This is a genomic window from Glycomyces sambucus (assembly GCF_900102815.1).
Lineage (GTDB): Bacteria > Actinomycetota > Actinomycetes > Mycobacteriales > Micromonosporaceae > Glycomyces > Glycomyces sambucus.
Window position 1 is genome coordinate 690229 of the sequence record NZ_FNGF01000001.1, and the last position, 436362, is coordinate 1126590.

At 71.6% G+C, this 436362-nt stretch carries 397 protein-coding genes, 2 tRNA genes and 5 pseudogenes (1 of these 404 only partly in view); 156 read left to right on the plus strand and 248 right to left on the minus strand.

Annotated features, from left to right (window positions below):
- On the minus strand, positions 1–2029 hold the 5' portion of the coding sequence (gene asnB / locus BLS99_RS03220; RefSeq protein WP_091043380.1) for an asparagine synthase (glutamine-hydrolyzing). The gene continues 11 nt to the left of window position 1, outside the view; only the first 2029 of its 2040 coding nucleotides appear in the window; the start codon lies at positions 2027–2029; its stop codon lies beyond the left edge, outside the window.
- 277 nt (positions 2030–2306) lie between these two features.
- On the opposite strand from asnB, the gene BLS99_RS03225 reads away from it, so the two are divergent.
- The gene (locus tag BLS99_RS03225) at positions 2307–2972 is read left to right on the plus strand and encodes a response regulator (RefSeq protein ID WP_091043384.1); all 666 of its coding nucleotides are present in this window, start codon (positions 2307–2309) and stop codon (positions 2970–2972) included.
- A complete protein-coding gene (locus tag BLS99_RS27275) occupies positions 2969–4132 on the plus strand; it encodes a sensor histidine kinase (RefSeq protein ID WP_091043388.1) in 1164 nt (387 codons plus the stop codon). Before BLS99_RS03225 ends, BLS99_RS27275 begins: the two co-directional genes overlap by 4 nt.
- Before the next feature lie 24 nt (positions 4133–4156).
- Here BLS99_RS27275 and BLS99_RS03235 read toward each other — a convergent pair whose 3' ends face one another.
- Complete coding sequence (locus BLS99_RS03235) at positions 4157–4990, minus strand: phosphoribosylaminoimidazolesuccinocarboxamide synthase (RefSeq protein ID WP_091043392.1); 834 nt, start codon at positions 4988–4990, stop codon at positions 4157–4159.
- 189 nt (positions 4991–5179) lie between these two features.
- Between BLS99_RS03235 and lipA the strand changes: the two genes are divergently transcribed.
- Together lipA and BLS99_RS03245 are read left to right on the plus strand one after the other, a co-directional pair.
- Positions 5180–6088 carry a lipoyl synthase gene (gene lipA / locus BLS99_RS03240; protein WP_176953209.1) on the plus strand — a complete coding sequence of 303 codons (909 nt, stop codon included), beginning with the start codon at positions 5180–5182 and terminating at the stop codon, positions 6086–6088.
- Between the two features lie 21 nt (positions 6089–6109).
- Positions 6110–6805 carry a DUF4191 domain-containing protein gene (locus BLS99_RS03245; protein ID WP_091043399.1) on the plus strand — a complete coding sequence of 232 codons (696 nt, stop codon included), beginning with the start codon at positions 6110–6112 and terminating at the stop codon, positions 6803–6805.
- Positions 6806–7188: 383 nt separating this feature from the next.
- On the opposite strand, the gene BLS99_RS03250 is transcribed toward BLS99_RS03245, so the two are convergent.
- The 17 genes from BLS99_RS03250 to hisI all read right to left on the minus strand — a co-directional run bounded on the left by BLS99_RS03250 (position 7189) and on the right by hisI (position 23102).
- On the minus strand, positions 7189–7611 hold the full coding sequence (locus BLS99_RS03250; protein ID WP_091043401.1) for a DUF3040 domain-containing protein: 423 nt from the start codon (positions 7609–7611) through the stop codon (positions 7189–7191).
- A 158-nt stretch (positions 7612–7769) separates the two neighbouring features.
- Positions 7770–9014, minus strand: a complete 1245-nt coding sequence (dinB, locus tag BLS99_RS03255) for a DNA polymerase IV (RefSeq protein WP_245712133.1) — start codon at positions 9012–9014, stop codon at positions 7770–7772.
- Positions 9015–9241: 227 nt separating this feature from the next.
- On the minus strand, positions 9242–10417 hold the full coding sequence (locus BLS99_RS03260) for an alkaline phosphatase family protein (RefSeq protein ID WP_091043405.1): 1176 nt from the start codon (positions 10415–10417) through the stop codon (positions 9242–9244).
- A gap of 157 nt (positions 10418–10574) precedes the next feature.
- A complete protein-coding gene (locus BLS99_RS03265) occupies positions 10575–11237 on the minus strand; it encodes a response regulator (protein ID WP_091043409.1) in 663 nt (220 codons plus the stop codon).
- Entirely contained in the window at positions 11234–12376 is a 1143-nt protein-coding gene (locus BLS99_RS03270; protein ID WP_091043412.1) for a sensor histidine kinase, read from the minus strand. The genes BLS99_RS03265 and BLS99_RS03270 overlap by 4 nt, the downstream gene beginning before the upstream one ends.
- A gap of 126 nt (positions 12377–12502) precedes the next feature.
- Positions 12503–13270, minus strand: a complete 768-nt coding sequence (locus tag BLS99_RS03275; protein ID WP_091043415.1) for a methyltransferase domain-containing protein — start codon at positions 13268–13270, stop codon at positions 12503–12505.
- A 75-nt stretch (positions 13271–13345) separates the two neighbouring features.
- Positions 13346–14110, minus strand: coding sequence for a WecB/TagA/CpsF family glycosyltransferase (locus BLS99_RS03280; protein ID WP_091043418.1), 765 nt, complete (start codon positions 14108–14110; stop codon positions 13346–13348).
- The gene (locus BLS99_RS03285; protein ID WP_091043421.1) at positions 14110–15093 is read right to left on the minus strand and encodes an NAD-dependent epimerase/dehydratase family protein; all 984 of its coding nucleotides are present in this window, start codon (positions 15091–15093) and stop codon (positions 14110–14112) included. Before BLS99_RS03285 ends, BLS99_RS03280 begins: the two co-directional genes overlap by 1 nt.
- Before the next feature lie 97 nt (positions 15094–15190).
- Positions 15191–16081 carry a hypothetical protein gene (locus BLS99_RS03290; RefSeq protein ID WP_091043424.1) on the minus strand — a complete coding sequence of 297 codons (891 nt, stop codon included), beginning with the start codon at positions 16079–16081 and terminating at the stop codon, positions 15191–15193.
- A 57-nt stretch (positions 16082–16138) separates the two neighbouring features.
- Positions 16139–16627, minus strand: a complete 489-nt coding sequence (locus BLS99_RS03295; protein WP_091043428.1) for a GNAT family N-acetyltransferase — start codon at positions 16625–16627, stop codon at positions 16139–16141.
- 18 nt (positions 16628–16645) lie between these two features.
- A complete protein-coding gene (locus tag BLS99_RS03300) occupies positions 16646–17809 on the minus strand; it encodes an FAD-dependent oxidoreductase (protein WP_091043432.1) in 1164 nt (387 codons plus the stop codon).
- A 23-nt stretch (positions 17810–17832) separates the two neighbouring features.
- On the minus strand, positions 17833–18864 hold the full coding sequence (gene lgt, locus BLS99_RS03305; RefSeq protein WP_091043435.1) for a prolipoprotein diacylglyceryl transferase: 1032 nt from the start codon (positions 18862–18864) through the stop codon (positions 17833–17835).
- A 260-nt stretch (positions 18865–19124) separates the two neighbouring features.
- The gene (trpA, locus tag BLS99_RS03310; RefSeq protein ID WP_091043439.1) at positions 19125–19913 is read right to left on the minus strand and encodes a tryptophan synthase subunit alpha; all 789 of its coding nucleotides are present in this window, start codon (positions 19911–19913) and stop codon (positions 19125–19127) included.
- A gap of 4 nt (positions 19914–19917) precedes the next feature.
- Entirely contained in the window at positions 19918–21126 is a 1209-nt protein-coding gene (gene trpB, locus BLS99_RS03315) for a tryptophan synthase subunit beta (protein ID WP_091043442.1), read from the minus strand.
- Between the two features lie 70 nt (positions 21127–21196).
- Complete coding sequence (trpC, locus tag BLS99_RS03320; RefSeq protein WP_091044811.1) at positions 21197–21997, minus strand: indole-3-glycerol phosphate synthase TrpC; 801 nt, start codon at positions 21995–21997, stop codon at positions 21197–21199.
- A 2-nt stretch (positions 21998–21999) separates the two neighbouring features.
- Positions 22000–22689 carry a Trp biosynthesis-associated membrane protein gene (locus BLS99_RS03325; protein ID WP_091043445.1) on the minus strand — a complete coding sequence of 230 codons (690 nt, stop codon included), beginning with the start codon at positions 22687–22689 and terminating at the stop codon, positions 22000–22002.
- Positions 22686–23102 carry a phosphoribosyl-AMP cyclohydrolase gene (gene hisI, locus BLS99_RS03330; RefSeq protein ID WP_091043448.1) on the minus strand — a complete coding sequence of 139 codons (417 nt, stop codon included), beginning with the start codon at positions 23100–23102 and terminating at the stop codon, positions 22686–22688. Before hisI ends, BLS99_RS03325 begins: the two co-directional genes overlap by 4 nt.
- Between hisI and BLS99_RS03335 the strand changes: the two genes are divergently transcribed.
- The 5 genes from BLS99_RS03335 to BLS99_RS03355 all read left to right on the plus strand — a co-directional run bounded on the left by BLS99_RS03335 (position 23101) and on the right by BLS99_RS03355 (position 28466).
- Positions 23101–23769, plus strand: coding sequence for a RibD family protein (locus BLS99_RS03335; RefSeq protein WP_091043450.1), 669 nt, complete (start codon positions 23101–23103; stop codon positions 23767–23769). The two genes, hisI and BLS99_RS03335, sit on opposite strands and share 2 nt — an antisense overlap.
- Before the next feature lie 102 nt (positions 23770–23871).
- Positions 23872–25632: a BCCT family transporter gene (locus BLS99_RS03340; protein WP_091043453.1), complete on the plus strand. Its 1761-nt coding sequence runs from the start codon at positions 23872–23874 to the stop codon at positions 25630–25632.
- A 49-nt stretch (positions 25633–25681) separates the two neighbouring features.
- Positions 25682–26644, plus strand: a complete 963-nt coding sequence (locus tag BLS99_RS03345; protein ID WP_091043455.1) for a quinone oxidoreductase family protein — start codon at positions 25682–25684, stop codon at positions 26642–26644.
- 74 nt (positions 26645–26718) lie between these two features.
- The gene (locus BLS99_RS03350) at positions 26719–27642 is read left to right on the plus strand and encodes a zinc-binding dehydrogenase (protein WP_091044814.1); all 924 of its coding nucleotides are present in this window, start codon (positions 26719–26721) and stop codon (positions 27640–27642) included.
- A 194-nt stretch (positions 27643–27836) separates the two neighbouring features.
- Positions 27837–28466, plus strand: a complete 630-nt coding sequence (locus BLS99_RS03355) for a flavin reductase family protein (protein ID WP_091043458.1) — start codon at positions 27837–27839, stop codon at positions 28464–28466.
- Positions 28467–28603: 137 nt separating this feature from the next.
- Here the strand turns inward: BLS99_RS03355 and BLS99_RS03360 are convergent, their stop codons facing one another.
- From BLS99_RS03360 to hisF, 3 genes are all read right to left on the minus strand, one after another.
- On the minus strand, positions 28604–30385 hold the full coding sequence (locus tag BLS99_RS03360) for an ABC transporter ATP-binding protein (RefSeq protein ID WP_091043462.1): 1782 nt from the start codon (positions 30383–30385) through the stop codon (positions 28604–28606).
- A complete protein-coding gene (locus tag BLS99_RS03365; RefSeq protein WP_342761252.1) occupies positions 30382–32160 on the minus strand; it encodes an ABC transporter ATP-binding protein in 1779 nt (592 codons plus the stop codon). The genes BLS99_RS03360 and BLS99_RS03365 overlap by 4 nt, the downstream gene beginning before the upstream one ends.
- A 544-nt stretch (positions 32161–32704) precedes the next feature.
- The gene (hisF, locus tag BLS99_RS03370) at positions 32705–33466 is read right to left on the minus strand and encodes an imidazole glycerol phosphate synthase subunit HisF (RefSeq protein WP_091043470.1); all 762 of its coding nucleotides are present in this window, start codon (positions 33464–33466) and stop codon (positions 32705–32707) included.
- A 148-nt stretch (positions 33467–33614) separates the two neighbouring features.
- On the opposite strand from hisF, the gene BLS99_RS03375 reads away from it, so the two are divergent.
- Both BLS99_RS03375 and BLS99_RS03380 read left to right on the plus strand, forming a co-directional pair.
- Entirely contained in the window at positions 33615–34034 is a 420-nt protein-coding gene (locus tag BLS99_RS03375) for a hypothetical protein (RefSeq protein ID WP_091043474.1), read from the plus strand.
- Positions 34035–34044: 10 nt separating this feature from the next.
- The gene (locus tag BLS99_RS03380) at positions 34045–34764 is read left to right on the plus strand and encodes a TetR/AcrR family transcriptional regulator (RefSeq protein WP_218126202.1); all 720 of its coding nucleotides are present in this window, start codon (positions 34045–34047) and stop codon (positions 34762–34764) included.
- A 111-nt stretch (positions 34765–34875) separates the two neighbouring features.
- Here BLS99_RS03380 and BLS99_RS03385 read toward each other — a convergent pair whose 3' ends face one another.
- The 6 genes from BLS99_RS03385 to BLS99_RS03410 all read right to left on the minus strand — a co-directional run bounded on the left by BLS99_RS03385 (position 34876) and on the right by BLS99_RS03410 (position 39960).
- Positions 34876–35286 (minus strand): SCO5389 family protein, encoded by a 411-nt coding sequence (locus BLS99_RS03385; RefSeq protein ID WP_091043478.1) that lies wholly within the window; start codon positions 35284–35286, stop codon positions 34876–34878.
- 139 nt (positions 35287–35425) lie between these two features.
- Positions 35426–36394 carry an ATP-binding protein gene (locus tag BLS99_RS03390; protein ID WP_091043482.1) on the minus strand — a complete coding sequence of 323 codons (969 nt, stop codon included), beginning with the start codon at positions 36392–36394 and terminating at the stop codon, positions 35426–35428.
- 152 nt (positions 36395–36546) lie between these two features.
- A complete protein-coding gene (locus BLS99_RS03395; RefSeq protein WP_091043486.1) occupies positions 36547–37461 on the minus strand; it encodes an amino acid ABC transporter permease in 915 nt (304 codons plus the stop codon).
- Positions 37462–37474: 13 nt separating this feature from the next.
- Positions 37475–38131 (minus strand): amino acid ABC transporter permease, encoded by a 657-nt coding sequence (locus tag BLS99_RS03400; RefSeq protein ID WP_091043489.1) that lies wholly within the window; start codon positions 38129–38131, stop codon positions 37475–37477.
- A 78-nt stretch (positions 38132–38209) separates the two neighbouring features.
- A complete protein-coding gene (locus tag BLS99_RS03405; RefSeq protein WP_091043493.1) occupies positions 38210–39142 on the minus strand; it encodes a glutamate ABC transporter substrate-binding protein in 933 nt (310 codons plus the stop codon).
- Positions 39143–39207: 65 nt separating this feature from the next.
- Entirely contained in the window at positions 39208–39960 is a 753-nt protein-coding gene (locus tag BLS99_RS03410) for an ATP-binding cassette domain-containing protein (protein WP_091043496.1), read from the minus strand.
- 254 nt (positions 39961–40214) lie between these two features.
- On the opposite strand from BLS99_RS03410, the gene lipB reads away from it, so the two are divergent.
- On the plus strand, positions 40215–40952 hold the full coding sequence (gene lipB, locus BLS99_RS03415) for a lipoyl(octanoyl) transferase LipB (RefSeq protein ID WP_091043499.1): 738 nt from the start codon (positions 40215–40217) through the stop codon (positions 40950–40952).
- A 48-nt stretch (positions 40953–41000) separates the two neighbouring features.
- Here the strand turns inward: lipB and BLS99_RS03420 are convergent, their stop codons facing one another.
- Together BLS99_RS03420 and BLS99_RS03425 are read right to left on the minus strand one after the other, a co-directional pair.
- Positions 41001–42383, minus strand: coding sequence for an alpha/beta hydrolase (locus BLS99_RS03420; protein WP_091043502.1), 1383 nt, complete (start codon positions 42381–42383; stop codon positions 41001–41003).
- Positions 42384–42627: 244 nt separating this feature from the next.
- Positions 42628–43419 carry an ABC transporter ATP-binding protein gene (locus tag BLS99_RS03425; protein ID WP_091043505.1) on the minus strand — a complete coding sequence of 264 codons (792 nt, stop codon included), beginning with the start codon at positions 43417–43419 and terminating at the stop codon, positions 42628–42630.
- 213 nt (positions 43420–43632) lie between these two features.
- Here BLS99_RS03425 and BLS99_RS03430 point away from each other — a divergent pair, with 213 nt between their 5' ends.
- Complete coding sequence (locus BLS99_RS03430) at positions 43633–44706, plus strand: ABC transporter ATP-binding protein (protein ID WP_091043509.1); 1074 nt, start codon at positions 43633–43635, stop codon at positions 44704–44706.
- On the plus strand, positions 44703–45725 hold the full coding sequence (locus BLS99_RS03435; protein WP_091043514.1) for an ABC transporter permease subunit: 1023 nt from the start codon (positions 44703–44705) through the stop codon (positions 45723–45725). Before BLS99_RS03430 ends, BLS99_RS03435 begins: the two co-directional genes overlap by 4 nt.
- A gap of 130 nt (positions 45726–45855) precedes the next feature.
- Here the strand turns inward: BLS99_RS03435 and BLS99_RS03440 are convergent, their stop codons facing one another.
- Complete coding sequence (locus BLS99_RS03440) at positions 45856–47025, minus strand: ROK family transcriptional regulator (protein WP_091043518.1); 1170 nt, start codon at positions 47023–47025, stop codon at positions 45856–45858.
- 70 nt (positions 47026–47095) lie between these two features.
- Positions 47096–51961 (minus strand): NAD-glutamate dehydrogenase, encoded by a 4866-nt coding sequence (locus tag BLS99_RS03445; protein WP_091043521.1) that lies wholly within the window; start codon positions 51959–51961, stop codon positions 47096–47098.
- Positions 51962–52176: 215 nt separating this feature from the next.
- On the opposite strand from BLS99_RS03445, the gene BLS99_RS03450 reads away from it, so the two are divergent.
- From BLS99_RS03450 to BLS99_RS03480, 7 genes are all read left to right on the plus strand, one after another.
- Positions 52177–52794 carry a DUF4178 domain-containing protein gene (locus tag BLS99_RS03450; protein ID WP_091043524.1) on the plus strand — a complete coding sequence of 206 codons (618 nt, stop codon included), beginning with the start codon at positions 52177–52179 and terminating at the stop codon, positions 52792–52794.
- 46 nt (positions 52795–52840) lie between these two features.
- Positions 52841–53335: a DUF2617 family protein gene (locus tag BLS99_RS26010; RefSeq protein WP_281243514.1), complete on the plus strand. Its 495-nt coding sequence runs from the start codon at positions 52841–52843 to the stop codon at positions 53333–53335.
- 32 nt (positions 53336–53367) lie between these two features.
- Positions 53368–53832, plus strand: a complete 465-nt coding sequence (locus tag BLS99_RS03460; protein ID WP_091043530.1) for a DUF4247 domain-containing protein — start codon at positions 53368–53370, stop codon at positions 53830–53832.
- Positions 53833–53866: 34 nt separating this feature from the next.
- Positions 53867–54304, plus strand: coding sequence for a DUF350 domain-containing protein (locus tag BLS99_RS03465; RefSeq protein WP_091043534.1), 438 nt, complete (start codon positions 53867–53869; stop codon positions 54302–54304).
- Between the two features lie 49 nt (positions 54305–54353).
- The gene (locus BLS99_RS03470; protein ID WP_091043537.1) at positions 54354–55937 is read left to right on the plus strand and encodes a polyamine aminopropyltransferase; all 1584 of its coding nucleotides are present in this window, start codon (positions 54354–54356) and stop codon (positions 55935–55937) included.
- 77 nt (positions 55938–56014) lie between these two features.
- Positions 56015–56515 (plus strand): hypothetical protein, encoded by a 501-nt coding sequence (locus BLS99_RS03475; protein ID WP_091043540.1) that lies wholly within the window; start codon positions 56015–56017, stop codon positions 56513–56515.
- Positions 56516–56583: 68 nt separating this feature from the next.
- Positions 56584–57033 carry a hypothetical protein gene (locus BLS99_RS03480; RefSeq protein ID WP_091043545.1) on the plus strand — a complete coding sequence of 150 codons (450 nt, stop codon included), beginning with the start codon at positions 56584–56586 and terminating at the stop codon, positions 57031–57033.
- Here the strand turns inward: BLS99_RS03480 and BLS99_RS03485 are convergent.
- Complete coding sequence (locus BLS99_RS03485; protein WP_091043550.1) at positions 57030–57593, minus strand: dihydrofolate reductase family protein; 564 nt, start codon at positions 57591–57593, stop codon at positions 57030–57032. The two genes, BLS99_RS03480 and BLS99_RS03485, sit on opposite strands and share 4 nt — an antisense overlap.
- 130 nt (positions 57594–57723) lie before the next feature.
- Positions 57724–59268 (minus strand): MFS transporter, encoded by a 1545-nt coding sequence (locus BLS99_RS03490; protein ID WP_091044820.1) that lies wholly within the window; start codon positions 59266–59268, stop codon positions 57724–57726.
- 198 nt (positions 59269–59466) lie between these two features.
- Here BLS99_RS03490 and BLS99_RS03495 point away from each other — a divergent pair, with 198 nt between their 5' ends.
- Positions 59467–60060 carry a TetR/AcrR family transcriptional regulator gene (locus BLS99_RS03495; protein ID WP_176953187.1) on the plus strand — a complete coding sequence of 198 codons (594 nt, stop codon included), beginning with the start codon at positions 59467–59469 and terminating at the stop codon, positions 60058–60060.
- On the opposite strand, the gene BLS99_RS03500 is transcribed toward BLS99_RS03495, so the two are convergent.
- Positions 60044–60934, minus strand: a complete 891-nt coding sequence (locus tag BLS99_RS03500; RefSeq protein WP_176953188.1) for a CPBP family intramembrane glutamic endopeptidase — start codon at positions 60932–60934, stop codon at positions 60044–60046. The two genes, BLS99_RS03495 and BLS99_RS03500, sit on opposite strands and share 17 nt — an antisense overlap.
- A 148-nt stretch (positions 60935–61082) precedes the next feature.
- Between BLS99_RS03500 and BLS99_RS03505 the strand changes: the two genes are divergently transcribed.
- Positions 61083–62240, plus strand: coding sequence for a sensor histidine kinase (locus BLS99_RS03505; protein ID WP_176953189.1), 1158 nt, complete (start codon positions 61083–61085; stop codon positions 62238–62240).
- On the plus strand, positions 62237–62866 hold the full coding sequence (locus BLS99_RS03510) for a response regulator (RefSeq protein ID WP_245712136.1): 630 nt from the start codon (positions 62237–62239) through the stop codon (positions 62864–62866). Before BLS99_RS03505 ends, BLS99_RS03510 begins: the two co-directional genes overlap by 4 nt.
- On the opposite strand, the gene BLS99_RS03515 is transcribed toward BLS99_RS03510, so the two are convergent.
- On the minus strand, positions 62863–63510 hold the full coding sequence (locus tag BLS99_RS03515) for a hypothetical protein (protein WP_091043561.1): 648 nt from the start codon (positions 63508–63510) through the stop codon (positions 62863–62865). The genes BLS99_RS03510 and BLS99_RS03515 overlap by 4 nt on opposite strands.
- Before the next feature lie 106 nt (positions 63511–63616).
- Between BLS99_RS03515 and BLS99_RS03520 the strand changes: the two genes are divergently transcribed.
- Positions 63617–64027 (plus strand): DUF4259 domain-containing protein, encoded by a 411-nt coding sequence (locus BLS99_RS03520; RefSeq protein WP_091043565.1) that lies wholly within the window; start codon positions 63617–63619, stop codon positions 64025–64027.
- Between the two features lie 6 nt (positions 64028–64033).
- Here BLS99_RS03520 and BLS99_RS03525 read toward each other — a convergent pair whose 3' ends face one another.
- The 8 genes from BLS99_RS03525 to BLS99_RS03560 form a co-directional block, all read right to left on the minus strand.
- Complete coding sequence (locus BLS99_RS03525) at positions 64034–64423, minus strand: DUF4190 domain-containing protein (protein WP_143034673.1); 390 nt, start codon at positions 64421–64423, stop codon at positions 64034–64036.
- A gap of 170 nt (positions 64424–64593) precedes the next feature.
- Entirely contained in the window at positions 64594–65781 is a 1188-nt protein-coding gene (locus BLS99_RS03530; protein ID WP_091043573.1) for an RtcB family protein, read from the minus strand.
- Positions 65782–65883: 102 nt separating this feature from the next.
- The gene (locus BLS99_RS03535; protein WP_091043577.1) at positions 65884–68112 is read right to left on the minus strand and encodes an ABC transporter substrate-binding protein; all 2229 of its coding nucleotides are present in this window, start codon (positions 68110–68112) and stop codon (positions 65884–65886) included.
- A 124-nt stretch (positions 68113–68236) separates the two neighbouring features.
- The gene (locus BLS99_RS03540) at positions 68237–69127 is read right to left on the minus strand and encodes an arginase family protein (protein ID WP_218126205.1); all 891 of its coding nucleotides are present in this window, start codon (positions 69125–69127) and stop codon (positions 68237–68239) included.
- A gap of 173 nt (positions 69128–69300) precedes the next feature.
- Positions 69301–70176, minus strand: coding sequence for a co-chaperone YbbN (locus BLS99_RS03545; protein ID WP_091044827.1), 876 nt, complete (start codon positions 70174–70176; stop codon positions 69301–69303).
- Between the two features lie 84 nt (positions 70177–70260).
- On the minus strand, positions 70261–70725 hold the full coding sequence (gene rnhA, locus BLS99_RS03550) for a ribonuclease HI (RefSeq protein ID WP_091043584.1): 465 nt from the start codon (positions 70723–70725) through the stop codon (positions 70261–70263).
- Positions 70726–70735: 10 nt separating this feature from the next.
- Positions 70736–71323: a TMEM165/GDT1 family protein gene (locus BLS99_RS03555; protein WP_091043588.1), complete on the minus strand. Its 588-nt coding sequence runs from the start codon at positions 71321–71323 to the stop codon at positions 70736–70738.
- A gap of 212 nt (positions 71324–71535) precedes the next feature.
- Positions 71536–72768 (minus strand): MFS transporter, encoded by a 1233-nt coding sequence (locus BLS99_RS03560; RefSeq protein ID WP_091043592.1) that lies wholly within the window; start codon positions 72766–72768, stop codon positions 71536–71538.
- 219 nt (positions 72769–72987) lie between these two features.
- Here BLS99_RS03560 and BLS99_RS03565 point away from each other — a divergent pair, with 219 nt between their 5' ends.
- A complete protein-coding gene (locus BLS99_RS03565; protein WP_091043595.1) occupies positions 72988–74154 on the plus strand; it encodes an ROK family transcriptional regulator in 1167 nt (388 codons plus the stop codon).
- A gap of 99 nt (positions 74155–74253) precedes the next feature.
- Here BLS99_RS03565 and BLS99_RS03570 read toward each other — a convergent pair whose 3' ends face one another.
- The 10 genes from BLS99_RS03570 to BLS99_RS03615 all read right to left on the minus strand — a co-directional run bounded on the left by BLS99_RS03570 (position 74254) and on the right by BLS99_RS03615 (position 84472).
- A complete protein-coding gene (locus BLS99_RS03570) occupies positions 74254–75180 on the minus strand; it encodes a PfkB family carbohydrate kinase (protein ID WP_091043598.1) in 927 nt (308 codons plus the stop codon).
- A complete protein-coding gene (locus BLS99_RS03575; protein ID WP_091043603.1) occupies positions 75177–76580 on the minus strand; it encodes a purine-cytosine permease family protein in 1404 nt (467 codons plus the stop codon). The genes BLS99_RS03570 and BLS99_RS03575 overlap by 4 nt, the downstream gene beginning before the upstream one ends.
- A 44-nt stretch (positions 76581–76624) precedes the next feature.
- The gene (locus BLS99_RS03580; RefSeq protein WP_091043607.1) at positions 76625–77758 is read right to left on the minus strand and encodes an ADP-ribosylglycohydrolase family protein; all 1134 of its coding nucleotides are present in this window, start codon (positions 77756–77758) and stop codon (positions 76625–76627) included.
- Entirely contained in the window at positions 77755–78480 is a 726-nt protein-coding gene (locus tag BLS99_RS03585; RefSeq protein WP_091043611.1) for a GntR family transcriptional regulator, read from the minus strand. Before BLS99_RS03585 ends, BLS99_RS03580 begins: the two co-directional genes overlap by 4 nt.
- A 118-nt stretch (positions 78481–78598) precedes the next feature.
- Entirely contained in the window at positions 78599–80095 is a 1497-nt protein-coding gene (araA, locus tag BLS99_RS03590; RefSeq protein ID WP_091043616.1) for an L-arabinose isomerase, read from the minus strand.
- Between the two features lie 6 nt (positions 80096–80101).
- The gene (locus BLS99_RS03595) at positions 80102–80791 is read right to left on the minus strand and encodes an L-ribulose-5-phosphate 4-epimerase (RefSeq protein ID WP_245712137.1); all 690 of its coding nucleotides are present in this window, start codon (positions 80789–80791) and stop codon (positions 80102–80104) included.
- Positions 80788–82452, minus strand: a complete 1665-nt coding sequence (araB, locus tag BLS99_RS03600) for a ribulokinase (protein ID WP_091043618.1) — start codon at positions 82450–82452, stop codon at positions 80788–80790. The genes BLS99_RS03595 and araB overlap by 4 nt, the downstream gene beginning before the upstream one ends.
- Before the next feature lie 558 nt (positions 82453–83010).
- Positions 83011–83646 carry a hypothetical protein gene (locus BLS99_RS03605; protein ID WP_143034674.1) on the minus strand — a complete coding sequence of 212 codons (636 nt, stop codon included), beginning with the start codon at positions 83644–83646 and terminating at the stop codon, positions 83011–83013.
- A 5-nt stretch (positions 83647–83651) separates the two neighbouring features.
- A complete protein-coding gene (locus BLS99_RS03610) occupies positions 83652–84122 on the minus strand; it encodes a phage holin family protein (protein ID WP_176953190.1) in 471 nt (156 codons plus the stop codon).
- Between the two features lie 20 nt (positions 84123–84142).
- On the minus strand, positions 84143–84472 hold the full coding sequence (locus BLS99_RS03615) for a plasmid stabilization protein (RefSeq protein ID WP_091043625.1): 330 nt from the start codon (positions 84470–84472) through the stop codon (positions 84143–84145).
- 139 nt (positions 84473–84611) lie between these two features.
- On the opposite strand from BLS99_RS03615, the gene BLS99_RS03620 reads away from it, so the two are divergent.
- The 3 genes from BLS99_RS03620 to BLS99_RS03630 all read left to right on the plus strand — a co-directional run bounded on the left by BLS99_RS03620 (position 84612) and on the right by BLS99_RS03630 (position 87688).
- A complete protein-coding gene (locus BLS99_RS03620; RefSeq protein WP_218126207.1) occupies positions 84612–86453 on the plus strand; it encodes a transketolase in 1842 nt (613 codons plus the stop codon).
- 90 nt (positions 86454–86543) lie between these two features.
- Entirely contained in the window at positions 86544–86960 is a 417-nt protein-coding gene (locus tag BLS99_RS03625; RefSeq protein WP_091044850.1) for a CBS domain-containing protein, read from the plus strand.
- A gap of 116 nt (positions 86961–87076) precedes the next feature.
- Positions 87077–87688, plus strand: a complete 612-nt coding sequence (locus BLS99_RS03630) for a hemerythrin domain-containing protein (RefSeq protein ID WP_091043627.1) — start codon at positions 87077–87079, stop codon at positions 87686–87688.
- 63 nt (positions 87689–87751) lie between these two features.
- On the opposite strand, the gene BLS99_RS03635 is transcribed toward BLS99_RS03630, so the two are convergent.
- The 21 genes and pseudogenes from BLS99_RS03635 to BLS99_RS03730 all read right to left on the minus strand — a co-directional run bounded on the left by BLS99_RS03635 (position 87752) and on the right by BLS99_RS03730 (position 105946).
- Positions 87752–88558 carry an RNA polymerase sigma factor SigF gene (locus BLS99_RS03635; protein WP_218126208.1) on the minus strand — a complete coding sequence of 269 codons (807 nt, stop codon included), beginning with the start codon at positions 88556–88558 and terminating at the stop codon, positions 87752–87754.
- A 131-nt stretch (positions 88559–88689) separates the two neighbouring features.
- A complete protein-coding gene (gene icmA, locus BLS99_RS03640) occupies positions 88690–90438 on the minus strand; it encodes a coenzyme B12-dependent isobutyryl-CoA mutase large subunit (protein ID WP_091043633.1) in 1749 nt (582 codons plus the stop codon).
- A 313-nt stretch (positions 90439–90751) separates the two neighbouring features.
- The gene (locus tag BLS99_RS03645) at positions 90752–91153 is read right to left on the minus strand and encodes a Rid family hydrolase (RefSeq protein ID WP_091043638.1); all 402 of its coding nucleotides are present in this window, start codon (positions 91151–91153) and stop codon (positions 90752–90754) included.
- Between the two features lie 17 nt (positions 91154–91170).
- Positions 91171–91899, minus strand: coding sequence for a bifunctional 1-(5-phosphoribosyl)-5-((5-phosphoribosylamino)methylideneamino)imidazole-4-carboxamide isomerase/phosphoribosylanthranilate isomerase PriA (gene priA / locus BLS99_RS03650; RefSeq protein ID WP_091043643.1), 729 nt, complete (start codon positions 91897–91899; stop codon positions 91171–91173).
- Between the two features lies 1 nt (position 91900).
- On the minus strand, positions 91901–92515 hold the full coding sequence (gene hisH / locus BLS99_RS03655) for an imidazole glycerol phosphate synthase subunit HisH (protein WP_218126212.1): 615 nt from the start codon (positions 92513–92515) through the stop codon (positions 91901–91903).
- Positions 92516–92525: 10 nt separating this feature from the next.
- Positions 92526–92684: a hypothetical protein gene (locus tag BLS99_RS26015; protein WP_176953135.1), complete on the minus strand. Its 159-nt coding sequence runs from the start codon at positions 92682–92684 to the stop codon at positions 92526–92528.
- Positions 92681–93289, minus strand: coding sequence for an imidazoleglycerol-phosphate dehydratase HisB (gene hisB / locus BLS99_RS03660; RefSeq protein ID WP_091043650.1), 609 nt, complete (start codon positions 93287–93289; stop codon positions 92681–92683). The genes BLS99_RS26015 and hisB overlap by 4 nt, the downstream gene beginning before the upstream one ends.
- Positions 93290–94414, minus strand: a complete 1125-nt coding sequence (locus BLS99_RS03665) for a histidinol-phosphate transaminase (RefSeq protein WP_091043653.1) — start codon at positions 94412–94414, stop codon at positions 93290–93292.
- The gene (gene hisD / locus BLS99_RS03670; RefSeq protein WP_245712138.1) at positions 94411–95736 is read right to left on the minus strand and encodes a histidinol dehydrogenase; all 1326 of its coding nucleotides are present in this window, start codon (positions 95734–95736) and stop codon (positions 94411–94413) included. The genes BLS99_RS03665 and hisD overlap by 4 nt, the downstream gene beginning before the upstream one ends.
- Positions 95737–95781: 45 nt before the next feature.
- The gene (locus BLS99_RS03675) at positions 95782–96459 is read right to left on the minus strand and encodes a DUF2567 domain-containing protein (protein WP_091043656.1); all 678 of its coding nucleotides are present in this window, start codon (positions 96457–96459) and stop codon (positions 95782–95784) included.
- A gap of 59 nt (positions 96460–96518) precedes the next feature.
- The gene (locus BLS99_RS03680) at positions 96519–97622 is read right to left on the minus strand and encodes a MinD/ParA family ATP-binding protein (RefSeq protein ID WP_091043658.1); all 1104 of its coding nucleotides are present in this window, start codon (positions 97620–97622) and stop codon (positions 96519–96521) included.
- A gap of 221 nt (positions 97623–97843) precedes the next feature.
- Positions 97844–98794 carry an RluA family pseudouridine synthase gene (locus BLS99_RS03685; protein WP_091043661.1) on the minus strand — a complete coding sequence of 317 codons (951 nt, stop codon included), beginning with the start codon at positions 98792–98794 and terminating at the stop codon, positions 97844–97846.
- Positions 98791–99420: a signal peptidase II gene (gene lspA / locus BLS99_RS03690; protein WP_218126214.1), complete on the minus strand. Its 630-nt coding sequence runs from the start codon at positions 99418–99420 to the stop codon at positions 98791–98793. Before lspA ends, BLS99_RS03685 begins: the two co-directional genes overlap by 4 nt.
- Positions 99393–99857: a TraR/DksA family transcriptional regulator gene (locus BLS99_RS27575; RefSeq protein WP_091044853.1), complete on the minus strand. Its 465-nt coding sequence runs from the start codon at positions 99855–99857 to the stop codon at positions 99393–99395. Before BLS99_RS27575 ends, lspA begins: the two co-directional genes overlap by 28 nt.
- A gap of 407 nt (positions 99858–100264) precedes the next feature.
- A complete protein-coding gene (locus tag BLS99_RS03700) occupies positions 100265–100882 on the minus strand; it encodes a hypothetical protein (RefSeq protein ID WP_091043663.1) in 618 nt (205 codons plus the stop codon).
- Between the two features lie 256 nt (positions 100883–101138).
- The gene (locus BLS99_RS03705) at positions 101139–102092 is read right to left on the minus strand and encodes a DivIVA domain-containing protein (RefSeq protein ID WP_091043666.1); all 954 of its coding nucleotides are present in this window, start codon (positions 102090–102092) and stop codon (positions 101139–101141) included.
- Between the two features lie 83 nt (positions 102093–102175).
- Positions 102176–102469, minus strand: a complete 294-nt coding sequence (locus BLS99_RS03710; protein WP_091043670.1) for a YggT family protein — start codon at positions 102467–102469, stop codon at positions 102176–102178.
- A 22-nt stretch (positions 102470–102491) separates the two neighbouring features.
- A complete protein-coding gene (locus tag BLS99_RS27280) occupies positions 102492–103094 on the minus strand; it encodes a cell division protein SepF (RefSeq protein ID WP_091043673.1) in 603 nt (200 codons plus the stop codon).
- A 142-nt stretch (positions 103095–103236) separates the two neighbouring features.
- A complete protein-coding gene (locus BLS99_RS03720; RefSeq protein WP_091043677.1) occupies positions 103237–103944 on the minus strand; it encodes a YggS family pyridoxal phosphate-dependent enzyme in 708 nt (235 codons plus the stop codon).
- A 247-nt stretch (positions 103945–104191) separates the two neighbouring features.
- Positions 104192–105134: pseudogene (gene ftsZ / locus BLS99_RS03725) on the minus strand (cell division protein FtsZ); the annotation flags it as partial.
- Between the two features lie 77 nt (positions 105135–105211).
- Positions 105212–105946, minus strand: coding sequence for a cell division protein FtsQ/DivIB (locus tag BLS99_RS03730; protein WP_091043685.1), 735 nt, complete (start codon positions 105944–105946; stop codon positions 105212–105214).
- A 95-nt stretch (positions 105947–106041) separates the two neighbouring features.
- Between BLS99_RS03730 and BLS99_RS03735 the strand changes: the two genes are divergently transcribed.
- Entirely contained in the window at positions 106042–106965 is a 924-nt protein-coding gene (locus tag BLS99_RS03735) for a siderophore-interacting protein (protein ID WP_091043689.1), read from the plus strand.
- Between the two features lie 254 nt (positions 106966–107219).
- Here the strand turns inward: BLS99_RS03735 and murC are convergent, their stop codons facing one another.
- The 8 genes from murC to BLS99_RS03775 form a co-directional block, all read right to left on the minus strand.
- Entirely contained in the window at positions 107220–108629 is a 1410-nt protein-coding gene (gene murC / locus BLS99_RS03740; RefSeq protein WP_091043692.1) for a UDP-N-acetylmuramate--L-alanine ligase, read from the minus strand.
- Positions 108626–109738 (minus strand): glycosyltransferase, encoded by a 1113-nt coding sequence (locus tag BLS99_RS03745; RefSeq protein WP_091044860.1) that lies wholly within the window; start codon positions 109736–109738, stop codon positions 108626–108628. Before BLS99_RS03745 ends, murC begins: the two co-directional genes overlap by 4 nt.
- A gap of 2 nt (positions 109739–109740) precedes the next feature.
- The gene (gene ftsW / locus BLS99_RS03750) at positions 109741–111021 is read right to left on the minus strand and encodes a putative lipid II flippase FtsW (protein WP_091043695.1); all 1281 of its coding nucleotides are present in this window, start codon (positions 111019–111021) and stop codon (positions 109741–109743) included.
- Positions 111018–112427, minus strand: a complete 1410-nt coding sequence (murD, locus tag BLS99_RS03755) for a UDP-N-acetylmuramoyl-L-alanine--D-glutamate ligase (RefSeq protein WP_091043699.1) — start codon at positions 112425–112427, stop codon at positions 111018–111020. The genes ftsW and murD overlap by 4 nt, the downstream gene beginning before the upstream one ends.
- Positions 112428–112430: 3 nt before the next feature.
- Positions 112431–113558, minus strand: a complete 1128-nt coding sequence (gene mraY, locus BLS99_RS03760; protein ID WP_091043702.1) for a phospho-N-acetylmuramoyl-pentapeptide-transferase — start codon at positions 113556–113558, stop codon at positions 112431–112433.
- The gene (locus BLS99_RS03765; RefSeq protein ID WP_091043705.1) at positions 113555–114961 is read right to left on the minus strand and encodes a UDP-N-acetylmuramoyl-tripeptide--D-alanyl-D-alanine ligase; all 1407 of its coding nucleotides are present in this window, start codon (positions 114959–114961) and stop codon (positions 113555–113557) included. The genes mraY and BLS99_RS03765 overlap by 4 nt, the downstream gene beginning before the upstream one ends.
- A gap of 45 nt (positions 114962–115006) precedes the next feature.
- Positions 115007–116509, minus strand: coding sequence for a UDP-N-acetylmuramoyl-L-alanyl-D-glutamate--2,6-diaminopimelate ligase (locus tag BLS99_RS03770; protein WP_091043709.1), 1503 nt, complete (start codon positions 116507–116509; stop codon positions 115007–115009).
- A gap of 73 nt (positions 116510–116582) precedes the next feature.
- Complete coding sequence (locus BLS99_RS03775; RefSeq protein WP_091043713.1) at positions 116583–117083, minus strand: MarR family winged helix-turn-helix transcriptional regulator; 501 nt, start codon at positions 117081–117083, stop codon at positions 116583–116585.
- Positions 117084–117318: 235 nt separating this feature from the next.
- Between BLS99_RS03775 and BLS99_RS03780 the strand changes: the two genes are divergently transcribed.
- Positions 117319–118338, plus strand: a complete 1020-nt coding sequence (locus tag BLS99_RS03780) for a VldE C-terminal domain-containing protein (RefSeq protein WP_091043717.1) — start codon at positions 117319–117321, stop codon at positions 118336–118338.
- A gap of 69 nt (positions 118339–118407) precedes the next feature.
- Positions 118408–119616: a L,D-transpeptidase gene (locus BLS99_RS03785; protein ID WP_091043721.1), complete on the plus strand. Its 1209-nt coding sequence runs from the start codon at positions 118408–118410 to the stop codon at positions 119614–119616.
- A 47-nt stretch (positions 119617–119663) separates the two neighbouring features.
- Here the strand turns inward: BLS99_RS03785 and BLS99_RS03790 are convergent, their stop codons facing one another.
- Positions 119664–120008 carry a DUF3817 domain-containing protein gene (locus BLS99_RS03790; protein WP_091043725.1) on the minus strand — a complete coding sequence of 115 codons (345 nt, stop codon included), beginning with the start codon at positions 120006–120008 and terminating at the stop codon, positions 119664–119666.
- Positions 120005–120364: a hypothetical protein gene (locus BLS99_RS03795; protein WP_091043729.1), complete on the minus strand. Its 360-nt coding sequence runs from the start codon at positions 120362–120364 to the stop codon at positions 120005–120007. Before BLS99_RS03795 ends, BLS99_RS03790 begins: the two co-directional genes overlap by 4 nt.
- Before the next feature lie 65 nt (positions 120365–120429).
- On the opposite strand from BLS99_RS03795, the gene BLS99_RS03800 reads away from it, so the two are divergent.
- The 5 genes from BLS99_RS03800 to BLS99_RS03820 all read left to right on the plus strand — a co-directional run bounded on the left by BLS99_RS03800 (position 120430) and on the right by BLS99_RS03820 (position 124003).
- The gene (locus tag BLS99_RS03800; RefSeq protein ID WP_143034675.1) at positions 120430–121338 is read left to right on the plus strand and encodes an acyltransferase domain-containing protein; all 909 of its coding nucleotides are present in this window, start codon (positions 120430–120432) and stop codon (positions 121336–121338) included.
- Positions 121339–121390: 52 nt separating this feature from the next.
- Positions 121391–122269 carry a TIGR01777 family oxidoreductase gene (locus BLS99_RS03805; protein WP_091043735.1) on the plus strand — a complete coding sequence of 293 codons (879 nt, stop codon included), beginning with the start codon at positions 121391–121393 and terminating at the stop codon, positions 122267–122269.
- Positions 122270–122397: 128 nt separating this feature from the next.
- Positions 122398–122889 (plus strand): hypothetical protein, encoded by a 492-nt coding sequence (locus tag BLS99_RS03810; protein WP_091043743.1) that lies wholly within the window; start codon positions 122398–122400, stop codon positions 122887–122889.
- Positions 122890–122953: 64 nt separating this feature from the next.
- Complete coding sequence (locus BLS99_RS03815) at positions 122954–123406, plus strand: hypothetical protein (protein ID WP_091043747.1); 453 nt, start codon at positions 122954–122956, stop codon at positions 123404–123406.
- Positions 123407–123439: 33 nt separating this feature from the next.
- Complete coding sequence (locus BLS99_RS03820; RefSeq protein ID WP_091043751.1) at positions 123440–124003, plus strand: hypothetical protein; 564 nt, start codon at positions 123440–123442, stop codon at positions 124001–124003.
- Here the strand turns inward: BLS99_RS03820 and BLS99_RS03825 are convergent.
- Together BLS99_RS03825 and BLS99_RS03830 are read right to left on the minus strand one after the other, a co-directional pair.
- The gene (locus BLS99_RS03825) at positions 123960–124982 is read right to left on the minus strand and encodes an LLM class flavin-dependent oxidoreductase (RefSeq protein ID WP_091043754.1); all 1023 of its coding nucleotides are present in this window, start codon (positions 124980–124982) and stop codon (positions 123960–123962) included. The two genes, BLS99_RS03820 and BLS99_RS03825, sit on opposite strands and share 44 nt — an antisense overlap.
- 136 nt (positions 124983–125118) lie before the next feature.
- A complete protein-coding gene (locus BLS99_RS03830; RefSeq protein WP_342761254.1) occupies positions 125119–126480 on the minus strand; it encodes a class II 3-deoxy-7-phosphoheptulonate synthase in 1362 nt (453 codons plus the stop codon).
- 157 nt (positions 126481–126637) lie between these two features.
- Between BLS99_RS03830 and BLS99_RS03835 the strand changes: the two genes are divergently transcribed.
- The 3 genes from BLS99_RS03835 to BLS99_RS03845 all read left to right on the plus strand — a co-directional run bounded on the left by BLS99_RS03835 (position 126638) and on the right by BLS99_RS03845 (position 128828).
- Positions 126638–127261, plus strand: a complete 624-nt coding sequence (locus BLS99_RS03835; protein WP_091043761.1) for a cyclodeaminase/cyclohydrolase family protein — start codon at positions 126638–126640, stop codon at positions 127259–127261.
- Positions 127258–128106, plus strand: a complete 849-nt coding sequence (locus BLS99_RS03840) for a bifunctional 5,10-methylenetetrahydrofolate dehydrogenase/5,10-methenyltetrahydrofolate cyclohydrolase (RefSeq protein WP_091043765.1) — start codon at positions 127258–127260, stop codon at positions 128104–128106. The genes BLS99_RS03835 and BLS99_RS03840 overlap by 4 nt, the downstream gene beginning before the upstream one ends.
- Positions 128107–128441: 335 nt before the next feature.
- Positions 128442–128828 (plus strand): hypothetical protein, encoded by a 387-nt coding sequence (locus tag BLS99_RS03845; RefSeq protein WP_143034676.1) that lies wholly within the window; start codon positions 128442–128444, stop codon positions 128826–128828.
- 758 nt (positions 128829–129586) lie between these two features.
- Here BLS99_RS03845 and BLS99_RS03850 read toward each other — a convergent pair.
- Positions 129587–130612: a 6-phosphofructokinase gene (locus BLS99_RS03850; protein ID WP_091043772.1), complete on the minus strand. Its 1026-nt coding sequence runs from the start codon at positions 130610–130612 to the stop codon at positions 129587–129589.
- A 140-nt stretch (positions 130613–130752) separates the two neighbouring features.
- Complete coding sequence (locus BLS99_RS03855) at positions 130753–131295, minus strand: polyadenylate-specific 3'-exoribonuclease AS (RefSeq protein ID WP_091043776.1); 543 nt, start codon at positions 131293–131295, stop codon at positions 130753–130755.
- A gap of 328 nt (positions 131296–131623) precedes the next feature.
- Between BLS99_RS03855 and BLS99_RS03860 the strand changes: the two genes are divergently transcribed.
- Positions 131624–132313 carry a Crp/Fnr family transcriptional regulator gene (locus BLS99_RS03860; RefSeq protein ID WP_198667126.1) on the plus strand — a complete coding sequence of 230 codons (690 nt, stop codon included), beginning with the start codon at positions 131624–131626 and terminating at the stop codon, positions 132311–132313.
- A gap of 111 nt (positions 132314–132424) precedes the next feature.
- Here BLS99_RS03860 and BLS99_RS03865 read toward each other — a convergent pair whose 3' ends face one another.
- A complete protein-coding gene (locus BLS99_RS03865; RefSeq protein WP_091044862.1) occupies positions 132425–133102 on the minus strand; it encodes a lysophospholipid acyltransferase family protein in 678 nt (225 codons plus the stop codon).
- 212 nt (positions 133103–133314) lie between these two features.
- Between BLS99_RS03865 and BLS99_RS03870 the strand changes: the two genes are divergently transcribed.
- Positions 133315–134085, plus strand: coding sequence for an alpha/beta hydrolase (locus BLS99_RS03870; RefSeq protein WP_218126218.1), 771 nt, complete (start codon positions 133315–133317; stop codon positions 134083–134085).
- Complete coding sequence (locus BLS99_RS03875) at positions 134078–134575, plus strand: hypothetical protein (protein WP_091043783.1); 498 nt, start codon at positions 134078–134080, stop codon at positions 134573–134575. The genes BLS99_RS03870 and BLS99_RS03875 overlap by 8 nt, the downstream gene beginning before the upstream one ends.
- Before the next feature lie 441 nt (positions 134576–135016).
- Here BLS99_RS03875 and BLS99_RS03885 read toward each other — a convergent pair whose 3' ends face one another.
- Together BLS99_RS03885 and BLS99_RS03890 are read right to left on the minus strand one after the other, a co-directional pair.
- The gene (locus BLS99_RS03885; RefSeq protein WP_091043791.1) at positions 135017–135649 is read right to left on the minus strand and encodes a hypothetical protein; all 633 of its coding nucleotides are present in this window, start codon (positions 135647–135649) and stop codon (positions 135017–135019) included.
- Positions 135646–136998: a flavin-containing monooxygenase gene (locus tag BLS99_RS03890; protein ID WP_245712140.1), complete on the minus strand. Its 1353-nt coding sequence runs from the start codon at positions 136996–136998 to the stop codon at positions 135646–135648. Before BLS99_RS03890 ends, BLS99_RS03885 begins: the two co-directional genes overlap by 4 nt.
- 152 nt (positions 136999–137150) lie before the next feature.
- Here BLS99_RS03890 and BLS99_RS03895 point away from each other — a divergent pair, with 152 nt between their 5' ends.
- Positions 137151–138290, plus strand: coding sequence for a cytochrome P450 (locus BLS99_RS03895; RefSeq protein ID WP_218126220.1), 1140 nt, complete (start codon positions 137151–137153; stop codon positions 138288–138290).
- A 168-nt stretch (positions 138291–138458) separates the two neighbouring features.
- Positions 138459–138950, plus strand: coding sequence for an NUDIX domain-containing protein (locus BLS99_RS03900; protein ID WP_091043797.1), 492 nt, complete (start codon positions 138459–138461; stop codon positions 138948–138950).
- 266 nt (positions 138951–139216) lie between these two features.
- On the opposite strand, the gene bioD is transcribed toward BLS99_RS03900, so the two are convergent.
- Genes bioD through bioA form a run of 3 tightly spaced genes read right to left on the minus strand, consistent with a single transcriptional unit; the run spans position 139217 to position 142454 of the window.
- Positions 139217–139879, minus strand: coding sequence for a dethiobiotin synthase (gene bioD / locus BLS99_RS03905; protein ID WP_218126221.1), 663 nt, complete (start codon positions 139877–139879; stop codon positions 139217–139219).
- The gene (locus tag BLS99_RS03910; RefSeq protein ID WP_176953191.1) at positions 139876–141135 is read right to left on the minus strand and encodes an aminotransferase class I/II-fold pyridoxal phosphate-dependent enzyme; all 1260 of its coding nucleotides are present in this window, start codon (positions 141133–141135) and stop codon (positions 139876–139878) included. The genes bioD and BLS99_RS03910 overlap by 4 nt, the downstream gene beginning before the upstream one ends.
- On the minus strand, positions 141132–142454 hold the full coding sequence (bioA, locus tag BLS99_RS03915; protein ID WP_091043800.1) for an adenosylmethionine--8-amino-7-oxononanoate transaminase: 1323 nt from the start codon (positions 142452–142454) through the stop codon (positions 141132–141134). The genes BLS99_RS03910 and bioA overlap by 4 nt, the downstream gene beginning before the upstream one ends.
- Positions 142455–142843: 389 nt before the next feature.
- On the opposite strand from bioA, the gene BLS99_RS03920 reads away from it, so the two are divergent.
- From BLS99_RS03920 to BLS99_RS03935, 3 genes are all read left to right on the plus strand, one after another.
- Positions 142844–144145, plus strand: coding sequence for an MFS transporter (locus BLS99_RS03920; protein ID WP_091043803.1), 1302 nt, complete (start codon positions 142844–142846; stop codon positions 144143–144145).
- Between the two features lie 98 nt (positions 144146–144243).
- Positions 144244–145488, plus strand: a complete 1245-nt coding sequence (locus tag BLS99_RS03925) for an ornithine cyclodeaminase, nickel-pincer nucleotide-dependent (protein ID WP_218126222.1) — start codon at positions 144244–144246, stop codon at positions 145486–145488.
- A 386-nt stretch (positions 145489–145874) separates the two neighbouring features.
- Entirely contained in the window at positions 145875–146996 is a 1122-nt protein-coding gene (locus BLS99_RS03935) for a hypothetical protein (RefSeq protein WP_091043809.1), read from the plus strand.
- A gap of 98 nt (positions 146997–147094) precedes the next feature.
- Here BLS99_RS03935 and BLS99_RS03940 read toward each other — a convergent pair whose 3' ends face one another.
- Positions 147095–148054 carry an ROK family glucokinase gene (locus tag BLS99_RS03940; RefSeq protein WP_091043812.1) on the minus strand — a complete coding sequence of 320 codons (960 nt, stop codon included), beginning with the start codon at positions 148052–148054 and terminating at the stop codon, positions 147095–147097.
- A 282-nt stretch (positions 148055–148336) separates the two neighbouring features.
- Here BLS99_RS03940 and BLS99_RS03945 point away from each other — a divergent pair, with 282 nt between their 5' ends.
- From BLS99_RS03945 to BLS99_RS03955, 3 genes are read left to right on the plus strand one after another with little or no spacing between them, the layout of a single operon-like run.
- Positions 148337–150148: an AMP-dependent synthetase/ligase gene (locus tag BLS99_RS03945; protein WP_091043815.1), complete on the plus strand. Its 1812-nt coding sequence runs from the start codon at positions 148337–148339 to the stop codon at positions 150146–150148.
- 28 nt (positions 150149–150176) lie between these two features.
- The gene (locus tag BLS99_RS03950; protein WP_245712142.1) at positions 150177–151919 is read left to right on the plus strand and encodes a sensor histidine kinase; all 1743 of its coding nucleotides are present in this window, start codon (positions 150177–150179) and stop codon (positions 151917–151919) included.
- 12 nt (positions 151920–151931) lie between these two features.
- A complete protein-coding gene (locus BLS99_RS03955) occupies positions 151932–152603 on the plus strand; it encodes a response regulator transcription factor (RefSeq protein ID WP_091043822.1) in 672 nt (223 codons plus the stop codon).
- Between the two features lie 79 nt (positions 152604–152682).
- Here the strand turns inward: BLS99_RS03955 and BLS99_RS03960 are convergent, their stop codons facing one another.
- The gene (locus BLS99_RS03960) at positions 152683–153819 is read right to left on the minus strand and encodes a glycosyltransferase family 4 protein (RefSeq protein ID WP_091043825.1); all 1137 of its coding nucleotides are present in this window, start codon (positions 153817–153819) and stop codon (positions 152683–152685) included.
- A gap of 129 nt (positions 153820–153948) precedes the next feature.
- Here BLS99_RS03960 and BLS99_RS03965 point away from each other — a divergent pair, with 129 nt between their 5' ends.
- Positions 153949–155412 carry an NYN domain-containing protein gene (locus tag BLS99_RS03965; protein ID WP_091043827.1) on the plus strand — a complete coding sequence of 488 codons (1464 nt, stop codon included), beginning with the start codon at positions 153949–153951 and terminating at the stop codon, positions 155410–155412.
- Positions 155413–155421: 9 nt separating this feature from the next.
- Here the strand turns inward: BLS99_RS03965 and BLS99_RS03970 are convergent, their stop codons facing one another.
- Positions 155422–155853 (minus strand): RDD family protein, encoded by a 432-nt coding sequence (locus BLS99_RS03970; RefSeq protein WP_091043830.1) that lies wholly within the window; start codon positions 155851–155853, stop codon positions 155422–155424.
- A 307-nt stretch (positions 155854–156160) separates the two neighbouring features.
- On the opposite strand from BLS99_RS03970, the gene glnA reads away from it, so the two are divergent.
- The 3 genes from glnA to BLS99_RS03985 all read left to right on the plus strand — a co-directional run bounded on the left by glnA (position 156161) and on the right by BLS99_RS03985 (position 158716).
- Entirely contained in the window at positions 156161–157585 is a 1425-nt protein-coding gene (gene glnA, locus BLS99_RS03975; protein ID WP_091043833.1) for a type I glutamate--ammonia ligase, read from the plus strand.
- A gap of 124 nt (positions 157586–157709) precedes the next feature.
- Positions 157710–158408, plus strand: coding sequence for an AzlC family ABC transporter permease (locus BLS99_RS03980; protein ID WP_091043836.1), 699 nt, complete (start codon positions 157710–157712; stop codon positions 158406–158408).
- Entirely contained in the window at positions 158405–158716 is a 312-nt protein-coding gene (locus BLS99_RS03985) for an AzlD domain-containing protein (RefSeq protein ID WP_091043839.1), read from the plus strand. Before BLS99_RS03980 ends, BLS99_RS03985 begins: the two co-directional genes overlap by 4 nt.
- Before the next feature lie 146 nt (positions 158717–158862).
- On the opposite strand, the gene BLS99_RS03990 is transcribed toward BLS99_RS03985, so the two are convergent.
- Positions 158863–159948 carry an LPXTG cell wall anchor domain-containing protein gene (locus BLS99_RS03990; protein ID WP_091043841.1) on the minus strand — a complete coding sequence of 362 codons (1086 nt, stop codon included), beginning with the start codon at positions 159946–159948 and terminating at the stop codon, positions 158863–158865.
- A 200-nt stretch (positions 159949–160148) separates the two neighbouring features.
- Positions 160149–161270 carry a substrate-binding domain-containing protein gene (locus BLS99_RS03995; RefSeq protein WP_218126223.1) on the minus strand — a complete coding sequence of 374 codons (1122 nt, stop codon included), beginning with the start codon at positions 161268–161270 and terminating at the stop codon, positions 160149–160151.
- Between the two features lie 377 nt (positions 161271–161647).
- Between BLS99_RS03995 and BLS99_RS04000 the strand changes: the two genes are divergently transcribed.
- Positions 161648–162553, plus strand: coding sequence for an MBL fold metallo-hydrolase (locus BLS99_RS04000; protein WP_091043848.1), 906 nt, complete (start codon positions 161648–161650; stop codon positions 162551–162553).
- 78 nt (positions 162554–162631) lie between these two features.
- Here BLS99_RS04000 and BLS99_RS04005 read toward each other — a convergent pair whose 3' ends face one another.
- The gene (locus tag BLS99_RS04005; RefSeq protein ID WP_091043851.1) at positions 162632–163147 is read right to left on the minus strand and encodes a MarR family winged helix-turn-helix transcriptional regulator; all 516 of its coding nucleotides are present in this window, start codon (positions 163145–163147) and stop codon (positions 162632–162634) included.
- 132 nt (positions 163148–163279) lie between these two features.
- On the opposite strand from BLS99_RS04005, the gene BLS99_RS04010 reads away from it, so the two are divergent.
- Complete coding sequence (locus BLS99_RS04010; protein ID WP_091043854.1) at positions 163280–164197, plus strand: EamA family transporter; 918 nt, start codon at positions 163280–163282, stop codon at positions 164195–164197.
- A 49-nt stretch (positions 164198–164246) separates the two neighbouring features.
- On the opposite strand, the gene BLS99_RS04015 is transcribed toward BLS99_RS04010, so the two are convergent.
- The 9 genes and pseudogenes from BLS99_RS04015 to BLS99_RS04045 all read right to left on the minus strand — a co-directional run bounded on the left by BLS99_RS04015 (position 164247) and on the right by BLS99_RS04045 (position 175565).
- Entirely contained in the window at positions 164247–165059 is an 813-nt protein-coding gene (locus BLS99_RS04015; protein ID WP_091043858.1) for an ABC transporter permease, read from the minus strand.
- Positions 165056–166045 (minus strand): ATP-binding cassette domain-containing protein, encoded by a 990-nt coding sequence (locus BLS99_RS04020; protein ID WP_091043861.1) that lies wholly within the window; start codon positions 166043–166045, stop codon positions 165056–165058. The genes BLS99_RS04015 and BLS99_RS04020 overlap by 4 nt, the downstream gene beginning before the upstream one ends.
- A 242-nt stretch (positions 166046–166287) precedes the next feature.
- Complete coding sequence (gene hrpA, locus BLS99_RS04025; RefSeq protein ID WP_091043865.1) at positions 166288–170205, minus strand: ATP-dependent RNA helicase HrpA; 3918 nt, start codon at positions 170203–170205, stop codon at positions 166288–166290.
- 75 nt (positions 170206–170280) lie between these two features.
- Positions 170281–170808, minus strand: coding sequence for a hypothetical protein (locus BLS99_RS04030; RefSeq protein WP_091043869.1), 528 nt, complete (start codon positions 170806–170808; stop codon positions 170281–170283).
- 183 nt (positions 170809–170991) lie between these two features.
- Complete coding sequence (locus tag BLS99_RS04035; protein ID WP_091043871.1) at positions 170992–172581, minus strand: ABC-F family ATP-binding cassette domain-containing protein; 1590 nt, start codon at positions 172579–172581, stop codon at positions 170992–170994.
- Between the two features lie 314 nt (positions 172582–172895).
- A complete protein-coding gene (locus tag BLS99_RS27580) occupies positions 172896–173132 on the minus strand; it encodes a carbohydrate-binding protein (RefSeq protein WP_342761255.1) in 237 nt (78 codons plus the stop codon).
- Positions 173118–173705, minus strand: a pseudogene (locus BLS99_RS04040) (lytic polysaccharide monooxygenase auxiliary activity family 9 protein); the annotation flags it as partial. The gene BLS99_RS27580 and the pseudogene BLS99_RS04040, both read right to left, overlap by 15 nt.
- Positions 173706–173922: 217 nt before the next feature.
- A complete protein-coding gene (locus tag BLS99_RS25525; RefSeq protein WP_143034678.1) occupies positions 173923–174036 on the minus strand; it encodes a methionine/alanine import family NSS transporter small subunit in 114 nt (37 codons plus the stop codon).
- Positions 174033–175565: a sodium-dependent transporter gene (locus BLS99_RS04045; protein ID WP_091043879.1), complete on the minus strand. Its 1533-nt coding sequence runs from the start codon at positions 175563–175565 to the stop codon at positions 174033–174035. Before BLS99_RS04045 ends, BLS99_RS25525 begins: the two co-directional genes overlap by 4 nt.
- A gap of 258 nt (positions 175566–175823) precedes the next feature.
- On the opposite strand from BLS99_RS04045, the gene BLS99_RS04050 reads away from it, so the two are divergent.
- On the plus strand, positions 175824–178040 hold the full coding sequence (locus tag BLS99_RS04050) for a HelD family protein (RefSeq protein WP_218126225.1): 2217 nt from the start codon (positions 175824–175826) through the stop codon (positions 178038–178040).
- Positions 178041–178087: 47 nt separating this feature from the next.
- On the plus strand, positions 178088–179890 hold the full coding sequence (locus BLS99_RS04055; RefSeq protein ID WP_091043884.1) for a Stk1 family PASTA domain-containing Ser/Thr kinase: 1803 nt from the start codon (positions 178088–178090) through the stop codon (positions 179888–179890).
- A gap of 50 nt (positions 179891–179940) precedes the next feature.
- On the opposite strand, the gene pyrE is transcribed toward BLS99_RS04055, so the two are convergent.
- The 6 genes from pyrE to BLS99_RS04085 all read right to left on the minus strand — a co-directional run bounded on the left by pyrE (position 179941) and on the right by BLS99_RS04085 (position 185573).
- Positions 179941–180474, minus strand: coding sequence for an orotate phosphoribosyltransferase (gene pyrE, locus BLS99_RS04060; protein ID WP_091043887.1), 534 nt, complete (start codon positions 180472–180474; stop codon positions 179941–179943).
- Between the two features lie 25 nt (positions 180475–180499).
- Complete coding sequence (locus BLS99_RS04065) at positions 180500–181378, minus strand: phytanoyl-CoA dioxygenase family protein (protein ID WP_091043891.1); 879 nt, start codon at positions 181376–181378, stop codon at positions 180500–180502.
- Between the two features lie 219 nt (positions 181379–181597).
- Positions 181598–183223 (minus strand): serine/threonine protein kinase, encoded by a 1626-nt coding sequence (locus BLS99_RS04070; RefSeq protein WP_091043893.1) that lies wholly within the window; start codon positions 183221–183223, stop codon positions 181598–181600.
- A 121-nt stretch (positions 183224–183344) separates the two neighbouring features.
- A complete protein-coding gene (locus BLS99_RS04075; RefSeq protein ID WP_091043896.1) occupies positions 183345–183767 on the minus strand; it encodes a hypothetical protein in 423 nt (140 codons plus the stop codon).
- Positions 183768–183888: 121 nt separating this feature from the next.
- Entirely contained in the window at positions 183889–184356 is a 468-nt protein-coding gene (locus BLS99_RS04080; protein ID WP_091043899.1) for a ribose-5-phosphate isomerase, read from the minus strand.
- An 11-nt stretch (positions 184357–184367) separates the two neighbouring features.
- Positions 184368–185573: a DUF1015 family protein gene (locus tag BLS99_RS04085; protein ID WP_091043902.1), complete on the minus strand. Its 1206-nt coding sequence runs from the start codon at positions 185571–185573 to the stop codon at positions 184368–184370.
- 105 nt (positions 185574–185678) lie between these two features.
- On the opposite strand from BLS99_RS04085, the gene pepN reads away from it, so the two are divergent.
- Complete coding sequence (gene pepN, locus BLS99_RS04090; RefSeq protein ID WP_091043904.1) at positions 185679–188219, plus strand: aminopeptidase N; 2541 nt, start codon at positions 185679–185681, stop codon at positions 188217–188219.
- Positions 188220–188360: 141 nt separating this feature from the next.
- Positions 188361–189293, plus strand: coding sequence for a hypothetical protein (locus BLS99_RS04095; RefSeq protein WP_143034679.1), 933 nt, complete (start codon positions 188361–188363; stop codon positions 189291–189293).
- A gap of 56 nt (positions 189294–189349) precedes the next feature.
- Here BLS99_RS04095 and BLS99_RS04100 read toward each other — a convergent pair whose 3' ends face one another.
- The 3 genes from BLS99_RS04100 to BLS99_RS04110 form a co-directional block, all read right to left on the minus strand.
- Positions 189350–189727 (minus strand): DUF5130 family protein, encoded by a 378-nt coding sequence (locus BLS99_RS04100; protein WP_342761256.1) that lies wholly within the window; start codon positions 189725–189727, stop codon positions 189350–189352.
- A gap of 43 nt (positions 189728–189770) precedes the next feature.
- A complete protein-coding gene (ctaJ, locus tag BLS99_RS04105; RefSeq protein ID WP_091043915.1) occupies positions 189771–190031 on the minus strand; it encodes an aa3-type cytochrome oxidase subunit CtaJ in 261 nt (86 codons plus the stop codon).
- Between the two features lie 238 nt (positions 190032–190269).
- Positions 190270–190824, minus strand: a complete 555-nt coding sequence (locus tag BLS99_RS04110) for an HNH endonuclease (protein WP_245712143.1) — start codon at positions 190822–190824, stop codon at positions 190270–190272.
- Positions 190825–191057: 233 nt separating this feature from the next.
- Between BLS99_RS04110 and BLS99_RS04115 the strand changes: the two genes are divergently transcribed.
- A complete protein-coding gene (locus BLS99_RS04115; protein WP_176953192.1) occupies positions 191058–192092 on the plus strand; it encodes a mechanosensitive ion channel family protein in 1035 nt (344 codons plus the stop codon).
- Positions 192093–192214: 122 nt separating this feature from the next.
- The gene (locus BLS99_RS04120) at positions 192215–192643 is read left to right on the plus strand and encodes a globin (protein WP_091043924.1); all 429 of its coding nucleotides are present in this window, start codon (positions 192215–192217) and stop codon (positions 192641–192643) included.
- Positions 192644–192843: 200 nt separating this feature from the next.
- On the opposite strand, the gene BLS99_RS04125 is transcribed toward BLS99_RS04120, so the two are convergent.
- The 5 genes from BLS99_RS04125 to ettA all read right to left on the minus strand — a co-directional run bounded on the left by BLS99_RS04125 (position 192844) and on the right by ettA (position 197777).
- On the minus strand, positions 192844–193761 hold the full coding sequence (locus tag BLS99_RS04125) for a hypothetical protein (RefSeq protein WP_091043928.1): 918 nt from the start codon (positions 193759–193761) through the stop codon (positions 192844–192846).
- 216 nt (positions 193762–193977) lie between these two features.
- Positions 193978–194748: a type III secretion system chaperone family protein gene (locus BLS99_RS26500; RefSeq protein WP_218126229.1), complete on the minus strand. Its 771-nt coding sequence runs from the start codon at positions 194746–194748 to the stop codon at positions 193978–193980.
- Positions 194749–195154: 406 nt separating this feature from the next.
- Complete coding sequence (locus BLS99_RS04135) at positions 195155–195706, minus strand: DUF8185 domain-containing protein (protein ID WP_091043932.1); 552 nt, start codon at positions 195704–195706, stop codon at positions 195155–195157.
- Positions 195694–196095 (minus strand): acyl-CoA thioesterase, encoded by a 402-nt coding sequence (locus BLS99_RS04140; protein ID WP_091043935.1) that lies wholly within the window; start codon positions 196093–196095, stop codon positions 195694–195696. The genes BLS99_RS04135 and BLS99_RS04140 overlap by 13 nt, the downstream gene beginning before the upstream one ends.
- A gap of 2 nt (positions 196096–196097) precedes the next feature.
- The gene (gene ettA, locus BLS99_RS04145; RefSeq protein WP_091043939.1) at positions 196098–197777 is read right to left on the minus strand and encodes an energy-dependent translational throttle protein EttA; all 1680 of its coding nucleotides are present in this window, start codon (positions 197775–197777) and stop codon (positions 196098–196100) included.
- A 161-nt stretch (positions 197778–197938) separates the two neighbouring features.
- On the opposite strand from ettA, the gene BLS99_RS04150 reads away from it, so the two are divergent.
- From BLS99_RS04150 to BLS99_RS04160, 3 genes are all read left to right on the plus strand, one after another.
- Complete coding sequence (locus BLS99_RS04150; protein WP_245712144.1) at positions 197939–199369, plus strand: alpha,alpha-trehalose-phosphate synthase (UDP-forming); 1431 nt, start codon at positions 197939–197941, stop codon at positions 199367–199369.
- A gap of 66 nt (positions 199370–199435) precedes the next feature.
- Entirely contained in the window at positions 199436–202030 is a 2595-nt protein-coding gene (otsB, locus tag BLS99_RS04155) for a trehalose-phosphatase (RefSeq protein WP_091043942.1), read from the plus strand.
- A gap of 62 nt (positions 202031–202092) precedes the next feature.
- Complete coding sequence (locus tag BLS99_RS04160) at positions 202093–203928, plus strand: protein kinase domain-containing protein (protein ID WP_091043946.1); 1836 nt, start codon at positions 202093–202095, stop codon at positions 203926–203928.
- Positions 203929–204123: 195 nt separating this feature from the next.
- Here BLS99_RS04160 and BLS99_RS04165 read toward each other — a convergent pair whose 3' ends face one another.
- Positions 204124–204471, minus strand: a complete 348-nt coding sequence (locus BLS99_RS04165) for a hypothetical protein (protein ID WP_091043949.1) — start codon at positions 204469–204471, stop codon at positions 204124–204126.
- A 392-nt stretch (positions 204472–204863) separates the two neighbouring features.
- Between BLS99_RS04165 and BLS99_RS04170 the strand changes: the two genes are divergently transcribed.
- Complete coding sequence (locus BLS99_RS04170; protein ID WP_091043953.1) at positions 204864–205379, plus strand: DUF3145 family protein; 516 nt, start codon at positions 204864–204866, stop codon at positions 205377–205379.
- A 129-nt stretch (positions 205380–205508) separates the two neighbouring features.
- Here the strand turns inward: BLS99_RS04170 and BLS99_RS04175 are convergent, their stop codons facing one another.
- Positions 205509–206156, minus strand: a complete 648-nt coding sequence (locus tag BLS99_RS04175; protein WP_091043959.1) for a mycothiol-dependent nitroreductase Rv2466c family protein — start codon at positions 206154–206156, stop codon at positions 205509–205511.
- Positions 206157–206294: 138 nt separating this feature from the next.
- Between BLS99_RS04175 and BLS99_RS04180 the strand changes: the two genes are divergently transcribed.
- On the plus strand, positions 206295–207155 hold the full coding sequence (locus BLS99_RS04180) for a helix-turn-helix domain-containing protein (RefSeq protein ID WP_091043962.1): 861 nt from the start codon (positions 206295–206297) through the stop codon (positions 207153–207155).
- Positions 207156–207409: 254 nt separating this feature from the next.
- On the opposite strand, the gene truB is transcribed toward BLS99_RS04180, so the two are convergent.
- The 4 genes from truB to BLS99_RS04200 all read right to left on the minus strand — a co-directional run bounded on the left by truB (position 207410) and on the right by BLS99_RS04200 (position 210725).
- Entirely contained in the window at positions 207410–208321 is a 912-nt protein-coding gene (gene truB / locus BLS99_RS04185) for a tRNA pseudouridine(55) synthase TruB (RefSeq protein WP_091043966.1), read from the minus strand.
- A gap of 216 nt (positions 208322–208537) precedes the next feature.
- Positions 208538–209875 carry an MATE family efflux transporter gene (locus tag BLS99_RS04190; protein WP_091043968.1) on the minus strand — a complete coding sequence of 446 codons (1338 nt, stop codon included), beginning with the start codon at positions 209873–209875 and terminating at the stop codon, positions 208538–208540.
- The gene (gene rbfA / locus BLS99_RS04195; RefSeq protein ID WP_091043971.1) at positions 209872–210324 is read right to left on the minus strand and encodes a 30S ribosome-binding factor RbfA; all 453 of its coding nucleotides are present in this window, start codon (positions 210322–210324) and stop codon (positions 209872–209874) included. The genes BLS99_RS04190 and rbfA overlap by 4 nt, the downstream gene beginning before the upstream one ends.
- A gap of 104 nt (positions 210325–210428) precedes the next feature.
- On the minus strand, positions 210429–210725 hold the full coding sequence (locus BLS99_RS04200; protein ID WP_091043974.1) for a DUF503 domain-containing protein: 297 nt from the start codon (positions 210723–210725) through the stop codon (positions 210429–210431).
- Between the two features lie 125 nt (positions 210726–210850).
- Here BLS99_RS04200 and BLS99_RS04205 point away from each other — a divergent pair, with 125 nt between their 5' ends.
- The 5 genes from BLS99_RS04205 (at position 210851) to BLS99_RS04225 (ending at position 214087) form a co-directional block, all read left to right on the plus strand.
- A complete protein-coding gene (locus BLS99_RS04205; RefSeq protein WP_091043976.1) occupies positions 210851–211381 on the plus strand; it encodes a DUF6069 family protein in 531 nt (176 codons plus the stop codon).
- Positions 211382–211460: 79 nt separating this feature from the next.
- Positions 211461–212723, plus strand: a complete 1263-nt coding sequence (locus BLS99_RS04210) for a sensor histidine kinase (RefSeq protein ID WP_091043979.1) — start codon at positions 211461–211463, stop codon at positions 212721–212723.
- Positions 212714–213361, plus strand: coding sequence for a response regulator (locus tag BLS99_RS04215; protein ID WP_091043984.1), 648 nt, complete (start codon positions 212714–212716; stop codon positions 213359–213361). The genes BLS99_RS04210 and BLS99_RS04215 overlap by 10 nt, the downstream gene beginning before the upstream one ends.
- Positions 213362–213417: 56 nt before the next feature.
- Positions 213418–213627, plus strand: a complete 210-nt coding sequence (locus tag BLS99_RS04220; protein WP_091043988.1) for a helix-turn-helix domain-containing protein — start codon at positions 213418–213420, stop codon at positions 213625–213627.
- Between the two features lies 1 nt (position 213628).
- Positions 213629–214087, plus strand: coding sequence for a Clp protease N-terminal domain-containing protein (locus BLS99_RS04225; RefSeq protein WP_091043991.1), 459 nt, complete (start codon positions 213629–213631; stop codon positions 214085–214087).
- A 30-nt stretch (positions 214088–214117) separates the two neighbouring features.
- On the opposite strand, the gene BLS99_RS04230 is transcribed toward BLS99_RS04225, so the two are convergent.
- The 5 genes from BLS99_RS04230 to rimP all read right to left on the minus strand — a co-directional run bounded on the left by BLS99_RS04230 (position 214118) and on the right by rimP (position 220480).
- Positions 214118–215563: a DUF7782 domain-containing protein gene (locus BLS99_RS04230; RefSeq protein WP_091043994.1), complete on the minus strand. Its 1446-nt coding sequence runs from the start codon at positions 215561–215563 to the stop codon at positions 214118–214120.
- Positions 215564–218476, minus strand: coding sequence for a translation initiation factor IF-2 (infB, locus tag BLS99_RS04235; RefSeq protein ID WP_091043997.1), 2913 nt, complete (start codon positions 218474–218476; stop codon positions 215564–215566).
- 81 nt (positions 218477–218557) lie between these two features.
- Positions 218558–218932: a YlxR family protein gene (locus tag BLS99_RS27585; protein WP_218126231.1), complete on the minus strand. Its 375-nt coding sequence runs from the start codon at positions 218930–218932 to the stop codon at positions 218558–218560.
- Positions 218907–219941, minus strand: a complete 1035-nt coding sequence (gene nusA, locus BLS99_RS04245) for a transcription termination factor NusA (protein WP_091044000.1) — start codon at positions 219939–219941, stop codon at positions 218907–218909. The genes BLS99_RS27585 and nusA overlap by 26 nt, the downstream gene beginning before the upstream one ends.
- 77 nt (positions 219942–220018) lie before the next feature.
- Positions 220019–220480: a ribosome maturation factor RimP gene (gene rimP / locus BLS99_RS04250; RefSeq protein WP_091044003.1), complete on the minus strand. Its 462-nt coding sequence runs from the start codon at positions 220478–220480 to the stop codon at positions 220019–220021.
- Positions 220481–220562: 82 nt separating this feature from the next.
- Between rimP and BLS99_RS04255 the strand changes: the two genes are divergently transcribed.
- The 5 genes from BLS99_RS04255 (at position 220563) to BLS99_RS04275 (ending at position 225639) form a co-directional block, all read left to right on the plus strand.
- Positions 220563–220955 carry a hypothetical protein gene (locus BLS99_RS04255; RefSeq protein WP_091044007.1) on the plus strand — a complete coding sequence of 131 codons (393 nt, stop codon included), beginning with the start codon at positions 220563–220565 and terminating at the stop codon, positions 220953–220955.
- Positions 220952–221365, plus strand: a complete 414-nt coding sequence (locus BLS99_RS04260; protein ID WP_091044012.1) for a DUF4439 domain-containing protein — start codon at positions 220952–220954, stop codon at positions 221363–221365. The genes BLS99_RS04255 and BLS99_RS04260 overlap by 4 nt, the downstream gene beginning before the upstream one ends.
- Positions 221366–221485: 120 nt before the next feature.
- Positions 221486–222103, plus strand: coding sequence for a PadR family transcriptional regulator (locus BLS99_RS04265; protein ID WP_091044014.1), 618 nt, complete (start codon positions 221486–221488; stop codon positions 222101–222103).
- Between the two features lie 5 nt (positions 222104–222108).
- Entirely contained in the window at positions 222109–222831 is a 723-nt protein-coding gene (locus tag BLS99_RS04270; RefSeq protein WP_091044889.1) for an ABC transporter ATP-binding protein, read from the plus strand.
- Entirely contained in the window at positions 222832–225639 is a 2808-nt protein-coding gene (locus BLS99_RS04275) for an ABC transporter permease (RefSeq protein WP_091044018.1), read from the plus strand. It abuts the gene before it with no gap.
- A 162-nt stretch (positions 225640–225801) separates the two neighbouring features.
- Here the strand turns inward: BLS99_RS04275 and map are convergent, their stop codons facing one another.
- From map to BLS99_RS04325, 10 genes are all read right to left on the minus strand, one after another.
- The gene (map, locus tag BLS99_RS04280; protein ID WP_091044022.1) at positions 225802–226698 is read right to left on the minus strand and encodes a type I methionyl aminopeptidase; all 897 of its coding nucleotides are present in this window, start codon (positions 226696–226698) and stop codon (positions 225802–225804) included.
- Between the two features lie 388 nt (positions 226699–227086).
- A complete protein-coding gene (locus BLS99_RS26020; protein WP_091044027.1) occupies positions 227087–227617 on the minus strand; it encodes a hypothetical protein in 531 nt (176 codons plus the stop codon).
- Positions 227618–227831: 214 nt separating this feature from the next.
- Positions 227832–229013 (minus strand): flavodoxin-dependent (E)-4-hydroxy-3-methylbut-2-enyl-diphosphate synthase, encoded by a 1182-nt coding sequence (ispG, locus tag BLS99_RS04290; protein WP_091044031.1) that lies wholly within the window; start codon positions 229011–229013, stop codon positions 227832–227834.
- A gap of 29 nt (positions 229014–229042) precedes the next feature.
- Positions 229043–230314: a M50 family metallopeptidase gene (locus BLS99_RS04295; RefSeq protein ID WP_091044034.1), complete on the minus strand. Its 1272-nt coding sequence runs from the start codon at positions 230312–230314 to the stop codon at positions 229043–229045.
- 12 nt (positions 230315–230326) lie between these two features.
- Positions 230327–231511 (minus strand): 1-deoxy-D-xylulose-5-phosphate reductoisomerase, encoded by a 1185-nt coding sequence (gene dxr / locus BLS99_RS04300; protein ID WP_342761257.1) that lies wholly within the window; start codon positions 231509–231511, stop codon positions 230327–230329.
- A gap of 47 nt (positions 231512–231558) precedes the next feature.
- Positions 231559–232431 carry a formyltetrahydrofolate deformylase gene (purU, locus tag BLS99_RS04305; protein WP_091044040.1) on the minus strand — a complete coding sequence of 291 codons (873 nt, stop codon included), beginning with the start codon at positions 232429–232431 and terminating at the stop codon, positions 231559–231561.
- A gap of 71 nt (positions 232432–232502) precedes the next feature.
- Positions 232503–233813: an ABC transporter substrate-binding protein gene (locus tag BLS99_RS04310; RefSeq protein ID WP_091044044.1), complete on the minus strand. Its 1311-nt coding sequence runs from the start codon at positions 233811–233813 to the stop codon at positions 232503–232505.
- 44 nt (positions 233814–233857) lie between these two features.
- On the minus strand, positions 233858–234754 hold the full coding sequence (locus BLS99_RS04315; protein ID WP_091044047.1) for a carbohydrate ABC transporter permease: 897 nt from the start codon (positions 234752–234754) through the stop codon (positions 233858–233860).
- Positions 234738–235706 (minus strand): ABC transporter permease subunit, encoded by a 969-nt coding sequence (locus tag BLS99_RS04320; RefSeq protein WP_091044891.1) that lies wholly within the window; start codon positions 235704–235706, stop codon positions 234738–234740. Before BLS99_RS04320 ends, BLS99_RS04315 begins: the two co-directional genes overlap by 17 nt.
- A gap of 249 nt (positions 235707–235955) precedes the next feature.
- Positions 235956–238118, minus strand: a complete 2163-nt coding sequence (locus BLS99_RS04325; protein WP_091044051.1) for an MMPL family transporter — start codon at positions 238116–238118, stop codon at positions 235956–235958.
- A gap of 168 nt (positions 238119–238286) precedes the next feature.
- Here BLS99_RS04325 and BLS99_RS04330 point away from each other — a divergent pair, with 168 nt between their 5' ends.
- The gene (locus BLS99_RS04330; protein WP_143034680.1) at positions 238287–239048 is read left to right on the plus strand and encodes a TetR/AcrR family transcriptional regulator; all 762 of its coding nucleotides are present in this window, start codon (positions 238287–238289) and stop codon (positions 239046–239048) included.
- A 60-nt stretch (positions 239049–239108) separates the two neighbouring features.
- On the opposite strand, the gene BLS99_RS04335 is transcribed toward BLS99_RS04330, so the two are convergent.
- Positions 239109–240677 carry a Rieske 2Fe-2S domain-containing protein gene (locus tag BLS99_RS04335; RefSeq protein WP_091044059.1) on the minus strand — a complete coding sequence of 523 codons (1569 nt, stop codon included), beginning with the start codon at positions 240675–240677 and terminating at the stop codon, positions 239109–239111.
- A gap of 130 nt (positions 240678–240807) precedes the next feature.
- Between BLS99_RS04335 and BLS99_RS04340 the strand changes: the two genes are divergently transcribed.
- The gene (locus tag BLS99_RS04340) at positions 240808–241026 is read left to right on the plus strand and encodes a DUF2631 domain-containing protein (RefSeq protein WP_091044063.1); all 219 of its coding nucleotides are present in this window, start codon (positions 240808–240810) and stop codon (positions 241024–241026) included.
- 1857 nt (positions 241027–242883) lie between these two features.
- Here the strand turns inward: BLS99_RS04340 and BLS99_RS27590 are convergent.
- From BLS99_RS27590 to rpsB, 7 genes and pseudogenes are all read right to left on the minus strand, one after another.
- A pseudogene (locus tag BLS99_RS27590) lies at positions 242884–243157 on the minus strand (DivIVA domain-containing protein); the annotation flags it as partial.
- Between the two features lie 20 nt (positions 243158–243177).
- A complete protein-coding gene (rlmN, locus tag BLS99_RS04350; RefSeq protein WP_091044067.1) occupies positions 243178–244326 on the minus strand; it encodes a dual-specificity RNA methyltransferase RlmN in 1149 nt (382 codons plus the stop codon).
- Between the two features lie 100 nt (positions 244327–244426).
- Entirely contained in the window at positions 244427–245356 is a 930-nt protein-coding gene (locus BLS99_RS04355; protein WP_091044072.1) for a phosphatidate cytidylyltransferase, read from the minus strand.
- Entirely contained in the window at positions 245356–245913 is a 558-nt protein-coding gene (gene frr, locus BLS99_RS04360) for a ribosome recycling factor (RefSeq protein ID WP_091044076.1), read from the minus strand. The genes BLS99_RS04355 and frr overlap by 1 nt, the downstream gene beginning before the upstream one ends.
- A 108-nt stretch (positions 245914–246021) precedes the next feature.
- Positions 246022–246747 carry a UMP kinase gene (gene pyrH, locus BLS99_RS04365; RefSeq protein ID WP_091044080.1) on the minus strand — a complete coding sequence of 242 codons (726 nt, stop codon included), beginning with the start codon at positions 246745–246747 and terminating at the stop codon, positions 246022–246024.
- A 166-nt stretch (positions 246748–246913) separates the two neighbouring features.
- Entirely contained in the window at positions 246914–247726 is an 813-nt protein-coding gene (gene tsf, locus BLS99_RS04370; protein WP_091044085.1) for a translation elongation factor Ts, read from the minus strand.
- 31 nt (positions 247727–247757) lie between these two features.
- Positions 247758–248573 (minus strand): 30S ribosomal protein S2, encoded by an 816-nt coding sequence (rpsB, locus tag BLS99_RS04375; RefSeq protein ID WP_091044089.1) that lies wholly within the window; start codon positions 248571–248573, stop codon positions 247758–247760.
- A gap of 435 nt (positions 248574–249008) precedes the next feature.
- Between rpsB and BLS99_RS04380 the strand changes: the two genes are divergently transcribed.
- The 4 genes and pseudogenes from BLS99_RS04380 to dprA all read left to right on the plus strand — a co-directional run bounded on the left by BLS99_RS04380 (position 249009) and on the right by dprA (position 252828).
- A complete protein-coding gene (locus BLS99_RS04380; protein WP_091044092.1) occupies positions 249009–249665 on the plus strand; it encodes a murein hydrolase activator EnvC family protein in 657 nt (218 codons plus the stop codon).
- A pseudogene (locus tag BLS99_RS27595) lies at positions 249662–250060 on the plus strand (YraN family protein); the annotation flags it as partial. The gene BLS99_RS04380 and the pseudogene BLS99_RS27595, both read left to right, overlap by 4 nt.
- A 7-nt stretch (positions 250061–250067) precedes the next feature.
- A pseudogene (locus tag BLS99_RS04385) lies at positions 250068–251618 on the plus strand (YifB family Mg chelatase-like AAA ATPase); the annotation flags it as partial.
- Between the two features lie 46 nt (positions 251619–251664).
- A complete protein-coding gene (dprA, locus tag BLS99_RS04390) occupies positions 251665–252828 on the plus strand; it encodes a DNA-processing protein DprA (protein ID WP_091044097.1) in 1164 nt (387 codons plus the stop codon).
- 1 nt (position 252829) lies between these two features.
- On the opposite strand, the gene BLS99_RS04395 is transcribed toward dprA, so the two are convergent.
- Both BLS99_RS04395 and BLS99_RS04400 read right to left on the minus strand, forming a co-directional pair.
- Positions 252830–254053, minus strand: a complete 1224-nt coding sequence (locus BLS99_RS04395) for a hypothetical protein (RefSeq protein ID WP_091044101.1) — start codon at positions 254051–254053, stop codon at positions 252830–252832.
- 81 nt (positions 254054–254134) lie between these two features.
- Entirely contained in the window at positions 254135–255166 is a 1032-nt protein-coding gene (locus BLS99_RS04400) for an SIS domain-containing protein (RefSeq protein WP_091044894.1), read from the minus strand.
- A gap of 306 nt (positions 255167–255472) precedes the next feature.
- On the opposite strand from BLS99_RS04400, the gene BLS99_RS27740 reads away from it, so the two are divergent.
- Positions 255473–255547, plus strand: coding sequence for a 50S ribosomal protein bL37 (locus BLS99_RS27740; RefSeq protein WP_374209694.1), 75 nt, complete (start codon positions 255473–255475; stop codon positions 255545–255547).
- A gap of 81 nt (positions 255548–255628) precedes the next feature.
- Entirely contained in the window at positions 255629–256213 is a 585-nt protein-coding gene (locus tag BLS99_RS27285) for a TetR/AcrR family transcriptional regulator (protein ID WP_091044105.1), read from the plus strand.
- Between the two features lie 21 nt (positions 256214–256234).
- Here the strand turns inward: BLS99_RS27285 and rsrA are convergent, their stop codons facing one another.
- The 4 genes from rsrA to BLS99_RS04425 all read right to left on the minus strand — a co-directional run bounded on the left by rsrA (position 256235) and on the right by BLS99_RS04425 (position 258983).
- On the minus strand, positions 256235–256531 hold the full coding sequence (rsrA, locus tag BLS99_RS04410; RefSeq protein ID WP_218126237.1) for a mycothiol system anti-sigma-R factor: 297 nt from the start codon (positions 256529–256531) through the stop codon (positions 256235–256237).
- A complete protein-coding gene (locus BLS99_RS04415; protein ID WP_091044108.1) occupies positions 256528–257307 on the minus strand; it encodes a sigma-70 family RNA polymerase sigma factor in 780 nt (259 codons plus the stop codon). The genes rsrA and BLS99_RS04415 overlap by 4 nt, the downstream gene beginning before the upstream one ends.
- Before the next feature lie 467 nt (positions 257308–257774).
- Positions 257775–258128, minus strand: coding sequence for a WhiB family transcriptional regulator (locus BLS99_RS04420; protein ID WP_091044112.1), 354 nt, complete (start codon positions 258126–258128; stop codon positions 257775–257777).
- A 147-nt stretch (positions 258129–258275) separates the two neighbouring features.
- The gene (locus BLS99_RS04425) at positions 258276–258983 is read right to left on the minus strand and encodes an SOS response-associated peptidase (protein WP_091044900.1); all 708 of its coding nucleotides are present in this window, start codon (positions 258981–258983) and stop codon (positions 258276–258278) included.
- Between the two features lie 141 nt (positions 258984–259124).
- Between BLS99_RS04425 and aroA the strand changes: the two genes are divergently transcribed.
- The 3 genes from aroA to hisN are packed head-to-tail and all read left to right on the plus strand — an operon-like array spanning position 259125 to position 262289.
- Entirely contained in the window at positions 259125–260426 is a 1302-nt protein-coding gene (gene aroA, locus BLS99_RS04430) for a 3-phosphoshikimate 1-carboxyvinyltransferase (protein WP_218126239.1), read from the plus strand.
- Positions 260427–260429: 3 nt separating this feature from the next.
- On the plus strand, positions 260430–261458 hold the full coding sequence (rsgA, locus tag BLS99_RS04435) for a ribosome small subunit-dependent GTPase A (protein ID WP_091044115.1): 1029 nt from the start codon (positions 260430–260432) through the stop codon (positions 261456–261458).
- 30 nt (positions 261459–261488) lie between these two features.
- Entirely contained in the window at positions 261489–262289 is an 801-nt protein-coding gene (gene hisN, locus BLS99_RS04440; RefSeq protein ID WP_091044119.1) for a histidinol-phosphatase, read from the plus strand.
- 46 nt (positions 262290–262335) lie between these two features.
- Here hisN and BLS99_RS04445 read toward each other — a convergent pair whose 3' ends face one another.
- Positions 262336–263301: an acetylxylan esterase gene (locus BLS99_RS04445; RefSeq protein WP_091044122.1), complete on the minus strand. Its 966-nt coding sequence runs from the start codon at positions 263299–263301 to the stop codon at positions 262336–262338.
- Positions 263302–263535: 234 nt separating this feature from the next.
- Between BLS99_RS04445 and BLS99_RS04450 the strand changes: the two genes are divergently transcribed.
- Both BLS99_RS04450 and BLS99_RS04455 read left to right on the plus strand, forming a co-directional pair.
- Complete coding sequence (locus BLS99_RS04450; RefSeq protein WP_091044126.1) at positions 263536–264489, plus strand: pectate lyase family protein; 954 nt, start codon at positions 263536–263538, stop codon at positions 264487–264489.
- 175 nt (positions 264490–264664) lie between these two features.
- Positions 264665–266074, plus strand: a complete 1410-nt coding sequence (locus tag BLS99_RS04455) for a pectate lyase family protein (RefSeq protein ID WP_091044129.1) — start codon at positions 264665–264667, stop codon at positions 266072–266074.
- A gap of 48 nt (positions 266075–266122) precedes the next feature.
- Here BLS99_RS04455 and BLS99_RS04460 read toward each other — a convergent pair whose 3' ends face one another.
- The 6 genes from BLS99_RS04460 to gcvT all read right to left on the minus strand — a co-directional run bounded on the left by BLS99_RS04460 (position 266123) and on the right by gcvT (position 273904).
- Positions 266123–267241 (minus strand): Gfo/Idh/MocA family protein, encoded by a 1119-nt coding sequence (locus BLS99_RS04460; protein WP_176953193.1) that lies wholly within the window; start codon positions 267239–267241, stop codon positions 266123–266125.
- Positions 267238–268599, minus strand: coding sequence for a mannitol dehydrogenase family protein (locus tag BLS99_RS04465; protein ID WP_091044135.1), 1362 nt, complete (start codon positions 268597–268599; stop codon positions 267238–267240). The genes BLS99_RS04460 and BLS99_RS04465 overlap by 4 nt, the downstream gene beginning before the upstream one ends.
- Positions 268596–269894, minus strand: coding sequence for an enolase C-terminal domain-like protein (locus BLS99_RS04470; RefSeq protein WP_091044138.1), 1299 nt, complete (start codon positions 269892–269894; stop codon positions 268596–268598). The genes BLS99_RS04465 and BLS99_RS04470 overlap by 4 nt, the downstream gene beginning before the upstream one ends.
- Positions 269895–271325: a glucuronate isomerase gene (gene uxaC / locus BLS99_RS04475; RefSeq protein WP_091044142.1), complete on the minus strand. Its 1431-nt coding sequence runs from the start codon at positions 271323–271325 to the stop codon at positions 269895–269897.
- Between the two features lie 77 nt (positions 271326–271402).
- A complete protein-coding gene (locus BLS99_RS04480) occupies positions 271403–272719 on the minus strand; it encodes a Gfo/Idh/MocA family protein (RefSeq protein WP_091044146.1) in 1317 nt (438 codons plus the stop codon).
- Positions 272720–272818: 99 nt separating this feature from the next.
- Complete coding sequence (gene gcvT / locus BLS99_RS04485; protein ID WP_091044149.1) at positions 272819–273904, minus strand: glycine cleavage system aminomethyltransferase GcvT; 1086 nt, start codon at positions 273902–273904, stop codon at positions 272819–272821.
- Positions 273905–273979: 75 nt separating this feature from the next.
- Here gcvT and BLS99_RS04490 point away from each other — a divergent pair, with 75 nt between their 5' ends.
- Positions 273980–275440, plus strand: coding sequence for a leucyl aminopeptidase (locus BLS99_RS04490; protein WP_091044151.1), 1461 nt, complete (start codon positions 273980–273982; stop codon positions 275438–275440).
- An 85-nt stretch (positions 275441–275525) separates the two neighbouring features.
- Here BLS99_RS04490 and BLS99_RS04495 read toward each other — a convergent pair whose 3' ends face one another.
- Positions 275526–275858, minus strand: a complete 333-nt coding sequence (locus BLS99_RS04495) for an oxidoreductase (protein WP_091044154.1) — start codon at positions 275856–275858, stop codon at positions 275526–275528.
- Positions 275859–276106: 248 nt separating this feature from the next.
- Here BLS99_RS04495 and lpdA point away from each other — a divergent pair, with 248 nt between their 5' ends.
- From lpdA to BLS99_RS04520, 5 genes are all read left to right on the plus strand, one after another.
- Positions 276107–277495 carry a dihydrolipoyl dehydrogenase gene (gene lpdA / locus BLS99_RS04500; RefSeq protein WP_091044158.1) on the plus strand — a complete coding sequence of 463 codons (1389 nt, stop codon included), beginning with the start codon at positions 276107–276109 and terminating at the stop codon, positions 277493–277495.
- Positions 277496–277522: 27 nt separating this feature from the next.
- Positions 277523–279289, plus strand: a complete 1767-nt coding sequence (gene sucB, locus BLS99_RS04505) for a 2-oxoglutarate dehydrogenase, E2 component, dihydrolipoamide succinyltransferase (RefSeq protein WP_091044162.1) — start codon at positions 277523–277525, stop codon at positions 279287–279289.
- Positions 279290–279493: 204 nt separating this feature from the next.
- The gene (locus BLS99_RS04510; RefSeq protein WP_091044165.1) at positions 279494–279925 is read left to right on the plus strand and encodes a hypothetical protein; all 432 of its coding nucleotides are present in this window, start codon (positions 279494–279496) and stop codon (positions 279923–279925) included.
- A gap of 144 nt (positions 279926–280069) precedes the next feature.
- Positions 280070–280891, plus strand: a complete 822-nt coding sequence (locus BLS99_RS04515; protein ID WP_091044170.1) for a class I SAM-dependent methyltransferase — start codon at positions 280070–280072, stop codon at positions 280889–280891.
- 177 nt (positions 280892–281068) lie between these two features.
- Positions 281069–282700, plus strand: coding sequence for a carbohydrate-binding protein (locus tag BLS99_RS04520; protein ID WP_143034681.1), 1632 nt, complete (start codon positions 281069–281071; stop codon positions 282698–282700).
- 127 nt (positions 282701–282827) lie between these two features.
- Here the strand turns inward: BLS99_RS04520 and BLS99_RS04525 are convergent, their stop codons facing one another.
- Both BLS99_RS04525 and BLS99_RS04530 read right to left on the minus strand, forming a co-directional pair.
- Positions 282828–283007, minus strand: a complete 180-nt coding sequence (locus BLS99_RS04525) for a DUF397 domain-containing protein (protein ID WP_091044177.1) — start codon at positions 283005–283007, stop codon at positions 282828–282830.
- Positions 283004–283813, minus strand: a complete 810-nt coding sequence (locus BLS99_RS04530; RefSeq protein ID WP_091044181.1) for a DUF5753 domain-containing protein — start codon at positions 283811–283813, stop codon at positions 283004–283006. Before BLS99_RS04530 ends, BLS99_RS04525 begins: the two co-directional genes overlap by 4 nt.
- Before the next feature lie 215 nt (positions 283814–284028).
- Between BLS99_RS04530 and BLS99_RS04535 the strand changes: the two genes are divergently transcribed.
- Entirely contained in the window at positions 284029–284340 is a 312-nt protein-coding gene (locus tag BLS99_RS04535; protein ID WP_143034682.1) for a hypothetical protein, read from the plus strand.
- Positions 284341–285022: 682 nt separating this feature from the next.
- On the opposite strand, the gene BLS99_RS04545 is transcribed toward BLS99_RS04535, so the two are convergent.
- Positions 285023–286006, minus strand: coding sequence for an SRA domain-containing endonuclease (locus tag BLS99_RS04545; protein WP_091044190.1), 984 nt, complete (start codon positions 286004–286006; stop codon positions 285023–285025).
- A gap of 81 nt (positions 286007–286087) precedes the next feature.
- Between BLS99_RS04545 and BLS99_RS04550 the strand changes: the two genes are divergently transcribed.
- Positions 286088–287728, plus strand: a complete 1641-nt coding sequence (locus tag BLS99_RS04550) for an FAD-binding dehydrogenase (RefSeq protein ID WP_091044192.1) — start codon at positions 286088–286090, stop codon at positions 287726–287728.
- A gap of 499 nt (positions 287729–288227) precedes the next feature.
- Complete coding sequence (locus BLS99_RS04560; RefSeq protein ID WP_091044195.1) at positions 288228–290870, plus strand: transglycosylase domain-containing protein; 2643 nt, start codon at positions 288228–288230, stop codon at positions 290868–290870.
- 56 nt (positions 290871–290926) lie between these two features.
- On the opposite strand, the gene BLS99_RS04565 is transcribed toward BLS99_RS04560, so the two are convergent.
- On the minus strand, positions 290927–292183 hold the full coding sequence (locus tag BLS99_RS04565; RefSeq protein WP_091044197.1) for an amino acid deaminase/aldolase: 1257 nt from the start codon (positions 292181–292183) through the stop codon (positions 290927–290929).
- 92 nt (positions 292184–292275) lie between these two features.
- Between BLS99_RS04565 and BLS99_RS04570 the strand changes: the two genes are divergently transcribed.
- Entirely contained in the window at positions 292276–293598 is a 1323-nt protein-coding gene (locus BLS99_RS04570) for a D-arabinono-1,4-lactone oxidase (RefSeq protein ID WP_091044198.1), read from the plus strand.
- Positions 293599–293628: 30 nt separating this feature from the next.
- On the opposite strand, the gene BLS99_RS04575 is transcribed toward BLS99_RS04570, so the two are convergent.
- Positions 293629–294033, minus strand: coding sequence for a peptidase inhibitor family I36 protein (locus tag BLS99_RS04575; protein ID WP_091044201.1), 405 nt, complete (start codon positions 294031–294033; stop codon positions 293629–293631).
- Positions 294034–294189: 156 nt separating this feature from the next.
- Between BLS99_RS04575 and BLS99_RS04580 the strand changes: the two genes are divergently transcribed.
- From BLS99_RS04580 to BLS99_RS04605, 6 genes are all read left to right on the plus strand, one after another.
- Entirely contained in the window at positions 294190–294933 is a 744-nt protein-coding gene (locus tag BLS99_RS04580) for a pyrimidine reductase family protein (RefSeq protein WP_245712148.1), read from the plus strand.
- The gene (locus BLS99_RS04585) at positions 294926–296653 is read left to right on the plus strand and encodes an ATP-binding protein (protein ID WP_091044203.1); all 1728 of its coding nucleotides are present in this window, start codon (positions 294926–294928) and stop codon (positions 296651–296653) included. Before BLS99_RS04580 ends, BLS99_RS04585 begins: the two co-directional genes overlap by 8 nt.
- 44 nt (positions 296654–296697) lie before the next feature.
- On the plus strand, positions 296698–297852 hold the full coding sequence (locus BLS99_RS04590; RefSeq protein WP_091044206.1) for an exonuclease SbcCD subunit D: 1155 nt from the start codon (positions 296698–296700) through the stop codon (positions 297850–297852).
- Complete coding sequence (locus tag BLS99_RS04595; RefSeq protein ID WP_091044209.1) at positions 297852–300284, plus strand: AAA family ATPase; 2433 nt, start codon at positions 297852–297854, stop codon at positions 300282–300284. Before BLS99_RS04590 ends, BLS99_RS04595 begins: the two co-directional genes overlap by 1 nt.
- 129 nt (positions 300285–300413) lie before the next feature.
- Positions 300414–301193: a carbonic anhydrase gene (locus BLS99_RS04600; RefSeq protein WP_091044213.1), complete on the plus strand. Its 780-nt coding sequence runs from the start codon at positions 300414–300416 to the stop codon at positions 301191–301193.
- Positions 301194–301298: 105 nt separating this feature from the next.
- Positions 301299–302228 (plus strand): hypothetical protein, encoded by a 930-nt coding sequence (locus BLS99_RS04605; protein WP_091044215.1) that lies wholly within the window; start codon positions 301299–301301, stop codon positions 302226–302228.
- A 98-nt stretch (positions 302229–302326) separates the two neighbouring features.
- On the opposite strand, the gene BLS99_RS26510 is transcribed toward BLS99_RS04605, so the two are convergent.
- The 3 genes from BLS99_RS26510 to BLS99_RS04620 all read right to left on the minus strand — a co-directional run bounded on the left by BLS99_RS26510 (position 302327) and on the right by BLS99_RS04620 (position 304704).
- Positions 302327–303037: an aggregation-promoting factor C-terminal-like domain-containing protein gene (locus BLS99_RS26510; RefSeq protein ID WP_218126243.1), complete on the minus strand. Its 711-nt coding sequence runs from the start codon at positions 303035–303037 to the stop codon at positions 302327–302329.
- 295 nt (positions 303038–303332) lie between these two features.
- Positions 303333–304370: an HAAS signaling domain-containing protein gene (locus BLS99_RS04615; protein ID WP_091044218.1), complete on the minus strand. Its 1038-nt coding sequence runs from the start codon at positions 304368–304370 to the stop codon at positions 303333–303335.
- 4 nt (positions 304371–304374) lie between these two features.
- On the minus strand, positions 304375–304704 hold the full coding sequence (locus tag BLS99_RS04620) for a PadR family transcriptional regulator (protein ID WP_091044221.1): 330 nt from the start codon (positions 304702–304704) through the stop codon (positions 304375–304377).
- A gap of 2276 nt (positions 304705–306980) precedes the next feature.
- Here BLS99_RS04620 and BLS99_RS04625 point away from each other — a divergent pair.
- Both BLS99_RS04625 and BLS99_RS04630 read left to right on the plus strand, forming a co-directional pair.
- Positions 306981–307877, plus strand: coding sequence for a Scr1 family TA system antitoxin-like transcriptional regulator (locus BLS99_RS04625; protein WP_143034685.1), 897 nt, complete (start codon positions 306981–306983; stop codon positions 307875–307877).
- On the plus strand, positions 307852–308100 hold the full coding sequence (locus BLS99_RS04630) for a DUF397 domain-containing protein (protein WP_091044227.1): 249 nt from the start codon (positions 307852–307854) through the stop codon (positions 308098–308100). Before BLS99_RS04625 ends, BLS99_RS04630 begins: the two co-directional genes overlap by 26 nt.
- Before the next feature lie 105 nt (positions 308101–308205).
- Here the strand turns inward: BLS99_RS04630 and gltX are convergent, their stop codons facing one another.
- The 3 genes from gltX to BLS99_RS04645 all read right to left on the minus strand — a co-directional run bounded on the left by gltX (position 308206) and on the right by BLS99_RS04645 (position 310908).
- On the minus strand, positions 308206–309672 hold the full coding sequence (gltX, locus tag BLS99_RS04635; protein ID WP_091044230.1) for a glutamate--tRNA ligase: 1467 nt from the start codon (positions 309670–309672) through the stop codon (positions 308206–308208).
- Positions 309665–310456, minus strand: coding sequence for a fumarylacetoacetate hydrolase family protein (locus BLS99_RS04640; RefSeq protein ID WP_091044232.1), 792 nt, complete (start codon positions 310454–310456; stop codon positions 309665–309667). Before BLS99_RS04640 ends, gltX begins: the two co-directional genes overlap by 8 nt.
- A gap of 110 nt (positions 310457–310566) precedes the next feature.
- Positions 310567–310908, minus strand: coding sequence for a hypothetical protein (locus BLS99_RS04645; protein WP_143034686.1), 342 nt, complete (start codon positions 310906–310908; stop codon positions 310567–310569).
- 219 nt (positions 310909–311127) lie between these two features.
- On the opposite strand from BLS99_RS04645, the gene BLS99_RS04650 reads away from it, so the two are divergent.
- On the plus strand, positions 311128–312243 hold the full coding sequence (locus BLS99_RS04650; protein ID WP_091044240.1) for an NHL repeat-containing protein: 1116 nt from the start codon (positions 311128–311130) through the stop codon (positions 312241–312243).
- Positions 312244–312400: 157 nt separating this feature from the next.
- Here BLS99_RS04650 and cimA read toward each other — a convergent pair whose 3' ends face one another.
- The 7 genes from cimA to rimO all read right to left on the minus strand — a co-directional run bounded on the left by cimA (position 312401) and on the right by rimO (position 319497).
- Positions 312401–314023 carry a citramalate synthase gene (gene cimA / locus BLS99_RS04655; protein WP_245712149.1) on the minus strand — a complete coding sequence of 541 codons (1623 nt, stop codon included), beginning with the start codon at positions 314021–314023 and terminating at the stop codon, positions 312401–312403.
- Between the two features lie 318 nt (positions 314024–314341).
- On the minus strand, positions 314342–315094 hold the full coding sequence (locus BLS99_RS04660; protein WP_091044244.1) for an LPXTG cell wall anchor domain-containing protein: 753 nt from the start codon (positions 315092–315094) through the stop codon (positions 314342–314344).
- A gap of 41 nt (positions 315095–315135) precedes the next feature.
- The gene (gene pspM, locus BLS99_RS04665) at positions 315136–315936 is read right to left on the minus strand and encodes a phage shock envelope stress response protein PspM (RefSeq protein ID WP_091044250.1); all 801 of its coding nucleotides are present in this window, start codon (positions 315934–315936) and stop codon (positions 315136–315138) included.
- Positions 315937–315944: 8 nt separating this feature from the next.
- Entirely contained in the window at positions 315945–316799 is an 855-nt protein-coding gene (locus BLS99_RS04670; protein ID WP_091044253.1) for a PspA/IM30 family protein, read from the minus strand.
- Between the two features lie 150 nt (positions 316800–316949).
- Positions 316950–317390, minus strand: a complete 441-nt coding sequence (locus BLS99_RS04675) for a helix-turn-helix domain-containing protein (protein ID WP_091044257.1) — start codon at positions 317388–317390, stop codon at positions 316950–316952.
- Positions 317391–317446: 56 nt separating this feature from the next.
- The gene (gene pgsA / locus BLS99_RS04680; protein ID WP_245712150.1) at positions 317447–318025 is read right to left on the minus strand and encodes a CDP-diacylglycerol--glycerol-3-phosphate 3-phosphatidyltransferase; all 579 of its coding nucleotides are present in this window, start codon (positions 318023–318025) and stop codon (positions 317447–317449) included.
- Positions 318022–319497, minus strand: a complete 1476-nt coding sequence (gene rimO, locus BLS99_RS04685) for a 30S ribosomal protein S12 methylthiotransferase RimO (RefSeq protein WP_425432603.1) — start codon at positions 319495–319497, stop codon at positions 318022–318024. The genes pgsA and rimO overlap by 4 nt, the downstream gene beginning before the upstream one ends.
- A 220-nt stretch (positions 319498–319717) precedes the next feature.
- Between rimO and BLS99_RS04690 the strand changes: the two genes are divergently transcribed.
- Positions 319718–320815: a hypothetical protein gene (locus tag BLS99_RS04690; RefSeq protein WP_143034687.1), complete on the plus strand. Its 1098-nt coding sequence runs from the start codon at positions 319718–319720 to the stop codon at positions 320813–320815.
- A gap of 88 nt (positions 320816–320903) precedes the next feature.
- Here the strand turns inward: BLS99_RS04690 and BLS99_RS26025 are convergent, their stop codons facing one another.
- Positions 320904–323462 (minus strand): FtsK/SpoIIIE family DNA translocase, encoded by a 2559-nt coding sequence (locus tag BLS99_RS26025; RefSeq protein ID WP_176953194.1) that lies wholly within the window; start codon positions 323460–323462, stop codon positions 320904–320906.
- A gap of 74 nt (positions 323463–323536) precedes the next feature.
- On the opposite strand from BLS99_RS26025, the gene BLS99_RS04700 reads away from it, so the two are divergent.
- Together BLS99_RS04700 and BLS99_RS04705 are read left to right on the plus strand one after the other, a co-directional pair.
- On the plus strand, positions 323537–324238 hold the full coding sequence (locus BLS99_RS04700) for an SDR family oxidoreductase (protein WP_091044269.1): 702 nt from the start codon (positions 323537–323539) through the stop codon (positions 324236–324238).
- Between the two features lie 58 nt (positions 324239–324296).
- The gene (locus BLS99_RS04705) at positions 324297–325004 is read left to right on the plus strand and encodes a hypothetical protein (protein WP_143034688.1); all 708 of its coding nucleotides are present in this window, start codon (positions 324297–324299) and stop codon (positions 325002–325004) included.
- 65 nt (positions 325005–325069) lie between these two features.
- On the opposite strand, the gene BLS99_RS04710 is transcribed toward BLS99_RS04705, so the two are convergent.
- The 5 genes from BLS99_RS04710 to thyX form a co-directional block, all read right to left on the minus strand.
- Complete coding sequence (locus BLS99_RS04710; RefSeq protein WP_091044276.1) at positions 325070–325510, minus strand: PIN domain-containing protein; 441 nt, start codon at positions 325508–325510, stop codon at positions 325070–325072.
- Complete coding sequence (locus BLS99_RS04715; RefSeq protein WP_091044279.1) at positions 325497–325757, minus strand: type II toxin-antitoxin system Phd/YefM family antitoxin; 261 nt, start codon at positions 325755–325757, stop codon at positions 325497–325499. The genes BLS99_RS04710 and BLS99_RS04715 overlap by 14 nt, the downstream gene beginning before the upstream one ends.
- Before the next feature lie 165 nt (positions 325758–325922).
- Positions 325923–327614, minus strand: coding sequence for a ribonuclease J (locus tag BLS99_RS04720; protein ID WP_091044283.1), 1692 nt, complete (start codon positions 327612–327614; stop codon positions 325923–325925).
- Positions 327614–328507: a 4-hydroxy-tetrahydrodipicolinate synthase gene (gene dapA / locus BLS99_RS04725; protein WP_091044287.1), complete on the minus strand. Its 894-nt coding sequence runs from the start codon at positions 328505–328507 to the stop codon at positions 327614–327616. Before dapA ends, BLS99_RS04720 begins: the two co-directional genes overlap by 1 nt.
- 156 nt (positions 328508–328663) lie before the next feature.
- Complete coding sequence (gene thyX / locus BLS99_RS04730; protein ID WP_091044291.1) at positions 328664–329416, minus strand: FAD-dependent thymidylate synthase; 753 nt, start codon at positions 329414–329416, stop codon at positions 328664–328666.
- A 194-nt stretch (positions 329417–329610) separates the two neighbouring features.
- Here thyX and BLS99_RS04735 point away from each other — a divergent pair, with 194 nt between their 5' ends.
- Together BLS99_RS04735 and BLS99_RS04740 are read left to right on the plus strand one after the other, a co-directional pair.
- Positions 329611–330102 (plus strand): hypothetical protein, encoded by a 492-nt coding sequence (locus BLS99_RS04735; RefSeq protein WP_091044294.1) that lies wholly within the window; start codon positions 329611–329613, stop codon positions 330100–330102.
- Between the two features lie 11 nt (positions 330103–330113).
- Positions 330114–330935: a DUF4097 family beta strand repeat-containing protein gene (locus BLS99_RS04740; protein WP_091044299.1), complete on the plus strand. Its 822-nt coding sequence runs from the start codon at positions 330114–330116 to the stop codon at positions 330933–330935.
- Positions 330936–331036: 101 nt separating this feature from the next.
- On the opposite strand, the gene BLS99_RS04745 is transcribed toward BLS99_RS04740, so the two are convergent.
- On the minus strand, positions 331037–331543 hold the full coding sequence (locus BLS99_RS04745) for a DUF2752 domain-containing protein (protein WP_218126246.1): 507 nt from the start codon (positions 331541–331543) through the stop codon (positions 331037–331039).
- A gap of 236 nt (positions 331544–331779) precedes the next feature.
- Between BLS99_RS04745 and BLS99_RS04750 the strand changes: the two genes are divergently transcribed.
- Both BLS99_RS04750 and BLS99_RS04755 read left to right on the plus strand, forming a co-directional pair.
- Entirely contained in the window at positions 331780–332463 is a 684-nt protein-coding gene (locus BLS99_RS04750) for an LppM family (lipo)protein (RefSeq protein ID WP_143034689.1), read from the plus strand.
- Positions 332464–332563: 100 nt separating this feature from the next.
- Positions 332564–333421: a hypothetical protein gene (locus BLS99_RS04755; protein ID WP_091044306.1), complete on the plus strand. Its 858-nt coding sequence runs from the start codon at positions 332564–332566 to the stop codon at positions 333419–333421.
- A gap of 93 nt (positions 333422–333514) precedes the next feature.
- Here the strand turns inward: BLS99_RS04755 and dapB are convergent, their stop codons facing one another.
- From dapB to BLS99_RS04785, 6 genes are all read right to left on the minus strand, one after another.
- Positions 333515–334249, minus strand: a complete 735-nt coding sequence (gene dapB / locus BLS99_RS04760; RefSeq protein ID WP_091044309.1) for a 4-hydroxy-tetrahydrodipicolinate reductase — start codon at positions 334247–334249, stop codon at positions 333515–333517.
- Complete coding sequence (locus BLS99_RS04765; protein ID WP_091044312.1) at positions 334246–335544, minus strand: M16 family metallopeptidase; 1299 nt, start codon at positions 335542–335544, stop codon at positions 334246–334248. Before BLS99_RS04765 ends, dapB begins: the two co-directional genes overlap by 4 nt.
- Positions 335545–337995, minus strand: a complete 2451-nt coding sequence (locus tag BLS99_RS04770) for a polyribonucleotide nucleotidyltransferase (protein WP_091044314.1) — start codon at positions 337993–337995, stop codon at positions 335545–335547.
- A gap of 337 nt (positions 337996–338332) precedes the next feature.
- A complete protein-coding gene (gene rpsO, locus BLS99_RS04775) occupies positions 338333–338608 on the minus strand; it encodes a 30S ribosomal protein S15 (RefSeq protein WP_091044317.1) in 276 nt (91 codons plus the stop codon).
- A gap of 89 nt (positions 338609–338697) precedes the next feature.
- Positions 338698–339627, minus strand: coding sequence for a bifunctional riboflavin kinase/FAD synthetase (locus BLS99_RS04780; protein WP_091044319.1), 930 nt, complete (start codon positions 339625–339627; stop codon positions 338698–338700).
- Between the two features lie 65 nt (positions 339628–339692).
- Positions 339693–339932, minus strand: coding sequence for a hypothetical protein (locus tag BLS99_RS04785; RefSeq protein WP_091044322.1), 240 nt, complete (start codon positions 339930–339932; stop codon positions 339693–339695).
- 233 nt (positions 339933–340165) lie between these two features.
- Between BLS99_RS04785 and BLS99_RS04790 the strand changes: the two genes are divergently transcribed.
- Positions 340166–341275: a phospholipase D-like domain-containing protein gene (locus BLS99_RS04790; protein WP_091044326.1), complete on the plus strand. Its 1110-nt coding sequence runs from the start codon at positions 340166–340168 to the stop codon at positions 341273–341275.
- Between the two features lie 116 nt (positions 341276–341391).
- Here BLS99_RS04790 and BLS99_RS04795 read toward each other — a convergent pair whose 3' ends face one another.
- The 3 genes from BLS99_RS04795 to BLS99_RS04805 all read right to left on the minus strand — a co-directional run bounded on the left by BLS99_RS04795 (position 341392) and on the right by BLS99_RS04805 (position 344731).
- Complete coding sequence (locus tag BLS99_RS04795) at positions 341392–342339, minus strand: carbohydrate ABC transporter permease (protein ID WP_091044331.1); 948 nt, start codon at positions 342337–342339, stop codon at positions 341392–341394.
- Positions 342336–343313, minus strand: a complete 978-nt coding sequence (locus tag BLS99_RS04800) for a carbohydrate ABC transporter permease (RefSeq protein ID WP_218126247.1) — start codon at positions 343311–343313, stop codon at positions 342336–342338. The genes BLS99_RS04795 and BLS99_RS04800 overlap by 4 nt, the downstream gene beginning before the upstream one ends.
- 86 nt (positions 343314–343399) lie before the next feature.
- Complete coding sequence (locus tag BLS99_RS04805; RefSeq protein ID WP_091044335.1) at positions 343400–344731, minus strand: ABC transporter substrate-binding protein; 1332 nt, start codon at positions 344729–344731, stop codon at positions 343400–343402.
- A gap of 330 nt (positions 344732–345061) precedes the next feature.
- Here BLS99_RS04805 and BLS99_RS04810 point away from each other — a divergent pair, with 330 nt between their 5' ends.
- Entirely contained in the window at positions 345062–346408 is a 1347-nt protein-coding gene (locus BLS99_RS04810; RefSeq protein ID WP_091044338.1) for a GH1 family beta-glucosidase, read from the plus strand.
- On the opposite strand, the gene BLS99_RS04815 is transcribed toward BLS99_RS04810, so the two are convergent.
- Positions 346409–346978 (minus strand): thiamine phosphate synthase, encoded by a 570-nt coding sequence (locus tag BLS99_RS04815; RefSeq protein ID WP_091044342.1) that lies wholly within the window; start codon positions 346976–346978, stop codon positions 346409–346411. It abuts the gene before it with no gap.
- 235 nt (positions 346979–347213) lie between these two features.
- Here BLS99_RS04815 and BLS99_RS04820 point away from each other — a divergent pair, with 235 nt between their 5' ends.
- Both BLS99_RS04820 and BLS99_RS04825 read left to right on the plus strand, forming a co-directional pair.
- The gene (locus BLS99_RS04820; protein ID WP_176953195.1) at positions 347214–347921 is read left to right on the plus strand and encodes a maleylpyruvate isomerase family mycothiol-dependent enzyme; all 708 of its coding nucleotides are present in this window, start codon (positions 347214–347216) and stop codon (positions 347919–347921) included.
- Positions 347922–348057: 136 nt separating this feature from the next.
- Positions 348058–349347, plus strand: coding sequence for a YibE/F family protein (locus BLS99_RS04825; protein WP_218126248.1), 1290 nt, complete (start codon positions 348058–348060; stop codon positions 349345–349347).
- Between the two features lie 73 nt (positions 349348–349420).
- Here the strand turns inward: BLS99_RS04825 and BLS99_RS04830 are convergent, their stop codons facing one another.
- Positions 349421–350341, minus strand: a complete 921-nt coding sequence (locus BLS99_RS04830) for a LysR family transcriptional regulator (protein WP_091044348.1) — start codon at positions 350339–350341, stop codon at positions 349421–349423.
- Positions 350342–350443: 102 nt separating this feature from the next.
- On the opposite strand from BLS99_RS04830, the gene BLS99_RS04835 reads away from it, so the two are divergent.
- Positions 350444–351697, plus strand: coding sequence for a pyridoxal phosphate-dependent aminotransferase (locus tag BLS99_RS04835; protein WP_091044352.1), 1254 nt, complete (start codon positions 350444–350446; stop codon positions 351695–351697).
- Between the two features lie 57 nt (positions 351698–351754).
- On the opposite strand, the gene BLS99_RS04840 is transcribed toward BLS99_RS04835, so the two are convergent.
- The 3 genes from BLS99_RS04840 to BLS99_RS04850 form a co-directional block, all read right to left on the minus strand.
- Positions 351755–352105, minus strand: a complete 351-nt coding sequence (locus tag BLS99_RS04840; protein ID WP_091044354.1) for a DUF1707 domain-containing protein — start codon at positions 352103–352105, stop codon at positions 351755–351757.
- 105 nt (positions 352106–352210) lie between these two features.
- On the minus strand, positions 352211–352501 hold the full coding sequence (locus BLS99_RS04845; RefSeq protein ID WP_091044357.1) for a 4a-hydroxytetrahydrobiopterin dehydratase: 291 nt from the start codon (positions 352499–352501) through the stop codon (positions 352211–352213).
- A gap of 26 nt (positions 352502–352527) precedes the next feature.
- Entirely contained in the window at positions 352528–353139 is a 612-nt protein-coding gene (locus BLS99_RS04850) for a carbonic anhydrase (protein ID WP_091044361.1), read from the minus strand.
- A 209-nt stretch (positions 353140–353348) separates the two neighbouring features.
- Here BLS99_RS04850 and BLS99_RS04855 point away from each other — a divergent pair, with 209 nt between their 5' ends.
- Positions 353349–354023: a winged helix-turn-helix transcriptional regulator gene (locus tag BLS99_RS04855; RefSeq protein ID WP_091044366.1), complete on the plus strand. Its 675-nt coding sequence runs from the start codon at positions 353349–353351 to the stop codon at positions 354021–354023.
- Positions 354024–354035: 12 nt separating this feature from the next.
- Here BLS99_RS04855 and BLS99_RS04860 read toward each other — a convergent pair whose 3' ends face one another.
- Entirely contained in the window at positions 354036–354851 is an 816-nt protein-coding gene (locus BLS99_RS04860; protein ID WP_218126251.1) for a putative hydro-lyase, read from the minus strand.
- A gap of 166 nt (positions 354852–355017) precedes the next feature.
- On the opposite strand from BLS99_RS04860, the gene BLS99_RS04865 reads away from it, so the two are divergent.
- Complete coding sequence (locus tag BLS99_RS04865; RefSeq protein ID WP_176953196.1) at positions 355018–358695, plus strand: AfsR/SARP family transcriptional regulator; 3678 nt, start codon at positions 355018–355020, stop codon at positions 358693–358695.
- Between the two features lie 84 nt (positions 358696–358779).
- The gene (locus BLS99_RS04870) at positions 358780–359760 is read left to right on the plus strand and encodes a zinc-binding dehydrogenase (protein ID WP_091044373.1); all 981 of its coding nucleotides are present in this window, start codon (positions 358780–358782) and stop codon (positions 359758–359760) included.
- Between the two features lie 56 nt (positions 359761–359816).
- On the opposite strand, the gene BLS99_RS04875 is transcribed toward BLS99_RS04870, so the two are convergent.
- Together BLS99_RS04875 and BLS99_RS04880 are read right to left on the minus strand one after the other, a co-directional pair.
- A complete protein-coding gene (locus tag BLS99_RS04875; RefSeq protein WP_091044377.1) occupies positions 359817–361007 on the minus strand; it encodes an MFS transporter in 1191 nt (396 codons plus the stop codon).
- Positions 361008–361192: 185 nt separating this feature from the next.
- A complete protein-coding gene (locus BLS99_RS04880; protein ID WP_091044381.1) occupies positions 361193–362032 on the minus strand; it encodes a helix-turn-helix transcriptional regulator in 840 nt (279 codons plus the stop codon).
- 101 nt (positions 362033–362133) lie between these two features.
- Between BLS99_RS04880 and BLS99_RS04885 the strand changes: the two genes are divergently transcribed.
- The gene (locus tag BLS99_RS04885) at positions 362134–362865 is read left to right on the plus strand and encodes an SDR family oxidoreductase (protein ID WP_091044384.1); all 732 of its coding nucleotides are present in this window, start codon (positions 362134–362136) and stop codon (positions 362863–362865) included.
- A 42-nt stretch (positions 362866–362907) separates the two neighbouring features.
- On the opposite strand, the gene BLS99_RS04890 is transcribed toward BLS99_RS04885, so the two are convergent.
- The 5 genes from BLS99_RS04890 to BLS99_RS04910 form a co-directional block, all read right to left on the minus strand.
- Positions 362908–363300: a YbaB/EbfC family nucleoid-associated protein gene (locus BLS99_RS04890; protein ID WP_091044388.1), complete on the minus strand. Its 393-nt coding sequence runs from the start codon at positions 363298–363300 to the stop codon at positions 362908–362910.
- On the minus strand, positions 363297–363587 hold the full coding sequence (locus tag BLS99_RS04895) for a YbaB/EbfC family nucleoid-associated protein (RefSeq protein ID WP_091044392.1): 291 nt from the start codon (positions 363585–363587) through the stop codon (positions 363297–363299). Before BLS99_RS04895 ends, BLS99_RS04890 begins: the two co-directional genes overlap by 4 nt.
- Before the next feature lie 34 nt (positions 363588–363621).
- Positions 363622–364803 carry a hypothetical protein gene (locus BLS99_RS04900; RefSeq protein ID WP_091044396.1) on the minus strand — a complete coding sequence of 394 codons (1182 nt, stop codon included), beginning with the start codon at positions 364801–364803 and terminating at the stop codon, positions 363622–363624.
- Positions 364803–366029: a hypothetical protein gene (locus BLS99_RS04905; protein WP_091044398.1), complete on the minus strand. Its 1227-nt coding sequence runs from the start codon at positions 366027–366029 to the stop codon at positions 364803–364805. The genes BLS99_RS04900 and BLS99_RS04905 overlap by 1 nt, the downstream gene beginning before the upstream one ends.
- Before the next feature lie 133 nt (positions 366030–366162).
- Positions 366163–366236, minus strand: a tRNA-Ile gene (locus BLS99_RS04910).
- Between the two features lie 380 nt (positions 366237–366616).
- Here BLS99_RS04910 and BLS99_RS04915 point away from each other — a divergent pair.
- The 4 genes from BLS99_RS04915 to BLS99_RS04930 are packed head-to-tail and all read left to right on the plus strand — an operon-like array spanning position 366617 to position 370695.
- Positions 366617–367948 carry a branched-chain amino acid ABC transporter permease gene (locus BLS99_RS04915; protein WP_176953197.1) on the plus strand — a complete coding sequence of 444 codons (1332 nt, stop codon included), beginning with the start codon at positions 366617–366619 and terminating at the stop codon, positions 367946–367948.
- Between the two features lie 11 nt (positions 367949–367959).
- Positions 367960–369003, plus strand: coding sequence for a branched-chain amino acid ABC transporter permease (locus BLS99_RS04920; RefSeq protein WP_091044402.1), 1044 nt, complete (start codon positions 367960–367962; stop codon positions 369001–369003).
- Positions 368993–369850, plus strand: coding sequence for an ABC transporter ATP-binding protein (locus tag BLS99_RS04925; RefSeq protein WP_091044406.1), 858 nt, complete (start codon positions 368993–368995; stop codon positions 369848–369850). The genes BLS99_RS04920 and BLS99_RS04925 overlap by 11 nt, the downstream gene beginning before the upstream one ends.
- Before the next feature lie 8 nt (positions 369851–369858).
- Complete coding sequence (locus BLS99_RS04930; protein WP_091044410.1) at positions 369859–370695, plus strand: ABC transporter ATP-binding protein; 837 nt, start codon at positions 369859–369861, stop codon at positions 370693–370695.
- 72 nt (positions 370696–370767) lie between these two features.
- On the opposite strand, the gene BLS99_RS04935 is transcribed toward BLS99_RS04930, so the two are convergent.
- A complete protein-coding gene (locus tag BLS99_RS04935) occupies positions 370768–372027 on the minus strand; it encodes an ABC transporter substrate-binding protein (RefSeq protein WP_218126252.1) in 1260 nt (419 codons plus the stop codon).
- A 297-nt stretch (positions 372028–372324) separates the two neighbouring features.
- Between BLS99_RS04935 and BLS99_RS04940 the strand changes: the two genes are divergently transcribed.
- Positions 372325–373431: a hypothetical protein gene (locus BLS99_RS04940; protein WP_091044420.1), complete on the plus strand. Its 1107-nt coding sequence runs from the start codon at positions 372325–372327 to the stop codon at positions 373429–373431.
- A 149-nt stretch (positions 373432–373580) separates the two neighbouring features.
- Entirely contained in the window at positions 373581–374510 is a 930-nt protein-coding gene (locus BLS99_RS04945) for a carbohydrate kinase family protein (protein WP_091044425.1), read from the plus strand.
- Positions 374511–374531: 21 nt separating this feature from the next.
- Here the strand turns inward: BLS99_RS04945 and BLS99_RS04950 are convergent, their stop codons facing one another.
- From BLS99_RS04950 to BLS99_RS04965, 4 genes are all read right to left on the minus strand, one after another.
- On the minus strand, positions 374532–375701 hold the full coding sequence (locus BLS99_RS04950) for a hypothetical protein (RefSeq protein ID WP_143034691.1): 1170 nt from the start codon (positions 375699–375701) through the stop codon (positions 374532–374534).
- Between the two features lie 66 nt (positions 375702–375767).
- Positions 375768–376601 carry a glutaminyl-peptide cyclotransferase gene (locus tag BLS99_RS04955; protein ID WP_091044431.1) on the minus strand — a complete coding sequence of 278 codons (834 nt, stop codon included), beginning with the start codon at positions 376599–376601 and terminating at the stop codon, positions 375768–375770.
- Between the two features lie 228 nt (positions 376602–376829).
- The gene (locus BLS99_RS04960) at positions 376830–377708 is read right to left on the minus strand and encodes a putative RNA methyltransferase (RefSeq protein ID WP_091044433.1); all 879 of its coding nucleotides are present in this window, start codon (positions 377706–377708) and stop codon (positions 376830–376832) included.
- A complete protein-coding gene (locus BLS99_RS04965) occupies positions 377705–378310 on the minus strand; it encodes a TetR/AcrR family transcriptional regulator (protein WP_091044437.1) in 606 nt (201 codons plus the stop codon). Before BLS99_RS04965 ends, BLS99_RS04960 begins: the two co-directional genes overlap by 4 nt.
- 153 nt (positions 378311–378463) lie before the next feature.
- Between BLS99_RS04965 and BLS99_RS04970 the strand changes: the two genes are divergently transcribed.
- Both BLS99_RS04970 and BLS99_RS04975 read left to right on the plus strand, forming a co-directional pair.
- Entirely contained in the window at positions 378464–379732 is a 1269-nt protein-coding gene (locus tag BLS99_RS04970; RefSeq protein WP_091044440.1) for an MFS transporter, read from the plus strand.
- Positions 379733–379825: 93 nt separating this feature from the next.
- On the plus strand, positions 379826–382294 hold the full coding sequence (locus tag BLS99_RS04975) for a beta-glucosidase family protein (RefSeq protein WP_091044444.1): 2469 nt from the start codon (positions 379826–379828) through the stop codon (positions 382292–382294).
- A 72-nt stretch (positions 382295–382366) separates the two neighbouring features.
- On the opposite strand, the gene BLS99_RS04980 is transcribed toward BLS99_RS04975, so the two are convergent.
- A complete protein-coding gene (locus BLS99_RS04980; protein ID WP_091044448.1) occupies positions 382367–382699 on the minus strand; it encodes a YtxH domain-containing protein in 333 nt (110 codons plus the stop codon).
- A gap of 227 nt (positions 382700–382926) precedes the next feature.
- Here BLS99_RS04980 and BLS99_RS04985 point away from each other — a divergent pair.
- Positions 382927–382999: transfer RNA gene (locus BLS99_RS04985), tRNA-Asn, on the plus strand.
- Between the two features lie 44 nt (positions 383000–383043).
- On the opposite strand, the gene BLS99_RS04990 is transcribed toward BLS99_RS04985, so the two are convergent.
- The 3 genes from BLS99_RS04990 to BLS99_RS05000 all read right to left on the minus strand — a co-directional run bounded on the left by BLS99_RS04990 (position 383044) and on the right by BLS99_RS05000 (position 386605).
- The gene (locus BLS99_RS04990; protein WP_091044452.1) at positions 383044–384129 is read right to left on the minus strand and encodes an epoxide hydrolase family protein; all 1086 of its coding nucleotides are present in this window, start codon (positions 384127–384129) and stop codon (positions 383044–383046) included.
- 75 nt (positions 384130–384204) lie between these two features.
- Entirely contained in the window at positions 384205–385131 is a 927-nt protein-coding gene (locus BLS99_RS04995; protein WP_143034692.1) for a LysR family transcriptional regulator, read from the minus strand.
- 121 nt (positions 385132–385252) lie between these two features.
- Positions 385253–386605 carry a dihydrolipoyl dehydrogenase family protein gene (locus BLS99_RS05000; RefSeq protein ID WP_091044458.1) on the minus strand — a complete coding sequence of 451 codons (1353 nt, stop codon included), beginning with the start codon at positions 386603–386605 and terminating at the stop codon, positions 385253–385255.
- Between the two features lie 237 nt (positions 386606–386842).
- On the opposite strand from BLS99_RS05000, the gene BLS99_RS05005 reads away from it, so the two are divergent.
- The 4 genes from BLS99_RS05005 to BLS99_RS05020 are packed head-to-tail and all read left to right on the plus strand — an operon-like array spanning position 386843 to position 390010.
- On the plus strand, positions 386843–387664 hold the full coding sequence (locus BLS99_RS05005) for an ABC transporter ATP-binding protein (RefSeq protein WP_091044462.1): 822 nt from the start codon (positions 386843–386845) through the stop codon (positions 387662–387664).
- Complete coding sequence (locus BLS99_RS05010; RefSeq protein ID WP_091044466.1) at positions 387665–388339, plus strand: ABC transporter permease; 675 nt, start codon at positions 387665–387667, stop codon at positions 388337–388339.
- Positions 388336–389067, plus strand: a complete 732-nt coding sequence (locus BLS99_RS05015; protein ID WP_091044469.1) for an ABC transporter permease — start codon at positions 388336–388338, stop codon at positions 389065–389067. The genes BLS99_RS05010 and BLS99_RS05015 overlap by 4 nt, the downstream gene beginning before the upstream one ends.
- Positions 389068–389095: 28 nt before the next feature.
- Positions 389096–390010 carry an ABC transporter substrate-binding protein gene (locus tag BLS99_RS05020; RefSeq protein ID WP_091044473.1) on the plus strand — a complete coding sequence of 305 codons (915 nt, stop codon included), beginning with the start codon at positions 389096–389098 and terminating at the stop codon, positions 390008–390010.
- A gap of 40 nt (positions 390011–390050) precedes the next feature.
- On the opposite strand, the gene BLS99_RS05025 is transcribed toward BLS99_RS05020, so the two are convergent.
- Positions 390051–390554, minus strand: a complete 504-nt coding sequence (locus BLS99_RS05025) for a riboflavin biosynthesis intermediates N-glycosidase (RefSeq protein ID WP_091044478.1) — start codon at positions 390552–390554, stop codon at positions 390051–390053.
- Positions 390555–390664: 110 nt separating this feature from the next.
- Here BLS99_RS05025 and BLS99_RS05030 point away from each other — a divergent pair, with 110 nt between their 5' ends.
- From BLS99_RS05030 to BLS99_RS05055, 6 genes are all read left to right on the plus strand, one after another.
- A complete protein-coding gene (locus BLS99_RS05030) occupies positions 390665–392341 on the plus strand; it encodes a DUF885 domain-containing protein (protein ID WP_091044482.1) in 1677 nt (558 codons plus the stop codon).
- 477 nt (positions 392342–392818) lie between these two features.
- Positions 392819–394318, plus strand: a complete 1500-nt coding sequence (locus tag BLS99_RS05035; RefSeq protein ID WP_425432604.1) for a pyridoxal phosphate-dependent decarboxylase family protein — start codon at positions 392819–392821, stop codon at positions 394316–394318.
- The gene (locus tag BLS99_RS05040) at positions 394315–395610 is read left to right on the plus strand and encodes a lysine N(6)-hydroxylase/L-ornithine N(5)-oxygenase family protein (protein WP_091044486.1); all 1296 of its coding nucleotides are present in this window, start codon (positions 394315–394317) and stop codon (positions 395608–395610) included. The genes BLS99_RS05035 and BLS99_RS05040 overlap by 4 nt, the downstream gene beginning before the upstream one ends.
- Positions 395607–396197: a GNAT family N-acetyltransferase gene (locus BLS99_RS05045; RefSeq protein ID WP_091044491.1), complete on the plus strand. Its 591-nt coding sequence runs from the start codon at positions 395607–395609 to the stop codon at positions 396195–396197. The genes BLS99_RS05040 and BLS99_RS05045 overlap by 4 nt, the downstream gene beginning before the upstream one ends.
- Positions 396194–397951 (plus strand): IucA/IucC family protein, encoded by a 1758-nt coding sequence (locus BLS99_RS05050; RefSeq protein ID WP_218126254.1) that lies wholly within the window; start codon positions 396194–396196, stop codon positions 397949–397951. Before BLS99_RS05045 ends, BLS99_RS05050 begins: the two co-directional genes overlap by 4 nt.
- A gap of 104 nt (positions 397952–398055) precedes the next feature.
- Entirely contained in the window at positions 398056–398823 is a 768-nt protein-coding gene (locus BLS99_RS05055; protein ID WP_176953198.1) for an SDR family NAD(P)-dependent oxidoreductase, read from the plus strand.
- Here BLS99_RS05055 and BLS99_RS05060 read toward each other — a convergent pair.
- Positions 398820–400091, minus strand: coding sequence for an MFS transporter (locus BLS99_RS05060; protein ID WP_091044498.1), 1272 nt, complete (start codon positions 400089–400091; stop codon positions 398820–398822). The genes BLS99_RS05055 and BLS99_RS05060 overlap by 4 nt on opposite strands.
- 73 nt (positions 400092–400164) lie before the next feature.
- Entirely contained in the window at positions 400165–401475 is a 1311-nt protein-coding gene (locus tag BLS99_RS05065; protein WP_091044501.1) for an aminotransferase class I/II-fold pyridoxal phosphate-dependent enzyme, read from the minus strand.
- 48 nt (positions 401476–401523) lie between these two features.
- Here BLS99_RS05065 and BLS99_RS05070 point away from each other — a divergent pair, with 48 nt between their 5' ends.
- A complete protein-coding gene (locus tag BLS99_RS05070; RefSeq protein ID WP_091044504.1) occupies positions 401524–402141 on the plus strand; it encodes a pyridoxamine 5'-phosphate oxidase family protein in 618 nt (205 codons plus the stop codon).
- A gap of 157 nt (positions 402142–402298) precedes the next feature.
- Here the strand turns inward: BLS99_RS05070 and BLS99_RS05075 are convergent, their stop codons facing one another.
- From BLS99_RS05075 to BLS99_RS05095, 5 genes are all read right to left on the minus strand, one after another.
- Complete coding sequence (locus BLS99_RS05075) at positions 402299–403189, minus strand: ThuA domain-containing protein (RefSeq protein ID WP_091044508.1); 891 nt, start codon at positions 403187–403189, stop codon at positions 402299–402301.
- A gap of 34 nt (positions 403190–403223) precedes the next feature.
- Positions 403224–404123 (minus strand): M23 family metallopeptidase, encoded by a 900-nt coding sequence (locus BLS99_RS05080; protein ID WP_091044513.1) that lies wholly within the window; start codon positions 404121–404123, stop codon positions 403224–403226.
- Between the two features lie 118 nt (positions 404124–404241).
- On the minus strand, positions 404242–405039 hold the full coding sequence (locus BLS99_RS05085) for an ABC transporter permease (RefSeq protein ID WP_245712152.1): 798 nt from the start codon (positions 405037–405039) through the stop codon (positions 404242–404244).
- An 8-nt stretch (positions 405040–405047) separates the two neighbouring features.
- Positions 405048–405872, minus strand: coding sequence for an ABC transporter permease (locus BLS99_RS05090; protein WP_091044516.1), 825 nt, complete (start codon positions 405870–405872; stop codon positions 405048–405050).
- Positions 405869–406822, minus strand: coding sequence for an ABC transporter ATP-binding protein (locus tag BLS99_RS05095; RefSeq protein ID WP_091044519.1), 954 nt, complete (start codon positions 406820–406822; stop codon positions 405869–405871). The genes BLS99_RS05090 and BLS99_RS05095 overlap by 4 nt, the downstream gene beginning before the upstream one ends.
- Before the next feature lie 228 nt (positions 406823–407050).
- On the opposite strand from BLS99_RS05095, the gene BLS99_RS05100 reads away from it, so the two are divergent.
- Positions 407051–408109, plus strand: coding sequence for a fatty acid desaturase family protein (locus BLS99_RS05100; protein ID WP_218126256.1), 1059 nt, complete (start codon positions 407051–407053; stop codon positions 408107–408109).
- An 86-nt stretch (positions 408110–408195) separates the two neighbouring features.
- On the opposite strand, the gene dnaG is transcribed toward BLS99_RS05100, so the two are convergent.
- Complete coding sequence (gene dnaG / locus BLS99_RS05105; RefSeq protein ID WP_091044523.1) at positions 408196–410061, minus strand: DNA primase; 1866 nt, start codon at positions 410059–410061, stop codon at positions 408196–408198.
- Between the two features lie 245 nt (positions 410062–410306).
- On the opposite strand from dnaG, the gene BLS99_RS05110 reads away from it, so the two are divergent.
- Both BLS99_RS05110 and dusB read left to right on the plus strand, forming a co-directional pair.
- On the plus strand, positions 410307–413015 hold the full coding sequence (locus BLS99_RS05110) for a hypothetical protein (RefSeq protein ID WP_143034693.1): 2709 nt from the start codon (positions 410307–410309) through the stop codon (positions 413013–413015).
- An 84-nt stretch (positions 413016–413099) separates the two neighbouring features.
- Positions 413100–414263, plus strand: coding sequence for a tRNA dihydrouridine synthase DusB (dusB, locus tag BLS99_RS05115; protein ID WP_091044529.1), 1164 nt, complete (start codon positions 413100–413102; stop codon positions 414261–414263).
- Positions 414264–414334: 71 nt separating this feature from the next.
- Here the strand turns inward: dusB and BLS99_RS05120 are convergent, their stop codons facing one another.
- Positions 414335–414586, minus strand: coding sequence for a type B 50S ribosomal protein L31 (locus BLS99_RS05120; protein WP_091044532.1), 252 nt, complete (start codon positions 414584–414586; stop codon positions 414335–414337).
- On the minus strand, positions 414583–415854 hold the full coding sequence (locus tag BLS99_RS05125; protein ID WP_091044535.1) for a CobW family GTP-binding protein: 1272 nt from the start codon (positions 415852–415854) through the stop codon (positions 414583–414585). The genes BLS99_RS05120 and BLS99_RS05125 overlap by 4 nt, the downstream gene beginning before the upstream one ends.
- Before the next feature lie 62 nt (positions 415855–415916).
- Between BLS99_RS05125 and rpmB the strand changes: the two genes are divergently transcribed.
- From rpmB to BLS99_RS05145, 4 genes are all read left to right on the plus strand, one after another.
- On the plus strand, positions 415917–416153 hold the full coding sequence (gene rpmB, locus BLS99_RS05130) for a 50S ribosomal protein L28 (protein WP_091044539.1): 237 nt from the start codon (positions 415917–415919) through the stop codon (positions 416151–416153).
- A 1-nt stretch (position 416154) separates the two neighbouring features.
- Positions 416155–416325 carry a 50S ribosomal protein L33 gene (gene rpmG, locus BLS99_RS05135; protein WP_091044543.1) on the plus strand — a complete coding sequence of 57 codons (171 nt, stop codon included), beginning with the start codon at positions 416155–416157 and terminating at the stop codon, positions 416323–416325.
- A gap of 41 nt (positions 416326–416366) precedes the next feature.
- Entirely contained in the window at positions 416367–416672 is a 306-nt protein-coding gene (gene rpsN / locus BLS99_RS05140; RefSeq protein ID WP_091044546.1) for a 30S ribosomal protein S14, read from the plus strand.
- A gap of 196 nt (positions 416673–416868) precedes the next feature.
- A complete protein-coding gene (locus BLS99_RS05145) occupies positions 416869–417057 on the plus strand; it encodes a hypothetical protein (RefSeq protein WP_091044549.1) in 189 nt (62 codons plus the stop codon).
- Between the two features lie 57 nt (positions 417058–417114).
- Here the strand turns inward: BLS99_RS05145 and BLS99_RS05150 are convergent, their stop codons facing one another.
- On the minus strand, positions 417115–418269 hold the full coding sequence (locus BLS99_RS05150; RefSeq protein ID WP_091044552.1) for a hypothetical protein: 1155 nt from the start codon (positions 418267–418269) through the stop codon (positions 417115–417117).
- A 120-nt stretch (positions 418270–418389) separates the two neighbouring features.
- On the opposite strand from BLS99_RS05150, the gene BLS99_RS05155 reads away from it, so the two are divergent.
- Positions 418390–419289 carry a hypothetical protein gene (locus BLS99_RS05155; RefSeq protein ID WP_091044556.1) on the plus strand — a complete coding sequence of 300 codons (900 nt, stop codon included), beginning with the start codon at positions 418390–418392 and terminating at the stop codon, positions 419287–419289.
- Here BLS99_RS05155 and BLS99_RS05160 read toward each other — a convergent pair.
- The 3 genes from BLS99_RS05160 to BLS99_RS05170 form a co-directional block, all read right to left on the minus strand.
- The gene (locus BLS99_RS05160) at positions 419286–420662 is read right to left on the minus strand and encodes a glycine--tRNA ligase (RefSeq protein ID WP_091044559.1); all 1377 of its coding nucleotides are present in this window, start codon (positions 420660–420662) and stop codon (positions 419286–419288) included. The genes BLS99_RS05155 and BLS99_RS05160 overlap by 4 nt on opposite strands.
- A 208-nt stretch (positions 420663–420870) precedes the next feature.
- Positions 420871–423768, minus strand: a complete 2898-nt coding sequence (locus BLS99_RS05165) for a tetratricopeptide repeat protein (RefSeq protein WP_091044563.1) — start codon at positions 423766–423768, stop codon at positions 420871–420873.
- A 40-nt stretch (positions 423769–423808) separates the two neighbouring features.
- A complete protein-coding gene (locus BLS99_RS05170) occupies positions 423809–425650 on the minus strand; it encodes an HSP90 family protein (RefSeq protein ID WP_218126258.1) in 1842 nt (613 codons plus the stop codon).
- A 121-nt stretch (positions 425651–425771) separates the two neighbouring features.
- On the opposite strand from BLS99_RS05170, the gene BLS99_RS26515 reads away from it, so the two are divergent.
- Positions 425772–427106, plus strand: coding sequence for a hypothetical protein (locus BLS99_RS26515; RefSeq protein ID WP_218126260.1), 1335 nt, complete (start codon positions 425772–425774; stop codon positions 427104–427106).
- An 18-nt stretch (positions 427107–427124) separates the two neighbouring features.
- Here BLS99_RS26515 and BLS99_RS05175 read toward each other — a convergent pair whose 3' ends face one another.
- The 9 genes from BLS99_RS05175 to BLS99_RS05215 form a co-directional block, all read right to left on the minus strand.
- Entirely contained in the window at positions 427125–428150 is a 1026-nt protein-coding gene (locus tag BLS99_RS05175) for a hypothetical protein (RefSeq protein ID WP_091044569.1), read from the minus strand.
- On the minus strand, positions 428147–428518 hold the full coding sequence (locus tag BLS99_RS05180) for an antibiotic biosynthesis monooxygenase (protein WP_176953199.1): 372 nt from the start codon (positions 428516–428518) through the stop codon (positions 428147–428149). The genes BLS99_RS05175 and BLS99_RS05180 overlap by 4 nt, the downstream gene beginning before the upstream one ends.
- Before the next feature lie 10 nt (positions 428519–428528).
- Positions 428529–428912, minus strand: coding sequence for a Fur family transcriptional regulator (locus BLS99_RS05185; RefSeq protein ID WP_091044956.1), 384 nt, complete (start codon positions 428910–428912; stop codon positions 428529–428531).
- 26 nt (positions 428913–428938) lie between these two features.
- Positions 428939–429250, minus strand: a complete 312-nt coding sequence (locus BLS99_RS05190; RefSeq protein WP_218126262.1) for an ArsR/SmtB family transcription factor — start codon at positions 429248–429250, stop codon at positions 428939–428941.
- A 53-nt stretch (positions 429251–429303) separates the two neighbouring features.
- Positions 429304–430158: a metal ABC transporter permease gene (locus BLS99_RS05195; RefSeq protein ID WP_091044957.1), complete on the minus strand. Its 855-nt coding sequence runs from the start codon at positions 430156–430158 to the stop codon at positions 429304–429306.
- Positions 430159–430184: 26 nt separating this feature from the next.
- Positions 430185–430949, minus strand: a complete 765-nt coding sequence (locus tag BLS99_RS05200) for a metal ABC transporter ATP-binding protein (RefSeq protein WP_091044576.1) — start codon at positions 430947–430949, stop codon at positions 430185–430187.
- 15 nt (positions 430950–430964) lie between these two features.
- Positions 430965–431975, minus strand: a complete 1011-nt coding sequence (locus BLS99_RS05205; RefSeq protein WP_176953200.1) for a metal ABC transporter substrate-binding protein — start codon at positions 431973–431975, stop codon at positions 430965–430967.
- Positions 431976–432121: 146 nt separating this feature from the next.
- The gene (locus tag BLS99_RS05210; protein WP_091044582.1) at positions 432122–432829 is read right to left on the minus strand and encodes a TIGR03943 family putative permease subunit; all 708 of its coding nucleotides are present in this window, start codon (positions 432827–432829) and stop codon (positions 432122–432124) included.
- On the minus strand, positions 432826–433851 hold the full coding sequence (locus tag BLS99_RS05215; RefSeq protein ID WP_091044585.1) for a permease: 1026 nt from the start codon (positions 433849–433851) through the stop codon (positions 432826–432828). The genes BLS99_RS05210 and BLS99_RS05215 overlap by 4 nt, the downstream gene beginning before the upstream one ends.
- A gap of 74 nt (positions 433852–433925) precedes the next feature.
- Here BLS99_RS05215 and BLS99_RS05220 point away from each other — a divergent pair, with 74 nt between their 5' ends.
- On the plus strand, positions 433926–434780 hold the full coding sequence (locus tag BLS99_RS05220) for an ion transporter (RefSeq protein ID WP_143034694.1): 855 nt from the start codon (positions 433926–433928) through the stop codon (positions 434778–434780).
- Positions 434781–435037: 257 nt separating this feature from the next.
- Here BLS99_RS05220 and BLS99_RS05225 read toward each other — a convergent pair whose 3' ends face one another.
- Complete coding sequence (locus BLS99_RS05225) at positions 435038–435823, minus strand: isoprenyl transferase (RefSeq protein ID WP_218126265.1); 786 nt, start codon at positions 435821–435823, stop codon at positions 435038–435040.
- Between the last annotated feature and the right edge of the window lie 539 nt (positions 435824–436362).

The window sequence follows — 436362 nt, forward strand, 5'->3', positions numbered from 1 at the left end:
GGACCAGGCCCTCGGGTGTGTCGTGCTGCGGCGCGGCCACGTACTCGGGCACGACCTCGGGGACGATCTCCACGGGCGAGCCGGGGCCGGCCACCGGGACCGGCTGCGGCGCAACCGCTTGCGGTGGCACCGGCCCCGCCGCGACGGTGACCGGCGGGAGCTGGCGCGGGATCGCGGGCGCGGACTTCTGCGGCGGTGCGGCCCCGATCTGCCCGTACCACAGGCAGAACACCAGGACCGCCCACACCTTCCGGGCGTGGTCGGCGCCGTCGCGGTGCTCGCGCAGGAGCCCGCGCGCGTAGTCGAGGTCGAGCAGGTGCCCGCACGCGGCCTCGGCGAGGATCTGGTCGGTCCAGTCGAACATCGGGCCCGCGAGCCACTGCCGGTGCGGGGTGGGGAAGCCGAGCTTGGGGCGCTCGACGATCGCGGGCGGCACGATCCGCGCCAGCGCCCGCCGCATCGCCGTCTTCGTCTGCGCGCCCGAGAGCCGGTGCTCGGCGGGGATGCGGGAGGCGACCTCCCACACGCCGCGGTCGAGGAACGGGACCCGGACCTCCAGGCTGTGGGCCATGGACATCCGGTCGGCCTTGACGAGGATGTCGCCGCGCATCCAGGTGCGCAGGTCCAGGTACTGCATGCGCGAGACCGGGTCGAGGTGCGCCGACTCGTCCCAGACCGGACCGGTGACCTCGCGGACGTCGGGGCCGGGGCGGCGCAGCAGCCGCGCCTTGGCCTCGCCGGTGAAGATCTTCGCGTTGCCGACGAACCGCTCCTCGATCTCGGCGGTGCCGCGTTCGAGGAAGCCGCGGCCCTTGACGCCTTCGGGGAGGGCCCGGGAGACGCGCTGGAGGAGGTGCTTCGCGGAGTCGGGGAGCGCGGTGACGGGCTTGAGGGACTTGGGTTCCCGGTAGATCGTGTACCCGCCGAAGAACTCGTCGGCGCCTTCGCCGCCGAGGGCGACGGTGACGTGCTCGGCGGCCTTCTTCGCGACGAAGTAGAGCGGGACGAGCGCGGGGTCGGCGACGGGGTCGTCGAGGTGCCACACGATCGCGGGCAGCTCGCGCATGACGTCCTCGGCCGAGACGGGCGCGGGGATGTTGGCGAGGCCGAGCTGCGCGGCGGACTGGGAGGCGACTTCGAGCTCGTCGTACAGGCCCGGGTCGGTGAACTGGGCGGTGAAGGTGAGCAGGCCCGGGTTGACCTCGCGGGCGAGTGCGGCGACGGCGGTCGAGTCGATGCCGCTGGACAGGAGCGCGCCGACGGGCACGTCCGAGCGCATGTGGAGGCGCACCGACTCGCGCAGGGCCGCCTCGATGTCGCGGTGGAGGCGCTCCTCGTCGGTCACCTTGGCGGGCTTGAACAGCGGCTGGAAGTAGCGGACCGGCCGGGGTTCGGCGCCGGGCCGGAACAGGGCGCTGTGGCCGGCCTCGAACCGGTGCACCCCCTGGTGGAGGGTCGCCGGTTCGGGGACGTACTGGAACGTCGCGTAGTGGGCGAGCGCGTCGGGGTCGACCCGGTCGCGGTCGAGCCCGGGGAGGGCCTTCTTCTCGCTGGCGAGCCAGACGGCGCCGCCGCGGCGGGTCCAGTACAGGGGCTTGATCCCGAAGGGGTCGCGGGCGGCGAACAGCAGGTCGGCCTCGGCGTCGTGGAGGACGAACGCGAACATGCCGCGCAGGCGGTGGAGGACGTCGGGGCCCCAGTGCCGGTACCCGGCGAGGATCACCTCGGTGTCGCCGCGGGTGGCGAAGACCGCGCCGTGCTCGCGGACGAGTTCGTCGCGCAGTTCGAGGTAGTTGTAGATCTCGCCGTTGAAGACGATGGAGAGGCGCCCGTCGCCGGTGCGCATCGGCTGGTGGGACCCGGCGGTGTCGATGATCGCGAGGCGCTTGAAGCCCATGCGGACGCGCCGCCCGGGCGGGTCGGACGCGGTCTCGTCGGGGCCGCGGTGGTCGAGCAGTTCGAGCAGGGCCGGCAGGTCGCCGCCGGCCGGCTCGGCGGGGTCTCCCGCGCAGACGACGAATCCGCACATGAGCGCTCCTCGGGGGGAATGGGGTCAGGTGCACCCATGCTCGTGCGCATCGGGCGCCGCCGCCTCCGGCGAAGGTCCGGGACCGTCCCGCCCCGGTCGGCGGTCCGCCGCCGCCGGGCGGCGGCGGTTGCAGGACCTCCGGGGGTGCGGACCCGACCATCGGCGGGTGCGGCCCCGACCATCGGATGCAACCGAACGCCGCCCCCGCGCGGTATTCCCGGCAGACCCCCGGCCTCCGGGCCGCAGACAAGCCCCATACCGCAGAGAGGAGCGACCGATGATCCGCGTCCTCATCGTCGACGACGAGGCCCTGATCCGCTCCGGCTTCACGCACATCCTCGGGACCGCCGACGACATCGAGGTGGTCGACGCCGTCTCGGGCGGCGACGCCTTCGACCGGATCGTCGCGCTCCGGCCCGACGTGGTCCTGCTCGACATCCGCATGGCCGACGTGGACGGCCTCACCATCCTGCGGCGGATGCGGGAGCTCTCCCGCCCGCCGGCCGTGGCCGCGCTGACCACGTTCGGCACCGACGAGTACGTGGACGCCGCGCTGCGCCTGGGCGCCGCCGGCTACCTCCTCAAGGACACCAAGCCCACGCACCTGATCCACCAGGTGCGGGCCCTGGTGACCGAGGGCTCGGCCCTGTCGGGCCAGGTGACGCGCTCGATCGTCGCGAAGTACCTCGACGCGGCGGCCACCAGCGAGCCCGACCCGCGCCTGGAGCGCCTGACCGAGCGCGAGCGCGACATCCTCGTGCTGCTCGCGGAGGGCCGCTCGAACGGGGAGATCTCCTCGGAGCTGTTCCTCGGCGTGGGCACCGTCAAGGACCACGTGTCCTCGATCTTCACGAAGCTGGAGGTCGCGAACCGGGTCCAGGCCGCGCTCATCGCCGAGCGCTCCTCGCTCCTGGACGGGCCCGGTCGCCGCGAGGCCCGGTGAGGCCCCCGCAGCTCCCCCAGTGGGCCTGGGACCTCGCCGCGCTCGCGCTCGCGGTCGTGCACCTGGCGTTCGTGATCGACGTGCGCAACCAGCCGGCCGCGGGGTTCGCGGTCGCGGGCGTCGCGGCGCTGGTGCTGCGGCGCCGGTACCCGTTCCTGGTGTTCCTGGTGACGCTCCCGGCCGCGTTCATGGTGTTCGAGAAGGTCGCGTCGATGATCGCGCTGTACACGATCACCAGCCGCGCCCGCGGCCCGTGGAAGCCGCTCGCGGCGACCGTGCTGCTGTCGGTCGCGTTCGTGCTCCAGGGGACGTACCTGTGGGGCCTGTTCTTCGGGGCGTGGCGCCTGCCGTTCGCGCGGGCCCTGGCGGAGCTGCCGCTGTACACGACGCCGCTGGAGCCGTTCCTGCGCACGGCGCTGTCGTACGTGGCGCTCGCGGTCGTCCCGGTGGTGCTCGGGTACGGGCAGCTCACGCGCCACCGCCTCGCCGATCGGCTGGCGGAGATCTCCGAGGCCCGCGAGCACGAGCAGCGGCTGCTGACGCAGCAGGCGCTGGCGTCGGAGCGGGCGCAGCTGGCCCGGGAGATGCACGACGTGGTGTCGCACCAGGTGAGCCTCATCGCGGTGCAGGCGGGGGCGCTGGAGCTCCAGGCGCCGGACGCGCGGACGCGTTCGACCGCGGAGGCGATCCGGGAGGTCAGCGTGACGACCTTGGAGGAGCTGCGGCAGATGGTGCGGGTGCTGCACGCGAGCGGGCGCCGCGGCGGGGAGGGCCCGGTGCCGCAGCCGTCGATCGCGCAGTTGCAGCGGCTCGTGGAGGGGTCGGGGATCGACGCGGAGCTGGCGATCGGGCCGCTGCCGGAGCTGGACGCGCCGGTGCAGCGGGCGGTGTACCGGACGGTGCAGGAGGCGTTGACGAACGCCCGCAAGCACGCCCCGGGCGCGAAGGCCGGGGTGCGGCTGGAGGCGGTCGGGCGGGACCTGGTGGTGGAGGTCGTGAACTCGGCGCCGACGCGCCCGGCCGTGGAGCTGCCGAGTTCGCGCGTGGGCCTGCTGGGGCTGCGCCAGCGCGCGGAGCTGCTGGACGGCGGGATCGAGTACGGGCCGGTCGGCGCGGGCGGGTGGCGGCTGCGGTTGACGCTGCCGCTCGCGGGCGCGTGAGGGTCCCGGCGGGCGCCGGGGCGGCTACCAGCGGCGGCCGGTGAGGAGTTCGTACGCCTCGATGTAGCGGGCGCGGGTGGCCTCGACGATGTCGGCGGGGATCTCGGGGGCCTCGGCGTCGTCGGGGCGCCAGCCGGTGGACCGGGCCCAGTCGCGCACGAACTGCTTGTCGAAGGACGGCTGCACCTGGCCGGGCTTCCAGCCGGAGGCGTCCCAGAAGCGGGAGGAGTCGGAGGTGAGGACTTCGTCGGCGAGGGTGAGGACGCCGTCCTCGTCGAGGCCGAACTCGAGTTTGGTGTCGGCGATGATGATGCCCTTGGCGAGGGCGATCTCGGCGCCGCGGCGGTAGACGTCGAGGGTGAGGTCGCGGACGCGGGCGGCGAGGCCGGCGCCGAGGCGGTCGGCGGTCTGCGCGAACGTCTCGGCCTCGTCGTGGTCGCCGACGTCGGCCTTCGTGGTCGGGGTGTAGACGGGCTCGGGCAGGCGCGAGCCGTCTTCGAGGCCGGGCGGGAGGGCGACGCCGTTGACGGTGCCGGTCGCGCGGTAGGCGTCCAGGACCGAGCCGGTGAGGTAGCCGCGGACGACCGCCTCGACCTTGACCATGTCGAGGCGCTTGACGCGGACGGCGCGGCCGGCGAACTCGGCGGGCACGTCCTCGGCGGACACCACGTGGTTGGGGACGACGTCGGCGAGGCGCTCGAACCACCACAGGCTGAGGGCGGTGAGCAGGGCGCCCTTGTCGGGGATCTCGGTGGGGAGGATGACGTCGTACACGCTGACCCGGTTGGAGGCGACGAGGACGAGGTCGCCGCCGTCGGCGTAGACGTCGCGGACCTTGCCCTGGTGAATGAGTTCCACTGCCGCTCCCGTGGTGTCGCCCGGTGTACTGGTGTGCTGGTGTCGCCTGGTGTGCCGCGCCCATTACAGCAGCGGGGACGTCATCCTACGATTCGCGCCGCGCGCGGCTGTGCCGAGCGACACCTGCCGGTCGGCGGCGGCGCGGCGTAGGCTGGGGCGGTGACTTCCGTACAGCCTGAAGGACGCCGGATGCTGCGCCTCGAAGTGCGCAACGCCCAGACCCCGATCGAGAAGAAACCCTCCTGGATCAAGGTCAAGGCCAAGACCGGACCCGAGTACACCGAGCTGCGGGGCCTCGTCAAGAGCGAGGGGCTGCACACGGTCTGCCAGGAGGCCGGGTGCCCCAACATCTACGAGTGCTGGGAGGACCGCGAGGCGACGTTCCTCATCGGCGGCTCCCAGTGCACGCGGCGCTGCGACTTCTGCCAGATCGACACCGGCAAGCCCGGCCCGCTCGACCGCCTGGAACCGCTCAAGGTCGCCGAGTCGGTGAAGACCATGGGCCTGAAGTACGCCACGGTCACCGGCGTCGCCCGCGACGACCTGGACGACGGCGGGGCGTGGCTCTACGCCGAGACCGTCCGCCAGATCCACGAGGCGATCCCCGGGTGCGGCGTCGAGCTGCTCATCCCCGACTTCAACGCCGTGCCCGAGCAGCTCGCCGAGGTGTTCGCGTCCCGGCCCGAGGTGCTCGCGCACAACGTCGAGACCGTGCCGCGCATCTTCAAGCGCATCCGCCCCGCGTTCCGCTACGAGCGGTCCCTCGAGGTGATCACCAAGGCCCGCGAGGACGGCCTGGTCACCAAGTCGAACCTGATCCTCGGCATGGGCGAGACCCGCGAGGAGATCTCGCAGGCCCTGCGGGACCTGCACGCGGCCGGGTGCGAGCTCATCACGATCACCCAGTACCTGCGCCCGACCAAGCGCCACCACCCGGTGGACCGCTGGGTCAAGCCCGAGGAGTTCGTGGAGCTGTCGGCCGAGGCCGAGGAGATCGGCTTCGCGGGCGTCATGAGCGGTCCGCTCGTGCGCTCCTCCTACCGCGCGGGGCGGCTGTACCGACAGGCGATCGAAGCCCGCAGCGAAGCGCTCGCGTGACGCGCCGGTAGAATCGAGCCCATGGCACAGCAGCAGGAAAAAGAGACGTTCGGGTCGCGCCTGAAGACGATCGGGATGGCGATCAAGTTCACCAACCAGCGGGACAAGCTGTTCCTGCCGTTGGAGGCCGCCGCGATCCTGCTGCCGTTCGTGATCGTCACCGCCCTGGTGGTGTTCGCGCGGTTCTCGCTGCTGTGGTACATCTCGGCCCTGTTCGTGGCGCTTCTGGCCGGCCTGATCGTGCTCAACATGCGCACGAGCAAGGTGGTGAACAAGGAGGCCGTCGGCAAGCCCGGCGCGGCGTACGCGCTCATCGACGGGATCCGCGGCTGGACGGTGACGCCCGGCGTCGCGGCCCTGTCGGAGACCCAGATGGTGCACCGCGCGGTCGGCAAGGCCGGCGTGGTGCTCCTGGGCGAGGGCGGGCCCAAGACCCGCAAGCTGCTCGGCCAGGAGAAGAAGCGGATCTCGCGGGTGGTCGGCTCGACCCCGGTGTACACGTTCCTCGTGGGCGAGGGCCAGGGCGACGACTTCTCGGTGACCGAGGTGCGCAAGCGCCTCATGAAGCTGCCGAAGAACATCGACTCCAAGGCCGCGAACCACATCGCGAAGCGCCTCGACGCGCTCGGCATCGGCATGGCGATCCCGAAGGGTCCCATCCCGACCAGCGTGAACCAGGGCCGCGCGGCCCGCCGCGCGATGCTCCGCGGGCGTTAGCGAACCGCACCGCTGCGATGCATCGGCCCGGCCGGGGACACCCGGCCGGGCCGCTTCGTGTTCGGGGCCGGCGGCCGACCGCGGTTCTAGGGCCGCGACCGCCGCTCGAGGGCGTCCGCCGGAGGCCGCGGGAACGCCCGGTCCGCCGGCGCCGTGTTCGCCCACAGCGCAACGCCGTTCGCCCGAAGGAAGTGCCCGCGGCCCAGTGGCCGCGCTCCCCCGGCCGAGATCCCGCAGCCGTGCGCTTCCGGCCGCACCCCTCGGCCGTACTCCCGCAGCCGCGCTCCCCCGGCCGTGCCGCTCCAGCAGTGCCCGTGCGAACACGCGAAACGGGCCCGCCCTTCAGGCGCGGCCCGTCACTCGCGTGCGTGTGTGGATGCAGGTCAGAAGATGTCGCCGTTGTCGCGGCGGCGGCGCCAGCGCTCCTCCATGCGGGAGGTGAACCCGCCGGGCTTGGCGCCCTTCGAGCCGCCTCCGCCGCCGGTGGTGCGCGTGGTGCCCTTGCCGTCGACGGCCTTGAGCTTCACGTTCGTGCCGCGTCGCTGCGCCCACAGGCCCAGGATGAGGCCGCCGAACATGAGGACCGCCCCGATCGGGGCGCCCCACTTGGCGGCGCTCCCGCCGGCGATCACCGTGCCGATGACGGCGGCGATGCCGATGACCGTGACGACCCCGGCCAGGATGAACCGGCGCCGTGTCACGTGCGCCGGGTCGTGGGCGCGCACCGCATTGGCGAACTGCGGGTCTTCAGACAAGGACTGCTCGATTTGCTCGAACAGGCGTTGCTCGTGGTCGGAGAGCGGCACGACACTCCTCCTGCACTAGTCTCGACGGGACCCAGCAGGCCCCGGTGCTTGTAGTCCAAGTCTACGAGGCTTTCGCCCGAGGCGGAAGGCAGTTCGTCCTTGAATCGGTCCGTTCTGGCCTCGCGATCCCCAGGCGGGGGCACTCGGAGCGGCGGCGCTCACCCGGGCGGGTTCCCAGGATCGCGGGTGTCTACACGCGAGTCTCTGCGCGAGAGCCTCCCGGCCGACCGGACCGCCCCCTTCCCGAACTTCTCGGTGGCCTTGTCCATCACCGCTTCGATGTCGCGCCAACCGTGTTCGGGCTCGCCGAGGGCGACCTGGCGGCCGACCGCGGCCGACTCCACGAGGTGGTCGAGCTTCACGCCGATGAGGCGCACGGGCGCGGTAGCGGCCGCGTCGGCCATCTCGCGGGCCGCCTCGTAGATCTCGCGGCCGACGTCAGTGGGCGCGGCCAGCATACGGGAGCGCGTGATGGTGCGGAAGTCGCCGAACCGGATCTTGACGGTGACGCCGCGCCCGGCCCAGCCCGCGGCCCGCGCGCGGGAGGCGACCTTGCGCGACAGCTCCAGCAGCACCGGGCCCCACTCCGAAGCGTCGGGGGCGTCGGTGCCGAACGTGGTCTCGTTGCTGATGGACTTCTCGACCCGCTCGGGGCGGACGGGCCGGGGGTCGATGTTGCGCGCGAGGGCGTACAGGTGTTCGGCACTGGCGGTGCCGACGGAGGCGGCGAGGGCGTCGACGTCGAGGCGCGCGAGGTCCCCGACCGTGCGCATCCCCAGACGCGAGAGCTTCTCGGCGGTCTTCTCGCCGATCCCCCACACGGCCCGGATCGGGAGGCGGTGCAGGAACTCGAGTTCGGTCGCGCGTGCGACGACGCCGAGGCCGTCGGGCTTGGACGCCTCGGAGGCGAGCTTCGCGAGGAACTTCGTGGAGGCGATCCCGACCGTGCAGGTGATGCCGTGCTCCTCGCGGACCCGGGCGCGGATCGAGCGGGCGATCTCGACGGGCGAGCCGATGAGGCGCCGGGCCCCGGCGAGGTCGAGGAACGCCTCGTCGACCGAGATCGGCTGGACGTGGGGCGTGTACTCGCGGAAGATCGCCATGATCGCGCGCGAGACCTCGCCGTAGGAGACCGTGGGGGTCATGAACACGCCGTTGGGGCAGCGGCGGCGCGCGACGGCCATCGGCAGCGCCGAGTGGACGCCGTAGGTGCGGGCCTCGTACGAGGCGGCGGCGACCACGCCGCGCAGCCCGAGCCCGCCGACGATCACGGGCTTCCCGCGCAGCGAGGGGTCGCGGGCGACCTCGACGGACGCGAAGAAGGCGTCCATGTCGACGTGCGCGATGTCGGTCCCCGCATCGGACAGGTCGGGTCCGATGAACCGGCTGGAATCCCCGTTCACACGCGAAGCCTAGCCAGCGGGACCGACAAGGCGCCGCGCTCCGCCCGAAGGGCGGGTGGGTGGGCACGGTTCTCACCATCCCTACCCCCCACCCTCCCGGGGAAAGGTAGGTGCCACATTCGCAGCCGGGTCCGACAGAACCGGGCCCCCGCGGCCCCCGTGTCACCCGATCGTGTCGCCCGATCGCGTCACACCCGGCCCGCCGAGCGGTCCGCACCCTCCCGCCGCTACACCGGCCGGTACGTCCAGAGCGGGACGGCCATCTCCGCGGCGGTGAGGCCCCCGTGCTGGCCGATGAGGCGGGCCACGTGCGGCGGCTCGCCCTCGACGCCGACGACCGCGAAGGTGTCCTTGCAGGCCACGACCAGGTCGCCGATGCGCTCGCGCGCGGCGTCGGTGACCTTCGGGCCGAACCAGCCGCGGTCGACCGCCTCGTCGCGGTCGATGAGCTCGGCGCGCTCCCCCACCGCGTCGGTCCAGGCCGCGCGCACGTCGTCGAGGGCGCCCGGCGCGGCGTACAGGTACCGCATGCGCCCGTCCCCCGCGATCGCGTCGACCCCCTGGCGCAGGTCGGGGCGCTGGTCGACGTGGAGGCGGTCGGTCACGTTGACCATGCCGTGGTCGGCGGTGAGGAACAGGGCCGCGTCGCGCGGCAGGCCCGCGAGGATGCCGTCGATCGCCTCGCTCACCTCCGCGACGGCTTCGAGCCAGTCCGGCGAGCCCACCCCGTGGAAGTGCCCGGCGGTGTCGACGTCGGGCAGGTACGCGTACACCAGGCTCCGGTCGGCCCGCGCCAGCGCGGCGATGGTCCCCTCGGCGACCTCGCGCGGGCTGGTCGCGGGGAGCCAGTCGGCGCCGCGGTAGATCGCGCGGGTGAGGCCGGTGTCGCGGAAGGAGCCGTTGGAGACGATCGTGCACGCGACCCCGTCGGCGCGGGCGCGTTCGAACGCGGTCGGCTCGGGCTGCCAGGTCTCGGGGTCGGGGCTGGAGCCGTCCCAGCGGATGTGGGTGACGAGGCCGCCGGTGTCGGGGACGCGGACGGTGAACCCGATGATGCCGTGCTGTCCGGGCGGGAGGCCGCACGCGAGGGAGGCGAGGCTGATGGGGGTGGAGGAGGGGACGGTCGCGGTGATGGCGGTCAGGGTGCCGAGTTCGCCGTGGTGGACGGCGCCGACGGTGTCGCTGGCCTGGGCGGCCTGGCCGAGGAGGTGGTAGCCGAAGCCGTCGAGGAGGAGGACGGCGATGCGGCGGACGCCGTCGAGTTCGCCCTCGCGCAGGAGCACGGCGGGGCTGTCGGCGCGCTGCGGGACGCCCAGTGCCGCGAGGGCGGTGGGCATGACATCGGCGAGGGTGCCGGTGCCGTAGGCGGGACGGGCGGCCGCCAGGTACGGGCTCGAAGGCATGGCCCGAGGCTAGCCGGTTTCGTCTCGTTTCGGCCACATGAGAGGGCCGTGGCCGGGAATGGCGCCGGGCCGGGGCGTGTCCGGTGGGTCGGGGCGGCGGTCGGGTCCGTCCGCTCGCGGAGGAAATCGGCCCGGCCCTAGGTCCCGGGCGGGGCCCCTAGGTCTCGGGGATGTCGAGGCCGGAGCGGTAGGCGATGGCGACGAGGCCGGCTCGGTCGCGGGCGCCGAGTTTGGCGAGGAGCTTGCCGACGTGGGTGCGGACGGTGGCGGGGCTGATGAAGAGGCGTTCGCCGATCTCGTCGTTGGACAGGCCGGTGGCGACCCAGCGCAGGATCTCCTGCTCGCGTTCGGTGAGGTCGCCGAGGTTGGGGTGGGGGCGGGCGCCGCCGGTGCCGCGTTCGGCGTAGGCGTCGATGACCTTGCGGGTGACGTCGGGGCTGAGGAGGGAGTCGCCGGCGGCGGCGAGGCGGACGGCGCGCAGGAGGTCCTCGGGCGGGGCGTCCTTCATGATGAACCCGGCGGCGCCGCCGGCGAGGGCCTCGAAGATGTACTCGTCGATCTCGAAGGTGGTGATCATGACGACGCGGGTGCCGGCGAGGGAGGGGTCCTTGCCGATGCGGCGGAGCACTTCGAGGCCGTCGAGGCCGGGCATGCGGATGTCGAGGAGGGCGACGTCGGGCCGGATGCGGCGGACGACCTCCCAGGCTTCGCGGCCGTCCTCGGCCTCGGCGGCGACGTGGATGTCGTCCTCGCCCTGGTAGAGGTTGCGCAGGGCCATGCGGATGAGGCTCTGGTCGTCGGCGATCACGAGCTCGATCATCGCGACTCCTTACGGTCGTAAGGGATGTGGGCTTTGACGGCGAAGCCGCCGCCGGTCCTGGGGGCGGCGGTGAAGGTGCCGCCGCCGGCCTGGACGCGCTCCATCATGCCGGTGACGCCCTGGCCCATCCGGTCGGGGTGGAGGGGGCCGCCGCGGCCGTCGTCGAGGACACTGACGCGCAGTGCGGCGGCGTCGCAGGCGATCTGGACGGTGGCGCGGGTGGCCTCGGCGTGGCGGATGACGTTCGTGAGGGACTCCTGGACGACCCGGTAGGCGGTGGCGGCGACGCTGACGGGGACGGCGCCGGGGTCGCCGGTGAGGGTGTAGTCGACGGGGAGGCCGCCTTTGCGGACGCCGTCGACGAGGGCGGCGATGTCGGTGACGGCGCCGGTGGGCCGCAGTTCGGGGGCGAGGCCGCGGCGCAGGGGCGCGAGGGTGGCGCGGAGGTCCTGGAGGGCGCGGCCGGAGGCTTCGCGGATGGCGCGCAGGTTCTCCACGACGGCTTCGGGGGTGCCGTCGTGCTTCTCGGCCATGTGGAGGGCGACGCCGGCGTTCATGGAGACGACGGCGAGGCTGTGGCCGACGACGTCGTGGATCTCGCGGGCCATCTCGACGCGCTCGTCGGCCCGGTAGCGCTCGCGTTCGGCCTCGCGTTCGCGCGTGCGGGCGCGGCGGGCCTCCTTCACGACGCGGCCCCCGGCGGCGGGGACGGCGAGCCAGACGAGGGCGACCACGGCGGTGAACCAGACGCTCTGGTCGCGGTCCGAGAGGCCGTGGAAGGCGACCGTGTAGACGAACACGGCGGCGAGGACGTACGCGCTGGTGCGCAGGGACCTGGTGAACGTGTAGAAGAACACCGCGACGGCCGGGAGGAGGAACACCGGCCCTTCGGGGAGGTCCAGGTAGAGGTAGACCGAGAGGGCGGCCATGGAGCCGGCGAGCGCGGCCTCGGGCGAGAGGCGGCGGACGGCGAGGCTCGCGGCCATGGCCCAGACGAGCGCGAACGCGACCGGCGCGGGCCGGACGCCGCCGTTGGCGCCGATGGTGGCGCCGGAGACGAGCAGCCCGAGCAGGAGCGCCAGGCCGATGTCGAAGACGGGGGCCGGGACGGTGGGTCGGGTCGCGTTCACGGTGCTCACGGGCTCAAGGCTACGGTCCGGGCGGGGCGGCGGCGTGGGCCGGACGGCGTAATCGCGCCTACGCTCGCTGACGTAGGCGCCGGTCGGGCCGGTGCGGCGCCCGATCCCTGTCTGCCCGGAGTCCGGTCAGCGCATGGGCTTGCGGGCGAGCAGGTGGATGTTGGTGGCCATGTCGCGGAAGGGGACGCGGGAGGCGGTGGCGAGTTCGAACTCGCGCAGGGCCTCGCCGGTGGCGGTCTCGGGCGTGGCGGCCTGGATGAGGTCGCCGAGGACGCCGACGCCGTGGACCTGCTCGGTGACCAGGCCGGAGCCGCCGACGAGGGCGGTGAGGGTGGCGGTCTCGAAGCGGCGCTTGATGGTGTCGCGGCCCTCGGTGACGCCGTCGACGTGGACGAGGAGGTCGAGGGCGGTGGTGAACTGGCCGGAGAGGGCCTTGGCGAGGACGGCGGCGATGCGGTTGGCGACGAGGATGCTGACGGCGCCGCCGGGCGCGCAGACCTTCGCGAGCGCGTCGAGGGCGGTGTCGGGGTAGTCGACCATCTCCAGGACGGAGTGGCACAGGACGAGGTCGGCGGAGCCGGGTTCGGCGACGTCGGGGAGTTCGTCGGCGTCGGCCTGGACGGCCTGGACGCGGTCGGTGACGCCGGCGTCGGCGGCCCTCTGGCGCAGGGAGGCGAGGGCGTTGGCGCTGGGTTCGACGACGGTGACCTCGTGGCCGAGTTCGGCGAGGGGGACCGCGAAGCCGCCGGAGCCGCCGCCGACGTCGAGGATGCGCATGGTGGCGCCGGTCCCGGCCGCGAAGCGCTCGATCTCGGCCGACAGGACGGACCACACGACGGCGATGCGGGGGTGGTGGGGAGCCTTCGCGGTCTCCCTGGGAATGTTGTCGACCATGCGGCACAGCCTAGCGTCGATCGGGCGGACGGGTGAGTGGGAAACCGCCCGGGCGCGGGCCCGGGCGGTCCACCGCTATTCGCGCAGGAACGGGGGGCGCTTGCGGATCTCGCGCAGGTACGCCGGGTTGTTCTGGAAGTACCGGCGCCACAGGCGCTTCGGCTCCTTGGTGAGCCGGAAGAGCCATTCGAGGCCGTTGCGCTGCATCCATGGCGGGGCCTGCGGGACGAGCCCGGCGTGGAAGTCGAAGGCGGCGCCGACGCCGAAGAGCGCGGGGGCGTCGAGGCGGTCGCGGTGCGCGGCCATCCACCGCTCCTGCTTGGGGGTGGACAGGCCGACCCACACGAGCTGGGCGCCGGAGTCGTTGATGCGCTTGACGACCTCGGCGTCCTCCTCCTCGGTGAGCGGGCGGAACGGCGGCGAGTACATGCCGGCGAACCGGACGCCGGGGATGCGCTCGGCGAGCTTCTCGGCGAGGAGCTCGGGGACGCCGTCCTTGCCGCCGTAGAGGAACGAGGACCAGCCGCGCTCGGCGGCGCGGGCGAGGACGTTGAGCATGAGGTCGGGCCCGTAGACGCGGTCCATCCACTCGGCGCCGGCCTTATGGCCGGCCCACACCATCGGCATGCCGTCGGGCGTGGTGAGCCCGGAGGCGTTGTGGATGGCGAGCAGGTCGGGGTCGCGCTGGGACTCCATGACGCCGTGGACGCCGGTGACGCACACGTAGTGGCGCTCGCCGGTGTCGACCCAGCGGGTGACCTCGGCGAGTGCCATCGCCTGGTCGACGGTGGAGACGCCGACGCCGAGGACGTCGACGCGGCGGAGGTTCGGGTCGGCCATTACAGGTTGTAGGTCGCCTTGACCTGGTCGTAGACCCACTCGTAGGTCTTCGACATGCCTTCGCGCAGCGAGATCGAGGGCTCCCAGCCGTAGTACTTCTGGATGAGCGTGTTGTCCGAGTTGCGGCCGCGGACGCCGAGGGCGCCTTCGACGTGCTTGAGCTCGATGTCGATCCCGGCGATGTCGGCGACCAGGTAGTACAGGTTGTTGATGGTGGTCAGCTCGGAGGAGCCGAGGTTCAGGGGCTCGGTGACGTCGCCGCGGGTGAACATCTTGGTGCCGTGGACGCAGTCGTCGATGTAGGTGAACGAGCGGGTCTGCTCGCCGTCGCCCCAGATCTCGACCTCCTTCTGGCCGGTGAGGGCGGCGACGGCGATCTTGCGGCAGGTGGCGGCGGGGGCCTTCTCGCGGCCGCCGTCCCAGGTGCCGACGGGCCCGTAGATGTTGTGGTAGCGGGCGATGCGGGTCTCCAGGCCGAAGTCCTCGCGGAAGTGGCGGCACATGCGCTCGCTGAAGAGCTTCTCCCAGCCGTAGCCGTCCTCGGCGTCGGCGGGGTAGGCGTCCTCCTCCTTGAGCGGGGCGATGTTCGCCTCGGTCTGCTTGTACCCGGCGTAGACGCACGCGGAGGAGGAGTAGAAGAAGCGGCCGACCTCGGACTCCTTGGCGGCCATGAGCATGTGGGTGGAGGGCAGGACCGAGAGCATACACAGGGCCTTGTTGTTCTCGATGAAGCCCATGCCGCCCATGTTGCAGGCGAGGTTGTAGACCTCGGCGGCGCCGTCGCCGACGGCGGTCTCGCAGTTGGCGAGGTCGGCGAGGTCCATCTGGAGGTTCTGGGTCCCGCCGTGGACCTGGTACCACTCGTCGAGGGGCTTCACGTCGACGGCCCGGACGGTCTTGCCCTCGGCGAGGAGGCTCGCCACCAGGTGCCCGCCGATGAAACCACCGGCTCCCGCCACTACCGCGTCCACGCTTGCCGCCATCGTCACTCCTCGGTTGTCCGGGTACGGGGAAGAAGGACTTCAGCCTACCCGCCGGGTTTCGGCGCCCACCAGCCGGGAAATGGGGCCTGAGTCACCGTCAGGGGGAGGGTTCGGGGGCCGCTGCCAGGAGTTCCGAGGGGGTGACGGCGCGCAGCGACGGGTCGGGGTCGCCGGTGATCGCGGGCTCGAAGCGGGAGGCGACGCAGTAGAGGCGGGCGTCGGGGTCGCCGAGGAGGCGCTTGACGTAGCGCAGGCGCTTGAGCTGGCGCTCGACCATCCGGAACCGCCAGCGGACGGTCCCGAGGGCGATCGGCGCGCCCTTGTCGTCCCAGGTGGCGAGTTCGAGGGTGCGCATCTGCCGGAACCGCGGGTCGGGGACGGTGACCCGCGTGGCGGTGGCGGCGCCGGTCGCGTCGCGGGCCCATTCGCGGGCGAGGTCGAGGAACTCGGGGCGGGCCACGTACCGGTCGAAGCGGGCGCGGTTCATCGTCCACAGCTTCTCGGTGATGTACCCGCGCCGCCAGCGCGGCAGGTGCGGGCGCAGGACCGCGTAGTGGAAGCGCGCGAGCCGGTCGGTGAGGGTCCAGAAGGGGTTGCCGGCTTCGAGGGGGTTGGCGCGGGGGGCGAGGAGTCCGGCGGCTTCGAGGCGCGGGAGGAGGGCGAGCAGGTCCTCCTCGGGGAGGCGGGTGAGGCTGCGCAGGTCGTAGGCGGTGCGGGGGCGGACGACGACGAGGGCGAGGACGGCGTCGGCGGCCTCGTCGACCTCGGTCTCGCCGAGGAGCGCGGCGGCGCGGCCGGCGGCCTGTTCGAAGTGGGGGCCGTCGGGGGTGAGGAACCCGGTCCGGAGCCAGTCGGCGGTGTCGTCGAACCGCTGCGGGGGCGCGGTGGTGAGGAGGGCGGGGTCGCCGCCGGTGACGGCGTGGACGGCGACGGCGGTCTCCGGGTCGGCGACGCCCAGGGAGCGGATCGACTCGCGCAGTTCGTTCATGGTGAGGGCGATGCTACTCGGCCCCTGCGACTTCCGGGGTCCGCGGCGGCCTCGCGGTCACAGGGCCTTGTACATGAGGTGGAGGTCGACCGGGCCCTCGGCGGGGTGGTCGAAGGCGCCGGGGATGAGGGCGAGGGTGGCCATGCCGAGGGAGTGCCAGAGCTTGACGGCGTGGACGTTGGTGGCGACGACGGCGTTGAACTGCATGGCGTGGAAGCCGTCGGCCTTGGCGCGGGCGAGGGCGGCCTCGCCGAGGGCCCGGCCGATGCCGCGGCGCCCGTACGCGGGGTCGACCATGAAGCCGGCGTTGGCGACGTGCGCGCCCTGCCCGGGGAGGTTCGGGTGGATCTCGACGGTCCCGGCGACGCGGCCGTCGACGACGGCGACGAGCCGCGAGGCGGGCTTCGGGCGCTCCATCCAGTAGGCGCGCGTCCACGACTCGGTGGTGTCCGGCGGCCACGGGTAGGTCTCGCCCGCTTGGACGATCGGTCGCATGAAGGCCCACATGGCGGGCCAGTCGCCCGGGACGGCGTCGCGGATCTGCATGCGCTCGAAGGTATCGGATCAGCGCGGGGGCTGCCAGTCGGCCAGTGACGCGGCCTGGCTCTGGACCCACGAGTCGGGGACGGCGCGCAGGAGGCCGCGGGTGACGCCGCGGCCGCCGGAGGCGATGGTGTGGACGCGGCGCGAGAGCCGGGCGACGCGCTTGAGGCGGGGCAGGCGGGCGCGGTCGTAGGAGGCGAGGGCGTCGGGGACGGACTCGGGGGTGCGGCGCAGGGCCCAGCCGAGGGTGACGGCGTCCTCCAGGGCGAGGCTGCCGCCCTGGGCGAGGATGGGGGCGACCCCGTGGGCGGCGTCGCCCATGAGGACCAGGCCGCCGCTGCCGCCGGCGGCCTGGTGGAGGCGTCCGGGGACGGGCCACACGTACCGGACGGACTGCTGGGTGAGCTCGGAGGGCCGGGTGGCGGCGATGTACTTGCCGACGGGGGCGGGCCAGTCGGCGAACCAGCGGTTGATGAGCTCGTGCTGGATCTGGGGGGACTCGGGGCGCATGCCTCCGGGCACGGTCGCCCACCAGCAGGCGCCGGCGTGCCCGAGGTCGCCGTAGCCGAAGCGGCGGCGGTCGGGGCCGTAGACCTCGACGGCCTCGGCGCTGCGCTCGGGGGCGCGGTGGGCGGGGATGATCCCGCGGAACACCACCACCCCGGCGTCCACGGTGGGCGATCCGGGGGCGACGAGGGGCCGGGTCGGGGAGTCGATGCCGTCGGCGGCGACGACGAGGTCGGCGTCCCAGCGGCGGGTCGCGTCGCCCGCGGCGAGGTCGACCATGTCGATCCGGTCGACCTGCACGGCGGGGTGGACCTCGACGCTGTCGCCCAGGCGCGACACGAGCGCCTCGTAGAGCATCGCGTTGTGGACCATGACGGACGGGGTGCCGTCGTCGGCGCCGAGCATGGCGCCGCCGAAGGAGCTGGACAGGCGGTCCTCGTTGCGGATCTCGAAGCGCTCTACCGGGGTCCCGGCGGCGTCGAGGGTCGCGTCGACCCCGAGCGCGCGCAGTGCGCGCACGCCCGAGGCCCACAGGATCATGCCGAGGTCGTCGCCCTTGAGGCGCTCGCGGCGCTCCAGGAGCGCCACCCGCCAGCCGAGCTTCGACAGCACGATCGCGCTGGCGAGCCCGGCGACGCCGGCGCCGACGACTACGGCTCTACGGTTCTGCATCTGCACCTGCCCGGGGGAAGCGGTGTCGGTCAGGCGTCGTCGCGGGACTTGCCCGCTTCGGCCTGGGGTTCGTCGGACGGCTCGTCCGCGACGCCGTCCTCCTCGGGTCGAGTGTCCTCGTTCTCGTCGGTGTCGGGGGTCCCGGTCTCCTCGGGGGCGGTGAGGAGGACGCCCTTGGGGAGGGCGCCGTCGATGTACCCGTTGGCCTTGGCGGCCTCGGAGTCCCAGGAGGTGATGAGGCGCTCGCCGCCGTCGTAGGCAACGACCTTGCGGGAGCCGCGGACCAGGAGCAGGTAGGCGATGGCGAGGACCACGACGACGACGCTGACCCACTGGTTGAGGCGGAGGCCGAACGCGGCCTCGGCGGGGTCGATGCGCAGGCCCTCGATCCAGAACCGGCCGGTCCAGTACAGGAGCACGAAGAGGGCGACGAGGCGGCCGGCGCCGAACTTCCACTTGCGGTCGGCGAGGACGAGGACGATGGCGACGCCGGTGTTCCACAGGGCCTCGTAGAGGAACGTGGGGTGGAAGGTGGCGTAGTTCTCGTAGCCGGCGACGCGGTGGTCGGCGTCGATGGCGACGGCCCACCAGGCGTCGAGGGGCTTGCCGTACAGCTCCTGGTTGAACCAGTTGCCGAGGCGGCCGATGGCCTGGCCGACGGGGACGCCGGGCACGCAGGCGTCGGCGACGGTGGCGAAGGGGAGCTTGAGCTGGCGGCAGCCGAGCCACAGGCCGACGCCGCCGAGGAGGATGGCACCGGGGACGCCGAGGCCGCCCTCCCAGACCGCGAGGGCCTTCCAGGGGTCGCCGTCGGGGCCGAAGTAGGCGTCGGGGCTGGTGAAGACGTGGTAGATGCGGGCGCCGACGATGCCGAAGGGCACCGCCCACACCGCGAGGTCGAGCACGGCCCACTCGGGGGCGCCGCGGCGGCGCAGCCGCACCTCGGCGATCCAGCAGGCCGCGACGATGCCGGCGATCAGGCAGAGCGCGTAGGCGCGGATCGGGATGGGGCCGAGGTGCCAGACCGACTCGGCAGGGCTCGGGATTGAAGCGAAGTCCACGACGCAAAACCTATCGGGTGGTGGCGGAGCGGCCGGGCGCGGGCCGGGCGGGGGGCACGGAGGGGCCCGGACCACGGGTTCGGGCGAGGTCGGGGCCGAGTCCGTTTGTTCGCTCGCAAGGCGGAAGACCTCCTGGATACCGGGGTGGTATCCAGGAGGTCGACAACGCAGCGAGCGGGCGAATGGGCCGGGCCCGGACCGGTGGGACCCGTGGTCCGGGCCCCTATCCCCGCGGGCGGGGCCTGCGGGGCCTGAGTGGACTAGCGGCGCACGCCTTCCGCGAGGTCGGCGGTGAGGGCGGCGAGGCGCTGGTGGCCGGCGGGGACGTCGTCGGTCTCCAGGTAGCAGTTGACCATGGCCGAGCCGACGATGACGGCGTCGGCGTAGGCCGCGATCTCGGCGGCCTGGTCGCCCGAGCGGACGCCGAGGCCGACGCCGATCGGCAGGTCGGTGCGAAGCCGGGTGCGGCGCACGAGTTCGGGCGCGGCGACGGAGGTCGCGGCGCGGGCGCCGGTGACGCCCATGACCGACTGCGCGTACACGAACCCGCGGCAGGCCGCGACGGTGGCGGCGATGCGCTCCTCGGTGGAGGACGGCGCGACCAGGAAGACCCGGTCGAGGTCGTGCTCGTCGGAGGCGGCGATCCACTCGGCGGCCTCGTCGGGGATGAGGTCGGGCGTGATGAGCCCGGCCCCGCCCGCGGCGGCGAAGTCGCGCGAGAACCGCTCGACCCCGTAGCGCTCCACCAGGTTCCAGTAGGTCATGACGAGGATCGGGACGCGGCCGGCGACGGCCTCGGTGACCTCGAAGACCTGCCGGGTGCGGAACCCGCCCGCGAGCGCCTGGTCGGCGGCGCGCTGGATCGCGGGGCCGTCCATGACCGGGTCGGAGTAGGGGATGCCCAGCTCGATGACGTCGGCGCCGTGGTCGATCATGATGTCGACGGCCTTGATGGAGTCGGCGAGGGTCGGGAACCCGGCCGGGAGGTAGCCGACGAGGGCGGCGCGGCCCTCGGCCTTGGTCTTCGCGAACGCGTCAGCGGCTCTCATGCGGCTACGCCTCCTTCTTCTCGGGGGCACCCGCGAAGCCGTAGTACTCGACGACGTTGCCCATGTCCTTGTCGCCGCGGCCCGAGAGGTTCACCAGGACGCGCGCGCCCGGCTCCAGGGACTTGGCGAGGCGCAGCGCCCCGGCGAGGCCGTGGGCGGACTCGATCGCGCAGATGATGCCCTCGGTGCGGGCCAGCTTCTCCAGGGCGGCCATGGCCTCGGCGTCGTCCACCGGCTCGTAGACGGCCCGGCCGGTCGCGGCCAGGTGGGCGTGCTCGGGGCCGACGCCCGGGTAGTCCAGGCCGGCCGAGATCGAGTGGGACTCGATCGTCTGGCCGTCCTCGTCCTGGAGGACGAAGGTGCGGGCGCCGTGGAGGACGCCGATCTGCCCGGCGGTGATGGTCGCGGCGTGGCGGCCAGTGTCGTACCCGTCGCCGCCGGCCTCGAAGCCGTACAGCTTCACCGAGGCGTCGTCGAGGAACGCGGTGAAGATCCCCATCGCGTTCGAGCCGCCGCCGACGCACGCGGCGACGACGTCCGGCAGGGCCCCGGTGCGGTCGAGGAACTGGGCGCGGGCCTCGTCGCCGATGCCGCGGCAGTAGTCGCGCACGAGCTGCGGGAACGGGTGCGGGCCGCCGACCGAGCCGATGAGGTAGTGCGTGTGGTCCACGCTCGCGACCCATTCGCGCAGGGCCTCGTTCATGGCGTCCTTGAGGGTCCGCGAACCGGTCGTGACCGGGACGACCTCGGCGCCGAGCAGGCGCATGCGGGCCACGTTGAGGAACTGGCGGCGGGTGTCCTCCTCGCCCATGTACACGGTGCACTCGAGCCCGAAGTAGGCCGCGGCGGTCGCCGCGGCGACCCCGTGCTGGCCCGCGCCGGTCTCGGCGATGATCCGGGTCTTGCCCATGCGCTTGGTCAAAAGCGCCTGGCCGAGGACGTTGCGGATCTTGTGCGCGCCGGTGTGGTTGAGGTCCTCGCGCTTGAGCCAGACCTCGACGCCGGCCTCCTCTGAGAGGCGCTCGGCGAGGTACAGCGGCGAGGGGAGGTTCCCGTACTCGCGCCCGAGCCTGTCGAGCTCGTCGGTGAACGCCGGGTCGGCGAGGGCCTCGGTGTGGGCGCGCTCGAGCTCGTCGAGCGCGGCGATGAGGGCTTCGGGGACGAACCGTCCCCCGAATTCGCCCCAGTGGCCGGTGGCATCTGGGTTGGGCACGGTACTTACTCCCCTTCGCTTCTCTCGATCGGTGCTGCTCTCGATCCGACGCGCCCTAGGCCGGCGCGCCTCAGATCGGGCGCGGCGTCGCCGGGTGCGATCCGGCGGTGACCAGCTCGCGGACGGCGTCGCGCGGGCTCTTCTGCTTGACGACCCCCTCGCCGACGAGCACGGCGTCGGCGCCGGCGCTCGCGTAGCGGATGAGGTCGCGGGTGCCGCGGACGCCGGACTCGGCGACCTTCACGACGTCCCGGGGCAGGCCCGGCGCGATCCGCTCGAACACCGAGCGGTCCACCTGGAGCGTAGTCAGGTCGCGGGCGTTGACGCCAATGACTTTGGCGCCCGCGCGCATGGCCCGGTCGGCCTCGTACTCGGTGTGGACCTCCACGAGCGCGGTCATGCCGAGCCCGGTGATCCGCTCGTGCAGCGACACGAGCGTGTCCTGGTCGAGCGCGGCCACGATGAGCAGGACGAGGTCGGCGCCGTGGGCGCGGGCCTCCAGGACCTGGTAGGGGGAGACCACGAAGTCCTTGCGCAGCACCGGGATCGAGACCTTCGCGCGCACGGCGTCGAGGTCGTCGAGGCTGCCCTTGAAGTAGGACCGCTCGGTGAGCACGGAGATGACCGAGGCGCCGCCGGCGGCGTACTCGGCGGCCAGCACGGCCGGGTCGGGGATGTCGGCGAGGGCGCCCTTGGAGGGCGAGGCGCGCTTCACTTCGGCGATGACGCCGACGCCGCCGCCCGAGAGCGCGGCGTACCCGTCGAGCGGGGGCCTGGCGGCCTCGGCGCGCTCGCGGACGACCTCGATGGGCACCTCGCTCTGGCGCCGCTCGAGATCGGCGCGGACTTCGGTGATGATCTGCTCCAGCACGTTCACCTACGCGGTCCTTTCTCCTGCGCCGATGCCGTGATAGTAGGCGACGAGGGGTCCTGGCCGGAGTCGAGGGCGTTCCACAGCGACACCGGGTCCTCTGCTATGGCGGCGCCCCCTGCGGGGGACGCTTCGTAACGGTCCGTGGCGGGCCAGGCGCCGGCCCGCGCGGTGGTCCAGGCGCCCGCGCCCGCGAGGATCAGCCCCGCGGCGGCGAGCACGATCGGCCACGCGCCCGCCGTCAGGTGGAGGACGCCGCCGAGGGCGGCGGCCAGGCCCGCGAGGGCCGCGACGGCGCCGAGGACGCGGCGGGCGCGGTTCCCGGTGGCGAGCATCGCGAGGAACGCGGCGCCGCCGGCGAGCGCGCACGGCAGCGCCCACGAGGCGAGGTCGGTCCCGGACTGGACGGTGGTGGCGGTGAGCCCGGCGTGGCCGGTCTCGGCGGTCGAGGTCCAGCCGCGGGAGGCCGCGAGGGCCCCGAGCGCGGCGGCGAGGACCCCGGCGAGGAGCACGCGGGTGCGCTCGGCGGCGCGGGGGTCGGAGTCGCGGGATTCGGAGGCGCTCGGGACTGCGGTGCCCGACCCTGAAGCGCGTGACTCTGAAGCGCTCGGTCCGTCGGCGTCCTCGTGGGGCGCCGCGGCGTCGTCCGCGGGGTCCTCCGCTCGGCGGGGGGCCGCATCGTCGCTGCTCATGCGATCTCCCTTCCGGAGAAGCAGGTGCGGGTGCCGGTGTGGCACGCGGGGCCGGTCTGGTCGACCTGGAGGAGCACGGTGTCGCCGTCGCAGTCGACGGCGACCGAGACGACCGCCTGGCGGTGCCCGGAGGTCTCGCCCTTGACCCAGTACTCGCCGCGGCTGCGCGACCAGTAGGTGGCCTGCTTCGTCGCGAGGGTGCGCCGCAGCGCCTCCGCGTCCATCCACGCGAGCATGAGCACTTCGCCGGTGTCGTGCTGCTGCGCGATCGCGGGCACGAGCCCGTCGGCGTTGAAGCTCAGGTTCGCCAGGACCTCTTCTCGACCTTCCACGAGTACTGATTGTGATCGCTGCGCGCCGCGCCCCGCCACCCGGCCCCTGCGGGGAGTGCATCGTGGGATTCTCGGGACCATGGAGCGCCCTTATGTCATTCTTTCGGCCGCGGTGAGCCTCGACGGGTTCCTCGACGACGACTCGCCCGATCGGCTCGTGCTGTCCAACGAGGCCGATTTCGACCGGGTCGACGAGGTCCGCGCGGGCGTGGACGCGATCGCGGTCGGCGCCGGGACGGTCCGCGCGGACGACCCGCGGCTCCAGGTGCGGTCGGCGACGCGCCGGGACGAGCGCCTGGCGCAGGGCCGGCGGGCCACGCCGCTGCGGGTGGTGTTCTCGCCCTCGGGCGAGCTGGACCCGGGCGCGCGGCTGTTCTCGGGCGGGGACCCGGTCGTGGTGTACACGTCCGAGGCGGGCGCGGCGGCGTGCCACGTGGGGCCGGAGGCGGCGGAGGTGGTGGCGACCGCGGCGCGGGAGGTGGACCTGGAGGCGGCGCTCGCGGACCTGGCCGGGCGCGGGGTGGCGCGGCTGCTGGTCGAGGGCGGGGGGACGGTGCACACGGCGTTCCTGTCGGCGGACCTGGCCGACGAGGTGCACGTGGCGGTGGCGCCGTTCCTGCTCGGGGAGCGCGGCGGGGCCCGGTTCGTGTACCCGGCGCCGTTCCCGCAGTCGCCGGCGCGGCCGCTGCGGCTGGTGGAGGCGCGGGCGATCGGGGCGGTCGCGCTGCTGGTGTACCGGCGGGATTAGCACGGTTCGAGGCCCGGTCTGGGCGGATCGGCCGGATAGAGGCTATTGGTCCCTTATGGTGGCTTCAGTCCCCTGCCCGAGCCGCACGTGAGGAGCCGCGCCATGGCCGTGAGCGAGACGCCCGCCGAACCCGAGCGCCCCGTCGAGGCGGAGGCGCCGCCTCCCGAAGTGCCGATCGAGGACGAGGAGCGGCAGGCGACGCTGCCGGTGGACCGGCCGGTGTTCTGGACCGCCGCGTGCATCACCGTCGCGGTGATCCTGTTCGGCGCGTTCTTCCCCGAGCAGTTCGAGGACGGCTCCACGGCGGCCCTGAACTGGGTCATCGCGAACTTCGGGTGGCTGTTCATCATCGCGGGGAACATCTTCTTGGTGCTGGCGGTCTACATCGCCGCGAGCCGGTACGGGAACATCAAGCTCGCGGTGAACCCGGACGAGCAGCCCGAGTTCGGGACGCTGCCGTGGATCTCGATGATGTTCGCCGCCGGCATGGGCATCGGCCTCATGTTCTACGGTGTGGCCGAGCCGCTCTCGCACTACTTCGACGCGCCGCCGCCGCTCCAGCTCAACCCGCAGTCGCCGTTCTACGCCGACCAGCTGGAGGAGGGCGCGCTAGTCTACTCCTACTTCCACTGGGGACTGCACCCGTGGGCGATCTACGCGGTGGCCGGGCTCGCGCTCGGCTACTCGACGTTCCGCAAGCAGCGCGGCAACAACATGAGCGACGCGTTCGAGCCGCTGACGGCCGGCAAGCGCTGGGGCCCGGCCACCGGCAAGGCCATCGACCTGCTCGCGATCTTCGCGACCGTGTTCGGGACGGCCGCGAGCCTGGGCCTGGGGGCGCTGCAGGTCGCGGTGGGCCTGGAGATCGTCGCGGGCGTGCAGGACTCGAAGTTCCTGGAGGTCATCGTCATCGTGGCGCTGACGGCCGCGTTCGTGGCCTCGGCGTTCTCGGGCGTCCACCGCGGCGTCAAGTGGCTGTCGACGACGAACGTGGTCCTCGCGCTGTTCCTGGTCGTCTTCGTGTTCTTCGCGGGCCCGACCCTGTTCATCCTCGACGCGTGGCCCAACGCCGTCGGCGGGTACCTCGCGGAGCTGACGAACCTCTCCAGCGTCACCGGCGCGTTCGGCGGCGAGGAGTGGATGGCGGCCTGGACGATCTTCTACTGGGCGTGGTGGCTGTCGTGGGCGCCGTTCGTGGGCACGTTCATCGCCCGCATCTCGCGCGGGCGCACCATCCGGCAGTTCATCGTCGGCGTGCTCCTCATCCCCTCGGCCGCGTCCACGCTGTGGTTCGCGATCCTGGGCGGGACGGCCCTGTGGAAGCAGGACCACGGCTACTTCGACTACGCCGACTCGATCGGGCAGGGCGAGGAGTACGCGCTGTTCGCGCTCCTGGACTCGCTGCCGCTGTACAGCCTCCTCGCGGGCCTGTCGATGATCCTGGTCGCGATCTACTTCGTGACCGGCGCCGACTCGGCCTCGCTGGTGCTCGGGTCGCTGTCGAGCCGCGGCTCGCTCGCGCCGAAGAAGGCGCTCGTGGTGTTCTGGGGCGCGACGATCGGCGCGGTCGCGGCGGTCCTGCTGCTGTCGGGCGGCCTCGAAGGGCTCAAGAACGCGACGATCATCGTCGCGCTGCCGTTCGTGGTCGTCATGCTCGCGCTGTGCGTGGCGCTCATGCGGGAGCTGACGACCGACCCGGCCGCGAACGTCCTGCGCCACCACATGCGCCAGCGCGGCTTCCGGGACGCCATCCGCCGCATCGTCGGCGAGGAGTTCGACACCCGGACGGCCGCGAAGAACCCGTGGGGCCGCGCGCGCATGCGCTTCCCCTCCGGCGGACGCCGGACCGGAACCGACGAATAGCGGGGCACCACGTAGGTTATGGGGTGAACCTGCGGCGGAAGGAATCCTCATGAAGGCGATCGTGGTCGAGCGGACCGGCGGGCCGGGCGTCATGACGGTCCTGGAGGGCGAGGACCCGGGCCCGCGGCCCGGGCAGATCGCCGTCAGGGTCGCCGCGGCCGGCGTCAACTTCATCGACGTGTACCACCGGACCGGCGCCTACGGGCTGCCGCTGCCGTTCACGCCGGGCCTGGAGGGCGGCGGGTACGTGGCGGCCCTCGGCGAGGGCGTGGAGGGCTTCGCGATCGGCGACGAGGTCGCCTGGAAGAGCGTCCCCGGGTCCTATGCGGACCTGGTCGTGGCCGACGCCGACCAGTTCGTGCCCGTCCCCGAGAAGGTGGCGGTCGAGACCGCCGCCGCGGTGATGCTCCAGGGCCTCACCGCGCACTACCTGTGCAACAGCGTGTACGACGTCCAAGAGGGCGACACCGTGGTCGTCCACGCCGCCGCCGGCGGCATGGGCCTCCTGCTCACCCAGATGGTGAAGTACAAGGGCGGCAAGGTCGTCGCCACCGTCTCCACCGACGCGAAGGCCGAGCTCGCCCGCCAGAACGGCGCCGACCACGTCATGCGCTACGAGGGCTTCGGCGCCAAGGCCCGCGAGCTCACCGGCGGCGAAGGGGTCGCGGCCGTGTTCGACGGGGTCGGCAAGACCACGTTCGACGAGGGCCTGGAGGCGCTGCGCCCCCGGGGCGTCATGGCCCTGTTCGGGCAGGCCAGCGGGCCCGTCCCGCCGGTGGACCCGCAGCGGCTGCACCAGGGCGGCTCGCTCGTGCTCACCCGCCCGACCCTCGGGGACTTCACGCGCACCCGCGAGGAGTACCTGGCCCGCGCGGCCGACGTGTTCCAGATGATCGAGGACGACAACCTGCTCGTGCGCGTCGGCGAGACGTTCCGGCTCGAAGAGGCCCCCGAGGCGCACGAGGCGCTCCAGTCCCGCAAGACCACCGGGAAGCTCCTGCTCATCCCGTGACGTTGCGAGGTGTACCGGGCCCAGAATGGGACCGGTACACCGGAGGCGACGGAAAGGGAACCGACATGGCGACGATGCGAGCGGTGGTCCAGGACGAGCTCGGCGGACCGGAGGTGCTGCGGATCGCCGAGGTCGAGCGGCCCGCACCGGGCCCGACCGAGGTGCTGGTGCGGGTCCACGCGGCGGGCGTGAACCCGACCGACTGGAAGTCCCGCGAATCGGGCGGGCTCACGGGGCTGAAGCCCCCGTTCACGCTCGGGTGGGACGTCTCGGGCACCGTGGAGGCGGTCGGGGTCGGCGTGCGGCTGTACGCGCCCGGCGACGAGGTCTACGGGATGCCGCGCTTCCCGCACCCGGCGGGCGGTTACGGCCAGTACGTGGCCGCGCCGGCCCGCCAGTTCGACTTCAAGCCCGCCGGGCTGTCCCATGTGGAGGCGGCGGCGGTGCCGCTGACAGGGTTGACGGCGCACCAGGCCCTGGTCGACAACGCGGGTGTGCGCGAGGGGCAGCGGGTGCTGGTCCACGCCGCCGCGGGCGGGGTCGGGCACTTCGCGGTGCAGATCGCGAAGGCCCACGGCGCGTACGTGATCGGCACGGCGAGCGCGGCGAAGCACGACTTCCTGCGGTCGCTCGGCGCCGACGAGGTGATCGACTACCGCGAGACGGACTTCGCCGAGGTCCTGTCGGACGTCGACGTCGTGGTCGACCCGATCGGCGGCGAGTACGCGGCGCGGTCGGCGTCGGTGCTCAAGGACGGCGGATTCCTCATGTCGGTGATCCCCGGCGACCTCCCCGAGTCCGAGCGCGCCCGCGTGCGCACCGGGTTCGTGCTGGTCGAACCGGACTGGAGCGGCATGCGGGCCCTGTCGGCGCTCATCGACGCGGGAAGGCTCCGCCCCACCGTGGCCGAGACCTACCCGCTGGAGGACGTGGCGAAGGCCCACGAGTCGCTCCAGACCGGCCGCACCACCGGCAAGATCGTGCTCACCGTCGACTGACGGCAGAGGCCCGGTCGATTGACGGCAGAAGTTCGGCCGACTGACGGCAGGGGCCTGGTCGACTGAAGGCAGAGGCCCGGCCGATCGACGCAGGGAGCCTCCCAGATGACGCGCGGCGTCCGGACCCGGCCGGGTCCGGACGCCGCGTCGTTTTCCGGCCAGCGCCGCGGCCCCGCGGCGGGTTCCATTGGGGCATGCATGTGAACACGCCGTTGAAGGTCCACTACTACGGGAGCGCCGTCGTGCTCCTCGGCACCCGCGACGCGGAGGGCCGCGCGAACGTCGCGCCGATGTCCTCCGCGTGGTGGCTCGGGCAGTCGGCCATGCTCGGGATGGGCGACCGGTCGCGGACCGCGCAGAACATGCGCGCCACCGGGGAGGTCACCGTCAACCTGGTCCCGAGCGGCCTCGCCGACGCGGTCGACCGGCTCGCCGACCTCACCGCGATGGACCCGGTCCCGGAGACCAAGGCCGCCAAGGGGTACCGGTTCGAGCCCGACAAGTTCGGGGCCGCGGGGCTCACCGAGCAGGCCGCGGACCTCGTGGCCGCGCCGCGGGTCGCGGAGTGCCCGATCCAGCTCGAATGCCGCATCACCGCGGTCCACCCGTTCGGGCGCGGCTGCTCCGCGTTCGAGGCCGAGATCCTGCGGTCCCATGTGGACGAATCACTGCTGGTGCCCGGCACCGCGTACGTCGACCCGATCGCGTGGGACCCGATGATGATGAAGTTCTGCGACTACTTCGGGGAGGCCCGGAACCTGCGCGACTCCACGCTCGCCGCGAACTGGCGCATGCCGAGGGGCCGCCTCGGCGCCCGCGCCTGAGCGCGGTGCGGGCCCGTCCGAAGAGGACGGGCCCGCACCGATGCCTCATGCCCGGTTCCGAGACCGAACGCAGTCCGCGACCGCGCCCGCTTGGCGGTCGTGCCTCGTTCGCGGTCGTGCCCGGTCCAGGATCGCGCTCAGTTCGAGCGCGTCTGCTCCACCCACGAGCCGTGCAGGCCCGCGTAGACCGAACCGGCCTCCGCCGCGAGCGCGGCGTGCGGGCCCTGCTGGACCAGCTCGCCCGCGTCGAACACCAGGACCTCGTCGGAGGTCTCGGCCGTCGAGAGCCGGTGGGCGATGATCACGGTGGTACGCCCGCGCGTCACCGCGTCCAGGGCCGCCGACAGGCGCAGCTCCGTGGCCGGGTCCACCGCGCTCGTCGCCTCGTCCAGGACGAGCAGGTCCGGATCGGTCACGTACGCGCGCACCAGGGACACGAGCTGCCGCTCCCCCACCGAGAGGTTCGCGCCGCCCTCGCCCAGCTCGGTGTCGAGCCCGGCCGGCAGCGTCTCGACCCAGTCGGTCAGGCCCAGCTCGGCGAACGCCACGTAGATCTCGGCGTCGGTCAGCTCGGGCCGCGCGAACCGCACGTTCCGGGCCAGCGTGCCGTTGAACAGGAAGCCCTCCTGCGGCACCATCGTCACCCGCCGCCGCAGCGACGCGAACGTGATCCCCTCCAGCGGCGAGCCGCCGAGCAGCACCCGGCCCGAGGTCGGGTCCATCAGGCGCGTCAGCAGCTTCGCGAACGTGGTCTTGCCCGAACCGGTCTCGCCGACCACCGCGACCTTCGAGTGCGCGCGGATCTCCACGTCGATCCCGTGCAGCACCTCCGCGCCGCCCGGGTACGCGAACCGCACCCCCTCGAACCGGACCCCGAGGGGCCCTTCGGGAAGCGCGATCCCGTCGACCGGGTCGGCCACGTCAGGCGCGGTGTCGATGATGTCGAGGACCCGGCGCCAGCCCGAGACCGCGTTCTGGGCCTCGTTCAGCGTCTCCGTGCCGATGACCACCGGCTGCGTGAACAGCACGACCAGGAACAGGAACGCCGTCAGCTCGCCCACCGACATCGACCCGTCGGCCACCAGGAACGCGCCCAGCACCACCACGATCACGTTGACGCCCAGATAGACCAGCTCCCCCGCGCCGAACGACAGCGCCGAGCGGCTGATCGCGCGGGTCTGGTCGCGCCGGTGCTCCTCGATCGAGGCGTCCAGGCGCTCGCTCGTGCGCGCCCCGACCCCGTACGCGCGCACCGTGCCCGCGCCGACCACGGACTCCGCGACCGCCGAGAGCATCGCCGAGACGCTGCGGCGCACGCTCGTGTACGCCGACGCCAGGTGCTTCTGGAGCCACTTGATCATCCACGTCACCGGCAGGAACACGATCCACACCGCGACCGCGAGCTGCCACGAGTAGACGACCATGACCACCGTCGCCACGATGATCTGCGCCATCGAGGTCACCAGGACCATGCCGCCCTGCTGGAGGAACTGGCTGATCTGGTCGATGTCGGTCGTCACGCGCGCCGTCAGGGCCCCGCGCCGCTCCGACTGCTGGTGCAGCATCGACAGGTCGTGGATGTGCCGGAACGTCTTGCGCCGCAGCGACGCCAGCGCGTGCTCGGAGACGACGAACAGGCGCCGGTTCATGACGTAGTTCGCGAGCGTCGTCAGGACGAGCGCCGCCGTGCCGAGCGCCGCGACGGTGAACACGTACCCGAGGTCGGGCCCCCCGTCGCCCAGCAGGCCCTCGTCGAGGATCTTCTGCGCGCCGATCGGCACCACGAGGCGCCCGAGCGCGGTCACGGCCGCGAGGAACACGGTGAACCCGAGGCCGCTGCGCAGTTCGGGCGAGAGCTGGAGGCCGCGCTTGACGGTCTCCCACGGGCCGGGCTGGGTGGGGGTCTCCTGGGCGGTCACGCCGCGCCCTCCTCGTCGAATTCGCGCTCGGCCTCGGCCCGCTCGTAGGCGGTGACCAGGTCGGCGTAGGGCTGGTGGGTGCGCAGCAGCTCGGTGTGCGGGCCGCGGGCGGTGATGCGGCCGCCTTCGAGGAAGACGACCTCGTCGGCGAGGGCGATCGTGGCGCGCCGGTAGGCGACCACGAGGACGCTCGCGACCTCGGAGGAGCCCTTGAGGCCGGCGAGGATCTGGGACTCGACCTTCGGGTCGACGGCGCTGGTGGCGTCGTCGAGGACGAGCAGCCGGGGCCGGCCCGCGAGGGCGCGGGCGAGGGTGAGGCGCTGGCGCTGGCCGCCGGAGAGGCTGGTGCCGCGCTCGCCGACCTCGGTGTCGAGGCCGTCGTCGAGGTTGAGGACGAACTTCTCGGCGCCGGCGGCGACGAGGGCGTCCCAGATGCGGTCGTCGTCGACGCCGGGGCGGCCGAGGGCGATGTTGGCGCGGACGGTGTCGTCGAAGACGAAGGGGATCTGCTGGACGAGGGCGGTGGTCCGCGCGAGGCTCGCGTGGTCGAGGCCGCGGAGGTCCTCGCCGTCGACGCGCACGGCGCCGCGGCTCGGGTCGACCAGGCGCGCGGCGAGGTGGGCGAGGGTGGACTTGCCGGAGCCGGTGGCGCCGACGAGGGCGACCGTGGTGCCGGGGGTGACGCTGAAGGTGACCTCGCGGAGGGCTTCGTGGCCGTCGGGGTAGGCGTAGGCGACGGCGTCGAACTCGAGGCTCGCGGGGGCGGTGCTCGCCGGGAGCTGCTTGTCGCCGTAGGCCATGTCGCCGGTGGCGGCGAGGACGTGGTCGACGCGGGCGCGGCCGACGACCGAGCCGGGCAGGTCGCCGAGGACCCAGCCGATGGCGCGGACGGGGAAGGCGAGCACGGAGAACATGAAGGAGACGGTGACCAGCTGCTCCAGGCTGATCGCCCCGGCTTCGAAGCGGGCGAGGCCCACGAGGAGCGCGACGAGGACGGCGATCTCGGGGAGGCCGGAGATGGCGGGCTCGAAGGCGGCGCGGAGGCGGCCGACGCCGATCATGGCGTCGCGCAGCTCGGTGGCGGAGGCGCTGAAGCGCTCGGTCTCGGCGGACTCCCGGCCCATGGCCTTGACGACGAGGGCGCCGTCGAAGGACTCGTGGCCGACCGCGGAGACCTCGGCCCGGAGCTCCTGGGCGCGCTTGGCGCGCGGGGCCATCTTGGTGGCGAAGACGGCGTTCAGGGCGAAGAGCGCGGGGAACATACCGAGGGCGACCAGCGCGATGGCCCAGTCGATGGTGAAGAACGCGATCATGGCGACGACGACCATGAAGAGGGTGCCGCACGCGAAGGGCAGCGGGGCGAGGGGGCGGGTGGCGGCCTCGACGTCGGCGTTCGCGTTGGAGAGGAGGGTCCCGGTGGGGTGCTTCTGGTGCCAGGAGACCGGGAGCGCGAGGTAGCGGCGGGTGATGCGGCGGCGCCAGGCGGCCTGGACGCCGAACTGCATGACGCCGGCCCCGATGCGCCTGGCGCACATGGAGGAGAAGCGGATGATCGAGGTGCCGAGGAGGGCGGCGGCGCCGAGGAGGACCGTGCCGACGGCCACCTCGCCGCTCTCGTAGGCGGGGACGGCGATGCCGGCGACGACCCAGCCGACGACGTAGGAGAGGAAGAGGGTCATGCCGGTGTTGATCATGGCTCCGGCGGCGCCGACGGCGAACGGCTTGGGTTTGAGCCGGATCATGTCGCCGAGGTTGCGCAGGCCGCGCCCGAGGATGCGCTCGTCCGCTCCCGCGGCGAGGTCGTCGGGATCGGCGGCGGTGCCGGTGGGCAGCGTCATTGGGTCTCCGGTCGAGTGGGTGGGCTCCGGGCTGGTTCCTAGCCGCACGGCAAGCGGCCGCTTGCAATCATGCCTCGCCTCGGGGACGGTCGCCAACCCTCTTTGAGAGCTGAAGGCCGTTTACCATCCCGAGCCCCCACCCACCCTGAGGGGACCGTAGCGGCCAGCATTGCCCGGGGGTGCGACAAGATCCGCCCCCGCACGCGCCCGTGTCACCCGGAGCGGGACACGAATGTAGTCGGCATCACTGCATCGAAAGGTTTCGAACGCGTCCCCGGCGCTTCGAGAGCGCGGAGCGCGCCGGAGGGAGCGGCGACCGCAGGAGGTGGCCGACCCGTGGAGCGCGCCGAGGGCGAGCGGCCCCGCGGGGCCGAGGACGATCGACGGCGCGAGCGGCGACGCGCTTCGCGCGTCGCCGCTCAGCGGGTCGGGAGGCCGGCGCTTCGAAAGCGCGGAACGCTCGGCTCTCGGCTCTCGGCGCTCAGCGCACCGGGTGGCCGGCGGTCTGGAGTTCGCGCTTGACCTCGCCGATGGCGACGTCGCCGAAGTGGAAGATCGAGGCGGCGAGCACCGCGTCGGCGCCGGCCGCGACGGCCGGCGGGAAGTGGGCGGCAGCGCCGGCGCCGCCGGAGGCGATGAGGGGCACGTCGACCGCGGCGCGGACGGCCGCGATGAGCGGGAGGTCGAAGCCGGCCTTGGTGCCGTCGGCGTCGATCGAGTTGAGCAGGATCTCCCCCGCGCCGAGCCCGGCGGCCCGCGCGCACCACTCGACCGCGTCGATGCCGGTGCGCCGCCGCCCGCCGTGAGTCGTGACCTCCCAGCCCGAATCGGTGCCGGCGCCCGAGGCGACGTCGGCGGAGAGCACGAGGACCTGGTTGCCGAAGCGGTCGGCGATCTCGGCGATCACCTCGGGCCGCGCGATCGCGGCGGTGTTGACGCCGACCTTGTCGGCGCCCGCGCGCAGCAGCCGGTCCACGTCGTCGGGGGTGCGGACCCCGCCGCCCACGGTCAGCGGGATGAAGACCTGCTCGGCGGTGCGGGCCACGACGTCCATCATGGTGCCGCGGTCGTCGCTCGAAGCGGTCACGTCGAGGAACGTGAGCTCGTCGGCGCCCGCGGCGTCGTAGGCGGCGGCGAGCTCGACCGGGTCGCCCGCGTCGCGCAGGTTCTCGAAGTTGACGCCCTTGACGACCCGCCCGGCGTCCACGTCCAGGCAGGGGATCACACGCACCGCAACAGTCACGCGGAGAAGACTACCGTGCGGCCCCGGCCGTGGCGTCGGCCATATTTCGGGGCCTGGACTTGAACATGTTCAAGAAGCTGCGTAGGTTGAAGCCAGGAGTTGAACACGTTCAACTCTCGAACTCCCCCTTCCAGAACGGAGCACTGTCATGGACATGACGGTCGTCGCCTACATCGCCTACCTGCTCGTCGCCGTACCGCTCACCGTCTGGGTCGCCCGCACCCTCGGCACCAACGGCTTCCACTTCATCAAGGACGTCTTCGACGGCGACGAGCAGCTCGCCCAAGCCGTCAACCGCCTCCTCCAGGTCGGCTTCTACCTCCTCAACTTCGGGTTCGTGGCGCTGTGGCTGCGCACCGGCGACGAGGTCGGCACCGCCCGCGGGGTCTTCGAGACCGTCGCCGTCAAGATCGGCGCCGTGCTCCTGGTCCTCGGCCTCCTGCACGTGCTCAACATCGTCGTCCTCAACGGCTTCCGCAAGCGCGGCCGCGTCGTCGACGCCCGCGCGCTCGGCGCCATGGAGCCGCCGCAGCCGCGGCCGGGGCAGTACGGCCCGCAGCCACAGTAGGATCGCCTTTGTGAGCGCCTCTGCTTCCGGCCCCGACGAGTCCGACGCGTCCGCCCGCCCTTCCAGCAAGGGCGAGCGGACGCGGCAGCGCATCATCGAGACCGCGCTCGACATGTTCGCCGAGCGCGGCTACGACAAGACCACGATGCGGGCGATCGCGGCCGAGGCGGGCGTCTCGGTCGGGAACGCGTACTACTACTTCAAGTCCAAGGAGCACCTGATCCAGGGCTTCTACGAGCAGGCGACCATGCGGCACGCCGAGCTGACGCCCACGATGCTCGAAGGCAAGGAGACCCTGGCCGAGCGGATCGAGGCCGCGCTCCTGGCCTGGCTCGACATCGCCGGGCCGTACCACGCGTTCGCGGGCCAGTTCTTCCGGAACGCCGCCGACCCGTCGAGCCCCCTGAGCCCGTTCTCGGAGGACTCCGGGGAGAGCCGCGACCGCGACATCGCGCTGTACCGGGAGGTCCTGGAGGGCTCGAAGACCAAGGTGCCCAAGGACATGGCCGACATCCTGCCGGAGATGCTGTGGCTGCACCAGATGGTCGTGGTCCTGTACTGGGTGTACGACGCCTCGCCGGGCCAGGAGAAGTCCCGCGAGCTGGCGCGGCGCACCGCGCCGCTGGCGTCCCGGGTGGTGGCCCTGTCGCGGCTGAAGATCCTGCGGCCGCTGGTGAAGCAGGGCGAGGAGCTGGTCCGGGACTTCCTCATCACCAGGAAGCCGGAGTAGGGGCGCCGCGGTCGGGACGATCGCAGCGGGCCGTCCCCCGAGCAGCCCGAAGGGCCGGCCGGACGCCGTTGTCCGAGCGGCCCTTCGGTAGTGCGTGGTGCGTGCGGTGCGTCAGCAGTCCCGCAGCTCGGGCGACTGGTTGAGCAGCTGCCCGCGCGGCGAGATGAACTTGCGGTAGGTGTCCGAGTCGACCTCGGAGACCGGGAAGGCCGCGATGCGGTGGCAGTTCTGGAAGGCGAGCTTGACGCCGTGGTGGCGCTCGAGCGCGCCCCGCATCGAATCCGAGGCGAGGACCCGCAGGAGCTGGCCCCGCGCCTGCTCGTCCGGCGGCGGCGTGGTGTTGTCCGCGAACTGGGTGGACCCGGAGGACGAGACCACCCCGTTCTTCAGGTCGTGGACGACCTTCGCGATCAGGTCCCACGCGAACGGCAGGGACTGCTTGACGCAGTCGACGAAGTCGGCGTCGGTCACCTCCCCCGCTTCGGCCTTGGTGAGCAGGTCTTCAGAGACGTCAAGGGACATGCGTACTCCTCTCGGTTCGAATCGGTTCATTGTGCGGGCGGTAGGCGCCGGCCGCTGTCGGGTACTCGACGCAGACCCTTCCGGCCGCGCCGGGCGTCCAGAAGGGCCGGCGGCGCCTGCGGCCTGTCGTGGATCGGCCCTAGTGGACGGGCGCGCCGAGCAGGTGCTCGCCGAGCACGTAGTCCGGGACGATCTGGTCGGCGAGGTCCACCCCGGCCTTGTCGTTGCCCCAGGCGAGGGCGGCCTTGCGGTGGAACTCGTGGGCCTGGCGGGTGAACTTGGCCCAGTCCTTGCCCCCGGCGACGGCCCGTTCGCGGGCGGCGTCGACCACGGCGAGGTTCGCGGGTTCGAGGTCGGCGACGGGGCCGACGCTGCCGCGCTCGGCGGCCTTGACGTACTTCGAGCGCGAGCACCAGCCCAGGAGGGCGTCGCCCACGTGCTCGCGCAGGAACGCGACGTCGTCCTCGTCGTCGGTCTTGTTGCCGATCACCGAGATCCGCACGTCGTAGTCCTCGGCGTAGCCCAGGTACTGCTTGTAGACGCCGACCGAGCGGAGGGTCGGCTCGCACACCAGGAACGTGTGGTCGAAGCGCGTGAACATGCCCGAGGCGAAGGCTTCGGCGCCGGCGACCATGTCGACCACGACGAACTCCTCGGGGCCGTCCACGAGGTGGTTGAGCAGGAGCTCGACCGCGCCGACCTTCGAGTGGTAGCAGGCCACCCCGAGGTCGTCGTCGACGAAGCCGCCGGTGGCGGCGAAGCGGATGCCGTCGTGCTCGGTGAAGAGCCGGTCGAGCAGCGGGTTCGACTCGCGCACGGTGAGCAGGCGCGAGCCGGGTCCGGGCGGCGTGGTCTTGAGCATGAGCTCGGCCGAGGGCACGAGCGGGTTGGCGCCGCGCAGGTAGTCCTTGATGTCGGCCAGGTGCTCCCCCAGCACCGGGCCCATCGCGGCGGCCTCGGCGTCGAGGCCGAGGGCCGCGGCGAGGTGCTGGTTGATGTCGGCGTCGACGGCCATCACGGGGTGGCCGAGCGCGGCCGCCCTCCGGGCGAAGAGCGAGGCCATCGTGGTCTTGCCCGATCCGCCCTTGCCGACGAAGGCGAGTTTCATGGTTCCGGTCCCCACTAATTGAAAATGGTTGTTGATTTCAAGAAGAGGGTAGCAGTCCCGGGACGCGACGAGGGTTCATATCGGATGGGCCGCACGCGAAAGGGCCCCGCCGGCCGGTGCCGGCGGGGCCCTGCTGGTCGTGCGGAGTGTCGTCAGGCCACGGTGGTGCCGGCGACGCCGCCCGCGACCGTGGACTCCAGCTGCGCCGCGGCCTTGGGCGCGGCGGTCGTCTTGCGCATGCGGCGCTCGACCAGGACCACCAGCTTCGAGAGGGCGTACGCCAGCACGAAGTAGATGAACGCGGCGATGATGAGCGCCTGGAGAAAGGAGTTGCTGTAGTCGTTGCCGATGATCCGGGCGGAGTGCAGCAGCTCGGGGTAGGTGATGACGTAGCCCAGCGAGGTGTCCTTCAGGAGGATCACCAGCTGCGCGAGGACCGCCGGGAGCATGTTCCGCAGCACCTGCGGCAGCACGATGAGGCGCTGCACCTGGCCGTGGCGCAGGCCGATCGCCTTGCCCGCCATCGCCTGGCCCGGAGGCAGGGCGTTGACGCCGGCGCGGAGGATCTCGGCGAGGATCGCGGCGTTGTAGATGCCGAGGCCCAGCACCAGGAACGTCAGGCGCCGGGCGTCGCCGCTCCAGCCGAGCGTCTCGGTGGTGAAGCCGAAGTGCCCGTCGATGGTGAACGACACCCAGATGAGGAGCACCAGCGGCAGCGACCGGAAGAACTGCACGTACCCGGTCGAGGCCCAGCGGGTCAGCGCGAACTGCGAGATCCGCCCGAACCCGAAGACGATGCCGAGCACGATGGCGACCACCGAGCCGAGTGCGAACGCCACCAGGGTGTTCACGATCGCCGGGACCCAGGTGGTCTCCACCACGAGGGCGTCGAGCGGGTTGACCCAGCGGGAGGACTCGAAGAAGCCCTCGCCGTAGAGCACCCAGGCGACGTAGGCGAGCACGCCGAGGATGACGGCCGCCGAGACGGCGGCGGCGATGTTCGCGTTGCGCCGCCCCTTGGGACCGAGCACGTCGAACAGGACGGTGGTCTCGTTTTTTCTGCTCATGAGTCGGCCCCTCTCATCGGACGAACGCGGTGCGCTTCTCGGCGATCCGCACGAGGTAGCTCAGGACGAGGGCGATCAGCAGGTAGCCGACGGTCACACAGATGATGACGCCCCACAGGTCGAAGCGGCTCTGCGTGTCCTCGATGAGCCGCCGCGAGCGGGCGGTCAGTTCGGGCACGCCGATGGCGAGCACGAGCGCGCTGTTCTTGACCAGGGCGATCAGGAGCGAGCCGAGGGGCGGGATGACCGCGCGGACGGACTGCGGCAGGATCACCGTGCTCAGGGACTGGCCGAAGGTGAGCCCCAGCGAGCGGGCGGCCTCGGCCTGGCCCAGCGGGATCGAGTTGATGCCCGAGCGCATGGTCTCGCCGACGAACGCGCCGGTGTACATGCCGAGTCCGAGCAGGGCCCAGACCCAGTTGTCCGCCACGATCCCGACCTTGGGCAGGCCGAAGTACATGATGAACAGGACGGCGAGCAGCGGGACGTTGCGGAACAGCTGCGTGTAGGCGTTGGCGGCCCAGCGGGCGGGGAACGCGGGGCTGACGTGCATGACCACGAGGACCATGCCGATGGCGAGCGCGATGGCGTAGCTGGTGAGGGTGACCCACACGGTGGTCCACATACCCGCACCGAGGGCCTCGATCATCAGGTCGAAATTGTCGAACAAGCGGACTCCTCCATAAGGCGGGCGGCGGCGGCCGTCTCACGCGGCCGCCGCCGCCTCACCGAACGGTTGCGAAGGGACCTAGTACCGGTTGGGGGCCGGGAGCGGGTCCGGGGTCGGCATGCCGGCGGCGCCGAAGGTCAGGTCGAACGCCTTCTGCCAGTCGCCGTTGGCCAGGATCTCGTCGATCATGTCGTTGACGAAGTTGCGGGCGTCGGTCTCGCCGAGCGGCATGGCGACGCCGTAGGGCTCGTCGGTGAAGTTGTTCGAGGACTCCAGGACGCGGAAGGCGTCCGGCTTGTCGACGGTGAAGCCGTACAGGATGGTCTCGTCGGTGCTGACGGCGTCGGTCTGGCCGTTCTCCAGGGCCTCGGCGCAGGCGGCGTAGTCGGCGAGCGGCGTGATGACGGCCTCGGGGTTCTCGGCCTCGAGGTTGCCGATCGAGCCGGAGCCCTCGGCGATGCACACGTTCTTGCCGGCGAGGTCGGCCACCGAGTTGATGTCGGTGTTGTCGGCCGCGACCATGACGTTCTGGCCGGTCTCGAAGTACGGGCCGCCGAACTCGAACTGGGTCAGGCGCTCGGGGTACATGGAGTACGAGGCGATGACCGCGTCCACGGTGCCGTCGTTGATGTAGGTCTCGCGGTTCTGCGAGGTGGTCTCGACGAAGACCAGGTTGGCGTCGTCGCCCTCTTCGACGACCTCGCCGAAGATGTAGGTGGCGAGGAGGCGGGCGATCTCGGCGTCGAAGCCCTCGATCTTGCCGGTGGCGGTGTTCTTCTGGCCGATGAGCGGCTGGTCGAACTTGACGCCGACGGTGAGGACGCCCTTGTCCTGGATGTCCTGGATGTAGCCGGCGGGGATCTCCGCGGCCTGCCCCAGCTCGTAGGACCCGACGGACTCTTCCAGGGACTCCTGCTCCTCGGCGTCCTGGCTGGCCTCGCCGGAGCAGGCGGCCAGGGACATGAGGCCGACCGCCGCGATCGCGGCGGCGGCCTTGCGGAATGCGCGCATAGCTGTTTCCTTCCTTATGGGTGGGGCTGACTGGTGGTGCTCTGGTGCGCTGCGGACCGAGGCGGCTAGTGGCTCATGACCTTGGACAGGAAGTCCTGGGCGCGCTCGGTCTGGGGGTTGTCGAAGAACTCGTCGGGCGGCGCGACCTCGACGATCTGGCCTTCGGCCATGAAGACGACGCGGTTGGCGGCCCGGCGGGCGAAGCCCATCTCGTGGGTGACCACGACCATGGTCATGCCCTCGCGGGCGAGGTCCTGCATGACGTCGAGGACCTCGTTGATCATCTCGGGGTCGAGCGCCGAGGTCGGCTCGTCGAACATCATGAGCTTGGGGTCCATGGCCAGGCCGCGGGCGATGGCCACGCGCTGCTGCTGGCCGCCGGAGAGCTGGGAGGGGAACGCGTCGGCCTTGTCGGCGAGGCCCACCCGCTCCAGGAGCTGGCGGGCGCGCTCGTCTGCCTTGGCCTTGGGGGTGCGGCGCACCTTGATCGGTCCGAGGGTGATGTTCTGGAGGACCGTGAGGTGCGCGAAGAGGTTGAAGTGCTGGAAGACCATGCCGACGTCGGCGCGGAGGTTCGCGAGGGCGCGGCCCTCGGCGGGGAGGGGCTTGCCGTTCACGGTGATCGTGCCGGAGTCGACGGTCTCGAGGCGGTTGATGGTCCGGCACAGCGTCGACTTGCCGGAACCTGAGGGTCCGATGAGGACCACGACCTCGCCGTCGTCCACGGTCAGATCGATGTCCTTGAGCGCGTGGAGGTCTCCGAAGTGCTTGTTCACTCCGGCGATGGTGACCATCGGAGCCTTCGGCGTTGCTTCCATTCGTATCCCTGTGGTCGTGTGGAACCCTCGACTGGCGCGGGGCGAGCGGATTGGGCTTTAAATACCTTAGGAATAGTAGTGTGACAGCTCACGCGCGGTCACCGGGGCGGCCGAGGGCGGCAACTAGTCGGCAATTAAGTAACGGCATCATAAAGAACGACCTGCGCAAATCGGGTCGGACGCGGCGCAGGGGCCACGGTGACGCATCCGTCGTCCGGTGGCCGCGCGGGCGCGGCGGGGATTATCGTCGGGGTATGACCGACACTGTCGACGAACGCACCGCGGCTGCCGCGACCGGCACCGTCTCGACCAGCACTGTCGTTTCCAGCAGCACTGTCGTATCCACAAGCACTGTCGATGGCATCACCGTCGAGAAGCGCGGCCTCATGGACTACCAGGAGGCCTGGGACTACCAGAAGGAACTCCAGCAGCGGCGGATCGACGACGAGATCGGCGACACCGTCCTGCTGCTCCAGCACCCCAGCGTGTACACCGCGGGGCGCCGGACCGAGACGTGGGCGCTGCCGCAGGACGGCACCCCGGTCGTCACGGTCGACCGCGGGGGCCAGATCACCTGGCACGGCCCCGGCCAGATCGTCGGGTACCCGATCATGAAGATGCGCAGCAAGGTCGACGTGGTCGGCTACGTGCGCCGCGTCGAGGACATGATCTCGGCCGTGTGCCACGAGATGGGCGTGACCTCGGCGAGGGGGCGCCTCCACGACCGCACCGGCGTGTGGCTGCCGGAGGACGGCAAGGGCCCCGAGCGGAAGATCTGCGCGATCGGCGTGCGGGTCCGCTGGGCGACGACCATGCACGGATTCGCGCTCAACTGCAACCCGGACATGACGTTCTGGGACCGGATCGCGCCGTGCGCGATCACCGACGCCGACGTCACGAGCCTGTCGCAGGAGCTGGGCCGGGACGTCACGGTCGAGGAGGTCCTGCCGCTCGTGGAGAAGCACCTGGGGCTCCTGCTCGAACGGGACTAGCGGGAATTCGGGGACGGGCGCGGCCGGGGCCGCGCCCGTTTCGTCGTCCTACGGGCAGTCCGGGTTCGCCTCGGGCTGCCCGGCCGCGAGGTCGGGCTCCTGGCCGACGAGGACCTTGAGGATGTTGTCCCAGGCGTCGGACTCGGGGTAGAAGATCTCGGAGTGCGAGTGGACGCCCTCGACGGGCTTCCCGGCGATGCCCAGGTCGTGGAGGCTCACGCCGTAGTCGTCGACCGCGTCCGGGGCGTCGGAGAGGCTGCCGGTGGCGAGGTTCCGCACGCCGGGGAAGTCGTCGGGGTCGGCGCCGTGGCCCAGGAGCGGCACGTACGGCATGCCCTGGACGTAGGAGATCGGGTCGCCGGGCGCGGTGATGGAGTAGCGGGCGCGGCAGGGCTCGGTGTAGTCCCCCGGGCCGTAGACGTCGTTGCCCATGCCCGCGGAGGCGATGTGCAGGACCCGGTCGGCCTCCAGGTCGAAGGTCTCGGCGTAGCCGATGACCGCGCCGCCGTAGGAGTGGCCGGCGAGGGTGAGCGCGACGCCGTCGCCGAGCTGGTTGCGCAGGTCGAACGTGAACGACGCCAGGGTCTGGGCCGCGACCTGCGACCAGGAGGCCCAGGACTCCTCGACCCAGCCCGAGGGCCAGGAGGCGGCGGCCCAGACGACGACCGCGAGCTCGCCGTCGGCGGCGTCGACGAAGGACTCCGCGCGCTGGTGGTAGAGGTCGAAGTTCTCGCTGGAGAGCACGGCCGAGCCGCCGGGGACGAGGACCGCGACGTTCGCGGCGGCCTCCAGGTCGCCGACGACCTCGATCCAGGAGCCCTCGCCGGCGTTGTCGTACGGGTCGAGGTAGAGGAACTCGCGGCCCGAGCCGATGAGGCGCTGGAGCTCCTCGCGGGGCGGGCGCGCGGCGTCGTCGGTCCAGGGGCGCTCGGGGCTGTCGTAGGCCGCGGAGGCGGCCGTGGCGGCCTCCAGGACGAGCCGGTTGGCGGCCTCGCGGGCGGCGAAGGGCGCGCCGGGCATCTCGCCGACGACCGAGGGGTAGAGGACGGCGAGCCACGCGGTGCGCTCCTCGCCGAGGCCGGTGAAGAAGTCGTGCACCGCGACCGGGTCGAGGCCGCCGCCGGCCTCGTGGAGGGCCGCCAGCGCGGCGCCGAGTTCGCCGGAGTCGGCGGTGGGGACGGCGGCGACGAGGGCGGCCGCGGTGGCGGGGTCGGCGAGCGCGGCGGCGAGTGCGGCGGCGGGGTCGTCGCCGGCGACGGGGGCGGCGGTGCGCATGGCGGCGAGTTCGGTGCCGGGGTCGGCGGCGAGCACGGGGACGGCGTGGGCCTGCTCGGCCTCGGCTTCGCCGAGGCGGGCGAGTCCGGCGAGGTAGACGAGCGCGAGGACTGCTACGGCCGTCACGACCGTCGCGCGCCACCACCGGAGTCTCACCGGGTCAGCGTAGCCGAGGGGCCGTTCGGGCGGCGAGTTCTGCGTGTGTGAGCCCGGTTGGCGGGCAGGCGCAATGGTGCGGGGGTCGGGGCGCGGTGCCCGGTTCGGGAGCGCGGTGGGTACCCGGGGTGCGGTTTGCGGGCAGGGGCGACTCCGGGGACCGGCGTTCGCTGGGCCCCCGGTCGAAACCCTGGCACGGGGGTATGACAGTTCGGGGGTCCCGAGGGCGGTGCCGTGTGGTGAGTCAGGCGGCGGTGGCGGTGAAGCGGTTGCCGTTGGCGGTGAGGGTCAGGGGGAGGCCGAACGCCTTGGAGAGGGTCTCGGAGGTCAGGGCCTCGGCGATGGGGCCGGCGGCGATGACGCCGCCGCCGGAGAGGATCAGGGCGTGCGTGAAGCCCGGCGGGATCTCCTCGACGTGGTGGGTGACCAGGACCAGGGCCGGGGCGGCCTCGTCGCGGGCGAGGCCGGCGAGGGTGGCGACGAGCGCTTCGCGGGCGCCGAGGTCGAGGCCGGCGGCGGGCTCGTCGAGGAGCAGCAGCTCGGGGTCGGTCATGAGCGCGCGGGCGATGAGGACGCGCTTGCGCTCGCCTTCGGAGAGGGTCCCGAACAGGCGGTCGGTGAGCTGGGCGACGCCGAGCCAGCGCATGAGCGAGGCGGCGCGCTCGTCGTCCTGCGGGTCGTACTCCTCGCGCCAGCGGCCCATCATGCCCCAGGCGGCGGTGCGGACGACGTCGAACGCCTTCTCGTCGTTGGGGATGGCGTCGGCGACCTGCGTGGTGGTGAGGCCGATCCGGGGGCGCAGCTCGAACACGTCGACGCGGCCGAGGCGTTCGCCGAGGATCCGCACGACGCCGGAGGTGGGGTGGTTGCGGGCGGCCGCTAGGTTGAGCAGCGTCGTCTTCCCCGCACCGTTGGGGCCGAGGACGACCCACCGCTGGTCGGCGTCGACTTGCCAGTCGACGCCGTCGAGGAGCTGGTTGCCGCCGCGTCGCACGGTGACGCCGGACAGGTCGAGGACGCGTTCAGACTGAGCCACGGGTCAATGAAACCACGTGGCCCGGTCGCCCGGACGGGGGCGGGCCGCGAGGTGGGAGTAGGACACACGGGCGAGCCCCCGCGACGGGCGCGCCCGCGCCGGACCCGGCCGCCGTGCAACGGCGCGGCCCGGAGCGGCGTCTTCATACGTACCGTCCACCGGTGCCGCCGCGGCCGCGGCGCGCACGGTGCACCCAGGAGTGGAAACGAGTTCATGCCCCCGATCATCGAGATATCGGGGCTGCGGAAGACCTACAGAAGGAGCTTCCGCCAGCCCCATCACGCGCTGGACGGCCTCGACCTCGAGGTCGCCGCGGGCCAGGTGCACGGTTTCCTGGGCCCCAACGGGTCCGGCAAGACCACGACGCTGCGGGCCCTGCTGGGGCTCATCCGCGTCGACGGCGGGACCATGCGGGTCTTCGGCGAGGAGGTGCCGCACCGCCTGCCGCAGGTGGTGTCGCGCATCGGCGCGGTCGTGGAGTCCCCGCAGTTCTTCAAGCACTTCTCGGGGCGCCTGACGCTCCAGCTGCTCGCCGAGAGCGCGGGCCTCCCGAAGGAGCGGGTCGAGGCGGTCCTGGAGCAGGTGGGCCTGCGCGAGGCCGCGAAGGCGTCGGTGAAGGGCTACTCGCTGGGCATGCGCCAGCGCCTCGCGGTGGCGCAGGCGCTGCTGAAGCAGCCGCAGCTGTTGATCCTGGACGAGCCGGCGAACGGGCTGGACCCGGCCGGCATCCACCACATGCGCGAACTGCTGCAGTGGCTCGCGCACGAGCAGGGGGTCACGGTCGTGGTCTCCTCGCACCTCCTGTCGGAGGTGCAGCAGCTGTGCGACTCGATGACGATCGTGTCGCGCGGGCGCCGGATCGTGGACGGCTCGGTGGCCGACATCATCGCCGGGCACTCGGGGGCGTCGTTGAGCGTCCGGGTCCCGGACGCGGGCGCGCTGCCCGAGGCGGCCGAGGCCCTGAAGACGGCGAAGGCCGGGGTGGGCGCGGTGGTCGAGCGCGACCGGCTGGTGGTCACGGGCGCGCCGGAGCCGGCGTGGGTGACGCAGACGCTGGCGGAGTCGGGGATCTACCTGTCGGAGCTGGTGACGCAGACGAAGAACCTGGAGTCGGTGTTCCTGGAGTTGACGGGCACGGCCCCGCAGCCGGGGCAGACCGTCCAGATCGGGCAGTCGGTGGCGGTGCCGCAGGCGGCGGCGCAGTCGGCACCGGCGGGGGCGCCGATCGAGGCGCCCGTGAACGCGGCCCCGGAGTCCGGGCCCGAGGCCGAGGAGGCGCAGCGGTGAACCTGTTCAAAGCGGAGCTGCGGCGCATCGCGCGCCGGCGGCTGACCCTGGTCTTCGGGATCCTCCTGCTCGCGGGCGTGGCGGGCCTGTCGATCATCATGGCGTCGATCTCCACGAAGGGCCCCAGCGAGGCGGACCTCGCGGCGGCGCAGGCGCAGGCCGACGAGTGGAACGAGCAGAACCCGGACTTCCGGGACTGCGTCGAGGACGAGTCGTACTTCGAGCAGAACCCGAACTACAGCTGGGTCGAGACCGACCCGGAGTACGAGGGCATGGAGCACCGGGAGGCGTGCGAGTACTTCGTGGGCGGCTCCCGCGCCCAGGACTACATCTGGACGTACACGTTCAGCTTCGAGGACGAGGCGCCGTTCGTGATCATCGGCATCGTCGTGGTCACCGGCCTGGTCATGATGATGCTGTCCTCGTCGGCGATCGGCGCCGAGTGGTCGAGCGGCGGCATGTCGAACCTGATGGTGTGGCACCCGAACCGGATGCGGCTGTGGGGGACGAAGCTCGGCGCGGCGCTGACGGCGTGCGCGGCGGCGGTGGTCGTGCTGGCGGTGCTCGCGTTCGGGCTGCTGCTGGCGGCGGCCGCGCTGCGCGGGGAGATCGGCGACCTCGACGGGCCGTGGTGGGAGGAGACGCTGACGTACGTCCTGCGCACGGGCGTGCTCGCGCTGGGGATGACGGTGCTGGGCGCGTCGCTGGCGATGCTGGGCCGGCACACGGCGATCGCGGGCGGCGTCATCGCGGGCTACCTCATCATCGGGGACCTGATCGTGCAGATGGTCTCGATGAACCTGTCGATGAAGTTCCCCGAGCGCCTGTCCCTGTACACGTGGGTGGGCGCGTGGATCACCGGCCGGGTCGAGCTCCAGGACTGGAGTTCGATGACGCTGGAGTCCGCCGGTGACGTCATGGTCATCACGTGGGGCGAGGCGGGCCTGCTCCTGGGCGGGATCGTGCTGCTGTTCGGGGTGCTGGCGACCTGGTCGTTCCAGCGCCGCGACGCCGCGTAGCGAGAACGACGAGACCGCCCCCGCCGCATTGCGCGGCGGGGGCGGTGCCGTTCAGCAGCTCAGTTGAGAAAGCTCGGTCGAGAAAGCTCGGTCGAGAAAAGGTCAGTCGAGAAAGCTCGGTCGAGAAGACTCAGTCGAACAGGCTCTCGCGGACCGCGTCCAGGCCGTGGAGGATCGCGCCGCGCATGATGGGCTCCTCGATGACCGTGCCCGCGACGACGCTCGGGTTGACCGGGGCGAGCTGGGAAGTGTGGGCCGCGACGCGGCCGGCGAGGACGAGCCCGCCCGCGTAGCCGACCGGCCCGCCCAGCACCACGACCGTGGGGTCCAGGAGGACGCACACGGCGACGATGCCGAGGGCGATGCCCCGCGCGATCTCGTCGAGGCAGGCCGCGCCCGCCTCGCGGGCCTCAACGGCGGCGGTGAGCACGTCCTCGGGCTCGGCGGCCTCGAAGCCGTGCTTCGCGCCGATGTCGAGCACCGCGTCGCCGCCGATGACCCGCTGGTACGAGCCCTTCGACAGGCGCGTGACGATCCCGCCCGTGGGCAGGTCGCCGCCGGGCACCGGGAGGAACCCGATCTCCCCCGCCGCGCCGGAGGCGCCGCGGTAGAGGTTGCCGTTGAGGATGACGCCGAGGCCCAGGCCGCCGCCGAACCACGCGTACACGAAGTCCGTGGCCCCGCCCGCGCCGCCCGAGCGCTGCTCGGCGACCGTGGCGAGGTTGACGTCGTTCTCGATCGCGACCGCGGCCGCGAACTCCTCGTTCAGGGCCGTGCGCAGGCCGCGGTGCCAGGCCGGGAGGTTCCACGAGAACCCGATGTCGCCGCTGGCGGGGTCGATCACGCCGGGCGTGCCGAGGGTGATCCGCTGGACCTTCGCCATCTCGATGCCCGCGTCGGCCACCGAGTCGGTGACGACGCGGCGCACCACCGCGACCGGGTCCGTGGAGCCCTCCACGTCGATCTCGGCGCGGCCGACGATGCGGCCGGTGAAGTCCGCGCAGGCGCCCTTGGTGGTCACGGGCCCGACCTCGACGCCCACGACGTACGTGAACGCGGGCACGGCGGCGTACAGCGACGCGTTGGGGCCGCGCCCGCCGGACTTGGACCCGACGACCTCGACCAGGCCGCGCGTCTGGAGGCGCTCCATCATCTGCGAGGCGGTGACCTTCGACATCGAGGTCCGCTCGGCGAGCTGGGCGCGGGTCTGGGGCCCGTCTTCGAGCAGGAGCTTCAGCGCGGCCTGGTCGTTGAGGACGCGCAGCAGCTTGGGCACCCCGGGGGTGTGGCTCTTCGGCATTCGTACTTCCTTATCCTCCGAGCCCACATTATCCACGGGGTCCCCACACGCCACCGCCGCGTGTGAGCGGTCAATCGCCGTCGGTCTCCACGAGGCCGCGGATCTGCCGGAGCGCGACGGAGAGGACGGCGAGCTTCTCGTCGGAGCGCTCGGCCTCCTCGGTGGCCTCGTGGAGCGAGGCGATCTCGGTAGCGTGGCGCTCGGCCCACGACTCGACGGCCTCGGCCGGGTCCGTGCCCGGCTTCGCCTGGAGGACGCTGGCGGTGAGGCCGTGCATGGCGCCGTACAGGTCGTAGCGCAGCGCCGACCGGGCGAGGGTCTGCCAGCGGTTGGTGCGCGGCAGGGCCGAGATCTGGTTGAGCATCTCGTCGAGGTGCACCTGCGCGGCGATCCCGTAGTAGACCTTCGCGGTGGTCTCCAGGTCGGTCTCCAGCAGCCGCGCGCACTCCACGACGTCCACGAGGCCGAACCCGAAGATGGGGGCGGAGGCGTCGCGGGCGATCTCGGCGGGCATGCCCTGGTCCTCGAGCTGGTCCACGAACTCCTCGAACCCGACGGCCTCGGAGTCGGTGAGCAGCACCGGGAGCATCGGCTGGAGCACCGCCAGGCCCGGGCGCAGCCGCTCGGTCTCGGCGGCGACGTCGAGGTGCCCGCGCCGGTGCTGGACGAGCCAGCGGACGCCGCGGTCGAGGAGCCGCCGGATCACGAGCATGGCCGCGACCTGGGCCTCCTGCGGGACCTGGCTGTCGAGCGCCTCGATGCGGCGCCACAGGTCGGGCAGGCCGAAGGCGTCGCGGATGATGACGTACGCGCGGATGACGTCCACGACGTCGGCACCGGTCTCGTCGGCGATGCGGAAGAAGAACGTGGTGCCGCCGCGGTTGACGGCCTCGCCGACGACCGCGGTGGTGACGATCTCGCGGTGGAGCGGGTGCTCCAGCATGAGGTCGGCGTACGGCTCGCGCAGCGGCGCCGGGAAGTACTCGCGCAGCACCGGCGCGGTCCACTCCTCGGCGGGCAGGTCGGAGTCGAGGACGGCCCGCTTGGCCCAGATCTTCACGTACGAGAGCAGGACCGACAGCTCGGGCTCGGTGAGTCCGCCCCCGGCGGCGGAGCGCTCCTTGAGCTGCTTGTCGCTGGGGAGCCCTTCGATCTCGCGGTCGAGGCCGACGGTCTTCTCCAGGTGCTTCATGAGCCTGATGTGGACGGGCAGGAGGCGCCGGTTGAGGCGGATCGCGTTGGCCAGGGCCATGTTCTGGCCGTAGTTGTCGGCGAGGACCGCGTCGGCGACGGCGTCGGCCATGTCCATGAACAGCTTGTCGCGCGAGGCCGGGTCGCACCGGCCGGTGAGGGTCGCCGAGCGGAGCAGGATCTTGATGTTGACCTCGTGGTCGGAGGTGTCGACGCCCGCGGAGTTGTCGATGAAGTCGGTGTTCATGCGCCCGCCGGTGCGCTCGGGGCCGCCGGTCTGGGCGTACTCGATGCGGCCGAGCTGCGTGAAGCCGAGGTTGCCGCCCTCGCCGACGACGCGGCAGCGCAGGTCCTCGCCGTTGACGCGGACCGCGTCGTTGGACTTGTCGCCCGCGGCCGCGTCGGTCTGGGCGGCGGACTTGACGTAGGTGCCGATGCCGCCGTTCCACAGCAGGTCCACGGGCGCGGTGAGGATCGCGCGGATGAGCTCGGGCGGGGTGAGGTCCTTGACGTCCGCGTCGATGCCGAGGGCGGCCCGGACCTCGTCGGAGACGGGGATGGACTTCGCGGACCGCTCGTACACGCCGCCGCCCGCGGAGATGAGCGACTTGTCGTAGTCGGCCCAGGTCGAGCGCGGCAGGTCGAACAGGCGCCGGCGCTCGGCGGAGGAACCGGAGGCGTCCGGGTTCGGGTCGACGAAGATGTGCAGGTGGTTGAAGGCGGCCACGAGCCGGATGTGCTCGGACAGGAGCATGCCGTTGCCGAACACGTCGCCGGACATGTCGCCGATGCCGACGACCGTGAAGTCCTGCGTCTGCGTGTCCAGGCCCTCCGCGCGGAAGTGGCGCTTCACGGACTCCCAGGCGCCGCGGGCGGTGATGCCCATCTTCTTGTGGTCGTAGCCGACCGAGCCGCCGGAGGCGAACGCGTCGCCGAGCCAGAACCCGTACTCGGCGGCGACGGCGTTGGCGATGTCGGAGAACGTCGCGGTGCCCTTGTCGGCGGCGACCACGAGGTACGGGTCGTCGCCGTCGTGGCGGACCACGTTCGGCGGCGGGACCACCGTGTTGTCGGCGTCCCGGTTGTCGGTGATGTCGAGCAGCGCGGAGATGAACTCGCGGTAGCGGGCGACGCCCTCGGCCTGGAACGCGGCCCGGTCGGCGAAGCCCTCCTGCTTGAGCACGAACCCGCCCTTGGCGCCCACGGGCGTGATGACGGTGTTCTTGACCTCCTGGGCCTTGACGAGGCCGAGGATCTCGGTGCGGAAGTCCTCGCGCCGGTCCGACCAGCGCAGGCCGCCGCGCGCGACCTTCCCGTACCGCATGTGCACGCCCTCGAAGTTCGGGGAGTACACGAACACCTCGAACATGGGGCGGGGCTTGGGCAGGAAGTCGATCGCGCGGGCGTCGAACTTGAACGCCACGTACTCCTTGGGGCGCCCGGAGTTGCCGCGCTGGAAGTACGAGGTGCGCAGGGTCGAGCGGATGAGCGTCAGGAACGCGCGCAGGATCCGGTCGGCGTCGAGGCTGGGGACGCCCGCGAGCCCCTCGGCGAGGGTCTCGTCGATGCGGGCGACGGCGGCGTCGCGGTCGGCGCCCACGCGCGGGTCGAAGCGGGCCTCGAAGAGCCGCACCAGGTTCGCGGCGATCTCGGGGTGGGCGCCGAGGGTCGCGGCGATGAACTCCTGGGAGAACACGAACCCGCACTGGCGCAGGTACTTCGCGAGGGCGCGCAGGACCACGACCTGCCGCCAGGTGAGCCCGGCGTGGATGACGAGCTCGTTGAGCCGGTCGGACTCGGCCTCGCCGGCCCACGCGGCGCGGAACGCGTTCTCGAAGCGGATGCGCAGCTGCGGCACCGACTCGGCGGCCTCGCCGGGCAGTTCGAGCCCGAAGTCGTGCAGGTGGATCGTGCCGTCGGCGCGCTTGATGTGGTACGGGCGCTCCTCGGCGACGCGCACCCCGAGGTCGCGCAGGACCGGCAGGGCCTCGGAGAGCCCGATGGGCTCGCCGAACGCGTACAGCTTGAAGTGGACGTCGGCGTCGTCGCCGCCGCGGCGGAACAGCTGGAGCTCCATGTCGCCGCTCTCGCGGAGCAGTTCGAGCTTCGCGATGTCCTTGGCGGCGTCGATGGGCGAGTGCTCGGCCTTGTAGGCGGGCGGGTAGGCGTGGCCGTACGCCTTGTAGAGGCTGCGGGCCTGGCCCTCGCCCACGTGGTGGTCGAGCTGGAGGGCGAGGTCGGCGTCCCAGGAGCGGGTGGCGTCGGCGAGCTCGGCCTGGATCGACTCGACGTCGACCGGGGGGTGGTCGGCGAACGGGTCGATGCGGACGACGAAGTGGAGGCGGGCGAGCACCGACTCGGTGACGCGCGCGTCGTAGTCGACGGCCTTGCCGTGGAGGCGGCGGCGCAGGATCGCCTCGATCTTGACCCGGTTCTCGGTGTTGTACCGGTCCCGGGGCAGGTAGACGAGGCAGGAGTAGAAGCGGCCGTAGACGTCGCGGCGCGCGAACAGGCGCAGGCGGCGGCGCCCGGCCAGGCGCAGCACGCCCATCGAGGTCGAGTACAGGTCGTCGGTGCGGGCCTGGAACAGCTCGTCGCGCGGGTAGGTCTCCAGGGCGGTGACGAGGTCCTTCCCGGAGTGGGAGGACAGGGTCACGCCCGAGCGCTCCAGGACGTCCTGGACCTTGCGCTTGACCACGGGCAGGTCGGTGACGCTGGAGAGGTACGCGGCGGAGGTGAACAGGCCGAGGAAGCGCAGCTCGCCGTCGGGTTCGCCGTTCGCGTCGAAGGTCTTCACCCCGATGTAGTCCATGAAGGACGTGCGGTGGACGGTGGAGCGCGCGTTCGACTTGGTGATGACCAGGAGCCGCTTGGTGCCGATCTGGGCGCGGGCGTCGGCGTTGAAGGTGCTCAGCGGGCGCGGCGAGGCGGGGGCCTTGCGCAGCAGGCCCAGGCCGGTCTCGGCGAGCGGCGCCAGCGCCTGCTCGTCGCCTTCGCCGGTGAGCTTGTACTGGCGGAAGCCCAGGAACGTGAACTTGTCGTCGGCGAGCCAGCGCAGCAGTTCCACGGTGTCGTCGATGTCCTTGGGGGGCACCGGGAGCGACACGGTGCCGGGGGTGCCGGCGGCGGCGCTGGTGAGGTCGGCGGCGATCTCCAGGGCCTTGGCGCGCATGGCCTGCCAGTCGGCGACGCACGCGGCGACGTCGGCGAGGACGACCTCGATCTCGGCTTCGAGGCGCTCGATGTCCTCGGCGCCGGAGAGGCGCTGGACCTCGATGTGCATCCACGACTCGGCGGCGCCGCCCTCGGCGGGCGCCTCCTGGAGGTTCCCCTCGGCGTCGCGGCGGACCGTGACGATGGGGTGGACGAACACGGCGATGTCGACGCCGTGGCGGTTGAACAGGCCGGTGAGCGAGTCCACCAGGAACGGGGAGTCGTCGCAGACGAGGTCGACGCGCGTCGAGGAGGCCGCGTCGGGGCCCTCGGCGTCGTCGGGGCAGTCGATCTCCAGGCAGACCTGGCCGGGGGCCCGCACCTCGGCCATGCGGCGGTGGTGGGCGGTGGTCTCCAGGAGCTGCTGGGCGCTGCGCCCGACGAGGTCGTCGTCGGCCACGAGGCTCCAGTAGAGCTCGACCAGCCTCGCCAGGGATTCGTCGGATCCGGCCAGTCGGGCCGCCTCGGTCAGCAGTTCCTCCCGGTCGGGGAGGGTCTCGCGGAACTCTTCGTCTCCGATGAACGCCAACACGTCTCGATACTCCAGTCCGAATCACCGTCGACCCACATCATTGTGAGCCCTTTCCAGGCTAGATCTTAGGGTTCGCAGTCGACGCCGGGGTTACACCGAAGTTGCCGACGCGACCGGAGTGATCGCGATCTCCGCCGCGGGCGTTCCCCTGGGGGCGCCACGTTGGCGGTAGAGTGACGTCAAGGAAACACCCCACACAACCTGAAGGCACCGCCATGACCCTCGTCATCGTCCTGCTGATCGCCGCCGCGGCCGTCCTCGGCTGGGTCCTGTGGCGCAACGGCCAGCGCAAGCGGGAGGCCGAGCGGACCGCCGCGGCCCCCGGCCCGGTCGACCCCTTCGCCGACGCCGACACCGACGTCCTGCGCGGGGACCCCCGCCGCCTCAAGGCCGCCGACCTCGTCGAGCTGTACGGCAAGACCCTCGCCGTCCGCGGGACCCTGCGCCTCTCCGAGGGCGACTACCGGTGGGCGGAGCACTTCCTCGACACCGGCACCGGCGTCAAGCGCTGGCTCTCGGTCGAGGCCGACCCCGATCTGGAGGTCGTCATGTGGGAGGAGCTGACCGACTCGGACCTGAAACCGGGACCGCGTGAACTCAGCCACGAGGGCGTCTCGTACCGTTCGGACGAGAAGGGCACCGCCCGGTACACGTCCGAGGCGACCACCGGGCTCGCCCCGACCGGCACGGTCCACTACCACGACTACGCCGGGCCCGACGGCCAGAAGCTCTCGTTCGAGCGCTTCGGCGACGAGGGCAAGTGGGAGCTGGCCAAGGGCCTCACCCTGGACCGCAACCAGATCACGATCTACCACCAGAGCGAAGAAGTCTGACCCACCACCGATCCCCCCGGAGCACCAGCTGATAGCGCACATCGAGGTGCCGTTCGCCGACGTGTCGGCAGCCTCGCTCACCTTCCGGCCGGACGCGCCGCCCATGCCGGTCCTCGACCGCATGGACCGCGACGCCGGCCCCCTCCGGCTGTCCCTGCGCCTCCTGGGCGCCAGCCACCAGGCCGTCGTGGCCACCCCTGACGGGTTCATCGCCGAGACCCTCGCGTACCGCACGAACCTCGGGCCGGACCTGCCCGAGGCGTTCACGCAGCGCGTCGGCGCCTGGCGGCACCGCTACGAGTGCACCGTCGAGACGCTGACCGTGCCCGAGCTGCGGCGGCGGGTGCGGGAGCTGCGGGACCGGGCCGTGCAGCGCACCGCCGAGCCGGACCTCCTCGTGGGGCTGTTCGGCGGCGACCCGGACGCGCTCACGGCGCTGGAGGTCACCGGGACCGAGCCGCTGTCGTGGCGCACCGTCCACACGTACCCCCAGTACGGCGAGGTCGTGACCACCGTCAGTCGCGTCGTCCCCGTAAGCTGAGCCGAACCCCGAGAGACCACCGAGGACCGCCGATGACCAACGGACAGCAGCATCCCCCGACCCCCGCTTCCCGCGGCATGAACTGGAAGCACTGGACGGCGATCGTCGTCGTCCTGGCGCTGTGCTGCGGCGGGGTGTTCCTGATGAACTCGAACTTCTCCAACCCCACCGGGACGATCCGCGACCACTACACGCGGGCCTCGAACCTCGACGAGGGCGGCGGCAAGGCGTACACGTCGAGCCTGTCGCCGGCCACCGTCGCCGACCAGATCGACGACGACGCCGAGGCGCGCGAGGAGCGCTCCTCCGGCGGCGTCTACTACCTCCAGTACTCCAAGCACATCGTCGCCGTGTCCCCCTACCGCGGCGGGTCGAAGATCCTGGTGCACGACTACCGGTCCGGGTATAACCACTACTCGTCGGTGTTCCTCCTGTGGGGCTGGTCCTCCTCGCCCCCGTCGCCGTTCCGGGGCGGCGGCCCCGGCTCCGGCAAGTAAGCCCAGTCCCGAATACCGAAAGGCACGGCCTCCAATGATCGAAGAGCTCAGCCGCGACGTCCTCGAACCCCTCGTCGGCGCGGTCGCCTACAGCGTCGTGGGCATCGCGCTCATGGTGCTCGGCTACCTGGTCACCGACTGGCTCACCCCCGGGAAGCTCGGCGAGCTGATCTGGACCGAGCGGAACAAGAACGCCGCGATCCTGCTCACCTCCAACGTCCTGGGCGTGGGCCTGATCGTGGTCGGCGCGATCTGGGCGTCCGAGGGCGGCGTGCTCCGCGGCGTGGTCTCCACGTTCGTGTACGGCGTGATCGGCCTGGGCGCCATGGCGATCGCGTTCCTCATCCTCGACCTGCTCACCCCCGGGAAGCTCGGCGACACCCTCACCGAGGAGGAGCTGCACCCGGCGGTGTGGGTCAACGCGGCGATGCACGTGGCCCTCGGCGGGGTCATCGCGATGGCGCTGTCGTGAAAGGCGGCACCGTCGTGAAGAGCGGCACGGTCGTGAAGGTAGTGCTGTCTTGACGGCTGCGGCCGACACCCCCCAGACGACGACGTTGAGCGCGCGCCGGGTCCGCCTGGCGCGCTTCGGCCTGCTCGCGACCGCGTTCGCGGTCTCCGCGTGCGGCCTCGTGTACGAACTCGCGCTCATCACCCTGGGCGCCTACCTGGTCGGGAACACCGCGAAGCAGGCGTCGATCGTCCTGGCGATCATGGTCTTCGCGATGGGCATCGGGGCGCTGGCGGCCAAGCCGCTGCGCCGCTGGCCCGCCCTGGCGTTCGCGGCCGTGGAGCTCGCCCTGGCGCTGCTGGGCGGGTTCTCGGTGATGCTGCTGTACGCGGCGTTCGCGTGGACCGACCTGTACTCGCTGCCGCTGGTGGTGGTCGCGGCCGCGATCGGGCTCCTCATCGGGGCCGAGATCCCGCTGCTCATGGAACTGCTGCAGCGCATCCGGGAGCAGGCCGCGGGCGCCGCCGTGGCGGACCTGAACGCCGCGGACTACCTCGGCGGGCTCATCGGCGGCCTGGCGTTCCCGTTCGTGCTGCTGCCGTTCTTCGGGCAGATCCAGGGCGCGCTCATCGTCGGCGCGGTCAACGCGGTGGCCGGGGTGCTCCTGGTGTTCATCCTGTTCAGGAACGACCTCTCCAAGCTCGCGAAGCAGCTCCTGGCCCTGGTGTCCGTCCTGACGGCGCTGCTGCTGGTCGCCGCGTTCGCGTACACCGACAGGTTCGAGACCGACGCGCGCCAGGCGCTGTACGCGGCGCCGATCGTGTACACCGAGGACACCCAGTACCAGCAGATCGTCATGACCGAGTCGGCCTCGCCGTTCGGCGAGCAGGACCTGCGGCTGTACTTGAACGGCGACCTCCAGTTCTCCTCGGTCGACGAGTACCGGTACCACGAGGCGCTGGTCCACCCGGCCATGGACGGGCCGCGCGCGAACGTCCTCGTCCTCGGCGGCGGCGACGGGCTCGCCGTGCGCGAGATCCTGCGGTACGGGGACGTGGAGACGGTGACCCTGGTCGACCTCGACGGGGCCGTCACCGACCTCGCGCGGGGCTTCAACGACCTCGTGGCGCTCAACGGCGACTCGCTGGACGACCCGAAGGTCACCGTCGTCAACGAGGACGCGTTCACGTGGCTGCGGCAGCAGACCGGGACCTGGGACGCGATCATCGTCGACATGCCCGACCCCGACGCCACCGAGACCGCGAAGCTCTACTCGACCGAGTTCTACACGCTCGCCGGGGACCACCTCGGCGAGGGCGGGCGGATGGTCGTCCAGGGCGGGTCGCCGTACTTCGCGCCGAAGACGTACTGGACCATCGCCGCGACCCTCGCCGACGCCGGCTACGAGCCGACCCCGTACTGGGTCTCGGTGCCCTCGTTCGGCGACTGGGGGTACCTCATGGTCGGGGCCGACGGGCGGGCGCCGGAGCTGGGCCTGGACACCTCCGTGGGGCCGTTCCGGTCGCTCACCCCCGAACTGCTCGACGCCGCCCAGGTGTTCCCGCCCGACCGCGCCGAGATGGACATGCCTCCGTCGACGCTCATGCACCCGGTGATCCTCGACCTGGTCGAGTCCGAATGGCAGCACTACTGAGCCGGACCCGCCCCCGGGCCCGGGGCGCCGCGGGGAGCGGTCCGTCCCTGTCGGTGGCCGCTGGCAGACTCGCGGGCATGGAGTTCTACCCCTACCCGCCCGCGGCGAGCGCCCGGATCGACCCGTTCGACACGAAGACCGCCGCCGTCCAGTACCGCGTGTGGGGCGGCTCGAGGTCGACGTACGCGTTCACCGGGCGGGTCGCGCCCGGCCCCGACTTCCCGATGGACGGCCACATCCCCATGGGATACAAGGTCCTCCAGTACGCCCAGAAGATCGCGGTGTTCGAGGACGCGGAGCTCGTGCGCGAATGGCCGCGGGTCGAGGAGGGACCGCGCCGGGAGCACGAGCCGGTCCCCGAGCCGGTGCCGGGCGTGAAGCGCAAGACCCGGCCGCTCCCCCCGCTCGCCTCGATCTGGGAGGTGAACACGTGCGGCTTCATGGTCGAGTCGCCGTCGGGCGAGGTGAAGCTCCTCGGCTACGACGCCGGCGAGGCCATGGAGGCGGGCGCACTGGCCTCCATCGACAAAGGCACCGCCGCGGTGTGGTTCGTGTACGCGGCCGAGGACTGGCACTGAACCTGTCGGCCGAGGCCGATCCCCACTATCCTGAGAGCGCCCCCGCCCCTTCCCCCCTTGGAGACGCGATGCCGTCCGCCGAAGGCCCCCGCACCATTCGAGTCGGCTACTCCCGCAAGGCGTCCGTGCTCACGATCGGCCTGGGGTTCGTGCTCGCGGCCTGCGCCGCGGTCACCGTGTTCACGCCGTTCATCCCCGTGCTGGTCCCCATCGGACTCACGGGCCTGGCCCTGCTCGGCGGCGGCCTGCGCTCGTTCTTCCGGCCCCGGTACCTCTACAGCCCCGAGACCGGCGTCCTCACGGTCTTCATGGTGTTCGGCCCCGGCAGCGAGGGCACCCCGGGGCCGGAGGGCGAGCGGGTGTACTCCGACGGCCGGCGGGTCTACCGCGAGTCCCCTGACGGCGAGCGGCACCGCGTCAGCTTCACCGGCACCGACCGCGCCGACATGGCGCGGCTCCTCCAGGCGCTTCCCCAGGGCCGCGGGCCCGCGATCACCGGGCCCGGCGACCGGCCCTAGTGCGGGATGGGGCGCCCGGTCGGGGCGTACTCCAGCAGGACGATGCGGCCGTCGAGGACGCGCTGGTCCACGAGGTCGAGGTCGGCCTCCTCGACCCCCGCGAGCATCGGTTCGCGCCCGCCGGGGCCGACCAGGAGCGGGAAGACCATGAGGCGCAGGCGGTCGACCAGGCCCGCGTTGAGGAGCTGCCGCACGATCGAGAGGCTGCCCATGGTGCGCAGCGGCGCCGCGGACGCGTCCTTGAGCGCGCGGACAGAGGCGGCGAGGTCGCCGGACTCGATGCGCGCGCCTGGCCAGTCGACGCTGGCGAGCGTCCGGGAGAACACGGTGGTGGGGAGGCGGGTCATGGTCTCGTACGCCTCGTCGCGGGCCTCGCCGGGCACCGAGTCGAGGGCTTCGTAGGTGAGGCGGCCGAGCAGCACGTGCTGCGGGCGGGCCGACTCCTCCTCGATCCAGCGCCCCAGGTCGGGGCCGTAGTAGCCGAAGTAGCCGGGCGAGCGCTCGCCCTTGGCCCAGCCGTCGGCGGACACGAACAGGTCGGCGGTGAGTGCGGCGGTCATCGAAGGTCCCTTCGTCGCGGGTCACCTGTGGTGACTGACCGGGGGCCGCGGATTCATCGCCGCCGGGCGTACCGAGCACGCGGACCGGGCCCGAGCGGGTGCGGCTCGGGCCCGGGGTCTGTCGCGGGCGCTACTTGGCGCCGAGGACGGTCTCCTCGCCGACCACGATCTCCTCGACCAGGTCGACGGTCTCGCGAAGGCGGACGGGCGTCAGGAACAGCGCCGCGATGAAGCCCGCGGCGGCGATGCACGCGGAGATGAGGAACAGGTGCCCGGTCGCGTCGCCGTAGGAGGCGCGCACGATCTCGGCGATCGGCTCGGGCATCGCGTCCAGGTCGAGGCTGCTGCTCGACTGGCCCGCGGTGCCCGCGTCGATCCCGATGGCGGCGAGCCCCTCGCGGATCTTGTCGGCGACCTGGTTCGCGAGGACCGCGCCCAGGACCGAGACGCCGATCGTGCCGCCCAGGGAGCGGAAGAACGTGATCGCGCCCGAGGCCGCGCCGAGTTCGCGCAGCGGCACCGAGTTCTGGACCACCAGGACCAGGTTCTGCATCGACATGCCCACGCCGACGCCGACCGCGAACATCCCGAAGCCCATGAACACCAGGGAGGTCTCGTGGTCGATGGTCGCGAGCATCGCGAACCCGGCCGTCAGGACCAGGGTCCCGGTGATGATGTACGGCTTCACGGAGCCGGACTTCGAGACCATGCGCCCGGCGACCGCGGAGGCGACGAGCACGCCGAACATCATCGGGATCGTCAGCAGGCCCGCCTCGGTCGGCGAGAAGCCGCGCGAGATCTGGAAGTACTGGCCGAGGAACACCGAGCCGCCGAACATGGCCATGCCGACCGCGAGGCTCGCCACGGTCGCCAGCGCCGGGTCGCGGCGCTTGAGGACGTGCAGCGGGACCACGGGCTGGCTGACGCGGGTCTCGACCAGGGCCGCCGCGACGAGGATGACCACCGCGCCGCCGGCCATGGCGAGGGTCTGCCAGGAGATCCAGTCGAAGTCGTCGCCGACGAACGTGACCCACAGGAGCAGCAGGCTGACGCCGGCCGCGATGAGGACCGCGCCGAGGTAGTCGACCTTGGTGTCGGTGTTCTTGGTCTCGTCGAGGTGCAGGGTCCGGGTGAGCATCGCGAAGGCGATGACGGTGATCGGGACGGCGAGGAAGAAGCACCACTGCCAGCCGAGCCAGTCGGTGTCGGTGATGGCGCCGCCCAGGAGCGGGCCGCCGACGGTGGAGACGGCCATGACGCCGCCGAGGTAGCCGTTGTACCGGCCGCGCTCCTTCGGGCTGACCATCGCGCCGATGATGACCTGGACGAGGACCTGGAGGGCGCCCATGCCGAGGCCCTGGACGGCGCGCAGGGCGATGAGCTGCTCGGTGTTCTGCACCAGGCCGCACGCGAGCGAGGCGGCGGCGAAGATCACGATGGCGATCTGGAGCAGGCGCTTCTTGTCGAACAGGTCGGCGAGCTTGCCCCACACCGGGGTCGAGGCGGTGCTGGCGAGGAGGGTCGCGGTGACGACCCAGGTGTACTGGGACTGGCTGCCGCCGAGGTCGCCCACGATCTGCGGGAGGGCGACGGAGACGACGGTCGAGGAGACCATCGCGGCGAAGAGGACCATGAGCAGTCCGGAGAGGGCCCGGAGGACCTCGCGGTGGGTCATCTGGGCCTTCGGCGGAGCGTCGGATACGGCGGTCAAAGGACGGCCTCCTATGGTGTTTCGGAGGAACGGCCGCGGGAGCGCACGGCTCCGCGGCCTGGGTTCGCGGTGGTTTCCGGGGGCGCGACGTTAGTGAACGCGGCGTCTCTTATTACAAGCTAGCATTTAGTGAACGCATCGTTCACTATTGAAAGGAACGTGGTGACCGAATCCACACCGGGCCGCCGACGCGGCGACGACCTGGAGCACGCCATCTTCGACGCCGCGCTCGCCGAGCTCGCCGAGGTCGGCTACGCCAACGTCCGCATGGAGGCCGTCGCCGCCCGCGCCAAGGCCGGCAAGGCGTCGCTGTACAAGCGCTGGCCCGACCGCGCCCGCCTCATCCAGGCCGCCGCCCGCTACAAGGCCACCGAGGTCGAGCCCGAGTTCGAACCCAGCGGCGACCTCCGCGGGGACCTCGTCAAGGTCATGCGGCACATCGCCGCCCAGCAGGCCAGCCCGTTCGGCGAGGCGATCCGCGGCTGGATCGGCGAGCTGCGGAGCACCCCGGCCGAACTGACCGAGGAGCTCCGCACCAGGATCGAGAACCCGCGTATAAGGATCTTCGCGAAGATCTTCGAGGACGGCGTCGCCCGCGGCACCGTCAAGCCCGAGGCGCTCCACCCGCGCGTGGTCAACCTCGCCCCCGCGCTCCTCACCCACTACTTCCTCACGAAGGCCGAACCCGTCGACGACGCGGGCGTCGACGAGATCCTCGACCACATCGTGATGCCGCTCATCAGTACCGGCGCGTAGGCCCGGCCCACCCCAGGCGGCCCCGCGTCGCCGCCACGAGGACCACCGCGATCAGCGCGAACACCGCGAGCTGCACGACCTCGTACCGGAAGCTGTTGTCGACCCCCGGGAACAGCACCGGCAGCAGCGTCACGTTGAAGAACGTGTGCGCCACGATCGCGACCGGGCCGCTCCCGCCCGTGCGGTTGTACAGCCACGTGAACAGGTACGCGATCGCCACCGTGAACCCCAGGAACACCAGGTAAGGGCGCAGCGTGGCGGCCGGGTCGCCCCCGGCGTGGTTGTAGCCCTCGATGAGGAACAGCGGCAGGTGCCACAGGCCCCACACGAGGCCGAGCGCGAACGTCCCGCGCACCGGCCCGAACCGCTCCTGGAACCGCGGCGTCGCGAAGTTCCGCCACCCCGGCTCCTCCCCCAGCGGGCCGCCCACCACCAGCACCAGGAAGAACACGAGCACCCACCCGCCGAGCTCGCCGGGGTCGGGCGCGAACGCCGCCGCCGCGCCCGGCAGCGGCAGCACGCACAGCATGAGCACCGCGGGCAGGCCGAGCACGACCAGCAGGTACCAGCGGGCGCCCACCCGCCAGCGCACCAGGTCGGCGACCAGGGCCCGCACCCCCGGGCGGCCGTCGGTCGCCGCGGTGACGAGGAACGCCGCCAGGAACGGGCCGACGAACGGCGCCGCGAACATCCACGGCACCAAGGGGAGCCCGAGCGCGATGCACCCCAGCACGTACGCGAAGGACGGCACGAACGACAGCACCACGAAGCTCGAGAGCGGCCGCGAGCCGACGAACCGGACGAGCGCGGAGCGGTGAGGCGAGCGGCGCGGTGAGCGGTGCGGTGAGCAGTGCGGGGACAGGGTCTGGACCATGTGGACTCCTTCGGGGACGTTGACGTGCGCTCCAGCATGCGTTCCGGAGCCCGGTCCGCGATATCGGCCGGCGGAGGGATCGTCGGGAGCCCGAAATCCGTCTTTCGGCAGAGGGCGCGGGGTGCGGCGGGCGGCTACGGTTCCCGGCATGGTCAGCGACTCGCGATTCCGCCTCCACCCGTACGTCCGGCCCGCCGCCGCCGCCGTGGCGCTCGGGGCCCTGCTCGTCCTCGCCCCGGCGGCCTGGACCTTGGTCCTGCCGGCCGCGGTGGCGGTGCTCGCCCTCGCGGCGCCCGGCCGCGCCGCGGCGTGGCGGCGGTCGGGCCGCGCCCTCCTTGCGGCAGCGGCGGTCTCGCTCATGTGCACGGCTCTGCACCGCGGCCCGCTCGACGGGCTCGCGGGCGTCTGGCTCCTCCTCGAACTCGGCGCCCTCGCCGTCCTCATCGGCGTCGCGGTGCGCCGCGCGCCAGTGGGGGGTGCGGTGCTCGCCGCGGCCGCGGGGACGGTCGCACTCGGCGTGCAGCCGCTGCGGATGCTGATCCCGGCCTCGGCCGCGCCGACCGAGTACGTGTTCTTCCTCGGCTGCTGGACGCTCGCCGCCCTGGCCGCGATCGGCGTCGGCGCGATCCGGCGCCTCGCCGCCGCCCGCCGGGCGCGCACCCTCGCCGCGGCGCGGCGCGACGAACGGCTCGCACTCGCCGGGGACCTGCACGACCTGGTCGCGCACGACGTCACCGGCATCGTCCTCGACGCGCAGGCCACCCGCGCCGAGGGCGACCCCGCGCAGGCCCCCGAAGCGCTCGAACGCATCGAACGCGCCGGCCTCGACGCCCTCGCCGCGATGGACCGGACCGTGAGCGTCCTCCGCGGCGCCGACGCGCCCGGCACCCGCACGCACGGCGCGGCCGACGTCCCGGACCTGGTGCGGCGCTTCGAGGGCACCGCGCGGATCCCGGTCCGCCTCGACTTCGACCCCGATGCGGCCCAACGCGTCTCGCGCGAAGCGGGGGACGCCCTCTACCGGCTGGTGGCCGAGGCTCTGACGAACGTGCGGCGGCACGCCCCGAACGCCACGGGAGTGGAGGTCGGGCTGACCGTCGAGGGCGCCGCGCTGCGGGTCCGGGTCGCGGATGCGGGCACGGGGAGCGGGCGGCACCGGCTGCCGCGGCTCGCCGGCCACGGCGGGACCGGCCTGGCCGCCCTCGCCGCCCGGGTGGAGGCCCTCGGCGGGGCGCTCGACGCCGGGCCGGCGTCCGGCGGCTGGGCGGTCGAGGCGACCCTGCCGCTCGCGCGGGAGGCCGCGTGATCCGGGTCCTCATCGCCGACGACCAGGACACCGTCCGGCGCGGGCTGCGGCGCCTCATCGACGTGCACGAGGACATGACCGTGGTGGGCGAGGCGGCCGACGGGGTGCAGGCGGTGGCGCTGGCCCGGTCGCTGCGGCCCGACGTGGCGCTGGTCGACGTCCGGATGCCCCGGCTCGACGGGCTCGACGCGACGCGGCTCCTCGCGGACGGCCCGGTCCGGGTCGTCGTGGTCACCACGTTCGACAACGACAAGTACGTCCACGCCGCGCTCCGGGCCGGCGCCTGCGGGTTCATCCTGAAGCGCTCGGGCCCGGCGCTCCTCGCCGAGGCGGTGCGGGCCGCCGTCGCGGGCGAATCGCTCATCAGCCCGGCCGTCACGGTGCGGCTCCTCGAACACCTCGCGCCCGCGAGACCCGAACGCGCGGAACCGAACCCGCTCACACCCCGCGAGACCGAACTGGCCCGGCTGGTGGCGCACGGGCGGACCAACGCGGACATCGCCGCCGAGCTGTTCATCTCGGTGGGCACCGTGAAGACGCACGTGGCGAACATCCAGGCGAAGCTCGGCGCCGCGAACCGGGTGGGCATAGCGGCGTGGTGCTGGAGGACCGGCCGCGCGGCCTAGGCGATGGACGCGGCGGCGGCGCGCAGGGCGGCGAGCTCCTCCGGTGAGGACTGCCGGGCGAGCGCGGCGATCTCGCAGATGAAGACCCGCTCATCGGCGGGGAACGCGGCGGCGACCCGCTCCGGGTCCTCCGTCAGGGCCCGGTAGATGTCGCGCCCCTCCGCGAAGAACAGGTCCACGAGCACGAGACCGCCGTCGGCGCGCCGCATGACGTTGCCGGGGTTCCGGTCGAGCCCGCCCCAGAACGGGATCGACTGGGCCGCTGCGGCGTTCAACCGCTCGGCCTCCGAGCGCACGGCGGCGACCGGATCGCCGGATTCAGCGGCGTCCCACCGCTCGGTGACGGTCGCGCGCTCCTCGTCGGAGGCGGGCATGAGCGCCTCCATCACCGTGACCCGCCCGCCGCCTCTCAACTCGGCGTCGAAGTCGACGCGGGGCAGCATGGGGTGCCCGGAGAGCTTGCGGCACAACTCGACGAAGACGCCGTACCCGGGCTCGAAGGCGCACACGCGGGCGACGAGGCGACCGTCCGGCGAGCGCCAGACGTAGGCCCAGTCCCCGATGCCGCAGACGTTCCATCCATCAGCGAGCAGGCGCCCGGCGACGGCGCGGTGATCCAGGTCGGCGAATTCGGTGTAGTCCACGCCGCGAGCCTAAAGGCCCGGCCTCCGCCGGCGACACCGGTTTTCGGGGACTGTCACAGGCGGCGCATACGATCGCGTCACCACTCACCGCGAAGGAGCAGAGCCGATGGGCGCTTGGGATTACGGACCGTTCGACAACGACGGCGCCTGGGACCGCATCGCCGAACTCGGCGACGACGCCGCCGCGAACACCGAGCGGCTCGAAGCCGCGATGCTCGAAGTCCTGGTGGTCCTCGACTACGTCGAGAACCCCGAGGCCCAGGGCGCGGTCGGCGCGGCGGTCCTCACCGCGGTCCGCCTCGGCGCCCCCGCCCCTTCCGAGCGCATCACCGAACTCCTCGCCGCCCACCCGTTCGACGCCGACGACCTCCGCGACCTCGCGCGCCGCACCCTCAAACGCGTCACCGAGAACCCCGTCGACAACGAATGGCACGACCTCTGGCTCGAATCGGGAGCCCTCGACAAGGCCGTCGGCCTTCTCGCCCCGTACAAGGCGGTCCTCGAAACGGAGCGCTGACCTCCGTCAGAGCAACCCGATCGCGACGCTGATGAGCGCGGCGATCGCCACCGCGGCGACGCCCGAGATCAGCCCGCCGAGCGCCGAACTGCGATTGGTGGCCTCACCGCGCTCGGCCTTCCCGAGCCCGATGCCGCCGAACACGATCGCGAGCACGCCCGCGACCACCCCCAGGCAGCACAGGTACGGCATCCAGCTCGTCACGACACCGCAGATCCCCAGCACCAGCGCGGCCGTCCCCATCCCGTTCTGCGGCCCGAGAGGCATGCGGCCCTGGGGAAGCACCGGGTACACGGGGTAAGGGACGTAGACGACCGACGGCGGCGGATGCATGGTGACCGGCGGGGGCGCGGACTCCTCAGCAGGCCCGGGCTCGGCGGCGGGGGTTTCGCTCATGCAGTTGCTCTCACAGTATTCGGGGCGGTCGCACCGAGTCTATTTCGCCACCACCGAACCCGCTGCCCCCGAACCGTCCCTCTGACCGAACGTCCCCCCAACCCCACCCGATCGGCCCGGCCGGGCGACTGGGGCCGGACGCGACACGCGTCCGGCCCTCTCATCGGCGTTCAGCCCTTGACGCAGACGACCTGGCGGAGGCGGGCGGTGATCTCCACGAGGTCGGACTGGGCGGCCATGACCTCGTCGATGTCCTTGTAGGCGCCGGGGATCTCGTCGATGACGCCGGGGTCCTTGCGGCACTCGACGCCCTCGGTCTGGGCGATGAGGTCCTCGGCCGTGAACCGCTTGCGGGCGGCGGTGCGGCTCATCCTGCGGCCGGCGCCGTGCGACGCGGACTCGTAGGCGGCGCCGTTGCCGAGGCCGCGCACGATGAAGCTCGAAGCGCCCATCGACCCGGGGATGATCCCCATGTCCCCCAGCCCGGCCCGGATGGCGCCCTTGCGGGTCACCAGGAGCTCCAGGCCGTCGTGGGTCTCCTCCGCGACGTAGTTGTGGTGGACGGAGATCTCGGGTTCGAAGCGGGCCCTCTGGAACTTCTTCTTGACGACCTGGCGCAGCAGCGCCATCATGACGGCCCGGTTGCGGCGGGCGTACTCCTGCGCCCAGAACAGGTCGCGCCGGTACGCCTCCATCTGGGGCGTGTCGGCGATGAACACCGCGAGGTCGGGGTCGGGCAGGTCCGTGTTGTGCGGCAGACCCTTGGCCTTCTCGATGTGGTGCTGGGCGAGGGCGTTGCCGATGTACCGGGAGCCGGAGTGGAGCATGAGCCACACCTGCCCATCGTCAGATAGGCATACTTCGATGAAGTGGTTGCCGCCGCCCAGCGTGCCGAGCTGCTTCGCCGCCTTCGCCTCGGCCCGGCGGGCCGGGGACTGGGCGAGCTCGCCGAAGCCGGACCAGAACTCGTGCCAGCCGTGCAGGCCGGTCTTGAGGTGGCCGGTGTCGACCGAGCTCTTGTGCATCGCCTGGCCGACCGGGATCGCGGCCTCGATCTTCGAACGCAGGTGCCCCAGGTCGTCGGGCAGGTCCTCGGCGGTCAGCGACGTCCGCTGCGCGGTCATGCCGCAACCGATGTCGACCCCGACCGCGGCCGGGGAGACCGCGCCGCGCATCGCGATGACCGAGCCGACCGTCGCGCCGATCCCGTAGTGGACGTCGGGCATGACCGCCACGCCGTGCACCCATGGGAGCTTCGCGATGTTGTACAGCTGGCCCTTCGCCTGGGGCTCGACGGCGTCGACGTCGCCCCACAGGCGGATCGGAGCCGCCTTGGACTCGAGGTCGGTGAATGACATGAGGGGCTCCTCTCGAAGGGTACACTGTGGACAACGGGCCCGGTTGCGCTGTCCATGTTCCTATGCGCGAGAGCGAAAGGCCAACACATTTATCCGCACAGGTCAGGCGAAGACGATCCAGTAGGTCAGCGCCGCACCGACGACCACCGCGGGATAGGCGATCCGGGAGCCGATCGTGAGCCACTTCAGGCGCCGCTTGCGGCCCTTCGCGGCCCAGGAGGAGCCGACGAGGTCGATCACCAGCAGGCCCACGCAGATCAGGATGAACAGGTAGTACAGCCACTCGATCGCCACGGTGTAGCTGATCGCCGGGAGCACCCCGGTGACCGAGTTGAGCATGACGGCGCTGGAGAGGATGCCGGTGATCGCCATCGACACCCGCGAGGTCACCGCGTCGTACCCGAGGAACAGCGACACGTACGTCGCCATCACCAGCAGGCACAGCGGCAGCAGGTTCTTCACCAGGAACCCGCCCACGTCCCGCCGCACCTGGAGGTCGGTCACGAACTGGCTGTAGTAGAGCCCGCCCGCCGCGTCCGCGCTCGGGTCGCCCATGTTCGCGGTGGTGCCGACGGTCTCGGCGGTGAACAGCGCCTGGTCGACCCGCCAGTTCGGGATACGGTCGATCGTCGCGCTCGCGTCGCCCGCGCTCGCCAGCCGCTCGGCCTGGGACTGGGCGCGCACGGCGGCGTCGAGGACGTAGACCACGCTGCTGTCGGGCAGGGTCCGGTTCTGGAGCACGATCGGCAGGTGCTGCACGTCGAACGGGAACCGCCGGAACTCCAGCTCCGCCTTGAAGGTCCCCTCCACGTGGTACAGCCGGTACTTCCTCTCCCCGACCTGCTTGGCCTCCAACGGGTCCCCGAGCGACAGGCTCTTGTCGGCGGAGTTGGGGAACCACACGTCGAGCACGTCGTCGCCGCCGGTGTAGTTGAACCATATGAACATGTCCGCCGAGAACGTCCCCGCCTGCGTGTCGAGGTCGCGGATCTCGTTGATGTTCACGCCGGTGCTGACGATCTGGGACGGGACGAGGACCTCCTCCTCGAACTCGACCACGGTGCCGTCGGCGGCCAGTTCCCGCCCGGCGACGGGCTCGTACGGGACGAGCTGCACCGGCGCCGAGACCGGGCGGGTCCCGCTGAAGACGCCCATGCGGACCGGCCGCACCAGCGTCCGGTCGTCGAAGTACAGCGGCCCGGTCAGGCCCGCGACCGCGGTCTCGGGCGAGTCGGTCGCGGCCCACGCGTCGCGCAGGAGCTCGCGGTCGGCAGCGCGGTCGCCCGGTTCGAGGCTCGCCCCCGCGAGGCCGCGGGCGATGAGCGTGACGGCGTCGCTGCCGGTGACGGCGGGCCAGTCCGGGACGTACCCGTGGGTGCGCACGAACGCGAGCAAGAACTCCAGCGCCCCACCGGAGAGCGAGTCGGTGAGCACCGGCGCGGTCGCGTACACGGGCGCGGCCAGCGCGGCCTCGTCGGCGCCGCCCGCGGTGAGCGCGTCGTGGACCTCGGCGGTGAACGCCTCGGAGCTGAGCTTGTCGCCGCCGATGACCGGCTCGGTGACCCCGGCGGCGCGCAGTGCCGGGATGAGCCGCCCGGCGGTGTCGGGCCGCAGGCCCAGGACGATCGCGCCGCGGTCGGGGTCGGCGGCGATCGCGGCGGCGGCGGCGTCGAGCGCGGCGTCGGTGTCCCCGGCGAGGTCGATCGCGGTGTCGGTGGCGGTCCCGGTGAACGCGGAGGTGAAGCCGCCGTGGACGTCGCTGCCGTACCGGTCGTCGCCCCACACGATCGTGGCCCGGTCGAGCCCGAGGACGGCCTCCACGTAGGCGGCGAGGAAGGCGCCCTGCTGCGTGTTGTCGAAGATCCCCTGGAAGTACCAGGGCCGGTCCGCGGTGAGGTCGTCGCCGGTGGCGGAGGGGCTGATCGCGGGGATGCCGCCGGCGGCGTAGACCGGGGACGCGGCGATGGACGGGTCGGTGGTGGTGTGGCCGATGACGGCGAGCGCGCGGCCGTCGGCGGCGATCGCCTCGGCGTTGCGCTTGGCCTCGAGCGGGTCGCCGCCGTCGTCGTAGGCGAGGATCTCGACGGTGCGGCCCGCGATGCCGCCCGCGTCGTTGAGGCGGTCGACGGCGAGGCGCACGCCCGGGAGCAGGTCGGTCTCGATCCGGGTGGTGTCGTCGCCGCCGAGGTCGCCGGCGACGGCGATGTACACGGGTTCGGGCGCGGCGGCGCGGGCGATGAGGACCACCGCGAGGGCGGCGAGCGCGGCGAACACGAGCACTCCGGCGGCGGCGAGGGTCCAGCGCCTGCGGTGCGTCGCGGTCGGTGCCATGGGCGCTCCTCCTCCGGGTGCACCTACCAGCAGTACCGGAATCGGGGCCGCGGTTCAGGGGTTTCGCGCGATTGGCGCCTGGAGGAGGGCGCTGGGAACGCGCTACTGAAGGGCTTCGACAGCGCTATTGCAGGGCTTCCACCAGGAGGTCGGTGAGGGCCTTCGCGTACTCGCCGTCGGGGTCGTAGTCGGGGTCGAAGACGGTGAGGTCCATGCCGGAGCAACGGTCGTCGGCGGCGCAGGTGGCGACGATCTGGCTGAGTTCGCCCAGGGAGATCCCGCCGGGCGCGGGGCCGTCGACAGCGGGCATGACCGAGGGGTCGAGGACGTCGACGTCGACGTGGAGCCAGAACGTGGCGACCTCGCCGAGCGCGTCGAGGGCCCATTCGGCGCTGCGGCCGACGCCCCCGGCGCGCAGGGCCGGGACGGTGCGCAGCGCGATCCCGGTGGCCTCCAGTTCGACCCGGTGGGGGTCGTCGGCGCGCAGGCCGAGCATGACCAGGTGGTCGGTGTCGACGTAGGGGCGCAGGCCGCCGATGTCGGTGAGGTCGGGCTGGCCGCGGCCGGTGGCGAGCGCGAGCTCTTCGGCGGCGGCGGCGCCGACGTACTGGGAGTTCCCGGGGTGGCGGAAGTCGGAGTGGGCGTCGATGAAGACGAGGCCGCGGGCCTTGCGGTCGCGCTCGGTGCGGCGGCGGGCGGCGAGGGCCGAGCCGAGGAGGATCGAGCAGTCGCCGCCGAGGACGAGCGGGAAGCGCCGCTCCTGCCACAGGCGCTCGACGCGGTCGGCGAGGCGCCGCGTGTACTCGGCGATGGCCTTGGCCTGGCCGACGCCGTCGCCGGGGCGCCAGGGGGAGGCGTCGAAGCGCGGCGGGGTGAGGCAGCCGGCGTCGAGGGCGTTCAGACGCGAGACGAGCCGGTGGTCCCGAAGGGCCCCAGGGGCTTTCGCGGCGCCGGGGACGGTGTGCGGGGTGGGCGGCCGGAGGCCGAGGTTCGAGGGCGCGTCGAGGACGGCCACGCGTCTCGTCCGAGTCGCCGGCACCGCTCACCTCCCACCATTACGCTGTCCCGCTAGCTTGGCACAGGGAACGCCGCGGCACCAGGTGATCTACCTCCTCCGAAAGGACGGACCTCCGCGGCCGGGAATTGCCGCGGAGGTCCGAATTCGATTGTGGCGCTTGTATTCCGGCGTTAGAAGAGGACGGCGCTGAGTTTGCGGCGGGCCTTGCCCACGGCGGGGTCGTCGGCGCCCGCGACGGTGAACAGCTCCACGAGGCGCTTGCGGACGCGCTCGCGCTCCTCGCCGAAGTTCTTGGCCACCAGCTTGATGAGGCGGTCGTAGGCGGCCTCGGCCTGGCCCGACAGGAGCTGGACGTCGGCCGCGGCGAGGGCCGCGTCGATGTCGTCCGGGGCGGCGTCGGCGAGCTCGATCGCGTTGTCGGGCACGGTACCGACGCGACGGAGCATGCGCACCTGCGCGATCCCGGCCTCGGCCTCGCCGGACGCCGGGTGGTTCTTGAGGTACTTGTCGTAGGCGGCCTCGGCGGCGTCGAGTTCGCCTTCGACCATGAGGTTCTCGGCGTTCGCGAGCTCCGGGTCGGCCGGCTGCGGGACGTCGAGCCCCGCGGCCTGGGTGATGCGCCCGATCCACTGGCGCAGGGCCTGCTCGGACTGCGGGCCCTGGAGCAGGTCGAGCGGGCGGCCCTGGGCGAGGGCCACGACGGCCGGGAGGGCCTGGAGCTGGAGCGCGGCGGCGAGCTGCTGGTTCTCCAGGACGTCGGCGCGGGCGTACACCCACGCGCCGCCCGCCTCGCCGGCGAGCCGGCCGAGGACGTCGCGGACCTGGAGGCTCTCGGGGACCTGGTCGGCCCAGAACGCGACGACCACGAGCGCGTCGAGCGAGCGCTCCAGGACCTCGGTCTGGACAGTGGCGTCGGTGACGTCGATCGCGAGGACGCCCGCGCCGCCGGGCGCGGCCTGGGCCGATGCCTGCTGCGCCTGCGCGGCGGCGGCGAGGGTGCTGAGGTCGACGCCTCCGGAGAAGCGGGACGGTACCTGGTCGCTCATGGTGGTGATCATTCCATTCTCATCTGGGATCGGCGGTGCGGGCCGGGCCCGCTGTGGGCCGTCGGTCACGGCCCGGGACCGGGCTCAGCGGCGCCCGGCGGCCTCGTCGCGGCCTTGGCAGGCGAGCTTGTCGGCGCGCTCGTTGCCGGGGTCGCCGGCGTGGCCCTTGACCCAGCGCCAGTCGACCTCGTGGCGGGCGGCGGCCTCGTCGAGGCGCCGCCACAGGTCCGCGTTCCTGACCGGCTCCTTCTTGGAGTTGACCCAGCCGTTGCGCTTCCAGCCGTGCATCCAGGTCATGATGCCGTTGCGCACGTACGAGGAGTCGGTGTACAGCACCACTTTCATGGGCCGCTTCAGGGACTCCAGGGCCTGGATGGCGGCCATGAGCTCCATGCGGTTGTTGGTGGTGGCCTTGTCGGAGCCGTACAGCTCCTTCTCGTGGCCGCCCCACTGGAAGTACACGCCCCATCCGCCGGGGCCGGGGTTGCCGGAGCAGGCCCCGTCGGTGTAGATGACGGCGGTGTCCACGATCTCGTCCGTTTTCGGCATGACCGCCAGCTTATCCCGCCAGCGCCGTCACGGCCTCGACGCCCAGCAGGACGCCGATGACGAGGAACAGCCCGGAGGAGACGTAGCGGACGACCTTCTCGGGGATGCGCTTGGCGACCCAGGCGCCGGCGAAGACCGCGAGGAGGTCGGCGGCGAGCATGCCGAGGGTGCCGCCGATCCACACGCCCCAGCCGTTGTAGCTGGAGCCCAGGCCCATGCCGATGATCATGGTCTTGTCGCCGAACTCGGCGAGGAACATGGCGGTGATGACGGTGAGGAGGCCGGAGCGGCGCTCCTTGACGGGGCCGTCGTCGTCCTCGTCGTCCTGGCCGCCGCGCAGGCCCCAGAGGCCGAAGCCGATGAACATCACGGCGGCGGCGAGGCGGATCCAGTCGGTGGGCAGCAGGTTGCCGACGGCGGCGCCGACGCCCACGGAGAGCCCGATGAGCGCGCCGATGGCGATGACGAGTCCGAGGACGACGGTGCGGAGGCGGTACTTCGTGGCGAAGGTGAGGGCCATGAGCTGGCTCTTGTCGCCGAGTTCGCCGACGAAGATGGCGCCGAAGGCGACGCCGGCGGCGATGAGCAGTGCTTCCATTGCGGGTGATCCTCCCAGTGTTCAGGCCGGGAGGAGGGGACACGGCGACCTCGACCCGGCCGTACGGCCTTGGTCGAAGGTCTCGCTCGCCCCGGGGACCGAGGCCGTGCGGCCGGGCCTGCTCCTCGCGGAGCTCGCGAGCCGTTCGTGCGCTCGCGGGGCCAGTGTGTCGACCGCAGCGTTGGGAGCTACTCCCCTTCGTGCGCTGGCAACTATACGTGAGCGGGGGGCGCGGGCGCGACGGGCGCGGGGTGTGGTGCCCGTCGCGCCAGGCGGCGCATGGTGAGCGGGCCGCCCACGGCGATGAACACGGCGAGGCCGGCGGGGACGAGGAGTCCGACCGTCAGGTCCGTGCCTTCGGCGAGGTAGCCGATGGCGGCGGGGCCGATGAGGAGGCCGGTGGAGCCGGACATGGAGATGAGGGCGACGTTCGAGGGCGTGCCTCCGGCCTGGCCGATGGCGCTGAACAGGACGGGGACCATGACGGCGATGCCGGTGCCGGCGAGGGCCCAGCCGGTCCAGGCGAGCGGGAGGCCGCCGCCGGGCGCGGCGGCGGAGGCGAGGACGAGGGCGTAGCCGAGGACGGCGAGGGCGCCGGCCCACAGGAGGGTGCGGCCGGGGCCGAGGCGGGCGCGGATGGGGTCGCCGAGGAGGCGGAAGACGGTCATGGCGACGGCGAAGACGGTGTAGGAGAGGGGCGCGAGGGCGTCGTCGGCGCGGAGGACGTTGGCGGCGTGGAGGTTCGCCCAGTCGATGGCGCCGGATTCGACGAGGTGGCCGCCGAGGCCGAGGAGGAACAGCGCGGCGAGGAGGACCGCGCCGATCTTCGCGGTGGCGGGGGCGCCGCTGCCGCCGCCCGTCGGAGTACCTCTCACAGTGTCTCGGGGCGGCAGCAGCGGACGGGTGGTGACCGCCATGGCGGCGGTGCTGACGACCGCGACGGCGATGAGGACGGCCTGGTTCCCGAAGCCGAGGACGAGGCCGACGGAGGTGGCGGCGCCGGCGGCGGCGCTGCCGAGGCTCCACAGGCCGTGGAACGCGGAGATGATCGGGCGGCCGTAGCGCTGCTCGAGTTCGACGGAGTGGGCGTTGATGCCGACCTCGATGAAGCCGACGCCGACGCCGTAGAGGGCGGCGCAGGCGAGGAGCGTGGCGTAGTTCGGGGCGAGCGCGGGGGCGATGAGGACGAGCTGGGTGGCGGGGGCGGTCCACAGCAGGAGGCGGCGGGAGGTGATGCGGTCGGCGATGCGCCCGGCGAGGCCCATGGAGGCGAGGCCGACGAGCTGGATGAGCAGGAGCGCGGTCCCGAGCCGGGCTTCGCCGAGGCCGAGGCGGGCGTCGAGGCCGGGGAGCGCGGCGGCCCAGGCGCCCATGACGAAGCCGGAGGTGGCGAAGGCCCCGTGGAGGCCGAGGCGGGCGCGGCGGAGCGCGAGCGGGTCAGACATGGGGGTCCCGGTTCGTGGTGAGGTGCGTTGCTTCGTGATGCTCTGCTTCGTGATGCTCTGCTTCGTGATGCGCTGCTCGATGCGTTGCTCCGCGGTGCGGCGGGTCGCATGACGCGGCGGAGTTTTGTTCTCGGTGAGAACATAACAGGGTCCGGCCGTCGCCGTCAACAGTTATGTTCTCGGCAAGCACAAATACGGGGCGGCTGGCATAATCCAGCCATGCCGCAGACGATGACGAGCGCCGACCTGAGGACCCACAACCAGGTCCGGCTCCTGCGCGCCGTCCACGACGCGGCCGTGCCGCTCACCCGGGCCGAGGCCGCGCGAGTCCTCGGCATCGGCCGCAACACCGCCGCCGCGCTCGTCGGCGAGCTCGAACAGGCCCGGCTCCTCCACGAGGTCCCGGCCGAGACCGGCGGGCGCGGGAGGCCGACCACGCTGCTCGTGCCGCATCCCGAAGGCCCCCTGGCGTTCGCGGTGGACTTCCGCGAGGACACCTGGACCCTCGCCTCGGTCGAACTCGGCGGCGCGATCACCGAACTCGAAGGGGGCGAGCACGACCGGACCCCGCACGCGTTCACCGAGATCCGGGCCGCGATCGAGCGGCACGCGACCGACCGGCTCGCGGTGGTCGGCTTCGCCACGTCCGGGCCGATCCGCGACGGGCGGCGCCTGCACATCTCGCACCTCGGCTGGGACGAGGTGGACCTCGACGTCCTCATCGGCGCGGACTGGCCCGAGACCCTGGTCGACAACGACGCGCGCCTCGCCGGCCTCGCCGAGGCGCGGCGGGGTGCGCTGCGCGGCACGGGGACCGCGATGCACTTCCACATCGACTTCGACATCGGCGGCACGCTCCTCCTGCGCGGCGACGCCCAGCGCGGCGCGCACGGCATCGCGGGCGAGTTCGGGCACATGCCGCTCACCGGGTCCGCGCTCGAATGCATGTGCGGCGTGCGCGGGTGCTGGAGCCTCGACGTGGGCGCGAACGCCCTCGTCCGCCGCTTCGGCGCCCGCCCCGGCTACGTCGAGGGCCGCGATTTCGCCCGCGAGATCCTGCGCCGCGCCGAGGACGGCGACCCGCAGGCCGCCGCCGCACTCGACGCGAACGCCGCGGCGCTCGGCAAGGGCCTGGGCGCCTTGGCGAACGCCCTCGACCCCGAGGCGATCAGCCTCTCAGGGCTTGGCTTGGACCTGATCCGGCTGCGCCGCGACCTCATCGAGTCGGCGTGCGCCGAGAACCTGATGGCCTTCCGCCGCGACGCGCCCCCGCAGATCCTCCCGGGCACCATGGGCGACGCGGGCCCCCTCACCGGCGCCGCCGAGATCGCCTGGGACGCCCTCCTCACCCCCGATCGGGTGAAAAACCGCCTTCAGGGCGCCTGAACGACCGGTTCTTGTCGGACCCGTCGGCAATGCTCGCCCCCAGACTGCGGTTCCCCTCTGGGTGGGTGGGGGCTCGGGATGGTCTACAACCTTGAGCTTTTAACGCGCGTTGAGGAGCCGGTCCGTCTCGGCGGCTTCGGGCGCCGTGGCCGGGCCGCGTTTGGTGACCGCGAGGGCTGCGGCGGCGTTGGCCCGGCGGACTGCGGTGTCGATCGGGTCGGCTCGGAGGAGGGCGGCGGCGAGGACGCCCGTGTGGGCGTCGCCGGCGCCGGTGGTGTCGACCGCGTTCACTTGGAAGCCGGGCACGAGGCGGACTCCCTGGTCGTCGGCGATCCAGGCGCCTTCGCTGTTGTCGCGGGCGATCACGGTGCCGCCGGGGCGCAGGCGCGGCCGCAGGGCGGCGGCGCGGTCCGCGAGCGGTGCGTCGGCGAGGGCCGGGGTCAGCAGGCGGGTCTCCCTCGCGTTGGCGCTGAGCACGTCCGTGCGCGCCAGCGCCGCGCCGAGGACGCCGGGCGGGAGGTCGGCGACCAGCGGGGACGGGTCGAGGACGACCCGCAGGGCCTCCGGAAGCCCCGGGAGCCAGGCGGTCAGGGCCTCGGCGTTCACCGGGTGGGCGAGGCCGTAGCCCGAGACCACGACAATGTCTTCCACTTCCACAGACACTAGTCGCAGGTCCGCAAGGCGCAGTTGGCCTTCCGCCCCCACATAGGTCACGAACGTCCGCTCGGCGCTGTCGTCGACGAGGACGATGCTGTAGCCGCTGTCGAGGTCGCTCAGGCCCGGCCCCGCGACCGCGAAGCCGTGCAGGGCCTCACGCACGATCGACCCGAACGGCCCCGTCCCGTACTGCCCCGCATACAGCACCGGCGCGCCGTCGCGAGCCGCGGCGGTCATCGCGTTGAAGCCGCCGCCCGCCGTGATCTGCGAAGAGGAGGCGATCACGTCGCCCCCGGGTTCGGGCATCGCGCCGATCGCGAGTCCGATGTCGACGATCACATTGCCGGTGTAGACGACGCGGCCGCTCATGCCACGGGCTCCTTCCGGGCCGGCTTCGCGCCGCCCAGCGCGAAGTACAGCACGGCGGCGGCCGCGAAGGTGACGATCCACGCGATGCCGTCCTGGCCGATGCCGCGCATCACGTACCCGAGGACGATCGCGAGCAGCCAGGCCCCGGTGGCGCGCCGCTCGATGCCGCCGCGGTACCAGTACGCGCTGGTGCGGCGCACGTCCATGAGCGCGGCCGGGTCGTAGGTGCGGCGCTTGAGCATGTCGACGAGGAACACGCCGAGCCACGCGGTGATCGGGACGGCCAGCAGCGAGATGAAGGTGATGAACGGCCCGTAGAAGTCCCCGGCGATGAGCATGAAGTAGATCGAGCCGAGGAACGTGACGACCACGTCCACCGTGACCGCGTACACGCGCTTGATGCGCACGCCGAGCGTCAGCGTCGTCAGGCCCGCCGAGTACACCGACAGGTGGTTGGAGAGCAGCAGCCCGCCGAACGCGGCGATGAGGTACGGCACGGCCATCCCGGCCGGGAGCATCGCGCGGATCGCGGCGACCGGGTCGGGCGCGGTCGCGAGGTCGGGGCTCCCGGCCGTCAGCAGCGAGCCGAGCGCGATGAGCAGCAGCAGCGGGACGCCCGCGCCCGCGGCGCTGGAGGCGACCAGGTGCGCGGCCTTGACGGAGGTCTTCTGGTAGCGGGCCATGTCGGCGCCCGCGTTGGCCCAGCCGATACCGGTGCCGGCGGCGATGGTGCCGATGCCGAGGAGGACCGCGGACCAGGACCCGGCGGCGGTCGCGGTGACGGCGTCCCAGTCGACGGTGGCGATGAGGAACGCGGCCACGACGAGGTTGAGCGCGCCGAAGATCCAGGTGGCCCACCGCTGGATGACGAGGATCGCGGCGTGGCCGAGCCCGGAGACCAGGAGCGTGCAGACCACGAACAGGCCGATCGCGACGAGCGTCAGCACCGGCGCGTCCTTGGCGGCGATCTCCTCCCCCGCGGCGAGGGAGAACAGCGAGAGGAGCACGAACGCGGCGGTCGTGGTGTTGACGGTCTCCCAGCCCAGGCGCGACAGGAGCGACACGAGCGTGGGCCCGGCGTTGCCGCGGACGCCGAACACGGCGCGCGAGAGCGTCATCGAGGGCGCGCCCCCGCGGCGGCCCGCGACGGACACGATGCCGACGAGCGCGAACGACCCGAAGGCGCCGATCGCGGCCACGACCACGGCCTGCCAGATGTTCAGGCCGAGCGCGACCAGGGTCGCGCCCAGCGGCAGGCCGAGGACGGAGATGTTGGCGGCGAACCACACCCAGAACAGCTGGAAGGCGTTGCCGTTGCGCTCCCCGTCGGGCACGGGTTCGATGCCGCGCTGCTCGATCGCGGTGAGCGAGCCGCCGGGGGCGGCGTCGGTGGTGGTCATGGTCGGACTCCAGTCTTCGTTGAATGGAACGGGCGAGGGGGCGTTCAGATCCGGCGGCGCTCGCGGACGGCGAGGAGGCCGGTGCACAGGGACGCGAGGTCGAGGCGGTTGCGGTCCTGGACGACCGCGAGGGCGTCGGCGGGCCAGGCGGCGGCGCCGTGGACGGCGCCGAGGACGGCCCCGGCCATGGCCGCGACGGTGTCGGTGTCGCCCCCGGCGCGGGCGGCGGTGCGCAGGGTCGTCCACGGGTCGGTGGAGGCGGCGGCGAGCGCGAGGGCCGCGACGACGGACTCCTGGGCCGCGACCGAGGTGCCGACGAGGTCGATGAGGAGCCGGGCGTGGTCGGCGGGGTCGGTGTCCCGGAGGAGCGCGGCGGCCCAGCGGACGCGGGGCCCGATGCGGCCCCCGGCGGCCCAGTGGGCGCGGCGTTCGGCGAGGTCGGCGTAGTCGGCGCCGATCGCGACCGCTTCGGCGGCGGTGGCGCCGTCGATCGCGGCGGAGACGGCCGCGCCGACCGCGGCCGCGGCGGCGAGGCCGAGGCTGGAGTTGTGGGTGATGCGCGCGGAGTCCTGGACGGCGTCGAGGAAGGGCGTGCGCGGCGCGAACGGGACGGCGATCCCGACGGGCGTCACGCGCATCGCGGCGCCGTTCGTGGACCCGCCCTGGCCGGTGGTGGCCGGGTCCTCGCCGTCCTGGAGGCGCTGGAGGGCGGCCTTCGTGGAGGGCCCGAGGAGGTCGAGGGAGTCCTTCGCGATCATGTCGCGCTCCCAGGTGAGGAGGCGGCGCGCGAACTCGTCGGCGGGCAGGTGCCCGTCGTGCTCGATGAGGAGTTCGGCGAGGAGGACGGCCTGCTCGGTGTCGTCGGTGACGCTGCCGGCGGGCATCCCGGCGGCGATCCTCTGGCGCGGGCCGGCGGCGGCGAGGCCGTCGAGGTCGCCGTAGTCCTCGGCGATCTCGCGGGGGGACATCGACTGGGTGGGCATGCCGAGGGCGTCGCCGAGGGCGAGCCCGGCGAACGCGCCCAGGGCACGGTCGTGGACAGCCCGGTCGTGGGCGGTGCTGTCGCGGGTGGTGCTGTCGTGGGTGGTGCTTCCGTGAGCAGTCCCGTGCCGGCCTGCACTGCCGTTCTTGGATGCAGTGTCGTTCTTGGTTGCACTGCCGTGTGCGTCGCCGGTCATGCGGTCTCCCCGAAGCTGATGTGGACGCGGAAGTGGTCGGGGTCGAGCCAGGAGACGACCTTCTCGACGAAGTCGCCGGCGGCGTCCCGCACGAGGCGGGTGGAGTGGAGGAAGAGGGTGCCCGCGGTGCGTTCGAGGTGGGCGGCGTCGTCGAGGTCGAGCGCGGCCACCGAGACCCACTGCTCGCCGGAGGCGGGGGTGAGTCCGGCTTCGCGGAGGGTCGCGGTGAGGGAGCCGTCGACGAGGCCGTCGCGCGGGACGGCCGCGAGCGCGCCGACGGCGGGGACGCGGCTGCGTTCCAGCGAGACGGGGGTGCCGTCGGGGAGGGCGCGGACCCGGTCGAGGGCGAGGAAGCGGGAGGAGGCGGCGCCGACGCCCACCGCGAGGTCGGGGTCGGCGATGATCTCGGCGCGCAGGACGGTGGTGGCGAGTTCGGCCCCGGCGAGCGCGCGGCCCCAGCCGAGGCGCTGGTCGAGGGCCCGGCCGCCGAAGGAGACGAAGGAGCCGACGCCGGTGCGGGTGTTGATGAGGGACTCCTCGCCGAGCTGGGCGAGGACCTTGCGGATGGTGCCGCGGCTGACCTCGTACCGCTGGGCGAGCTCCTGCTCGCCGGGGAGGAGCTGGCCGTCGCGGTAGCGGCCGGTGAGGATGGCCCTGCGCAGGGACTCGGCGACGAGCGTGCTCTTCTTGGGCGGCCGCGCCGCCGCTGATTCAGCGGTCATCTCTGTACTGTACCTGTACAAGACCTGTACAACAAATATTCAGCGTCCGTCGCCGGAGGGATGCGAAAAGGGCGGGCCCGCGGGCCCGCCCTCCTCTACGTCGTCCCTGTTCAGGGGCTCAGATGCCGCCCTCGAGGTGGTGGTACACCTGGTTCCAGCGGAGCTCCTGCTTGAACTCGCGGGCGTTGGTGTCGCCGTCGATGGTCACCAGCTCGACGCCGGCGATCTCGGCGAAGTCCTCCATGACCTCGCGGCCGAACGCCTGCGTGAACGAGGTGTGGTGGGGTCCGCCCGCGGTCAGCCACGCCTCGGCCGAGGTCTGGAGGTCCGGGCGCGGCACCCACACGGCGCGCGCGACCGGCAGGTTCGGCAGGTCCTCGTCGGGCTCGACCGCGTCGACCTCGTTCGCGACCAGGCGCAGCCGGGTCCCGAGGTCGAGCAGGCCGACCATGAGGGCCGGGCCGGGCGGGGCGGTGAAGACCAGGCGGACCGGGTCCTCCTTGCCGCCGATGCCGAGCGGGTGGATCTCCGCCTTGGGCTTCTCGGACGCGATCGTCGGGCACACTTCGAGCATGTGCGCGCCGAGGATCTGCGGGGTCTCGGACCCGAGGTTGTAGGTGTAGTCCTCCATGAAGGACGTGCCGCCGTCGAGGCCGGTCGCCATGACCTTCATGAGGCGCACCAGGACCGCGGTCTTCCAGTCGCCCTCGCCGCCGAAGCCGTAGCCGTCGGCCATGAGGCGCTGCACCGCGATGCCCGGGAGCTGCTTGAGCTTCCCGAGGTCCTCGAAGGTGTCGGTGAACGCCTTCGCGCCGTGCTCCTCCAGGACCGAGCGCAGGCCCAGCTCGATGCGGGCCGCGTCGCGCAGCGACTCGTGGCGGGCGCCGCCGGCGCGGAGCTCGGGGACCACGTCGTAGTCGGCCTCGTAGACCGCGGCCAGCTCGTCGACGGCCTTGTCCTCGATGGACGCGACGCGTTCGACCAGCTCGTTGACGCCGTACGTGTTCACTTCGACGCCGAGGCGGATCTGCGCCTCGACCTTGTCGCCCTCGGTGACGCCGACGTACCGCATGTTGTCGCCGAAGCGGACCAGCTTCAGGTTCTGGACCTCGTTCCAGCCCAGGGCGGCGCGGGCCCAGCCGCCCACGCGCTCCTGGACCTTCGGGTCGCCCCAGTGGCCGACGACGGTCTTGCGGCGGTGGCGCAGGCGCGTGAGCATGTACCCGAACTCGCGGTCGCCGTGGGCGGCCTGGTTCAGGTTCATGAAGTCCATGTCGATGTCGGCCCACGGCAGGTCGCGGTTGTGCTGCGTGTGCAGGTGCAGCAGCGGCTTCTGGAGGGCGCCGAGCCCGGCGATCCACATCTTCGAGGGCGAGAACGTGTGCATCCAGGCGATCACGCCGATGCACTCGTCGGACGAGTTCGCCTCCAGCAGGACCCGCCGGATCTCCTCGGGCGTGGTCAGCACCGGCTTCGCGACCACGGTCACCGGGATCGCGGCGGCGCCGTCCAGGCCGGCCACGATGTCGGCCGAGTTCTGCGCGACCTGCTCGATCGCCTCGGGGCCGTACAGGTGCTGGCTGCCGGTGACGAACCAGAGTTCTTTGTTTCCCATTGCTTCCTACTGCTCCTTCGGGGCCGGCTGCTGGCCGTAGACGTTCTGGTAGCGGTCGTAGAGCCGGTCGATGTCGGCCTGCGGGATCGGCACGGGCTCGCCGAGCTGGCGCGAGATGTGGACCGTGCGCGCCACGTCCTCGGTCATCACGGCCGCCTTCACGGCCGACTTCGGGTCCTTGCCGATGGTGAAGACGCCGTGGTTCTGCATGATGACCGCCGGGGAGCGGTGGCCGCGGAGCGTCTCCACGATCCCCTTGCCGATCGCGTCGGAGCCGATGAGCGCGAACGGGCCCAGCGGGATCTCCCCGCCGAACTCGTCGGCCATCGCCGTGAGCACGCACGGGATCGGCTCGGCGCGCGCGGCCCACGCGGTCGCGTACGGGCTGTGCGTGTGGACGACCCCGCCGGTCTCGGGCATGCGCCGGTAGACCTCGTTGTGGCTCTCGGCGTCCGAGGACGGCGCGAGGTCGCCTTCGAGAACCTTCCCGTCGAGGTCGGTCACGACCATGAGCTCGGGCGTCAGGTCGTCGTAGGAGACCCCGCTCGGCTTGATGACGATGAGGTCGGTGCCCGGGACGCGGCCCGAGACGTTCCCGCTGGTCCAGGTCACCAGGCCCCAGCGCAGCAGCTCGGCGTGGAGCGCGCAGACGCGGGCCTTCATCTCCTGGACCTCGGGCGTGGACGTGTAGGTCACTTCGCGGCCTCCGTGGCGATCTCGTTGAGCGTGTGCAGCGCGCGGGAGCCGCCACGGCCGAAGTGGTCGTGCAGCTCCTCGTAGACGGCGTACAGCCGGTCGTACGCGTCGGCGCGCGCCTGGTCGGGCACGTACGCGTTCCGCTCGACCTTGCCCATGGCCTCCGAGGCGGCGTGGATGTCCGGGTAGGCGCCCGCGGCCACGGCCGCGTGGATCGCCGAACCCAGGGCCGGGCCCTGCTCGGAGGTGAGGACCGTGATCGGCATGCGCAGCACGTCGGCGTAGGTCTGCATGAGCCACCGGTTCTTCAGCAGCCCGCCCGCGGCCACGAACTCCTCGATCGGGACCCCGGCCTTGACCAGCGTCTCCACGATCATGCGGGTGCCGAACGCGGTCGCCTCGACCAGCGCGCGGTAGATCTCCTCGGGCCTGGTCTGGAGCCCCAGGCCCAGGACCGCGCCGTGCAGGGCGTGGTCGACCAGGACCGAGCGGTTCCCCGAGTGCCAGTCGAGCGCGACCAGGCCGTGCGCGCCCACGGGCTGCTCGGCGGCGAGGTCGGTGAGGTACTCGTGGATGGAGATCCCGCGCTTCGCGGCCTCCTCGGTGTAGGCGGCCGGGACGCCGTTCTTGGTGAACCACGCGAAGATGTCGCCGACGCCCGACTGGCCGGCCTCGTAGCCCCACAGGCCCTTGGTGATGCCGTCGCGGACCACGCCGCACATCCCCTGGGCCTCCTTCAGCTCCTCGCCGTTGACGACGTGGCAGGTGCTGGTGCCCATGATCGCCACCATCCGGCCGGGCCCGACGGCCTTCGCCGAGGCGGCGGTGACGTGCGCGTCGACGTTGCCGACCGCGATCACGGTGCCCTCGTTCAGGCCCGTCCACGCAGCGGCCTGCGCGGTGAGCCCGCCGGCCTTGTCGCCGAGCGCCGAGAGCGGGTGCTCCATCTTGGCGTTGAAGTCGGCGAACTCCGGGTTCAGGGCCGCGAGGTACTCGCGGGAGGGGCGCTGCCCGTCCTGGACGATGCCCTTGTACCCGGCGGTGCAGGAGTTGCGGGTCTCCCGGCCACAGAGCTGCCAGATGATCCAGTCGGCGGCCTCGATCCAGCGGTCCGCGCGGGCGTACAGCTCGGGGTCCTCCTCCAGGAGCTGGAGGCCCTTGGCGTAGGCCCACTCCGAGGAGATCTTGCCGCCGTAGCGGGGGAGCCACGACTCGCCGCGCTCGGCGGCGACCGCGTTGATGCGGTCGGCCTGGCCCTGGGCGGCGTGGTGCTTCCACAGCTTCGGCCACGCGTGCGGGCGCTCGCGGTACTCGTCGAGCTCGCACAGCGGCGTGCCATCGGCGGTGGTGGGGAGGATCGTGCACGCGGTGAAGTCGGTCGCGACGCCGATCACCTGGTCGGCGCTGACGCCGGCGGCGGCCAGCGCGGCCGGGACGGCGTGCTTGAGGACGTCGACCCAGTCCTGCGGGGACTGGAGCGCCCAGCTCCGCGGCAGGCGGACGCCGGAGCCGGGGAGGGACTCCTCGATGGCGCCGTGGGCGTAGACGTGCTCGGCGCTGGCGAGTTCGCGGCCGTCGGCTACGGACGCGACGACGGCGCGGCCGGAGAGCGTGCCGAAGTCGATCCCGATAGCAACGGCACCGTTGTCGCTGCCAGTCATGTGCGGCCTCCTTGGGGGATGCTCGTTCAACGGAAGTGACCGTTCACATGCGGGGAGTCCCCCGCCGTGAAGCGCAGTGATCCGGCTGCGCGCACGACAGATGACGCTTGCACACAGGTGGACCCCCAACAACCTAACGCATTCGCACGTTCGGTACCAGTGGCGGTCAGGCGTTCCGCCGCGGAAAGCGGACACGCCGCCCTGTTCGGCGGCCCCGCCGGCCCCGCCCGGCACCCCCGCGGTGACGCACTGTGACCGACGTCCCGCTCCCCCGAAGGCTCCGTCAGACCCCCGACTGTCGGACCCGAGGCGCAGGGTTGAGTCCGGGGGCCCATCGATGTCCGTTTTGCACAGACCCTCCGTTCACATTCCCAGCAGCAGCCGCGAACCGCTCCCGGCCGGGAGCGCCCGGCAGCGCCCGGCAGCGCACCGCATCCGATCCGGGCCGGTCCGGGCCGATCAGATCCAGCCCGATCCAAACCTGACCGAGGTGGCTCCCAGCACGCCCGTGCCCCCGGCGGCCATGGCCGCCGGGGGCACGGTGCGCGTCCGCCGGGTTTAACGGTGCAGGAGGCGGCGGAACTTGGAGCGGCGCTTGGTGTGGGGGCGCAGCCGTTCCGCGGCGGTGCCGACGGCGGCCGCGGCGCGGTCGAGCTGCTTGCGCGCGGACTTGCGGCCGCGGCTGGTCCCCTTGAGGGCGTCGCCCGCGGCGAGCCGCAGGGCCTCGCCGCCGTGCTTGAGCGCCGTCCCGGCGCTCGACGCGGCGATCCTCGCGTTGTCGCGGGCGGTGCGCTTCTCGGCCCTGCGGTGGCCGCGCGTGATCGCGACGGTCACGACCGCGGTGGCCGCGGCGCCGGCCGCGGCGACGACCACCGTGTACGGGTGGCGCCGCACCGGCGCGAACGGCCCGTGGGCCGTCGCGGCGTCGGGGCTGAGCCCGAGGCGGTCGCGCAGTTCCAGGACGGCGTCGTTGATGTGCTCGCGGGCCTGCGCGGCCTCGCGCTTGAGCTCGTCGGTGGTGGCGGTGTGCTCCGGTTCGTCGGCGCCCGCGTCGTGCTCGGCCCACTCGTGCCGGTGCTCCAGCTCGGCGGCCTCGTCGCGGCGCACCACGTCGACGTCGGGGTCGTAGGGCATGCCGGTGGCCGGGGGCGGCGCCAGGCCGGTCCCGGGGGGCATCGCGGATTGCGTGTTCATCGAGGTCATCGGTCCATCCCTCCTCGCAGGGCCCGGGCGTCCTCCCGGGCGCGTTCCATGGTCTCGTCGGGGACCGGCGGCATCGCGCGCTTGATCATCGAGCGGCCCGACAGGGCCGCGATGCCCGCGATCGCGAACAGGACGACGCCGACGGCGAGCGCCGCCAGCCACGCCGGCCACACCAGGGCGAGCGCGATGCCCGCCGCCAGTGCGAAGGCCGCGCCGCCGTAGAGGGCGAACACGCCCGCGGCGGCGAACATGCCCCCGCCCTTGGCGCCGCGCTTGGCCTTCTCGGTCACCTCTCGGGCGGCGAGCTGGGCCTCGACGCGCGCCAGGTGCGCCACCTCGGTGGTCAGGTCGCCGACGAGGTGCCCGACGGAGCGGTCGTCGCGGTCGCGGCGGTCGCGCCGCGTCCAGTCGCCGTCCTGCTCCACCCGGCGGATCGCCGCGGCCTCGGGTTCGTGTCGAACCTGCATGTCTCACCTCTCCCCCGGGCTCACTTGCGGCGCTCGACGGCGCGCAGGAGCTCGGCCTTGTTCATCTTGGACCGGCCTTCGACGTTCTTGCGGCGGGCCTCTTCGTAGAGCTGCGCCTTCGTGCGGCCCTTGGGGCCGGAGTGCGAGCGCTGCCCGCCGCGCCTGGAGGACGACATGTCCTCGGTGGACGTGCGGCTGGCCGTCTTGGTCCTGCCCTCGCGCGCCCGCTGCTTGTTCACCGTGCGGGCGGCGATCTCCTCGGCGCGCTCGTCGCTCTCGCCGCGGTCCTCGGCGCCGTCCCGGATGTGCCGGTACTTGCGCTCGTCCTTCTTCGTCCACTCCTTCGGCATGGCCGTCTCACCTCCACGCGGTCGTCGGCCGGTCCGATGCCTTCCGGGTTCCCGGCCCCGCGGCGGGGAAACCTCGGGCGGTTTCGCACCGTGTCGGACGGGTAGCCGTTTCGTCTGAGCAGGGAACGGAGTGAACGCGATGGGCGTCATGGACGAACGGATCTCCGGCCTGGTGGAGCTCGGCCAGCAGCTGCGGGTGGACGCGGTGCGGGCCTCGGCGCGGGCGGGTTCGGGACACCCGACCTCGTCCATGTCGGCCGCCGACCTGATGGCGGGCCTCCTGGCGGGGCATCTGCACTACGACTTCGAGCATCCGCACCGGGCCGGGAACGACCGGCTGGTGTTCTCCAAGGGCCACGCCTCGCCGCTGCTGTACGCGATGCTCCTCGCGGTCGGGGCGATCGACGAGGAGCACCTGATGTCGTACCGGCGGCTGGGCTCGGACCTGGAGGGGCACCCGACGCCGCGCCTGCCGTGGGTCGACGTCGCGACCGGGTCGCTCGGGCAGGGCCTGCCGGTCGGGGTCGGAATGGCGCTGGGCGCCAGGCTGGGCGGCTCGCCGGCGCGGGTGTGGGTCCTGTGCGGGGACGGTGAGCTCGCGGAGGGCTCGATGTGGGAGGCGTTCGCGGCGGCTTCCGATCTGGGCCTGGGGAACCTGTGCGCGATCGTGGACGTCAACCGCCTCGGGCAGACCGGCCCGACCAGGCACGAATGGGACACGGCGGCGTACGCGAAGCGGATCGGCTGCTTCGGCTGGCACACCGTCGAGATCGACGGGCACGACCCGGCCGAGATCGACCGGGCGCTCGCCGAGGCCGAGGCCGAGCAGGGCCGACCGACGGCGATCCTCGCGAAGACCCGCAAGGGCAAGGGGGTCGCGGCGGCCGAGGACAAGGAGGGCCTGCACGGCAGGCCGCTCCCCGAACCGGAGAAGGCCGTGGTCGAGCTCGGCGGGGTCCGCTCGAACACGGTGCGCGTGAGCCCGCCCAGGTCCACCGAGCCGCGCCAGCGCGGCCAGACGATGCCGCTGGTGCTGCCGTCGTTCCCGGTCGGGATCGCCGCGGCCACGCGCGACGGGTTCGGCAAGGGCCTCGAAGCGGTCGGCGAGGCCGAACCGGACGTGATCGTCCTCGACGCCGAGGTGGGCGACTCGACCCGGACCGCGGGCTTCGCCGAGGCGTTCCCGAACCGGTTCGTCGAGTGCTACATCGCCGAGCAGCAGATGGTCGCCGCCGCGACGGGCCTCCAGACGCAGGGGTGGATCCCGTACGCGGCGACGTTCGCGGCGTTCCTCACCCGCGCCCACGACTTCCTGCGCATGGCCGCGATCGGCGGCGCCGACCTGCGGATCGTCGGCTCCCATGCGGGCGTGTCGATCGGCCGCGACGGCCCCAGCCAGATGGGCCTGGAGGACCTCGCGATGATGCGGGCGCTGTGGCGCAGCGTCGTGCTGTACCCGAGCGACGCGAACCAGGCCGCGCACCTGACGGCCACGATGGCGGACCTGCCGGGCATCAGCTACCTGCGGACCACCCGCGCCGACACGCCGGTGATCTACCGGGAGGACGAGCTGTTCCCCGTGGGCGGCTCGAAGACGCTCCTGGGGTCGCGGCACGACCGGATCACGATCGTGGCCGCCGGGATCACCGTCGCGGAGAGCCTGCTCGCGGCCGAGCAGCTGGTGCAGGACGGCGTCGCCGTGCGCGTCATCGACGCGTACTCGGTGAAACCGCTGGACGCGGCGGCGATCCGGAGGGCCGCGGCCGAGACCGGCCGGGTGCTCACCGTCGAGGACCACCGGCCCGTGGGCGGCCTCGGGGACGCCGTCCTCGACGCGATCGCCGGTAAGGTCCCGAACGTGCGGTTCACGAAGCTCGCGGTGCACGGCATGCCCGGCTCGGCCGGGCCCGCCGAGCAGCTCGCGGCCGCGGGGATCGACGCGGCGGCCATCGTGCACGCGGCGCAGCGGCTCCTGGCCTGATTCGGCGCTTACGGCCCGGGCGGCCGGGTAACCGGAGAAGATCGAGGGACGTTCACTACTCGGGTGGATCCGATGAAGGAGATGGGCCACATGGCGACCGCACGCGAACTCATGCACAACGGGTGCACCTGCGTCAAGAGCGACGACTCCGCGGCCAACGCGGCGCGCCTCATGGTGCAGCTGAATGTCGGCGCGCTGCCGATCTGCGGCGCGGAGGACGAGAAGATCAAGGGCATGGTCACCGACCGCGACCTGGTCATCAACGTCATGGCCGCCGGGGAGGACGCCGAGGCGTACACCGTCGACCGGCTGCCCCAGGGCCACCTCGTCCTCGCCGACGCGAACGAGGACGTGGAGGTCACCATCGCGAAGATGAAGGAGCACCAGGTCCACCGCATCCCCGTCATCGACGAGGGCCGCCTGGTGGGCATCATCGCGCTCGCCGACGTCTCGCACCGGATGCCCGAGGCCGTCACCGGCGGCCTCGTGGAGTCCATCCGGTCCTGACCCGGAGCACCGGAGCGGCCGCCGCGCGAGCGGCGGCCCTTCGGCGCCCGGCACCTCCCGAACCGAATCCCCCGAGCGACCCAGCAACGCCCCGCCACACCCCGAAGGAGGCAGCGATGCCCCAGTCAGATTCCCCGCAGCCGGAGCAGGACACCGAGGAGCAGGACACCGTCCAGGAGGACACCGACCTGATCCGCGTGATCGAGGCCGACCACCGCGCGTTCGAGTCCGCGTTCCAGCAGTTGGAGGCCAGCGCCGACGAGCCCGTGGGCCGCAAGGCGCTCGTCGACCACGTCATCGCCGAACTGGTCCGCCACTCGGTGGTCCAGGAGCAGTTCGTGCACCCGGTGATCCGCCGCCGCTTCGACGACGGCGAGGCCGTCGTCGAGCGCGAGTTGGCGGCCTACGCCGAGGCCGAGGAGGTCATGAAGGCCCTCGACGCGCTCGGCCCCGCGGACTTCGACTTCGAGCCGCTCCTGGAGCGGCTCATCGCCGGAGTGCGGTCGCACAGCGCCGAGGAGGAGGCCGGGCTGCTCCCGCGCCTCGCCGCGGCCTGCGACGCCGAGGAGCTCCAGGACCTGGGCTTCAAGGTGCGGGCCGCGAAGTCGTACGCGCCGACGCGCCCGCATCCGCACGCGCCGGACTCGACCCCGGCGAACCTCGTGATCGGGCCCGGGGTCGGGCTCGTGGACCACATCCGGGACGCGCTCGGGAACCGCGACGTGTGAGGCCGCCCGCGTGAAGTGGGGCCGGGGCGGCGGGTCCGGGAGGGTCCGCCGCCCTTCGGCGTGTCAGGGCCCGGGTTCGGGGGGCCGGTCGAGGCCCTCGCGCAGCTCGTCGAGCGTGCGGTGGAGGAGCCGCGACACGTGCATCTGCGAGATGCCGACCTCGTCGGCGATCTGCGTCTGCGTCATGTCGCCGAAGTAGCGCAGGGCGAGGATCCTCTGCTCCCGTTCGGGGAGCTCCTGGATGAGCGGCACCAGGGACTCGTGGTCGTCCACCAGGCCCAGGGCCGTGTCCTCCTCGCCCACGGCGTCGGCGAGCGTGGTGCGGTCGTCGTCGGCGAACGGCGCCTCGTCGAGCGAGACGGCCCGGTACGCCTGCCGCGCCTCGTTCCCTTCCAGGACCTCGGCCTCGGTGATGTCGAGGTGGGCGGCCGTCTCGGCGTCGGTCGGCGGCCGGCCGAGGCGCTGGGAGAGCTCCGCGCCCGCCCGGTTCAGCGAGATCCGCAGCTCCTGGAGGCGCCGGGGCACCCGCATCGGCCAGCTCGTGTCGCGGAAGTGGCGGCGGACCTCGCCCATGACGGTCGGGACCGCGTACGAGAGGAAGTCGGTCCCGTGGTCGGGATCGAACCGGTCGACCGCGTGGATCAGGCCCACGGAGGCGACCTGCACGAGGTCGTCCTTGGCGATCCCCTTGCCGGAGAATCGCTGCGCGATGTGCTCGGCGAGCGGGAGGTGCCCGGTCACCAACTGTTCCCGGACCTCGGCCCGGCGGGGGTCGGCCTCGTCGAGCGAGGCCATCTCCCTGAACAGCGGCGCCAGGTGCCCGTACTCGTCGGAACCCTGTCGTTTGCGTTCGGTCTTCTTGTCTCCCATGCGATCGCCCTCCTGCCCCTGTGGACATCGGTTTGAAGCATGTTGCCCCATATAGGTACTTGACGCCCCCATCGTAGGCACGTTGCGGGCGTCAAGGCAATCCCGAACGTGTGAATTTCCCGTTTATCAGGTCAAATGGCGGCATTCTCGCGGTATTCGCCCCACTCGTCGCGCAGGGCCCCGCAGATCTCCCCGAGGGTGGCCTCGGCGCGGGCGGCGGCGAGGATCGGCTCGATGAGGTTCGCGGTTCCCTGTGCGGCCGTGACGATGTCGGCCAGCGCGCGTTCGACGGCGGCGTTGTCGCGGCCCGAGCGGCGCTCGGCGAGGAGCGCGTTCTGGCCGTGCTCGACGTCGCCGGAGACGCGCAGGATCTCCAGGTCGGCGGTGACGGTGCTGGTGAGTTCGGTGACACCCACGATGTGCTTGGTGCCGTCTTCGAGCTGGCGCTGGTAGGTGAACGCGGACTCGGCGATCTGGGCGTTGAACCAGCCGTCCTCGATGCCGCGGAGGATCCCGGAGGTGACCGGGCCGATCTCGTGGCGGTCGGCGTCGTTCGCCATGGCGTCGCGGGCGAGTGCGGCCGGGTCGGCGCCGGCGTCGGCGGGGGTGCCGCCGAGGGCGAGGATCTGGAGGAACAGGGCCTCGGCCTCGGCCTCGATCCGGTCGGTGAGCGCTTCGACGTACCAGGAGCCGCCGAGCGGGTCGGCGACGTTGGTCACGCCGGTCTCGTCGCGCAGGACCGCCTGGGTGCGCAGGGCGATCTCGGCGGCCTGGTCGGTCGGGAGCGCCAGCGTCTCGTCGAGGGCGTTGGTGTGCAGGGAGTTCGTGCCGCCCATGACGGCCGCGAGGGCTTCGACGGCGGTGCGCACCACGTTGTTGTACGGCTGCTGCGCGGTCAGGGAGACCCCGGCGGTCTGGGTGTGGAACCGGAGCCACTGGGCGCGCTCGGTCTGGGCGCCGTAGACGTCGCGCAGCCACTTGGCCCAGATGCGGCGGGCGGCGCGGAACTTCGCGATCTCCTCGAAGAAGTCGATGTGGGCGTCGAAGAAGAACGACAGGCCCGGCGCGAACACGTCCACGTCGAGGCCGCGCGAGCGCCCGAGCTCCACGTAGGAGAATCCGTCGGCGAGGGTGAACGCGAGCTCCTGCGCGGCAGTGGAGCCGGCCTCGCGGATGTGGTAGCCGGAGACCGACAGGGGCTTGTAGCGCGGGATGTGCTCGGCGCAGTAGGCCATGAGGTCGCCGATGAGGCGCAGGTGCGGCTCGGGCGGGAACAGCCACTCCTTCTGCGCGATGTACTCCTTGTGGATGTCGGTCTGGAGCGTGCCGTCGAGGGTGGAGAGGTCGACGCCCTGCCGCTCGGCGGCGGCCAGGTACATGCAGAAGATCGGGACCGCGGGCCCGGAGATGGTCATCGAGGTGGTGACGCCGCCGAGGTCGATGCCGTCGAAGAGGCGGTCCATGTCGGCGGTCGAGTCGATGGCGACGCCGCAGTGGCCGACCTCGCCGAGGGACGCGGGCTCGTCGGAGTCGCGGCCCATGAGCGTCGGCATGTCGAACGCGACCGAGAGGCCGCCGCCCCCGGCGCCCAGGAGCATCTTGTAGCGGGCGTTGGTCTGCTCGGCGTTGCCGAAGCCGGAGAACTGGCGGATCGTCCACTGCCGGCCGCGGTAGCCGGTCGGGTAGAGCCCGCGGGTGTAGGGGAACTCGCCGGGCCAGCCGATGCCGGCCATGCGCGGGTCGCCGGTGCCCTCGGGTGGACCGTAGACGGGCTCGACTTCGAGACCCGACAGGGTCGTGAAGTCGGCGTCGCGTTTGGCGGCGGAGGCGTAGCGCTTGGCCCAGCGCTCGCGGCCTTCGTCGATCTCTTGAGCGTCCACGGTGACACCTCACTTTTGGCGAGACTCGGTGAGCCATGGTCCGGCTCGGGTCCAAGTCTACTGAACGGTCGTTAAGCCGCCAGACGGCATAACACCCCGAATCATCGCGCATCGAACGGGAGTGTCTGCACATTTCGGGCATCGGGGAACCCCCCGGTTCCAAGGATGCCCGCGGGGTCCGACAGCGAACCCGGATCAGTGCCGGAAGCGCGGTTCAGGCGAGCGCCGACACCGTTGAGGCGGGGCCGGCTGTGCCGCTGCGCCGGGGCGACTGCGCCGCCCGGCCGATCCCGCATCGCCGTTCCGGCGCCGTTCAGTCGATGTCGCGCCAGGCGCGGAACGCCTCCAGCTCCACGGCCACGAGCTGGCCCGGATGGAAGAGGCCGGTAACGATGACGACGGTGGCGGTCGGCAGGACCACGCCGAAGAACTCGCCGTGGACCCGGCCCACCGGGTCGGCGTGGGCCGGGTCGGTCACATAGAGGCGGGAGCGCACCACGTCCGACACGCCCGCACCGGCGCGGACCATCGCGTCGAGCGCGGTCCGGAACGCCTCGCGGGCCTGCCCGGCGGGGTCCTCCCGCAGGTGCGGCCGCGCCTCGACGTCGGCGGTGCACGCGCTCGTGACCACGAGCGGCCCCACGGCCACGGCGCGCGAATACCCGTAGAGCTGCGCCCACGGCCCGGTCTCCGGAACCCGTTCGACCAGTGCCATGCGCGCCTCCCCTTGAGCTACATACCCTTCAGCAGGTTCAACGCCTCAGCGACGGTGAAGTTACGCTCGTACAGCGCGGTTCCCACGATCGCGCCCTCGACGCCGATCCCGGTCAGGCCCGCCAGCGCCCGCAGGTCCTCCAGCGAGGACACCCCGCCGGAGGCGATCACCGGCTTGTCGGTGGCCTCGCAGACGCTGCGCAGCAGGTCGAGGTTCGGGCCCGAGAGCATCCCGTCGCTGTTCACGTCGGTCACCACGTACCGGGCGCACCCGGCGCGCTCCAGGCGCTCCAGGGTCGCGAACAGCTCCCCGCCCTCGCGGGTCCAGCCGCGCGCGGCCAGGTGCCCGCCCTTGACGTCCAGGCCGATCGCGACCCGGTCGCCGTACTCGCCGCAGATCCGGTCGCACCACTCCGGGTCCTCCAGGGCCGCGGTGCCGATGTTCACCCGCCGGACCCCCGCTGCCAGTGCGCGCGTGAGGGTCTCGTCGTCGCGGATGCCGCCCGAGAGCTCCACCTGCATGTCGACCTGGCCCGCGACCTTCGCCAGCAGCTCGTGGTTCGAGCCGCGCCCGAACGCCGCGTCGAGGTCCACCAGGTGCAGCCACTCGGCGCCCTGGCGCTGCCATTCGAGGGCCGCCTCCAGCGGGTCGCCGTACTGCTTGCCCGAGCCGGCCACGCCCTGGACGAGCTGGACGGCCTTGCCGCCGGTGACGTCGACGGCGGGCAGGAGCTGAAGTTCGGTCATGTCAGAGATCCTTGATCCAGTTGGACAGCAGTGCGTACCCGGCGTCGCCGGACTTCTCGGGGTGGAACTGGGTGGCCGACAGCGCGCCGCGTTCGACGGCGGCCACGAACGGCTCGCCGTGCACGGTGAGCGCGGCCTTCGCGCCCGGCGGGACGGCCTTGGCGGCGTAGGAGTGCACGAAGTAGAACCGCTCCTCGGGCCCGATGCCCGCGAAGAGCCGCATGCCCTCGTCGGCGCGGACGGTGTTCCAGCCCATGTGCGGGATGCGGTCGGCCGCAACGAGGTCGACTCGGCCTTCGAGGACGCCCACACCGCGGGTGCGGACCCCGTGCTCGATGCCCTCCTCGAAGAGGATCTGCTCGCCCACGCAGATGCCGAGCACGGGAGCGGCGGCCGCGACGCGCTCGCGGATGACGGCGTCGACGCCGCTCTTGAGGACGCCCTCCATGCAGGCGGCGTAGGCGCCCACGCCGGGCACCACGAGGCCGTCGGCGCGGCGGGCCGCGTCGAGGTCGCTGGTCAGGGTGGTGTCGGCGCCGGCGCGCTCCAGGGCGCGGAACGCGGACCGGAGGTTCCCCGAGCCGTAGTCGAACAGGGCCACCGTCGGCTTGGTCACCTTGTCCCCCTTACCCGTAGACGAGATAGAGGCCGCCGCCGAAGGCGGCGACGGCGAGGAGCCCGGTGACGACCGCCGCGGGGAGCCTGCCGTTGCGGCGCAGGCTCACCGCGCCGCCGAGGAGGATTCCGGCGAGGGCCATGAGCAGGATCGGTCCGGCCCAGTTCACAGGACCCCCTTGGTGGAGGGGATGTCGGTGCCGTCGATGCGGGTGGCGGACTTCAGGGCCCGCGCGAGGGCCTTGAACTGGGCCTCGATGACGTGGTGCGCGTCGGGCTTCTGGCCGGGGTTCGCGGACCGGAGCACGGTGACGTGCAGGCAGATCCGCGCGTGGTACGCGAAGGACTCCAGGATGTGGCGGGTCATCGAGGTGGGGTAGTCGGTGCCGATCATCGGCGCGATGTCCATCGGCTCCTCGTGGACCATGTACGGGCGGCCCGAGAGGTCGACCACGGCGCGCGCGAGCACCTCGTCGAGCGGCACGGAGGCGTCGGCGAAGCGGACCACGCCGGCCTTGTCGCCCAGGGCCTCGGCGAACGCCTGGCCGAGCGCGATCGCGGTGTCCTCCATGGTGTGGTGGGCGTCGATGTGGAGGTCGCCCTTGACGGCGATCTTGAGGTCGAACCCGCCGTGCTTGCCGAGCTGGTGGAGCATGTGGTCGTAGAAGCCGACGCCGGTGGCGATCTCGACGGCCCGGTCGGTGCCGTCGAGGTCGACGTACACGTCGACGCTGGTCTCACCGGTGGTGCGGACGATGTGCGCGGTGCGGCTCACTTACTTGCTCTCCTCGTTGGGCTCCGCGGGCGTCGCGAAGTGCTGGGGGCTGTCGGTCATGGCGGCGTCGAAGGCGTCGAGGAGCGCGGTGGTCTCCTCCTCGGTCCCGGCGGTGATGCGCAGGCGCCCGGGCAGGCCCACGTCGCGGATGAGGACGCCCCGGTCGAGGACGGCCCGCCACACGGCCGCGGCGTCCGCGAGGCCGCCGACGAGGACGAAGTTCGCGTCGGAGTCGGCGACGGGGAGTCCCTTGGCGCGCAGGTTCTTGACGATGCGGTCGCGCTGGTGCTTGAGCTCGTCGACCTCGGCCTGGAGCTGCGGGGCGCACGCGAGGGCGCCGCGGGCGGCGGCCTGCGTGAGGCTCGACAGGTGGTAGGGCAGGCGCACCAGCAGCAGCTTCTCGACCAGTTCGGGGTCGGCGGCGAGGTAGCCGACACGGGCCCCGGCGAACGCGAACGCCTTCGAGAGCGTCCGGGTGACGACGAGGCGCTTGCGGCCCGCCAGGCGGCCCAGGGCCGTGGAGGCGGGGTCGCGGGCGAACTCGGCGTACGCCTCGTCGATGACGACGATGCCGCGCGCGGCCTCGTAGGCGGCCTCGACGACCTCGGCGTCGAGCGCGGTCCCGGTCGGGTTGTTCGGGGACACCAGGAAGACCAGGTCCGGGTCGTGGGCGGTGATCGCGTCGCGCACGTACGCGGGGCTGAGCGTGTAGCCGTCCTCGCGTCCGGCGTCGGTGAAGGCCGTGCCGGTGCCGCGGGCGAGCAGCGGGTGCATCGAGTACGACGGCATGAAGCCGAGGACGGTGCGCCCGGGGCCGCCGAACGCCTGGAGGAGCTGCTGGAGGATCTCGTTGGAGCCGTTGGCGGCCCACACGTGGTCGGCGGTGAGGCCGTGCCCGAGGTAGGCGGCGAGGTCCCGGCGCAGGGCGACCGCGTCGCGGTCGGGGTAGCGGTTGAGGCCGCGCAGCTCCCGGCCGATGAACTCGGCGAGCACGGCCGCCACGTCCTCGGGGATGGCGAACGCGTTCTCGTTGGTGTTCAATTGGACCGGGACGTCGAGCTGGGGCGCGCCGTAGGGCGTCTGCCCGCGCAGGTCCTCGCGGAGCAGGTTCTCGATCTCGCTCACGGCGCGAACCTCGCGGACACCGCTTCGCCGTGCGAGGGCAGGTCCTCGGACTCGGCGAACACCACCACGTCGGCGGCGACGGCTTCGAGGGCCTCGCGGGAGTAGTCGATGACGTGGACCGCGCGCAGGAACGTGTGGACCGAGAGCCCGGCCGAGTGGCGGGCGCACCCGCCGGTGGGCAGCACGTGGTTCGAGCCGGCGCAGTAGTCGCCGAGGGACACCGGCGAGTACGCGCCGACGAAGATCGCCCCGGCGTTGCGCACGCGCAGGGCCACCTCGCGGGCGTTCGCGGTCTGGACCTCCAGGTGCTCGGCGGCGTAGGCGTCGGCGACCGCGACGGCCTCGTCCACGTCGGCGACGAGGATCGTGCCCGACTGCTCGCCCTTGAGCGCGGTGAGCACGCGGTCGGCGTGGCGGGCCTGCGGCGCGCGGCGCTCGAGTTCGGCGTCGACGGCGTCGGCGAGGGCCGCGGAGTCGGTGATGAGCACCGAGGCGGCGGCCGGGTCGTGCTCGGCCTGGCTGATGAGGTCGACCGCGACGTGGACCGGGTCGGCCCCCGCGTCGGCGATGATCGCGATCTCGGTGGTCCCGGCCTCGGCGTCGGTGCCGACGAGGCCGCGCACGGCGCGCTTGGCGGCGGTGACGTAGACGTTCCCGGGCCCGGTGATCATGTCGACCGGCTCGCACTCGACTGTCCCGTCTTCGGCCACCGCCCCGTACGTGAACATGGCGACGGCCGCGGGGCCGCCGACGGCGTAGACCTCGTCGACGCCCAGGAGCCCGGCGACGGCGAGGATGCCCTGGTCGGGCAGGCCGCCGTTGGTCTTCTGGGCCGGGGTCGACAGGGCGATGGACTCGACGCCGGCGATCTGTGCCGGGACGGCGTTCATGATGACCGAGGAGGCGAGCACGGCGAGGCCGCCGGGCGCGTAGAGGCCGACGCGGCCGACCGGCAGGTACCGCTCGGTGACCGTGCCGCCCGGGGCGACCTCGGAGACGACGTCGGGGAGGCGCTGGGCCTCGTGCGCGGCGCGGACCCGCTCGATCGAGGTGAGGTACGCGCGGCGCAGTTCAGGGGCGAGGCCCTCGACGGCGGCCTTGATCGCGGACTCGGGGACGCGCAGGTGCTCCAGGCGCACGCCGTCGAAGCGCTCGACGGCCTCGACGACCGCGGCCTTCCCCCGATGCGCGATGTCGTCCATCAGCGGCTGGATCTGCGCCAGCGCCGCGTTGACGTCGAGCTCGGGGCGCGGCATCAGCCCGCGCAGGGCGCGGACCGGGTAGCCGGCGATTTCTCCTGAAAGGTCGATGCGTCTGAGCACGCCCCAAGCGTAGTCACCCGCAATTCCAGGTCAAAGGCCATACCGCTATTCGGGAGCGTCCGTTCGAAGGCCGGGCCGACGTGACCAACCGGCGCAGACGGTGTAAGTGAAGGTCGCGGCGAGGGCGGTGACGGCGAGCGCGCCGAGTTGGAGCGAGCCGAGCGCCGTTGTGAGTTCGCCGACCTTCAGGGCCTGCCAGGCGGCGCCGGGGTCGAGTTCGACGAACAGGACCGACGGCGGGCGCCACATGTGCACGCCGATCGGGGCGCGCTCGACGGCGTCCCAGAAGTCCTGCCACTCGTTCGCGCCGATCTTCCAGGCCACGACCTGGCACGCGACCGAGCCGATGACGAGGCCGAGGAGGAGGATCGGGCCGCGGCGCTCGCGCATCGCGGCCCACGCGACGACGGCGGCGACGATGCCCAGGGCCAGGCCGATCCCGGCGAACATGAGGTCGCCTTCGATGTAGCCCTCGGGGTAGGTGTCGACGGAGACCCAGCCGCCGTCCACGACGACGAACTCGACGCGGGGCGTGACGATCTGCCACAGCATCGCGTACGGGAACCCGAGCGCGGTGAGGATCACCGCGAGCACGCCGGCGGCGAGCAGGTCGCGGCCGACGGTCCGCTGCGAGCGCGCGCGGACGCCGCGGCCGCCGTACACGTGAGGATCGGCGTGCGGATCGGTGCGGAGGTCGGGTTCCGGGGTCGCTTCGTCGGTCACGCCTGGAATCCTGCCACAGCGGGCTCGGGGCCCGGCGGCATGTGCGGTGGAGGCGGCGGCTACAGACCGTCCACGATCGTCGCGGCGGCCTCGAACCAGGCGGCGCGGGTCTCGGGGCGCAGCGCGGAGAACTCGATCTTCGCGCCCGGCTCCAGCGACGGGTCGTACGGGACGACCGCGCAGGCGCGGGTGCGCTGCGAGAAGTGCCGCTGGAGGTCGTGCAGGAGCGGGCCGGGGTTCGGCGTGGGCATCGACAGGAGCGTCACGGCGTTCTTGACGAGGTTGCCGTAGCCGCCCTCTTCGAGGTGGTCGAGCATCCAGTCCGCGGAGAACGCGGCGTCCTCGCGGGGCACCGTGGTGACCACGAGCCGGTCGACCGAGGAGACGACGGTCCGCCAGTTCGGGGACTCGACGTTGTTGCCGGTGTCGATGCAGACGATGTTGTGCGTGCGGGTGAGGATGTCGAGCACGCGCAGGACCGTGGTCGGGTCGAGGCGGCGCTGGAGCTTGGGGTCCTCGTCGCCGGCGAGCACGTCGAACGAGCCGTCGGAGGAGTGGCGCAGGAACTCGTCGAGGTGCTCGGGCAGGTGGACGCCGGCGGCCTCGACCTGGTCGAGGTGCTCCACGAGGTGGCGGATGGTGCGCCCGTGCCGGGCGGACCCGGCGCGCAGGCCGAGGGTGCCGCGGAGCTCGTTGTCGTCCCAGGCGATGACGCCGCCCTGGCGGGCCGTGCCCATGGCGGCGGCCGAGAGCACCGTCGCGGTGGTCTTGTGGACGCCGCCCTTGGGGTTGATGAACGCGATGACGCGGCTGCGGCCGAGGTCGCGGCGCAGGCGCTGGAGCGCGACCGGGCTGGGCTCGACCTGGCGCTGCGGCTGCCGCGGCTGGGGCGGCAGGCCCTGCTGGGGCATCGGCCGGGTCAGCTGCGCGGCGCTGGGCGGGGTCTGCGTCGCGACCGGCGGGCGGCGGCCCGCGGTCGGGACCGAGTAGTGGGCCTGTCCCGGCGGGGGCCCCACGGGGGGCGACGGCGGGTAGGACTCGCGGGGCGGCGGCGTGGGGGTCTGCTGGGCGCCTCCGGCGCGACCGCGGCCGCGTCCGAGGAGCTTCTGCCAGCGCGAGCCGTCGTTGTTGCGGTCGTTGCTCCATGCGTCGGGCGTGTTCACGTGCGACCTCCTCTCGACCGATGCGGTGGTCGGTCCGCGAGCGCTGCCGCTCGCGTTCCCTCGCCGTACCCACCGGACACCATTACCACCCGCGACTATTAGAACACAACGAATCCTCAAGGCCCGTTGCGAATCGCGGGCCGTTCGGGCCCGGGGGGTGAGGCGTGCGTCATGCCCGCTGCGACGGTGCGGCGAGCACCTGGGACCAGTCTAGTGGCTTCCTATTGGTCCGCTCGCAACCGCGCCAGCGCGGTCGCGAGGTCGTCGGGGTAATCACTCGTGAAGGTGACCGTCCGGCCGGTGCCGGGGTGGACGAACTCGAGGTGGTAGGCGTGCAGCCACTGCCTGGTCAGGCCCAGTCGCTCGGCGAGCACGGGGTCGGCGCCGTAGGTGAGGTCGCCGGCGAGCGGGTGGCCGAGCGCGGAGAAGTGGACGCGGATCTGGTGGGTCCGGCCGGTCTCCAGGCCGAGGTCCATGAGGGACGCGCCGGGGAAGACCTCGATGGTGTCGTAGTGGGTGACGCTGGGCTTGCCGTCGGCGACCACGGCCCACTTGTAGTCGTGGCGCGGGTGGCGCCCGATGGGGGCGTCGACCGTGCCCGACAGCGGGTCGGGGTGGCCTTGCGCGACGGCCCGGTACCGCTTCGACACTCTGCGTTCCTTGAAGGCGCGCTTGAGTTCGGAGTAGGCCCGCTCGCTCTTGGCGACGACCATGAGGCCGGAGGTGCCGACGTCGAGGCGGTGGACGATGCCCTGGCGCTCGTCGGGGCCGTGACTGGAGATCCGGTACCCGGCGGCGGCGAGGCCGCCGGTGACGGTCGGGCCGGTCCAGCCCGGGCTCGGGTGGGCGGCGACGCCGACGGGCTTGGCGACCACGACGATGTCGTCGTCGTCGTGGACGACGTCGAGGCCCGCGACGGGCTCCTCGGTGCGGGCGCGCACGTCCTCGGGCGGCGGCGGGAGGACGACCTCGAGCCAGGACCCGGCGGAGACGCGCACGGACTTGGTGGCGCAGGGCTCGCCGTCGAGCGTGACGTCCCCGGCGGCGACGAGCTCGGCCGCGACGGTGCGCGAGAGCCCGAGGAGGCGGGAGACCACCTGGTCGATCCGCTGGCCCTCGAAGCCCTCGGGGACCGGCAGCGAGCGGGTCTGGCGGGCGGCGACGTCGCTCATGCGGCCTCGGCCTCCTCGCTCTCGCGCTGCGGCCTGCGCGACTCGGGCGAGAAGCCGTGGCCGGTGAGTTCGAGCAGGACGATGAGGACCACGCCGCAGCACAGGGCCGAGTCGGCGATGTTGAAGATGGGGAACGCCTCGCCGAAGGGCTTGAAGGCGCTGATGAAGTCGACGACGTGGCCGTGGGCGAACCCGGGCTCGCGGAAGTACCGGTCGACGAGGTTCCCGGCCGCGCCGCCGAGGACGAGGCCGATCGCGACCGCCCACATGGGGTAGGCGATCCTGCGGGAGAGGAACACGAGGAAGACCACGACCGCCGAGGCGACGATGGTGAAGATCCAGGTGTAGCCGGTGCCGAGGCTGAACGCGGCGCCGGAGTTCCACGTCAGGCTCAGGTAGACGAGGCCGCCGAGGATCCGCACGGGCTCGTGGGGGTCGAGGTTGGCCTCGGCCAGGTACTTCGTCCACTGGTCCAGGCCCACGGCGAAGGCCGCTATGAGCAGGGCGGCCAGGGTCAGGCCCGGCCGCCGCCGCGGCTTGTCAGAGGTGGTGTCGTCGGGCCCGGGGCCGGCGTCGGCCTCGGGCTGGGTGTCCTCGCTCAGCGTCGCTCCTCCAGCTGTTTGCAACTGACGCAGAGGGTAGCCGACGGGAAGGCGGCCAGACGAGCCGCCGGGATGGGCTTGCCGCACTTCTCACAGAAGCCGTATCCGCCCTCGTCGATGCGTTCGAGGGCGTGGGTGACCTGGCGGATGCGCTCGGAGATGGCGCCCGCGACGGCCACTTCGTGCTCGTGTTCGACGGTCTTGGAACCGGAGTCGATCTGGTCGTCCCCGGCGGTGTCGCTCAGGCGCTCGCGCTGGGCGACGGCGATGGAGTCGCGGTAGCGCTGCTGCTCGGCGACGAGCTCGTCGAGCCGCTCCTTGAGGGCGGCCCGGAGTTCGGCCTGCTCGCTCTCGGTGCGGAGCTGGTGGTCGGCCTCGGCCTCGGCCGCGGGCGCGGCGGCCGGCGCGGGCTCGGCGGCCTTGGCGGTCTTGCGGACCGCCTTCTTGGCGGCCTTCTTCACCGGGGCCTCGGCGGTCTGCTTCACCGCGGCCTTCTTGACCGGGGCTTTTTTGACTGCGGCTTTCTTGACCGCGGCCTTCTTCACGGGCGCTTTCTTCACGGCCGCCTGCTTCGCGGCCTGCTGCTGGGTCTTCTTTGCTGGACTCATGACGCGCCTCTGGAGGGGTGTGTCGGCTCGGGTTCCGGTCGGGCCTGGGCACGCCGGGGCCGCGGCTGAGCCCTGCGTCGGGCGTTCGGCATCGCGGCTCCCGAGTTGGCGTACTCCTGACGACCTCGTCGAAACGAGGACAATTGCGCGCCAGCCCCCGCCGAGGCGGGTACTGCCGCGCAATTAAGCACACAGGATACGCAAGACCTGCAACTAGGTCAATTACTTCGGGAACTTGCCCCCGGACGGAGCGTCAGCGTTCACCGGCCGCCGACAGGCGCCATCAGCAGTCGCGAGACGGGTTCGCACATCCCGCAGGGCGTGAACCCCAGGTCGAGGGCCTCGGCGACCGGCAGCGGCTCGTGCTCGCGGCCGGTGAGGTGCGCGCACGCGGTGTGGTGGAACCGCGGCCGACCGTCGACGACGGCGACCTCGGTGTCCAGGCGCATCAGGGCCGCGGCCTCGACGCTGGACATGCGCTGCTCGGTGGGCTCGTCGGCCAGGGACTCGGGGGCCCGGTGGCTCGTGGCGCCCTGCCGCTGCGGCTCCTCGAAGCGCAGCTCCGGGTCGCGGTCGACGGCGTAGTCCGTGGACTCGAAGACCTTGCCCTCCAGGAGCGGCAGCTCGGTGGTGGGGGTGTCGTCGAGTCCGATCCGGCGGAACTGCTGGGTGTCGTCGTCGGCGGCGGTGCGGCCGGTCCGCTGGGAGGCGATGCGCGGACGCTTGGCGCCCCTCCCGCGGATGCCGGCGTAGAGCGCGATCCCCGCGGCCAGGCTCGCCGAGATCGACGAGACCAGCAACTGGTCGTTTCCGGTGATCATGCCGATGACCAGCAAGACCGCCGCAATGACGAGGATCAGCAGGCTGCTGACGATCACGTCGAGTCCTCCCCTGCGAGCGGGTGGCGGTCCCGCACGCGGTCCTACGCGGCCCCTGGAAGGGGACCGCGGATCGTTAACGCATGGTGGTGGCGGTGGTGAGGGCGTCCGGTGGTGCTCCGCAGAGCACCGGCGCCCTCACCCGCTCACCCATGGATAACGAGGCGATCCCCGTTCAGGTTATGCCCGCAGGCGTACCAATGTCGCTCGCGCGATCCTGCCTCGGCACGACGCGTCCCCGGGGAGGCGGGGAGGGTCAGCCGCGGCCGCCCTGCATCACGAACGCCGACCGGGCGCCGGTGCGCTCGCCGCCGGCCTCGCGCTGCTGGGCCTCCTCGAAGACCTCCTCCTGCGTGCGGCCCTGCTGGCCGTTGAGGTCGCGGAGCTGGCTCTCGAGGTAGAGCTTGAGGCGGGTGCGGTACTCGCGCTCGAAGGTCTTGAGCTCCTCGATGTTGTGGAGCAGCGAGGTGCGGGACTCCTCCAGCTGGCCGATGACCTTCTGGCGCTCCTCCTCGGTCTCCATCTCCATGCGCTCGGCCTTGTCGCGGGCCTGGCCCACGAGGTCCTCGGCCTGGGTGCGGGCCTCGGTGACCATCGTCTCGGCGTCGCGCTGGGCCTCGGTGACCATGGTCTTGGACTCGCGCTGGGCCTGGGAGACCATCGTCTGCGACTCGCGCTGCGCCTCGGAGACCATCGACTGGGCCTCGCGCTGCGCCTCGCTCAGGAGCGTGTCGGCCTCCCGGCGGGAGTCCTCCAGGTGCTCGTCGGCGGTGCGCTGGGCGACCATGAGGAGGCGCAGGGCCTCCTGCTCGCCGCCGGCCCCGGCGGGCGCGGACGCGTCCTGCTGGGGGCCGCGCTGGGCCAGTTCCTGCTGGAGCTGCTGCGCCTGCTGCTGCGCGGCCACCATCTGCTGGTGCATCTCGTGCAGCTCGGCGTCGAGCTCCTGGAGCTGCTGCTCCATGCTGTGCTTCTCACGCTGCACCCGGTCGAGTGCGGCGGCCATCTCGGCGTGGTCGGCGGCTCCGGGGGGAGCACCGGCGCGGAGGGAGTCGAGTTGCGCGCGAAGTTCGCCGTTCTCATCGCTGAGGCGAGCGAGTTCGCGCTCGACCTCGTCGAGGAAGCCGTCGACCTCGTCCTCGTCGTATCCGCGCTTTCCGAGCATGGGTTTCTTGAACGTGACGTTGTGAACGTCGGCTGGGGTCAGCGGCATTCGAAACTCCTTCTCAGCTGTTCGCCTGGCGCGCAAGGTCACTCGACACGATAACCGTGCCGTGCGACCCTGCCCGGCGCTGCTCAGGAGATGAATCCCGCGATCACGAAGTCCATCAGGATCCACACGATCAGGAGCAGCGCCAGGAACGCCAGATCAATCGATACAGTACCAAGCCTGAGAGGGGGTATCACCTTCCTCAACCCCTTCAGGGGAGGGTCGGTCACGCTGTAGACCGTCTCCAGCAGGGCCGCGGCCCGGGGGCCGGGCTCCCAGCGGCGGGAGAACTGGACCACCACGCTGCACACCAGGCGAGCCAGGAGGAACAGGTAGAACGCGAAGAGCGCCAAGTAGACGAGCTGGAGTGCCAGGTTCACGGTACGGAGTCTATCCGCCCGGTCACGGCTGGCTGAAGAACCCGCCCTCGGCGATCTTCGCCTTGTCCTCCGCCGTCACCTGGACGTGGGGCGGGGAGAGCAGGAACACACGGTTGGTGACCCGCTCGAAGGAGCCCCGGGTGCCGAAGATCAGCCCCGCCGCGAAGTCGACCAGGCGCTTCGCGTCGGCCTCCTCCATCTCCGACAGGTTCATGATGACGGGCGTGCCGTCGCGGTAGCGCTCGCCGATGGTGCGCGCCTCGTTGTACGTGGTCGGGTGGAGCGTGGTGATCCGGTAGTTCGCGTGGGGCTCCTCCTCGGCCGGGACCGGCCGGACCATCGCCGGCTCGGCGAGGGCGAGGTTGTCGCGCGTCAGGGGGGTCACCGAACCGGAGCCGCGGTTGAGCTGGCGGACGGGGCTGCGTTCCTCGGAGCGGCGGTCGTCGGCGGTCCGACGGTCCTCGGCGGTCCGGCCCACCCGGCCGGTCGTCCGCTGCGCGCCGCGCACACGGGTCGGCGCCGGCTCCTCGGCGAACTCGTCGTTCTCCTCGAAACCGTTGTAGCCGCGGTCCTCCTCGTCCTCGATGAGGCCGAGCCAGATGCCTGCCTTCCGCATCGCGCCCATCGAACTTGCTCCCTCCTCGGGCCGCCCCTGCTGCTGAGTCAGGTACGCGGCTTCATCCTAGCGCCGACTCCTTACACGGAGGTGTTTTTCCGCGGTTCGCCGATGACCGGCCGCGGCATAGATCCCTTTACTGCCGTATACCTTACGCCATCGCCTCACGTTCGCCGAGGACGTTTCTGCCCAGTCTGACCATTGTGGTCCCAGCGGCGACCGCCTCGCGGAAGTCACCGCTCATGCCGGCGGAGACCTCGGCGGCGGCCGGTTCGACGCGCCGCACCGCCGCTGAGCACTCGTTCAGCAGCGCAAAGGCTTTGGCGGGCTCCCAGCCGAGCGGCGCCACGGCCATGACGCCCTTGAGGTCGAGGTGCGCGCTCGCGGCGATCCGCTCGGCCAGCGGCGCGATCCCGGAGACCGGGACGCCGCCGCGCGAGGTGTCCCCGTCGAGACTCACCTGAACGAGTGCGTTCATGTTGCGGCCGTGCGGGGTGAGCGCGGAATCGAGCGCGTCCACGAGGCGTTCGCGGTCGACCGAGTGGATCCAGTGCGCGTACGCGGCGACCGAGCGGGCCTTGTTGCGCTGGAGCTGTCCCACGAAGTGCCACACCGGGTCCAGGCCCAGTGAGGCGAGTTCGGCGGCCTTCGGCGCGGCCTCCTGGTCGCGGTTCTCCCCCAGGTCGGCCTGGCCGAGGCCGCAGAGCGCGGCCGCGTCGGAGGCGGGGAAGGTCTTGGTGACGACGACGAGCCGGACCGATCCGGGGTCGCGGCCCGCGTCGGCGCAGGCGGCGGCGATGGACTCGCGCGTCCGGTTCAGGCGCTCCCGCAACCGGGTTCGGCGCGCATCTGCAGTCAAGGCGGTCCTCGGCGTGGGGAGGTGGAGCGGGCGGGCGGCGGTCCGCCGAGTCCTCGGGACCCGACGGAGCGCCGCCGCTAGAAGCCCTCTTTCAGGAACGAGGGGACGTCGACGTCGTCGAACAGGACCTTGCCGCCGCCGCTCTCGCGCTCCGGCTCGGGCTTGGCCTCGCGGATCGGCTCCGGCTTCTGCTCGGGCAGGGCGGAGATCCGGGTCGGCTGCGCCAGTTCGAAGGCGGTCTCGTCCTCGACGTCGAAGCCGGCGGCGATGACGGTCACCCGGGCCTCTTCGCCGAGGGCGTCGTCGATGACGGCGCCGAAGATGATGTTCGCGTCGGTGTGCGCGCAGTCGGAGACGAGCTCGGCCGCGTCGTTGATCTCGAACAGGCCGAGGTCCGAACCGCCCGCGATGGACAGGAGCACGCCGCGCGCGCCCTCCATGCTCTGCTCCAGCAGCGGCGACTCGATCGCCGCGCGCGCCGCCTCGACCGCGCGGTTCTCACCGCGCGCCGAGCCGATGCCCATGAGGGCCGAGCCCGCGCCGCTCATGACGCTCTTGACGTCGGCGAAGTCGAGGTTGATGAGTCCCGGCGTGGTGATGAGGTCGGTGATGCCCTGGACACCGGAGAGCAGCACCTGGTCGGCGAGGCGGAAGGCGTCCATCATGGAGATGGAGCGGTCGCCGAGGTGGAGCAGGCGGTCGTTGGGGATGACGATCAGCGTGTCGCACTCGTTCCGCAGATCCTCTATTCCCGACACGGCCTGGGTCTGGCGGCGCTTGCCCTCGAAGGCGAACGGCCGGGTGACCACGCCGATCGTGAGCGCGCCGAGCTTGCGGGCGATGTTCGCGATGACCGGGGCGCCGCCGGTGCCGGTGCCGCCGCCCTCGCCGCAGGTCACGAAGACCATGTCGGCTCCCTTGAGGACCTCCTCGATCTCGTCGCGGTGGTCTTCGCAGGCTTTCGCCCCCACTTCGGGATTGGCGCCGGCGCCGAGGCCGCGCGTCAGCTCCCGGCCGACGTCGAGCTTCACGTCGGCGTCGCTCATGAGGAGCGCCTGGGCGTCGGTGTTGATGGCGATGAACTCGACGCCCTTGAGGCCCGCCTCGATCATCCGGTTGACAGCATTGACGCCGCCGCCTCCGACTCCAACGACTTTGATGACGGCGAGGTAGTTGTGCGGTGGTGTCATCGCGGCTGCCTTCCTTCCCCTTCGCGGCCCTGGGTGCGACGAACGGGAGGTGCAAGCAACACCCGCTCCCCTTAACGCTAACTCACAGTGGGTGCATCTGGTGCGCTGACATCGACATGTTCGTACCCGACCGCGAGCAATCGATCGACCACCTCGGCCTTCTGCTCGCCTTCGGACCCGTCGCCCCACGTGACCGTCCGTCCATCGTCGAGGAACAGGGTGACCCCCGCGGGGGACGGCGATTCGACGTGTTCGACCTCGTCGGCGAGCTTCGCGGGGAGGGACTGGAGCACCGCGAGGGTCTCCACCGTGGCGAGGTCGTCCGGTGACGGATCGTCGAGTTCGACCATCCACACAGAACCGGAAGGCGAATCGGACTCGTCGAATGCCACACCTTCGGAGTCGACCATGAGAAAAGTCTCTTCTCCGGTGGGAACGGCCATATACGGCTTTCGCTCCGTGACGTCCACGCGGAGCGCGTCCGGCCACGAGCGGGAGACGTCGACCGACTTCACCGGCGCCAGCGCCGCGACCGCGGACGCCAGCGCGTCGAGGTCGGCGCCGAGCAGCGGATCCCCAAGGGCCCCTTGGCCGAGCGCCTGGACCTCGGCCGGGTCGAGCACGGTCGTCCCCGTGACCTCGATCTGCCGCACCTGGAACCACGGCACGGTCCACAGCACGGTGAACGCCACCAGGAGCAGGGCGAGGACGCCGACGACGGCGAACCGCAGGCGCTTGTCGGGCAGGCCCCGGCGCACCACGTGGACGAGCCGCCGGGACCCGGGCTCGGTCGTATCGTCGGAGCCGCGCATGGGTCGATCATGGCACGGGCGGGCCACCGGACGGTGGCGGCACGCCGGGCCGTCGGATAAGGTTAGGCAAACCTTATTCCTAGGAGGAGCAGCGCGTGGCGACGCAGACCCAGGCCCAGGCGGCCGAGACGACCGTCCGGGCGTTCGACCTGTTCCCCGCGGAGGTGCGGGCGCTGCGGCGCCTGAGTCCGTCCTTCCTCCGGGTGACCTTCGCGGGCGCGACCCTCCCCCACTTCGCGGACAACGGATTCGACCAGCGGTTCAAGCTCATCTTCCCGGCCCCGGCGTGCGGCTTCGACAAGATGCCGCGCTCGGAGCGCTGGTACTCCGAGCTGCGGGCGCTGCCCGAGCAGGAGCAGTGCGGGGTCCGCACTTACACCGTGCGGGCCGTCCGTCCCGAGCTCGGCGAGGTCGACGTCGACATGGTGATCCACGAGGCCGGCGCGAACGAGCACTGCGGCCCGGCCCTGCGCTGGCTCCAGACCGTCGCGGTCGGCGACGAGCTGCTGCTCCTGGGACCCGACGCGCGCTTCGACGGCAACGCCGGCGGCGTCGACTTCCACGCCCCCGACGGGGCCGAACTCCTCATCGCGGGCGACGAGACCGCCGCCCCGGCGATCGCCGCGATCCTGGAGGACCTGCCGGTCACCGCGCACGGCAAGGTGTTCATCGAGGTGCCCACCGCCGCCGACGTGCTGGAGCTCGACGCCCCCGCGGAGGTGGAGGTGCACTGGCTGCCGCGCGAGGGCGCGGTCTGGGGCGACCGGCTCGTTCCGGCCGTCACCGACGCCGCGCGGGCGATGGACTTCGCGCGGGGCGGGGAGTTCGAGGAGACCGCGGAGGAGATGATCTGGGACGCGCCGCAGGACGGCGCGGTCTCCGGCGGCGCGTACGTGTGGATCGCGGCCGAGACCGGCGTGGTCAAGACCCTGCGCTTCACGATCCGCAAGGAGCTGGGGCTCCCGAAGGAGTCGGGGGCGTTCATGGGCTACTGGCGCAACGGGATGCCCTGGGACTGAACGATGCGAGGAGGGCGGCCGCCGGGGATCCGGCGGCCGCCCTTCGCCGTTCACGGGGCCCGCAGGGGCGCGAGGGGCGCCGGGAGGCCCGTGTGCCGGTGCGGAACGGGTCGGGCAGCGGCGGGCGCGCCAGGCGGCCCACAGCGCCCGGAAGCGGTGGGCCGGTCGTCCCGGTCCGGTGGCGCCGTCTTGAGGCGGTTGCGGCGCAGCACGATGGCGGGCCCGCCGGAGCGGGCCCGCCGCGTGCTCGGTGCTCAGCGCAGGAGGTCGTCGGGCATGAGGGACACCGGCGGGGCGCCCATGGTGACCACGACGTCGCCTTCGGCGGCGAGGGCCCGCACCGCGGCGGGGACGTCGTCCCACTCGGGGACGAAGACCTTGTCGTCGGCGTGGAGGGCGATCGCGTCCAGGAGCGCCTGTCCCCCTTCGCCTGCGGGGACCTCCTCGCCGGGGCCGAAGATCTCCATGACCACGACCCGGTCGGCGAGGGAGAGCGCGGCGGCGATCTCCTCGCGCATGGCGATGGTGCGGTAGGCGCGGTACGGCTGGAAGACCACGATGAGGCGGCCGTCCCCGGCGACCTCTTTGAGGGTCTTCACGGCCTCGGTCATCGCGGTCGGGTGGTAGGCGTACTCGTCGAAGACCGCGTAGCCGTCCTTCTCGCCGCGCTTCTCGAAGCGGCGCTTGACGCCTCCGAAGGCGGCGATCCCGGCGGCGATGTCCTCCGGTTCGAGGCCGAGGTACAGGCCCACGGCGACGGCGGCGGTGGAGTTCAGGGCGATGTGGCGTCCGGGCATCGGCAGGTGGAAGCGGCCGAGGACCTGCTTCTCGTAGAGCACCGTGTAGTCCACGCCGTCCACACTGGACTCGACGTCGCCGAGCTGCACGTCGGCGCCGTCGCTGAACCCGTACGTGGCGACGGTGCGGCCCTCGGCGCGCAGCTTCTTCGCGAGCCCGAGCGTGCCGGGGTTGTCGGCGCACAGGACGAGCAGGCCGTCCTTGTCGGTGTTGCGGCAGAACCGCTCGAACGCCTCGGTCAGGGACTCCATGTCCCCGTAGGTGTTCAGGTGGTCCACGTCGATGTTGGTGACGATGCCGACCTCGGGCCGGTAGCGCAGGAACGAGCGGTCGGACTCGTCGGCCTCGGCCACGAACAGGTCGCCCGCGCCGTGGGCGCCGGTGAACGCGCCGATGTTCTCGCCGCCGTTCACATAGGACGGTGCGAGTCCGGCGTGTTCGAGCATCTGCGTGATGATCGCGGTGGTCGTGGTCTTGCCGTGGGTGCCGGTGACGACGATCGAGCGGCGGCCGGTCATCGCGGCGGCGAGGGCCTCGGAGCGGTGGTAGACGCGGATGCCGCGGCGGCGGGCCTCGGCGACTTCGAGGTGCTCGTCGTTGTGCGCGGTGGAGCGCACGACGGTGTCGACCCCGTCGAGGTTGGAGGCGGTGTGCTCGCGGTGGATCGTGACGCCGAGGCGTTCGAGTTCGGGCAGCGAGGGCCAGTCCTTGAGCTCGGAGCCGGAGACGGGGAGCCCGCGGGTGGCGTAGAGGCGCGTGAGGCCGTTCATGCCGACGCCGCCGACCCCGATGAAGAGCACCCGCCCGAGGTCCTCGGCGGTGACGCCCTCGTCGATCGGGCTGGTCAGGTCGTTGGGATCGCTCATGCCTGCGAGACCACCTTCAGCGTGTAGTTGCGGAGCGCCTCGTCGCCGGTGCGGGACCCGAAGGCGGCCGCGGCCTGCGACATCTGGAGGACACGGTTGCGGTCGGTGATGACCGGGATGAGGTTCTCGGCGATCCAGCCGGGGCTGAGGTTCTCGTCGTCGCAGAACATCGCGCCGCCGGCGGCCACGACGGGCCCGGCGTTGCGGTACTGCTCCTTGTTGCCCCACGGCATGGGGACGAACACGGTGGGGATGCCGAGCGCGGAGACCTCGGCGACGGTCATCGAGCCGCCGCGGGCGAGGACCATGTCGGCGGCGGCGTAGCCGAGGTCCATGCGGTCGAGGTACGGGAGGGTCCGGTACGGGACGGGCAGGCCGTCGGGCACGTGGACCGGCTCGTCGCGGCGGGCGCCGGTGATGTGCAGGACCTGGACGCCGCGGTGCGAGAGCATCTGGGCCGCACCGGAGACGGCATTGTTGATCGAGGCCGCGCCCTGGGAGCCGCCGTAGACGAACAGGACGGGGCGGCGCGGGTCGAGCCCGAAGTACTGGCACGCCTGCGCGCGCAGGGCGTTGCGGTCGAGGTGGCTGATGGCCGGGCGCAGCGGGACGCCGGTGAACTCGCCGTCGGCGAGGATCGGCGACGCCTGCGCGAGGTGCGGGAAGCCGAGCGCGAGGTTGTCGCTGAACTTCAGGGCCAGCTTGTTGGCGACCCCGGGCGGGTCGTTGAACTCGAAGATGACCATGGGGGTCTTGCGGCGCCACGCGGCGAGGTAGGCGGGGACGGCGACGTAGCCGCCGAAGCCGACCACGACGTCGGCCTGGACCTCGTCGAGGATGTCGCGGGTGGCCTTCATGGCCTTGAGCATGCGCGGCGCGGTGAGGAGGAGGTCAAGGTTGACCTTGCGCGGGAGCTGGTGCGCGGGGACGTTGCGCAGGTCGTACCCGGCCTTGGGGATGAGGTCGTTCTCCAGGCCCTTCTCGGTGCCGAGGCAGGTGACGCGCACGTGGGGGTCGTGGCGGCGCAGGCAGTCGGCGTAGGCCAGGAGCGGGTAGATGTGGCCGCCGGTGCCGCCGCCGGCGAGGACGACCGATCGAAGCTGTGGCAACGTCATGTCTTTCTGGTCGTGGGACTGGACTTCTTGGAGCCGGCGTCCGACTCCGAGCGGGGGGCGGGCGGCAGGGGGGCCCAGAGCAAGCGTACGAGACGGGAGGGGTTGCGCGCCCGCAGCGCCTGGGCGGCGTCGGGTTCGGCACGCGCGAACCCGGCGAGCATCCCGACCGCGGCGAGGACCACGACGAGCGCGGTGCCGCCGTCGGAGATGAACGGGAGCGGGACGCCGGTCATGGGGATGAGGCCGAGCACGCCGCCGATGTTGATGAACGCCTGCCCGGCGATCCAGATCGTGACGCCCGCGGCGACGAGCGACCGGAACGGGTCGTCGGAGCGGCGCGCGATCCGGAAGCCGGTGTAGACGAGCACCGCGAACAGCGCCAGGATCACCAGGCAGCCGACGACGCCCAGCTCCTCGGCGATGAGCGCGAAGATGAAGTCGTTGTGGCCGTTGGGGAGCCAGTCCCACTTCTGGCGGCTCTCGCCGAGGCCGAGGCCGAACCAGCCGCCGTCGGCGATCGCGTAGTAGCCCTGGATGGCCTGGTAGCCCCAGGTGTCGGCGAAGTCCTCGGGCCGCGAGAAGGAGATGATGCGCTCCATCCGGTAGCCCTCGAACGCGATGAGCAGGACCGAGCCGAGCAGGGCGGTGCCGAAGAGGACGCCGAGGATGCGCAGCGGCACCCCCGAGGCCCACAGCAGGCCGATGAACATCGCGACGATGATGAGCATCGTCCCCAGGTCGGCGTAGCCGATGATGATCATGAGCAGGCCCGCGATGGGGAACATGGGGATCGCGAGGTCGCGCCAGGACGCGATGCGCGGGCCCAGGCGCACGAGCGAGTCGGCGGCCCACAGCAGCAGTGCGAACTTGGCGATCTCGGCGGGCTGGAACTGGACCGGCCCGATGTGGATCCACAGGTTGTCGGTGGCGATGCCGCCGGAGTCCTCGGAGCCGTCCTGGGCGATCGACATGACGACCAGGAACAGGCCCAGGAGGATCGCGACGACCAGGAGCGGGCGCGAGACCGCGCGGTAGGTCCGCGAGGGCAGGCGCTGCGCGACCCAGAAGCAGATGAGGCCGACCACGGCCCAGATGATCTGCTGGAGGATGACGGTGTACGGGTCGCCGGTGGCCTCGTAGGACTCGACCATGGTGGCGGAGAAGACCATCACCAGGCCGATGGTGAGCAGGAGGCCCGCGGAGGAGAGCAGCAGGTAGTACGAGGCGAGCGGCCGGTCGAGGAGGCCGCGCAGCAGCTCGGTGAACCCGCTTCTCACCCGTCGTCCTCCCCGAGGAGCTCCCGGACCGCCGCGGCGAACGCGTCGCCGCGGTGGGCGTAGGAGCGGAACATGTCGTAGGAGGCCGCGGCCGGGGAGAGCAGCACGGTGTCCCCCGGCAGCGCGAACTGCGCGGCGCGGGCGGCGACGTCGGTCATCACCGCATCGTCGCCGCCGTCGAGGACGGCGACGGGGAGGTCCGGGGCGTGTCGCGCGAGCGCGTCGGCGACCTCGGTCCGGTCCTGTCCGATGAGGACGGCCGCGCGGAGCTTGTGGGCGTACTCGGCGACGAGGCCGTCCACGTCGACGCCTTTGAGCTGGCCTCCGGCGACCCACACGATGGAGTCGTAGGCGGCGAGCGCGGCGGCGGCGGCGTGGGGGTTGGTGGCCTTGGAGTCGTCGACCCAGGTGACGCCCGCGTGCTCGGCGAAGGCGACGTTGCGGTGCGGCTCGGGCGTGTAGGTGCGGATCGCCTCGGCGATGTCGGCGTGGGAGACGCCGGCCTCGCGGGCGAGCGCGGCGGCGGCGAGCGCGTTGGCGACGTTGTGCCATCCGGCGGGGCGGACGAGGTCGACCGAGCAGATCTGGACGGGCGTCTCGCCGGTGTGGTCGACGAGGTAGCCGAGGGCCACCCCGAACTGGCCCGGTTCGGGCTGGTTCAGGGTGAAGCCGGTGACGTGCGCGTCGGTGTGCTTGGCGAGGGCGACCACGGCGGGGTCGTCGAGGTTGACGACGGCCCGGCCACCGCGCCAGACTGCGGACTTGGCCTCGGCGTAGGCGTCGAAGCTCCCGTGCCAGTCGAGGTGGTCGGGGGCGAGGTTGAGGACGGCCCCGGCGTCCGGTGCGAGCGTGGAGGACCAGTGGAGCTGGTAGCTGGAGAGCTCGACGGCGATGGCGTCGTAGGGGCCGGTCGCGGCGTGGTCAGTGGCGGAGTGGCCGGTGACGGCCTGTCCGGTGACGGCGCTGACGAGGGGCACGCCGATGTTGCCGAGGGCGGCGGTGCGCAGGCCCCCGGCGGCGAGCATCGCGGCGAGCATGGTCGTGGTGGTGGTCTTGCCGTTGGTGCCGGTGACGGCGAACCAGCGGGCGGCCCCGGGTCCGCGCAGGCGCCAGGCGAGTTCGGGTTCGGAGTAGGTCTCGATCCCGGCCTCGCGGGCGGCCTCGGCGACGGGGTGGTGGGGCGGGAAGCCGGGCGACAGGAGGACCTGGCCGATCCCCGCGAGGAGGGCGGGGTCGAATTCCCCGTGGGCGGTCCGGGCTCCGCGGGCGGCGAGGGCGCGCAGGCGCTCGGAGTCGTCGCGGTCGTACACGGTGACGGCGGCGCCGCGTTCGAGGAGGACCTCGGCGCAGGCGGTGCCGGCGACGCGCGCGCCCGCGACGAGGACGCTGTCGGCGATGTCGGCCACCGGCTACCCCGCTATCCGGAGGAAGTCGGCGAAGAAGAAGCCGAGGGCGATGGCGACGCCGATGCCGGCGATGATCCAGAAGCGCACGACGATGGTGACCTCGGACCAGCCGGCGAGTTCGAAGTGGTGCTGGATCGGGGACATGCGGAAGACGCGCCTGCCGGTGAGTTTGAAGGAGGTCACCTGGATCATGACGCTGGCGGTGGTGATGACGAAGAGGGCGCCGACGATGGGCAGGAGCAGGATCGTCTTGGAGGCGATGGCGAGTCCGGCGATGAGCGCGCCGAGGCTGAGGGAGCCGGAGTCGCCCATGAAGATCTGCGCGGGCGAGGTGTTCCACCACAGGAAGCCGAACATGGCGCCGGCGGCGGCGCCGGCGATGAGGGCGATCTCCAGGGGGTCGCGGACGTCGTAGCAGAGGTTGTCGGCGGGCTGGGCGCCGCCGCACCAGTGGCGGTACTCCCAGAAGCCGATGATCATGAACGCCATGAAGGCCATCATGGAGGCGCCGGTGGCGAGGCCGTCGAGTCCGTCGGTGAGGTTGACGCCGTTGGCGGTGGCGTTGACGAGGAGGACGATCAGCACGACCATGCCGATCTTGGTGATGTCGAGGGCCTCGATGTCGCGGGTGAAGGACACGAACGGGGTGGCGACGGTCTCGGAGATCTCGTCGGTGTCGATCGAGCCGGTGTAGTAGACGGCGACGATGCCGAAGACCGTGGCGGCGATGGTGAGGCCGACGACCTTGGCGCGGCCGGAGATGCCGCCGGAGTGCTTGCGGCGGATCTTGAGCCAGTCGTCGATGAAGCCGACGAAGCCGCAGGAGATGAACAGTCCGATGAGGACGATGCCGGTGGCGGTGAAGCCGGTGGGCCGGTTGAGGAGGAGCCCGTCGACGCGCTCGGGGAGGGCCATGAGGACGAGGTGGCCGCAGACGTAGGCGAGCACGGTGGTGAAGATGAAGACGACGCCGCCCATGGTGGGGGTGCCGGCCTTGGCGAGGTGGGTCTGGGGTCCGTCGGAGCGGATGGGCTGTCCGGCCTTGAGGCGGCGGAACAGCTTGGCCGCGAGGGGCGTCAGCGCCATGGTGAGCGCGAACGCCACGAACGCGGCGACGATGACTGCTCTCACTGGTCGGTTTCCTCCTTGGCGCGCAAGTGGTCGGCGACGTCCCAGGTCCGGTAGCGGGACCCCTTCACCAGGACGGCGTCGCCGGGGCGCAGCCGGTTTTCGAGCAGCGCGATGGCCGCGGCTTGATCGGGGACGTGGGTGGCGGTGACGCCGTCGGCACCGTCGATGATGGGTTCGGTGCCGTCGCCGGCTGCGCCTTCGACGATGGGTTCGGTGCCGTCGCCGACGGCGATGACCTCGTCGATGCCGGCCTCGCGGGCCTGCTCGCCGAGGCGCCGGTGGCATGCCTCGCTCTGCTCTTCGAGGTCGGCCATGAGACCGAGGACCGCGATGCGGCGGCCGCCGGTGGGCAGGAGCCCCAGGGTTCGGACGGCCGAACCCATCGAGGCGGGGTTGGCGTTGTAGGAGTCGTCGATGACGACGGTGCCGTCGGGGCGGGTGAAGACGTCCATGCGGCGCTCGGAGAGGCGCCCGGCCTCGGCGAGTCCCGCGGCGATCTCCTCGGGGGCCGCGCCGAGCCGCCACAGGACGCCGGCGGCGGCGAGGGCGTTGTGGACGTGGTGGGCGCCCCACAGGTTGAGCCGGACGCGGGCCTCGCCGGCGGGGGTGACCAGGGTGAAGGCGTGGCGGCCGTCGCCGGGGTCGACGTCGGCGGCCCTGACGGCGGCGTCCTCGCCGAGGCCGAAGAAGTAGGTGTCGGCCTCGGTCTTGGCGGCCATGGCGGCCACGCGCGGGTCGTCGCCGTTGAGCAGGACGGTGCCCCCCGCGCCGATGAACCGCGGCAGTTCGGACTTGGCCTCGGCGGTGGTCTCGATGGAGCCGAAGCCGTCGAGGTGGGAGATGCCGACGTTGAGGACCGCGCCGATCTCGGGCGGGGCGATCTCGCACAGCTTCGTGATGTGGCCGAGCCCGCGGGCGGCGAGTTCGAGGACCAGGTACTCGGTGTCGGGCGTGGTGCGGCAGACCGTGTACGGGTGGCCGAGCTCGTTGTTGAAGTTCGCCTCGGTGGCGACCGTGGGGCCGAGCCGGGCGCAGAGCTGGCCGATGAGGTCCTTGGTGGAGGTCTTGCCGTTGGAGCCGGTGACGCCGATGATGCGGGCCTTCGCCACCGAGGCGACGTGCTTGGCGAGCAGGGTGAGCGCCGCGACCGCGTCGTCGACGTACACCGCGGGGGTGTCGATCGGCCGCGTGGCGATCGTGGCGGCGGCGCCCTGCGCGTGCGCCTTGGCGGCGAAGTCGTGGCCGTCGGCCTTGGCGCCGGGGATCGCGAGGAAGAGGCCGCCGGGCCCGGCCTTGCGGGAGTCGAACTCGACGTCGCCGGTGACGACGGCGTCCGGATCGGCCGTCTCGCTGAGCTTGCCGCCGGTGACGGCGGCGACCTGGGCCAGGCTCATGGGGATCACGCGGCGGACTCCTCCTGCTGTTGTGAGGTCATGCTTGTCGGACTATCACGCTTGAGCGCGCGGTTCCGGTTTCACCCATCCCGCATCGGTGAGCGCGCGGGCCAGGAGCACGCGGTCGTCGCTCGCCACCGGGCCGTCGGCGGTCTCGGTGTACGTCTCGTGCCCCTTGCCGAGCAGGGCGACGGCGTCACCGGGCGCGGCCAGCGCGGCGGCCTCCCGGACGGCCCGCTCCCGTCCCGGAATATTACGGCAGGGCACACCCTGGACGGCGGCGGCCACCTCGTCCCGGATGCGCGCGGGGTCCTCGGTGCGCGGATTGTCGTCGGTGACGATGACCAGGTCGGCGGCGGCAGCGGCGGCCGCGCCCATGAGGGGGCGCTTGGACCGGTCGCGGTCGCCCCCGGCGCCGAGGATCGCGATGACCTTCCCGGGCGTGGACTCGCGGAGCGCGTCGAGGACGGCGGTGATCGCCTCGGGCTTGTGGGCGTAGTCGACGACGCCGCGCACGGGCCCGTCGCCGGAGACGAGCTCCATGCGGCCGGGCACGCCGGTGCAGGAGGCGACGCCCGCGAGCGCGGTGTCGGTGTCGAGGCCGACCGCTTCGAGGAGCGCGACGGCGAGGACGGCGTTGGCGACGTTGTGGCGCCCGGGCATGTTGACCCGGCCGTCGCCCTTGCCGTACGGGCCGCTCAGGTGGAACGTCTGCGTGAAGCCGTCCCCGGCGAGGTCGGTCGCGTAGTAGTCGGCGGCAGGGTCGCGGAAGGAGAAGGTGCGGTTGACGCCGTCGGCGAGGGTCGCCACGCGCGCGTCGTCGGCGTTGAGGACCTCGGTCTCGGCGCGGCCGTCGAAGAGGCGGGCCTTGGCGGCGAAGTAGTCGTCGAGGTCGCGGTGGAAGTCGAGGTGGTCGGTGCCGAACATGGTGAACCCGGCGGCCTTGAAGCGGCAGCCTTCGACGCGGCCGAGGACGAGGGCGTGGCTGGAGACCTCCATGACCACGTCGGTGACGCCGCGTTCGAGGGCGGTCGCCAGGAGCGCCTGGAGCTCGGGGGCCTCGGGGGTGGTCCGCTCGGACTCGACCCGGTCCCCGGCGATGCGGGTCTCGACGGTGCCGATGATGCCGGTGGTGCGCCCGGCGTGCGCGAGCGCGGCCTCCACGAGGTAGGCGGTGGAGGTCTTGCCGTTCGTGCCGGTGATGCCGATGAGGTTGAGGCGCTCGGAGGGGCGGCCCCACACGCGGGCGGCGGCCTCGCCGGTGAGCGTGCGCGGGTCGTCGGCGACGAGGACCGGCAGGATCCCGTCGGCGAGTGCGGCGCCGCGGGCGTCGGTGAGGACCGCGGCCGCGCCGCGCTCGGCGGCCTGGGCGGCGAACTCGGCGCCGTGCCGGTTGGCCCCGGGGAGGGCCGCGAAGAGGTCGCCGGGCTCGACCGCGCCGGCGGCGAGGCTCACTCCGGTGACCGCGAGGTCCAGGTCCCCGGCTCCGGGCAGGAGGTCGGCGAGGCCGTCGAGGCGGTACGGGACGGTCCGGTGGGGACGTGGAAAGGTCGGCACGGCCTGACCCTACACCGGTACCGACCGTCCGCAGGCCGTACACCGCCCGGGGACCCGGACGGGGCCGGCGGGGTCAGTGGTCGGGTCGGTGGACCGGGTTCCGGTCGTGCTCGTCGAGGTTGTCCGACCACGTCCCGAGGAGCTTGTCGAGCTCCGCGGACTGGTCGCAGTTGAGGTCGTCGAGGAACAGCTCGCGCACGAGCGAGAGGATGCACGGCGCGGCCTGCTCGAGGCGCTCGAGCCCGGCCGGGGTCAGCTTCACCCAGGTGCCGCGGTTGTCGCGGTCGCACTTGTGGCGCTCGACCAGGCCCATCTCGGAGAGCTTGTTGACCTGGTAGGTGACGGCGCTCTTGGCGGTGACGATGGAGTCGGCGAGGTCGCTCATGCGCATCGCCTGCTCCTCGCCGTCGGCGAGGCGCACCAGGATCTCGTACTGGGTGTGGGTGATGCCGTGGTTGACCTGGAGGCGGCGGTCGATGTGGTGCTCCAGGCGGTGCGTGACCTGGAGGAACCGGGTCCAGACGGCGTTCACGTCGGGTCGGAGCCAGCGGCTCTCGAAATCGCCCGCGCCCATCCCGCTCCTCCTCTCGTCGCGCCCGGCACCAGCTCCGAGGCTGGTTCAATTTCGAACAATCCTAGCAGCCCGTGAGCGGTTCCACGGTCCGCGAGGCGGACGCCACATTCCCGTGATCCGGCGACCACCAGCGGTTATGCACACTGGCCCGGTTCGGATTGAAGAATCCTTCCGTTCTAGGCTGGGGCCGACCACGGCCCCCACTCGGCCCCGAGCATCCGAAGGACCGCCTCCCTTGAACGCCGGAACCATCGCCAGGCGCGCCGCCCGCCCCTTCCGCGGCGCGAAGCGGCTGCTCACCTTCCCGGTCGCCGCGACGGCCGCCGTGGTCTTCCTCATCGCCCCCGGCTCCCAGTCGAACGCGCAGGAGGAAGAGGAGGGCGCCTCGGCCGAACTGAGCCAGGCCATCGAGGACTACCTCAACGCCCAGGACGAGCTCGAATCCCTCCAGCAGCAGGAAGAGGACCTCGCCGCCGAGCTCGCCGCCTCCGTCGAGGAGCGCGCCGCGCTCCAGACCGAACTGGAGGACTACGCCTACATCGCGTCCACCACCTCCGACTACCAGTCCACCGCCGCGCTCCTCGCCTCCGGCGACCCCCAGGACGCCATCGCCGCCCTGGAGATGCTCCAGTTCCTCGGCGAGTCCCGCGCCGCCCGCCTCAACGAGCTCATCGACCGCCTCGCCGAGATCGAAGCCCTCCAGCAGACCCTCGACGACACCATCGCCGAGCAGGCCGACGTCACGGAGGAGATGGAGGCCGCCCGCGACGAGGCCGCCCGCGAGCTCGCCGCCTCCGGAGGCGACAGCGCCGACGGCCCCACCGCCTCCGACGCGCCCGCCGCCGAACCGTACGAGGGCGACAGCTACGGCTGCACCGAGGACGACCCCACCCCCGCCGACGGCTGCCTCACCCCCCGCACCCTCCACGCCCTCGAACAGGCCCAGATCGCCGGGTTCACCAGGTACGTCTCCTGCTACCGGCCCTCCGGCTCCGGCGAGCACCCCAAGGGCCGGGCCTGCGACTTCTCCTCCGAACCCGGCGGGTTCGGCGGCGACGCCGGCGGCGAGGACTACGACTACGGGCAGAACCTCGCGGCCTGGCTCATCGAGAACTCCGACGCCCTCGGCGTCCAGTACGTCATCTGGTACCGCCAGATCTGGTTCCCCGGCAACGGCTGGAAGTCCTACTCCGGCGCGTACGGCGACCCCTCCTCCGACCACACCAACCACGTCCACCTGAGCATGCGCAGCTGAGCGGCGGGGCAGCCGAACTCACAGGTGCACAGGGGACGCGAACTCGCCGGGCGGTTGTACCGTGGGGCGATGAGCTTCGGACGATCCTCTCTGACCCGCCGCGGCGCCTTCGTCGCCGCCGGCTCGGCGGCCGCACTCGGCCTCGCCGCGGCCTGCACGAAGGAGAACGGGACCATCTCGGAGGACGGCGGCTCCTCCGAGGAGCCCCAGAGCGCGGCGAAGGTCCAGATCACCCCCGCCGACGGCTCGGCCGAGGCCACCGCCGCCACCGAGATCGCCTGGACCGTCGAGAGCGGCGAGTTCCAGGAGTTCGCGCTGGCCGACGCCTCGGGGGCGGCCGTCGAGGGCGCGATGCACCCGGACGGGACCACCTGGGTCCCCGCGAGCCCGCTCGAATGGGAGGGCGTCTACACCGCGACGGTCACCGCCGCCGACGAGGCGGGCCTGGTGGCGACCGCGACCTCCACGTTCACCGTGATCGCCTCCCCCGGCCAGCGCATCGGCATCGAGAACTACCTGCCGGGCCAGGACTCCACGGTCGGGCAGGGCGCGATCCTCGCGTTCCGCTTCACCGACCACGAGATCCCCGAGGACCTGCGGCCCTCGGTCGAGCGGCGCCTGTTCGTGGCCTCGGAGCCGGAGCAGGAGGGCTCGTGGCACTGGATCACCGGCCGCGCGCTCGAGTACCGGCCCAAGGAGTACTGGCAGCCGAACTCGCAGGTCACGGTCCGGCTCGGCCTCGGCGGCCTGGACCTGGGCGAGGGGTACTACGGCGAGTTCGACCAGGAGACGGCGTTCGGCACCGACTCGGAGGCGCGGCTGCTGGAGGCCGACAACGACACCAAGGAGATGCGGGCGTACCTCGACGGCTCGGTCGTGCAGACCATCCCGATCTCGCTGGGCTCGGACGAGCCGATCGACGGCAACGACGCGCGGTCGTTCTCGGGGACGATGACGATCATGAGCCGCGAGGAGTCCTCGACGTTCGTCTCGGACCTGTACGACTACGAGACCGACGTCAAGTGGGCGATGCGCCTGACGTTCTCGGGCCAGTTCATCCACGGCGCCCCGTGGGCGGCCGACCGGCTCGGGGTCTCGAACGGCTCCCACGGCTGCCTCAACGTCTCCGACGAGATGGGCGAGTGGATCTACAACTTCGTGCGCTGGGGCGACCCGGTCGTGGTCATGAACACCGGTGTCGAAGTGCCCCAAGGGGACGGCTTCACCGGGTGGTCGCTGGACTGGGAGACGTTCAAGGCCGGCTCGTACCTGGACTGAGACGCGCGAGAAGGGCCCGGCATCTGCCGGGCCCTTCTCGCTGCGCGCTAGACGTGCTCGTCGTGCCGGACCTTCGGGTCGGCGGCCTGCGGGTGCTCCTCGAGGATGCGGCGGTGCGCCCAGCGCTCCACGAAGAAGGAGGCCACCGGGACGGTCCCGCCGAGCAGAAGGCCCACGGTCTGCGGCCAGAACTTCCAGCCCGCCTGCTGGGCGAGGTGGAAGCCGAGGACCAGGTAGACCATGTAGCAGAGGCCGTGGATCGGGCTGATGACGGTCACGAGGACGTCGTCGCCGCCGAAGTACTTCAGCGGCATGGCCACGAACATGAGCAGGATGAGGAACGTGCCGACGATCCAGGCGACGATGCGGAAGCGTTTCAGAGCGGCGTTCAAGCGTGGCTCCCCTGGGAGGATTCGGATGGTGACCGCCGCACGCCCGCGGCGTGGTCGTGGCGGGCCTCGATGATCGCGGCCTCGAACGGCGAGGTCATCGGGGGCGGCTCGGGGCGCCCGCGGCGCGGCGCCTCGCCCTCGGGGCGGTCCTTGCGCAGCTCCAGGCGCATCTGCCGCACCCACAGGGCGATCGTGAAGACCGCGAACAGCGGCCATTCGAGGGCGTAGCCCCAGCTGATGGCGTTGCCGTGCTGGGCGCGGCCGAGCTGCCACCACCCGAGCAGCCCGAAGGCGACCGTCAGGACCACGGCGAAGCAGTGGAGGACGATCCAGGGGGGCGTCAGCAGCCGTCGCACCGCCCCAGACTATGGTGACCGACCCGATGTTGCCGCCGGGGGGCCGTCCATGGTGACATAGGCCGGTGACTCAGGACCTTCCCCGGGCGGGCGCCGTGCGGGCCTACCCGGCCCCCGACGCCGCCGCCGTCCGCGAGCTGCTCCTCGACTGGTGCGGCGCCGACCCCGAGGACGCCGACGACGCGGTGCGCGCCCTCGGCGCCCTCGACGCGGACGCCCGCGAACTGGGCGACCGGCTCTACCAGAGCATCGCCGGCGACATGGGCGGCAAGAAGTGGCTGCCCTGGCCCAAGCCGCCCGCCGATCACCCGCTCGCGAGCCTGTTCCCGGTCCTCGCGGCCGTCCCGGACATGCTCGCGTTCCACGCCGAGCGCGGCATCGACGAGGACCTGTCCCGGCGCCTCCTCGGCGACGTCGGCGAGAAGCTGCGCCTGAACCGGCGGCTCTACGGCCGGGCCGGGCTCGACGTCGCGCACTGGTTCACCGGGCACGTGCGCGGCTCGCTGTTCCAGCTCGGGCGGCTCCAGTTCTGCGTCGAGGGCCCCGACCCGAAGCCGTTCGCGGGCCTGCACATCCGCGGCGAGGGCGGGCCGCTCACGCTCGACGCGGTGCGCGACTCGGTCGAGTGGGCCCTCGAGTTCCTGCCCGCGGTGTTCCCCGAGCGGTACGCCGGTCCCGAGGACCTGGTGTTCGTGTGCGAGTCGTGGCTGCTGGACCCGCAGCTCGGGGACTGGCTCCCGGAGAAGTCGAACATCCCCGGGTTCGCGGCCCTGTTCGCGCTCGAAGGCGAGGGCGACCCGGGCGGGAACCGCTCCGACCTGTGGCGGTTCGTGTTCGCGCGCCCCGAGGACGTCCCGGTCGCCGAGCTCCCGCAGGACAACACCCTCCAGCGCTCGGTCCTGGCCGGGATCAAGGCGGACGTGCAGTGGCGCAACCGCTTCGGCCGGCTCGACCTGGCGCGGCTGGGTCTGTAGGGGAACGCCCGTCCAGGGGCGCGGAGCGCGGGCGAGGCAATAGGCTGTCGTCATGCGCATCGTCATCGCCGGATCGAGCGGCTACCTCGGCAGGCCGCTGATGGAGGCCCTCGCGGGCCACGACATCGTCCGGCTGGTCCGCCACCGGCCCGACGAGGAGAACGAGATCCAATGGGACCCTTACAAGGAGCCCCTGGACCCGCAGATCCTCGACGGCGTCGACGCGGTCGTGAACCTCTGCGGCGCCTCGATCGGCGGGCGGCGCTGGAACGACGCCTACAAGCAGCGGCTGCGCACCACCCGCGTGGTCCCGACGACCGTCCTCGCCGCGGCCGTGGCGCAGGCGAAGGTCCCGGCGCTCATCAACGCCTCCGCGATGGGCTGGTACGGCGACCGCGCCGACCTGGAGGTGGACGAGAGCTTCCCCGCCGCCGCGGACTTCCTCGGGAAGCTCTGCCTCGCGTGGGAGCAGTCGACGGCCGCCGCCGAGGAGGCGGGCGCGCGGGTCGTCCACCTGCGCACCGGGCACGTGCTCGGTCCGGGCAGCCTGCTGGTGGCGCGGCTCGCCCCGGCGTGGAAGCTGCTGCTGGGGGGCCGCTTCGGCAGCGGGCGCCAGTACCTGAACTGGATCTCCCTGCGCGACTGGACCGCCGCGGCCAAGGCGATCATCGAAGGCGACGTCTCCGGCCCGGTCAACATGGTCGGCCCGCACGCGGTGCGCAACAAGGACTTCGCGAAGGCCCTCGGCGCGGCCCTGCACCGGCCCGCCCCGTGGATCATCCCGGGCTGGGCGGTCAAGATCGTCGCGGGCGAGGCCGCCGTCGAGATGCTGCGCGGCTCGAACATCAAGCCGGGCAAGCTGGCGGAGATGGGCTTCGAGTACCAGGACCAGACCGTGCTCGAGGCGTTGAGGACCGCGATTCCGCGCTGACCCGCCGCCCCCGCAACGCACCTGAGACCGGCCCCACTGGTGTGGGGCCGGTCTCTTGTCCTTTCACGACCGGCCCGCCGGACGTAAAGTTGAACATGTTCAACTCACCTCTCTTCAGGAGCGCCCGCATGGTGTTGCTTCACCCGGTGCCCCCGCCCCCGTGGCCGCGGTTCATCTCCACCGTCCGAGTCCTCACCGGCGTGCAGGTCGCGCTGGTCATGGTCTGCGGGAACTGCTCGTTCGGGTGGCCGCTCCTCGCCGCGTTCACCTGGGCCACGGAGCGATTCGACTGGCATGAGGACGCCGTCGGGTTCGCGGTGCTCTGGGCCTGGGTCGTCGGCTTCGCCGCGATGCTGATCTACGCCTCCTTCACCATCCGCTGGGCCGCTCTGGCGGACCGCCGAGCGCGGGCCGCGATCATCGTCGGAACGGCGGTACTGGTCGCCTTCACCGTCGCGTCGATCTCGCTCACGGGAGGAGACCCGCCGATGGTCGGCATCATCCTCATCACCGCCGCACCCTCGCTCATCGTCCAACTGATCGTCCTGCGGTGCGTCTACGGCAGGGAAGGCCGCCGCTGGTTCGAGCACGGCCCGAACCCGAGCGGGCCGGAGCGGTAGGCGCGCGGCACTGCCTCGGACCGGTCGTTCGGTGGTCGGCGCCCGGCTGAGCGACACTTGGGCCATGACCCCACCCAGGGAAGGCCGGGACAAGCCGCGCTCGATCAGCCTCGCGCAGGCCGGGCTGTGGCTCCAGTTCGGATACCTCGTCGGTGGCGGGCTGCTGTCCTCCGCGTTCGTGCCCTACCCGTTCGGCGCGCTCATGCTGGCCGCGGCCGGGGACGGCCTCGCGGTGCTGCTCCTCATCGTGGGCGTGCCCGCGCTGGGGATGGGCGCGGGGCTGCTGACCCTGATGATCGCCGACGGGTTCCCCGGGGCGCGCACGGCCGCGACCGTCGCGTCACTGGTCCTCGCCGCCGCGGCGGTCGCCGTGTCCTTCGCCTCCCCGATCCCGTGGATCACCTTCGCGACCGCCCTCCCGTGGTTCGCGCTCCAGGCCATGACCGTGGTGAACCTGCGCACGGCCGAGGCGGACCGGTGGTTCTCCGGCTCCGGCCCGGTGGCCCCCGAGCCCTAGACTTCAGGGACCGCCCACCCGGAGGACCCGCCCATGCTGACCCCGCCTTCCATCCCGCTGCCCCCGGAGCTGCTGCACCGCAAGCCCGGCACGGTCACCACCGCCCAGGTGATGCTGTGGCTCCAGTTCTCGTTCCTCATCTGCTGCGGCGCGGGGACCGGGCTGATCGGGGTGTTCTGGACCTCGGTGGACTTCGGCGACTTCGCGTTCGACACCGACCTGACCGACGTCATCGAGGACCTCGCCGCGCTCGTCATCCTGGTCGTGGTGGCGACGATCCTGGTCGTGATCCTCTACGGCGTCCTGGCGGTGAAGATCGGCGCGGGCAGGCGCTGGGCGCAGGTCGTGACGATCCTGGTCATGCTCGCGACGATCGTGGTCGGCTTCCTGGGCCTGTACACGGGCTTCAAGACGGACGACGAGGCCGGCGCGGCGGTCGACGGGTCGCGGCTGATCTGGACGCTCCTGGGCCTGTCGATGCCGCTGGTGACGCTCCTGTGCCTGTTCACGGGCTCGGCGAACCAGTGGTTCCGCCAGAAGGGCCGCGAACCGCTCAGGGACGTGCCGCCGCAGGTGCCGCAGTACCGGCCGTACTGAGGGCCTCGCCGAGCGCGGCGATGTTGCCGCGCACGGCCGCCTCGTCGCCCAGGCCCTCCACGAGCAGGAGCTGGCGGGCGACCCCGGTGGCCGCCGCGGACGCCGCGAGCCGTTCGGCCACGTGCGATGCGGTGCCGACGGCGTGGCGATGGACCATCCAGTCGACGTAGGCGCCGTGGTCGCGCTGCGCGCGGCCGGGTTTGAGGGACACGTACTGGCCGACCCCGCGGGTGAGCAGTTCGGTGAGCGAGGCGCGGAGCCGGTCGGTGTCGGCGGGCGCCTCCACGACCTGCGCGAGGTGGGTCGAGACGTGCTCGGCCGCGTCGGGATCGCGCCCGGCGTCCTCGGCCGCTTCGCGCCAGGCGCCGATGAGCGAGCGGTGCTCCTCGTCGGGGGCGTGCATGCCGAGCATGAGCGGGAGCCCGAGGCGCCCGGCGAGGCGCGCGGTGCCCTCGCCGGTGGCGGCGACCCAGATGGGCGCGCCGGTGCCCGGGGGCATGACCCGGACGGGCAGCACGTCGAAGAATTCACCCGTGTGGGCGACCTCGGGCTCACCGGAGAGCCAGCTCGCGAGCAGCCGCAGGCCCTCTTCGAAGCCGCGCTCGTAGCGTTCGAGTCCGGTGGCGAACACGTCGAGGTCGATCCAGGGGCCGCCGCGGCCGACGCCGAGGCGGAAGCGGCCGGGGGCCAGCGCGTCGAGGGTGGCGGCCTCCTCCCCCAGGGCCACGGGGTGGCGGTTGGAGAGGACGGCGACGGCGGTGCCGACCTGGATGGTGTCGGTGGCGGCGAGGAGGTGGGCGGCCATGAGGGTCGCGGAGGGGCTGGCGCCGTACTCGATAAAGTGGTGCTCGGCGGTCCAGACCCCGTCGAGTCCGGACGACTCGGCCTGGCGCGCATAGGAGACGACTCGGCGGAGCGCCGCCGCCGGTGCGGTACCGGGGAACACTCCGCCGAGCAGGAACACGTCGTGTGCACTCATGCACACCACTCTATGGCTTGTGGACGAGCGCGCCGGGGCCGCGGAGGGCCGGTGGCGCGGTCGCTCCGCGACGCGGCACCTCCATGGCACTGTGGCGCAGCACTTCCATGGCACAGTGGCGCAGCGCCTCCATGGTTCAGTGGCGCAGCATCTCCGCGACGAGGAAGGCGAGTTCGAGCGACTGCTGCGTGTTCAGGCGCGGGTCGCACGCGGTCTCGTAGCGGTCCGAGAGCTGGTCGTCGCGGATCTCCTGGGCGCCGCCGACGCATTCGGTGACGTCCTCGCCGGTGAGCTCGATGTGGATGCCGCCGGGGTGGGACCCGATGCGGCGGTGGACCTCGAAGAAGCCGAGGACCTCGTCGACGACCTGGTCGAACGCGCGGGTCTTGTACCCGGAGGCGGCCTCGTAGGTGTTGCCGTGCATGGGGTCGCACTGCCACACGACCTTGCAGCCGGCGGCCTCGACCTTCTCGACGATCGGCGGGAGCACGGTGCGGACGTTCTTGTGCCCCATGCGCGTGATGATGACGAGCTTGCCGGGGACGTTGTCCGGGTTGAGCTTCTGGCACATCTCCACGACCCACTCGGGGGTGGCGGTCGGGCCGATCTTGCAGCCGACCGGGTTCGCGACGCGCGAGAGGAAGTCGATGTGGGCGCCGTCGAGCTGGCGGGTGCGCTCGCCGTTCCAGACCATGTGGCCGGAGAGGGCGTACGCCTTGCCGTCGAAGATGCGGGTGAGCGCGCGGTCGTACTCGATGGCGAGCATCTCGTGGGAGGCGAAGACCTCGGCGGTGTGGAGGTTGTCGTCCTCGACGCCGCAGGCGGCCATGAAGCGCACGGCGCGGTCGATCTCGCGGCCGATGGCCTCGTAGCGCTCCCCGGCCGGGGAGGTGCGCACGAAGTCCTTGTTCCAGTCGTGGACGGCCATGAGGTCGGCGAGGCCGCCGCGCAGGTAGGCGCGGAGCATGTTCATGGTCGCGGCGGAGTTCGCGTAGGCGCGGATCATGCGCTGCGGGTCGACGACGCGGGCCTCTTCGGTCGCTTCGAGCGAGTTGAACATGTCGCCGCGGTAGACGGGCAGGCCGAGCGAGTCGGTCGCGGCCGAGCGCGGCTTGGAGTACTGGCCGGCGACGCGGCCGACCTTGACGACCGGGAGCGACGCGCCGTAGGTGAGCACGACCGCCATCTGGAGGAGCGTGCGCATGTTCGCGAGGACGTGGTGCTCGGTGTTGTCGATGAAGGTCTCGGCGCAGTCGCCGCCCTGCATGAGGAAGGCGCGGCCTTCGCACACGTCGGCGAGGAGGGAGCGCAGGTGCTCGACCTCGTAGGGCGCGACGATCGGCGGGACTCCGGCGAGCACGCCGGCGACGTCCTCGACCTCGGCGTAATCGGGCCACGGGGGAACCTGCTCACGGGGCAGGTCCCGCCAGGCGTCGAGCTGATAGCGCTCGGCTTCGTCCTCGTCGGCGACGACGGGGACGAGGCCGGGGTTTCGCAGGTCATGCCATTGGCGGTTCACGCCGATATCGTACGCGGGCGGCCGGGGAGGCGGCGACGCCGATTTGGGTGTCCCATGGTCTGGGCCTCACCGGGGACGCGACACACTCGGGCGCGCGGAGACATCCCACCTTTGGCGGCGCGTCTAGGCTGGTCGGGTGCGCAAGACGACGATTGAAGAGTGGCTGACCGACCTCGCGTCGGAGCAGCCGGCGCCCGGTGGGGGCGCCGCGGCGGGGGTGAACGCGGCCATGGGCGCCGCCCTGGTCTCCATGGTGTGCAACCTGACGATCGGGAAGCCCAAGTTCGCCGAGCACGAGGCGGTGATGCGGGAGGTCCTGGCCGAGGCCGAGCGGCTGCGGCTGGAGGCGCTCCAGCTCGCGGAGGACGACGCCGAGGCGTTCTCGGGCGTCGTGGCGGCCTACAGGCTGCCGAAGTCCTCCGACGAGGAGAAGGCGGCGCGGACCGCGGCGATCCAATCGGGCCTGATCGAGGCGGCGGCGGTGCCGCTCGCGGTGGCGCGGGTGGCGGCCGAGGTCATCAAGCTGTCGGGCCGGGTCCTGGAGGGCTCGAACCCGAACGTGCTCTCCGATGTGGCGGTGGCGGCGTCGGCGGCGAAGTCGGCGCTGGAGTCGGCGGCCCTGAACGTGGACATCAACCTGGTGTCCATCAAGGACGCCGGCGAGCGCGAGCGGCTCGCGGGCGCGCTCAACGAGGCGCTCCAGGCGAAGGTGCAGGCCGAGGCGATCATGCACGCGGTGGCGAAGCGGATCCGGGCATGAGCGACATCGACGGGCGCGCGGTCGCCAAGCAGATCAGGGCCGAGGTCGCCGCGGCGGCCGCGAAGCTGCGGGCGGACGGGACCGTTCCGACCCTCGCGGTGGTCGTCCCGACCGACGACGAGGGCACGGCCTGGTACGTGCGGTCGATCAAGAAGGCCGCCGAGAAGGAGGGCGTCGACTGCCGCGTCGAGCAGCTGACCGCGCCCGGCCGGGCCGAGATCATCGCGAAGCTCGAAGCGCTGTCGGCCGACCCTGAGGTGCACGGGATCATCTGCCAGACGCCGCTGCCCGAAGGGGTGACCCTCGCCGAGGTCGGCTGGTACATCAGCCCGTTCAAGGACGTCGACGGCGCGAACCAGGAGAGCCTGGGACGCCTGGCGCAGGGCCGGCGCACGTTCGCCCCGGCGACGGCCGCGGCCGTCCTGGAGCTGCTCAAGCACGAGGACCTGACGCTCGCGGGCGCGCGGGCCGTGGTGGTCGGCCGGTCCACGGTGGTCGGCAAGCCCGCGGCGCTGCTGCTGCTCAACGAGTCGGCGACGGTGACGGTGTGCCATTCGCGGACGAAGGACCTCGCCACGGTGTGCCGCGAGGCGGACGTCCTGGTGGCGGCCGTGGGCCGCGCGGAGATGATCGGCGCGGACTTCGTGAAGCCGGGTGCGACGGTGATCGACGTGGGCACCAACCCGACCGACGACGGCGGCCTGGTCGGCGACGTCGACTACGCGGCGGTCGCGCCGGTCGCGGGCCGCCTGACGCCGGTCCCCGGCGGGGTCGGCCCGGTGACCACGGCGCTGCTGCTGCGCCACACGGTCGAGGCGGCGGAGCTGTCCCTGACGCACCCGTAGACCTGCGAACACGTCGACGGCCGATCGCCCGGCAGGGCGGTCGGCCGTTTCGCGTGCACCCGAAAGGCCCTGGCGCGGCCTGGGGAAGGCCCCCCGGTTCTCCAAGCTACCGGCCCGCACCTGAAGGGGACCTGAAGCCGACCGCGGCACCGTCTGCGGCCGTGCACGGCACAGTCGGCGCCGCCCGCTCGTTCCACTCCCGCCGCATGCTCCCGCCCCGTGCGATTCGCCCGGAAGATCCGCATCGATCCGGGTCCGGCTAGTGGCGGATACCCGACAGACACGGGCCGTCACCGGACGTAGCGTTAAGACTCCGCACGCAAAGGAGGTCACGAATGACACGTCGTCTTGCCTTCGTGGCGACCGTCGCCGCCATGATCGTGGCGGTGTCGAGCCCGGCGATGGCGTTCCAGCACGACCGGGTCCACAATCCGGTCCTGCACTGGACGCTCGACATCGCGACCCTCGCCATCGTGGTCGCGCCCATCTGGACGGCGCTCCTGTGGGGGCGGGGCCAGAACAAGTGGCTGCTGGTGGGCCTGATCGCGATCGTACAGGTGCCCGTGGCGATCCTCGGCTTCTCACCGGGGGCCTCGGCCCTGTTCGCCGGCGGCGGCCTGTTCGCCGGGCTCGCGGTCACGACCGCGGCGATCGTCTACACGCGACGGGCCACCCGTCTGGAGAGCGCCCAGGCGCAGGCCCGGGTCGCCGAAGGCGATTGAACCCGGCCCGGCAGGGGCCGCACCGGCCGGGCGCGCGGTGACCGCGCCCGATACAACTGGATCCGCAATGACGAGGTACCGCCGGGCGCGGCGCCCCGAGCCCAGCTCGAAGCCGCGCACCCGGTCGCCCTCGCGGAGCACCCGCAGCAGCGGGCAGCCCGCGAAGGGGCCGTCGAACCCGCCAGTGGCGGGGTCGCGGTAGGCGTGCCAGGAGCAGTGCTCCTCGCCGACCCAGCCCCAGGCCCGGTGGGTCTCGGCCCCGGCGAACCGGTACACCCCGACGCTGAGCAGCCGCCCGGCGACCGGGCGGCGGTAGAAGTCGGCGTCGAGACCCGCGACAGGGACGCCGTCGAAGTCGACGTCCGCGAGGGTCTTGCGATACGTGAAATCGGCGAGATGCGGGATCTCGCCGATTTCCTCTTCCTCAAGGGGATCTGCATAAGCCACGGGCACGCCCGGTCTAACGACCGGGCGTGCCCGTGGTTGCGCGTTCACTGTGCATTGCGGCCGACTCGCCTTCAGCTCCCCTTCAGGAGCCCCGGACTACCGTTGCGAACCGGGGGCCCACCCCAGGGCTCCGATCGGCTCTCGCCGTGCCCGGCTCCAGGTCCCCTCCGCTCGGCCCGTTCGGCATCCCGCCGGGCCTCGCTTCAGCTCCCCTTCAGGTCGCCCCCGCTACCGTTGCAAACCGGGGGCCCACCCCAGCGGCCGTGGCCGGCCTGCGGTGTGCCCTCGGCCGGAACCGGCCGCGGCGTGCGCTACACGCCGAAGAACACCTCGGCGTCGGCGTAGCGCTCGACCGGCACGGTCTTGAGCACGTCGGTGCCCTCGTTGATCGGGATGCGCACCACATTGGTGCCCTGGAGCGCCATCATCTTGCCGAAGTCGCCCTCGCTGACCGCGTCGGCGGCCTCGAGGCCGAGGCGCGTCGCCAGGACCCGGTCGAACGCGGTCGGCGTGCCGCCGCGCTGGAGGTGCCCGAGGATGATCGCGCGGGTCTCGATCTCCGCGCGCTCCTTGATCTGCGCCGCGACCCAGTCGCCGACGCCGCCGAGCTTCACGTGGCCGAACGCGTCGACCTCGCCGTCCTTGAGGACCATGCCCTCCTGGGCGTGCGCGCCCTCGGAGACCGCGACGATGGTGGCCTTGCCGGCCTCCTTGCGCTCCTTGACGAAGTTCGCGACCTTCTCGATGTCGAACGCGACCTCGGGGATGAGGACCACGTTCGCGCCGCCGGCGATGCCCGCGTGCAGCGTCATCCAGCCCGCGTGGCGGCCCATGATCTCCACGACGATGCAGCGGTCGTGCGAGTCGGCGGTCGTCCACAGGCGGTCGATGGCCTCGGTCGCGATGTTCACGGCCGTGTCGAAGCCGAACGTGTAGTCCGTGCCCGACAGGTCGTTGTCGATCGTCTTCGGCACGCCCACGCAGTTGACGCCGTCGGCGGTCAGCTTCGTGGCCACGCCCAGGGTGTCCTCGCCGCCGATGGCGATGAGCGCGTCCACGCCCAGGTCCGCCATGTTCTTCTTGATGGCCTCGACGCCGCCCTCGATCTTGTAGGGGTTGGTCCGCGAGGAGTGGAGGATGGTGCCGCCCTGGTCGAGGATGTTCTCGACGGTGTCCCAGTTCAGCTCCTGGGTGATGCCCTCGATGGGGCCCCGCCAGCCGTACCGGAAGCCCACGAACTCGTGGCCGTATTCCTTGGTGCCCTTACGGACCGCGGCTCGGATGACCGCGTTGAGACCGGGGCAGTCGCCGCCGCCGGTGAGCACGCCAATGCGCATGCGTCTAACTCCCTAGAAGATGAGGACTGTTAACTGGGCGGCCTCATTGCCGAAACACCGCCCACCATATATCGGGGCCCGGGAGCGGCGACCAGGGGTTCCGGAGCGCGACCCGGCATGGGACGGGCGCCGGAACGCCATCAGTGGTGGGACTCGACCGCGCGCTCGGCGCGCGTCGCCTCCAGCGTCTTCCAGCGCGCGAGGTTGAGCTTCGCGTCGGTGAGCGCGTCGTGCATGTCGGCGTCCGGGGTCACCGGCAGCTCGGGCCGGCCCAGGTCCTCCCAGCGCTGGCGCAGGTCCTTGGTCATCCGCGGGAGCGCCCGCGGCAGCTCCGGCATCGTGCCCCACAGCTGCGCGAGGACCACGTGGTCGTACGCGCCGATCCACGCCCACAGCTCCACGCGCTCGCCCGGGTGGCTGCCGGTCTTGCGGCGCACCGGCTCCACGAGGAACTCGTAGAGCTCGTCGCGGATCGTGGACCGGTCCTTCCAGAGGTGGCTGGAGGGGGCCGGGAGCTTGTCGAGGACGTTGCGCCGCACCCATTCGATGGCCCGCGACGGGTCGAACTCGGTCGACACGGCGTAGTACTCGCGGCCGCGCTCGTCGACGACGGCGATCGAGACCAGGTCGATGGTCCGGCCGTCCTCGATGAACTCGGTGTCGTAGAAGTAGCGGTACGCCACGCATCGGCCTTTCGTATGATCACGGGCGGTCTGTTCGGCCCGAATCGGGACCCGCCCGTATGTCGCCGGGCTGGAGTCGACGCTACGCCATACGATCAGGCAGCCGGAATCTGACCTCGCAATCTGCATATGAGAAGCGCGATACCGGACAATAGACGCGAAAGCACGTAGACTCGATCGTACGCTCGGCCGAGCGACAAGTGCACCGTCTGGACACATGACCCAACGGAGCGTGAAGTTTCCGACACCGGGCCCTGTACAACGACGGAAAAGACAGCGATCATCGGAGGGAACCCGCGGACCCGGGACCCACCGAAGGGGGAGAACTATGGGTGTCAGCCCATCTGAAGACCCGCTTGCAGGCGTCGCCATGTTCGCCGGCCTCGACCCGCAGGCCCGGCGACAGATCGCAGGTGTGGCGGTACAGCGCCACTACCGGCGTGGGCACCTGCTGTTCTTCGAAGGCGAGCCGGGCGAGTCGCTCATCATGATCCGCTCGGGAGCCGTCAGCGTCTTCAGGACCGCCGCCACCGGCGAGCGGGCCATGCTCCACGTCGCGCGCGCACCCGAGGTGCTCGGCGAGGTGTCCCTCCTGGACGGGTCGCCCCGGTCCGCCAGCGCGGAGGCCCTGGAGGACACGTCGGCGCTGGCGCTGGCGCGGTCGTCGTTCCTGGAGCTGGTGCACGGGAACCCGAAGATGCTCGACGCGGTGCTGCGGTCGATGGGCATGATCGTGCGGCGGTTGACGGAGCAGTCTTCGGACCACGTGTTCCTGGACCTGCCGGGCCGGGTGGCGAAGACGCTGGTGCGGCTGGCGGAGCAGCACTCCTCGCCGATGACGACGATCGAGCTGAACCAGACGCAGCTGGCCGAGATGGCCGGGGGCTCGCGCCAGAGCGTGAACCAGGCGATAGGGATCTTCGCGAACCGCGGCTGGCTGCGGACCGAGGGCCGCAAGATCGTGGTGGTCGACCTGCCGGCGCTCAGACGCAGGGCGGGCTTCGGGGGGCCTGAGTAGAGCGGAAGCGCGGTGGAGCCCGAGTGAGCGCGGGCGACACTTGTAACCCGTTCGGGTGAAGCAGCAGAACTGAACCAGTGCAGAGGCAAGGCGCGGCGCGGACCGGTGGGGCTACCCCTGCTGTCCGCGTTCTTTGACTTTCGCGGCGTACTCGTCGACGTAGTCCTGGCCGGAGAGCTCCCGGAGGGCGTCCATGACCTCGTCGGTGACGGCGCGCTCGATGAAGCGGTCGCCCACGAGCTCCCGGTACCGGTTGAAGTCGTGCGGGGCCCCGAACTTGATGCGGACGCGGCCGATGCGGGGGATGCGGCGGCCGATCGGCTGAAGCTCACCGGTGTTGAGCATCGCGACGGGCACCACCGGCGAGCCGGTCTGGAGGGCGAGGCGGGCCACGCCGGTCTTGCCGCGGTACAGGCGACCGTCAGGCGAGCGGGTGCCCTCGGGGTAGATCCCGAACAGGCGGCCCTCGGAGAGGACGCGCTCACCGGTGTCGAGGGCGACGTTCGCGGCGTCGCCACCGGCGCGGTCGACGGGGATGGCGCCGACGGCGTTCATGAAGGACCGCACGAACCAGCCCTTGAAGCCGGTGCCGGTGAAGTACTCCTCCTTCGCGATGAAGGTGACCCGGCGCTTGACGACCAGGGGCATGAAGAATGAGTCGGTCACGGCGAGGTGGTTCGAGGCGAGGATCGCCGGGCCCTCCTCGGGCACGTGTTCGAGCCCTTCCACCTTCGGGCGGTAGACCACCCACAGCAGCGACCCCAGTGTCGCCTTCAACAACCACCACATGATCACGCGTCCAAGCGTATCGGCAGCGGTCAATCCGGTCGATGGCGTCCGCCCCCGGGCGCGACGGGCGGGCCCTCAGCGGTGGCAGCGCGGGGCGGGCGCGTGCGAGAATGGGCACGCAGCGCGAAAAGGGACCACCCGGTCGCGGCCCGAGTGCCGCGGTCGTGCCGGGCGGGCCGCGCGCCCGTCATTCAGCCGATCCGGGAGGCGACGTGTCGATCGATTCCGAGGAGTTCACGTTCGACCTCGGTCCTGACGCCAAGGCGACGATGCTGCTGTGCCACGGGTTCACGTCGGATCCGGCCTCGATGCGGCCGTGGGGCGAGTACCTGCGGGACGCGGGCTTCAACGTCGTCGCGCCGCTGCTGCCGGGCCACGGCCAGACGTGGCAGGTGCTGGCGAAGTCGACGTGGCAGGAGTGGTACGGCCGGCTGGAGGAGGCGCTCGACGAGGCGCTGGCGCTGGGGCGGCCGGTGTTCGCGGGCGGCCTGTCGATGGGCGGGTCGCTGACGCTGCGGCTGGCCGAGCAGCGCGGCGGGGACCTCGCCGGGCTGGTGCTGGTGAACCCGGCGATCTTCGACGACAAGCGGCAGGGGTTCCTGGCGCCGGTGCTGCGGTACGTGATGCCGTCGGTGGCGTCGATCGGGTCGGACATCAACATGCCGGACACGCGCGAGAAGACGACGGACCGGACGCCGGTGGCGGCGTACGCGTCGCTGCGGCGGCTGTGGAAGGTGACCCGGCCGGAGCTGGCGCGGGTGACGGTGCCGCTGCGGATCTTCACGAGCGCGCAGGACCACGTGGTGAGTCCGCGCAACAGCGCCGTGGTGCGGGCGGGGGTGCGGTCGAAGGACGTGGAGTCGACGGTGCTGCCGCGGAGCTTCCATGTGGCGACCCTCGACTACGACGCGGAGACGATCTTCGCGGGGAGCGCGGCGTTCATGGAGCGGCAGCTGTCGAAGGCGCGGAGCGTCCATGACTGACCGGGGCGAGGAATCCGAGCGCAGCGAGCAGGAGGACGGCCGCGAGGGCGAGCTGCTGCCCGAGGACGTGGACCGGCGGTTCAACGAGCTGATCAAGGACCTGGAGGACTCGGGCGTCGGGTCGTCGAAGTCCTTCGGGACGGACGAGGATCCGGCGGAGCCCGCTCCGGCGGCGCCGCCGTCGTCGACCCAGGACGAGGAGCCGGGTCTGCTGGAGCTGTGGGACGCGGAGCTGCCCGACGACGAGGAGGACGACTACGATCCTCCGGATCCGCCGCCGGTGCCGTGGCCGAGCCTGCCCGCCGTGGGCGGGGTCCTGCTCATCATCGCGGGTCTGGCGCTGCTGGTGAACCCGACCATCGCGCCGCTGGGCACGAACCCGGGCCGCCTGGTCGGCTTCTGCGGCTTCCTCATCGGCGTGTGGCTCCTCATCAGCCGCCTCCGCCCGGACAAGGACGCCGACGACACCGACGACGGCGCCGTGGTCTGACCCCGGCCGGGCGCGGACGACTGGCGACCGCACCGCACCGCACCGCACCGCACCTCACCTCACCTCACCTCACCTCACCTCACCTCACCTCACCTCACCTCACCTCACCTCACCTCACCTCACCTCACCTCACCTCACCTCACCTAAGAGTCTGACTCCCCGCTTCAGCTCCCCTTCAGCATCACCCCGGTAGCGTTGAAACCGGGGGGCCATCCCCAGCGCCCCGACCGGCCTCCAGCGTGCCCTGCCCCGGTCCCGCCGCACCTTCTTCAGCGCAGCTTCAGTTTCCCGGAAGTACCTTCGAAACCGGGGGCCCTTTCCCAGCGCTCGGCCGGGCCCTTTGCGTGCGCCGCTTCAGCTCCGCTTCAGGTTCCCCCTAGTAGCGTTGGAAACCGGGGGGCCTTCCCCAGGCCCTTGGCGGGCCTTTCGTGTGCGCCGGGTTCAGTCCTTCTTGCTGGCGAGCCAGGAGAGGATCGCGTCGAGGAGTCCTTCGGCGCCAGCGCCCTTGAACACGTCGTCGGGCGAGCCCGCGAAGGTCAGGGGGGCGATGCCGTAGGCGTCGGCGACCGCCTGGGTCTCCTTCGTCTGGGTCTCGGACTCGGCGACGACAAGCAGCACCGAGGGATTGCCGACCGGGGTCGGCGGCTGCTTCGGGACCTTCTGCGGCGACACGAGCACCAGACCGGCGGCCGGGTACCGGCCCGCGGCGAGCGCGGCCCAGGCCGCGCCCTCCTTGTGCCCGATGAGGACCGCCTGCCGCGGCACGGTGACCGCGGCCTGCACGATGTCGTGCGCGCGCGCCTCCAGGCCGCCTTCGGCGATCGGCGTGCCGCCCTGGCCGCGCACGCTCACCGCGGCCGCGTACCGGCCGGAGGTGGCGATCCGCTTGAGCCACAGGGCGTTGAAGGCGGCGGCCCCGGCCGGGTCGCCGGTGCAGCAGAGCACCGGGCTGGCCTCGGGGTCGTCCTTGATGTCCATGTCGAAGAGGTCGGCGGGCTCGAAGAACGCGTACTCGCGCTTGACGGGGGCGGGAGCGGGGGTGCGGGCGCGCCGGACCCAGGCGGCGAGGCTCATTTGGCGGGCTCCTGTTCGAGGGTGTCGATGATGCGGCCGAGGCTCGCGAGGTACACCTCGGCGTCCACGGCGAGCCGGTGGCGCGGCGACGTCCCCGCCGGCTCCCCCGCGTCCTGCTCGGACTCGCTGCGCACCTGGAGGCGGAAGTTCGCGGCCCGCTCGGGGTCGCTCTTGCGCACCAGGAGCCAGTGGGCGATGGCGTGGGTCTGCCAGTGGACGATTGGGAGCACGCCCACCCCGGGCTCGACGAGCCCGGCGACGGCGAGCGTTTCCTTGCGCGGAGAGAACATGCGCGCGTACAGGTTCGGGTAGGGCGAGTCGCCCTCGATGCCGAGCAGGCGCGGCTCCACCGAGGTGAACTTCGGCCGGTACCCGGTGGCGAGGACGGTCAGGTCGGGCCGCATCTCGGTGCCGTCGGCGAAGGACACGTCGAAGCCGTCGAAGCGGGCGACCTCGCCGCGGCGCTGGATCGACCCGTCGCCCACGTGCTCCATGTACCGGCCGTTGCGCACCGGCTCCTCCTCCGAGGGCCGGCTCTCGGCCGTGACGCCCATGCGCGCGGCGAGGCTCTCGGGGCCCTTGAGGAGGCGGTCGGTCAGGAAGCGGCGCAGGAACTTCGGGCGCGAGTTCAGGCGCGCGAGCGCGTAGTCCGCGGGCTCGCCGCCGAGGTACTTCGGCAGGTGCCGGGAGCCGCGGCGCACGGAGTGGACGCAGCTCGCGGCGTTCACCGCGGCCTCGCACGCGATGTCGGCGCCGGAGTTGCCGCCGCCGATGACCAGGACGTGCTTGCCGCGCAGCCGGGACGGGTCCTTGAGCTGCGAGGAGTGCAGGACCGTTCCGCGGAACTGGTCGAGCCCGGGGTAGGACGGCAGGTTCGGGGACCAGTGGTGGCCGGTGGCGATGATGACCGCGGCGTAGCGCAGGCGCCGGGCGGCGTTCCCGGCGGCGGGCTTGACGACGACCTCGAAGCGCGAGCCGTCGACGGGCTCGACGTGGGAGATCTCGGAGCCGTACCAGATGTGCTCGGACAGCCCGAAGTGCTTGGCGTACGAGGTCAGGTACGTGAGCATCTGCGCCGCGGACGGGTAGTCGGGCCAGTCGTCGGGCATCGGGAAGTCGGGGATCTCGGTCTGGGACCGGGAGGTGACCAGGTGCGTGTTCGGGTACAGCGGGCTGTGCTGGTTCTGCGGGTTCCACAGGCCCCCGAGGACGGTGTCCCGCTCGTAGCAGTCCACTTCGAAGCCGTTCTCGCGGAGGTTCTTGACCGCTATGAGTCCCGACGCCCCGGCGCCGATCACGCAGACGGCCTCGCCGCGGTCGTACGCGGCCTGGGAGGAGTACTCCTGCAAGGGACGGTCTCCTTCTGTGGGCATTGTTCTGTGCCGGACGGGCGCCCCCGGCGCGGTGCGGCCTGCGGGCCGCAGGGGTGAAATGCGCCGAAAGACTGAGAGCAGATTACCGTGAGCGGACCTCGTACTTTCGGGGGAGGTAGGCTGCGCCCGTGCTGTTCGAGCTGTGGAAACATCCGCGCCCCGAGGCCCCGGTGTTCCGGCGCGACGGCCAGGTCGTGGTCGCCTCGCACCGCCTCGCCCGCGAGGTCCTCGCCGACCGCGAGCGGTTCTCCGCGGCGAACGCCCTGGACGCGGTGGTCCCGATCCCCGCCGGCCCCCTCCGCGAGCTGGCCGCCCACCGGTTCCGGCTCCCGGCCACGCTGGCCAACAACGACACCGCGACCCACGGGCCGATCCGCGAGCGCTTCGGCGAGGTCTTCGCGCCCGCGCGCGTGGAGGCGCTGCGGCCCTGGCTCACCGGCCTGGCCCGGCGGACGGCCGCGGGCGTCGCGTTCCGGCTGCGCGCGGGCGAGGCGGTCGACCTGGACGCGGCGGTCTCCTCGGAGATCCCGCTCGCCGCGCTGGCGCGGCTGATGGAGCTCGACGTGCTCATGGACGACACCGCCGCGACGGCCGAGGTCAAGCGGTTCAGCCGCGCGGCCCTGGAGCTGTTCTGGGGCGACCCGACCCCCGAGCGGCAGCGCGAGCTGGCCGGGACGACCGGTCCCTTCCATGCGCTGCTCCGCGGTTGGGCCGCCGAGTCGACCGGCGCCACGAGGGCGCTCTTCGAGGCGTACGGGGAGGACGCGGCGACGGCCGCACTGTTCTTCCTCCTGGTCGCGGGCCAGGAGACGACCTCGCAGTTCCTGACGCTGCTGCTGCACCGCCTGGTCGTGGAGCCGGGCCTGCTGGGCTCGGCGCCGACCGCGATCGTCGAGGAGGGCCTGCGGCTGCTGCCGCCGATCACGTCCTGGCGGCGGGTCGCGCTGCGGGACACGGAACTCGACGGGGTGCCGGTCGGCGCGGGCGACTCGGTCCTGGTGTGGCTCGCCGCGGCGGGCGCCGACGAGGGCGTGGCCGAGTGCCCGGCGGGGATGATCCCGGGCCAGCGCGGTTCGCGGCGGCACCTGGCCTTCGGTGCGGGGGCGCACCGGTGCCTGGGGAGTCAGTTGTCGCGCTTGGAGGCCGAGGTCGTGGTCGCGGAACTCGCGCCGCTCCTCCCCCGCTGCGAGGTGGTCGCGGCCCCGGTCAGCGACCCGAACCTGTCCTTCCGCATGCCGAGTCCGCTGGTGGTCCGGTTGCGGCGCTGAGGAGAAAGGTGACTCAGGGACGGCGGCCCGACGGCCCGACGGCCCGACGGCCCGACGACACCATCGCACCCGGTTTACGGTCGGCCCGGCACGATCCGGCCGACACCCGGATCCACCTGCTGCGAAATCTCGTTGCACTGCGGTGCAGGTGCTTGCGACGCTTGCCGGATGCCTGAGCCGCTGAAGTTCCGCCAGCGCGGTGCCGCCTACGTCCTGCGCCGCCGCACTGAGCAGACCGGGATCGAGGTCCTGGTGATGCTCCACCAGGACCACCCGGAGGCGGGGGTCCAGATCCCCGGCGGCGGGGCGCGGCCCGGCGAGACGCCCGGGGAGACGGCGATGCGCGAGGCGTTCGAAGAGACCGGTGTTCAGGGCCTCGAATTCGGAGAGGTGCTGGGCAGCAAGCTGATAGCGGTTCCGGAGTGGACGGCCCACGACCACCAGGTGACCACCTACTCGTGGCTCGCGGCCACGGATGCGCGGACCGCCTGGGACCACACGGTCGCCGTCACCGGGGACGAGGACGACGGGCTGCGGATGCGCTGCGAGTTCCGGCCGGTCGCGGCGGCGGGCATCGACTGGGGTCTGGACTGGCTGCTCGACTTCGCGGTGCCGAGGTTCGCGGCCTGGTGGGAGGCCCCGAAACCAGTGTCCGCATAGCAGTCGTACGTGCGTCATGCGCACAGTGAAAAGAGGTGCCCGATCTGGCGCGCGATGCGGGCGCCGGGGGTAGGGGCGCCCGCATCGCGTTGATATGGCCTGAGTTGGACCAGATCGCTGCCAAATGTAGCGGAGCCCGGCAACTCTGCTCGGGCGTCGGGGACGCGGTGCCGGAGCGCCGGGGAGACGAGGCAAGCGCGTCGGGGACACGAGGCCAGTGGATCAGGGACGCGAGGCCGAAGTGCCGGGAACGCGAAGCCGGTGCGTCAGGGGCGCGAGCCGGGCTCGGGGAGGAGGAACCACTCGCTCGCGGCGAGGCGGAACGCCTCCGGGTCGAGCTTCGCGGCGTCTTCGGGGATCCAGCCGAGGCGGTCGCCGGGCAGGTCGGTCAGGTTCTCGTACTCGGCGATGCCGAGGTCGCGGGGCCAGGAGCCGATGACGACCGCGGCCTCGATGCCGCGCCGTTCCAGGGCTTCGAGCGTGAGCGCGGTGTGGTTCAGGGTCCCGAGGCCCGCCCGGACGACGACGACCGCGGGGCAGCCGAGCTCGACGGCGAGGTCGCGCGCGGTCCAGCCGTCCTGGCCGAGCTGCACCAGGAGGCCGCCGGCGCCCTCGAGGAGGACCACTTCGGCCCGGGAGTCGAGGACGGTGTCGGCGACTTCGGCGAGCTTGAGCAGCGGCAGGCCGCTGCGGCGGGCGGCGGCGAAGGGCGCCAGCGGGTCCGGGTAGGAGGCGAGGGCGCGGGCGGGGGCGCCGGAGAGGCGGGTGATCTCGGCGGCGTCGTCATCGTCGCCGGTCTGGGCGATCTTGACGACGTCGACGCTGCGGCCCTGCCGGATGAGCGCGGCGGCGAGTCCGGCGGTGGTGACGGTCTTGCCGACGCCGGTGTCGGTGCCGGTCACCAGGACCGGGCCTTCGAACGGGATCACGGGCGTGCCTCCAGGACGGTGTCGAGGGCGTGCGCGAACTCGGCCGCGGGGACGCCGGTGTTGACGGTGATGCGCAGGCGGGAGCGGTGGTCGGGGGTGGACGGGGGCCGGAAGCAGCCGACGGCGACGCCGCGCTCGGCGCAGCGGGCGGCCCAGGCGGTGGCGGCGCGGGCGTCCCCGGCGGGCGGGGAGCAGACGCCCGCGGCGGGCGCGGGGGCGTCGAGGACCGCGGCGGCGAGGGCGGCGCGGCGGGCGAGTTCGGTTCGGGCGCCGTCGGATTCGCGGGCGATGTCGAGCGCGGCGGCGGCCCCGGCGATGACCGCGGGGGGCGGGGCGGTGTCGTAGATGAAGGTGCGGCCGGTGTCGTGGAGGTGGCGGCGCAGGACGGCCGGACCGGCGACGACGCCCCCGGCGGCGCCGAGGGCCTTCGAGAGCGTGGCGGTGAGGACGACGCCCGGGTCCCCGGCGAGGCCGGCGGCGGCGACGCCTCCGGCGCCGTGGGGGCCGATCGTGCCGATCGCGTGGGCCTCGTCGACGAGGAGGAGCGCGCCGTGGGCGCTGGTGAGGGCGTGGAGTTCGCGGAGCGGGGCGGCGTCGCCGAGGACGGAGTAGACCGACTCGACGGCGACCAGTGCGGGCCGCAGCTCGCGGAGCCGTTGTTCGAGGTCGTCGAGGTCGTTGTGCGCGAACGTCTCCGGGCGGCCGACCGCGAGGCGGGCGGCGTCGTGGAGGGAGGCGTGGGCGTGCGCGTCGAGCAGGACCGGCCCGGAGGCGAGTGCGGTGACCGCGCCCAGGTTGGCGAGGTAGCCGGAGGAGTAGAGGACGGCGGTGCCGGTGCCGGTGTGGCGCGCGAAGTCCGCTTCGAACGCCTCGTGGAGCGCGGTCGTGCCGCGCACGAGCCTCGATCCGCCCGCCCCGAGCCCGTACTCGGCGAGCGCGGCCGCGGCGGCGTCGCGCACGCGGGGGTGCCGCGAGAGCCCGAGGTAGTCGTTCCCGGCGAGGTCGACGGCCTCGGTGCGGGGCCGGGCGGCGCGGGTGAGCCCGGCCTTGGCGCGCAGGTCGGCCTTGCGGGACAGGCGGTCCCAGACCTTCGCGACCGTGGCGGGTGGCCGCGGCGGGGTGGTGATGCCCTCGGCGGCGGCGGAGGTCCGCTCGGGTCCGGCGCCGCCGTCTCCTGCGGCATCCGCGGGCCGCGGCGGCGGCGGCGCTGCGGATCGCCGAGGCGCGGCGTCCGCCCGCTCCTGGGTGCCGGTCATGCCAGGACCTCGTCGATCGCGGCGTCGAGGGCGTCGGCGAGGAGGTCGGCCTCGTCGTCGCCGAGGGTGAGCGGCGGCATCACGACGACGGTGTCGCCGAGGGGGCGGAGCCAGACGCCGTGGGCGCGGGCGGCCTGGCAGACGCGGAAGCCGGTGCGGTCGCCGGCCGGGGCGACCTCGACGCCGATCATGGTGCCGAGGCGGCGGACCTCGACCACGCCGTCCTTGGCGGCTACCGGTTCGAGGAGCTTGCCTAGGCGGTCGCCGAGGCGCGCGGCGCGGGCGACGACGTCCTGCTCGCCCATGACGCGCAGGTTCGCCAGCGCGGCGGCGCAGCACAGCGGGTTCGCGGTGTAGGTGTGGCCGTGGAAGAACGTGCGCGGGGACGTGTCGCCGGGGCGGCTGAGGAAGGCCGCGAAGACGTGTTCGGCGGCGAGGACCGCCGAGAGCGGGAGGTACCCGCCGGTGATGCCCTTGCCGCAGGTGAGGAGGTCGGGGACGACGCCGGCGTGCTCGGCGGCCCACATGCGGCCGGTGCGGCCGATGCCGGTGGCGACCTCGTCGAAGATGAGGAGCGCGCCGTGGGCGTCGGCGAGGGCCCTTGCGGTGCGCAGGAAGTGCGCGTCGTGGTCGAGCATCCCGGCGGCGCCCTGCATCATCGGTTCGACGATGATCGCGCAGACCTGGTCGCCGTGGGCGTCCATGGTCGCGGTGAGGTCGGCGACGGCGCGGGCGCAGCGGTCGGCGCCGTTGGCGCGGTCGCCGGGCGAGGCGACGCCGATGGTCTCCAGCAGCAGGGGCCGGTACGCCTCGTGGAAGAGCTCGTGGCCGCCGACGGCGACGGCGCCGAGCGTGTCGCCGTGGTAGGCGTGGTCGAGGCGCACGAACTTGGGCCGGGCGCGGCCGGTCTGCGTCGAGTACTGGTAGGCGATCTTCAGGGCGGCCTCGACGGCGGAGGAGCCGTCCCCGGCGTAGAAGACCTTGGTGAGCTCGGGGCCGTCCCCTCTGGGGGCCAGGGCGACCAGGGCCTCGGAGAGCTCGATGCCGGGCGTGTGGGTGGTGCCGAGGAACGTGGAGTGGTCGAGCTTGGCGAGCTGGGCGGCGATGGCGGCGTTGACCTCGGGGTGGCCGTGCCCGAGGGTGGTGGTCCACAGTGAGGAGACGCCGTCGAGGTAGCGGCGGCCGTCGACGTCCCACAGCCAGGGCCCCTCGGCGCGGTCGACGACGGTGGGGTCGTCGCCGGTCCAGGTGGCGTGCTGGGTGAACGGGTGCCAGACGGCGGCGGCGTCCCTGGCGATCCAGGAGGCACTGGCGGACATCGCGGCTCCTTAGTGGTTTCCTACAAAGACCATTGGAGGATAGCGTCAGGCCCGGCGGGACCGGTGCGCCGACCACCGTTATCCGATCGAAGCCCGGCGTGCATCTGCCGTACCAGTGGGCTTAGGCTGGGCGCGGTTTCGCGTGTTCGGCCCGGACCGACGGCGTCCGTCCGGGTTTTTGCACTTTGAACACACTGGGATGCTTGACAACCTCCTGCGACAGCGGCAGACTGGTGACACTTGCGGCAATCGCGGAGGATTGTCACTTACCGCCCCTTCAGCCATCGCACCCCCGGCGAGGCACACGGAGCGCGGCGCCGCCCGTCCCGCGCGCCGGGCCGAGCAGCGCCACGAGGGCGGTCGGATCGTGGAATTGCAAGGAAGGCCCCGTGTCTGACCAGAACCCCAAGGCCGCCGACCCTGTCGGCGACCAGTCGGACGCCGACCGCCGTCCGCGGTTCTCCGACGTCTTCGGCGACCGCGAAGCGGCCGCCTACCTCGGCGCGTTCTGCCTCTCCAACGCCGGCTCGATGCTCAACCGGGTCGCCGTCACCGCCCTCGTGTGGGCGAACACGGGCTCCTCGGCGCTCGCCGTGGCCTCCTTCGCGATCAGCTACGCCCCCTACCTCGGCCTCGCGCAGGTCCTCGGCGCCGTCGTGGACCGGTACGCGTACCGGAACGTCATGGTCGCCTGCGACATCCTGCGCGCCGGACTGATCGCGCTGCTCCTCATCCCCGGGATGCCCGTCCCCGCGATGATGGCGGTGGTGTTCGCCGTGGCCGCGGTCCAGCCCGCGTACAACGCGGCCCGGACGGCGACGCTCGCGCAGATCCTCACGGGCGACCGGCTCTCGACCGCCATCGCGCTCACGTTCAGCACCGCGGCGGTGGCCCAGATCGTCGGGTTCCTCGCCGGCGGCCTGCTCTCCTCGATCGACCCGTACACGGCGCTGCTGGTGAACGCGGCCCTGTTCGCGGTCAGCGCGGTCGCGGTGCTCGGCCTGGTCCGGCACCGGCCCACGGTGAACCGCCGCGAGGACCGGCGCCACGTGCTCGCCGAGACCGCCGACGGGATGCGGATGGTGTGGGACAGCAAGGTCCTGCGCACCGTGTCGCTCGGCGTGTGGGGCCTGTTCGCGCTCACCGCGGTCCCCGAGGGAGTCGCGGTCCTGTGGGCGGTGCACCTCGACCGGGGCGCGGCGACCCAGGGCCTCATCATGGCGATCGACGCGGTCGGCACGGTCGTCGGTACGCTCCTGTTCGCGCGGCTCGTGCGGCCCTCCCTGCGGGGCAGGCTCATCCGGCCGCTCGCGTTCCTCGCGCCGCTGGCGCTCACGGCGGCGCTGCTCGACCCGCCGCTGCCCGGGGTGCTCGTGCTCGCGTTCGGCGCGGGCCTGGCGACCATGACGATGGCGCCGATGAACGCGACGCTCGCGCAGTGCATCCCGGACGGCTGGCGCGCCCGGGTCATCGCCGCGATCAACGCCGGACTCCAGCTCAGCCAGGGCATCGCCATCGCCGGGGTCGGTCTCGTCGCCGAACTCGGCGTGCCCGTGCCGTACGTCGTGGGCGCCTGGGGCGTCATCGGCTTCGGCATCCACGCGCTGCTCACCCGCGCGTGGCCCACGGACGAGGAGATCGAGGCCGCGAAGGCCGCCGCCGCGCCGCCGCCCCAGCCCGCGGCCTCCTGACGCGGAGGGGTTCCGCCGCCGGGCGGAGACGGCGGCTAGGCTCGATCGGGCGCCGCCCTTGCCGGACCGCGGCGCCGGGACGCGACAGGAGCACCAACGTGGAACACGCAATGACCGTCGAGCTGCGCGGACACCTCATCGACCAGGGCGTCTTCGCCCGGGTCATGGACGACGTGCTGGAGTACTCGGGGGCCTATTCGATCGACCGCTTCGACGTGGGGCGCCACCACACCGACGAGTCGTACGCGCAGCTCACCGTCTCCGCGGAGACCTCCGAGCTGCTCGAGCGGATCATCATGCGCCTGCAGACGCACGGCGCGAACCCGCTCGAACCCGGCGTCGCCTCGCTCAAGCCGGCCCCGCGCGACGGCGTGTTCCCCGAGGACTTCTACTCGACCACGAACTTCGACACCCAGGTCCGCCTCAACGGCGGCTGGATGGACGTCGAGAACTCCGAGATGGACTGCGGCATCATCGTCTCCGAGGACCACGCGCGCGCCTGGACCCTCCCGGTGTCGGACGTCAAGGAGGGCGAGCTCGTCGTCTGCGGCGGCGAGGGCGTCAAGGTCCTCCCCCTGCCCGAGCCCGCGCGCCGGAGCCCCGAGTCCTCGAACTTCGAGTTCATGAGCGGCGGCGTCTCCTCCGAGCGCCCGCAGGCGCTCCAGGTCCGCCAGATCGCCCAGCACATGCGCGACGTCAAGGCCCGCGGCGAGAAGATCCTGTGGGTCGGCGGCCCCGCGATCGTCCACACCGGCGCCGGGAAGGCTTTGGAGGCGCTCATCAACGAGGGCTACGCCGACGTCATCTTCGCCGGGAACGCCCTCGCCGCGCACGACATCGAGTCGAACCTGTTCGGCACCTCGCTCGGCGTCGACCTCGACAAGGGCCACGGCGTCCCGCACGGGCACGAGCACCACATCCGCGCCATCAACAAGATCCGCACCTGCGGCTCGATCGCCGCGGCCGTCGAGCAGGGCGTCCTCAAAGGCGGGATCATGCACGCGATGGTGAAGAACGAGAAGGAGTTCGTGCTCGTCGGCTCCGTGCGCGACGACGGCCCGCTCCCCGACGTGTACACCGACGTCATCGACGGCCAGCGCGCCATGCGCGCGGCCCTGCCCGGGGTCGGGTTCGCGATCATGGTCGCGACCATGCTGCACTCGATCGCCACCGGCAACATCCTGCCCGCGAAGGTGCCGCTCGTGAGCGTCGACATCAACCCCGCGACGGTCACCAAGCTGGCCGACCGCGGCTCGGCCCAGGCGATCGGCGTCATCACCGACATCGGCCTGTTCTGCGAGCAGCTCGCGGGCGAGCTGGTCGTGGGCTACAAGCGCGAGTAGCGGACCCGGCCGATCGCTGACGTGCGTGGGGGCTCAAGGTAGTAGGCCATCCCTAGCCCCCACCCACCCTGAGGGGACCTTAGCCCCCAGCATTGCCGAGGGGTGCGACAACAATGCCGGTCCGCGGGCGGAATGTCACCCGATCGCGGGACGGGTGAGGTTCGCGACCCGGTCCTCCCGCCGCACCGCGCCTCGCGCCTCGCGCCTCGCGCCTCGCGCCTCGCGCCTCGCGCCTCGCGCCTCGCGCCTCGCGCCTCGCGCCTCGCGCCTACCGGAGGGTAGCGCTTTCCAAACCCCGGTTCGCCCGCTATGATCCCATTAAATCGATTCATTTCAATCTCTCGATTGAAACGTTCGAATCGACGGGAATCACAAGGAGCACAACGATGTCCTTCACCGGCAATCCCAAACGGCGCCTCCGCCTCGCCCTCGCGGCGGCGGCCGTCGTGTTCACCGGCGCCCTCGGCGCCGTCGCGGTCCCCGAGGCCGCCCTGGCGCAGGGGTGCGGCGCCGGTTCGCCGCACGCCACCGTCACCGGGTCCTCCGGCGCCTACGTCACCCGCGAGGGCGGCACCACCGTCTACTCCGGATCGGACTACCGCGCGGCGGTCCAGGCCGGCGTCGACAGCATCTCCAGCGGCCAGCGCGTCGCCGTCATGGCCTCGGGCTCGATCGGCGCCAACACCATCACCGTCCAGAGCGGCAAGACCTTCGAAGGCTGCGGCACCATCAACGTGGGCAACCGCTCCGGGCGCGGCGCGATCGAATCGCTCGGCACGACCAACGTGTACATCCCCTACCTCAAGATGACCGGCAGCCCGTACTTCGGCATGCGGTTCAACGGCACCACCGGCCTGCGCCTCGGCGACATCGACCTCACCCTCAGCGGCGGGCTCGGCATCCGGTTCGACCGCGACGCGGCCTGGAACTACGAGGTGCGGATGGACGACGTCTACGTGTCGGGGGCCGGCAGCCACGCCGTCGAGACCTGGAACATCGACGGGCTCGACGTGTACAAGCTGGTCGCGGTGAACGTCGGCGAGTCGGGCCTGCTCGTCCAGCGTTCACGGAACGTGTGGGTCGGCCTGGTCGACGGGAACAACGTCGGGGCCGGGACCGGGTACGCCACGCTCCGGTTCGCGAACAACAACGGGCAGCTCGCGAACGGGTCGTACACGACCAACGTGTGGGTCGACAAGGTGGTCTCGCGCGGCGGCGGCCGCGGGGTCTTCTGCGTCTCGCAGTCGGGCGGGGCGATCATCAGGAACGTCGACCTGGCGAGCAACGGCAACAACGCGATCCTGATCGAGAACTGCTACAACCTGACGATCCAGGCCGGCACCGTCAACGGCGGCGGGGAGGTCCGCGTGGCCGCGCGCTCGGAGTTCCCGAACACGCGGGACGTGTGGATCACCTTGACGGTGAACAACACCTCGGTCCGGGAGTCGCCGTGCGGCGACAACGTCAACTGGTACCTGAGCGGCAACGGCTCGCGGAACGTGTGCTGAAGCCTCTTGCATAAGACCGTATATAAGGCATAGCGCGCAATGGCGAGCGAAAGGAAAGGCCCGGAGCATTCGCTCCGGGCCTTTCCGACGCATATCGACTAGGGGACGATGTCGCGGTGGCGGGCGAGGTCGGCCGCGCCGATGACGCCGGCCTTGGAGCCGAGTTCGGCTGCGCGGACCTCGGCGAAGGGGACCTGGTTGCGGTTGGCGAGGGCTTCCTCGTAGTGCCTGCGGATGGGGTCGAGGAGCAGGTCGCCGGCGTCGACGACGCCGCCGGCGATGAGGATGACGCCGGGGTCGATGAGGTTGACCATGTCGGCGCAGGAGTTGCCGAGGTAGTAGCCGATCGCGTCGAACGCGGCGAGGGCGACCTCGTCGCCAGCGCGGGCGGCCTCGGTGACCTGGCGTCCGGAGATCGCGTCGGGGTCGCCGCCGGCGAGTTTGAGCAGGACCGCGGCCTTGTCGGGGGTCTCGGCCGCGCCCTCGCGGGCGGCGCGGGTCAGGGCTCGGCCGGAGGCGTACTGCTCCAGGCAGCCGGTGCGCCCGCAGCCGCATTCGCGGCCGCCGGGCATGACCGAGCGGATGTGGCCGATCTCGGCGGCGACGCCGTGCGTGCCGCGGAGCAGGTTGTCCTTGACGACGATGCCGCCGCCGACGCCGGTGCCGATCGTGTAGAGCACGGAGGAGCGGTGGGCCTTGGCGGCGCCGAAGCGGTGCTCGCCCCAGATGGCCACGTTCGCGTCGTTCTCGACCACCACGGGGAGGTCGATGACCGCGGTGACCTTGTCGCGGAGGGGCTCGTTCTTCCAGGAGACGTTGGGGGCCAGCATGACCGTGGAGCGGTCCGAGGAGATCCAGCCGGCCGCGCCGATGCCGACCGCTTCGATCTCGCGGCCCTCGCGCAGCTCGTCCACGACCTCTTTGACCGCCTGGATGACGCCGGCCTGGTCGTCAGCGGGGGTGGGGCGCCGGGCCGTGGCGAGGACGTCGCCGTTCTCGTCGACGAGTCCGCCGCCGACTTTCGTGCCCCCGATGTCGACTCCGATAGTCAGACTCACAGCTGTCCCTCCAGCGGTTCCCGGAATTGAGGCGTTGGCTGCCACGCGACGCTGCGGGCCACCGACAGACTTTACGGCACGATTAATTCCCGAGGAAATCGGCTGTTCCATCCCCCTTGGCGAAGGTATCACCGCAGTGACTTTCGATCTCGTTCTCAGTGCTCTAGCATCGGAATTCAACCTGACTTGCCAACGGAGTTAACTCACCGGTAAGTTGTGCCCATCACGTGTCGACCGCCTTTCTTACAACGCCGTAACCACGGCGCGTTGAACGGAGCCATAATGCGCGAGTTCGCCGTCCCCCCAGTGGTGACAGTGCCCGACGAAGACAACACCCTCACCGCGCTGTGGGACGCGGCCGAGAACCACCCCTCCTCCATCCTGTACATGCGCTCCCACGACGACGGCGCGACCTGGCACGACGTCACCGCGGTGCAGTTCCGCGAGCAGGTGGTCGCGGCGGCGAAGGGCCTGGCGGCGGCCGGCGTGCAGCCCGGCGACCGCGTGGCGCTCATGTCCGCGACCCGCTACGAGTGGACCCTGCTGGACTACGCGATCTGGGCCGCCGGGGCGGTGACGGTGACGATCTACGAGACGTCCTCGGCCGACCAGGCGCGCTGGATCCTGGAGGACTCGGGCGCCATCGCGGCCATCGCCGAGACCGCCGAGATGACCGAGATGATCGAGGGCCTGGGGTCCACCGAGGTCAAGCACGTGTGGACCATCGACGGCGGCGCGCTCGACGCCCTGGAGACGCTCGGCGCCGACGCCGACGTGGACATCGAGGCGCGGCGGACCTCCCGCGGCACCGCCGACCTGGCCACGATCGTCTACACCTCGGGCACCACCGGCCGGCCCAAGGGCTGCATGCTCACCCACGGGAACCTGCTCAACGACATCCGCAACATCGTCCCCGAGGTCCCCGGGGTCCTCTACGACGGCGCGCGGATGCTGCTGTTCCTCTCCCTCGCGCACGTGCTGGCCCGGATCCTGCAGATCGCCGGCATGGAGTCGCGCACGACCATCGCCCACGCCGACCGCACCCGGCTCACCGCCGTCATGCCCGTCGTCAAGCCGACGACGCTGCTGGCGATCCCCCGCGTGTTCGAGAAGGTGTACGCCGGCGCGTACCAGAAGGCCGTCGACGGCGGCAAGGGCCACCTGTTCGAGAAGGCGACGGTCGTCGCCAAGGAGTACAGCCGCGCGCTCGACAAGCCCGGCGGGCCGGGCCTGGGCCTGAAGCTCCGCCACAAGCTGTGGGACGTGCTGGTCTACAAGAAGATCCGCGCCGCCGTCGGCGGCGAGTGCACGTCGGCGGTCTCCGGCGGCGCCGCGCTCGGCCCCGAGCTCGGCCACTTCTTCCGCGGCATCGGCATCGTCATCTTCGAGGGCTACGGCCTCACCGAGACCTCCCCGGTGCTGTCGCTGAACATGGAGACCGCGATCAAGGTCGGCTCGATCGGCCGGCCCATCCCGGGCACCGCGCTGCGCGTCGCCGACGACGGCGAGCTGGAGGCCAAGGGCCCGCAGATCTTCCCCGGCTACTGGAACAACGACGCCGCCACCGCCGAGGTCCTCGACGCCGACGGCTGGTTCAAGACCGGCGACATCGCCGAGATCGACGACGACGGGTACGTGACGATCACCGGCCGCAAGAAGGACATCATCGTCACCGCCGGGGGCAAGAACGTCGCCCCCGCCCCGCTGGAGAAGATCCTCGACTCCCACCCGCTCATCGCGTACGCGCTGGTCGTGGGCGAGGGCCGCCCGTACATCGGGTGCCTCATCTCCGTCGACGGCGACATGCTGCCCGACTGGCTCTCGCGCCGCGACAAGGACCCGGCCACGCCGATCGCCGACCTCGTGGACGACCCCGAGCTCCTCGCCGAACTCCAGGCGAAGGTCGACGAGGCCAACCAGACCGTCTCCAAAGCGGAGCAGATCAAGCGTTTCCGGGTCATTCCGGTCGAACTGAGCGAGGACGCCGGAGAAATCACTCCCTCAGTCAAGGTCAAACGACACGTGGTCATGGAAAAATACTCAAGCGAGGTCAACGCGCTGTACGACGCGGCGCGGGACGACGCCAAGAGCTGACGAAGGGGGCCCTGTGGGCGAGGAGGCGGTGCTCGAGCGCCAATGGCGACTGCCCGCCGTCGCACTGCGAGGGGCCCTGTTCGCACTCGTCGCGGTCTTCGGCTGGGCCTCCGTCGGCCTCGCCGAAGCCGCGACCTGGTGCGGCATCCTCGCCCTGGCCGCCCTCCCGGGGGTGGTCCTCCCCCGGCACCGGCTCCTCGCGCCCGCCGGGCGCCTCGCCGAGGTCGCCGTCGTGGTCCTGGGGACGCTCGCCACCGGCGGGCTCCCCGCCTGGATGCTCCCCTACCTGATCGCGCCGTTCGCGACCGCCGCGTTCGACGCCGCCGCCCCCGCCGAGGACGGCGACCGCTGGTCGCGCCTGCGCACCTGGGGACCGCCCGCGCTCGTCGCGCTCGCCGCGGTCGGGCTCCTCGCGCAGGCCCCGCAGGTCGCCGACTTCAACCGCGGCACCTACGTCTCCACCGCGGCCGTCGCGCTCGCGTTCGGCCTCGCCGCCGCCGTCGGCGCCTGGTGGCTGCGCCGCTCCCGCACCTCCGACATGCACCACTCGCAGCTGCCGTACGCCGAGGCCGCGGCCCTGCTCACGCAGCTGCGCGTCGTCGCCAGGCAGCTCCCGGGATCGACGCTCGACCCCGGTGGCATCGCCACCGAGATCGTCGACACCGCCTCGCGCATCCCCGGCGTGGAGCGCGCCGCGGTCCTGTCGGCCGCCTCCGGGCGGCGCCTGGTCGTCCTCGCCGAGCACGCCGACGAGCGCGTCGACTGGGAGACCTCGCCGCAGCTCAACTCGCTCCTCGCCGACGCCTGGGCCGGGCAGAAGCCCCAGGCCGGGCAGGTCCCGCTCTCGCGGTCCACGCAGGGGCCCGTCGCGTCCCTGGTCATCCCGCTGGTCGCCGAGGGCCGCACCGTCGGACTGGTCGCGATCGAGTCCGACGACCCCGCCGCGTTCGGCCCCGAGGCCATCACCGCCGCCGAGGACCGCACCAAGGGCGCGGCCCTGCGACTGGAGACCGCGCTCCTGTTCGAGGACGTCAGGTCCATGGCGACCACCGAGGAGCGCCAGCGCCTCGCGCGCGAGATCCACGACGGCATCGCCCAGGAGCTGGCGATGCTCGGCTACGGCATCGACAACGCGATGGCGATCCTCCCGCCCGAGGCCGGGGAGGCCAAGGGCGAGCTGGAGGACCTGCGCTCGGAGGTGACGCGACTGGTCACCGAGCTGCGGTTCTCGCTGTTCGAGCTCCGCTCGAACGTCGACCGTCAGGGGGGCCTCGCCTCCGCGATCGCGGACTATGCTCGTACTGTGGGCGCCTCCGCCGGACTGCGGGTTCACCTGTCCCTCGACGAAGGCGGAGCGCGGCTGCCCGCGAGCACCGAGGCCGAGCTGCTGCGGATCGCCCAGGAGGCGATCACGAACGCGCGCAAGCACGCGAGGGCCGAGAACCTGTGGGTGACGTGTGAGGTGGACCCGCCTTACACCCGTATCGAGGTGACCGACGACGGACAGGGGCTCTCCGGCGAGGCGTCCGAGGGGCGCTACGGCCTGGCGATCATGAGCGAGCGGGCCGAGCGCATCCGGGGCTCGCTGGAGATCCGACCGCACCAGCCGCACGGGACGACCGTCGCGGTGGTGCTCAACGCGGGGGCGAGGCCCACCCCGAGGGCCGAGGCCCCGCGGCCCGGTTCCGCGGCCTGGGCGGCCGCCGACCGGGCGAGAACTGAACAGCCGGCCCGACGGCCTGACCACGGTGGTGGCCGTGGCAGCCAATGAGGAGAGACACGCATGAACGCTGACGCGCTGGAGACGACCGGCCAGACGACGGTGCTGATCGTCGACGACCACGACCTGATCCGCAAGGGCCTCCGGCACGCTTTCGACCGCGACCCCGAGTTCGAGGTGGTCGGCGAGGCCGACACCGCCGCCGACGCCCTGCGCCAGGCGGCGTCGCTCATGCCCTCGGTGGTCATCATGGACCTGCGCCTGCCCGACGGGTCGGGCCTGGACGCGACCCGCAAGCTCCGCAAGGCCCACCCGAACATGGGGATCGTGGTGCTGACGATGTACGCCGGCGACGACCAGCTGTTCGGCGCGCTCGACGCGGGCGCCTCGGCGTTCGTGCCGAAGTCGGCGCCCGCGAACGACGTGGTGTCGGCCGCGCGCCACGCGGCGGCCAACCCGACCGCGTTCAGCGCCGCGGACCTCGCGGAGGCGATGCAGCGGCGCCTGACCCCGACCGGCCCCCAGCTGTCCCCCCGCGAGTCGCAGGTGCTCAAGCTCCTCGCCGACGGCCTGTCGGTGGCGGGGATCGCGAAGCAGCTGTACGTCTCCGAGTCCACGGCGAAGACCCACATCTCGAAGCTGTACGAGAAGCTGGGCGCGGGCAACCGGGCCCAGGCGCTCATGACGGCGCTGAAGCTGGGTCTGCTCGAAGCCCCCGACCAGCCGAAGTTCTAGCCTTCGGCCGACGACTGCACGAGCGGTGCCCGGGTCCCCCGGGTGCCGCTTTCTCGTTCGGTGCGGTGCGAGTCGCGGTTCAGACGGTCTCGCCGTAGAGCATGCCTTCGAGGCGGCCGGCCTGGCGCTCCCAGGTCCATTCGCCGACGGCCCAGTCGCGGCTGGCGGCGCCGAGCTTGCGGGCGAGCTGCGGGTCGGTGAGGACCTGGACCAGGCGGGAGGTGATCTCGCCGAGGTCGCGGCCGTCGACGACCCAGCCGGACTGGTCGTGCAGGACGGTGTCGGGGGCGCCGCCGGAGTTCCCGGCGATGACCGGCAGGCCGCACGCGGCGGCCTCCAGGAAGACCGCGCCGAGCCCTTCGACGTCGAGGCCGCGGCGGCGGGTGCGGCAGGGCATGGCGAAGACGTCGCCGGCCGTGAAGTGCGCGGCGAGTTCGTGTTCGGGGACGCCGCCGGTGAAGACGACCTGGCGGGAGACGCCGTGGAGGCGGGCGGCGGCGCGCAGGCGCGGCTCGTAGGGGCCCTCGCCGACGATGAGGAGCCGCACGTCCTGGCCGGTGGCGGCGCGCACCTGCGGGAGGGCGGCGATGAGCATGTCCTGGCCCTTGCGGGGCACGAGGCGGGAGACGCAGACGATGACGGGGAGGTCGCCGAGGCCGTGGCGCTCGCGCACGGGGGTGCCGTCGACGCCGGGGTGGAAGGTCTCGGCGTCGATGCCGAAGGTGAGCTTCTCCAGGCGGGTGTGCGGGGCGGCGACGGGCGCGAGGCGCCGGTACGTGTAGTCGCCGAGGTAGGTCATGACGTCGTGGGAGGCGGCGATGCGGCGCAGCAGGCCGCGGGTGCCGGGCATGGCGGCCCAGCCGACCTCGTGGCCGTGGGTGAGGGCGATGGCGCGTTCGATGCCGGTGTCGCGCTTGAGGACCGAGGCGAGGAGGCCGAGGGGGGCGGCGGCGCCGAACCAGACGCGGTCGCAGCGGTGCTCGATCGCGAGCGCGGTGACGGCGCGGGCGACGCGGGGCGTGGGCAGGAGCATGGAGGTGCGGTCGCGGACGACCTGGAAGGGCTGGGCGGCGTCGAACTCGCGCCAGCCGGGCGAGGTCGAGGTGTACACGACCAGGTCGTCGGAGGGCAGCCGCAGCGCCATGCCGTGGACGAACGTCTGGATGCCGCCCCGGCGGGGCGGGAAGTCGTTGGTCACCAGCAGCGTGCGGCTCATATTGACCCCCTTCACAATCGCACCAGTCTGCCACGGCGGGGCGGACGGCGAGGCGATCCTCGATGACGTCGGCGTGAAGAACAGCGGTCGCCACCGGCGCGCTGTGGCGCCGATGGCACACTGGTGCCCATGAGCAGCGGCGACGAGACCAGCGGCGCGGGGCCCGACGCCGGACTTCCGGAGGCGCCGGCCTCCGCGGCGGCCGGCGACGAGGGCGCGGCCGAGGGGGACCCCTCCGAACGGACCGAGGGGGATCCCTTCCAGCAGGCCGAGGGGGACCCCTCCCAACGGGCAGAGCCGGGCGCGATGGTGTTCCTCACCGAGCCGGTGCGGCGCAGGGCGGTCGAGATCGCGGCGGTCGCGATGCCGGGTCTCGCGCCGGGCCGGGTCCCGGCGCGGTTGCGGCGGTTCCTCAAGTTCAGTCCGGCCAAGCGCGCCAAGCTCGCCAAAGGGGACCTCGCCGCGGCGCTGGACCGGGACGAGGCGTTCCGGGAGGGCCTGGCGGAGGTGCTGGCGTCGGCGGACTCGCCGCTGATCGGGGTCATCAGCGGCGGCGGCGCGGTGTCGCCGATGGCCGACCCGGTGGAGGTCGCGGCGCTGACGTACCTGCTGCGGCCCCAGGGCTGGCGGGAGCTCATCGCCTCCGCGGTGGAGGCGATCCCGGAGGCGCCCGAGGCGCCGCCGGCCGCGGCCGGTCCGGACGAGGCGGGCCGGAAGCGGCTCGCGTCGCTGGAGAAGGAGAACGCGAAGCTGCGCGGGGCGCTGGCCGACCAGCGGGCGGCGGCCGGGACGCTCCAGGAGGAGCTGCGGCGGGCCCGCCGGGACCTGAAGGACGCGGAGGAGCGGGCCGCGAAGGCGGCCGGGGACCTGGCGGCGGAGAAGGGTCGGCTCAAGCACGCCGACACCGAGCGGCGCTCTGAGCGGCGGCGGCTCGAATCCGAAGTGGAGTCGCTGCGGGGGCAGCTCGACCGGGCCCGCAAGGCCGACCGGGAGCAGGAGCGGCTGGCGTCGTCGCGGCTGTGGCTGCTCATGGAGACGCTTTCGGGCGCGGCCACGGGGCTGCGGCGCGAGCTCGGGCTGGAGCCGGTGGACGACCGGCCCGCGGACTACATCGCCGAGGAGTACTGCGACGACCCCGAGGAGCGGCCGTTCGAGGGCTCACGGGGCCTGGAGGGGACCGACCCGCAGCGCCTGGACCACCTCCTGTCGCTGCCGAACCCGCACCTCATCGTGGACGGGTACAACGTGACGATCTCGGCGTGGGGCGAGACGCTGACGCTGGAGCAGCAGCGCAACCGGCTCGTGCACGGCCTGGGCACGGTGGCGGCGCAGACGAACGCGGAGATCACGGTGGTCTTCGACGGCGCCGACGCGATCTTCGGCGCGAAGCCGTCGGCGCGGGGCGTGCGGGTGCTGTTCAGCGCGAAGGGGCAGATCGCGGACGACGTGGTCGTGGAGCTGGCGCGGGTCGAGCCCGAGGGCCGGCCGGTGGTCGTGGTGTCCTCGGACCAGGAGGTCGCCGACCGGGTGCGCCGCGAGGGCGCCTACCCGGTGCCGTCGCCGGTCCTGGTCCGGTGGCTCCAGCGGATCTGACGCCGGGCCCTAGGACGCGGCGGGGACCTTGAGCACGACCGAGCCCGCGGCGAGGTCGTGGAGGCCGCGGTTGTACGGGTGGAAGAACGCGGTCAGGGCCGGGACCACGAGGGAGAGCAGGAGCGCGCGGAGGATCGAGCGCCACAGCGGCAGCCGCCCGCCGGTGCGGGAGTCCACGCAGGCGATCTTCATGACGGCCATGCCGAGCGTCTGGGTCCCGGCGGTGAGGGCGACGGCCGTGTAGAGCAGGAACAGGCCGGAGGGGAGCACGTCCGCGCCGGCGACCCGCGGGGGTTCGACGCCCATCCACTGGATCAGGTAGGAGAGCAGGAGGCACGCGACCCAGTCGATCACCAGCGCGACGAAGCGGGCGCTGATCGAGGCGAGGTCCTGCCCGGAGCCGGTGGATTCGGGGGCCCTGGCACCGCGTTCGCTCGTCATGGCGGGAGTCTACGGGTCACCCCGGTGGGCGCGGCGTGTGCGCCGTTCAGGTGTGAAACCGACCGGATTGCACCGTCCTGAGCTGTGGTTTCTATCGTTCGTGAACAGGCCCGCATTTCGCAAGTAACATGCGCGAAACAATTGATTTACGGTGAGGCAATTGATCGCGGCTACCGTTCCGCCTAATAAGCTTAGGCGTCGACAGCGAGGTCGGCCCGCCGGTTCGGGCGATCGACGATCCGGGACCCGCTGGGCGGGGCCGCGCCACGGTCCTCCCGGCAACTCACCTACCGAGAGGAATACCTTCGTGTTCTCCAGCCCTGAAGAGCTCCTCGGCTACGTCCGCGACAACGACGTGAAGTTCATCGACGTCCGCTTCTGCGACCTGCCCGGCGTCATGCAGCACTTCAACATCCCGGCCGCGTCCTTCGACGACGACCTCCTCGAAGAGGGCCTCGCCTTCGACGGCTCCTCGATCCGCGGCTTCCAGGAGATCCACGAGTCGGACATGCTGCTCCTGCCGGACGTGGCCACCGCCTTCGTCGACCCCTTCCGCGAGCAGAAGACGCTCGCCCTGAACTTCTTCGTGCACGACCCCTTCACCCGCGAGGCGTACAGCCGCGACCCGCGCAACGTCGCCAAGAAGGCCGAGCAGTACCTGGCCGGCTCCGGCATCGCCGACACCGCGTACTTCGGCGCCGAGGCCGAGTTCTACATCTTCGACTCGATCCGCTTCGACCAGACCGCGAACCAGGCGTTCTACGAGATCGACTCCGTCGAGGGCGCCTGGAACACCGGCGCCGACGAGCCCGGCGGGAACCTCGGCTACAAGCCGCGCCACAAGGGCGGGTACTTCCCGGTCGGCCCCGTCGACCACTTCGCGGACCTGCGCGACCGCATGGTCACCAACCTCATCGAGGGCGGCCTCACCATCGAGCGCGCCCACCACGAGGTCGGCACCGCGGGCCAGTCGGAGATCAACTACCGCTTCGACACGCTGCTGCACTCCGGCGACGACGTGCAGAAGTTCAAGTACATCATCAAGAACACCGCCACCCAGGCCGGCAAGACGGTGACGTTCATGCCCAAGCCCCTGTTCGGCGACAACGGCTCGGGCATGCACACCCACCAGTCGCTGTGGGCCAACGGCGACCCGCTGTTCTACGACGAGACCGGCTACGCCGGCCTCTCGGACACCGCGCGCCACTACATCGGCGGCCTGCTCCGGCACGCCCCGAGCCTCCTCGCCTTCACGAACCCGTCGGTGAACTCCTACCGCCGCCTCGTGCCGGGCTTCGAGGCCCCCGTGAACCTCGTGTACTCGCAGCGCAACCGCTCCGCGTGCACCCGCATCCCGGTCACCGGCTCCAACGCCAAGGCCAAGCGCGTCGAGTTCCGCGTGCCGGACCCGTCGAGCAACCCGTACCTGGCGTTCTCCGCCATGCTCATGGCGGGCCTGGACGGCATCAAGAACAAGATCGAACCGCCGGCGCCGGTCGACAAGGACCTGTACGAGCTCGGCCCGGAGGAGTACGGCGACATCCAGCAGGTCCCCGGCTCCCTCGACGCGGTGCTCGACAACCTCGAGGCCGACCACGACTTCCTCACCGAGGGCGGCGTGTTCACGCCCGACCTCATCGAGACGTGGATCAGCTACAAGCGCGAGAACGAGATCGACCCGATCCGCCTCCGCCCGACCCCGCACGAGTTCGATCTGTACTACGAGGTGTAGCGACAGCTCAGGCCACGAGGTCTGAACCGTTGTCAGACAACGTGCTCCAAGGGCGCGTCCGGCTCCGGCCGGGCGCGCCCTTGAACGTTTGTTCAGAGGACCGCGGGCGGGGCATACTTCGGCGATGCCCATCGCTTTCACCAAGCACCTCGACCGGCCGCTGCTGCGCGACATCGCCGCGCTCGCCGCCGGGATCCTCATCGTCGGCCTCTCGTTCGGGGCCATCGCCACCTCGCAGGGCGTCCCCTGGTGGCAGTCGACGGCGATGTCCCTCTTCGTGTTCGCCGGGGCGTCCCAGTTCGCGACGATGGGGATCATGACCGCGGGCGGCGGCCTCGTGGCCGGGGTCGCGGCCGGCCTGATCCTCAACCTGCGGCACGTCCCGTACGGGATGGCCGTCGGCGGCGTGTACTGGACCAGCCTGCGCGCCAAGATCATCGGCACGCACCTGCTCACCGACCAGTCGACCGCGTTCGCCCTCGCCGCGGGCGACGACGCCCGCAAGGCGAGGCAGACCTACTGGACCGTGGCCGTGAGCCTGTTCCTGGTCTGGAACGCCGGGACCGTGATCGGCGCGTTCGCGGGGCAGCTCGTCGCCGACCCCGCCGTGCTGGGCCTCGACGCCGCGCTCCCGGCGATCCTGCTGGCGCTGGTCATGCCGGGTCTCAAGGACCGGCGGACGATCGCGGCGGGCCTGCTGGGCACCGCCGTCGCGCTCGCCGCGAGCTTCTTCCTGCCCGCGGGGGTGCCGGTGCTGCTGGCGCTGGTCGGCCTCGTCGTGATGTGGAAGGGCGCCGATGGGAAGCGGGAGGAGCGGGCATGACGATGTTCATCGCGATCATGGTGCTCGCCGCCGGGACGTTCCTCATCCGGCTCTCGGGCCCGCTCCTGCGCGAGCGCATCAGCCTGTCCCCGTACGCCGAGACGCTGCTCAAGACCGGGGCCACGGTGGTGCTCCTGGCCCTGGTCGCCACGTCGGCCTTCGTGGTCGACGGCGCGTGGGCGGGCTGGGCGCTGCCCGCCGGCGTCCTCGTCGGCGGCGTCCTCGCCTGGCGCCGTGCGCCGCTGGCCCTCGTCGTGGTCGCGGCGGCGGCGACCACCGCGCTGCTGCGGCTCGCCGGCGTCGCTTGAGCAGCGCCGCCTGAGCGCCGTCAGCCGAGCACCTTCACCTGAGCGCACTCGCCTGGCCCGGAGACGGCCGAGGGGCCCCGCAGCTTCCGCTGCGGGGCCCCTGACCTGTTCAGCTACTACCGGAGTCCGTACCCCTCAGGGTGTGACTACCAGTCCTGGGCGGCGCGGCGGCGACGCATCAGGAAGAAGATCACGCCGGCGGCCACGATGAGGGCGGCGGCCGAGGAGATCATGATGGTCAGCGAGCTACCGGTCTTGGGGAGCTCGGGCTTGGGCGACGGGGACTCGCTGGGGGTCTCCGGCGGGCAGGGGTACCACGGGGTCTCACCGGAGATGAAGTCCTTGTCGGTGTAGATCTCGTAGTAGACCCAGAACTCCTCCGACTGCGCCGGGAAGTTCACGGTGTCGGTGCCGCCCGCGGCGACGGTGACCTCGAACTCTTCCTCGGTGGCGTAGTTGTAGAAGTAGAACGTGGTGTCCTCGCCGTCCTCAGGGACGGTGAGGGTGAAGGTCAGGCCGTCGACGCAGCTGGACTCGACAGCGGCGTAGTGGCACAGCGGGTTGTCGATCCACTCGAAGGTGTCGTACAGCTCGCCGTCGACCGAGATCGTGACGGTGAGGCCCGCCTCGGGGTCGGTGACCTCGAAGTAGTTGTAGTAGTCCTCGCCGACCGCGGGGGTCACGGTCTCGGAGAAGCCGTCGCTGGTCTCGATCGTGAACTCGGAGAGCACTTCTTCGCTCTCGTTCCACGCCCAGACGTTGATGCCGAAGCAGTCGGTGTAGACGTCGACGTAGCCCTGCGGGGTGGGCTCTTCGGCCTCGCAGCCGCCCTCGGGGGCGGGCACGTACGCGGAGGAGGTGTTGGTGTTGCCGTTGTCCCACACCGCGTCGATGGTGATCGACGCACCGGTCACGTCGGCGGCGAAGTCCTGGCTGCCTTCGAGGTACTCACCGGTGGAGGGGTGCGGAAGGATGGCGCCTTCGACGATCTCGGTGCCCTCGTTGAAGGACCCGTCGACCGTGATCGTGTCGATCGAGCCTTCGATGTCGCCCTGCGAGTTCCAGTCGGTGACCTGCCAGGTGACGGTCCAGCCGCCCTCCGGGAGACACTCGGTGATGCCCTCGATCTCGACGTGGTGGGCTTGGGCTGCGGAGGCGAAGGTGACCGCTCCGGCGAGGCCCAGGACGGCGCTGCCGGCCAGTCCGAGCACCCGCTTGAGGGTACGGTTCATGTCTCTCCTAAGTAGATGACTGTTGGGTTGGGGGGAATCGGGGCGCCGGCGGTCAGGGGGTTAGCTCCGACCGGTCCGGGCACCGTACCAAATGAGACACGCCCCGAGGTGAAGAAGGGTCGCATAACAATCGGGTAACGGAAGGGCCGTCACCTGCTGCGACGCGGCCGATCCGGACCGTCGGTGAAATGCCCGGCGGATCAGGCGAAAGCAGCGCGGCCGGGCCCCGAGGGGACCCGGCCGCGTTCTGAGCGCGATGGGGCGGTCACACCGGTACGGCGCGGCCGTTCGGATAACGCTTCGCCGGCGTCGATCTGCTCCTCGGTGAGGTATTCGCTCTCGACGATCACTTCGACGTAGTTCTCGGCGGTCACGTCGACCGGGTCGAGCAGCAGCGAGGGCACGAACTTGAAGCCGTTGTCGTAGGTCCCGAGGTCGTTGACCTCGGGCTCGCCGCCGCCGACCAGGGCCTCGACCATGTCGGTCACGGTGGACGCGAGCAGGCGGGTGTCCTTGAAGACCGTCTCGGTCTGGCCGGTGCCGTCCTTGATCGCCTTGATCGACGCGGCCTCGGCGTCCTGGCCCGTGACCACGGGGAAGTCGTCGGTGCCGGGCTCGTAGTCGGCGTCGACCAGGGCCTGGACCACGCCGCGGCTGATGCCGTCGTAGGGCGAGAGCACCGCGTGGAGTTCGAGGTCGTCGTAGAAGTCGGCCAGGAGCGTGTTCATGCGCTCCATGGCGACGTCGCCGCTCCAGCCCGCGGTCGAGGTCGGGCTCTGCTCGGTCTGGCCCGAGGGGATGACGATCTTGCCGTCGTAGATGAAGCTCTCGAAGGTGTCGAGGCCGCCCATGAAGAAGTACTGGGAGTTGTTGTCGCCCAAGTCACCTGAGAAGATCTCGACGTTGAACGGGCCCGGGTTCTCGCGCATCCCGAGCCGGTCGATGATGTGGTTCGCCTGGAGCACGCCGACCTGGTAGTTGTTGAACGAGGCGTAGTAGTCCACGTCCGGGGTCTCGAGGATGAGGCGGTCGTAGGAGATCACGATGACGCCCTTGTCCTTCGCGTCGGCGAGGACCTGGCCGAGGGACTTGTTGTCGATCGCGGCGATGATGAGGAACTCCACGCCTTCGTCGACCATCGACTGGATCTGGGAGATCTGGTCTTCGACGACGTCCTTGGCGTTGTGGTGGATGACGTCGTAGCCGAGCCCCTTGAGGTTGTCCTCCAGCGCCTTGCCCTCGATCACCCACCGCTCCGAGGTGTCCGTGGGCATCGAGATGCCGGTGAAGCCGGTGAGCTCTGGACCGTCATCACCACCCACGCCGCATCCGGCCAGCGACACCGCTGCGACACCCGCCGATCCGTAGAGCAGGCCACGACGACTGAGGTACATAAGGGTGGTACTCCTTCGTACACGAGAGGGGTTGACATCACCCCCGAAACTAACACGGCCAAAAAGCGACAACCGGGTCTATCCGTGATGGAACCGTGTCCTGAACTGGGCAGAAACCAGGACCAGAGCCATATTACGACTCGATGGTGAAGAAGTTTCGACACCCGGTTGTCGTAATTCGGAAATGCCTCCCGCCGAAGGTAGAACGAGCACGGAGAGCGATCTCCGGCGCCCCCTCCCCCGAGGGAGCCGCATCGCTCGTCCGGGACCGGCGCGCGGGGCGGCGTCCGCATACCATTGCGCACATGAGCGACCGTTGGATCGAGGTGGGCGACCGCGTGTGGGCCCGCCGCCTGAAGGAACTCGACCAGACCCTCGGGCTGGTCGTCGCCGACGAGTGCGCGCTGGTGATCGACACCGGGACCACCGCCGAGGCGGGCTTCGCGTACGCCACCGCGATCCGGGAGCTGACGAACCTGCCGTGGCAGGTCGCGTACACGCACGACCACTTCGACCACTGGTTCGGGACCGCCGCGTTCGGCGAGTCCGCGGTGTGGGCGGTCGCCGACGGCGCGCACTACGTGGCCTTCGGCGACGAGCAGCGCAAGGCGTGGGTCGCGAAGTACCGCCTCGACGGCCGCGAGGAGGACGCGCGGAAGATGGCGGCCTCGCGCCTGGTGCCCCCGAACTGCCGCGTCCAGGGCGCGATCGGGCTGAACCTGGGCGGCCGCACCGTGGTCCTGCGCCAGGTCGGCTTGGCGCACAGCGACAACGACATGGTCGTGGAGGTCCCGGACGCGGGCGTGCTGTTCGCCGGGGACCTCCTGGAGCAGGGCGCGCCGCCCTCGTACACCGCGGCCTACCCGATCGAGTGGCCCCAGGCGGTCGAGTTCCTGCTGAGCTGGAAGCCGAAGGTCGTCGTGCCGGGCCACGGCGAGCCGGGCGACTACTGGTGGGCCCGCGCCCAGGCGCGGGACCTCGCCGAGGTCTCGCGGCTGTGCACCGAGGTGGCGCAGGGGTTCCTCACCGAGGACGAGGCCGCCGAGCACGGCCCGTTCGGCCCCGACTCGATGCGCGAGGCGATCGCGCGCTGGAAGGAGCTGACGCCGCCGGCCCCCGAGCCCGCGCCCCGGCCCGCCTCGGCGGCGACGCCGCCCCCGCCGGTCGTGGTCTACGAGGTGTTCGACTACCAGGTGGACATGACGCGGTAGGGGACGACTGGCGAACGGCCCGGGCACGGGTGCCGGGCCCGATCGAGAAGGCTCGGAAGGGGCCCAGAGGAAGAGGGCTCAGTCGAAGGGCTGGTCCTCGAAGCCCGCGTGCAGCTTCTTGAGCAGGGCGCCGAGCTGGCGCCGCTCGTCGTCGGTGAGGACCGAGAGGGCCTCGTTCTGGGCCGCGACGCCGATGCGGACCGAATCCTCGATGACCTCGCGGCCGAGTTCGGTCATGCGGACCTTGATGCCGCGCCGGTCCCCCGGGTCGGGCAGGCGCTCGACGAACCCGGCGGCTTCGAGCTTGTCGAGGCGGCCGGTGAGCCCGCCGGAGCTGAGCATCATGGCGGCGCTGATCTCCTTGGGCGAGAGCGTGTAGGGGTCCCCGGAGCGGCGGATGGTCGCGAGGACGTCAAACTCGTTGCGCCCCAGGCCCTTGCGCGCGCGCAGCTCGTGGAGCCGGGCGCCGAGCTTCTGGGAGATCCGGTGGATGCGCCCGAAGAGGGCCATCGGTTCGAGCTCCCGGTCGAGGTCGAGTTCGGGCATCTCGCGGTGCCACTGGCCGATGATGCGGTCCACGGCGTCGTCTGTCATGAGCGGTATTCTCCCCTACCTGCGTCGACACCGCCCGAGTACCTGGCGGTGAGGTAAATCTTGAACAAGTAACTTGACTTCAAGTTACTTTGATGTAAGCTAATCATAGACAAGCTACTTCAAGGAGTCGTCGTGAACCGCAGCACCAAGGACCTCCTCCTCACCGCCCTCGCGCCGGTCATGTGGGGCACCACCTACTTCGTCACCACCGAGTTCCTCCCCGCGGACCGGCCCTTCCTCACCGCGCTCCTGCGGGCCCTCCCCGCCGGCCTGCTGCTCATAGTCCTGGCACGACGCCTGCCGCGCGGATCGTGGTGGTGGAAGTCCGGGGTCATCGGCCTGCTGAACATCGCGGTGTTCTTCGCGCTCCTGTTCACCGCGACCTACCGGCTCCCCGGCGGCGTCGCCGCCGTGCTCGGCGCGGTCGGCCCGCTCGTCACCGCCGCGATGACGATCCTGGTGCTGCACACCAGGGTCCGGCTGCGGACGTGGCTGCTCGGCATCGCAGGCGTCACCGGCGTGGCGATGGTGGTCCTCACCGCGCAGGCCCGGCTCGACCTGGTCGGCGCGCTCGCCGGGGTCGGCGGCGCGGTCTCGATGGCGACCGCGGTGGTCCTCACCAAGAAGTGGGGCCTGCCCGAGGGCGCCGGCCCCGCGGCCCTCGCGGGCTGGCAGCTCACCGCCGGCGGCCTGCTGCTCGCCCCGCTCGCGTTCCTCGCTGAAGGCGGCATCCCGGTCCTCACCGGCACCAACGTCCTCGGCTACCTGTACCTCGGCCTGGTCAACACGGCCCTGGGCTACTGGCTGTGGTTCCGCGGCATCCCGCGCCTCTCGGTGGTCCCGCTCAGCTTCCTCGGCCTGCTCTCCCCCCTGACGGCCGCCACCGTGGGCTGGCTCCTCGCCGGCGAGACGTTCACCGTCTGGCAGACCGTCGGCTTCGCGGTCGCCCTCGGCGCGACCCTCCTGGCGCAGCTCCAGAACCGCCCCAAGCGGATCGTCCCGGAGACCGCGCAGGCGGTCGAGCCGCCGAAGGTCCTCGCCCGGGTCTGAACCCGCATGCGAAAAGGGCCGGTCCTCGGACCGGCCCTTTCGGCTCGCGTCAGACCATCTTGCGCTTGTAGGCGCGCATCGCGAGCGGGGCCGTCACCGCGAAGATCACCGCGGCCCACACGAACGTCCACATGAGCGGTTCGGCGATCGGGCCGTACGAGAGCAGGCCGCGCATCGCGTCGGCGAGGTGCGTGACCGGGTTGACCTTGGCCCACGCCTGCATGAAGCCCGGCATGGTGTTGATGTCCACGAACGCGCTCGAGGTGAACGTCAGCGGCATGATGATGACGAAGGCGTAGATCTGGACCTTCTCCTCGGAGTCCGCGACCACCCCCATGAGCACCGAGACCCACGAGATCGCCAGCGCGAACACGACGAGCACGAGCGTCGCGAGCAGGGCGTAGCCGATGCTGCGCAGCTCGAAGCCCATGAGCAGGCCGAGGCCGACCATGATGAGGATGGACCAGACCTGCTTGAACATGTCGGCGAAGATCTTCCCGGCCAGGGGCGCGGAGCGGGCGATCGGGAGCGACCGGAAGCGGTCGTAGACGCCCTTGCGCAGGTCGGCGTTGATGCCGGTGCCGGTGTACATGGTGAGGAAGATGGCGTTCTGGGCGATGAGGCCGCCGAGGACGTACTGGAGGTAGTCCGAGGTGGAGCCGGCCATCTGGCCGCCGAAGACGTAGACGAACAGCAGCAGGAACATGATCGGGCTGAGGCTGAGGTCGACGAGTTCGAACGGGTTGTGCTTGATGCGGACCATCTGGCGCCAGGCCATGGAGAGGGTCTGGCTGACGGTGGCGCCGACGCTCGGCCGTCCGAGGACGGGGGCGGCGGGGGTCTCGACGGTGGCGGCGGTCATCGGCCGGCCTCCTCGGTGTCGTCGTCGGTCTCGTCCTCGGTGCGGTGCCCGGTGAGGGTCAGGAAGACCTCGTCGAGGCTGGAGAGGCCGAGGTGGAAGTCGGTGAGGGCGATGCCGCGGTCGCGGAGTTCGGCGGCGAGGGTGGGCATGACGCCGTCGTCGTTGACGCCGATGGTGACGGCGCCGGCGGAGACGAGGGGGTCGAGGTCGGGGAAGCGCTCGGCGATGAGGGCGCGGAGGGCGTCGAGCTGGCCGTGGTCCTCGGGCTGGATGCGGAGGGTCTGGCCGCCGATCTTGGCCTTGAGCTGGGTGGGGGTGCCGGTGGCGATGACCTTGCCGTGGTCGATAACGGCGATCTCGTGGGCGAGCTGGTCGGCCTCTTCGAGGTACTGGGTGGTGAGGAGGACGGTGGTGCCGTCGGCGACGAGGCCGCGGACGAGTTCCCAGAGTTCGCCGCGGGCTCTGGGGTCGAGTCCGGTGGTGGGCTCGTCGAGGAAGAGGATGCGGGGGCGTCCGACGAGGCTGGCGGCGAGGTCGAGGCGGCGGCGCATGCCGCCGGAGTACGCCTTGGCGGCCTTGTCGGCGGCGTCGGAGAGGTTGAACTGGGAGAGGAGTTCGCGGGCGCGGGCCTTGGCGTCGGGGGTGGGCATGCCGAGGAGGCGGCCGATGAACCGGAGGTTCTCCTCGCCGGTGAGGAGTTCGTCGATGCCGGCGAACTGCCCGGTGAGGCCGATGAGGGAGCGGACCTCGGGGGCGTGGCGGATGATGTCGTAGCCGCCGACGCGGCCGGTGCCGGCGGTGGGCTGGGAGAGGGTGGCGAGCATGCGGACCATGGTGGTCTTGCCGGCGCCGTTGGGGCCGAGGACGCCGAGGACGGTGCCGGTGCGGGCGTTCAGGTCGATGTGGTCGACGGCCACGAGGTCGCCGAAGTGCTTGGTGAGCCCTTCCACCTCGATGGCGTAGTCGGTGGTTCCGGGTTGCGACACGTCGTCCTCCTTCGGATGCGTTCGCGGGTGCGCTCGGTGGCGCTCGGATGCGGTTGTGCCCCGGTGGCGTGCACCGGGCGGGTGCTGGTCTCCGCGGCGCTGGGAGCGCCAGCTCTCATGATGTCAGATTGACGCCCAGTTGGCATCACCTCGGCGCGGCGTGTTTCACAGGCCGGAGATCGATCATGCACCCTGGGTCCGACAAGTGGACCGTTTTTGCGAACGTCTGTCGCATCTTGGGGCTAGAGGGTCTGGAGGAGCTTCCTGATGCGCTTCTCGGAGACCTGGTAGCGGGTGCCGAGCTGCTGGGCGAAGAAGCTGATCCGGAGCTCTTCGAGCATCCACCGGACCTCGCGGCCCTCACCGGAGCGCAGCGCCGCGGGGCGGGAGCGCGCGAGGGCGTCGCGGTCGGCCTCGAGGGAGTGGATCACGTCCATCTTGCCCTTGTCGCCGGCCACGTCGGCGACCACGCGCTTGGCGCGGTAGGCGATGCCCTTGACGTAGCGGTGCAGGTCGTCCAGGCGCCACCAGCCGGTCGCGCCCACGAACCCGTCGGTGCCGGTGAGCCCTTCGAGCTGGCGGCGCATGTCGCTCATGGCCGCGAGCATGGTGAAGTCGAACTTGCCTTCCAGGAGGCGCGCGGCCTCGCGGGTCTCGGTGAGCACGGCGGCGGCCTTGCGGGCCACGGCCGGGGACTCCCCGGCCACCTCGGGGCGGGCGCGCCCCAGCAGCGCCTCGAACCCGGCGCGGTCCCACGCCGGGCCGCCGCCTTCGATGAGGACCTTGTCGAGGACGGTGCGCACGCAGTCGGCCAGGAGCGCGTCGACGTTCGCGTACGGCCCGGTGGCGAGCGCGAGCTGCTCGTTGCGGGTGAGGGCGTCCTTCAGGCGCGGGTCGGGGCAGTTCAGGCGCAGCAGGCGCCGGGTGCCGGCCCACATGTTCGCGGCCTGCGAGGCGGGGTCGGGGAACGCCTTGACGCCGACGGTGGCGCCCTCGTCGACGAGCGCGGGGTACGCCTTCGCGGTGTAGCCCTTGCGCGGGGTCTCGTGGAGCTTCGGCAGCGCGTCGAAGTCCCATGTCTTGAGGCCGGTGCGCTCCAGGTCGAACGCCTCGGCGGCGGCCTCCTGGGTCTTGGGGGCGAGCTGCCGCTGGAGCGCGCCGAGCTCCTTGCCCTCGGCGAGCACCGCGCCGTCCTCGTCCTTGACCTGGAAGGTGACGAGCAGGTGCCCGGGGACCTTGGCGAGGTCGAAGGCGTCGAACGGCACGTGCACGTTCGTCATGGACTTGAGCGTGTCGGCGAGCGCGGCCATCATGGGGCGGCCGGGGGCCGGGGCCATGCGGGCGACGGCGGCCTTCGCGAAGTCGGGGGCCGGGACGAAGCTGCGGCGCAGGGACTTCGGGAGGCTCTTGATGAGCGCCTCGGCGAACTCGGCGCGCAGGCCCGGGACCTGCCAGGTGAACGCGTCCTGGTCGAGGAGCTGGAGCGCGGGCAGCGGGACGGCGACGGTGACGCCGTCCCGGGCCGAGCCGGGCTCGAACTCGTAGTCGAGTTCGAGGTCGGCGCCCTCGGAGGTCCAGACCTCGGGGTAGTCGCCCTCGTCGACGGCCTCGGCGCGGTCGCCCAGGAGCAGGGCCTCGTCGAAGTCCAGGAGGGTCTTGTCGCGCTGCTTCTTCCACCAGGAGTCGAAGTGGCGGCCGGAGACGACGTCGGCGGGCACGCGTTCGTCGTAGAAGTCGAAGAGGGTCTGCTCGTCGGCGAGGAGGCCCCTCTGGCGGACGCGGCTCTCCAGCTCCTCGACCTCGGTGATCTTCGCGAGGTTGTCGGCGAGGAACCTGTGGTGGGTCTCCCACTCGCCCTGGACGAGCGCGTGGCGGATGAACAGCTCGCGGCTGAGGGGCACGTCGATGCGGCCGAAGTTGACGCTGCGGCGGGCCACGATCGGGACGCCGTAGAGCGTGACGCGCTCGAACGCCATCACGGCCCCGGAGCGCTTGGACCAGTGGGGCTCGGAGTAGGTGCGCTTGACGAGGTGCTGCGCGATCGGCTCGACCCACTCGGGTTCGATCTTGGCGCACACGCGGCCCCACAGGCGGCTGGTCTCCACCAGCTCGCCCGCGACGACCCAGCGCGGCTGCTTCTTCGCCAGGCCCGAGCCGGGGAAGATCGCGAACTTCGCGTTGCGCCCGCCCAGGTACTCGCGGGTGTCGGCCTCCTTGACGCCGATGTGGGACAGGAGCCCCGAGAGCAGCGCGGTGTGCACGCGCTTGGGGTCGGGGGTGAGGTCCGGGTCCTCGACGGGGATCTTCAGGCTCTTGAGGACGCCGAGGATCTGCCGCACCAGGTCCTGCCACTCGCGGATGCGCAGGTAGTGCAGGTACTCCTGTTTGCACATGCGCCGGAACGCGCTGGAGGAGCGCGAGCGGCGCTCGTCCTCCAGGTACCGCCACAGGTTGAGGAAGGCCGAGAAGTCGGAGTCCGGGTCGTTGAACCGGGCGTGGGACTGGTCGGCCTGGGCGCGCTTGTCGGCCGGGCGTTCCTTCGGGTCCTGGATCGACATCGCGGCGGTGATGACGGCGACCGCGCGGACGCAGCCTTCGTCGCGGGCCTGGAGGATCATGCGGGCCAGGCGCGGGTCGATCGGCAGCCGCGCGATGTCGCGCCCGGCCCTGGTCAGGCGCCGCTCCCCCGCGCGCACGTCTTCGAGCGCGCCGAGCTCCACCAGGAGGTCCATGCCGTCTTTGATGTTGCGCGAGTCGGGGGCGTCGACGAACGGGAACGTCTCGACGCGGCCGAGCTTCGCGGCGGTCATCTGGAGGATGACGGAGGCGAGGTTCGTGCGCAGGATCTCGGCGTCGGTGAACTCCGGGCGGGCGTTGAAGTCGTCCTCGGAGTACAGGCGGATGCAGATGCCCTCGGCAACGCGGCCGCAGCGGCCGGCGCGCTGGTTGGCGCTGGCCTGGGAGATCGCCTCGATGGGGAGGCGCTGGACCTTCGTGCGGGCGGAGTAGCGGGAGATGCGGGCGTACCCGGCGTCGACCACGTAGCGGATGCCGGGGACGGTCAGGGAGGTCTCGGCGACGTTGGTGGAGAGGATGATCCGGCGCCCGGTGTGGGGGCGGAACACGCGGTGCTGCTCCTCGGCGGAGAGGCGCGCGTAGAGCGGGACGACCTCGGTGTGGCGGAGCTTGGCCTTCTCCAGGGCGTCGGCGGTGTCGCGGATCTCCTGCTCGCCGGAGAGGAAGACGAGGATGTCGCCGTCGCCGGCGCGGGAGAGCTCGTTGACGGCGTCGAGGATGCCGTCGGTCTGGTCGCGGTCCTCCTCGCCCTCCTCGCTGCGCAGGGGCCGGTACCGGATCTCGACGGGGTAGGTGCGCCCGGAGACCTCGAGGATCGGGGCGGGCTTCGCCTCCGTACCGCTGCGCCCCTGTTCGCCGGAGGCGAAGTGCTTCGCGAAGCGCTCGGGGTCGATGGTCGCGGAGGTGACGATCACCTTGAGGTCGGGGCGCTTGGGGAGGATCTGCTTGAGGCAGCCGAGGATGAAGTCGATGTTGAGGCTGCGCTCGTGGGCCTCGTCGATGATGATCGTGTCGTAGGCGCTGAGCAGCCGGTCGTGCTGGATCTCGGTGAGCAGGATGCCGTCGGTCATGAGCTTGACGTAGCTCTTGTCCGAGACCTGGTCGGTGAAGCGGACCTTCCAGCCGACGGCCTCGCCGAGCGGGGAGCCGAGCTCCTCGGCGATGCGCTCGGCGACCGCGCGGGCCGCGATGCGCCGCGGCTGCGTGTGGCCGATCATGCCGCGCACGCCGCGGCCGAGTTCGAGGCAGATCTTCGGGATCTGCGTGGTCTTGCCCGAGCCGGTCTCGCCCGCGATGATAACGACCTGGTGGTCGCGGATCGCCGCGAGGATGTCGTCCTTGCGCTGCGAGACGGGCAGCTCTTCGGGGTAGACGATTTTCGGGACGCCGGCGGCGCGGGCCGCCAGCGCGGCCTCCCTGGACTCGACGTCGGCCTCGATCTTCGCGAACGCCTCGCCGCGGGCGGGGCCTTCGAGTTCGCGGGCCTCCCGCAGGCGGCGCCGGAGGGCGCGCTGATCGGCCGTGCGCAGCGCGGAGACGCGCTCGTGCAGGCTGGGACGGGATTTCGGGACGCTGCTGGGCATGACGATAGGCAAGGATACGCGGGCGGCACCGCTGCGCGCCATGCATTAACGGCGGCTGTGGCGCCGGTCGGGGGTTCAGTCCTCCAGGTCGCCGCAGAGGACCCGGTCGCCGGTGAGGCCCTGGGCCTGGACGACGGCGTCGGGGGCGTGGACGACGACGCTCTCGGCCCGGTCGTCGAGGGCGAGGGTGCTGGACTCGGTGGTCTCGCCGACGCCAGTGGCCGAGGTGGTGAACGTCAGTTCGACGATGTTCCCGGCCGCGTCCTCGCCGTTCGGGTCCGAGAGCCAGTGGCCGCCGCCGGGCGGGTTGTCGTCGCACTCGCCGTCGTGGACGTGGGCGGTGTACTCGACCGAGTCGCCGAGGCCGACGGCGGTGAGCTGGACGTTCGTGCCGTCGTCGGAGGTGGCGTTCACGGTGCCGTGGCCGTTGGGGTAGACCGCGGCCCATTCGGCGGTGGTGGTCAGGTTCGCGGTCCAGGAGCCGCCGAGGTCGGCCGCGTCCTCGGCGTCGGGGTCGTCGTCGCCGCACGCGGCGGCGGCCGCGGCGAGGAGGGCCGCCGCGCTGATCGCGGCGGCCTTGGCGGTGACTCGGCGGTTCGGCATGGGCGCTCCTTCATCGGTCGGCCCGACCAGTATCGGGCCGCCCGGGCGTCCGGGCCGGGATTCGCGCGCCGTGTCCGGCGGGTACCGGACGCGCGAACCGGGTCCGTGGTCGCGCGTTCCCGCGAGCGGCTGCGGGTCCACGGCCGCCGCGCCCGGTCGCAGGACCGGGCGCGGCGGTGCGGGTCAGGCCGCGACCGGGACGTCCTCGGCGATGCCCTCGCCGCGGACCAGGGCCACCCGGCGGGTGAGGCCGAGCCCTTCCAGGAACGCGTCGTCGTGGCTGACGACCACCAGCGCGCCCTCGAACGCGGTCAGCGCCTGCTGGAGGTGCCGGATCGAGGACATGTCGAGGTTGTTCGTCGGCTCGTCGAGCAGCAGGAGCTGCGGGGCGGGCTGGGAGGACAGGACCGTGGCGAGCGCGGCCCGCAGCCGCTGGCCGCCCGAGAGGGTCCCCACCCGCTGGAACACCGCGTCGCCGCGCATCCCGAAGCGGGCCAGGCGGGTCCGCAGGACCGACTGCGGGGCCTCGGGCGCGGCGGCGCGCACGTTGTCGAGCACCGTCGCGTCCTCGTCGAGCAGTTCCAGGCGCTGCGTGAGGAACCCGTGCGGCACGCGCGCCGCCTCGGCCACCGCGCGCAGCAGCGTGGTCTTGCCCGAGCCGTTGTCGCCGGTGACCGCGACCCGCTCGGGGCCGCGCAGGTGCAGGCCCACCCCGTCGCCGTAGATCTCGCCGACCTTGAGCCCCTTAACGACCGCGATCTCGCGGTGCGTCGAGACGTTCGTCTCGGGCAGGTCGACGCTGATGCCGCCCTCGTCGCGGACGGCGTCCTCGGCCGCGTCGAGGCGCTCGCGCGCCTCGGCCACGTCCTCCTGCTTGGACAGGAGGATCTTCGCGGACGAGACCTCGCCGGCGTTCTTCTTGCCGTTGAGGAGGATCTTCGGCGTGCCGCCGCGGTCGCGCTCACGCTTCCACGCGGACGCGCCCTTGTCGTTCTGGATGCGGGTGGCCACCAGCTCCTTCTTCTGCCGGGTCAGGTCCTGCTTCGCGTCGCGCACGGCGCGCGCCGCGGCCTCCTGCTCGGCGGCGACGATCTGCTCGTAGGCGCTGTAGTTGCCCTCGAAGACGCGGATGCGCCCCTTGTAGAGCTCGGCGACGGCGTCGACGTGCTCCAGGAGGGCCCGGTCGTGGCTGACGACCACGAGCGTGCCGTTGAAGCGGCGGATCGCCTGGTACAGGTGCTTGCGGGCGGTGGCGTCGAGGTTGTTCGACGGCTCGTCGAGCAGGAGCACGTCCGGGCGGCGCACGAGCCGACCGGCCAGGCCGACGAGCATCGACTCGCCGCCGGACAGGGTCGCGACGGTCCGCTCAAACCCGATGTGGTCGAGGCCGAGCTCGTCGAGGGCCAGGCGGGAGCGGTCGAGGAAGTCCCAGTCGTCGCCGATGGCGTTGAAGTGCTCCTCCCCCGGGTCGCCGGACTCGATCGCCAGGAGCGCCCGCCGCTTGTCGGCGATGCCGAGCAGGTCGGCGACGGTGTCGCCGAGGCGCAGCGGCAGCTCCTGCGGCAGGTACTCGATGAGCCCCGACGCGGTGATCGACCCGGACTCCTGCCGGAGCAGGCCCGCGGTCAGGCGCATGAGCGTGGACTTGCCGGTGCCGTTGTCGCCGACGAGGGCGGTGCGGCCGTCGGAGAAGACGACGTCGACGCCGTCGAAGACGCGCTCGCCCTCCGGCCAGGCGAAGCGCAGCTGCTGGACGTTGATATAGGTGGTCATGAGACCTCTCTCAGGTGAGTTGCGAAACGGGATCACATGAGAGACATCGCGCCTGAACGGCGGAAAAGGATTCATCCCCGGAAATGGGCACCCTCTCGATCGAAGACACACCGTGCACGTGCGCAGAGACGTGGCGGCGCGATGTCTACGACCTAGAGCTTCAAGTGAGTGCCTAACGTCGGGAACAAGGACGGGGACAACGGTAGCGGCGCATCGGAGGGACTGTCAAGCGGTCTGCGGGAAGCCGAGACGCGCGCCACGGGCCGCCCGACACCGGAGGGTGGATCGGACGGCCCGTGGCCCGGTGCGGTCGGTTAACAGTCGGAGGTCCGCTTCCAGACCCCCCATTCGCCGGTGGTGCCGGGCTCCTCGCCCTGGGTCCACCAGGAGGCGGTGTACGCCGCGCCCTCGTGGGTCACCTTGCTGCCGCCGGTGTACACCGAGGCGGCGGCCCAGGCGCCGGCCGAGCAGCCCTCACCGGTGCCGGGGTCGGTCGTGGTCGGCGGGTCGGACGGGTCGCCCGGGCCGCCGCCGCTGAACTCGACGTCCATGCAGGAGTAGAAGGCGTTCGCGGTGTCGGCGATGTTCCACACCGCGAGGACCAGGTGCTGGCCGGTGCGCGAGGGGAGCGTGACCGTGTGGGTCATGGTGTGGTCGGGTTGGGCGCCGCCCATGCTGAACGACGCGATCGGGGTGAGCCCGAGGTCCGAGCGGGTGAGCGGCTGCGCCGGGTCGTAGCTCGAGTTGGTGATGTAGTAGTCGAACGTGGCGGTGGAGTGGCGCGCGGTCATGGTCCACGTGAAGGTCTTCGGACCGGCGCTCACCGAGGTCGTGGGCCAGTTGCCGCCGCGCGGGTCGTCGAGCTGCGCGAACGGGTCGTTGCCGCCCGAGCAGATCTCGCCGTCCACGGGGCCGGCCGCCGGGAAGCCCTTGGGGCCCTCGACGCTCTGCGGCTCATAGGAGATGTTCCCGCAGTTGGTGACCTCGCCGCTGGCGCAGAGCGCCGAGCGGGAAGGGGGGTCGGAGGTGTAGCCGTGGCCCCAGGCCAAGGCGGCCATGGAGGCCGACACCGCGAGGGTCGCGGCTCCGGCGATGGACAGGATGATCTTGCGCGACTTGCGCATCGTCGTCTCCCATCAAGGGTTGGGTTCAGCGATTCCCTTCAATGTCGTAACACTTCCTACCTGCGACGACATGAATTAAAAAGTAACCTAACAGTTTGTGCGGTGCGACACAAGAGGGTCGGTCGCGGTTTTTCGGGCTTTTCCGTGGGATGTCGGGGTTTCGCACGGAAACGAAAGCGGCCGCACACGAACCGTGCGCGGCCGCCGTCCGGGACGATCAGTCCTCTTCAGACGGTTCCGGGTTGCGGATCAGCGTGATCGCGGAGGCGACGAGGCCCCCGCCGACGACGAGGATCGAGATCACCAGCATCGTGACGGCACCTGCGCTCATCGGGCGGCCTCCTCGGCTTCGCGGGCTTCCTCTTCGGTGACGAACGGCGGGGTCTCCTTGCGGCGCAGCAGGAGCGCCATGACGACCGCGAACGCGAGCGAGCCGCCCGCGACGGCCCAGCCGAACGCCTGGTACTGGTGGTAGGCCGCGTTCGCGTCGCCGGGGCCGGCGGTCACGAGGTCGCGGACGTTGAGGAACAGGATCACCGTGAGCGCCAGCGGCGTGACCACGCCCAGGCAGGTGACCCAGATCGGGCCGACCTTGAACACCGAGGTGGCGTTCGCGTTGTCGCGCAGCTCCTTCCACTTCCACAGCACCCACACCACGGCGATGATGCTCGCCGGGGCGGCCACGGCGATGCCGTAGTTGTTGATGAAGTAGTCGGTGACGTCGAGCAGCATGAGGCCGTTCACCGTCGGGAACAGCGCGACCGAGACGAGGGCCATGCCGCCGCCGACGATCGCGACGGCCTTCCTGCGGCTCCAGCCGAAGCGGTCCTCCACCGCGGCGACCGGGACCTCGACCACGCTGATGAGCGAGGCGAAGCCGGCGACCACCAGCGAGAGGAAGAACAGCACCCCGAACAGGCCCGCGAGGTACGGCAGCGTGTTGATGATCGCCGGGAACGCGATGAACGCCAGGCCCACGCCCTGGTAGGACTGCTCGTCGATCGGCACGCCGGTCTCGAACGCGAGGAAGCCGAGGACCGCGAACACCGCGATGCCGGCCAGGATCTCCCCGAACGAGTTCGACATGCCCACCGTCCACGCGGAGGTGGTGATGTCGGACTTGCGCTTGAGGTAGGACCCGTACGTGATCATGATGCCGAAGCCGACCGACAGGGTGAAGAAGATCTGGCTGTAGGCCGCGAGCCAGACCTGCGGGCCGCGGATGGCCTCCCAGTCGGGCGTGAAGAACGCGTTCAGGCCGTCCACGGCGCCGTCGAGGGTGAGCGACTGGACCACCAGCGCGCCGAACAGGAGGATGAGCAGCGGGATGAAGACCTTGCTGCTCGCCTCGATGCCCTTCTTGACGCCCGCGCCGATCACGGCGAGGGTCGCCACCCACACCAGTGCGAGCGCGATCCCCAGGCCCGGCAGCCAGGTGCCGAAGTCGTACAGGTCCCCGGCCTGGAGGAAGTCGGCCATGAGGAACCGCTCGGGGTCCTCGCCCCACTGCCGCCCGATCGAGAACCACGCGAACCACGCGGCCCACGAGATGATGACGGCGTAGTAGACGCCGATGACGATCGCGATCGCGACCTGCCACCAGCCGAGGAACTCCGCGTTGCGGTGGATGCGGCGGAACGCGACCGGGGCCGAGCCGCGGTAGCGGCGGCCGATCGTGAACTCCAGGATGAGGAGCGGGATGCCCGCGGTGCACAGCGCCACGAGGTAGGGGACGAGGAAGGCGCCGCCGCCGTTCTCGTACGCGACGCCGGGGAAGCGCCAGATGTTCCCGAGCCCGAGGGCCGAGCCGACGGCGGCCAGGATGAACCCGACCCTGCTCCCCCATTGCTCTCTTGCCATTTGCGTCTCTCCAGTCACGCCAAGGGGCACTCAAAACGGCCTATACCGTAACCAACGGTCGCGCGAAGGTCGGGGGCGGTGTCGGTGAGGTCATGAGGGGCCCTGTCCCGGAACGAGACGGAGCGGCCCGGGCGGCGGTAAGGTTGATCAGTTCCACCGCGATCGGCACGGCGCATTCGGCGAGCCGTCCATCGGCGGGGGCACTCCAGCGCACCGTCTGCGCCCCCAATCCAGTCCGCTCCGTACCAGAGGAGAGCCGTGTCCGCTGCCATCACTCCTGCCGCCAAGGCCGAGCAGACCCGCCTGGACGGGCTCTACGCCCGGGTCGACCGGCTCCGCGACGAGGCCGCCGCGCGGCTCGGCGAGGCCGGGCGCCGGCACGTGGAGAACGACCAGGAGCGCTCGCAGCGGGACGCCGAGACCCTGCTGTACCGGCGCCGGATCGCGCTCCTCGACGCGGTCGAGGAGGGCCTGTGCTTCGGGCGCCTCGACTACATCGACCCCGCCGAGGCCCCGATGTACCTGGGGCGCATCGGCGTCCACGCCGAGGGCGGGGAGCAGTTGCTCGTGGACTGGCGCTCGGAGGCCGGGCGCCGGTTCTACCTGGCGACCGCCGCGTCCCCGGCGGGCGTGCGGCGCCGCCGCCACCTGCACACCAAGGGCCGGCGGCTGCGCTCGCTCAACGACGAGGTCCTGGACCTCGACGCGGCCGCCGACTCCGGTTCGTCGATCGGGTCCGAGGGCGCCCTCATGGCCGCGCTCGACGCGGCCCGGACCGGGGCGATGAAGGACATCGTCGCCACGATCCAGGCCGAGCAGGACCGGATCATCCGCGCGCCCCTGGAGGGCGTCATGATCGTCGACGGCGCGCCGGGCACCGGCAAGACCGCCGTCGCGCTCCACCGGGCCGCGTACCTGCTGTACGAGCACCGCGAGCGCCTGAAGCGCCAGGGCGTGCTCATCATCGGGCCCGGCAGGCAGTTCCTGCGGTACATCTCCGACGTCCTCCCCGGCCTGGCCGAGACCGACGTGCTGCTGCGCACGCCCGCGCAGCTCGTCCCCGGGATCGTCGCCGACCGGCCCGAGACCGAGGCGGTGGCGGCCGTCAAGGGCCGGGCCGTCATGGCCGGGGTCATCGCCAGCGCGGTGGCCGACCGCCAGGTGGTGCCGCGCGAGCCGCTGCCGGTGGACTTCGAGGGGCACGAGCTGTGGCTGCGGCCCGAGAAGATCACGGCCGCGCGCGACGCGGCCCGCGAGACGGGGCTGACGCACAACGAGGCGCGCGAGACGTTCCACAAGCGGGTCATCGCCGACCTCGCGACCCAGTACGCGGACGTCATCGGGGAGGACCCGCTCGGCGGGGAGAACCTGCTGGGTCTGGCCGACCGGGCGCAGTTCGCGGTGGAGATCGCCTCGGACGCGGTGATCCGGGGCCAGATCGAGGAGCTGTGGCCGGAGCTGTCGGCCGAGGAGCTGCTGGAGGACCTGTTCGCGTCGCGGGAGCGGATCGCGTCGGCCGCGGCGGTGCTGAAGCGGGACGAGCGCGCGCTGCTGCTGCGCCGCCCGGGCGGGTGGAGCGAGGCGGACGTGGCGCTGCTGGACGAGGCCGCCGAGCACCTGGGCGAGGTGGACCGGGGCCTGCGGTCGGGCGGGCCGAGCGCGGAGCAGATCGCGTACGCGCAGGACGTGCTCACGATCGCGGCGGGGTCGGCGTCGTTCGACTTCGAGGACGAGGAGTCGGAGCTGCTGCAGGCCACGGACGTCATCGACGAGTTCTGGCTCGGTGAGCGGCAGGTGGACGAGCGGTTCGTGTCGGTGGCCGAGCGGGCCGCGGCGGACCGGCGGTGGATCTTCGGGCACGTGATCGTGGACGAGGCGCAGGAGCTGTCGCCGATGGAGTGGCGGGCGCTGCTGCGCCGGTGCGTGACGCGGTCGTTCACGGTGGCCGGGGACCTCGCGCAGGCCGCCGGCCCTTCGGCGCCTTCCAGTTGGGCCGAGGTGTTCGGTGGCTGGGGCCTGGACTGGCGGGTCGAGCGGCTGACGGTGTCGTACCGGACGCCGAAGGAGATCATGAACGTCGCGGTGCGGGTGCTCGACGCGATCGGCGTCGACGCGCCGCGGCCGCGTTCGGTGCGCGCGTCGGGGCACGAGCCGTGGCTGGAGGTCGCGGGCGAGCACCTCGACCGGGTGGTGGAGGAGCAGGTCGCGGCCGAGAAGCGGGCCGTCGGCGAGGGCTCGGTGGCGGTGGTGACGACAGCGGAGCGGGCCGCGGGGCTCGCGGGGATCGCGGACGCGGCGGTGCTGACGGTGAAGCAGGCCAAGGGCCTGGAGTTCGACTCGGTGATCGTGGTGGACCCTGACGCGGTGGCGGCGACGGGGCTGCGGAACCTGTACGTGGCGCTGACGCGGGCCACGAAGCGGCTCGGTGTTGTGGCGCCCGACAAACCGGTGTTCCCCGGCGCCGAGGTCCTGTAGAGGTCGCCCCAAGCTTTTACACTGTCACCAGGTGTAGGAGGTGCGGGTTGACAACGACGACCGGGGACCTGACCGGCGCGCTCGTCGACGGGCGCTACCGGCTGCGTCGGCTCATCGCCCAGGGGGGCATGGCCGATGTGTACGAGGCGCACGACGAGCGGCTCGACCGCACCGTCGCGGTGAAGATGATCACCGCGGGGCGGGCGCACGGGTTCGACCTCAAGGCGTTCGCGCACGAGGCGCGGACGATCGCGCGGCTGTCGCATCCGAACGTGGTCGCGGTCTTCGACCAAGGGGTCCACGAGGGCCTGCCGTACGTGGTCATGGAGTACGTGCCCGGGACGACCCTGCGCGACCTGCTCAACCGGCGGCGGCGCCTGCGCATCGAGGAGGCCGTGGAGGTCTGCGCGCAGCTCCTCGACGGGCTCCAGGCCGCGCACGACGCCGGCCTGGTGCACCGGGACATCAAGCCCGAGAACATCCTCCTGAAGAACGGCGGCCGCGGCGACCGCGTCAAGGTGGTCGACTTCGGCCTGGCCGAGGCGGTCCACGGCGACCGCGAGACCGGCGGGCCGCTGGTGGCGACCGCCGCGTACGTCGCGCCGGAGCTGGTCGGCGGGAAGCCCGCGACGACCGCCAGCGACGTGTACTCGACCGCGATCGTGCTGTACGAGCTGCTGACCGGGGAGGTCCCGTTCGACGGGCCGGACTCGGGCGCGGTGGCGCGCCGGCACGTGGAGGAGGACGTCCCGTCCCCGCAGCTCAAGGCGCCCGATGTGCCCGAGGGCCTGGCGGGCCTGGTCGTGGCCGCGGCGGCGCGCAAGCCCGGGCAGCGGCCGGTCGACGCGGGGGCGTTCCTGCGGCGGCTCCAGGCCGTGGACCTGGGCCACGTGCCGGGTTCGACGGGGAAGGTGCCGCGCCCGACCAGGGCCGTGCAGACGACGATGGTCGTCGACCACCCGCGGCCGCAGCGGAACTGGAAGGCGCTGGTGACGCTGGGACTCATCGCGGTCCTGCTGGTGTCGGTGGCCGCGGCGGGGTGGTGGATCGGCATCGGCCGGTACACGTCCGCGCCGTCGCTGCTGGACCAGGACCGGGACTCGGTCGCGGCCTACGCCGAGGAGCGGGGCTTCGACGTGGAGCTGGTCGACGGGTACAGCTCGTCGGTGCCGCTCGGCGGCGTGGTCTCGCAGGACCCCGAGGTGGGCGACCGCATCCGGCAGGGCGCGACGATCACCGTGGTGGTCTCGCTGGGGCCCGAGCGGTTCCCGGTGCCCGAGCTCGCCGGCAAGAGCGAGGAGGAGGCGATGGCGGCCCTGGCGGCCTTCGACGCCGACGTCACCGTGGAGCACGAGTACAGCACCGAGTTCCCGGACGCGGGCGAGGTGACGCGCACCGATCCGCCCGCCGGGGAAGAGGTCAAGTCCGGTTCGTCGGTGGTGCTGTTCGTCTCCGACGGGTTCCCGCCGCTGAACGTCCCCGACGTGGTGGGACTGGCCGAGACCGACGCGCGCGCCGCGCTGGAAGCGGAGGAGCTGGTCGTCGGCGAGGTCGCGAACCGGCACAGCGACTCGATCCCCGCGGGCTCGGTCATCGAGCAGAGCCCCGCGGCCGACGCACCCGCCGGGCCGGGAGACGAGGTCGACCTCGTCGTGAGCGACGGGCCCGAGCCCGTCACCGTCCCTGACGTGGTCGGCAAGGACATCCAGGACGCCACCGAGGAGCTGGAGGCGCTCGGGTTCACGGTGAAGACCGCGCAGATCTGGTTCACCGGGACGGTCTTCGACCAGTCCCTGGACGCCGGCACCGACCACCCGAAGGGCTCCGAGATCTGGCTCTGGGCCAGGTGAGGCAATGCGAAAGGGGCCGGACGCCTCCGCGTCCGGCCCCTTTTCGTCCGCTACCGCGCGCCCGCGGCCTTGAGCTCCGTCATGGTGAACAGGGCCTTGAGGTCGATCCCGATGTCGGACAGGTTCTTCAGCCCGCCCGATTCGCGGTCGATGACGCACACGCCCTGCTCCACGACCGCGCCGCGGTTGCGCAGCTCGCCGACCGCGTCGAGGACCGCGCCACCTGAGGTGACGACGTCCTCGACGATGAACAGGCGCTGCCCCGCGACCTCGCCGCCCTCGGCCAGGCGGCACGTGCCGTAGGTCTTGGCCTCCTTGCGCACGAACAGGGCCGGCAGGCCCGTCACCTGCGACAGCATCACCGCGATGGGGATGCCGCCGGTCTCCAGGCCCGCCAGCGCGTCCACGCCGTGCGCGGGCACCAGGGGCGCGAGCGCCTCGGCGATGCGCCGCAGCAGGACCGGGTCGGACTCGAACAGGTACTTGTCGAAGTACTCGTGCGCGACCACACCGGACCGGAGCGTGAACTCGCCGGTCAGGTGCGAGCGGTCGAAGATGTCGCGGGCGAGGTCGTGGTGGCTCATGCGCTCAGCGTGCCAGATTCCGCCGCTACGGGCGCAGCGGCGGGTAGGACGGGTCGAGGAGGTCACGCTCGGCCAGCCAGTTGTACAGCGGCGTCTCCTTCGGCCAGTGGCCCCAGCCGTGGTCGCCGGTGGGCGCGTGCCCGCCGAGGAGCTGCTGCTGCACCGGGTCGAGGTCGTTCCACCAGGACTGCTGCGGCAGGTCGTCGACGAGGTCGCGGGCGCGGATCCAGCGCGGCGTGAACCCGAAGAACGCGACCTTGCGGGTCAGGTCCGAGTAGTTGTCGCTGCGGGCGTGCCAGATGCGGCGGTCGAAGAACATGACGTCGCCGGCGTTGCCGGTGACCTCGATGGCGCCTTCGGGGTCGGGCCACTCCATGTCGCGGCGCGGCGGGCCGTCGATCGAGTTCCACTTGTGGGAGCCCGGGATGATCTTGGTGTTGCCGCGGCCCTCGGCGGAGAGGTCGGTGAAGAAGTACGCGAGCTTGACCGAGAGGCGCGGGCGCGGCTCGGTCTCGGTCTCGCGGTTCTGCCGGCCGCCGTCCTGGTGCCACTCGAAGCGGAAGGGGCGCTTCCCGGCGATGGGCGGGTGCTTGTCCACATGGGAGTGGTACACGTGGAAGTTCCAGCCGAGGATCGACCACACGTAGTGGAAGGTCCGCGGGTGGTTGAGGAGGAACGCGAGCTCCGGGCAGGAGGTGACGGCGTCGAGGCGGTGCATGGCGCCCTCGGGGCTGAGCCGCCCTGCCTCCCGCTCGAGTTCGTAGACCCTGTCGAGGGCGTCGGAGCACCGTTTGATCTCGTCGGCGTCGAGGGCGCCGCGGATCATGAGGTAGCCGTCCCGGTCGAACGCCTCCCGCTGCTCGGGACTCAGTGCTGCGGCACCGACCGATGTCACTGCGGTCATCTCAATGCCTTTCCGGTATCCAGGGGGTGTTGTCGTCCATGAGACGCGCGGCCCACCCGTGTTGGTTGCACCGTCGGACTTGGAAAGCTCAGGCAAGCGTCCGGCGGCGCTCATTACGGGAAATCGTAGGGCTCATCGCTTCAGGAGCGCTGGAGAAATTCTCGAAGTTCGATGAGAACTGGGAGAAAAACGGGGATTCATCGCTATTCGGACGGACTGTCACAGTCCGAAAAGGTCGGAGATCCACGTGAAGTCGAACGACAGGAAGTCCCAGTCGAGCTCGCCGAGGTAGTCGATGCCGACCATGAACAGGAAGACGCCCGTGACGAGGTGCGCCAGGCGCGCGGACTTGCGCTTGGCGTGGAGCCAGCGGCCCCACAGGATGCCCCCGGCGATGCGCACCAGGAAGAACAGGCCGATGGCGACCGCGAGCACGAACAGGTAGCTGAACACCTGGTTCTGGAGCGTCTCCAGGCCGGTGGTGACGACCCGCAGCAGCCACATGATGAGCGAGAACAGGCCGCCGATCACCGACAGCTCGAAGCCCTTCGCGAGCGAGCCGGGCGGGCCGAGCAGCGGGTGGCGGTCCTGCTCGGCGAGCTGGCGCTCGCTGGGCTCCTCGGGGTCGGTGGCGAGGCGCAGCCGCGGCAGCGGCCCGCGGCGCTCGGCCGGGCCCGCAGAGCGGCCGGGCGAGAACGACCCCTGGTCGGGGACGCGCACACGGCCGGAGATCGGCTGCTTCTCGGGCGCCGGGCCGGCGTCCATGATCCGGGTGCCGGAGGGCGGCGGCGACTGCGGGACGACCTGGGTGGGCGGCACGCCCATCGCGGCGGGGGCGTCCATGCGGCGGGTGCGGTCCGCGCCGGGCGCCAGGCGCCGGGTCGCGTCCGCGGGGCCGCCGACCTGGTGGCCCCAGTCAACGCCGAGGTCGGGCAGGTTCGCGCGCGAGACCACCGCGGCGAGCTCGCTGATCCAGCGCGGCAGCTCCTCGGTGCGCGGCCGGTTATCGGGGTTGTCGTCGAGCGGCGCGGTGAGCAGCTCGCGCAGGCGCGGGTTCGATTCGAGGACCGGGTGGCGGCGCAGCCGCGCCCACGGGACGCTCTGCTCCTGGCCGGGCGAGTCCGTGCGGGCCGTCGCGCCGGTGACCAGGTAGAACGCGATCGAGCCGAAGCCGTGCACGTCGTAGGCCGGGCCGACGGTGCCCTGGTGGGCCTCGGGGCCGGCGGTCTCGCGCGTGTACGCGATCGTCGTCAGGTGCGCGGGCGTGTGGTAGCGGGCGCCGGTGAAGTCGATGACCTTCGCCGACCCGTCCGGGCCGATGATGACGTTGGCGGGCTTGAGGTCCATGTGCAGGACCGGGTGCGCGCCGACCGGCGGGTGGTGCATGGCGTTCATGACGTCGAGCACCGACCGGAGGGTCCGGGCGGCGTCGACGCGGCCGATCCGCTGCGACAGGAGCTGGCGCAGGTCGTGGCCGGGGAGGTATTCGAGGACCTGGAACGGCATCGGGTCGCCCTGCGGGGGCCGCCCGGACGGGTGGGGGGCGCGCCCGTAGAACGCGTCGATGCGGCGGCAGATCGAGCCGACGTTGCGCGAGTGGAGGTCCATGAGGACGGCGTCGCCCTTGTCCCAGGAGCGGAACTGGTGCTCGCGGGTGTCCTGCGGGTTCGGCCGGAAGACCTTGACGGTGAGGGGCGCGGAGGAGATGCCCGCCGACACGCGCACGGCCTGGTACACGTCGGCCTGGCCTCCCGAGCCGAGCAGGCCGGTGAGCCGGTAGCTCTGCTCTGACCCCGGGAGGGGGTCGGCCGGGCCGCAGACGAGGTCAACGGTGGCGTTCGACATTGGTAGGTCCTTCGCGAATTCAGGCTGAGTCCATAGCGTAACGCCCGGAATCCACCCTTCGCGGTCCCCGGAGGGCCGGTTGTACGCATCATCTCAGCAACGCTTCGGAGGCGGCCCGGGATCAGCGGCCGGCCCCCCAGGGGCTCTCCCCCTGCGGCTGGGACCCGAAGCCCGCTGCGGGCTGGCCGTAGGAGCTGGCGGGCGGCGCGGGGGCGGCCGCGGGGTTCATCGGCTCGAACACGCCGCCGGGCTTGCCGGGGGCGGCGGGCGAGGACGGGGCCGGGACGGCGCGGTCGTAGCTCCCGGAGGAGGCGGCCGCGGGGGCGGCGCCGCCGGAGCGGGCGAGGGACCACAGCGCGGGCGAGAGCGCGACGGTGAGGACCCCGAAGCCGACGGCCCACTGCTCGAGCGGGGCGTCCTCGGCGAAGCCGGTGAAGTCGAGGTCGGCGAGGTGCCAGGCGACGGAGGCGGCGAGGAGGAGGAGCGTCCCCAGCAGGCCGACGACCTGGAGGAGTTGGAGGAGAACGCGAAGACCCTTAGACATGGTTTGACGATACCGACACCCGTCCAATAACTCCAGGCGCGATCTTCCGAATCCTCCCGGTTGCCGGAAACGCGAAGGCCCGGGCCGGAACCCGGGCCTTCGCGTTCGATCCTGTTGCGCCCTAAGGGATTTCAGGCAGCTCGTGAGTGGACTCCCAGGCCGTGAGCATGTCGATGCGGCGCTGGTGGCGCTCCGAGCCGGAGAAGGGCTCGTCGACGAACGCGTCCGCGAACGCGGTCGCCTCGTCGAGGGAGTGCATGCGCCCGCCGATCGCGACGACGTTCGCGTCGTTGTGCTGGCGGCCGAGCTTCGCGGTCTCCACGCTCCAGGCCAGGGCCGCGCGGCAGCCGGGGACCTTGTTCGCGGCGATCTGCTCGCCGTTGCCCGAGCCGCCGACGACGATGCCGAGGCTGCCGGGATCGGCGACGACCCGGGAGGCCGCGTGGAGGCAGAACGGCGGGTAGTCGTCGTCGGGGTCGTACGAGTGCGGGCCGACGTCGACGACCTCGAAGCCGCGGCCGGACAGGTGCTTGACCAGGTGGTCCTTGAGTTCGAGGCCCGCGTGGTCGGAGCCGAGATAGATGCGCACGATGACAGACCCTAGCCCTTCGGGAGCTCGGCGATGGCGAGACCGGCGCGGGCCTTGGGCACGAACCAGGTCGACTTGCGCGGCATCTTCAGCCGCTGGAGGTTCACGTCGATGAAGTCGGGCACGGTGACCGGCGCGATGAGGATCGCCAGGTCGGCCTTGCCCGCGTCGACCTGCGCCGCGAGCCACGAGGCCGGGTAGTCGCCGCCGACGTACGTGATGCGCTTGTCCCCCGCGTCCCAGCCCAGGAGCGCGGTGAAGACCTCGTGCTCGACGCGCGTGTGGTCGAGCCTGTCGACCACCGATCCGTCGCGGTCGCCGAAGGAGACCTCCCAGGTGCGGCCCTGGCCGTACATGACGACCGTGCCGCCCGCGGCGGGCGTCTCGGGCGGGCCGTCGGTTTCGGCGACCGTGGCGCCGATCTGGCCGATCTGCTCGACCAGCTGCGACGCGGAGCCCGGCAGGCCCTTCACGAGGCGGTGGTAGGGCCGGATGACGACCGACTGGGGCGTGGTGATGACGGCCAGGAACCGGTCGAGCCCGCCGACCTGCGCGGCGAGCGAGCGGTGGTTGCCGTCGGCGACGATGAGGTCGCCGTCCCCGGCCAGCGCGGCCAGCTCCTCGCCGGCCTCGCCGCCGATCGCCCAGACCTCGTGGACGCGGCCGGACTCGTCGGTGTCGGCGGCCACGGGGGCCCCGGCGCCGGCGATCGCGGCCGCGACCGCGGCGTGCAGCTCCTCGCCCTTGGAGGACTGGAGCAGGAGCACGGGGCTGAGGAGGTGGCGCAGGAGCTGGTTGAGCTCGTTGCGCTGCTTGACCTTCTCGATGAAGACGTCCTCGTTGCGGATGACCTTGCCGGGCTCCTCCGCGGAGGAGGAGATCTCGGCGGTGTCGACCAGGCAGAACACGCCGTACGCGACGGGCTCCTCGCCGCCGGAGATGCGGTAGGCCACGGCCACGTCGCCGAACGCGGCGAACCGGCCGGCGTCCTTGAGCGCGCCGAGGCGCTCGGCCGCGGCCGGCAGGGACGCCTCGAAGCCGAGTCCGGCGGCCACCGCCTCGGGCGTGTGGGCGGGCATCTCGACGCCCAGCATGGACGCCGGGTTCGCCTCGATGATCCGAGTGATCTCGGTTTCGTCGGGGAACTCGTCGTAGTTCTTCGCGCCCGTGCCTCCGGTGGAGAGCCAGGCCAGATCGATCGGGTGTGCAGCAGTCACGCCCCGAGCGTAATCGACCGTGTTCGCGGCGCCCGTGGCCGCCGAGTGAACTCTCGGGATGTGACACACTTCTTTCATATCCGAACCCAAGACGCTGGAGGCATCGTGCCGTCGACGCACATTCTCACCAGAGACGAGGCCGAGCGGCGGGCCGAGCTGCTCACCGTGGACTCCTACACCGTGGAGCTCGACCTCACCGGGCACGAGCGGGGAGACACCTTCGGCTCGCGGACCGCGGTGGTCTTCGACTGCGCCGAACCCGGCGCGGAGACGTTCATCGAGATCGCGGCCGAGCGCATCGAGGACGCCTTCCTCAACGGCGAGCCGGTGGACATCACCGCGTTCGACCCGAAGGCGGGCCTGCGCATCACCGGGCTGGCCGCGCGCAACGAGCTGGTGGTGAACGCGGTCTGCGCGTACTCGACCGACGGCCAGGGCCTGCACCGCATGGTGGACCCGGTCGACAAGGAGACCTACCTGTACTCGCAGTTCGAGGTCGCGGACGCGCAGCGCGTGTACGCCTGCTTCGACCAGCCGGACCTGAAGGCGACCTTCACGTTCCAGGTGCGCACGCCCGGGCACTGGAAGGTGATCTCCAACATGCCCGCGGCGAGCGAGACCGACATCGAGGCGATCCAGACCAAGGTCACGCTCTTCGAGACCTCGGTGCGCATGAGCCCGTACATCACCGCGATCTGCGCGGGCCCGTACTTCGGGGTGCACGAGGTCCACGACGGCATCGACATGGGCCTGTACTGCCGCCAGTCCATGAAGGACCACCTGGACCCCGAGGGGGTCTTCGAGGTGACGCGGCAGGGCTTCGACCACTTCCACGAGCACTTCGGCGTGCGGTACCCGCTGCCCAAGTACGACCAGGTCTTCGCCCCCGAGTACAACTTCGGCGCGATGGAGAACTTCGGCTGCATCACCATCGCCGAGGCGTCGTTCCTGTTCCGCTCGCAGGTCACCGACTTCGAGCTGGAGCAGCGCGCGAACGTCATCCTGCACGAGATGGCGCACATGTGGTTCGGCGACCTCGTCACCATGCGCTGGTGGGACGACCTGTGGCTGAACGAGTCGTTCGCGGAGTGGGCGAGCCACTGGGCGAACGTCGAGGCGACCCGGTTCTCGGGCGCGTGGACGACGTTCCTGTCGGCGCGCAAGAACTGGGGCTACGGCGCCGACCAGCAGCCGACGACGCACCCGGTGTACACCGCCGCGGGCGACACCGAGGAGATCCAGGCGAACTTCGACGGGATCACCTACTCCAAGGGCGCCTCGATCCTCAAGCAGCTGGTCGCCTACGTCGGCATCGACCCGTTCCTGGCGGGCCTGCGCGCGTACTTCCAGAAGCACCAGTTCTCCAACGCGGTCTTCTCGGACCTGCTCGGCGAGCTGGAGGCCGCTTCGGGCAAGGCGCTCAAGGACTTCGCGGACACGTGGCTGCGCACGGCCGGGGTCTCGACCCTGCGCCCCGAGGTCGCGGTGGACGCGGACGGGAACTACACCTCGGTCGCGGTCTCCCAGGAGGTCCCCGCCGAGCACCCGACGCACCGGACCCACCGGATCGCGATCGGCCTGTACGACCTCGACGGCGGCGCCCTGGTGCGCCGCGACCGGATCGAGGTCGACGTCACGGGCGCGTCCACGCCGGTCCCCGAGCTCGCGGGCGTGAAGCAGCCGGACCTGCTGCTGCTCAACGACGACGACCTCACCTACGCGAAGCTGCGCCTCGACGAGCGGAGCCTGGCGACCGCGGTCGCGCACACCTCGGCGCTGGAGGACTCCCTCGCGCGGGCCCTGATCTGGGCCGCGGCCTGGGACATGCTCCGCGACGCCGAGCTGAACGCGTCGCAGTTCGTGGAGCTGGGCTGCCGGAGCCTGACCGCCGAGGACGACATCAACATCGTCACCGTCGCGCAGCGCCAGGTCGCGGGCGCCCTCGCCTACGCCGACCCGGCCAAGCGCGCCGGGCTGCGCGAGCAGTGGGCGCAGGCCGCGAAGACCGCCATGGAGACGGCCGCGCCGGGCTCGGACCCGCAGCGGTCCTGGGCGAAGGCGTACGCGTCGGCGTCCCGCTCCGAGGCCGACCTCGCCCGCATCGCCGGGTGGCTGGAGGGCGCGGACGTGCCCGAGGGCCTCGCGGTGGACGCGGACCTGCGCTGGTCGCTGCTGACCGTGCTGGTCGCGACGGGCACCGTCGACGAGGAGGCGATCGACGCCGAGCTCGACCGCGACTCGACCGCCGACGGCAAGCGCCTCTCGTTCATCGCCCGCGCCGTGGTCCCGACCGCGGAGGCGAAGCAGCGCACCTGGGAGCGGATCGTCGACCCGTCCTCGGAGAACTACGTGCGCCGCTCCTCGATGCTCGGGTTCGCGCCGCTGGACCAGGCCGACCTCGTGCGCCCGTACCTGCGCCCGTACCTGGACGCGGTGCCGGAGCTGTGGGAGAAGCTGGGCGCCCAGCAGGCCGTGGAGTACTCGAAGTACGCGTTCCCGTCGAACCTGATCGACGCGGAGACGATCGCGGTGCTCGACGCGTGGCTCGCCGAGGACCGGCCCGCGCCGGTCAAGCGCGGCGTCGCCGAAGGCCGCGCCGACACCGCCCGGGCCCTGCGGGGCCAGGAGCTCGACGCGCGCGGGTAGGACCGCCTCCTCGGGGCTCCGGGACCGGCCCGCGGACGGGCGGTCCCGGAGCCCCGAGTGCTTTTCACACCGTTGGTAAGCTCGCCGTGTCGCGGCTCGGCCGCGGCGCGCCCGCCCTGGGGATGAATGGAGAGAGCAGTCTTGTCCGCGCTTTTGCCGGTGGTCGTCCTCAGCGCCACCCTGGTCGCGCTGTTCGGCGTCGTCCTGCCGCTCCTGCTCCTCGGGCCGGTCCTCGCCTCGCGGACCCGGCCGCAGCCCCAGCAGCTCGTCTTCGCCGTCGTCCTGCTCATCCCCACGGTCGCGATCGGCTCGGTGTTCCTGTCGTGGTGGGCCGTGGAGTGGCTGCGCCGCTACGACGTCCCCGCGCCCGAGCTCACCGGCATCGCCCTCGTGGCGGCCGCGGTGGTCGGCCTCATGGCGCCGCTGCGCCTGCCCGCCGGTTCGGGGCCGTTCTGGCTCAAGCCGCTCCTGGGCTTCGCGTCGGGCGTCCTCGTGCCGATGTCGATCATCTGGACCGTCGAGGCCGGGCTCCACGAGCTCGCCGCCGCGGGCATCGCGCTGCTCCTGCTCGTGGCGCTGGTGGTGTTCTTCCGGGTCATCGCCAAGCCGATCGCCGACCGCCGCCACGCCAAGCAGACCCGCACGTCGGTGCTGCGCTTCCAGGGCCAGCTCGTGGACGTCACCGACGCGGACTGGACGCTGTCGAGCGCCCGCGGCACGGCCGACCGGATCGTCCTGACCTACAGCGGCGAGGCCGAGGGCAAGCCGATCGGGGCCGCCCTCATGCTCAAGCGCGACATGGAATGGGTCCCCAAGGCCCGCGAGAACGAGTCCGCGGTGTTCGAACTCGCCAAGGGCCTCAACGGCCAGCCGACCGAGGCGGTCCTGGCGCAGAAGCAGATCGGCACCCCCGCGACATTGACGATGCGCATCCCCGGCACGACGATCCTGTCGATCCGCGAGACCGTCGCCGACACCCTCTCGTGGGTGGAGTTCATCGGGAAGCTGGAGCTCACCGACGCCGACGGGCTCCTGGAGCGCCGCCGGTCCGCGGACGACGAGCCGGCCGAGTAGTGGACGCGACGGCGGCCCGGATGCTTCCGCATCCGGGCCGCCGTTCTCGTAGGTGCCTAGCGCCCCTGGGCGGTCTCGGCGAGCATCCGCAGACCGGTGACGATCCCGCCGGCGAGCTGGCCGGCGCCGAACGCGGCCTCCATCGAGAAGACCACGAGGGCCGCGGAGCGGTCCGGGATCTTCTCCTGGGCGAGCTTGCCGGTGACGATCTCCAGCTGCCGCTGCTCCGGAGAGACCGCGACGAGCACGGAGCGGTCCGGGTCGGCGAGCTTGTCGTGCAGCGCCTCGGCCGCGCCCCGCACCGGGTCGTGCAGCGGGCCGACGTAGACGCTGTAGTGCAGGCCCCCGCCGTCGCGCTCGGCCACGGACAGGGCCTCGTCCAGGTGCAGCAGCTCCTTCACGTCGAAGGGGCCCTCCAGCATCGGCTGGCGCATGTGCTCGGGGCTGCGGTCGACGCCCTCGACGACCGCGACCTGGTTACCACTTGCCATGGGAGCCTCCCTTGGGTCCACTGGCGACGGCCTCGCCGTGGGCGGCCTCGAGCTCGGCCGCGTGCGAACCGGCGTCGCCGGGAACCGCGCCGTTGCGGGCGACGAACCAGACCGGTGTGAAGTCGTAGGGGCGGCCCGCGCGGTAGCGGGACTGCGGCCGCGGGTGGCGGAGGAAGACCACGGTGAAGACCGCGACCACGACCAGGATCGGGGCGCCGAACAGAATCAGCCAGTCCTGGAAATTCATTGTTGCTCCCGTAGTTGCAGAGACAGGTGGCCCCCGCCGGAGTACGGCTGGCAAGCGGGCGCCGTGACCATGCCTCTCAGCCTAATCCAATTGCGCCCCTCACATCACCGCAGGTGGGAAGTCGGTGCCGCGGGTCGCATGCAGTCCCGGTTCCCAAGGGGCGGCGCGCATCGGGTATGGGAAGGGCCCGCCGGCGGTCGATGACCGTTCCGGCGGGCCCGCCCGTCCGATGGGGAGGCTACGAGAGGCGGGCGCGCTCCTTCCCGTGGCGCGGGAGCCACGCCTCCCACGCCGGGTCGGGGCGGCGCTGGCCGCGGAAGCCGCGCAGCTGCCATCCCGAGGGCGGGCGGGGGACGCGGGGGAGCCGCCAGCCGAGCTCGGCGAGGGTCTTGTCGCTCTTGCGGTGGTTGCAGGGGGCGCACGCCGCCACCACGTTGTCCCAGGTGTGCGTCCCGCCGCGCGACCGGGGCACGACGTGGTCGATCGTCTCGGCGGAGGAGCCGCAGTACACGCAGCGCCAGTCGTCGCGGGTGAACACGCCGCGGCGCGAGGGGCTCGCGCCGACCTGCCTGGGGATGGCGACGTAGCGGTTCAACCGGACCACCGCGGGGACGGGGATGTGCATGGTTTCGGAGCGCAGAAAACCGTCACCAGGGGTGACGGTTTCAGCCTTGCGAGTGAGCAGCAGCACCGCCGCCCGCTTCACTGGTATCACGCACAGCGGTTCGTAACTCTGGTTGAGGACCAGCGCCGACCCGAGACCGACGCCGTGCGTGAAGAGATTCGCTTGCACCCCTGGGGAAGGATCATCGCTGTCGAGCGTGCTCCTATGTCGAGGACCTATCACGGTGACGTACCTCCAAGCCATCGGTCCCCACAAGTTTGACCTATATCTCAGAAAATTGCACCCTGGTTCCGTGGGATCTTGAATGACGAACGAATATCGTCTGTTCGAACCCCCGGTGGCGCCGGACGGTGCGGACCGGTGGACCGTGCGACCGGGGTCGGAAGCGGAGAATGGTGAACGTGGAAGAGCTAGCGGCGGCCGAGACGGCCTCCCCCTGCGATGCGGGGTTCAACGCCTGCTCGCTGCTGTGGCGGATCACCGACAGCGAGGAGTTCGCGGTCGACGCCGGCACGGTCCTCGACAAGATCGGCCAGGTGCTGCTGATCCTCGTCGCGGCGATGCTCCTGCGCTGGCTCGTCAACCGCGCGATCGCACGGATCATCAAGCAGGTCACGACCATCAAGGGCCCGCAGTCGATCGCCGACCTGGCCGACAAGCTCGGGTCCTCGAACTCGCGGCGCGACGAACTGCTCGGGGACCGGTCCAAGGCCCGGGCGGAGACGCTGACGGGCGTGCTCCAGCACGTCAGCGGCATCGTCATCTACACCGTGGCGTTCATGCTCGTCCTCAGCTCCTTCAACGTGAACCTGGCGCCGATCCTCGCCAGCGCGGGCATCGCCGGCATCGCGATCGGCTTCGGCGCCCAGAACCTGGTGCAGGACTACCTCGCGGGGATCTTCATCCTGCTGGAGGACCAGTACGGGGTCGGCGACAACGTCGACGTGGGCGACGCCACGGGCACCGTGGTCGACATGGGCCTGCGGGTGACCACGCTGCGGTCGCTGGACGGGACCCTCTGGTACGTGCGCAACGGCCAGATCCTGCGGGTCGGCAACTCCAGCCAGAGCTGGGCGTACGTGGTGGTGGACACGCCGCTGCCGCCGACGGCGGACATCGACCGGGCCGGGGAGATCATCACCGGGGTGGCCGAGGAGTTCAAGGACGACGACGCGTGGCGCGACCACGTGCTCAAGGAGCCCGAGTACCTGGGCCCGATCGAGATGACGATCGACGAGATCAAGGTGCGCCTGGGCGTGCGGATGACCTCGGACCAGCAGTGGGCGGCCGGGCGCGAGCTGCGGCGGCGCGTGACGGAGGCGCTGCGCGACGCGGGTGTCATCGACCTGGCGTCGAGCGGGCGGATCTACGTGCCGCGCACGATGGCGAACGGCGGCCCGGCGGGCGCGGCCGGGGCGGCGGGCACAACCCCGTAAGGGGTTCGGGCGGTGCCGTGAGCGGCGGAGGTCTGGACCCTTCTCGGTGATATAGCGCCCATTCGGTGTGACGCGCATCGGAACGGCTTTCCACTCGGGTCCGGGGTTGGCACGATTGGGAGATGCCTACTGACAGCCCGCGGGCCGTTGTGCCCCTCACGCCGACTGGACAGCCCGCGCCCACGCAGTCCTTCTACGAGGCGGTGGGCGGCGAGGACACCTTCGAGCGCCTGGTGACCGCGTTCTACGCGCAGGTCGCCGACGACCCGGTCATGCGGCCGATGTACCCGGAGGAGGACCTCCGTCCGGCGGCCCGCCGCCTGAAGATGTTCCTGGAGCAGTACTGGGGCGGCCCGCACACGTACTCGGAGGAGCGGGGCCACCCGCGCCTGCGGATGCGCCACGCGCCCTTCGTGATCGGCGAGCGCGAGCGCGACGCCTGGCTCAAGTGCATGCGCACCGCCATGGACGAGGTCGCGCTCCCGGCGGAGTACGACAAGGTCATGTGGGAGTACATGAAGCGGGCGGCGGACTTCATGCGGAACGCATGAACAAAGAAGCACGGCATGCGGAACGCATGAAACGAAGAAGCACAGCATGCGGTACGCCCGAGCCGAAGGCTCGGAAAGCGGAACGCACGAGCCGAAGGCTCAGGTGGGGAATGCCTGGTCTCAGCAAGACGATCGAGGGCCCGGACGCATCGCGTCCGGGCCCTCGCCGTAGCCCGTTTCAGCCGCGGTCCGCTATCGCGTTACGGCGAGCAGCGGATGACGACTTCCTGGTAGAGCTCGCCGAGCTCGTTCTGGTAGGCGATGTACTCGTCGGTGAAGAGCTCCTCGAAGCTCTCGGCGTCGGCGTTGATGTCGCCCTCGTATTCGAGGCTGTTGTAGGCGTCGAACGCGGTCTGGCAGGCCGCGAAGTCGTCGGCGTCGAGCTGGAGTCCGGCGAGGTCGTTGACGAGTTCGCCGTTCTCGGTGGTCAGGGCCTCTTCGGAGGCGCGCAGGTCCTCGATCTCGGCGGCGCGGGCCTCGGACTCGTCGGCGGCCTGGGTGTACAGGTACGCGAAGGTCCCGGCGACCAGGCCGACCACGACGAGCGCGATCGCCAGGACGACCGTGCCGGCCTTGGAGGGCTTGCGCGGCGCGGGCGGACCGGGGATCGGGCCGGTCGGCATCGACTGGATCGGCACCGGTCCGGTCGGCATCGACTGGGTCGGGACCGGGCCGGTGGGGTGCGAGAGGACCGGCATCGGGCCGGGCGCGGACGGCGCCGGGCCCGAGGGCATCGGCGGCGCCGGGGCGTACTGCGGGGCGGCGACCGGCGGGGCGTACTGGGGGCCGGGCGCGGAGGGCGGCGGCGTCATGGCCGGCTGGACCGTGTTGTCGATCACGGGCGGAAGCTGTGCCGCCGCAGGCGACTCGGCGGACGCGGCCAGCGCGGGCGCTTCGCTCTGCGGCGCGGCCGTCTCGGCGGGAGCCGCCTCAGCCGCAGGGGTCTCGACCGGGCTCGCCTCGACCACCGGGGTCTCGACCGGGCTCGTCTCGGCCGCCGTTGCGGCGGGCGCCTCGGCGGCGCCGGTGGTCGCGGGCGCGGGGTCGGGCGCCGCCGTAGGGGTCTCCGTCGCCTGGGGATCGGCGTCGCGCGGGGCGTCGGGGTTCGGGAGGGTCATGGGTGCTCCTGTATTCATTTGAATTAAAGGGAGTTCATAGATTACCGAAGCTCCGCGGAAAGCGCAGTCCACATATGCCGGTGCCCTGTCGTTCGCCCAGGTGGCGTTGGCATTTCCACCGGCCCGACCGAATTGCGACCGCGCAAAAGGGACCCCGCACGCGAAATAGGGGCCGGAGCGCTTCCGCGCTCCGGCCCCGTTCGGGGGTCTCGGGTGTTACAGGAGTTCGCCTTCGAGCCATTCCACGAACGTGCCGGAGATGGCGGTGCCGCAGTCGATGAGCTCTTCGAGGAGCGCGGTGGTGATGCCGGGGCGGACGGGGACCTGGATCTCGCCGAACACCGGGAGCGCGCCGGACTCGGTGGGTTCGCCGAGGTACGCCTTGAGGAAGCGGCGCGTGCGGTTCCACTCGTTCATGGCCGAGTAGCCGCGCTCGGCCCACTCGCGGGGGACGGTCTGGTAGGCGCGGGCGCGCAGCACCAGGATGTCGGCGTCGGGGCCCTCGGCGCGGACCTGGACGATGTGGCGCTCCCAGAGGGCCACGATGCCGCCGTTCTCGTCGACGAGGTAGCGGATGTCGAGGTTCTTGAGGGCCGCGATGATGCGGTCGGCGTCGAGCGGGGCGGCCTCGTCGCGGGCGTCGGCGGCGATCTGCTCGAGGTCGGTGATGAACTCGGGGTCGATCTCGGCGAGGTCCTTCTTGATGAGGTGCCAGCGGTCGATCTCGGAGATCTGCTCCTCTTCGGGTCCGAGGAGGAGCTGCTCGGCGGAGAGCTCGTGGCGCAGCTCGCGGGAGGCGAGCTCGTACTCGAGCGCGTCGGGGGCCTCCTCGCGCCGCTCGGCGCGCGGGTTCGGGACCGCGCTGGGCTGGCTGCCGCGGGCCTGGGCGCGTTCGGCCGAGCCGCCGATCTCGCTGTCGGCCTCGGCGACCGCCTCGGTCACCGGGTCGTCTTCTGCGTCGCGTTTTCTGCTTCGCCACCATGCCATGGTGTTGTCCGCCTTCCCACCCAAAATGCGAATCACTGGCAGTGCTTGGGTACTTCGTTGGCATTCGTATTGGACTGTGCCTTTGGTCTTTGACCGTGCCGTTGGTCTCCGACTGTGCTGTTAGTCTTCGACCGCGCCATTGGCGTTCGTCTGTGCCATTGGTTGCGGTTGGTTGTGCTTCGCCGGGCACAGCCAAGTTACGTCGCGTTGCAGTGAGCAGACTAGGGACTCGGTGCGACTTGGCACAACCGTCAGCCAATCCTGACTGAAAGTATGAACCGTCGAGCGTTTGTTCGCAGGCCCGTACTGGGTACTGTCACCGGTTTCATATGTATCAGAGTCGGAGGCGTCGTCCCATCCTCCGGACGTCGGAAATCAGTCACTGAACGGTGTGACCGCCCAACGGTCACAACAGGGGCAGTCCGCGGTCGCGTTCCCAGACGGTGCCGAAGGTGCCGGAGAGGCCCAGGCGGCGCCCGGCGCGCAGGACCTTCACCGGGTCGTCGCCGAGGAAGCCCATGCGGCACAGGGCGGCGACGAGGCGGACCTGGACCGGGAAGAGGCGGCCGTCGCGCTCGACGGTGAGGGCCACGTGGTCGAGCATGGCGTCGCGCAGGCGGCGGTCGCCCACGCCGTGGCCGCGCCGCTCGCGCAGGGCCGCGCCGGCCTTGCGGTCGATGTCGGCGACGTCGGCGGCGGGGACGGTCTCGACCGTGGTCCAGGGCCGCCGCGGGAGGCGCCCGCGCCAGGCGGCCTCGGGCTGCGCGGCCCCGCTGCCGGCGGCGAGGTCCGCGGCGCGGTAGACGCCCTCGGGGACGGCCGCCTCGCGCACCGCGAGGACCCCGATGGGCAGGGTCGCCCACAGGCGGCCCTCGCGGGCGAGGACGGGCGCGTCCGGGTCGAGGCGGGCGACGCGCGCGGCGAAGGCGAGGCCGTCGCCGGCGGTCAGTCGGTCCATCGCTCGAGGAAGTCCCGCTCGGCGGCGGTGACGCGCCGGGGCCGCTGGGTCTCGGTGTTGAACGGCACCATGACCGACCGGGCCTTGAGCGCGAGCTTGTCGTTCGCGAACAGCTCGTAGGCGAACGTGAACGACGAGTTCCCGATCCGCTCGATCCAGACCTCGACGCGCGTCTCGGCCGGGACGGTCACGGGGAGGAGGAAGTCCACCTCGTGGCGGGCGACGACGACCCCTTCGCGGAAGCCGGTGATCCCGGCCGCCTCGGCGGTGTCGAACATCATCGCCACCCGCGCCTCTTCGAGCAGCACCATGAACTTGTTGTTGTTGACGTGCCCGAAGACGTCCATGTCGGACCACCGGAGGGCGACGTCGGTCGTGAAGCGCGCCATGGCTAGTCCCGGGTGAGCTTCCGGTGGGTGACCCGGTGCGGCTTGGCGGCCTCGGCGCCGAGGCGGTCGACCTTGTTCTTCTCGTAGGACTCGAAGTTGCCCTCGAACCAGAACCACGCGGGCTCGCCGGTGGCCGGGTCGCCCTCCCACGCGAGGATGTGGGTGGCGACCTTGTCGAGGAAGGCCCGGTCGTGCGAGATGACCACGGCGCAGCCGGGGAAGTCGAGCAGGGCGTTCTCGAGGCTGGAGAGGGTCTCGACGTCGAGGTCGTTGGTGGGCTCGTCGAGCAGGAGCACGTTGCCGCCCTCCTTGAGGGTGAGCGCCAGGTTGAGGCGGTTGCGCTCGCCGCCGGAGAGGACCTTGACGGGCTTCTGCTGGTCCGGGCCCTTGAAGCCGAACGCGGCGATGTAGGCGCGGCTGGGCATCTCGACCTTGCCGACCATGAGGTAGTCGAGGCCGTCGGAGACGACCTGCCACACGGACTTGTCGCCGTCCAGGCCCGCCCGGTTCTGGTCCACATAGGAGAGCTGCACGGTGCCGCCGACGCTGACCTCGCCCGAGTCGGGCTTCTCCAGGCCCACGATGGTCTTGAACAGCGTGGTCTTGCCGACGCCGTTGGGGCCGATGATGCCCACGATGCCGTTGCGCGGCAGCGAGAAGCTCAGGCCGTTGATGAGGGTGTTCCCGTCGAAGCCCTTGTACAGGTCCTTGACCTCGATCACCGACGAGCCCAGGCGCGGCCCCGGCGGGATCTGGATCTCCTCGAAGTCGAGCTTGCGGGTCTTGTCGGCCTCGGCGGCCATCTCCTCGTACCGGCCCAGGCGGGCCTTGGACTTGGTCTGGCGGGCCTTGGCGTTCGAGCGGACCCACTCCAGCTCGTCGCGCAGGCGCTTCTGGAGCTTGGAGTCCTTGCGGCCCTCCACCTTCATGCGCTCGGCCTTCTTCTCCAGGTAGGTGGAGTAGTTGCCCTCGTACGGGTAGGTCCGGCCGCGGTCGAGCTCCAGGATCCACTCCGCGACGTTGTCGAGGAAGTACCGGTCGTGGGTGATGGCGATGACGGCGCCGGGGTAGGAGGCGAGGTGGCGCTCCAGCCACAGCACCGACTCGGCGTCGAGGTGGTTGGTGGGCTCGTCGAGCAGGAGGAGGTCGGGCTCCTCCAGCAGCAGCTTGCACAGGGCGACGCGGCGGCGCTCGCCTCCGGAGAGGTGGTCGACCTGCTCGTCGCCGGGAGGGCACCGGAGGGCGTCCATCGCCTGCTCCAGGCGCGAGTCCAGCTCCCAGGCGTTAGCGGCGTCGAGCTCCTCCTGGAGGCGGCCCATCTCCGTCATGAGCTCGTCGGTGTAGTCGGTGGCCATCTCCATGGCGACCTCGTTGAACCGGTCGAGCTTCGCCTGGATCGGGGCGACGGCCTCCTGGACGTTCTCCATGACCGTCTTGCCCTCGGTCAGCGGCGGCTCCTGCGCGAGCAGGCCCACCGTCGCGCCCGCGGCCAGCTTCGCCTCGCCGTTCGAGACCTGGTCGAGCCCCGCCATGATCTTGAGCAGGCTCGACTTGCCGGCGCCGTTGGGGCCGACGACGCCGATCTTCGCACCCGGGTTGAACCAGAGGTTGACGTCATCGAGGATGACCTTGTCACCATGCGCCTTGCGGGCTTTTTCCAGGGAGAAGATGAACTGCGCCACGCTGATCCTTCGCTTTGCGACGAGCTGTACGGAACTGACCGGTACCAATGATGTCAAGTCCTGGGGGCCTCCCGCCAATCAGGGCCTCGGCGGGAGGCGTGTGCGTCACCACGGCCCTCTCGCACCCCTCCCCCGCTAGGCTTGTGGAAAGGAGGAACACATTGAGCAACGCATCGTTCATCGTCGTCGCCAACCGCCTCCCCGTCGACGCGGTCGTCGATGAAGAGGGAAACAAAACCTGGCGCCGATCCCCTGGCGGCCTCGTCACCGCCCTCGAACCCGTTCTCCAGGCCAACCGGGGCACCTGGATCGGCTGGGCCGGCATCGCCGGCGCGGCCCCCGAGCCCTTCGAGTCCGACGGCGTCACGCTGCTGCCGGTCGAACTCAGCGAGAACGAGGTGCTCCGCTACTACGAGGGGTTCTCGAACGCCTCGCTGTGGCCGCTCTACCACGACGCGGTCGAGCCCCGCGTCTTCCGCCGCTCCTGGTGGAAGTCCTACTACGAGGTGAACGAGCGGTTCGCCGAGGTGTGCGCCAGCGAAGCCGCCCCCGGTGCGACCGTCTGGGTCCAGGACTACCAGCTCCAGCTCGTCCCGGGCATGCTGCGCGAGCGGCGCCCAGACCTGCGGATCGGGTTCTTCCTGCACATCCCGTTCCCGCCCGTCGAGCTGTTCATGCAGCTCCCCCACCGGATGGAGATCCTCAAGGGCCTCCTCGGCGCCGACCTCGTCGGCTTCCAGCGGCCCCTGGCGGCGCAGAACTTCCTGGCGCTCACCCGGCACCTCCTCGGCTACCGGCCGAGGGGGCACTACGTCACCGTCGACGACCGCCTGGTCAGGGCCGACGCCTTCCCCATCTCCATCGACACCGCCGCCAACGAGGAGGTCGCGGGCACCGAACGCGTCCGCCAGCGCGCCAAGGAGATCCGCGCCGAGCTCGGCGAACCCGAGACGATCATCCTGGGCGTCGACCGGCTCGACTACACCAAGGGCATCGAGCGGCGCCTCAAGGCGTTCCGCGAACTGCTGGAGGACGGGCGCCTGACGGTCCCCAAGACCGTCATGATCCAGGTCGCGACCCCCAGCCGCGAGCGCGTCGACCAGTACATCGCCCTGCGCGAGCGGGTCGAGCGCGAGGTCGGGCGCATCAACGGCGAGTACGGCGTGGTCGGCCTCCCCGCCGTCCACTACCTGCACCAGTCCTTCGACCGGTATGAGCTGGCGGCCCTGTACCAGGCCGCCGACGTGATGGCCGTGACACCTTTGAGGGACGGGATGAACCTCGTCGCGAAGGAGTACGTGGCCAGCCAGGTCGACAACCGCGGCGCGCTCGTGTTGAGCGAGTTCGCCGGTGCCGCAGGGGATCTGCGGCAGGCGTTCCTCGTCAACCCGCACGATCTGACAGACCTGAAAGACGGATTCGTGACAGCGGCGAACGCGACCGCCGACGATAAGATGAAGAGGATGCGCGCCATGAGGAGGTACCTGCGCAAGCACGACGTCTCCCGGTGGGCGCGCAGCTTCCTCACGGCGCTGGGAGTTCCGGAGCGCAGCGCGGCGTACAATCCGGGCAGCCTGCCCTCCGCCGACTGAAAACGGCAGGCAGGGGCCGGTAGGCACACATAATCCGCAACGACGGTGTTGGAGAGATACGCCAAGATGACCGCACCTAGCCCAGAGGGCCGTGCTCCGGAGGCCCCAGGGTCCTCCGAAGAGCTCCGCTCGGCCCTCACCCTGCTCGCACGCGTTCCGCAGCTGCTGATCGCGTGCGACTACGACGGCACGCTCGCCCCCATTGTGACCGACCCCTCGCAGGCCAAACCGATCCCCGAGTCGGTGTCGGCCCTGCGGACGCTCGCGAACCTGCCGCAGACCAAGGTCGCGGTCATCTCCGGTCGCGCCCTGCGCGACCTGGCGGCCCTGTCCCGCCTGCCTTCAGAGGTACACCTGGTCGGATCCCACGGGTCCGAGTTCGACATCGGCTTCACCCGGGCGCTCTCCAGCGAGGACCAGCGGCTGCGCGACAAGCTCGTCGCCGAGCTGTCCGCGATCGCCGAACGCTACGAGGGCGCCCGCGTGGAGCCCAAGCCCGCGGGTGCGGCGCTGCACGTGCGCGAGAGCACCGACGAGCACGCGCTCGCCGCCGTCGAGGACGTCCGCGAGGGCCCCTCGTCGTGGGACGGCGTGCAGACCACCGAGGGCAAGGCCGTCATCGACCTGTCCGTGGTCGCCACCCACAAGGGCGACGCCCTCGACAAGCTCCGCCACCAGCTCGGGGCCTCCGCGGTCCTGTTCCTGGGCGACGACGTCACCGACGAGAACGCGTTCGCGCACCTCCACGGCCCCGACGTCGGCGTCCGGATCGGCCCCGGCCCCACCCGGGCCGCGTACCGGATCGCCGACCCCGAGGCGGTCGCGGTCCTCCTCGCCAACCTCGTCGACACCCGCCGGGCCTGGCTCCAGGGCGAGTCCGCGCAGCTCATCGAGCGTCACTCGATGCTCGCCGACGGCGCCAACCACGCGCTGCTCACCCCCGAGGGCCGCGTCACCTGGATGTGCCACCCCAAGCCCGACTCGGGCTCGGTCTTCGCCGACCTGCTCGGCGGCGACCACGCCGGGCACTTCACCGTGCAGCCGGTCAGCGCGGGCATCCCGCTCGGCCAGCGGTACGTGGCCGGGACGATGACCGTCGAGACCCGCTGGTCGGGCCTGTCGGTCACCGACTGGCTCGACTCGACCCCGCGCCGCCGCGGCGACCTCAACGCCACGGTCCTGGTCCGCGAGATCACCGGGGAGATCCCCGTCAAGATCACGTTCGCGCCGCGTCCGGAGTTCGGGCAGCTGCCCGTGCAGCTCCAGCCCGTCGGCGACGACGGCCTCAAGGTCCTCGGCGGCCGCGAGCCCATCAGCCTGCGGTCCCCGGGCGTGGAGTGGCACATCGAGTACGACGGGCAGCACTCGCTGGCCGTCGCCACCGTCGACCTCGCCCAGACCGGCGGGTCGCTGGTGATCGAGATGCGCGCCGGGATCGACGACATCAGCGAATGGCGCCCGCCGGTCCACGTCCGCCGCCGCACCACCGAGGCGGGCTGGCGCAACTGGTCCGACTCGCTCAAGCTGCCGCGCATCGAGTCCGAGACCGTCGGGCGATCCGCCTTGACGCTCAAGGCCCTGTGCTACCAGCCGACCGGCGCGATCCTCGCCGCCGGCACCACCTCGCTGCCCGAGGAGCTCGGCGGGGTCCGCAACTGGGACTACCGGTTCTGCTGGATCCGCGACGCCGCGATGACCGCGAACGCGCTGGTCGACCTCGGCTCGCTCCAGGAGGCCGAGTCCTACTTCGCGTGGATCGCCGGGATCCTGGAGCGCACCGCCGGGCACCCCGAGCGGCTCGCCCCGCTCTACGACATCGAGGGCCAGGCCCCCAGCCCCGAGGCCATCATCGACACGCTGCCCGGGTACGCCGGGGCGCGGCCGGTGCGCATCAACAACGCCGCGTCGAACCAGGTCCAGCTGGACGTGTTCGGCCCGGTCGCGATGCTCATCGAGTCCGTGGCCCAGCGCCGCGGGCACCTCTCGGAGTTCGAGGAGCGCGTCATGGCGAGCATGGTCGAGGCCGTCGCCAAGCGCTGGCACGAGCCCGACCACGGCATCTGGGAGGCCCGCCAGGCCCCGCGGCACCACGTGTACTCCAAGGTCATGTGCTGGGTGACCGTCGACCGCGCGATGAAGGTCGCCGAGCAGTTCGGCATGGAGTACAAGCCCGAGTGGCCCGAGCTGCGCGACCAGATCGCGAAGAACGTGCTCGAACTGGGCTGGAACGACGAGATCGGCGCGTACACGGCCGCGTACGGCCACGACGACCTCGACGCGGCGTCCCTGTGGATCGGGCTCTCGGGCCTGCTCCCGCCGGACGACCCGCGGTACCTGCGCACCGTCCTCAAGATCGAGGCCGGACTGCGCTCGGGGCCGACCGTGTACCGCTACCACCGCGACGACGGCCTGCCTGGCACCGAGGGCGGGTTCATCATCTGCGCCGCGTGGCTCGCCGAGGCGTACCTCCAGGTGGACCGCCGCACCGACGCCGAGGAGCTGTTCGAGCAGATCCTCGCGTGCGCGGGCCCGACGGGCCTGCTGCCCGAGCAGTGGGACCCGATCGCCGAGCGCGGGCTGGGCAACCACCCGCAGGCGTACTCGCACCTGGGGCTGATCCGGGTCGCGAACCTGCTCAACGGCACCGCCGGACGCATCTGAGGAGGACTCGGGGCGGGGGCTAATCTGGACGGGACAGTTGTCCCCGGCAGAGAGCCCCCGCCTTGAGCCTCCCCACACCGGCCATCCCCGGATTCCGCGACTTCGAGATGGTCGCGCACGGGTCGACCGCGTTCGTGTACCGCGCCGTGCAGGAGCGCCTCGACCGCACCGTGGCCGTGAAGGTCCTCCTCGTCGACGACGACATGACCACCGCCGACTCGGTCGAGAAGGAGCTCGAGGCCACCGTCGCGGTCTCCAACCACCCCCACATCGTCTCGATCATCGACACCGGGCACACCGAGGCCGGGCAGCCGTTCATCGTCATGGAGTACTGCGAGGGCGGCTCCTACTCGGCGATCCTCAAAGCGAACGGCCCGCTGCCGGTGCCGGACGTGCTCGACGTCGGCGTCAAGATCGGGCAGGCCCTCCAGGCCGCCCACCACGCGGACATCCTCCACCGGGACGTCAAGCCGCAGAACATCCTCCGCGGCCAGTACGGGCCCGCGCTCGCGGACTTCGGGATCGCCCGGACCGCCGCGGCGCTGGCGGCGACGGCCGCCATCGACAAGCTCACCCCGCTCCACGCCTCGCCCGAGGCGCTGCTGCGCCAGGCGCAGACGCCCGCGAGCGACCTGTTCAGCCTCGCCTCCAGCATGTGGCACCTCCTCGCCGGGTACGCGCCGTTCGCGAACCCCGCGGGCGGCACGGACCCCGACACGCACCGCCAGCGCGTGACCTCCGACGAGCCGCCGCCGAAGCTCCCCCGCGACGACGTCCCCGAGTGGCTGGAGGGCCTGCTCGTGCGGAGCCTGTCGCGGGACCCGGCGCGGCGCCCGGCCTCGTGCGAGGCGTTCGCCGAGGAGCTCCAGCGGGGCATGTACGGCGGCGGGGTCGGCAAGGCCGCGGCGCCGTCGGTGATCGGGGACGTCTCGAACGAGGAGACGGTGTACCGGCCCGAGGTGGCCTCGCGGGGCACGCGGGTGCCGCTCGACCCGTTCGCGCCCGTGCAGCATCCGCCGATGCCGCACTCGGAGTACGGGAACACGCTCGGTTCGACCGCGGGCGGGATGACCGGCGGGGGCACCGGGGGCGGGTTCGGGTCGCAGCTGGGCCACGCGGTGGACCCGCGGTACGCGCAGCTGAACGGGCCGCAGCTGAGCGGGGCGCCCATGGCGGCGCCGCCGGTCTCGGCCGCGCCGTTCTCGGGGGCGCCGATGTCCGCGCAGCCGTTCTCGGGCGCTCCGGCGTCCGCGGCGCCGCACATCGCCCCGTACTCGGCGCCGCCGCAGGCGCCGGTGAGCATGCAGCCGCCGCCCTCGCCGTGGACGGCGCAGCAGGCGGCCCCGCCGGTGTCGGGGCACCCGGCGCAGCCGGAGCAGGTGTTCGCGCCGCCGGTGATCGGCCGGGACGGCGCGAAGCAGCGCAAGACCAAGGCGTACAAGCCCGCCAAGCAGGTCCAGGCGCGCCAGAAGGACACGCGGAGCCTCAAGGGGTACGTGTACCTGGGTCTGGCGATCACGGTGGTCCTGGGGCTCGTGATGGCCGCGTGGCTGTGGCTGATCCTGCCGAACCAGGACGAGGGCGATCTGGACCGGGCGAACACCGAGGGGCAGGGCGCGCCGACCGCCGTGGCAATCGACTCGTGGGACGCGGGCGAGGTGACGCTGTCGTGGACGGAGCCGGAGGGGGCCACGGACACGTTGCGCTACATCGTGTTCGCGCAGCGCGTGGGCGACGACCGGGCCGAGGCGCTGAACACCGAGGGGACGCTGGAGACCGAGTTCACCACGGCCGGGTTCAGCCCGGACCAGGACTACTGCTTCCAGGTGAGCGCACTGTGGTCGGTCGACGAGGTGCCGATGTCCGAACCCGTGTGCACGGCCGATCTCGGAGATTGACCGAATACCCGATAAGGGCCGCCCGATCGGGTGAAGTCCCCCACTCGGCAGTGCCAATCCGGGAGTGCATTCCGCAGTTGCAGGAATTGGGCGCCGAATGGTCATTCGATCATTTGTTCGAATGGATATTCGGCGCCCAAAGAAATGCGCCCCACGCCCGGAGGGCATGGAGCGCTGCTGTCGCGGGTGCGAAACCTAGGCGGCGACGGCTTCGGCGGAGAACGCGCCGGCCTCTTCGAGGGACTTCAGGGTGGTGTCCCAGCCCTGCTCGGCGGGCTGCTTGGCCGCGAGGCCCTCGATCTCGACCTTGATCTTCTCGCCGTGGCCGGCGGCGGCCAGGGCCTTGACGGCCTCGGTGAACGCCTCGGAGCCGGTGGCGAGGTGCAGGGTCTTGCCGTCGGTCAGGTTGCGCAGGTAGACGTGCTTGCCGCCGTTGAGCGGGATCAGGTACTTGAACTCGCCCAGGACGCTGAGGCCCGCGGCGCCCTTGCCCTGGCCGGCCTTGACGGAAGCGCGTGCTGTCTTGGAAGTGTTGGCTGCCACGCCGGTCTCCTCACCATGTCGTGTAGACGGATCTCGGTCTCACGCAGGAAGAGCAGCCCCGAAGACTGGCACTGAACCTGGGTTGGACCACAAAAGAAAACCGACAGTATGCCGGTCATGCGCAAGTGTAGCTCAGGTGCGGCCTGCGACGACTAGCACATAGACCAGGTGTGACACATCGAATGATCGAAAAAGTGAGTGCCCGGAGCCGTTTAAGCCTAGCGCGATGCTTTCGAAGCTGTCAGTATGTAACAGAGCGGAATAGCGCGCCGGGTCCGAGTTCATCCCTTCATCGGCCCGGCCGATACCCGTTGGGCGACTTCAAGTCGTATCCAGATGACCACAAGGAGTGAGCCAGTACTCAGATACGCCGATTCCCAAGGAGGTGCGCGATGCAGACACGCGGCGTGATCTACATCCACTCCAGCCCGCTGGCCGTGTGCCCGCACGTCGAGTGGGCGATCGGGCGTGTCCTGGAGAGCTCCGGCGGCACCTCGCGGCAGGGAACGGTGAAGCTGGGCTGGTCCCCGCAGGACGCCGAGCGCGGCACCATGCGCGCCGAGCGCGCCTGGACCGGCTACGCCGGCATGGGCGCCGAGTTCGCGAAGGCCCTCGCGCAGTGGCCGATGCTCCGCTTCGAGGTCACCGAGCTCCCGAGCGCGGGCGTCGACGGCGAGCGCATCATGCACGTCCCCGGCCGCGGCGCCTACCGCGCCGCGATGAGCGCCAGCGGCGACATCATGATCGCCGAGGACCGCATCCGCGCGCTCCTGGCGACGACCACCAGCGCCGAGGCGCTGCGCTCGGGGCTGGACCAGCTCCTGGGCCTGGAGTGGGAGCGGGAGCTCGCGCCGTACCGGCAGGCCGCCGGCGGCACCGAGCAGTCCTGGCTCTCCCAGGTCAGCTAGACGCAGAACAGGAACGGCCGCAACGCGATCGCGTTGCGGCCGTTCCGCTGCGCCTCGGAGGTCGCCGTTCCCGGGGTCGTCGCCCTAGCGGTCGCCGCTCCGGAGTTCGTCGCTTTCGAGGCGGTCGTTCTAGAGGTCGTCGACGAGGTTGTCGAAGTTCGGGCCGTCGGTGCGCGAGCGCTTGAGCTCGTAGAAGCCCGGCGTCGTGGTCACGGCGTAGACGCCGTCCCACAGCTTCGCGGCGGCCTCGCCCTGCGGGGCGGGGGTCACGACCGGGCCGAAGAGGCCGACCTTGACGCCCTCGTCGTTCTCGACCGCGACGACGGGCGTGCCGACGTCGGTGCCGACCAGGCCGATGCCGCGCTGGTGCGAGGCGCGCAGGGCCTCGTCCCACTCGTCGGTCTTCGCGGCCGCGGCGAGCTCGACCGGGAGGCCGACCGCTTCGAGGGCCGACGGGAGGTAGGCGTCGGCGTCGCGCTCCTTGCGGAGGTGGATGCGGTTGCCGAGGGCGGTGTAGAGGCGGCCGAGCGTCGCGTTGTCGTACTGCTCGGCGACGGCGGTCGCCACGCGGACGGCGGGGAGGGTCGCGGGCAAGAACTCGCGGTAGCCCTCGGGGAGCTCGTCGAGCTTGGGCTCGTTGAGGACGAAGAGGCTCATGACGTTCCAGCGCACGTCCAGGTCGCGGTGCTTCGCGGCCTCGATGATCCAGCGTGAGGTCATCCACGCCCACGGGCAGGCGGGATCGAACCAGAAGTCGACGGTCTTGGGTTGTGTCATGCGCCTAGAGTACTTTCAATTTGAACTAGTTCCCAGGCGCCTCGTCACTATGATCCGAACCCACTCCCAATCCCGATAAAAAGGATAAACTTGCCGCTGATGCTGGTGAATACGCGACAAGATGACATAACGGGCCGCATGTTCGAAAGCCCCGCCGAGTTCGGCCCCGAGCCGTTCGGCGCCGCTCCGGCCCCGTCGTTCGAGATCCTCACGCTCGCGCGGCTGCGCGCGGGCGCCGCCGGGCTCACGCGGCCGTTCCGGCCGGACCGGCACTGCCTCGTCACGCTCACCTCGGGCGCGCTGCGGCACGCCGTCGACTTCCGCGAGCACGCGATCGCCCCGGGCCAGTGGCTGTGGGCACGGCCCGGGCAGGTGCAGCGGTGGGGCGACCTCGACCGCGCCGAAGGTGTGCTCATCCGGTTCGCGACCGGATTCCTCGACCCCGACACCGCGATCGGGGTGTGCGCGGACGACCCGCACGCGCCGGTGCTGCGCGCGCCGGCCGCTGAAGACCACGCGCTGCTGCGGGCCGCGATGACGCAGCTCCAGTGGGAGCACTCGGCCGACCGCCTCGCGCCCGACACCCGGCGGCAGGTGCTGCGGCACCTGCTCGCGGTGCTGGTGCTGCGGGTGGCGAGCCTGCCGGCGGTGTCGGCGGGGAGCGAGCAGGGCGAGGTGTACCTGTCGTTCCGCGACGCGGTGGAGCGGGACTTCGCGAACACGCGGACGTTGAGCGACTACGCCGAGGCCCTGGCGTGCTCGCCGAGGACGCTCTCGCGAGCGACGATCGCGGCGGTCGGCATGCCCGCCAAGGAGTTCATCGACCGGCGGGTGGTGCTGGAGGCCAAGCGCATGCTCGCATGCTCGGCGACCCCCGCGGCCCGCATCGGCGAGCGCCTGGGCTTCTCCAGCGCCACGAACTTCAACAAGTTCTTCGCCCAGCGCACGGGCCGCACGCCGATCGCCTTCCGCAGCGAGATCCTGGAGCCGCGCCGGTAGTCGTGCACCCCAAGGACCCGCCGGGACCTCGGGGTTGGGCCCCCGGTTTTCAACGGTGCCGCAGGGGTCCGACAGAACGCGGGCGGTGGGCTCGTCGGGCCGACGTGCTTTGGCTAACAGTCACTGTCGCGCGGGTGCTTCAGCTCGCCGCCGCGCTGTGCTCTCGCTCGCTGCCGCACTGTGCCCTGGTTCGCTGCCACGCTGTGCCCTAGCTCGCTGCGGCGCTGTGCCCTGGTTCGCTGCCGCACTCTGCCCTAATTCGCTGCCACGAACACCGTCTCCGGCTTCGCGGTGTCTCCCGACTCGAGGAGGACCGCGAGGAGTTCACCCGCTTCGTCGAGGACGGCGTAGCGGCCCGCGATGCCCACGGCCGCAAGGGGCTTGCCGTAGGAGAGGGACTTGGCCTCGGCAGGCGTGGCGGTGCGGGTCGGCATGAGGCGGGCCGCGGCCTCGCCCATCGTGAGCGCGCCGAGCGGTTCGCCCGCGTCGGAGCACTCGGCCAGGGTCTCCAGGGCGGCGGCGGTGTCGAGGCCGAAGCCGCCGATCCTGGTGCGGCGCAGTGCGGTCAGGTGGCCGCCCACTTCGAGGGCGGTGCCGAGGTCGCGGGCGATGGCCCGGATGTAGGTGCCCGAGGAGCACGAGACGTCGACGTCGACATCGGTGAAGGCGCCTTCGCGGCGGATCGCGAGGATCTCGATGGCGGCGATGGTGACGCGGCGGGGCTTGAGTTCGACGGCCTCGCCGTCGCGAACGAGCTTGTAGGCGCGCTGCCCGTCGATCTTGACGGCGCTCACGGCGCTCGGGACCTGGTCGATCTCGCCGGTCATGGCCGCGAGCGCGGCGCGGATCGCGGCTTCGGGGACCGCGGAGGCGTCGGCGGTCGCGGTCGTGTCGCCCTCGGCGTCGTCGGTCACCGTGGACTGGCCGAGGCGGATCGTCGCGGCATAGGACTTGTCGAGGCCCGACACGTAGGTGAGCAGCTTCGTGGCCTTGCCGACCGCGACGATCAGCACGCCGGTGGCCATCGGGTCGAGCGTGCCGCCGTGGCCCACCTTGCGGGTGCCGCAGATGCGGCGCATCCGGGCCACGACCCCGTGGGAGGTGATGCCCTGGGGCTTGTCGACGACGATGAGGCCCGGCTGGGGACCGTTCTGCGCTGCGCTCACGGTGGTCCAGGCTAATGGGCCGCCGGCGCGGGGCGGTTACTGGTGGCGGTCGAGGGACTCCTGGAGGGCGCGCAGCGCCTCCGCCTTCTCTTCATCCCAATTATTGGGACGGGCATGACGCTTCCGGCGAGGCGATGAATCAGTCTTCATCCTGGAAACCTTAACGGAGGTTCAGGTGCCGCACTACGCCGAATTCACATGGTGAGACGGATTTCCTCAGGCGCGCTCGGCCCCGGTGACGGCCCAGTCACCGGATCGCAAGCGCCACAGGATGAGTCCGAGCCGCACGAGCATGAAGACGGCGATGCCGCCCCAGATCCCCGTGAGGCCCCAGCCGAACACGAGCGTCAGCCATGTGAACGGCAGGCCGCTCGCGATCGAGATGACCGTCATGTTCCGCATGAACCGCAGGTCCCCCGCGCCGATGAGGACGCCGTCAAGGGCGAACACCACGCCCGCGACGGGCAGCAGCAGTACCAGCCACGGCCAGATGCGCCCGAGCTGGTCGTGCACCGAGGCGTCGGTGGTGAACAGGTCCGGGAGCACCGGCAGGAGCGCGAAGATCCCGACCAGGAACACCAGGCCGTAGCCGACGCCGACGACGGTGATCCGCTTGGCGGAGGCCCGCGCGGCGTCGGGGCGGCCCGCGCCGAGGTCGGCGCCGATGAGGGCCTGGGCCGCGATGGCGACCGCGTCGAGGGCCAGCGCCGCGAAGAACCACAGCTGCATGCCGATCTGGTGCGCGCCGAGGGCGGCGGTGCCGACCCGGGCGGCCACGGCCGCGGCGGAGAACGAGCTCACCTGGAACGCGGCGCCGCGGACGATGAGGTCGCCGTTGGCGACCAGCTGCTTCGACATGAGCGGCCAGTCCACGCGCAGGCTCACCCCTTCGCGGCGCAGCGCGAGGAGGAACAGCGTGCCGGAGACAGCCTGCGCGACGGCGTTGGCCCACGCGGAGCCGACCAGGCCGAGTCCGGCCGGGTAGACGAGGACCGGCGCGAGGACCGCCGAGAGGAGGAAGGAGGCGGAGACGAACCACATGGGGCGGCGGGTGTCCTGGACGGCGCGCATCCAGCCCTGTCCGGCGCCCGCGACGAGGAGGAACGGGGCGCCGAGGATCGCCACGCGGAGCCATTCGGCCGCGGCGGCCTCGACGGCGGGGTCGTCGCCCATGAGCCGGGCGACCGGGCCCGCGAAGACCTCGATGAGGCCGATCATGAGCAGGCCCGCGGCGAGCGCGAGCCAGGTGCCCTGGACGCCTTCGGCGACCGCGCCGGCCCGGTCGCCCGCGCCGAAGCGGCGGGCGGCCCGGGCGGTGGTGCCGTAGGCGAGGACCGCGCCGATGAGCGGCGCGAGGCCCATGATGACGCCGCCGAGGGCGAGTCCCGCGAGCGGGACGGCGCCGAGGTGGCCGACCACGGCGGTGTCGATGAGGAGGTAGATCGGCTCAGCGGCGAGGACGACGAGGGCCGGGAGCGCCAGGGAGGCGATCTTCCGGTAGGAGGCCGGCTTCGGAGGGGCCGAGGCCGGGTCGGCGGGGGCGGCCGGGGTCACTTCCGGGGCTCGTCCCCGGCTTCGTCCTCGGGCTCTTCCTTCTCGATGTACGGGTTGGCGTCGCCGGCGTAGGCGGCGCCTTCGGCGATCTTGTGGACCTCGGCGTCGGCCGCGGCGGCCTTGGCGAGGAGCTCTTCGATCCGGTTGGCCTGGTCGGGGACGGTGTCGGCGATGAACTGGAGGGACGGCGTGTGGCGCATCCCCAGTGCCCGCCCGACGGTGGTGCGCAGGTGCCCGGTGGCGCGCTCCAGGCCCGCCGCGGACGCCTTGACCTGGTCCTCGTCGCCGAGGACGGTGTAGAAGACCGTGGCCTCGCGCAGGTCCGAGGTGATGCGCGCGTCGGTGATGGTGACCATGCCGACCCGGGGGTCCTTGAGTTTGCGGACCGCCTGGGCGGTCAGCTCCATGACCCGCTTGGACACCTGGGCCTGCTTCGCCGCGTCTGCCATCGCTCTCCTGCCTTCTGCTTTCACGCGCACCTCGGTTCGGATGCGCCTTGGTCGACCGCTCCCCGTCGTCGGGGGCGGTTCCTTGTCTTACCCGCTCGCGCCGGTCATTCGTCCTCGGGGCCGAAGACGCGCCGCCGGGCGCTGAGGAGTTCCACTTCGGGGCGTCCCGCGACGTGGTGCTCGCACGCGTCGAGGACCTCCGCGACGTGGCGGTGGTCGCCCGCGACGGCGGCGACGCCGATCGTGGTGCGGCCGTGGACTTCCTGGTCGCCGACCTCGGCGACCGCGACCTCGTACTTCCGCAGCGAGGCGACGATCGGGCGCACGTAGGAGCGCTTGGCCTTCAGCGAGCGGGAGTCCGGGGGCAGGAGGAGGTCGAATTCGGCACATCCGGTGAACACCGCTCTAGATTACGCGCCGGCCCCGACTTCCCCAAGATCTTTTGGGCTGCCGGAAATCGCCGGTTTCGCGACCTCCGTCACGGGTACCTGCCAATATGAGGCCGGAAACGGACCGAGGAGGAGCTATGGCGTCACCGCAGGGCGGTTGGGACCGCAACTACGAGCAGCCGACGCGGCCCTACCCGGCGGTGGACCCGCAGCCGGAGGACCGCCCCCGCGTGGACGCGGGGAAACTCTGGGCGGGCGGGTTCGGGACCGCCGTCGTCGCGGCGCTGGTCGCGCTCGTCGGCATCCTGCTGGTCCGGGGCGTGCTGGGGATCCACATCCTCTCGCCGTCGGACGCGGGCGCCTACGGCGACGCGACCACCACGACGTATGCGTTCGGGGCCTTCGGGGTCGCGATCCTGGCCACGGGGGCCGTGCACATGCTGCTGATGCTCATGCCGCGGCCGATGGCGTTCTTCAACTGGATCATGCTGCTGGTGGTGGCGGTGGGCGTGCTCATCCCGTTCACCGTGTCGGCGGAGGTCGAGTCGCAGATCGCGACCGCGGCGATCAACCTGGTCATCGGCCTGTGCATCATGAGCCTGCTCAACTCGGTCGCGGGGATCGCGACGCGGGCCGGGCGGACCGTGAGCGGGGACGGGATGCTGTGAGGAGGGTAGGGCCTGCCCTACCTTGAACAAGCGGGACCGCCGGGTCGTACCGGGCGGCCCGCTTTTCTACTGTTGAGGCATGCGTACAAGCCTCCGGCAACTGGGGATCGACACGGGGTACCTGCTGTCGATGTTCTTCATCGCCCTGCCCTCCTTCATCATCGGCCTCGTCGGGACCCTCCTCGGCGTCGGCACGGCGGTCATCTGGATCGGCGTGCCCATCGCCGCGGCCACGATGTTCGCCATGCGCGGCATGGCCGCGGCCGGCCGCTCGATGCTCCCGGGGGTCCTGGGCCGCGAGCTGCCCCGCCCGCGCTACAAGCAGGCCCCCGAGGACGCCTCGGCGCTGCGGCGGTTCCTGACCGCGCTCACCGACGGCCAGTCGTGGCTGAACGTCCTGTGGGCGGTCGCGGTGCTGCCGGTGTCGATCGCCGGGTTCGTGATCGCGGTCGTCTGGTGGGCGGTGACGATCGCGACGGTGACGTGGCCGCTGTGGGGCTGGATCGTCATCGCCGCCACGGGCCAGTCGGAGCAGGGCCTGGAGATCGCGGCCACCTGGCTCGGCTGGGGCGACTCGTACCTGGCGATGTCGGCGGTGACGCTCATCGCCGGCGCGGTCATGGTCCTGACGATCGTCCCGGTGATCCGGGGCATGGCGATGGCGCAGGCGCTCATCGGCAAGGGGATGCTCACCTCGATCAGCGGCCTGCACGAGCGGATCGACCAGCTGGAGGAGTCCCGGGCGGCGGCGACCTCCGCGGAGGCGGACGCGCTGCGGCGCATCGAGCGCGACATCCACGACGGTCCGCAGCAGCGCCTGGTGGGCCTGGGCATGGAGCTGGCCCGCGTCAAGCGCCAGTTGGCGACCAATCCCGAAGCGGCGCAGGAGACCTTGGAGTCGGCGATCGCGCAGACGAGGGAGACCATCGACGAGCTGCGGTCGCTCTCGCGCGGCATCGCGCCGCCGATCCTGACCGACCGCGGCCTGGAGGCGGCGCTCGCGGCCCTGTCGGCGCGCTCGCTCGTGCCGGTGGAGCTGGAGACCGACCTGAACGGCCGGTACAAGGCGGCGGTGGAGAGCACGGTGTACTTCGTGACCGCCGAGTGCCTGACGAACGTGGCCAAGCACTCGCGTGCGACCAAAGCGACGGTGTCGGTCGAGGACTGGGGCGATAGGCTGGTGCTCTCGGTCGGCGACAACGGGGTCGGGGGCGCGCACGTCTCGAAGGGGCACGGGCTCTCGGGCCTCACCGACCGGGTCAAGGCCGTCGAGGGCCAGTGGACCATCGACTCCCCCGACGGCGGTCCGACAGTGATCGTCGTGGAGGTTCCGTGCGTGTAGTCGTCGCAGACGATGCCGTGCTCATCCGGTCGGGGCTCGTGAAGCTCCTCCAGGAGTTCGAGTGCGAGGTGGTCGCCGAGGTCGGCGACGGCGACGCCCTCGTGGAGGCGGTCGCCGAGCACCGGCCCGACGTCTCCGTGGTGGACGTCCGCATGCCGCCCTCGTTCACCGACGAGGGACTGCGGGCCGCCACCCGCGCCCGGGAGGTCGTCCCGGGCGCGCCCGTGCTCATCCTGAGCCAGTACGTGGAGGTCTCCTACGCGGACGACCTGCTGGCGGACGCGAGGGGCGCGGTCGGGTACCTGCTCAAGGAGCGGGTGATCGACATCGAGGACTTCATGGACTCCCTGCGGCGGGTCGCCGCCGGGGGGACCGTGTTCGACCCGGAGGTGGTCTCGCAGCTCATGGTCCGGCGCCGCAAGAACGACCCCGTCGCGTCGCTGACGCCGCGCGAGAAGGAGGTCCTGGGCCTCATGGCCGAGGGCCACTCGAACAAGGCGATCGGCAAGAAGCTCTTCATCTCCGACGGCGCGGTCGAGAAGCACATCAGGAACATCTTCACCAAGCTCGCGCTCAGCAGCGAGGACGGGGACCACCACCGCCGGGTCAAGGCGGTCCTGGCCTACCTGCGGTCCTAGTGGCACTTGTCAGTCTGGGTTGACGACTTCGCGGTTGTCAATCTAGACTGACAGGCATGACCACTGACGACCTGTCGGCCCTGATCCGGTCCGACGACCCCGCCGTCGGCCTGCGGGCGGTCGGTGCGCTGCACCGGCTCGCCGAGCAGGTCGAGGCCGCGCACGTCGACCTCGCCCGCCGCGAAGGCTGGTCCTGGGAGCAGATCGGCGACGCCCTCGGCGTCTCCCGGCAGTCCGTCCACGCCAAGTACGGGAAGGGCCGCTGACATGTTCGAACGATTCGCCGCCACCGCCAGATCCGCCGTCACCCGCGCCGCCGCCGAGGCGCGCGAGCGGGGCGACCGCCGCGTGGGCACCGAGCACCTGCTGCTCGCCGTCCTCCAGGAGGGCGAAGGGGAGGTCCTGCTCGGCGTCACCGCCGAGGCGGCCCGCGCCGCCGCCGACGACCTCGACCGGAGGGCGCTCGCCTCGGTCGGCGTGGACGCGGAGGGCTTCCGGCCCGTTGACGTGCCCGCGAAGCGGCGCACGCCGCAGTTCAGCGCCGGGGCGAAGGACGTCCTGGCGCGGTCGCTGACGCTCGCCTCGGGCGCGCGCTCGCGCCGCATCGAGAACCGGCACCTGCTGCTGGCCCTGCTCGAACGCGATCGCCGCGACCCTGTCGCGGACCTGTTCGCCGCGCTCGGCGTCGACCCGGCCGCGGTGCGCGCCAAGCTGTTCGCGCTCTAGGGCCGGTCCGGTGGATCGGGCCCAGGTGTCTCAGACGAGGAAGCCGCGCTCGATCAGTCGCCGGATGACGGGGTACAGCTGCGCGTACAGCAGCGGGGTCTCGGCCCCGTAGGTGTCGGCGAGGAGCTGCACCTGGAGGCGGACCTCGGCGGTGCCGTCGCAGGCGCCGAGGAACGCGACCACGAGCGGGTCGGCCTCCTCCGCGTAGCGCATGCCGTCCGCCTGCTGGAGCCACTGCCGGTCCACGTCCCAGCCCTCCTCGCCGAGGACGGCGGACTGCTGGAGCACCGTGCCGGGGGCGACGCGCAGCCGCGCGGTCCACAGGTCCTCAGGGGAGAGCGGGCGCGCGCGGACGGCGAAGTGGTCGGCGACCCGGTCGCGCCACGGGGTCGCGACCGCGTGGCGGGCCTCTTCGCAGACGACCTCGGCGGCGCCGTCGACGCGGCGGACGGCGATGAAGCCGAACCCGACGGCCTCGACCTCGTTGGCCGCGAACCAGTCGAGCCAGGCCGCGGCCTGCTCGGCGTCGTGGGACTCCCCCGAGTCGCGCTGCCAGGTGCGCACGTAGTCGAGCGGGTCGAGCACTTCGCGCTCGACGGCCCACACCCGCACGCCCTCGTCGGGGAACCATCCGGCGACCCGCTCGGACCAGTCCTCCCCCTTGCGGTGCAGCCAGTTCGCGAGGAACCGCATGGTGCCGCCGGGGTTGAGGAGCGCGGTGGACGCGGCGGCGAGTTCGGCCGCGATGCCGTCGGCGTCGCGGCCGCCGTCGCGGTAGGTCCAGCCCGAACCGGGCGTGCCGATGACGAACGGCGGGTTGGCGACGACGAGGTCGAAGGTGCGGCCGGCGACGGGGGCGAGCAGGTCGCCTTGCAGCAGTTCGAGGTCCGCGCCGTTGACGACCGCGTTCAGGGCGGCGAACGCGAGCGCCCGCTCGCTCAGGTCGGTGGCGGTGACGCGCTCGGCGTGCGCGGCGAGGGCGAGCGCCTGGACGCCGCAGCCGGTGCCGAGGTCGAGGGCGCTCGCGACGGGCTCGCGGGGCGTCAGGTCGAGCAGGAGGTTCGAGGCGCCGCCGACCCCGAGGACGTGCTCGCGGGTGCGCCCGCCGGTGGTGTTCGGGAGCTGGTCGGACAGCAGCAGCCGGTCGCCGTCGAACTGGGCGCCCCACCCGGCCGCGACCGTGTCGGTGCCGTCGAGCGGGCCGGGTATGAGGAGGCCACAGCCGAGCGCTTCATCGAGGGTGAAGGGCGCCAGGGCGTTCGCCGCATCGGCGGCGGGGACCGGGACGCCGACGGTGAACAGGCGGGTGAGGACCCCGTGGGGGTCGTCCCCGCACTGCGCGAGGAGGGCCCGGTAGTCGCCGCGGTCGGCGGCGGCCAGTGCTTCCGGGCCGTGGACGGCCGACAGCGCGGCCCGGCGGAAGCCCCGAAGGGCCTCGCCGAGCCGCGCCGCGGCATCGGTCTGGAGGAGCCGCACTTACGCGCGCGGCTTCTCGCGCATCTCGAAGGCTTCGATGATGTCGCCCTCTTCGATGTTGTTGTAGTTCTTCAAGGTGAAACCGCACTCGAAGCCCTCGCGGACCTCGGTGGCGTCGTCCTTGAACCGGCGCAGCGACGAGATCGTGGTCTCGATGACCACGGCGCCGTCGCGCATGAGGCGGACCTTCGCGTTGCGCTTGATCGAACCGCTCGTGACGAGCGCACCGGCGATGTTGCCGAGCTTCGAGGAGCGGAAGACCTCGCGGATCTCGGCCGAACCGAGCGCCGCCTCTTCGTACTCGGGCTTGAGCATGCCCTTGAGCGCGGTCTCGATCTCCTCGATCGCCTGGTAGATGACGGTGTAGTACCGGACGTCCACGCCTTCGCGCTCGGCCATGTCGCGGACGCGACCCTCGGCTCGAACGTTGAACGCGATGATCGTCGCGGACTCGCCGTCGCCCGCCGCGGCGAGGTTGACGTCGGACTCGGTGATCGGACCGACGCCGCGGTGGATGACCTGGAGGTGCACTTCCTCCGGGATCTCCAGCGCGACCAGCGCCTCTTCGAGCGCCTCGACCGAGCCGGCCCCGTCGCCCTTGATGATGAGCGAGAGCGTGGTGCGCTCGCCCTCGGCGATCTTGTCCATGAGGTTCTCGAGCGTGGTGCGCGAGACGCGGGACGCCTGCTGGGCGGCGCGGCGGCGTGCCTGGCGCTGCTCGGCGATCTGGCGGACCGTGCGGTCGTCGTCGGCGGCGAGGAACACGTCCCCGGCCATCGGGACGGACGCGAGGCCCTGCACCTGCACCGGGAACGACGGGGTCGCCTCGGTGACCTTGGTGCCGTCGGCGTCGTGCATCGCACGGACGCGGCCGTGGGCCCCGCCCGCCACGATCGAGTCGCCGACCCGCAGCGTGCCCTTCTGGACCAGGACCGTCGCGACCGGGCCGCGGCCCTTGTCGAGGTGCGCCTCGATCGCGATGCCCTGCGCGTTGCCCTCTTCCGACGCCTCGAGTTCGAGCGACGCGTCGGCGGTGAGCAGCACCGCTTCGAGCAGTTCGGCGATGCCGATGCGCGGCTTGGCGGCCACGTCGACGAACATGGTCTGCCCGCCGTACTCCTCGGCGACCAGGCCGTACTCGGTCAGCTGCTGGCGGACCTTGCCGGGGTTCGCGTCGGGGAGGTCGGTCTTGTTGACCGCCACCACGACGGGAGCGCCGGCGGCGCTGGCGTGGTTCAGGGCCTCGATCGTCTGCGGCATGACGCCGTCGTCGGCCGCGACCACGAGGACCACGATGTCGGTCACGTTGGCACCGCGGGCGCGCATGGCGGTGAACGCCTCGTGGCCCGGGGTGTCGATGAACGTGATCGCGCGGTCTTCGCCCTCGTGCTCGACGTGCACCTGGTACGCGCCGATGTGCTGGGTGATGCCGCCGGCCTCGCCCGCCACGACGTTCGTGTGGCGGATGGCGTCCAGCAGCTTGGTCTTGCCGTGGTCGACATGGCCCATGACGGTGACGACGGGGGGACGCGCGACGAACGTGTCCTTGTCCTCGGCGTCGAGGTCGATGCCGAACTGCGACAGCAGCTCGCGGTCCTCCTCCTCGGGGGACACGATCTTGATGTCCCAGTCGAGGTGGGCGCCGAGGAGCTCGAAGGTCTCCTCGGACACGGACTGCGTGGCGGTCACCATCTCGCCCAGGCCGAACAGCTCCTGGACGAGCGTGCCCGGCAGGGTGCCGATCTTGTCGGCGAAGTCCGCGAGCGACGCGCCGCGGGCGAGGCGGATGGTCTCGCCGTTGCCGCGCGGAGCGCCCGACTGCATCCTCGGCGCTGCGAGGTTGTCGAACTCCTGGCGCCGCTGGCGACGCGACTTGCGGGACTTGCCGCGGGGTCCGCCGCGGCCGAACGCGCCCGCGGCACCGCCGCCGCGCGCCTTGCCGCCGCCGCCCGCGCGGCCGCCGCCGCCGCGGTAGGGAGCCGGCGCGCCGGTCGAAGGACCGGAACCGCCGGTGCCGCCCGCGGCACCGCCGCCGGAGCCGCCGAACGTGCCGCGGTAGTTGCCGCCGCCCCCACCGGGACGACCGCCACCGCCGCCGGGGCGGCCTCCGCCGCCGCCGGGTCCGCCGCGACCGCCGCCGCGGGCCCCGCGGGGACCGCCGCCGTCACGGCCGCCGCCGGCCGGACGACCGGGCATCATGCCCGGGTTCGGCCGCGGAGGCATCATGCGCGGGCTGGGACGGGGACCGCCGGGGCGGTCGCCGCCGCCTTCGGGAGCGGCCGGGCGCGGCTTCGCGCCAGTGCCGCCGCCGACACCGAACGGGTTCTTCGGGCCGGGCTTCGGCGCGCCCGGACGGGCGGCCGGAGCGGGCTTGGGGCCGGGCTTGGGCGCCGCGGCGGCGACGCGCGCGGCGTCGGCCTGCTCCTGCTGGCGCTTGAGCAGCTCCTCGGCGCGCTTCTGCTCCGCGGCCACCTCGATGTCGCGGGCGGACGCGGGCTTCGCCTCGGGCTGGGCCGGAGCCGCCGGGGCCTTCGGGCCCGGCTTGGGCGCCGCGGCGACGGGCGCACCCGGCTTCGGGGCGGCCTTCTTCGCGGCCTTCTTGGCCACGGACTCGCTCTTCGCGTCGACCTTGGCCTGCATGATCTTGGACGGGCTCGGGGCCGCCGGGCGGGGCTTCGCCGCCGCCTCGGACTTCACGGGCTCGGGCGTCGGGGATTCACTCTTCCCGGCCGACGCTGCCGGGGCGCCCTGTGCCGCGTCGTACTCCAGCCGCAGCCGTCGCGCCACTGGCGCTTCGACCGTGCTCGACGCTGACTTCACGAACTCGCCCATGTCGCCCAGGCGCGCGAGCAGCTCTTTGCTCGTCGTGCCCAGTTCCTTGGCAAGTTCATGTACGCGGGGCTTTGCTGCCACTGCACTCCTCACATTCGAGGCCGTACGGGCAGCGCCCGCCGACCTCAGCCTTCCACTGACAACCAGTTCATCGGGAGAACTTCATCGCGTGGTCTTCATTCGGTCTCTACCTGCTTCGTGTGCGGGAGTCGGCCTCTCGGCCGACTCCGACTCGACAAGGGCTCGCACCGCGGCGACGTCCACGGCTCCTTCTATCCTGAGCGCCCGGGCGAACGCACGCTTGCGAACTGCCTGGTCAAGGCAGTTCGAAGAGTGGTGCACATGGGCTCCGCGGCCGCTGAGGCGGCGCTGCGGGTCCGGAACCAAGCGGTTCTGGCAACCCTCAGAGCGTTGAACGACGACGCGCAGCAGCTCGGAAGCGGAAGCACGTCTGCGGCATCCCACACAGGTGCGGACTACCGCTGCGTCACGTTGCGATCCGTTGATCAGTCTACCTCCCGGAGCGGCGGCCGCCACCGGCCGGGCCGGTCTCCTCCTTCGCGCCGCCGGACACGTGGGCGTCGGACTTGATGTCGATCCGCCATCCTGTGAGCCTGGCCGCAAGGCGCGCGTTCTGGCCTTCGCGGCCGATCGCGAGCGACAGCTGGTAGTCCGGGACGATGACCTCGGTCGAGCGCGTGGACTCGTCCACGACCCGCACCGACAGGGTCTTCGCCGGCGAGAGGGCGTTCGCCACGAACTGCGCGGGGTCGGCGCTCCAGTCGACGATGTCGATCTTCTCGCCGCCGAGTTCGCTCATGACGGCGCGCACGCGCGAGCCCATCGGGCCGATGCACGCGCCCTTCGCGTTGACGTCCTTCGTTGTGGCGCGCACCGCGATCTTGGAGCGGTGACCGGCCTCACGTGCGATCGCCGGGATCTCCACGGCGCCCTCGTCGATCTCGGGCACCTCGAACGCGAACAGCTTCTTGACCAGGGCCGGGTGGGTCCGGGAGAGGGTGATCTGGGGGCCGCGGGCGGTGCGGTTCACCTGGATCACGATCGCGCGGATGCGCTTCCCGTGCTCGTAGTTCTCGCCGGGCACCTGCTCGTTCAGCGGCAGGGTGGCCTCGATCTTGCCGAGGTCGACGGTGACGATGCCGCGCTCGTTGCGCTCGCCGTGGGCCTGGACGACGCCGGTGACGATGTCGCCCTCCTTGCCGGAGTACTCGCCGTAGTTCACCTCGTCGGCCGCTTCGCGGAGCCGCTGGAGGATGACCTGCTTCGCGGTCTGGGCGGCGATGCGGCCGAAGCCCTCGGGGGTGTCGTCGCGCTCGGAGACGACCTCGTCCTCTTCGTTCACCACCGGCACCAGCACATTGGCGATCCCGCTGTCGCGGTTCACCACGACTCGTGCGCGCTCATCGGCCCCGGGGGTGTGCTTGTAGGCGGTCAGCAGCGCCGATTCGATAGCGCCGAGGATTGTCTCGAAAGGGATGTCGCGCTCGCGTTCCAGCGACCGCAGCGCGGCCAGGTCGATATGCACCCGTTCTCCTTAAGTCTTGAGTTGTCCTCACCGCGGCCGTTCAAGGCGTGCGAGCCGCGGGCGTCGCCATCGGACGCTCACCGCAGCTCGATCTGCACCTTGCCGGGCCCCAGCTCGGCATAGGTGGCCGAGCGGCGCGCGCCGTCGGCCTCTAGTTCAATCCCCCGCTCGCTGGCATCCGCGATCCGCCCTTTCACGGGCTCCTCCCCGATGTTCACGGCTACCAAGCGCCCAATATTACGCCGCCAGTGCCGGGGCTCGGTCAGCGGACGGTCGACCCCGGGCGACGACACTTCCAGGGTATATGGGGTGTCGGCGAAGGGCCCGCCCGTGGAGTCGGACTCGTCCAGGGCCTTGGAGCACGCTTTCGAGACAACGGCCACATCGTCCAGACTGATCCCGCCGTCCTTGTCCACAAGGACCCTGACGAGGAGCCGCCGACCGGCCTTGGTGACCGTCAGCCCCTCCAGGTCGAAACCCGCGGCCGAGACCGCCGGGTCGAGGATCGATTCCACTTCGGCGCGCTGCTCGGATCCCATGCGCACTCCTCTCGTATCGCCTATTTCGCCGAGATTAACCGCCCGGAGTCAGAATGGAAAGGCAGCCTGGGAAACTGGGGGGGTGTTCACGACCCGACGCGGACTCCTGATCGGCGCGGCCGCATTCGCCGCCGCCGGGTGCACGGAGCAGGCGCAGATCACCACGTCCGACGCGGACCTCACCGCGGCGCTCCGCACCGCGCGCGCCCTCGCTCAAGGCGCCGACGCCTTGGGCTACGGCGAGATCGCCGAGGACCACCGCACCCACGCCGCGACCTTGGAACGGCTCTTGCGCCCCAACACGATCGCGGAGGAGGAGGCCGCGGCGCCGGCCGACGCCGACGCGCTCGCCGCCGCCGAGACCGCCGGGAGCGCCGAGGCCGCGGAGTCGTCGATGACGACGCAGTCGGACTACGCGGTGCTGTTCGGGGAGATCGCGGCCAGCCGCGCCGCCCACGCGGCGGTGATCGCATGACCGCGGTCGACACCGGCCTCGCGGCCGAGTACGCGGCGATCTTCGCCTTTAGCGCCGCCACCGTGCACCTCGACGGCGACGCCCGCGACCGGGCCGAGGCCCTGGAGTCGGAGCACCGCACCCGGCGCGACCGGTTGCTGGACCACTACTCGGCGGCCGGGGCCGAGGCGCCCGCGCCCGCGGCGGGCTACGACGTCGGCGTCATCGCCGACGCGGCCGCCGCGCAGGAGCTGCTGACCGCGGTCGAGCTCGACGTCACCGCGACCTGGCGGGCGGGCGTGGCCTCGTCCGACCCGGAGGAGCGGCGGCTGTGCCTCGACATGTACGCCGCCTCGGCGGTGTCGCTGGCGCAGTGGCGGCTCGCCATCGGCCAGGCGGTGGCCGATCCGTGGCCGGGACGCGCCGAATAATTCACTGACCTGGGGGAACGCGAACAAGGCATACCGCGTATCCATCATTTGCATACCCGCTATACCCTACTGGGTATCTCCTCGAATCGGGGAGTGTCCCCCAGCGATGCGAGGTTGCACATGAGTGTCAAGCACAGCCTCCTGGCACTGCTCGAACGCGGCCCGGCCTACGGATACCAGCTCCGCACCGCGTTCGAGAGCGCCACCGGCAACACCTGGCCGCTCAACATCGGCCAGGTCTACACCACCCTCAACCGGCTCGAACGCGACCTGCTCGTCGAAGCCCTGCCCGAGAACGAGTCCGGCCAGCGCCCCTACCGGATCACCGACGCCGGCCGCCGCCAGCTCGCCGGCTGGTTCGCCTCCCCCGTCCAGGCCGCCGACCGGCCCCGCGACGAGCTCACCATCAAACTCGCCCTGGCCGTCACCACGCCAGGCGTCGACGTCGCCGACGTCATCCAGCGCCAGCGGACGGCCACCCTGCGCCTCCTTCAGGAGTACACCCGGCTCAAGGCCGCCGAGGACCACGCCGAACTCGCGTGGCGGCTGGTCCTGGAGTCGATGATCTTCCGCGCCGAGGCGGAGGTGCGCTGGCTCGACCACACCGAGGCCGTCGTCGCCCGCACCGGCCTGCCGGCGCCGAGCCCTTTCGCCGAGCACGTCGGACCGCACGCTGAACCGGGTGCCGAAACGCACGCCGAACGACCCGAGCCCGAGATCCTCCGAGAGAACCGGTGACCCCCATGACCGTCCTCCAGCTCCGTGGCGTCAACCGCGTCCACGGCGCCGGCGACAACGCCGTGAACGCCCTCGTCGACACCGACCTCCAGGTCGCCGCCGGCGAACTCGTCGCCATCATGGGCCCCTCCGGGTCCGGCAAGTCCACGCTCCTCAACCTCGCCGGGGGCCTCGACGCCCCCACCTCCGGGCAGGTCCTCGTCGAGAACACCGTCCTCGCGACCCTGAACAAGAAGCAGCTCGCGCGCCTGCGCCGCCGCAGCGTCGGCTACGTCTTCCAGGACTACAACCTCGTCCCCAGCCTCACCGCCGCCGAGAACGCGGCCCTGCCGCTCGAACTCGACGGCCTCTCCGCGGGCAAGGCGCGCGTGCAGGCGCTCGCCGCGCTCGAAGAGGTCGGCCTCGACGCCAAGCAGGCCGACCGGTTCCCCGACGAGCTCTCCGGCGGCCAGTCCCAGCGGGTCGCCATCGCCCGCGCCCTCATCGGCGAGCGGCGCCTCGTCCTCGCCGACGAGCCGACCGGCGCCCTCGACTCCACCACCGGCGAGGAGGTCCTCAAGCTCCTGCGCCGCCGCTGCGACGCCGGCGCCGCCGGGCTCCTGGTCACCCACGACGCCCGCCACGCCGGGTGGGCCGACCGCGTGGTGTTCCTGCGCGACGGCCGCGTCGTCGACTCCTCCGCGCCGCTCGCCGGCGCCGAGACCCTGCTCGAAGGGGCGGGCTCCTAGATGGGCACCGCGACGGGCGCGGGCAACCGCCTGGCCTTCCGGATCGCGCGCCGCGAGGCGCTGCGCTACAAGGGGCGGTCGGTCCTGTCGATCACGCTCCTGGGGCTCCCCCTGCTCGCCGTCGCCATCGGCGCCAGCGCGTACGACACCGCGATGCTCTCCGACGAGGAGGAGGCCGCCCAGGTCCTCGGCGAGAACGAGGCGTACGTCGAGTTCGCCGTCCCCGGCGCACCGCTGGTGCAGCACAGCTGGAACGACCGCTGGTCGATGTACGACATGGACGACTACGACGACCCGGGCCGCGCGGTCACCGACACCGAGATCCTCAACGCGCTCCCCGTCGGCTCCTGGATCGCGCCGTACACCCCCGACGCCGGTAGCGGCGACGCCGCGCAGGTGGAGACCCCCGACGGGCTCGGGCAGATCGCCACCTTCGGGTACAGCCTCGGCGACGGCCTCTACGAGGCCGCCGGACTGGAGTACATCGAGGGGTCCGCGCCCGGCAGGGGCGAGGTCGTCATCAGCAGCGCGGCCGCCGACTACCTCGAACTCGGGGTCGGCGACGACATCGACGTCGAGAGCGGCCCCGGCAGCGGCGAGCACGAGGTCAGCGGCATCGTCGAGTTCCCGTGGGACATCAACGGGCGCTTCGCGATCGGCGGGGTCTTCCCGGCCCAGGCCAGCGGCTGGCTGGTCGACACCCCCGAACCGCTCACCAAGGACCAGGCCACGGCGCTGAACGCGCTCGGGCTCACCGTGTGGGCGCAGTCCCTCCTGGACGAGCCGACCACCGGCGCGTACGCCGGGCAGCAGGTCATGGCCGACGACGCCGAGCTCATGATCTACGGGCTCATCATCGTCGCGGTCGTCATGGAGGTCGTGCTCCTGGCCGGGCCCGCGTTCGCGATCAGCGCCCGCAGGCGCACCCGCGAGTTCGCGCTCATGAGCGCCAACGGCGCGACCCCGGGCCAGATCCGCAACGTCGTCCTCGCGGGCGGCGTCCTCTTCGGCATCCTGGCCGCCGTCGCGGCGATCGTCCTCGGCATCGGCATCGTCGCGGCCGGGACGCCGTGGCTGGAGCAGTTGGTCGGCCACCGCAGCGCGGGGCTGCGGATCATGCCGGCCCTCCAGGCCGCGCTCGTCGGCGTCGCCCTCGCCACGGGGCTGCTCTCGGCGCTCGCCGCCGCGGTCAGCGCCTCGCGCGTCAACGTCGTGGAGGCCCTGACCGGGCGCTCGGGCCGCCACAAGAGCTCCAAGAAGTGGATGCTCACCGGCATCGCCATGGTCGCGGCGGGCATCGCCGCGGGCCTGGGCGGGGTCGCGCTCTGGAGCCTGCCGCTCATGGCCGCGGCGATCATCCTGGCGCAGCTCGGCATGGTCGTGTGCACGCCCGCGCTGCTGTCGTTCGCCTCGCGGCTGGGCCGGTGGCTGCCGCTGGCCCCGCGCATGGCGCTGCGCGAGGCCGGGCGCAACCGCGGCTCCGCGGCGCCCGCGATCGCCGCCGTCCTCGGCGTGGTCGCGGCCGGCATGGCGTTCTCGATGATCGTCACCGCCGACGCGGTGCGCACCGAGCAGAACCAGGAGCGGCTGCTCCCCCAGGGCGCGATGACCTTGAGCCTGTGGGACAACGCCGGCCAGGAGGGGCAGGTGGACTGGGACGCGGTGGTGGCCGAGGCCCAGCCGATCCTGGAGTCGCGCCTGAACGACCCCGAGCTGACGCCGGTGCCCACGTACAACGCGGACGACTGCGACGAGACCGCCTCGCAGCCGAACGGTGTGGTCGCCTGCCAGTGGTCGCTCACCCGGCCCGAGGAGAACCGCTGCTCGTACTGGGAGCAGGACCTCGTCGACGAGGAGGCCGAGCGGGCGGCCGTCGAGGCGGCCCGCGAGGACGAGCGGTGCGACGAGACCGCCGCCGACTTCAACGGCGGGATGTGGGACATCCCCGGCTCGACCGATCCGAAGATCGTCGCGGCCTACACCGACCTCGAAGGCGAGGAGCTGGACCGGGCCGTCGCGGTGCTGGAGGAGGGCGGGATCCTGGTCGCCGACCGGTTCGCGCTCACCGACGAGGGGACCGTGGTCCTGGAGCAGCGGCTCACCGAGTACGAGGAGGAGACCGGCATCACCGGCGACGAGGAGGTCGCGGTGAACAAGCTGGAGGTGCCCGCGATGTACGTGGACCGGGGCCAGCTCGGCTACAACCGGGTCTTCCTGAGCCCGGGGGCGGCCGAGTCGATGGGTCTCGTCGCGGGCCTGTGGCAGCAGATCTACCTGGTGGAGACCCCGACCGAGGTCGACACGGCCGCGGCCGAGGCGCTGGCGGCGGACTTCGACCAGGAGCTGGCCGGGGGCGACGTGTGGGCGCAGTTCAGCGTGGTCGACTACACCGACCCGTTCACGTTCTACTTCACGATCGCCGTGACGGGGCTGTGCGCGCTCATCGCGCTGGGCGCCACCGCGGTGTCGACGGGGCTCATCATCGCCGAGCAGAAGCGGGACATGGCCACACTCGGCGCCGTCGGTGCCGCACCGGGGCTGCGCAAGCGGTTCGCGATGTGGCAGACGGTGGTGATCGCGCTGTTCGGCGCCGGGCTGGGCACGGCCGCCGGGGTGATCGGGTACGCGCTCATCCGCGAGGCGCTGAACCGGCCGCTCCAGTGGTCCTACCCGTTCGAGACGCTGTACGGCTGGGAGCTGCCGTGGCCGAGCTTCGGGATCATGCTGCTGGCGGTGCCGCTCATCGCGGCGGCGGGGGCGCTCGTCTTCACGAAGGCGACGCTGCCGAGCGAGCGCCGGATCACGTAGGCCGTCGGCCGGATCGCATCGGCGCACATACGGAAAGGCCCGCCCGCGGAATGCGGGCGGGCCTTTCTGCATGTGCGGGAGGCGGCGCCGGCTCAACCCCTCGGAGACATCGGCATCTCAGTGACCGGCGCCGCCCCGGCTCAGCTTATGAGGCGGATGCCACTACGCCTGTCCCGCAGGCGTTCCGGCGGGGGCCCCTGTGGACGGGAGGGTGAGGACCTCGAAGCCGTCGCCGGTGACCAGGAGGGTGTGCTCGAACTGGGCGGACCACTTGCGGTCCCGGGTGACGGCGGTCCAGCCGTCGTCCCACATGTCGTGCCCGGCGGTGCCGAGGTTGATCATCGGCTCGATCGTGAAGGTCATGCCGGTCTCGATCTCGGTGGTGAGCTCCGGGTTGTCGTAGTGCGGCACGTAGAGGCCGGAGTGGAACGAGGTGCCGATGCCGTGGCCGGTGAACTGGCGGACCACGCCGTAGCCGAAGCGGTCGGCGTACGCCTCGATGACCTTGCCGACGACGTTGAGCCGCCGCCCGGGCTTGACGGCCCTCATGCCGCGCCACGTGGCCTTCCAGGTGCGCTCGACCAGGTCGCGGACCTCCTGCGAGACGTCTCCGGCGAGGAACGTGGCGTTGCAGTCGCCGTGGACGCCGCCGATGAACGCGGTGATGTCGACGTTGACGATGTCGCCGTCCTCGACCACGGTGGAGTCGGGGATGCCGTGGCAGATGACCTCGTTGACCGAGGTGCAGCAGGACTTGGGGTAGCCGCGGTAACCGAGGGTCGAGGGGTACGCGCCGAGGTCGCACAGGTACTCGTGGACGAGGGCGTCGATCCGGTCGGTGGTGACCCCGGGGGCGACGGCCTTGCCGGCCTCGACGAGGGCGTCGGCGGCGATGCGGCCGGCGGTGCGCATCCGCTCGATCGTCTCGGCGTCCTTGACCTCGCTGCCGGTGAACGGGGTCGGCGCGGGCCGGTCGACGTACTCGGGGCGCGCGATGGCGTCGGGGACGCTCCGCCGGGGGCTCTGCCTTCCGGGGCGCAGTGCGGGACGGGAACTCATCCGGACAGGGTAGCCAACGCGGCCCGCGGGACCTGCGGGGCCGTTGTGGCACCGTTACCGAGACGACGCGGAAAAGTGCGGTTCGCGAGGAGAAAACCTCTTGCGTTTCGAGTCCCGAATCGGCATCCTGGGTGCACCGGCCCGCTCCTTCGAGCAGGTCGGACCCCGCGAAGCCTCTCCTATCCGAGCCGACGCGGGGCGCTGCTCCCGCGGTAGTGCCGGCGGCCGGATTCCCATCCGGGCACCGGCGTACGACACCTCCCGCGGTCGAGCGCCCCGCCTGTCCAACCCAGGCGGCGTGCAGTCGCCCTGCGTCGGCTCACCACACCCTCGATGGCGAAAGGCCCGCGTCCCCCCGTCAGGGGCGCGGGCCTTTCTCGAATCCGCCTCAGGCGGCTTCGAGCTCCTTGGTGGCGTCGTCGTCCTCCGAAGCGGCGGCGGCCGCCGCTTCGGGGGCGGTGACCTCCTGCGCGAGCCGCTCCCACAGCATCCCGCCGGAGTGGGCGATGGCGCCGATGATCGAGGGCACGAACGGCAGCACCCAGTCGGCGAGGAACCCGGTGTGCGGCATGTTGAGCACGAGCATGGCCGAACCGGCGCACAGCAGGCCCTGGAGCGTGCCGCGCCAGGCCGCGCGGGTGCCGTCGATGACGGCCTCGCGCCGCTCGGTCGCCGGGTCGTGGAACTCCGAGAGCCCCGCGGCGTCGCGGCGGCCCAGGTAGGCCCCGACCACGGCCAGGACCGCGGTGCCCGCGATCACCGCGGCGAGCAGGCTGTTCTTGGTGACGACGTAGATCAGCGCGAACAGGAGCCCGCCGCCGAGGAGCGTCAGGACGCCCCGGATCCAGTCGACCTTCTCGCCGGGGTACCAGTAGTACTTCGTGACACCCTCGGAAATCTGGCGTTCGATCTTGCCCATGTCGGTTGGCTCCCCATGTGTTCGCGGGCCCTGTGGCAGGCGCAGGCACGACAATTATGCGTGGCGCAGGACACGGTGCAGGCGGAATCCCACGAGTCACCATTATGCAATTTTGCACCGGGTGCGTACGGTGTCCGGTTCACCCCTGGCGTGAACTGCCGCTCTGTACAAGCGTACGGAAGCGCCCGTTCGTCCGGAGTCGGCGATCCGACACTCAGTGGACCTTGACGACCGGCCCGGCGAGCCCCCGGAGCTCCTCGGGGAGTTCGGCGCCCATCTCCTCGGCGAGGCGCACGGCCTCCTCGATGAGGGTCTCCACGATCTGCGACTCCGGCACGGTCCGGATGACCTCGCCCTTGACGAAGATCTGGCCCTTGCCGTTGCCGCTGGCCACGCCCAGGTCGGCCTCGCGGGCCTCGCCGGGGCCGTTGACGACGCAGCCCATGACGGCCACGCGCAGCGGGACCGGCAGGCCCTCCAGCCCGGCCGTGACCTGCTCGGCCAGGGTGTAGACGTCGACCTGCGCGCGCCCGCACGAGGGGCACGAGACGATCTCCAGCCCGCGCTCGCGCAGGCCCAGGGACTCCAGGATCTGGTTGCCGACCTTGACCTCCTCGACCGGCGGGGCCGAGAGCGAGACGCGGATGGTGTCGCCGATGCCCTCCGACAGGAGCGCGCCGAACGCGGCGGCCGACTTGATGGTGCCCTGGAAGGCGGGCCCGGCCTCGGTGACGCCCAGGTGCAGCGGGTACTCGCACTGCTCGGAGAGCAGGCGGTACGCCTTGACCATGACGACCGGGTCGTTGTGCTTGACGGAGATCTTGATGTCGCGGAAGTCGTGCTCCTCGAACAGGGACGCCTCCCACAGCGCCGACTCGACCAGCGCCTCGGGCGTGGCCTTGCCGTACTTCTGGAGCAGGCGCTTGTCGAGCGAGCCGGCGTTGACGCCGATGCGGATCGGGGTCCCGGCGTCCTTCGCGGCCCGGGCGATCTCGCCGACGCGGTCGTCGAACTGCTTGATGTTGCCCGGGTTCACGCGGACCGCCGCGCACCCGGCGTCGATCGCGGCGAACACGTACTTGGGCTGGAAGTGGATGTCGGCGATCACGGGGATCTGCGACTGCTTCGCGATGACCTTGAGCGCGTCCGCGTCGTCCTGGGTCGGGCACGCGACGCGCACGATCTGGCAGCCGGTGGCGGTGAGCTCGGCGATCTGCTGGAGCGTCGCGCCGATGTCCGAGGTCCGGGTCGTGGTCATGGACTGGACGCTGATCGGGGCGCCGCCGCCGACGAGCACGCCGCCGACGTTGAGCTGCCGGGTCTGCTTCCGGGGCGCCAGGGGCTCGATCTCGTGGTCGTGGCGCTTGGTGGGGATACCGAGGTTCACTGCGGTCATGTGGCTAAGTCTCCACCCAGATTCGCGGGTCAGTTGAAGATGGTGATCGGATTGACGATGTCGGCGGTGATCGTCAGCAGCATGAAGCCGCCCAGGACGACGATGACAGCGTAGGTCAGCGGCATCAGCTTCAAGTAGTCAACTCGGCCCGGGTCGGGCCGCCCGCGCTTGGCGGCCACCCAGGACCGGAACCGCTCGTACCAGGCGATGGCGATGTGTCCGCCGTCCATGGGCAGGAGCGGCAGCAGGTTGAACACGCCGATGAAGTAGTTGAGGACCACCAGCAGCATGAAGAACATCGCCCACTGGTCGTACTGGACCATCTCCCCGCCCAGGCGGGAGGCCCCGACGACGCTGACGGGGGTGTCGTCGGCGCGCTCGGCGCCCCAGATCGAGTCCCACAGCGGCGGGATCTTCGAGGGCAGCTGGCCCAGGGCGATGAAGGTCTCCTTGAACATGTCACCGGTGTAGGTGAACGTCTCGCCGATGCCGGAGACCGGGCCGGCGCCCTCGGCGGTGTAGGGGATCGCGGGGTCGACGTACACGAACACGCCCAGGCGGGCGACCTCCTCGACGGTGCCGTCCGCGTTCTCGACCTCGGCGGCGTAGGGAGTGACCTCGACGGTCCGCTCGGTGCCGTCGCGGTCGACGGTGACGGCGACCGGCTCGCCGGGGGTGAGCTCGCCGACGGCGGCCAGGAGGCCGTCCCAGTCGGCGACCGCGGCGCCCGCGATGGCGGTGATCTCGTCGCCGTTCTCGATGCCGGCCGCGGCGGCCGGGCCCTCGACCTGGCCGTCGGCGCAGTCGCCGGCGGTGCCGGTGGCGGGGTCGGAGGTCGCCACGCAGGGGGCGACCTCGACGGCGACGTCCTCCTGACCCGTCTCCGCGGCCTGCGCGTAGGCCGGGTTGACGCCGATGCCGACGAACGCGACGAGGATCCACAGGACGAGGAAGCCGAGCACGAAGTGGGTGACCGAGCCGGCCGCGAGCACGACGGTGCGCTGCCACAGCGGCTTGCGCCAGAAGACCCGCTTCTGGTCCTTCTCGTCGAGCTCTTCCTCCTCCTCTTCGAGGGGGGTCATGCCGACGATCTTGACGAACCCGCCGAGCGGGACGCCCTTGACGCCGTACTCGGTCTCGCCCTTGCGGAAGGACCACAGGGTCGGCCCGAAGCCCACGAAGTAGCGGGTCACCTTCATGCCGAACGCCTTCGCGGTGAGCATGTGCCCGAACTCGTGGAGGCTCACGGAGATGAGGATCGCCAGCGCGAAGAGGGCGATCCCGGTGATGTAGGCCGTCAAGTGTGTCTCCTTCTAACGCTCGGACGCGTCCAAGACTAGCCGTCGGGCGCTCGACCGCGCCCACTTCTCCGCTTCGAGTACGTCTGCGACACTGCCTGGTCGGCCGAACTCCGGGGCGGCCCCGAGCACCGCTTCGACGGTGTCGACGATGCCGGTGAACGCGAGCCTTCCGTCGCGGAACGCGGCGACGGCCTCCTCGTTGGCGGCGTTGTAGACCGCGGGCAGGAGGCCCCCGGCGCGGCCGGCGTCCTTGGCGAGCGCGACGGCCGGGAACGCGGCGGCGTCGAGCGGTTCGAAGTGCCAGTCGGCGGCCTTCGTCCAGTCGACGGGGCTCGCGGCGCCGGGGAGGCGGTCGGGCCAGGCGAGGGCGTGGCCGATGGGCAGGCGCATGTCGGGCGGGGACGCCTGGGCGATGGTGGAGCCGTCGGTGAACTCGACCATGGAGTGGATCACCGACTGCGGGTGGACGACCACGTCGATGTCGTCGTAGTCGAGCCGGAAGAGCTCGTGGGCCTCGATGACCTCGAGGGCCTTGTTCACCATGGTCGCGGAGTTGATGGTGACGACCGGGCCCATGGCCCACGTGGGGTGGGCGAGGGCCTGGTCGACGGTGACCTCGGCGAGCTGGTCGCGGGTGCGGCCGCGGAAGGGGCCGCCGGAGGCGGTGAGGACGAGCTTGGCGACGCGCTCGGGGGTGCCGGACCGCAGGCACTGGGCGAGCGCGGAGTGCTCGGAGTCGACGGGCACGAGCTGGCCGGGGGCGGCGGCCTCGCGCACGAGGGGTCCGCCGGCGACCAGGGACTCCTTGTTGGCGAGGGCCACTTGGCGCCCGGCCTTGAGGGCCGCGAGGGTCGGGGCGAGGCCGATGGAGCCGGTGATGCCGTTGAGGACCGTGTGCGCCTGCCAGGAGGCGATCTCGGTCATGGCGTTCGGTCCGGCGATGAGCTTGGGCATGCGGAAGCCGCCGCGGTCCCACTGGCGTTCCTTGGCGGCGGCGAAGAGGCGGAGCTGGACGGCTTCGAGCGCGGTGGCGTCGGCCACGGCGACGGCCTCGACGCCGAGTTCGACGGCCTGCTCGGCGAGGAGGCCGGGGTTGGCGCCGCCCGCGCCGATCGCGGTCACGCGGAAGCGGTCGGGATTGGCGCGGACGATGTCGATGGCCTGGGTGCCGATGGAGCCGGTGGACCCCAGGAGCACGATCTCGCGCTGTTCTGCTTTCGCGACTGTCACGCGGCCATTATCCGCTAGCGGAAGACGACGGTCGAGTGCCCGTTCAGGAGAATCCTCTGATCGAGGTGGGCGGCGAGGCCGCGGGCGAGGCAGGTCGACTCCAGGTCGCGGCCGGCCGAGACGAAGTCCTCGGGGCTCATCGCGTGGTCGACGCGGGCGACCTCCTGGTCGATGATCGGGCCCTCGTCGAGGTCGGAGGTGACGTAGTGGCAGGTCGCGCCGATGAGCTTGACGCCGCGGGCGTGGGCCTGGTGGTAGGGCTTGGCGCCCTTGAAGCTCGGCAGGAACGAGTGGTGGATGTTGATGATCCGGCCGGGGAGCTTGGCGCAGAACTCGGGCGAGAGGATCTGCATGTAGCGGGCGAGGACGACCACGTCGATGCCCTCGGCCTCGATGAGGTCGAGGACCTGCTGCTCCTGGCTGGCCTTGCCGGCGGCGCCGACGGGCAGGTGGTGGAAGGGCACGCCGGAGGAGGCGGCGAGGTCGGCCCAGTCGGGGTGGTTGGAGGCGACGGCGGCGGCCTCGCCGTGGAGGGCGCCGATGCGGAAGCGGTAGAGCAGGTCGTTCAGGCAGTGGCCCTGCTTGGAGGCCATGATGAGGACGCGGGGCTTGACGGCGCGGTCGTGGAGCTGCCAGTCCATGTCGAACTCGCGGGCGATCTCGGCGAAGCCGACGGCGAGCTCGTCGCGGGCGCGGGCGCTCCCGCCGTCCTCGTGCCCGGTGTCGACCGAGAAGGCGACGCGCATGAAGAAGCGTCCGGAGCCGTGCTCGGAGAACTGCTGGGAGTCCTCGATGTTCGCGTCGCGGCGGGTGAGGAAGCCCGAGACGGCGTACACGATGCCGAGGCGGTCGGGGCACGAGACGGTGAGCACGAACTGGCTGGTCATGGCTCCGATGATACGCGCGAGGGGACGGGCCGCGGCCCGTCCCCTCTTGCGGTGGTTCGCGGTGCGGTGCGCTACGCGGCGCCGATCTCCGCGTTGAGCTGGTCCATGAACGCCTTGGTGGTGTCCTCCACCGTGGTGTCGCCGAAGATCATGGTCTCGAACACGCCGAGCATGATGTCGGCGGCGGTGCCCGAGCCGACCGGCGGCACGGGCGGGCCCTCGGCCAGGTCGGGGGTGAGCGCGGCGATGAAGTCGGCGCCGAGCTTCTGGTCCGGCGGGAGCTGGGGCAGGATGCGCTCGCGCTGGGCGGTGTTGGACGGGAGTCCGCGGTCGCCGAGCATGAGGTCCAGGGACTCGTCGCTGTTGAGCAGGAAGTCCACGAGCTTGCCCGCGGCGGCCTTGTCGGAGACCGTGCGCGAGACCGACCAGTACATGGCCGACTTCAGGTAGAGGCCCGGCTGGGTGCCCTCGGTCTCGCCGGGGACGCGCAGCAGGACGAGGTCGGAGCCGAGCACCGACTGGATGGCGCCGATCTGGTTGGTCCAGTAGAACTCGGTGGCGCCGGTGCCGGTGGCGAGCGGGGCCTGGTCCTGGCCGGCGGCGAACGCCTCGACGATCTGGCTCGGCTCGGGGATCGCCCCGGAGTCGCGCAGGTCGAGGACCATCTGCCACCACGCGTTCATGGTGGCCTCGGTGAAGCCGAGCTGGCCGTCCTCGGTGTAGAGGCTCTCGCCCTTCTGGCGTGCGAACACGTTGAACAGGGACTCGTTGCTGAAGGAGATGGCGGAGTTGCCGACCGCGTCGCCCGCCGCCGAGATGTCGGTGGTGAACTGCATGAAGTCCGCCCACGTCCACGACTTGTCGTCGGGCAGGGACAGGCCCGCCGCCTCGACGATCGCGGGGTTGACCAGCAGGCACAGGGAGTTGACGCCCGTGGGGATGCCGTAGGTCTTGCCGTCGAACTGGCCGGTCTTGATGGTGCCCTCTTCGATGTTCGACAGGTCGAGGTCGAGTTCTTCGAGGGGCAGGAGGGCGTTCTTGTCCGCGTAGTCGCGGAGGTAGCGCTCGTCCTGCTGGAGGACGTCGGGGGCGTTGTTGCCGGAGACGGAGACGTTGAGGGCGTCCCAGTAGGCGTCGAACTCGTTGGGGCTGGGCTTGATCGTGATGCCCTCGTTCTTGGCGAGGAAGGCGTCGATGATCTTCTGGGTGTACTCGTGGCGCGGGTCGGAGCCCCACCACCAGAAGTCCAGCTCGCCGTCGCCTTCGTCGGCGCCGCCGCCGTCTTCGCCGCAGGCCGCGAGGAGGGGCGAGGCCGCGGCGCCGAGGATCCCGGCTTTGGCGAGCGTTCTCCGCGAGACGCCCGAGGGGTTGGCTTTGCGCATGCTTTCGTCCTTTCAGGACTAAGTGAGGGTCTTTATGCCGGATGTTACTTGATGCCGGTCGTGGCGATCCCCCGGACGAGGTACCGCTGGCCGGCGAGGAAGAACCCGAAGATCGGGCCCAGGGCGACGATCGACATCGCGAACAGCGCCCCCCAGTTGGTGGTCCCGGTGGAGTCCATGAACAGCCGCAGTGCGAGGGGCACCGTCTGGAGGTCCACGTCCCGCAGGTAGATCAGCTGGGAGTAGAAGTCGTTCCACGTCCAGATGAACGTGAAGATGGCGGTCGTCGCGAGCGCGGGCATGCACAGCGGCATGATGATCCGCAGGTAGGTGCCCCAGTAGCCGCAGCCGTCGATGGAGGCGGCCTCGTCGAGTTCGCGCGGCAGGCCGCGGATGAACTGGACCATGAGGAACACGAAGAAGGCGTCCGTGGCCAGGAGCTTGGGGACGATGAGGGGCCAGAAGGTGTCGACCCAGCCGAGGTTGTTGAACAGGATGTACTGCGGGATGATGACCACGTGGATCGGCAGCATGATGGTGCCGAGCATCACTGCGAACAGCATGCCGCGCAAGGGGAACCGCAGCCGCGCGAAGGCGTAGGCGGCCATCGAGCAGGACACGAGGTTCCCCACGATCGAGCCGGCCACAATGAGCATCGAGTTCCAGATGTACTTCTCGAACGGGTGGGGCAGCGCGTTCCAGCCCTCGCTGTAGTTGCTCCACTCCCAGGTGTTCGGCAGCAGGCCGGGGTCGGCGAAGATCTCGTCGAGGGGCTTGAAGCTGGCCGAGAGCATCCACAGCAGCGGGTAGATCATGACCATCGCCGAGACGGTCAGGAGCAGGTGGAAGACGAAGCGCTTCAGGCCGGTCGCGGCGCCGCGCTCGGCGCGGCGGCGGGTCGGGGCCGGGGCCGGTGCGCCGGTCTCAGTCATTGTCGCCATAGAACACCCAGAATTTCGACATGAGGAAGTTGAGCGCGGTGAAGATCGCGATGATGGCCAGCAGGAGCCAGGCGATGGCCGAGGCGTAGCCCATGTCGAACTGGGTGAAGCCCTGGTCGTAGAGGTACAGCGTCAGGAACATGGTCGAGTCGGCCGGGCCGCCCTTGCCGCTGGAGATGATGAACGCCTGGGTGAACGACTGGAACGAGTTGATGATCTGGAGCACCAGGTTGAAGAAGATGATGGGGGTCAGGAGCGGGATCGTCACGCTCCAGAACCGGCGCATCGGCCCGGCGCCGTCCACCTTGGCGGCCTCGTAGTACATGGTGGGGATCTGCCGCAGGCCCGCGAGGAAGATGATCATCGGGGAGCCGAACGTCCACACGTGCAGGACGATCAGGGTGCCCAGGGCGTAGTCGGGGTGGGAGACCCAGCCCTCGCCCTGGATGCCGAAGAGCGCCAGGAGCTGGTTGACCAGGCCCTCGGTGCCGAAGATCTGGCGCCACATGATGGCGATGGCCACCGAGCCGCCGAGCAGCGAGGGCAGGTAGAAGACCGAGCGGTAGAACGCCATCCCGCGCAGGCCCCGGTCGAGGACGATCGCGAGCAGGAGCGCGGCGGCGAGCTGGAGGGGCACCGAGACGAAGGTGTAGACCGCGGTGACCTTGACGGCGTTGGCGAGCCGGGGGTCGTCGAACATCCGGGCGTAGTTCTCGCCGCCGACCCACTCGCCGTAGCCGAGGCTGTAGTCGGTGAACGAGAGGTAGAACGAGGCGACCATGGGCCCGATGGTGATGGCGAGCAGGCCGATGATCCACGGCGACATGAAGCTCAGGGCGGCCCAGCGCTCGCGGTTCCGGATCGTCCCGCGGCCCTGGCGCGGGGCCGGGGCGGGGCGCTGCGCGGGTGCGTGGGCGGCGCGCTCGGGCGGTGGGCCCGCGCTGCGCCGCATCGGGCGCACCACAGCGACATCGTTGTCGGTCATAGGGTATTGGGACCTTTCGGAGGGGGTTGGCTCCTAGATCACATCAATCTATGCAACCGCTTGCCTAAAGTCAATGGCTCAACTTAAATTCTTGGATATTGTTCGGCGGGGCCCGCAACGATCGTCCCAAAACGGGAACCAGACGCGCTGCGCCACTCCCGCAACGCGGACGGGCCCGTCCGGAGCGGTTCCGGACGGGCCCTGGTTCCCCAGTGGTCAGACGTTGACGGGCGTGCGGTCCTCCGCCGGCGCGGCGGCGTCGTCGGACTCCTTGATCCCGTACTTGGCGTAGAGCCTCCCGAGCGGGCCGGGGACCCACCAGTTGGCGCGGCCCAGGAGGCGCATCGTCGCGGGGACGAGGAGCATCCGGACCACGGTGGCGTCCAGCAGGATCGCCACGGCCATGCCGAGGCCGATCATCTTCATGAACGTGATGCCGCCGAAGGCGAAGGCTCCGACCACGACGATGAGGATGGCCGCCGCGGCGGTGATGATCGAGCCGGTGGCCTGCATGCCGCGCATGACCGCGGTGCGGTTGTCGGCCCCCAGGTCCCACTCCTCGCGGACCCGCGAGAGCAGGAAGACCTCGTAGTCGGTGGAGAGCGCGAACAGCAGCACCACCATGAGCAGCAGGTTCGACGGCATCAGGTAGCCCGAGGGCGTGAAGTCCAGGACGCCGGAGAGGTGGCCCTCCTGGAAGATCCACACCACGACGCCGATGGCGGCGGCCAGCGACACCAGGTTCATGAGCACCGCCTTGATCGGCAGCACGATCGAGCCGAACGCCAGGAACAGGACGATCACGGTCACGGCCACGATGTAGCCGACCATGAGCGGCAGGCCGTCCTCGATGGCGCCGAACATGTCGACGAGGTCGGAGGCGCCCCCGGTGACGTACAGGTCGCCGTCGATCGCGCGGGCCTCCTCGATGAGGTCGCGGGCGTCCGCGCTGAAGGGGTCGCCCGCGAAGGCGACCTGGAGCAGCGTGGCGTCCGCGGTCTGGCCGACCGGGGTGACGCCGGTGACGTGGTCGAGGCCGTCGAGCTCGTCGGCGACCGCGGCGGCGGCCTCGGCGTCGCCCATGACCATGACGTCGAAGGTCTCGGCGTCGCCGCCGGGGAAGTCGGCGGCGATGGTCTCGGTGACGACGCGCGACTCGGCGTCGGAGGGCATGTCGCGCTCGTCGGTGCCGCCGAGCTGGATGTCGATGGCGGGGCTGGCGAGCAGCGCCATGAACGCGAGGACCGGCAGCAGGACCAGCACCGGGCGGCGCATGACGCCGGCGGCGAGGCCGTGCCAGAACCCGTGCTCGGGGTCGGCGGGGGCCCGCTCGCGGCGGCGGCCGAAGATCCGGCCCTTGTCGACGCGGTCGCCGAGGAGGTAGAGGATCGCGGGCAGGACCACCAGGGCCGCGAGCATGGCGACGGCGACCGCGGACATGACGCCGAACGCGATGCCGTGCAGGAACGGCACGTCGACGAACAGCAGGCCGACCATCGAGAGCACGATGATGAGGCCCGAGACCATGACGGTGCGCCCGGCGGTGGCGACGGTGGTGAGGACCGCGGCGCGCTTGCCGCGGCCGTTCGCCATCTCCTCCCGGAACCGGCGCAGCACGAACAGGGCGTAGTCGATGGACATGCCCAGGCCGATGATGGTGATGACGTTGGCGGCGAACACCGAGACGTCGGTGAACTCGGTGATGACGCGGGTGATGGTGAAGCCGCCGAGGATCGACAGGCCGCCCACGAGCAGCGGCAGCGACGCGGCGACGAGCGCGCCGAACACGATGACCATGATGACCAGCAGGAGCGGCATCGAGATGAGCTCGGCGATCTCGAGGTCGTGCTGGACCTGGGTGTTGATGTCGTGGAAGATCGCGGCGGGGCCGCCGAGGGAGACGTCGAGGCCGTCGGTGTCCCCGGCCTCGCGCAGGTCGTCCTGGATCGACTCGTAGACGCCCGCGAGGGCCTCGTCCGAGACGCCCCCGTCGAGGGCGACGGCCGCGAAGGTGGCGCCGCGGTCCTCGGAGACGAAGTTCTCGGCGCCGGTGTCGTAGTAGGTGGTGACGGTGCCGACCTCGTCGATGCCGGCGATGTCGGCCGCCGCGCCGGTCACGGCGTCCTGGAACTCGGGGTCGTCCACGGTGAGGGTGTCGGACTCGTACAGGACGATCACGTCGGCGCCGGTGTTGCCGAACTCGTCCTCGATGGCGGCGGCGTCGGTGACCGAGGGGGCCTCACCGGAGACGAATCCGCCGTCGGTGAACTCGTCGAAGACGCCGAGGCCCCAGGTCGCGCCGATGGCGAAGATCGCGAGGACGCCGGCCAGGATGAACCAGCGGGTCTTGATGACCGCACGGCCTAGCAGGGAATACATGGCTTTCTCCTATGGGTGTTCAGCGGAGAGGGAGGCTGCGACCGCTGGTGCCGGAGGTCCGGGCGGCGGTACGATGTAAGCGTCGATCATTTAGCTAACACCGTTGACTCTAATGAACGCCCCTCATAGAGTCAACGCCGTTAACTAAGTTGTAAGAGAAGGAGAGCAGTGACTTCCAACACCGCGGGTGGCCCGACCCGTCGCGAGCGGATGCGCGCCGAGACCATCGCCGAGATCAAGGCGAGCGCCCGGCGCCAGCTCCAGGAGGGCGGTCCGAGCGGGATCTCCCTCCGGGCGATCGCACGGGAGGTGGGCGTCACGCCGGCGGCCCTGTACCGCTACTTCGACAGCCTCGACGCGCTCCTGAACGCGACCTGCGTCGACCTCTACGACGAACTTATCGCCGCCACGGTCGCCGCGATGGACGCCTACCCGAAGGACGCGCACCTCGAACGGATGAAGTCGTGGATCTGGGCCTTCCGGGCCTGGGCCGTGGGGCACCGCCGCGAGTTCGAGCTGATGATCTCCTTCCCCGAGGGCAAGGCCGCCATGCTCATCGACGGCGAGGCGCTGGAGCGCGACCCCGACCCGCTCTCGCGCAAGGCGCTGGAGCACTCGCAGCTGTGCGGGCGGGAGATGGCGGCGTTCTACCGCAAGACCGAGCGCGGCGAGATCGAGGCGGGCGGGCCCGTGGAGCTGCCGGCGATGTCGGAGGCGCTCAAGGCGGAGCTGATGGAGAAGTGCTCGGCGTTCATCGTCGGCGAGGACATGCCGCTGCCCTGGGTCTTCTCGTTCACCTCGGGGTGGGTGCGGGTGTTCGGCCTGGTCGTCATGGAGGCGTTCGGGAGCCTGCCGGTGCGGGACAACGTCGACGAGTTCTACAAGACCCAGATCCTCACCATGATCAAGGACTTCGGGATCGAGGGGTAGCCCGCGGGTGCGGAGCGCGAAGGGCCCGGACGCGGCGCGTCCGGGCCCTTCGGTCTCGGTCTACTCGGCGGAGGGCGCCTCGTCGGCCGGGCAGGACCTGATGTCGTGCCCGACGGAGGTCATGCACTTGCCGGACTTGAGGTTCCACTTCCAGCCGTGCATCTGGCAGGTGAGGACGCCCTCCTCGATCTTGCCGAACACCGACAGGTCGGCCTTGAGGTGCGGGCAGCGGCGCTGGACCTGCCAGCCGTTCATGACGATGTCCTCGTCGTCGGGGCGCTGCTCGGCGTACCAGCCCTCGGCGTACTGGAGCCGCTCTTCGGAGAGGCACTTGAAGAACGCGTACACGTACTCGTTGTACTGGCCGATGCGCGCGGCGGTGAAGCGGCACGACAGGAACAGCGAGTTGACCCAGTCGACCTCGCGGATGTGCAGCAGGTGCTCGATGAGGCGCCGCTCGGTGCGGAAGCGGTAGCGGACCTTGCCCCCGTCGTCGGGGTGGATCTTGCGCTCCAGGAAGTCGAACACGATCGACTCGACGACCTCGTCGGAGTCGGGCGCGGTGAGGTCGAAGCGGACCGGGCCGCCGATGCCGGTGGCGATGTGCTCGGCCGAGGCCATGAGCGGCTCGATGCGCTCGCGCAGCGTCTCCAGGACGTCGATCTCGGGGTGGGACCAGGACGCCTTCTCCGCGGCGATGCGCGGCTGCATGCGCTCCTTGAACTCGTCGAGGTGCTGCTTCTTGTTCCTGAACCACTCGCGGATGTCGTCCACGGGGTGCTCGACCGAGGCGGAGCCGTCGGCGAGGACCTCGGCCACCGAGCCCGGCAGCAGGATGATGTTCTTCTCGCGCCCCTGCTGCTCCAGCCACTCCACGTACGACATCTGGTCGGGGAAGATGTTCCCCTCGTCGCCGAACACGTCGTTGAACTGGTAGAGCGCGTCGTCGAGGAAGCACGGGGGGCCGGCGATGGGGAAGACCCAGTCGCCGGCGACGTCGTCGATGTAGCGCAGCGAGCGGTCGAAGCCGCGCTCGCGCTTCTGCTTCCCGAAGGCGCGCTTGGCGTTGTCGGGCAGCTCGTAGACCATCGGGAACCAGATGGCGCCGGAGAACTGGAGCAGGTGCGCGTGGATCCTCCCGTGCTGGAGGAAGACGCTCATGTCGGTGGGGCGGGCGTCGTTCTGGTTGAGCATGCGCGTGCCGTCGGCGTCCTCGACCCACAGGGAGGAGTCGCCGATGGGCCCGTCGGTGGGGCTGGTCAGGGCCTGGATCATGACCTTGACGCCGCCGGGGAGTTCGACGACCTCCTCGGAGACGGTCTTGATGAACTTGTGGAAGCCCAGGGCGCGCAGCTCGGACTCGAGTTCGGAGGTGGGGTACTCGGGCAGCAGGACGGTGGTGTCCTTGCTGATGTGCTTCGTGAGGTTCTCCTCGTCGAAGTGGTCCCGGTGCAGGTGCGAGACGTACAGGTAGTCGGCCTGGCCGAGGGTGTCCCAGTCGAGCTGCGAGTTGTCCGGGAACGGGAACCACGAGGCGAAGTAGGCGGGGTTCACCCAGGGGTCGCACAGGATCGAACCCGCGGCGGTCTCGATGAACATACTGGCGTGGCCGGTACCGGTGATTCGCACGGTGACCCTTCCGGACATGGGGGACGACGACGCTCCCAGACTACAAGTCACAGCTCCGGCGGGGGCCGGGCGCCGACGCTTGTGGCGTGGGAGACTGTGGGCGATCAAACGAACGGTTGGAGGAACCAGCATGGCTGCCGAAGAGCAGATTCTCTCGCCCGATCAGCGCAAGCCCACCAGCCGCAAGGCCCTCTACTCCGCGCTGACCGTCGGCATCGTCATCAACCTGGCGTACCTGTTCGGCAACCACCAGGGCTGGGTGGAGGACGTGTTCCTCCTGCTCACCGCCGGAATCCTGCTGGCGGTCATCGTCACCGACGCCTGGCTGGTCAAGGCCGGCCTGCGCTAGAGCGAAGCCACGGACGAGGGGCGGGACCGCATCGCGGTCCCGCCCCTCTCCTTGCGTCTCAGTGCATCTGAACTCAGTGCATTCGAGATCAGCGCATCTCAACTCAGTGCATCATGCCGCGGCGGGCGAACATCTCGCGGACCTCGCGGAGCGCGGAGTCCACTTCGGCCTCGAAGTAGCCGCCCTGCACGAGCGAGAACTGGCTGGTGTCGAGCTCGCGGTCCGACAGCGGGACCGGGTTGCGCCCGGTCATCGCCGCCGAGACGGCGTCGAACATCTGGTCCACCTGGCCGGGGTCGTAGCCGGAGCCGAAGCGCCGCGGCTGGAAGGCGCGGCGGAGCTGCTCCAGGCGCTGCACGTCGTCGGGCGTGAAGGGGGAGTCCGACGCCCGCATCTCCGTGGTCATCTCCTCCCGGCCGTGGCGGCCGGGGGCCTCGAACGCGCCGCGTCCCTCGTAGGGGTTGCGGCGGCCGAAGTCGGGCGGGGTGGCCGCGCCGCGCGGGCCGCCCGCGGGGCCGCCGAAGCCGCCGGTCGGGTCCTGCCCGGGGGGCGGACCGGAAGGCGCGCCGAAGCCGCCCGTGGGCTCGTGCGGCGGACCGCCGAAACCGCCGGTCGGCTCGTGCTGCGGTCCGCCGAAGCCGCCGGTGGGCTCGTGCGGGCCGCGGTCGAAGCCGCCCTGCATGGGCGGGCTCGGGACGCCGCGGCGCCCGTATCCGGTGTCCTCGGGCCCGGGGCCGCCGAAGCCGCCCTGGGGGCCTCCCGGCGCGCCGTACTCGCGCCCGCGCGGGGCCCCGTAGGGCTCGGACTGGGGCGGCTCGGGGCGGCCCATCGGCCCCTGGCCCATGCCGGGGACGAGGTTCTGCGGGATCGCCTGGGTCGGCACCGCGGGCGGCATCGGCTCGGGCTCGGACTGGCCGTAGCGGTCGGCGCGCGGGATGGCGCCGGTCTGGTGCGGCTGCTGGCCCATGGGGCCGCCCTGCATCGGCGACTGGTGCGGTGCCGCGCGGCGCCCGCCGGTGTCGCCGAACTCGTCGTCGTAGGCCGCGCCGAACCCGGGCGGCGGCGGCTCGGGGGCGCCGCGGCGCGGGCCCTGGCCGTAGACGCCCGGCTGGTCGCCGGGGCCGAAGCCCCCGCGGCGCGGGTCGGACTGGAGCGGGAGCTGCTCGGTGGCGCCGTGCGGGACGGGACCGGCCTGGGGCCCGTCGTGCATGGGCCCTCCGGCGCGCGGTCCGGCCTGCGCGGGCGGTGCGAAGTCGCCGCGCTCGGGGCCGCGAGCGCCGCCGCCGTACTCGCTGCCGCCGTAGACGCCCGGCTCGGGGGCGCCGCCGCGCGGCCCGTACCCGTTGGCGCCGTTGGGGTTGCGCTGCGGCGGGAACTCGTCCCGGCCGAAGTCGTCGCGGGCGAAGTCGTCGCGCTGCCCGAACTGGTCCTGCGGGGGGCCGAAGTCGTCGCGCGGGCCCGGACCGAAGTCGTCGCGGCCGCCGCGCCCGAAGTCCTGCTGGCCGCCGCGGGGGGAGCCGAAGTCCTGGCCGCCACCGCCGCCGCGCTTGGCGAACGGGTCGTCGTAGTCGTCGCCGGGCGGGCCGGCGAGGAAGCCGAAGCCCTCGCCGTCGTCGCCGCGGAGGTCGCCGAAGCCCTCGTCGTCCTGCGGGGCGGCCGCCCGGGGGGCGGGTCCGCGGCCGCGGCCGACCGGCTCGGGGGCCGGGGGCGGGGGCGCCATCTCGCGGGCCGCCATCATCTCGTGCGCGGGGATGACCTGGGTCGCCTGGGCCTCGGGGGCCCGGCGCGAACCGGGGCCCTGCTGCATCGGGGGCTCGTCGAAGCCGCGGCCCTGGGCGGCGGTCTCGGGCTTGCCGTAGTCGGGAGCGGGGGCGGTGCCGAGGACGCCGCGCTCCTCCAGTTCGGCGAGCTGCCGCGCGACCCGGTCGAGGTAGACGTCCACCTGCCACTCGTCGTACCCGCCGAAGCGGACCCTGAAGACGACATCGTCGACCTCGTCCGCCGAGACGGGACTGCCCACCGGCTCACCGGAGAGCGTCGCCTCGACGCGGTCGAGGAACGCGTCGACCTCATCGACCTTGTAGCCCCGGCTCAACGCCCGGCGCCGGAACCGGTCACCATGACTCGCCACTACCAAGCCACCCTTTCCGCCTACTCCGCGGCGCCGGAGGCGCCGAGCGGCTTCGCACCGGCGCGGCCGGGCGTACCGGCCTCCCGGACCGAAGCGGCCAGCTGCCCGCAAGCGCCGTCGATCTCTTGGCCGCGCGTATCGCGCACCGTCGTGGACACGCCCGCTTCGCGGAGGCGCCGCACGAACTCCGCCTCAACCGGCTTGGGACTCGCGTCCCACCGGCTCCCCGGCGTGGGGTTCAAGGGAATCAGGTTGACGTGGACCAGCTTGCCCTTCAAGAGCTTCCCCAGCAGGTCGGCCCGCCACGGCTGGTCGTTCACGTCCCTGATCATCGCGTACTCGATCGAGACACGACGTTTCGTCACCCGAGCGTACTCCCAGGCCGCGTCGAGGACCTCGGCGACCTTCCAGCGGGTGTTGATGGGGACGAGCTCGTCGCGCAGCTCGTCGTCGGGCGCGTGGAGGGACACGGCCAGACGCACCGGCAGGCCCTCCTCCGCGAGCTTCTTGATGGTGGGCACCAGGCCGACCGTGGAGACGGTGACGCTCCGGGCGGAGATCCCGATCCCGTCGGGCACCGGCGCGGTGATGAGGTGCAGGGCGGACTTGAGGCGGGCCCAGTTCGCGAGGGGCTCGCCCATGCCCATGAAGACGATGTTGGACAGACGTCCGAGGCCGCGCTCCTCGGCGAGGCGGGCGGCGTTGACCACCTGGTCGACGATCTCGGCGGTGGTGAGGTTCCGGTCGAGGCCGCCCTGGCCGGTGGCGCAGAACGGGCAGGCCATGCCGCACCCGGCCTGCGACGACACGCAGGCGGTCACCCGGTCGGGGTAGGCCATGATGACGGATTCGACCAGCGCGCCGTCGTACAGGCGCCAGACGGCCTTGACGGTGCGCCCGTCGTCGCACGAGTCGACGCGGATCGGCTGGAGGAGCCGCGGGAGCAGCGCCTCGCCGATGGCCTCGCGGGCGGCGGCGGGGAGGTCGGTCATCTGGGAGGCGTCGCCGACGTGGCGGCCGAAGTACTGCTGGCGCAGCTGCTTGGCGCGGAAGGCGGGCTGCCCGATCTCGGAGAGGACGGACTGGCACCCGGCCAGGTCGAGGTCGGCGAGGTGCCGTGGCGCGGCCTTGCGGGGGCGCGGCTCGGTCAACGTGAGTGCTACAGACATGTCACGACCTAGTCTCGCATGACAGGCCCGCGGCCCGCCAACCCCGGATCGTCGAATTCACCCCGGGCCCTCCTTCATCGGATACACCAATCAGGACACATCACCCGAGCAGGTAACGGAACCACACATAGGCCACCGGGGCCACCATGAGGATCGAGTCGAGCCGGTCCATGACCCCGCCGTGGCCGGGGATGAGATTGCTCATGTCCTTGATGCCGAGGTCCCGCTTCAGCAGCGAGACGGACAGGTCCCCCAAGGTAGCCGCCAGGGCCACGCACACGCCGAACGCCACGCCCAGCGGGAAGGACACGCCGAAGAACGCCCAGAGGGTGATCGAGCCGCCGAGGGCGGCCGCGACGACGGAGCCGGCCAGGCCCTCCCAGGACTTCTTGGGGCTGATGCGGGGCGTCATCTGGTGGCGCCCGAACAGCACGCCGGCGGCGTACCCGCCGGTGTCGGACATGACCACGGCGAACAGGTAGATGAGGACCTGCGCGGCGGCGCCGTCGACGAGGCGGGCGTCGCCGGCGTCCGACGTGGCCAGGAGCATGACGAACCCGGCCAGGAACGGGACCTGGATGAGCACGAGCGCCGCGGCGGCGATGTCGGTGCGGTAGCCGGTGGCGCCGTCGGAGAGCCGCCACACGTACAGTGCGGCGACGCTGACGGCGGTGCCGAGGAGGAGGCCGGTGGCCCCGCCGAACCAGGCGAGGACCACGATGAGCACCCCGGCGGCCGCGAGCGGGATCACCGGGACGTTCTTGCCGCCCTTGCGCATCGCGTTGCCGGTCTCCCAGCAGGCGACGGCGACCGCGACCACGGCGAGGCCGAGGAAGATGAGCGGCTGGAACACGATCGAGGCGATGACGACCGCGGAGATGCCGAGGCCGACGCCGATCGCGACGGGCAGGTTGCGGCCGGCCTTGGGCCGGGGCCGGCCCTCCGCCTCGGCGGTGTCGGGCCCGCGCCCGGGCCCGTCGGGGGACGGGTGGGGGCGACGGCCGGGCGCACCGTCGGGAATCGCGCTCATCAGATCTCGAGCAGCTCGGACTCTTTGGCGCCGACGAGCTCGTCCACCTGGCCGGTGAAGCGGCCGGTGAGGTCGTCGAGCTCCTTCTCGCCGGAGCGGCCCTCGTCCTCGGAGACCTCGCCGTCCTTGACGAACTTGCCGATCTCGTCCTTGGCCTTGCGGCGGACGTTGCGGATGGCGATCTTGGCGTCCTCGCCCTTGGTGCGGACGATCTTGATCATCTCGCGGCGCCGCTCCTCGGTCATCGGGGGCAGGTTCAGCCGCAGCTGGGTGCCCTCGTTGGAGGGGTTGACGCCGAGGTTCGAGTTGCGGATCGCGTCCTCGATGTCCTTCATCTGGGAGGTGTCGAAGGGCTTGACGATCACCATGCGGGGCTCGGGGATCGCGATGGAGGCCACCTGGGGGATGGGGGTGGGCGCGCCGTAGTAGTCGACGGTGATCCGGTTGAACATGGCGGAGGAGGCGCGGCCGGTGCGGACCGCGGCGAACTCCTCCTTGGCGTGCTCGATGGCCCGCTCCATCTTCTCCTCTGCTTCGAGGAGGGTGTCGTCAATCACGGCTCTCTCACATTCTCTCGCGGCCTGACAGCACTTCTGACCGTACCGTCCCGCCGTGGGTCCTCGGTGGCGCGGACGTCCCCGTCGTCGGGGTCCGCCCCGCGGGGGTCAGTCCTCGGCGGCGTGGATGAGGGTCCCGATCTGCTCGCCGATGACGGCGCGGCGCAGGTTCCCCTCGTCGTCGGCGCCGAAGACGCGCATGGGCAGGGCGTTGTCCTTGCAGAGGCTGAAGGCCGCCTGGTCGACGACCATGAGCTCGCGCTTGAGGGCCTCGTCGAAGGTGATGTCGTCGAGGCGCTGCGCGTCGGGGTCGGTCTTGGGGTCGGCGGTGTAGACGGCGTCGACGCCGTTCTTGGAGACGAGCACCTCCTGCGCGCCGATCTCGAGGGCGCGCTGGGCGGCGACGGTGTCGGTGGAGAAGTACGGCATGCCGGCGCCGGCGCCGAAGATGACGACGCGCCCCTTCTCCAGGTGGCGGATGGCGCGCAGCGGCAGGTACGCCTCGGCGACCTGCGCCATGGCGATGGCGGTCTGGACGCGCGTGTCGACGCCCTCCTTCTCCAGGAAGTCCTGGAGGGCGAGGCAGTTCATGACGGTGCCGAGCATGCCCATGTAGTCGGCGCGGGCGCGCTCCATGCCGCGGCGCTGGAGTTCGGCGCCGCGGAAGAAGTTGCCGCCGCCGACGACCACGGCCACCTGGACGCCCTCGGCGACCCCGGCGGCGATCTGCCGGGCCACGCCCTGGACGACGTCGGGGTCGACGCCGACGGAACCGCCCCCGAAGGACTCGCCGGACAGTTTCAGCACGACCCGGCGGAACGTGGCTTGACTCATGGCACTCCCTGTTGTGACTTCCCCTCGGCGGCGGGGCCCGGTTCACGGTCGCCCGCCCGCTCCGGGCGTTCCCGCTCCAGACATGGAACGGGGCGGCGGCCTGCGCCGCCGCCCCTTCCCGTGCTCACGGCTGGAGCCAGTGTAGTCCGCGTCCGCGGACCGCTCGCTACTCCTGGCCGACTTCGAAGCGGATGAAGCCGGTGACCTCGGTGCCGGACTCGGCCAGCACCTGACGGACGGTCTTCTTGTTGTCGAGGACCGAGGTCTGGTCGAGGAGGACGAAGTCGCGGTAGTAGGCCCCGACCTTGCCTTCGACGATCTTGTCCCAGGCGCGCTCGGGCTTGCCCTCTTCCTTGGCGGTCTCCAGGGCGACGCGCTTCTCGGTCTCCACGATCTCCGCGGGGACCTCGTCGCTGCTGAGGTACTTCGGACGCATCGCGGCGGCCTGCATGCCGGCCTGGCGGGCGGCCTCGGCGTCACCGGTGTACGAGACGAGGATGCCCACGGCGGGCGGGAGGTCGGCGGCCTTGCGGTGCATGTACACCGAGACCTCGCCCTCCAGCGAGCCGACGCGGCCCAGGGCGAGCTTCTCGCCCAGCTTCACCGACTCCTCGGCGACGACCTCGGCGACCGTCTTGCCGTTGAGCTCGGCCTGCTCGAAGGCCGGGCCGTCGACGGGGCGGACCTCGTCGGCGCGCTCCACCAGGGTCTGCGCGAGCTCGATGAACGCGCCGTTCTTGGCGACGAAGTCGGTCTCGCACAGCAGCTCGAGAATGGTGTTGCCGGACTGGGCGACCAGGCCCTGGGCGGTGGTGCGCTCGGCGCGCTTGCCCACGTCCTTGGCGCCCTTGATGCGCAGCGCCTCGAGGGCGGTGTCGTAGTCGCCGTCAGCCGCTTCGAGGGCCTTCTTGACGTCCATCATCCCGGAGCCCGTGGCTTCCCGGAGCTTCTTGACGTCAGCCATCGTGAAGTTGGCCATTGCTCCCCTTCTAACTTCTCGTGAGGTCCGATTACTCGGCGGAGGTCTGCTCGGTCGCCTCGGCCTCGGCGGCCGGAGCGGCCTCGGCGGGCTTGTCCTCGACGAGGAGCTCCTTCTCCCACTCGGCGAGCGGCTCGCCCTCGGCCTTCTCGCCCTGGCCGCCGGAGCGGGCCAGGAGGCCCTCGGCGGCGCCGTCGGCGATGACCTTGGTCAGCAGGGCGACGGAGCGGATCGCGTCGTCGTTGCCGGGGATCGGGAAGTCGACCTCGTCGGGGTCGCAGTTGGTGTCGAGGATCGCGACGACGGGGATGCCGAGCTTGCGGGCCTCGTCGACGGCGATGTGCTCCTTCTTGGTGTCCACGATCCAGATCGCGGCCGGGGTCTTCTCCATGTCGCGGAGGCCGCCGAGCGTGCGCTCGAGCTTGTCCTTCTCGCGCATGAGCTGGAGCATTTCCTTCTTGGTGCGGTTGGCCGCACCGTTGGCCTCGATGATCTCGAGTTCCTTGAGGCGCATGAGGCGCTTCTGGATGGTCTGGAAGTTCGTGAGCATGCCGCCGAGCCAGCGGTGGTTCACGAAGGGCATCCCGACGCGCTGCGCCTGCTCGGCGACGGCCTCCTGGGCCTGCTTCTTGGTGCCGACGAAGAGGACCTCGCCGCCTTCGGCGACGACGTTCTTGACGAAGTCGTGGGCCTTGGCCGCGTAGTCGACCGTCTGGCGCAGGTCGATGACGTAGATGCCGTTGCGGTCGGTGAGGATGAACCGCTTCATCTTCGGGTTCCAGCGACGGGTCTGGTGACCGAAGTGCACGCCGCTCTCGAGGAGCTGGCGCATGGTGACAACCGACACGGTTGTAGTTCCTTTCGTTCCCTGGTTCATTCGCGGGAGGCGCCCGAAGTCCGGGCGTCCCGCGCCTGGCACCCGCCTCCGGCGATCCGCAACCGGGAAGGACCCGGACCTGGGAGATCGCGAGGGCCGGACCACACCACCGCAGGGGCTCGGATACCGAGCCGGCGATGGAGGTCGGGCCGCGACGAGTGCGCGAAGTCGGTTCGGCGCACAGTGGTGCCGTACCGCTTTGATCAGTGTACTTGGACCCGCGCGACCTCCGCGAAGGCGGTGGACCGCAGTGACCGAGGCGATGCGCCGCCCCGCGCCGCAATCGCGCGCCGGCGCGGAAACCTTGCACCGCATTACCGCAGGTAGAAAAGCCGTGCACAAGGTTATCCACAGGCCGAAAAGAATTTTCTGGGCGATACCGGCCCCCTGGTCCAACCTTGAGTCATGCATCAGCTACGCAAGGCGACGACGCTCGGCCTCATCATCACCGTGATCCTCACCGCCACCGCACTCGCCCGCCCGCTCCCCGCCTTCGCGCAGGACCGGGGCCACGCGGCCGCCGGACCGTGGCGGCCCCCGACCGGCGGGCTCGACCTGCGCACCGCCTTCGACCCGCCGCCCCTGCCGTGGATGCCCGGCCACCGCGGCGTCGACCTCGGCGCCGCTGACGCCCAGACCGTGACCGCCGTCGGCGCCGGCACGGTCATGTTCGCCGGGGACCTCGCCGGCCGCGGTGTGGTGAGCATCGCCCACGCCAACGGCCTCCGGACCACCTACGAACCGGTCGCACCCACGGTCGCCGCGGGCGAGAAGGTCACGGCGGGCCAACCGGTCGGCACCCTGCAACCGGGCCACGCCTCCTGCCCCGGCGCGGCCTGCCTCCACCTCGGCCTCAAGCGCGGACCGCTCTACCTCGACCCGATGCTGCTCTTCGGCTCCGGGAAGGTCCGGCTCCTCCCCCGGCCCGGCCGCGATGCGGCCGCACCGCTCCGCTCTTCCGCAGTGCTCCGTTCTTCCGCAGTGCTCGGCTCAGCCGCAGCGCTGAACTCAGCCGCACCGCTCCGCTCGGCTGCACCGCTCCGCTCAGGCGGCGCGTCATGAACATCTCGCGAACACTCGAATCGGCCCCGCCCGCACCCGCCGGGACCGACCTCCGCCGGCTCACCCCGCACCAGCTCGGGCGGCTCGGCGAACGCCTGGCCGCGGCGCACCTCCAGCGGCACCGCATGCAGATCCTCGACCGCAATTGGCGCCACCGCACCGGCGAACTCGACCTCGTGGCCCGCAGCGCAGACACCGTCGTCGTCTGCGAGGTCAAGACCCGCCGCTCCGACCGCTTCGGCGGCCCGCTCGGGGCCGTCGACGGCGAGAAGGTCCGCCGCCTCGAACGGCTCGCCCGGACCTGGCTGCGCGGCCACTGCCGCCCCGACCAGCCCTGGCGACTCGACCGGCTCGCCCTCACGGTCACCGGGCCGGACCGCCTCGCACTCGAGCACCGGCAAGGAGCACGCCGTGGGTTACGCACGCACCACCACCGTCTGCATGGTCGGCGCCTCCGCCGTCACGGTCACCGTCGAGGCGTCGGTCTTCAAGTCCTCGTCGAAGGGCGCCGACACGGTCCGCATGTCCGGCCTGCCCGACAACGTCGTCAATCAGGCCCAGACCAGGGTCCGCTCGGCGATGGCGAACTCCGCGCTCCGCTTCCCGGACAAGTCGATCTCCGTGAACTTCGCGCCCGCCTCGGTCCCGACGACCGGCTCGGCGGCGGACCTCGCGCTCGCGGTCACCATCATGTGCGCCGACGACCTGCTCCCCGCCGAACGCCTCGCCGACGCGGTCCTGCTCGCCGAACTCGGGCTCGACGGGAGCCTCCGCGCCGTCCCGGGCACGCTCCCGGCCCTCATGGAGGCCCGCCGCAGCGGCGTCCGCACCGCGATCGTCGCCCCGGAGAACGCCGCCGAGGCGTCGATGGTCGAGGACCTGACGATCCTCGCCCCGCGCGACCTCGCCACCCTCGTCGCCTGGGTGTTCGGCCAGACGCCGCTCGACCCGGTCCCGCGCCGGCCCGCGCCCGAACCGCCGCGGCTCCCCGACCTGTCCGACGTCCGCGGCCAGCCGCTCGCCCGGCGCGCCTTGGAGATCGCCGCCGCCGGAGGCCACCACATGCTCATGATCGGCCCGCCCGGCGCGGGCAAGACCATGCTGGCCGAACGCCTCCCGTCGATCCTGCCGCCGCTCAGCGACGCCGAAGCGGTCGAGGTGACCTCCCTGCACTCGCTGCGCGGCAGGTTCACCGGCGGTGCCGCCGCGCTCCTGCACCACGCGCCGTTCGAGGCCCCGCACCACTCGATCACCGTGCAGGCGCTGGTGGGCGGCGGCACCGGCAGCGTCGGTCCGGGGTCGCTGGCACTCGCGCACCGCGGGGTCCTGTTCATCGACGAGGCCCCGGAGTGGCCCCGGGCGGTCCTCGACTCGCTGCGCCAGCCGCTGGAGAGCGGCGAGGTCCGCATCCGCCGCGCGAACACCTCGATCAGCTACCCCGCCAAGGTGACCCTGGTCCTCGCGGCGAACCCGTGCCCGTGCGCCCCGAACCGGCCCACCGACTGCACCTGTCCCCCGCTCAAGCGCCGCGGCTACCTGACCCGGATCTCGCGGCCGCTCATGGACCGCATCGACCTGCGGGTCCACCTGCCGCCGGTGCCGCCCTCGGCGATCCTCACCGACCTGACCGAGGGCGAGCCGTCCGGTTCGGTCGCCAAGCGGGTCCTGCGGGCGCGGGAGGCGGCCGCCTCGCGATGGGCCGAGTCCGGCGAACCGTGGGGCGTCAACAGCGAGGTGCCGGGGCCGGCGCTCCGCTCGGCCCGGTGGCGCCTGCCGCCGCCGGTGCGCAAGCACGTCGACGACCTCCTGGTGAAGGAGCGCATCACGGCCCGGGGCTACGACCGGGTCCTGAAGCTCGCATGGACGATCGCGGACCTCCGCGAGCACGGCAGCCCGACCGCCGACGACGTGGCCGAAGCCGGCGAACTGCGGCTCGGCTACCCGCTCAGATGACCCGACCGGTACCGGACCGCCGGAGCGCGGCCGGAGAGGAGGACCAGTGACCAACCTGCCCGACGACGCGCGCAGCGCGCTGATGCTGCTGTCCGAACTGGTGGAGCCCGGAGACGCCGAACTCGACGACCTCCTGGACGAGACCGGCCCGATCGAGGCGGTGAAGCGCCTCTGGGAGGGGGACGTGCCGGAGCGGTTGCGGCGCATCACCAGCGCCGCGGTCTCGTGCACGCCCGACCCGGCCTACCGGGCCGCCCAGATCCGCGCCGCCACCGCCGCCTGCGGCGCGAGGGTCCTGACACCGGACGACCCCGACTGGCCCGAGCGGCTGCGGGACCTGCTGCTGGTCTGCGACGCCGACGAACCGCACGTGCGCCCGCCCCGCTGCCTGTGGGTGCGGGGTCCGCACGACCTGGCGGAGGTCTGCGAGCGCTCGGTGGCGATCGTCGGCGCCCGCGCGGCCACCGAGTACGGCCAGCACCTGGCCGACGACCTCGCGGCGGAGCTGGCGGACGCAGGCTGGACGATCGTCTCGGGCGGTGCCTTCGGCATCGACCGGGCGGCCCATCTGGGTGCGATGGCCCGCGGGGGCACCACGGTGGCGGTCCTGGCCTCGGGGGTGGACTCGCCGTACCCCAAGGGGAACGTGTCGATGTTCGACCTCATCGCGGAGCGCGGGCTGCTACTGAGCGAGTGGCCGCCGGGGTCGTCGGCGATGAAGCACCGCTTCCTGACCCGCAACCGCGTGATCGCGGCGCTCACCGCGGGCACGGTGGTCATCGAGGCGGCGCTCCGCTCGGGGGCGCGGAACACCGCGAGGCACGCGGCGGAGCTCGGGCGGGTCCTGATGTTCACGCCGGGGCCGGTGACCTCGACGATGTCCACGGGCGTCCACCGGTTGGCAAGGGAGCCTTGGGAGGCGAGGCTCGTCACGCGGGCCGAGGAGGTGATCGAAGACCTCACCGGCATCGGCGGCCCGCTCGCGAGCGAACCGCCGCCGCAGCAGCGCCCCATCGACCGCCTCACCGAGATCGAGGCCCGCCTGGTCGAGTCCCTCCCTCGCGGCTACGTGGTGGAGACGGCCCGCCTCGCGGCGGTGGCGGGCCTCCCCGCCGAAGTGGCGGCCGAGACCCTCGAACGCCTCCAGCGCATGCGCTGGGTCGACCGAGTAGACGACCGCTGGCGCTTGGCGAGAGTCCCGCAGACCTGAACTACGGGATCGGCGGGGGCAGCGGATAGTCGAGGGTGACCGTGCGGGGGTTCTCGAGTTCGGCGAGGGGGGCCCAGCATTCGTAGACGCCGCGTTCGACGCAGGTGGCGTCGGCGGCCATGATCGCCTCGATGTCGGGCTGGCTCAGGCGCAGGCGCACCCAGTCCTCGTTGCGGCCCAGCGCGATGACCTCCGTGTCGCGCCACCGGGCGCGGGTGTGGAAGCGGCGCGGGCCGGTGACGGGGCTGCGGCTCGCGGCGCCGCGCGCGTACGCGTGGAACCCGTGGCCGGGGTCGGCGGTGATCGGGACCCGCTCGCCCTCGTGCTCGCCGGTGAGCCCGGCGTGCACCGACGGGTTGACGCGGAACAGGGTGCGCCCGTTCTCGAGGCCGGGGATGCGGTTGACGAGGTCGCGGTGGCGGGCGCCGGCGACGCGGCTCCAAACGTTGGTCTGCGGCTGGTACTGGAACAGCGCGATCTCGGCGCCGTCGGGCGTGTACGCGAGGATCTCGGCGCGCGCGCTCAGCGGCAGGTCGGCGAGCCCGGCGGTGGCGAACTCGGCGATGAGGTGCGTGCCGCTGGGCAGGAACCCGGTGCCGAGGATCATCGAGCCGCGCCGCTCGCGCCCGGGGATGCCGACGAGGCCGGGGAACTCGGCGAGTCCGGTGCTGGTGTAGTCGCCGGGCCCGATCGCGCGCCAGCGCAGGCCGAAGGCGAGGTCGCGGACGTCGTCGGGGTCGCCGGAGAGGACGATGCGGTCGCTGGGGAACCGCAGGTGGGCGACGTCGAACTCGCGGTAGCAGAGGCCGCTGACGAGGGGCGCGGAGGTGAGCTGCCGCGAGACCTGGTGGCGGCTCAGGGGTTTGACCATGCGGGTGCCGGGGGTGATGAACGCGGTGGCCCTGGTGGCGGAGACGAGGGCGCGCTCGGCGGGGCCGATGCGCGGGTTCTGGCTGTACTGGTGCACTGTAGACGCGGTGATCCCGGGCATGACCGGGATCGCCAGCGGTGCGACGCCGGCGAGGAGCATCTCGCCGCCGGTGCTGACGGCCTCGGAGGCGTGGACGAACCGGTGGTGGCTGGTCCCGCTCGGCTGGAAGCCGGGCTCCGCGGTGTCCGAATAGATCTCGAATGCGGCGCCGCCTGCGACCGCACGGGCCCGGTACCGCCTGTCATGCCAGACGATCTCGGTGATGCCGGTCTGCGCGGCAGGTGGGGCCTGCATGACGCTGAGTGTACGGAGACGGGTGAACACTCCGGTGAACTGAAAGTGAACTCCAGCGGTTGCGGGCCCGCGGAGCTGGGATCACACCGTCTCGGTGACCTTTTTGAGACCTCTTGGGGCGTCGGGGTTCTCCCCGCGTTCAATTGCGAGGTGGAGCGCGACCCGTTGCAGGGGAAGGATGTCGAGCAGTGCGGCGATGCGCTCGTCGACGGCGGGGGTGGCGAGGCGGGCGGTCTGGCCGGGGACGTCGGCGGCGCCGACGATGACGACGTCGGCGCGCTGCTTCTCCAGGCGGGTGAGGACGTTCCACATGGCGTGGCCGCCGGGGCCGGAGCCGACGACGGCGAGGACGGGGACGCCGGGGTCGGCCATGGCGAGGGGGCCGTGGAGGAGGTCGGCGCCGGAGAAGGCGAGGGAGGGGAGGTAGGAGGTCTCCATGAGTTTGAGGGCGGTCTCGCGGGCGGTGGGGTAGGCGTAGCCGCGGCCGGTGGTGACGAAGCGGGAGGCGAAGCGGTAGCGGCCGGCGAGTTCGGCGGCGCCGGGGTCGTCGAGGACGCTCTGGGCGAGTTCGGGGAGCTTGTCGAGGGCGGCGGCCTCGGCCGCTTCGAGGCGGCCGGTGCCGGTGCGGATGCCTTCGATGAGGAGCAGGAGGGTGAGGAGTTCGGCGGTGTAGGTCTTGGTGGCGGCGACGGCGCGTTCGTGGCCGGCGCGGACGTCGAGGTGGAGTTCGGCCTCGGCGGCGAGGCGCGAGCCGGGGTTGTTGGTGACGGCGAGGGTGAGGGCGCCGCCGGCGCGGGCGGCGGCGACGACCTGGGCGAGGTCGGGGGAGCCGCCGGACTGGGACACGGCGATGACGAGGCTGTCGGACCAGTCGGGGCGGGCGTCGTAGACGGTGACGACCGAGGGGCTGGCGAGGCTCGCGGGGATGCCGAGGCGGATCTCGGTGAGGTACGCGGCGTAGAGGGCGGCGTGGTCGGAGGTGCCGCGGGCGGTGAAGACGATGGAGCGCGGGCGCCGCTGGGCGATGAGGGCGGCGACGCGGGCGATCTCGGGGGCGCCGTGGTCGAGCACGCCGGCGTAGACGTCGGGCTGCTCGGCGATGTCGGCGGCCATGCCGGTGCCGGGGCGCTCCTCGGCGCCGGTGGTGTCGGGGACGCCGGCCTGGGGCTGGTTCACGGGACGCTCCTTGTCAGACGGATACCGCAGTGAAATATTAAATAAACCTTCATAATGAAGCCTAGTCGACGCGAACCAGGGCCGTCCACCGCCGCCCGGGGCTTCCCGCGGACCGGGCGGCGCCGCTCCGCGCCCTCCCAAGGGTCCGTCGATTTCACCCCGTCGTCAACGCCCTCCGGACGGTCGCGCAGGTACCGGTAAGGTTGACCCACCGAATTCCCGACCACACCTGAGGAGGAAGCGATGGCGAAAGCAGCTCGCAAGCGCAAGTCGCGTAAGAAGAAGGCCGCGAACCACGGGAAGCGGCCGAACAGCTAGCGCTTGGCGGGGCAGGCGGCCGTGGCCGCGACTGCCCCGCGATGGCACTGGCCGACACGGACAAGAACGAGACTTGCCCAGATGACCGAATCGCCGCGCGAACCGCGCGAGCCGCAACAGCCGAGCACCCGCGAGCGGATCCAGCGGACCGCGATCGCGCTCTTCAGCGAGCACGGCTACGAGCACACCTCTCTCAGGGAGATCGCCGAGCACCTCGGCGTCACCAAGGCCGCGCTGTACTACCACTTCAAGACGAAGGAAGACATCGCGGCGAGCTTCTTCGAGTCCTACGCGAACGACCTGGACGCCATCTGCGACTGGGGGGACACGCGCCCGAGGGAACTCGACACCCGCACCGAACTGCTGCGCCGCTACGCGGAGGTCATCCGCGCGCACGTGCCGGTGCTGCGGTTCATGCAGAACAACCAGGCCGCGCTCACGCGCCTGGACCGCATGTCGGTCTTCCGGCTGCGGCAGCGGCGCCTGCACGCGCTGCTCGTGGAGTCGGACGCGCCCCTGATCCAGCGCATGCGCGCCTGGGACGCGATCACGACGCTCTACAGCAACTGGATCACGTACCCGCGGGTCGACGACTCCGAGGACGACATCCGGGAGGCGTCGCTCCAGATCTCGATCGGCATGATCGAGGCGAACGCCGCCTCCTGATCCGGGGACGCCCGGGCGCGATCAGCGATCGCGCTCGGCGGCCTCGGAGAACAACTGGCTGACCTGCTCGATCGCGCCGAGCTTCTGGCGCAGCCGCTCCTTGACGTCGTCGGGGGCGACCTCCTTGGAGCAGCAGCGGTGCACGATGGCCCGCACCTCCTGCTCGATGCCGTACTCCGAGAGGCACGGCGAGCAGTCCTCGAGGTGGTCCTTGATGACGCCGCGGCGCACGTCGGAGCACTCCTCGTCGAGGTACAGGTAGACCTCTTCGAGCACCTCGCGACAGTCGAGGCGGGGCTTGTCCGGTTCGCTGGTCACGACTGGCCCTCCTGTGCGGGCGAGAGGCCGCGGTCGGCGGCGTACGAGCTCAGCAGCTGGCGGAGCTGGCGCCGGCCCCGGTGGAGGCGGGACATGACCGTCCCGATCGGGGTGCCCATGATGTCGGCGATCTCCTTGTAGGAGAAGCCTTCGACGTCGGCGAGGTAGACCGTCAGGCGGAAGTCCTCGCCCAGGCGCTGGAGGGCGTCCTTGACGTCGGAGTCGGGCAGGTGGTCGAGGGCCTCGGTCTCGGCCGAGCGCAGCCCCGAGGCCGAGTGGGACTCGGCGTCCGCGAGCTGCCAGTCGGTGATCTCATCGGTCGGCGAGGTCAGCGGCTGGCGCTTCTTCTTGCGGTAGGAGTTGATGTACGTGTTGGTGAGGATCCGGTACAGCCACGCCTTGAGGTTGGTGCCCTCGCGGAACTGGTGGAACTTCGAGTACGCCTTCAGGAACGTCTCCTGGACCAGGTCCTCGGCGTCGGCCGGGTTGCGCGTCATGCGCAGCGCCGCGCCGTAGAGCTGGTCGATCAGGGGCATCGCGTCGCGCTCGAAACGCTCGCGCCGCTCCTGGGCGGTCTCGCTTCCTGCCTCGGTCACCGTCTCCCTCTCGTCGGCCTCAGAAGCCGAGCCTACGGCAGGGGTCCGGGAGGGGACGGCGGAAATACCGGCGGCGGTGACGCCGCCGACGGGACTGGTCCCGTAGGCGGGGGACCATTCGGGACCGCTCAGCAGCGCGGCCAGGCGCTCGTCTTCGCGTCCGCGGACGGTGGTGGTCATAAGCGATGCGCTCCTTACAGCGAAGTCGGAGACTCGTACCGCTCAACAGCGCCCGGTGCCGGTTCATTCCGCCGAGGGCGGGACCCTGCGAGTCTGCTCCGCCACACCCGGTCCGCGGGGGCCCGGGAGGCGGTGCGGCCGAGCGGGAACCGCCAACGAGGCGTGCGAAATTCACGAAACCATGCGAAAACCTTACTTACCGGATCGAACCGGTAACTTTCGGTGCGCGCAGTCGTTATCGTCAGTGGACCCGGAAGGGTCTTGATCGCGCCGACGACACATCGGCGCGTGAACTCCCAGTACCTGCCCCGGGCCGGCGGACATGACACCGCCGCCGGTCCGGGGAGGCTGCGGACTCCCCCTCGCATTGCGAGAACGCCCGCGAGGGCTCCCCGCTTCCCCGCACATGCGAAAGGCCGCGACGGTCGCCCGGGCGGGGCGGTCGCGGCCGATCAGAGCCGGGTGCGCTAGGCGCCCACGGCCAGGGGGTTGATGTCCTTCCAGACCTCGATCATCGCCCGGCGCTCGCGGGGCGCGGTGGCCCCCCAGACGCCGTGGCGGTCCCGGGCCTCGAGCGCGCGCACCAGGCAGGGCGTGCGCACCGGGCAGGACGCGCACATGGCCAGGGCCTCGTCGATGGGCTCGCGGGGCTCGGGGTACATGACGTCCGGCTCGGCCTCGGCGCAGTTGCCGTGGCGCAGCCAGTCGTCGCCGCTCATCCGGTACGAGCCGCCGAGCGACTCGCTCCGGTATTCAGCGGCGTCGAGCAGCCGGGGGTCCTTGCGGGCGCGGGCTACTTCTTCGGGGCGGATTCGCCGCATTGCTGCCTCCCTTTTTCACTGCCGCCGCAGCCCTTCCGGGCGTCTACGCCGAGACGCGGGGAAGCGTTCCCTTTCAGCCGGCGACGGCTTGTACACGAAAGACCGACGAGTTGTGGTACAGATACCGATGCGGTGGTGTGATTGGTTTCACAATCCAGGGAGTGTCGAGGGGCCGGGTTCGCCGTCCACCGGGAGCACGAGTTCGGGCCCGTCGTTCGTCGCGCGGCCGACGCCGCGCCCGACCTTCCGGATCTCCAGGTCCCCCGGCAGCGAGGAGGCGGGGCCGGCGAGCAGTTCGCCCTCGGCCGCGTCCTCCTCCCCCAGCCAGGCGGCGTACCGCTCGGGAGGGAGCACGTAGGGCATGCGGTCGTGGATGGTCTCCATCGCCTCGCCCATCGTCGGGCAGGTGAGCACGGTGAACGTCAGCAGCGTGAGGTCGCCGTCCTTCCAGGTGTCCCACAGCCCCGCGAAGACCACGCCCCCGGGGCGGGTGAAGAAGTACGGCTGCTTGCCGCCGCCGGGGAGCTTGCGCCACTCGTACCAGCCGTCGGCCGGCACCAGGGCGCGCCGCGTCGCGAACGGGCGCTTGTAGGCCCGCGAGGTGGCGACGGTCTCGATGCGGGCGTTGAACATCCGCGACCCGATCGCCGGATCGGAGGCCCACGGCGGGACCAGGCCCCACCGGGCCAGCTCGACCACCCGCTCCTCGCGGGACTTCGAGCGGCGCACCACCGGCGCCTGCACCGTCGGCGCGATGTTGTAGCTCGGGGTCCACGCGCCGGCGATGAGGTCCGAGGCGTCGAAGAGCGCCGCCATGCTGGGGCTCGACTTGCTGTTCGCGTACCTTCCGCACATGCCCCACACGGTAACCCCGCCCACCGACACCGCGGTTCCTCCATTTCCGGCACGCCCCGCAAGACGCACGTCCGGCCCCGGGCGCCACCCCGGTCCGGCGACCACCCGGTTCCCGCACACCGGACCACTAGACTGGCGGGCGTGAACGCAACCGCCGCCCCCGAGAAGCGCCGCTGGGAGGCCCCGTACGCGGAGGCCGAGCTCGACGCGGTCGTCCGCGTGCCCGGCTCGAAGTCGATGACGGCCCGCGCCCTCGTCCTCGCCGCGCTCGCCTCCGGACCGAGCACGATCAAGCGCCCGCTCATCGCCCGCGACACCCTCCTCATGGTCGAAGGGCTCCGCGCGATCGGCGTAGGCGTCGACACCGGCGACGACGAGGCGTGGACCGTCACGCCCGGCGGGTTCCGGGGCGGGACCTCGATCGACTGCGGCCTCGCCGGGACCGTCATGCGGTTCCTGCCACCCGTGGCGGCCCTCGCCGACGGGCCCGTGGCCTTCGACGGCGACCCGCACGCGCGCAAGCGCCCCAACGACGGCGTCATCAAGGCCCTGCGCGGCCTCGGCGTCGACATCGAGGACGGCGGGCGCCTCGCGCTGCCGTTCACCGTGAACGCCGCCGGCCGCGTCAAGGGCGGCGAGCTGGAGGTGGACGCCTCCAAGACCTCGCAGCTCGTGAGCGCCCTGCTCATGGCCGCGCCCCGCTTCGAGAACGGCCTCGACCTGCGCCACACCGGCGACCGGCCCGTGCCCAGCCGCCCCTACCTCGACATGGTCGTCCAGATGCTCCGCCAGGCCGGCGCCGACGTCGACGACTCCGAGCCGAACCGCTGGCGGGTCGCCCCCGGCGAGCTCCAGGGCCGCGAGTGGACCATCGAACCCGACCTCCAGAACGCCGCGCCGTTCCTGTGCGCCGCGCTCGTCGCGGGCGGGCGCGTCACCGTCGAGGGCTGGCCCACTGAGACCACGCAGGCCGGGGACGCGATCCGCGAGATCCTCGTGCAGCTCGGCGCCCGCGTCGAGTGGACCCGCGGCGGCCTCACCGCCTACGGCACCGCCGAGCCGCTGCCGGGCGAACTCGACCTCGCCGACGCCGCCGAGCTCACCCCCGCGCTCGCGGCGGTGTTCGGGGTCAGCAACGGCCCCTTCACGGTCCGCGGTGTCGCGCACATCCGCGGCCACGAGACCGACCGCGTCTCGGCGCTGGTCACCGAGCTGCGCAAGATCGGCGCCGACGTCGACGAGTACGAGGACGGCTTCCGGGTGGGCTCGGGCGGGCACGAGCGCGGCACCTGGGCCACGTACGCCGACCACCGCATGGCCCACGCCGGCGCCGTGGCCGGGCTCGCGATCCCCGGGCTGGTCCTCGACGACGTCGCCTGCGTTTCCAAGACCTGGCCGGAGTTCGCGGAGGTCTGGGAGCAGGCCGTGCGCGGGAAGGGATAGCCGTTGCCGAAGCCGGACTGGGACGTCGACCCCGACGACGACGATGCGGACGAGTGGGACGAGGACGACGTCAAGGTGCGCGCCTCCCGGCGCTCCCGCCCCCGCACCAAGATCCGGCCCAAGCACACGAACGCCCGCGAGGGCTTCGTGACCGCCGTCGACCGCGGTCGCTACACCTGCCAGGTCGAGGGCACCACCGTCACCGCCATGAAGGCCCGCGAGCTCGGCAAGCAGTCCATCGTGGTCGGCGACCGCGCCGGCCTGGTCGGCGACCTCTCCGGGAACCCCGGGACCCTCGCCCGGGTCGTGCGGATCGAGGAGCGCCACGGCGAGCTGCGGCGCTCGGCCGACGACGAGAACGCCACCGAGCGGGTCGTGGTCGCCAACGTCGACACCCTCGTGGTCGTGGCCTCCACCGTGGACCCGCCGCTGCGGTACGGGTTCGTGGACCGGTGCCTCGTCGCCGCCTACGACGCGGGGGTCAGGCCGGTCCTGTGCCTCACCAAGAACGACCTCGCCCCGCGGATGGCCGAGGAGGTGCGCGCGTACTACTCGCAGCTCGACCTCACCATCGTCGCCACCGAGCCCGACAGCCCGCTCGACGAGCTCATCGCCTTGCTGCGCGACAAGGAGAACGTGTTCTTCGGGCACTCGGGGGTCGGCAAGTCCACGCTCGTCAACCGGCTCGTGCCCGGCGCCGGCCGCGCCGTCAGCGAGGTCCGGTCCATCGGCAAGGGCTCGCACACCTCCACCAGCACCGTCTCGTTCGCGCTGCCCGGCGGCGGCTGGGTCATCGACACCCCCGGCGTCCGCTCCTTCGGGCTCGCGCACGTCACCGCCGACTCGATCCTCAAGGCGTTCCCCGAACTCGCCGAGGTCGCCGCCGACTGCCCGCGCGGGTGCACGCACACCCCCGAGATCGGCGACTGCGCCCTCGACGCCGAGATCGGGCCCGAGGACCCGCGCGCCGGGCGCCTCGCCTCGTTCCGCCGGGTCCTGGCCTCGCTCAACGAGGCCGACACGAAGAACTGAGGGGCGGCCCGGACTCAGTAGGATGAGCCCATGCCCTCTTCCAGCTACAACGACGACCTCGGCCTCGCGCACCTGCTCGCGGACTCCGCGGCCCAGATCGGCACCAGCCGGTTCCGCGCCTCGGACCTGCGGGTCTCCGCGAAGCCGGACATGACCGAGGTCTCCGACGCCGACACGACCATCGAAGAGGTGCTGCGCTCCACGCTCGGGCGCGCCCGGCCCCGCGACGGGATCTTCGGGGAGGAGTACGGGGACAACCCCGGCGCCTCCGGCCGCAAGTGGGTCATCGACCCGATCGACGCCACCCGCAACTACGTTCGGGGCGTGCCGATCTGGGCAACGCTGATCGCGCTGTTCGACCGCGGCGAACCCGTCGTCGGCGTCGTCAGCGCCCCGGCGCTCAACCGACGCTGGTGGGCCATGAAGGGCGCCGGGGCCTTCGCCGGGCGCGACCAGCGCGCCGGGAAGCGCATCCAGGTCTCCAAGGTCGCCCGGCTTTCGGACGCGTCGGTGAGCATCTCCTCGATCACCGGGTGGGCCAAGCTCGACCGGCAGGGCGCGATGCTCGGGATGCTCCACGAGGCGTGGCGCGAGCGCGGCTTCGGGGACTTCTACTCGTACTGCCTGCTCGCCGAGGGGGCCGTGGACATCGCGGCCGAACCCGAAGTGGCGCTGTGGGACCTGGCGCCGCTGGCGCTCATCGTGGAGGAGGCGGGCGGGAAGTTCACCGACCTGCGCGGGCGCCCCGGCCCCGACGGCGGGTCGGCGCTGGCGACGAACGGGCTCCTGCACGACGAGGCGCTGGAGCGGTTGAAGATCCGCGAACTGTAGGACGCGGGCAGGGGCGGGACCGAGTGGTCCCGCCCCTGCCGCGCGCCTAGCGCTCGGCGAGGAACTTCAGGTGCTCGCCTCGCTGGTGGATGCCGCCGCCTTCGTGCCGGTTCCAGGGCCACACGGTGATCCGCTTGTCGCCCTGCCAGCGGTTGTAGGCCGCGAACACGGTGGAGGGCGGGCAGACGTCGTCCATGAGGCCGACGGAGTAGAGCGCGGGGGCGGTGCCGCGGGCGGCGAAGTGGAGGCCGTCGAAGTAGTTCAGGGTCGCGAAGACGCGGTCCTCGCGCAGGCGCTGGCCGGAGAGGAACTCGACGATCTCCTGGTAGGGGAAGGCGTCGGTGATGGTGACGGCGCGCTGGAAGTGGGTCAGGAACGGCACGTCGACCATGGCGCCGGCGAGGTCGGCGCGCAGGCCGCCGACGGCCTGGGTGATGCCGCCGCCCTGGCTGCCGCCGGCGACGACGATCCGGTCGGGGTCGATCCCGTCGAGGCCCTTGGCGACGTCGACCGCGCGGTAGGCGTCGGTGAAGACGCGGCGGTAGTAGTAGTGCTCGGGGGCTTCGAGGCCCTGGGTCATCCAGCCCTTGTTGGTGGGGCCGGTGGTGCCGTAGGGGTCGGCGGTGTCGCCGGGCTGCCAGTTGCCGTAGCCCTGGCCGCGGGTGTCCATGACGAAGTGGGCCCAGCCGGCGGCGGGGTAGGTGGTGTGAGCCCAGGGGTAGGAGCGGCCGCCGGAGTAGCCGATGTACTCCACGACGCACGGGAGGGGGCCCTCGACGCCCTTGGGCTTGACGAGCCACGCCTTGATGGGGTGGCCGCCCCAGCCGGCGAAGGTGACGTCGTGGACGTCGACGGCGACCAGGCCCGCGTCGTAGGGCTCGGTGCGCACGTCGAGTCCGAAGCCGGCGGCCTCGCCGAGGGTGGTCTTCCAGAACTCGTCGAAGTCGGCGGGTTCGGGGACGTCGGGGCGGTATTCGCGGAGCTGTTCCAGGGGGAGGTCGAAGAGAGCCATGGGGAAGTTTGTAGCACGACCCGAGGAAAGCGTCTACCGCAACCGGTTGCCACACTCGTTCCGCCCCGCATCAGCGCTTGCCAGACGCCAGTCGGGCCCGGCGAGCCGCCGCCGGCCCCGTGCCTTTCTATTTCGCGCGAAGCCCTTGCAAACGCTGTCCGGTCGGGCTTACCGTGAAAAATAGGCGCATATCGATATGTTGCGTCTGCTTCTCCAACGAAAGGACGCTCGTCAATGTCGACGACCATCTCCCTCACGGCCAGGCGGGTCCTCGGACTCGTCGCGGCGGTCGTGCTGGCCGCGCTGTCGGTCACCGCCCTCGACCCGGCACCGGCGGTGGCCCAGTCCGGCCTCACCGGCTGGGCGACCCAGAACGGCGGCACCACCGGCGGCGCCGGCGGCCCCACCACCACGGTCACCAGCGCCTCGGCGTTCACCTCCGCGGTGTCCTCCAGCAGCGCCAAGATCGTCCGCGTCAGCGGCACGATCGCCCTCTCCGGCATGGTCAACGTCGGATCCAACACCACCATCATCGGCAACTCGGGCGCCACCTTCACCGGCGGCGGCCTCAACTTCGACTCCGACCGCAACGTGATCGTGTACAACATGCGGTTCAACAACTGGTCCGACGACGCGATCAACGTCCAGGACGGCTCCACGAACCTGTGGTTCGACAACAACACCTTCGGCACCGGCTCCGACGGCGCGCTCGACATCAAGCGCGGCTCGGACTTCATCACGGTGTCGTGGAACCGGTTCAACGGCACCGACAAGACGATGCTGCTGGGCCACTCCGACTCCAACGGGAGCCAGGACATCGGCCACCTGCGGGTCACCTACCACCACAACTGGTTCAACGGCACGAACCAGCGCACGCCGCGCGTGCGGTTCGGCGAGACCGTGCACGTCTACAACAACTACTACGTCAACATCGGCTCGTACTGCGTGGCCACCACCGAGAACGCGGGCGTCCTGTTCGAGGGGAACTACCTCGAGAACGCGGACGACGCGGTCCACATCGGCGAGGGCTCCTCGGACGACGGGCGGATCGTCTCCAGGAACAACCACCTGGTGAACACCTCCGCGCCGGCGTCGAGCGGATCGGTGGGCGGCGTCCCGTACGGGTACTCGCTGACCACCCCCTCGCAGGTGAAATCGGTCGTGACCGCGAGCGCCGGGGCCAGTTAGCCCCGCCCGTACCAGCGCTTGCCACACGCCAGACGGGACCGGTGGCGCACCGCCGGTCCCGTCCCTTTCTATTTCGGACGGAGCTCTTGCAAACGCTGTCCTCACCGGGTTACCGTCAACATCGAGGTCCATCGATATATTGGGCCTCCCCCTCCATCGAAAGGACCCCGGTCTCATGGACACCAACCCCGCCGGAGGCACGCACACCAGACGCGGCTTCTGGAAGATCGTCGGGCTCGGCGCCGCCGTACCCGTCGCCGCCTCAGCCGGCCTCCTCGCGGCCGCCGCCCCGGCACAGGCGGTCACCCCCGGCACCTGGTACCACATCAAGTCCCGCCACTCCGGGCTGGTCCTGGACGTGCTCAACCTGAGCACCGCCGGCGGCGCCGAGATCATCCAGTACAACCAGACCGGCGCGACCAACCAGCAGTTCCGCTTCGTCGACTCCGGCGGCGGCTACTACCGCATCCAGGCCCGGCACTCGAACCTCGTGCTCGACGTGTGGGAGTGGAACGCCGCCAACGGCGCCACAATCGCGCAGTGGACCGACCTCAACGCCGACAACCAGCAGTGGCGGGTCACCGAGTCCGGCGGGTACGCGACCTTCGTGAACCGCTTCTCGGGCAAGGCCCTCGACGTGTGGGAGTGGTCGACCGCGGCCGGCTCGCGCATCTCCCAGTACGACTACCTCAACGGGTACAACCAGCAGTTCCAGCTCGTCCAGGTCGGCGGCTCCACCCCGACCACGGGCCTGGTCGGCTGGGCGACCCAGAACGGCGGCACCACCGGCGGCGGCAGCGCCTCGGCGACCACCGTGACCTCGGCGTCGGCGCTGGCCTCGGCCGTCAGCGGCTCCTCGGCGAGGGTGGTCCGCGTCAGCGGCACCATCAACGTCTCGGGGATGGTCAACGTCGGCTCGAACGTCACCATCGTCGGCAACTCCGGCGCGCAGATCACCGGCGGCGGCTTCCACCTCAGCGGTTCGCGCAACGTCGTCATCCAGAACCTGCGCTTCAACAACTGGTCCGACGACGCGATCAACATCCAGGACGGCTCGACCAACATCTGGGTGGACCACAACACCTTCGGCACCGGCTACGACGGCTCGTGCGACATCAAGCGCGAGTCCGACTTCGTCACCGTGTCGTGGAACCGCTTCGACGGCAGCGACAAGAACATGCTGCTGGGCCACTCCGACGACCACACCGCCGACATCGGGAACCTGCGGGTGAGCTACCACCACAACTGGTTCAACGGCACGAACCAGCGCAACCCGCGCGTCCGCTTCGGCGAGCCGGTCCACGTGTTCAACAACTACTACTACGACATCGGCGACTACGGCGTGGCGACGACCATGAACGCCGGGGTGATCTTCGAGGGCAACTACATCGAGAACACCGACTCCCCCACCGAGATCGGCCAGGGCGACTCCGCGGGCGGGCGCATCGTCTCGCGGAACAACCACCTGGTGAACTCGGGCTCGCCGGTCTCCAGCGGCTCCGTCGCGGGCGTGCCGTACTCGTTCACGCTCGACACCCCGTCGAACGTCAAGTCGATCGTGACGGGAGGCGCCGGGGCGCGCTGACCCCGATAGAGGAAGAGGCCCCCGGCTCGCGCCGGGGGCCTTGCCGCATCAGGCCCAGGGGAGGCCGAGTTCGCTGTAGAGCCTGCCCTGGGTCGCCGCGTCGACCACCGCGCGGTCGACGCCCTTGAGGATCGTCACGGGATCGTCGCCTACGCGCTCGAGGTGCTTCTCGTCGACCAGGCGCGGCACCGGCGAGGTGAGGACCTGCTCCAGGACGCCGGTGAACGGCTTGGCGCGGCGCAGCCCCGAGATGAGGCCGACCCCGCGGCGGCGGTGCGCCAGAAGGTTGTCGAGGAGGTTCGTGGTGCCGTACTGCTTCGCCTCGGTCTCGCCGGGCAGGCGCAGCAGGTCCTCGCGGAAGCCGTACCACGCCTCGCCCTCGGTGCCCTTGATGTAGATGTCGCCCTCCACCTTCGCGTCGCCGCAGAGGGTCACGGCGACGGTGATGCGCACGCCGTTCTTGTTCGTCGCGCGCCACACGGCCGTGTCGTCCACTTCGATCGACTCGCGGGTGCGCAGCCGTTCGAGCTCGACCGGGCCGTGGAGCGGCCAGTCCCCCGCCAGCGCGATGGCCTGCTGGGAGGCGTGGGCCCACGGGTTCGCGAGCGCGCCGTCGGCGACGAGGGTGCCGTTGAGCTCGCGCCTGCCGGCCCACGCGGAGCGGCGGTAGTACGAGTCGGGGCGCTGCCAGGAGCCGGCGACGCCGATGGACTCGATCTCGCCGAAGCGGCCCGCCTCGATGGCGTCGCGGACGGCGTTGAAGGCGTGGGAGCCCAGGGCCTGGAAGCCGACCTGGACGTTGCGGCCGGTCTCGGTCATGACGTCGTACAGCTCGCGGTATTCGGCGAGGGTGGTGACGGGGGGCTTCTCCAGGTAGATGTCGGTGCCGTGGCGCATCGCGTCGCCGGCGATGGGCAGGTGCGAGGGCGGCGGGGTGGCGATGATGACGACGTCGGGGTCGGTGGCGTCGAGCATGGCCCGGTAGTCGTCGAAGACGGGCGTGTCGCCGATGGGGGCGCCGGGGCGCTCCTGGATCTCGGCGGTGTCGCACATGCCGACGAACTCGAGTTCGCCGCGCGCGGTGCGCGGGGCGAGGTTGTGCTCGCGGTGGTGGAGGCCGAAGCCGTTGGCGCCCACGAGGGCGACGCGCGGGATGCTCGTTGTCACAGGTGCTCCAGGGTGGTGGCGACGCCGTGCCGGTCGAGTTCGCGCAGCCATTTGGCGGCGGCCCGGCGCAGCTGGTGGTTGTCGGCGAGGGGTTCGGGGACGACCTGGCGGATGCCGAGGATCGCGTCGATGCGCGCCGCGGGGGCGGGTCCGGCGGCGGCGAGGCTCTGGCGCAGGACGTCCTTGAGCGGGTCGTCGAGCGGCAGGTCGGCGCCGGCGTCGGACTTGCCGGCGCAGAAGCGGGTCCAGGCGGCGAGCGGCAGCGCGATGAGGTCGAGGTCGACGCCGGCGGCGGCGAGGTCGCCGATGGTGGCGAACAGGCGCTGCGGGAGCTTCTGGGAGCCGTCCATGGCGATCTGGATGCAGCGGTGGCGGATGCCGGGGTTGGCGAAGCGCTCCAGGACGCTGTCGCCGTACGCGACGGTGTCCTGGCCGTCGGGGGGCGTGAAGCTCGGTGCGATCTGCTCGGCGATGAGCCAGCGCGCGAAGCTGTCGGCGCCGGGGAGCGCGAGGGCGCCGGCGACGGTCTCGGTGTCGGCGAGGGCGCCGAGGTAGGCGAGGGTGGAGTGGACGCCGTTGAGGGTGCGCAGTTTCAGGCGCTCCCAGCCGGCGACGTCGGCGGTGTAGGTGGCGTCCCACGGGGGGCGGGGTCCGGCGAAGTCGTCTTCGATGACCCACTGGCTGAACGGTTCGGCCTCGACGGCGGCGAGGTCGGAGACGCCGAGTTCGGCGAGGGCGCGTTCGTAGGTGGCCCGGGTGGAGGCGGGGACGATGCGGTCGACCATGGAGGAGGGGAACGTGACGTGCTCTTCGGCCCAGGCGCGGGTGGTGTCGTCGAGGAGGGGTTCGACGGCGGCGCGGGTGGTCTTGCCGTTGTCGGGGAGGTTGTCGCAGCACAGGATCGTGAGCGGGGGCCCGCTCTGGGCGGCGCGACGGGCGAGTCCTGCGGCGAGGAGGCCGGGGACGCCGTGCGGGTCGCGGTACGCCTTCTCGGTGACGGTGAGGGTGACGACGTGCGTGGTGGGCGCGGCGACGGTGTCGAGGGCGCGGTCGCGGTCGGTGGCGATGTGGAGGGTGTCCGCGATCGATCCGATGACGCGCATGGAGGCGCCGTCCGGGCCCAGGGTGGCGACGGAGTAGAGGCCGTCCTGGGCGGCGAGAGCGTCGATGACGCCGCGCGAGCTGGGCGCGGCGACGGTGATGCCCCAGTCGGTGTCGTCGGTGTAGACGGCTTGGTGGGCGCGGTGGAAGGCACCGGCGCCGATGTGGAGGATCCCGGAGCGGTCGGGGCGGTCCCCGGGGACGGTGACGTCCCCGGGGAGCCGCTTCAGGACCTCGTCGCCTAGGACGTCGTTCAAGAGCTCAGCCACGCCGGGCCGTTCGGGTAGGAGTACTCGGCGATGGATTCGGCCTTGAGGGTGACCGAGTAGCCGGGCTGGGTGGGGAGCCGGTAGCGGCCGTCCACGACGGTGACGGGGTCGGTGTAGTGCTCGTGCAGATGGTCGACGTACTCGATCATGCGCCCCTCCAGGGTCTTGCCGATCCGGAGATATTCGAACATGCCGAGGTGCTGCACGTATTCGCACAGGCCGACTCCGCCCGAATGGGGGCATACTTCCACGCCGCGCTTGGCGGCCATGAGGAGGGTCGCGAGGACCTCGGGGACGCCGCCGACGCGGCAGGCGTCGATCTGGCAGACCTTGATGGCCTCGGCCTGGAGGAGCTGCTTGAAGATGACGCGGTTGGCGGCGACCTCGCCGGTGGCGACGCGGATCGGGTTGACGGCCTTGGCGATCCGGGCGTGGCCGAGGATGTCGTCGGGGTGGGTGGGCTCCTCGATCCAGTAGGGGTCGAAGGCGGCGAGTTCGCGCATGTTGGCGATGGCCTCGGGGACGGACCAGATCTGGTTGGCGTCCATCATGAGGAGGCGGTCGGGGCCGAGGACGTCGCGGATGATGCGGGCGCGGCGGACGTCGTCGGCGACGTCGGGGGAGCCCACTTTCATCTTGGCGGCGGTCCAGCCGTCGGCGACGGCCTGCTCGGTGAGGGCGCGGACCTTGTCGTCGCTGTAGCCGAGCCAGCCGACGGAGGTGGTGTAGGCGGGGAAGCCGTCGTGCTCGAGGACTTTGAGGCGGTCCTCGTAGCCGATGCGGCCTTCGTCGAGGATGGCGACGGCCTCGTCGTAGGTGAGCTCGTCCTCGATGTGCCGGTAGTCGACCTGGGCGGCGAGTTCGGCGGAGTCCATCTCGGCGAGGAGGCGCCACATGGGCTTGCCTTCGAGTTTGGCGCGGAGGTCCCAGACGGCGTTGACGACGGCGCCGACGGCCATGTGGGTGGCGCCCTTCTCGGGGCCGAGCCAGCGGATCTGGGGCTCCTGGACGAGGGAGCGGGAGAACTCGACGGGGTTCGCGAAGATCTCCTCGACCGTGCGGCCGACGACGAGGGGCGCGTACGCCTTGACGGCCTGGACGCAGATCTCGGTGCCGCGACCGCCGGTGAAGGTGAAGCCGGTGCCGGTGGGGCCGCCGTCGGTGAACAGCTCCACGTAGCAGGCGGAGTAGTCGGCGCGGTTGATCGAGTCCGAGCCGTCGCCGGCGGTCGCGGTGGGGAACCGGACGTCGTGGACCTCGAGGCGTTCGATTCGAGCAGACACTTACGTTTCCAATCCGTAGATCTTGCGAGGGAGGTGGTAGGCGAGGTCCACCGCGACTTCGGCGGCCTCGGCGTCGGTCATGCGGTGCTCGGCGACCAGGCGCGCGAGGTAGGAGGCGTCGACGCGGCGGGCCAGGTCGTGGCGGGCCGGGATCGAGCAGAACGCGCGGGTGTCGTCGACGAACCCGGCGGTGTTGTAGAACCCGGCGGTCTCGTGGACCGCCTCCCGGAAGCGGCGCATGCCTTCCGGGGAGTCGAGGAACCACCAGGGGGCGCCGGCGAACACCGACGCGTAGCCGCCCGCGAGGGGCGCGATCTCGCGGCTGAAGACCGTCTCGTCGAGGGTGTAGAGGACGATGCGGAAGCGCGGGTGGTTGCCGAACGCGTCGAGCAGGGGCTTGAGGTCCCGCGTGTACTCGGTGGTGTTGGGGATGTCGCCGCCGACGTCGCGGCCCCAGCCTTCGTACAGCCACTGGTTGTGGTTGCGGTTGGACCCGGGGTGGAGCTGCATGACGAGGCCGTCGTCGACGCTCATGCGCGCGAACTCGACGAGCATGAGCGCGGGGAAGCGCAGGATCTCGGCCTCGGTGGCCTCGCCGTCGAGGGCCCTGGCGTAGATCTCGGCGGCGGCCTTCGGGTCGTCCTCGGTGCGCGCGGTGAGGTTGCCGTGGTCGGTGCAGGTGGCACCGGCGGCGATGAAGTCCCGGCGGCGTTTGCGCAGGGCGGTGAGGAAGCCGTCGAAGGTGGCGGTGTCCTCGCCGGTGATCGCGGCGAGGGCGTCGACGCGTTCGCGCCAGCCGGGCCAGCCGGGTTCGACGAGGTTGTCGGGCCGGAACGTGGTGACGACCTTGCCGCCGCGCCCGCCCCAGCGGCGCCCGCCGCCGGCGGGGAGTTCGGCGAGGGCGGCGTGGGGTTCGAGGGAGTCCACCGGGGACTCGGTGGTGGCGAGGACCTCGATGTTGAAGCGGTCGAACAGGGCCCGGGGCCGGTAGGCGGGTTCGGCGAGCCTCGCGGAGAGGTGGTCGTAGAACTCGTCGGCGGTGTCGGGGCCGAGCTCCTTGTAGATCCCGAAGACCTCCGCGAAGGTGTGGTCGAGCCACAGCTTCGAGGGGGTGCCGCGGAACAGGTAGTAGTGCTCGGCGAAGCGGCGCCAGATGGTGCGGCCGTCGACCTCGGAGGGCTCGCCCGCGGCGGAGGGGACGCCGAGCTCGTCGGGGCGCACGCCCTGCGCGTAGAGCATCCGGGTCAGGTAGTGGTCGGGGACGACGAACAGGCGCGCCGGGTCGGGGAACGGCCGGTTCTCGGCGATGAGGCGCGCGTCGACGTGCCCGTGCGGGCTCACCAGCGGCAGGTCGGCCGTGCGCCGGTGGAGTTCGCGGGCGATGGCGCGGGTGCGCTCGTCGGCCGGGAAGAGGCGGTCGGGATGAAGCATCAGCGTTTACTCCGGTTCGGGGAAGGCGAGCGAAGCGAGCCGGCCGGGCGGGGCGACGGGTGCGGGAGCATCGGCGTCTATTTCTCCTGCTTGAAGAGGTCCGAGACGGCAACCGATTGCCCAGTGCGGATCGAGGCGTTCGACGCCAGGCCCGCGGCCAGCGCGTTGAGGCCGTCCTGCGCGCTCGCCGACCGGTCGTGGGGGTCGGCGTCGCCGTCGAAGAGGACGCCGAGCATCCGGGTGTCGCCGCCGCCGTGCCCGGCGCGGTTGTACTCCCCCAGGTCGATCTTCTCGGGCTTGGTCCAGAACGGGTGCACGGTGAGCTCGTACCGGCCCTCCTCCGCGGCGGCGTGCGTGCCGTGGACGCTGGCGCCGTTGGGGCCCTTGAGGGCGGGGTTGACGTGGTCGTTCTCGACGACGAGGAGTTCGAGGCGGCCCTGGGTGCCGTTGAAGTGGACCCGGTAGCCCTCCCAGGGCGAGTAGGCGGTGAGCCGGTAGGAGAGGGTGACGCCGGAGTCGTAGTCCACGAGGGACATCATGTCGTCGTAGATGGTGACCCCGGGGGCGAACACCGACTGGTCGCGGACGTAGCCGTCCTCGTCCTCGGCGTCGAGGTAGAGCGCCTTGAGGCCCGGGTTGGACTCCATGTGGAGCGCGAAGGGGTCGTCGGCGGCGGCGTCGGAGCCGTGGACGCGCGCGTAACCGCGGTCGTGGCCGTTCGCCTTGCCGTTCTCGCCGTAGAAGGCGAGGCGGCCTTTCGCGAAGGCGCGCACGGGGGCCGCGTCGAGCCACCAGTTGACGAGGTCGAAGTGGTGGCCGGACTTGTGGACGAGCAGGCCGCCGGAGTTGGCCTCCTCGCGGTGCCAGCGGCGGAAGTAGTCGGCGCCGTGGCGGGTGTCGAGGAGCCAGTCGAAGCCCACGGAGGTGATCTCGCCGACCGCGCCCTCGCGCAGCAGCTCGGCGACCTTCTCGTGGAGGGGGTTGTACCGGTAGTTGAAGGTGACGGTGACCTTCCCGGCGGACGCCGCTTCGGCGGCGAGGATCTCGGCGGCGTGCTCGGCGGTGGTCGTCAGCGGCTTCTCCGAGATGACGTCCTTGCCGGCGGCCAGCGCGGCGAGGATGTACTCGTGGTGGGTGGCGTCGACCGAGGTGACGATGACGGTGTCGGGGTCGGTCTCGGCGAGGAGGCGCCCGAAGTCGGCGGCGGCGTAGCGGGCCGGGGCGGGGAGCCCGGCGGCCTCGACCGCGGCGGCGTGGTGGGCGATCCGCTTCGGGTTGGGGTCGGCGAGCGCGACGAGCGCGGTCCGGTCACCCCGCTCGATGATCGCGTTGACGTACATCGTGGCGCGCGAGCCGGTCCCGACGATGGCATAGCGATGCGGCGTGCCTGACATGTGACTCCTTCGTCTGCGAGGTTCTGGTAAACGCTATCTGAGAACATCGCGCCAAGCAAGACCAGGGCACATTTACGGCTTTCGCGCTCCCGCGCCCGTCTACTTCGGGCTGGCCTTCGTGAAGGGGGGCTTGACGACCCGCACCGGGAGGCGCCGGCCCCGCACGTCGAGTTCGAGTTCGGCGCCGGGCTTGTACGCGGCGTCGAGGAGCGCGAGGGCGACGCCCTTCTTCAGGGTCGGCGCGTGGGTGCCGGAGGTGGTCTCGCCGACCACCGCGTCACCATCGAGAACAGTCATATGGGCGCGCGGGACGCCCTTGCCGGTGGACTCCAGACCCCACAGGCGGCGCTCGGGGCCCGCGGCCTTCTCGGCGTCGAGGGCGGCCTTGCCCCAGTACTCGGGCTTGTCCCAGCCGATCGCCCAGTTCAGGCGGGCCTGGACCGGGGTGATGTCGAGGGAGAGGTCCTGGCCGTGGAGCGGGTAGCCCATCTCCAGGCGCAGCGTGTCGCGGGCGCCGAGGCCGCATGGGGCCGCGCCGGCGACGAGCATCGCGTCCCACAGGTCCCCCGCGGCCTCGCCCGGCACGACGAGTTCGTAACCGGTCTCGCCGGTGTAGCCGGAGCGGCAGACGATGACGTCGGCGTGGTCGACCAGGTGCTCGCGGAAGCTCATGTACTCGTGCTCGTGCGGCAGGCCGAGGTATTCGAGGATGCGCGGGGACTCCGGGCCCTGGACGGCGATCACGGCGAAGGACCGGTGCACGTCGCGGACCTCGACGCCCTCGGGGGCGGCCTCGCCGAGGCGGCGCGCGACCTCGGCGGTGTTGGCGGCGTTGGGGATGAGGAAGACCTGGTCGTCGCCGAAGCGGTAGGCGATGAGGTCGTCGACGACGCCCCCGGACTCGTCGAGGCACAGCGTGTACTGGGCGCCGCCGGGGCCGATCCGGTCGAGGTCGTTGGCGAGGCAGCGGTTGACGAACGCGGCCGCGCCGGGGCCGGTGACCCAGATCTTGCCCAGGTGGGAGACGTCGAAGACGCCGACGCCGGTCCGCACCGCCTGGTGCTCGGCGAGCACGCCGCTCGGGTACTGGAGCGGCATGTCCCAGCCCGCGAACTCGGCGAACTTGGCGCCGTGCGCGATGTGGCGGGAGTGCAGCGGTGAGGTGAGCAGCGACGGTTCGGACATGGGACAGAGCCTATCGTGCGCGTCCCAGTGGCTAGGATCGGAGCATTTGGTCCCCGAAGAACTGAAGGAACGACCGTGACTGATCTGCTCAGCGCCTCCGGCGACGCCGCCGACGCGGACGTCGACGTCCTCGTCGTCGGCGTCTTCTCCGGCGAGGACGCGCCCGTCCTGCCCGAGAGCCTCGCGGGCGTGGACGCCGAGTTCGGCGGGCGGCTCGCCGGGCAGCTCGCCGCCCTCGGCAACACCGGCGCCGCCGCCTCGCTCACCCGCCTGCCCGCGCCCGAGGGCCTGCACGCGGCGCTCGTCTACGCGGTGGGCCTCGGCGACGCCGACGACCTCGACGACGAGACCCTGCGCCGCGCCGCCGGGACCGCCGTGCGCGCCGCGTTCGGCAAGGGCTCGGTCGCGATCGCGTTCGAAGGGGACCCGGAGGCCACCGCCACCGGCGCGATCCTCGGCGCGTACAGGTTCGAGGGCTTCAAGACCGAGGGGGGCGGCGACGCCGCCCCCGAGTCGATCGCCGTCTACGGCGCCGGCGAGGACGCGGTGGCGAAGGCCCGCGTCCTCGGCGAGAGCATCGCGCTCGTCAAGGACTGGGTCTCGGCGCCCGCGAACCTGCTGCGCCCGCCGACGTTCGCGATCGAGATCGAGCAGGCCGCCGTCGCGGCGGGCCTGGAGGTCGAGATCCTCGACGCCGAGGCGCTCTCGGCCGGCGGCTACGGCGGCGTCCTCGCCGTCGGCGGCGGCTCCTCGGCCCCGCCGCGCCTGGTGCGGCTGTCCTACCGGCCCGAGGGCGCGCGCAAGCACATCGCGCTCGTCGGCAAGGGCATCACCTTCGACTCCGGCGGCTACTCGATCAAGCCGGCCGCGGGCATGTGGGAGATGAAGTACGACATGGCCGGGGCCGCGGCCGTGGTCGGCGCGACCATCGCCGCCGCGCGCCTGGGCCTGGCCGTGAACGTGACCTGCACCGTCGCGCTCGCCGAGAACCTCGTCTCGGGCACCGCCTTCCGGCCCTCGGACGTGCTCACCATCCGCAACGGCATGACCGTCGAGATCCTGAACACCGACGCCGAGGGCCGCCTGGTGCTCGCCGACGCGCTCTCGCGGGCCGTCGAGGACGGGCCCGACGCGGTCTACGACGTCGCGACCCTCACCGGCGGCCAGCTCATCGCGCTCGGGCGCCGGACCATGGGCCTCATGGGCACCGACGCCGAGACCGAGCGGCTCCGCCGCATCGGCGACGCCACCGGCGAGCACGGCTGGCCGATGCCGTTCCCCGACGACCTCGTCAAGCTCATGGAGTCCTCGATCGCCGACGTGTCGCAGTGCGCGCAGGGCCTCAAGCGCGACGGCCACATGATCCAGGGCGGGATCTTCCTGTCGAAGTTCGTGCCCGAGGAGATCCCGTGGGCGCACCTCGACATCGCCGGCCCGGCCGACTCGGACTCGGCGCACGGGTACACTGCGAAGGGCGCGACCGCGGTGCCGGTGCGCACGCTCGTGGCGCTGCTGGAGGAGCACGCCGGCGAGTAGCCGCCCGGCGTTCACCGCCGGTCGGCGGGAACGCGCACGAGAGTTCACGGACGCGGCCGGTCCCGAAGGGGCCGGCCGCTTCGTACTACTGGCGGCGCTGCTGCTCCAGCTTCTTGCGCGCGTCGTAGTCGCGCTTGCGCTGCGGGTACCCGACCTTCGCGACCTCGTAGACCGGCACGCTGTGCTTGCGGCCCAGGGCGAAGGCGCCCGCGGGGCCGTCGACCCGGCGGCGGGTCCACTCGCCGTCGTGGGCGATGAGCATGACCGTGGTCTCGGTGACGGTGGTCTTGGGCTCGACGTACGCCTCGACCCCGGTGCGCGTGTTGATGAATTCGACCAGGTGGCGCTGGTCGCCGTTGTCGGAGGCGCGGTCCAGCGTCCCGTCCCCCTGCTTCCTCTTCTTGCCGAACCAGCCCACAGCCGCTCCCTCACGCACCCGCACGATGTCGACTTTCAAGCGTACACACGCGCTATGACGCCTGTGTCCAGCCGCACACGAACTTGACTTTCCGAAGCTCCCAGCAAGCGGTTGAATGGTGTTGCACACTCCAAGCACCGGGTCTGGGCGACCACGAGACGCGCCCGGTGGAAGGATGGGCAGCGAACCTAAGCACCCTCGGCGACGCTTGCGGAGCCGTACATCCGGACAGTGAAGTGGGGAGATCAATGAGCGACCCGAACGCAGGATACGACGTCGTGATCCTGGGCGGCGGCAGCGGCGGTTACGCGGCGGCCTTCCGCTCGGCCGAGCTGGGGCTGAAAGTCGCCCTGATCGAGAAGGACAAGGTCGGCGGCACCTGCCTGCACCGCGGCTGCATCCCCACCAAGGCGCTGCTCCACGCCGGCGAGGTCGCCGACACCGCCCGCGAGTCCGAGCAGTTCGGCATCCTGGCCGAGTTCAAGGGCGTCGACATGCCGGCGGTCAAGAAGTACAAGGACGACGTCGTCTCCAAGCTGTACAAGGGCCTCCAGGGCCTGGTCAAGGCCCACAAGGTCGACTTCATCCAGGGCACCGGCACGCTCGTCGGCCCGAACGCGGTCCAGGTCGACAACGGCCAGACCGTCACCGGCAAGAACGTCGTCCTCGCGACCGGCTCATACTCCAAGACCCTCCCCGGCCTGGAGATCGACGGCGAGAAGATCATCGCCTCCGAGCACGCCCTCGAACTCACCGAGCTGCCGAACAAGGCCATCGTCATCGGCGGCGGCGTCATCGGCGTCGAGTTCGCCTCCGCCTGGAAGTCCCTGGGTGTCGAGGTCGAGATCATCGAGGGCCTCCCCCGCCTCATCGCGGCCGAGGACGCCGACTCCTCCAAGCAGCTCGAGCGCGCGTTCCGCAAGCGCGGCATCAAGTTCCACACCGGCAAGTTCTTCGAGAAGGTCGAGAGGACCGATTCGGGCGTGCAGGTGACGATCCAGGGCGGCACCGTCGTCGAAGGCGACCTGGTGCTCGTGGCCGTCGGCCGCGGCCCCGTCACCGCCGGGATCGGCTACGAGGAGCAGGGCATCACCCTCGACCGGGGCTTCGTCCCCGTGAACGAGAGCCTCCAGACCTCCGTCCCCGGCGTCTACGCCGTCGGCGACATCGTCCCCGGCATCCAGCTCGCGCACCGCGGCTTCCTCCAGGGCATCTTCGTCGCCGAGCACATCGCGGGCCTCAACCCGGCCCCCATCGACGAGACCGGCATCCCGCGCGTCACCTTCACCGAGCCCGAAGTGGCCTCCATGGGCCTCAACGAGGACAAGGCGAAGGAGAAGTACGGGGCCGACAAGATCAAGTCCGTCAACTACAACCTCGCGGGCAACGGCAAGTCGAACATCCTCAAGACCCAGGGCTTCATCAAGCTCGTGGCGGTCGAGGACGGGCCGATCGTCGGCGTCCACATGGTCGGCGCGCGCATCTCCGAGCAGATCGGCGAAGCCGAGCTGATCTACAACTGGGAGGCGTACGCCAACGACGTCGCCCAGCTCATCCACATGCACCCCACCCAGAACGAGGCGATCGGCGAAGCGGCGATGCTGCTGGCCGGCAAGCCGCTGCACGCCCACGACTAATCCACAACCGCAGGAGTTGAACGAACGATGCCGACATCGGTAACGATGCCCGCTCTCGGTGAGTCGGTCACCGAGGGGACTGTCACCCAGTGGCTCAAGAAGGAAGGCGACACCGTCGAGGTCGACGAGCCGCTCCTGGAGGTCTCGACCGACAAGGTCGACACCGAGGTTCCTTCGCCGGTCGCGGGCGTGCTGCTGAAGATCGTGGTCCCCGAGGACACTGACGTCGAGGTCGGCGGCGAGCTCGCCATCATCGGCGACCCGTCCGAGGCCGGCGGCGGCGAGGCCCCGGCCCCCGCGCCCGCGCAGGAGCCGCTGCCCGAGCCCGAGGAGTCGCAGGCCGAAGCGCCCGAGGCGGAGGAGCCGAAGGACGAGGCCGCTCAGGCCGCCGACGCCGCGAAGGCCGCGTCCTCCAGCACCGCCTCCGGCACCGAGGTCCGCCTCCCCGAACTGGGCGAGTCGGTCACCGAGGGCACCGTGACCACCTGGCTCAAGGCCGTCGGCGACACCGTCGAGGTCGACGAGCCCCTGCTGGAGATCTCGACCGACAAGGTCGACACGGAGATCCCGTCCCCGGCCGCCGGGACCCTGCTGGAGATCCGCGTCGCCGAGGACGAGACCACCGAGGTGGGCTCCGTGCTGGCGATCATCGGCTCCGGCGACGCCGCCCCGGCCGCGTCCGCCCCGGAACCGAAGCCCGAACCGAAGGCGGCGGAGCCGACTCCCGCGGTCAAGTCCGAGCCCGAGCCCGCCGCGGCCCCGGCGAAGGCCGAGTCCACGCCGACCGCGCCGGCCCCGGCCGCACCCGAGGTCGCCGAGGCCCCGGTCGCCGCCGCTCCGGCCGTGGCCGCCCCCGCCGCGTCGAAGCCCTCGGGCTCCTACGTGACGCCGCTGGTGCGCAAGCTCGCCGCCGACAACGGGGTGGACCTCTCGTCCGTCACCGGGTCCGGTGTGGGCGGACGCATCCGCAAGGAGGACGTCCAGACCGCGATCGACGCCAAGAAGGCCGAGGCGCCCGCGCCCGCCGCCGCCCCGGCCAAGGCCGCTCCGGCCCCGGCCGAGGTGAGCCCGCTGCGCGGCCGCACCGAGAAGATGTCGCGCCTGCGCCAGTCCGCCGCCAAGGCCCTGCTCCAGTCGATGCAGACCACGGCGCAGCTGACGACGGTGCGCGAAGTGGACGTCACCAAGGTGGCGAAGCTCCGCGCGGCCAAGAAGGACGAGTTCCTCGCCCGCCACGGCGTCAAGCTCTCCTTCCTGCCGTTCTTCTCGATCGCCGCGATCGAGGCGCTCCAGCAGTACCCGATCGTCAACGCCACCATGAACATGGAGGAGAAGACGATCACCTACCCCGAGGCCGAGCACGTCGGCTTCGCGGTGGACACGCCCAAGGGCCTCATCGTCCCGGTCGTCAAGGACGCCGGCGACCTGAACATCCCGGGCCTGGCCAAGCGGATCGCCGAGATCGCCAAGAAGGCCCGCGACGGCGGCCTGACCCCCGACGACCTGTTCGGGCCCACCTTCACCATCACCAACACCGGCTCGGTCGGCGCGCTGTTCGACACGCCGATCGTCCCCGTGGGGCAGTCGGCGATCCTCGGCACCGCCGCGATCGTCAAGCGCCCCCGCGTCATCAACGACCCGGAGCTCGGCGAGGTCATCGCGGTGCGCTCGGTCATGCACCTGACGCTGAGCTACGACCACCGCCTCATCGACGGCGCCGACGCCGCCCGCTACCTCGAAGCGGTCACCAAGCGCATCGAAGAGGGCAACTTCGAACACCAGCTGGGCCTGTAGGGGCACGGCTGTCCGAACACGACAGGGGGGCGCGGCGGGGGAACCCGCCGCGCCCCTTCGCCTGTCACCGCCCGGGTGTCACCGCGGTGGTGCATCTGCAAGTTTCCTCCCCAACCCGCGGCGATTACCCGTAACCGGAAACTCGTGTCTTCGTTGTTCCTACAACCCACCTTTTGTGACCCCACGCGGAAGTTAGGAACTCGAATGTCGATCGAGTACAACGAACTCCTCGCCATGCTGATGGAGACCCGCCCCGAATTCGCCACAGAGCTGTACAACTTCACCGACGGACCCGACCTCCCCGACTACGACAGCATCACCGTCAGCCGCAGGACCCTCACCCTCCCCGAACAGCCCGGCCGCCTCCGCGTGTGCGTGGCGGCGGCCTACGCCATGGGCGGCGAGCGCGTCGTCGCCGTCCTCTTCGACGCCGTCCTCGCCCCCGATCCGGCGCAGGCGGAGTCGTGGCTCCAGTTCATGACCGACGCGCAGCGGGCGCTCAGCTGCATGGTGGCCTTCGTGGTCCTGTGCCGCGACGCCAGGACCGCGCGCTGGGCGCTCACCTACAGCGAGGTCGGGGACATCGGGTGCTATGTGCTCCCCGTGGTCATTCCCTCTTTGCTCGCGAGCGCCTAGAATAGACCCGGCCCTCGCCGCCGACCCCACCACGGCCGCGAGGGCCGCCCCACTCCCCGGAACCCCGCGGAGACCTCCCGTGGCACACCAGTGACCGCATGCTGAAATCCGGCTCCCACCCATTGGTACCGAGGGACTAGTCTCGTGCCCATGGCAAAAGAGACGGCGAAGTACATCCACGGCCACCACGAATCGGTCCTGCGGTCGCACACCTGGAGGACGGCGGAGAACTCGGCGGCGTACCTGCTGCCGTACCTCAAGACCGACCACGTCATCCTCGACATCGGCTGCGGCCCCGGCACGATCACCGCCGACTTCGCCGAGATCGCGCACGACGGGCACGTGACGGGCGTCGACTACGTCGCGGACGTCCTGCCCAAGGCCGAGGCCGCAGCGGCCGAGCGCGGGCTCACGAACACGCGCTTCGAGCAGGCCGACGTCCACGCGCTGCGGTTCGCTGACGACAGCTTCGACATCGTGCACGCGCACCAGGTGCTCCAGCACGTGAGCGATCCCGTCCAGGCCCTGCGCGAGATGCGGCGGGTGGCGCGGCCCGGCGGGCTGATCGCGGTGCGCGACAGCGACTACGCGGCGTTCACGTGGTTCCCGGAGTCCCAGGGGCTGACCGACTGGCTCGGCCTGTACGAGACCGTCGCGCGGGCCGGCGGCGGCGAGCCCGACGCGGGGCGCCGCCTGAAGTCCTGGGCGCTCGACGCGGGCTTCCCCGAGGCCGCGATCGAGGCGACCTCCTCCACCTGGACGTTCTCCGACGAGGCCGACCGCACCTGGTGGGGCGACCTGTGGGCCGACCGCAGCCTCCACTCCGACTTCGCCGCGCAGGCCCTCGACGGCGGCCACGCCGTGCAGGACGACCTGGAAGCGATCTCCAAGGCGTGGAAGGCGTGGGGCCACAACCAGACCTCGTGGCTGATGATCCCGCACGGCGAGATCCTCTGCCGGGCGTGAGCGCGCGGCGGTAGGTCTCTCCGGAGACCTACCGCCGGGTAGTTGTGCCTGGGGAAACACCGGTGGACACAAGGGACCAAAGGGCACCAGATTTTTCTATATAGAAACTTTACAATCTATTAATCGGACTCTAGGCTGGGGCGCGTGGCCACACCCACAGTCTCATCGACCTTTCGCATGACCTGCGAGAAAGGCATGAACATGAGTCCTCGAAGGAGCATCGCCGCCGTCGCGGCCGCGGTGCTGACGGGAAGCGGAGCGCTCATCCTCGGCGCACCGTTCACCGCCAACGCACAACCCCTCCAACCCCCCGCCGACGTCGACCCCGCGGTGCTCGCCGCGATGGAGGACGACCTCGGCCTCACCACCGCGCAAGCCCTCCAGCGCCTCGCGACCGAGGACGCGGCGGTCGAGGTCGAGCACCTCGCCACCGCGCGACTCGGCACCGACTACGCGGGCACCTGGATCGACGCCGACGGACAGATCGTCGTCGCCGCCACCGAACCCATCGCCACCACCTTCGCCGCCGACGACTACGAGACCGCCGTCGTCGACCGCTCCACCGCGGACCTGTCGGCCCTCGCGGCCGACGTCACCGCCGCGGTCGAAGCCCTCGCCGCGGACGACGTCTACAGCTGGTACGTCGACCTCCCGGCGAACGCCATCGCCATCGTCGCCTCCGACGCCGAAGCGGCCGAACGGGTCGCCGAGGTGGCCGGCCTCGAACCGGACGCCTGGAGCGTCTCGGTCGAAGCCGAGCGGCCGGTCCCCTACCAGGGGTCCATCCGCGGCGGCGACGCCTACAACATCGGCGGGCAGTCCCGCTGCTCCGTCGGCTTCTCCGCCACCCACCCGACCTACGGCACGGGGTTCGTCACCGCGGGCCACTGCGACATCGGGAACGGCCAGATCACCGGCGGCACCGGCGCGGGCGGGCAGTTCCGCCTGTCGCAGTTCCCCGGTGAGGACTGGGCGTTCGTGCAGGCCGGCACCGGGTGGACGGTCTCGCCGAACGTCAACCGCTACAACAACACCAACGTCACGGTCGCCAACGGCACCGAAGCGGTCGTCGGCGCCTCCGTGTGCCGGTCCGGTTCGACCACCGGCTGGTACTGCGGCGTCATCGAGGCCAAGGGCGTGCAGATCAGCTACCCCGAGGGCTCGCTCTCGGGCATGACCCGCACGACGGTATGCGCCGAACCCGGCGACTCCGGCGGCTCGTACATCTCCGGGAACAGCGCGCAGGGCATCACCTCCGGCGGCGCGGGCACCTGCCCGAGCGGCTGGACGGTGTACGAACCGCTGAACCGGGCCCTCCAGCGCACGGGCGCGACCCTCACCACCACGGGCGGCACGCAGCCCGGGTTCACGATGTCGGTCAGCCCCGGCACCGCGACGGTCCAGCCGGGACAGTCCACCACCGCGACGGTCGCCACCCAGACGACCTCCGGCAGCGCCCAATCGGTGAACCTCACCGTGACCGGCGCCCCCACCGGCGTCCAGGCCGCCGTCTCCCCTGCCCAGGTCACCACCGGCGGCTCGGCGACCCTGACGCTCACCGTCGCGGCCTCGGCCGCCCAAGGCACCCATACGATCACCGTCACCGCGCAGGGCACGGTGACCCGCACGGCGACCTTCACCCTCGTCATCGGCGGCGGAGGCGGTGGCGGCACCTGGAGCGCCGGGACCCCCTACGCCGTCGGCGCCCTCGTCACCTACAACGGCGTCGGCTACCGCTGCGTCATCGCCCACACGTCCCAATCCACCTGGACCCCGGACGTGACCCCGGCCCTCTGGGCCCGAACCTGATGACCTGACAGCGTGCCCGAGACGACGATCGCGCCTCGGGCACCACCAACCGCACAACGCAAAAAACCGGGGCCGACGAGCACCACTCGTCGGCCCCGGCATGCAGTCGGTGTCAGCACCTGCCCCGTCAGGGACGCTTCGCGTCGCGAAGCAATCCGATGAAGTCCGCAGTCTCCAGTTCCAACACCGGCGAACCCTCACCGAGCTTGCTGTCCCGGACCTGGAAGCCGGAGATGGCGTTTCGCGCCTCGACACAGTTGTCCTGGGGGGCGCTTCGGCTCGACTTACGCCATCCGGTCGGTCTCATGGCTTGAACTCCTTGATCGCTCTGGCCTGCTCATGCCCCGCCTCGATCGCCATCCGGCAGGCTTGCACCGGATCGGCAGCCTCCACGAACCGCGACTCACCTGGAGCCTCGAAGTAGACGAGATCAGGGTCCCTGTCGTCCTGGAACGATAGTATGCTGAACGACGCCGTGAACAAACGACCCGGCCCGGAACCGAACGGCAGGTATCGAATCGTCAGATTCGGCCGTTCATCCAGCTCGCACAGGTAGTCGATCTGTTCAGCGTCGCAGCCGTTGCGCAAAGCACCCTCGCTGAGAAGCGCGCGGATCCTGATTGCATTCCCGCGCCGCTCGACTTCCTCCTGGCGATGCAGACGAAGCTGGACCAGCTTTTCCGACTCGGTGGCATCGAGGAACGGATCCCCCTCATGCTGGCGGCGAATGAATCGTTCGGTCTGAAACAGTCCAGGAACGAGACCCAGCTCGTACAGGTCCATGCTGACGGCGATCCGCTCAAAGCCCATGTACGGGCTGAAGCCGGCCTTCACCAGCGCCTCGGCGGACTCCGAAAAGCTGGTGTCGTCGAGCACATCCCACAGCCTCTGCAGCTCGAACTTCTTCTGAGGGCTGCTGTTGAACAGATCGCAGAGTGCCGCGATCACCGGGTAGGTCAGATTCGTCCGTTCGCCTTTCACCAGGCGCGCATAGGTTCTCGTCGAACCGCAGATCTTGAGGATCCGAATGTCATTGGCGGGAATCCCGGCCGTGTTCCGCATCTTGTCGAGCTCACGACCGATCTCGCGCCTAAGCGCCTTCGCATCTGCCATCAGGCCAGTATCACACGATTCCCCTGCAACACAACCACCATGAATCACTCGGCAGTTTTGGCCGGCGTACTGCCGAGCAAAACTGCCGCGCATGGTTGACCAACATTTCCGCCTTACCCTGAACAGGCAATTCGCTATTGAATCGCCTACAACGCGGCCCTTACCTTCTTCTCAGCGCAATCGCCCATCCGATTGCCGAGGAAGTGGAGGCAGGGATGCAGTATCCGAGTGTTCAGGGGAGCCAAGGACCGACACCGGCTCCACAGGAGATCGAGGTCGGTGTCGAAGTGGACGGGTCGACGCGAATCCGGTGCCTGCTCGATCCCGACTGGGGGTCGGTCATGTGCTTCCGGATCGCGCCGGGCGAGCTCTCGATCTACCTTGGTGTGGTGACCGGACCCGACACACCGACTCCGAACCTCCACCTCGTCTCCGAGCACAGCTGGCGCTTCCCGACGCCCGAGATGCGCGAAGCATTTCGCCAATCTGTGCTCGATCTCTATCGCCGATGGAGCGCGGACCGATGACCGACACGGGCACCACGCCACGCCGGATCCCCGGCCAGCACAAATCTGACGGCGGCATTCCGCCCTGGTGCTTCACCTGCTCGGCGCATTACCGCTGCCCAATTCGCTTCCCGTGCGGCACCTACCGACTCACTGAGTCAGCAGCCAAGACCTGACCCGATCCGGTGTCGCGCACAGTCTCCCAGGACTCAAGCGCCCGACACCGAGGACCGCGCCCGGCCAGGTGGGGCCGGGCGCGGCCTCTCTATGACCTGAACCACTCACCCATCAAAACTGTCGGTGGTCGTCTCTACACTTTCCGCAACATCGATCGACCGACAACTTCACAACAACCAGAGATGCAGGAGATACCGATGTCAGCGCCAGAACTCGACCACCTCGCCGACTCGATCACGGCCCTCGCCGGAGCCCGAAACCGAATCCCGCTCCACACACTCCTCCGCGAGACCGCACTCAACGTCCTGATCCTCTCCCGCATCGCCTCGAACCGCCTCCCCGACAAGCTCCGCAAGGAAGACATAGAAACCGCGGCCGACAACCTGATCACCCAACTCCGCCACGCCGCCTGGGAACTCCCGCCCCCGACACCGGAAATCTCCCCGCCCGATCCAGCACCTGCGCCACCACCCGAATCTTCCCCCACTTAGCCGAAACCGGCAGCGCCGAGGGCTCCCTGCTCTCCTTACGAACCGGTAACAGGCCACCCGATAAACTCGCCGTTTTCCTCGTAGACGAGCGAGATGCCAACGGACTTGATGAGCTCCCCCAGGTCGGAATCTGGGGCCTCAGGGAGGAGGATCGAAAGCACGGACTCCGAGTCGACAGACCTACGATAGTCAAACAATTGACCAATTGCCATGCGGACGGAGTTCCGGTCGGATTTGCCCTTCGCCTCGTAGAGCACCTTCGAATCAACCTCGTAGAGGTCGGTGTACAGCCGAGTTCCCTCGGGGACGGGGATCTTGTTCCGTTTTACTTCGACACCTTTTGCTTTCAACCATGCCTTGAACCGAAGCACCAACTCACGCTCGACAGTCCGCACAGCGACCTCTTCTATAGCCTTCCGGATGATTACTTCACCAGAATGCTTCTCGATGTCGATCAACTCCGACAGCGGCTGGTCCGACAGCGATTCCTCGGTGTCCTCGTGCTCGACGAGGTAACTGACGCCCGAGACAACCGGCCCATGATCGAAGGGAGGTGGTTCAACCTGGTCAACCGGTCGCAGTCTGAATACATACACCCTCCGATCAACCCCGTCTTTGTCCGGGGCTCGATCGGGAAAGCAGGGGCGCACAGGATCGAGCTCGTACTCACCTAGATAGCGATGCAGACCTGTATCGGTTCCGGGAATCTTGCCATCGGCGATGAACAGCCTGAGCGCTTTCCCATTCTGTCGATGTTCCAGAAGTGATCGGTTGCGTTTTGTCAGCTCTTGATCTCCGGAGGTGCCCTGCCCTACGTAGAGGGCAAGCGGCCCATCATCAAACTGGAAGAGGTCATCGTGGTAGCCGAAGCCGCTGTTCTTCGTTGGGTCGGAGAACAACAGGATGTTGTCGGTCTTAGTCGAAGGTTCAATCCCTGAATACTTAGACCCTCCCCACGCATCTGCGATCTCCTCGCGGGTGAGCCGTTGGCCGAGCTTGAACTCCTTGTCCTCAGACATCAGCTGCCGTAACCTCCTGAAACAGGGCCGTAGTTGAACTCTTCAGCCTAGGGCACCAGAGCGATCGAGAGGGTTCGGGCGATGGACAGTGACGTCGTTGTCGTCGGGGGTGGGTTGGCCGGGTTGGTGGCTGCCTCGGAGTTGGTGCGGCTTGGGAAGACGGTGACGATCGTTGACCAGGAGGGCCAGCAATCGCTTGGGGGGCAGGCGTTCTGGTCATTCGGGGGGTTGTTCCTCGTGGATTCGCCGGAGCAGCGGTTCATGGGGATCAAGGATTCGCACGAGCTCGCCTGGCAGGACTGGGTCGGGACCGCCGGGTTCGATCGGGCGGAGGACGCGTGGCCGCGGAAGTGGGCTGAGGCCTACGTTGATTTTGCCTCGGGCGAGAAGCGGGCCTGGCTGCATTCGCTGGGGGTGCGGTTCTTCCCCGTCGTCGGGTGGGCCGAGCGCGGGGGGTATACGGCGGAGGGGCACGGGAACTCCGTGCCGCGCTTCCACATCACGTGGGGCACCGGGCCCGGGATCATCGCGCCGTTCGTGCGCCTTGTCGAGGACGCGATCGTCGATGGGAAGCTGCAGCTGAAGTTCCGGCACCGGGTGGATCGGCTGACGGTGACCGATGGGCGGGTCACCGGGGTGTCCGGGACCTTGCTCGCTCCGGACGAGTCGCAGCGGGGGGCCTCGACCAGTCGGGAGACGCTCGGGGAGTTCGAGATCAGTGCCAACGCGGTGATCGTGGCGTCCGGCGGCATCGGGGGGAACTTCGAGCTGGTCAGGAAGAACTGGCCAGACCGGCTGGGGGCGGCTCCGAAGCGGCTCATCTCCGGGGTTCCCGCGCACGTGGACGGCCGCATGCTCGGGATCGCCGAGGACGCCGGGGCCGACCTCATCAACCGGGACCGCATGTGGCACTACACCGAGGGCATCGAGAACTGGGATCCGATCTGGCCCCATCACGGCATTCGGATCCTGCCCGGGCCTTCGTCGCTGTGGCTGGACGCGACGGGGAAGCGGCTTCCCGCTCCTTACTTCCCCGGGTTCGACACCCTGGGGACGCTCGAACATATCGCCACGACCGGGTATGAGTACACCTGGTTCGTCCTGACGCAGAAGATCCTCGAGAAGGAGTTCGCCCTCTCCGGGTCGGAGCAGAACCCTGACCTGACCGGGAAGAATCTCAAGCTCCTCCTGAAGCGAGTCCTGCCGGGCGCGCCCGGGCCCGTGGAGGCGTTCAAGAAGCACGGGTCGGACTTCGCGGTGGCGGCGACGCTGCCGGAGCTGGTGGCGAAGATGAACTCGATCAGCGGGGACGGCCTGCTGGAGTACGAGACCGTCAGGGCCGCAGTGGAGGCCAGGGACGCCGAGATGGGCAACAAGTTCACGAAGGACTTGCAGGTCACGGCACTGCGGGGGGCGCGGAACTACCGCGGGGACAAGCTCATCCGGGTGGCCTCGCCGCACCGGCTGCTCGATCCGAAGGCCGGGCCGCTCATCGGGGTGCGGCTGAACATCCTGACGCGCAAGACCCTGGGCGGCCTGCACACCGACCTGGACGGGCGGGTGCTGCGAGGCGACGGCGAGCCGCTGCCGGGGCTGTTCGCGGCGGGCGAGGCGGCCGGGTTCGGCGGGGGCGGGATGCACGGGTACCGGTCGCTGGAGGGCACGTTCCTGGGCGGCTGCATCTATTCGGGCCGGCAGGCCGCGAGGGGCGTGGTGAAATAGGTCACGGAGGCCGTCGGGCGTGATCGGCTTACTTGTCCGGTATGTCGACGCATAGGGCGGAACCAGGCACGATGGGTCGGAACAGGGGTCGCACGGGCGGTCTAAGGTGGGCGATAAGCGGCCTTCCTCACCCGCGAAACCGAGCACTCCTCACGTACGGGGCGTGGTCCGCTAGCATCCAAGGTTCTGCGGGTGCCGGCCGGACCCACCACCCTTCGGCAGCGCTCGCCGAAGCCGACTCGGGCCGCGCGCCGAGGGCCGGCACCTCACAACTCGTGGATGGTTGAGCATGAGCGACGTTTACCGCCCCTCTCCGGGCCACTCGGCCGGACCTCCCGGATCTCCCGCAGGACCTCCGGCCGGACCGCGACCCGGATTCCAGGCGACGCCTCCGGCACGGCCCCAGGGCCTCCCGCCGGGACGAGCCGTGCCGCCGCCGCCCATGGGCCCGCCCGCGGGACCGCCGCCCGGCCTCCCGGCCGGACCGCCGCCGCCCCCGATGGGACCGCCCTCCGGCGGCGCCCCAGCAGGACCGCCGCCCGCCGGTCCCCCGGCCGCCGCCGGCCGCGCCGGCGTCGGGCGCGCCTCCGTGGTCGCCGCCAGGCCCAAGCCGGCCCCCGGCACGCCGCCCCCGGGCAAGAAGCGCAAGAAGCAGATCTCGGTGCGCCGCCGCCGCGTCTACGCCGCGCTCATCATGGTCTGCCTCATGCTGCTCGGCGCCGTCACCGTGGCCGGGTCCTGGTTCTTCCAGAACGTGCCCGCGCCCAAGGACCTCAAGTTCGGCGAGTCCACCACGATCACCTACGCCGACGGCACCACCGTCGCCGGGTACGGCGAGTACACCCGCAAGCTCGTCGACACCTACGAGGAGCTGCCCGACCAGGTCGTCTGGGGCCTGCTGGCGCTGGAGGACAAGGACTTCTTCGAGCACGACGGCGTCGACTACAAGGGCACCATGCGCGCCCTGGTCAACAACGTCACCGGCGGCGACACCCAGGGCGCGTCCACGATCAGCCAGCAGTACGCGGGCATGGTCATGGAGATCCGCGACGACATGTCGTACGGCCGCAAGGCCCGCGAGGCCGTCATGGCCATGAAGCTGGAGCAGCAGTACTCCAAGGAGACGATCCTCCTCCACTACCTCAACCTCAACTTCTACGGCCGCGGCAGCTACGGCATCGCCGCCGCCGCCGAGATCTGGTTCGGCGTGCCGCTCAAGGACCTCACCTGGGGCCAGGGCGTCATGCTCGCCATGCAGGTCAAGGCCGGCGACGGCTCCTTCGACCCGCGCCTGGTCGAGGAGGGCGACACCGCGCCCCTCGACCGGTGGACGCACGGCATGGAGCAGCTGCTGACGCTCACCGACGACCTCAGCGACGAGCAGCTCGCCGCCGTCCAGACCGAGCTCGACGCCGGCATGCCCGCGACCCTCGAAACGCTCGAGAACCCGGGCACCTGGGGCCACGAAGGGGCCACCGGCTTCATCACCAACCCCACCGACGGCTACATCTGGGAGGAGCTGGAGAGCCGCTACGGCCTCACCCAGGAGGACTTCTACGGCGAGAAGGAGGGCACCGGCGGGTACACCGTCCAGCTCACCCTCGACCCCGAGATCCAGGCGCTCGCGATCGAGACCGCCAGCCGCGGCGACCTCAAGCGGGTGAAGAACGACGACGACCAGTTCGTCGACGACAACGGCGAGGTCGTCGAACGGGCGGCCGCGGCCGAGTACGTGAACGACGACGGGTTCTTCGAGTTCGAGGACGACAACGACAAGGCCGCGCTGTACGAGTTCAACGAGTCGATGGCCGACGCGGTCGTCGCCGTCGAACCGGGCACCGGCCGGGTCCTCGGCTACTACGGCGGGAACAACGGCCTCGGCATCGACAAGGCCGGCATCGAGAACCCGCACCCGCCGTCCTCGACGTTCAAGATGGTCACCGCCGCGACGGCGATCCTCGAAGGCGCCTCGATCGACTCGTGGTGGAACTCCGACTCGCCCCGCGAGTTCGAGGCCCGCGGCGACGCCGGGCCCGTCAGCAACGCCGGGCGCACCGAGAACATCGACAAGACGCTCACCGACTCCGTCCGCGACTCCCGCAACACCCCGATGTACGCGATCGCCGAGAAGTACGGCGCCACCACGGTCCTGGAGACCGCCATCAGGATGGGCCTGCGCACCATGCAGGCCACCTCCTCGGGCGACATCTACCGGTTCTACATCGAGGACGACGGCACCATCACCTACACGGTGCACAACACCGTGGAGGCCGACGGCGGGTACGTCACCGACGCCAACGGCAACATCGACCCGCTCGCCTCGGTCAACGGCTACGACGACGACGGCAACGCGGTCCGCACCCCGCTCAACCTCGACGACACCCGCGCCCCGTTCGACTACGAGATCGGCTTCGGGCAGTTCCCGACCTCCGTCAAGGACATGGCGACCGTGTATGCGACCATCGCGAACGACGGCGTCTACAACGAGACGCACTTCGTCGAGAAGGTCCTCGACCGCGACGGCAACGAGGTCCCCACGATCCGCGGTCTGGAGGAGACCCAGGCCATGGACGCGAGCATCGCCCGCAACCTCCAGTGGGTCGGCTCCGAGATCGACGGCGACGGCGGCGCGATCGACCACCCGTACACCGGCAAGACCGGTACGTGGGAGGCGAACTGGGACGGCTTCGACGACGCCAACGCCCACACCTGGTACGTCGGCGCCATCAAGCAGCTCAGCATCGCCGCGTGGGTCGGCAACGCCACCGCCGAGTCCGCGCCGCTGCTGAACAAGGACGGCGGCACCGACAACGTCTTCGGTGGCACCTTGAGCTATCCGGTCTGGAAGCAGTTCATGGAGGGCGCGATCGAGGCCAAGGAGTACGAGCGGGTCGACTGGACCCAGGCCGAACCCCAGGGCAGCGCCATCGTCGACGACATCGTCAACGACGACGGCACGATCGACGCCGACAGCGCCTACTGCGCCACCCCGACCGGCGCGGCCGACACCCGCTGCGCCGCCGCGCACCAGCCCGGCGGCGGCGGGGAGGAGTGCGACCCGATCTCCGAGTGGATGGGGCTGTGCACCAATGAGGAAGAAGGCGGCCCCGGCGGCGGGGGCGGCGGCGGCCGCGACGACTAGCGCGACGTGACAGGGCCCGGCGGGATCACTCCTGCCGGGCCCTGTCGCGTTGCGGCTCAGACGAACGCGTGGCCCTCGCCGCGGTACGTCGGGACCTCGTCCACGACCTCTCCGCGCCGCACGAGGTGGATCGTGTTCACCCGCTCGGCCAGCTCGCCGGCCTTCGCGTGGCGCATCCACACCCGGTCGCCGATCGCCAGCGCGTCGGCCGCGCGGCCCCGCAGCGGGGTCTGGACCTCGCCGGCGCCCTCGGTCTTGACGTACCGGAGCCCGCCGGGGAAGGACGGCTTGGGGAGCCGGTCGGGGCCGGGCACGCCCGAGGCGATCCAGCCGCCGCCGAGCGCGGTCACCATGCCGCGCTTGGGGCGCCGGACCACCGGGAGCGCGAAGTACGCGGCCGGGAGGGGCCGGATCGAGCGGTAGCCGTCGAACAGCGCCGGGGAGTAGAGCCCGGAGCCGGCGGCGATCTCGGTGACCGAGGGGTCGGCGGCGGTGGAGGCGACCGAGCCGGTGCCGCCGCCGTTGACGAACTCGAGGTCGGTGACGCGCCGGACGGCGGCGACGGCCTCGGCGCGGCGCTCGGCGAGCTCGGCTTTGGAGATGGTCTGCATGAGCCGCACGATGGGGGCCTTGAGGGACGCGGCGCTGTAGGCGTCCTGGACGCCCGCGATCTGGCCCTCGTAGCCCATGATGCCGACGAGGGTGACGCCCGGGCGCTTGTCGATCTCGTGGGCCATGTCGAGGGCCTGGTCGGGGGTGCGGACCGGGGACCGGAAGGACCCGAGGTGGAGGCGGCCGCCGAGGAGTTCGAGGGAGACGTCGAGTTCGAGGCACAGGCGCAGGGGCCGCGACGGGTGCGGGTCGACGTGGCGGGTGAGGAACTCGAGGTGCTCGACCGAGTCGACCATGAGGGTGATGCGGCGGGCGAGTCCGTCGTCGGCGGCGAGTGCGCGCAGGGCGTCGGTGTCGGCGGTCGGGTAGGCGACGACGATGTCGCCGAACTCCCCGTGCTCGTCGGCGCCGGCCAGCCACAGGGCCTCGGGGAGCGTGAACCCGAGGACGCCTTTGAAGCCGGGCTGCGCGAGGGCGCGGCGCATGAGGGCGCGGCAGCGCAGGGACTTGCTGGCGAGCCGGAGCGGTTTGCCGATCGCGTTGCGGCGCAGGATGGCCGCGTTGGTGTCGAAGGCGTCGAGGTCGACGGCGGCGAACGGCGGCTGGAGGCCGGCCGTGGCGCGGTCGAGGACCCCGAACCGCTGGTCGGCGCCGCCGTTGGCGGCGGCCCCTGGCGAGCGCGTTCCTCCCTGGTGTCCCATGCGTCTTCCCTTCCGCAGGTCAAGTGGGGTTAGATGAAAGCTACCGTGAAGTACACCTCGTATTCAACAGAGTCGTTGGAAGGACCGCCGCCATGGGGACCCCCGTCGTCGAGAACGCGCGCTGGCAGAACTGGTCGGGCACCGAGGCCGCGGAGCCGGTGCGGACCGTGCGTCCGGAGGGCGTCGAGGAGCTGTCGGCCGCGGTGGTCGCGGCGGGCGGGGACGGCCTGCGGGTCAAGGCCGTGGGCGCGGGGCACTCGTTCAGCGCGATCGCGGTGCCTGAGGGGGTGCGGATCGACATGGGCGGGCTCGACGAGGTGGTGTCGGTGGACCCGAGGTCGGGGCTGGTGACGGTGGAGGCGGGGATGCCGCTGTGGCGGTTGAACCAGGTTCTGGACGCGCACGGGCTGGCGCTGGAGAACATGGGCGACATCGACCGGCAGACGATCTCGGGGGCGATCTCGACCGGGACGCACGGCACGGGCGACCGGTACCGGGGGTTCGCGTGGCAGGTCAAGGGCGTGAAGCTGGTACTGGCGAACGGCGAGGCCGTGCAGTGTACGGAGTTCGAGCGGCCGGAGCTGTTCGCGGCGGCGCGGCTGGGGCTCGGGGCGGTGGGGGTGATCGCGGAGGTGACGCTCCAATGCGTGCCGGCGTTCCGGCTGCACGCGGTCGAGCGGCCCGAGCGGCTGGACGCGGTCCTGGGGGGCCTGGACGAGCTGGTGGCGGAGAACGACCACTTCGAGTTCTACTGGTTCCCGCACACGGACCGGACGCTGACGAAGCGGAACAACCGGCACGCGATGTCGGAGCGGGGCCGGGCGCCGAGCCGCCTGTCGTACTGGTGGAACGAGGGGTTCACGGAGAACACGCTGTTCTCGGCGAGCAACCGGGTGGGGGTGCGGTTCCCGGGAATGGTGCCGCGGCTGAACCGGATCGCGGGGCGGGTGTGGAGCGCGCGGGAGTACACGGACGTGTCGCACCGGATCTTCACGTCGCCGCGGTCGGTGGTGTTCCGGGAGATGGAGTACGCGCTGCCGCGGGAGGCGCTGCCGACGGTGCTGCGGGAGCTGAAGGCGCTGGTGGAGCGGGAGGGGCACACGGTGTCGTTCCCGGTGGAGGTGCGGTTCGCGGCGGCCGACGACATCTGGCTGTCGACGGCGCAGGGGCGGCGGACGGCGTACGTGGCGGTGCACCAGTTCCGGGGGCACGACCACGTGCCGTACTTCCGGAACTGCGAGGCGGTGTTCGACGCGGCGGAGGGGCGCCCGCACTGGGGGAAGATGCACACGCTGGGGGCGGCGGAGCTGTCGCGGCGGTACAAGCACTTCGAGGACTTCCGGCGGGTGCGGGACGAGGCGGACCCGGAGCGGCGCTTCGCGAACGCGTACCTGGAGCGGGTGCTGGGGGCCTGACGGCGGCGGGCCGCCGCCAGGCCGCGGCCGTCAGCAGGAGCCCTGGGTCATGAGGCTCTCGGCGTCGTCGTTGAAGCCCACTTCCTTGAAGTTCTGGATGGGCTGGTAGGCGTGGATGCAGTACGAGGCGCCCTGGGCGCCGTCGTCGGCGTAGACGACGATCGCGTAGCCGGTGCGGTTGAGGGCGGAGCTGATCTCGTTGTCGCCGTTCCAGCCGCCGATCTCGAAGATCTGGCCGGTGCCGGAGGGCTGCCAGTTGACCCACTTGTCGCCGCCGTAGCCGGCGTCCTCCCACATGCAGACGTGGTTCTCTTCGCAGGTGCCGGCCTCGGTGAGGGGCGCGGCGGCGGCCGCGGCGCCGGTGAGGGCGGTGGCGGCGAGGGCCGCGGCCCCGGCGGCGGCGAGTGCGGTGGTGATCCGTCGTGCAGTGGGCATCGTGGTCTCCTTCGTTCGGATGCGGTTGCGCCGGATGGCGACACGTCACGATCAGTGATCGCGTCAAGACACAACGCGAATGAGTTTACGGATCGCGCGGTGCGGCGGGCCGAGTTCGGGGAATCCGCTGTCGGACGGGTGGGCTACCTTTTGGCGGTGGGAGAGCTGCGGTACCGAGAACTCGATGAACTGACCGACGACGAGGTCTACGAGGCGTACGCGCCGCCCGAGCCGGACTGGCTGCGGGTGAACTTCGTGTCCAGCGCCGACGGCGCGGCGACCCTGGGGGGCCTGTCGGGGTCCCTTTCGGGTGAAGCCGACAAGCGGGTCTTCAAGGTCCTGCGGGCCCGGTGCGACGTGCTCGTGGCCGGGGCGCAGACGGTCCGGGCCGAGGGGTACGGCCGCCTGGTGCTCTCCGAGGACCGGATGGCGTGGCGGCGGGCGCAGGGGCTGCCCGAGGTGCCGGTGATGGCGATCGTGACGCGAACGGCGGCCCTCGATCCGGGGGCGGCGATCTTCGCGGAGGCGCCGCGGCGTCCGATCCTGCTGTGCCCGGGGGGCCTGGAGGAGGAGCGGGTCGCGCCGTTCCGGGAGGTCGCCGACGTGATCCAGACGGGCACGAACTGGGTGGACCTGACCGCGGCGGTCGCCGCGCTGCGCGAGCGGGGCCTGCGGCAGATCCTCTGCGAGGGCGGGCCGCACCTGTTCGGGGACCTCGTGGCGGCCGACCTCGTCGACGAACTGGACCTGACGCTGTCGCCGCTGCTGGTGGGCGGCGGGCCGTACCGGATCGCGGAGGGGCACGAGTCCTCGGTCGCGAGGCGGCTTCGCCTGCGACACGTCCTCGAAGCCGGGGACGACCTCATCCTGCGCTACGTGCGAGGATCGACCGATGAGTGATTCGGTGGGCCGCGTGCTCGGCACGGAGGACGCGACGCCCCTGTCGTTCTGGGTCGGCGTCGGCCCGGAGGCGTACGCGCAGCTCGACGACGTGCTCACCACCGAGCGGCAGGTCCCCGGGGTCGGCACGGTCCGCATCTCCGGCGTGGTCACCGCGGTGCGCAGCCGCCATGAAGGGGCCCAGTTCGACTCCGACGTGTTCGACATCGCCGGGGGCCTGCTCCCCGCGCAGGTGCAGGAGGCCGCCGAGGTCACGGTGACGCGCGTCGAGCCCGAGGTGTTCGTGCCCCCGCGCCCCGGCGCCGAGGTCCAGCGCGCCACCGGCGAGGACCGCGACCGGGCCCTGTACTTCGACGGCATGGCACGCCAAGTGCCTCTTGGGTTCTCGCGGGACGGCCAGCCGGTGTTCCTGAACCCGGACTTCCTCGACGGCACCCGGGGCGCGCACGTCTCGATCTCCGGTATCTCCGGTGTGGCCACGAAGACCTCGTTCGCGACCTGGATGCTGTACTCGCTGCTCCACTCCGGCGCCTTGGGCGCGGAGGCCGCGAACACCAAGGCGCTCATCTTCAACGTCAAGGGCGAGGACCTGCTGCTCCTGGACCACGACAACACCAAGATCGACGAGACGGTCCGCGACTCGTACCGGCGCCTGGGCATGGAGCCCGGCGCGTTCAAGTCCGTGGAGGTGCTCGCGCCGCCGCGCGAAGGGGACTCCAACGGCGTCCCGGACGTGGCGTGCCGGTCCACCGGCGTCGACGCGTTCTACTGGACGCTCGCCGAGTTCTGCCAGCTCAACCTGCTGCCGTTCGTGTTCGCCGACGGCGACGACGACCGCCAGCAGTACACGATGGTCGTCCACCAGGTCGCGGCCCGGCTGCGCAAGGAGGCCCGCCCCAAGGACAACGGCGCGATCAGCGTCGACGGGCGGCTGCTCACCAGCTACCGGGACCTCGTCGACCTCGTGTGCGAGCGCCTCGCCGACGACGAGACCCGCACCGAGTGGGCCGGATCGGCGATCGGCCTGGGCACCGTCAACGCGTTCATCCGCCGGCTCATCGCCTCCGGGCGCGACATCGGCCGCCTCATCCGCGGCGACCTGCCGCCGCGCGGCGCGGCCCTGTCCTCCGACGCGCAGGTGACGGTGGTCGACCTGCACAACCTGCCCGACCGGGCGCAGCGGTTCGTCGTCGGCGTGGTGCTGCGCAGCGAGTTCGAGCGCAAGGAGAAGGCCGGCACCGCCCGGCCGCTCCAGTTCGTCGTGCTCGACGAGCTGAACAAGTACGCGCCGCGCGAGGGCACCAGTCCGATCAAGGACATCCTGCTCGACATCGCCGAACGCGGCCGGTCCCTGGGGGTCATCCTCATCGGCGCCCAGCAGACCGCGTCCGAAGTGGAGCGGCGCATCGCGTCGAACTCCGCGATCCGCGTCGTCGGCCGCCTCGACGCGGCCGAGGCCACCCGGCCCGAGTACGGGTTCCTCACCCAGGCGCAGCGCATGCGCGTGCTCATGGCCAAGCCCGGCACCATGTTCGTGGCGCAGCCCGAACTGCCGGTCCCGCTGGTGGTGAACTTCCCGTTCCCCGCCTGGGCCACCCGCCCCGCCGAGGCCGGGTCCGCCCCGGCCGCCGCGTCGCGGTCGGGCCGGGCGCTCTCCGCCACCGCCAAGGTCGACCCCTTCGACCTCGCCGGCGACGACGAGGACGACATTCCGTTCTGAGCCCGCCCAGGGCTCGCGAACTCCGCCCAGAGGGGGGCAACATCTTGCGCATTCTCCACACGTCCGACTGGCACGTGGGCGTCACCTTGAAGGGGCGCCCGCGCCTCGACGAGCAGCGCGCGGTCTTCCGGCAGATGGTCGAGGTCGCCCGGGCGGAGGCCGTCGACCTCGTCATCGTCGCCGGGGACCTGTTCGACACCGCGTCGCCCTCCAGCGACGCCCAGAAGCTCCTGTTCACCGCCCTGTCGGCGCTCCAGGGGACCGGCGCCGAGGTCGTCGTCGTCGCGGGCAACCACGACAACGGCAAGGCCCTCGAAGCGTTGCGGGCCTGGGCCCACGCGGCCGGGATCCACCTGCGCGGCAGCCTCGGCAAGGCCGCCGACCACGTCGTCACCGGCGAGACGAAGGACGGCGAGCGGTGGAAGTGCGCGGCCCTGCCGTTCATCGCCCAGCGCCACGCCGTGCGCGCCGCCGAGCTGTTCGAGCTCGGCGCGGCCGGAGCCGAGGCGAACTACGCCGACCACCTGCGCCGCCTCGTCGCCGCGCTCACGCAGGACTTCGCGGCCGACACCGTCAACCTGTTCACCGGGCACCTGACGGTGGTCGGCGGCAAGGTCGGCGGCGGCGAGCGCGAGGTGCACACCGTCGCCGACTACGCCGTGCCCGCAGCGATCTTCCCGCCCACGACCTCCTATGTGGCCCTGGGGCACCTGCACCGGGCGCAGGCGATCAACGGCCCGTGCCCGATCCGGTACTCCGGCGCGCCGCTCGCGGTCGACTTCGGCGAGGAGGACCACACCCCCGGCGTCGCGATCGTCGAGGTCAGCGCGGGCGTGCCCGCGAAGGTGCGGACCGTGCCGCTCACCGCGGCCGTGCCGCTCCAGACCGTCCGCGGGAACCTGGAGCAGCTCGCGAAGGCCGAACCGGACGAGCAGGCGTGGCTGCGGGTCTTCGTGACCGAGCCCGCGCGGGCCGGGCTGCGCGGCGAGGTCGCCGACCTGTTCCCCAACGCCGTCCAGATCCACATCGACCCGGTCATGCGCCTGGATCGGTCCGAGCCGCGCGAGCGGCGCTCCGGACGCAGCCCCGGGGAGCTGTTCGGCGCGTACCTGACCGAGAACGGCCACGACGACCCGGCCGTGGCGAAGCTGTTCTCGCAGCTTTACGAAGACACCCAGACCGTCGCCGAGGAGGTCTGATGCGTCCGATCCGGCTCGACCTCAACGGCTTCGCGTCCTACACCGGCGCCGAGACCTTCGACTTCACCGACGTGGACTTCTTCGCGCTCACCGGGCCCACCGGGGCCGGGAAGTCCACCGTGCTCGACGCGATCTGCTTCGCGCTGTACGGGCGCACGCCGCGCTGGCGGGTGAACACCACGCAGAACGCCCTCGCGCCGTCCGCGGTGGAGGGCCGGGTGCGGCTCGTGTTCGCCGCCGCCGGCACCCACTACGTGGCGACGCGGATCCTGCGCCGGGACCGGAACGGGAAGGTCAAGACCACCACGGCCGCACTGGAGCAGCTGCCGGACGGGGTCGACCCGGCCGACGACGAGGCGCTGGTCGAGGGCCTGGGGCGGGCCCTCGCGGGCAGTCCCAGCGAGGTCTCGAACGCGGCCGAGCGCGTCATCGGGCTGCCGTTCGAGCAGTTCACCAAGTGCGTGCTCCTCCCCCAGGGCGAGTTCGCGGAGTTCCTGCACGCCTCCCCCGCCGACCGGCGCAAGATCCTGGAGAACCTGCTGGGGCACAGCGTGTACCGGCGGGTGCAGCAGCTCGCGGGCGCCAAGCGCGACGCGGCGACCACCGCGATGAGGACCCTGGAGGCCCAGCTCGCGCGGGTCCCGGCCGTCGCCGACGCCGAGCTCGCGGCAGCGGCCGAGCGGGTCGTGCAGCTCGAGAAGCTCACCGAGCCGGTGCGCGACAAGGCGAACGCCCTCGACGGGCTCGCCGCCGCCGTCGAGTCGGCCCGGCGGCGCCTGGCCGAGGCCGAGGCGAACCTGGCGTCGCTCACGTACATCAAGCGCCCCGACGGGGTTGCCGACATCGCCGCGCAGGTGTCCGACGCCGCGGCCGCCGTCACCGCGAAGGCCGCCGAAGTGGAGGCGACCGAGACCGAGGACGAGCGGCTGCGCGCCGAACTCGACGGCCTCGACCTGGGGCTCATCGAGCGCCAGCTCAAGGCGTGGGCCGAACTCGCCGAGACGCAGTCGAAGCTGAAGACCGGCCTGGAGCTGACCGAGGAGCTGCGCGACCAGTTCGCCGAGGCGAAGGAGCTGGAGGAGGCCGCCGGCGAGGAGGTCGAGATCCAGCACGCGTCCCTCCACAAGGTCCGGATGGCCGAGCTCGCCGGGACACTCCGCGCCGGGCTCGCCGTCGGCGACGAGTGCCCCGTCTGCGACCGCCCGGTCGAGACGGTGCCCGAGCACGACCTCTCGGAGTCCATGCAGCAGGCCGAGGAAGCCTCGCGCACCGCGACGATCGAGCACCGGGACGCGCAGGCCGGCGTGGTCGCGCTCCAGACCAAACTGGAGAACTACGAGGAGCGGCTGACCGAGCTGCGCCTGGCCGAGGGGCGGCTGAAGAAGCGCCTCGAAGGCGTCGAGGAGCCCCCCGCGCTCCAGGCCCGGCGGTCGTCCTCGGAGGAGGCCCGCCAGCAGCTCGCCGGGACCAGCGCCGCGCTCAAGGCCGCGCGGCGGGCCCTGCGCGAGGCCGAGAAGCGCAAGCAGACCGCCGATGAGCGCCAGCAGCGCGCCTGGAAGGAGTTCCAGCACGCCCGCGACCAGGTCGCGGTGCTCGCGCCGCCCGCGGCCGGGGACGACCTGGCCGCGAGCTGGGAAGCGCTCGTCGACTGGGCGAAGGCGTCGCTGGAGCGGGCCGCGAGCGAGCGGGAGGCGGCCCGCACCGAGCTGACCGGTCTCGACGGCCGCGCCGGGACCCTCCGGAGCGAACTGCGGATGGCGCTGGGCGAGTTCGACATCGACGTCCCGCGCACCGGCGGGGGCGGCGACTACGTCGGCCGCCACGCCGCCGCCGTCGAGACCGCCCGCGCCGGTTCGGCCCGCCTCGCCGAGGCCCGCCGCCAGCGCGTGGACCTGGAGGCCGAGACGCGGCGCTTCGCGCACGAGGCCGAGATCGCCAAGGCCCTCGCCTCGCACCTGGAGGCGCGGCGGTTCATGGAGTGGCTGCTGTCGGAGGCCCTGGACGAGCTCGTGGCGGGCGCGACGGTCATGCTCAACCAGATCACCGCGGGCCAGTACGACCTCATCTACCGGGACCAGGACTTCTGGGTGGTCGACCACCACGACGCGGACATGGCCCGTCCGGCGCGGAGCCTGTCGGGCGGCGAGACATTCGCTGCCTCGCTGTCGCTGGCGCTCGCGCTGAGCGACCAGCTCGCGAGCCTGGCGCGGCACGGGGCGAGCCTGGAGTCGATCATCCTGGACGAGGGCTTCGGCACGCTCGACCCGGAGACGCTCGACGCCGTGGCGACCACGTTGGAGGCGCTGACGCTGTCGGCCGGGCGCACGGTGGGCCTGGTGACGCACGTGGCGGAGCTGGCCGAGCGGGTGCCGGTGCGGTTCCGGATCACCAAGGACGCCAAGGGCTCCCACGTGGAGAAGACCTGGTCCTGACCGCGCTCCCGGCGGCGCGGGCGGGCCGCACCCGCGGTTTCCATACGGAATCTTGACGCCCGTATGCCAAGGGGCACAACGGACGCCCGCGTCGATACGCCGCCCAGCTCCGAGGCGTAAGCAGAACGTATGAATACCACGCATATCTCCGGCACCCGCCGGAGGCTCCTCACCGGGGCCGGCGCCGTCGGCGCCGGCGCCGCGCTCCTCCTCGCCCTCGACGCCTGCGCCGCCGACTCCGGCGGCGCGGCCGCCTCCGAGACCGCCTCCGCCACCCCCGAGGTCCCCGACCTCAAGGGCCTGGAGACCGCCGAGGAGATCTGGGACGCCCTCCTGGAGGGCAACCAGCGCTGGGCCGACGGCGAACCCGTCCACCCCGGCACCGACACCGACACCCGGGAAGCGCTCGTGGAGGGCCAGGCGCCGCGCGCCGCGGTCTTCACGTGCGTCGACTCCCGCGTGGCCCCCGAACTGGTCTTCGACACCGGCGTCGGCGACCTCATGGTCACCCGGACCGCCGCGAACACCTTCGACCCGCTCGTCTCCGAGTCGGTCTCGTACGGCCCGGCCGCCCTGGAGGCCCCGCTCCTGGTCGTCCTCGGGCACCAGAAGTGCGGCGCCGTCACCGCCGCGCACGACGCGCTCGCGGCGGCGGACGCGGGCGAGGAGGCCGAGGACCACGGGTACGCACTCCCCGAGATCGTCGCCTCGCTCACCCCGGCCTACGAGGCCGCCAGGACCGAGTCCGGCGACCCCGTCGACGCGATGATCGCCGCGAACGTCCTGCTCACCGTCCAGGCGCTCAAGGAGCACCCGAACCTGGCCGAACTGGTCGCCGACGGCGCGCTCACGGTCGTCGGGGCCGTGTACTCGCTGGAGACCGGTCTCGTCACCGAGATCGCGGCCTGAAGGCCCCGGGCCGGGACCCGGTCCCGGCCCGGACCCCCATGGGGCCCATGGACCTCGACGGCGCGAAGTAGGCTGGGCCGCAATCGACCGGAAAGCGGGTGCGCCTTGCAGATCACCGTCGACGCCTGGGACCCGTCCTTCGCCGACAACCCGGAGTCGCCCACGCGCTCCGGCGGCACCGTGCGGACCGAGGTCGAACTCGACCCCGAGGACTGGCGGCCGATCGACGCGCCCGCGAAGGGCCCGCGCCGCCTCGTCGTGGTCGACGGGGTGCGCCGCATCGACGCCCGCGTGGAACTGCTCGACGACACCGACGGGCACCGGGGCGAGCGCTGGCCCGGCCTGTGCGTCTCCTGGGCCGCCGGCGCGGTCGCCTGCGACCTCGACGGGCACGTCTCGGCCGTGGCCGAGGCGGACGTGGAGCGCGGCCTGTTCTCGGCCGTGGACCCCGGCGCGGACTTCGGGCGCTACCCGCACTGCGAGGTCGAGTCCGCCGACCCGGGCGAGCTCATCGCCGCCGCCCAGCGGAAGATGACCGAGCTGGAGGCCAAGGTCGCCTCGATGGTGGCGATGGACGCGGAGCTGGCGGTCCTCGACGGGCCCCTGCGCGGGCGCGACCAGCTCTCGAACTCGGTGGGCTACATCAAGAGCCACCACCGGTCCTACCTCCAGGGCGAGCAGAACGCCGTGGTCGAGCGCCTGGCCCCCGGCCAGCGCACGCCGGTGTTCCACCTGGTCTCCGGGTGGCCCCGGTACACGTGGTACCTGCGTCTGCCCGGGACGAGCAACCGCGGCTGGAGCGGCATCGCGCGCTTGGAGGCGTCGGACGACCTGACGGAGGAGGCGGCGATCGCGCTGGCGGACGCCACGGCGGCGGCGCTGCCGCCGCTGGGCTCGGCCGCGCACAAGGACGCCAGGGCCCCGCAGAACCTCACGCCGATCGCGGGGCTGGAGCGGCGCCTGAAGCGGATGCTCGGCGATCCGCGGCTGCTGCTGCGGTCGGTGCGGGCGGCGTCGATGGAGACGGGCCGCTGAGGCCCTGAGACGTGACGGAAGGCCCCGGTGCTCAAGCACCGGGGCCTTCCTGGGTCAGCGAACTCCGGGTTCGCAGGTGTGTCGAGCGTATGCGGTTCTCAGTACCAGCCGTTGGACTCGCTGTGCGACCATGCGGCGCACGGGCTGCCGTAGCGGCCGTCGATGTAGTCCAGGCCCCAGGCGATCTGGGTGGCCGGGTTGGTCTCCCAGTCGTCGCCGTTGGCGGACATCTTGTCGCCTGGGAGCGACTGAGGGATGCCGTAGGCGCCGGAGCCGGAGTTGTAGGCGGTCTCGTCCCAGCCCGACTCGCGATTCCACAGGTCCACGAGGCACTGGAACTCGCCCATGTCGTAGCCGGCGTCGAGGGTCATGGTGCAGCCGATGGCCTGGTTGCCGGAGTAGTCGGAGCACTCGGCCGAGATGTCGACGCTGGGGCCCGAGGACTCCTCCTCGGGGGCGGCCTCCTCGGCGGGGGGCTCCTCCTCGACCGGGACCTCGGCCGGTGCGGACGGTGCGGTCTCAGGAGCGGCCTCGGCCTTCTCGGGCAGGATGCTGTCCATCGACGCGACGTCGTCCCACTGGCGGTCGGCAGTGCCGGCGTCGGCGACGATCTGCTCGGCCAGCTGCTCCTCGGCGGTGGGGTCGTCGGTCGCGATGATCGCGGCGCTCGCGCTGCTGGCCGAGCCGACTGCGAGCAGTACGGCGGCCGAGGACACGAACACCCGGGTGCGCACCACGTGCCGGAGGCCGCCGGGGCGGCGCTCTGCGGCGCGGTGCTTGGCTCGGGTCGTCTTCAGTCGGGTAAACATCGGGGGTAACCCTAGAAGCGCGAAACGCCGCCGCCGTACCGCTCGGTAACGGCGACATTACGGCACATCGCCGCCTGTACCGGAACGCATTGCGTGCCCGTCTCGCCCGATAGCGGGAGTATCGCGGCGTGTGCCGGATAGGTCGGGAACTGCGGCCCGCGCCCTCCTCCGAACGGCCCATTGACGGTGGCCGGGGCGCTCCGTCTTTCTTCCACTTAGGTCCACCGAGAGCAATGTCACACCGGGCAACGGAAGGGCCCCGCCCTGGTGCGGGCGGGGCCGGTGGTGCGCGTGGTCAGCTCGTGGCGGACTCTTCGGGGGTGGTCGGGACCTCGGAGGCCGAGGTGTCGGCGGTCGGCTCGGCGCTCGCGGTCGGGTCGGGTTCGGGGGTGGTGGCCGGCTCGGACTCCATGGGGGTCTCGGAGGCGGTCGGCTCCGCGGTGGACGGGTCCTCCAGCGGGAGTCGGCCGCCGACACTGCACAGCGGGTACTGGTAGCCGTAGTCCACGTCGTAGGTGGCCATCGGCTGGCCGTACTCGTCCGTGCAGGTCCAGGGGTCGCCGAGCTCGATCGGGTTGCCGTACTCGTCGAGCAGGTAGACGTCGCTGAGCAGTTGGCCGTCCGCGTCGTAGACGTAGACGTCGCCGACGTCGGTGGCGCCGCCGCTGTAGTCGGTCTCGACGTACTCGACCTGCGGGACGCCGAGGAACCACGCGAACTGGTAGGCCGATATCGCGAGGATCGCGAGTCCGGCGGCGGCGGTCCAGCGGCGGCGGTCGCGGCCCCATTCGAGGGACTTCGCGCCGATGCGCAGTGAGGCCCAGGCGCCGAAGAGCACTGCGGCCGTGAGCAGGATGAGGCCGGGGAGCGAGCCGAGGACTCGGAATCCGGTGACGCCGTACTGCGCCGCCGAGAGCCAGTAGACGAACAGGGCGGCGACGAGGACGCCGCGCGCGACCCACCAGCCGGGGCGCAGGCGTGCGGCGAGGTCGGCGGCGTCGGTGTGGCCGGTGCTCGCGGCGTAGCGGTCGGCCGCGGCGCGGGTACGCGACACCAGGGGCTCGACGGTCTCGCGGAAGCGGCGGCGCATGCGGGCGCCGGCCTCCTCGCGTTCGGTCTCGGCGGTCTCGCGGAGCTCGCGGGCGTAGGACTCGGGGCTGCCGAGGAGGTCGACGAGGGTGGTGCCCGGGGCCAGGTCGGCGACGACCTCGGCGAGGTGGGAGTCGAGGTCGGACAGCAGGTCCTCGCGGACGGGTTCGGGCAGGTCGCTCAGGTGGCGCTCCACGGCGACCAGGTAGGCCGCGATCTCCGTGCGCCGGGGGGATTCGGTCATGGACTCAGCCCTTCTTGGGAACGTCGAACAGGTGCCGCATCTTGGTGCTGACGTCTTCCCAGGCGTCGCGCATCTCGCGGAGGTACTTCCGGCCCGGTTCGGTCAGCGAGTAGTACTTGCGGTGCGGCCCCGACTCGCTCGGCTGGACATAGGTGGAGAGGTAGCCGGCCCGGTAGAGGCGCCGGAGGGTGCCGTAGACCGAGGCGTCGCCGAGGTCGTCGAACCCGGCCTTGCGCAGGCGGTGCAGGATCTCGTAGCCGTAGCCGTCCTCGTTGTCGAGGACGCGCAGCACGATGATGTCGAGCAGTCCTTTGAGCAGTTGCGATCGGTCCACGCGTTACACAGTACCATGCATTGCATAGTAGTAGAAGTGCGCGGATGGGTCATGGGTTGCGGCGCTCGGGATCGACTGGGGCGCAGGTGATGCGGCGGGTGAGGGGTGGAGTTCGGGCGGGGTTCGAGCGGGCGGCGACGGAGGGGTGGGCGGATGGGCGGCGTCGAATGCGGCCTCGCGGTAGCGGGGCTCGCGGCGGCGGGGTCCGATGCGGTCTCCCGGCGGCATGGACTTGCGGTGGCGCGGTCCCGAGGTGACACGGCCTCGCGGCCTGGGCGCCGATGTCGGGGCGGGACTTGTGAGGCACGCCCCGAGTGCGAAATAGGAGGTGTGAGGCACGCCCGAGCGCGGGGGGCGGGCGAAATCTGTTGGGCCGCAACCGAACCTGAAGCCAGGCTGAAGATTTACCACTCGATTGAGTGATGACACCCCCTGATGCAGGTGAGACAATTGATGTACGCACAGGGACACGGAATTAGTACATTCGGCGGCAGGTGTAAGCAGACTAAGACAAGCCTCTGGCCGGGACCGTACCTTTGACTGGTTTCGAGAACCCCGTACCGCGCAGGGCGGTCGGGCGGGTCTCATCCCCACGTGCCATCGGGTTCCACCTCCCGCCTGACGCAAAGGCCGCTAGGAAGTGGAAGACCTCCGGGCGGGATCCCCTCGCTCCGGGGAGCAAGTGCTCAGAACGAGGCACAAGGCACCACCAGCGGACCGCACACCACGCCGCTGCACCACACGAACACCCACCGACGACCATTCGCAATGCAACGCGGACTCAGCGGAGTATGCGGGCTACCAGGGCGGGCAACGCTCACGCGGCACGATGCGCATGAGGGACGCCAACCACTGGGCGGGATCCCCTGCAAAGAGAACGGCTCCTTGCATCCCGATCCGGTGGCGGATCAGTAGCAGTAGCAGTAGGCGCCCTTCGACCGCCGGAACAACGCGGCGATCGAGATGCCCCGCAGCACCGCAGTGCCGCAGCGCCGCAGCGCCGCAGCGCCAGAGCACCGCAACAGCTCAGTAGTGCAGCATCGCGGTACCGCAGCACGGGCAGGAGAGAAAGCCCCGCGATGCGGATCGGAGCATCGCCCATTGCCGGGAGATCTCGGATCCCACGAAGCGCCGCTTGCGATGCGGACAGGGAACGTGGACAAGAGACAAGAGACAAGAGACAAGAAAGGAGAGCCACACGATGCCAGGCCAGACAAGTAATCCGCAACGGCCGCATCAGTACCGGCTCAATCCGGCGATGCACGCCGCAGCACGCCAACCCGACCAAGGCGAGCGAGAAGACCGAGAAGAGCGAAAGGATCCAGAGGTTCGAGAGGATCGGGCAGAGCGGAGTTGGTCGGCAGAGATGGGCCGGGCCGAGGTCGGCCAGAGCGGGCCGGGTCGGACCGAAGCGGGTCGGGCCTATGTGGGCCCGAGCAAGCCGGGCCGGGCCGAAACGGGCCAGAGCAGGCCGGCCGGGCTGGACCGAGGTGGGCCGGACCGAAGTCGGCCAGAGCGGACCGGGTCGACCGAAGTGGGCCGGGCCTATGTGGGCCCGAGCAAGCTGGGCCGGGGCCGAAGCGGGCCAGAGCGGACCGGGTCGGGCTGGACCGAGGTGGGCCGAACCGAAGTCGGCCAGAGCGGGCGGGGTTGAATCGAAGCGGGCCCGAGTGGGCCGGGTCAGGCGGCTGGACCGGAGCGGGTCCGCGCGAGCCGGGCCGGAACTGGCCTGAGCGGGCCGGGTCGGGCTGGACCGAAGCGGGTCCGCGCAAGCCGGACCGGAGCGGGCCTGAGCGGGCCGGTCGGACCGCAATGGGTCCGAGGAGAGAGTCGGGCCGGACCGAAATGGGCCAGTCCGAACAAGGCCGGACCGAAATGGGCGAGGTCGAGATGGGCCGGACCGAAGTAGGTCAGGTCGAAGCGGGCCAGCGCCAATCGGACCGGAGCGGGCCGGGCCCGATCCGGCCGGGTCCCCGCATCGCGACCGATCGCGGCATCCCCGCTTTCCGTCGCTGACCGCCTGAACCTCAAGCGGAGCGAACCAGGCCACGAGAACCCCGCCCCGCCTACCTCCTACCTACTGCCTCCTACCTTCCGCCTTCTGCCTTCTGCCTTCTGCCTTCTGCCTTCTGCCTCGCCGACCGAAGCTCCTGATCGCCTGAGCTTCAGTCCGAATCCACAACTCAATAGTGGAACATCAAGGATCGCCCGAACGGAACCCTCAAGGACAGGCCCCAAAGGATTGAGGGTGATCCCTTAGGGCTCAGAAGATTGCGGTGAGCGGCATCCTTCAAGACAGACCGATCCATGCGACCCTGAATCTCCCACCAAGGACGTCGGAGGTATCCATGCCGGTTCCCTCATCACTGACCGAATGGAACGCGAGCACTCGGTTCCGCGATGCTCGACTCCGGAGGAATGTGAGCCAAGCCGGACTGAGCAGGGAACTCAACGTCTCCCCCGCGACGATCGCCAACTGGGAGAAGAACAGGTCCAAGCCTCACTCCTCCCAGGTCGAGAAGATCTGCGACGTGCTCGGCATCGGCAAGGAGATCAAAGCCTTCCTCTACCGCATCGCCGTAGACGGCGGCTCTCGCAACATCGAACTGACACCCCGCGAGAACGCCCTGTGCCTCGCCCTCGCCGAACTCCACTACGGGTCCATTTGGAAGTGGGAGCCGCTGTTCGTACCCGGGATCGCTCAGACGCGCGCCTACAACAAACTCGTTCAGCAAGCCGAGGGCACCAGCGACATCGAAGCCCAGTTCGACGAACGGTTCAAGGAGGAGCGGAAGAGGGAGCTCGCTCGCCGAAGCACTCCCTACCGCATGAGCGTCATCTGCTCCGACCTCGCACTCCTCCACCTCAAGGTCCTTGAAGCGGAAGAGCGGCGCGAGCAGGTCGAATACCTCCGGGAGTGCAATGCCCGGGAAGGGTGGGAGCTGCGGGTGATGGCTACCCCCAGCAATCTCGGTGGACCCTTCAGCGTCTACGTTCCCGACGCGAGTCCCACCGCTGGCCCTCCGTTCGTCTACACCCAGATCCACGACCTCAGTTGGTGCATCGAGGAGCTGGGGAGGGTCCGGGCGTACCATGAGCGCATCAAGAAGAACTGGAAACGCGCAACACCACTTGAGGAGTTCCTTGATGCAGAACGTGACCGCCTGGCGTAAGAGCATTCGCAGCGGCAGCGACGGCAACTCCAGCTGCGTCGAACTTCGCCGGTCCTGGCGCAAGAGCACGCGCAGCGGGAGCGACGGCAACTCCGACTGCGTCGAACTCTCCGCTTGCGCGGACGATGGCTTCCACGTCCGCGACTCCAAGCTCAGCGACAGCTCACCCGTCTTCAACCTCACCGGCGCCGACCTCTCGGCACTCCTCCACGCCGCGAGCTGAACCCGCAATCGACAGAAGAACGGCCCCGCGCTGACGCGCGGGGCCGCTTTCGTATGTAGCGCTTCAGATGTGACACTTCGAAGGTGGCACTCTGACATGCGCCGCTTAGAGCGTCGCGCGGGCGGCGCGCAGGCGTGCCAGGCTCACCTCGGCGCCCAGCAGCTCCATGGACTCGTACAGCGGCGGCGACACGGTCTTGCCGCTGATCGCCACCCGGACCGGGCCGAACGCCTTGCGGGGCTTCAGACCCATGCCGTCGACGAGGGCGCCCTTCAGGGCCTCCTCGATCGCCGGGGTGGTCCATTCGATGCCTTCCAGGGCGGCGATCGAGGCGTCGAGGACCTGGGCGGCGTCGTCCTTGAAGGTCTTCTTCGCGCTGTCCTCGTCGATCGCGACCTCGGTGCCGCAGAACAGGAACCGCAGCATCTCCACGGCCTGCGAGAGGGTCGTGCAGCGCTCCTGGACCAGCGGCACCGCCACGTCGAACACGTGCGCCTCGGCAGGAGTCGGGGACTCGCCGATCAGGCCCGCCTCGCGCAGGCGCGGCAGCAGCAGGCGGGTGAGCTCGCCGGGGTCGGTCATGCGGAAGTGGTCGCCGCAGATCGAGTCGAACTTCTTCTCGTCGAACCGCGCCGGGTTCGACTTGACGTCGTGCAGGTCGAACGCCGACAGGAACTCGGCCACCGTGAACGTGTCGCGGTCGCCCGAGATCGACCAGCCGAGGGTCGCCACGTAGTTGAGGACCCCTTCGGGAAGGTACCCGGCCTCCTTGTACTGCAAGAGGTTCGAGCGCGGGTCGCGCTTCGACATCTTCTTGCCGCGCTCGTCCACGATGAGCGGCAGGTGCGCGTACTCCGGCTCCCCGTCGGCCAGGCCCAGGTCGACCAGCGCGCGCCACATGACGATCTGGCGGGGCGTCGAGGGCATCAGGTCTTCGCCGCGGGTGACCATGTTGACCTTCATGAGCGCGTCGTCGACCGGGTTGGTCAGCGTGTACAGCGGCGAGCCGTCGCCGCGGGCGATCACGTAGTCGGGGACGGTGCCCGCGGGCGTGCGGACCTCGCCGCGGACCGCGTCCTGGAACACGATGTCCTCGTTCGGCATCCGCATGCGGAACACCGGCTTGCGGCCCTCCGCGCGGTAGGCGGCCTTCTGGTCCTCGGTGAGGTCGCGGTCGAAGTTGTCGTAGCCGAGCTTCGGGTCGCGTCCGGCGGCCCGGTGGCGGGCCTCGACCTCTTCGTTGGTCGAGAACGCCTCGTAGGCGTAGCCGCCGTCGAGGAGCCGCTTGATGACGTCGGCGTACACGTCGAGTCGCTGCGACTGCCGGTAGGGCGCGTAGGGGCCGCCGATGTCGGGGCCCTCGTCCCAGGTCATGCCGAGCCACGAGAGCGCGTTGAGCAGCTGCTCGTAGGACTCCTCGGAGTCGCGGGCCGCGTCGGTGTCCTCGATGCGGAACACGAACTCGCCGCCCTTGGCGCGGGCGTAGCCCCACGAGAACAGGCAGGTGCGCACCAGGCCCACGTGCGGGGTGCCGGTGGGGCTGGGGCAGAAGCGGGTGCGGACGTTACTCACTGGCGACCACCTTGTTGGACAGCGTGCCGATGCCGGCGACGGAGACCGTGACGGTCTCGCCGGCCTGGATCCGGTCGACGCCCGCGGGCGTGCCGGTGAGCACCACGTCGCCGGGGATCAGCGTCATGATCTGCGAGACGTAGGCGACGAGCGTGGCCGGGTCGAACACCATGTCCTTGGTCGAGCCGAGCTGGCGGACCTCGCCGTTGACCTCGCAGCGGACCTCCGCATCGGCCACGTCGGTGCCGTTCGAGGGCCAGTCGGTCTCGATCCACGGGCCCAGCGGGCAGAACGAGTCGAAGCCCTTGGCGCGGGTGAACTGGACGTCCTGCTTCTGGAGGTCGCGGGCGGTCACGTCGTTCGCGCACGTGTAGCCGTAGATCGCGGCCTTGGCGGCCTCGCGGTCGAGGTTGCGGGCGCCGTGCAGGCCGATGACGACGGCGAGTTCGGCCTCGTGCTCGACCTGGTCGGAGACGGCCGGGAGGCGGATGGCCTCGCCCGGGCCGATGACCGAGGTGGAGGGCTTGAGGAAGATCAAGGGCTCCTTGGGGACCTCGTTGCCCAGCTCGGCGGCGTGGTCGGCGTAGTTGCGGCCGACGCAGACCACCTTGGACGGCAGGATCGGGGCGAGCAGCCGCACGTCGTCGAGCGCCCAGCGCTGGCCGGTGAGCTTGATCTGCGCGAACGGGTGCCCCTCGATCTCCGCGGCGGTGGCCCCGGGCCCCTCCCCTTCGAGGACTGCGAACGACATGCCGGTGGGGTGAGCGATCCGCGCGATCCGCACAGTCGGCCCCTCTCTAAGACTGGATCGGAAGCTTGCGGACCTCAGCTTAGTTCGCGGGGCGGGGCGGGGCACGGCGCTATCGCGCGCCGGACCAGGGCGTCACTCGGGCGCTACCGCAGGAGCAGGAACAGGCCCGCCAGGACGATGGTGCCGACGAGCGCGCCGACGACGATGCCCATGCCCATGCGGCGGACGCGGCCGAACATGCCGACGAAGAACCCGAGGACGAACGTGAGCGGGGTCGCGACCAGGAGCGACAGCGCGGTGGCGCCGAGGCGCACGCGCAGGGTCTCGCCGAGGCCGCCGACGAGCACGAAGCCCAGGACGAAGGCGAGGATCACCAGGATCACGAGGCCGAGGAAGAACCCGGCTCCGAACCGGCGGCGCCCGTACACGGCCGAGTCCGCGGCCTGTGCTGCCGCGCGGGCGCGATCGGTCTTGTAGGAAGTCACACCTCAACTGTAATACGGCGGGTCAACGGCGGTGGGGACCGCATTCGCCCGTTCCCGGTGTCCTCGGGGCGTATCGGGCCGGGCGCGTGTCAACTTTGGAGTTCCCCCGCAGGCGTGACCTGTGCGCCCGGTCTCGCGGACGCGCCGCCGCGAATCCCCGGTGCGGTCCCCGATGCGTGCAACACTGCCGCAATGCGCCGTTTGATCACACTTTCCGCATTGCTCGCGGCCCTCCTGTTCGTCCAGCTCCCCGCCGGGGCCGTCGACTCGAACCTGCCGCAGGCCACCGCGTCCTTCAACGACCAGGTCGTCAAGGTCGCCTACAACGGCGACACCGTCTACTCCGGGGGCCTGTTCACCCGGGCCCGCCAGACCGACGGCACCTTCGCCGACCGCTCCTACCTGGCGGCGGTGAACTCCCGCACCGGGGCGCTGCTGCCGTTCGCGCCGGCCCTGAACGGGACGGTCCACGAGCTCAAGACCGGCGGCGGCTACCTGTACGTCGCCGGGAAGTTCACCGAGGTCGACGGGGTCGCCATGTCCCGCATCGCCCGGTTCAGCCTGAGCACCGGGAAGCTCGACACCGCGTGGAAGCCCAAGCCGAGCGCCACGGTGTACTCGATCGAACCGGTCGGGTCCACCGTCTACCTCGGAGGGACGTTCACCACCGTGGGGGGCCACGCGCAGCCGCGGCTCGCCGCCGTCAACGCCGCCACCGGCGCCCCGGTGACGTCCTTCGCGCCCGCGGTGTCCGAGGGCGCGGTCCGCGACCTCCAGGCCGGGCACGGGCGCCTCTACGTCGCCGGCGTGTTCTCGATGATCGGCGGCGACAAGAAGTACGGCAAGCTCGGGGCCGTGAACCCGGCTTCCGGTGCGGTCGACACCGGGTTCGTGTCCAAGGTGTTCGTGCTCACCCGCGAGGTCGTCGTCTCCGGCGACCGCGTGTACGCGGCGCTCGACGGGCGCGGCGGCGAGATCCGCGCGTTCACGAAGGCCGGCGAGACGCTGTGGTACCAGGCCGTCGACGGGGGCATGCAGACCGTCGAGGTGTGGGGGGACGCCGTCATCGGCGGCGGCCACTTCGACAAGGCGTGCAACACCAACCACGCCGGGCCGCTGGGCCAGTGCGTCGACGGCGTCAAGGCCGACCGGGGCAAGCTGCTGGCGGTCGACATGAACGGGACGCTGCTGCCGTGGAACCCGGGCGCGAACGGCGTCGTGGGCGCGTGGGACGCGACCGCGCACCCCTCGGGCGCGAACCTGAGCGTCGGCGGGTCCTTCACGACCTTCGGGGGCGGCACGATGGAGCAGAAGCGCCTGGCGATCTTCGACTGATCGAAGGTTTGGGGAACCGGGACGCGAGGAAGGGGTCCGATCGGATGATCGGACCCCTTCTCCGTTCCCTCCCGCGCGGTCGGCGCGGGCCGGGTGGGGGCGGGTCTCGTGGACCGGCCCCGGTCTGGGTTCGCTCGTGGCGAGGCGGAATCGAAGGTCAGCGGCGGTTCAGGCCGTAGGCGAGGCCGTCGGCCAGCGCGTTCCAGGAGGCTTCGATGAGGTTGGGGGCCACCCCGACGGTGGTCCACTCGGCCTCGCCGTCGCTCATGGAGATGAGGACGCGGGTGACCGCGTCGGTGCCCTTGGAGCCGGCGAGGATGCGGACCTTGAAGTCGGAGAGGGTGAGTTCGGCCAGGCGCGGGTGCCGGGCCGCGAGGGCCGATCGCAGGGCCGCGTCGATGGCGTTGACGGGGCCGTTGCCCTGGGCGGTGGAGATGACGCGCTCGCCCTCGACGTCGACGCGGACGGTGGCCTCGGCGACCGTGGTGCCGTTCGGGTCGTGGTCGACGATGACGCGGTAGGTGTCGAGCGTGAACGGCCGGGGCAGGCCGCCTTCGACCTCGTCGCGCACGAGCAGTTCGAAGGAGGCGTCGGCGGCCTCGAAGGACCAGCCCTTGGATTCGAGTTCCTTGACGCGCCTGGTGATCCGGTCGAGCGCGTCCTTGTCGCCGGAGAGGTCGATGCCGAGTTCGCGGCCCTTGAGCTCGACGGAGGCGCGGCCGGCCATCTCGGTGACGAGGATGCGCATGTCGTTGCCGACGACGACGGGGTCGACGTGGTTGTACAGGGCCGGGTCGGCCTTGATGGCGGAGGCGTGGATGCCGGCCTTGTGCGCGAACGCGGCGTGCCCGGTGTAGGGCGCGTGCTCGTCGGGGATCATGTTGGCGATCTCGGCGATGGCGTGGGAGACGCGGGTGAGCTTCTCCAGGCCGCCGTCGGGGAGGACCTTGCGGCCGAGCTTGGTCTCCAGGTTCGCGATGACGGTGAAGAGGTTCGCGTTGCCGGGGCGCTCGCCGTAACCGTTGGCGGTGCCCTGGACGTGCATGGCGCCGGCTTCGACGGCGGCGATGGTGTTGGCGACGGCGCAGCCGGTGTCGTTCTGGGCGTGCATGCCGAGGCGGATGCGCTCGGGGGCGAGGCCGGCGCCGAGGAGGCGGGCGCGCAGGTCGGTGAACGCGGCGGTGATGTCGGAGGGCACGGACCCGCCGTTGGTGTCGCACAGGACGACCGCTTCGGCGCCGGCGTCGAGGGCGGTCTTGACGACGAGGGTCGCGTAGACCGGGTCGTGGCGGTAGCCGTCGAAGAAGTGCTCGCAGTCGATGAAGACCTGGCGGTCGTGCTCGCGCCCGGTGCGGACGGAGTCGGTGATCATCGCCAGGTTCTCTTCGGGGGTGGTGCGCAGGGCCTGCTCGACGTGGCGCATGTCGGACTTGGCGACGAGGCACAGGACGGGGGCGCGCGAGTCGAGGAGGGCCCCGAAGCCGGGGTCGTCGGCGGCGGTGGAGGCGGCCCGCCGGGTCATGCCGAAGGCGACGAGCTTGGCGTGCTTGAAGTTGAGTTCGTCGGCCGCGCGGGCGAAGAACTCGGTGTCCGAGGGGATCGCGCCGGGCCAGCCGCCCTCGATGTAGTCGACGCCGAGCTCGTCGAGGAGCTCGGCCACCGCGAGCTTGTCGGCGACGGAGTAGCGGAGGCCCTCCATCTGCGCGCCGTCGCGGAGCGTGGTGTCGAAGACGTGGAAGTCCCCGCCACCGGTGGCGGATGCGGTTGCTGCTTGCGTCACTTGGTACTCCAAGTTCTCTGTGCCGATGGGTCCAGTGCTGCGCGTCGGACCTGAACGTTCGTTTGCCCTGAACGAAAAAGACCCCCTGCGGGCGCAGGAGGTCTGGCGTTCGGCGATGGCATCACGGCCTCGCTGAACGCCCGCAGCTAATCATGAGCTGGAAAGTCACGAGTCGAAGTATGCCACCGGCCGCGGAGCCGGACCAGCATTTCCCGCATCGTGGGAATCACTGTGTTGGATTCCCTGCGTCGTGAGGTTCGCTGCGTCGTGGATGCCGCGTCGCCGCGGTGAGTCGCGAATGGGCGGTGCGCCCCGGACTCACCAGTGCCGCAGGGCCCTGCGCCGCTGCCACCACAGGACCAGCGCGGCGCCGCCCGCGAGGGCGACCGCTCCGGCGCCGACGGCCATGCCGAGGCCGGCGCCGGTGGTCGGGAGCTTCGGCGTGCCGGGCTGCTCGGACGGCGACCCCGGCGTCGTCTCCGAGGGCGGAGCGGACTCGCTCGGGGACGGCGAGGGGCTCTCGGAAGGCGGCGGGGAGGTCGGCGGCGGGGGCTCCTCGATCTCGCCCTTGACGAGCCACTCCTGGAAGTGGCGGCTGTTCCCGGACTCGGGCTCGACCGCGAGGACCGCGGCGCCCTGGACGGCGGCGACGCCGTCGGCGAGGCCGAGGAAGTAGCCGTCGCCGGTGGCGAACCGGAGGTCGTCGAAGCCGGGCCGGTCGTCGTACTCGGCCGTCCAGGTGATCGCGTCGGCGCAGTCGGCGAGCGCGACCGGCTCGGTCTCCTCGCCGCCGGAGGTGTCGGCGGTGAGGCACCGCCCGGACTCGTCGTGGACGATCTGGAACTCGCCGATCTCCTGGAACGCCTCGACGGAGCGGAAGCTCCACAGGTCGAAGTCGGCGCTGAGGACGATCGCGCCGCCCTCCTCGGCGAGCGGGATCGGCTCGTGCTCCTTGAGGTACAGCTTGACGGGTTCGACGGGGAGCGTCTGCGGCTGGGCCTGGGCGGGCGCGGCCCAGGCGAGGACGGAGACGGCGGTGACCGCGGAAGTGCGAAGAATAAGGGCTTTCACGCGAAGATTAGACCAAATGAGACCTATTCGCGTTAATGGCCTCAGGCGATGCCGCCGCGCTGGGGGCCGATGCGGCCGCGGATCTCGCTCGCCGCGTCGCCGGCCGCGCGGAGGCGGTCGGCCGCGTCGGTGAGCATGTCGAGCGTCTCGTCGGCGCGGTGCGCCGACAGCTCGTGCTGGAGCCCGAGCGAACCGGCCAGGCACTCCCCCGCCGCGCTCACCATGTCCTCGTAGGCGGTCACGCCCGCGTCGAGGCGCTCGACCATCCGGTCGAGCCCGTCCTGGAGGCCCGTGCGCTTCATCGCCGGGGAGACGCCCATGGCCTGCTCGACGTCGCGCACGCTCAAGGCGAGCTGGTACAGCTCCCGCCCGGCCTTCGCGGCCCCGGCGAGGATCGCCACGGCCTCCTGGTTGCCCTGGAGGCGGTCGGCCATCCGCTCGGCCGCGATCGACGCCTGCTCCAGTCGCTCGTAGGGGGCCAGGGCCCGGCTGTGCTTGAACTGGCTGCGCGCCCGCCCGCGCTGGATCGCCTGCGCCGCTTCGCCGAAGAGGCCCTGGGCCTCCTTGGTGAGCTTCGCGGTGCCGTGGATCTCCAGCGAGGCGCGCTCCTCGGCGGGCAGCGCGCGGGCGAGGCGCCGGTAGTCGAGCCAGCGGACCACGGCCATCGCGGTGGAGAACCCGGCGACGGTGACCCACACGCCGTCGAGGCCGCCGAGTCCGGCGTAGGGGATGAAGAAGGCACTGCCGGCGACGGCGCCGCCGGCAGTGGTGGTCCAGCTCTTCGCGGAGGCCAGGCGGGACCGCAGGCGCTTGAAGGCGCGCTTGCGGTCCTTGGCGTCCACGGGGCGTCCTAGCTCTTGGTCTTGTCCGCCTCCGCGGTGCCCTCGTCGCCGAGGGACGCGCGGATGTCGGCGAGGCGGGCGTTGGTGACCGACTCCTTGGACTCGATCTGGGCCTTCTCGCGGTTGCCCGCGGAGAGCTGGTCGCCTTCGAGGGAGGCGCGGATCTGCTCCAGGCGGGAGACCCCGGCCATGTCGCGGGTCGCGCGGTTGACTTCGAGGAGGCGGCCCTCGACCGAGTTCGAGGCGAGCTCGGCGCGGCCCATCGCGGAGGCGTAGCGGCCCTCGATCTTGTCGCGGATCTCGTCGAAGTTCGGGACGTTGCCGGGGGCGGCCGTCTGCGACATCGACTCCAGGGACGAGGCGATCGTCTCCTGCATCTTCGCCTGCTCCAGCTGGCCGAGGAGCTTCGTGCGCTCCTGGAGCTTCTGCTGGAGGATCATCTGGTTGTTCTCGACGGCCTTCTTGGCCTGGTCCGCAGCGGTGAGCGCCTGGTCGTGCATCACCTTCATGTCCTCAAGGGACTGCTCGGTGGAGACCAGCTGGCCGGCCAGGATCTCGGCGGTGGACTCGAACTGCTGCGCCTTCGCCTCGTCGCCGTCTGCGCGGGCCTTGTCGGCCAACACGAGCGCCTGGCGCGCCTGCGCCTGCAGACGCTCCACTTCGGCCATCGAGCGGTTGAGCTTCATCTCCAACTGGCGCTGGTTCCCGATCACCGAGGCGGCCTGCCCCACCAGTGCCTGGTGCTGCTTCTGCGCTTCCTCGATCGCCTGCTGGATCTGGATCTTGGGGTCGGCGTACTCGTCGATCTTCGCACCGAAGAGCGCCATCATGTATTTCCAGCCCTTGACGAACGGATTGGCCATTATCGGGGTCCTTCCGGTGCTCACTTGGCGAAGCTTGCGAGCCATAAGTTTTGCAGTGCAACGCCGACTTGCCTCTAGTGTCGGACATCGGCGCCACTCGTGCGGGACAGGGGTGACGCCTCACTCGCAAAACTACATCATCGGGTGCGCTCAGGCTGCCGCGCGGACCACCGAATCGGTCACTTCGCCACGACGGTGCCGGGAACGGACCTGCGCGATCGTCGGGGACGGCGGCGGGGCGTGGCGGCGGCGGCGCGACTCCTCGGCCGCGGCCTGCTCGCGGGGCAGCGGGAGCACCGCCACCTGGCGGCCCTGCTGGTCGGTCGCCTCGCGTCCGCCGGGCGCGGCCTCGCCGCGCTCGTGCTGGGCCACTTCGCGGGAGACCTCGGCGAGCACCTCGGACAGGCGGACCTGGAGCGCTCCGCACACGGAGGCGAGCAGTTCGCTCGACGGCTCCTTGTGGCCGCGCTCGATCTCCGAGAGGTAGCCGAGGCTGACGTTGGCCTGCTTCGACACGTCCCGCAGCGTCCGCTTCTGCGCGCGGCGGCGGCGCCGCAGGGTCTCTCCCAGCAGTTCCCTCAACAACACCATAGGGTTCTCCTCCACGCCGCCGATCGCTCCCGTGAGCCTAAACCGGTCCTGCAAGCCTAGCTCGTCCGGTTCGGCTCGCTCTCCCTCAATTTGAATGCTTTCCAGAGGTAATCCATTCCCGTCAGCACCGTGAGGAGCAGCGCGGCGTACATCAGCCACACCCCCACCAGGTCGAACGGGCCCGGCCACGGGAACAGCATCCAGGACACGGCCGTGATCTGCAGGACGGTCTTGAGCTTCCCGCCCCGGTCGGCCGCGACCACCGTGCGGGTGCGGATCGCCATGCGCCACGCGGTGATCCCGAGCTCGCGGACGAGGATGACGATCGTCACCCACCACGCGAGGTCGCCGTAGTAGCTCAGCAGGACCAGCGCGGTGCCGATGAGCGCCTTGTCGGCGATCGGGTCGGCGAGCTTGCCGAAATCGGTCACCAGGCCGCGCGAGCGCGCGAGCCAGCCGTCCACGAAGTCGGTGGCCGAGATGAAGATGAACAGCGCGCAGGCGGCGACCCGCCAGCCCGTGTGCTCCATCCCCGAGAGGACCACGAACACGGCGAACACCGGCACCAGGAAGATCCGGGCCACGGTCACCACGTTGGCGATGTTCCACGGGGAGACCGGCTGGTCGGTGGTCACCAGGTCTCCTCGACGATCTCCGCGACCAGGTCGACGCCGTGGGAGTCCACGACCTTCGCGGTGACGAAGTCGCCCGGCTCCAGGCCGTCGACCTCGCCGACGAGGGCGACGGTGCCGTCGACCTCGGGGGCCTGGTGGGCGCCGCGCCCGTCCACGCCGTCGTCCTCGACGGACTCGACCAGGACGGTCATGGTCTCGCCCACGCGCTCGGCGGCGCGCTGGCTCACCAGCTCGTCGACGAGCATCGCGACGCGGGTGTGGCGATCCTGGACCTCGTCCTCGGGGACGTGGCCGTCGAGGTCCACGGCCTCGGTGCCGTCCTCGTCGGAGTACGCGAAGACGCCGGTGGAGTCGAGGCGGGCGGCCTCCAGGAAGCCCATGAGCTCCTCGACGTCCTCCTCGGTCTCGCCGGGGAAGCCGACGATGACGTTGGTGCGGGCGCCAGCGAGCGGGTTGACCGCGCGGATCTGGTCGAGCAGGGCCAGGAAGTTCTCGGTGGAGCCGAAGCGGCGCATGCGGCGCAGGACCTTCGCCGAGGAGTGCTGGAAGGAGAGGTCGAAGTACGGGACCACCTTCTCCGTGCGCTGCATGGCCTCGATGAGGCTCGGGCGCAGCTCGGCGGGCTGGAGGTAGGAGAGGCGGATCCACTCGATGCCGTCGATCGCGGCCATGCCTTCGAGGAGGTGCTCCAGGGCCTGGCTGTCGGGCAGGTCCTTGCCGTAGGAGGTGGTGTTCTCCGAGACGAGGTTGAGCTCCTTGACGCCTTCGGAGGCGAGCCACGCGGCCTCGGCCAGGATCTCCTCGGGGGTGCGGGAGACGAACGAGCCGCGGAAGGTCGGGATCGCGCAGAAGGTGCAGCGGCGGTCGCAGCCGGAGGCGAGCTTGAGGTTCGCCACGGGGCCGTCGGTGAGGCGCTTGCGCACGACCGCGAGGTGCTGCGGGGCGCCGGCTTCGAGCGCGGTCCCGTCGGCCTGGGCGGTGCGGGTGTGGCCGGGGACGACGGCGGCGGCGCTCTGGCGCGCGGCGGGGGCCAGCGGCAGGAGCTTGCGGCGGTCCGACGGCTGGTGAGACTCGACCGTGCGTCCGGCGAGGATGTCGTCGAGGCGGGCGGCCATGTCCGGGTAGTGGTCGAAGCCGAGGACCGCGTCGGCCTCGGGCAGGCTCTCGGCGAGGTCGCGGCCGTAGCGCTCGGCCATGCACCCGGTCGCGACGACCTTGGCGCCGGTGCCGGAGGCTTCGAGGAGGACGTCGATGGACTCGGTCTTGGCCTGCTCGATGAAGCCGCAGGTGTTGACCATGACCACGTCGGCGTTCTCGCCGTCGTCGCTGATCCGCCAGCCGCCGGCGGCCAGGCGGGCGGCCAGCTCCTCGGAGTCGGTCTCGTTGCGGGCGCAGCCGAGCGTCAGGAGCGCGACGCTCTTGGCCTCGCGCGTCGAGTCCTCGGATCGGGTCGAATGAGCTGATGACACCAGGAAAGCGTACCCAGGGGCGGTGGGTGAACGCCCGGGGCGGCGGGCAGGGTCACGGTCGCGCGGGCGGTAGAGTGGCGCACCTTACGTCCGGGGCGCCTCGGGGGCGGTCACCGACGGTATGCGCCGATTGCGGCGCGGACGTTTCGGGTCATTCTCGACCCTCCTGCGCTGGGGCAACATCGGATGAGCGGCCGTTGCGGACGTGGCCTAGGCTTGTTCCATGTCCCCCAAAGGCATCGCCCCAGCCGTCAGGAACCCCCGGAAGAGCACCGCCAGGCGGGTCGCGTACGCGGCCGCCGCGGCGGCCGCCGCGCTGACCGCCGCCGCGTGCGGCGAGGTGCCCACGGGCACGGTCAACACCCCCGCGGGATACACCGTATCGAGTGACGACGTGCCCGTGTCGATCTGCCCTTCGGAGGGCGAGACCCGGTTCGAGGGCGACGAGGGCCTGCTCAGGGGCGCGCACTTCGCGCTCCGTGTCGAGTGCCTGGCGTCCTTCGAGGAGGTGCCCGAGGGCTTCCAGCTGGAGTACCTGCTCGCGGACGGGTACAAGCTGCTGCCGCCGCCCGAGGGCTACGAGTTCACGATCGTGCAGTTCGCGCCCGAGCCGGGGGTCGAGGCGCCGTACGCGGTGGACGACCTGACCGAGCTGACCGGCAAGCTCGCGATCGGCGACGTGGAGTGGGAGTTCGCGGGCGAGTCGCCCAAGCCCGGCGCGGTGTACTTCACCGTGGCCGAGAAGGGCGCGCCGGTGACGCTGGAGCTCACCGACGCCGAGCGGACCCAGACCCTGGACCTGCGCGAACGCACCCGCACGGGCCTCATCGAGGCCCTGTACAACGGCTCGACGGACACCGTGACCACCGACATCGTGGAGAACTCCGTCGACGGGTACACCACCAGCGGCAGCTACGAGTACTGGTTCGACGACTGGCAGTACTCCACCGACTTCACGCTCACGCGCGAGGTGTACCGGCCCGGGAAGGGCTGGGTGTCCGCGCCGGACGCGGCTGTCCTCAACGTCACGTTCGGGTGGCTCCAGTCCGGTTCGGGCCTGGAGTGGGACATCGATCCCACGGAGGCGCTCACCGTGGCGGACCCGAACGGGCCGCTCGCCGCGGCCTCGGCCACCCACGTGGACGAGGAGTGGGGCGACGGGATCTGGCGGACCTACACGCTGGTGTACAACATCCCGGCCGCGAGCCTGGTCTTCGACCTGACGTTCCACCCCGACGGCCCGGTCACGTGGCCCGAGGAGGACGTCTCGATGCCGATCACCGGCGACAAGACGCACGAGCTCACCGCGAGCTTCGAGTAGCGCACACGTAAGGGCCGGTCCGTTCGGACCGGCCCTGTCGCGTTCACGCTCCCGTGTGGTTTCACTCCGCCTCGCGCCGGAGTGCCGGTCACTCCCCCTGGATCGAGGCGATGACGCTGTCGAGCTCATCGGGCTTGACCATCACGTCGCGGGCCTTCGTGCCCTCCGAGGGGCCGACCACGCCGCGGGTCTCCATGAGGTCCATGAGCCGCCCGGCCTTGGCGAAGCCGACGCGGAGTTTGCGCTGGAGCATCGAGGTCGAACCGAACTGCGTGGTCACGACCTGCTCGATCGCCTGGATGAGCAGTTCGAGGTCGTCGCCGATGTCCGGGTCGATCTCGCGGGTCGAGCCCGCGACCGCGGTGACCTCCTCGATGTACTGCGCGTCCATCTGCGCCTTCGCGTGTTCCACGGCCGACTCGATCTCCTTGTCGGAGACGAACGCGCCCTGGATGCGCTCGGGCTTCGAGGCGCCCATCGGCAGGAACAGGCCGTCGCCGCGGCCCACCAGCTTCTCGGCGCCGGGCTGGTCGAGGATGACCCGCGAGTCGGCGAGCGAGGAGGTCGAGAACGCCAGGCGCGAGGGCACGTTCGCCTTGATGAGGCCGGTGACGACGTCGACGGACGGGCGCTGCGTGGCGAGCACCAGGTGGATGCCGGCGGCGCGCGCGAGCTGCGTGATGCGCACGACCGAGTCCTCCACGTCGCGCGCGGCCACCATCATGAGGTCGGCCAGCTCGTCGACGATGACCAGCAGGTACGGGTGCGGGCGGAACTCGCGGCCCGAGGCCGGGTGGACCTTCGCCTCGCCCGCGCGGACCTTGCGGTTGAAGTCGTCCACGTGCCGGACCCCGGCCGCGGCCAGGTCCTCGTAGCGCATGTCCATCTCCTTGACGACCCACTGGAGGGCGTCGGACGCCTTCTTCGGGTTCGTCACGATCGGATGGACCAGGTGCGGGATGCCCTCGTAGTTCGACAGCTCCACCCGCTTGGGGTCGATGAGGAGGATGCGGACCTGCTCGGGGGTGGCGCGCATGAGGGTGGAGACCAGCAGCGAGTTGATGCACGAGGACTTGCCCGAGCCGGTGGCGCCCGCGATGAGCATGTGCGGGGTCTTGGTCAGGTTCGTCAGGACGTAGCCGCCCTCGACGTCCTTGCCCAGGCCCACGATCATCGGATGCGCGTCGGCCTGCGCGTTCGGCGAGCGCAGCACGTCGCCGAGCGCCACGTCGTCGCGGTCGGTGTTCGGGATCTCCACGCCCACCGCGGACTTGCCGGGGATCGGGTTGATGATCCGCACGTCGGCGCTCTTGACGGCGTACGCGATGTTCTTGGCGAGCTGGATGATCCGCTCGACCTTCACCGCCGGGCCGAGCTCCACTTCGTACCGGGTCACCGTGGGGCCGCGCGTGAAGCCGGTGACCGCCGCGTCCACGTTGAACTGCGCGAAGACCTCCTGGAGCGCCGCGATGACGACCTCGTTGGCCTTCGAGCGCTTCTTCGCGGCAGGGCCCGTGGGCAGGATGTCCATCGGCGGGAGCCGGTAGTCGCCGTCCGAGGCGCCGTCCGAGAGCGTCGGCTGCTCGGTCTTCTTCGGCGGCGGCGAGTGCTTCGGCGGGTCGCGCACCGGCTCGGGCTCGGGGATCGGCACGGAGGTGCGGCGCGGCGGCGGCTCGTCGGCCCCCAGGTCGGGGACCTCCTCGGGCGCCAGGCGCGGCAGGACGGTGGTCGGCCGGTGGACCCGGCTCGCCTCCTCCTCCTTGAGGCGCTTGGCCTCCCGGCTCTCGGCCCGCGTCATGCGGGGAGCGGCCTCCTCCTCGTCGTCGTCCTCGTAGGACTCCACCTTGCCCGTCGCCAGGCCCCACAGCTGCGCGAGCCGGGCCGGGACCTGGTTCAGCGGCGTCGCGGTCGCCACGAGCACCCCGAACAGCAGGAGCAGCACCAGGAGCGGGAACGCCACGTAGGCCGAGACCGCCAGCGCGAGCCCGCCGCCCACGAGCCAGCCGAGCTGCCCGCCCGCGGCCATGCGCTCGCCCATGTCGGCCGGCAGCCCGGAGATGAGGTGGAGCAGGCCGAGGCTGGAGAGCCAGATCGCGCCCCAGCCGACCAGCGAGCGGCCGTGCGCGCCCTCGGGCGGCGTCTGCCGCATGACGCGGACTCCCCACAGCACCAGCAGGACCGGGAGCGCGCGGGTGGCGAGGCCGAGGAGCCAGTCGAGGATGAACGCGAAGCGCTCGCCGACCGGGCCGGCCACGTCGAACCAGACGGCGCAGGCGAGGACGATCGCGGTCGCCACCAGGAGCAGGCCGAGGCCGTCCCGGCGGTGCGCGGGGTCGATCTCGCGGGCCGTGGCCGCCTCCTTGCCGACCGAGCGGGCCATCCAGCCGGTGGTGCGGGCGGTGCCCACCCACAGCCCCCGCAGGCCCATGCCGAGGGCTTCGAGCGGGCCGGGGATCGCGTCGGCGCGCTTGCGCGGCGCGGCCTTCTTCACCGCGCGCCTGGCGGTGGTCTTCTTGGCCGCCTTCTTGGCGGTCGCCTTCTTCGCGGCGGGCTTCTTGGCGGCGCTGGCGGCGGCGGGCCTGCGGCGCGCCGCGGGCGCGGTCCCCTTGCGGGCGGTGCCGCCCTTGCCGCTCGTCCTGGCCATCATGGTCCATACGTTACCGCCCGCACGCCTCCCGGCGTTGGCGCGAAGGGCTTCACGGGAGGGGCTAATGTGACGACATGTCAAAAACGATCCTGGTCACCGGTGCCGGGCGCGGACTCGGCCGGACCCTGGCCGAACGCCTGAGCGCGCGCGGCGACACCGTGATCGCGCACGCGCGGAGCGCGGAGGCCCTTGCGGGCGTGCCGCATGCGAAAGCCCTGGTCGCGGACCTCGCCGACCCGGCGAGCCTGGCCGAGGCGGTCGCCGGGCTCGGCGTGGACCGGCTCGACGCGCTGGTCCACAATGCCGGCGTCCTCAATGTCAGCCCGGTCGCGGAGGAGACGCTGGAGGTGTGGCAGCGGACGATGGCGGTCAACGTCGTCTCGGTCGCCGAACTGACCCGGCTGCTGCTGCCGTCCCTGCGCGCGGCGCGCGGCCACGTCTTCTTCCTCAACTCCGGCGCGGGCCTGAACACCGCGCCGCGGCTGGCGTCCTACTCGGCGAGCAAGCACGCGCTCAAGGCGATCGCGGACGCGCTGCGCGCCGAGGAGCAGGCGAACGGCCTGCGGGTGACGAGCTTCTACCCGTCGCACTTCGACACCGACATGCAGCGGGGCCTGCGGGACCAGTACGACTCCGACTACGACCCGTCCCGCGCGATGAGCCAGGAGACCGTGGCCTCCACGATCCTCACGGTCCTCGACGCCCCCGCCGACATGGTCGTGAACGAGCTGCGGACCGAGCCCCCGAACCCGCTCCCGATCCGCCCGCGGGGCTGACAGGGACGGCCCGTTCGCGGGACCCTGCGCGACTCCCGTGGTCGGTAGCATGGCGGCGGTGAACGGTCTTCCGCCCCAGGACCCCTCGGTCCCCCCTCCCCCGCCCGCCGAGCCCGCGCCGCACCCGACGGGTCCCGCGCCGGACCACGCAGGGCTGCACCACGACGGGCTGCACCACACCGGGCCGATCATGGTGCCGCCGCAGCCGCCTTCGACCGCGCCGTCGCCGCTGGGTCTGGCCGTCGCCGGGGTCGGCCTGGCGATGCTGTGCGTCTCGATCCTGGTGCCGCGCGTCAAGGTCGAGGATCCGGAGCACATCTTCGGGATCTTCTCGTACACGGGCATGTACGGTCCGGGGTCCTACGGGATCGACACGGCGACGGTCGTGATGTCGCTCGCGCTCCTGGCCGCGGTGGGCGCCAGCGCCCACCGGAACCCGGCGCTGCGCTGGCCGTCGCGGCTCGCCGCGGTGGGCTTCGCGGCGCTCGCGGCGGCGTTCTCGTACCATCCGGTCACGGTGATGCGCCAGTACCTCGAGAGCTTCGACGGCGTCGAGGACGACTTCGGCGCCGATGCGGGGGCCGTCGACGCGATCACGGTGTCCGCGGACAACGGCGTGTACATCGCGGTGGTCGGCGTCGCACTGCTGGCGCTGAGCACGTTCCTCATGCAGGTCCGCAAGCCGCCGGTCTACGCCCCGCCCCCGCCCCCGGCCCCCGCGGGCTGGCCGGGCGCGGAACCCACCGTCACGGTCCACCCGGGCTAGCACGGGCCCCGGAAACGCGGCGGGGCCGCACCAGACGGGTGCGGCCCTACCGCAGCGCCTGCGGCTCAATCCCCCGGCAGCATGTGGAACGCCTCGTGCGGGGTCAAGGGCCGGATCATCCGGAAGTGCTTCCAGTCCAGGGTGACGATCGCATTCGTGCGGAACTCCCGCGCCAGGACCACATTGGTCGCATCCGCGAGGCCGATCCCCGGGTAGTCCTGGAGCACGGCGTGAACCGCCGGAAGCATCGGGCCGATGCCCGGCACCTCCCACCGCCCTGAGGCGACGCGGGAGGCGATGTAGCCCAGGATCGGGTTCGAGACGTGCGGACCCTTGCGGGTGGCCAAGAGGTAGTCGAGCTCGGCGAGGATGCACGGCGAGACCACGAGGTGGCCGATCGAGGCGATCGTCGCGCGTGCGGCGGCATGGTGCTTGTCGTCGGCGTTGAAGAAGGCGATGAGCCCGGAGGTGTCGCCGATGGCGACCGGAATACTAGTAGTCGTCACTGCCGAATCCGGTCAGCCAGTCGTCGACGCGTTCCGCGAAGAGCGGATGGCCGTTGAATACGGGGGCCTTGTCATCGTCGCCCATGGGGTCGGTCCGGAATCCGTAGACGGGCTCGCTCGGCGTGTCGACCGGCTGGATCACCGCGATCGGCCTGCCGTTCTTGGTGACCGTCACCGCCTCACCGGCCTCGACATGGGCCAGCACCTGTGCCGTGTGCTGGTTGAGCTCTCGCATGGTCGCGTCCATGACATCATTGTACTACACGTAGTACACGAGTTAGATTCATTATTCGCGTACGCGGAGGGCCGCACCCGGACGGGTGCGGCCCTCCGCGTACGCGTGGTTTGTCAGACCTTCAGACTGCGCTTCCGGCGCCCTCTCATACTTCGAGGCTGCACTTCCCGCGCCCTCTCATACTTCGAGGACGTGCGGCACGATCATCGGGCGGCGGCGGTAGGTGTCGTTGACCCACTTGCCGACCGTGCGCCGCAGGATCTGCTGGAGCTGGTGCGGGTCGGTGATGCCGTCCTGGGCGGCGCGCTCCATGGCGTCGCCGATGAGGGGCAGCACGCCGTCGAACGCCTTGGGGTCCTCGGAGAAGCCGCGGGCCGAGACGGTGGGGCCGCCGACGACCTTGCCGTTCTCGGAGTCGATGACGACCGTGGCGGCGATGAAGCCGCCGTCGCCGAGGACGCGGCGCTCGTTGAGGACCGGCTCGCCGACGTCGCCGACCGAGAGGCCGTCGACGTAGACGAGGTTGTTCGGGATGTGCCCGACGAGGCGGGCGCGGCCGTCGATGAGGTCGACCACGTCGCCGTTCTCGATGACGATGACCTGGTCGGCGGGGACGCCGGACTCGATCGCGAGCCGCGCGTGCGCCTGGAGGTGCCGGGCCTCGCCGTGGACCGGGATCATGTTGGACGGCTTGACCACGTTGAGCACGTACAGCAGCTCGCCCGCGGGGGCGTGGCCGGAGACGTGGACCTTCGCGACGTCCTTGTGGATCACGGTGGCGCCGGTGCGCGCCAGGCGGTTGATGACGCCGTAGACGGCGGTCTCGTTGCCGGGCACCAGGGACGACGCGAGGATGACCGTGTCGTCGGGCTCGACGGTGATGTGCCGGTGGTCGCCGGAGGCCATGCGGCCCAGGGCGCTCATGGGCTCTCCCTGGGAGCCGGTGCTCATGTAGACGATCTCGTCGGCGGGCAGCCGCACCGCCTCGTCCATGCTCACCAGCAGCCCCTCGGGGACGTGCATGAGGCCGAGGTCGCGGGCGATCGCCATGTTGCGGACCATGGAGCGGCCCACGAAGGCGACCTTGCGGCCGTGCGCGTGCGAGGCGTCGAGGACCTGCTGCACGCGGTGCACGTGACTGGCGAAGGACGCGACGATGATGCGGCCCTTGACGTCCTCGAAGAGCTTGTCGAGGACGGCGCCGATCTGGCGCTCGGAGGTCACGAAGCCGGGGATCTCGGCGTTCGTGGAGTCCGACAGGAGCAGGTCCACGCCCTGGTCGCCCAGGCGCGCGAAGCCGGCGAGGTCGGTGATGCGCCCGTCGAGCGGGAGCTGGTCCATCTTGAAGTCGCCGGTGTGGAGCACCAGGCCGGCCTCGGTGCGGATCGCGACGGCGAGCGCGTCCGGGATGGAGTGGTTGACGGCCAGGAACTCGCAGCCGAACGGGCCGAGCTGGAGCGTCTCGTTCTCGGCGACGACGATCCCGGCGGGCTTGATGCGCCGCTCGCGGAGCTTGGCCTCGACGAGGGCCACCGAGAAGCGGGAGCCGACGACGGGGATGTCGTTCTTGTGCTCCAGCAGGAACGGGATCGCGCCGATGTGGTCCTCGTGGCCGTGGGTGACGACGATGGCCTCGATGTCGTCGAGGCGGTCGAGGATCGGCGTGAAGTCCGGCAGGATCAGGTCGACGCCGGGCTGGTCGACGTCGGGGAAGAGCACCCCGCAGTCGACGATGAGCAGGCGCCCGTCGTACTCGAACAGGGTCATGTTGCGGCCGATGGCGCCGAGGCCGCCGAGCGGGATCGTCCGCAGGGCCCCGTCGGGGAGGGCGGCGGGCTCGCCGAGGTTCTTGGGACGGGTCAAGCCCATCAGGACTCCTTCAGGTCGGCGAGTCGGGCGGCGATGAGGGCGGTGAGGTCGGCTTCGGCGGGGAGCAGCGGCAGGCGCGGCTCCCCCGCGGGCAGGCCCGCGGTGACGAGGCCGGACTTGACGGCGACCACGCCCGGCCCCTGGCCCATGAGGGCGCAGACGGCGGGCAGGATCGCGTCGTTGATCTGCGACGCCTTGGCGGTGTCGCCCTGGTCGTAGGCGTCGAACATGGCGTTGATCTGGCGGCCGAGGAGGTGGGCGACGACCGAGACGACGCCGACCTGGCCGGTGGCGTAGGCGGCGAGGTTGAGCTCGTCGACGCCGCAGTAGACGGCGAGTCCGGTGTCGACGCGTACGCGCTGGGCCTTGACGAGGTCGCCGGTGGCGTCCTTGACGGCGATGATCCGCTCGTGCCGCGCCAGGCGCGCGAACGTGTCCTCGCCGATGCCCAGGACCGAGCGCGGCGGGATGTCGTAGAGCATCGCGGGGAGCTCGGTGGCGTCGGCGATGGCCTCGAAGTGGGCGGCGATGCCGGCCTGGGTGGGCTTGTTGTAGTACGGGGTCACGAGGAGGAGCCCGTGCGCGCCGGCCTTCTCGGCGGCCTGCGCGAGGCGCACCGAGTGGCGGGTGTCGTAGGTCGAGGCGCCGGCGATGACGTGGGCGCGGTCGCCGACGGCCTCGACGACGGTCTCGATGACCTGGGTCTTCTCCGCGTCGGTGGTGGTGGGCGACTCGCCGGTGGTGCCGTTGAGGACCAGTCCCTCGCAGCCCTGCTCGTCGACGAGGTGGCGGGCGAGGGCGGCCGTGCCGGGGACGTCGAGCTCCCCTGAGGGAGTGAACGGCGTGATCATGGCCGCGAGTGTGCGCCCGAAGGGGCGCGTTGCGTTGCGCATCTGCTTTCACCAATGCTGATTCCGGCGGCGGGGCGCGCCTGCGCCCGGCCGCTCGTTTCGTTTAACTGTCTCAAGTTTCGTGCGCCCGCGGTCGCGAACCGGCCCCCGCGCGGTGCGCGGGACCGGTGCGGGCCGCGGGCGGTGCGCCCGGCGGCTCTACCCCTCGGTGACGTAAGGGCTGGAGGCGACCTCGGTGCCGTCGTCGAGCTTCGTGATCTGGAAGTCGGCGAAGACGTTCGGGGCCTTGTCCTTGAGCTGCTTGAGGCATTCGACGGCCAGCGCCCGGATCTCGACGTCGGCGTGCTCGGAGGCGCGCATGGCGACGAAGTGCCGCCAGGCGCGGTAGTTGCCGGTCACGACGATGCGGGTCTCGGTGGCGTTGGGGAGTACCGATCGCGCCGCTTGGCGCGCCTGCTTTCGGCGCAGGGTCGGGTTGGCGACGTCGGCGAACTTCTTCTCGAGTCCTTCGAGGAGGTCGTCGTAGGCGCTCTGGGCGGCGTCGGCCGCGGCGAGGAAGCGCTCGTGGAGCTCGGGGTCGGAGGCGATCACTTCGGGCTCGACCATGTGCGCGTCGCGCTCGGGGACGTAGCGCTGCGACAGCTGGGAGTACGAGAAGTGGCGGTGGCGGATCAGCTCGTGGGTGAGGGAGCGGGAGATGCCGCTGAAGTAGAAGCTGACGGTGCCGTGCTCGAGGACGGAGAGGTGGCCGACCTGGAGGATGTGGTCGAGGTACCCGGCGTTGGTGGCGGTCCTGGGGTTGGGCTTGGTCCACGACTGGTAGCAGGCGCGGCCCGCGAACTCGGCGAGTGCCTGGCCGCCGTCGGCGTCGGTGTCCCAGGGGACGTCGTCCGGCGCCTCGAAGTGCGTCCAGGCGACGAGTCGGACGTCCATCGGTACGATCTCGGGCATCCCCGGTCCCCCTTGGTGGCTATTAGTGCTGGTTCTCGACTCCCTGAGGGTACTCGGCGGGTGGGTGTGTCCCTGCACGCGCCCGGCTACGCGAGTGGATCGCGTGTTCTCTGTGGGACGCGCGGGGCGCCCCGCCGCACCCCGGCTCCAGCGCGCCGCTTGACAGACGTCAGAAATGATGTCATCATGGTGTCATGGACTTGACGCCGTATATCGAATCGCTCCGCCGGAGCCTCACCGCCGCCGCCGCGCCGGGCGGGGAGGACGCCGCGCGGACCGCGGAACTGCTGTCGGAAGCGCTCGACGCGGGTGCGCGCCTGGCGCTCATGGAGGCCCTCTCCGAGGCCGCCGCCGAGATCACCGCCGGGCTCGACCAGGCCGGGTCCCCGGCGTCGGTCGATCTGCGGGTGCGCGGCAAGGAGGTCGACCTGCGCGTCACCGGCGGCGAGACCGCCGAGGCCGCGCCGCCGCCGGCCCCGCCCGTGGACGACGACGTCGCCCGCATCACGCTGCGCCTGCCGGAGTCACTCAAGGAGGACGTCGAACGCGTCGCCTCCAAGGACGGCGCCTCCGTCAACGCCTGGCTGGTGCGCGCGATCAACACCGCGGTCCACGCCTCGCGCACCTCGGGGCAGCCCGCCGGCGCGAAGTACAGCCAGCGCATCACCGGCTACGCCCGGGCTTAGGAGCACCAAGGATGAACGAGTACACCGAATTCACCCACGACGGGCCGGTCACGGCGGCGATCACGCTCGCCGACGGCTCGGTCACCGTCACCGCCCACGAACTGGACACGGTCCTGGTGGAGATCAAGCCGGCGCAGCGCCGGGCCGAGAACGACTCCGACGCGGCCGACCTCGCGAGCGTGTCGTTCGAGAACGGCCACCTGCGGGTGGTCGCCCCGGACAAGCCGCAGAACTGGTTCTTCCGCAAGGAGATCGGCGTGCACCTCTCGGTGCGGGTGCCGGTCCGCTCCGAGGTGTCGGTCAAGACGACCTCGGCGCCGATCAGCCTCCACGGCAAGCTGGGGCCCGTCTCGATCAACACGGTCGCCGGGTCGGCGACCGTGGAGAGCGCGACGAGCGTGCGGGCGAACACCGTGTCGGGTTCGATCAGCGTCATCGACGCGTCCGAGGACTTCCGTGCGAACACCGCGTCGGGTCAGGTCAAGGCCGACCACGTCGGCGGGGACTTCTCCGCGAAGACGGTGGCGGGCTCGATCACGGCCGAGCGGCTGGACTCGAACGCGAACGTGAACACCCTGTCGGGCGGGATCGAGCTCAGCGCGCTGCGCTCCGGTTCGGTCAAGGCGAACACGGTCTCGGGGCGCATCAGCCTCGGCGTGGTCCCCGGCACCGACATCTGGGTGGACCTGGACGCGAAGGCGGGCTCGGTGACCTCCGAGCTGGCCACCGGCGACACCTCGCCGGCGCCGTCGAGCGACGGCACGAGCCTGGAGGTGCGGGCGCGCTCGGTGTCGGGAGACATCTACCTGCACCGCGCCAGCGCGTTCGCTTAAGACTTCGATTCAACACCCACGAGCGGGCCCGGTCGTCGCGAGACGGCCGGGCCGCTTCGCGTCTGCGCTGTCGGGCCGCTTCGCGTCTACCCGTAGAAGGGTCACACGTAGAAGAAGGTGAACGGCGCCCAGGGGAGGTTCCGCAGGACCGTGAACGCGGCCCAGGCGGAGAGGAAGACCGTGAGCAGGCCCGGGGTGAGGTGGAAGGTCGGGAGCCTCCAGGTGCGCTTGGGGAACAGGCGCGGGAGGGCCCAGGCGAGATACATCCAGACGATGAACGGGGTGGCGAAGACGGCCATGATGTGGTGGCGCGCGGCCTCGGGCAGGTTGAGGGTCGCCACGTAGTAGAGGGCGCGGGTGCCGCCGCAGCCGGGGCAGTCGAAGCCCGTGGCGAGCTTGAAGAGGCAGGTCGAGGGGCCGGTGTCGTCCGTGGGGTTCATGGCGACCACGCCGGCGGTGGCGGCGGCGACGCAGGAGAGGATCGCGAGCGGCGCGAACCAGGGGTGGACGACGGCTCCGGTCACCCAGCGCTTCACGGGGTTCCCGCGCCGGCGCGGGGCCTCGGGGTCCGGCCGCGACTCCAGGGTCGCCTCATCGACTGCGCACACAAGCCCTCCTCACCGACCAGACTAGCGGGCACGGGCGAGACGGCAGGGCCGCGGCGGTGCGAAGCGGACCGGGTCGGGGCCGGCGGCGGTGCCGCCGGTTCGCGGGCAGGGGCGGAGCCGAGGACTCCCGTTCCCAGGGCCCCCGGGTCAACACCCTGACACGGGGGTCCGACAATTCGCGGCCGCACGTGCGCGAAAGCGCTGATTCGTCCGATTCGCGGGCTTAGGCTCGGGTCATGCTGGGTGTACATGCGCGCCGGGTGCTCGGGGCGGCGGCCGCGGTCGGACTGCTGGTGGCGGCCTCCGGGTGCGTGCGCCTCGACCTGGGGCTGGAGGTCCGCCCCGACGACACGGTCGGCGGGGAGTTCACCGCCGCCTGGAGCCGGGACTTCCTGGAGGAGGCGCAGGACGAGGGCCTGGAACGGGCCGAGCTCGACGCGTTCCTCGACGCGCTGCTCGACGGCGTGCCCGGCACCGAGCGCACCCCCTACGAGCAGGACGGCTTCCAGGGCCAGACCGCCACGTTCACCGACCGCCCGCTCGCGGAGTTCGCCGAGTTCGGCGGCGACGAGTGGGGCTACCTGCGCCTGACCCACGACGGCCGCGAGTACGCGCTCGAAGGCTACTGGGACCTGCGCGCGGCCGGGTTCATCGACCCGGAGTCGTTCGAGGACGCCGAGATCCTCATCAGCGTGAACTTCCCCGCCACGGTCACCGACCACAACGGGGAGCTCGACGGGCGCACCGTCACCTGGCGGATGGCGCCCGGCGAGGACTACGAGATGCGGGCCACCGCGACCGAGCACAACGGCTGGGCGTTCGTCGTCGCGGGCATCGCCACGGTGCTCGTCGTCGGGCTGCTGCTGTGGCTGTGGCAGTGGTGGGCGCTGCGCCGCTACTCCACCGGGGCGATGCGCTGACCCCGTTAGATCGGGCACAAACCGTAGTCGCTCCGTGCACGGCCCGTATCCTGGTGAGTCCGTCCGGATCACGGACCGGTAACGCCCAGGGGGAGGGCCGTTGACGCAATACCGCTCGGAGAGCAAGGGACGCAAGGACAAAGAGCCCGGTCTGGAACTGAGCATCGGCCAGGTCCTGGCCGCCGCGGGCGCCACCGTCGTCGGCGCGCTCCTGGCGAAACTGCTCAACATCTGGGGCACGGTCGCGGGCACCGCGGTGCTCAGCATCTGCTCCTCGATCGGCGCCGTCCTCATCCTGCGCGCGATGCGCTCCACCGGCGAGCGGATCAAGACGCAGATCGCGGCGATGGCCCCGACCGCGCGCGGTAAGGCGACCGCCGCCACCGTGGAGCTCGGGCCCGAGGGCGCCACCGCGACCGCGAAGGTCCCCGAGGCGAGCGAGCTGCACTCGACGCAGGACGCGACCGTCCCCATCGAGGTCCCCGACCCCGGCGCCCCTGAAGACGAGGACGGGAAGGGCCACGTCATCCGCACCCGGTCGCGGAAGCGGACCCTCATCGCGATCCTCGTCTCCAGTGTCCTGGTCTTCGGCCTCACCATCGGCACCCTGTTCCTCCTGGGCGTCTTCACCGGCGACCCCGGCCGCTTCATCGGCGACGACCCGCGGGGCGGCGTCAGCGAGACGCAGACCGAGACGGTCGACCCGAGCGAGAGCGCCACGACCGAGCCGAGCGAGTCGGCCTCGGAGGCCCCGAGCGACACCCCCAGCACCGACGCGCCGACCGGCGACGCCGAGCCGAGCGAGTCGACCTCCCCCAGCGGGGAGGCCACGACCCCGAGCGAGCCCGCCACCGGCGACACCGGCCAGGGCGGCGCCGAGCCGACCCCGAGCACCAGTCCCGAGGCCCAGGACGACGAGGACGCGGCGGTCTCCGACCCCGGGACCACCGCCGGATAGACCGAACGCGAAAGGCGCCCGCCGGATCCGGCGGGCACCTTTCGGCAGCAGTTGAAAACACTCGGCAGTTAAGAACTCAGCAGTTGAAAGCACTCAGTCGAGCAGGTCGTCCAGGCCCACGGTCAGGCCGGGCCGCTTGACGACCTCGCGGATCGCCAGCAGCACGCCCGGCATGAACGACTCCCGGTCGAGCGAGTCGTGCGAGATGACGAAGCGCTCGCCGGAACCGCCGAAGCGGACCTCCTGGCTCGCCACGTACCCCGCCGAGCGGACCGCGTGGATGTGGACGCCGTCCACGTCCGCGCCGCGCGCGCCCTGCGGGTCGGACTCCGTCGCGTCCGGCATCCCGTCGAGCCCGGCCTCCGCGCGCGCCGCGGCGATGAGCCGCGCCGTGTGCACCGCCGTGCCCGAAGGCGCGTCCACCTTGCGCGGGTGGTGCGCCTCGATGATCTCCGCGGAGTCGAAGTGCTTGGCGGCCTTGGCCGCGAACTGCATCATCAGCACCGCGCCGATCCCGAAGTTCGGCGCGATGACCGAACCGACCTCGGGGTCGGCGGCGAGGATGTCGCGGGCCGCGTCCAGGCGCTTCGCGTCGAACCCGGACACGCCGACCACGGTGTGGATGCCGCGGTCGGTGCACCAGGCCAGGTTGTCCATGACGACGCCCGGCAGCGTGAAGTCCACGACCACGTCGCACCCGGCGACCTTGTCGAGGCGCTCGTCGCGGCCCACGGTCGCCGTCAGCTCCAGGTCCGCGGCGGCGTCGACCGCCTCGCACGCGGCCCGGCCCATGCGGCCCCGGGCGCCGAGCACCCCCACCTTGATCATCGGAAGTCCTTCTCGTCGAACGGCCCCACGGCCGCGGTCGTCATCGGCTGCGACAGGACCTCCGCGGCCACCGACCGGATCTGCTCCGACGTGACCGCCTCGATGTCCGCGAGCTCCCGCTCCAGGCTCAGGTGCTCGCCGTACAGCAGCTCGGCCCGGCCCAGCGCGTTCATGCGCGAACCGGAGTCCTCCATCGACAGCACCATGCCGCCGCGGCTCATGCCCTTGCCGCGCACCAGCTCCTCGTCGGTGATCCCCTCCGAGGCGATCCGCTCCAGCTCCGCGTTCACGAGCTCGCGCACCTGGTGGACCTTGTCCGGGTTCGATCCGGCGTAGACGCCGAACATCCCGGTATCGGCGAAGTACGAGGTGAACGAGTACACCGTGTACGCCAGGCCGCGCTTCTCGCGCACGGACTGGAACAGCCGCGAGGACATCCCGCCGCCGAGCACGTTGTTGAGCACCTCGAAGGCGTCCTTGCGGGGGTCGTGCCGCGAGAACAGCCGGCAGCCGACCACCAGGTGCGCCTGCTCGGTGTCGTGGTGCTCGACCAGGAGCCGCCGCGGCTCGGCCAGCACGGCGTCGTCGTGGCGGCGCCGGCGCGGGACGTCCGGTCCGCCGAGCAGCGGCGCGAACGCCTCCTGCACCAGCTTCACGGTCTCCCCGTGGTCGACGCCGCCCGCGGCGCACACCGTCAGGTTCGGGGCCTGGTAGTGGTGGCGGTAGAACTCGTTGATCTGCGCGCGGGTCAGCGCGCGCACGGTCTTGGGGTCGCCGGCGATGTCGCGCCCGAGCGGGCCGGTGCCGAACAGCGCCTGCGAGAACAGCTCGTGGACGACGTCGGACGGCTCGTCGGCCGACGCGGCGATCTCCTCGAGGATCACGTCGCGCTCGACCTCCACGTCGGCGGGGGTCACCAGCGAGGAGCACATGGCGTCGCCGAGCACGTCGACCGCCATCGGCAGGTCGTCGTCGAGCACCCGCGCGTAGAAGCAGGTCAGCTCCCGCGCGGTGTACGCGTTCGACTCGCCGCCGACGGACTCGATCACCTCGGCGATCTCCGTGGCGGTGCGCTTCGCGGTGCCCTTGAACAGCAGGTGCTCCAGGAAGTGCGAGACGCCGGCGAGTTCGGGGGCCTCGTCGCGGGCCCCCACCCCGACCCACACGCCGACCGAGGCCGAGCGCATGGTGGGGACGGTCTCTGTCAGCACACGCAAACCGCCGGGCAGCACGGTCACTCGGACCGTGCCGCCCAGCGGGTCGTCGATGAGCGTTCGAGTCTGGGGACGACTCATCTACTCTTCCGAGCCTCCGGCGTCCTCGGTGCGGCGGGTGCGGCGGCGGCGGCGCTCGCCGTCGCGGTCCCCGCCCTCGGAGCGCTCGCCGCGGTCGCGGCGCTCGCCGCCACCGGACGAGGAGCGCTCGCCACCGCGCTCGCCGGAGCGCTCGCGGTCGCGACGGGGCCCGCGGTCGCCGCGGTCGCCCCGCTCGCCGCGGGACTCCTTGCGCTCGGCCGGGCGGCCCTTCTTGTAGCCCTCGGGCTCCTGGCCCTCCGGGTAGACCTTGTCGAGGTAGATCTTCCCGCGGTTGTCGATGTCGCCGATCTCGACCTCGATCTTGTCGCCGACGCCCAGGACGTCCTCGACCCGCTCGACGCGCTTGCCGTCGCCGACCTTCGAGATGTGCAGCAGGCCGTCGCGGCCCGGCACCAGCGAGATGAACGCGCCGAAGTCGGTGGTCTTGACGACCGTGCCCAGGAACCGGTCCCCCACGTTCGGGAGGGTCGGGTTCGCGATGGCGTTGATCGTCTCGACCGCGGCCTGCGCGGCCTCGCCGTTCTCCGCCGACACGTAGATCGTGCCGTCGTCCTCGACGGTGATGTCCGCGCCGGTGTCGTCCTGGATCTGGTTGATCGTCTGGCCCTTCGGGCCGATGATCGCGCCGATCTTGTCGACCGGGATCTTCAGGGTCGTGATCCGCGGGGCGGACGCGGCCAGCTCGCCGGGCTCGCTGATCGCGTCGAGCATGACGTCGAGGATCGCGTGGCGGGCGTCGTTGGCCTGCTGGAGCGCCTGCGCCAGCACGTCCGACGGCAGGCCGTCGAGCTTCGTGTCGAGCTGGAGGGCCGTCACGAACTCGGGCGTGCCGGCGACCTTGAAGTCCATGTCGCCGTACGCGTCCTCGGCGCCGAGGATGTCAGTGAGGGTCACGTACTTGGTGCCCTCGTCGGTCTCCTCGGAGATGAGGCCCATCGCGATGCCCGCGACGGGCGCCTTGATCGGGACGCCCGCGTTCATCAGCGACATCGTGGACGCGCAGACCGAGCCCATCGAGGTCGAGCCGTTCGACGCCAGCGCCTCGGAGACCTGGCGGATCGCGTACGGGAACTCCTCGCGGCTCGGCAGCACCGGCACGAGCGCCCGCTCGGCGAGCGCGCCGTGGCCGATCTCGCGGCGCTTGGGCGAGCCCACGCGGCCGGTCTCACCGGTCGAGTACGGCGGGAAGTTGTAGTTGTGCATGTAGCGCTTCTTGCTGACCGGCGACAGCGTGTCGATGGCCTGCTCCATGCGCAGCATGTTCAGCGTGGTGACGCCCATGATCTGGGTCTCGCCGCGCTCGAACAGGGCCGAGCCGTGGACGCGCGGCAGGATGCCGGCCTCCGCGCCCAGCGGGCGGATGTACGCGGGGAGGCGGCCGTCGATGCGGACGCCCTCGTTGATGACGCGCTTGCGGACCAGCTTCTTGGTGAGCGAGCGCAGGGCGGCGGACAGCTCGCCCTCGCGGCCCTCGAAGTCGGCGCCGAGCTTCTCCAGCATGACGCTCTTGACGCGGTCGAGCTCGTCCTGGCGGTCGGTCTTGTCCGCGATCTGGAGCGCCTGGTCGAGCTCCGCGGAGACCGCGGCCTCGACGGCGGCGTACGCGTCGTCCTGGTAGTCGAGGAAGCGCGGGTAGTCGGCGGTCGGCTTGGCGGCGACGGCGGCCAGTTCGGCCTGGGCGCGCACCAGCTCGGCGATGACCGGCTTGACGGCCTCGAGGCCCTCGGCGACGACCTCCTCGGTCGGCTTGGTGCCGCCCGAGGCGATGAGGCTGAGGGTGTTGTCGGTGGCCTCGGCCTCGACCATCATGATCGCGACGTCGCCCGAGTCGAGGACCCGGCCGGTGACGACCATGTCGAAGGTGGCCTTCTCGATCTGCTCCAGGGTCGGGAACGCGACCCAGGTGCCGTCGATGAGGACCACGCGGGTGGAGCCGAGCGGGCCCGAGAACGGGAGCCCGGCGAGCTGGGTCGACATGGAGGCGCCGTTCATGGCGACCACGTCGTACTCGTCCTTGGCGTCGACGGCCAGGATCGTGCCGATGACCTGGACCTCGTTGCGCAGGCCCGACACGAAGGACGGGCGCAGGCCGCGGTCGATGAGGCGGCAGATGAGGATGGCGTTCTCCGAGGGGCGGCCCTCGCGGCGGAAGAACGAGCCGGGGATGCGGCCCGCGGCGTACATCCGCTCCTCGATGTCGACCGTCAGCGGGAAGAAGTCGAAGTGGTCCTTCGGGTTCTTCGAGGCCGAGGTGGTCGAGAGGACCACGGTGTCGTCCATCTGGACGATCGCGGAGCCCTGGGCGAGCTTGGCGAGGCGGCCGGTGCTGAAGACGATCTTGCGGGTGCCGTACGCGCCGTTGTCGATGACGGCGGTGGCGTGGTGATCCCCGAGGTTGAACGCCTCGGGTGTCCGGTCGTTATCGGACATAGAGTGTCGATCTCCTTGTCGTGCCGAAGCACTGTGTAGTTCGGAAGCGCGTCTCCCGCCACGCTTTCCGGTCTTCGATCGAAGCACTCGGAGTCGGGTCCCTGCGGGACGTTCCGGATGCCACTACCGAGGACCGGTGCGGTCTCAGGCGGGCCGCGCCGCGCCTCGCGCGAGGCGCTGCGATGGGGCTCGTCGCCCCCTGCCCACCTTACGTTACCCGGCGGGCGCGGCGGCAGCCGCGAAGCGAAAGTGAGGCGTCGCTGCGGGTCGCGCGGGGCGGCCCGGGTACGGCGAAGGGAGCGCCCCGAAACGGGGCGCTCCCTCCTGCAAGTCGCTGCTAGGCGTTGTCGCGGATGCCGAGGCGCTCGATGAGGCCGCGGTAGCGCGCGATGTCTTCCTTCTTCAGGTACTTGAGGAGGCGGCGGCGCTTGCCGACCAGCAGCAGCAGGCCACGACGCGAGTGGTGGTCGTGCTTGTGCGTCTGGACGTGGGCGGTCAGCTCCTTGATGCGGTGGGTCAGGATCGCCACCTGCACGTCGGTCGAGCCGGAGTCGCCCTCGTTGGTGGCGTACTCCTTGATGATCTCGGCCTTCTTGACAGCGTCGAGCGCCATAGTCGAACACCCTTTCATTTCGATGACGGCCAGTCCGCGGTGTCGAGCAGACTGGTCGGGAATGCAACCTGACCAGGCTAGCAGGAGTGTTACTCCAGCTCCAAGGCCCGGCGGGTCTCTGCGACGTCCGTCTCGATCTGGGCGATGAGCGGCTCCAGGCCGTCGAAGGCGACCTGGCCGCGCAGGCGCGCGGTGAAGTCGAGGCGCACGTGCTCGCCGTAGAGGTCCCCGGCGAAGTCGAGGAGGTACGCCTCGACGGTGCGCGCGTCGCCCTCGAAGGTCGGGTTCGTGCCGACGCTGATCGCGGCCGGGTGGCGCACCGAGTCGCGGTAGAACCAGCCGGCGTAGACGCCGTCGGCGGGGATCGCGGTGCCCTCGGCGATGTCGAGGTTCGCGGTCGGGAAGCCCAGGGCCGTGCCGCCGCGGCCGGCGCCGTGCACGACGGTGCCCTCGACCCCGAAGTCGCGGCCGAGGACCTCGGCGGCCGCGGCCACGTCGCCCTCGGCGACGAGCCGCCGGACGCGGGTCGAGGAGTACGCCTCGGCGTCCGCCGTCAGCGTCTGCGGCAGCACCTCGAAGCCGTACTCGGCGCCGAGTTCGGTGAGCGTCTGGACGTTCCCGGCCGCCTTGTGCCCGAAGCGCCAGTTCTCCCCCACGACGACCGCCTTCGCGTGGAGGCCGCCCACGAGGACGTGCCGCACGAAGTACTCCGGGCTCAGCTTCGAGAGCTCCTCGGTGAACGGCAGCACGCACACCGCGTCGACGCCGAGCGCGCCGAGCAGTTCGATGCGGCGGTCGAGGGAGGCGAGCCGGGCTGGGACCGCGTGCGGTGCGACCACGGCCGTCGGGTGCGGGTCGAAGGTGACGACGACGCAGCGGGCCTCGCGCTCGGCGGCGGCCTTGGCGGCCGTGCGGACGAGCGCGGCGTGGCCGCGGTGCACGCCGTCGAACACGCCGATGGCCACGACGGATGCGGGCCAGCCCTCGGGAGTCGCGTCTATTCCACGCCAGGTTTCCACGTGGACGATCTTCTCACTGCCGGAAGGCGGCGGCCATCCGGACGCGACCGCAGTGAGGACTGCCGCTAGAGCATCATCGACGAGTCGGCGTTGCCGCCGGACGCGAAGATGAGCAGCATGAGGACGCCGACGGCGACCAGCAGCAGGATGCCCAGCAGCAGCCAGGCGTTGCCCGCGAGTTCGGGCTGCCGGGGCTGCTCCTCGGCGAGGCCCCGGGGTTCGGCGTGCTCGGGCTCCTGGACCGCCTGCTCGGTGAGCGTGTGGCGGAACTCCTCTGGAATCTCACTTGCCGCGTACGAGCTCATGGCTATCTCCTGACGACGAGTTCCGGGTTGCTCCTTCAATTGTCGAGAGACCGTCGGCTATCCGACCGACGTTTCCAGGAATCCGCCTGACAACAGCGCTATTTCGCCCTCGTGGAAATTACACGGTCGTGACCGCCCTACCTCGCCGAACGTCCTATAGCCGACAGAAGACTCCCCTCGTCACGTAAGACGTGACATCTTCATGTCCAGGTACGACCGATGGGGGTCCTGGCATGAACCGCAAACTCCTGGCGCTGGCGGCGGCCGGCGCCTTTCTCCTGGCCCTCGTGGCCGTCCCGGCGCCCGCGTCGGCGGCGTCGCTCGGGTGCACGCGGACGGGCGCGTACACCGTGTGCCGCACCGATCCCGGGGGCAGGGCCCAGGACGACGCGATCGTCGACGAGCTCGTGCGGCAGATCGACGCGACGGGGAAGGGCGACACGGTGCGGGCGGCCGTGTACCAGTGGTCGCTGAACAAGCCGGTGGGGCCGCTGGCGCAGGCGATGGTGGACGCCAAGAAGCGCGGCGCCGACGTGCGGGCCGTCGTGGGGCAGCTCAACTCCAGCCCCTCGGCCAACGATCCGGTCATCGACAAGTTCAAGGCCGCCGGGATCCCGGTGAAGCAGTGCAAGGGCGGGTGCCTGCCGAACGCGAACGGGACCCGGCAGGGACCCGACCACAACCGGTTCTTCCTCATCGAGAAGGACGGCGTGCCGACGGTGCTGGTGACGAGCCTGAGCTTCGTGCGCTCGCACACCACGCAGGCGAACAACATGCTCGGCGTCCACGGCGACCGGGGCCTGTACGACTTCTACACGGGGTTCTGGAGCCGCCTCTACGCCGGGAGCTGGAACGGGTGGACCGACAAGGACAAGGCGACCACGAGCGACCTCGGCCGCGCGTGGGTGTTCCCGCGCGGGCCCGACCCGGTGGCCGAGCAGCTCGGCGAGATCACGAAGTGCGGTGCGGGCGACCGGGTCCTGGTGGGGCACGCGAACTTCCAGTCGAACCGGCCCGAGGTGCGCGCGCAGCTCGACCGGATCCAGGGCCTGGGCTGCCAGGTGCGGGTCGTGGTCCTCGACGCGGAGACGAGCAGCCCGGGGTGGATCGAGGACAAGCTCGGGGGGTCGAACGTGCGGGTGCACGACGCGCACCGCAACAAGTTCATCGTCGCGGAGGCGTACTTCGGGGCCACCCACCGCGCGGTGGTGTGGACCGGGACGCACAACCTCCAGGGCAACGCGATGAAGCACGCCGACGACAACCTGCTGCGGGTGGCGAACCAGGACGTGGCGGACCTGTACGCGGACTTCTTCCAGCGCCTGTGGCAGGGGGGCCGGTGACACCGGGGCCGTGGTGGGATCAGGCCGCGGTAGAACCAAGGCCGCGTTAGGACCAGGGCCGCGATACGACGAGGGCGGGGAGGGGCGATGCGCCCCTCCCCGCCCCTCGGCGGACGTCAGCCCTTGACCGAGCCCGCCAGCAGCCCGCGCACGAAGTAGCGCTGGAGCAGCAGGAACACGACCAGGGGCACGACGATGGCGATGAAGGCCGCGGCCGGGAGCCGCGTCCAGCCGAAGCCCCACGTGCCGGCCATGTCGCCGAGGACGGCGGTCAGCGGCCGGGTGGCCTCGCCGGGCGCGAACGTGCGGCCCACGAGGAAGTCGTTCCACACCCACAGGAACTGGAAGATCGCGATCGACGCGATCGCCGGCGTCACCAACGGCAGCACGACCTTGCGGAAGATCTGCGAGTGGCTGGCGCCGTCGATGCGGGCGGCCTCCATGACGTCGCCCGGGAGCTCGCGCATGAAGTTGTGCAGCAGGAAGATCGCCAGCGGCAGGCCGAAGATCGAGTGGGCGATCCACACCTGGATCAGGGTGTTCACCCCTTCGAGGTCCCAGGCCGGGATGATCGTCATCCCGCCGATGTGCAGCCCCGAGCTGAAGATCGACAGCAGCGGGATGAGCGCCATCTGGAGCGGCACCACCTGGAGGGCGAAGATGCCCACGTACAGGAGGTTGCGGCCGCGGAACTTGATCCACGACAGCGCGTAGGCGGCCATCGCGGCGAACGCGACGGGGACGACCACGCCCGGGATGGTGATGACGACGGTGTTGATCAGGTTGATGATCAGCCCGCCGCCCTGGGAGTCCGAGTAGAGGACGTAGTTGTAGTTGTAGAGCGAGACCGAGCCCGGGTCGGCGAAGAAGTTCCACCAGCCGGTGGTGCGGATGTCCTCGTCGGGCCGGAGCGAGGAGACGAACAGCCCCAGCGTCGGGATCGTCCACAGTGCTGCGATGACGATCGCGACGACGCTGGCGGCGCGGCTGGAGAGCACGCGCCGCAGCCGCTCGCCGCGGGTCTCGCCGATGCGGGCGGCCTGGTCGGCAGTGCGGGTGCTCATCGGGTCTCCATTTCCTGGCGGCGCATGTTCCGCACCTGGTAGATGACGACGGGGACGACGAGCAGGAACAGCAGGACGGCGAGGGTCGCGCCGCGGCCGCGCTCGAAGAGGCGGAACGCCTGCTCGACCATGTTGTGGGCGAGGACGTCGGTGCCGTGGTGGCCCTGGGTCATGGCGCGCACGATGTCGAACAGCTTCAGCGTGGCGATGAAGACCGTGACCGCGACGACGATGATCGCCGAGCGGATCGACGGCACGGTCACGTTCCAGAAGATCTCCGACGGGCTGGCGCCGTCGATGCGGGCGGCCTCGACGATCTCGGTCGGCACGCCCTTGAGCGCGGCCGACAGGACCACCGTCGCGAAGCCGACCTCGATCCACACGAGGACGACCATGAGCAGCAGGTTGTTCCACGGGGACTCGTTGAGCCAGTTGACCGGCGAGCCGCCGAGCCAGACCACGACCTGGTTGAGCAGGCCGATCTGCTCGCCGCCGGCGCCGTTGTACTGGTAGACGAACTTCCAGATGATGGAGGCGCCCACGAAGGAGATGCCCATCGGCAGGAAGACCAGCGCCTTGTAGACCTTCTCGCCGGCGCGGCCGTCGATGAGGACGGCGTAGACCAGGCCGAGGGCGGTCGACAGCAGCGGGACGATGACGATCCACATCGCGGTGTTGACGAGGATCTGGAGGGCGTCGGGGTCGGTGACGGCCCAGACGTAGTTGTCGAGTCCGACGAAGTTCTCGGACTTCGCGTCGTAGAACGACATCACGACCGTGCGGACGGCCGGGTAGACGAGGCCGATGAGCAGGAAGAGCACGGCCGGGGCGAGGAAGACGAACGCGACCGCGCGGTTGCGGTCGCGTCGCGAGGCGAGTTCGGCGAGGCCGTAGAGGGCCAGGAGGACCGCCGCGAAGGCGACCAGCCCGACGGCGAGCAGGCCGAATCGGTCGAGGTAAGCGGAGATGTTCACGTCGAGCGGCTCCAGTTGTGTCCGGGCAATGGGCCGAGCGGGGCCGGTGGGCCCCGCTCGGCTTCTCGTTCAGTCGCACGGGCCGCTTACGGCCAGGACGCCTCGATGTCGTCGGCCATCTGCTGCGAGGTCTTGTCGCCGTCGACCCACTGGATGATGCCGGTCCAGAAGGAGGACGCGCCGACCGCGCCGGGCATGAGGTCCGAGCCGTCGAAGCGGACGGTGACGGCCGGGTCGGTCAGGATCTCGGTCGCGAACTGGTTGATCGGCGTGGTGGCGTTCGCCGGGTCCACGCCCTGGCGGGCGGTGCTCCACGGGCCGGTCTGGAGACGGGCGTTGTGGTAGAGCTCGGAGGCCAGGAACTGGCGGAACGCCTCGGTGGCCTCGGAGTCGGAGAACGCGGCCACGAACTCGCCGCCGACGAGCATGGTGTTGTCGCCCTCGTTGGTCTCCGGAAAGCGGAACGCGAACACGTCCCCGTCCTCGGCGACGTTGGTGCCCGCGGGCCACATGGCGCCGTAGAAGGACGCCTGGCGCATGAACGCGCAGCCGCCGTCGATGATCGGGAAGCCGGCCTCCTGGAAGGCGGTGGCGCTGATCGTGTCGGTGCCGCCGTACACGTACTCCTCGTTCTGGAGCACCGAGCCGGCCTTGTCGATCGCGGCGACGATCTGCGGGTCGTTGAACGGGATCTCGTGGGTGACCCACTGGTCGTACAGGTCGGTGCTCTCGCGGAGGACGATGTCCTCGATCCAGTCGGTGCCCGGCCAGCCGGTGGCGCCGCCGGACTCGAAGCCGGCGCACCACGGGGTCACGCCGGACGCGGCGATCTCGTCGGACAGGGCGATGAGGTCGTCCCAGGTCGCGGGGACCTCGTAGCCGTTGTCGGCGAAGAAGGACGGCGAGTACCAGATGAAGGACTTCGCGTTCGAGGAGTGCGGCGAGGCGTACAGCGTGCCGTCGACGGTGCCGTAGTTGACCCAGTCCTCGGTCCAGCCCTCGGTGGTGAGCGCGGTGAGCTCCTCCGAGGCGGGGACCAGCGTGTCGGTGAAGTTGGACATGAGGCCGGGCTGCGGGAACAGCGCCACGTCGGGGGCGTTGCCGCCGTCGACGCGGACGGCCATGTCGGACTCGAACTCGCCGGTGCCCTCGTACTCGACGGTGGCGCCGGTGCAGGACTGGAAGTACTCCCAGGCCTCGGTCATCTCGTCGGCCTCGGCGTCGCGGATGGAGCCGAGGACGGTGACCGTCTCGCCCTCCAGGTCGCCGTACTGCTCGTAGTTGGCGCAGTCGGTGGCGTCGTCCGGGACGGCGCCCCGGTCGTTGTCCTCCTCCTCGGGCGCTCCGCACGCCGCCGCGGCGAGCGCGAGGACGCTGGCGGCAGCCGCTAGGCAGGAGATACGTCGGGTCTTGCTCATCGGGGATTCCCTCTCTTCGCAGGTGTTCCGTGCGCCCGGCGAGTCCGACTGCCTCCCTGTCCCGACCCGAATGGGAAGCGCTCTCACTACTTCCACCCCAGGTAGGGACTGCCTCACCCGCCGTTGGGGCGACGCTGGCAATGGTGCTCTGGGTAACACTGATTGTCAAGTGTGCATTGCCGAATCGTTACCGGGTGCGATTGGATCGATATCTGTCCGCACCCGGTCGATGGGAGCGATACCAATGACGTATCATTCCACCGCCCGGCAACTCGTTTCCATCCGCGCCGCGCCCCCACCCGGCTGCGCGGCGGAGAAAGGTGCCATCCGATGACGCAGCTGACCTTCCCCGAGGGCTTCCTGTGGGGTTCCGCGACCGCCTCGTACCAGATCGAGGGCGCGGTGAACGAGGACGGCCGGGGCCCGTCCATCTGGGACACGTTCGCCGCCACGCCGGGCAAGACCTGGCGCGGCCAGTCCGGGGCCGTGGCCTGCGACCACTACCACCGGCTCGACGAGGACGTGGCGCTCATGGCCTCGCTCGGCGTCGACACCTACCGCTTCTCGATCGCGTGGCCGCGCATCCAGCCCGACGGCTCGGGCCCGGCCAACCCCGCCGGCCTCGACTTCTACGACCGCCTCGTGGACAAGCTCGTCGCGGCCGGGATCAAGCCGATGCCGACGCTGTACCACTGGGACCTGCCGCAGTCGCTGGAGGACCGCGGCGGCTGGCCCGCGCGCGACACCGCCGAGCGCTTCGGCGAGTACGCCGCGATCGTCGGCGCGCGCCTGTCCGACCGCGTCCACACCTGGTGGACCCTGAACGAGCCGTGGTGCGCCGCGTACCTGGGCTACGGCAACGGGCACCACGCGCCGGGCCGCACCGAGCCCGCCGCCGCGCTCGCGGCCGTGCACCACCTCAACCTCGGCCACGGCCTCGCCGTGCAGGCGCTGCGCGCCGCCGGGGCCGACCAGGTCTCGATCGTGCTCAACCCGACCCAGTGCCGCGGCGACGAGGAGGCCGTGCGGATCGTCGACGGCATCGCCAACCGCGTGTTCTTCGACCCGATCCTGCGCGGCGAGTACCCCGCGGACGTGGTCGCGCGGACCCAGGGCCACACCGACTGGTCCTTCGTCCAGGACGGCGACCTCGCCCAGATCAACCAGCCGATCGACCTGCTCGGCGTCAACTACTACAGCCCGTCCTGGTTCCGGATGAACCCCGACGAGCCCGAGAGCCCGGTCGGCCCCGGGACCGTGGGCGTCGAGGGCTGGACCCCCGAGGGCCTGGAGTTCACCGACATGGGCTGGGCGATCGACGCGACCGGCCTGACCGACCTGCTGGTGCGCATCCACAAGGACTACGGCGTGGCCACGATGGTCACCGAGAACGGCGCGGCCTACCCGACCGGGCCGGGCCCGGACGGCGAGGTCGACGACGTCGAGCGCGTGGCCTACCTGCGCTCGCACATCGCCGCCGTCCACGACGCGATCGAGGCCGGCGCCGACGTGCGCGGCTACACCGCCTGGTCCCTCATGGACAACTTCGAGTGGGCCTTCGGCTACGACAAGCGGTTCGGCATCGTCCACGTCGACTACACCACTCAGCAGCGCACGCCCAAGGCGAGCGCGAAGTTCTACTCGCGGGTCATCGGCGCCAACGGCCTCGACCGCTAGTCACACCAAGGCGCCCCGGAGCGCGCGGATCTCGTGCTCCGGGTCGCCGGCGCGCATGACCGCGCCCATGACCGCGACCCCCGCCGCCCCCGCCTCCCGGGCGGCGAGGGCCCGCTCGGGGCCGGTCACGCCGCCGAGCGCGTACACCGGGACCGGGGTCGCCGCGCAGACGTCGGCGAGCGCGGCGGTCCCGATCGCCGGGCCGTGGCCGGGTTTGGAGTCGGTGGGCCACACCGGCGAGTAGGTGCAGTAGTCCAGGCCGGGGTCGATCGCCTCGCCGGCGTGGACGGAGCGGCCCACGAGCACGGGCCTGGGGTCGGGCACCGCGCGGTGCGCGGACAGGTGCGCCGCGGCGACGGGCCCCTCGGGGTCGGCGACGATGAGCACGCCCCCGGCCTCGGCCATGAGCAGGCCGACCTCCGACGCGAGCCGGTGCCGCTCCTCCCAAGGAAGGTCCTTGTCGCGCAGGACGAGTGCGAACGGTCCGCCGCGGAGCGCGAGCGCGACCTGCTCGGCCAGCGGGCGCGGGCACCCGTGCCGGTCGGTGACGACGATGAGCCGGTGCTGCATCCCCCGTACCTTACGCCCCGAACGGGAGTGGTCCGGAGTTCCCGGTGTGTTCTGAGGTGGTTCGCGCCCGACTCGCCAGTGCTGCGCCGGTTTAACGCTTCTGTATCGGTCCATGAGCCGAACTTGCGTAATTCACGACACAGGTGCGAAACTTCAGGGGATGAACATCGGCGATCAAATCAACGTGCTGCGGACCGAAGGGGAGCGGATCGCTGTCGCTGGTGGGGAACTCGCATTGAACGCGCTCGTGCCCACCTGCCCGGGCTGGATCGTCAAGGACCTCTTGACCCATATCGGGACCGTCCATCGCTGGGCGGCGGCGATCGTGGGCGGAGCCCTGCCCTACGATCCCCGCAAGCAGGACTTCCAGCGGATCGTGGGGCCCACGCCCCATGACGACCTGCTGGTCGACTGGGTCAGGGAGGGACTCCTCCGGCTCGCCGCCGTCCTGGAGTCCGCGCCCGACGACCTCCAGTGCTGGCAGGTGTTCCCCGCCCAGTCCTCACGCCGCTTCTGGGTCCGCAGACAGGCCCACGAAACCACCATTCACCGCGTCGACGCCGAACAGGCGCGAGGCGACGAGATATCACCGGTCGGACGCGACTTCGCGGCCGACGGCATCGACGAGCTGCTGCTGGGGTTCCACGGCCGCCCGTCGAGCAGGGTGCGGGCACTGCGGCCGTCAGTGCTCCACATCCACGCCACCGATCTGCCGCCGGGACGCGGCGACTGGTACGTGCACCCCACCGACACGGGCCCGCTCGTGACGTTCAGCGAGGTCGAATCCCCGCACTGCGTCATCGAGGGCCCGGTGGAGCTGCTGTACCTGGCGCTGTGGAACCGGCTGCCGTTCGACGACCTCGCCGTTCACGGAGACCCGGCACTGCTCCACTTGTGGCGCAATTACTCCGCGGTCCGGTGGGTCGATCCAGTAGACGTGTGACACGACGGACAGCGACTGGAGCGCTACAGAGGAAATTCGCAGGTGATCGGACCCGTTTGGCGGTTAATGTCCGCTGTGGCCGCTCGGGGCGCGCTGCTGCGCGCCCGGGCGGCCGGGGGACCGTAAGCTCACCGACGTGAACGAGGTCCATGCGAAGCACAGCCATGCCGCCCCGAACGACGCCGTCCCCCGCGCCGCGCTGTGGATCCTGGTCCCGGCCGCGGTCGCCACGATCCTGGGCATGATCCTGCTGTGGCCCCAAGGGGTCGAGGACGCGCAGAGCGAGGAGTACGGGACCGAGGTCGACGGCCGGGTCCTGGCGGTGACCGAGACCGAGTGCACCGCCGACGAGGCCGAGGTGCTCACCGTGTGCGGCGAGGTCGTCGTGACGCTGGGCAGCGGCGAGCACGCCGGGGAGGAGGTCGTGGTCGACATCCCGAGCGGCCCGGGGGCTCCGGAGGTGTCGGCGGGCGACGACGTCATCCTCATCTACACGCCGGACGCGATCTCGGGGCAGCAGTTCCACATCATCGACCACGACCGGGCCGGGGCGCTGTGGGCGATGGTGATCGCGTTCGCGCTCGCGGTGGTCGCGTTCGGGCGCTGGAAGGGCCTGCGCTCGCTGGTGAGCCTGGGGCTGACGTTCGCGGTCGTGCTGCTGTTCATGGTGCCCGCGGTGCTCGACGGCTCCTCCCCCGTGATGGTCGCGATCGTCGGCGCGGCCGCGATCATGCTCGTGTCGCTGTACCTGGCGCACGGGTGGAACCGGACCACGACGGTGGCGGTGATCGGGACGCTCGCGTCGCTGGTGCTGACGGTGCTGCTCGCGGAGGCGGCGGTGCGGCTCGCGGAGCTGAACGGGGTCCTCGACGAGAACACGACGAACCTCTCGCTCCAGTACCCGATCGACATGTCCGGGCTGCTGCTCGCGGGCATCCTCATCGGTGCGCTCGGCGTGATCGACGACGTGACGGTCTCGCAGGCCGCGACGGTGGACGAGGTCGCGAAGGCGAACCCGCGGTGGGGCCACGCGCGGTTGTACAAGTCGGGCATGCGGGTCGGGCGCGACCACCTCACGTCGGTGGTGAACACGCTGGTGCTCGCGTACGCGGGCGCGTCGCTGCCGCTGCTGGTGCTCATCGCCGCCGCGAACCGGCCGCTGGAGCAGGTGCTCACGAGCCAGACGATCGCCACCGAGATCGTGCGGTCGGTGGCGGGCACGCTCGGGCTCATCGCGGCGGTGCCGATCACGACCTGGCTGGCGGCGTACCTGGTGCGGTGGCGCCCGAAGCCGAAGGAGCCCGAGGAGAAGGAGCCGAAGCGGCCCCGCCCGAAGCCGGTCCCTGAGGACGCGGTCTGGGGCGGCGCGGGGGGCGGCGAGGGAGGCGAGGGCGAGTCTCCTTACCCGCCTTCGCATCTGCGGTAGCGGATCACGAGGCCGGGTGTGTCGAGTCCCGGGCCCCCGGCACAAGGGTGGCTCGGGGGTACGACACCGGGCCTCAGAACCGCTCGGCCGCGGTCATGAGCTTCCGGGCCGCCTGGTGGAGGGCCTGGAGGACCGTCATCACCGCCGGGCGGCCCGTGGACGCGGTGCGGTGGACGACGTAGACGTCCCGGCCCGGCAGCTCCTCGACCATGGCGCGCACGGCGACGTCGCGGCGCTCGGCGGCGGCCATCCACGGCGCCACCGTCACCCCGAGGCCCTTGGCCACCAGGGTGAGGATCGTGTCCAGGCCCTCGAACTCCGAGACCGGCGCGGTGATCCCCTCGGCCCGCCACAGCCGGTCGAGCGCGGTGCGCGAGGGCTCCCCCGCGGGCGAGGCGATCCACGGCTCCCCCGCCAGCGCGTGCGCCGACACGGCCTCCTCGACCGCGAGCGGGTGCTTGGCGGGCAGGACCGCCACGAGCGGGTCCTTGACGAGGTGGTGGAAGGTGAGCGGCCCGATCGCGGCCGCGCGGCGCTGGCCGGACCAGTCGTCGATGAGGGCGAGGTCGATCTCGCCGGAGCGCACGCGCGCCAGGGACTCGGAGACGGTGTGCTGCTGGCGCAGCACCATCTGGAGTTCGGGGTAGCGGCGCAGGCGCCGCACGATGGGGCCGGCGAGGGCGACGGCGACGGTGGGGAACGCGGTGACGGTGACCCGTCCGCGGGGTTCGGCGGACTCGGCGGCGAGGTCGGTCTCGGCGGCGTCGATCGCCTCGATGATGCGGGCGGTGTGGGCGACGAGGCGGCGGCCGGCGTCGGTCAGCTGGGCGGAGCGGGCGGTGCGTTCGAGCAGGGCGACTCCGGTCTCCTTCTCCAAGGCGGCCAACTGCTGCGAGACGGCGGAGGCGGTCTGGCCGGTGGCGAGGGCAGTGGCGGATATCGATCCCTGGGCGGCGAACTCGTAGAGGAGGCGCAGGCGGCGAACGTCGAGCATAAGCAAATCTTATCCTCGGCGAAAGGTAGAAATACTTGCGATGATGCTTGCCGAAGAGGAGGGTGGTGTCCGTCCGAACGACTTTCCAACGAGGAGTCCTCTGTGACCGTCTCCGCCACCCTCGCCGCCAACGAAGCCATCGCCGCGCGCCGCGCCGCCGGGCAGGAGGTGCTCGCGCTGGGGTTCGGAGAGGCGGGGATCCCCGTGCACCCCTTGCTCCGCCAGCGCCTGACGCAGGCCGCCGGGCAGATCTCCTACGGTCCCGTGGCCGGGATCGACGCGGCCCGCGAGGCCGCCGCCGGCTACTGGACGCGCCGCGCGATCCCCACCGGCGCCGAGCAGGTCCTGCTCGGCCCCGGCTCGAAGCCGCTGCTGTTCGCGCTCCTGCACGCCGTCGGGGGCGACGTGGTCCTCCCCAAGCCCGCGTGGGTGTCGTACGCGGCCCAGGCGAGGCTCCTCGGCCGCGAGCCGATCCGCGTGCCGGTCCCCGCGGGCGAGGGCGGTGTGCCTGACGCGGACGCGCTGGACGCGGCGGTGCGCGAGGCCCGCCGGGCCGGGCGCGACCCGCGGGTGGTCGTGGTGACCCTGCCCGACAACCCGACCGGGCGGCTCGCCTCGGAGCGGTCGGTCAAGGCCCTGTGCGAGGTCGCGCGGGAGCTCGACCTCGTGATCGCCGCGGACGAGATCTACCGGGACCTGGTGTTCGAGCCCGGGACGTTCCCCTCGCCCGCGGCGTGGGCACCGGAGCGGACCGTGACGACCACGTCGCTGTCGAAGAACTACGCGCTGGGCGGCTGGCGGGTGGGCGCGGTGCGCTTCCCCGATTCGCCGCTGGGCGCGCAGCTGCGGGAGTCGGTGCGCGGCACCGCTTCCGAGCTGTGGTCCTCTACGCCGATGCCGATGCAGCACGCGGCGGCGTACGCGTGGTCGGATCCGCAGGAGCTGGTCGAGCGGGTGGCGCTGGCGCGGCGCCTGCACGGGTCGGTGGCGCACGCGGTGGCGGAGGTGTTCGCTCAGGCCGGGTGCGCGGTGATGCCGCCGCAGGGCGGGTTCTACGTGTGGCCGGACTTCGGGCCGCTGCGGGATTCGCTGGCCGCCGATTGGGGTATCGCCACGAGCCCGGACCTCGCGCGGGTCCTGCTGGAGCGGTTCGGGGTGGTGGTCCTGCCGGGCACGGCGTTCGGGGACGACCCGGAGTCGCTGACGGTGCGGGTGGCGGTCACGGGGATCTACGGGGAGAACGACTCCGAGCGCTTGGCGGCGCTCGTGTCGAAGTCCCCGGTGGAGATGCCGTGGATCGCGGAGTCCCTGGCGGGGCTCGGGGAGAAGCTTCGGGCGCTGACGGCGCCCGAGTAGAGCGCCGGACGGCGCTGCCGAGGCCGATGCGGCAGCGCCGTCCGGTTCGTTTCCAGGTCAGTTCACGCGGTCGACGACCGCGATGACGCCGTAGACGACGGCGAAGACGACCACGAGGGCGATGACGACGAGCGAGATCCCGATGAAGCGCTGGATCTCGAGTTCGTGGCCTTCGCGCACGGGCCGGCGCCAGCGGCCGTAGCGCCAGTGGTCGCGGCCCTGCTCGTAGTCGGTGGCGAAGTCCTCCAGGAGCGCTTGGAGGTCGGCAAGGGTCTCGGCCCGGCGGGCGAGCTGGCGGCGCAGCTTGTACTCGGCGTCGTCGATGGCGCCGCGGCGGCGGGCCTGGCCGAGCCGGTAGAGGGCCATGCGACGGTGGGCCCTGGTGGGGCGGATGGCGAAAGCGTCCATGACGTGCTCCCGGGGTCGTGTGACCGGGAGGGTTCCCCGCCCGCACCGTTCGTACACATAGGTTTCCGGTGCGGGTCGGGTTGCGCGCCAAGGCGTCGCGGAGGCTCAGCCCAGGAGGTCGCTGACGGCGCGGGCGAGGTCGGTGTCCTTCGCGGAGACCTTGTCGCCGGCCGAGTGCGAGGTCACCGAGACGCGCAGCTTGTCGTAGTTGACCGTCAGGTCGGCGTGGTGGTCGCGCCGCTCGGAGAGCAGGCCGACGCCGGTGGCGGCGGCGAGGGCCTGGAGGTGGCCGGGGAACGTCCACGTCCGCTCCAGGCGGTCGTTCGCGTGGCTCCAGCCGGGCAGGTCGGACAGGGCGAGGTCGATCTCGCCCTCGGTCAAGGGTTGGTCGCTCATACCCCGATTGTGACAGCCCGGGCCGGTCAGTTCTCCTCGATGAGCGTCACTTCGCCGGTGTCGAGGTCGTAGACGGCGCCGACGACGAGGACGCCGTCGAGGTTCTCGCGGCGGCCGAGGTCGGCGACAGTGCGGCGGACCTGGAGGCGCAGGGCCTTGGGGGCCGCGTCCTCGCCCTCGGCGGACTCGGCGAGGGCCTGGGAGGCGGGCTGCCAGAGCTGCTCGACGAGGTAGTCGCTGCGCGGGTCGTGGGTGTCGTCCTCGACGGCGTGGAGGGCGGCGTTGATGGCGCCGCAGCGCTCGTGGCCGAGGACGATGACGAGGGAGACGCCGAGTTCGGCGGCGGCGAACTCGAGGGAGCCGACGGCGGCGCGGTCGGGCACGTGCCCGGCGGTGCGCACGACCAGGAGCTGGCCGAAGTCGCAGTCGAACACGGACTCGGCGGTGACGCGGGAGTCGATGCAGGTGAAGACGGCGGCGGCCGGCGTCTGGCCGAGCGCGTGCTGGCGCGCGGAGGTGATGTCGCGCTTGTATCGCGGCTCGCCGGCGACGAAGCGGCCGTTGCCCTCCAGGAGCGAGACGAGCGTCTTGGCGGCTTCGTGGTGCTCCATCAGCGAGGAGGCGGTCAGTTCAGGCACGCCCTGAATGGTGCCGCACGATCCGTCCCGCCGCAAGCGCGACGTGCCCTCGGTAACGCACCTTTTACCGACGTCGCGTTACCGTTCCGAGATCTTCAGGTCATTTCGCAGGACTTGTCGCTCGCGGAACGGGACCATAGGATGAACGGGAACTACCGCATTGCGGTTCACCTGCGGGTTCGTCCCGCGCCGGATTCTGGAGGCCACCGGTGCGCACCTACGGCGAAGGCTGCCCCGCGGCCCACGCGCTCGACCTGGTCGGGGAGCGCTGGTCGCTCCTCGTCGTCCGCGAACTCCTGCTCGGCCCCAAGCGCTTCACGGACCTCCGCGCCGGCCTGCCCGCCGCGAGCGCGAACGTGCTGTCGCTGCGGCTGCGGGAGCTGGAGGCGGCCGGGGTGATCGGGAAGCGGCGGCTGCCGCCGCCGGCCGCGTCGAAGGTGTACGAGCTGACCGAGTGGGGCCGGGAGCTCGAAGGGGCGATCGTGCTGCTGCTGCGGTGGGGCGCCCGGTCGGCGGCGATCCCGTTCGACGCGCCGATGAGCGCCGACGCGGTGATCCTGTCGATGCGGAGCCTGTTCTCGCCGCAGTCGGCGCAGGGCTTCGACGCGGCGTTCGAGCTGTGGGTCGGGGACCGGCCGTTCATCGCCGAGGTCATCGACGCGCAGCTGGTGCTCGCGCCCGGCCGGCCCGAGCATCCCCACGCGGTGATCCGCACCGACGCGGAGACGCTGAAGCGCCTGACCCTGGGCGGGCGCAGCCTCGACGTGTCGATGCACGCCGGGCGCGTCACCGTCCAGGGCGATCAGGCGATGGCGGAGCGGTTCCTGGGAATGTTCCGCCTCCCGGAGCCGGCCGCGGCCTCGGCCTCGGCGGGCGCGGTGTGACCGTCCCGCCGCTCACCGGAGGATCCTGATCTCGCCGGACCCGCTCGGCCTGGCCCGCCGGTCGGTGATGAGCATGTGCCCCGGCGCGTGGGTGATCGCGAACGGCAGCTTCGCCTGCACGACCGCCTCCTGGAGGGTCACGCCGCAGGCCCAGAACACGGGGACGTCGCCGTCGTGGAGGCGCACGGGGTCGCCGAAGTCGGGCTTCGCGAGGTCGCGGACGCCGATGGAGGCCGGGCTGCCGACGTGGACGGGGGCGCCGTGCGCGTGCGGCATGTCCATGGTGATCCACGCGGCGAGGTCGACCCGGTCGGCCGGGACCGGCCGCATGGAGACCACGACGGGGCCGCGGAAGCGCCTGGCGCCCAGGGCCTTGCGGTTGGTGCGGTACATGGGGACGTTGACGCCCTGCTCCAGATGGCGCAGGGGGATGCCGGCGCGTTCGAGGTAGGGCTCGAACGTGAACGTGCACCCGACCAGGAACGTCACCAGGTCGCTCCCCCAGTAGTCGACGACGTCGCCGGGTTCGGCGATGAGCTCGCCCTTGCTCCAGACCCGGTAGGCCGGGAGGTCCCGGCGCAGGTCGGCGCCGACGGCCAGCTCGGTCCAGTAGTCGCCGGCCCCGACCACGTCCAGCAGGGGGCAGGCCCTGGGGTTGCGCACCGCGAAGCGGCGCAGGGCGATCGCGTCGCGCCGCGGCACGCTCACCAGGTTGGTCTGGACGAACCCGTGCGACCAGCCGCTGGTGTGGGCCACCAGTCCGTCCCGGAATCTGGCGCGGGCCTCGCGGGGGCTCGTCCGCGCTTCGGGACGCTGCATCGTGAACATCGCTCCTCCTCGAAATCGCTGCTCGATGTGTCGAGAATCCGATACTCGGGTGTCAAAGGGTTCACGAGTCCTTCACGAGCAGGATGCGCACGCAGGAACGCCTTCTGAGCGCCACCGCTCGTTCACTGAGCGATTCGCCTTGCGAGCGTTCCCAAATGATCAAGAAATGCCCATAGACTGGAGCGATCCGCTAATTTCGACCGGCCGCACCTCGACTCCCCGGGAGGTGGCGCCCTTGGACTTCGCGATCCTCGGTCCGCTGCAGCTGACTTGGGAGGGGCATCCCGTGCCGCTCCCCGGCCGGACCCTGCCCCGGCTCTTCGCGGTCCTGCTCCTGGAGCCCGGCAACGTGGTCCCGCAGCACCGCCTCGTGGACGCGGTGTGGGGCGAGGACCCGCCCGCGACCGCCAAGCGCCAGCTCCAGAACACCGTCGCCAACGCGCGGGGACTGCTGCTGCGCGCCGGGACCTCGGAGCTGGAGACCGTCGGGGACGGGTACCGGCTGCGCGTGCGGCCCGAGAAGCTCGACGCGCTCCGCTTCCAGCGGGCCGCGCGCATCGCCCGCGAGCAGGTCGCGGCCTCCGAACCCGAAGCGGGACTGGAGAGCCTGCGCGAGGCCCTGGACCTGTGGCGGGGCCCGGCGCTCGCCGGGCTCACCGGCCGGGTGATCGAGGCGGGGGCGCTGCGGTGGGACGAGGAGCGGGCCGCCGCCGTCGAAGCCCGCGCGGAGCTGGAGCTCGAACTCGCGACCGGGCTCTCGGTGGTCGCGGACCTGCGGCGGGTCCTGGACCGGCACCCGTACCGCCAGCACGCGGCCGAGCTGCTGATGACGGCCCTGTACCGGGAGGACCGGCCCGCCGAGGCGCTGGACACGTTCGAGGCGATCCGCCGCCAGCTCGCCGACGAGCTCGGCATCGACCCCGGCCAGCGCCTCAAGGACCTGCACACCGCGATCCTCCGCGACGACCCCGGACTCCAGGCCCCCGCGAAGGCGCCCGTGCCGACCGCCGGGCGCCGGCGCCTCCCCGCGCCCGCGCAGCTCCCCGCCGACAGCGTGCACTTCACCGGCCGCGCAGGCCAACTCAAGGCCCTCGACGCGCTCTTGGGTCCGGGGCCGCAGGTCGCGGTCCTGTCGGGGATCGGCGGCTCCGGGAAGACGACGCTCGCGCTGCACTGGGCGCACCGGGTCCGGGAGCAGTTCCCGGACGGGCAGCTGTACGTGAACCTGCGCGGCTTCGACCGGGCCGCGCCTTTGACGCCCCTGGATGCGCTCGCGGGGTTCCTGCGCGCGCTCGGGGTCCCGACCGAGGCGATCCCCTCCGACGCCGACGAGGCGTCGGCGCTGCTGCGCTCGCGCCTGGCCGACACCCGCACCCTCGTCATCCTCGACAACGCCCGGAACTCCCAGCAGGTGCTCCAGCTGCTCCCGGCCACGGCCGGGTGCGTCGCGGTCGTCACCAGCCGGTCCCGGCTCCCGGACCTCGCCGCGCTGCGGGACGTCCGGCAGGTCACGGTGGGGACGCTCGACGCCGACGAGTCCGTGCGACTCCTGGAGAGCCTGATCGGGCCCGAGCGGGTCGCGCGCGAACCCCAGGCGGCGCAGCGCATCGCACGGCTGTGCGCGGGTCTGCCGCTGGCGCTGCGGATCGTCGGCACCAACCTCGACGGGCAGCGGTTCTCCCTCGCCGAGACCGCGGTCGCGCTCGAAGGGCGGGACCGGCTCGCCCACCTCGCCGTCGAAGGCGACCCGACGATGACCGTCGCCGCCGCGTTCGACCTGTCCTACCAGGCGCTCGAACCCGAAGAGGAGCTGCTGTACCTCAACCTCGCGTGCCTGCCGGGGACCGACTTCTCCAAGGGCCTCGCGTGCGCGCTCGTCACGTGGGAGCCGGCCACGGCCGAGCGCATCCTCGCGAACCTCGTGGCGGCCCACCGCATCGAGGAGTTCCGGCCCGGCCGGTACCGGTTCCACGACCTGGTGCGCGAGTACGCGCGCCAGAAGGCCGAGTCGGCGTTCGACCCCGCCGCGCTCCAGCGCCTGCGGGAGCAGGTCGTGGAGTGGTACGCCAAGGGCAGCGCGCGGCTGCCGGTCGAGGAGTACCGCAACATCGTCGCCGCGTTCCTCGAATGGAACGGGCACCCGACCGTGTCGCGCCTGCTCACGCGCCTCATCGAATTCGCCGACGCGGGCTACCGGGAGGAGAGCCCCGACTCCGCGTACGAGCTGCCCGAACTCGCCAAGGTCGCGCAGCTCGCCATCGAGACCGGCGTGCGGTCCGAGGAGCCGATGGACGCCGTGCGCGCCTACGCGCTCGCCGACGCCGTCGCGTACGCCTCCGGCGAGATGCACCAATCGAAGGTGTACGCCGAGAAGACCCTGGAGAACCTGCGCCGGACCCCGCACGGGGACGCCACGGGCAAGGCCCGCAACGACCTCGCCACGACGTTGATCCAGTTGGGCCGGTACCGGGAGGCGGTGTCGCTGCTCCGTGAGGCGGTGGTCGCGGCCGAGCACTCCGGGAAGCGGTACGTCCAGGTCGAAGTGCTCACCTCGCTGGGCACGGTGCTGCGGCACATGGGGATCTTCGCCGAGGCCGAGGCGCTGCTGCTCAAGGCCCGCGCGCTCGACGCCGCCTCCCCCGAGGGCCCGACCACGGTCTACCCGCTGCTCACCCTCACCGGCCTGTACGTCGACCTCGGGCGCATCTCCGCGGCCGACGAGCTGTGCCGCGAGATCGGCGAGATGCTGCGCGGCCACCCGTCCAAGTACTACCGGGCCCGGCTCTACTTCCGGCAGTCCGCCGTCCACAGCGCCGACGGCGACCTGCCCCGCGCCGAGGCCGCGCTCCTGCGCGGGCTCGAACTCGTCGAGCAGGTGAGCAGCTGGCGGCACCAGCTGCTGTACACGTACGCGCTCGCCGAGCTGTACCTGGAGACCGACCAGTTCGACGCCGCCCGCGACGCTCTCGTCAAGGTCGAGCACCTGGGCCGGTACGAGACCTCCGAGACCCTCGCGGTCAAGGCCCGCGTGCTGTGCCGGCTGTTCAGCGCCGACGGGCGCATGCGCGCGGCCGTCAAGTACGGGCGCCAGGCCGTCGACGTGTTCGCGGCCATGCCCGACCCGCTCCGCCAGGCCCGCAGCCTCGCCGCCCTCGCCGACGCCTACGCCGCCGCCGGCGACACCGAAGCGGCCGAGGCGCACCGGGACCAGGCCGCGGCCCTGTTCGCGGCCCTGAACCTCGACCCGCGGTCGATCGCGGCGCGGGCGTTCCAGCGCGAGCAGGGCGCGGGCGCCGAGTACCGCGCGACCGGCCGCGGCCCCGGCGAGGAGCCCGCGGACGGGGTGGTGTTCCTCGGCGACGGCGCGCGCCGCGAGGAGGTCCTGGCCGCGTACCGGCGGGTCCTCGCCGCGCTCGGGCTGGAGGTCACCGAGACCGACCCGCCCCGGTTCGGCTCGTTCTTCCAGCGGTTCCGCCTGGCCGCGTGGTCGGACCACCGCCGGACCCGCGCCGCGGACCTGGCGGCGGCCGTCGACGCGTCCGTGGGCGCGGGGCCCCAGGGCGGGCAGGTCGACCGGGACCTGGTCGAGGCCGTGTCGCGGCTCATCGAGTCGCTGCGGTACGAGCAGGAGGCGGTCGTCCAGGTCGGGTCGATCCTCGTCGTCAAGCACGCCAACCGGATCACGCAGCGCATCCTCACCCCCGAGGAGCGGGCGCGGCTCCAGGAGGGGTGGACCGGCGTGGACCTGCCCGGCGACATCGGCGGGGTGCTGCGCGCGTGCGGCGTCAACCCGCTCGTGCTCACCGAGGAGACCGGTCCGCAGGGGCGCCACCGCAAGGACTGAGGGGCCAGTCGGTCGACGGATGCGGGGCCAGTCGGCGCGCCGGTACGGTCGTCGCACACCCACCGACATGGAGAGAAGGTCGACATGCACGCGATCCGGCAGCACGAGTTCGGCGGCCCCGAAGTGCTCGTGTACGAGGAGGTCGCCGACCCCGAGCCCGGGCCCGGCCAGGTGCGCATCGACAACCGCGCGGCCGGGGTCCACCTGCTCGACGCCACGTTCCGCTCCGGCGCGAAGGACAGCCCGTACCCGCTCCCCGAGCTGCCCGCGATCCCCGGGCGCGAGGCCGCCGGGGTCGTCGACGCGGTCGGCGAGGGCGTCGACCCGGCGTGGATCGGCAGGCGTGTGGTCGCCCACCTCGGCTTCGGGTCCCAGGGCTACGCCGAGAAGGCCGTGCGCGAGGTCGAGTCCGTGCACGAACTGCCCGAGGGGGTCGACTTCGGCGAGGCGGTCGCGATGATCGGGACCGGCCGCACCGCGCTCCTCGTCCTCGCGGTCGGCCCGGTCCAGGCCGATGACGTGGTCGTCGTCCCCGCCGCCGCGGGCGGGCTCGGGACGCTCCTGGTGCAGGCCGCCAAGAACGCGGGCGCGTACGTGATCGGCCTCGCCGGCGGCGCCGACAAGGTCCGGCAGGTCGCTGCGAACGGCGCCGACGCCGCGATCGACTACCGGGCCGGGGACTGGACCGGCGTCCTCGACCGGACCCTCGACGGCCGCGAGGCGAGCCTGTTCTTCGACTCCGTCGGCGGCGCGGTCGGCCGCGCCGTGTTCGACCGGCTCGGCTTCGGCGCCCGCATGGTCGTCTTCGGCTGGTCCGCGGGCGAGGCCACCCAGGCGACGGTCGCCGAGATCGTCGGCCGCGGGCTCACCGTCTCCGGCGCGCTCGGGCCCAAGATCGTGCAGCGGATGGGCGGCCTGCGGGCCCTCGAAGAGCGCTCGCTCGCCGAGCTCGCCGCCGGGCGGCTGCGCCCGGCCGTGCACACGTTCGCGCTCGCCGAGGCCGCCGAAGCCCACCGCGCCCTGGAGCACCGGGGCACCACGGGCAAGGTGGTCTTGGTCCCCTGACGGATGCTGAAGGGCCCCTCGGCATTACGCCGAGGGGCCCTTTTCCTATGTCGCGGTTACGAGGCGGTGACCAGGTCCGCGGGCTCGATCGCCGGGACCTGCGCCTCGGCGTGCGCGCGGGCCAGCGGGAACGAGAGCACCAGGCCGGCCAGGGCCAGGCCCACGCCGACGAGGATCGGCGCGGTCAGGCTCAGGCCCAGCGAGAGCGCGAGGCCGCCGAGCCAGGCGCCGTTCGCGTTCGCGAGGTTGAACGCCGCGTGGTGCAGCGAGGACGCCAGCGACGGGGCCGCGTGGGCGCCGTCGAGGAGCAGCCGCTGCATGATCGGGCCGACCAGCGACGACGAGGTCGCCATGAGCAGGACCCCGGTGATCGCCAGCGCCGGGTTGGACATGGAGAAGTACATCGCCAGGAGGACGGTCGCGATGGTCGCGAACGCGGCGAACAGGCCCTGGACGGGCGCCTTGTCGGCGATGTGGCCGCCGAGGACGTTGCCGAGCGTGAGGCCGACGCCGAAGACCGCGAGGGTGATCGCGATGGCGACGGCGTTCATGCCGGTGACCTGCTCCAGGATCGGCGTCAGGTAGGTGTAGGCGGCGAACATGCCGCCGAAGCCCACCGCGCCGGTCACCAGCGGGAGCAGGACGCGCTTGCTGCGGATCGCGCGGATCTCGTCGGCGGCCTTCGTGGGGACGATGACGCCGCGGGTGTCAGGGACGGTGGCCCAGATGGCGGCGGCGGCGACCAGGCCGAGGACGGCGACGGCCGCGAAGATCCAGCGCCACGAGATCTGGCCGATGAGCAGGGCGCTGATCGGCACGCCGACGATCGTGGCGACGGTGAGGCCGGACATGATCCCCGAGATCGCGCGGGCGCGGCGGTCGAAGGCGACGAGGCTGGCGCCGACGACGGCGGCCGCGCCGAAGAACGCGCCGTGCGGGAGGCCCGCGATGAAGCGGGAGCCGAGCAGGAACCCGAAGTCGGGTGCGAGCGCCGTCGCGAGGTTCGCGGCGGCGAAGGCGAGCATCAGGCCGATGAGCAGCGGCTTGCGGGGGACGCGGGTGGTGGCGACGGTGAGCAGGGGCGCGCCGAGGACGACGCCGACCGCGTAGGCGGAGACGGCGAGGCCGGCCTGGGCGAGCGAGACGCCCTGGGAGGCGGCGACCTGGGGCAGGATGCCCATGATGGCGAACTCGGCGGTGCCGATGCCGAACGCGCCGATGGACATGGCGAAGAGAGGCATGCGCATGAGTGCGGCTCCGGTGGGATGAGAAGGAGGGTGAGAACGCTGAGGCTGTCACCGGCTGCTTCCTTGCCGAACCGGTCGCTGGTCAAGATCGGAGGCGGTGCCTCCGGGTCCAAGCGTAATAACACTCGCCGCACGAGGAAAAGTCCTGGAGGTGAAAAGTCGTGGTGATGTCCGTCGCCGGCGGGTTACACAGGTGGCGCGGGGGTTGCGGAAGTGACGCGCGACAATCTCCTGAACGCCGCGGCCGTGGGCGAATCCGGTTGCGGCACATAGACGACTAGGCGGAGCCCGGTGCCAGGCACGTCCAGGACCTGGCAGTCGAACTCCAGCGGGCCGACCTCGGGGTGCACGACCCGCTTGCGCTGGGCGGTGCGCACGGCCACGCGGTGGTCCGCCCACAGCTCCCCGAACTCCGGGCTCGTGCGCAGCAGCTCCTCGACGAGGGCCTTGAGCTTGCGGTCGCCGGGGTTGCGGGCGTAGGAGGCGCGCAGGTCCGAGACGCTGTCGGCAAGAAACCGCCTGATCGAGGGGTCGGCCAGGCGCTCGGCGACCCCGTCGCCGGAGAAGTTGGTGCGCAGGATGTTCCGCTGCGGCGCCGAGAGGGCCGAGAGGTAGCCCATGAGGCGCTCGGCCTTGTCGTTCCAGGCGATCATGTCGTAGCAGGTGTCCATGGCGTACGCGGGGAAGTCGTCGAGCCCGGCGAGGAGGTTCCGCACGGCCTGGGGCACCTCGCGGCCGGAGTCGGCCTCGGGCAGCTCGTCCACGAGGTGGAAGAGGTGGGCCCGTTCGTCGTGGTCGAGGACCAGCGCGCGGGCGAGCGCCCCGAGGACCTGCCGGGAGGGCTTGGGGCCGCGGGCCTGCTCCAGGCGGATGTAGTACTCCACCGAGATCCCGGCGAGCTGGGCGACCTCCTGGCGCCGCAGCCCCGGGGTCCGCCTGCGCTGCCCGCTCGGCAGCCCCACGCCCTCGGGCGTGATCGCGTCGCGGCGGGTGCGGAGGAAGTCGGCGAGCTGCTGTCGGTCCATGCGCCAATACTCCCCCGGTTCGCGCCGCGGAACCAGGTACCGGATGTACCACCATAAGCAGTGCTCTTTGCAGGTCGGCGGATCGGGCGCAGGCTCGGTCCATGGCAAAGAAGACGGCGCTCGTCACGGGCGCGAACAAGGGAATCGGCTACGAGATCGCCAAGGGCCTCGGCGCGAAGGGCGTCAAGGTGTACGCGGCGGCCCGCTCGGCGGAACTGGGCGAGGCGGGGGCGGAGAAGCTCCGCGGCGAGGGGGTGGACGCGGAGTTCGTGCGCCTCGACGTCACCGACGAGGACTCGATCGCCGCGGCGGTGAAGCAGGTGGAGTCACTGGACATCCTGGTGAACAACGCAGGTGTAGCACTCGCGGACGGCGGCTGGAACACCAGCGAGCTGACGACCACGACGGCGCGGAAGGTCTTCGAGACGAACGTGATCGGGGTGATCGCGGTGACCAACGCGTTCCTGCCGCTCCTGCGCGAGTCGGACGCCCCGCGCATCGTGAACGTCTCCAGCGAGGTCGGCTCGCTCACCTTCATGACCGGCGAGCACGAGTTCGCGAAGATGCAGGGCGGTGCCTACGGGGCCTCGAAGTCGGCGCTGAACATGCTGACGATCTCCTACTCCAAGGAGTTCAAGGACGGCCCGGTCAAGATCAACGCGATGACCCCGGGCTACACGAAGACCGACCTCAACCACAACCAGGGCTGGAGGGACCCGGCCCTCTCGGCGAAAGTCGCGATCGACCTCGCCCTCCTCGACGACGACGGCCCCAACGGCGGCTTCTTCCAAGAGGGCCTGGAGTACCACGAGGACACGACGGTCCCCTGGTAGCGACCTCGTTCCGGCCCGGGCGAGCGCCCGGGCCGGGCGGGTTCAGCGCGGGGTCCTGCCGGGGCCCTGGCCGTCCTTGGGGAGGTACTGGGCGAGGACGGCGTCGACGTCGATCTTGTCGCCGATGAGGCGGCGGGCCATCTCGGCGGTCTTGGCGGCGTACGCCTCGCGGGCCCGGCGGATCAGGGCGACCGTGGCGGGGCCGAGGGACTGCCGGAAGCGCATGGCGCCCTCGTTGATGACGATGGCGTCGACCTTGCCGTTGGCGTCGAGCCTGACGCTGAGGAGTCCGTCCTCGGAGACGACCTCGATCGCGTCGGCGCCGAGTTCGGCGCTGACCTCCTCGTACTTGCGGAGTGTGGCCTCGGCCTCCGAGCGCATGCGCTCGAATTCGGCCATGATCTGGTCGGGCGTGGGCCGCGCCTGGTCGCTCACAGGTTCTCCTCGCGCTCGGCCTCGAACACGTCGGCGAGGGTCCGGCGGATCGCCTCGGACAGCTCGCGGTCGGCCTCGTCGGTGGCGGTCTTGACGGTGGCGGCGGTCAGCTCGCCGAGTTCGAGGCCGCTGAGCTCGAACGCGTTCATCCGCAGGTCGATGACCCTGACGTCGCCGCCGGGTCCGGCCACGACGCGGACGGCGCCGTCCTCGGACACCGCCTCGACCTCGGTCTCGGCCGCGAGCCGCTGGGCCTCGGCCAGTTTGCTGTGTATGTCGCCGTGCATGGACGGCTCTCCTTCCTTGAGCGAACGCGGGGGGTCAGTTCCAGTACGCGAGCCGCCTTGCGGGGTCGCCCATCCACTCGGTGCGGAACTCCTCGGGTGCGAGGCGCAGCCGCGCGGGCCCGCGGGCGACGCCCTCGGGGCCGCGGTGGGCGTACAGGTGGGCGTCGGCGCGGACCGCGGTCGCCTCGCCCGCGGCGACGTCGACCTCGACGCGCTCGGCGGCGCCCTCGGCCTCGACCTCGACGGTGTGGGGGCCCGGGGGCAGCGGGTGCCACCAGTTGCCCCAGGTCGCGGGGACCTCCAGGCCGTCGATGCGCACGACGGGCGGCGCGGCCCGCAGGCCGGCGAGCTCGGGGTCGCGGACGACGACGCCGTCGCCGTCCTCCCACAGGTGCCGGTGGGCCCTGGCGCGCAGCAGGAGCGCGCCGCGTCCTGGCACGAAGTCCGGGAGGGACCCGGGCCGGTCGCCGACGAGGGCGGGCCGGTCGGCGGTGAGCACGGGGTCCTCAGGGCCGTCCCACGGGTAGTGCACGGGCCGCGAGAGCCCCGGGCCCTGGTGCTCCAGGCGGAGCGCGGCGAGGCGGGCGCGTTCGCGCCTGCGCCACGGCGCCAAGGGGATCAGGGCCAGGATCAGGACCGCGAGGGCGGCAAGGACGATCCGACTGCCGGTGCTGTCGAGGCTGAAGAGGTTGACGATCCCGAACGGCAGCCCGCACACGAGCACGGTCACGACCGCCCACTCGTAGAGGTACACGCGGGAGGCCAGCGGCATCGCGTCGACCGCCTTCGGTCCGAAGTGGACGGTGTACCGGTCGGCCTCCTCGCGCCACACGAGGGTCGCGGTCGCGCCGTCCTCGATCCGGACCACGACGGGGCTGCCCGCGGTGCCGCTCTGGACGTCGACCTCGTGGAACCCGGCGGGCAGCACGGTGAAGACCGTGCCGTCGCCGACGGCCACGGGGGTCCCGTCGACCGCGGCCACCGGCATGGTCGCGGCCGAGTCGAGCACGAGGCGGAGCACGCCCGACCCGTCCGGGGGCACCGGGCGGGCCGGGGTCGTCGCGAAGGGCGAGGGGACCGGCGCCACGGCGGGGTCCCGGTGGAGCAGGGGCTTCGAGCGCAGGGGCCGTCCCAGCAGGTCCGTGTACACGCCGCGGCCCCGCTCGTACGCCTCGGCGAGGTCCTTGGGGATGGCCTTGCGGTCGATGCCCTGCACTATTTCCCTCCGGCGGCCTTGATGTCCTCGCCCGCCTGGATGTCGGTGTCGCGGTACGCGGTCGCCACCTCGGTGAACCGCGTCGCGTTCCCTTCGAGCGCGGGCGAGATGAGCGCGACGTCCCCGGCGAGCTCCACGCGCTGCGTGTTGTAGCCCTCGACCCAGCCCTGGCAGGCCAGGCCCCACGTGAAGAAGTCGGTCTCGGTGTCGCTGTTGACCGCCTGCGAGAGCGAGTCGGCGTTCCCCTGGAGGCCCTTGAGCTTCTCGGCGACGCCGTCGAACTCGTCGGGGTCGACGCTCGTGTACGTCTGCATGTCGCCCGAGGGGTTCGACGAGATCGGCGTCGAGTTGCCGCGGCCCGGGGCCCCGGTGCTCTGGATGCCGCCGGCCCAGTTCGAGATGATGCCGCCGGCCCACTGGAGCATCTCCGAGGACGACTGCCGGAACGTGGAGCCGAGGATCTCGGTGCCGATGTGCGCGAGCTGCTTGCCGGTGAACTGCGCGAGCGAGACCCGCAGGAACATGGTCGCGGTGTCGACGGCGGTCTGGCGGGTCGCCCACATCAGGAACGTGGTGATCGAGCTGCCCGCCGAGGCCCACGCCATCGCGAGGGCCATGAGGCCGTAGATGATGACCTGCTCGATGAGCGCCGACAGGAGGGCCTTGACGAGCTCGAAGACCGCCTTCGAGAGCATCTGCGCCATGCCGATGTGCGTCTCCATGTGGGAGATCGCGGCGGCGATGCCGCCGAGCGCGGCGGCCATCCCGTTGACCTTGTCCTTGGCGGCGTCGGTCGTCGGCGACTGCGAGGTCTTCAGCGAGTCCTGCCAGGCCGCGTCCACCTCGCCCTGGAGGGAGATGAGCGTGGTCTTGAACTGGCGCCACCGCTCCTGGAGGTCCTGCATCTGGTTCGGGTCGCCCGAGAGCCAGGTGATGAGCTTGTTGGCGGGCTCGAACAGGGCCAGGACGAAGTCGAGGCCGACGTTGACGAGCATCCCGAGCGGGTTCTTGTACGCCGCGTAGCCCTCCAGGGCGAGGCTGGCGATGTCGGCGCCGACGGTGACCGCGGCGTTCCCCGCGGACACCTCCTCGTCCTCGATGGCCTTGTTGATGACGTCGGCGCTGTTGAGGACCTGCTTGACGCCGGGCACGGCGCCGCCGGCCTTCTTCCAGAAGCCGTCCTCGCCGGGCTTCTCGTCATTGGTGATGTCGGAGTCGTTCGCCATCTGGGGCTGCTCCCGGGAGGTCGGAGGGACTGGTGCGGATTCCGACCATAACGGATTCGGGCAATACCGGGAAGCAGGAGCGGGCACGCGGAGGGCCCCGCGCCGGCGCGGGGCCACTCATCGCGGGCGGTCGTAGGGCAGGCAGGACTTGAACCCGCGACCCAGGGATTATGAGTCCCCTGCTCTAACCAGCTGAGCTACTGCCCCGAGCGGGCAATATCCTCTCACACCCAGTATCGGCGCGGTGGCCCCAGGGCACGGAGGGCCCGTCGCGGGGGTGCGGTCGCGGGAGGAAACGCCGCGCAGTGTTCACTGGTGCCGAACCGGACCGAAACGGCCGCATGGCACGACGGAGGAGGCCCGGGCGACGCGGCGGTAACATTCGCGCCACATTTGCAACGGTTCCATAACGACAGGTGCTGTTGTTAGCCAGGTCTCTTTAAGATCCGACTCACTCCTGCCGTTCCGTGTTTCTCGAACGTTGCACGCGGCGGGTTCCGACGCCCGAAACCTCCCGAGGGGGCCCATTGAGACGACCATTGATGCTGCTGTCGGCTGCGCTGGCCGGCCTATTGCTGTGTCTGGGGGTGAGCAGCAGCGCCGGCGCACAGGACGCGTTCGGCGTCCACGGCCTCCTCGACGACCAGCAGGAGCAGCCCGTGGCCGGCGTGTCGATCACCGTGACCGACGCGGACGGGGCCGAGATCGCCTCGGTCGTCACCGCCGAGGACGGCACCTGGGCGGTCCCGCTGGAGGCCGAAGGCGACTACGTCGTCACCCTGGACGAATCCACCCTGCCCGAGGGCCTGGTCGTCCGCAACTGCAAGCCGCAGCTCGAAGTCCACGTCACCGGCGACCGCACCGCCCTGTTCCCGCTCGACACCCAGGTCGACGGCTGCACCCCGGGCGAGAGCCCCGGCGGCGGCACGCCCTCCGACGACGCCAGTGACGAGCCCGGCGAGGAGTCCTCCGAAAGCGAGGACGCCGCCGCCGACGACGCGGCCGCCGACGAGGTCAGCGAGGTCGAAGGCGAGGGCGGGGCGACCCGCGCGATCAGCCTCCTGGTCTCCGGCCTGCACTTCGGCCTCATGATCGCCCTCGCGGCGGTCGGCCTGTCGATGGTCTTCGGCACCACCGGCCTCACCAACTTCGCCCACGGCGACCTGGTCACCTTCGGCGGCGTCATGGCGCTGCTGTTCAACGTCACCTTCGGCGTCCCCGTGTGGCTCGCCGCCATCGCCGCGGTGGCACTCGGCGCGGCCTTCGGCTGGGCCCAGGACTGGGGCCTGTGGTCCCCGCTGCGCCGCAGGGGGACCGGCCTGGTCTCGATGATGATCATCTCGATCGGCGTGGCCCTGCTCATCCGCAACGCGACGCTGTTCTTCGTCGGCGGCGAGCGCCTGCGCTACACCGAGTACGTCGGGCAGACGCCCTGGGACTTCGGCTGGCTCGTCATCACGCCGAAGGAGGTCGTCACCGGCCTCATCGCCCTCGCCGTGTGCGTCCTCGTCGGGCTCGCCCTGGTGTTCACCAGGCTCGGCAAGGCGACCCGCGCCGTGGCCGACAACCCGTCGCTCGCGGCCTCCACCGGCATCGACGTCAACAAGGTCATCCGCCTGGTGTGGACGATCGGCGGCGCGCTCGCGGCCATGTCCGGCGTGTTCCTGTCGATCAGCGACGGCGTCAAGTTCGACATGGGCCAGCACCTCCTGCTGCTCGTGTTCGCCGCCGTCGTCCTCGGCGGCCTCGGCACCGCCTTCGGCGCGTTCGTCGGCGCCATGCTCATCGGCGTGTTCGTGCAGATGTCGACCCTCGTGGTCGCGCCCGAGCTCAAGTACGTCGGCGCGCTGGCCGTCCTCATCATCATCATGCTCACCAGACCCCAGGGCATCCTGGGCCGCCGCGAGCGAATCGGTTAGGAGGCCACGCGATGGATTGGCAATTCGTATTCAGCCAGGCGCTCACGCAGGCCATCGGACCGACGATGCTCGTGTACGCCCTCGGCGCGATCGGCCTGAACCTCCAGTTCGGGTACACCGGCCTGCTCAACTTCGGGCAGGCGGCCTTCGCCGCCATGGGCGCGTACGGCCTGGCGCTCAGCGTGGTCGCATGGGGCCTGCCGTTCTGGTGGGGCATCCTCATCGGCCTCGCCGCGGCCGTCGTCATGGCGCTGCTGCTCGGCATCCCGACCCTGCGGCTGCGAGCCGACTACCTCGCGATCGTGACGATCGCGGCGGCGGAGATCATCCGGCGCCTCGCGCGCGCCACGGTCTGGTCGGACACCACCGGCGGCTCGGACGGCATGCGCGGCTTCTCGGAGCCGTTCTTCGAGCTCATCCCCTGGGACCGCGACTCGACCTGGACGCTCCTGTTCGTGTCGATGGACAACGGCCGCCTGGCCGTGGACTTCGGGATCTTCGAGCTCCAGTACTCCTACCGCGACACCTGGATCATGGTCGTCGGCTGGGCCCTGGTACTGCTCATCTGCGGCGTCATGGCGCTGCTGGTGCACAGCCCGTGGGGCCGGGTCCTCAAGGGCATCCGCGAGGACGAGGAGGCCGTGCGCAGCCTCGGCAAGAACGTGTTCGCGTTCAAGATGCAGGCGCTGGTCTTCGGCGGCATCATCGGCGCGGTCGCGGGCTTCCTGTTCGCGCTCAGCCGGGCCAACATCCAGCCGGACACGTTCACCACGGACTTCACGTTCTACTTCTACGTGGTGCTCATCCTCGGCGGCGCGGCCCGGGTCTTCGGTCCCGTGCTCGGCGCGGCCCTGTTCTGGTTCCTGTACAACATCCTGTCCCAGGGGCTGGGCGAGGCGATCCGCGCCGACGTCATCCCCCCGAGCGTGCTCGAGATGACGCAGGTCGGCCCGCTGGTCTTCCTGCTGCTGGGCCTGGGCATGGTCCTGCTGCTGATCTTCCGGCCGCAGGGGCTCATCGGCAACCGGAAGGAGCTGCTGTTCGATGTCCGATAAGGAGAAGGCGGGGAAGGCCGCCGCGGGCGCGGCGCTGGCCGGGGTCCCGGCCGAGCCGGGCGCGCCGAAGGCGGACGCGATCCTCTCGGCGACCGGCGTGCGCCGGGCGTTCGGGGGCCTCGTGGCCGTGGACGTCGAGCACGTCGAGATCCAGCGGGGCACCATCACCGCGCTCATCGGCCCGAACGGGGCGGGGAAGACGACGTTCTTCAACCTGCTCACCGGGTTCGACCGGCCGAGCCGCGGCTCGTGGGACTTCGACGGGCGCCGGGCCGACCGGATGCGCTCCTTCCAGGTGGCGCGGGCGGGCATGGTCCGCACGTTCCAGCTCACGAAGGCGCTCACCCGCATGTCGGTCCTCGACAACATGCTCATCGGCGCCGCCGACCAGGTCGGCGAGCGCATGTGGGCCGGGCTCGTCCCGCGCCTGTGGCGCGGGCAGGAGGCCGCCAACCGCGAACGGGCCCTGGTGCTCCTGGAGCGGTTCAAGCTCATCGACAAGCGCGAGCACTACGCCGGGGAGCTCTCCGGCGGCCAGCGCAAGCTCCTGGAGATGGCGCGGGCGCTCATGCTGGAGCCCAAGATGATCATGCTCGACGAGCCGATGGCCGGGGTCAACCCGGCGCTGAAGCAGTCGCTGCTGGAGCACATCAAGGACCTGCGCGAGGACGGCATGACCGTCCTGTTCGTGGAGCACGACATGGACATGGTCCACGAGATCGCGGACTGGGTGGCGGTCATGGCCGCCGGGCAGCTCATCACCGAGGGCACCCCGGACCAGATCTCGGCCGACCAGCGGGTCATCGACGCGTACCTGGGCGCCCACCACGACGCGGCACAGCATTAGGAGGCGGCATGAGCGACAACGAGACCGGTGAGGGGATCGGCCCGACGGGCGCCCCCATCGACGAGAGCGTGGAGTCGGCGACCGAGGTGTGCAGCCGCGAGGGGCACCTCGCGGCCTCGGGCGAGGCCCTGCTGCGCGCCGACGAGGTCGTCGCCGGGTACATCCCGGGCGTGGCGATCCTCAACGGCACCGACCTGTACGCGAACGAGGGCGAGCTCGTCGGCATCATCGGCCCCAACGGGGCCGGGAAGTCGACGCTGCTCAAGGCCATGTTCGGGCTGGTCGGCATCACCTCCGGGAAGGTGGTGCTGCGCGGGGAGGACATCACGAACCGCAAGGCCCACCAGCTCGTGCCCCTGGGGGTCGGCTTCGTGCCGCAGACGAACAACGTGTTCGCCGCGCTCACCGTCGAGGAGAACCTCGAGATGGGCGTGTTCCTGCGGCCCAAGGCGTTCAAGGAGCGGTTCGGGTTCGTCACCGACCTGTTCCCGGTGCTCGGAGACCGGCGCGCGCAGCGGGCCGGGTCGCTCTCGGGCGGCGAGCGGCAGATGGTGGCGATGGGCCGGGCGCTCATGATGGAGCCGTCGGTGCTGCTGCTCGACGAGCCGTCGGCGGGCCTGTCCCCCGCGATGCAGGACGAGGTCTTCTTCAACACGAAGCAGATCAACCAGACCGGCGTCACGGTGGTCATGGTCGAGCAGAACGCGCGGCGGTGCCTCCAGATCTGCGACCGCGGGTACGTCCTGGACCAGGGCCGCAGCGCCTACACCGGTCCGGGCGACGGCCTCATCGACGACCCGAAGGTCGTCGAGCTGTACCTCGGCACCCTCGGGCGCGCGAGCTAGTACGCGCGCAAGGAGAAGCCCCCCGGGTCCTGTGGTCCCGGGGGGCTCTTCCGTCGGATCCTTGCGCCGCGGCTAGCTCAGCTCGCCGAAGCGGTACTCGAGGTTCTCGTAGGTGTTGTCCGGCAGGTACTGGTACACGCCGATGGTGGCGGCGGTGACGTCGCCCTCAGGGGAGAACTCGATCGGGCCGGAGTAGCCCTCGTAGTCGATGTCCGCCGTGTTGTCCTCGGCCAGCAGGTCGTAGCACTCGGTGAAGCCGGTGCACTTGGTGCCGCCGCCGGAGACGTCGACCAGGTTGTCCTTGATCGTCTCGGAGTCGACGCTGTCGCCCGCGATCGCGGCGAGCGCGACGAGGGAGGTGGCGTCGTACGACTCGGGGCCGTACGTGAAGTCCGTCAGGTCCGGGTTGACACCGAGGAGGCGGTCCTGGATGCCGGCGGTGTCGGCGCCCGGGAAGGTGCCCTTGGCCCCGTCGAGGAAGCCGGCCGGGAAGGTCTCCGAGTAGTCGGCCAGGTTGCCGTCCACGAGGTACCAGCCGAGGTCCTGCGCGCTCAGGCCGCCCTCGGCGAGGGCCGGGCCGAGGTTCACGATCTCGTTGAAGGTGATGAGGACGACCGCGTCGGCGCCGGACTCGGCCACCGCGCTGACCTCGGCCGAGAACTCGGTCGCGGTCGGGTCGTAGATCGTCTTCAGGACCACTTCGCCGCCGAACTCGGTGATGTTCTGCTCCACCGCGTCGGCCAGGCCGGTGCCGTAGGCGTCCTGGAGGGCCAGGATCGCGATCTTCTCGTGGCCGTCGGCGATCACCGTGTCGGCGAGGACGCGGCCCTGGAGGATGTCCGAGGGCGCGGTGCGGAAGTAGTAGTCGCCGCGCTCGTACGTGGTGAAGTCCGGCGACGTGTTGGCCGGGGACACCTGGACGATGCCCTCTTCGTAGAGCTTGTCGATGAACTGGAAGGAGACGCCCGAGGAGGCCGCGCCGATGACGGCGTGGACGCCCTGCGCGATGAGCGCGTCGGCGGCGGGCGAGGCGATGTCGGTGGAGGTGTCGCCGGAGTCCTCGTGGAACACCTCGACGCAATTGTCGAGCACGCCCCCGGCTTCGTTGATCTCCTCGATGGCGAGGTCGACGCCGGCGAACTCGGGCGGGCCGAGGAAGGCGAGGGAGCCGGTCTGCGGCAGGATCGTGCCGACCTTCAGACCGTCGTCGCTCTCGGTGCAGGCGCCACCGGACGCGTCGTCGTCGCCGCCGTCGTCGGAACAGGCGACGAGCGAGAACGCCGTGATGCCGACGGTGGCCACGGCGAGCATTGCTCGGGGAAAGCGAGCCATTGTTTCTCCTATTGAGTGTTCGAGATGGATCCGCAGGTGGATATGGAGGTTGACGTGATCCGAGTTACACCCTATTGCAGGGCGGGTGTCGATGCCAGACACCGTGACCACACCCGTTCCTGTTTGTGATGGCTCCGTGACCTTTTTGAAACCGGTGTTGCAATCGCTTTGCGGGAAAGGGAAGCGCGGGTTTCGCTCGGTTTCGGTCCCCCTCCCCCGCCCCGCTCCCCCGCCCGGGGGAGGCGGTTCGCCCCCGCGCGGGAGGCCCCGGGCGCCCGCCGCCGCGAGGCTGGGGGCATGACAACGGAACCCACCACCCAGCCCCGGAAGCGGACCGGGCGCGCCGCCGCCATCGCGGCGTTCCTCTGGTCGCTCACCGCCGTCCCCGTCGGCCTCTGGCAGCTCCTCGACCCCGAGGGCGGCCCCTTCAGCCATGAGCTGTACGAACCCACGTTCACGCTCCCCGCCGCGGTCCCGGCCTGGGCCGCCCCCGCCGCGCTCATCGCCGCCGGCGTCCTCGGCCTCCTCGCCGCCCGCGCCCGGCCCCGCCTGTGGCCCCTGACGGCCCTGTACGCCGTGGTCTTCGGGATGCTCCTGAGCACCACCTCCCCGATCGCCTTCGCCGGCTACATCTGCGCGTTCCTCATCCCGCTCGTCGTCGCGGCCGTCCCGGTCATGCTCGCCCGCGGGACGGCCGGGCGCCTCGTCGCGGCGGCCGCGGTCGCCGCGCTCCTGGTCGCCCTCGGCCTCACCGGGGTCGTCGACTACGCCGCCGTCGGCGACTTCCTCCAGATGCTCGGCGCCCGCGTCGCCGAGATCGGCGCCTACATGCTGGTCCAGGTCTGGATCGTCGCCGGCGGCGCGATCTGGGCCGCGCTCACCCTGAGCCTGCTCCTGAACGGCCGCGGGGACCGCCCCGCCCCCGCCTGGCTCGCCCCCGAGCGCGCCGCCCGCTGGGGCCGCGCCGCGAGCTGGACCGCGTTCGCCTGCGCCCTCCCCTACGGGCTCGTGCGCATGACGTGGCTGACCCCGTGGGCGTGGACGGGCGGCCCGCTCGACTCGTCGATGATCGACCCGGCCACCCGCGTGTGGGGCCTGTGCCTGGGCTTCGCGGCCCTCGCCGGCGGCGTCCTGTGCCTGGGCATGACCTACCGGTGGGGAACGCGCTGGCCGTTCTGGATGCCGGTGGTCAAGGGCCGCCCGGTCCCGCCGAAGCTCGCGATCGTCCCGGCGACGACGGTGGCCGCGCTGTTCACGTGCGTGTCGCTGCCGTTCGTGGCCCTGTCGATCCGCCAGGACGCCCTGGAGATGGTGTGGGCCTTCCCGTTCTACGTGTGGGGCCCGGCGCTGGGAGCGGCGACGCTGGCCTACGCGATCAGGCGCGGCGTGGTCGAGGCCCGCTGACGGGAGTCGGGGGCGGGCCCCGGGGCGATGCGCCCCGGGGCCCGTCTTAGCGTGGCAACGGTGTTGACCCCGGGGCGCACGCGGCCGTACTGTTGCCCCCGCAACGCTTTCCATGAATTCCTGCAATATATTCCAGCGAAGGAAACCACATGCTCGACATCCTGGTCGTCGGCGGCGTCGGCGTCGACACGATCGTGCGGGTCCCGGAGATCGCGATCGGCGAGGGCGACTCGCTCGGCGTGGAGCCGATCCGCGACTACGTGGCGCACACCGGGAACGGGGTCGCCCTCGGCTGCCTGCACCTGGGCCTGGACACGCGGTTCATCGACTACATCGGCGAGGACGAGCAGGGCGCGCTGGTGCGCCGCCACTACGAGGAGCACGGCCTCGACTTCCGGTACCTGGTGTCGGCCAACGGCACCTCGCGGTCGGTGAACCTCGTGGACGCCCTCGGGCGCCGCTACTCGTTCTACGACTACCGGCACGCCCCCGAGCTGCGGATGCCCGAGTCGTTCTTCGGTCCCCACGTGGCCGAGGCGAAGCACGTCCACGTGTCGATCCCCAACCACACCAGGGACGTGCTGGGGGCGATCCCCGAGGGCGTCACGGTCTCCACCGACCTGCACGGCTGGGACGGCGAGGCCGAGCACCAGAAGGACTTCGCGCGCCGCGCCGACCTGGTGACGCTCTCGGCCGCGCGCCTCGGCGGGAGCCCCGAGAAGGCGATGCGGTGGATCGTCGACCACGGCCGGGCCTCGGTGGTGGTCGCGACCGACGGCGAGCGGGGCGGGTACGTGCTCGAACGGGGCGGATCGGTGGAGCGGTACCGGGCAATCGACCCGGTGGCCGAGCTCGGCGGCGTCTCGCCGGAGTGGGCGTCGTGGGCGCCGGTGGACTCCAACGGCGCGGGCGACGCGTTCGTGTCGGGCATGCTGTGGGCCCGCGGGCGCGGCGGCGGCCTCGCGCGGGCGCTCGACGCGGGCCGCATCGCGGGCGCCTACGCGTGCCGCACCAAGGGCACCAGCACCGCGCTCATCTCCGCGGAGTTGATGACCGAGAGCCTTGCGGCCCTGCGGTAGCGGAGTCGACGGCCGGGGCCGTCACTGCTGCTCGGGCGGACGGTTGGCGGTCATGGCCTTGGCGCGGGCGATGACGTCGTCGAACGGGGAGGGCTCGGCCGGGCTCGGGCGGACCGCGTCGCGGTGCTCGGGCTGGACCACGAGCATGAACAGGCCGCCCGCGACCGCGGCCACGACGGGCGCGCCCAGGCCGATCTCGGCGACGGGCCAGTCGCCCGCGTGCGCGCCGGTGGCGATCATGAACGCCGCCCACACCGGGACCGCCCAGCCCCCGGCGAGCAGGAGCAGGTCGCGGCGGCGCCGCAGCTCGGGCCGGATGAGCCAGACGAGGAAGTCGAGCCAGGCGCCGCCGAGGAGGAACACCCACACGTACGCGCCGTTGTCGAAGCCGGTCATGGCCCCGGCCATGATGCTCGGGTAGACGAAGACGACGGTGAAGAACCCGAGCGGGAGCCGGAACCGGCCGGTCGCGAAGACCGCCAGCGCGAGCACCATGACCGTGGTGAACACGATCCCGGCGACCGGGCCCGAGTCGAAGCCGAAGCGGCCCTGGAGGCCGACGCCGGTCTCGAACGGGGTCCTGGTGAAGGGCACCAGGTAGTTGAGGAAGAGGACGAGGGTCGCCACGAGGAAGCCCAGGGAGAGGGCGGGCGCGGCGAGGCGGGCCTCGACGGGGATCGGCTCGGGCTCGACCGAGAGGGTCTCGCGGCGCCAGGCCGACAGCCAGGGGGCCAGGGCGATGAGGACGCCGGCGGCGGCCAGGCCGAGGTGCGAGGGGCTGAAGAAGATGTCGAGGTGGGCTTCGACGCCGAGCAGTTCGTGCCAGATCAGGTCGGCGAGGGCGGAGGCGAGGAAGAGCGGGACGCCGACGATCGCGGGCCCGTAGCCGTGGGGGACGGCGGCCGTGCCGGTGCGGCCCTCGGTGCGGTGGGCGCGCACGAGGATCCAGGCGATCCAGGCGGCGGTGGCGGCGAAGCCGGTGTAGAAGGCGAGGTGCCACCAGGTGAAGAAGGACTCGGGCCAGCCGTGGGCGTGGGCGTTGACGTCGAGGATCAGCCCGCCGATGAACCAGGCCGAGAACCCGGCGGTGGCGAGGTCCTGCCACCAGGCGGCGAAGACGCGGGGCTGGCGGGAGTCGGCCAAGAGGTGCATCTTGTACTCCAGCAATCGGTCAAGGGGGGTGAGGGCCATGAGGTCATCATGGCCCACCCGGACCGGCCGCGCAATCGCGGTTTCGTCACCGTCCGCGCACAGTGGTCAGGCGGTGAAGCGCACGAGGAACAGCTTCGGCCAGTGCTTCCCGGTCAGGTAGAACTCGCCCTCGCCCTCGGCCTTCGCGATGCCGTTGAGGACGTCGGCGCCCGCGGAGTCCTCTTCGGACAGCAGGCCGGAGGCGTCGATGTCGGCCTGCACGGTGCCCGAATCGGGGTCGATCCCGACGATCCGGTCGGTCTGCCAGACGTTCGCCCAGACCGTGCCGCCGCTGCATTCGAGCTCGTTGATGGAGAACACGGGCTGGCCGGACTGGTCGGCGACCGCGACCGTGCCGGTCTCCTCGAAGGTGGCGGGGTCGCGGAAGGTGAGGGTGTCGGAGCCGTCGCTCATGACGAGCCGTTCGCCGTCGTAGCAGACGCCCCAGCCTTCGCCCTCGTACTCGACGGTCTCGACCACGTCGAGGGTGACGGGATCCCGCTTGTAGGCGCGGTGCTCCTGCCAGGTGATCTGCCAGACCGCGTCGTCGGTGAGGGTGAGCCCTTCGGCGAAGTCCTCGGCGGGGAGGTCCTGGGAGGCGAGGACCTCGCCGGTGGCGGGGTCGGTGATGCGGACGTCGGACTCGCCGTAGAGGCCGGCGCTCTCGTAGAGGACGGTGCCGAACTCGGGGTGCTCGGCGAGTTCGAGGCCCTGCGTGAAGGAGCCGGGGTCGTGGTCGTAGGTCTCCAGGACCTCGACGCCGGTGAAACCGCCCGCGTCCTGGTCGGGGGTGTCGCTCTCCCCGGCCGCGGCGTCGCCGGCCGAGCAGCCCGCGAGCGCCAGGAGCCCCGCCGCCGTGAATGCGAGGCCGTGCCGGGCCGCCCGCTTCTCATCGAACATTGAACTCGTCTCCAGGTGCCTCGGGGGTGACACCTCGTACCGTATCGGTCATGGCAAACGAGGACAAGAGGTGAATCGAAGCGGTTGCCGCGCATCGGGGGAGACCGGCCCGCCGCGTCCGGAGGGCCGGCCCGCGGGCCGCTTTCCAGCGCTTTCAGCACTCCCGCGTCAGCGGGTCAGTGCGCACGGCCGCGTCAGCGGGTCAGTGCGCACGGCCGCGTCAGCGGGTCAGTGCGCACGGGGGACCCAGCGGGTGACGGTCGCCGAGACGGTCACGTCGACGCGCTCGGGCAGGGCGGCCACGGCCGCGTCCAACTCGGCGGGGCCGTGGTGGCGGGCGCTCGGGCCCATGCCGACGATCCTTCGGACCGCCTCGTGTCCCAGGCCGATCGAGTATGAGATCTCGTCGGCCCGCTCGGCCTCGAACAGCGAGCCGAGCTGGTCGGCGGTCCGCTGCGGTTTCGCAGGGTCGACGCTCAGCAAGTCCAAGGCGTCGACGAGTTCGCGGAGGTGGTCCAGCCGGGGGGTCAGGACCACCAGAGCGCCTCTTGGGTGGAGGACGCGTGCGATCTCGTCGGCGTTGCGGGGGGCGAAGACGTTGAGGACCGCAGCGGCGGCGCCGTCGCGGACCGGAAGCCGGTTCCACGCGTCGGCGAGCACCGCGGCGAGTCGCACCTGAGTTCCAGCGGCTCGCCGCGGTTCCCCGTCCGCGGGGGCGCCGCGCTTGGCGCAGCGGCGGAGCGCGTACTTGGAGGTGTCGAGGCCGACGCCCTCGCGCGCGGGGTCCGCCGCGAGGGCCGCGGCGAGGTAGTGGCCGGTGCCGCAGCCGGGTTCGACGACCACGCCGGGCGCGTCGGTGGCCGCGGCGGCGGCGACCGCTGCCAGGAGCGGGTCGTAGGCGCCGGAGGACAGGAAGTCCTCGCGGGCGGCGACCTGGTCGGCGGTGTCGCCGGTGGTCGCGTTCGAGCCGGGCGCGAGCAGCGGCGCGTAGCCCTGCTTGGCGAGGTCGAAGGAGTGCCCGTCGGGGCAGGACAGGCGCCGGTCGGCCTGGTCGAGGCCCTGGCCGCAGTTGGGGCAGGCGAGCGCGCCGAGCGCGGGCAGCGTCACGCGGCGGCCTCGGGGTCGATGAGGCGGAGGAAGGCGCGGAAGGACGCGGGCATGTCGACGCTTTCGGGTTCGTGGAGCCACTGGAACTGCAGGCCGTCCATGATCGCGACCAGCAGCGGCGCGGCCTCCTCCGGGGTGAGCCCGGAAGGGAGCCGGTCACCCCACCGGCGGCGCAGGGTGATCGCCATGTCGCGGCGCACGAGCCGGTAGCGGTCGCGGAAGTACGGCCCGGCCGGGTGGTCCTCGGTGACCGACTCCCCCAGCAGCGCCGAGAACGTCCGCACGATCGGCGCCCGGTGCGAGTTGGCCTCGACCACGCCCACGGCCTGGGCGATCGTCATGGGCTCCTCGCCGATGACGCGCTCGCCGGAGTCCCACTCGTCGCGCATGGTGAGCACCGCGATCAGCAGGTCCTCTTTGGACGGGAAGTAGTGGAGGAGGCCCTGCTGGGTGAGCCCCACCTTCTCCGCGACGGCCGCGAGGCTCGCGCCCCGGTAGCCGCGCTCGGCGATGACCTCCATGGCCGCCCGGACGATCTCCTCGCGGCGGGCCTGCCCGCGGGCGCCGTGGCGGACGCCTTGCGGCCTCGGCGGGTTCGTCATGCGCGCCCCGATTCTGGAGTCGGTTCCGATGGCCCCCAAGCATAGATAATCACGATTCGGACTCAAGCACTACCGGGCACTCGGTAGACGTGGCAGACTCCTCCTTACCCTTCCCAGTGACACCCCTCCCCGTGACGCAGAGGAGCCCGAGCGATGGCGCTCGACTCGACCCCGGCCCCGCCCCTCCCGCCCCCGCCCCCCGCCGCCGGCCCGGCCCCCGCCCCGAACGGCTTCGTGCTCCGCGCCGCCCTCTCCAACTGGAGCCTGTGGACCGCGCTCCTCACCCCCGGCGTCCTCACCCTCGCCATCCGCGTCCCCGAGATCGTCGGCGACGACTACGAGGCCGCCTACTCCCTGGTCATCTCCACCGGCATCGCCGTCGGCATGCTCGGCGCCCCGCTGTGGGGGCGCCTGTCGGACCGCACCCGGTCCCGGTTCGGGCGCCGCCGCCCCTGGATCGCCGGCGGCGCGCTCGCGGGCGTGGCCGGGACGCTCGTCGTCGCGTTCGCCCCGGACCTGCGGCTGCTCCTGCCCGGCTGGGTCCTCGCCCAGGCCGGGTTCAACGCCGCCCTGGCCGCGACCATGGCGATCATGCCCGAGCGCATCCCCGCGGCCGCCCAGGGCCGCGCCTCCGGGGCGTTCGGCGCGGCCATCACCGGCGGCTTCCTCACCGGCTCGGCCATCGCCGCGGTCACCCAGGACACCACCGTCATGTTCCTGCTCCCGTGCGCGCTGGTGCTGGTCCTCACCGGCGCGTTCGCGCTCACCCTCGACGACCCGAAGGTCGATGCACCACCGAAGCCGTTCTCCCCCAAGGAGTTCGCGAGCAGCTTCGGTTTCGACCCGCGGCGCCACCCCCAGTTCGGGTGGGTGTGGCTGACGAAGTTCTGCTTCATCTTCGGCATCGTCGCGCCCTCGACCTACATGGTGTACTTCCTCGCCGCGCGCCTCGACCTGACCGCCGCCGCGGCCGCCGCCGTGGTCGGGCTGGTGTTCGTGGTCAACTTCAGCGTCCAGACCGGCGTGGTCCTCGCCACCGGCTGGCTCTCGGACCGCCTCGGCCGCCGCCGCCCGTTCGCGGCCGCCGCGGGCCTCCTCCTCGCAGCGGGGCTGCTCACCATGGCGTTCGCCGACGGACTGCCGCAGATCCTCGCCGGCCAGGCGTTCCTCACCGTCGCCGGCGGCCTGTTCGCCGCCATGGACGGCGTCCTCGTCTTCCAGACCCTCCCCGACCCCGCCGCGCCCGCCAAGGACCTCGGCGTCGCCAACCTCGCCAACGGCCTGCCCGGCGCGCTCCTGCCGCCCCTCGCCACCGCCCTGCTCGCCATGGGCGACACCGAGTACACGCTCCTGTTCGTCATCTGCGCCGGCTCCGCCCTCGCGGCGGTGCTCGCGCTCGGACGCGTCACCAGCGTGCGGTGACGACCCCGCGCCGCCGGCCCCGCGGGGAGGCCGGGACCGGCGGCGCGGCCACACAGACGCCCCTGCGAAGGAACCGAGAGAAAGGAAGGGCACATGAGCGACTGGACCGTCCCCGCCGACCGGCCCGACTACGACGAGGCCGTCGAGGCCGCACTCGCGAAACTGGACCTGGAGACCAAGGCCGACCTGCTGGCCGGCATCGACATGTGGCGCACCCTCGCCGCCCCCGACGCGGGGCTGCGCTCGATGACCGTCTCCGACGGGCCCATCGGCGTGCGCGGGCGCTTCTGGACCGCCGCCGACCCGTCACTGGCCCTGCCCAGCCCCACCGCCCAGGCCGCCTCGTGGGACCCGGCCCTGGTGCGCCGCATCGGGCACCTCCTCGCGGCCGAGGCCCGCCGCAAGGACGTCGACGTCCTCCTCGCCCCCACCATCAACCTCCACCGCTCCCCGCTCGGCGGACGCCACTTCGAGGCGTTCAGCGAGGACCCGTACCTGACCGGGCGCATCGCCGAGGCGTACGTCGCCGGCGTGCAGGAGCGCGGCGTCGGCACCACCATGAAGCACTACGTCGCCAACGACGCCGAGACCGACCGGTTCACCGTCGACAACGTCATCGGCGAGCGGGCCCTGCGCGAGCTGTACCTGCGGCCCTTCGAGATGGTCGCCGCCGCGGTCAACCCCTGGGGCGTCATGACCGCGTACAACACCGTCAACGGCACCACCATGACCGCGCACCGCGAGCTCATGGACGTCCTGCGCGGGGAGTTCGGCTTCGACGGGTTCAACGTCTCCGACTGGGGCGCCGCCCGCCACACCGTCGAAGGCGTCGAGGCCGGGCTCGACCTGGCCATGCCCGGGCCGTTCACCGTCTTCGGCGAGCACCTGGTCGCCGCCGTCCGCGACGGCCGCACCACCGAGGACGCCGTCGACGCCAACGTCCGCCGCATCCTCAGACTCGCCGCCCGCGTCGGCGCCCTCGACGGCGTCGAGGCCGCGGTCGGCGGCCGCATCGAAGGCGTCGCCGACCCCGACGGGCTCCTCCGCGAGATCGCCCGCCGCTCCGTCGTCCTCGCCAAGAACGACGTCCCCGCCGGCGACGAGACCCGCATCCTGCCGCTGCACCCCGACGTCGTCAACCGCCTGGCCCTCATCGGCCCGGCCGCCCGCGACGCCCGCATCCTCGGCGGCGGCTCCGCCACCGTCTTCCCCCCGCACGTGGTCTCCCCCCTCGACGGCCTCCGCGCCCGCCTCGGCGACCGCGTCCACTACGCCCAGGGCGTCGACCTCTTCGAGCAGATCCTCGCCGCCGACCGCGGCTTCGAACTCACCGTGCACCCCGTCAAGAAGGACGGCACCGCGCTCCCCGCCGAACCGCTCGCCAACGGCGACGTCAAGTGGATGGGGTACGTGCCCGGCGGCGTCACCGCCGACGAGTTCGACCACGCGCTCCTCGAAGGCCGCTACACCGCGACCAGGACCGGCGAGCACGTCTTCGGCACCCGCGGGTTCGGGCGCCACAAGCTCGTCATCGGCGGCGAGACGGTCTTCGAGGGCGACCACGACTACGCCGGCGACGACCCCTTCGAGGCGTTCTTCGGCCCCGGCGTCGAACGGGTCCGCCTCCACCTCGACGAAGGCCAGGAGGTGGCGGTCAGCCACGAGTTCGCGCCGTTCGACTTCCCGCCCGGGTTCCCGCCCTCGGTCCTGTTCGGGCTCATGCACACCGAGCCCCGCCCCGACGAGGACACCCTGCTCCGCGAGGCCGTCGAGGCCGCCCGCGGCGCCGAGATCGCCGTGGTCGTCGTCTCCACCACGGCCCTCACCGAGTCCGAGGGCTTCGACCGCCCCGACCTGCGCCTCCCCGGACGCCAGGACGAACTCGTCGCGGCCGTCGCCGCCGCCAACCCCAACACCGTCGTCGTCGTCAACACCGGCTCCCCGGTCGAGATGCCCTGGGCCGGCGACGTCGCCGGCATCCTCCTCACCTGGTTCCCCGGCCAGGAGGGCGGCAACGCCCTCGCCGAGGTCCTCCTGGGCGCCGAACCCGGCGGGCGCCTCACCACGACCTGGCCGAAGACCCTCGCCGACGCCCCGGTCACCGAGGTCGTCCCCACCGACGGCGTCCTCCGCTACGACGAGGGCGTCTTCATCGGCTACCGGGCCTGGCAGCGGCGCGGCACGGTCGAACCGGCCTTCTGGTTCGGCCACGGCCTGTCGTACACGACATGGGCGTACGAGTCGATCGAAGCCGCCGCCGGTGCGGTGCGGATCAAGGTGCGGAACACCGGCGACGTGCGCGGCCGGGAAGTGGTCCAGCTCTACCTGGCCCCCGATGCGGCGGCCGACGTCCCGGGAGGCGTCGAGAGGCTCCGCCTCGCGGGCTTCGCCGCGGTGGAGGCGGATCCGGGCGAGGAGATCGAGGTCGTCATCCCGATCGAGGAGCGGTCGTTCCAGTACTGGAACGAGGAGGAGCACGCCTGGGTGCGGGTGCCGGGGGCGTGGACGGCGAAGGCCGGGCGCAACGCGAACGACCTCGGGCTGAGCGCCGAGGTCGGCTAGACCCGACCGAATGAGGGATGGGGAGAGGGCCGGGACTTGGGATCCCGGCCCTCTCCGCGTCGGCTATGGAATTCAGAAACCGGGTGCGTCGCCGCGCATGGCGCGGTCGTTGCGGGCCGGGGTGGTCACCCCGGCGGAGTCCCAGGGCTCGGCCTTCGGGGGCTCGTCGGCGCTGGTCGTGAAGTTCTCGATGATCTCACCGAACTTCGTGTCCTTGATCTTGTCCTGCGCCGCGTTCACCGCTTTTCCCGCCTGGTTGCGAACCGACGACGCGACCTGCTGGACCTTGTCGTTGCCGGTCACCCGGCGCGTGTAGTCCACGATCTGGTCGTACCGCTCCCGGCCGGCCTTCGCCCCCAGGACGTACCCGACCGCGAAGCCCGCTACGAGATACCACTTCCGCATGTTTGCCTCCCCCGGCCGACCCTCGGGCCGGACGCTGCCTTCGTCGACTGTGCGTCCCCGCACACAGCGGCCATTCTGCCGCATCCAGGGGTGCCCCGCCGGTCCAAGCGCGAAACGCGCCGCCCGATTCCTCCCGTCCCGGGGCCCGCGCCACACCCACCCCGGTGGCACCCGCCCCCGCCGCTCCTGTAATCTCGTATCCGGTTCGCCGCACGGCAGAACACCATTCCCCAATAGCTCAATTGGCAGAGCAGCCGACTGTTAATCGGCAGGTTCTTGGTTCGAGTCCAAGTTGGGGAGCAGACAGAGAAAGGCCGGTCGTTACGACCGGCCTTTTCGCGTTGTCAGCGGAGGGTGTCGAAGAAGGCCGCGATGTCGGCGGTGATCTCGGCCGGGATGGCGTGGTGGAGGTAGTGGGAGTCCTGTTCGTAGACGTTCCAGGAGCGGATGTCGGCGTGGTCGCGCTGGGCGAAGTTGCGGATGCCGTGGAAGTCGCCTGAGGCGCCGGCGAGGGCGAGGGGGGTCGTGGTCGGTTCGGTGGCGGGCTCGGCCTGGGCGTTCTCGTAGTAGAGGCGGGTCGAGGAGCCGGCGGTGCCGGTGAACCAGTAGATCGCGACGTTGGTGAGCACGAAGTCGTCGTCCACGGTCTCGTCGAGGAGCTGCGCGTTCCACCCGAGGAGGCCGGCGGGCGAGTCCGTGAGCGCGTGCGCGAGGGTCTGCGGCTGCTGGGAGTGCAGGGTGTTGAACGCGGACTTGTGCTTCATGAAGTGGTCGAGGGTCTCCAGGGTCGCGTAGTCCCGGGGCTCCAGGCCCTCGAACTCGGCGGGGTCGCCGCTGGGGAAGGAGAAGACCTGGGTGACGTGGACGCCGGCCACGTGGTCGGGGTCGGTGCGGCCGAGCTCCGGGGAGATCATCGACCCGGCGTCGTTGCCGACCGCGCCGTAGCGCGTGTAGCCGAGGCGGGCCATGAGTTCGGCCCAGGCGCGGGCGACGCGCCCGTTGTCCCAGCCGGCCTCCGCGGTCGGGCCGGAGAACCCGAAGCCGGGGATCGAGGGGATGACCAAGTGGAAGCCCGCGGCGGTGAGCGGTTCGACGACGTCGAGGAACTCGGCCACGGAGCCGGGCCAGCCGTGGGTGAGGATGAGCGGGAACGCGTCCTCGCGCTCGGACCGGGCGTGGATGAAATGGACGTTCTGCCCGTCGATCTCGGTGGTGAACTGCGGGTGCGCGTTCAGGCGGGCCTCCCAGGCGCGCCAGTCGTAGCCGTCGCGCCAGTACTCGACGAGGTGGCGCACGCGGTCGGTGCTGACGCCGTAGGAACCGGGGATCTGGTCGGCGAAGCGGACCCGCGACAGGCGCTCCTGGAGGTCCTTCAGGTCGGCGTCGGCGATGTCGACGGTGAACCGTTCGATGCGGTGCTCGTTGCTCATACCTCTATGATTTAGCAGGTCGTGGGCATGATCAAGGTCGAAACGCAGCACGCGCGTGCTGCGGGGCAACACGATCTAGGCGAGCCAGCCCGCGCCCCGGGCGAAGTCGGCGGCCACATCGGCGAACGCCTGCACGAGGGGGCTGCGCGAGGACCGCGGCCACACCAGGCGCACCGGCATCGGCGGCAGGCCGATGAGCGGCAGCACCACGACGCCGGGCCGGTGGTACGAGTCGAGGAGCGACGCGAAGGTGAGGTGCGCGAGCTGCTGCTCGGCGACGAGGCGGAGCACGTCCTCGATGTACTCGGCGGTGACGCGGCGCAGCCGCAGCTCGCGGCCCCCGGGCGTGGCGCGCGGCGTCCACGCGCCGCCGTACCACTGCGGCAGTTGGGGATAGACCACCTCGTGGGCGGCGAGGTCTTCGATGTCGACGACGGCGCGTTCGGCGAGCGGGTGGTCGACGCCGAGCATCACCGCGCGGCGGACGTGCTGGACGGCCGGACCGATCGCCAGGTCGGCCTCGGGCGCGGTCTCGACGGGCATCCAGGTGGCGAACACGTCGACCGGCCATGAGGGGCGGTCGCCTTCGAGCCAGTGGAACAGGTCGGTGGTGGGGGCCGCGTACTGCACGACCCGCGCCTGCGGGTACGCCTGCTCGAACGCCTGGACCAGCGCGGGCGCCAGCTTCTCGGGGAGCGTGGTCGCGAAGCCGACCCGGACGACCTTCCCCGCGGGGTCGGCCGCGTCGCGGACCTCGGCCAGCGCCCGCTCGATCCGCACGTACGCGGCGCGGAACTCGGCGAACAGGTGCTCGCCCGCGCGGGTGAGGCGCACGGTGCGGCTGGTGCGCTCGAACAGGGCGGCCCCGGCGCGGCGTTCGAGGGTGCGGATCAGCGCGCTCACCCTGGAGGTCGACAGCGAGAGCCGCTCGGCGGCGCGACCGAAGTGCAGCTCCTCCGCGACGGTGAGGAACGCTTCGATCTCTCGCATCTCCAGGTTCACGTCGGCAGTATGAGCGCGCCCGGGCCGGCGCGCGGAGTTCCCGAACGCAACCGAACACCGCCGGACTCCGAAGTCGCGGGTCCGGCGTCAGGGAAACGATGCCGTCAGAAGAACGGTGCCGTCACAGGCGCGAGAGCGCGTCCTCCACGGCGCGGTGGAACGTCGGGTAGGCGTAGATCATGCGGCGCAGGTTCGCGATCGGGGTCCGCTCGTGGACGGCGAGGGTGAGCATCGACAGGACCTCGCCGCCCGTGGGGCCCGCGGAGGTCGCGCCGACGAGGACGCCCTTGTCGGTGTCGGCGACGAGCTTGATGAAGCCCTCGTTGCCGGTCTTGTGGATCCACCCGCGCGAGGAGCTGGGGATCTCCGAGACGGAGGTCGCCACGTTCAGGCCCTGGTCGCGGGCCTGCTGCTCCGTGAGGCCGACGGCGCCGACCTCGGGGTCGGTGAAGGTCACGCGCGGCACGGCGTGGTACTCCGCGCCCGCGTTGTCCTTGCCGAGGACGTGGTCGGCGACGATCGCGGCCTGGTACATCGACATGTGTGTGAACGCGCCCTTGCCGACGATGTCGCCGATCGCGTAGACGCCGTCGGCGACGCGCAGGTGCTCGTCGGCGTCGAGGGAGCGCCCGCTCGCGTCGACGCCGACGGTGTCGAGGCCGAGGTCGCGGATGTTGGGCCTGCGGCCGGTGGCGACGAGGAGGCGGTCGGCCTCGACGGTCACGGTGCCGGCGGTGACGGCGAAGCGGCCGTCCTCGTGCGAGACGGACTCGACGGACGCTCCGGTGTGGACGGCGATGCCCTCCTCCCGGAAGACCTTCTCCACCAGCTCGCCCGATTCGGGCTCCTCGAGGGCGAGGAGGCGGTCGGCGGCCTCGAACACGGTCACGTGGGTGCCGAAGCGCGAGAACGCCTGCGCCATCTCCAGGCCGATCGCGCCGCCGCCCAGGACGATGAGCGAGTCGGGGGCCTCCGTGGCGGCGACGGCGTCGCGGTTGGTCCAGAAGGGGGTGTCCGCGAGCCCGGTGATGGGCGGGACGGCCGGCTCGGTGCCGGTGTTGAGGATGATGGCCTTGGCGACGGTGAATTCCCGGTCGCCGACGCGGACCGCGCCGGGGCCGGTGATGACGGCCTCCCCGCGGACGAGGCGCCCGCCGGCGTCGGTGAAGCGGTCGGCCGCGACCTGGTCGTCCCAGTCGTCGGTGGCCTCGCCGCGGATGCGCTGGGCGACGGGGGCGAAGTCGGGGGTGACCTCGGCGGTGCCGGCGAGGTCGGCGACGCGGCGGGCCTCGGCGAGCGCGTCGGAGCCGCGGACCATCATCTTGGTGGGGATGCACCCGTAGTAGGGGCATTCGCCGCCGACGAGGCGGCGTTCGACGCCGACGACGACGAGTCCGGCGCGGGCGAGTTCGGCGGCGGCCGACTCGCCTCCGGGACCCATGCCGACCACGACGACGTCCACTTGCTCGGCCATTTCCGGCTCCTCTCGTCCGTGTTCGGGCCCAACCATACCGGTGTGCGCGGGCACGGGTGCCGCGCTTGCGCCACGGCCCGGTTTTTCCGAATCGTAAGGTTCGAGGAGGCGTGGAGGAGGCGCGGATCGGGTAGTGTCGCGTGAGCGCCGGGCCCGATCGCCGGCGAATGCCTGGCCGACCGGGCGATGTGCGGACGGCGGCCGAGGCCCGCGCCCGTCCGCGCACAGAGGAGCCCGATGATCGAGTTCCGCAACGTCACCAAGCGGTTCCCGGACGGGACGGTGGCCGTCGACTCGTTCGACCTCGTCATCCCCTCCCGCAAGACCACCGTGTTCGTCGGGTCCTCGGGCTGCGGCAAGACCACGCTGCTGCGCATGATCAACCGCATGGTCGAGCCCACGTCGGGCACGGTGGAGATCGACGGCGAGGACGTGGCCGCGAAGCAGGCGGTCGCGCTGCGGCGCAGCATCGGCTACGTCATGCAGAACAGCGGCCTCATGCCGCACTTCACCGTCGCCGAGAACATCGCCACGGTGCCGCGCCTCAACGGCGGCACCCGCCGCGCCGCGAAGGCGCGGGCCCTGGAGCTCATGGACGTCGTCGGTCTGGAGGCCTCGATGGCCGACCGGTACCCCAGCCAGCTCTCCGGCGGCCAGCAGCAGCGCGTGGGCGTCGCCCGCGGGCTCGCCGCCGACCCGAACATCCTGCTCATGGACGAGCCGTTCGGGGCCGTCGACCCGATCGTGCGCGCCGAGCTCCAGCGCGAGCTCATCCGGCTCCAGCAGGAGCTGGACAAGACGGTCGTGTTCGTCACGCACGACATCGACGAGGCGTTCCTCCTCGGCGACCAGGTCGTGATCCTCGCCGCGGGCGCCCAGCGCCTCCAGGTCGGCAGCCCCAGCGAGATCACCGAGCGGCCCGCGGACGACTTCGTGGCCGCGTTCATCGGCGCCGAGCGCGGCAAGCGGGCGCTGAGCGTCAAGCAGACCCCGAACGGGCCGGTGCTCGTCGACGCGGAGGGCCGCACCCAGGGCGTCCTGGTGGAAGGCGGCGCCTAGATGGACTGGGTGTCCGACAACCTCGACCTCATCGGCTCCCTGACGCTCGACCACCTGCGGCAGAGCGTCATCGCGATCGTCGCCGGGTTCCTGCTGTCGCTGCCGCTGGGCTGGGTGGCGTGGCGGTACCGGCTGCTGCGCGGGTGGGTCATCACGGTGACCGGGCTGCTGTACACGATCCCGTCGCTCGCGCTCCTGATGATCCTGCCGGTGGTCGCGGGCTATCCGGCCACGAGCGAGACCAACCTGGTGATCGCCCTGACGATCTACGCCATCGCGATCATGGTCCGCGCCGTCACCGACGGCCTCGACTCGGTCGACCCGGCGGTGCGGCGCTCGGCGACCGCCGTCGGCTACGGCGACGCGCGCCGGTTCTGGGCCGTGGACCTGCCGCTGGCCGGGCCGGTGATCCTCGCGGGCCTGCGGGTGACCGCGGTCAGCACGATCTCGCTCGCCACCGTCGGGATCCTGGTGGGCGTCACCAACCTCGGGTACCTGTTCACCAACGGCCTCCAGCGGCGCATCACCGCCGAGGTGCTGGCCGGGATCGTCGCGGTCGCGCTCATCGCGCTGCTCATCGACCTGCTGCTCATGCTCGCGGGCCGCCGGCTCATGCCGTGGGTGCGCGGCAGGACGCCGGCCCGGCGCTCGGCCGCCCTGGAGGCCGCCGCATGAACCTCCTCGCCGACGCGTTCGCGTGGCTCTCCGCGCCCGAGCAGTGGTCGGGCCCGAACGGGCTCCAGCACCTGCTCGCGCAGCAGCTCTACTACACGGCGATCGCCGTCGCCATCGCCGCGGTGATCGCCGTCCCGGCGGGCTGGGCGATCGGCCACACCGGACGCGGCAAGGAGATCGCCGTGGCGTTCGCGGGCGCGGCGCGCGCCGTCCCGTCGTTCGGCCTGCTGGTGCTCCTGGTGCTCCTCTTCGGGGTGCTGCACAAGCCCGAGGCCGCGACGGTCACGTTCGTGATCCTCGCGATCCCCTCGCTCCTGGCGGGCGCGTACGCCGGGTTCGAGGCGATCGACCGGCGCGTCGTCGACGCCGCGCGCGCGGTCGGGATGACCGAGGCGCAGATCCTGTGGCGCGTGGAGGTCCCGCTCGGGCTGCCGCTGCTCGTGGGCGGGTTCCGCTCCGCGGTGCTCCAGGTGGTCGCGACGGTGACGATCGCCGCGTACGTCAACCTCGGCGGGCTGGGCCTGCCGATCATCACGGGCCTGAGCCTGCGCCGCTACGAGGTCGTCCTCGGCGGTGCGGTCCTGGTCGCGCTGCTCGCGCTCGTCCTCGACGCGCTGCTGGCGCTCGCGCAGCGGGCGGCGGTGCCCCGCGGGATGCTCGCGGCCCAAGGGCAGCACGTGACCGGGCCGCGCCGCAGGCTCGGACCCGACCCCGAACCAGCCACCTGAGCCCACACCCATCTTGAGAGGAATACCCATGTTCAGAGTGCGAGGCATTCGTGCCGGACTCGCCGCCGCGGCGGTCCTCGGCACCGCGATCGCGTTGACCGGCTGCTCGTCCGACGACCCGCTGGCCGAGGACACCCCGTCCGGCGACGCGCCGAGCGGCACCATCGTCGTCGGCTCCCAGGCGTACTACTCCAACGAGATCGTCGCCGAGATCTACGCGCAGGCCCTCGAAGGGGCCGGCATGGAGGTCGAGCGGCGCTTCAGCATCGGCCAGCGCGACGCCTACATGCCGGAAGTCGAGAGCGGCGCGATCACGCTGTTCCCCGAGTACACCGGCAACCTGCTCCAGTTCCTCGACCCCGAGACCGAGGCCCGGTCCCCCGAGGACGTGTACGCCGCGCTCCAGGAGGCCCTGCCCGAGGGGCTGACGGTCCTCGACCAGTCGACCGCCAGCGACCAGGACTCGTACACCGTCACCGCCGACTTCGCCGCGGCGAACAGCCTGGTGTCGATCGCGGACCTGGCGAACGTCTCCGACACGCTGACCCTCGGCGGCCCGCCCGAGCTCGCCGAGCGGCCGTACGGCCCGACGGGCCTTGAGGACGTCTACGGGGTGTCGGTCGAGTTCTCGGCGACCGGTGACACCACTGTGGAGGACCTGGTGGCGGGCACGGTGAACGTGGCGAACGTGTTCACGGCCGACCCGCGCATCCAGACCGACGACCTCGTGGTCCTGGAGGACCCGGAGTCGCTGTTCCTGGCCTCGAACGTGGTCCCGCTCGTGAGCGAGGCCGTGGCCGGCGACGTGGCCGACGTGATCAACGCGGTGAGCGCCGCGCTGACCCCGGAGGGCCTGGTCGCGCTGAACGTCCAGAGCACGGTCGACCAGGCGTCGACGCCGGACATCGCGTCGCAGTGGCTGTCGGACAACGGCCTGAGCTAAACGCATGAGGAGAGGCCGGTCGCGTGCGACCGGCCTCTTCTCATGCGCGCAGCCGCTCCCGGGCCTCCACGAGGGCCTTGCCGAGGAGGTTGAGGCCGCGCCAGGTGTCGGGCGAGGCGGCGCGGGGGTCGTCGTCGGCGAGGCCGATGCCCCAGATGCGGTCGACCGGGCTGGCCTCGACGAGGACCCGGTCGCCGGTGCCGAGCAGGAACGCCAGCAGTTCGGGGTCCTGGCCGAACTTGAGCACGTTGCCGCGCACGACGATCCCGTACCGCTCGGCCTCCCACGCCTCCTGCGTGAAGCCGCGGACCTGGCGCCCGATCTTCTGCACGTTCGCGGGATGCCCGGCGGCGAGGATCCGCTCGGCGGCCTCGGTGTCGCCGAACAGCCATGCCTTGTGCGCCATCATGTAGTGCTCGGCGGTGGCGTACCGGTGGCCGTCGTCGGTGAACGCGCTCGGCCACCACTGGCTCAGGCACCCGCGCCCGACGGCGCCACCGGGCTCGCCCTTCTGGTTCCAGAAGTACAGGTACTCGACAGACATGCCGAGACCTTCCCACGCGGGAGGGCGGCGGAGCAAGGGGGAATCCCACGCGCTTGCCGGGCGGCTAGCGGGGGCGTTAGGGTCGGGGCACCTGATCTGGAAGGGTGCACATGGGCGATGCTCAGCTCGCTGCGCTGGCGCAGCGGTACTTCGACTTTCATCTGGCCGACAACCCCGCATCGGCCAGCTTCTACGGGATTCCCGGCTACGACCACCTCCTGGGCGATCCGAGCCGGGGCGGCGACGCGGTGCGGCTCGCGCACCACGCGGAGGTCCGGGACGGGCTCGCCGCGATCGACGCGGGGGCGCTGGAGGGCCAGGACCGCATCACGCACTCGATGCTCGGGCGGCTCGTGAACGACCAGTCCGCGGTGATCGAGGCGCGGCTGGGGGAAGTGGCGCTGAGCAACACCATCAGCGGCCCGGTCTCCTCGATGCTGTCCTCGCTGCCGCGCCAGAGCCTCGACACCGAGCAGCGGAGCCGGGACTACCTCCTCAGGCTCGGGCAGGTCGGGGACCACTTCGACGCGGTCCTGGAGCGGTACCGGCAGGCGGGGGCCGAAGGGCGGCACCAGACCCGGACCGGGGTTCTGGGGGTCGTCGAGCAGGTGCAGGACTACCTCGGGACCGATATAGAACGGGATGCGCTCGCGGCGCCCGCGCCCACCGGCGTGGACGTGGACGAGTGGAAGGCCGAGGCCAAGGCCCTGGTCGCCGAGCGGGTCCGGCCCGCGCTCGCGCGGTGGCGCGAGGCCCTGGAGACCGAGTTCCTGCCCGTGGCCCGCGGCGACGAGGCCGTGGGCATCTGCCACGTCCCGGGCGGCGAGGAGGGGTACCGCGCGGCGTCGCGGCAGTTCACCACCACCGACCTCGACCCCGAGGCGGTGCACCGGATCGGCCTCGAAGAGGTCGAGCGCAACCGCGCCGACTTCGCCGAGATCGGCGCCCGCGCCCTGGGCACGGGCGTCGTGGCCGAGGTGATCGAGCGCCTGCGCGAGGACACCGGGCTGCGCTACGAGACCGCCGACCAGATCCTGCACGACGTCACCGCAGCGCTGGGCCGGGCCGAGGCCGCGCTGCCGAACGCGTTCCTGGACTACGAGTTCGCCCCGTGCTCGGTCGAGGAGATCCCCGAGGCCGCGGCCAAGGGCTCGACCCTCGCGTACTACACCGTGCCGGCCTCGGACGGCTCGCGCCCGGGCACGCACTGGGTGAACACCCATGCGCCGCAGAGCAGGGCGCGGTACGAGTACGAGGCGCTGGCCTTCCACGAGAGCGTCCCCGGCCACCACCTCCAGTTCGCGCTCGGCCAGACCCTGAAGGACCTGCCGCAGTTCCGGCAGTTCGGGTACGTGACCGCGTTCGGCGAGGGCTGGGGCCTGTACACCGAGCGGCTGTGCGACGAGATCGGGCTCTACAGCGGCGACCTCGCGCGGCTCGGCATGGTCTCGTTCGACGCCTGGCGGGCCTGCCGCCTGGTCGTGGACTCGGGGATGCACGCGTTCGGCTGGTCGCGCGAGCGCGCCGTGCAGTTCATGCGCGACAACACCGCCCTGTCCGAAGTGAACATCGCGAACGAGGTCGACCGGTACATCGCGTGGCCGGGCCAGGCCCTCGCGTACATGATCGGCCGCAAGCACATCGAGGGCCTGCGCGCCCGCGCCGAGCGGGAGCTGGGGGCCGGGTTCGACCTGCGGCACTTCCACGACCGCATCCTGAGCAGCGGCTCCATCCCGCTGGAGACGATGACCGGCGTCGTGGAGGCGTGGATCGCGGAAGCGAGGTAAGTCCCCCTGAGAGGGGGAAACCGGGACCGGCGGCGGGCGTCCAGCCCGCCGCCGGTCCTGTTGCGTCCCATCGGAAGACGATCGCGAAGCGGGCGGCGGAGCCACTGCGGCGTGCGGCGCCCTGTCGGATTGGCGACAGACAGCGTCCTCACGGTCCGTCATGATTCAAGCGCGGCGGCGACTCCCCCCGGGCGCCGCCGCAACTCCCCTGCGGTGCGCCGCGGACGACATCGCCGCTGGCGATCCGGTTGCGCCCCAGTCACCTTCGCGCCTCCTCCAGAGAGGCCGTCCGGCGTCGGCCGCATTCTCACGCAAATGCCGATTAGCGGAATCCAGGTCCGAGAACCGTGGAGAACATCACCATCCGGGATGAGGTCTTCCGCCCGTCATGCACTTAGGTTAGCCTAACCTACACGTTCCCCGGCATCCCGAGAGACCGTCCCTCCGTGCAGGACCACTGAAAGGTGACCCTCCGTGCTGACTAGTGCCGACCTCCGCCCGGCTCCCGTGCCGCGCAACCGGACCGCACCCCCGGCCCTCCTTGGCCGCGACTCGGCCGCCGCCTACCGCGGCCTCATCGCCGACGTGGCCGACCGGATCGCCGAGCGGATCGCCGCGGTCGAGCGGCCCTGGACCGGCGCCGCCCCGGCCGCGCTCGCGCCCGCCGTCGCGGCCGTCGACCTCGACCGGCCCCTGGAGGACTTCGAGGCCGCGTTCGAGGAGGTCGGCGGGCTCTACCTCGACGACGCCGTGTGGTTCCACCACCCGCGCTACCTCGCCCACCTCAACTGCCCCGTCGCGCTCCCCGCCGTCGCGGCGGAGACCGTCCTCGCGGCCGTGAACACCTCGGTCGACACCTGGGACCAGAGCGCCGGCGGCACCCTCATCGAGCAGCGCCTCATCGAGTGGACCGCCCGGCGCGCCGGCCTCGGCCCGGACGCCGACGGGGTCTTCACCTCCGGCGGCACCCAGTCGAACCTCCACGCGCTCCTCCTCGCCCGCGACGAGGCCGTGGAGGCCGTGCTCCTCAAGCACCGCATCGAGCACGGCACCCCGCTGCGCGGCGTCGAGGTCCTGCCCCGCCTGCGGTTCTTCGCCTCCCCGCACTCGCACTTCTCGGTCGTCAAGGCCGCCAGGCTCCTCGGCCTCGGCGAGGAGGCGGTCGTCACCGTCCCCGCCGACGACTGGTTCCGCATGAACCCCGCCGCGCTCGACGCCGCCATCGAGACCTGCCGCGAGCAGGGCGACGTCCCCGCCGCGGTCGTCGCCACCGCCGGGACCACCGACTTCGGCTCGGTCGACCCGCTCGCCCCCATCGCCGAGGTCGCCGCCGCGCACCGCGTCTGGCTCCACGTGGACGCCGCCTACGGGTGCGGCCTCCTCGTCTCGCTGGAGCACCGGGACCTGCTGGCGGGCATCGAGTCCGCCGACTCGGTCACGGTCGACTACCACAAGTCGTTCTTCCAGCCGGTCAGCTCCTCCGCGCTCCTGGTGCGCGACCGCGCCTCGCTGCGCCACGTCACGCACCACGCCGACTACCTCAACCCGGCCGAGGGCGCGCTGCCGAACCAGGTCGACAAGAGCCTCCAGACCACGCGCCGCTTCGACGCGCTGAAGCTGTGGATGACGCTGCGCACCTTGGGACCCGACGCCGTGGGCGCCATGTTCGACCGGGTGTGCGCGCTCGCCGGCGAGGCGTGGGACTGGCTCGCCTCGGACCCGCGCTTCGAGGTCGCCGCGCCGCCGTCGCAGCTCTCGACGGTGCTGTTCCGCCTCGCCGGGGCCGGCGACGACACCCACCGGACCGCCCGCGAGGCGCTCGCGGCCTCCGGCGGCGGCATGGTCGCCGCGACCCGCGTCGAGGGCCGGATCGCCCTGAAGCTCACGCTGCTCAACCCCGAGACCACCCTGGAGGACGTCGTCCCCGTGCTCGAAGCCCTGGCCCGCCACGGCAAGCAGGCCAAGGAGGCGGCGTGACCACCGTGCGCGACTTCATCGGGATCGGGCTGGGGCCGTTCAACCTCGGCCTCGCGGCCCTCACCGCGCCGATCGCCGACCTCGACGGACTCTTCCTGGAGCGCAAGCCGGACGTCGATTGGCACCCGGGGATGCTCATCGAGGGCACCACGATGCAGGTGCCGTTCATGGCCGACCTCGCCACGCTCGCCGACCCCACCTCCGAGTACTCGTTCCTTAACTACCTCAAGCAGAACGGGCGGCTCTACCCGTTCTACATCCGCGAGTCGTTCTTCCAGCTCCGCGCCGAGTTCCAGGACTACCTGCGCTGGGCCGCAAGGAAACTCGACAACCTGGAGTTCAACCGGGAGGTCGTGGAGGTGGCCTGGGAGGACGGGGCCTACGCCGTGACCTCGCATGGCCCGGGCGGCGCGCGGACCGACCGGGCGAGGCGCCTGGTGCTCGGCACCGGGACGCCGCCGTGGGTGCCGCCGGCCTGCCGCGGACTGGAGTCCGGGACGGTGTGCCACGCGTCGTCCTATCTGGAGCACCGCGACCGGCTCCGGGAGTGCGCCTCGATCACCGTGGTCGGCTCGGGCCAGAGCGCGGCCGAGATCTACCGGGACCTGCTGGGCGGCATCGACTCCGGCGGGTACACGCTCAACTGGGTCACGCGTTCGCCGCGGTTCTTCCCGCTGGAGTACACGAAGCTGACGCTGGAGATGACCAGCCCGGAGTACGTGGACTACTTCCACGCCCTTCCGGCCGACCGGCGCGACGAGCTGAACCTGGCGCACAAGGGCCTGTACAAGGGCGTCAACGCCGAGCTCATCAACGAGATCTACGACGTGCTGTACGAGAAGCGGTTCGCGATGGGGACCGTCCCGACGCGGCTGCTCACCAACTGCACGGTTGAGAAATGCACGGTTGAGAATGCGGCGGAAGGCGCTGCGGCCCTGCGGCTCGGCGTGCGCCAGCACGAGCAGGACCGCGGCTTCGACCTGGCGACCGAGGGCCTGGTGCTCGCGACCGGCTACAGTTACCGCGTCCCGGCGTTCCTCGACGGGGTCCGGGACCGGCTCCGCTTCGACGCGACCGGGCGCCTGGAGCCGCGGCGCGACTACAGCGTCGACGCGGCCGGCGCAGGCGAGGTCTTCGTCCAGAACGCCGAGCTCGCCACCCACGGGTTCACCGCCCCCGACCTCGGCATGGCCGCCCACCGCAACTCCTGGATCATCCGGTCGATGACCGGCCGGGAGGTCTACCCCATCGAGCAGCGAATCGGCTTCCAGGAGTTCGGAGCACCCGCATGAACGCGCTGACGCACGCCCCCAAGACCTTCTACCACCTCCACGACCGCCTCGGCGACTTCGGGCTGCGCCCGGTCGACCCGCCCACCGACTCGCCGCTGCTGCACGAGTGGGTCACCCACCCCAAGGCGCGCTACTGGATGATGCAGGACGCCGCCGTCGCCGACGTGCTCGCCGAGCACGAGGCCATCGAGATGAACCCGCACCACTTCGCGTACATGGGCCTGTACCACTACCGGGCCCGGTTCCTCGTGGAGGTGTACGACCCGGCGCACTCCGAGCTGGCCTCGGTCTACGACCCCGCCGAGGGCGACGTCGGCATGCACGTGCTCACCGCCCCCGCCGAGACCCCGATCCCCGGGTTCACCAAGGGGGTCATGACCGCGGTGATGCACCTGCTGTTCGACGGGTTCCGGGCCAAGCGCGCGGTCGTCGAGCCCGACACCGGGAACGAGGCGATCCACCGCCTCAACGAGCACGTCGGCTTCCGTCCTGAGAGGACCGTGAAGCTGGAGCGCAAGGAGGCGCTGCTGAGCTTCTGCACCCGGATGGACTTCGAGCGGTCCGCCGCGAAGGGGGTGCACGCGTGAGCGCCATCGACCACCTGACCCCGGGGCCGTGGCTCCGGGCCACGCGGGACCTGCTGGCCAAGGCCATCGGCGAGTTCGCGCACGAGCGGCTGCTGGTGCCGGTCAAGGACGGCGACGCGTACACGCTCGCCGCCGGGGCCGAGCGGTACCGCTTCACGGCGCGCCGCTTCAAACTCGACCACTGGGTGGTCGACCCCGCCTCGATCGAGCGGACCGCAGGCGGGAAGGGCGCCGAACCGGACGCGGCCGCGTTCTTCCTGGCGTTCAAGGGCGAACTGGGCCTGAGCGACGCCGTGCTGCCGGTGTACCTCGAAGAGGTCGCGGCCACCGTCAACCGCGGGGCGTTCCAGCTCGCCGAGGACCAGCCGACCGCCGCGGCGCTCGTCGGCGCCGGCTTCCAGGCGATCGAGGCGGCCATGACCGGCGGGCACCCGTGCTTCGTGGCCGGCTCGGGCCGGCTCGGGTTCACCTCCGAGGACTACCGGGCCTACGCGCCCGAGGCCGGTGCGGGCGTGCGGCTCATGTGGCTCGCGGCCCGCCGCGAGCACGCGATGTTCGCCGCCTCGCCCGAACTCGACTTCCAGTGGCTGCTGGAGACCCAGGTCGACGCCGACTCCCGCGAGTACTTCGCGTCGGTGCTCACCGACAAAGGGTTGTCCTATGAGGACGTGTACCTGATCCCGGTGCACCCGTGGCAGTGGCGCAACCGGATCTCGGTGACGTTCGCGCCCGAGATCGCCGCCGGGCGGCTGGTCCCCCTCGGCGAGGGCCACGACGAGTTCCAGGCCCAGCAGTCGATCCGGACCTTCTTCGACCGCACCGAGCCCGGCCGCGACTACGTCAAGACCGCCCTCTCGGTGCTGAACATGGGCTTCATGCGGGGCCTGTCGACCGAGTACATGGAGGTCACGCCCGCGATCTGCGACTGGGTGGCCGACCTCGTGCACGGCGACCCGACCCTGAAGCGCCACGGCGCCACCGTCCTGCGCGAGCGCGCGGCCGTGGGCTACCGGCACCCGGCCTACACGGCCGGGGCGCCCAAGGGCTCGCCGTACCGCAAGATGCTCGCGGCCCTGTGGCGCGAGAGCCCGGTCCCCAAGCTCGCCAAGGGGGAGCGCGCGGCGACCATGGCCTCGCTGCTGCACGTCGACCGCGACGGGAAGCCGTTCGCGTCGGCCCTCATCCGCCGCTCGGGGCTGCGCCCGGCCGACTGGCTGCGCGGGTACCTCGACGCGTACCTGGTGCCGCTCGCCCACTGCCTGTACAAGTACGGGCTCGTGTTCATGCCGCACGGGGAGAACGTCATCCTCGTGCTCAAGGACGGGGCCGTCGAGCGGGTGTTCCTCAAGGACATCGGCGAGGAGTGCGCGGTCCTGGAGCCCGCGACCGAGGTGCCCGAGGCGATCGGGCGGATCCGGGCCGAGGTGCCCGACGACGTGCGGGCGCTGTCGATCCTCACCGACGTGGCCGACTGCTTCCTGCGGTTCCTCGCCGGCATCCTGCACGTCGACGGCGTGCTCAGCGAGGACGAGTTCTGGCGCACGGCCGCCGAGGCCCTGAAGGACTACCAGGCCGCGCACCCCGAGCTGGCCGGGGAGTTCGAGCGGTTCCCGCTGTTCGCGGACTCGTTCACGCTCTCGTGCCTGAACCGCTTGCAGCTCAAGAACAACCAGCAGATGGTGGACCTGGAGAACCAGGAGGAGAGCCTGATCTACGCGGGCCGCCTGGACAATCCGCTCGCCCCCTGGCGCTGAACCCGCGCCCGCCGCGGGGCCGTCCCGTGCCGGACGGCCCCGCGGCGGGCGCCCCGGGACCGAGCGGTACGGGACCCTGGACACGGCAGGCCAAAATGAACGGCATGCAACTCAACAGTCCTGTCCTCATCACCGGAGCGAGCCACGGCCTGGGCCAGGCCACCGCGTCGCTCCTGGCCTCCCAAGGCGTCCCGCTGGCCCTGTGCGCCCGGAACGCCGCGCCCCTGAACGAGTTCGCCGCGAAGCTCCGCGCCGAGCACGACGTCCAGGTCGCGGCGCGGGCACTGGATGTGAACGACGCCGAGATGCTCACCGAGTTCGCGCACGAGGCCGGGCGCCGCCTGGGCGACCTCGGCGGCGTGGTCGCGAACGTCGGCGGCGCGCGCGGGCGCAGCCTCGTCGACACCGAGGCCGACGACTGGGCCTACACGCTCGGCGTCAACGTCGTCAGCGCCATGACCGCGCTCAAGGCGTCGCTGCCGCAGCTGCGCCGCACCCGCGGTGCGGCCGTGCTCGTGTCCTCGATCTCCGGCGCGAAGCCCTCCCCCGGGCTCGCGTACGGCTCCACGAAGGCCGCGCTCAACCACGCCGCGACGGTGCTCGGCCGCGAACTCGGCCCCAGCGGCGTCCGCGTCAACGCGGTCGCCCCCGGCTCGATGCTCATCCCCGACCGCAACTGGGACCGCCTGCGCGTGGCCGACCCCGGCCGCTACGAGGCGTTCCTCGACGAGTTCCCCTCGCGCCAGTTGCTCGACCCCGGGGACGTGGCCGAGGTCATCGCGTTCCTGCTGTCGGACAAGGCGAGAGCGGTGAACGGCGCCGTCGTGCCGGTCGACGGCGGCCAGAACGCCCCGAGCGCCTACGGCTACTAGGCCGCCTCCTCCGCGGCGGTCGGGCCGGAGATCCGGCCCATCAAGAACGGGACCACGCACAGGGTGACCACGGCGCAGAACACGCAGAGCATCCCGTAGCTCGCGTACTCCACGATCGGGCCCGACGCGATGCCCGCGCCCATCGCGGCCAGGCCCATGACCAGGTCGGAGAACCCCTGCGTGGACGGGCGCTGCGCCGGGGAGACCGCGCCGGTCACCAGCGCGGCCGCGGCGACGGTCATCGCCGACCAGCCGAGGCCGAGCAGGACCAGGCCGATCGAGAGGCGCACGTGGTCGTCCGCGGGCGAGGAGCCCGCGACCGCGCACGCCGCGACCAGGATCGCGGTGCCGGCCACCAGGACCGGGCGCGAGCCGTGGCGGTCGACGAGGCGGCCGACGACGGGCGCCAGCGCGTACATGCCGCCGATGTGGAGGCCGAGGATCACGCCGACGACGGTGAGGGCCTGCTCGGGGTCGGCCATGCCGTGCCGGATGTGGAGGGCGGTCATGGCCATGACCCCGACCATGACGAAGTGCCCGAGGGCCGCGGCGACCACGCCGGTGCGCACCGCGGGGTTCGACTTCGCGGTGCGGTACCCGTCGGCGATCGAGCGGCGCGGCGCGTCGGTCTCGCCGCTGAGCTCGCGGGCCGTCAGGAGCGGGTCGGGGCGCAGGAACACCCCGATGATCAGCGCGGTCAGGACGCACAGGACGCCCATGGCGACCATCGAGCCGACGTACGCGGGCCCGCCGACCGCCGCGGACCACCAGCGCTCGGCGAGCGCGGCCACCGAGGGGCCGACGACCGAGCCGATCGTGGTGGCCCACACGACGATCGCCAGGTGCGAGCCGCGCTTGGCCGCGGGGGCGAGGTCGGCCGCGGCGTACCGCGACTGGAGGCCCGCGAACGACGCCGAGCCGAGCAGGAAGTACCCGAGGACGGCCACGGGGGCGTTGTCGAGGTGGATCGCGGCGATGATGACGAGCGTGCCGGCCACCGCGCACGCGTAGCCGAACGCGAGGCCGCCGCGGCGGCCGAAGCGCTCGGTGATGCGCACGGCCGGGACCACGACGAGCGCGGAGCCGCCCACGAAGAGGCTCTGGGCGAGCCCGGCGTACGTCGAGGAGCCGGTCATGTCCTCGACGAGGAGCGCGCCGACGGCGATGCCGATGCCGACGGCCAGGCCGCCGATGACCTGCGTGGCGAAGAGGGTCCGCAGGACGCGTCGTTGCAAGAGGGTCGTGTCCGGGTGTGCAGTCGCGGTCACGGGGGGTTCCTTTCTGGAGTTGTCGGGCGAATCGGGTGGTCCGCCCGGGGCGCCGCCGGGGGGCGGCGCCCGGTCAGACCGGCGGCGCCGCCGGTCCGGAGGCGTAGACGATCGCGTCGGCGACCGCGGGTGCGGCCTCGGGTTCGAGGCGGGCGGTGCTCACCCGGATCGCCTGGGCGCCGTGGAAGGAGAAGCCGCGGCCGGGGGCCACGGCGTACCCGGCGTCGCGCAGGGAGACGACGGCGGCGGTCTCGTCGGCGACCGGGACCCACAGGTTGAGGCCGGAGGTGCCCCACGTGTCGATGCCGCGCGCCGCGAGCGCGTCGCGCAGGGCCGCTTGGCGTTCGGAGTAGACGCGGCCCGCGTGCCGGACCCGGGCGGCCGTGTCCTCGTCGGTCCACGCGGCGATGACGAAGTGCTGGAGGATGCACGAGACCCAGCCGTGGCCGAGGGCCATGCGTCCCTGGAGGCGGGCCTTCGTGTCGGGGTCGGCGGCCACGAGCGCGGTGCGCAGGTCGGGGCCGTAGGGCTTGGAGACCGAGCGGACGAACATCCAGTGCTCGGCCGCGTCGGCGACGAAGCGCAGCGGCGTGCGCGAGAGCTCGGCCCAGTGGTCGTCCTCGATGACGAAGACGCCCCGGTGGCGCTCGACCACCTCCCGGAGCTCGGCGGCGCGGGCCTCGGACACCGCTGCGCCCGTGGGGTTCTGGCCGCGCGAGGTGAGGATGAACGCGCGGGCGCCGGAGGCGAGGGCGGCGTCCAGCTCCGCGGCGATCGGGCCCTCGCCGTCGATCGCGACCGGCGTAACCTGGTATCCGGCCGACAGCAGCAGGTCGCGGCCGTTGGCCCAGGTGGGCTCCTCGACGGCGACGGTGTCGCCGGGTTCGAGCCGGGCCGCGAGGCCCCGTTCGAAGGCGTCCAGGGCGCCGGAGGTCACGGTGAGCTCGCCGCGGACGCCGTCGGCGGCGAAGCGGTCGCGGGCGAGGTCGAGGAGGTCGGGGCAGGGGCCGCCGTCGCGGTAGTTGCCGTGGACGATGTCGACGCCGGGCTTGAGGGCGCCGAGGTCGGGCAGCAGGTCGGTGTCGGGCTCGCCGGAGACGAGGTCGCGCACTCCAGAAGGGACCGTGAGGGTCCCGGTGGGGGTGAAGGCGGAGCGCTGGCGCACGAAGGTGCCGGCGCGGCCGCCGGTCTCGACCACGCCGCGCTCGCGCAGCCGCCGGTAGGCGGAGGCGACGGTGCCGGGCGCGACCCCGAGGTCGGCGGCGAGCTTGCGGACGGGGGGCAGGGTGCGGCCGGGCGCGAGCCGTCCGGCGCGCACGCCGGCCTCGACGCTGGCGGCGATCTCGGTTGCCGCCGTTCCGGTGATCTGATACTGTACCGACATAACCACAGCATTGTATCAGTACAAATAAGCGGATGGGAGCCCCCCTCGATGTCCACCCTCGAATGCCCCTACAGCGGCCGGTTCGAGCAGACCGAGCGCACGACCCCGAAGCGCTCGCGCGAGCGGGTCACCTACGAGCGGGCCGAGTCCTACCGGGTCCTGGACGAGGCGCTGTTCGTCGACCTCGCCTTCGTCGGCCCCGACGGCGCGCCCCGCGTCCTCCCCACCTTCCATGTGCGCGTTGGCGACACGCTCTACCTGCACGGCTCGACCGGCAGCAGCATGGGCCTGGGCGGCCGCGAGGGCTTCCCGGTGAGCGTCACCGCCACCGTCGTCGACGGGCTCGTGTTCTCCAAGAGCTGGTTCCACCACTCCATGAACTACCGCAGCGTCGTCGTCCACGCGAACGCCCGGCTGGTCGAGGACGCCGACGAGCGCTGGAACGTCTTCAAGGCCCTCATCGACCGCTTCGCCGAGGGCCGCTCCGAGCGGTCCCGGGAGGCGAGCGTGAAGGAGAACGCCATGTCGGCGCTGCTCGCGATCCCGCTCGAAGAGGTCTCGATCAAGCAGCGCGCGGGCGGCCCGGTCGAGGAGCCCGGGGACGAGGACCTGCCCTTCGAGAACGGTGTCGCGAACGTGCGAACCCTGGTGACCGGGCGGTTGTAGACTCCGATCCGCGCGGTGCCGGACCGGCTCCGCCCCGTGGCCGTATGGGTGCTCCGGGGTGTGAGCGGGTCGTGGGAACTTCCGGCTCGGAGCCGTCCGGCACCGCGTCCCCGGACACGACGAAGGGCGGGCCTGCGGCCCGCCCTTTTCGCACGTGTCAGACGCCGGCCCGCACCGGCGGGTCCGCGGCCGGTTCGCTCTCGGCGCCTTCGGATTCGCGCAGGGCCTCGTCCTTGTCGAGGCGCCACACGGCGATGGAGCCGCCGCCCGCGACCGCCACCACGAAGAGCACGAACGTCCAGGTGTAGGGCCACTCGGGGGCCGCGTCCTCGGAGTTCTGGAGGAGCATGCCCTGCTCCCCCGCCGCCCACCAGATGCCCTGGCGGATGAGCTGGAGGAAGTCGCGGTCGCCCCAGGTCTTGCCGGTGCCGCCCGGGGAGGCGTAGAACGCGTTGTAGGACTCGGAGTTCCAGGCGACGGGGTCACCGGAGCCGAGCTGCGCGAGGATCGTCGACTCCGGTTGCGCGGGTTCGGGATCGAAGTAGTACCAGCGCTCGGTGACCTTGAGCTCCTCGTCGAGGCCGTCGGTGATCGGCGAGCCCGCGTTGAACGCGACCTCCTGCTCGGAGGCCGGCTCCACCGGGGGCGTGAGCGCCGTGGCGCCCAGCAGCTCCTGGTAGAAGTCCCAGTCGGGTTCGCTCGCCGCCGCGGCGTTGGTGGCGACGAAGCCGCCGCCGCGGGAGAGGAACGAGTGGAGCGACGCCTCCTGGGTCTCGTCCAGGATGTCGGCGCCGGTGTTGAGGAACATGACCACGTCGGTGCCGTCGAGGTCCTCGAGGTCCGCGGGGGTGCCCTCGACGAGGGTGAAGCTCCAGCGGCGGGCCTCCATGTGGAGGCGTTCGAGCGCGAAGTCGGCCACGTCCTGGGCCTCGTTCCCGGTCGTCAGCACCAGGACCGTGGGGCCGCCGGCGGCGAGCGCCGCCGAAGGGGCGAAGGCGGGCGCGCAGGCCAACGCGACGACGATGCACAGTCGCAGGAGGGTTCTCACGCGCCCACCATATCGGGCTTCGCTGCGGGGCGGGTCAGCCGCAGTGGCTCCAGCCGCTCGTCCACGTGGTCGAGCCGACCGAGCCGCCCCACTTGACGCAGGTGTTCGGCGCGGACTTCTTCACCGGCCCCGCGTAGTAGGAGAAGTTCCCGGAGTCCTTCGTGACGGTGCCGCCTTCGACCTGGAGGGTCGAGGAGACCGCGGAGGCGGTGCCGACGCTGGTGTACTTCAGCGTCACGACGCAGTTGTACCCGTTGGAGGCGTTGTACATCAGGAAGATCGCCCCGACGGTGCCGAGCGCGTGCTGGTTGATCTGGGAGTAGCCGGACCCGCAGACCTCGCCGGGCGTGTACGGGTTCCCGCCGCCGGAGCAGCCGTTGGTGGAGGTGATGGCCTTCTTGGTGCCCTGCGGGACCGAGACGCCCTCGACCACGGGGCTGACGACCGTGCCGCTGGCGTTGCGCTGCTCGTAGTGCAGGTGCGGCGCGTTGGAGCCGCCGGTCGAGCCGACCGTGCCGATGATCGTCCCCTGCGAGACGCTCATGCTGGAGCCGGGGGCCTTCACCTGGGTGGCGAGGTGGGCGTAGCGGGTGCTGGTGCCGTCGGAGTGCACGACCTTGACCCAGCGGCCGTAGCTCGTGGAGCCCTCGTTGTAGAAGTAGGCGGTGCCGGCCGCGGTGGCGCGCACGTTCTCGCCGTTGATCGCGTCGGACCCGTAGGTCTGCCAGTCGATCGACTTGGCGGGGTTGTGCGCCGGGGTGCCGATCCAGTTGTTCGCGTAGAACGTCTTGTTGCAGTTGAACGGGCTCTTGTGGGAGACGGCCTGCGCCGTGAAGTCGTCGGCGTTCGAGACCAGGGTCGGCGCGAAGGCTGCGACGGCCGCGGTAAGGAGCGCCGCGACGAGGAGTGCGATTCGTCGGTTGCGGTGTCTCATAAGGGGAACGTACCGAAATTTCACTCCGTTGTGAAGGTCACATTTGAAGAAAACTTTCTTACATGGAAGCAGCCGCGCCCCCGCTCGTGCGGAGGCGCGGCCTGCTGCTTGACCGCTGCTACTTATACAGAGCCCGTGCCAGTCGGCGCTGGGCGATCCACATCCCGCCGACCGCCAGCGCGAGGAGGTACGCGATGTGCACCAGCATCATCGGGCCGAGCTGGCCCAGGCTGATGCCGCGCACCAGCTCGATGCCGTGGTACAGCGGCATGACGTAGACGATCGGCTGCGCGAAGCCGGGGTAGGACTCGACGGGCGTGAAGGTGCCGCCGAACAGGAACATCGCGAAGACGACGGCGTTCATCCAGTCGAAGTCGGTCCAGTCCCGGAACAGGGTGGCGAGGGTGAGGCCGATGCCGGCGAACGCGAGCGCGATGAACACGCACGCGGGGACCGCCAGGAGCGCCCACCAGGAGTCGAGGAGTCCGAAGAGCCCCATGACGACCACGAACGCGCCGATGTAGGTGAAGCCGCGGATGAGGGCCCACCAGACCTCGCCGAGGGCGACGTCGGCGGGCCGCAGCGGGGTGTTGAGGATGCCGTCGTAGACCTTCATCCACTTGAACTTGGCGAAGACGTTGACGGAGGTCTCGGCGAGCACGCCCATCATGGCGGCGTTGGCGAGGATCGCGGGGGCGACGTACGCGGTGTAGGAGACGGTGGAGCCGTCGGGGAGGGTGAGGTCCCCGACGAGGGCGCCGACGCCGAATCCGAAGGCGAACAGGAACAGCAGCGACTCGACGGCGCCGGAGAGGATGAGGATCCAGGCCCGGCGCATGGCGATCCAGTTGCGGTTGAGCAGTGCCCCGGAGTTGCGGAGGCCGGCGCGGGCGGCGCCGTAGGCGATGACGGACACGCGGGCTCCTAGAAGTTCAGGCGGCGCTCGATGACGCGGCGGGCGGCGAACCAGCCGGTCACGGCGAGCAGCGCCAGGTAGGCGATGTGGACGTAGGGCGGGAGGGCGGGCGCGGTGCCGGCGGTGGCGGCTCGCGCGAGCTCGGTGCCGTGCCACAGCGGGGAGATCCACACCAGCGGCTGGAGGAACCCGGGCATCTGGTCGGCGGGGAAGAAGACCCCGGAGAACAGGGAGACGGGCATGACGGCGAACCGGAAGATCATGTTCAGGTTCGAGTCGTTCTTGATGCTGGAGGCCCAGCAGTGGAGCCAGGGGGCCATCGCGGCGGAGACGAGTCCGGCGGCGATGACGGCGAACGCCGCCCACCAGGAGGTGTAGACGCCGAAGAACGCGAGGACGACGGCGACGATGGTGCAGTTCGTGAAGGGCCGGAACAGGGCCGCGTACGCGAGGTGGCCGTTGAGGATGTCGACCGGGCGCAGCGGGGTGGCGCGCTGGGCGAGGTAGCCGCCGCCCCAGTCGGCGTAGCCGCCGAAGACGGGGAAGACCATGTCGTTGCCGAGCATCATGACCGCGACGGAGCAGATGAGGCCGGGGGCGATGAACTCGGCGTAGGTGAGGCCGCCGACGGAGGCCGAGTCGATGTAGGCGCCGACGCCGATGCCGATCGAGACCATGTAGAGGACGGGCAGGAGCACGGAGGTGAAGACGGTGCCGTGCCAGACGTGCCGGTAGAGGGCGAGCTGGAGGTGGAAGGCCCGCCAGGCGCCGTCGAGTGCGGTCGGGGCGGTGCGGTCGGCGGTGGCGGGGGCCTGGGCGGTGGTCGTGGTCACGACTCGGCCTCCACGAGGGCGCGGCCGGTGAGTCGCAGGAAGACGTCTTCGAGGGTGGCGCGGCGGGCGAGGACGGAGGTCGGGTGGACGTCGCGGGCCTCGAGCGCGGCGTTCGTGTCGTCGGCGTCGTCGGTGTAGACGAGGATCTTGTCGGGCAGGGGCTCGATCTGGGCGCCGACGCCGTCGAGGGTGTGGGCGAGGGCGGCGAGTTCGGCGGTGTGGGCGGTGCCGAAGCGCAGCTCCACGACCTCCTTGGTGACGTGGGTGTCGATGAGTTCGCGGGGGGAGCCGGAGGCGATGATGCGGCCTTCGTCCATGACGACGAGGCGGTCGCAGAGCTGCTCGGCCTCGTCCATGTAGTGGGTGGTGAGGAGGATGGAGACGCCGCGGTGCTTGAGCTGGAAGAGGCGCTCCCAGACGAGGTGGCGGGCCTGGGGGTCGAGGCCGGTGGTGGGTTCGTCGAGGATGACCAGTTCGGGGTCGTTGATGAGGGAGCGGGCGATGGCGAGGCGGCGCTGCATGCCGCCGGAGAGGTCGGAGACCTGGTCCTTGGCGCGCGAGGTGAGCTGGACGAAGTCGAGGAGCTCGGCGGCCTTCGCGCGGGCCTCCTTCTTCCTGATGCCGAAGTAGCGGGCGTAGACGACGAGGTTCTCGAACACGGTGAGCATGTCGTCGAGGGTGTTGTCCTGGGGGACGACCCCGAGGCGGGCGCGGATCTCGGCGCCCTGGGTGTGGGGGTCGCGGCCGAAGACCTCGAGGGTGCCGCCGGTGGGCTGGGAGACGCAGCCGATCATCCGCATGGTGGTGGACTTCCCGGCGCCGTTCGCGCCGAGGAACCCGAACGCCTCGCCGCGCCGGATCGCGAAGTCGACGCCGCGGACGGCCTCGTGCTCGCCGTACTTCTTCCGCAGGTCGGCGGCACTGACCAGGATCTCGTTGTCATCAGGCATACCGTCGAGCCTAGATCCCTCATACGACAGGGCTCCACTCCTTACTCACTGTCATGGTCCTTACCCGATCGGGTGCCGGTCTTCACGCTGTGCTGCCCGTTCCTGTGAGTCGCCTGGGAAAGGTAGGGCAAGCACTACCCCTATTGACGGGTCAGCGGTAGCGACTTGCGGGCCCGCAACCGGGAGGCTAGAGGGGTCGAGAACGAGCACGACAGATCGGAAGCTCACATGACGATGACACTGCCCGCCCCTGAGGCTCCGACAGCGGAGCGGACCGGCAGCGACTTCGCGCAGCTCTCCCGCCGCATCAACGCGGCCGGGCTGATGCGCCGCCGCCCCGGGTACTACGTGATCCGCTTCGCCCTCACCGGCGCGGTGTTCATCGGCGGCTGGGTCGCCTTCGCCATGCTCGGCAACACCTGGTGGCAGCTCCTGACGGCCGTGTTCCTGGCCATCGTCAGCGCCCAGGTCGCGTTCCTCGGCCACGACCTCGCGCACCGCCAGGTCATCCGCAGCCGCAGCACCTCCGAGCGGGTGGGCTGGTTCACCGGCAACCTCGCCAACGGCATGGGCTACGGCTGGTGGAACGACAAGCACAACCGCCACCACGCCAACCCCAACCACGAGGACCTCGACCCGGACGTGGCCGGGGGCCAGCTGTTCGTGTGGTCGAAGCGCCAGGCGCGCATCGCGCAGGGCATCGACCGGTTCTTCGGCAAGTACCAGGCGGAGCTGTTCTTCCCGATCCTCACGCTCGAGGGCCTGAACCTGAACGTCTCGGGCATCAAGTCGGTCCTCAAGCCCGGTCTGAAGAACCGCGGCATGGAGGCCCTGTTCCTGGCCGTCCACTGGGCCGCGTACCTGTCGGCCGTGTTCCTGGTGCTCTCCCCCGGCAAGGCCGTCGTCTTCATCCTGGTGCACAAGGCCGCGTGGGGCGTGTACATGGGCTCGGTCTTCGCGCCGAACCACAAGGGCATGCCGACCTTCGTCGGCGAGACCGAGCTGGACTTCCTGCGCAAGCAGGTGCTGACCTCGCGGAACGTCAAGGGCGGCTGGTTCACCGACTTCGCGCTCGGCGGCCTGAACTACCAGATCGAGCACCACCTGTTCCCGGCGATGCCGTCGGTGCACCTGAAGTACGCGCAGCCGATCGTCGAGGAGTTCTGCGACGAGAAGGGCATCCCCTACCACGCGACGGGCCTGATCCAGTCCTGGCGCGAGGCCCTCGGCGAACTCCACGCCCACGGCGAGCCCCTGCGCAACCCGCAGCCCGCCGAGGCGCACTAGACCAAGCAGCTTCAAGGCCGCTCCCCGTGAGGGGGGCGGCCTTTTCGCTGTTCAGGTGGACTGCCCGGCCGTGCTAATAGACCGTGCTATTCCACCGCGTTGGCGGCCTGGTCGCGGAGGGACCGCACGTGCTGCTCCAGGCCCATGAGCTGGCCGAAGAGCGTCATGTACTGGTCCTTGTCGGTGCTGGGGTTGATGCGCTGGAGCCGGCGCTTGAGGTCGGCGACCTCGGCTTCGACGACGGGCCGCTGGATGCGGGCGAGGATGGTGCGCACGTAGAGCGCGTCGGGTTCGCCCGCGAGGCGCAGCTCCTCGACGGCGAGTTCGCTGACGAGGGCGCCCGCGGCGATCTCGGTGCAGGCGCTCTGGACCGCGGCGACCCAGTTCGGGCCCGCGGCGGCGTGGGCCGCGCCCCCGGCCGCGGCGACCGCTTCGCGGACGGCGCGGTAGTTCGGGTCGGTGAACGGCGCGGCGTCGACCGCGTCGAAGTACGGACCCGCGACCTGCGGCTGCTGGAGCGCCACCTTGAGGACCTCGCGCTGGGCGCGGAGCTGCATCGAGTCGGCGCGGGTCTCGCGCCGCGGCTGCACCGGGGCCTCGGCGGGGGCCTGACCGGCGGCGGCGCCCTGGACGGCGCGGCGCAGCTCGGCCTTCTCCTTGCCGAGCCGGCCCGCGTAGACCCCGATGTACTCGTCGACGAGGCCGCGGTCCTTGACGCGCGCGAGCAGCGGCGCGATGGCGCGGGTGGCGTGCAGGCGGCCCTCGGCGGTGTCGAGGTCGTGCTTGGCGATCGCGCGCTCGATCGCGAACTGCACCAGCGGCGTGTGCCGCTCGATGAGTTCGCGCACGGCCGCGTCGCCGGCGCTCTGACGCAGCTCGCACGGGTCCTGGCCGCCGGGGGTGACGGCGATGTACGTCTGGGAGACGAACCGCTGCTCCTCGTCGAACGCCTTGAGGGCGGCCCGCTGGCCCGCCTCGTCGCCGTCGAACGTGAAGATGATCCGCCCGTCGGCGGACTCGGAGTCGAACAGGAACCGCCGCAGCACCCGGATGTGCTCGGCCCCGAACGCGGTGCCGCAGGTGGCGACCGCCATCGGCACGCCCGCGAGGTGGCAGGCCATGACGTCGGTGTACCCCTCGACGATGACCACCCGGCCGGTCTTCGCGATCTCCTTGCGCGCCAGGTCGATCCCGTACAGGACCTGCGACTTCTTGTACAGCGGGGTCTCGGGGGTGTTCAGGTACTTGGGGCCCTGGTCGTCGTCGAAGAGCTTGCGCGCGCCGAAGCCGATCACCGCGCCGGACGAGTCGCGGATCGGCCACACCAGGCGGCGGCGGAACCGGTCGATGAGGCTCCCCGAGCGCGAGGGCTTCGCGAGCCCGGCCTGGGTCAGCTCCTCGGCGGTGAAGCCCTTGGCGCGCAGGTGCTTCGCGGCCGCGTCCCACGCGTCGGGGGCGTAGCCGCAGCCGAACGTCGCGGCCGCGTCGCGGTCGAAGCCGCGGTCGGCGAGGAACCGGCGGGCCGTCATCGCCTCCGGGGACAGGAGCTTGCCGGTGTAGAACTCGGCCGCCGCGGTGTGGGCGTCGAGGAGCCGCTGCTTGAGGCCGGGCTGCCCGGAGGGGCCGCGCTGGGGGCGGCCGTCCACGTCCTCGTAGGTGAGCTTGAGCCCGGCCTTCCCGGCCAGGCGCTCGACCGCCTCCACGAACGTGAGGCCGTCGAGCTCGGTGAGGAACGTGATGGCGTCGCCGCCGACGCCGCAGCCGAAGCAGTGGTAGACGCCGCGGGCGGGGGTGACGTTGAAGCTCGGGGAGCGCTCGTCGTGGAAGGGGCACAGGCCCTTGAGGTTGCCGCCGCCCGCGTTGCGCAGCGTGACGCGCTCGCCGATGACCTCGGCGATGTCCACCCGCTCGCGCACGAGCTGGATGTCGGCGTCCCGGATTCGCCCCGCCACTGTTCACCTCTTTCTGCTGCCACCATTCTGCCCGGTGGGTCCGACAGCCCGGAGGCGGACGCGGCAGGTTGTGAGGCGCCCCGGCGACACGCCCGCGTCGAAGGTCACGTCCCCTCTGGCCGTCACGGGATCCCTTGGCGCCGAAGAAGTCCGAGGTGGCGGGCCCGCTGTACCATGAACCTCTCCAACATCTTTCCCGACCACGCCTCACGGTTGCGCGGTCCGATCAGCTAGAGTCGCCTATCATGCCGGACCCATCGCCCGAGCAGCCGCCCTCCTGGCCTCCCACCAGCGAACCCGCGGCCACACCCACGAATCCGCCCCGCATCACCGCGCGCGGGGTGGGTCATCTGCCTTCCGCAGCGCCGGAAGACGAGGCGTCGTCCGATCCCCGTCCGCCCGCGGGCCCGAACCTGTTCGGTCAGCCCGCGACCGCCGACGACCTCGACCCCGAGGCCAGGCGGAACGAGTGGGCGACCGACCTCGGGGGCGCCGAGCCGCCGCGCGCCGGCGAGGCCCGCGGCACCCTCTTCGAGACCCCGGCGCCGCCGGACGCCCCGCAGCCGCAAGGCGAGTGGGGCGAGTCCGCCGACTGGCCGCCGCGCTCGAGCCAGGACTGGATGACCCAGCAGGGCCAGACCGGCTGGGGCCTCGCCGGCGGCGGTGCCGCCTGGCCGGGCGCCGCCGTCCCGGGCCAGCCCGGGCCCTCCGGGCCGCCGGACCAGACCTCCCGCCCTGACCAAGCGCCCCGCCCCGACGCGAGCGCCGACCCGTACGCCGCCCCCGCGCCCGGGCCGGGCTTCGCCGGACCCGAGCCGCAGGGCGAGGGCTTCGAGTTCCCCGAGCTGCGCGCCGACCCGTACGAGGCCGACGTCTACGGCCAGAACCAGTTCCGCGGCGACGCCGCGGGCCAGGACCCCTACCAGGCCGACCGCCGCGCCGCCGAGGCCCAGGCCGCACGCGACCAGTACCAGGCCGGCCAGCAGCAGTACCAGGCCGACCCGTTCCCGGCCGCCGCCCAGGGCTCCTTCCCCGAGCAGCAGCAGGCGGCCCCCGAGCGCCCGCAGCACGCGTTCGCCGAGCCGCCCCCGGCGTTCGCCGAACCGGCCCCGGCCGCGTTCCCCGAGCAGCAGCCCCCGGGCGGCCACCAGCAGCAGGGCTTCCCCGAGGCGCCCGCCAGCGCCTACCCGGCCGAGCGGTTCCCCGCCGACGCCGCACCGTCTTATGGGGACAGGCCGGGTGAGGCGGTCGTCACCGAGACCGTCCCCGCCCAGCGCCGCAGCGAGGAGACGGCCGCGCCCGAACCGGCCCCGGAGGCCCCGCCGACCCGCGTCGCGCCGCCGACCCACGTCGGCGTCCGCTACGCGATCTACGGCATCGGCGGCCTCATCACGCTGGGCCTCATCATCGGCATCGTCCTCATGCTGGGCGCGGCCCCGCCGAGCGAGCCGAACCAGCCCGCCGACGACGACGGCGACGCCTCCAGCAGCGAGAGCCCCGGGGCCGACGAGGCCCTGAGCGCCGAGCGCTACACCGAACTCGCGGCCGCCGCCGGCACCGCCGACTGGTTCGCGTGGCGCTACGGCGACGCCTCGGGCGGCTCCGACGCCGAGGAGCTGGCCCCGACCGGCGGCGACGCCCTCGCGACCGCGCCGCTGCTGGGCGACGCCGACCGCAGCGTCCAGGGCCAGCTCGGCTACCTGACCGACGACGCGGCCCTGAGCGGGGTCGACCACGTGACCGCCGTGGAGACCACCGACGACCTCATCGGCCTCGCGCCCCGCGCGGGCGGCCGCTTCTCCGAGGACGGCACGCCCGAACTCGAACTCGTCGAGGGATCGACCTCCGAGTGCATCGCGGGCCTGGGCGTCGAGCTCGGCCGCCCGGTGGCGCTCGCGCGGCCCGAGCAGAGCGCCGAGGTCAGCGCGCACTCGGTGATCGCGTTCTCCTCCGGGGTGATCGCGACCGCGGGCATCAGCGGCGCCCAGGGCGGCACCTGCCTGCTCCTGCCGGACGGCCAGGTGCCGACGGACGTGGCGCTCACCGACGGGAACGAGCTCGCGCTCGTCACCACCTGGAACCCGGCCTCGCAGACCGGCTCGCTCGTGGTGATCGCCATGGGCGACAAGAGCGGGTCGTACTCCTCGAGCTGGTCCGAGTCGTATCCGGGCCTGCCGAACCCGGGGCACTTCGCGTCGGCGTCGATCGTCGGCACCGTGGCCCTGCCGTTCACCGCGCCGACCTCGGTCGACGCGTGGTCGGACGCGACGGGCTCGCTCGCGCTGGAGCGCGGCACGGTCGAGGACGGCGAGCACCGGGACACGGTCGCGGGCTCGGCGTACGCGGTGGTCGGCGACCTGAGCGCGAGCCAGGCGACGGTGGTGGACCTGACGTCCACGCTCCAGGGCCTGGCGGCGCAGTACTACGACGGCGCGGCGCTCGCGTTCGACGCGGTCGCCGGCGAGGCGATCGGGTTCGACGGCGGGGTGGCCGACGTGGCCGCCTCCGAGGCCGGACCGGCGGTCGCCACGAGCGTCGGCACCGTGCACGAGCTGGACCGGGAGCTGGCGGAGACCGCGGCGACCGAGGTCGGTGCGAACGTGACGTGCCTGGTGGTGGGGGCCCAGAGCGGGCAGTTCATCGCCACGAGCCGCGGCGCGGGGACGATCAGCTGGGTCGCGGGCGGCGAGGTCGCCAAGGAGCTCGCGGACTCGCGGCTGACCGACCCGCTGTGCGCGTCGGAGACGCCCTCGCTGGGTGTGAAGGGCTACGCGGGGAGCGCCGCGGTGGTCCTGGTCTCGGACTTCGAGGGCCAGAAGCTGCACGCGTACCTCGACGGCCAGGCGACGATCCCCGGCGGCGCGGCCGTCGGCGGCGAGGGCTTCAGCTACGCGGGGGCCTACGACGTGGCGGGCAAGCCCTGGGCGGCCTCGGTGACCGTGGACCTCGAATAGGACTCGCGTCGACGGGGGTGACCGCGGCCGCGGTCACCCCCGTCGCGCTTTGCCGGTCCGGGCGGGCGCTGGGATAATCGACCGGTGACGAATCAGCTCTCGCTCGCGGGCCGGCCCGTGTCCCCGCCCGTGGTCCTCGCACCGATGGCCGGGATCACGAACCTGCCGTTCCGCAAGCTCTGCCGCGAGCAGGGCGCGGGGATCTACGTGTGCGAGATGATCACGACCGTGGCGCTCACCGAGCGCAACCCGAAGACCATGCGGCTCATCGAGTTCGATCCCGAAGAGGAGACCCGCAGCCTCCAGCTCTACGGGGTCGACCCCGAGGGCGTGCGCAAGGCCGTGCGGATGGTCGTCGAGGAGGACCTGGCCGACCACGTCGACCTCAACTTCGGCTGCCCGGTGCCGAAGGTCACCCGCCGCGGCGGGGGTTCGGCGCTGCCGTGGAAGCGGCGGCTGTTCCGCGAGATCGTGACCGCGGCGGTCGACACCGCCGCCGAGCGAGGCATCCCGGTCACGGTGAAGATGCGCAAGGGCATCGACGACGACCACCTCACGTACCTGGAGGCCGGCGAGATCGCCCAGGACGCGGGGGTCGCGTGGGTCGCCCTCCACGGGCGCACCGCGGCCGAGCGCTACTCCGGGACCGCCGACTGGGAGGCGATCGCGAGGCTCAAGGAGCGCCTGGACGTGCCGGTGCTCGGCAACGGCGACGTCTGGGAAGCGGACGACGCGCTCCGGATGGCCGCTGAGACGGCCTGCGACGGCGTCGTGGTGGGCCGGGGCTGCCTGGGTCGCCCCTGGCTCTTCGGGGACCTGGAGGCGGCCTTCAGCGGGCGGGAAGCGCGCCTCATGCCGTCACTCGGGGAGGTCGCGAAGGTCATGCTGCGCCACGCGCAACTCCTCGTGGAGTGGATCGCGGGCGCCGAGTCGTACGAGGCGCGCCGGAACATCGACGCGGAGGAGCACGGCTGCCGCGAGTTCCGCAAGCACGTGGCCTGGTACCTCAAGGGGTTCCCGGTCGGCGGCGAGCTGCGCCGCTCGCTCGCGATGGTCTCGACCTTGAACGAGCTGGAGGACCTGCTCGGGAGGCTCGACGCGGCCGCGCCGTTCCCGGAGTCGACCATCGGGAAGCCGCGCGGGCGCACCAACTCCCCCGGCAAGGTCTCGCTGCCGGACGGCTGGCTGGACGACCGCGACGACCGCACGGTCCCGGTCGGGGCCGAGATCGACTCCTCCGGCGGCTGAGCCGGACTCCTTCTGACACGACAGGAGGGGCCTCCCGGTGCCGGGGAGGCCCCTCCTGCGGTCGTGCGCGCCTACTTGCCCTTCTGGCCGTAGCGCTTGTAGAACTTGGCGACGCGGCCCTCGTCGTCGAGGACGCGGTTCTTGCCGGTCCAGAACGGGTGCGAGGCCGAGGAGATCTGGACGTCGATCACCGGGTAGGTCCGGCCGTCCTCCCACTCCACGGTCTCGGCCGACGTGGCCGTGGACCGCGTGAGGAAGGCGAAGTCGGCGCCGCGGTCGCGGAAGACCACGTGCTCGTAGTTCGGGTGGATGCTCTGTTTCATTGCTGAATCCCTTCCTTGCCGTCGAAACAACCGTCGAACGGGTCGTCGTATTCCCGCCAGCGCCGCTCGCCCTCGGCGGCCTCCGCGTCGGTGAGGAGGCAGGCGTCGAGGAGCGCGGTGAGCTCGTCGGCCGCGAAGTGCAGGCCGACGAACGCGAGCTGGGTCTCCCGGTCGCCGTAGTCGGCGTCCCAGTGCAGGTCGGCGGTGACGCGGCGCTCGGGGCTCGAGTGCTCCCACTCCTCGTCGGGGGTGGCCGCGAGCCAGCGTCCGAGGTCGCCCATGGCGACGCCGCCGCCGCTGGACTCCCAGGCGACGATCGCGTCCGGTTGCGACGCGAGCCACAGGTGGCCGCGGCCGCGGAGGGTCTTCCCGGCGATGGCGGGGAGGGCCTGGTGGAAGCGCGCGGGGTGGAAGGGCCGGCGGGCGCGGTAGACGGCGGCGACCACACCGCAGTCGGGTTCGGGCTCGTGGCTGCCGACGGCGTAGCCCTCCAGGCCGCGACCGTAGGGCTCGGGGGCGTCGGGGTCGAAGCGGCCGCTGCGGCGCAGGCGGGCGGAGAGCCAGGCGGGTTCGTCGAGGTCGACGACGAGGTGGCGGGCCCAGGGGTTGAGGCGCTGGAGGAGGACGGCGAGGCGGGTGTGCTCGTAGGTGTCGAAGCCGCTGCCGGGACCGGTGCCCAGTGCCCAGAGGAGGACGGTGTCGGCGTACTCGATCTGGCGGGCGGCGGTGTCGGCGACTGAACGGGCGTCGTCGTCGGCGGCGTGGAGGCCGCGGTCGGCGAGGTCCTGGTCGGAGTCGAGGGTGTCGAGGAGGCTCGCGGGGTCGCAGACGGCGACGACGGAGTCGATGCGGACGGCGTCGGTGACGGGCGCGCCGTCGACGTGGGTCCAGGAGCAGGCGGTGGCGACGGTCTCGGGCTCCATGTTGGGCGGGAGGACGAGGGCGATGTCGCCGCCGGGCCGGGTGCGGGCGAGGCGCACGAGGGCGGGGAGGAGGTCTTCGCGGACGGTGCAGGAGAGGCAGCCGTGTTCGAGGGCGGTGCGCTCGTCCTCGATGACGCCGGTGCCGTCGCGGACGGTGCGGCGGACGGTGCCCTCGCCCGCGAGGGCGGCGAGGTCGTAGCCGACGACGAGGAGGGCGGGGTCGGCGCGGGTGAGCAGGTCGGCGGCGGCGTTCACCGCCTCGGGGGCGAAGCCGGTCAGGAGCGTCAGGGCCGGGCGCAGGTCGGCCTGCTGCGCTGCGGTGCCGGACTGGGCGAGGTGGGACATGGGACCTCCGCTTCAATTGAAAACGATTGTCATTATAGTTGAAGGATCGAAGGGAGGGCGACGTGCCCAGAACATGCGACGTGACCGGGGCGGGCCCCGGGTTCGGCAACAACGTGCCGTGGTCGAAGCACAGGACCCGCCGGCGCTGGAACGTGAACCTCCAGTCCAAGCGGTACTACCTGGCCAGCGAGGGCCGCTATGTGCGGCTCCGGCTGTCGACCAAGGGGATCAAGATCGTCGACCGCGACGGCGTCGAAGCCGTCGTGGCACGCGTCAGAGCACGGGGAAGGAAGATCTGAGATGGCGTCGAAGAGCACCGACGTGCGGCCCGTCGTGAAACTGCGGTCCACCGCGGGGACGGGGTACACGTACGTGACGCGCAAGAACCGCAGGAGCGACCCGGACCGGATGGTGCTGCGCAAGTACGACCCGGTCGCCCGGAAGCACGTCGAGTTCAGAGAGGACCGCTAGTGACGACCCTGGACCGGCGGCAGAGCAGGGAGGCCCGCTAGATGGCCAAGAAATCGGCGGTCGCCCGGCAGCGGCGGCGCGAAGTCCTGGTGGCGCGGTACCGGGAGCGGCGCGCGGAGCTGAAGCGGCTCGTTGCGCACCCCGGGACGGCGCCGGAGGCCCGCGCCGAGGCGGTGCGGGCGCTCCAGCGGCTGCCGCGGGACTCCGCGGCGGTGCGGCTGCGCAACCGCGATGCAGTGGACGGGCGCCCGCGGGGCGTCTTCCGGAAATTCGAACTGTCGCGTGTCCGACTCAGGGCGATGGCGCACCGCGGCGAATTGCCCGGAGTGCGGAAATCGTCCTGGTAGGAGCCTCAGCCGAACGGATGAGGCCACGGCTGTGACCTGCACCCCCGGCGGCCCATTGGCATGAAACCGTTACATGCCCGTCGCCGGGGGACGCTAATCTGGGCGTTGCGAGTGCGCTGTGAAACTGCTCTCAAGCCCGGAACCAGGTGAGCCGTCGCCGCGTTGACTCGGAAGAGACGAAGGAGCGAGAACAGCAATGGTCCAGCAAGTGGAGACCGCCCCGATCGAGGCGTCCGACATCCTGACCGCCGAGGTCCAGGCCGACGTGCCCGCGAGCCCCGCGTCCCTCTGGGCGTCGGAGAGCCGCGGCCACTACATCACGCACACCGATCGCGCCTCGGCCCCCGCGTGGGTCGACTGCGACTGCGTCATCCACAGCGACTGAGCCCGCGCGGCCCCGGGCCGCGCCCCGCTCCACCGGCACGTCCCGCGCGGACGCCGCCTACTCCACCTCCACGAGCGAATTGCAGCGCTCGATGGTCGTGCCGTCGGCGCGCGTGATCGCCGCGCCGCCCGCGAAGTCGAGGTCCGCGAAGAGGCCGTCGGCCCAGATCGGGCAGCTCACCACCGTCTCGCGCGACTCGCCGCCCTCGGTGACGACCGCCGCGATGCGCGCCTCGCCGGGCTCGGTGGTCACGAGCACGAAGCCCTGGAGCAGCTCGTACCCCCACCACTGCGCGTCGACCTTCGGGTAGGACGCGATCTCCCAGGCCGCCCCCGGCGCGGGCGCCACCGTGCGGGTCTCGTCGGCCGGGAACCCGAGCGGGCAGCCGGCCGTGTCCGGGGCCGCGACGCACGCGTCCAGGTACGCCACCAGCGCGGTGTCGATGAGCGCCTCGCCCTCGGCCGAGACCGTGGGCCAGGGGATCGGCAGCCACTCGTCGGACCGGTCCTCCCCCAGGAGCACGAACCGGTTCCCCAGGGCCAGCACGGCGCCCTCGGTCTCCAGCTCCATCGTGGACGGCAGGTCGGGGTAGAACTCGTACACGCCCGGCAGCAGCATGAGGTTGGTGATCCCCATGGCCTCGTCCACTTTCGCGGTGACGCCGTTGACGTCGAGGTGGTCGAACGCCGGGTACGCCTCGCTGGTGGCGAGCGCGTTCTCGATGACGGCCGCGCCGTCCTCGATGCCCACGAGGTACCGGAACCCGATGCGCGTGCCGTCGAACGCCTCGATCTCGGCGTACACCTGGGTGGTGACGCGGCCCGGGCGCGGGCTCTTCGTGTAGGAGACCTGGCCGACCTCGACGACCCTCCAGCGGGTGTCGAGGGCCTCGGGGACGAGGAAGTCGCCGGTGGCGTGCGGCTGGTCGGTGAACGCCAGCGCGGCGGCGATGTCGCCGCGCCGGGCGGCCTCCAGGAACCCGGTGACGACCTCCTCGGCGTTGAGCTCGGCGGCCGGCAGCCACTTGGCGACGGTGACGACCCCGGCGGCGAGGGCGAGGACGACCGCGGCGAAGGCCATGGCGGCGTTGGGGAAGCGCATGCGCCGCGGCGCGGGGGCCGGCGGTGCCGGGGCCGCCTCGGGCGACTCGACGGCGCCGAGGTCGATGTCGTGCTCGTCGGCCCAGCGGTCGGGTGACGCCGCTCCGGACACGTTGGCCCCCTTGTGACCCCGCCGCAGCCCGCGTGGCGTTCGCCGAACCCCGGAGCGCGGGCGGGGCGAAGCGCCGCTACCGTGGTGAGCAAAGTGTAGCGTTCTCACTCGGGACCTCTTATGCCCTCGAACAGGTGGATCGGCGTCCAGGCCGGGAAGGCCCGGCGGCTGGCGGCCCGCGCCGCGCACCGCCTGGAGCCCTTGCCCCGCCTGCCGTTCGCCGTCGCGCTCGCGGCGGCGGCCGTGGTCCTGGCCGTGTCGGTCGAATGGCAGCCGCGCCCCTACGACGACATCGCCGAGGTCTCCGAACTGCCGACCGCGGCCCAGGACTGGTTCGACTTCACCAGCGGCCCGCAGGTCGAGTTCCAGATCACCGAGTACGGGTTCAGCACCGTCGTGGACGAACTGGGCTTCGAGCGGGTGATCCTGGGCGCGGTGGTCCGCAACCCGTTCGACACCGCGATCATCAGCCCCGGCTCGATCGACATCGTGGCGATGCGCGACGGCGCCCCCGCGACCGCGCTGGAGAGCTTCTACCCCAATCCGATCCCGGCGGACACCTCGGTGACCGTGGGGCACGTCCTGTCCTCCACGCAGCTCGACCTCGACCCCGCCGACCTGCGCCTGGAGACCCGGGAACCGTCGTTCCTCTCCCCCGACCCGGCGGAGCTGGGCCCCGACGAGCTCGACTACGGCGTGGTGGACCCGCTCCCGGAGATCACGGTCCTGTCGGTCGAGCCGCTGCTGAGCCCCGAGGGGTACCGGCTGCACTACCGGGTCGTCAGCGACGCCACGCGGGAGATCCGGCTCGCGGTGCTGTTCCGCGACGCCGCGGGGGCGCTCATCGGGGGGCTGCCGGCCGCGGAGGACCCGTTCTCGTTCGAGCTGGGCTCGGCGGGCTGGCGCACGGTCATGGAGGGCGAGACGGTGCAGGAGCTCGACCTGCACGCGTCCTGGATACCCGAAGGGGCCGACCTCGGTCGCACCGAGATCGGCCCCCGTTCGCTGGGCGGCGGCTAGAGCCGTTCGAGGAGGTACCGCTCGACCTGGTCGAGGGCGACGCGCTCCTGCTTCATCGAGTCGCGGTCGCGGATGGTCACGGCCTGGTCCTCGAGGGTGTCGAAGTCGACGGTGATGCAGTAGGGCGTGCCGATCTCGTCGGCGCGGCGGTAGCGGCGGCCGATGGCGCCGGCGTCGTCGAAGTCGACGTTCCAGTGGCGGCGCAGGCGCGCGGCCAGGTCCTTCGCCTTCGGCGACAGGTCCTCGTTGCGGCTCAGCGGCAGGACCGCGGCCTTCACGGGGGCCAGGCGCGGGTCGAAGCGCAGCACGGTGCGCTTGTCGACGCCGCCCTTGGTGTTCGGGGCCTCGTCGACGTCGTACGCCTCCAGCAGGAACGCGAGCACCGAGCGGGTCAGGCCCGCCGCGGGCTCGATGACGTACGGCGTCCACCGCTCGCCCTTGGCCTGGTCGAAGTAGGACAGGTCGGCGCCCGAGTGCTTCGAGTGGGTCGACAGGTCGAAGTCGGTGCGGTTGGCGATGCCCTCCAGCTCGCCGAACTCGGAGCCGGCGAAGTTGAAGCGGTACTCGATGTCGACGGTGCGCTTCGAGTAGTGGGAGAGCTTGTCCTTCGGGTGCTCGTAGCGGCGCAGGTTCGACTCGCTCAGGCCCAGCTCGACGTACCAGTTCCACCGCTCGGTGAGCCAGTACTCGTGCCAGTCCTCGTCGGTGCCCGGCTCGACGAAGAACTCCATCTCCATCTGCTCGAACTCGCGGGTGCGGAAGATGAAGTTGCCGGGCGTGATCTCGTTGCGGAAGCTCTTGCCGGTCTGGGCGATGCCGAACGGCGGCTTCCTGCGCGAGGCGGTCATCACGTTCGTGAAGTTCACGAAGATGCCCTGGGCGGTCTCGGGGCGCAGGTAGTGCGTGTTCTCCGAGTCCTCGACGGCGCCGAGGAAGGTCTTCATCATGCCGTTGAACATGCGCGGCTCGGTGAAGGAGCCGCGGGCGCCGCAGTGCGGGCACGCGAGGTCGGCCAGGCCGTTCTCGGGCTCGGCGCCGTCGTGCTTCTCCTGGTACGCCTCGACGAGGTGGTCGGCGCGGAAGCGCTTGTGGCACGACTGGCACTCGGTGAGCGGGTCGGTGAACTCCTCCAGGTGGCCGCTGGCGACCCACACCTGGGGGTTGAGGACCACGGCGGAGTCGAGGCCGACGACGTCGTCGCGCTCGCGGACCATCGCGTTCCACCACTCGCGGCGGATGTTCTCCTTCAGCTCCACACCGAGCGGGCCGTAGTCCCAAGCTGAGCGGGTGCCTCCGTAGATCTCCGAACTGGGGAAGACGAAGCCGCGGCGTTTGGACAGGCTGATGAGCGCTTCGGTGCGGTCCTGGGACACGATGATTCCTCTCGATCCGGCTGGCGGTCGGTGAGACTGCGGATGATTCCTCTGTTGAGATCCTCTGAGCAGATCACTCAGACGGCGGCAGTTCAACCCGGTTTCGACCTGGTGGTGAACGTTCGGGCGCACCGAGTGTGCGCCGCTGCCGCCGGTGGGCAAGCGTACCTCGCGGTAGCGGGCCCGCTGTGCGCGCCCCGCTGGCGAGTCAGGCCCCCGCGGCCCCCTGCCGGAGGTCGGCCAGGTGCTGCTCGAAGCCCTCCCGGGCCTCGGCGTGCTCGGGGGCCGCGAGCCAGCCCAGGGCCTCCTCCCCCGCCTCGATCGCGCCCGCGGTGTCGCCCAGCTCCGCGAGCAGCCACATCGACTGGTGCGCGACCAGGCTCGCGCGTTCGAGCAGGAGCGGGCCGTCGCGGAACACCGCCAGCGCGCGCCGCTGGAGGTCGAGGACCGGTTCGGCCTCGTCCCGGCGCAGGCCCGGCTCGCCCGCCTGGGACTCCAGGAACTGGAACGTCAGCTGCGCGTGCTGCCGGTAGGTCTCGCCGAGTTCGAACCGGGCCGACTCGCGCGAGGACTCCGGGAGGGACGCGTCGGTGCGCTCGGCGATGAGGCCGGCCGCGATGTGCGCCATCGCCTGGAGGCCCTCGCCGAACGCCGTGTCGCCGGACATGGTGCGCAGCAGCCACACCCGGGCCCGGCTCACCCGCGCCCACGACGTCAGGTCCCCGACCTCCTCGGCGGCCTCGGCGGCGCGCGTGTACACCTCCAGGGCGTGCTCGTGCTCGCCGAGCTTCTCCAGCAGCTCCCCGGTGAGGAACAGCGTGTCGGCGTACAGCGGGGCGTGGCCCAGTTCGCGGCGGGTCTCCATGAGCGCCAGCGCGGCCAGGCCGTGCTCGACGCCCCGGCGGGTGTCCTCCTGCTTGTCGTACGCCTCCGCGAGGTTGAAGCGGATGTTGCACACCCGCCACAGCTCCGCGTCCGGCAGGTCCTCCAGGGCCTCCTCCAGGATCGGGATGGCCTCGGCGCGGCGCTCCATCTCCACCAGGGCCGCGCCCATGAGGTGGCGGGCCACGGCGCCGGGGACGGTCATGCCGACGGCGTCGCAGTGCACCGAGGCGGCCAGCGCGTGCTCGTAGGTGCCGGAGTGGTCGCCTTCGCGCATGCGGAACTCGGCGGCCTGGAGGTGGAGCTTCGCGGCGATGGTGCGGCTCGGCTCGTCGCCGAGGGCGGTCAGGCCCTCCCGGGTGATCGCGTACGCGGCGGTGAAGTCACCGGTGAGGCCGACCTGGTCGGCGAGGTCGGCGCAGGCGCGGGCCACGGCCCACCCGGCGTCGGCGGCGCGGGCGACCTCCAGTTCGGTGGTGAGCAGCCAGGTCTTGGCGTCGGCGTCGCCGGTGAGGCGGGCGCGCAGGTCGAGGAGGTCGCAGCGGCGGATGAGCGCGTAGCGGCGGCCCGGGAGCTCGGCGAGCTCGGCTTCGAGGGCTTCGGCGCGGGCGTCCAGGCCCGGGACGGGCTCGCCCGCGGCGGCGAGGTACTCGGCGCGCATCGCGAGGACCTGGCTGGTGTGCAGGCTCCGGTCGTCGATGCGGCCCTCGGCGCCCAGGCGCTGCGCGGTGGCGGTGATCTGGGCGGCCCCGGCGGGCACGTCCCGGGGAGCGCTCTCGGCCCGGTGGATGAGCAGGAACGCCTCGGCGACGAGCGCGCGGCCGGGCTGCCCGGCCGTGCCGAACAGGGCGACGGCGCGGCGCAGGCCGTCCTCGATCTCGGCGGGGTCGTCGGCGCGGGCGGACTCGGCGTGGGCGATCTCGGCGCGGTGCTCGGCGATGAGCTCGATGCCGAGGGCGTCAGCGATCGCCCCGACGGTGAGCCACGCTTTCCACGTGTCCGGCGAGCACGCGTCGTAGGCGGCGTACGCGGCGTCGATCGCGGCGTCGAGGTCGGCGCCCTCCACGGGCGCGTCCGCCGGGAGGGCCACGCCCGGCTCGGGCTTGCGGGGCTCCTTGAGCCCCAAGTGGACCGGCTGGTCGTAGGGGGTGGACTCGACGACGCACGCGGACATGCGCGAGTGGTGGTCGTTGCCGTTGCGGGCGTCGAAGCGCGCGCACACCGCGGCCCGCTCGGCCTCGGCCCACTCGTGCAGCTCCCCCGCCGTCCACTCCCGCCCGCCCGGGCCCGGGACGGCCGCGTCGGCGAAGCCGAGGGCCGTCAGCCGCCGGCAGGTGAGGACCGCGACCTCCAGGAGCCGCTGGCGCTCGCGCACCCCCAGGTCGAGGTCGAAGAAGCGGGCGTGGTCGGCCAGGATCTCCACGGCCCGGTGCTCGTTGCCGGTGAGCGCGCAGAACTCGACGTGCAGCGCGATCATGGGGACCATGTCCTCCTTGCCGCGGCACATCTGGTAGCCGCGCAGGTGGTTCGCGCGGGCCTCCGCCGAGCGGCCCAGCTCCACCAGCGGCAGCAGCGAGAGCGCGAGCCCGTAGTGCGGCTCGTGCGCGCACGAGTGTTCCCCGGCGAGGACCGGCTCCAGCATCTCCATCGCGGCGTCCGCGGAGTCCTCCTCCGCGTAGAACACGATCGTCGCGAGCGTCGTGTACTGGCAGGCGGTGCAGTCGGACATGTCGTCCTCCTCCGCCTCCCCGAGGGCCTCGATCGCGCGGGCGACCCGGTCGTAGTCGCCCGTGTGGTACGCCAGCTGCATCTCGTAGGCGGCCGGCGCGTGCATCGAGTACCCGGCCTCGGCGTAGCGGCGGCGCATCTCCTGGAGCCAGTGCTCGATCGACTCCAGGGGCACGTCGGGCTGCTCGATCATCGAGTCGACGATCCACTTGAACGTCCAGTACAGCGACCGGGTCAGGTAGGCGTCGAAGTGCTCGGGGCGGGTGTCGAAGGCGCGCAGCAGCCGCGCGAAGGGCACCAGCAGGCGCGTGGAGTCGCGCGAGAACTCGTAGGCGTCGACGAGCCCGTTGAGCGCGTAGTTGACCAGCTCGGGGTCGCCGACCGCGTCGGCGGCCTCGACCGCCCGCTCCAGGGCCGCGACCTTCGCCTCCCCGGCCTCTTCGAAGCGCGCCTCGTTGAGCAGTCGCCAGATCGCGTCGGGGTCGGGAGTGGCCATCGCGGGTCCTCGGTCTTTCTCGGGCGGGGTCGAGGGACTGCTAGTCCTGGGGTCGCTCATCCTTTGTAACGCGTTCGAGCAGGTTCATGAAAGAGCGGTTCAGCAGTGCGGTGTCAGCGCTGCGCAGCGGCCGGTGGCTCATGAGCAGGGCCTGGCCGTACAGCGACTCGACGGCGGTGCCGGCCAGCTCGGGGTCGGCGATGGCGCCGATGCGGCGCACGGTCGGGTTGCGGTGGTTGAGGACGAGCTGGGCGCGGGGCGCGTGCTGCTTGATGGAGGCGAGGATGCCGCCCCACAGGTCGTCGGCCTGCGCTTCGGCCTCGGCGCGCTGGCGCTCGCGGCGTGCCTCGCGGTCGTCGAGGAGGAGCGCGGGCACCGAGACGGGGTTGAACTCGCGCACGACCACGTCGACGTCGACCGCGTCGAGCCGGGCGCGGGCCGCGGCCAGGAACGACTGGAGGGCGAGCTCGGCGCGGGTGTCGAGCGGATCGAGGCTCGCGGAGATGACGCCGGGCTGGAGCTGCTCGACCTTCACCTGCGGGTCCAGGCGCGGCAGGGCCTGGACGAGCTCGGCGTCGTAGGTGTAGCCGCCGTTGACGACGCCGATGCCCTGGGCGGCGGCGATCTGGGCGACCTGCCGGTACTCGTCCACCGTGCCGGCCAGGTAGACCGGCTGGTAGGCGCGGGCGAACTCGGGGAGGCTGGTGCGCCCGGCGGTGGTCTCGAAGCGCAGCCACGGGAGCATCGCGGCCAGCAGCTCCTCGTCGTGGCGGGCGAGGGCCTTCACGCCGAGCTCGTGGACGGCGAGGAACGCCTCCAGGCGGGCCGGGTCCTCGGCGGCGAGGCGGGAGATCCACTCGCGGATCTGCGCGCCGACCGCGTCGCGGGCGACCGCCAGGGCCTCGTCGTCGTACAGGGACTCGCGGGACGCGGTGGGGCGCAGGGAGTCCGTGTCGACCACGCAGCGGACGAAGAACGCCCACTCCGGGACCAGGTTGTCGGCGGTGTCGGTGAGCAGCATGCGCTTGAGGTGCACGCGGTGCGCCGGGCGGGCCGACGGCGAGGTGGCGTGCGGGAGGACGAACGCGACCCCCGTCAGGCCCGAGAGCGGCACGTCGAGGTCGATGACGTCGAGGGGCGCGAACCCCAGGACCTCCTCGCAGTAGCGGTTCAGGGCGAGGCGGCGCGCGGTCGGGTTGGGGTACTCGCGTTCCCACAGCGGCGGCGTGTCGGTGATGCGGACCGGCGCCCCGCCCTCGGGCTCGACCGTGATCGCCACGGGCAGCAGGGAGCCGTACTCGCGGGCGAGCCGCACGACCCGGTCGGGCTCCAGCCAGTCCTCGCCGGGGCGGGCCACGAGCTCGACGGTGGTGCCCGGCTCGGGGTGCTCGGCGTGCGGGACCTCGGTGACGGTGTACGAGCCGTCGTCCTTCGCGGCCCAGCGGACCGCGGGCGCGGCGGCGTCCCGCGCCGAACGGGAGGTCACGGTGATGACCGAGGCCACCGTGAAGCACGCGAGGAGGCCGATGCCGAACTGCCCCAGGAAGTCCCGGCGCGCGCCCTCGATCTCCTCGTCCCGCTTGGACGAGCCGCCGATGGTCGCCAGCAGCTTGTGGACCTCCGCGATCGTCAGCCCCACACCGGGATCGGTGATCCGCAGGCGGCGGCCGTCGGTGGTGATGCGCACGGCGGCGCTATCGGTGTCGAAAGCGGCGTCGAACTCCGGATCGAGCTGGCGCCGCGCGGTGATCGCGTCCACGGCGTTCTGCAGCAGCTCGCGCACGTACACCTTCGGCGAGGAGTACAGGTGGTGCGACAGGAGGTCCACCAGGCCGCGCAGGTCCACTTGGAACGTATGGGAAGTGGGCGTTGTCTCAGACACGGCGCGTCCTGCTCTGATCGGAGGTCGTTCAGCGTCAGTCAGACTAGCAAACCGCCGCTTCCCCGGAACGCGTGAAAACCCCGCTCCGAGCGGACCTCCGGCCCGGGCGACGTCCGGTAAGGTGGCCGCTACCGAACTCCCGAACCGCGAGGACCCCGCCCCGATGAGCTTCCCGCCCCCGCCGCCCGACCGGGCGCACCTCCAGTACCCGCCCGCCCCGCCCCAGCAGGCGCCCGCGGGCCCCGGAGGCGCGTACGGGCCGGTGCCGCAGCGGCCGGACCAGATGCTCCCCGGGCAGCTCCCGCCGCCCGAGGCGACGATGCGGAAACCGGGCTCGATCACCGGGATCCAGGCGATCCTGTGGATCTTCACCGCGCTCGCGGGGCTCGGCGACGTCGGCGCGGCGATCGGACTCGTCCAGTACTTCACCCCGATCGGGCTCATCGGACTCGCATGGGCCCTGTACTCGACGGTGCAGGCGCTCGCCAGCGGCGTCCACATCACCCGCGGGAAGCGGTGGGCGTGGATCTGGTCGCTGGTCTCCGCGATCATCGGCCTCGCCCTCAGCACCGCCGCGATCGCCTTCGGCATCGTCTACATCGAGACCGGCTGGGTCTCGCTCCTCGTCGGGATCGTCCTCGGCGGCCTCTACGGGACCCTCCTGGGGCTGCTGTGCTCCAAGTCGGCCCGGCAGTGGATCCTCATGCACCGCATCCAGAGAGGCGAGGTGCAGCTGCCGGGCGCGGCCGGCCCCGGCGGGTTCGCGCAGGGCCCGGCCCCCGAACGGCCCGACGTGCGGCCCGGATCGGCGGGGTTCACCGTGCTCGCCACCGGGGTGCTCATGGCGCTCAGCGCGTGGGCCGCGGCCGGCTCGGTCCAGTCGATGCTCGCGCTCGGGCGCGGCGACTACGCGGCGGCGATCGACTTCGTCGGCCTCGCGTTCGGTTCGGGGGCGCTGCTTTTGACGGCCGTCGCGGCCGCCGTGATCCTGGTGTGCGGGCTGTTCACCGCGATCGGCGTGCACCGCGGCCGGTTCGGCGCGCGGGTCTTCACGATCGTGTGGACCTCGATACTGGTGCCCGTGTGGGGGTTCCTAGCCTTCATGCAGCTCGTGCAGTACCTCCGGTACCGGGAGTTCCCGCTCCCGGGCCAACCCACGGTGTACCCGATGCTGCTCACCGGACGGAACCTCGCGATCGCGGTGCTGCTGGTCGTCCTGTTCGTCATGGTGCTCACGCCCGGCGTGCGGGCCTGGACGCCCGGCAGCGGTGGCGGGGCGCTCATCGTGGTCGTGCCGCAGACGTACGGGACGCAGGGGCAGTACGGGTCGCAGCCGCAGGCGCCGTACGGGGCGCCGCAGCAGGGCCAGACGCAGCAAGGGCAGTTCCCGCAGCAGGGCCAGTACCCGCCGGGGCCACCGCAGCAGTACCCGCCGCAGCCGCCCTACGGCGGCTGAGGACCGCGCGGCCGACCGCTACGTGACGTCGTACCAGCCGCACACGCTCGTGCCGAGCGAGTCCGCGGTCTGGTCGAGCTGGATCACCAGGGCGATCTCGGAGCCGTTCCCGAGGCGCACCCGCACGTCGACGTCGTCGAACGCCAGCGGCTGGACCTCGGCGCTGGACGGCTCCCAGGACTCCCACTCGGGGATGTAGTCCGCGGCGGGGCGGTCGCGCAGGTCGTCGCAGAGCATCGCGTAGGCGCCGTCCCAGTCCTCGTCGGCGAGTTCGGCGACGAAGCCCGCGGCGGTGTCGTGCACCTCGTCAGCGATCGAGTTGGTCATCGTGGCGACGGCGAGGATGATCGCGACGACCACGGAGACGACGACGGCCGCGCCGCCGCCGATGCCGAGGACGAGCTTGAGCGCGAGCCTGCCGCCGTTCCGCTCGGTCGGCGGGGCCGCGAACGGGACCGGCACACCGGTCGGGGGCGGCGGCGCGGAGGAGACGACCGGGGGCTCGACGGCGGCCGTGGTGGGGGGCAGCGCGAGCGTGTCGGCGGTGCCGAGGTCGGCGGCAGGGTCGGCGGCGGGATCGGTCCCGGTCGCGGGAATGTAGCCGGGGGTCTGGCCGTGGTCCGCGGTCTGGTCGAAGTCCTGGGCGAGCGCGACCGGCGCGGCGCCGTCGGTGCGCTCGGGCACGGACGGCTCGGGCTCGAACGGGATCGGCGCGGCGCCGGACTCGGGAGCGATCTGCGCGGGCGCGACCGGCTCGGGCACGGCCTCGACGCTGGTGTGCGGCTCCGCCTCGATCGGCTCGGGCGCCTGCCTTGAGGGCGCCTCGGGTTCAGGGGCGGTCGTGAGGTCCGGGATCGGCTCGATCGGAGGGTCGATGCGCTCGACCGGCTCGGGGGCGGGTTCGGCGCGGCCGTGCTCGGGCTGCGGCACGGCGTCGGCCGCCACGTCGTCGGCAGCCTGCGTCCCGGCGTCCTGGCCTTCCGCGGGGGCCGGTTCAGGCTGCGGCGCGTCCGCCTCGGGTCGCGCGGGGTCGCGGTCGGTCATCGTGCGGCCTCCCTGCGGGCGGACTCGGGGTCGGCCTCGCGGTCGGAGTCGGTGCGCCGCGGCCGCCCGCCGGGCGCGCATTCGGCGAGGACCTCGAAGCCCGAGGCTTCGGGGAGCGCCCGCGACAGCAGCGGCGTGGCCATCTTGACCTGGAAGTTCGAGAGGGAGCGCCGGTAGGAGCCGACGTCGTCCCACTCCGACCAGAGCATCCAGACGGCGTCGTCGGCATCGAAGTCGTCGAGGGCGCGGCCCAGCCCGCCGCGGACGTAGCCGCCGCAGGAGGCGAGCGCGGCCAAGGCGTCCTCGGCGTCGCGCGAGAAGCTCTCCGTCTCGCCTTCGGTTACGGCGAAACGATATACAACCAGCACGCTGCTCAGCCTACTTGGAGCACTCGGCGCACAGGCCGTGGAGTTCGAGCGTGTGTCCGACGTCGGTGAACCCGTGCTCGGCCGCGACCTTGTTGGCCCAGCGCTCCACGGTCGGCCCGGCCACCTCCGCGGTCTTGCCGCACGAGCGGCAGACCAGGTGGTGGTGGTGCTCCTCGGCGGCGCAGAGCCGGTACAGGTGGTCCCCGCCGGGCAGGCGCATGACGTCGACGATGTCGGCCTCGGCGAACGCCTGGAGCGTGCGGTAGACCGTGGTCAGGCCGATCTTGGACCCGGCGTCCCGCAGGATCGCGTGGAGGTCCTGGGCGCTGCGGAACGCGTCGTCGTGCTCGAGCAGTTCGAGGATCGCGGTCCGCTGCTTGGTGGACCGGGCCATGTTCTCGGCCGGGGGCTTCGTGGCCACTAGTGCTCCTCCCGGGCGTGGTTGACGGCGTCGGTGACGATGTGCGCGATGTGGTCGTCGATGAGCGAGTACGAGATCTCCCGGCCCGACCTGGTGCCGCGGACGATGCCCGCGCCCCGCAGCACCCGCAGGTGCTGGGAGACCAGCGGCTGCGTGACCCCGAGCGTCTCGACGATCTGGTGCACGTACTTGGGCCCCGCCGCCAGCTCCATCACGATCGCGATGCGCAGCGGCGCGGCGAGCGCGCGCAGCAGCTCGCCGGCCGACTCGTAGTCGGCGGGCGCTTCGGTCGGTTCGGCTTCGGTGCGCACCCCGCAAAAATATCGCGTCGCGCCCTCCGGTGAGGTCCCAGGTGTCCGCGCGGTCATGCTTTCGCGGGCAGCTCGACCTCGAGCGGCTCGCCCTCGGGCGGCAGGTGGCCGCGCCGGGTCCGGCGCACGCGCCTGGTCAGCGCGGCGATGAAGGCGGTGGCGACGAACGCGGCGACACCGATGAGCACGATCGTGGCGCCGGGCGGGACGTCCTGCGCGGCGGAGGTGAGGACGCCCGCGCCGGAGATGAGGAGGCCCGCGCCCATGGAGGCGAACATGGTGGCCTTGAACGAGCGCGTGAACTGCTGCACGGTGACCACCGGGATCACCAGGAGGGCGCTCACGAGGAGGATGCCGACCGCGCGCATCGACACCGAGACGGTGACGGCGGTGGTGACGAGCAGGAGCAGGTTGAGGGCGGCGACGGGGAGCCCAGAGACGCGCGCGTACTGCTCGTCGGCGCAGATCGCGGTGAGCCAGGGCCGCAGCACGAGCATGAGGGCGGCCACGACCGCGCCGCCGACCACGATCGTCCACACCTCGGACCAGCCCGCGGTCAGGAGCGACCCGAACAGGTACTGCTGGAGGTTCGCGATGCCCTTGTCGGAGGCGATGCCGGTGAGGTACACGCCGCCGGCGAGGCCGCCGTAGAAGAGCATGGCGAGCGCGACGTCGCCGGAGGTCTTGGACTTGGCGCGCAGCAGCTCCATGACGACGGCCGCGGCGACGGTGACCGCGAGGGTCGTCCACACGGGCGCGGCGCCGGTGAGGAAGCCGACGGCGACGCCGGTGAGCGCGACGTGGCCGAGGCCGTCGCCGATGAGCGCGAGGCGCTTCTGGACGAGGAACACGCCGACGGTGGGCGCGCACAGGCCGACGACCAGCGCGCTGAGGAGGGCGCGCTGCATGAACTCGTACTGGAAGTACTCGAAGATCACTTGCCGCCCCAGAGGTCGTCGGAGTCGTTGTGGCCGTTGGCATGCGGGTGCACATGCTCGTGGGCGGGGTCGGCGTGCTCGCCGACGGGGCGCGGCGGGGCGCCGTCGTGGACGACCTTCCCGTCGGCGAGGACCACGGCGCGGTCGAGGCGGTCGGTGAGCGGGCCGAGCTCGTGGGTGACGAGGAGGACGGCGCACCCGGCGTCGACGCGTGCGGCGATCACGGCGGCGAGCGCGGCCTGCGTCTCGGCGTCGACGCCGACGGTGGGCTCGTCCATGATGAGCAGTTCGGGGTCGGTGGCGAGGGCGCGGGCGATGAGGACGCGCTGCTGCTGGCCGCCCGAGAGGGTGTCGACAGAGCAGCGGGCGTGGTCGGCGAGGCCGACCTCGGCGAGGCTGCGGGCGACGGCCTCGCGGTCGCCGCGGCGCGGCGGCATGCCGAGCGCGCGGTGGGCGAGGCGGCCCTGGGAGACGACCTCGGCGGCGGTGGAGGGGACGCCGGAGGCGGCGCCGGTGCGCTGGGGGACGTAGCCGATGCGCTTCCAGGCTCGGAAGCGCTTCTGCGGCGTGCCGAACAGCTCGATGGACCCGCCGGCGAGCGGGACGAGGCCGGCGACGGCCTTGATGAGCGTGGACTTCCCGGAGCCGTTGGCGCCCATGAGGGCGACGGCCTCTCCGGGGGCGACGGCGAGGTCGGCGCCGCGCACGACGGCGCGACCGCCGTAGGAGACGGTCGCGCCGCGGACGTTGAGGACGGGCATTCGGCTAATGCTGCCCTACGCCGCACCGAGGGCGGTCTGCAACGCGGCCAGGTTCTCCCGCATCACAGTGAAGTAGTCGGCGCCGTCGGCGGCCTTGTCGTCGGCGAGCCCTTCGAGCGGGTCGAGCACGGCGGTCTGCGCGCCGGACTCGGCGGCGAGGGTCTCGGCGATGTCGGGCGACACGAGGGTCTCGAAGAAGATCGTGGTGACGGCGTTGTCCTCGACGTACTGGGCGACCTCGGCCATCCGCTGCGTGTCGGGCTCCTGGTCGGGGCTGAGGCCGGAGATGGCGACCTGGGTGAGGCCGTAGCGGTCGGCGAGGTAGCCGAAGGCGGCGTGGGAGGTCACGATGGCGTCGCTGGTGCGGTTCGCGAGGCCGTCGGTGAACTCGGCGTCGAGCGCGGTGAGGTCGGCGGTGAAGGCGTCGGCGGCGGTGGCGTACCGGTCGGCGTCGGCCTCGTCGATCCCGGCGAGGCCGTCGGCGATGGCGTCGCCGATCTGGGCGTAGCGGACGGGGTCGAGCCAGATGTGGGGGTCGGTGCCTTCGAGCTCGTCGTCGTGGGCGTGCTCCTCGCCCTCCTCCTCGTGGGACTCCTCGCCTTCCTCGTGGGCGTGGTCGTCGCCTTCGTGGTCGGACTCGTGGTCGTCGGCAAGGGCCTGGGTGGAGTCGTAGCCGATGGTGTCGACGGCGGTGGCGACGTCGAGGGCCTTGTCGGAGGCGTACTCCTCGATGGCGGCGTCGAGTTCGGGGATGAAGTCCCCCAGGTAGACGACGTAGTCGGCCTCCTCGATCGCGGCGATGTCGGAGGGGGCGAGTTCGAGGTCGTGGGGCTCCTGGCCGGCGGGGGTGAGGTTGGTGACGGTGACGTCGTCGCCGCCGACCTGCTCGGCGGCGTAGGCGAGGGGGTAGAACGCGGCGACGACGTTCAGGCCGTCGCCGTCCGAGCCGCCTTCGCCGCCGCAGGCGGCGAGGCTGGCGGCGGCGAGGCCGGCGATGGGGAGGATGAGCAAGCTGGAACGGCGCATCTCTGAACCTTGCTCCGTCATGACAATCATTGTCAACAGCTAATATGACCCGTGGTCGAGGTCGATGAGGCCCGCGACCAGGAGGAACACTCGCGCTCCGCGCCCGCGGGGCGCAAATCGCATGACCCGTATCACGCGATCGAGTCTCATTGGTACTCGTTCTCCGGCGCCGGGATCGGGGTGATCGACTCGACCTCGATGTAGGGCACCAGCTCGCCGTTGATCTCGTCGCGGCCCTGGCGCGGGGTGTACTCGCCGACGACCTCGACCCACTGGTCCGGCTCCAGGCCGGCGGGCACGTCGCCCTCGAACCCGATCTTCACCGGCCGCGCGTCGGCCGCGCAGCAGGAGACGACCATGCGCGCGAGCTGCGGCTCGTCCCCCTCGTAGAGGATGAACCCGCGCAGCTGGATCCGGTGCCCCTCCAGCGTCTGGCCCTCGTCGAAGATCGCCCGCGCGGCGTAGTCGAGGAGCGTCAAGGGCACCGGGTCGACGTCGTCGGGCAGCTCCGGATAGCTCGACCGCGACTCCTCGGCCCCGACCACGGTCCCGGTGCGCTCGGCCTCGTACGACCCGAGCGCGCCCGGCGCCACGAGCAGCATCCCGACCACCGGCGCGAGCAGCAGCCACGCCACCTTCGGCTCCCCGTGCCCGTGCCCGTCGTCGCCCGCGCGCTCCCCGCGCCACGCCTGGACACCGGTGATCGCGGCGACCGCGACCAGCAGGACCCCGGCCGGCACGATGAGCCAGAACGCGTACGGCTTCACGTAGTCGAGGTAGGCGCCCGTCCAGGCCAGGCGCAGCATCCCGCCGCCGACCAGGAGCAGGATCACCGCCTGCGCGTCGAGTCTCACAGCCAGACCGCCCCCATGAGCACGGCGGCGGCGACCGCCGCGACGAACGCCGCCGGTGCGAACCGGGCCGCGAACCGGCGGCCGAAGGTCCCGGCCTGCATGGCCGCGAGCTTCACGTCGATGAACGGGCCGACGACCATGAACGCGAGCTTCGCCGTGGGCGAGAACTGGGTCAGCGAGGCGGCCACGAACGCGTCGGACTCCGAGCAGATCGACACGAGCACCGCGAGGACCGCCAGCGCGAGCACGCCGAGGACCGGGTGGTCGGCGATGGGCGCGAGCCAGGTCTCCGGCACCAGCGTGTTCAGGCTCGCGGCGATGGCGGCGCCGATGACGAGGTAGCCGCCGGCGTGGAGGAAGTCGTGGCGGATCGCGGCCCAGAACGCGGCCCACTTCCCGTCGTCGTGGTGGCGGTGCCGCGGCAGCCGCAGCCACTCGGCCTTGCCGAGCTTCGCCCAGAGCCAGCCGATGGTGACGGCGGCGAGGAGCGAGGCGGCGACGCGGGCGCCGACCATCTCGGGGTTGCCGGGGAAGGCCACGAAGGTGGAGACGACGACGATCGGGTTGATCGCCGGGGAGGCGAGCATGAACGTGAACGCGGCGGCGGGGGCGACGCCGCGGCGCACGAGGGCCCCGGCGACGGGCACGGAGGCGCATTCGCAGGCGGGCAGGATCGCACCGGCGACGCCCGCGACGGGGACGGCGAGCGCGGTGCGCTTGGGGACGGCCTTGTGGAAGAAGTCGGCGGGTACGAAGGCGCTGATGGCGGCGGAGAGGGCGACGCCGAGGACGAGGAACGGGAACGCCTGGACGCAGACGGCGACGAAGCGGGCGGACCACGCCTGGGCGGCGGGGGCGGCGAAGAGCTCGGTGAGGCCGGGGCGGGCGGTGAGGCCGAAGACGAGGAGCAGGGCGAGGGCTTCGATGGAGGTGAGGCCCCGGCGGGGCCGCGGGGCCGCGGGGGCGTCGCTGTCGGTGCCGGTGTCGGCGAGGTCGGCGCTCACGGCCCCATTGTGCGGCATGGGAGGCGCCGACCGGGTCACCGGCCCGCTCACCTCCGCAGTTGTGACGTGTTCGCACTTATTACGCTTGGGCGGTGCGAGTCCCCACCCTAGGTACCTCCCCCAGCCGTGTACCCGCCTTCTGCCGTGCGCTGCTCTCGAACCGGCGGTTCCAGATCCTGTCGATGTGGGTGATCGTGGTCAACGGGGCGGCGCTGGGGGCGATGACGTTCCAGGGCGCGATGGACGTGGCCGCGGACTTCCTGCACTGGGTGGACCACGTGTGCCTGGGGTTCTTCGCGTTCGAGGTGGTCGCGGGGATCATGTCGTTCGGGCGGCGGCCGTGGCGGTACTTCAAGGACGGCTGGAACGTCTTCGACTTCGTGATCGTGGTGGCGTCGTTCCTGCCGGGCCTGCGCGAGAACGTGACGATCCTGCGGATGCTGCGGCTGGCGCGGATCGTGCGGATCTTCCGGTCGCTGCCGTCGCTGCGGGTGATCCTGGTGGCGGCCGGTAAGGCGCTGCCGAAGTCGGCGGGCGTGTTCGCGCTGACGGGCCTGGTCATGTACCTGTGGGCGATGATCGGCTGGATCGCGTTCTACCGGACCGACCCGGAGCACTTCGGGTCGGTGGGGAAGGCGCTGCTGAACCTGTTCCAGCTGGTGGCGTTCGACGACATGGGGAACGTCATCCGCGACAGCATGGCGCACAACATGTGGACGCTGCCGTACTACGTGGTGTTCATCCTGTTCGGCGCGTTCATCCTGGTGAACCTCATGATCGGCGTGGTGCTGGCCTCGATGGAGGAGGCGCAGAAGATCGACGACGAGGACGGCGAGATCCACGCGGACACCGCGCTGCTGCTCGACCGGATCGAGAAGCTCCAGGTCGCGGTCGACAAGCTGGCCGCGGATCAGGACAGAGGGCGCGAGTACACGCCGTTCCGGTAGGCCGCTCAGGCCGAGACGGGGTTCGGCTCGGCTCCGCCCCTGTGCCTCCGGATCGGCTCCACCGCGGTGGTCGCCCGGACGCGGTCCGCTCAGGCCGAGACGGGGTTCGGCTCGGCTCCGCCCCTGTGCCTCCGGATCGGCTCCACCGCGGTGGTCGCCCGGACGCGGTCCGCTCAGGCCGAGACGGGGTTCGGCTCGGCTCCACCCCTGCGCCTCCGGATCGGCTCCACCGCGGTGGTCGCCCGGACGCGGTCCGCTCAGGCCGAGACGGGATTGGGCTCGGCTCCACCCAAGCGCCGGTCCCGGCGGGCGTAGATCTCGCAGGCGCGCCACAGGTGGCGGCGGTCGAAGTCGGGCCAGAGGACGTCGAGGTAGACCATCTCGGCGTACGCGGACTGCCAGGGCAGGAAGTTCGAGGTGCGCTGCTCGCCGGAGGGGCGCAGGAACAGGTCGACGTCGGGCAGGTCGGGGTTGTAGAGGTACTTCGCGAAGGTCTTCTCGGTGACGCGGTCGGGGTTGAGGCGCCCGGCCTTGACGTCGCGGGCGAGGGCCGCGGCGGCGTCGGCGATCTCGGCGCGGCCGCCGTAGTTCACGCAGAACTGGAGCGTGATCTTGTCGTTGTGCTTCGACATCTCCTCGGCCACTTCGAGTTCCTTGATGACGCTCTTCCACAGCTTGGGGCGGCGCCCGGCCCAGCGGATGCGCACGCCCATGGCGTGGAGCTCGTCGCGGCGGCGGTGGATGACGTCGCGGTTGAAGCCCATGAGCCAGCGGACCTCGTCGGGGCTGCGGCGCCAGTTCTCGGTGGAGAACGCGTACGCGGAGAGGGTGCCGACGCCCATCTCGATGGCGCCCTCGATGGTGTCGAACAGCGACGCCTCGCCCATCGTGTGGCCCTCGGTGCGCTTGAGGCCGCGGTCCTTGGCCCAGCGACCGTTGCCGTCCATGACGAGGGCGACGTGCCTGGGCACGAGGTCGCGCGGCAGCTCGGGCGGCACCGCGCCCGAGGGGTGCGGCTTCGGCGGCTCGTACGTGCGGCTCACTGGACCTCCAACTCGGCGGGGACCCGCCGGGGGGAACCGACCGTCGGGCGGCCTCGATCGTAGTCCCGGGCGCGGGCCGACCCACCGCACGGCCCGGCCGCGAAGCGGCTCGGCCGTGCCGGACGCGCACACGCTCATGTACGCCGCCCCACGGCCTGGCTGCGAAGCCGCTCGGGCCTCACCCGGTCGTGCACACGCTGCCGTAGGCCGCCCGGTGCCCGGTGCCCGTTGCCCGTTGCCCGTTGCCCGTTGCCCGTTGCCCGTTGCCCGTTGCCCGTTGCCCGTTGCCCGTTCGCGTTCGCGTTCGCGTTCGCGTTCGCGTTCGCGTTCGCGTTCGCGTTCGCGTTCGCGTTCGCGTTCGCGTTCGCCAAGTATGGTGCCGTCCCGATGTCGGACCCTTCGGGCACTGTTAAACGGGGGCGACTGCGAATGCGCCGGGTCCTCGCGTTCGCCGCTGCGGGTCCTGGCGCCCGGGTGTGGGCTCTGTTACGTTCGGCGCGTGGAACCTCTCAACGTGGAGCACCGCGGCCGCACCCTCC

Bases quoted from the DNA above. Each gene is read 5' to 3' on its own strand.
- BLS99_RS03225 (WP_091043384.1), top strand. From the start codon at position 2,307: ATGATCCGCGTCCTCATCGTCGACGACGAGGCCCTGATCCGCTCCGGC.
- lipA (WP_176953209.1), top strand. From the start codon at position 5,180: ATGCTGCGCCTCGAAGTGCGCAACGCCCAGACCCCGATCGAGAAGAAA.
- BLS99_RS03245 (WP_091043399.1), top strand. From the start codon at position 6,110: ATGGCACAGCAGCAGGAAAAAGAGACGTTCGGGTCGCGCCTGAAGACG.
- BLS99_RS03260 (WP_091043405.1), bottom strand. From the start codon at position 10,417: ATGCCTTCGAGCCCGTACCTGGCGGCCGCCCGTCCCGCCTACGGCACC.
- BLS99_RS03265 (WP_091043409.1), bottom strand. From the start codon at position 11,237: ATGATCGAGCTCGTGATCGCCGACGACCAGAGCCTCATCCGCATGGCC.
- BLS99_RS03275 (WP_091043415.1), bottom strand. From the start codon at position 13,270: ATGGTCGACAACATTCCCAGGGAGACCGCGAAGGCTCCCCACCACCCC.
- BLS99_RS03280 (WP_091043418.1), bottom strand. From the start codon at position 14,110: ATGGCCGACCCGAACCTCCGCCGCGTCGACGTCCTCGGCGTCGGCGTC.
- BLS99_RS03285 (WP_091043421.1), bottom strand. From the start codon at position 15,093: ATGGCGGCAAGCGTGGACGCGGTAGTGGCGGGAGCCGGTGGTTTCATC.
- BLS99_RS03290 (WP_091043424.1), bottom strand. From the start codon at position 16,081: ATGAACGAACTGCGCGAGTCGATCCGCTCCCTGGGCGTCGCCGACCCG.
- BLS99_RS03295 (WP_091043428.1), bottom strand. From the start codon at position 16,627: ATGCAGATCCGCGACGCCGTCCCGGGCGACTGGCCCGCCATGTGGGCC.
- trpA (WP_091043439.1), bottom strand. From the start codon at position 19,913: ATGAGAGCCGCTGACGCGTTCGCGAAGACCAAGGCCGAGGGCCGCGCC.
- BLS99_RS03325 (WP_091043445.1), bottom strand. From the start codon at position 22,689: ATGAGCAGCGACGATGCGGCCCCCCGCCGAGCGGAGGACCCCGCGGAC.
- BLS99_RS03335 (WP_091043450.1), top strand. From the start codon at position 23,101: ATGGAGCGCCCTTATGTCATTCTTTCGGCCGCGGTGAGCCTCGACGGG.
- hisI (WP_091043448.1), bottom strand. From the start codon at position 23,102: ATGGTCCCGAGAATCCCACGATGCACTCCCCGCAGGGGCCGGGTGGCG.
- BLS99_RS03340 (WP_091043453.1), top strand. From the start codon at position 23,872: ATGGCCGTGAGCGAGACGCCCGCCGAACCCGAGCGCCCCGTCGAGGCG.
- BLS99_RS03345 (WP_091043455.1), top strand. From the start codon at position 25,682: ATGAAGGCGATCGTGGTCGAGCGGACCGGCGGGCCGGGCGTCATGACG.
- BLS99_RS03350 (WP_091044814.1), top strand. From the start codon at position 26,719: ATGCGAGCGGTGGTCCAGGACGAGCTCGGCGGACCGGAGGTGCTGCGG.
- BLS99_RS03355 (WP_091043458.1), top strand. From the start codon at position 27,837: ATGCATGTGAACACGCCGTTGAAGGTCCACTACTACGGGAGCGCCGTC.
- BLS99_RS03375 (WP_091043474.1), top strand. From the start codon at position 33,615: ATGGACATGACGGTCGTCGCCTACATCGCCTACCTGCTCGTCGCCGTA.
- BLS99_RS03385 (WP_091043478.1), bottom strand. From the start codon at position 35,286: ATGTCCCTTGACGTCTCTGAAGACCTGCTCACCAAGGCCGAAGCGGGG.
- BLS99_RS03390 (WP_091043482.1), bottom strand. From the start codon at position 36,394: ATGAAACTCGCCTTCGTCGGCAAGGGCGGATCGGGCAAGACCACGATG.
- BLS99_RS03395 (WP_091043486.1), bottom strand. From the start codon at position 37,461: ATGAGCAGAAAAAACGAGACCACCGTCCTGTTCGACGTGCTCGGTCCC.
- BLS99_RS03405 (WP_091043493.1), bottom strand. From the start codon at position 39,142: ATGCGCGCATTCCGCAAGGCCGCCGCCGCGATCGCGGCGGTCGGCCTC.
- BLS99_RS03410 (WP_091043496.1), bottom strand. From the start codon at position 39,960: ATGGAAGCAACGCCGAAGGCTCCGATGGTCACCATCGCCGGAGTGAAC.
- lipB (WP_091043499.1), top strand. From the start codon at position 40,215: ATGACCGACACTGTCGACGAACGCACCGCGGCTGCCGCGACCGGCACC.
- BLS99_RS03430 (WP_091043509.1), top strand. From the start codon at position 43,633: ATGCCCCCGATCATCGAGATATCGGGGCTGCGGAAGACCTACAGAAGG.
- BLS99_RS03440 (WP_091043518.1), bottom strand. From the start codon at position 47,025: ATGCCGAAGAGCCACACCCCCGGGGTGCCCAAGCTGCTGCGCGTCCTC.
- BLS99_RS03450 (WP_091043524.1), top strand. From the start codon at position 52,177: ATGACCCTCGTCATCGTCCTGCTGATCGCCGCCGCGGCCGTCCTCGGC.
- BLS99_RS03460 (WP_091043530.1), top strand. From the start codon at position 53,368: ATGACCAACGGACAGCAGCATCCCCCGACCCCCGCTTCCCGCGGCATG.
- BLS99_RS03465 (WP_091043534.1), top strand. From the start codon at position 53,867: ATGATCGAAGAGCTCAGCCGCGACGTCCTCGAACCCCTCGTCGGCGCG.
- BLS99_RS03475 (WP_091043540.1), top strand. From the start codon at position 56,015: ATGGAGTTCTACCCCTACCCGCCCGCGGCGAGCGCCCGGATCGACCCG.
- BLS99_RS03480 (WP_091043545.1), top strand. From the start codon at position 56,584: ATGCCGTCCGCCGAAGGCCCCCGCACCATTCGAGTCGGCTACTCCCGC.
- BLS99_RS03485 (WP_091043550.1), bottom strand. From the start codon at position 57,593: ATGACCGCCGCACTCACCGCCGACCTGTTCGTGTCCGCCGACGGCTGG.
- BLS99_RS03490 (WP_091044820.1), bottom strand. From the start codon at position 59,268: ATGACCCACCGCGAGGTCCTCCGGGCCCTCTCCGGACTGCTCATGGTC.
- BLS99_RS03500 (WP_176953188.1), bottom strand. From the start codon at position 60,934: ATGGTCCAGACCCTGTCCCCGCACTGCTCACCGCACCGCTCACCGCGC.
- BLS99_RS03505 (WP_176953189.1), top strand. From the start codon at position 61,083: ATGGTCAGCGACTCGCGATTCCGCCTCCACCCGTACGTCCGGCCCGCC.
- BLS99_RS03520 (WP_091043565.1), top strand. From the start codon at position 63,617: ATGGGCGCTTGGGATTACGGACCGTTCGACAACGACGGCGCCTGGGAC.
- BLS99_RS03525 (WP_143034673.1), bottom strand. From the start codon at position 64,423: ATGAGCGAAACCCCCGCCGCCGAGCCCGGGCCTGCTGAGGAGTCCGCG.
- BLS99_RS03530 (WP_091043573.1), bottom strand. From the start codon at position 65,781: ATGTCATTCACCGACCTCGAGTCCAAGGCGGCTCCGATCCGCCTGTGG.
- BLS99_RS03535 (WP_091043577.1), bottom strand. From the start codon at position 68,112: ATGGCACCGACCGCGACGCACCGCAGGCGCTGGACCCTCGCCGCCGCC.
- BLS99_RS03545 (WP_091044827.1), bottom strand. From the start codon at position 70,176: ATGAGCGACCAGGTACCGTCCCGCTTCTCCGGAGGCGTCGACCTCAGC.
- rnhA (WP_091043584.1), bottom strand. From the start codon at position 70,725: ATGCCGAAAACGGACGAGATCGTGGACACCGCCGTCATCTACACCGAC.
- BLS99_RS03555 (WP_091043588.1), bottom strand. From the start codon at position 71,323: ATGGAAGCACTGCTCATCGCCGCCGGCGTCGCCTTCGGCGCCATCTTC.
- BLS99_RS03560 (WP_091043592.1), bottom strand. From the start codon at position 72,768: ATGTCTGACCCGCTCGCGCTCCGCCGCGCCCGCCTCGGCCTCCACGGG.
- BLS99_RS03565 (WP_091043595.1), top strand. From the start codon at position 72,988: ATGCCGCAGACGATGACGAGCGCCGACCTGAGGACCCACAACCAGGTC.
- BLS99_RS03570 (WP_091043598.1), bottom strand. From the start codon at position 75,180: ATGAGCGGCCGCGTCGTCTACACCGGCAATGTGATCGTCGACATCGGA.
- BLS99_RS03575 (WP_091043603.1), bottom strand. From the start codon at position 76,580: ATGACCACCACCGACGCCGCCCCCGGCGGCTCGCTCACCGCGATCGAG.
- BLS99_RS03580 (WP_091043607.1), bottom strand. From the start codon at position 77,758: ATGACCGGCGACGCACACGGCAGTGCAACCAAGAACGACACTGCATCC.
- BLS99_RS03585 (WP_091043611.1), bottom strand. From the start codon at position 78,480: ATGACCGCTGAATCAGCGGCGGCGCGGCCGCCCAAGAAGAGCACGCTC.
- araA (WP_091043616.1), bottom strand. From the start codon at position 80,095: ATGGGAAACAAAGAACTCTGGTTCGTCACCGGCAGCCAGCACCTGTAC.
- araB (WP_091043618.1), bottom strand. From the start codon at position 82,452: ATGACTGGCAGCGACAACGGTGCCGTTGCTATCGGGATCGACTTCGGC.
- BLS99_RS03605 (WP_143034674.1), bottom strand. From the start codon at position 83,646: ATGAACACGCAATCCGCGATGCCCCCCGGGACCGGCCTGGCGCCGCCC.
- BLS99_RS03610 (WP_176953190.1), bottom strand. From the start codon at position 84,122: ATGCAGGTTCGACACGAACCCGAGGCCGCGGCGATCCGCCGGGTGGAG.
- BLS99_RS03615 (WP_091043625.1), bottom strand. From the start codon at position 84,472: ATGCCGAAGGAGTGGACGAAGAAGGACGAGCGCAAGTACCGGCACATC.
- BLS99_RS03620 (WP_218126207.1), top strand. From the start codon at position 84,612: ATGGGCGTCATGGACGAACGGATCTCCGGCCTGGTGGAGCTCGGCCAG.
- BLS99_RS03625 (WP_091044850.1), top strand. From the start codon at position 86,544: ATGGCGACCGCACGCGAACTCATGCACAACGGGTGCACCTGCGTCAAG.
- BLS99_RS03630 (WP_091043627.1), top strand. From the start codon at position 87,077: ATGCCCCAGTCAGATTCCCCGCAGCCGGAGCAGGACACCGAGGAGCAG.
- BLS99_RS03635 (WP_218126208.1), bottom strand. From the start codon at position 88,558: ATGGGAGACAAGAAGACCGAACGCAAACGACAGGGTTCCGACGAGTAC.
- BLS99_RS03645 (WP_091043638.1), bottom strand. From the start codon at position 91,153: ATGGCACTGGTCGAACGGGTTCCGGAGACCGGGCCGTGGGCGCAGCTC.
- priA (WP_091043643.1), bottom strand. From the start codon at position 91,899: ATGACCGAACTTCAGCTCCTGCCCGCCGTCGACGTCACCGGCGGCAAG.
- BLS99_RS03685 (WP_091043661.1), bottom strand. From the start codon at position 98,794: ATGAGCGACGTCGCCGCCCGCCAGACCCGCTCGCTGCCGGTCCCCGAG.
- BLS99_RS03705 (WP_091043666.1), bottom strand. From the start codon at position 102,092: ATGCCGCTGACCCCAGCCGACGTTCACAACGTCACGTTCAAGAAACCC.
- BLS99_RS27280 (WP_091043673.1), bottom strand. From the start codon at position 103,094: ATGGGCGCGATGCGGAAGGCAGGCATCTGGCTCGGCCTCATCGAGGAC.
- BLS99_RS03730 (WP_091043685.1), bottom strand. From the start codon at position 105,946: ATGCGCGGCTCCGACGATACGACCGAGCCCGGGTCCCGGCGGCTCGTC.
- murC (WP_091043692.1), bottom strand. From the start codon at position 108,629: ATGAGCGATCCCAACGACCTGACCAGCCCGATCGACGAGGGCGTCACC.
- BLS99_RS03775 (WP_091043713.1), bottom strand. From the start codon at position 117,083: ATGGGCGCGGGCGATTTCGAGAGCCGCTGGCTCCGACCCGACGTGAAC.
- BLS99_RS03785 (WP_091043721.1), top strand. From the start codon at position 118,408: ATGAGCTTCGGACGATCCTCTCTGACCCGCCGCGGCGCCTTCGTCGCC.
- BLS99_RS03805 (WP_091043735.1), top strand. From the start codon at position 121,391: ATGCGCATCGTCATCGCCGGATCGAGCGGCTACCTCGGCAGGCCGCTG.
- BLS99_RS03810 (WP_091043743.1), top strand. From the start codon at position 122,398: ATGGTGTTGCTTCACCCGGTGCCCCCGCCCCCGTGGCCGCGGTTCATC.
- BLS99_RS03815 (WP_091043747.1), top strand. From the start codon at position 122,954: ATGACCCCACCCAGGGAAGGCCGGGACAAGCCGCGCTCGATCAGCCTC.
- BLS99_RS03820 (WP_091043751.1), top strand. From the start codon at position 123,440: ATGCTGACCCCGCCTTCCATCCCGCTGCCCCCGGAGCTGCTGCACCGC.
- BLS99_RS03825 (WP_091043754.1), bottom strand. From the start codon at position 124,982: ATGAGTGCACACGACGTGTTCCTGCTCGGCGGAGTGTTCCCCGGTACC.
- BLS99_RS03840 (WP_091043765.1), top strand. From the start codon at position 127,258: ATGAGCGACATCGACGGGCGCGCGGTCGCCAAGCAGATCAGGGCCGAG.
- BLS99_RS03845 (WP_143034676.1), top strand. From the start codon at position 128,442: ATGACACGTCGTCTTGCCTTCGTGGCGACCGTCGCCGCCATGATCGTG.
- BLS99_RS03850 (WP_091043772.1), bottom strand. From the start codon at position 130,612: ATGCGCATTGGCGTGCTCACCGGCGGCGGCGACTGCCCCGGTCTCAAC.
- BLS99_RS03860 (WP_198667126.1), top strand. From the start codon at position 131,624: ATGGGTGTCAGCCCATCTGAAGACCCGCTTGCAGGCGTCGCCATGTTC.
- BLS99_RS03865 (WP_091044862.1), bottom strand. From the start codon at position 133,102: ATGTGGTGGTTGTTGAAGGCGACACTGGGGTCGCTGCTGTGGGTGGTC.
- BLS99_RS03875 (WP_091043783.1), top strand. From the start codon at position 134,078: ATGACTGACCGGGGCGAGGAATCCGAGCGCAGCGAGCAGGAGGACGGC.
- BLS99_RS03885 (WP_091043791.1), bottom strand. From the start codon at position 135,649: ATGAGCCTCGCCGCCTGGGTCCGGCGCGCCCGCACCCCCGCTCCCGCC.
- BLS99_RS03900 (WP_091043797.1), top strand. From the start codon at position 138,459: ATGCCTGAGCCGCTGAAGTTCCGCCAGCGCGGTGCCGCCTACGTCCTG.
- BLS99_RS03910 (WP_176953191.1), bottom strand. From the start codon at position 141,135: ATGACCGGCACCCAGGAGCGGGCGGACGCCGCGCCTCGGCGATCCGCA.
- bioA (WP_091043800.1), bottom strand. From the start codon at position 142,454: ATGTCCGCCAGTGCCTCCTGGATCGCCAGGGACGCCGCCGCCGTCTGG.
- BLS99_RS03935 (WP_091043809.1), top strand. From the start codon at position 145,875: ATGTCCTTCACCGGCAATCCCAAACGGCGCCTCCGCCTCGCCCTCGCG.
- BLS99_RS03945 (WP_091043815.1), top strand. From the start codon at position 148,337: ATGCGCGAGTTCGCCGTCCCCCCAGTGGTGACAGTGCCCGACGAAGAC.
- BLS99_RS03955 (WP_091043822.1), top strand. From the start codon at position 151,932: ATGAACGCTGACGCGCTGGAGACGACCGGCCAGACGACGGTGCTGATC.
- BLS99_RS03960 (WP_091043825.1), bottom strand. From the start codon at position 153,819: ATGAGCCGCACGCTGCTGGTGACCAACGACTTCCCGCCCCGCCGGGGC.
- BLS99_RS03965 (WP_091043827.1), top strand. From the start codon at position 153,949: ATGAGCAGCGGCGACGAGACCAGCGGCGCGGGGCCCGACGCCGGACTT.
- BLS99_RS03970 (WP_091043830.1), bottom strand. From the start codon at position 155,853: ATGACGAGCGAACGCGGTGCCAGGGCCCCCGAATCCACCGGCTCCGGG.
- BLS99_RS03980 (WP_091043836.1), top strand. From the start codon at position 157,710: ATGCCCATCGCTTTCACCAAGCACCTCGACCGGCCGCTGCTGCGCGAC.
- BLS99_RS03985 (WP_091043839.1), top strand. From the start codon at position 158,405: ATGACGATGTTCATCGCGATCATGGTGCTCGCCGCCGGGACGTTCCTC.
- BLS99_RS03990 (WP_091043841.1), bottom strand. From the start codon at position 159,948: ATGAACCGTACCCTCAAGCGGGTGCTCGGACTGGCCGGCAGCGCCGTC.
- BLS99_RS04000 (WP_091043848.1), top strand. From the start codon at position 161,648: ATGAGCGACCGTTGGATCGAGGTGGGCGACCGCGTGTGGGCCCGCCGC.
- BLS99_RS04005 (WP_091043851.1), bottom strand. From the start codon at position 163,147: ATGACAGACGACGCCGTGGACCGCATCATCGGCCAGTGGCACCGCGAG.
- BLS99_RS04015 (WP_091043858.1), bottom strand. From the start codon at position 165,059: ATGACCGCCGCCACCGTCGAGACCCCCGCCGCCCCCGTCCTCGGACGG.
- hrpA (WP_091043865.1), bottom strand. From the start codon at position 170,205: ATGCCCAGCAGCGTCCCGAAATCCCGTCCCAGCCTGCACGAGCGCGTC.
- BLS99_RS04030 (WP_091043869.1), bottom strand. From the start codon at position 170,808: ATGCCGAACCGCCGAGTCACCGCCAAGGCCGCCGCGATCAGCGCGGCG.
- BLS99_RS04035 (WP_091043871.1), bottom strand. From the start codon at position 172,581: ATGACCACCTATATCAACGTCCAGCAGCTGCGCTTCGCCTGGCCGGAG.
- BLS99_RS27580 (WP_342761255.1), bottom strand. From the start codon at position 173,132: ATGGACGTCGAGTTCAGCGGCGGCGGCCCGGGCGACCCGTCCGACCCG.
- BLS99_RS25525 (WP_143034678.1), bottom strand. From the start codon at position 174,036: ATGAGCGCAGGTGCCGTCACGATGCTGGTGATCTCGATCCTCGTCGTC.
- BLS99_RS04045 (WP_091043879.1), bottom strand. From the start codon at position 175,565: ATGGCAAGAGAGCAATGGGGGAGCAGGGTCGGGTTCATCCTGGCCGCC.
- pyrE (WP_091043887.1), bottom strand. From the start codon at position 180,474: ATGAGCCACCACGACCTCGCCCGCGACATCTTCGACCGCTCGCACCTG.
- BLS99_RS04065 (WP_091043891.1), bottom strand. From the start codon at position 181,378: ATGACCGCAGTGACATCGGTCGGTGCCGCAGCACTGAGTCCCGAGCAG.
- BLS99_RS04070 (WP_091043893.1), bottom strand. From the start codon at position 183,223: ATGTCGAACGCCACCGTTGACCTCGTCTGCGGCCCGGCCGACCCCCTC.
- BLS99_RS04075 (WP_091043896.1), bottom strand. From the start codon at position 183,767: ATGTCTAAGGGTCTTCGCGTTCTCCTCCAACTCCTCCAGGTCGTCGGC.
- BLS99_RS04100 (WP_342761256.1), bottom strand. From the start codon at position 189,727: ATGCGCCAGCCGATGCTGGAGGGCCCCTTCGACGTGAAGGAGCTGCTG.
- ctaJ (WP_091043915.1), bottom strand. From the start codon at position 190,031: ATGAATTTCCAGGACTGGCTGATTCTGTTCGGCGCCCCGATCCTGGTC.
- BLS99_RS04120 (WP_091043924.1), top strand. From the start codon at position 192,215: ATGCCTACTGACAGCCCGCGGGCCGTTGTGCCCCTCACGCCGACTGGA.
- BLS99_RS04125 (WP_091043928.1), bottom strand. From the start codon at position 193,761: ATGACCCTCCCGAACCCCGACGCCCCGCGCGACGCCGATCCCCAGGCG.
- BLS99_RS26500 (WP_218126229.1), bottom strand. From the start codon at position 194,748: ATGGCATGGTGGCGAAGCAGAAAACGCGACGCAGAAGACGACCCGGTG.
- BLS99_RS04135 (WP_091043932.1), bottom strand. From the start codon at position 195,706: ATGGACCGACTGACCGCCGGCGACGGCCTCGCCTTCGCCGCGCGCGTC.
- BLS99_RS04140 (WP_091043935.1), bottom strand. From the start codon at position 196,095: ATGGCGCGCTTCACGACCGACGTCGCCCTCCGGTGGTCCGACATGGAC.
- otsB (WP_091043942.1), top strand. From the start codon at position 199,436: ATGACCGCACCTAGCCCAGAGGGCCGTGCTCCGGAGGCCCCAGGGTCC.
- BLS99_RS04170 (WP_091043953.1), top strand. From the start codon at position 204,864: ATGCAGACACGCGGCGTGATCTACATCCACTCCAGCCCGCTGGCCGTG.
- BLS99_RS04175 (WP_091043959.1), bottom strand. From the start codon at position 206,156: ATGACACAACCCAAGACCGTCGACTTCTGGTTCGATCCCGCCTGCCCG.
- BLS99_RS04180 (WP_091043962.1), top strand. From the start codon at position 206,295: ATGTTCGAAAGCCCCGCCGAGTTCGGCCCCGAGCCGTTCGGCGCCGCT.
- rbfA (WP_091043971.1), bottom strand. From the start codon at position 210,324: ATGGCAGACGCGGCGAAGCAGGCCCAGGTGTCCAAGCGGGTCATGGAG.
- BLS99_RS04205 (WP_091043976.1), top strand. From the start codon at position 210,851: ATGGCGTCACCGCAGGGCGGTTGGGACCGCAACTACGAGCAGCCGACG.
- BLS99_RS04210 (WP_091043979.1), top strand. From the start codon at position 211,461: ATGCGTACAAGCCTCCGGCAACTGGGGATCGACACGGGGTACCTGCTG.
- BLS99_RS04220 (WP_091043988.1), top strand. From the start codon at position 213,418: ATGACCACTGACGACCTGTCGGCCCTGATCCGGTCCGACGACCCCGCC.
- BLS99_RS04225 (WP_091043991.1), top strand. From the start codon at position 213,629: ATGTTCGAACGATTCGCCGCCACCGCCAGATCCGCCGTCACCCGCGCC.
- rimP (WP_091044003.1), bottom strand. From the start codon at position 220,480: ATGGGATCCGAGCAGCGCGCCGAAGTGGAATCGATCCTCGACCCGGCG.
- BLS99_RS04260 (WP_091044012.1), top strand. From the start codon at position 220,952: ATGACCGCGGTCGACACCGGCCTCGCGGCCGAGTACGCGGCGATCTTC.
- BLS99_RS04265 (WP_091044014.1), top strand. From the start codon at position 221,486: ATGAGTGTCAAGCACAGCCTCCTGGCACTGCTCGAACGCGGCCCGGCC.
- BLS99_RS04270 (WP_091044889.1), top strand. From the start codon at position 222,109: ATGACCGTCCTCCAGCTCCGTGGCGTCAACCGCGTCCACGGCGCCGGC.
- BLS99_RS04275 (WP_091044018.1), top strand. From the start codon at position 222,832: ATGGGCACCGCGACGGGCGCGGGCAACCGCCTGGCCTTCCGGATCGCG.
- map (WP_091044022.1), bottom strand. From the start codon at position 226,698: ATGAGTTCCCGTCCCGCACTGCGCCCCGGAAGGCAGAGCCCCCGGCGG.
- BLS99_RS26020 (WP_091044027.1), bottom strand. From the start codon at position 227,617: ATGGGCAAGATCGAACGCCAGATTTCCGAGGGTGTCACGAAGTACTAC.
- ispG (WP_091044031.1), bottom strand. From the start codon at position 229,013: ATGACCGCAGTGAACCTCGGTATCCCCACCAAGCGCCACGACCACGAG.
- purU (WP_091044040.1), bottom strand. From the start codon at position 232,431: ATGACCAGCCAGTTCGTGCTCACCGTCTCGTGCCCCGACCGCCTCGGC.
- BLS99_RS04310 (WP_091044044.1), bottom strand. From the start codon at position 233,813: ATGCGCAAAGCCAACCCCTCGGGCGTCTCGCGGAGAACGCTCGCCAAA.
- BLS99_RS04315 (WP_091044047.1), bottom strand. From the start codon at position 234,754: ATGGCGACAATGACTGAGACCGGCGCACCGGCCCCGGCCCCGACCCGC.
- BLS99_RS04320 (WP_091044891.1), bottom strand. From the start codon at position 235,706: ATGCGGCGCAGCGCGGGCCCACCGCCCGAGCGCGCCGCCCACGCACCC.
- BLS99_RS04325 (WP_091044051.1), bottom strand. From the start codon at position 238,118: ATGTATTCCCTGCTAGGCCGTGCGGTCATCAAGACCCGCTGGTTCATC.
- BLS99_RS04340 (WP_091044063.1), top strand. From the start codon at position 240,808: ATGGCTGCCGAAGAGCAGATTCTCTCGCCCGATCAGCGCAAGCCCACC.
- rlmN (WP_091044067.1), bottom strand. From the start codon at position 244,326: ATGTCTGTAGCACTCACGTTGACCGAGCCGCGCCCCCGCAAGGCCGCG.
- BLS99_RS04355 (WP_091044072.1), bottom strand. From the start codon at position 245,356: ATGAGCGCGATTCCCGACGGTGCGCCCGGCCGTCGCCCCCACCCGTCC.
- pyrH (WP_091044080.1), bottom strand. From the start codon at position 246,747: ATGAGTCAAGCCACGTTCCGCCGGGTCGTGCTGAAACTGTCCGGCGAG.
- tsf (WP_091044085.1), bottom strand. From the start codon at position 247,726: ATGGCCAACTTCACGATGGCTGACGTCAAGAAGCTCCGGGAAGCCACG.
- BLS99_RS04380 (WP_091044092.1), top strand. From the start codon at position 249,009: ATGCATCAGCTACGCAAGGCGACGACGCTCGGCCTCATCATCACCGTG.
- BLS99_RS04395 (WP_091044101.1), bottom strand. From the start codon at position 254,053: ATGCAGGCCCCACCTGCCGCGCAGACCGGCATCACCGAGATCGTCTGG.
- BLS99_RS04400 (WP_091044894.1), bottom strand. From the start codon at position 255,166: ATGGCCGCCGACATCGCCGAGCAGCCCGACGTCTACGCCGGCGTGCTC.
- BLS99_RS27285 (WP_091044105.1), top strand. From the start codon at position 255,629: ATGACCGAATCGCCGCGCGAACCGCGCGAGCCGCAACAGCCGAGCACC.
- BLS99_RS04415 (WP_091044108.1), bottom strand. From the start codon at position 257,307: ATGACCACCACCGTCCGCGGACGCGAAGACGAGCGCCTGGCCGCGCTG.
- BLS99_RS04420 (WP_091044112.1), bottom strand. From the start codon at position 258,128: ATGCGGCGAATCCGCCCCGAAGAAGTAGCCCGCGCCCGCAAGGACCCC.
- BLS99_RS04425 (WP_091044900.1), bottom strand. From the start codon at position 258,983: ATGTGCGGAAGGTACGCGAACAGCAAGTCGAGCCCCAGCATGGCGGCG.
- hisN (WP_091044119.1), top strand. From the start codon at position 261,489: ATGCCCTCTTCCAGCTACAACGACGACCTCGGCCTCGCGCACCTGCTC.
- BLS99_RS04445 (WP_091044122.1), bottom strand. From the start codon at position 263,301: ATGGCTCTCTTCGACCTCCCCCTGGAACAGCTCCGCGAATACCGCCCC.
- BLS99_RS04450 (WP_091044126.1), top strand. From the start codon at position 263,536: ATGTCGACGACCATCTCCCTCACGGCCAGGCGGGTCCTCGGACTCGTC.
- BLS99_RS04455 (WP_091044129.1), top strand. From the start codon at position 264,665: ATGGACACCAACCCCGCCGGAGGCACGCACACCAGACGCGGCTTCTGG.
- uxaC (WP_091044142.1), bottom strand. From the start codon at position 271,325: ATGCTTCATCCCGACCGCCTCTTCCCGGCCGACGAGCGCACCCGCGCC.
- BLS99_RS04480 (WP_091044146.1), bottom strand. From the start codon at position 272,719: ATGTCAGGCACGCCGCATCGCTATGCCATCGTCGGGACCGGCTCGCGC.
- gcvT (WP_091044149.1), bottom strand. From the start codon at position 273,904: ATGTCCGAACCGTCGCTGCTCACCTCACCGCTGCACTCCCGCCACATC.
- lpdA (WP_091044158.1), top strand. From the start codon at position 276,107: ATGAGCGACCCGAACGCAGGATACGACGTCGTGATCCTGGGCGGCGGC.
- sucB (WP_091044162.1), top strand. From the start codon at position 277,523: ATGCCGACATCGGTAACGATGCCCGCTCTCGGTGAGTCGGTCACCGAG.
- BLS99_RS04510 (WP_091044165.1), top strand. From the start codon at position 279,494: ATGTCGATCGAGTACAACGAACTCCTCGCCATGCTGATGGAGACCCGC.
- BLS99_RS04520 (WP_143034681.1), top strand. From the start codon at position 281,069: ATGACCTGCGAGAAAGGCATGAACATGAGTCCTCGAAGGAGCATCGCC.
- BLS99_RS04525 (WP_091044177.1), bottom strand. From the start codon at position 283,007: ATGAGACCGACCGGATGGCGTAAGTCGAGCCGAAGCGCCCCCCAGGAC.
- BLS99_RS04530 (WP_091044181.1), bottom strand. From the start codon at position 283,813: ATGGCAGATGCGAAGGCGCTTAGGCGCGAGATCGGTCGTGAGCTCGAC.
- BLS99_RS04535 (WP_143034682.1), top strand. From the start codon at position 284,029: ATGCAGTATCCGAGTGTTCAGGGGAGCCAAGGACCGACACCGGCTCCA.
- BLS99_RS04545 (WP_091044190.1), bottom strand. From the start codon at position 286,006: ATGTCTGAGGACAAGGAGTTCAAGCTCGGCCAACGGCTCACCCGCGAG.
- BLS99_RS04550 (WP_091044192.1), top strand. From the start codon at position 286,088: ATGGACAGTGACGTCGTTGTCGTCGGGGGTGGGTTGGCCGGGTTGGTG.
- BLS99_RS04560 (WP_091044195.1), top strand. From the start codon at position 288,228: ATGGGACCGCCCTCCGGCGGCGCCCCAGCAGGACCGCCGCCCGCCGGT.
- BLS99_RS04565 (WP_091044197.1), bottom strand. From the start codon at position 292,183: ATGGGACACCAGGGAGGAACGCGCTCGCCAGGGGCCGCCGCCAACGGC.
- BLS99_RS04570 (WP_091044198.1), top strand. From the start codon at position 292,276: ATGGGGACCCCCGTCGTCGAGAACGCGCGCTGGCAGAACTGGTCGGGC.
- BLS99_RS04575 (WP_091044201.1), bottom strand. From the start codon at position 294,033: ATGCCCACTGCACGACGGATCACCACCGCACTCGCCGCCGCCGGGGCC.
- BLS99_RS04585 (WP_091044203.1), top strand. From the start codon at position 294,926: ATGAGTGATTCGGTGGGCCGCGTGCTCGGCACGGAGGACGCGACGCCC.
- BLS99_RS04595 (WP_091044209.1), top strand. From the start codon at position 297,852: ATGCGTCCGATCCGGCTCGACCTCAACGGCTTCGCGTCCTACACCGGC.
- BLS99_RS04600 (WP_091044213.1), top strand. From the start codon at position 300,414: ATGAATACCACGCATATCTCCGGCACCCGCCGGAGGCTCCTCACCGGG.
- BLS99_RS26510 (WP_218126243.1), bottom strand. From the start codon at position 303,037: ATGTTTACCCGACTGAAGACGACCCGAGCCAAGCACCGCGCCGCAGAG.
- BLS99_RS04615 (WP_091044218.1), bottom strand. From the start codon at position 304,370: ATGACCGAATCCCCCCGGCGCACGGAGATCGCGGCCTACCTGGTCGCC.
- BLS99_RS04630 (WP_091044227.1), top strand. From the start codon at position 307,852: ATGCAGAACGTGACCGCCTGGCGTAAGAGCATTCGCAGCGGCAGCGAC.
- BLS99_RS04670 (WP_091044253.1), bottom strand. From the start codon at position 316,799: ATGGCCAATCCGTTCGTCAAGGGCTGGAAATACATGATGGCGCTCTTC.
- BLS99_RS04675 (WP_091044257.1), bottom strand. From the start codon at position 317,390: ATGGTGTTGTTGAGGGAACTGCTGGGAGAGACCCTGCGGCGCCGCCGC.
- BLS99_RS04690 (WP_143034687.1), top strand. From the start codon at position 319,718: ATGTCCCCCAAAGGCATCGCCCCAGCCGTCAGGAACCCCCGGAAGAGC.
- BLS99_RS26025 (WP_176953194.1), bottom strand. From the start codon at position 323,462: ATGATGGCCAGGACGAGCGGCAAGGGCGGCACCGCCCGCAAGGGGACC.
- BLS99_RS04700 (WP_091044269.1), top strand. From the start codon at position 323,537: ATGTCAAAAACGATCCTGGTCACCGGTGCCGGGCGCGGACTCGGCCGG.
- BLS99_RS04715 (WP_091044279.1), bottom strand. From the start codon at position 325,757: ATGGACGCGACCATGCGAGAGCTCAACCAGCACACGGCACAGGTGCTG.
- BLS99_RS04720 (WP_091044283.1), bottom strand. From the start codon at position 327,614: ATGGGCTTGACCCGTCCCAAGAACCTCGGCGAGCCCGCCGCCCTCCCC.
- dapA (WP_091044287.1), bottom strand. From the start codon at position 328,507: ATGCGCAACGCAACGCGCCCCTTCGGGCGCACACTCGCGGCCATGATC.
- thyX (WP_091044291.1), bottom strand. From the start codon at position 329,416: ATGCCCGAGATCGTACCGATGGACGTCCGACTCGTCGCCTGGACGCAC.
- BLS99_RS04735 (WP_091044294.1), top strand. From the start codon at position 329,611: ATGGACTTGACGCCGTATATCGAATCGCTCCGCCGGAGCCTCACCGCC.
- BLS99_RS04740 (WP_091044299.1), top strand. From the start codon at position 330,114: ATGAACGAGTACACCGAATTCACCCACGACGGGCCGGTCACGGCGGCG.
- BLS99_RS04750 (WP_143034689.1), top strand. From the start codon at position 331,780: ATGCTGGGTGTACATGCGCGCCGGGTGCTCGGGGCGGCGGCCGCGGTC.
- dapB (WP_091044309.1), bottom strand. From the start codon at position 334,249: ATGATCAAGGTGGGGGTGCTCGGCGCCCGGGGCCGCATGGGCCGGGCC.
- BLS99_RS04765 (WP_091044312.1), bottom strand. From the start codon at position 335,544: ATGAGTCGTCCCCAGACTCGAACGCTCATCGACGACCCGCTGGGCGGC.
- BLS99_RS04770 (WP_091044314.1), bottom strand. From the start codon at position 337,995: ATGTCCGATAACGACCGGACACCCGAGGCGTTCAACCTCGGGGATCAC.
- rpsO (WP_091044317.1), bottom strand. From the start codon at position 338,608: ATGGCGCTCGACGCTGTCAAGAAGGCCGAGATCATCAAGGAGTACGCC.
- BLS99_RS04785 (WP_091044322.1), bottom strand. From the start codon at position 339,932: ATGAGCTCGTACGCGGCAAGTGAGATTCCAGAGGAGTTCCGCCACACG.
- BLS99_RS04790 (WP_091044326.1), top strand. From the start codon at position 340,166: ATGAACCGCAAACTCCTGGCGCTGGCGGCGGCCGGCGCCTTTCTCCTG.
- BLS99_RS04795 (WP_091044331.1), bottom strand. From the start codon at position 342,339: ATGAGCACCCGCACTGCCGACCAGGCCGCCCGCATCGGCGAGACCCGC.
- BLS99_RS04805 (WP_091044335.1), bottom strand. From the start codon at position 344,731: ATGAGCAAGACCCGACGTATCTCCTGCCTAGCGGCTGCCGCCAGCGTC.
- BLS99_RS04810 (WP_091044338.1), top strand. From the start codon at position 345,062: ATGACGCAGCTGACCTTCCCCGAGGGCTTCCTGTGGGGTTCCGCGACC.
- BLS99_RS04815 (WP_091044342.1), bottom strand. From the start codon at position 346,978: ATGCAGCACCGGCTCATCGTCGTCACCGACCGGCACGGGTGCCCGCGC.
- BLS99_RS04830 (WP_091044348.1), bottom strand. From the start codon at position 350,341: ATGCTCGACGTTCGCCGCCTGCGCCTCCTCTACGAGTTCGCCGCCCAG.
- BLS99_RS04840 (WP_091044354.1), bottom strand. From the start codon at position 352,105: ATGGACGCTTTCGCCATCCGCCCCACCAGGGCCCACCGTCGCATGGCC.
- BLS99_RS04845 (WP_091044357.1), bottom strand. From the start codon at position 352,501: ATGAGCGACCAACCCTTGACCGAGGGCGAGATCGACCTCGCCCTGTCC.
- BLS99_RS04860 (WP_218126251.1), bottom strand. From the start codon at position 354,851: ATGTTCACGATGCAGCGTCCCGAAGCGCGGACGAGCCCCCGCGAGGCC.
- BLS99_RS04865 (WP_176953196.1), top strand. From the start codon at position 355,018: ATGCCCATAGACTGGAGCGATCCGCTAATTTCGACCGGCCGCACCTCG.
- BLS99_RS04870 (WP_091044373.1), top strand. From the start codon at position 358,780: ATGCACGCGATCCGGCAGCACGAGTTCGGCGGCCCCGAAGTGCTCGTG.
- BLS99_RS04875 (WP_091044377.1), bottom strand. From the start codon at position 361,007: ATGCGCATGCCTCTCTTCGCCATGTCCATCGGCGCGTTCGGCATCGGC.
- BLS99_RS04880 (WP_091044381.1), bottom strand. From the start codon at position 362,032: ATGGACCGACAGCAGCTCGCCGACTTCCTCCGCACCCGCCGCGACGCG.
- BLS99_RS04885 (WP_091044384.1), top strand. From the start codon at position 362,134: ATGGCAAAGAAGACGGCGCTCGTCACGGGCGCGAACAAGGGAATCGGC.
- BLS99_RS04895 (WP_091044392.1), bottom strand. From the start codon at position 363,587: ATGCACGGCGACATACACAGCAAACTGGCCGAGGCCCAGCGGCTCGCG.
- BLS99_RS04905 (WP_091044398.1), bottom strand. From the start codon at position 366,029: ATGGCGAACGACTCCGACATCACCAATGACGAGAAGCCCGGCGAGGAC.
- BLS99_RS04920 (WP_091044402.1), top strand. From the start codon at position 367,960: ATGGATTGGCAATTCGTATTCAGCCAGGCGCTCACGCAGGCCATCGGA.
- BLS99_RS04925 (WP_091044406.1), top strand. From the start codon at position 368,993: ATGTCCGATAAGGAGAAGGCGGGGAAGGCCGCCGCGGGCGCGGCGCTG.
- BLS99_RS04930 (WP_091044410.1), top strand. From the start codon at position 369,859: ATGAGCGACAACGAGACCGGTGAGGGGATCGGCCCGACGGGCGCCCCC.
- BLS99_RS04935 (WP_218126252.1), bottom strand. From the start codon at position 372,027: ATGGCTCGCTTTCCCCGAGCAATGCTCGCCGTGGCCACCGTCGGCATC.
- BLS99_RS04940 (WP_091044420.1), top strand. From the start codon at position 372,325: ATGACAACGGAACCCACCACCCAGCCCCGGAAGCGGACCGGGCGCGCC.
- BLS99_RS04945 (WP_091044425.1), top strand. From the start codon at position 373,581: ATGCTCGACATCCTGGTCGTCGGCGGCGTCGGCGTCGACACGATCGTG.
- BLS99_RS04950 (WP_143034691.1), bottom strand. From the start codon at position 375,701: ATGGCCCTCACCCCCCTTGACCGATTGCTGGAGTACAAGATGCACCTC.
- BLS99_RS04955 (WP_091044431.1), bottom strand. From the start codon at position 376,601: ATGTTCGATGAGAAGCGGGCGGCCCGGCACGGCCTCGCATTCACGGCG.
- BLS99_RS04965 (WP_091044437.1), bottom strand. From the start codon at position 378,310: ATGACGAACCCGCCGAGGCCGCAAGGCGTCCGCCACGGCGCCCGCGGG.
- BLS99_RS04970 (WP_091044440.1), top strand. From the start codon at position 378,464: ATGGCGCTCGACTCGACCCCGGCCCCGCCCCTCCCGCCCCCGCCCCCC.
- BLS99_RS04975 (WP_091044444.1), top strand. From the start codon at position 379,826: ATGAGCGACTGGACCGTCCCCGCCGACCGGCCCGACTACGACGAGGCC.
- BLS99_RS04980 (WP_091044448.1), bottom strand. From the start codon at position 382,699: ATGCGGAAGTGGTATCTCGTAGCGGGCTTCGCGGTCGGGTACGTCCTG.
- BLS99_RS04990 (WP_091044452.1), bottom strand. From the start codon at position 384,129: ATGAGCAACGAGCACCGCATCGAACGGTTCACCGTCGACATCGCCGAC.
- BLS99_RS05000 (WP_091044458.1), bottom strand. From the start codon at position 386,605: ATGGCCGAGCAAGTGGACGTCGTCGTGGTCGGCATGGGTCCCGGAGGC.
- BLS99_RS05005 (WP_091044462.1), top strand. From the start codon at position 386,843: ATGATCGAGTTCCGCAACGTCACCAAGCGGTTCCCGGACGGGACGGTG.
- BLS99_RS05010 (WP_091044466.1), top strand. From the start codon at position 387,665: ATGGACTGGGTGTCCGACAACCTCGACCTCATCGGCTCCCTGACGCTC.
- BLS99_RS05015 (WP_091044469.1), top strand. From the start codon at position 388,336: ATGAACCTCCTCGCCGACGCGTTCGCGTGGCTCTCCGCGCCCGAGCAG.
- BLS99_RS05020 (WP_091044473.1), top strand. From the start codon at position 389,096: ATGTTCAGAGTGCGAGGCATTCGTGCCGGACTCGCCGCCGCGGCGGTC.
- BLS99_RS05025 (WP_091044478.1), bottom strand. From the start codon at position 390,554: ATGTCTGTCGAGTACCTGTACTTCTGGAACCAGAAGGGCGAGCCCGGT.
- BLS99_RS05030 (WP_091044482.1), top strand. From the start codon at position 390,665: ATGGGCGATGCTCAGCTCGCTGCGCTGGCGCAGCGGTACTTCGACTTT.
- BLS99_RS05045 (WP_091044491.1), top strand. From the start codon at position 395,607: ATGAACGCGCTGACGCACGCCCCCAAGACCTTCTACCACCTCCACGAC.
- BLS99_RS05055 (WP_176953198.1), top strand. From the start codon at position 398,056: ATGCAACTCAACAGTCCTGTCCTCATCACCGGAGCGAGCCACGGCCTG.
- BLS99_RS05065 (WP_091044501.1), bottom strand. From the start codon at position 401,475: ATGTCGGTACAGTATCAGATCACCGGAACGGCGGCAACCGAGATCGCC.
- BLS99_RS05070 (WP_091044504.1), top strand. From the start codon at position 401,524: ATGTCCACCCTCGAATGCCCCTACAGCGGCCGGTTCGAGCAGACCGAG.
- BLS99_RS05080 (WP_091044513.1), bottom strand. From the start codon at position 404,123: ATGAGACACCGCAACCGACGAATCGCACTCCTCGTCGCGGCGCTCCTT.
- BLS99_RS05095 (WP_091044519.1), bottom strand. From the start codon at position 406,822: ATGCCTGATGACAACGAGATCCTGGTCAGTGCCGCCGACCTGCGGAAG.
- BLS99_RS05100 (WP_218126256.1), top strand. From the start codon at position 407,051: ATGACGATGACACTGCCCGCCCCTGAGGCTCCGACAGCGGAGCGGACC.
- BLS99_RS05110 (WP_143034693.1), top strand. From the start codon at position 410,307: ATGCCGGACCCATCGCCCGAGCAGCCGCCCTCCTGGCCTCCCACCAGC.
- BLS99_RS05120 (WP_091044532.1), bottom strand. From the start codon at position 414,586: ATGAAACAGAGCATCCACCCGAACTACGAGCACGTGGTCTTCCGCGAC.
- BLS99_RS05125 (WP_091044535.1), bottom strand. From the start codon at position 415,854: ATGTCCCACCTCGCCCAGTCCGGCACCGCAGCGCAGCAGGCCGACCTG.
- rpmG (WP_091044543.1), top strand. From the start codon at position 416,155: ATGGCGTCGAAGAGCACCGACGTGCGGCCCGTCGTGAAACTGCGGTCC.
- rpsN (WP_091044546.1), top strand. From the start codon at position 416,367: ATGGCCAAGAAATCGGCGGTCGCCCGGCAGCGGCGGCGCGAAGTCCTG.
- BLS99_RS05145 (WP_091044549.1), top strand. From the start codon at position 416,869: ATGGTCCAGCAAGTGGAGACCGCCCCGATCGAGGCGTCCGACATCCTG.
- BLS99_RS05155 (WP_091044556.1), top strand. From the start codon at position 418,390: ATGCCCTCGAACAGGTGGATCGGCGTCCAGGCCGGGAAGGCCCGGCGG.
- BLS99_RS05165 (WP_091044563.1), bottom strand. From the start codon at position 423,768: ATGGCCACTCCCGACCCCGACGCGATCTGGCGACTGCTCAACGAGGCG.
- BLS99_RS05175 (WP_091044569.1), bottom strand. From the start codon at position 428,150: ATGACCGACCGCGACCCCGCGCGACCCGAGGCGGACGCGCCGCAGCCT.
- BLS99_RS05185 (WP_091044956.1), bottom strand. From the start codon at position 428,912: ATGGCCCGGTCCACCAAGCAGCGGACCGCGATCCTCGAACTGCTCGAG.
- BLS99_RS05195 (WP_091044957.1), bottom strand. From the start codon at position 430,158: ATGCAGCGCGCCCTCCTCAGCGCGCTGGTCGTCGGCCTGTGCGCGCCC.
- BLS99_RS05200 (WP_091044576.1), bottom strand. From the start codon at position 430,949: ATGCCCGTCCTCAACGTCCGCGGCGCGACCGTCTCCTACGGCGGTCGC.
- BLS99_RS05205 (WP_176953200.1), bottom strand. From the start codon at position 431,975: ATGCGCCGTTCCAGCTTGCTCATCCTCCCCATCGCCGGCCTCGCCGCC.
- BLS99_RS05215 (WP_091044585.1), bottom strand. From the start codon at position 433,851: ATGCCGCACAATGGGGCCGTGAGCGCCGACCTCGCCGACACCGGCACC.